Source organism: Metabacillus schmidteae (genome assembly GCF_903166545.1).
Classification (GTDB): Bacteria; Bacillota; Bacilli; order Bacillales; family Bacillaceae; genus Metabacillus; species Metabacillus schmidteae.
This window is the reverse complement of record NZ_CAESCH010000001.1, coordinates 3,885,463-4,279,115: the sequence shown is the minus strand read 5'-3', so window position 1 is coordinate 4,279,115 and position 393,653 is coordinate 3,885,463. Positions and strand designations below refer to the sequence as shown.

380 protein-coding genes, 1 tRNA gene, 1 other RNA gene, 1 pseudogene, 1 riboswitch and 9 other annotated features (1 of these 393 running past the window's edge) are annotated in these 393,653 nt (G+C 35.9%); of the genes and pseudogenes, 320 read left to right on the top strand and 63 right to left on the bottom strand.

Translation table 11 applies throughout. The features are described 5' to 3' along the window. Nucleotides 1-147: 147 nt before the first annotated feature. Together HWV59_RS20965 and HWV59_RS20960 are read right to left on the bottom strand one after the other, a co-directional pair. A complete protein-coding gene (locus tag HWV59_RS20965; protein WP_175639946.1) occupies nucleotides 148-720 on the bottom strand; it encodes a tRNA (mnm(5)s(2)U34)-methyltransferase in 573 nt (190 codons plus the stop codon). Further along, nucleotides 717-1,682: a TIGR01212 family radical SAM protein gene (locus tag HWV59_RS20960; protein ID WP_102230606.1), complete on the bottom strand. Its 966-nt coding sequence runs from the start codon at nucleotides 1,680-1,682 to the stop codon at nucleotides 717-719. The genes HWV59_RS20965 and HWV59_RS20960 overlap by 4 nt, the downstream gene beginning before the upstream one ends. 179 nt (nucleotides 1,683-1,861) lie before the next feature. Between HWV59_RS20960 and HWV59_RS20955 the strand changes: the two genes are divergently transcribed. The 9 genes from HWV59_RS20955 to HWV59_RS20915 all read left to right on the top strand — a co-directional run bounded on the left by HWV59_RS20955 (nucleotide 1,862) and on the right by HWV59_RS20915 (nucleotide 11,876). Continuing rightward, nucleotides 1,862-2,134, top strand: coding sequence for a YtzC family protein (locus tag HWV59_RS20955; protein WP_102230607.1), 273 nt, complete (start codon nucleotides 1,862-1,864; stop codon nucleotides 2,132-2,134). Continuing rightward, complete coding sequence (locus tag HWV59_RS20950; RefSeq protein WP_102230608.1) at nucleotides 2,131-2,298, top strand: glycogen biosynthesis protein GlgD; 168 nt, start codon at nucleotides 2,131-2,133, stop codon at nucleotides 2,296-2,298. The genes HWV59_RS20955 and HWV59_RS20950 overlap by 4 nt, the downstream gene beginning before the upstream one ends. 133 nt (nucleotides 2,299-2,431) lie before the next feature. Beyond that, nucleotides 2,432-2,914, top strand: coding sequence for a GNAT family N-acetyltransferase (locus HWV59_RS20945; RefSeq protein ID WP_102230609.1), 483 nt, complete (start codon nucleotides 2,432-2,434; stop codon nucleotides 2,912-2,914). Between the two features lie 142 nt (nucleotides 2,915-3,056). Continuing rightward, nucleotides 3,057-4,262, top strand: coding sequence for an MDR family MFS transporter (locus HWV59_RS20940; protein ID WP_102230610.1), 1,206 nt, complete (start codon nucleotides 3,057-3,059; stop codon nucleotides 4,260-4,262). A gap of 73 nt (nucleotides 4,263-4,335) precedes the next feature. After that, nucleotides 4,336-5,706 (top strand): sigma-54 interaction domain-containing protein, encoded by a 1,371-nt coding sequence (locus HWV59_RS20935; RefSeq protein WP_175639945.1) that lies wholly within the window; start codon nucleotides 4,336-4,338, stop codon nucleotides 5,704-5,706. A gap of 468 nt (nucleotides 5,707-6,174) precedes the next feature. Beyond that, nucleotides 6,175-7,494, top strand: a complete 1,320-nt coding sequence (locus HWV59_RS20930; protein ID WP_102230612.1) for a GntP family permease — start codon at nucleotides 6,175-6,177, stop codon at nucleotides 7,492-7,494. Between the two features lie 19 nt (nucleotides 7,495-7,513). Then, nucleotides 7,514-8,290, top strand: coding sequence for a 3-hydroxybutyrate dehydrogenase (locus HWV59_RS20925; RefSeq protein ID WP_102230613.1), 777 nt, complete (start codon nucleotides 7,514-7,516; stop codon nucleotides 8,288-8,290). Nucleotides 8,291-8,388: 98 nt separating this feature from the next. Beyond that, nucleotides 8,389-8,619: a binding site (T-box leader), on the top strand. A 255-nt stretch (nucleotides 8,620-8,874) separates the two neighbouring features. Beyond that, nucleotides 8,875-11,289 carry a leucine--tRNA ligase gene (leuS, locus tag HWV59_RS20920; RefSeq protein ID WP_175639944.1) on the top strand — a complete coding sequence of 805 codons (2,415 nt, stop codon included), beginning with the start codon at nucleotides 8,875-8,877 and terminating at the stop codon, nucleotides 11,287-11,289. 275 nt (nucleotides 11,290-11,564) lie between these two features. Continuing rightward, a complete protein-coding gene (locus tag HWV59_RS20915; protein WP_407941602.1) occupies nucleotides 11,565-11,876 on the top strand; it encodes a rhodanese-like domain-containing protein in 312 nt (103 codons plus the stop codon). A 43-nt stretch (nucleotides 11,877-11,919) separates the two neighbouring features. On the opposite strand, the gene HWV59_RS20910 is transcribed toward HWV59_RS20915, so the two are convergent. Next, a complete protein-coding gene (locus HWV59_RS20910) occupies nucleotides 11,920-12,105 on the bottom strand; it encodes a sporulation protein Cse60 (protein ID WP_102230616.1) in 186 nt (61 codons plus the stop codon). 104 nt (nucleotides 12,106-12,209) lie between these two features. Next, the gene (locus HWV59_RS20905) at nucleotides 12,210-13,481 is read right to left on the bottom strand and encodes a BaiN/RdsA family NAD(P)/FAD-dependent oxidoreductase (protein ID WP_102230617.1); all 1,272 of its coding nucleotides are present in this window, start codon (nucleotides 13,479-13,481) and stop codon (nucleotides 12,210-12,212) included. A gap of 188 nt (nucleotides 13,482-13,669) precedes the next feature. On the opposite strand from HWV59_RS20905, the gene HWV59_RS20900 reads away from it, so the two are divergent. Together HWV59_RS20900 and HWV59_RS20895 are read left to right on the top strand one after the other, a co-directional pair. Then, on the top strand, nucleotides 13,670-15,301 hold the full coding sequence (locus HWV59_RS20900; protein ID WP_102230618.1) for a putative polysaccharide biosynthesis protein: 1,632 nt from the start codon (nucleotides 13,670-13,672) through the stop codon (nucleotides 15,299-15,301). A 51-nt stretch (nucleotides 15,302-15,352) separates the two neighbouring features. After that, nucleotides 15,353-16,081: a pseudouridine synthase gene (locus tag HWV59_RS20895; RefSeq protein ID WP_175639943.1), complete on the top strand. Its 729-nt coding sequence runs from the start codon at nucleotides 15,353-15,355 to the stop codon at nucleotides 16,079-16,081. A gap of 74 nt (nucleotides 16,082-16,155) precedes the next feature. Here HWV59_RS20895 and HWV59_RS20890 read toward each other — a convergent pair whose 3' ends face one another. Beyond that, nucleotides 16,156-16,377 carry a DeoR family transcriptional regulator gene (locus HWV59_RS20890; RefSeq protein WP_046590011.1) on the bottom strand — a complete coding sequence of 74 codons (222 nt, stop codon included), beginning with the start codon at nucleotides 16,375-16,377 and terminating at the stop codon, nucleotides 16,156-16,158. Nucleotides 16,378-16,704: 327 nt separating this feature from the next. Between HWV59_RS20890 and HWV59_RS20885 the strand changes: the two genes are divergently transcribed. The 3 genes from HWV59_RS20885 (at nucleotide 16,705) to map (ending at nucleotide 19,450) form a co-directional block, all read left to right on the top strand. Beyond that, entirely contained in the window at nucleotides 16,705-17,415 is a 711-nt protein-coding gene (locus HWV59_RS20885; RefSeq protein WP_102230620.1) for an ABC transporter ATP-binding protein, read from the top strand. Beyond that, nucleotides 17,412-18,572 (top strand): ABC transporter permease, encoded by a 1,161-nt coding sequence (locus tag HWV59_RS20880; protein WP_175639942.1) that lies wholly within the window; start codon nucleotides 17,412-17,414, stop codon nucleotides 18,570-18,572. Before HWV59_RS20885 ends, HWV59_RS20880 begins: the two co-directional genes overlap by 4 nt. 131 nt (nucleotides 18,573-18,703) lie before the next feature. Then, nucleotides 18,704-19,450 (top strand): type I methionyl aminopeptidase, encoded by a 747-nt coding sequence (gene map / locus HWV59_RS20875; RefSeq protein WP_102230622.1) that lies wholly within the window; start codon nucleotides 18,704-18,706, stop codon nucleotides 19,448-19,450. A 53-nt stretch (nucleotides 19,451-19,503) separates the two neighbouring features. Here the strand turns inward: map and HWV59_RS20870 are convergent, their stop codons facing one another. Beyond that, entirely contained in the window at nucleotides 19,504-20,808 is a 1,305-nt protein-coding gene (locus HWV59_RS20870) for an NCS2 family permease (protein ID WP_102230623.1), read from the bottom strand. Between the two features lie 210 nt (nucleotides 20,809-21,018). Here HWV59_RS20870 and pepV point away from each other — a divergent pair, with 210 nt between their 5' ends. After that, nucleotides 21,019-22,416 carry a dipeptidase PepV gene (gene pepV / locus HWV59_RS20865; RefSeq protein ID WP_175639941.1) on the top strand — a complete coding sequence of 466 codons (1,398 nt, stop codon included), beginning with the start codon at nucleotides 21,019-21,021 and terminating at the stop codon, nucleotides 22,414-22,416. Nucleotides 22,417-22,466: 50 nt separating this feature from the next. On the opposite strand, the gene cysK is transcribed toward pepV, so the two are convergent. Next, nucleotides 22,467-23,393, bottom strand: coding sequence for a cysteine synthase A (gene cysK, locus HWV59_RS20860; protein WP_175639940.1), 927 nt, complete (start codon nucleotides 23,391-23,393; stop codon nucleotides 22,467-22,469). Nucleotides 23,394-23,654: 261 nt separating this feature from the next. Between cysK and thpR the strand changes: the two genes are divergently transcribed. The 7 genes from thpR (at nucleotide 23,655) to HWV59_RS20825 (ending at nucleotide 30,660) form a co-directional block, all read left to right on the top strand. Next, complete coding sequence (gene thpR, locus HWV59_RS20855) at nucleotides 23,655-24,221, top strand: RNA 2',3'-cyclic phosphodiesterase (protein ID WP_175639939.1); 567 nt, start codon at nucleotides 23,655-23,657, stop codon at nucleotides 24,219-24,221. Between the two features lie 41 nt (nucleotides 24,222-24,262). Next, on the top strand, nucleotides 24,263-24,649 hold the full coding sequence (locus HWV59_RS20850) for a CidA/LrgA family protein (RefSeq protein WP_175639938.1): 387 nt from the start codon (nucleotides 24,263-24,265) through the stop codon (nucleotides 24,647-24,649). Further along, nucleotides 24,646-25,335, top strand: a complete 690-nt coding sequence (locus tag HWV59_RS20845) for an LrgB family protein (RefSeq protein WP_175639937.1) — start codon at nucleotides 24,646-24,648, stop codon at nucleotides 25,333-25,335. Before HWV59_RS20850 ends, HWV59_RS20845 begins: the two co-directional genes overlap by 4 nt. 94 nt (nucleotides 25,336-25,429) lie before the next feature. Further along, nucleotides 25,430-26,383, top strand: a complete 954-nt coding sequence (locus HWV59_RS20840; protein ID WP_175639936.1) for a nuclease-related domain-containing protein — start codon at nucleotides 25,430-25,432, stop codon at nucleotides 26,381-26,383. A 173-nt stretch (nucleotides 26,384-26,556) separates the two neighbouring features. Next, nucleotides 26,557-27,483, top strand: a complete 927-nt coding sequence (locus tag HWV59_RS20835) for a diacylglycerol/lipid kinase family protein (RefSeq protein ID WP_175639935.1) — start codon at nucleotides 26,557-26,559, stop codon at nucleotides 27,481-27,483. A gap of 32 nt (nucleotides 27,484-27,515) precedes the next feature. After that, on the top strand, nucleotides 27,516-29,642 hold the full coding sequence (gene pulA, locus HWV59_RS20830; protein WP_175639934.1) for a type I pullulanase: 2,127 nt from the start codon (nucleotides 27,516-27,518) through the stop codon (nucleotides 29,640-29,642). A gap of 208 nt (nucleotides 29,643-29,850) precedes the next feature. Then, entirely contained in the window at nucleotides 29,851-30,660 is an 810-nt protein-coding gene (locus HWV59_RS20825; protein WP_102230632.1) for a phosphotransferase family protein, read from the top strand. Here HWV59_RS20825 and HWV59_RS20820 read toward each other — a convergent pair. After that, nucleotides 30,657-30,935 (bottom strand): YtzH-like family protein, encoded by a 279-nt coding sequence (locus HWV59_RS20820; protein ID WP_102230633.1) that lies wholly within the window; start codon nucleotides 30,933-30,935, stop codon nucleotides 30,657-30,659. The genes HWV59_RS20825 and HWV59_RS20820 overlap by 4 nt on opposite strands. Nucleotides 30,936-31,178: 243 nt before the next feature. Here HWV59_RS20820 and trmB point away from each other — a divergent pair, with 243 nt between their 5' ends. The 3 genes from trmB to HWV59_RS20805 all read left to right on the top strand — a co-directional run bounded on the left by trmB (nucleotide 31,179) and on the right by HWV59_RS20805 (nucleotide 33,643). Beyond that, complete coding sequence (trmB, locus tag HWV59_RS20815) at nucleotides 31,179-31,835, top strand: tRNA (guanosine(46)-N7)-methyltransferase TrmB (protein WP_102230634.1); 657 nt, start codon at nucleotides 31,179-31,181, stop codon at nucleotides 31,833-31,835. A 215-nt stretch (nucleotides 31,836-32,050) separates the two neighbouring features. Beyond that, entirely contained in the window at nucleotides 32,051-32,665 is a 615-nt protein-coding gene (locus HWV59_RS20810) for a PRC-barrel domain-containing protein (protein WP_175639933.1), read from the top strand. Between the two features lie 126 nt (nucleotides 32,666-32,791). Then, nucleotides 32,792-33,643 carry a YtnP family quorum-quenching lactonase gene (locus HWV59_RS20805; protein WP_175639932.1) on the top strand — a complete coding sequence of 284 codons (852 nt, stop codon included), beginning with the start codon at nucleotides 32,792-32,794 and terminating at the stop codon, nucleotides 33,641-33,643. A 42-nt stretch (nucleotides 33,644-33,685) separates the two neighbouring features. Here HWV59_RS20805 and HWV59_RS20800 read toward each other — a convergent pair whose 3' ends face one another. After that, nucleotides 33,686-33,997: a PepSY domain-containing protein gene (locus tag HWV59_RS20800; RefSeq protein ID WP_102230637.1), complete on the bottom strand. Its 312-nt coding sequence runs from the start codon at nucleotides 33,995-33,997 to the stop codon at nucleotides 33,686-33,688. 424 nt (nucleotides 33,998-34,421) lie between these two features. Between HWV59_RS20800 and HWV59_RS20795 the strand changes: the two genes are divergently transcribed. Continuing rightward, a complete protein-coding gene (locus HWV59_RS20795; RefSeq protein ID WP_175639931.1) occupies nucleotides 34,422-35,495 on the top strand; it encodes a M42 family metallopeptidase in 1,074 nt (357 codons plus the stop codon). Between the two features lie 20 nt (nucleotides 35,496-35,515). Beyond that, nucleotides 35,516-36,031, top strand: a complete 516-nt coding sequence (locus HWV59_RS20790) for a DUF84 family protein (RefSeq protein ID WP_175639930.1) — start codon at nucleotides 35,516-35,518, stop codon at nucleotides 36,029-36,031. Between the two features lie 398 nt (nucleotides 36,032-36,429). Here HWV59_RS20790 and HWV59_RS20785 read toward each other — a convergent pair whose 3' ends face one another. Together HWV59_RS20785 and HWV59_RS20780 are read right to left on the bottom strand one after the other, a co-directional pair. After that, complete coding sequence (locus HWV59_RS20785; protein ID WP_102230641.1) at nucleotides 36,430-37,491, bottom strand: alpha/beta fold hydrolase; 1,062 nt, start codon at nucleotides 37,489-37,491, stop codon at nucleotides 36,430-36,432. 1 nt (nucleotide 37,492) lies between these two features. Continuing rightward, nucleotides 37,493-38,143 (bottom strand): hypothetical protein, encoded by a 651-nt coding sequence (locus tag HWV59_RS20780; RefSeq protein WP_102230642.1) that lies wholly within the window; start codon nucleotides 38,141-38,143, stop codon nucleotides 37,493-37,495. Between the two features lie 231 nt (nucleotides 38,144-38,374). Between HWV59_RS20780 and HWV59_RS20775 the strand changes: the two genes are divergently transcribed. Both HWV59_RS20775 and HWV59_RS20770 read left to right on the top strand, forming a co-directional pair. After that, entirely contained in the window at nucleotides 38,375-38,611 is a 237-nt protein-coding gene (locus HWV59_RS20775; RefSeq protein ID WP_175639929.1) for a hypothetical protein, read from the top strand. 114 nt (nucleotides 38,612-38,725) lie between these two features. Next, nucleotides 38,726-39,592 carry a R2-like ligand-binding oxidase gene (locus HWV59_RS20770; RefSeq protein ID WP_102230644.1) on the top strand — a complete coding sequence of 289 codons (867 nt, stop codon included), beginning with the start codon at nucleotides 38,726-38,728 and terminating at the stop codon, nucleotides 39,590-39,592. 42 nt (nucleotides 39,593-39,634) lie between these two features. On the opposite strand, the gene HWV59_RS20765 is transcribed toward HWV59_RS20770, so the two are convergent. Continuing rightward, a complete protein-coding gene (locus HWV59_RS20765; RefSeq protein ID WP_102230645.1) occupies nucleotides 39,635-40,075 on the bottom strand; it encodes a YtoQ family protein in 441 nt (146 codons plus the stop codon). A 182-nt stretch (nucleotides 40,076-40,257) separates the two neighbouring features. Between HWV59_RS20765 and HWV59_RS20760 the strand changes: the two genes are divergently transcribed. The 6 genes from HWV59_RS20760 to murC all read left to right on the top strand — a co-directional run bounded on the left by HWV59_RS20760 (nucleotide 40,258) and on the right by murC (nucleotide 47,502). Further along, nucleotides 40,258-40,755, top strand: a complete 498-nt coding sequence (locus tag HWV59_RS20760; protein ID WP_175639928.1) for a hypothetical protein — start codon at nucleotides 40,258-40,260, stop codon at nucleotides 40,753-40,755. Between the two features lie 152 nt (nucleotides 40,756-40,907). Further along, a complete protein-coding gene (locus HWV59_RS20755) occupies nucleotides 40,908-41,225 on the top strand; it encodes a thioredoxin family protein (RefSeq protein ID WP_102230647.1) in 318 nt (105 codons plus the stop codon). A gap of 34 nt (nucleotides 41,226-41,259) precedes the next feature. Then, nucleotides 41,260-42,063 carry a DUF1444 domain-containing protein gene (locus HWV59_RS20750; RefSeq protein ID WP_175639927.1) on the top strand — a complete coding sequence of 268 codons (804 nt, stop codon included), beginning with the start codon at nucleotides 41,260-41,262 and terminating at the stop codon, nucleotides 42,061-42,063. A gap of 345 nt (nucleotides 42,064-42,408) precedes the next feature. After that, complete coding sequence (locus HWV59_RS20745; protein WP_175639926.1) at nucleotides 42,409-45,123, top strand: DNA translocase FtsK; 2,715 nt, start codon at nucleotides 42,409-42,411, stop codon at nucleotides 45,121-45,123. Between the two features lie 221 nt (nucleotides 45,124-45,344). Then, on the top strand, nucleotides 45,345-46,007 hold the full coding sequence (locus HWV59_RS20740) for a hypothetical protein (RefSeq protein WP_102230649.1): 663 nt from the start codon (nucleotides 45,345-45,347) through the stop codon (nucleotides 46,005-46,007). A gap of 196 nt (nucleotides 46,008-46,203) precedes the next feature. After that, on the top strand, nucleotides 46,204-47,502 hold the full coding sequence (gene murC, locus HWV59_RS20735; RefSeq protein ID WP_102230650.1) for a UDP-N-acetylmuramate--L-alanine ligase: 1,299 nt from the start codon (nucleotides 46,204-46,206) through the stop codon (nucleotides 47,500-47,502). A gap of 39 nt (nucleotides 47,503-47,541) precedes the next feature. Here murC and HWV59_RS20730 read toward each other — a convergent pair whose 3' ends face one another. Beyond that, entirely contained in the window at nucleotides 47,542-48,246 is a 705-nt protein-coding gene (locus HWV59_RS20730) for an FHA domain-containing protein (protein WP_102230651.1), read from the bottom strand. Between the two features lie 125 nt (nucleotides 48,247-48,371). On the opposite strand from HWV59_RS20730, the gene HWV59_RS20725 reads away from it, so the two are divergent. Then, entirely contained in the window at nucleotides 48,372-49,307 is a 936-nt protein-coding gene (locus HWV59_RS20725) for an ABC transporter ATP-binding protein (protein WP_175639925.1), read from the top strand. Continuing rightward, the gene (locus tag HWV59_RS20720) at nucleotides 49,304-50,068 is read left to right on the top strand and encodes an ABC transporter permease (protein WP_102230653.1); all 765 of its coding nucleotides are present in this window, start codon (nucleotides 49,304-49,306) and stop codon (nucleotides 50,066-50,068) included. The genes HWV59_RS20725 and HWV59_RS20720 overlap by 4 nt, the downstream gene beginning before the upstream one ends. Before the next feature lie 42 nt (nucleotides 50,069-50,110). Here the strand turns inward: HWV59_RS20720 and HWV59_RS20715 are convergent, their stop codons facing one another. Then, the gene (locus HWV59_RS20715) at nucleotides 50,111-51,226 is read right to left on the bottom strand and encodes an aminopeptidase (protein WP_102230654.1); all 1,116 of its coding nucleotides are present in this window, start codon (nucleotides 51,224-51,226) and stop codon (nucleotides 50,111-50,113) included. 227 nt (nucleotides 51,227-51,453) lie between these two features. Here HWV59_RS20715 and HWV59_RS20710 point away from each other — a divergent pair, with 227 nt between their 5' ends. From HWV59_RS20710 to ytxJ, 3 genes are all read left to right on the top strand, one after another. Further along, nucleotides 51,454-51,900, top strand: a complete 447-nt coding sequence (locus tag HWV59_RS20710; RefSeq protein WP_175639924.1) for a DUF948 domain-containing protein — start codon at nucleotides 51,454-51,456, stop codon at nucleotides 51,898-51,900. 18 nt (nucleotides 51,901-51,918) lie between these two features. Beyond that, nucleotides 51,919-52,413, top strand: a complete 495-nt coding sequence (locus tag HWV59_RS20705; RefSeq protein ID WP_102230656.1) for a YtxH domain-containing protein — start codon at nucleotides 51,919-51,921, stop codon at nucleotides 52,411-52,413. 65 nt (nucleotides 52,414-52,478) lie between these two features. After that, nucleotides 52,479-52,808, top strand: a complete 330-nt coding sequence (gene ytxJ, locus HWV59_RS20700) for a bacillithiol system redox-active protein YtxJ (RefSeq protein ID WP_175639923.1) — start codon at nucleotides 52,479-52,481, stop codon at nucleotides 52,806-52,808. A 46-nt stretch (nucleotides 52,809-52,854) separates the two neighbouring features. Here the strand turns inward: ytxJ and pilM (HWV59_RS20695) are convergent, their stop codons facing one another. Beyond that, nucleotides 52,855-54,999: a cell division protein FtsA gene (pilM, locus tag HWV59_RS20695; RefSeq protein ID WP_175639922.1), complete on the bottom strand. Its 2,145-nt coding sequence runs from the start codon at nucleotides 54,997-54,999 to the stop codon at nucleotides 52,855-52,857. Between the two features lie 373 nt (nucleotides 55,000-55,372). On the opposite strand from pilM (HWV59_RS20695), the gene HWV59_RS20690 reads away from it, so the two are divergent. Both HWV59_RS20690 and ccpA read left to right on the top strand, forming a co-directional pair. Further along, nucleotides 55,373-56,449, top strand: coding sequence for a bifunctional 3-deoxy-7-phosphoheptulonate synthase/chorismate mutase (locus HWV59_RS20690; RefSeq protein ID WP_102230659.1), 1,077 nt, complete (start codon nucleotides 55,373-55,375; stop codon nucleotides 56,447-56,449). Between the two features lie 375 nt (nucleotides 56,450-56,824). Continuing rightward, nucleotides 56,825-57,826: a catabolite control protein A gene (ccpA, locus tag HWV59_RS20685; protein ID WP_102230660.1), complete on the top strand. Its 1,002-nt coding sequence runs from the start codon at nucleotides 56,825-56,827 to the stop codon at nucleotides 57,824-57,826. A 60-nt stretch (nucleotides 57,827-57,886) separates the two neighbouring features. On the opposite strand, the gene HWV59_RS20680 is transcribed toward ccpA, so the two are convergent. The 3 genes from HWV59_RS20680 to HWV59_RS20670 are packed head-to-tail and all read right to left on the bottom strand — an operon-like array spanning nucleotide 57,887 to nucleotide 60,366. Next, nucleotides 57,887-59,041, bottom strand: coding sequence for an acetoin utilization protein AcuC (locus HWV59_RS20680; RefSeq protein ID WP_235991785.1), 1,155 nt, complete (start codon nucleotides 59,039-59,041; stop codon nucleotides 57,887-57,889). Further along, nucleotides 59,038-59,682, bottom strand: coding sequence for an acetoin utilization AcuB family protein (locus tag HWV59_RS20675; protein WP_175639920.1), 645 nt, complete (start codon nucleotides 59,680-59,682; stop codon nucleotides 59,038-59,040). The genes HWV59_RS20680 and HWV59_RS20675 overlap by 4 nt, the downstream gene beginning before the upstream one ends. A 51-nt stretch (nucleotides 59,683-59,733) precedes the next feature. Continuing rightward, entirely contained in the window at nucleotides 59,734-60,366 is a 633-nt protein-coding gene (locus tag HWV59_RS20670; protein WP_175639919.1) for a GNAT family N-acetyltransferase, read from the bottom strand. 222 nt (nucleotides 60,367-60,588) lie between these two features. Between HWV59_RS20670 and acsA the strand changes: the two genes are divergently transcribed. Next, entirely contained in the window at nucleotides 60,589-62,301 is a 1,713-nt protein-coding gene (acsA, locus tag HWV59_RS20665; RefSeq protein ID WP_175639918.1) for an acetate--CoA ligase, read from the top strand. Between the two features lie 234 nt (nucleotides 62,302-62,535). Here acsA and HWV59_RS20660 read toward each other — a convergent pair whose 3' ends face one another. Further along, nucleotides 62,536-65,445: a transglycosylase domain-containing protein gene (locus HWV59_RS20660; protein ID WP_175639917.1), complete on the bottom strand. Its 2,910-nt coding sequence runs from the start codon at nucleotides 65,443-65,445 to the stop codon at nucleotides 62,536-62,538. A 142-nt stretch (nucleotides 65,446-65,587) separates the two neighbouring features. Then, nucleotides 65,588-65,815 (top strand) — a binding site (T-box leader). A 62-nt stretch (nucleotides 65,816-65,877) separates the two neighbouring features. Between HWV59_RS20660 and tyrS the strand changes: the two genes are divergently transcribed. Beyond that, nucleotides 65,878-67,143 carry a tyrosine--tRNA ligase gene (tyrS, locus tag HWV59_RS20655; RefSeq protein ID WP_175639916.1) on the top strand — a complete coding sequence of 422 codons (1,266 nt, stop codon included), beginning with the start codon at nucleotides 65,878-65,880 and terminating at the stop codon, nucleotides 67,141-67,143. Between the two features lie 584 nt (nucleotides 67,144-67,727). Here tyrS and rpsD read toward each other — a convergent pair. Then, entirely contained in the window at nucleotides 67,728-68,330 is a 603-nt protein-coding gene (rpsD, locus tag HWV59_RS20650; RefSeq protein ID WP_102230667.1) for a 30S ribosomal protein S4, read from the bottom strand. A gap of 446 nt (nucleotides 68,331-68,776) precedes the next feature. On the opposite strand from rpsD, the gene HWV59_RS20645 reads away from it, so the two are divergent. Next, on the top strand, nucleotides 68,777-70,552 hold the full coding sequence (locus HWV59_RS20645; protein ID WP_235991784.1) for a sensor domain-containing diguanylate cyclase: 1,776 nt from the start codon (nucleotides 68,777-68,779) through the stop codon (nucleotides 70,550-70,552). 17 nt (nucleotides 70,553-70,569) lie between these two features. On the opposite strand, the gene HWV59_RS20640 is transcribed toward HWV59_RS20645, so the two are convergent. Beyond that, entirely contained in the window at nucleotides 70,570-71,049 is a 480-nt protein-coding gene (locus tag HWV59_RS20640; RefSeq protein ID WP_102230668.1) for a GAF domain-containing protein, read from the bottom strand. A 119-nt stretch (nucleotides 71,050-71,168) separates the two neighbouring features. On the opposite strand from HWV59_RS20640, the gene refZ reads away from it, so the two are divergent. Beyond that, the gene (refZ, locus tag HWV59_RS20635) at nucleotides 71,169-71,819 is read left to right on the top strand and encodes a forespore capture DNA-binding protein RefZ (protein WP_407941601.1); all 651 of its coding nucleotides are present in this window, start codon (nucleotides 71,169-71,171) and stop codon (nucleotides 71,817-71,819) included. Here the strand turns inward: refZ and hisJ are convergent. Then, nucleotides 71,802-72,611, bottom strand: a complete 810-nt coding sequence (gene hisJ / locus HWV59_RS20630) for a histidinol-phosphatase HisJ (protein WP_175639915.1) — start codon at nucleotides 72,609-72,611, stop codon at nucleotides 71,802-71,804. The genes refZ and hisJ overlap by 18 nt on opposite strands. Before the next feature lie 507 nt (nucleotides 72,612-73,118). Here hisJ and ezrA point away from each other — a divergent pair. From ezrA to HWV59_RS20595, 7 genes are all read left to right on the top strand, one after another. After that, complete coding sequence (gene ezrA, locus HWV59_RS20625; RefSeq protein ID WP_102230671.1) at nucleotides 73,119-74,831, top strand: septation ring formation regulator EzrA; 1,713 nt, start codon at nucleotides 73,119-73,121, stop codon at nucleotides 74,829-74,831. A 235-nt stretch (nucleotides 74,832-75,066) separates the two neighbouring features. Then, complete coding sequence (locus HWV59_RS20620) at nucleotides 75,067-76,212, top strand: cysteine desulfurase family protein (RefSeq protein ID WP_102230672.1); 1,146 nt, start codon at nucleotides 75,067-75,069, stop codon at nucleotides 76,210-76,212. 4 nt (nucleotides 76,213-76,216) lie between these two features. Next, on the top strand, nucleotides 76,217-77,416 hold the full coding sequence (thiI, locus tag HWV59_RS20615; protein WP_102230673.1) for a tRNA uracil 4-sulfurtransferase ThiI: 1,200 nt from the start codon (nucleotides 76,217-76,219) through the stop codon (nucleotides 77,414-77,416). A 111-nt stretch (nucleotides 77,417-77,527) separates the two neighbouring features. Further along, nucleotides 77,528-77,743 carry an alpha/beta-type small acid-soluble spore protein gene (locus tag HWV59_RS20610; protein WP_078432330.1) on the top strand — a complete coding sequence of 72 codons (216 nt, stop codon included), beginning with the start codon at nucleotides 77,528-77,530 and terminating at the stop codon, nucleotides 77,741-77,743. 104 nt (nucleotides 77,744-77,847) lie between these two features. Continuing rightward, a complete protein-coding gene (locus HWV59_RS20605; RefSeq protein ID WP_175639914.1) occupies nucleotides 77,848-77,985 on the top strand; it encodes a hypothetical protein in 138 nt (45 codons plus the stop codon). Between the two features lie 289 nt (nucleotides 77,986-78,274). Beyond that, complete coding sequence (gene mbcS / locus HWV59_RS20600; protein ID WP_175639913.1) at nucleotides 78,275-79,858, top strand: acyl-CoA synthetase MbcS; 1,584 nt, start codon at nucleotides 78,275-78,277, stop codon at nucleotides 79,856-79,858. Nucleotides 79,859-80,042: 184 nt separating this feature from the next. Then, on the top strand, nucleotides 80,043-81,632 hold the full coding sequence (locus HWV59_RS20595; RefSeq protein ID WP_175639912.1) for an amidohydrolase: 1,590 nt from the start codon (nucleotides 80,043-80,045) through the stop codon (nucleotides 81,630-81,632). A gap of 20 nt (nucleotides 81,633-81,652) precedes the next feature. Here HWV59_RS20595 and HWV59_RS20590 read toward each other — a convergent pair whose 3' ends face one another. Continuing rightward, nucleotides 81,653-82,453 carry an NAD kinase gene (locus tag HWV59_RS20590; RefSeq protein WP_102230676.1) on the bottom strand — a complete coding sequence of 267 codons (801 nt, stop codon included), beginning with the start codon at nucleotides 82,451-82,453 and terminating at the stop codon, nucleotides 81,653-81,655. Between the two features lie 158 nt (nucleotides 82,454-82,611). Between HWV59_RS20590 and sppA the strand changes: the two genes are divergently transcribed. The 7 genes from sppA (at nucleotide 82,612) to HWV59_RS20555 (ending at nucleotide 88,994) form a co-directional block, all read left to right on the top strand. Beyond that, the gene (sppA, locus tag HWV59_RS20585; RefSeq protein ID WP_102230677.1) at nucleotides 82,612-83,616 is read left to right on the top strand and encodes a signal peptide peptidase SppA; all 1,005 of its coding nucleotides are present in this window, start codon (nucleotides 82,612-82,614) and stop codon (nucleotides 83,614-83,616) included. A 12-nt stretch (nucleotides 83,617-83,628) separates the two neighbouring features. Next, nucleotides 83,629-84,180 carry an RDD family protein gene (locus tag HWV59_RS20580; RefSeq protein ID WP_235991783.1) on the top strand — a complete coding sequence of 184 codons (552 nt, stop codon included), beginning with the start codon at nucleotides 83,629-83,631 and terminating at the stop codon, nucleotides 84,178-84,180. A 275-nt stretch (nucleotides 84,181-84,455) separates the two neighbouring features. Next, a complete protein-coding gene (locus tag HWV59_RS20575; protein WP_175639911.1) occupies nucleotides 84,456-85,136 on the top strand; it encodes a DUF2953 domain-containing protein in 681 nt (226 codons plus the stop codon). A 72-nt stretch (nucleotides 85,137-85,208) separates the two neighbouring features. Continuing rightward, nucleotides 85,209-85,673: a GerW family sporulation protein gene (gene ytfJ / locus HWV59_RS20570; protein ID WP_102230679.1), complete on the top strand. Its 465-nt coding sequence runs from the start codon at nucleotides 85,209-85,211 to the stop codon at nucleotides 85,671-85,673. A gap of 124 nt (nucleotides 85,674-85,797) precedes the next feature. Next, on the top strand, nucleotides 85,798-86,298 hold the full coding sequence (gene tpx, locus HWV59_RS20565) for a thiol peroxidase (protein WP_175639910.1): 501 nt from the start codon (nucleotides 85,798-85,800) through the stop codon (nucleotides 86,296-86,298). Nucleotides 86,299-86,447: 149 nt separating this feature from the next. Then, nucleotides 86,448-87,437, top strand: coding sequence for a class I SAM-dependent methyltransferase (locus tag HWV59_RS20560; protein ID WP_175639909.1), 990 nt, complete (start codon nucleotides 86,448-86,450; stop codon nucleotides 87,435-87,437). A 369-nt stretch (nucleotides 87,438-87,806) separates the two neighbouring features. Next, on the top strand, nucleotides 87,807-88,994 hold the full coding sequence (locus tag HWV59_RS20555) for an acetate kinase (protein ID WP_102230682.1): 1,188 nt from the start codon (nucleotides 87,807-87,809) through the stop codon (nucleotides 88,992-88,994). Between the two features lie 131 nt (nucleotides 88,995-89,125). On the opposite strand, the gene HWV59_RS20550 is transcribed toward HWV59_RS20555, so the two are convergent. Next, nucleotides 89,126-89,275: a hypothetical protein gene (locus HWV59_RS20550; protein WP_175639908.1), complete on the bottom strand. Its 150-nt coding sequence runs from the start codon at nucleotides 89,273-89,275 to the stop codon at nucleotides 89,126-89,128. Nucleotides 89,276-89,518: 243 nt separating this feature from the next. Here HWV59_RS20550 and HWV59_RS20545 point away from each other — a divergent pair, with 243 nt between their 5' ends. The 4 genes from HWV59_RS20545 to HWV59_RS20530 all read left to right on the top strand — a co-directional run bounded on the left by HWV59_RS20545 (nucleotide 89,519) and on the right by HWV59_RS20530 (nucleotide 92,813). After that, nucleotides 89,519-89,779, top strand: coding sequence for a hypothetical protein (locus HWV59_RS20545; protein WP_175639907.1), 261 nt, complete (start codon nucleotides 89,519-89,521; stop codon nucleotides 89,777-89,779). Continuing rightward, nucleotides 89,755-90,354: an EcsC family protein gene (locus HWV59_RS20540; protein WP_328824341.1), complete on the top strand. Its 600-nt coding sequence runs from the start codon at nucleotides 89,755-89,757 to the stop codon at nucleotides 90,352-90,354. The genes HWV59_RS20545 and HWV59_RS20540 overlap by 25 nt, the downstream gene beginning before the upstream one ends. Nucleotides 90,355-90,370: 16 nt before the next feature. Beyond that, a complete protein-coding gene (locus HWV59_RS20535; protein WP_102230684.1) occupies nucleotides 90,371-90,883 on the top strand; it encodes a MogA/MoaB family molybdenum cofactor biosynthesis protein in 513 nt (170 codons plus the stop codon). Nucleotides 90,884-91,655: 772 nt separating this feature from the next. Continuing rightward, nucleotides 91,656-92,813 carry an IS256 family transposase gene (locus tag HWV59_RS20530; protein WP_175639905.1) on the top strand — a complete coding sequence of 386 codons (1,158 nt, stop codon included), beginning with the start codon at nucleotides 91,656-91,658 and terminating at the stop codon, nucleotides 92,811-92,813. A 406-nt stretch (nucleotides 92,814-93,219) separates the two neighbouring features. Here the strand turns inward: HWV59_RS20530 and HWV59_RS20525 are convergent, their stop codons facing one another. Then, nucleotides 93,220-93,537: a hypothetical protein gene (locus tag HWV59_RS20525; protein ID WP_175639904.1), complete on the bottom strand. Its 318-nt coding sequence runs from the start codon at nucleotides 93,535-93,537 to the stop codon at nucleotides 93,220-93,222. A gap of 241 nt (nucleotides 93,538-93,778) precedes the next feature. Here HWV59_RS20525 and HWV59_RS20520 point away from each other — a divergent pair, with 241 nt between their 5' ends. The 7 genes from HWV59_RS20520 (at nucleotide 93,779) to HWV59_RS20490 (ending at nucleotide 100,430) form a co-directional block, all read left to right on the top strand. Further along, nucleotides 93,779-94,978, top strand: coding sequence for an argininosuccinate synthase (locus HWV59_RS20520; RefSeq protein ID WP_175639903.1), 1,200 nt, complete (start codon nucleotides 93,779-93,781; stop codon nucleotides 94,976-94,978). Then, nucleotides 94,975-96,348: an argininosuccinate lyase gene (argH, locus tag HWV59_RS20515; RefSeq protein WP_175639902.1), complete on the top strand. Its 1,374-nt coding sequence runs from the start codon at nucleotides 94,975-94,977 to the stop codon at nucleotides 96,346-96,348. Before HWV59_RS20520 ends, argH begins: the two co-directional genes overlap by 4 nt. Before the next feature lie 76 nt (nucleotides 96,349-96,424). Further along, nucleotides 96,425-96,586 carry a hypothetical protein gene (locus HWV59_RS20510; protein WP_175639901.1) on the top strand — a complete coding sequence of 54 codons (162 nt, stop codon included), beginning with the start codon at nucleotides 96,425-96,427 and terminating at the stop codon, nucleotides 96,584-96,586. A gap of 249 nt (nucleotides 96,587-96,835) precedes the next feature. Next, the gene (locus tag HWV59_RS20505; RefSeq protein WP_175639900.1) at nucleotides 96,836-97,603 is read left to right on the top strand and encodes an SDR family oxidoreductase; all 768 of its coding nucleotides are present in this window, start codon (nucleotides 96,836-96,838) and stop codon (nucleotides 97,601-97,603) included. Nucleotides 97,604-97,733: 130 nt separating this feature from the next. Beyond that, entirely contained in the window at nucleotides 97,734-98,414 is a 681-nt protein-coding gene (locus HWV59_RS20500) for a metal-dependent hydrolase (RefSeq protein WP_175640126.1), read from the top strand. Between the two features lie 341 nt (nucleotides 98,415-98,755). After that, nucleotides 98,756-99,001 carry a hypothetical protein gene (locus tag HWV59_RS20495; protein ID WP_102230690.1) on the top strand — a complete coding sequence of 82 codons (246 nt, stop codon included), beginning with the start codon at nucleotides 98,756-98,758 and terminating at the stop codon, nucleotides 98,999-99,001. Between the two features lie 112 nt (nucleotides 99,002-99,113). After that, nucleotides 99,114-100,430 (top strand): CBS domain-containing protein, encoded by a 1,317-nt coding sequence (locus HWV59_RS20490; RefSeq protein WP_175639899.1) that lies wholly within the window; start codon nucleotides 99,114-99,116, stop codon nucleotides 100,428-100,430. Nucleotides 100,431-100,571: 141 nt separating this feature from the next. Here HWV59_RS20490 and HWV59_RS20485 read toward each other — a convergent pair whose 3' ends face one another. Further along, on the bottom strand, nucleotides 100,572-100,865 hold the full coding sequence (locus tag HWV59_RS20485) for a YtpI family protein (RefSeq protein ID WP_102230692.1): 294 nt from the start codon (nucleotides 100,863-100,865) through the stop codon (nucleotides 100,572-100,574). Nucleotides 100,866-101,024: 159 nt separating this feature from the next. Here HWV59_RS20485 and HWV59_RS20480 point away from each other — a divergent pair, with 159 nt between their 5' ends. After that, on the top strand, nucleotides 101,025-101,966 hold the full coding sequence (locus HWV59_RS20480; RefSeq protein ID WP_175639898.1) for a DHH family phosphoesterase: 942 nt from the start codon (nucleotides 101,025-101,027) through the stop codon (nucleotides 101,964-101,966). A gap of 189 nt (nucleotides 101,967-102,155) precedes the next feature. Here HWV59_RS20480 and HWV59_RS20475 read toward each other — a convergent pair whose 3' ends face one another. The 3 genes from HWV59_RS20475 to HWV59_RS20465 form a co-directional block, all read right to left on the bottom strand. Further along, on the bottom strand, nucleotides 102,156-102,344 hold the full coding sequence (locus HWV59_RS20475; protein WP_102230694.1) for a hypothetical protein: 189 nt from the start codon (nucleotides 102,342-102,344) through the stop codon (nucleotides 102,156-102,158). A 262-nt stretch (nucleotides 102,345-102,606) separates the two neighbouring features. Then, nucleotides 102,607-103,110: a sporulation membrane protein YtrI gene (ytrI, locus tag HWV59_RS20470; RefSeq protein WP_102230695.1), complete on the bottom strand. Its 504-nt coding sequence runs from the start codon at nucleotides 103,108-103,110 to the stop codon at nucleotides 102,607-102,609. Further along, the gene (locus HWV59_RS20465; RefSeq protein WP_026560822.1) at nucleotides 103,107-103,442 is read right to left on the bottom strand and encodes a YtrH family sporulation protein; all 336 of its coding nucleotides are present in this window, start codon (nucleotides 103,440-103,442) and stop codon (nucleotides 103,107-103,109) included. The genes ytrI and HWV59_RS20465 overlap by 4 nt, the downstream gene beginning before the upstream one ends. Before the next feature lie 174 nt (nucleotides 103,443-103,616). Between HWV59_RS20465 and dnaE the strand changes: the two genes are divergently transcribed. The 8 genes from dnaE (at nucleotide 103,617) to HWV59_RS20425 (ending at nucleotide 114,731) form a co-directional block, all read left to right on the top strand. Continuing rightward, nucleotides 103,617-106,946, top strand: coding sequence for a DNA polymerase III subunit alpha (gene dnaE, locus HWV59_RS20460; protein ID WP_175639897.1), 3,330 nt, complete (start codon nucleotides 103,617-103,619; stop codon nucleotides 106,944-106,946). Between the two features lie 318 nt (nucleotides 106,947-107,264). Beyond that, nucleotides 107,265-108,494, top strand: a complete 1,230-nt coding sequence (locus HWV59_RS20455; protein WP_175639896.1) for an NAD(P)-dependent malic enzyme — start codon at nucleotides 107,265-107,267, stop codon at nucleotides 108,492-108,494. A 17-nt stretch (nucleotides 108,495-108,511) separates the two neighbouring features. After that, nucleotides 108,512-109,138, top strand: a complete 627-nt coding sequence (locus HWV59_RS20450; protein WP_175639895.1) for a FadR/GntR family transcriptional regulator — start codon at nucleotides 108,512-108,514, stop codon at nucleotides 109,136-109,138. Between the two features lie 132 nt (nucleotides 109,139-109,270). After that, a complete protein-coding gene (gene accD / locus HWV59_RS20445) occupies nucleotides 109,271-110,149 on the top strand; it encodes an acetyl-CoA carboxylase, carboxyltransferase subunit beta (RefSeq protein ID WP_102230699.1) in 879 nt (292 codons plus the stop codon). Beyond that, entirely contained in the window at nucleotides 110,143-111,120 is a 978-nt protein-coding gene (gene accA, locus HWV59_RS20440; RefSeq protein WP_175639894.1) for an acetyl-CoA carboxylase carboxyl transferase subunit alpha, read from the top strand. The genes accD and accA overlap by 7 nt, the downstream gene beginning before the upstream one ends. A gap of 253 nt (nucleotides 111,121-111,373) precedes the next feature. Further along, nucleotides 111,374-112,333, top strand: a complete 960-nt coding sequence (gene pfkA, locus HWV59_RS20435; RefSeq protein ID WP_175639893.1) for a 6-phosphofructokinase — start codon at nucleotides 111,374-111,376, stop codon at nucleotides 112,331-112,333. Between the two features lie 133 nt (nucleotides 112,334-112,466). Beyond that, nucleotides 112,467-114,227: a pyruvate kinase gene (pyk, locus tag HWV59_RS20430; protein WP_102230702.1), complete on the top strand. Its 1,761-nt coding sequence runs from the start codon at nucleotides 112,467-112,469 to the stop codon at nucleotides 114,225-114,227. 117 nt (nucleotides 114,228-114,344) lie between these two features. Continuing rightward, nucleotides 114,345-114,731, top strand: coding sequence for an FxsA family protein (locus tag HWV59_RS20425; RefSeq protein ID WP_102230703.1), 387 nt, complete (start codon nucleotides 114,345-114,347; stop codon nucleotides 114,729-114,731). Between the two features lie 73 nt (nucleotides 114,732-114,804). Here HWV59_RS20425 and ytvI read toward each other — a convergent pair whose 3' ends face one another. Next, nucleotides 114,805-115,923 carry a sporulation integral membrane protein YtvI gene (gene ytvI, locus HWV59_RS20420; RefSeq protein WP_175639892.1) on the bottom strand — a complete coding sequence of 373 codons (1,119 nt, stop codon included), beginning with the start codon at nucleotides 115,921-115,923 and terminating at the stop codon, nucleotides 114,805-114,807. Nucleotides 115,924-116,130: 207 nt separating this feature from the next. Here ytvI and HWV59_RS20415 point away from each other — a divergent pair, with 207 nt between their 5' ends. From HWV59_RS20415 to HWV59_RS20285, 27 genes are all read left to right on the top strand, one after another. Next, entirely contained in the window at nucleotides 116,131-116,592 is a 462-nt protein-coding gene (locus tag HWV59_RS20415; protein WP_102230705.1) for a DUF441 domain-containing protein, read from the top strand. A gap of 598 nt (nucleotides 116,593-117,190) precedes the next feature. After that, complete coding sequence (gene citZ, locus HWV59_RS20410; protein ID WP_175639891.1) at nucleotides 117,191-118,309, top strand: citrate synthase; 1,119 nt, start codon at nucleotides 117,191-117,193, stop codon at nucleotides 118,307-118,309. 203 nt (nucleotides 118,310-118,512) lie between these two features. Further along, on the top strand, nucleotides 118,513-119,784 hold the full coding sequence (gene icd / locus HWV59_RS20405) for an NADP-dependent isocitrate dehydrogenase (protein ID WP_102230707.1): 1,272 nt from the start codon (nucleotides 118,513-118,515) through the stop codon (nucleotides 119,782-119,784). Nucleotides 119,785-119,919: 135 nt separating this feature from the next. After that, nucleotides 119,920-120,858 carry a malate dehydrogenase gene (gene mdh, locus HWV59_RS20400; protein WP_175639890.1) on the top strand — a complete coding sequence of 313 codons (939 nt, stop codon included), beginning with the start codon at nucleotides 119,920-119,922 and terminating at the stop codon, nucleotides 120,856-120,858. A gap of 396 nt (nucleotides 120,859-121,254) precedes the next feature. Beyond that, nucleotides 121,255-121,731: a hotdog family protein gene (locus tag HWV59_RS20395; RefSeq protein ID WP_175639889.1), complete on the top strand. Its 477-nt coding sequence runs from the start codon at nucleotides 121,255-121,257 to the stop codon at nucleotides 121,729-121,731. A 212-nt stretch (nucleotides 121,732-121,943) separates the two neighbouring features. Next, nucleotides 121,944-122,663 (top strand): response regulator transcription factor, encoded by a 720-nt coding sequence (locus HWV59_RS20390; protein WP_175639888.1) that lies wholly within the window; start codon nucleotides 121,944-121,946, stop codon nucleotides 122,661-122,663. After that, complete coding sequence (gene pnpS / locus HWV59_RS20385) at nucleotides 122,656-124,425, top strand: two-component system histidine kinase PnpS (RefSeq protein ID WP_175639887.1); 1,770 nt, start codon at nucleotides 122,656-122,658, stop codon at nucleotides 124,423-124,425. Before HWV59_RS20390 ends, pnpS begins: the two co-directional genes overlap by 8 nt. Nucleotides 124,426-124,736: 311 nt before the next feature. Then, entirely contained in the window at nucleotides 124,737-125,720 is a 984-nt protein-coding gene (gene hflK, locus HWV59_RS20380; protein WP_102230712.1) for an FtsH protease activity modulator HflK, read from the top strand. Further along, the gene (gene hflC, locus HWV59_RS20375) at nucleotides 125,710-126,639 is read left to right on the top strand and encodes a protease modulator HflC (protein ID WP_102230713.1); all 930 of its coding nucleotides are present in this window, start codon (nucleotides 125,710-125,712) and stop codon (nucleotides 126,637-126,639) included. The genes hflK and hflC overlap by 11 nt, the downstream gene beginning before the upstream one ends. A 129-nt stretch (nucleotides 126,640-126,768) precedes the next feature. Beyond that, the gene (polA, locus tag HWV59_RS20370; RefSeq protein WP_175639886.1) at nucleotides 126,769-129,393 is read left to right on the top strand and encodes a DNA polymerase I; all 2,625 of its coding nucleotides are present in this window, start codon (nucleotides 126,769-126,771) and stop codon (nucleotides 129,391-129,393) included. 26 nt (nucleotides 129,394-129,419) lie between these two features. After that, nucleotides 129,420-130,244, top strand: coding sequence for a DNA-formamidopyrimidine glycosylase (gene mutM / locus HWV59_RS20365; protein WP_175639885.1), 825 nt, complete (start codon nucleotides 129,420-129,422; stop codon nucleotides 130,242-130,244). 166 nt (nucleotides 130,245-130,410) lie between these two features. Continuing rightward, nucleotides 130,411-131,049, top strand: coding sequence for a sporulation membrane protein YtaF (ytaF, locus tag HWV59_RS20360; protein ID WP_102230716.1), 639 nt, complete (start codon nucleotides 130,411-130,413; stop codon nucleotides 131,047-131,049). Between the two features lie 19 nt (nucleotides 131,050-131,068). Continuing rightward, entirely contained in the window at nucleotides 131,069-131,662 is a 594-nt protein-coding gene (gene coaE / locus HWV59_RS20355; protein WP_175639884.1) for a dephospho-CoA kinase, read from the top strand. Between the two features lie 674 nt (nucleotides 131,663-132,336). Continuing rightward, nucleotides 132,337-133,773, top strand: coding sequence for a group II intron reverse transcriptase/maturase (gene ltrA, locus HWV59_RS20350; protein ID WP_175639689.1), 1,437 nt, complete (start codon nucleotides 132,337-132,339; stop codon nucleotides 133,771-133,773). Between the two features lie 270 nt (nucleotides 133,774-134,043). Further along, nucleotides 134,044-135,063: a glyceraldehyde-3-phosphate dehydrogenase gene (locus HWV59_RS20345; RefSeq protein ID WP_175639883.1), complete on the top strand. Its 1,020-nt coding sequence runs from the start codon at nucleotides 134,044-134,046 to the stop codon at nucleotides 135,061-135,063. Between the two features lie 281 nt (nucleotides 135,064-135,344). Next, a complete protein-coding gene (speD, locus tag HWV59_RS20340; protein WP_102230719.1) occupies nucleotides 135,345-135,725 on the top strand; it encodes an adenosylmethionine decarboxylase in 381 nt (126 codons plus the stop codon). A gap of 137 nt (nucleotides 135,726-135,862) precedes the next feature. Next, nucleotides 135,863-136,261, top strand: coding sequence for a cytosolic protein (locus tag HWV59_RS20335; protein WP_102230720.1), 399 nt, complete (start codon nucleotides 135,863-135,865; stop codon nucleotides 136,259-136,261). 48 nt (nucleotides 136,262-136,309) lie between these two features. Further along, nucleotides 136,310-136,768 carry a transcriptional regulator NrdR gene (gene nrdR, locus HWV59_RS20330; RefSeq protein WP_026560848.1) on the top strand — a complete coding sequence of 153 codons (459 nt, stop codon included), beginning with the start codon at nucleotides 136,310-136,312 and terminating at the stop codon, nucleotides 136,766-136,768. A gap of 82 nt (nucleotides 136,769-136,850) precedes the next feature. Next, a complete protein-coding gene (locus tag HWV59_RS20325) occupies nucleotides 136,851-138,320 on the top strand; it encodes a replication initiation and membrane attachment family protein (RefSeq protein ID WP_102230721.1) in 1,470 nt (489 codons plus the stop codon). A gap of 2 nt (nucleotides 138,321-138,322) precedes the next feature. Next, nucleotides 138,323-139,261: a primosomal protein DnaI gene (dnaI, locus tag HWV59_RS20320; RefSeq protein ID WP_175639882.1), complete on the top strand. Its 939-nt coding sequence runs from the start codon at nucleotides 138,323-138,325 to the stop codon at nucleotides 139,259-139,261. Between the two features lie 186 nt (nucleotides 139,262-139,447). After that, a complete protein-coding gene (gene ytxC, locus HWV59_RS20315; RefSeq protein WP_175639881.1) occupies nucleotides 139,448-140,272 on the top strand; it encodes a putative sporulation protein YtxC in 825 nt (274 codons plus the stop codon). 634 nt (nucleotides 140,273-140,906) lie between these two features. After that, nucleotides 140,907-142,847, top strand: coding sequence for a threonine--tRNA ligase (gene thrS / locus HWV59_RS20310; RefSeq protein WP_102230724.1), 1,941 nt, complete (start codon nucleotides 140,907-140,909; stop codon nucleotides 142,845-142,847). Nucleotides 142,848-143,022: 175 nt separating this feature from the next. After that, nucleotides 143,023-143,149, top strand: a sequence feature (ribosomal protein L20 leader region). Between the two features lie 82 nt (nucleotides 143,150-143,231). Beyond that, a complete protein-coding gene (infC, locus tag HWV59_RS20305) occupies nucleotides 143,232-143,753 on the top strand; it encodes a translation initiation factor IF-3 (RefSeq protein WP_175640125.1) in 522 nt (173 codons plus the stop codon). Between the two features lie 21 nt (nucleotides 143,754-143,774). Continuing rightward, entirely contained in the window at nucleotides 143,775-143,975 is a 201-nt protein-coding gene (rpmI, locus tag HWV59_RS20300) for a 50S ribosomal protein L35 (protein ID WP_026560853.1), read from the top strand. Between the two features lie 32 nt (nucleotides 143,976-144,007). Beyond that, the gene (rplT, locus tag HWV59_RS20295; protein ID WP_102230726.1) at nucleotides 144,008-144,367 is read left to right on the top strand and encodes a 50S ribosomal protein L20; all 360 of its coding nucleotides are present in this window, start codon (nucleotides 144,008-144,010) and stop codon (nucleotides 144,365-144,367) included. A gap of 107 nt (nucleotides 144,368-144,474) precedes the next feature. Beyond that, the gene (locus tag HWV59_RS20290) at nucleotides 144,475-144,744 is read left to right on the top strand and encodes a DUF1294 domain-containing protein (protein WP_102230727.1); all 270 of its coding nucleotides are present in this window, start codon (nucleotides 144,475-144,477) and stop codon (nucleotides 144,742-144,744) included. A gap of 69 nt (nucleotides 144,745-144,813) precedes the next feature. Further along, on the top strand, nucleotides 144,814-145,395 hold the full coding sequence (locus HWV59_RS20285; RefSeq protein ID WP_102230728.1) for a TVP38/TMEM64 family protein: 582 nt from the start codon (nucleotides 144,814-144,816) through the stop codon (nucleotides 145,393-145,395). Between the two features lie 52 nt (nucleotides 145,396-145,447). Here HWV59_RS20285 and HWV59_RS20280 read toward each other — a convergent pair whose 3' ends face one another. Next, entirely contained in the window at nucleotides 145,448-145,840 is a 393-nt protein-coding gene (locus tag HWV59_RS20280; protein WP_175640124.1) for a sigma-w pathway protein ysdB, read from the bottom strand. 125 nt (nucleotides 145,841-145,965) lie between these two features. On the opposite strand from HWV59_RS20280, the gene HWV59_RS20275 reads away from it, so the two are divergent. Together HWV59_RS20275 and HWV59_RS20270 are read left to right on the top strand one after the other, a co-directional pair. Then, nucleotides 145,966-146,454 (top strand): dUTP diphosphatase, encoded by a 489-nt coding sequence (locus HWV59_RS20275; RefSeq protein WP_175639880.1) that lies wholly within the window; start codon nucleotides 145,966-145,968, stop codon nucleotides 146,452-146,454. Between the two features lie 76 nt (nucleotides 146,455-146,530). Continuing rightward, nucleotides 146,531-147,616: a M42 family metallopeptidase gene (locus HWV59_RS20270; protein ID WP_175639879.1), complete on the top strand. Its 1,086-nt coding sequence runs from the start codon at nucleotides 146,531-146,533 to the stop codon at nucleotides 147,614-147,616. A gap of 30 nt (nucleotides 147,617-147,646) precedes the next feature. On the opposite strand, the gene sspI is transcribed toward HWV59_RS20270, so the two are convergent. After that, nucleotides 147,647-147,865 carry a small acid-soluble spore protein SspI gene (gene sspI, locus HWV59_RS20265; protein WP_102230731.1) on the bottom strand — a complete coding sequence of 73 codons (219 nt, stop codon included), beginning with the start codon at nucleotides 147,863-147,865 and terminating at the stop codon, nucleotides 147,647-147,649. Between the two features lie 156 nt (nucleotides 147,866-148,021). Here sspI and HWV59_RS20260 point away from each other — a divergent pair, with 156 nt between their 5' ends. The 3 genes from HWV59_RS20260 (at nucleotide 148,022) to pheT (ending at nucleotide 152,601) form a co-directional block, all read left to right on the top strand. Continuing rightward, on the top strand, nucleotides 148,022-148,774 hold the full coding sequence (locus HWV59_RS20260; RefSeq protein WP_175639878.1) for a TrmH family RNA methyltransferase: 753 nt from the start codon (nucleotides 148,022-148,024) through the stop codon (nucleotides 148,772-148,774). A 55-nt stretch (nucleotides 148,775-148,829) separates the two neighbouring features. Then, nucleotides 148,830-149,067: a binding site (T-box leader), on the top strand. 68 nt (nucleotides 149,068-149,135) lie between these two features. Then, the gene (pheS, locus tag HWV59_RS20255) at nucleotides 149,136-150,170 is read left to right on the top strand and encodes a phenylalanine--tRNA ligase subunit alpha (RefSeq protein ID WP_175639877.1); all 1,035 of its coding nucleotides are present in this window, start codon (nucleotides 149,136-149,138) and stop codon (nucleotides 150,168-150,170) included. A gap of 16 nt (nucleotides 150,171-150,186) precedes the next feature. Further along, nucleotides 150,187-152,601 carry a phenylalanine--tRNA ligase subunit beta gene (gene pheT / locus HWV59_RS20250; RefSeq protein WP_175639876.1) on the top strand — a complete coding sequence of 805 codons (2,415 nt, stop codon included), beginning with the start codon at nucleotides 150,187-150,189 and terminating at the stop codon, nucleotides 152,599-152,601. A gap of 177 nt (nucleotides 152,602-152,778) precedes the next feature. Here the strand turns inward: pheT and rnhC are convergent, their stop codons facing one another. Then, nucleotides 152,779-153,711 carry a ribonuclease HIII gene (gene rnhC, locus HWV59_RS20245; RefSeq protein ID WP_175639875.1) on the bottom strand — a complete coding sequence of 311 codons (933 nt, stop codon included), beginning with the start codon at nucleotides 153,709-153,711 and terminating at the stop codon, nucleotides 152,779-152,781. Between the two features lie 118 nt (nucleotides 153,712-153,829). On the opposite strand from rnhC, the gene zapA reads away from it, so the two are divergent. The 13 genes from zapA to HWV59_RS20180 all read left to right on the top strand — a co-directional run bounded on the left by zapA (nucleotide 153,830) and on the right by HWV59_RS20180 (nucleotide 169,010). After that, nucleotides 153,830-154,102 (top strand): cell division protein ZapA, encoded by a 273-nt coding sequence (gene zapA / locus HWV59_RS20240; RefSeq protein WP_407941598.1) that lies wholly within the window; start codon nucleotides 153,830-153,832, stop codon nucleotides 154,100-154,102. A 10-nt stretch (nucleotides 154,103-154,112) separates the two neighbouring features. Next, a complete protein-coding gene (locus HWV59_RS20235) occupies nucleotides 154,113-154,652 on the top strand; it encodes a CvpA family protein (RefSeq protein WP_102230836.1) in 540 nt (179 codons plus the stop codon). 213 nt (nucleotides 154,653-154,865) lie between these two features. Further along, the gene (polX, locus tag HWV59_RS20230) at nucleotides 154,866-156,590 is read left to right on the top strand and encodes a DNA polymerase/3'-5' exonuclease PolX (protein WP_175639874.1); all 1,725 of its coding nucleotides are present in this window, start codon (nucleotides 154,866-154,868) and stop codon (nucleotides 156,588-156,590) included. 71 nt (nucleotides 156,591-156,661) lie between these two features. Continuing rightward, nucleotides 156,662-159,022 carry an endonuclease MutS2 gene (locus tag HWV59_RS20225; protein WP_175639873.1) on the top strand — a complete coding sequence of 787 codons (2,361 nt, stop codon included), beginning with the start codon at nucleotides 156,662-156,664 and terminating at the stop codon, nucleotides 159,020-159,022. A gap of 16 nt (nucleotides 159,023-159,038) precedes the next feature. After that, the gene (locus tag HWV59_RS20220) at nucleotides 159,039-159,443 is read left to right on the top strand and encodes a DUF350 domain-containing protein (RefSeq protein WP_102230738.1); all 405 of its coding nucleotides are present in this window, start codon (nucleotides 159,039-159,041) and stop codon (nucleotides 159,441-159,443) included. Between the two features lie 282 nt (nucleotides 159,444-159,725). After that, entirely contained in the window at nucleotides 159,726-161,408 is a 1,683-nt protein-coding gene (locus HWV59_RS20215; protein ID WP_175639872.1) for an AMP-binding protein, read from the top strand. A 157-nt stretch (nucleotides 161,409-161,565) separates the two neighbouring features. After that, complete coding sequence (locus HWV59_RS20210; protein ID WP_175639871.1) at nucleotides 161,566-162,159, top strand: TetR/AcrR family transcriptional regulator; 594 nt, start codon at nucleotides 161,566-161,568, stop codon at nucleotides 162,157-162,159. Between the two features lie 62 nt (nucleotides 162,160-162,221). Then, nucleotides 162,222-162,998 carry an enoyl-CoA hydratase gene (locus HWV59_RS20205; RefSeq protein WP_175639870.1) on the top strand — a complete coding sequence of 259 codons (777 nt, stop codon included), beginning with the start codon at nucleotides 162,222-162,224 and terminating at the stop codon, nucleotides 162,996-162,998. Nucleotides 162,999-163,040: 42 nt separating this feature from the next. Further along, nucleotides 163,041-163,814, top strand: coding sequence for an electron transfer flavoprotein subunit beta/FixA family protein (locus HWV59_RS20200; RefSeq protein WP_175639869.1), 774 nt, complete (start codon nucleotides 163,041-163,043; stop codon nucleotides 163,812-163,814). 52 nt (nucleotides 163,815-163,866) lie between these two features. Further along, entirely contained in the window at nucleotides 163,867-164,844 is a 978-nt protein-coding gene (locus HWV59_RS20195) for an electron transfer flavoprotein subunit alpha/FixB family protein (protein ID WP_175639868.1), read from the top strand. Nucleotides 164,845-165,062: 218 nt separating this feature from the next. Then, entirely contained in the window at nucleotides 165,063-165,377 is a 315-nt protein-coding gene (trxA, locus tag HWV59_RS20190) for a thioredoxin (RefSeq protein WP_102230744.1), read from the top strand. A gap of 189 nt (nucleotides 165,378-165,566) precedes the next feature. After that, nucleotides 165,567-167,345 carry an excinuclease ABC subunit UvrC gene (gene uvrC / locus HWV59_RS20185; RefSeq protein ID WP_175639867.1) on the top strand — a complete coding sequence of 593 codons (1,779 nt, stop codon included), beginning with the start codon at nucleotides 165,567-165,569 and terminating at the stop codon, nucleotides 167,343-167,345. Nucleotides 167,346-167,419: 74 nt separating this feature from the next. After that, nucleotides 167,420-167,602: riboswitch (Lysine riboswitch) on the top strand. A gap of 178 nt (nucleotides 167,603-167,780) precedes the next feature. Continuing rightward, nucleotides 167,781-169,010: an aspartate kinase gene (locus tag HWV59_RS20180; RefSeq protein WP_175639866.1), complete on the top strand. Its 1,230-nt coding sequence runs from the start codon at nucleotides 167,781-167,783 to the stop codon at nucleotides 169,008-169,010. Nucleotides 169,011-169,047: 37 nt separating this feature from the next. Here HWV59_RS20180 and HWV59_RS20175 read toward each other — a convergent pair whose 3' ends face one another. Continuing rightward, the gene (locus HWV59_RS20175; protein ID WP_235991782.1) at nucleotides 169,048-169,530 is read right to left on the bottom strand and encodes a YslB family protein; all 483 of its coding nucleotides are present in this window, start codon (nucleotides 169,528-169,530) and stop codon (nucleotides 169,048-169,050) included. A 441-nt stretch (nucleotides 169,531-169,971) separates the two neighbouring features. Here HWV59_RS20175 and HWV59_RS20170 point away from each other — a divergent pair, with 441 nt between their 5' ends. From HWV59_RS20170 to yihA, 26 genes are all read left to right on the top strand, one after another. Next, nucleotides 169,972-170,580, top strand: a complete 609-nt coding sequence (locus tag HWV59_RS20170; RefSeq protein ID WP_102230748.1) for a succinate dehydrogenase cytochrome b558 subunit — start codon at nucleotides 169,972-169,974, stop codon at nucleotides 170,578-170,580. 32 nt (nucleotides 170,581-170,612) lie between these two features. Continuing rightward, nucleotides 170,613-172,376, top strand: a complete 1,764-nt coding sequence (gene sdhA, locus HWV59_RS20165; RefSeq protein WP_102230749.1) for a succinate dehydrogenase flavoprotein subunit — start codon at nucleotides 170,613-170,615, stop codon at nucleotides 172,374-172,376. Beyond that, a complete protein-coding gene (sdhB, locus tag HWV59_RS20160; protein ID WP_175639864.1) occupies nucleotides 172,377-173,138 on the top strand; it encodes a succinate dehydrogenase iron-sulfur subunit in 762 nt (253 codons plus the stop codon). Between the two features lie 107 nt (nucleotides 173,139-173,245). Further along, entirely contained in the window at nucleotides 173,246-173,713 is a 468-nt protein-coding gene (locus HWV59_RS20155) for an acyl-CoA thioesterase (RefSeq protein WP_102230751.1), read from the top strand. Between the two features lie 133 nt (nucleotides 173,714-173,846). Continuing rightward, nucleotides 173,847-174,071 (top strand): spore germination transcription factor GerE, encoded by a 225-nt coding sequence (gerE, locus tag HWV59_RS20150; protein ID WP_020060005.1) that lies wholly within the window; start codon nucleotides 173,847-173,849, stop codon nucleotides 174,069-174,071. A gap of 274 nt (nucleotides 174,072-174,345) precedes the next feature. Further along, a complete protein-coding gene (locus tag HWV59_RS20145) occupies nucleotides 174,346-174,756 on the top strand; it encodes a MarR family winged helix-turn-helix transcriptional regulator (RefSeq protein ID WP_175640123.1) in 411 nt (136 codons plus the stop codon). Nucleotides 174,757-174,771: 15 nt separating this feature from the next. Then, on the top strand, nucleotides 174,772-175,581 hold the full coding sequence (gene racE / locus HWV59_RS20140; protein ID WP_102230752.1) for a glutamate racemase: 810 nt from the start codon (nucleotides 174,772-174,774) through the stop codon (nucleotides 175,579-175,581). A 143-nt stretch (nucleotides 175,582-175,724) separates the two neighbouring features. Further along, entirely contained in the window at nucleotides 175,725-176,795 is a 1,071-nt protein-coding gene (locus tag HWV59_RS20135) for a GerMN domain-containing protein (protein WP_102230753.1), read from the top strand. Nucleotides 176,796-176,900: 105 nt separating this feature from the next. Next, entirely contained in the window at nucleotides 176,901-177,668 is a 768-nt protein-coding gene (rph, locus tag HWV59_RS20130; RefSeq protein WP_102230754.1) for a ribonuclease PH, read from the top strand. Further along, entirely contained in the window at nucleotides 177,665-178,249 is a 585-nt protein-coding gene (locus tag HWV59_RS20125; protein WP_175639863.1) for an XTP/dITP diphosphatase, read from the top strand. Before rph ends, HWV59_RS20125 begins: the two co-directional genes overlap by 4 nt. Nucleotides 178,250-178,270: 21 nt before the next feature. Then, the gene (locus HWV59_RS20120; RefSeq protein ID WP_102230756.1) at nucleotides 178,271-178,783 is read left to right on the top strand and encodes a metallophosphoesterase family protein; all 513 of its coding nucleotides are present in this window, start codon (nucleotides 178,271-178,273) and stop codon (nucleotides 178,781-178,783) included. 125 nt (nucleotides 178,784-178,908) lie between these two features. After that, a tRNA-Arg gene (locus tag HWV59_RS20115) sits at nucleotides 178,909-178,985 on the top strand. A gap of 228 nt (nucleotides 178,986-179,213) precedes the next feature. Beyond that, complete coding sequence (locus tag HWV59_RS20110) at nucleotides 179,214-179,738, top strand: DUF421 domain-containing protein (protein WP_175639862.1); 525 nt, start codon at nucleotides 179,214-179,216, stop codon at nucleotides 179,736-179,738. Nucleotides 179,739-180,328: 590 nt separating this feature from the next. Next, nucleotides 180,329-181,234: a branched-chain-amino-acid transaminase gene (gene ilvE / locus HWV59_RS20105; RefSeq protein WP_102230764.1), complete on the top strand. Its 906-nt coding sequence runs from the start codon at nucleotides 180,329-180,331 to the stop codon at nucleotides 181,232-181,234. 12 nt (nucleotides 181,235-181,246) lie between these two features. Beyond that, nucleotides 181,247-181,499 (top strand) — a binding site (T-box leader). Nucleotides 181,500-181,618: 119 nt separating this feature from the next. Beyond that, a complete protein-coding gene (gene ilvB / locus HWV59_RS20100) occupies nucleotides 181,619-183,340 on the top strand; it encodes an acetolactate synthase large subunit (RefSeq protein ID WP_102230765.1) in 1,722 nt (573 codons plus the stop codon). Then, nucleotides 183,337-183,852, top strand: a complete 516-nt coding sequence (ilvN, locus tag HWV59_RS20095; RefSeq protein ID WP_102230766.1) for an acetolactate synthase small subunit — start codon at nucleotides 183,337-183,339, stop codon at nucleotides 183,850-183,852. The genes ilvB and ilvN overlap by 4 nt, the downstream gene beginning before the upstream one ends. 98 nt (nucleotides 183,853-183,950) lie before the next feature. Further along, a complete protein-coding gene (ilvC, locus tag HWV59_RS20090) occupies nucleotides 183,951-184,976 on the top strand; it encodes a ketol-acid reductoisomerase (protein ID WP_102230767.1) in 1,026 nt (341 codons plus the stop codon). Between the two features lie 143 nt (nucleotides 184,977-185,119). Next, the gene (gene leuB, locus HWV59_RS20085; protein ID WP_175639861.1) at nucleotides 185,120-186,229 is read left to right on the top strand and encodes a 3-isopropylmalate dehydrogenase; all 1,110 of its coding nucleotides are present in this window, start codon (nucleotides 185,120-185,122) and stop codon (nucleotides 186,227-186,229) included. A 134-nt stretch (nucleotides 186,230-186,363) separates the two neighbouring features. Then, the gene (gene leuC / locus HWV59_RS20080; protein ID WP_175639860.1) at nucleotides 186,364-187,791 is read left to right on the top strand and encodes a 3-isopropylmalate dehydratase large subunit; all 1,428 of its coding nucleotides are present in this window, start codon (nucleotides 186,364-186,366) and stop codon (nucleotides 187,789-187,791) included. A gap of 73 nt (nucleotides 187,792-187,864) precedes the next feature. Then, entirely contained in the window at nucleotides 187,865-188,458 is a 594-nt protein-coding gene (leuD, locus tag HWV59_RS20075) for a 3-isopropylmalate dehydratase small subunit (protein ID WP_102230770.1), read from the top strand. Between the two features lie 217 nt (nucleotides 188,459-188,675). Further along, entirely contained in the window at nucleotides 188,676-189,686 is a 1,011-nt protein-coding gene (locus HWV59_RS20070) for a tetratricopeptide repeat protein (RefSeq protein ID WP_175639859.1), read from the top strand. Nucleotides 189,687-189,949: 263 nt separating this feature from the next. After that, entirely contained in the window at nucleotides 189,950-191,239 is a 1,290-nt protein-coding gene (gene tig, locus HWV59_RS20065; protein WP_102230772.1) for a trigger factor, read from the top strand. A 353-nt stretch (nucleotides 191,240-191,592) separates the two neighbouring features. Further along, nucleotides 191,593-192,858: an ATP-dependent protease ATP-binding subunit ClpX gene (clpX, locus tag HWV59_RS20060; protein ID WP_102230773.1), complete on the top strand. Its 1,266-nt coding sequence runs from the start codon at nucleotides 191,593-191,595 to the stop codon at nucleotides 192,856-192,858. Between the two features lie 330 nt (nucleotides 192,859-193,188). After that, nucleotides 193,189-194,865: an ATP-dependent protease LonB gene (gene lonB, locus HWV59_RS20055; protein WP_175639858.1), complete on the top strand. Its 1,677-nt coding sequence runs from the start codon at nucleotides 193,189-193,191 to the stop codon at nucleotides 194,863-194,865. Between the two features lie 354 nt (nucleotides 194,866-195,219). Continuing rightward, the gene (gene lon / locus HWV59_RS20050) at nucleotides 195,220-197,544 is read left to right on the top strand and encodes an endopeptidase La (protein WP_175639857.1); all 2,325 of its coding nucleotides are present in this window, start codon (nucleotides 195,220-195,222) and stop codon (nucleotides 197,542-197,544) included. Next, nucleotides 197,541-198,128 carry a ribosome biogenesis GTP-binding protein YihA/YsxC gene (gene yihA / locus HWV59_RS20045; RefSeq protein WP_102230776.1) on the top strand — a complete coding sequence of 196 codons (588 nt, stop codon included), beginning with the start codon at nucleotides 197,541-197,543 and terminating at the stop codon, nucleotides 198,126-198,128. The genes lon and yihA overlap by 4 nt, the downstream gene beginning before the upstream one ends. Before the next feature lie 32 nt (nucleotides 198,129-198,160). On the opposite strand, the gene HWV59_RS20040 is transcribed toward yihA, so the two are convergent. Further along, nucleotides 198,161-198,649 (bottom strand): LiaI-LiaF-like domain-containing protein, encoded by a 489-nt coding sequence (locus HWV59_RS20040; RefSeq protein WP_102230777.1) that lies wholly within the window; start codon nucleotides 198,647-198,649, stop codon nucleotides 198,161-198,163. Nucleotides 198,650-198,961: 312 nt separating this feature from the next. Between HWV59_RS20040 and hemA the strand changes: the two genes are divergently transcribed. From hemA to ysxE, 8 genes are all read left to right on the top strand, one after another. Beyond that, nucleotides 198,962-200,314 carry a glutamyl-tRNA reductase gene (gene hemA / locus HWV59_RS20035; protein WP_175639856.1) on the top strand — a complete coding sequence of 451 codons (1,353 nt, stop codon included), beginning with the start codon at nucleotides 198,962-198,964 and terminating at the stop codon, nucleotides 200,312-200,314. 19 nt (nucleotides 200,315-200,333) lie between these two features. Beyond that, nucleotides 200,334-201,164, top strand: a complete 831-nt coding sequence (locus tag HWV59_RS20030) for a cytochrome C assembly family protein (protein WP_102230778.1) — start codon at nucleotides 200,334-200,336, stop codon at nucleotides 201,162-201,164. 115 nt (nucleotides 201,165-201,279) lie between these two features. Then, on the top strand, nucleotides 201,280-202,212 hold the full coding sequence (gene hemC / locus HWV59_RS20025) for a hydroxymethylbilane synthase (RefSeq protein WP_175639855.1): 933 nt from the start codon (nucleotides 201,280-201,282) through the stop codon (nucleotides 202,210-202,212). Continuing rightward, the gene (locus HWV59_RS20020; protein ID WP_175639854.1) at nucleotides 202,212-203,012 is read left to right on the top strand and encodes a uroporphyrinogen-III synthase; all 801 of its coding nucleotides are present in this window, start codon (nucleotides 202,212-202,214) and stop codon (nucleotides 203,010-203,012) included. Before hemC ends, HWV59_RS20020 begins: the two co-directional genes overlap by 1 nt. Further along, entirely contained in the window at nucleotides 203,009-203,989 is a 981-nt protein-coding gene (gene hemB / locus HWV59_RS20015) for a porphobilinogen synthase (protein WP_175639853.1), read from the top strand. The genes HWV59_RS20020 and hemB overlap by 4 nt, the downstream gene beginning before the upstream one ends. Before the next feature lie 39 nt (nucleotides 203,990-204,028). Further along, complete coding sequence (hemL, locus tag HWV59_RS20010; protein ID WP_175639852.1) at nucleotides 204,029-205,315, top strand: glutamate-1-semialdehyde 2,1-aminomutase; 1,287 nt, start codon at nucleotides 204,029-204,031, stop codon at nucleotides 205,313-205,315. A gap of 130 nt (nucleotides 205,316-205,445) precedes the next feature. Next, a complete protein-coding gene (spoVID, locus tag HWV59_RS20005; RefSeq protein WP_175639851.1) occupies nucleotides 205,446-206,636 on the top strand; it encodes a stage VI sporulation protein D in 1,191 nt (396 codons plus the stop codon). A gap of 167 nt (nucleotides 206,637-206,803) precedes the next feature. Beyond that, nucleotides 206,804-207,832 (top strand): spore coat protein YsxE, encoded by a 1,029-nt coding sequence (gene ysxE / locus HWV59_RS20000; protein ID WP_175639850.1) that lies wholly within the window; start codon nucleotides 206,804-206,806, stop codon nucleotides 207,830-207,832. A gap of 50 nt (nucleotides 207,833-207,882) precedes the next feature. Here ysxE and HWV59_RS19995 read toward each other — a convergent pair whose 3' ends face one another. Next, nucleotides 207,883-208,074 (bottom strand): hypothetical protein, encoded by a 192-nt coding sequence (locus tag HWV59_RS19995; protein WP_026558584.1) that lies wholly within the window; start codon nucleotides 208,072-208,074, stop codon nucleotides 207,883-207,885. Nucleotides 208,075-208,303: 229 nt separating this feature from the next. Beyond that, nucleotides 208,304-208,546: a binding site (T-box leader), on the top strand. 72 nt (nucleotides 208,547-208,618) lie between these two features. Between HWV59_RS19995 and HWV59_RS19990 the strand changes: the two genes are divergently transcribed. The 3 genes from HWV59_RS19990 to HWV59_RS19980 all read left to right on the top strand — a co-directional run bounded on the left by HWV59_RS19990 (nucleotide 208,619) and on the right by HWV59_RS19980 (nucleotide 214,928). Further along, nucleotides 208,619-211,267, top strand: coding sequence for a valine--tRNA ligase (locus HWV59_RS19990; protein ID WP_102230785.1), 2,649 nt, complete (start codon nucleotides 208,619-208,621; stop codon nucleotides 211,265-211,267). Nucleotides 211,268-211,358: 91 nt separating this feature from the next. Further along, nucleotides 211,359-212,687 carry a bifunctional folylpolyglutamate synthase/dihydrofolate synthase gene (locus HWV59_RS19985; protein WP_175639849.1) on the top strand — a complete coding sequence of 443 codons (1,329 nt, stop codon included), beginning with the start codon at nucleotides 211,359-211,361 and terminating at the stop codon, nucleotides 212,685-212,687. A 285-nt stretch (nucleotides 212,688-212,972) separates the two neighbouring features. Then, entirely contained in the window at nucleotides 212,973-214,928 is a 1,956-nt protein-coding gene (locus tag HWV59_RS19980) for a vWA domain-containing protein (protein ID WP_175639848.1), read from the top strand. Between the two features lie 50 nt (nucleotides 214,929-214,978). Here HWV59_RS19980 and HWV59_RS19975 read toward each other — a convergent pair whose 3' ends face one another. From HWV59_RS19975 to HWV59_RS19965, 3 genes are read right to left on the bottom strand one after another with little or no spacing between them, the layout of a single operon-like run. Further along, nucleotides 214,979-216,685 carry a hypothetical protein gene (locus HWV59_RS19975; protein ID WP_175639847.1) on the bottom strand — a complete coding sequence of 569 codons (1,707 nt, stop codon included), beginning with the start codon at nucleotides 216,683-216,685 and terminating at the stop codon, nucleotides 214,979-214,981. 14 nt (nucleotides 216,686-216,699) lie between these two features. Beyond that, nucleotides 216,700-217,329: a type IV pilus modification PilV family protein gene (locus HWV59_RS19970; protein WP_175639846.1), complete on the bottom strand. Its 630-nt coding sequence runs from the start codon at nucleotides 217,327-217,329 to the stop codon at nucleotides 216,700-216,702. Continuing rightward, nucleotides 217,313-217,834: a type IV pilus modification PilV family protein gene (locus HWV59_RS19965; protein WP_175639845.1), complete on the bottom strand. Its 522-nt coding sequence runs from the start codon at nucleotides 217,832-217,834 to the stop codon at nucleotides 217,313-217,315. The genes HWV59_RS19970 and HWV59_RS19965 overlap by 17 nt, the downstream gene beginning before the upstream one ends. 146 nt (nucleotides 217,835-217,980) lie before the next feature. Between HWV59_RS19965 and HWV59_RS19960 the strand changes: the two genes are divergently transcribed. The 29 genes from HWV59_RS19960 to pheA all read left to right on the top strand — a co-directional run bounded on the left by HWV59_RS19960 (nucleotide 217,981) and on the right by pheA (nucleotide 244,674). Continuing rightward, nucleotides 217,981-219,261, top strand: coding sequence for a hypothetical protein (locus HWV59_RS19960; protein WP_175639844.1), 1,281 nt, complete (start codon nucleotides 217,981-217,983; stop codon nucleotides 219,259-219,261). Nucleotides 219,262-219,297: 36 nt separating this feature from the next. Beyond that, nucleotides 219,298-220,074 carry a PRC-barrel domain-containing protein gene (locus tag HWV59_RS19955; protein WP_175639843.1) on the top strand — a complete coding sequence of 259 codons (777 nt, stop codon included), beginning with the start codon at nucleotides 219,298-219,300 and terminating at the stop codon, nucleotides 220,072-220,074. Nucleotides 220,075-220,092: 18 nt separating this feature from the next. After that, nucleotides 220,093-221,436, top strand: a complete 1,344-nt coding sequence (locus HWV59_RS19950; protein WP_235991852.1) for a G5 domain-containing protein — start codon at nucleotides 220,093-220,095, stop codon at nucleotides 221,434-221,436. A gap of 25 nt (nucleotides 221,437-221,461) precedes the next feature. Beyond that, nucleotides 221,462-223,123, top strand: a complete 1,662-nt coding sequence (locus HWV59_RS19945; protein ID WP_175639841.1) for a GspE/PulE family protein — start codon at nucleotides 221,462-221,464, stop codon at nucleotides 223,121-223,123. Nucleotides 223,124-223,132: 9 nt separating this feature from the next. Next, nucleotides 223,133-224,173, top strand: coding sequence for a type IV pilus twitching motility protein PilT (locus HWV59_RS19940; RefSeq protein ID WP_175639840.1), 1,041 nt, complete (start codon nucleotides 223,133-223,135; stop codon nucleotides 224,171-224,173). Further along, a complete protein-coding gene (locus HWV59_RS19935; protein WP_175639839.1) occupies nucleotides 224,173-225,381 on the top strand; it encodes a type II secretion system F family protein in 1,209 nt (402 codons plus the stop codon). The genes HWV59_RS19940 and HWV59_RS19935 overlap by 1 nt, the downstream gene beginning before the upstream one ends. Nucleotides 225,382-225,472: 91 nt before the next feature. After that, nucleotides 225,473-225,925, top strand: coding sequence for a prepilin-type N-terminal cleavage/methylation domain-containing protein (locus HWV59_RS19930; RefSeq protein ID WP_175639838.1), 453 nt, complete (start codon nucleotides 225,473-225,475; stop codon nucleotides 225,923-225,925). A 58-nt stretch (nucleotides 225,926-225,983) separates the two neighbouring features. After that, nucleotides 225,984-226,757 (top strand): prepilin peptidase, encoded by a 774-nt coding sequence (locus tag HWV59_RS19925; RefSeq protein ID WP_175639837.1) that lies wholly within the window; start codon nucleotides 225,984-225,986, stop codon nucleotides 226,755-226,757. 14 nt (nucleotides 226,758-226,771) lie between these two features. After that, the gene (pilM, locus tag HWV59_RS19920; RefSeq protein WP_102230799.1) at nucleotides 226,772-227,767 is read left to right on the top strand and encodes a type IV pilus biogenesis protein PilM; all 996 of its coding nucleotides are present in this window, start codon (nucleotides 226,772-226,774) and stop codon (nucleotides 227,765-227,767) included. Nucleotides 227,768-227,774: 7 nt separating this feature from the next. Continuing rightward, the gene (locus HWV59_RS19915) at nucleotides 227,775-228,356 is read left to right on the top strand and encodes a hypothetical protein (protein WP_175639836.1); all 582 of its coding nucleotides are present in this window, start codon (nucleotides 227,775-227,777) and stop codon (nucleotides 228,354-228,356) included. Next, nucleotides 228,353-229,120 (top strand): hypothetical protein, encoded by a 768-nt coding sequence (locus HWV59_RS19910; RefSeq protein ID WP_175639835.1) that lies wholly within the window; start codon nucleotides 228,353-228,355, stop codon nucleotides 229,118-229,120. Before HWV59_RS19915 ends, HWV59_RS19910 begins: the two co-directional genes overlap by 4 nt. A gap of 125 nt (nucleotides 229,121-229,245) precedes the next feature. Beyond that, a complete protein-coding gene (locus HWV59_RS19905) occupies nucleotides 229,246-230,271 on the top strand; it encodes an SPOR domain-containing protein (protein ID WP_175639834.1) in 1,026 nt (341 codons plus the stop codon). 156 nt (nucleotides 230,272-230,427) lie between these two features. Then, complete coding sequence (locus HWV59_RS19900) at nucleotides 230,428-230,997, top strand: Maf family protein (RefSeq protein ID WP_102230803.1); 570 nt, start codon at nucleotides 230,428-230,430, stop codon at nucleotides 230,995-230,997. A 101-nt stretch (nucleotides 230,998-231,098) separates the two neighbouring features. Next, on the top strand, nucleotides 231,099-231,788 hold the full coding sequence (gene radC / locus HWV59_RS19895) for a RadC family protein (RefSeq protein WP_102230804.1): 690 nt from the start codon (nucleotides 231,099-231,101) through the stop codon (nucleotides 231,786-231,788). A gap of 233 nt (nucleotides 231,789-232,021) precedes the next feature. Beyond that, nucleotides 232,022-233,044 carry a rod shape-determining protein gene (locus tag HWV59_RS19890; RefSeq protein ID WP_102230805.1) on the top strand — a complete coding sequence of 341 codons (1,023 nt, stop codon included), beginning with the start codon at nucleotides 232,022-232,024 and terminating at the stop codon, nucleotides 233,042-233,044. A 196-nt stretch (nucleotides 233,045-233,240) separates the two neighbouring features. Next, entirely contained in the window at nucleotides 233,241-234,173 is a 933-nt protein-coding gene (gene mreC / locus HWV59_RS19885; protein WP_102230806.1) for a rod shape-determining protein MreC, read from the top strand. Nucleotides 234,174-234,175: 2 nt separating this feature from the next. Then, a complete protein-coding gene (gene mreD, locus HWV59_RS19880) occupies nucleotides 234,176-234,694 on the top strand; it encodes a rod shape-determining protein MreD (RefSeq protein ID WP_175639833.1) in 519 nt (172 codons plus the stop codon). A gap of 134 nt (nucleotides 234,695-234,828) precedes the next feature. Continuing rightward, the gene (gene minC / locus HWV59_RS19875) at nucleotides 234,829-235,512 is read left to right on the top strand and encodes a septum site-determining protein MinC (protein WP_102230808.1); all 684 of its coding nucleotides are present in this window, start codon (nucleotides 234,829-234,831) and stop codon (nucleotides 235,510-235,512) included. Between the two features lie 2 nt (nucleotides 235,513-235,514). Continuing rightward, on the top strand, nucleotides 235,515-236,318 hold the full coding sequence (gene minD / locus HWV59_RS19870) for a septum site-determining protein MinD (protein WP_102230809.1): 804 nt from the start codon (nucleotides 235,515-235,517) through the stop codon (nucleotides 236,316-236,318). A 189-nt stretch (nucleotides 236,319-236,507) separates the two neighbouring features. Next, the gene (locus tag HWV59_RS19865) at nucleotides 236,508-237,305 is read left to right on the top strand and encodes a M23 family metallopeptidase (RefSeq protein ID WP_102230810.1); all 798 of its coding nucleotides are present in this window, start codon (nucleotides 236,508-236,510) and stop codon (nucleotides 237,303-237,305) included. Next, complete coding sequence (locus HWV59_RS19860) at nucleotides 237,298-238,164, top strand: M50 family metallopeptidase (RefSeq protein ID WP_175640122.1); 867 nt, start codon at nucleotides 237,298-237,300, stop codon at nucleotides 238,162-238,164. Before HWV59_RS19865 ends, HWV59_RS19860 begins: the two co-directional genes overlap by 8 nt. Before the next feature lie 193 nt (nucleotides 238,165-238,357). Beyond that, complete coding sequence (locus tag HWV59_RS19855; protein ID WP_175639832.1) at nucleotides 238,358-239,824, top strand: Rne/Rng family ribonuclease; 1,467 nt, start codon at nucleotides 238,358-238,360, stop codon at nucleotides 239,822-239,824. Between the two features lie 70 nt (nucleotides 239,825-239,894). Beyond that, nucleotides 239,895-239,974, top strand: a sequence feature (ribosomal protein L21 leader region). 12 nt (nucleotides 239,975-239,986) lie between these two features. Next, a complete protein-coding gene (rplU, locus tag HWV59_RS19850) occupies nucleotides 239,987-240,295 on the top strand; it encodes a 50S ribosomal protein L21 (RefSeq protein WP_102230812.1) in 309 nt (102 codons plus the stop codon). Nucleotides 240,296-240,306: 11 nt separating this feature from the next. Beyond that, entirely contained in the window at nucleotides 240,307-240,639 is a 333-nt protein-coding gene (locus HWV59_RS19845) for a ribosomal-processing cysteine protease Prp (RefSeq protein WP_175639831.1), read from the top strand. Nucleotides 240,640-240,656: 17 nt separating this feature from the next. Then, nucleotides 240,657-240,947 carry a 50S ribosomal protein L27 gene (gene rpmA / locus HWV59_RS19840; RefSeq protein WP_102230814.1) on the top strand — a complete coding sequence of 97 codons (291 nt, stop codon included), beginning with the start codon at nucleotides 240,657-240,659 and terminating at the stop codon, nucleotides 240,945-240,947. A gap of 329 nt (nucleotides 240,948-241,276) precedes the next feature. After that, nucleotides 241,277-241,840, top strand: coding sequence for a Spo0B C-terminal domain-containing protein (locus tag HWV59_RS19835; protein WP_175639830.1), 564 nt, complete (start codon nucleotides 241,277-241,279; stop codon nucleotides 241,838-241,840). Between the two features lie 65 nt (nucleotides 241,841-241,905). Next, nucleotides 241,906-243,189: a GTPase ObgE gene (gene obgE, locus HWV59_RS19830; protein ID WP_102230816.1), complete on the top strand. Its 1,284-nt coding sequence runs from the start codon at nucleotides 241,906-241,908 to the stop codon at nucleotides 243,187-243,189. 142 nt (nucleotides 243,190-243,331) lie between these two features. Next, complete coding sequence (locus HWV59_RS19825) at nucleotides 243,332-243,775, top strand: ACT domain-containing protein (RefSeq protein ID WP_102230817.1); 444 nt, start codon at nucleotides 243,332-243,334, stop codon at nucleotides 243,773-243,775. Between the two features lie 20 nt (nucleotides 243,776-243,795). Beyond that, complete coding sequence (gene pheA / locus HWV59_RS19820; RefSeq protein WP_175640121.1) at nucleotides 243,796-244,674, top strand: prephenate dehydratase; 879 nt, start codon at nucleotides 243,796-243,798, stop codon at nucleotides 244,672-244,674. A 72-nt stretch (nucleotides 244,675-244,746) separates the two neighbouring features. Here the strand turns inward: pheA and HWV59_RS19815 are convergent, their stop codons facing one another. Both HWV59_RS19815 and HWV59_RS19810 read right to left on the bottom strand, forming a co-directional pair. Then, the gene (locus HWV59_RS19815) at nucleotides 244,747-245,295 is read right to left on the bottom strand and encodes a transcription repressor NadR (RefSeq protein ID WP_102230818.1); all 549 of its coding nucleotides are present in this window, start codon (nucleotides 245,293-245,295) and stop codon (nucleotides 244,747-244,749) included. Nucleotides 245,296-245,308: 13 nt separating this feature from the next. After that, a complete protein-coding gene (locus HWV59_RS19810; RefSeq protein WP_407941644.1) occupies nucleotides 245,309-246,439 on the bottom strand; it encodes an IscS subfamily cysteine desulfurase in 1,131 nt (376 codons plus the stop codon). Nucleotides 246,440-246,552: 113 nt separating this feature from the next. Here HWV59_RS19810 and nadB point away from each other — a divergent pair, with 113 nt between their 5' ends. The 12 genes and pseudogenes from nadB to yajC all read left to right on the top strand — a co-directional run bounded on the left by nadB (nucleotide 246,553) and on the right by yajC (nucleotide 258,178). Further along, the gene (gene nadB, locus HWV59_RS19805) at nucleotides 246,553-248,103 is read left to right on the top strand and encodes an L-aspartate oxidase (protein WP_175639828.1); all 1,551 of its coding nucleotides are present in this window, start codon (nucleotides 246,553-246,555) and stop codon (nucleotides 248,101-248,103) included. A 1-nt stretch (nucleotide 248,104) separates the two neighbouring features. Continuing rightward, nucleotides 248,105-248,935: a carboxylating nicotinate-nucleotide diphosphorylase gene (gene nadC / locus HWV59_RS19800; RefSeq protein ID WP_175639827.1), complete on the top strand. Its 831-nt coding sequence runs from the start codon at nucleotides 248,105-248,107 to the stop codon at nucleotides 248,933-248,935. A 12-nt stretch (nucleotides 248,936-248,947) separates the two neighbouring features. Beyond that, a complete protein-coding gene (gene nadA, locus HWV59_RS19795; protein ID WP_175639826.1) occupies nucleotides 248,948-250,057 on the top strand; it encodes a quinolinate synthase NadA in 1,110 nt (369 codons plus the stop codon). 312 nt (nucleotides 250,058-250,369) lie between these two features. Further along, nucleotides 250,370-250,526: pseudogene (gene safA, locus HWV59_RS27570) on the top strand (SafA/ExsA family spore coat assembly protein); the annotation flags it as partial. Nucleotides 250,527-251,974: 1,448 nt separating this feature from the next. Beyond that, nucleotides 251,975-252,700, top strand: a complete 726-nt coding sequence (locus HWV59_RS19785; protein ID WP_175639824.1) for a YhcN/YlaJ family sporulation lipoprotein — start codon at nucleotides 251,975-251,977, stop codon at nucleotides 252,698-252,700. Between the two features lie 127 nt (nucleotides 252,701-252,827). Beyond that, nucleotides 252,828-253,349 (top strand): BofC C-terminal domain-containing protein, encoded by a 522-nt coding sequence (locus HWV59_RS19780; protein WP_102230825.1) that lies wholly within the window; start codon nucleotides 252,828-252,830, stop codon nucleotides 253,347-253,349. A 189-nt stretch (nucleotides 253,350-253,538) separates the two neighbouring features. Then, nucleotides 253,539-254,147, top strand: a complete 609-nt coding sequence (ruvA, locus tag HWV59_RS19775; RefSeq protein WP_175639823.1) for a Holliday junction branch migration protein RuvA — start codon at nucleotides 253,539-253,541, stop codon at nucleotides 254,145-254,147. A gap of 9 nt (nucleotides 254,148-254,156) precedes the next feature. Further along, the gene (gene ruvB, locus HWV59_RS19770) at nucleotides 254,157-255,161 is read left to right on the top strand and encodes a Holliday junction branch migration DNA helicase RuvB (protein WP_102230827.1); all 1,005 of its coding nucleotides are present in this window, start codon (nucleotides 254,157-254,159) and stop codon (nucleotides 255,159-255,161) included. Then, on the top strand, nucleotides 255,154-255,354 hold the full coding sequence (locus HWV59_RS19765) for a DUF2905 domain-containing protein (protein WP_102230828.1): 201 nt from the start codon (nucleotides 255,154-255,156) through the stop codon (nucleotides 255,352-255,354). Before ruvB ends, HWV59_RS19765 begins: the two co-directional genes overlap by 8 nt. A 282-nt stretch (nucleotides 255,355-255,636) precedes the next feature. Beyond that, nucleotides 255,637-256,665 carry a tRNA preQ1(34) S-adenosylmethionine ribosyltransferase-isomerase QueA gene (queA, locus tag HWV59_RS19760; RefSeq protein ID WP_175639822.1) on the top strand — a complete coding sequence of 343 codons (1,029 nt, stop codon included), beginning with the start codon at nucleotides 255,637-255,639 and terminating at the stop codon, nucleotides 256,663-256,665. A gap of 81 nt (nucleotides 256,666-256,746) precedes the next feature. Then, nucleotides 256,747-257,892 (top strand): tRNA guanosine(34) transglycosylase Tgt, encoded by a 1,146-nt coding sequence (gene tgt, locus HWV59_RS19755; protein ID WP_175639821.1) that lies wholly within the window; start codon nucleotides 256,747-256,749, stop codon nucleotides 257,890-257,892. 25 nt (nucleotides 257,893-257,917) lie between these two features. Then, nucleotides 257,918-258,178 carry a preprotein translocase subunit YajC gene (gene yajC, locus HWV59_RS19750; RefSeq protein WP_102229519.1) on the top strand — a complete coding sequence of 87 codons (261 nt, stop codon included), beginning with the start codon at nucleotides 257,918-257,920 and terminating at the stop codon, nucleotides 258,176-258,178. A 39-nt stretch (nucleotides 258,179-258,217) separates the two neighbouring features. Here yajC and HWV59_RS19745 read toward each other — a convergent pair whose 3' ends face one another. Next, entirely contained in the window at nucleotides 258,218-258,601 is a 384-nt protein-coding gene (locus HWV59_RS19745) for a TIGR04086 family membrane protein (protein WP_175639820.1), read from the bottom strand. A 227-nt stretch (nucleotides 258,602-258,828) separates the two neighbouring features. Between HWV59_RS19745 and HWV59_RS19740 the strand changes: the two genes are divergently transcribed. After that, a complete protein-coding gene (locus tag HWV59_RS19740) occupies nucleotides 258,829-259,482 on the top strand; it encodes a DUF421 domain-containing protein (RefSeq protein WP_235991781.1) in 654 nt (217 codons plus the stop codon). A 44-nt stretch (nucleotides 259,483-259,526) separates the two neighbouring features. Here the strand turns inward: HWV59_RS19740 and spoVB are convergent, their stop codons facing one another. Then, the gene (spoVB, locus tag HWV59_RS19735; RefSeq protein ID WP_175639819.1) at nucleotides 259,527-261,098 is read right to left on the bottom strand and encodes a stage V sporulation protein B; all 1,572 of its coding nucleotides are present in this window, start codon (nucleotides 261,096-261,098) and stop codon (nucleotides 259,527-259,529) included. Nucleotides 261,099-261,220: 122 nt separating this feature from the next. Between spoVB and HWV59_RS19730 the strand changes: the two genes are divergently transcribed. The 6 genes from HWV59_RS19730 (at nucleotide 261,221) to dtd (ending at nucleotide 267,873) form a co-directional block, all read left to right on the top strand. Further along, a complete protein-coding gene (locus HWV59_RS19730) occupies nucleotides 261,221-261,514 on the top strand; it encodes a post-transcriptional regulator (RefSeq protein WP_175639818.1) in 294 nt (97 codons plus the stop codon). Between the two features lie 38 nt (nucleotides 261,515-261,552). Then, nucleotides 261,553-261,885 carry a LapA family protein gene (locus HWV59_RS19725; protein WP_102229516.1) on the top strand — a complete coding sequence of 111 codons (333 nt, stop codon included), beginning with the start codon at nucleotides 261,553-261,555 and terminating at the stop codon, nucleotides 261,883-261,885. 83 nt (nucleotides 261,886-261,968) lie between these two features. Then, entirely contained in the window at nucleotides 261,969-264,323 is a 2,355-nt protein-coding gene (recJ, locus tag HWV59_RS19720; RefSeq protein WP_175639817.1) for a single-stranded-DNA-specific exonuclease RecJ, read from the top strand. A 16-nt stretch (nucleotides 264,324-264,339) separates the two neighbouring features. After that, on the top strand, nucleotides 264,340-264,852 hold the full coding sequence (locus HWV59_RS19715; protein ID WP_102229514.1) for an adenine phosphoribosyltransferase: 513 nt from the start codon (nucleotides 264,340-264,342) through the stop codon (nucleotides 264,850-264,852). A gap of 359 nt (nucleotides 264,853-265,211) precedes the next feature. Next, nucleotides 265,212-267,419 (top strand): RelA/SpoT family protein, encoded by a 2,208-nt coding sequence (locus HWV59_RS19710; protein ID WP_175639816.1) that lies wholly within the window; start codon nucleotides 265,212-265,214, stop codon nucleotides 267,417-267,419. 13 nt (nucleotides 267,420-267,432) lie between these two features. Next, on the top strand, nucleotides 267,433-267,873 hold the full coding sequence (dtd, locus tag HWV59_RS19705; protein WP_102229512.1) for a D-aminoacyl-tRNA deacylase: 441 nt from the start codon (nucleotides 267,433-267,435) through the stop codon (nucleotides 267,871-267,873). A gap of 189 nt (nucleotides 267,874-268,062) precedes the next feature. Here dtd and HWV59_RS19700 read toward each other — a convergent pair whose 3' ends face one another. Further along, the gene (locus tag HWV59_RS19700; protein WP_102229511.1) at nucleotides 268,063-269,847 is read right to left on the bottom strand and encodes an SH3 domain-containing protein; all 1,785 of its coding nucleotides are present in this window, start codon (nucleotides 269,845-269,847) and stop codon (nucleotides 268,063-268,065) included. A gap of 140 nt (nucleotides 269,848-269,987) precedes the next feature. Here HWV59_RS19700 and HWV59_RS19695 point away from each other — a divergent pair, with 140 nt between their 5' ends. The 5 genes from HWV59_RS19695 to HWV59_RS19675 all read left to right on the top strand — a co-directional run bounded on the left by HWV59_RS19695 (nucleotide 269,988) and on the right by HWV59_RS19675 (nucleotide 274,778). Next, the gene (locus tag HWV59_RS19695; protein ID WP_175639815.1) at nucleotides 269,988-270,161 is read left to right on the top strand and encodes a hypothetical protein; all 174 of its coding nucleotides are present in this window, start codon (nucleotides 269,988-269,990) and stop codon (nucleotides 270,159-270,161) included. A gap of 71 nt (nucleotides 270,162-270,232) precedes the next feature. Beyond that, nucleotides 270,233-270,462: a binding site (T-box leader), on the top strand. Nucleotides 270,463-270,532: 70 nt separating this feature from the next. Continuing rightward, on the top strand, nucleotides 270,533-271,804 hold the full coding sequence (gene hisS, locus HWV59_RS19690) for a histidine--tRNA ligase (protein ID WP_102229510.1): 1,272 nt from the start codon (nucleotides 270,533-270,535) through the stop codon (nucleotides 271,802-271,804). A gap of 17 nt (nucleotides 271,805-271,821) precedes the next feature. After that, nucleotides 271,822-273,588 carry an aspartate--tRNA ligase gene (gene aspS, locus HWV59_RS19685; RefSeq protein WP_102229509.1) on the top strand — a complete coding sequence of 589 codons (1,767 nt, stop codon included), beginning with the start codon at nucleotides 271,822-271,824 and terminating at the stop codon, nucleotides 273,586-273,588. Between the two features lie 60 nt (nucleotides 273,589-273,648). Beyond that, a non-coding RNA gene (gene ssrS, locus HWV59_RS19680) (6S RNA) lies at nucleotides 273,649-273,835 on the top strand. Between the two features lie 175 nt (nucleotides 273,836-274,010). Continuing rightward, complete coding sequence (locus HWV59_RS19675; protein ID WP_102229508.1) at nucleotides 274,011-274,778, top strand: tRNA threonylcarbamoyladenosine dehydratase; 768 nt, start codon at nucleotides 274,011-274,013, stop codon at nucleotides 274,776-274,778. 22 nt (nucleotides 274,779-274,800) lie between these two features. Here the strand turns inward: HWV59_RS19675 and HWV59_RS19670 are convergent, their stop codons facing one another. Then, entirely contained in the window at nucleotides 274,801-275,340 is a 540-nt protein-coding gene (locus tag HWV59_RS19670; protein WP_102229507.1) for a hypothetical protein, read from the bottom strand. A 186-nt stretch (nucleotides 275,341-275,526) separates the two neighbouring features. Here HWV59_RS19670 and HWV59_RS19665 point away from each other — a divergent pair, with 186 nt between their 5' ends. The 9 genes from HWV59_RS19665 to HWV59_RS19625 all read left to right on the top strand — a co-directional run bounded on the left by HWV59_RS19665 (nucleotide 275,527) and on the right by HWV59_RS19625 (nucleotide 284,058). Then, nucleotides 275,527-276,813 (top strand): replication-associated recombination protein A, encoded by a 1,287-nt coding sequence (locus HWV59_RS19665; RefSeq protein WP_175639814.1) that lies wholly within the window; start codon nucleotides 275,527-275,529, stop codon nucleotides 276,811-276,813. A gap of 291 nt (nucleotides 276,814-277,104) precedes the next feature. Beyond that, nucleotides 277,105-277,524 (top strand): cysteine metabolism transcriptional regulator CymR, encoded by a 420-nt coding sequence (gene cymR / locus HWV59_RS19660; protein WP_102229505.1) that lies wholly within the window; start codon nucleotides 277,105-277,107, stop codon nucleotides 277,522-277,524. Between the two features lie 39 nt (nucleotides 277,525-277,563). Continuing rightward, nucleotides 277,564-278,703 carry a cysteine desulfurase family protein gene (locus tag HWV59_RS19655; RefSeq protein ID WP_175639813.1) on the top strand — a complete coding sequence of 380 codons (1,140 nt, stop codon included), beginning with the start codon at nucleotides 277,564-277,566 and terminating at the stop codon, nucleotides 278,701-278,703. A 23-nt stretch (nucleotides 278,704-278,726) separates the two neighbouring features. Beyond that, nucleotides 278,727-279,839, top strand: coding sequence for a tRNA 2-thiouridine(34) synthase MnmA (gene mnmA, locus HWV59_RS19650; RefSeq protein ID WP_102229503.1), 1,113 nt, complete (start codon nucleotides 278,727-278,729; stop codon nucleotides 279,837-279,839). A 299-nt stretch (nucleotides 279,840-280,138) separates the two neighbouring features. Then, complete coding sequence (locus tag HWV59_RS19645; protein ID WP_102229502.1) at nucleotides 280,139-280,795, top strand: tetratricopeptide repeat protein; 657 nt, start codon at nucleotides 280,139-280,141, stop codon at nucleotides 280,793-280,795. 26 nt (nucleotides 280,796-280,821) lie between these two features. Beyond that, nucleotides 280,822-283,203: an SF1B family DNA helicase RecD2 gene (gene recD2 / locus HWV59_RS19640; RefSeq protein ID WP_102229501.1), complete on the top strand. Its 2,382-nt coding sequence runs from the start codon at nucleotides 280,822-280,824 to the stop codon at nucleotides 283,201-283,203. 26 nt (nucleotides 283,204-283,229) lie between these two features. Beyond that, a complete protein-coding gene (locus HWV59_RS19635) occupies nucleotides 283,230-283,706 on the top strand; it encodes a PRC-barrel domain-containing protein (RefSeq protein ID WP_175639812.1) in 477 nt (158 codons plus the stop codon). Between the two features lie 15 nt (nucleotides 283,707-283,721). After that, on the top strand, nucleotides 283,722-283,913 hold the full coding sequence (locus HWV59_RS19630; RefSeq protein WP_102229499.1) for a hypothetical protein: 192 nt from the start codon (nucleotides 283,722-283,724) through the stop codon (nucleotides 283,911-283,913). Nucleotides 283,914-283,926: 13 nt separating this feature from the next. Then, on the top strand, nucleotides 283,927-284,058 hold the full coding sequence (locus tag HWV59_RS19625; RefSeq protein ID WP_102229498.1) for a YrzQ family protein: 132 nt from the start codon (nucleotides 283,927-283,929) through the stop codon (nucleotides 284,056-284,058). 121 nt (nucleotides 284,059-284,179) lie between these two features. Here HWV59_RS19625 and HWV59_RS19620 read toward each other — a convergent pair whose 3' ends face one another. Next, on the bottom strand, nucleotides 284,180-285,763 hold the full coding sequence (locus tag HWV59_RS19620) for an IS1182 family transposase (RefSeq protein ID WP_175639811.1): 1,584 nt from the start codon (nucleotides 285,761-285,763) through the stop codon (nucleotides 284,180-284,182). Between the two features lie 419 nt (nucleotides 285,764-286,182). On the opposite strand from HWV59_RS19620, the gene HWV59_RS19615 reads away from it, so the two are divergent. The 13 genes from HWV59_RS19615 to HWV59_RS19555 all read left to right on the top strand — a co-directional run bounded on the left by HWV59_RS19615 (nucleotide 286,183) and on the right by HWV59_RS19555 (nucleotide 299,879). Then, complete coding sequence (locus HWV59_RS19615; protein ID WP_102229497.1) at nucleotides 286,183-287,244, top strand: AI-2E family transporter; 1,062 nt, start codon at nucleotides 286,183-286,185, stop codon at nucleotides 287,242-287,244. A 41-nt stretch (nucleotides 287,245-287,285) separates the two neighbouring features. After that, nucleotides 287,286-287,494, top strand: a binding site (T-box leader). Between the two features lie 193 nt (nucleotides 287,495-287,687). Beyond that, nucleotides 287,688-290,327 carry an alanine--tRNA ligase gene (alaS, locus tag HWV59_RS19610; protein ID WP_175639810.1) on the top strand — a complete coding sequence of 880 codons (2,640 nt, stop codon included), beginning with the start codon at nucleotides 287,688-287,690 and terminating at the stop codon, nucleotides 290,325-290,327. Nucleotides 290,328-290,405: 78 nt separating this feature from the next. Then, nucleotides 290,406-290,672, top strand: a complete 267-nt coding sequence (locus HWV59_RS19605) for an IreB family regulatory phosphoprotein (RefSeq protein WP_026558655.1) — start codon at nucleotides 290,406-290,408, stop codon at nucleotides 290,670-290,672. 1 nt (nucleotide 290,673) lies between these two features. After that, nucleotides 290,674-291,090, top strand: a complete 417-nt coding sequence (gene ruvX, locus HWV59_RS19600) for a Holliday junction resolvase RuvX (RefSeq protein WP_102229495.1) — start codon at nucleotides 290,674-290,676, stop codon at nucleotides 291,088-291,090. 31 nt (nucleotides 291,091-291,121) lie between these two features. After that, nucleotides 291,122-291,406, top strand: coding sequence for a DUF1292 domain-containing protein (locus tag HWV59_RS19595; RefSeq protein ID WP_102229494.1), 285 nt, complete (start codon nucleotides 291,122-291,124; stop codon nucleotides 291,404-291,406). Nucleotides 291,407-291,564: 158 nt separating this feature from the next. Beyond that, on the top strand, nucleotides 291,565-292,689 hold the full coding sequence (gene mltG / locus HWV59_RS19590) for an endolytic transglycosylase MltG (RefSeq protein WP_102229493.1): 1,125 nt from the start codon (nucleotides 291,565-291,567) through the stop codon (nucleotides 292,687-292,689). Between the two features lie 202 nt (nucleotides 292,690-292,891). Then, on the top strand, nucleotides 292,892-293,557 hold the full coding sequence (locus HWV59_RS19585; protein WP_407941595.1) for an O-methyltransferase: 666 nt from the start codon (nucleotides 292,892-292,894) through the stop codon (nucleotides 293,555-293,557). A 15-nt stretch (nucleotides 293,558-293,572) separates the two neighbouring features. Next, entirely contained in the window at nucleotides 293,573-294,505 is a 933-nt protein-coding gene (locus HWV59_RS19580) for a peptidase U32 family protein (protein WP_102229491.1), read from the top strand. Between the two features lie 34 nt (nucleotides 294,506-294,539). Further along, nucleotides 294,540-295,808, top strand: a complete 1,269-nt coding sequence (locus HWV59_RS19575) for a peptidase U32 family protein (RefSeq protein ID WP_102229490.1) — start codon at nucleotides 294,540-294,542, stop codon at nucleotides 295,806-295,808. A 5-nt stretch (nucleotides 295,809-295,813) separates the two neighbouring features. Next, nucleotides 295,814-296,449 carry a uridine kinase gene (gene udk, locus HWV59_RS19570; RefSeq protein WP_102229489.1) on the top strand — a complete coding sequence of 212 codons (636 nt, stop codon included), beginning with the start codon at nucleotides 295,814-295,816 and terminating at the stop codon, nucleotides 296,447-296,449. 265 nt (nucleotides 296,450-296,714) lie between these two features. Then, a complete protein-coding gene (greA, locus tag HWV59_RS19565; RefSeq protein WP_026558663.1) occupies nucleotides 296,715-297,188 on the top strand; it encodes a transcription elongation factor GreA in 474 nt (157 codons plus the stop codon). A 112-nt stretch (nucleotides 297,189-297,300) separates the two neighbouring features. Continuing rightward, entirely contained in the window at nucleotides 297,301-299,061 is a 1,761-nt protein-coding gene (locus HWV59_RS19560; RefSeq protein ID WP_102229488.1) for a peptidoglycan D,D-transpeptidase FtsI family protein, read from the top strand. Nucleotides 299,062-299,168: 107 nt separating this feature from the next. Continuing rightward, nucleotides 299,169-299,879, top strand: a complete 711-nt coding sequence (locus HWV59_RS19555; RefSeq protein WP_102229487.1) for a YrrS family protein — start codon at nucleotides 299,169-299,171, stop codon at nucleotides 299,877-299,879. A gap of 54 nt (nucleotides 299,880-299,933) precedes the next feature. On the opposite strand, the gene HWV59_RS19550 is transcribed toward HWV59_RS19555, so the two are convergent. Continuing rightward, nucleotides 299,934-300,140, bottom strand: a complete 207-nt coding sequence (locus HWV59_RS19550) for a DUF2536 family protein (protein WP_102229486.1) — start codon at nucleotides 300,138-300,140, stop codon at nucleotides 299,934-299,936. Nucleotides 300,141-300,310: 170 nt separating this feature from the next. Between HWV59_RS19550 and mtnN the strand changes: the two genes are divergently transcribed. The 3 genes from mtnN to HWV59_RS19535 all read left to right on the top strand — a co-directional run bounded on the left by mtnN (nucleotide 300,311) and on the right by HWV59_RS19535 (nucleotide 301,992). Then, nucleotides 300,311-301,003, top strand: a complete 693-nt coding sequence (gene mtnN, locus HWV59_RS19545) for a 5'-methylthioadenosine/S-adenosylhomocysteine nucleosidase (protein ID WP_102229572.1) — start codon at nucleotides 300,311-300,313, stop codon at nucleotides 301,001-301,003. Nucleotides 301,004-301,149: 146 nt separating this feature from the next. After that, nucleotides 301,150-301,383 (top strand): YrhC family protein, encoded by a 234-nt coding sequence (locus tag HWV59_RS19540; RefSeq protein WP_102229485.1) that lies wholly within the window; start codon nucleotides 301,150-301,152, stop codon nucleotides 301,381-301,383. 462 nt (nucleotides 301,384-301,845) lie between these two features. Next, nucleotides 301,846-301,992, top strand: coding sequence for a YrzI family small protein (locus HWV59_RS19535; RefSeq protein WP_102229484.1), 147 nt, complete (start codon nucleotides 301,846-301,848; stop codon nucleotides 301,990-301,992). A gap of 159 nt (nucleotides 301,993-302,151) precedes the next feature. On the opposite strand, the gene sigK is transcribed toward HWV59_RS19535, so the two are convergent. Next, nucleotides 302,152-302,877: an RNA polymerase sporulation sigma factor SigK gene (gene sigK / locus HWV59_RS19530; RefSeq protein WP_102229483.1), complete on the bottom strand. Its 726-nt coding sequence runs from the start codon at nucleotides 302,875-302,877 to the stop codon at nucleotides 302,152-302,154. Between the two features lie 225 nt (nucleotides 302,878-303,102). Between sigK and HWV59_RS19525 the strand changes: the two genes are divergently transcribed. Next, nucleotides 303,103-303,267 (top strand): hypothetical protein, encoded by a 165-nt coding sequence (locus HWV59_RS19525; protein WP_175639809.1) that lies wholly within the window; start codon nucleotides 303,103-303,105, stop codon nucleotides 303,265-303,267. A gap of 212 nt (nucleotides 303,268-303,479) precedes the next feature. Here the strand turns inward: HWV59_RS19525 and sda are convergent, their stop codons facing one another. Further along, nucleotides 303,480-303,620, bottom strand: a complete 141-nt coding sequence (gene sda / locus HWV59_RS19520; protein WP_102229482.1) for a sporulation histidine kinase inhibitor Sda — start codon at nucleotides 303,618-303,620, stop codon at nucleotides 303,480-303,482. Between the two features lie 389 nt (nucleotides 303,621-304,009). On the opposite strand from sda, the gene HWV59_RS19515 reads away from it, so the two are divergent. From HWV59_RS19515 to HWV59_RS19480, 8 genes are read left to right on the top strand one after another with little or no spacing between them, the layout of a single operon-like run. After that, nucleotides 304,010-304,525, top strand: a complete 516-nt coding sequence (locus HWV59_RS19515; protein WP_102229481.1) for a YqeG family HAD IIIA-type phosphatase — start codon at nucleotides 304,010-304,012, stop codon at nucleotides 304,523-304,525. A 3-nt stretch (nucleotides 304,526-304,528) separates the two neighbouring features. Next, nucleotides 304,529-305,635: a ribosome biogenesis GTPase YqeH gene (gene yqeH, locus HWV59_RS19510; RefSeq protein ID WP_175639808.1), complete on the top strand. Its 1,107-nt coding sequence runs from the start codon at nucleotides 304,529-304,531 to the stop codon at nucleotides 305,633-305,635. A gap of 16 nt (nucleotides 305,636-305,651) precedes the next feature. Then, nucleotides 305,652-306,494, top strand: a complete 843-nt coding sequence (gene aroE / locus HWV59_RS19505) for a shikimate dehydrogenase (protein WP_175639807.1) — start codon at nucleotides 305,652-305,654, stop codon at nucleotides 306,492-306,494. Beyond that, nucleotides 306,488-306,781, top strand: a complete 294-nt coding sequence (gene yhbY / locus HWV59_RS19500; RefSeq protein ID WP_102229478.1) for a ribosome assembly RNA-binding protein YhbY — start codon at nucleotides 306,488-306,490, stop codon at nucleotides 306,779-306,781. The genes aroE and yhbY overlap by 7 nt, the downstream gene beginning before the upstream one ends. A gap of 20 nt (nucleotides 306,782-306,801) precedes the next feature. Next, on the top strand, nucleotides 306,802-307,374 hold the full coding sequence (locus tag HWV59_RS19495) for a nicotinate-nucleotide adenylyltransferase (RefSeq protein WP_175639806.1): 573 nt from the start codon (nucleotides 306,802-306,804) through the stop codon (nucleotides 307,372-307,374). Then, nucleotides 307,364-307,936: a bis(5'-nucleosyl)-tetraphosphatase (symmetrical) YqeK gene (yqeK, locus tag HWV59_RS19490; protein WP_175639805.1), complete on the top strand. Its 573-nt coding sequence runs from the start codon at nucleotides 307,364-307,366 to the stop codon at nucleotides 307,934-307,936. The genes HWV59_RS19495 and yqeK overlap by 11 nt, the downstream gene beginning before the upstream one ends. Then, nucleotides 307,936-308,292, top strand: coding sequence for a ribosome silencing factor (gene rsfS / locus HWV59_RS19485; protein WP_102229475.1), 357 nt, complete (start codon nucleotides 307,936-307,938; stop codon nucleotides 308,290-308,292). Before yqeK ends, rsfS begins: the two co-directional genes overlap by 1 nt. Continuing rightward, nucleotides 308,289-309,038 (top strand): class I SAM-dependent DNA methyltransferase, encoded by a 750-nt coding sequence (locus HWV59_RS19480; RefSeq protein ID WP_175639804.1) that lies wholly within the window; start codon nucleotides 308,289-308,291, stop codon nucleotides 309,036-309,038. Before rsfS ends, HWV59_RS19480 begins: the two co-directional genes overlap by 4 nt. A gap of 77 nt (nucleotides 309,039-309,115) precedes the next feature. Here the strand turns inward: HWV59_RS19480 and comER are convergent, their stop codons facing one another. After that, nucleotides 309,116-309,949 (bottom strand): late competence protein ComER, encoded by an 834-nt coding sequence (gene comER, locus HWV59_RS19475; RefSeq protein ID WP_102229473.1) that lies wholly within the window; start codon nucleotides 309,947-309,949, stop codon nucleotides 309,116-309,118. A 163-nt stretch (nucleotides 309,950-310,112) separates the two neighbouring features. Here comER and HWV59_RS19470 point away from each other — a divergent pair, with 163 nt between their 5' ends. The 3 genes from HWV59_RS19470 (at nucleotide 310,113) to HWV59_RS19460 (ending at nucleotide 313,811) form a co-directional block, all read left to right on the top strand. Further along, nucleotides 310,113-310,748 (top strand): helix-hairpin-helix domain-containing protein, encoded by a 636-nt coding sequence (locus HWV59_RS19470; RefSeq protein WP_175639803.1) that lies wholly within the window; start codon nucleotides 310,113-310,115, stop codon nucleotides 310,746-310,748. 85 nt (nucleotides 310,749-310,833) lie between these two features. After that, nucleotides 310,834-311,391: a ComE operon protein 2 gene (locus tag HWV59_RS19465; protein WP_102229471.1), complete on the top strand. Its 558-nt coding sequence runs from the start codon at nucleotides 310,834-310,836 to the stop codon at nucleotides 311,389-311,391. Between the two features lie 152 nt (nucleotides 311,392-311,543). Next, nucleotides 311,544-313,811 carry a DNA internalization-related competence protein ComEC/Rec2 gene (locus HWV59_RS19460; protein ID WP_235991850.1) on the top strand — a complete coding sequence of 756 codons (2,268 nt, stop codon included), beginning with the start codon at nucleotides 311,544-311,546 and terminating at the stop codon, nucleotides 313,809-313,811. 50 nt (nucleotides 313,812-313,861) lie between these two features. Here HWV59_RS19460 and HWV59_RS19455 read toward each other — a convergent pair whose 3' ends face one another. Continuing rightward, entirely contained in the window at nucleotides 313,862-313,996 is a 135-nt protein-coding gene (locus HWV59_RS19455; protein WP_102229469.1) for a YqzM family protein, read from the bottom strand. A gap of 359 nt (nucleotides 313,997-314,355) precedes the next feature. Between HWV59_RS19455 and holA the strand changes: the two genes are divergently transcribed. Continuing rightward, nucleotides 314,356-315,378: a DNA polymerase III subunit delta gene (gene holA, locus HWV59_RS19450; protein ID WP_175639801.1), complete on the top strand. Its 1,023-nt coding sequence runs from the start codon at nucleotides 314,356-314,358 to the stop codon at nucleotides 315,376-315,378. Between the two features lie 165 nt (nucleotides 315,379-315,543). On the opposite strand, the gene rpsT is transcribed toward holA, so the two are convergent. Then, on the bottom strand, nucleotides 315,544-315,798 hold the full coding sequence (gene rpsT, locus HWV59_RS19445; protein ID WP_102229467.1) for a 30S ribosomal protein S20: 255 nt from the start codon (nucleotides 315,796-315,798) through the stop codon (nucleotides 315,544-315,546). Between the two features lie 255 nt (nucleotides 315,799-316,053). Between rpsT and gpr the strand changes: the two genes are divergently transcribed. From gpr to HWV59_RS19250, 39 genes are all read left to right on the top strand, one after another. Then, nucleotides 316,054-317,163, top strand: coding sequence for a GPR endopeptidase (gene gpr / locus HWV59_RS19440; protein WP_175639800.1), 1,110 nt, complete (start codon nucleotides 316,054-316,056; stop codon nucleotides 317,161-317,163). 66 nt (nucleotides 317,164-317,229) lie between these two features. Continuing rightward, the gene (spoIIP, locus tag HWV59_RS19435; RefSeq protein ID WP_175639799.1) at nucleotides 317,230-318,429 is read left to right on the top strand and encodes a stage II sporulation protein P; all 1,200 of its coding nucleotides are present in this window, start codon (nucleotides 317,230-317,232) and stop codon (nucleotides 318,427-318,429) included. A 21-nt stretch (nucleotides 318,430-318,450) separates the two neighbouring features. Further along, the gene (locus HWV59_RS19430; RefSeq protein WP_175639798.1) at nucleotides 318,451-318,792 is read left to right on the top strand and encodes a YqxA family protein; all 342 of its coding nucleotides are present in this window, start codon (nucleotides 318,451-318,453) and stop codon (nucleotides 318,790-318,792) included. A 282-nt stretch (nucleotides 318,793-319,074) separates the two neighbouring features. Next, nucleotides 319,075-320,898, top strand: a complete 1,824-nt coding sequence (lepA, locus tag HWV59_RS19425; protein WP_102229463.1) for a translation elongation factor 4 — start codon at nucleotides 319,075-319,077, stop codon at nucleotides 320,896-320,898. 107 nt (nucleotides 320,899-321,005) lie between these two features. Beyond that, a complete protein-coding gene (gene hemW / locus HWV59_RS19420) occupies nucleotides 321,006-322,142 on the top strand; it encodes a radical SAM family heme chaperone HemW (RefSeq protein ID WP_175640120.1) in 1,137 nt (378 codons plus the stop codon). A gap of 121 nt (nucleotides 322,143-322,263) precedes the next feature. Beyond that, complete coding sequence (gene hrcA, locus HWV59_RS19415; protein ID WP_102229461.1) at nucleotides 322,264-323,295, top strand: heat-inducible transcriptional repressor HrcA; 1,032 nt, start codon at nucleotides 322,264-322,266, stop codon at nucleotides 323,293-323,295. A 104-nt stretch (nucleotides 323,296-323,399) separates the two neighbouring features. Beyond that, on the top strand, nucleotides 323,400-323,981 hold the full coding sequence (gene grpE / locus HWV59_RS19410; protein ID WP_102229460.1) for a nucleotide exchange factor GrpE: 582 nt from the start codon (nucleotides 323,400-323,402) through the stop codon (nucleotides 323,979-323,981). 30 nt (nucleotides 323,982-324,011) lie between these two features. Beyond that, nucleotides 324,012-325,841, top strand: coding sequence for a molecular chaperone DnaK (gene dnaK, locus HWV59_RS19405; RefSeq protein WP_102229459.1), 1,830 nt, complete (start codon nucleotides 324,012-324,014; stop codon nucleotides 325,839-325,841). Between the two features lie 224 nt (nucleotides 325,842-326,065). Then, complete coding sequence (gene dnaJ, locus HWV59_RS19400) at nucleotides 326,066-327,187, top strand: molecular chaperone DnaJ (protein WP_175639797.1); 1,122 nt, start codon at nucleotides 326,066-326,068, stop codon at nucleotides 327,185-327,187. Between the two features lie 47 nt (nucleotides 327,188-327,234). Next, nucleotides 327,235-328,173: a 50S ribosomal protein L11 methyltransferase gene (gene prmA, locus HWV59_RS19395; RefSeq protein ID WP_175639796.1), complete on the top strand. Its 939-nt coding sequence runs from the start codon at nucleotides 327,235-327,237 to the stop codon at nucleotides 328,171-328,173. Between the two features lie 18 nt (nucleotides 328,174-328,191). Then, nucleotides 328,192-328,947 carry a 16S rRNA (uracil(1498)-N(3))-methyltransferase gene (locus tag HWV59_RS19390; protein ID WP_175639795.1) on the top strand — a complete coding sequence of 252 codons (756 nt, stop codon included), beginning with the start codon at nucleotides 328,192-328,194 and terminating at the stop codon, nucleotides 328,945-328,947. Nucleotides 328,948-328,953: 6 nt separating this feature from the next. Next, on the top strand, nucleotides 328,954-330,315 hold the full coding sequence (mtaB, locus tag HWV59_RS19385; protein WP_102229455.1) for a tRNA (N(6)-L-threonylcarbamoyladenosine(37)-C(2))-methylthiotransferase MtaB: 1,362 nt from the start codon (nucleotides 328,954-328,956) through the stop codon (nucleotides 330,313-330,315). A gap of 253 nt (nucleotides 330,316-330,568) precedes the next feature. After that, complete coding sequence (deoC, locus tag HWV59_RS19380) at nucleotides 330,569-331,237, top strand: deoxyribose-phosphate aldolase (RefSeq protein ID WP_175639794.1); 669 nt, start codon at nucleotides 330,569-330,571, stop codon at nucleotides 331,235-331,237. A 221-nt stretch (nucleotides 331,238-331,458) separates the two neighbouring features. After that, the gene (gene rpsU / locus HWV59_RS19375; RefSeq protein ID WP_015595024.1) at nucleotides 331,459-331,632 is read left to right on the top strand and encodes a 30S ribosomal protein S21; all 174 of its coding nucleotides are present in this window, start codon (nucleotides 331,459-331,461) and stop codon (nucleotides 331,630-331,632) included. Between the two features lie 14 nt (nucleotides 331,633-331,646). Beyond that, entirely contained in the window at nucleotides 331,647-332,093 is a 447-nt protein-coding gene (locus HWV59_RS19370; RefSeq protein WP_102229453.1) for a GatB/YqeY domain-containing protein, read from the top strand. Nucleotides 332,094-332,360: 267 nt separating this feature from the next. Then, a complete protein-coding gene (locus HWV59_RS19365; RefSeq protein ID WP_102229452.1) occupies nucleotides 332,361-333,683 on the top strand; it encodes an NfeD family protein in 1,323 nt (440 codons plus the stop codon). 32 nt (nucleotides 333,684-333,715) lie between these two features. Beyond that, complete coding sequence (floA, locus tag HWV59_RS19360) at nucleotides 333,716-334,708, top strand: flotillin-like protein FloA (protein WP_102229451.1); 993 nt, start codon at nucleotides 333,716-333,718, stop codon at nucleotides 334,706-334,708. 67 nt (nucleotides 334,709-334,775) lie between these two features. Beyond that, entirely contained in the window at nucleotides 334,776-335,270 is a 495-nt protein-coding gene (locus tag HWV59_RS19355) for a hypothetical protein (RefSeq protein WP_102229450.1), read from the top strand. Nucleotides 335,271-335,340: 70 nt separating this feature from the next. Continuing rightward, nucleotides 335,341-335,628, top strand: a complete 288-nt coding sequence (gene yqfC, locus HWV59_RS19350) for a sporulation protein YqfC (RefSeq protein ID WP_026558703.1) — start codon at nucleotides 335,341-335,343, stop codon at nucleotides 335,626-335,628. Nucleotides 335,629-335,774: 146 nt separating this feature from the next. Beyond that, complete coding sequence (yqfD, locus tag HWV59_RS19345; protein WP_102229449.1) at nucleotides 335,775-336,962, top strand: sporulation protein YqfD; 1,188 nt, start codon at nucleotides 335,775-335,777, stop codon at nucleotides 336,960-336,962. A 3-nt stretch (nucleotides 336,963-336,965) separates the two neighbouring features. Further along, on the top strand, nucleotides 336,966-337,934 hold the full coding sequence (locus tag HWV59_RS19340) for a PhoH family protein (protein WP_102229448.1): 969 nt from the start codon (nucleotides 336,966-336,968) through the stop codon (nucleotides 337,932-337,934). Nucleotides 337,935-338,158: 224 nt separating this feature from the next. Then, complete coding sequence (locus HWV59_RS19335; RefSeq protein ID WP_407941594.1) at nucleotides 338,159-340,318, top strand: HD family phosphohydrolase; 2,160 nt, start codon at nucleotides 338,159-338,161, stop codon at nucleotides 340,316-340,318. Beyond that, entirely contained in the window at nucleotides 340,318-340,800 is a 483-nt protein-coding gene (gene ybeY / locus HWV59_RS19330) for an rRNA maturation RNase YbeY (RefSeq protein WP_175639793.1), read from the top strand. The genes HWV59_RS19335 and ybeY overlap by 1 nt, the downstream gene beginning before the upstream one ends. Next, a complete protein-coding gene (locus HWV59_RS19325) occupies nucleotides 340,772-341,155 on the top strand; it encodes a diacylglycerol kinase family protein (protein WP_175639792.1) in 384 nt (127 codons plus the stop codon). The genes ybeY and HWV59_RS19325 overlap by 29 nt, the downstream gene beginning before the upstream one ends. Nucleotides 341,156-341,337: 182 nt before the next feature. Beyond that, nucleotides 341,338-341,739: a cytidine deaminase gene (locus tag HWV59_RS19320; protein WP_102229445.1), complete on the top strand. Its 402-nt coding sequence runs from the start codon at nucleotides 341,338-341,340 to the stop codon at nucleotides 341,737-341,739. Beyond that, complete coding sequence (era, locus tag HWV59_RS19315) at nucleotides 341,729-342,640, top strand: GTPase Era (RefSeq protein ID WP_102229444.1); 912 nt, start codon at nucleotides 341,729-341,731, stop codon at nucleotides 342,638-342,640. The genes HWV59_RS19320 and era overlap by 11 nt, the downstream gene beginning before the upstream one ends. A 130-nt stretch (nucleotides 342,641-342,770) precedes the next feature. Then, the gene (locus HWV59_RS19310; RefSeq protein ID WP_102229443.1) at nucleotides 342,771-342,914 is read left to right on the top strand and encodes a YqzL family protein; all 144 of its coding nucleotides are present in this window, start codon (nucleotides 342,771-342,773) and stop codon (nucleotides 342,912-342,914) included. Nucleotides 342,915-342,947: 33 nt separating this feature from the next. Next, nucleotides 342,948-343,703 (top strand): DNA repair protein RecO, encoded by a 756-nt coding sequence (gene recO, locus HWV59_RS19305; protein ID WP_175639791.1) that lies wholly within the window; start codon nucleotides 342,948-342,950, stop codon nucleotides 343,701-343,703. Between the two features lie 309 nt (nucleotides 343,704-344,012). Next, nucleotides 344,013-344,900 carry a glycine--tRNA ligase subunit alpha gene (glyQ, locus tag HWV59_RS19300; RefSeq protein WP_102229441.1) on the top strand — a complete coding sequence of 296 codons (888 nt, stop codon included), beginning with the start codon at nucleotides 344,013-344,015 and terminating at the stop codon, nucleotides 344,898-344,900. After that, nucleotides 344,893-346,947: a glycine--tRNA ligase subunit beta gene (gene glyS / locus HWV59_RS19295; protein ID WP_175639790.1), complete on the top strand. Its 2,055-nt coding sequence runs from the start codon at nucleotides 344,893-344,895 to the stop codon at nucleotides 346,945-346,947. The genes glyQ and glyS overlap by 8 nt, the downstream gene beginning before the upstream one ends. A gap of 217 nt (nucleotides 346,948-347,164) precedes the next feature. Then, complete coding sequence (locus HWV59_RS19290) at nucleotides 347,165-347,794, top strand: helix-turn-helix transcriptional regulator (protein ID WP_102229439.1); 630 nt, start codon at nucleotides 347,165-347,167, stop codon at nucleotides 347,792-347,794. A gap of 26 nt (nucleotides 347,795-347,820) precedes the next feature. After that, entirely contained in the window at nucleotides 347,821-348,636 is an 816-nt protein-coding gene (locus HWV59_RS19285) for a pyruvate, water dikinase regulatory protein (RefSeq protein WP_102229438.1), read from the top strand. Between the two features lie 324 nt (nucleotides 348,637-348,960). Continuing rightward, the gene (locus HWV59_RS19280; protein WP_102229437.1) at nucleotides 348,961-349,413 is read left to right on the top strand and encodes a YaiI/YqxD family protein; all 453 of its coding nucleotides are present in this window, start codon (nucleotides 348,961-348,963) and stop codon (nucleotides 349,411-349,413) included. Between the two features lie 32 nt (nucleotides 349,414-349,445). Further along, the gene (gene dnaG, locus HWV59_RS19275; RefSeq protein WP_175639789.1) at nucleotides 349,446-351,269 is read left to right on the top strand and encodes a DNA primase; all 1,824 of its coding nucleotides are present in this window, start codon (nucleotides 349,446-349,448) and stop codon (nucleotides 351,267-351,269) included. 133 nt (nucleotides 351,270-351,402) lie between these two features. After that, nucleotides 351,403-352,521, top strand: a complete 1,119-nt coding sequence (gene rpoD, locus HWV59_RS19270) for an RNA polymerase sigma factor RpoD (RefSeq protein ID WP_102229435.1) — start codon at nucleotides 351,403-351,405, stop codon at nucleotides 352,519-352,521. A 102-nt stretch (nucleotides 352,522-352,623) separates the two neighbouring features. Then, nucleotides 352,624-353,160 (top strand): hypothetical protein, encoded by a 537-nt coding sequence (locus HWV59_RS19265; RefSeq protein ID WP_102229434.1) that lies wholly within the window; start codon nucleotides 352,624-352,626, stop codon nucleotides 353,158-353,160. A 328-nt stretch (nucleotides 353,161-353,488) separates the two neighbouring features. Beyond that, nucleotides 353,489-353,851 carry a cytochrome c550 gene (gene cccA, locus HWV59_RS19260; protein WP_102229433.1) on the top strand — a complete coding sequence of 121 codons (363 nt, stop codon included), beginning with the start codon at nucleotides 353,489-353,491 and terminating at the stop codon, nucleotides 353,849-353,851. Between the two features lie 105 nt (nucleotides 353,852-353,956). Beyond that, a complete protein-coding gene (locus HWV59_RS19255; protein ID WP_102229432.1) occupies nucleotides 353,957-354,667 on the top strand; it encodes a tRNA (adenine(22)-N(1))-methyltransferase in 711 nt (236 codons plus the stop codon). Nucleotide 354,668: 1 nt separating this feature from the next. After that, on the top strand, nucleotides 354,669-355,790 hold the full coding sequence (locus HWV59_RS19250; RefSeq protein ID WP_175639788.1) for a Nif3-like dinuclear metal center hexameric protein: 1,122 nt from the start codon (nucleotides 354,669-354,671) through the stop codon (nucleotides 355,788-355,790). Between the two features lie 44 nt (nucleotides 355,791-355,834). Here the strand turns inward: HWV59_RS19250 and HWV59_RS19245 are convergent, their stop codons facing one another. Together HWV59_RS19245 and vrrA are read right to left on the bottom strand one after the other, a co-directional pair. Beyond that, nucleotides 355,835-356,779 (bottom strand): 4-hydroxy-3-methylbut-2-enyl diphosphate reductase, encoded by a 945-nt coding sequence (locus tag HWV59_RS19245; RefSeq protein ID WP_102229430.1) that lies wholly within the window; start codon nucleotides 356,777-356,779, stop codon nucleotides 355,835-355,837. A 150-nt stretch (nucleotides 356,780-356,929) separates the two neighbouring features. Then, nucleotides 356,930-357,580 (bottom strand): VrrA/YqfQ family protein, encoded by a 651-nt coding sequence (gene vrrA, locus HWV59_RS19240; RefSeq protein ID WP_175639787.1) that lies wholly within the window; start codon nucleotides 357,578-357,580, stop codon nucleotides 356,930-356,932. A gap of 197 nt (nucleotides 357,581-357,777) precedes the next feature. Here vrrA and HWV59_RS19235 point away from each other — a divergent pair, with 197 nt between their 5' ends. Together HWV59_RS19235 and HWV59_RS19230 are read left to right on the top strand one after the other, a co-directional pair. Continuing rightward, complete coding sequence (locus HWV59_RS19235; RefSeq protein ID WP_102229428.1) at nucleotides 357,778-359,094, top strand: DEAD/DEAH box helicase; 1,317 nt, start codon at nucleotides 357,778-357,780, stop codon at nucleotides 359,092-359,094. An 11-nt stretch (nucleotides 359,095-359,105) separates the two neighbouring features. Further along, nucleotides 359,106-359,999, top strand: a complete 894-nt coding sequence (locus tag HWV59_RS19230) for a deoxyribonuclease IV (protein WP_175639786.1) — start codon at nucleotides 359,106-359,108, stop codon at nucleotides 359,997-359,999. Nucleotides 360,000-360,111: 112 nt separating this feature from the next. Here the strand turns inward: HWV59_RS19230 and HWV59_RS19225 are convergent, their stop codons facing one another. Next, on the bottom strand, nucleotides 360,112-360,366 hold the full coding sequence (locus HWV59_RS19225; protein WP_175639785.1) for a DUF2624 domain-containing protein: 255 nt from the start codon (nucleotides 360,364-360,366) through the stop codon (nucleotides 360,112-360,114). 179 nt (nucleotides 360,367-360,545) lie between these two features. Here HWV59_RS19225 and HWV59_RS19220 point away from each other — a divergent pair, with 179 nt between their 5' ends. The 3 genes from HWV59_RS19220 to HWV59_RS19210 are packed head-to-tail and all read left to right on the top strand — an operon-like array spanning nucleotide 360,546 to nucleotide 362,572. Further along, on the top strand, nucleotides 360,546-361,307 hold the full coding sequence (locus HWV59_RS19220) for a metal ABC transporter ATP-binding protein (protein WP_175639784.1): 762 nt from the start codon (nucleotides 360,546-360,548) through the stop codon (nucleotides 361,305-361,307). A 15-nt stretch (nucleotides 361,308-361,322) separates the two neighbouring features. Then, complete coding sequence (locus HWV59_RS19215; RefSeq protein WP_175639783.1) at nucleotides 361,323-362,165, top strand: metal ABC transporter permease; 843 nt, start codon at nucleotides 361,323-361,325, stop codon at nucleotides 362,163-362,165. Continuing rightward, on the top strand, nucleotides 362,162-362,572 hold the full coding sequence (locus HWV59_RS19210; protein WP_102229423.1) for a Fur family transcriptional regulator: 411 nt from the start codon (nucleotides 362,162-362,164) through the stop codon (nucleotides 362,570-362,572). The genes HWV59_RS19215 and HWV59_RS19210 overlap by 4 nt, the downstream gene beginning before the upstream one ends. A gap of 121 nt (nucleotides 362,573-362,693) precedes the next feature. Here the strand turns inward: HWV59_RS19210 and HWV59_RS19205 are convergent, their stop codons facing one another. Then, complete coding sequence (locus HWV59_RS19205) at nucleotides 362,694-363,263, bottom strand: hypothetical protein (protein ID WP_175639782.1); 570 nt, start codon at nucleotides 363,261-363,263, stop codon at nucleotides 362,694-362,696. A gap of 142 nt (nucleotides 363,264-363,405) precedes the next feature. Here HWV59_RS19205 and HWV59_RS19200 point away from each other — a divergent pair, with 142 nt between their 5' ends. Continuing rightward, complete coding sequence (locus HWV59_RS19200; protein WP_235991780.1) at nucleotides 363,406-363,795, top strand: DUF308 domain-containing protein; 390 nt, start codon at nucleotides 363,406-363,408, stop codon at nucleotides 363,793-363,795. Between the two features lie 69 nt (nucleotides 363,796-363,864). Continuing rightward, complete coding sequence (locus tag HWV59_RS19195; RefSeq protein ID WP_175639781.1) at nucleotides 363,865-364,056, top strand: hypothetical protein; 192 nt, start codon at nucleotides 363,865-363,867, stop codon at nucleotides 364,054-364,056. 69 nt (nucleotides 364,057-364,125) lie between these two features. Here the strand turns inward: HWV59_RS19195 and ispG are convergent, their stop codons facing one another. The 3 genes from ispG to HWV59_RS19180 all read right to left on the bottom strand — a co-directional run bounded on the left by ispG (nucleotide 364,126) and on the right by HWV59_RS19180 (nucleotide 366,713). Continuing rightward, nucleotides 364,126-365,238 (bottom strand): flavodoxin-dependent (E)-4-hydroxy-3-methylbut-2-enyl-diphosphate synthase, encoded by a 1,113-nt coding sequence (gene ispG, locus HWV59_RS19190; RefSeq protein ID WP_102229420.1) that lies wholly within the window; start codon nucleotides 365,236-365,238, stop codon nucleotides 364,126-364,128. A 137-nt stretch (nucleotides 365,239-365,375) separates the two neighbouring features. Beyond that, entirely contained in the window at nucleotides 365,376-365,702 is a 327-nt protein-coding gene (locus HWV59_RS19185; RefSeq protein ID WP_175639780.1) for a LysM peptidoglycan-binding domain-containing protein, read from the bottom strand. A gap of 231 nt (nucleotides 365,703-365,933) precedes the next feature. Beyond that, complete coding sequence (locus HWV59_RS19180) at nucleotides 365,934-366,713, bottom strand: DUF1189 domain-containing protein (protein WP_102229418.1); 780 nt, start codon at nucleotides 366,711-366,713, stop codon at nucleotides 365,934-365,936. A 237-nt stretch (nucleotides 366,714-366,950) separates the two neighbouring features. Here HWV59_RS19180 and HWV59_RS19175 point away from each other — a divergent pair, with 237 nt between their 5' ends. The 3 genes from HWV59_RS19175 (at nucleotide 366,951) to sodA (ending at nucleotide 371,486) form a co-directional block, all read left to right on the top strand. Next, nucleotides 366,951-368,582 (top strand): Na/Pi cotransporter family protein, encoded by a 1,632-nt coding sequence (locus HWV59_RS19175; RefSeq protein WP_175639779.1) that lies wholly within the window; start codon nucleotides 366,951-366,953, stop codon nucleotides 368,580-368,582. A gap of 256 nt (nucleotides 368,583-368,838) precedes the next feature. Further along, nucleotides 368,839-370,641 carry a methyl-accepting chemotaxis protein gene (locus HWV59_RS19170; RefSeq protein ID WP_235991779.1) on the top strand — a complete coding sequence of 601 codons (1,803 nt, stop codon included), beginning with the start codon at nucleotides 368,839-368,841 and terminating at the stop codon, nucleotides 370,639-370,641. Between the two features lie 236 nt (nucleotides 370,642-370,877). After that, complete coding sequence (sodA, locus tag HWV59_RS19165; RefSeq protein ID WP_102229417.1) at nucleotides 370,878-371,486, top strand: superoxide dismutase SodA; 609 nt, start codon at nucleotides 370,878-370,880, stop codon at nucleotides 371,484-371,486. A gap of 80 nt (nucleotides 371,487-371,566) precedes the next feature. Here sodA and HWV59_RS19160 read toward each other — a convergent pair whose 3' ends face one another. Then, nucleotides 371,567-373,174: an IS1182 family transposase gene (locus tag HWV59_RS19160; RefSeq protein ID WP_175639778.1), complete on the bottom strand. Its 1,608-nt coding sequence runs from the start codon at nucleotides 373,172-373,174 to the stop codon at nucleotides 371,567-371,569. Nucleotides 373,175-373,416: 242 nt separating this feature from the next. Here HWV59_RS19160 and HWV59_RS19155 point away from each other — a divergent pair, with 242 nt between their 5' ends. The 6 genes from HWV59_RS19155 (at nucleotide 373,417) to phoU (ending at nucleotide 379,471) form a co-directional block, all read left to right on the top strand. Then, nucleotides 373,417-374,703 (top strand): MFS transporter, encoded by a 1,287-nt coding sequence (locus HWV59_RS19155; protein ID WP_175639777.1) that lies wholly within the window; start codon nucleotides 373,417-373,419, stop codon nucleotides 374,701-374,703. 191 nt (nucleotides 374,704-374,894) lie between these two features. Then, on the top strand, nucleotides 374,895-375,887 hold the full coding sequence (locus HWV59_RS19150) for a PstS family phosphate ABC transporter substrate-binding protein (protein ID WP_102229415.1): 993 nt from the start codon (nucleotides 374,895-374,897) through the stop codon (nucleotides 375,885-375,887). 162 nt (nucleotides 375,888-376,049) lie between these two features. Beyond that, the gene (gene pstC, locus HWV59_RS19145) at nucleotides 376,050-376,955 is read left to right on the top strand and encodes a phosphate ABC transporter permease subunit PstC (protein WP_102229567.1); all 906 of its coding nucleotides are present in this window, start codon (nucleotides 376,050-376,052) and stop codon (nucleotides 376,953-376,955) included. A 2-nt stretch (nucleotides 376,956-376,957) separates the two neighbouring features. Next, a complete protein-coding gene (gene pstA, locus HWV59_RS19140; protein WP_102229414.1) occupies nucleotides 376,958-377,842 on the top strand; it encodes a phosphate ABC transporter permease PstA in 885 nt (294 codons plus the stop codon). 20 nt (nucleotides 377,843-377,862) lie between these two features. Next, nucleotides 377,863-378,690 (top strand): phosphate ABC transporter ATP-binding protein PstB, encoded by an 828-nt coding sequence (pstB, locus tag HWV59_RS19135; protein ID WP_102229413.1) that lies wholly within the window; start codon nucleotides 377,863-377,865, stop codon nucleotides 378,688-378,690. A 121-nt stretch (nucleotides 378,691-378,811) separates the two neighbouring features. Continuing rightward, nucleotides 378,812-379,471: a phosphate signaling complex protein PhoU gene (gene phoU, locus HWV59_RS19130; protein WP_102229412.1), complete on the top strand. Its 660-nt coding sequence runs from the start codon at nucleotides 378,812-378,814 to the stop codon at nucleotides 379,469-379,471. 43 nt (nucleotides 379,472-379,514) lie between these two features. Here the strand turns inward: phoU and HWV59_RS19125 are convergent, their stop codons facing one another. Together HWV59_RS19125 and HWV59_RS19120 are read right to left on the bottom strand one after the other, a co-directional pair. Then, nucleotides 379,515-380,018, bottom strand: coding sequence for an endolytic transglycosylase MltG (locus HWV59_RS19125; protein WP_175639776.1), 504 nt, complete (start codon nucleotides 380,016-380,018; stop codon nucleotides 379,515-379,517). Beyond that, nucleotides 380,015-380,374 (bottom strand): hypothetical protein, encoded by a 360-nt coding sequence (locus HWV59_RS19120; protein ID WP_102229410.1) that lies wholly within the window; start codon nucleotides 380,372-380,374, stop codon nucleotides 380,015-380,017. Before HWV59_RS19120 ends, HWV59_RS19125 begins: the two co-directional genes overlap by 4 nt. A gap of 179 nt (nucleotides 380,375-380,553) precedes the next feature. Here HWV59_RS19120 and HWV59_RS19115 point away from each other — a divergent pair, with 179 nt between their 5' ends. The 8 genes from HWV59_RS19115 (at nucleotide 380,554) to HWV59_RS19080 (ending at nucleotide 387,488) form a co-directional block, all read left to right on the top strand. Continuing rightward, a complete protein-coding gene (locus HWV59_RS19115; protein WP_102229409.1) occupies nucleotides 380,554-381,012 on the top strand; it encodes a hypothetical protein in 459 nt (152 codons plus the stop codon). Beyond that, entirely contained in the window at nucleotides 381,005-382,192 is a 1,188-nt protein-coding gene (locus HWV59_RS19110; RefSeq protein WP_175639775.1) for a glycosyltransferase family 4 protein, read from the top strand. The genes HWV59_RS19115 and HWV59_RS19110 overlap by 8 nt, the downstream gene beginning before the upstream one ends. Before the next feature lie 113 nt (nucleotides 382,193-382,305). After that, nucleotides 382,306-382,455, top strand: coding sequence for a 50S ribosomal protein L33 (gene rpmG, locus HWV59_RS19105; protein ID WP_026558749.1), 150 nt, complete (start codon nucleotides 382,306-382,308; stop codon nucleotides 382,453-382,455). 61 nt (nucleotides 382,456-382,516) lie between these two features. After that, nucleotides 382,517-383,074 (top strand): 5-formyltetrahydrofolate cyclo-ligase, encoded by a 558-nt coding sequence (locus tag HWV59_RS19100; RefSeq protein WP_175639774.1) that lies wholly within the window; start codon nucleotides 382,517-382,519, stop codon nucleotides 383,072-383,074. After that, the gene (locus HWV59_RS19095; RefSeq protein WP_175639773.1) at nucleotides 383,075-383,851 is read left to right on the top strand and encodes a DUF92 domain-containing protein; all 777 of its coding nucleotides are present in this window, start codon (nucleotides 383,075-383,077) and stop codon (nucleotides 383,849-383,851) included. 55 nt (nucleotides 383,852-383,906) lie between these two features. Beyond that, a complete protein-coding gene (locus HWV59_RS19090) occupies nucleotides 383,907-384,074 on the top strand; it encodes a hypothetical protein (protein WP_175637773.1) in 168 nt (55 codons plus the stop codon). A gap of 128 nt (nucleotides 384,075-384,202) precedes the next feature. After that, nucleotides 384,203-385,744, top strand: coding sequence for a rhomboid family intramembrane serine protease (locus HWV59_RS19085; protein WP_175639772.1), 1,542 nt, complete (start codon nucleotides 384,203-384,205; stop codon nucleotides 385,742-385,744). A 280-nt stretch (nucleotides 385,745-386,024) separates the two neighbouring features. Beyond that, entirely contained in the window at nucleotides 386,025-387,488 is a 1,464-nt protein-coding gene (locus HWV59_RS19080; protein ID WP_102229405.1) for a spore germination protein, read from the top strand. Between the two features lie 48 nt (nucleotides 387,489-387,536). On the opposite strand, the gene HWV59_RS19075 is transcribed toward HWV59_RS19080, so the two are convergent. Beyond that, on the bottom strand, nucleotides 387,537-388,967 hold the full coding sequence (locus HWV59_RS19075; protein ID WP_102229404.1) for a carbon starvation CstA family protein: 1,431 nt from the start codon (nucleotides 388,965-388,967) through the stop codon (nucleotides 387,537-387,539). Nucleotides 388,968-389,285: 318 nt separating this feature from the next. Here HWV59_RS19075 and HWV59_RS19070 point away from each other — a divergent pair, with 318 nt between their 5' ends. From HWV59_RS19070 to HWV59_RS19055, 4 genes are all read left to right on the top strand, one after another. Beyond that, entirely contained in the window at nucleotides 389,286-389,480 is a 195-nt protein-coding gene (locus tag HWV59_RS19070; protein ID WP_102229403.1) for a YqgQ family protein, read from the top strand. 95 nt (nucleotides 389,481-389,575) lie between these two features. Continuing rightward, on the top strand, nucleotides 389,576-390,532 hold the full coding sequence (locus tag HWV59_RS19065; protein ID WP_102229402.1) for an ROK family glucokinase: 957 nt from the start codon (nucleotides 389,576-389,578) through the stop codon (nucleotides 390,530-390,532). 337 nt (nucleotides 390,533-390,869) lie between these two features. After that, nucleotides 390,870-392,771 carry an LTA synthase family protein gene (locus tag HWV59_RS19060; RefSeq protein WP_102229401.1) on the top strand — a complete coding sequence of 634 codons (1,902 nt, stop codon included), beginning with the start codon at nucleotides 390,870-390,872 and terminating at the stop codon, nucleotides 392,769-392,771. Nucleotides 392,772-392,891: 120 nt separating this feature from the next. Beyond that, a protein-coding gene (locus tag HWV59_RS19055; protein ID WP_102229400.1) for a M14 family metallopeptidase crosses the window boundary here: on the top strand, nucleotides 392,892-393,653 show its 5' portion. It continues 324 nt past the right edge of the window; the window shows 762 of its 1,086 coding nt (coding positions 1-762); its start codon is at nucleotides 392,892-392,894; the stop codon falls past the right edge of the window.

Here is a 393,653-nt window from a genome sequence, read left to right as displayed (position 1 = left end):
TTACTAACCTATCAATATATGGTGTTGTTTCGCAACAGAAACCACCAAATATGCAACTGAAAAAGAAACAAAACCCCTTTTTCTTCAGATGAATTTTTGAAAAAGGAGTTTGTCTACACTCTGAGGCGCTCATCAATAAGAGCGCCTTTAGCATTTCTCAATTGCAACAATATAAGGGGGATGATTATTTTTATTGATAAATTGATATTGCAGGACATGTGCAACACTGGGGTCAATTGTTTTGACGAATGTCATTAATGCATCCCGTTCAACTTGGCCTTCCTCATGTCCGTGGTAAATAACAATGACAATGATACCTTCAGGTTTCATTAAACTTAATAATTGTTGTATTGCGGAAATGGTCGTTTCGGGAACAGTTACAATAGATTGATCCCCTCCAGGTAAATATCCAAGATTAAACATGGCAGCTGAGACTAATCCTTTATGTTCCTTAGAAATAACTTTGTCAATATGCTGATGGCCTTGTTGGACGAGTGTCACTTGATCTAAGAGACTTTCTGTGACTAATCGATCACGAGTGTTAAGAATTGCTTGCTCCTGGATATCAAAGCCATATACTTTCCCTGTGTCTCCAACCAACTTGGCTAGGAAAGCAGTATCATGTCCATTACCTAATGTTGCATCAACGACAATATCTCCTTTGGAAACAGCTTGTTCCAGTAGTTGTTTAGCGAATGGTAAAATTCGTTGGAGCTTCATGATAATTGTACCTCTTCTTTTTGATAAAACTTACCTTGATAACTATTACGACGTTTCAACTCGGCGTCTATAGAATTTAAAACATCCCATTTATTTACACTCCACATCGGTCCAATCATAAGATCAATAGGACCGTCACCTGTAATCCGGTGAACAATCATTTCTGGAGGGAGAATTTCTAACTGATCACATACAAGGCTCACATAGTCTTCTTGTGAAAGAAATTCCAGCTTTCCCTTTTCATATTGTTTTACCATTGGAGTTCCTTTTAGCAAATGTAAAAGATGTATTTTTATCCCTTGAACATCTAATCGGGCGACAGCTTTTGCAGTTTCCATCATCATTTCGTTATTTTCCAGAGGCAATCCGTTAATAATATGAGAGCATATACGAATACCATGTTTACGTAATTTATTGACCCCATCTACATAACATTGGAAGTCATGTGCACGATTAATAAGAAGAGCTGTCCGTTCATGTACTGTTTGTAAACCAAGTTCAACCCATAAATATGTCCGTTGATTCAACTCTGCCAGGTACTCAACGACATCATCCGGAAGGCAGTCAGGTCGGGTAGCAATTGAGAGCCCAACAACATCTTCCTGATTTAGAACAGATTCAAATTTTTCTCTTAACACTTCTACGGGTGCATGAGTGTTTGTATAGGCTTGAAAGTAAGCCATATATTTTCCATCTTTCCATTTTTTATGCATTTTTTGTTTGATTTTATCAAACTGAGTAACAAGATCATCACCCCGGTCACCAGCAAAGTCCCCTGAACCTGCAGCACTACAAAATGTACATCCGCCATGGGCAACAGTGCCATCACGATTAGGGCAATCAAAACCTCCATCTAAAGCAACTTTAAACACTTTATGTCCGAAATGGTTACGTAAATGATAATTCCATGTATGATACCGCTTGTTATCTGATGCGTATTCAAATACAGAGGATTGTTTCAAGTAAGATACCTCCTTGTATATCAGCGAAAATTTCCATCTAAATATTTTACCACGTCACCAAAAAGAAAAACAGGTTCGTTCAAGACTTACCAATTATTTAAACACAATTTTTTTTATTGTTTTGCTAACAATAGTATTGATGAAGCGTTATGACTTCATATCGTTTGGAGGAGAGACATATGGCAACAAGACAATCCGTTAACGAATATTTACAACGCTGTACGGAAGCAATTGAATATGCACGTGAGCAATATAAAACAGGCTCACAGCAAGAACACTATAATGCATCTGAATATACAAAAGCACTGCAAGGGTTGGAAAATGCAGTAAATGATATTAATCACTTGTCACTTAGTGCAAATGATCAACAACAAGATCAACTTTACCGTATGAGACTGCAGCTTCAGCAATTACAAAATGAAATGATTTTAAAAGGAGATGCAGAACGATGAAAAAGCGTTCAAAACAAAATAATCCTGAACAAAAAACAAAGAATGGGATCAACAGCAATGATTTAGAATTAGGTCAGGATTATGATCCGGTTATTCAAACAAAAGCAAAGAATGCTAAAAAAGGACAACCGATTAAATCGAAACAACGAGTAGAGAATGAATAATAGAAAAGGGCCGATTTGGCCCTTTTTGTTTTGAGGGAAGAAGAATTAGATGGAGATGGCGCAGAAGTGGTTGATACAGAAGGAATAAATTGAAGTGGTATGATATAGATAGACTGTACCAGGAGGTAATCACATGGCAATTGAAGTAAGATTTTCAAGAGAAAGTGATTTTGAACAATTATTAGAGATAGATAATCGAATTTGGAATACAGCAACAACACCTGCGGTTATTAAGTGGAATTCAATTAGTGAGTATAAGCAAAGAAATCCGGAGGGAAGCCAACTTGTAGCGTTAGTGAATGGAAAAGTAGCCGGATATTTAGGTTTTCACTCTCCAACCCCATTGGATACAAATCAACATGTATTGGAAATAGACATTGCTGTAGACCACCATTTTCAAGGAAGCGGAGTAGGAAAGAGTTTGCTTTCAAGTGCGGAAAAAATTTTCAAAGAAAGGGGCATAAAAAAACTATCGCTCCGTGTATTAGAGACAAATAGCGGGGCAATCTCTTTTTATCAAAAATGTGGTTTTATTGAGCAAGGTAAACTGATCAACGAGTTTTTTATAGATGGAAAGTATGTAAATGATCTCTTAATGTACAGACTTTTAGAGTAGGAGAAAAATCTATATTTTCGCATTATTACAACATTGGGAAATAGCGCATTTCTTCATTGCAAATCAAGGGAAAAGGGGCTAAAATTCTCTGAGGAATATACACGTATGTTCATCGTGAAAAAACGGTAAAGGAGGAGGATTTATGCCACGTTCTCTTTGGTTGCTTGTAATAGGAATGATGATTAATGTGACAGGGGCTTCGTTTTTATGGCCGTTAAACACCATTTATATTCATGATCATCTTGGTAAGTCTTTGACAGTTGCTGGAATTGTCCTCATGTTAAATGCTGCAGCAAGTGTTGTCGGAAATCTTATTGGCGGGGTATTATTTGATAAGATCGGTGGATATAAATCCATCCTGCTAGGAATCGTTATTACATTGGTTTCTGTCGTTGCCCTTATGTTTAATCATACTTGGCCATTATATATGTATTTCTTAATTTTGATTGGATTAGGATCTGGTATCGTTTTCCCAGCTACATACGCATTAGCCGGAACGGTTTGGCCGGAAGGCGGGAGAAAAGCGTTTAATGCTATATATGTTGCACAAAATGCAGGTGTAGCAGCAGGTGCTTCTCTAGGAGGATTCGTTGCATCCATTTCATTTCATTATATATTTGTTGCGAACGCAGCCCTTTATGCTGTTTTTTTCTTGATTGCATTCTTCGGGTATCGAAATATCGATGGTTCAACAGGAAAACAAGCATCGATATTAGATCAAAATCCGACGATTAAAAATAGTGAGAAGTTTGGGGCATTAGTCGTATTATGTATAGGATATTTACTTTGTTGGGTAGGGTATGTTCAGTGGCCGTCAACAATTTCTTCTCATACTCAAACACTAAATATTTCGTTAAGTCAATACAGTTTACTCTGGACAATAAATGGTGTGTTGATTGTATTGGGTCAACCGCTTATCACTCTGTTTGTAAAGCACTTTGCCAAAACATTAAAAAAGCAAATGGTACTTGGCTTTATCGTATTTATTGTCTCATTTATCGTTCTGTCATTTGCAGAGCAATTTACAGCTTTTCTTGTGGCAATGATTATATTGACGATCGGAGAAATGTTAGTGTGGCCAGCTGTGCCAACAATTGCAAATGATTTAGCTCCTAAGGGCAGGCAAGGTTTTTATCAAGGCTTTGTTAATAGTACAGCCACAGGCGGAAAAATGATTGGTCCTCTCCTTGGAGGGGTGGTTGTTGATTACTACAATATGAATTTACTATTCATGATTATTATAAGTTTATTAGTTGCAGGGATCTTTACAACTCTTGTATATGATAAAAAGTTGAATGCAAAGCTAGAAAGCAAAGGGTCTCAGACTTCCGACGCTGTCGGGGTCTAAGACCCTTTTTTTTAGTCAAAATTAGATCGCGGTATGATACGATAAAAGAAAACATCTGCTAGGGGAAGATACTATGTTAGATCATCGTTTTCCATATGCAAAAGAAATCGTGGAGACAGTAATAGAAAACGCTTACGTTTGGATTGTGATTGTTGATGCTGACGGTAAGATTATTTATATGAATGAAAATTACTGTAGATTCTGCGAGATTACGAAAGAGGAAGTCATTGGAAAGCATGTAACAGAAGTGATTGAAAATACACGCATGCACATTGTTGTCAAAAATGGAGAAGAAGAAATAGCAGACCTTCAATATATTCGCGGAAATTATATGATAGCAAATCGTATTCCAATCTTCGCTGATGGTAAAATCGTTGGTGCGTTTGGGACGGTTATGTTTCGTGATACAAAAGAATGGAGTGAGATGAACTCACATGTCCGGCACCATCTGTCATCCATTCAGTCCTTTATTGATCAACAAGAAGTTACAGGTGCAAAATACACATTAAATGATATCCATTCGAATTCTGCTAGTATGTCAGAACTCAAAGAGAAGGTCAAATCAATTGCTGCTACAGATAGCTCAGTCTTAATCAGGGGGGAAAGCGGGACAGGGAAGGAATTGTTTGCACATAGCATTCATCTGTTAAGCCATCGAAGTGAAGGGCCATTTGTAAAAGTGAACTGTGGGGCTATTCCTGAGCAGTTGCTTGAGTCGGAATTATTCGGATATGAAGATGGTGCATTTACCGGTGCTAAAAAAGGCGGGAAAAAGGGGAAATTTCAACAAGCAAACGGTGGAACGATCTTTCTGGATGAAATCGGTGATATGAGTCTTCATATGCAGGTTAAGCTATTGCGTGTTCTTCAAGAAAAAGAAGTAGAACCAATAGGAGGTACAAAAACAATACCTTTGGATGTAAGAGTTATAACAGCAACGAACAGACCGTTAGAGGAACTCATGAAAACGAATGATTTTAGAAGTGATCTTTATTATCGAATCAGCGTGATTCCGCTATTTATCCCGCCTTTGAGGGAACGTATGGCAGATATAGAAACACTTGTCCGATATTTTGTTAAAAAAGTTTCTTTAAGAACAGGTAAAAGAATTTCCATGATTCATGAAGATGTAATGGAGACTTTTCATCAGTATCATTGGCAAGGAAATATTCGTGAATTAGAAAATATTGTTGAAGCAGCCATCCATCTAGCCAAAACAGATGTTATCACACTCGAAGCGATCCCGGATTATATTAAAAACACACCTATTTATCATACTGAGATGAAGGCTAATTCATTAAAAGAAATGTTAGCTCAAGCAGAAAAGAATATTCTTATTCGAACGATACAAAAGCATGCCGGTGATAAAAGAAAGGCAGCAAAAGAATTGGAAATTAGTAAATCAAGTATGTATGAAAAAATTCAAAAGTATGATTTAACTTAGTAGTCCGAAAACTTGGAACACAGTCCAGAATTTTGGACTGTTATTTTTTTATTGTGATTTAGATACCTAAAGTTGATGGACAAGTTTTATATTATGATAGAGTGTCCGAAAAAGCGGAATGAATCTCCCGAGATTTGATTAAACTCGCAGGATTCATTGTAGATAATACAAAGAGATAGCGATTGATTCATACAATTTGTTAAGAGTGCGTTTTTTGGCATATTTCTTGCTGTTATATGTGTAAACATGAAAGGAGGAAGAAATAATTTCAAGAAAAAAGGATAGGAGAGCCCTAATAAGTGAGTGAAGAAATGAAAGCGATTACCAAAATCGCGTAGAAGTAGAAATACCAGCAGATGCTCTTGATAACTATGGGATGGATTCTGGCTAGGTTACTAGTTTAAGAGTACCGAAAGAAAGTACCTTCTTCTTTACAAAACGAATGTCTCAAACAAAGGGGGAAACGAGATGTTAAGTATGATTGGGCTGGTTGGTGGTTTAGCACTTTTAATTTATTTGACAATGAAGGGTATGAACTTATTAGTTGCAGGGCCGTTATGTGCTTTATTTGTGGCTATATGTAGCGGGCTCCCTTTATTCCCGCAATTAGTTGGTGAAGGTGAGGCTAACTTTGTAGGAAATTACATGACAGGCTTTTCAGGCTTTATTTCTTCATGGTATCTCATGTTCCTTTTAGGAGCAATTTTTGGAAAGGTTATGGAAGATAGTGGTGCAGCAGATAGTGTTTCAAAATGGATTGTAAGCAAGATCGGGATGAAAAGAGCTGTTATGGCAATAGTTATCGCTTGTGCAGTATTAACGTATGGTGGGGTCAGCTTATTCGTCGTTGCTTTCTCTGTCTATCCAATGGCTGTTAGTTTATTTAGAGAAGCTGACTTACCTCGTCGTTTTATCCCTGCTGCCCTTGCTTTTGGATCTGTTACATTCACGATGACATCAGCAGGCTCACCGGAAATTCAAAACTGGATCCCAATTGAATATCTTGGTACATCACCATACGCAGGCTGGGAAGTTAGTTTAATTGTAGCCGTGTTTATGATCATTTTCGGGTATTGGTGGTTAAGAAGAATGATCACAAAAGCAGTAGCAAATGGTGAGAAGTTCGTGGCTAGAGAAAATGATCCTATTACTGAAAATAAAGTTTTGCCAAATCCATTATTTGGCGTTATCCCATTGGTTGTTGTGTTAATTATTTCATTTGTTTTCCATGACTCCCTTCAGCAGTCAGCCCTTATTATTGCTTTATTAGGTGGAGTTATCGCCACGTATTTATTAAATCGTACCTATTTTAAATCTTTTTGGAGTGCGGTTTCAGAAGGAACATTAGGAGCTTTAATTGCTTTGGGGAATACGGCAGCTGTTGTTGGTTTTGGTGGAGTAGCAAAAGCAGTACCGGCTTTTGAGGTTGCTGTTGATGCTATGACAAGTATACCGGGAAGTCCCCTCATTGGTGGTGCGATTGCTGTAAGTGTGATAGCAGGTATGACAGGCTCAGCTTCTGGAGGGCAGGCAATTGCTTTACCGCTGATTTCACCACATTACATGGATATGGGGGTAAATCCAGAAGCGTTACATCGGGTAGTTTCAATCTCATCTGGAGCACTTGATTCACTTCCGCATAATGGCTATGTTGTCACAACCATTCGGGGGATTTGTGGGGAATCACATAAAGATGCATATAATCCGGTTGGTGCACTAACCGTCATTGTTCCTCTTTTAGGCGTTATTTTAGCTATTATTCTATTTTCGTTTGGACTAGGAATATAGGAACGGAGGTTTATTTTAAATGGTTCAGGATCAAGTTGTGCTAGTAACAGGAGCAGCCCGTGGGATCGGTTTTGAACTAGCAAAGGCATTTGCTCATGAAGGGGCAAAAGTAGTTTTAACCGACTTAAATGAGGAGCAAGTTCTTGAAAGTACAAAACAACTGCAGGAAGAAGGATTAGATGTAAAAGGTTTAACATGTGATGTTACAAACGAACAAAATATAATGGAAGTCGTGAAGGAAACTAAAGCGAGCTATGGGAGACTTGATACTCTTATTAACAATGCAGGACTCCAACATGTTGCACACATTGAGGATTTTCCAACTGAAAGATTTGAGCAACTCGTTGGTGTAATGCTTGTGGCACCCTTTGTATTAACAAAACATGTCTTTCCAATCATGAAAAATCAACAGTTTGGGCGAATTCTTAATATCGCATCTATCAATGGCTTAATTGGCTTTGCGGGTAAAGCTGCTTATAATAGTGCAAAGCATGGTGTTATAGGTTTAACAAAGGTTGCAGCTTTAGAAGGAGCAGCTTATGGTATTACAGTGAATGCCTTATGTCCCGGTTATGTTGATACCCCTCTTGTCAGAAACCAGCTTCAAGATTTAGCTAATACAAGGAACGTACCATTAGAGGATGTGTTAGAGGATGTATTATACCCTCTTATCCCTCAAAAACGATTGCTGACTCCTAATGAAGTAGCGGATTACGCGATCTTCCTTGCAAGTGAAAAGGCAAAAGGTGTAACAGGTCAGGCTGTTGTATTAGATGGTGGATATACAGTTCAATAATAAAGAATGCGGACCAATCTGATATCTTTTTTTCAACACATTACCCACTACTTGCATATCCCGACAAATTTATATAAAATAAGCTTAATATGTATAGGAAATGAACGGTGAAAAGGAATAGTAGTTAGTGAAAATGTGTTCAGAGAGTTGACGGGTGGTGTGAGTCAATCAATTTTTACTAATGAACTCACCTTTGAGTTACAAATGTGAACACCACTGAAGGTAAAGTAATATTTGTCGTTGATCCACGTTACGGATGTCAAAGTGGGCATAATAACACTATGCCAAAGTTGGGTGGTACCACGGGAATTAAGCCTCTCGTCCCTATTTGGGATGTGGGGTTTTTTCGTTTATATAACAAAGGTATCCATTTTAAATGCACAGTGTTATTGGACTTTCTATCTTCATCCTTCTCGGTTATAAGCCACTACTGAATGGAAGGTTATCAGACACCTTCTATTCAGTAGCGTCTTATTGCCAAAGGCTGACCAAGGCAACTGCTCTATTAAATAGCTTTGACCCGTTCAACCGGTTTAATATATATAAATTGGAATTAAGAATGAGATTTAAGGAGGAAAATTCAGATGAGCTTCAATCACCAGGAGATTGAAAAAAAATGGCAGGATTATTGGCTACATAACAAAACTTTTAAAACAACAGAGGACACAGACAAGCCGAAGTTTTATGCGCTTGACATGTTTCCATATCCATCAGGTGCAGGTCTGCATGTAGGTCACCCTGAAGGATATACAGCTACTGATATTTTATCTCGTATGAAACGCATGCAGGGGTACAATGTTCTTCATCCAATGGGATGGGATGCATTCGGATTGCCGGCTGAGCAATATGCACTTGATACAGGAAATGACCCTGCAGAATTCACCAAACAAAATATTGATAACTTCAGAAGACAAATCCAAGCGTTAGGTTTTTCTTATGATTGGGATCGAGAAGTTAATACAACAGATCCTGATTATTATAAATGGACACAATGGATTTTCCTTCAACTTTATAAAAAGGGACTGGCTTATGTAGATGAAGTGCCAGTAAACTGGTGTCCTGCTTTAGGAACCGTTTTAGCGAATGAAGAGGTTATTGATGGGAAAAGTGAGCGTGGAGGACACCCTGTTGAACGTCGTCCAATGAAGCAATGGATGTTAAAAATTACAGCCTATGCTGATCGTCTGTTAGAAGATCTAGAAGAAGTTGATTGGCCAGAGAGCATTAAAGATATGCAACGTAACTGGATCGGCCGCTCAGAAGGTGCACATGTTACGTTCGAAATTGACGGTCATGATGAAACATTCACTGTTTTCACAACTCGGCCTGATACATTATTTGGTGCTACCTATGCAGTATTAGCTCCTGAACACAGCTTTATTGAAAAAATCACAACACCGGATCAAAAAGATGCAGTTGAAGCTTATATTGATCAAGTGAAACATAAAAGCGATTTAGAACGTACAGAGCTTTCAAAAGAAAAAACAGGTGTATTCACTGGTGCATATGCAATTAATCCTGTAAACGGTGAAAAAATGCCAATCTGGATTGCTGATTATGTTCTTGTTACTTATGGTACAGGTGCAATTATGGCTGTACCTGCTCATGATGAGCGTGACTATGAATTTGCTGTAAAATTTGATCTTCCAATTAAAGAAGTTGTTAGCGGTGGAGATGTAACAAAAGAAGCATACACAGGTGATGGTGAGCATGTGAATTCGGATTTCCTAAACGGTCTAGGAAAGCAGGAAGCAATCGAAAAAGCAATTGCTTGGCTTGAAGAAAACAATAAGGGTGAGAAAAAAGTAACATACCGACTTCGTGATTGGTTATTCAGCCGTCAGCGTTATTGGGGTGAGCCGATTCCAATTATCCATTGGGAAGATGGCACAATGTCAGCAGTTCCTGAAGAAGAGCTTCCACTTGTTTTACCAAAAACAACAGAAATCAGACCATCAGGTACAGGTGAATCTCCACTTGCTATTATTGAGGATTTCGTCAATGTCGTAGACCCTGTTACAGGTAAAAAAGGTCGTCGTGAAACAAATACAATGCCGCAATGGGCAGGAAGTTGTTGGTATTACCTGCGTTATATCGATCCAAAAAACAGCGAAGCATTAGCAGATGATGCAAAGTTAAAACAGTGGCTGCCTGTAGATATTTATATCGGTGGAGCAGAGCATGCTGTTCTTCACTTACTATATGCTCGTTTTTGGCATAAATTCCTATACGATATTGGTGTTGTTCCAACAAAAGAGCCATTCCAGAAACTATTTAACCAAGGGATGATTCTTGGAGAGAACAATGAAAAAATGAGTAAATCAAAAGGGAATGTAGTTAACCCGGATGAAATCGTTGGATCACATGGTGCTGATACACTTCGCTTATATGAAATGTTCATGGGACCTTTAGAAGCTTCTATTGCATGGTCAACAACAGGTCTTGATGGTGCAAGACGTTTCTTAGATCGTGTGTGGCGCTTATTTATCGAAGACAATGGTGAAGTAAGTCCAAAGGTTGTTAATGAATCAAGTGATGCGCTAGAACGCGTGTATCACCAAACGGTTAAAAAAGTAACTGAGGATTTAGAAGGCTTACGATTTAACACGGCTATTTCTCAGCTAATGGTGTTCATTAATGAGGCATACAAAGCAACAGTTCTTCCGAGAGAATATGTTGAAGGCTTTGTAAAATTAGTGTCTCCGATTGCTCCACACTTAGCTGAAGAGCTATGGAGTAAGCTTGGTCACGATACAACCATTTCTTACGAAGCATGGCCAGCATTCGATGAAGCTAAACTAGTGGAAAACGAAGTTGAAATCGTCGTACAAGTTAACGGAAAAGTTCGCGCAAAACTTTTAGTTGCAAAAGATGTCACGAAAGATCAGCTTGAACAAATTGCCCTTGAAGATGATCGTGTGAAAGATCAAATTGAAGGAAAAACAATTCGTAAAGTCATTGCTGTACCAGGCAAACTTGTGAATATTGTTGCGAACTAATCATTGTTATGAAAAGCCGACTCTGGGAAAGAGTCGGTTTTTTTAGGTTTGGTTGAAAGATGGGAGTTTGTGGTTGGAAAAAGTGAAATGATACCGTAATCATCCAGAAAGGTGAACCAATATAAAGAAAAGTTGGTTGAATAACAAGGAAAAGTGGTTGAATAAAGTGTGGCGGTGTACTCTAGTGAACATTTTCATCACCAGCTTTCCAAAACTAGCACCACCTCCCCTCACTTTGATATAATGCAACTATTAAATCTGAAAGGGTGTACGAAATGAAAGAAATTACTGCAGCAGAAGTACAACGCAAGTTGGAAAATGGAGAAAACATTGAATTAATTGATGTTCGTGAAGATGAAGAAGTAGAAGCAGGGATGATTCCGCAAGCGCGCCATATACGTATGAATGATATTCCGGAACATTTGGAGCAACTTGACCAAGGCAAAGAAACAATTTTTATTTGCCGCTCTGGCGGACGTAGTGCAAATGTATGTGCTTATTTAGAAGATAAAGGCTACGATGTCGTGAACATGACAGGCGGAATGCTTGATTATAAAGGTGAAACAAAGCCGAAGAGTGCACTTTAAGATCAAAAATAACCTTGCTTGTCCAAAGGACGAGCAAGGTTAATTATTTTTCACGATAGATAATGAGGGCTGAGTAGCAGTAAATCTGCTCACCGTCTTCATCCGTTGAAAATGCAACATTGTATTTTATATCTCTTATTTGATTTTCCTCAAGCTCCTCTAAAAATTCATTGATTTCTTCTTCTAAGTCTTTTTCATGTTCTTCATCAAATAATGCAACCTTTAACATACGTTGTCACATCCTTTTGAAAATACTAGTTACCTACACTATATTTGAGTTTATCCTCGTATATTCCTAGTATTTAAAAAGAAATAGAAGTTTGACAATGAAATCTATTTGTCACCTTTAGCGTGTATGGCGGCATTTGTTCCTGCCAGTCGACCTGTTACAAGAGCAGATGTAATATTATAGCCACCTGTATAACCGTGTATATCTAAAATTTCACCACAAAAATATAGACCCTCTACAAATTTTGATGACATCTCCTTAGGGTGAATTTCTTTTACAGATACACCGCCTCCGGTTACAAAGGCTTTTTCAATTGATAATGTTCCATGAACTTGAAATTGAAATTGTTTGCAGTCCTTCACAAATAAACGAAGTTTATCGTTGGAAATATTATCATATGTTATAAGTGGATCAATCTCATTTTTTTCTAGTAAAAATAATAAATATCGTTCAGGAAGGAAGCCTTTAAGAACATTTTTAATTGCCTTTTTAGCATCCATCTTTAAATCTTTAATAATCGATTGATACAGCTGTTCTTCATTTGTATCAGGAATGGCATCAATACTGACAGTGATTGCGTTTGTTTTGAATTTTTTCATCGCCTTCACAACATATTGACTGCATCTAAGTACAGCAGGGCCTGATATACCGAAATGGGTAAAGATCATGTCCATTTTATGCGTAATGATTGCTTTTCCCTTTGGATTTAACACACTTAATGCGACATCACGAAGGGAAAGACCTTGAAGAGTTTTTTCCTGGATAAATGATTCATTTGAGGTGATAGGAACCTCAGTTGGAAAAAGCTCTGTAATAGTATGTCCTGCTTTTTCTGCCCAGGCGTATCCATCTCCTGTGCTTCCAGTGTGCGGAACACTTTTACCACCAACAGCAAGCACAACAGATTTGGTTAAAATCATTTCACCATTCATTAATTCAACACTTTGTACTTGATTATCATGATAGTGGACATCTTTTACAGGTTCATTTGTTCTTATCTCAACATTTAGCTTTTTTAACTCGCCTATTAACGCATCAACAACTGATTGTGCCTTGTCTGTTACAGGAAACATCCGACCGTGATCTTCTTCTTTTAATTGAATTCCTAAATTTTCAAAGAATAAAATAATATCTTCATTACTAAATTCAGAGAATGCACTGTAGAGGAAGCGTCCGTTACCGGGGATATGCTTAATGATTTCATCAATAGGCAACCGGTTTGTCACATTACAACGGCCTCCGCCTGAAATAGCTAATTTTCTACCTAATTTAGTTCCTTTATCTAAAAGGAGAACCTTGGCATTTTTTTCTCCCGCTGCGATTGCAGCCATCAATCCAGAAGGACCTCCGCCAATTACGACTACATCATATGTCATTAATTTTTCACACCTTTATTTCTTCGTCTGCTTTAATATTATAGCTAAAGCTTTTAGAAAGTAAAAACAATATAAGTTACTTTTGGTTTAAGAAAGGATGAAACCATACAATCATATGGTAACCCCGTAGGTTTATGGTAAAATAGAAAAGTTGAATCTTCATAGAGAAGAATGGTGAATATGAGAATATGTCAAACACATTATTAAGAGGTACCTTTGTTTTAACATTGGGCACCTATATATCAAGAATTTTGGGAATGGTTTATTTAATTCCATTTGCAGCGATGGTTGGGACAAATGGAGGGGGATTATTTCAAACTGGATACGCCCAGTACACAATTTTCCTTAGTATTGCGACGGCTGGATTCCCGGCTGCTGTATCAAAATTTGTTTCGAAATACAATGCAGTTGGTGACTATGAAACAAGCAGGAGAATGTTCAAAGCAGGTATCTTAGTGATGCTTGTAACAGGGTTTATTGCTTTTGCCATTTTGTATCTGCTGGCACCTCAATTTGCGATCATGTCTCTTGCGGAAAATGAGCTGAATGGAATTACAGTTGATGATGCAACACTCGTGATTCGAATGGTGAGTATAGCTCTTATTGTCGTTCCGTTAATGAGTTTAATTAGAGGGTTCTTCCAAGGACATCAGTCAATGGGACCGACAGCTGTTTCACAGGTTGTTGAGCAATTAGTTAGAATTGTTTTCCTTTTAGCTTCTACATACTTAATTATGAATGTGCTAAATGGAGGGCTTGTTTTAGCAGTTGGGTATGCGACATTTGCAGCTTTTGTTGGTGCAATTGGTGGCTTAATCGTTCTGTTTATTTATTGGCTGCGCCGAAAACATACACTTTCAGCCATGAAGGAAAATCTCGTGGAAACAGCCCCAATGCCTTTGGGAAAAATGTTTAAAGAGGTCTTTCGATATGCAGGACCATTTGTTTTTGTTGGTCTGGCAATACCCATTTATAATTATATTGATACCGTTACGTTTAACCGGGCGATGTTACACGTAGGAAAAGATCAATCCTACACAATGGATATGTATTCTGTACTGCTTTTGTATGTGCCGAAGCTTGTCATGATACCTGTTTCATTGGCAACTGCTTTTGGGTTAACATTAATTCCAACGATTACTGAATCTTTTACGAATAATAATCGGGCACTTCTGCATAAACAAATTGACCAGACATTGCAGATCATCATGCTGCTCGTCTTACCTGCGGTAGTTGGCCTTTCTATCTTGGCAGGCCCGGCTTACAATTTATTTTACGCAGGTACGTCTGAAGAGATTGGGAAACAAATCTTAATGTGGTACGCACCGGTAGCGTTGCTTTTTTCTCTTTTTACAGTGAATGCTGCGATCCTGCAAGGATTAAATAAACAAAAGCTGGCTGTTATTAGTTTAGTAATCGGGATAGGTGTAAAGTTAGCTTTAAATACAACGTTCATTCAGCTTTATGAAGGTGTAGGTTCGATCCTTGCAACGGCCGCTGGATATCTTGTTTCATTAATTTATGGGTTTGCTATGATTAAACGTCATTCAGGATATACATTTAGGCTGCTGGTGAAAAGAACGGTTCTAATCACAATCTTATGTATTTTTATGGGATTAGTTGTTTCTGTTGTTCAGTCCATATTAGGAATTTTTATAAACTATGCTGACGGAAGAATGTATGCAGTGATTGTTACATGTGTTTCAGTAGCCATTGGTGGAGCGGTTTACATATACTTAGCATACCGCTCACATCTGCTGGAAAAACTAATGGGAAACCGACTTAACCGTTTCTTACCAAAAAGGCGATCTGTTGAATAAATAAAAAAAACTCGGTATATCCGAGTTTTTTTAAATCAAAAGGAGATATATATGAGAGTCGATAAACTATTATCTAATATAGGCTTTGGCAGTCGGAAAGAAGTAAAGCAATTACTGAAAAAAGGGATCGTAAAAATTGACGGAGAGCCTGTCAAAGACCCTAAAACACATGTTATCACTGATCAACAAGAGGTCACGGTAAATGATGAGGTAGTTGAGTATAAAGAATTTGTTTATTTGCTTATGAATAAACCGGCAGGCTACTTATCAGCAACAGAAGATGACTATCAGGAAACAGTCATTGATTTACTAGAAATGGAGGATGCTGTTTTTCAGCCTTTTCCAGTTGGCAGACTTGATAAGGACACTGAGGGATTACTGTTATTAACAAATGATGGACAACTTTCTCATCAACTTCTTTCCCCAAAAAAGCATGTTCCTAAAACCTATTACGCGGTCATACTAGGTGATGTAACAAGCGAGGATGTCAGTGCGTTTAAGAAGGGTGTAGAATTGGATGACGGGTATGTAACGAAGCCAGCTAAGCTTGAGATTATATCGTCAGGAAATCAATCGACCATTCATGTGACAATCACTGAAGGGAAGTTCCATCAAGTAAAAAGAATGTTTGAATCTGTTGGAAAGAAAGTTACTTATCTAAAAAGAATTTCGATGGGTCCTATTGTTCTAGATGAAGAAGAATTAAAAACAGGTGAATATCGGGAGTTAACAGAGGAAGAGGTCCAGATACTAAGAGATGCAAAACCAATAGAACTATAACTAGCAAAAAAAGAGGAACCTTTTAAAAGAAAGGTTCCTTTATATGTATATAGATCTTAATTTTACACTCAAACTTAAGAAGACATCTTAACCTTTTTCTTTGTAGTGGCCCATTTGCCTCTAGTTGGGCTGTGAACCAAATCGTTATATGCTAACACATTTAAGTCCCGCTGTATCGTTCTAGGTGTAATACCAAATTCGTCAACGAGTTGCTGTGTTGTCACAGTTCCCCGCTCATTAATAAACATGTAGACTGATTTGATTCTGGTTAGCATACGGTTTGTTGAAGGTTTCAAAAAACCACTCCTTATCGTTTGATCGCACTGGCTATGCCTACTACAACCTTTCGATGACTGCAACTTCAGATGTCACTTCGTACATATTTAGTTTTGCGGTAAAACGTTACACCAATATTTTACACGATTTCGACAGAAATAATCCATAGAAAAGTTTCAATTTACACAATATTTACATATTATTTTGCTATAAACAAGCACGCGCGTACTTAACACACTAATCTATATGACTATTGTTCTGAATAGTATGACAATAAGTTGAAGAAATATCAAACTTTTTGAATCCTTTTCAAATTATTTTCGTATAAAAAATAAGGAGGAAAGCAAATGAGTATTTTAACAGTGAATATTGAGGAAGCTGGTTATAACGATAAAGAACCGGTAATTAAAGATATTGAATTTGCATTAAATAAGGGTGAAATGATCGGACTTATTGGACCAAATGGAGCTGGAAAGAGTACAACCATTAAGACATTACTAGGTGTGATGGAATATGTAAAAGGGTCTATAAAAAAACAGGGTGAAAGCAGGTATGCATATATTCCTGAAAAACCTATTTTTTATGATCATCTTACACTATGGGAACATCTGGACTTAATTGCATCTATTAATGAGATTGATGATAAGGTGTTAAATGAACGAGCTGAAATATATTTGAAAACTTTTAAAATGGAAAAGGTCAAGCACGATATGCCGGCTACCTTTTCTAAAGGGATGCAGCAGAAAGTAATGATTATTCAAGCATTACTTCTAAGGCCGGATTTTTATATTGTAGACGAGCCTTTTATCGGTCTTGATCCCAGTGCAATTAAAAGGTTTTTAATGATTATAGAGGAAGAAAGAAAACGTGGTGCAGGAGTATTAATGTGTACACATGTTCTTGATACAGCTGAGAAAATTTGTGATCGTTTTTTACTTGTATCAGAAGGGAAACTTGTTGCTCAAGGGACGTTAGGTGATATAAGGGAAAAAACAGGTTTAGAGAATGGTTCTTTATTAGATTGCTTTCACTTGATTGAGGAAGGTCTCCTGAGATGAGTGGAGTCATGATATGGTGGTTACGTGCAAAGCGAGACTGGCTCTACCAATATAAAATTTTACGTTCTGTTTTCGACTGGACCATCATCGTATACCTATTAATTCCGGCATTAGTATTTTCTGGAATTGCTTATAAGTCATGGTGGTTTACCATGCCGAGTTGGCTTTCTCCTTTTCCTTACGAGCTATTTTTTCTAGGGTGTTTTTACTTTAGTTGGCAAGGGAGAATTCGAACGTTTATGGAGGAGGCAGACCAACTTGCTCTTCTTCAACTTCCCAGAGTGATTTATACATTAAGATATATCGGTGTGATCTATTCGTGGGGCTTGCTAGTAGGGAAATGGATATTGATCTATATTTTCTTATATCCTTTACTCAATCATTTTTCTGAGCTAAATGCAGTACATTTTCATTTATTGGTGATTTTCTTTTTTAGTTTAAATGTGCTTCTGACAACCTATAAACAAGTCGTTTATCGATATGGAATATTAAAAAGAATCTTTATTCATTGCGTCGCTTTTAGTTCATTTTCTGTATTGGTATATTTTATTCTTTTTAAATCAATAAACTGGTTAATCATCTTGACTTCTATCCTATTTATTCTTTATGCCATCTGGCAAGTGAAAATCTATCAATCTCAGCTAGGAACATTTTATGAAGATGTTGAGAAAGAACAAAGAAATAAGATGAAATTCATCACATTCTTTTTTGCTGTCAATCCTGAAGTGTATATGCCTAAAGCAAAAAAACAAAAGAAACGTTCATGGGTATTTTGGAGAAATTCTTCTAGAATTTTTCAAAAGCGTTCTCCTGAAAATGGTGTTACAGAACTTTTTATAAAGGCTTTCCTTCGTGATAAATCGAATATATTTCGTTATCTACAACTAATTTCAGTTACTTCAGTTATTATTTTTACTGTACCAATATGGTTTAAATGGCTGGTGTTTATTGCATTTTTCTTTTTCTTTAGTATGTGGATAGGGATGTTATTTAAAGAGTTAATAAAACAGAATCCATATCTGTCAAATGACTATGGAAAAGAAGATTATATGTTTACAGCTAAGAAAAAATGTGAGAATCGATTTGTCTATCCAGCTTTAGCGGTTGTGTTCCTTGTCACATGTCTATCAACGATTATTTCGATCATGTTTTTCTAGTATTATCTTCGTATTTGTCCTTAAGGTATGCTAGGCTATAACCTATAGACAAAAAGTTTACAATTTTACATACTATATATCACGTTTTTGTATACAATGTAAGGGAATGGAACTATCGGAGGGAAGATGTATTGATTATTTTAAAGAGTAAACGAGAAATTGAACTGATGCTAAAAGCTGGTCAGCTTTTAGCAGATTGTCACAAAGAAATTGCTAAACTTATTAAGCCTGGTATTACAACATTAGAAATTGATGCTTTTGTTGAAAGCTATTTAAAAAAGCATGGAGCAACTCCAGAGCAAAAAGGGTATAAAGGCTATGAATATGCAACTTGTGCATCTATTAATGATGAAATATGTCATGGTTTTCCAAGAAAAACTCCATTAAAAAGCGGAGATATAGTAACGATTGATATGGTTGTAAACCTTAATGGTGCTCTTGCCGATTCAGCTTGGTCGTATGCTGTTGGTGATATCTCACCTGTGGCAAAGAGGCTGCTGCAAGTAACAGAAGAAGCCCTGAACAAAGCTATTGAACAATCTGTAGTAGGTAACCGTCTAGGCGATATTGGGCACGTAATTCAATCATATGTTGAATCAGAAGGGTTTTCGGTTGTAAGAGATTTTACCGGTCATGGTATTGGCAGAACAATTCACGAATCACCGTCAATTCTCCATTATGGGGAGCCTAATAGGGGACAAAGGCTGAAGGAAGGAATGGTCATTACAATTGAACCTATGGTAAATATAGGAGCTTGGGAGTCCAAAATGGACAGTAATGGCTGGACTGCCAGAACAATAGATGGAAAACTATCGGCACAATATGAGCATACTATTGCCATTACGAAAGATGGTCCGCTTATTTTAACTAAACAATAAATTATTTGTGACAAAGAAAAGGCTAGATCGAAATGCTCGATCTAGCCTTTTCTTTAATGTCCCCCAATAAAAGCGAGTTGTATAAAAAACAATACAGCAAAAATATAAACAAATAAATGAACTTCTTTCCATTTCCCTTTTGCTATTTTCATTATAGGATATGAAATGAATCCAAGAGCAATACCTGTTGCAATACTGGATGTCAGGGGCATGCTTAATACAACCAGGAACGCAGGAAATGCTTCATCAAGTTCTTTCCAATTGATTTCTGCAATAGCACCCATCATCAAGCTCCCAACAATAATTAAGGCAGGAGCTGTAATAGCTGAAAGGTTAGAAACAGCACTGATTAAAGGACTAAAGAATAATGTAAGTCCAAATAAGATTGAAACTGTTAAAGTTGTTAAACCTGTACGTCCACCTGCTGCAACTCCTGAGGATGATTCAATATATGCGCTTGTTGGGCTTGTTCCAAACATCGCTCCAACTGTTGTTGCTGCTGAATCTGCCAAGAGAGCCGTTCGCGCTCGTGGAAGTTCATTCCCCTTCATTAAACCAGCCTGCTGAGCAACTCCAATCATTGTACCAGTAGTATCAAAAATGGTTACTAACAAGAAAGAAAAAACAACAGCATATAAACCATGTGAAATCACATCTGTTAAAGCTGTAAAAGGATTTGTGACAATTAGCCCTTCTGGTAAGCTTGGGAATGAAACAAAGCCTTGTTCAAATGAAAGCTGACCAGTGAAGAATGCGATGATTGCCGTTATGACCATACCAATAAACAATGCTCCATGAACATTTAAACTCATCAAAACTAATGTGACAGCAAGTCCTATTAAAGCTAAAACAACTGATGGGGAGTGCAGGTCTCCTAATGCAACTAAATTATTTGGATCTGATGTAACAATGCCAGTTAAACGTAAACCGATAAAGGCAATGAAAAGACCGATACCAGCTGTTATTCCGTTCTTTAAATTGCTGGGGATCGCTTCAATTAGCTTTTTACGAAATGGTGTTAGTGACAAGATGACAAAGATAATACCTGCCACAAAAACAGCAGAAAATGCCGTAGTATATGAAATGTTTTCATTAGCTCCCACTACTGAATAAGCAAAGTATGCATTTAATCCCATCCCGGGAGCAATGGCGATTGGGTAATTTGCCGAAAGGGCCATCCAAAGAGTCCCGATAATTGTTGCAATAATCGTTGCTGTAAAAACTTGATCGAAAGGAACACCTGCATCTGCCAAAACAATCGGGTTGACAACAACAATATAAACCATAGTTAAAAACGTGGTAATTCCAGCAATAATTTCAGTTCGTGCGTTCGTTTTGTTTTCTGATAACTTAAACATATGTACCTCCGGTTATACGAACATTTTTCAAAACATCTTTTATATTATTCGTTTTTAATCTATATTGCAATAGTTTTCTCTTCTTTTTGCATTTCTATGATATTTAAGTGAAAATAGATAGAAACTATTGATGAATATGAGTATCTTCACCTAATATGGCGCACATGTTAGTATGTTAGTAGAATTTTAATATTGGTAGGAGGTTTACATATGGATTGGATGAAAGAAGTTGAAAAAAGAAAAGATGATCTTATAAAAGATACACAAGCATTTTTAAGAATAAAAAGTGTCCTAGATGAGGAATCAAAGACTGGAGATGCACCATTTGGTGAAGGGATTAATGAAGCTTTCACGCATTTATTAGAGTTGGGAGAAAAAGAAGGGTTTACAGTGAAAAATGTGGATGGATATGCAGGCCACATTGAATTATCAGGAACATCAGATGAGATTGTTGGGGTATTATGTCATGTGGATGTTGTGCCTGAAGGAGATGGATGGACAAGTGATCCATATAGCGCAGAAATCCGTGATGGTAAAATCTTTGCAAGAGGAGCGATGGATGATAAAGGACCGACAATTGCCGCCTTCTACGCAATGAAAATTGTAAAAGATCTAAACGTACCACTATCGAAGAATGTTCGAATGATTATTGGAACAGATGAAGAAAGTGAATGGCGTTGTGTGGATCATTACTTCAAACATGAAAAAATGCCTGAACTTGGATTTGCACCTGATGCCGATTTTCCGATTATTCACGCTGAAAAAGGTATTATAGATTTGACAATTACACAAACACAAGCTGAAAAAGAGCCACAAACTGATTTGATTCTTAAATCGTTTCAATCTGGAAGAAGATATAATATGGTTCCAGATTATGCTGAAGCCGTATTGAAAGGGAAAGATAACTTGGCAAAGGTTGAAGCGATGTTTAACGAATTTCTTAAAGAAAATGACGTGATTGGGCAATGTCGTCTTGAAACTGATTCATTACAACTATCAGTAAAGGGTATTTCTGCGCATGCAATGGAACCGAATAACGGGAAAAATGCAGGAATTATTTTAGCAATATTTTTAAATAAGCTCGTGCTTGATAAAAAAGCTCGACATTTCGTCAATACAATTATTGATAAATTTGAAGGTGACACTCGAGGAAACAAACTAAACATAGCGTTTAAAGATGATATAAGTGGTGAATTAACCTTAAATGTAGGGATTATCTCTTATCAGGATGATCAGCCTGGTCAGATCGGTATTAATATTCGTTATCCGGTAACAGGAAATTCCGAGCAAATAAAAGAAAAAATGTTACAGGTGGATGGGTTTGAGCTACAATCATTTGATGATTCAAAACCTCATCATGTTGAGAAAGATCATCCTCTTATTCAAGCTCTACAAAAAGTTTATGAAGAGCAAACAGGTGAACATGCAGAATTAATTGCTATAGGCGGGGGCACATATGCACGTTCATTAGAAGCTGGTGTTGCTTTCGGGCCTTTATTCCCTGGACGACCGGATGTGGCACACCAAAAGGATGAATATATCGAAATTGAAGACCTTTTAAAAGCAACAGCCATTTATGCTCAAGCTATATATGAGTTAGCAAAATAAATGAAAGAAAAAAGATGATTTTTATAATCATCTTTTTTCTTTAAAATTAATTATACAAACACATCACTAGACAAATATCGTTCCCCTGTATCACAAGTGATACAAACAACAACATCTTCGGGTGTTAGACGTTTGGCCACTTCGATGGCCGCAAAGCAGGCTGCACCTGAAGATGGACCGACTAATAATCCTTCCTCGCGAGCTAGTCTTCTAGTGATATCGTATGCCTGTTCATCTTTAATTTTGAATATTTCATCATAAACCTGTTGATTTAAAATAGGGGGGATAAAACCGGGGCTTGTCCCAACCAATTTATGACTACCAGGTTTTCCTCCTGAAAGAACAGGAGATCCTGCAGGTTCAACTACATGAACAGTTAAATTTTTGTAATGTTTTTTTAGTGCTTCTCCGGTGCCTGTAATCGTTCCGCCAGTTCCAGCTGTTGCAACAAAGGCTGAAAGAGGTTTGCCAATCTCGTTCAGTGCCTCTATAATTTCTCGCGCAGTCGTATTTCTATGTGCATCAGGATTAGCGGGGTTATCGAACTGCATCGGTATAAAAGAATTAGGTATTTCTTTGGCCAATTGTTCAGCTTTTTTAATTGACCCCGGCATTCTTTCGGAACCAGGTGTTAAAACAACCTCTGCACCATAGGCTTTAAGTAAATTTATTCTTTCTTTTGTCATTGTATCAGGCATGACCAGTATTGCTTTGTATCCCCGGGCTGCTGCATTCATAGCAATTCCAATGCCAGTGTTGCCACTAGTAGGCTCAATAATCGTTGAATTTGGTTTCAATAAACCTTTTCGTTCCGCTTCAACAATCATATTATAGGCAGCACGATCCTTTACACTTCCACTTGGATTAAAGAACTCCAATTTTAAGTATATGGTTGCACCTCCGCTGGGATTTACTTTATTTAATCTCACCAAGGGGGTATTGCCGATAAGTTCAGACATATTTTGAACAACTTTCATATCGATCACTTCCTTTTAGGTCGTCTTCTTCATTATGAGTTTGTGATTTTTTGCAAGGTACAAGGATTGATAAAATTATATCGTAACTTAAAAATATATGACAATAATCGGTTTAGTTAAGCTTAAGTGCTTTGACTATTGTCCTTTTAATAGGAGACATTGTGGGATAGAATAAAGAAATAAAATAACTTTGAATGTGTTGTCTAACAATGGAAACTCAATAAATTTGATTTTGTTAGAAGTCATAACTTGGAGGCTGCAATGAAGAAACATTATTTTCTCGCTGTTCCCATTGAGGAAAAGCAAAGAGAGATCCTGCAAAATTGGATTCAAATAAATAAGACGACATTACCTTTCAAGTCATGGGTTCATCCGGAAGACTATCATATTACACTTGCTTTTTTAGGTGATGTACAACCAAGCACAAGGTTAAATGATTTAACAAAAAAAGTAAATGAAATCATAAAAAGTTGTGAGCATTTTGAGATGTCACTGAAAGGTATTGATATTTTTGGCAGAAAAGATTCACCAAGAATTTTTTGGGCCAGTGTAGAGCATTCTTCATCACTAAATTATTTACAAACACAGATAGTAAAAGCATGCGATTCGGCTGGGTTTGAACTTGATCGTAAGCCTTTTCGGCCACATATTACATTGGCTAGAAAATGGAACTCGGTGGAGCCCTTTATAAAGTCTCCGGGACTGGAACACGTCTTTACAGATAATCGATCTCCAAGCATGGTAACATCGGTTCACCTATATCAAACAAATCTTGATCAAATACCAAAATATGAAGCAATTAATAGCTTTTCTCTCCTGCAGAATTAACAAAATACGAGGAATTGGTTTAAGGTTGGAGGTGAAGGAGGATGAAGTATGTTTATTTTATTTTACAAATGGTTTTATTATATATCTTCTTTCTCATTGGTGAATGGCTGCAAATGATTAGCAAATTGCCAGTCCCAGGCAGTATTATTGGAATGGTAATGTTATTTTTAGCATTAACTTTTAAGGTTATTAAACGGGAATGGCTATCTTTGGGCAGTACTTTTCTATTGAAAAATCTTCCGATTCTTTTTGTTCCTGCTACCGTAGGAATCATTGATTATCTTGATTTATTTAAAGGTTATGGCATACTCAGTTTGATCGTCTCTTTTGTCAGTACAGTATTCGTTTTCATAACCTCCTCAATCATAAGTGAGCAGATATTAAAAGATGAGAAGAAGCTTTTGAACAATAAGGAGCTACATTTATGAGCTTAATCATGTACGCTGCTGGATGTATTTTGTTAACAGTCGTTATTTTTTTCTTAATGAAAAAACTTTATCAGCGTTTTCCATATCCAATTCTTGTTCCAATATTTACAACGAGTCTACTCATTGTTTGTATTTTATTGCTTTTTAACATTTCTTATCAAACCTATATGAGTGGAGGCGAATGGATTGCAAAACTTTTAGGACCTGCTGTTGTAGCCTTAGCCATTCCATTATTTGATCACCGTGAAATGTTAAAAAAATATTTTCTTACTATTGTCTTTAGTGTAAGTGTTGGAGCAATTGTCGGCATTTCCAGCGGATTATTATTAGGGGTTATTTTCCAATTAGATCAGAAACTGTTGCTTTCTATAGCACCTAAATCGGTTACCACACCTATCGCAATGGATATTAGTGAGCTAAGTGGGGGTACTCCAACACTTACTGCAGTGTATGTAATGGCTGCAGGGATCTTCGGAGCTATGTTTGGACAATATGTCATGAACCTTTTTAAGGTAAAACACCCAATCTCAAAAGGAATTGGGTTCGGGACATCCTCACATGGAATTGGCACAGCTAGAGCTTTAGAAATAGGCAGTATAGAAGGAGCAATAAGCTCTATTTCTATGACACTTAGTGCGATATTGACCAGCATTTTCTGCCCGATTATTATATCTTTTATTTTATAAGTATCAGTAATTTCTTTAGAAAAACCAATAGGTCTTGGCGTTAAGTCAAGGATTTTATATCAAGACATGAATTTATAAGGGAGTTGGGAAGCGTTTGGCGCAAATTATTAAGCTATATGATTACATTTCACGCTATGAACTCGATGCTTATCGGTATCCCGGCCAGTTTATACGGTTAAAACGTCAGCAATGGGACAAGGTTTCAAAAGCATGGGAAAATAACATGTTTCATACTGTTATGAAGGTAAGTGAACAAACAATACCTACTCAAGAAGAAACAAAGGGAAGGTTCATTGAAAAGTTTAAAAATAGATTCACAAAGCAAGAAGAGCCACCAAAGGAAGTTAAGCCATTAATAAATGATGCTGTTTTGGAGGATGAAGAATTACAATTTCCTTTTACAACTGTCCCAAGGACAATGGAAGATTTAAAGCACCTATTCTTAGATTATATCTTTCGATTTCAAGTTCGTTGGGCAAGTTCAACTATTCGTGAAAAATCACCTGTAGATTCAGCTATCTACAGAGATCAATTATTGCAATATTTTGCTAAACGACTCCCAGACCAATATCTGATCCTGTATCGTCCGGTATTTAAGTTGAAAAATGCTCCGGTAGAATTGGACATTATTCTTATTGGAACAACAGACATTTATTGTATCACGATTGTTGAGCAACAAAATGATACGGTTTTTATCGGTTCAAAAGAAAAATTTTGGCTTGCACGTAAAGGGGAGGACCATAAAAAAATTCTTAACCCTCTGCTAAGCTTAAATCGGACAGGAACGGTCGTGCAAAAGCTAATCACTGCAAATGATGTTGATCTAAATGTCAAAAAAGTAGTGGTTAGCCGGAATGGGTATATTGACTATCCTTTTGTACCATATGATATTTCAATCTTAGATAAACGATCATATGAAGAGTGGTTTCAACGACTAAGACAAACTTCTGCTCCTTTGAAGCATACACAACTAAAAGGGGCTCAAGCACTTCTTTCACACTGCTTGACAAACTCTTATTATCGTAAGGAATGGACTGACTCACCCTAAATCATTAAAGATCTTGTTCAAATAAAACGAACAGAAAGGACAGAATAAGTTAATTTTGTCCTTTTATCAGTTGAAGCAAAAATTTCTCAACCTTTTTTGTATTGGAGAAAGCATGAGACATGAACACATAGGTATACAAGTACATAAACTATGATATAGATGGAGTAACAAGGATGAGTGGATTATTTTTTATTATTAATCAATATTCAGGGTTTGGTAAGGGTGGAAAGACGTGGAAAAAAGTAAAAAAAGAACTGGAGAAAGAAAAGATTTTATACCGTTCTTTTTATACAGAATATCATGGACATGCTGAAGTTCTTGCTAGACAAATTGCCACCATACAAGATTATCATTTAAAAACAATTATTTGTGTTGGTGGAGACGGGACAATGAATGAAGTTGTAAACGGTTTAAATGGATTTAGTAAGGTGAAAATAGCCTTTCTCTATACGGGAAGAAGAATGAAAGGACAACATTCCAAATTATCCTCTAATCCATCGAAAGCGATAAAAGAAATCCTCACTATATTAAGCAGGCCTGTCAATAAAGTAGATCTTGTTGAATATCAACTCGAAGGAAAAGGTGTAAAAAGGAAATATATCAACAAACTTGGGATTGGGCTATCAACAAAAGTGATTGAACAAGAAAACTTGCTGAAAAAGGAATCGATAAAGCCCATTTTCACTCGTGTAGGGTTTATGACAGGCTTAATAAAGGTAATATGGAATTATCAACCAATTTCTATCATGATAAAGACGGATGAACATGAACTGATACAACATGATAATGTTTGGTTTCTATTTGTATCAAATCAACCATATCGATGGGCTGGATTAAAAGTCGCCCAAAACGCAACATCAAATGATGGAATGTTAACCATTACAATTATTAAAAATATATCTCTTTTTCGGTTCTTTGTCTTATTCGCATTTAATCACATAAATAAGCGTGCAAAACAGGATGCTTTTTCTGAATACACTTGTGAGAAAGTAACCATATATACAAATGCTATCCAAACTGTTGAGGCTGACGGAGAGCTAATTGGTGAAGGTCCGTTAGCTGTGGCTGTAAAAAAATCTCAAAGTGGAATAGTTATATAAATTAAAACTCTCATTTGGGGGGGTGTCTCATCTTGCTTACTATTAATAGGTCATTTGAAGCTTTCTTAGATAGGATAGATGAAATCACTATTCTTATTCCGAAGAGCCGGGATGGAGAAAAGAAGAATTTCTCACTTTCATTAACCAAGGGGAATGAACCTCTTTTAGTTATAGATCGTTTCGATATTGGAACACATAGTAAATATGTGTGTAAACTTCCTTTTGAACTACAGTTTGGAAAAACGTATATCATTACAGATGAGCAAGGTGTTCAAACAGATTTGCAAATAGGTGCTGTTATCCGAACTGTAGAGTTTGATCAAAAATTTGCTTATGCTGCTTCAGATTTAGGAGTACATTATTCGAAAGAAACGACAAAATGTAAAGTATGGGCACCTACTGCGACTCATATGAAACTACGTCTTTACGACAAACATGAACAAATAGTTGAAACCTATGACATGGTTAGAGAAGAAAAAGGAACATGGTCAATTACCTTAGACGGAGATTTTGACGGTTATTATTATACCTATCTTGCATGTATAAACTTACTATGGAATGAAGCAGTTGATCCTTATACGAAGGCTGTTTCTATTAATGGGAAATTTGGTGTCATCATTGATGAACAAAAAATAAATATCCCCAAAATAGATCTTCCTAAATTAAAAAACAAAACTGATGCCATTATATATGAAGCGCATATCCGTGATTTCTCCATCCATGAGAATAGTGGATTAGTTCATAAAGGAAAATATGAGGCATGGCTTGAAACCGGGACGAAAAACGGCAATGGTGATACAACAGGAATAACTTATTTGAAGAAATTGGGTGTTACACATATTGAACTTTTACCAGTGAATGATTTTGAAGAAGTGGATGAAAGGAACCCGCAGAAATCCTATAATTGGGGCTATAATCCTCTTCACTTTTTCGCTCCTGAAGGTAGTTACTCTCTAAATCCCGAGGATCCTTACAAGAGAATCATTGAACTGAAATCAGTCATTCAATCTCTTCACAATCAAGGCTTGAAAGTCATTCTAGATGTTGTATTTAACCATGTTTACTCAAAAGAACATTCATCATTTGAGAAATTATTGCCTGGCTATTATTTTAGATATGATGAAAATGGTATTTCTTCAAATGGTACAGGAGTGGGAAATGATCTCGCATCTGAGCGCTATATGGTAAGAAAGTTAATTGTTGACTGTGTCACATATTGGATGAAAGAGTATGACGTCGATGGTTTTCGATTTGACTTAATGGGAATTCATGATGTAGAAACAATGAATCAAGTTGAAACAGCTGTTTTATCCATCAAACAGGATGCATTCCTTCTTGGAGAAGGTTGGGATTTAAACACTCCATTACCATTGGAACAGAAGACAATTATTAAGAATGCCCATAAAGTTCCATCTATCAGTTTTTTTAATGATCAATTCCGGGATGTGATAAAAGGAAGTACATTCAGTTTGCACGATACCGGGTTTGTATACGAAAACGCGGACAAAGTAGATCAAACAAAACTGCTAATTAGTGGATCGCCAACAATGTTCCACCATCCTGATCAGTCCATTAACTATGTTGAATCACATGATAATCATACAATGTGGGATCGATTTTCCTTATATTCAGAATCAGAAAGTAAAGAGATAAAACAAGCGAGACATCGACTGGCAACAAGCATTGTCCTCTTATCACAGGGTGTCCCTTTTCTTCATGCCGGTCAAGAGTTTTTCCGAACAAAAAAAGGTGTGGAAAATAGTTATAATTCCCCCGACCATATCAATTGTCTAAATTGGAATGAGCGATCAACGTATAAAGATAATGTGGAGTATATTAGAGGGTTAATAAAGGTAAGGAAACAGCATGGAGGTTTTCGTCTCTCAACGAATAAGCTTATAGAGAAACATTTGACCTTTAATCATCATCGGCAATTGCTTTCATACCAATTGAAAGATGTAGGGGCATTCGGTCCATGGGATCGGATATATGTTGTTCATCATAACCAATTGGAGCATTATTATGAAATAAGGCTTCCAGGTGATGGGGATTGGATGCAAATCGTAAGTCCCACGCATATCTTTTTAGAGTCACCAATCGTGATAAAGAATGGGATGAAGATCGATGAAATAGGAACGTATGTTTTTTGTAAAAACTAGGATTTCACTTTTACTTGACTAGTCTTATCATAAGGGGATAAAATTTAATAGGATGGCTATAGTGCAATATTTTCTATCATCACTAATAGCTATCCTTTTTATATGAAATAAATGTTGAAAAGCATACAATTGACTGTATTTTTGCATGTTTGGAAAAACTTAAATACATGTTATTCTAAAATGATAAATTACATTACGAAATGTTGGGTTGAAATTGAAGGTGAACTGGTTGGAACAAGTATTAGGTAGTGAGTGGAAGATTACACCTGCTGGAGGAGCAACAGGAGATGCATATTTTGCAACAAAAGATGGGCAGGAACTTTTCTTAAAGCGAAACAGTTCTCCGTTTTTAGCTGTTCTTTCTGCTGAAGGCATCGTTCCGAAGCTAATTTGGACAAAACGTATGGAAAATGGTGATGTAATCACAGCACAACACCGAATTGGTCGTGAACTTAAACCAAAAGATATGAATGGGCAAAATGTTGCTGAGCTATTAAGAAAAATTCATCGTTCTAAAGAATTGCTTGATATGCTTAGGCGATTAGGGAAGCAACCGCTCACTCCAAACTCCATTGTGGAAGATATAAAGGAAGCAGTTGCTTTTGAAGGGATAAACCTTCCGATTATAAATGAAGCGCTAGATTTATTAACCAAACAGCTACCAAATGTACAATGTGATGAACAGGTTGTCTGTCATTGTGATGTCAATCATAATAATTGGCTTTTATCTGAAGCGAACCAATTATATTTAATTGATTGGGATGGTGCAATGATTGCCGACCCGGCTATTGATATCGGTATACTGTTATATTGGTATATAGATGAAGCTGATTGGAAAGATTGGCTTACATCTTATGGACTTGTATTGGATGAACATCTAAAAACGAGAATATACTGGTATGTGCTTCTACAAGCACTTACTTCGTTTTTATGGTATTACGCGAAAGAAAATGACAAAGAAAAGCAGAACTGGATTGAGCATATTCACATCATACTTAAAAAAATCACTACCTGTTAAGAATAGGAGTCAATATCTTGAATCCACTGAGACAATTGCTCTTGATGTGATTCAATATGCTGATCCAGGGCTGTTGAATTTTTACCGGCTTGACTGTAAGTATAAATGTCTTCGAGTAAGCTTTTTGCTTGTTGGTTTGTATTTGCATTAACCATCAGCGATTTAATGACTCTTTCAAGTTGTTCACACTCTGCTACAGTTCCACAGCATTCACTTTGATGATCTGACAATATATCTTTTAACAAATTCACTTGGTCATGGTATTGGATTGGCAAAACAAACACTCCTTTTCATTGGCCATATAAATATAATGTGTGATTTAAGCTCAAAAATATTCAAGAATTGACTAAAGTAGGGATGATAGAATTAAAGGGGAACTTTCCTTTATTCAAAATCATCTTTTTTTATTTTTATTATTAAAGAGGTCATAAATAATAATAAGATTAAAATAAGCCTTGCGAACAAGGGTTTATTCATGGTATCTTTTAGAACGATATTAAATCGATAGAGGTGTCTGCATGCGTTTACGTCACAAACCTTGGGCCAGTGATTTTATTGCTGAGCAATCAGAATATGCTGTTACAAACCCTGAACAATATAAAGGAAAATGGCATGAGCTTTTTGGGAATCATCATCCAATTCATATTGAAGTCGGAACTGGTAAAGGCCAATTTCTAGCAGGAATGGCACAAAAAAATCCTGACATTAATTATATAGGTATTGAGTTATTTGATAGCGTCATCGTTGCAGCTATTCAAAAAGCTGTGGATTTAAAGATCCCAAACTTAAAATTTCTTAATGTAAATGCTAATAATTTATCAGAGTATTTTGCACCTGGTGAAATTGATCGTGTTTATTTAAATTTTTCTGATCCTTGGCCAAAATCTCGTCATGCCAAAAGAAGACTCACATATAAAAGTTTTTTAGCATTGTATGAAGAAATCCTCGTAAAAGGTGGAGAAATTCATTTTAAAACAGATAACCAAGGTTTATTTGAATATTCTTTACTTAGTTTTTCTGAATACGGACTACTATTAAAGTATGTTAGTTTAGATCTTCATAATAGTGATTATGAAGGTAATGTAATGACAGAGTATGAAGAGAAGTTTTCTGAAAAAGGTCAGCGTATTTACAGAGTTGAAGCAAAGTATATGAACGAAGGTAGTCAGGAATAAAATAGGTGCGAAAAATACCACAAGTCTTTGTGGTATTTTTTTATTTATTGCAAGCCTCACCTTTTAGCTTCGTACCACATATAAATAAATGAATTGTTGAGGTTTTCGCCTATATATGTCTTTCTTCCATATAATTTTTGTGCTTATTTTTTTGTTAATGTTGTTTGACAGAAAGGATGTTCCTAAATAAAAATGTTCAACAGGGGTGCTTAAAAATGAAAAAAGCGAAAGAATTATTAGATCTTCCTATTATTCATATTACAGAAGGGAATCAAATAGGGACGATTAGAGATCTAATTATTGACCCAAATGAATTGTCTGTAGAGTTTTTTATTGTTGGCCAGGATGATTGGCAAGTCAGCATGAAGGCCCTTCATTATAAAAATGTAATCGGTGTTGGAGATTATGCTGTTATTATAGAAGGTGAACAACCATTCACTGAATTAAGAGATATCCCCTTGCTATATAAAAAAGGGAACTTAAACGGTACACAAGTTGTAACAACAGGGGGAGAGTTTGCAGGAAGAATAGTAGATTATTATTTTAATGAAGAAAATGGTCAACTAGAGAGCTTGCTCATTAATTCGTCTAATCAAGAATTGTTTTTTCCAATAGAGAATGTTCTATCACTTGGGAAAGAGTTTATTATTATTAATGGTTCAATATCGGAAATGAATCCAAATGTAGAAGGTAATGACGAGCAGGGAGTTACGTTGAAAAGAAGGGAAGGACCACATAATATAAAGAAAGAAGCTTTAAGAGTCATGTTAAGTGAAATCATGAAAAAAGATCTTTCTAACCCTTTATCCCCAAAAACTGAGGAAGAATAAAAAAGCTTTGTTTACTCTTTTTGTGACCAGACCAACACGGTTTTGGTCCTTAATTATTTTATTGAGTAAGCCAAGCTTTTCTTATTAATTTTTCCGTATGGTAAAATCATAATGGGAGGGATGAAAATGGAAACACTTCAGATTGGTCAAACGATGATTACGTGGCTAAAAGGCGGAGTTACCCATATGGATGGTGGAGCAATGTTCGGAGTCGTTCCGAAACCATTATGGACGAGAAAATATGCTGTGAATGAAAAGAACCAAATTGAACTTCGAACAGATCCTTTACTTATCCAAAGAGATGGCCTGAATATTTTGCTGGAAGCAGGAATAGGTTCCGGAAAATTGAATGAAAAGCAAATTCGAAATTACGGGGTTGAAGAAGAATCTTCTATAGAAGAGTCATTACGTAAAATAGGACTAACTACTAATGATATTCATTATGTATTAATGACTCATATGCATTTTGATCATGCCTGTGGATTAACAAAGTGGAAGAATGGCAAGTTAACATCTGTTTTTCCTCAAGCGAAAATTATTACATCTTCTATCGAATGGGAAGAGATGCAAAATCCTAATATAAGGTCTGCAAATACATATTGGAAAGAAAATTGGGAAGCAGTTAAAGAACAGGTAACAACGTTTGATTCGAAAATCTCAATTTTGGAAGGATTAGAAATGCACCATACTGGCGGACATAGTAATGGTCATAGTATCGTCATTCTTCAGGATGGAGGAGAAACCATTGTACATATGGCTGATTTAATGCCGACCCACGCACATGAAAATCCGTTATGGGTTCTTGCTTATGATGATTATCCTATGACATCCATTGAAAATAAGCAAAAATGGATTACGTACGGAAAACAGTGCCAAGCATGGTTTACATTTTATCATGATGCAATATATCGTGGCATAAAATGGAATGATAAAGGTGAAATGATCGATAAACTTGAACGAATAAGGGATAACACCTAAATAAAAAGGGGCATGATTACACATATGCCCCTTTACTAAACTTTAATTAATACGATCAACATGAACAATCGTTCCTGTTGTTGTATCAACGAAAGCTTCATATTGCTCGAGCTGATCATCTACTGACCTTGAAATACCTGCTTTATAAACTTCATAAGATAGGTGCTCGCTAGAAAAAGTCTCAGGAACTGTATAAATCCATGATCCATCGATAGGTCCTTTTTCTTTAAAAGCCTCTTTTACAATGGCAAGTGCTTTATCAGAAGAAACTTTAAGAGGCTTTATTTGATCTTTCAAAAAATAGGTCCCAACAATACCTATTCCTAATCCTAATAAAAAGTACCTTGCTTTCATATCTCAACACCCCTTTAGTTTATGTATACATAACGACTTACTATGGGTATTCTTATTTCTTACTTTATTAGTATACAAAAACCTAAGGGGCATGTTAAGAAGGAATAAAATTAGGAAAACATTTATAATAGATGTGGGAGTTTTTTTACATAAAGTTTTTTGAAAATAAGTATTTCTTTTTAATAAGTTCTAACAAAGAAATTATTTAGGTTGATTGGAGCGGAAGGTGCGAGACTCCTGTGGGAGTAGCGGGACAGGTGAGATCCCGCAGGCGTCTGCGCCGAGGAAGCTCACCGCCCGCCCCACGGAAAGCGAGCATCCTGGAGCTCCAATCAACCAACGCAACACTTATTAAAAAGCATCTAAGTTTGTGGGAACAGTCTGTTAAAAAATAAAAAGCTATTTGGCTGGAAAGAGGGAACATATGAATCAAGAAACATTAGAATTATTTAAAACATTAACAGAACTGCCAGGTGCACCAGGAAATGAGCATCAAGTAAGATCATTCATGAGAAGTCAACTTGAACCAATATCAGATGAAATTGTTCAAGATAAATTAGGTAGTATTTTTGGAGTCAGACGCGGTAATAAAAATGAGCCGACAATCATGGTAGCCGGACATATGGATGAAGTAGGCTTCATGGTCACAGCCATTACAGATAATGGTATGCTTCGCTTTCAACCACTTGGAGGATGGTGGAGTCAAGTTCTGTTAGCTCAAAGAGTACAAATAATTACTGAAAACGGACCTGTCATAGGAGTTGTTGGTTCGATACCGCCTCATTTATTAAGTGAAGGTCAACGAAACAAACCAATGGACATGAAAAATATGTTAATTGATATTGGGGCAGACGATCGAGAAGATGCAAAAAAGATCGGGATTAAGCCGGGGCAGCAAATTGTGCCAATTTGTCCGTTTACTCCTATGGCAAATCCTAAAAAAATACTGGCGAAAGCATGGGATAACCGATATGGATGTGGTTTAGCAATAGAACTTCTTAAGGAATTAAAAGATGAGGTACTTCCTCACACATTATATTCCGGAGCAACTGTCCAGGAAGAAGTTGGATTACGAGGAGCACAGACAGCAGCTACGATGATTAATCCTGATTTGTTTTTTGCACTTGATGCAGGACCAGCTAATGATATGAGTGGAGATAAAAAGGAATTCGGTCAGCTCGGAAAGGGTGCAGTTTTACGAATTCTTGACCGCTCGATGGTAACTCATCGTGGCATGAGGGAATTTGTTCTTGATACCGCAGAGGCACATAACATTCCGTATCAATATTTTGTATCCCAAGGTGGAACAGATGCTGGCCGCGTCCATGTTTCAAACAGAGGAGTACCTTCAACTGTGATTGGAGTAAGCTCAAGATATATTCATACATCTGGTTCGGTTTTACATGTAGATGATTATGCAGCTGCGAAAGAACTTCTCATAAGGCTGGTTAAAGCCTGTGACACAACTACAGTTCAATCAATAAAAAGTAATTCGTAACGAGTAAGGGAGAGGCAATAGTGAAAATTGCAATTGGAACAAAAAATCCTACAAAAGTTAATGCGGTGAACAAAGCATTTTCTTCATTCATAGAAGCAAAATTTATCTCAACAGATGTTCCTTCAAATGTTTCTGCACAACCACTTACAGATTTGGAAACTTTAACTGGAGCAATAAATCGAGCTAAGAATGCATTAGAAGCTGAAGGAGCCGATCTTGGTGTTGGTCTTGAAGGAGGGCTCATCAAAACTGATTTTGGCTATTTTTTATGTAATTGGGGAGCAATCTATGTAAAAGATCAAGAGCCTATTGTTGCAAGTGGAGCAAGGATAGTAGTCCCTGATGAAATAGGTGAACTTGTTTTTTCAGGCCGTGAATTAGGTGATGTGATGGATATGTATGCAAAGAAAAAGAATGTTCGTCACAATGAGGGAGCAATTGGCATTTTTACAAATGGAATCGTCGATCGTACCACAATGTTTAAAGAACTTTCCAATCTCTTAATTGGCCAGTACTTGTACAAACTAAAAAGTTAAGAAAGAAAAAATCCCTTCAGTTTTATCAACAGCTGAAGGGATTTTTATACTATGAAAATTTTTAATTTATATAAATGATAGAAAAAAAGACTTTCACTATATTTATGTTTAATACAAGTTCCAATTTTCTTTATTAAGGTTGTTTTTAGAAAGGGTTGTTGATATAGGTTGTATTCGCAAAGATTATGGCTTTAAAACAATATTTTTAACTCTATAGTGGAATGGAGCGGAAGACACTCGACTCCTGCGGGAAGTAGAGGAAAGGCTGAGACCCCGCAGGCAAAGCCGAGGAGGCTCAGCTTCCTCCCCGCGGAAAGCGAGTGTCTGCAGCGAAATGAAACGAACTATTTTTTATCCTATAACTGCATCCTAAACAACAAAGTATACGAGTACATCCTTCACTCGATAGGATCTGAGCGTTGTGGCAGCCAATTCGCCAAATAAGGTGGGAGGTCTTGATCATTTGCACGAGTAGTATGGCCGCCATCTTCCAATAAAAATGTCTTATCCTTGCTTGAAACAAAATCAATTACACGAATATTTTGTTCTTTTAAGACAAGACGGTCATGTTCAGTGGAGACTACCAGAAGATTTGCATGGATATTTTTTAACTCTGCCTTTTTCCCATGTATCACTAACCCGCCATCAATTAATTTGTTTTTCTTCCCTAATTCATTCATTAATTCCTGCATAGTTGCACCTGTAAAGGGAATATGTCCATCTGTCCAGGTTTTTAACCTTTTCCACTTTTCGATATAGTTTTCATCATATGCTTTATTAAGTAAAGAGAGATAAGGACTAAAATAAATTGGGTTTGTCACCATTCTCATGCCTGCTTTCATTGAATGCCCTGAAATCAGTCCAATGGCTTCTATGAGTCTATTTATATCCAGCTTACCCTCTTTACTTGCTTGAGCTAGTTGATCGAAAAAAGGAACAGTTTCAAAGTCAATTGGAGAAACATTTAAAATGAGGTTTCGAATGGGTTCCTCAGCAATCGTTGCATACATTGTAGCTAAAGTACCACCAAGGCAATAGCCGATAATGGTTAATTCATCTGCTTCAGAATGTCGAAGTGCTCTTCGCACACCTTTTTGGATGTAATGAACAACATAGTCACTTGCAGAAATATCTTTGTCTTCATATCCAGGAATACCAAAGTCCATTAAATAGACTTCAAATCCATTTCGTGTAAAGTTTTCTATTACACTATTTCCAGGTGCCATATCTAAAATAAATGGCTGATTAACAAGGGAGTACACAAGGAAAAGAGGTACTCCGTACTTTTTTTCTGCAGGTGCGTAGTACCATAAAGTAGATTTGTTTTTTTTCCAAATTGCTTCGCGGGGTGTGGCGCCAACCTTTGGAGCAGGGCGGTTCCATGCTCCAAAAAATCCTTTCCATCTTTTTATCTCTTTTTCAAGATCATAATTTGGGCCTGAATCGTTTTGCTTGTTCATCTTAATTTCCCCATTTTTTTGCTTGTTTTTCTTTAAGAATTTGCAATAGCTTATTATTTACTTCCTTTAAGTCTGCTTGGCCGGGAGGCTTCATTAACTCTCGATGTAATTCCTCTTTTATTTTATTTGCTTTAGACAAAGATCTTTTTTTCTTTGCTAGTAAACTTTTCTTGCGAGTTAAAACTCTTTTCTTAATAGAATTCTCTAATCCTTCTAACTGTTGATGGACATGACTCGTAGGATTCTTAAGTAGTTCTCTAAGCTCCTGTCGAATTTTATCCTCCAAACCTTCTAAAGGAGCTGCTTTACTTTTAACATCCTTCAAGATTGTCGTTTTAAGTTCTTTTATCAAACTTAAAACCTCATGAAGCTCTTCTTCTACGTTATCGATTTTATCTTCAGATTGAACGATTAATTTGCCCAACCGTCCGATATCCTTTTTAGTAGGGAAATTTAATTGTGAAGAAAGTTGCTCAACATAATCATGAATGGCTTCAATTAGGTGTGCTAATACATGCCCTGCTGAGTTGGCAGTAAGGGCTATTTCTTCTTTATTTAATTGATCTTGTATATATTTATTTATTTTACTCTCTAGTTGGAAACCCAGCTTTTTTAAAAGCGTAAATAACTCTGGTTTTTCATTGTTTAACATGCCCTATTTTTCCTCCCATCTATAGTTTTAAGACCATACAACAAACAAAACCTTTTTACTTTAGTTTAGATAGTTATGATATAAAAGGTGCATAAAATAATGAGTTTGCCTTTGTCCAATTTAAAAATAGACAACTAATTTAAACAAAAATAGTTTAATAACCGTTACATGAAAGTTGAGACAAGAATAAACTATCTCGTTTACTTAAACATGTAGAGGAGGGAATAAGTTATGACTGAAAAACAATTCCAGGATTTAATAAGTGATCATGATGTTCATCGAAACGTACAACCATATTATGAGAGATTATTGACTTCATCGATATTAAAGTCTATGAATGTTGAAATCATGGATGCGTTTTTATCACATTTTGAATTGAGTGAAGAAATGACATTTGAAGAGTTTATTGGTATGTACAAAATATTTGAAGTGGTTTATGAGGAAAATAAATTTCCTGTTATATATTAAACTGGACTCTTATTTCCCATCACTTCATAGAGTGAGAATCTTTTAAAGCAAGAGCTTTGTCTATACACATTTGTATATCCTTCATACGATAGTGTAAAAGGAGGATGTTATTTTATGAGAAAGAAACTCATGACTACGAGTGCACGGGGAATAAAGGAATCTTCTTTCCCGTTTCAGTTATATCAAAAAGCGAAAAAATTCGGAACTTGGAATCCTCAAGAAATTGATTTTACAAAAGACAAAGAAGATTGGAAAAGTCTCTCTACTAAGCATCGTGAATGGATTGTAAAACTACTTGCACAGTTCCAAGGTGGAGAAGAGGCTGTAACACACGATTTACTGCCACTTCTTAAAGTGGCTGCAATAGAAGGGAGATTAGAGGAGGAGTTGTTTCTAACAACATTTCTCTACGATGAAGCAAAACATACTGAGTTATTTAGAAGGGTTTTAGATGAACTAGGTGAAAAAGGAGATTTAACACACTTGCATTCAAAAACATATCGGAAGTTCTTTTATGAGATCCTTCCTGAAACGATGGAGCAACTTTGGAACCATCCTACTCCCGAGTCATTGGCTGATGCTGCTACTGTATATAATATGTTTTCAGAAGGAGTATTAGCGGAAACAGGATATAAGGTATTCTCCGATGGTTTAAGCAAAATGGGAAAAATGCCAGGTTTATTACAAGGAATTGAGTATTTAAAAAAAGATGAATCAAGACATATTGCTTATGGTACGTATTTACTGCAACGGTTAATTAACGAGCATCCACATCTATTTGATCGAGTAGTCAAAAAGCTTGAAGAATTAGCACCTCTTGCTCTTGTATTAAATGAGGAAGGGATGGCCTTTGAAGAAGATGAAAAAGGAAAAACAGCAACTAGTGAACTAATTAATTTTTCTAAGAAGCAATTAATGGCACGAATCGAAATTCTTTCAAGAGCTAGAACAAAAAATATTAACGAATTATATCCCTTTTAATAAAAAGACTAGGAAGTGTTTCCTAGTCTTTTTATATAGAAATCATTTCACTACATATTCCAATATATTTAACGCCTGTTCTACTGTTTCAACCGTTGCATTAGCTTTATTAGAAAGCTCCTTCAAAGGATGGTGCAGCTGTTCGGGTCTAATGAGAATAAGAGGCTTATTCAGGGTTAGTGCTGTGCTTGCATCCATTGCTGTGTTCCACTGTTTATATTGTTCACCAAATAAGGCGATAACAATATCTGCTTTATTCATCAAGACGGTCGTCCGTAAATTATTTATTCCGGAAGCAGCATCATCCTTGTAAATAGGTCCTGGTTGATTCCCTAGTATTTGTACTCCAATATTGTCGGAAAGAGAATGATCTTCCATAGGTCCAACAAAATGAAAAGGTAGATTCCGCTTTAAAGCCGCATCTTTTATTTGCTCACGCCAATTTGTATGTATTTCTCCAGCTAAGTAAACAATAAATTCCATATAGACTCCTCCAATCATTGATTCTTACATTTTATCATATCGTTTTTTGTGTCTTTATGAAAACACTTACACTTGTCAGATGAAAAAAAATAAAGGTATTATGTAATAGGACCTATTTTCCTGTATAAGATGAAACTGAAATCCTTAGAGGTACGATGCCTTATTATAAAAGGAGGTTTTATATGAGGATTTTTTCCTGTTTTTTGAGTGCAATTGTTTTATTTATTCTAACTGGTTGTATGCCATCAAGTGAAGAAATAAAGAAAGATACACTTGAGAATACAGAACAGGCTTTTTTGAGTAAGAAACAAGAAATCAATGAAACATCAAAGCAATTTTCCTACTATCTCCCAGAAGATTTTCAAGTTAAGGAAACGAAAAACTTCAATGTTCTGCTTGAAAAAGGGAATCAAAGCTTTATTCTTTTTGTTAATCAAAATGAAGAGGAAAATAGTAGAGTTTCCTATGATACACTAGTTGAACAATATAAAGACCCCTTTATATCTGAAACATTTGAAAGGGATCATCAGTTTGGCTATCTATTTGTAGTCAAGGTAGATAAAAACTTGTATGAAGTAACTGTTGGTATAGGTGGAATAAAACTTACGACAGAATCAGAAGCGCATAATCTCCATGATGATGCACAAGTAATGATGGAAATCGTAAAGTCTGTTCAATAGGAAAAATCCCTTGTCACTATTACCAAGGGATTTTTTGTCTAATGGATGATAAGAAACCATTTATAAGTTGGCTAAGTGGAATCAAAAGAGGAAATCATTTAAACTAGATTATGTAATAAAGCAAGGCTGCATGAATGAAGGAGGATATAACATTGAAACAACTACAATCCATTGAAGAATATAAACAGATCATTCAAGATGAAAAAGTTATTTTTATGTTTTCTGCTGATTGGTGCCCGGACTGTCGAGTAATCGAACCAATCTTACCAGAGCTGGAGCAGGAAAATAACGAGTTTACTTTTTATTATGTAGATCGTGATAAATTCATCGATTTATGCGGTGAACTTAATGTTTTTGGAATACCAAGCTTTGTCGCATTTCATAATGGTAAAGAAGTAGGTCGTTTCGTTAATAAAGAACGAAAAACAAAGCAACAAATCCAAGACTTTATTGATAGCATTTCATTATAAAGTATTGAAAAAGTGTTAGAGAGGAGGGGAAAATATGAAAATGACATCAAGGAAATTAGTAGAAACACTAAAAAACCAACTTTCTAATCCAAGCTGGAAGTTTCAGTTTGATCGTGAAAAGGACACTCTACGGATAGAAGACGTTGAGACTAAAAAAGGTGTAACGTTATCACTGCCAGGTATTATAGCCAAATGGGAGACAGCAAACCAGCGTGCTATAGATGAAGTTGTTTATTATGTAGAAGAAGCTCTACAAGCCATGAAGAATCAGCAGGAGCTAACGGGTAAGGAAAAGTCTATTTTTCCGGTTATCCGCTCAACTTCCTTTCCAACCGAAAGCAATGAAGGCATTTCATTAGTATATACTGAACATACAGCTGAGACACGAATCTATTATGCTCTGGACTCGGGTAAAACTTATAGGCTTATTGATGAAAAAATGATGCAAAGAGAGAATTGGAATATAGAGCAAATTAGAGAAATTGCGTCTTTTAACATTAGGTCCTTAAAGACAAGTGTTAAAGAAGATCATGTCGCAGGAAATGTTTTTTACTTTTTAAATGCAAATGATGGTTATGATGCCAGCCGTATTTTAAATGAAAGTCTCCTCCACTCATTTAAAGAAAAGATAGTAGGAAAAATGGCTGTTGCTGTTCCTCATCAGGATGTTCTCATTATTGTTGATATTCAAAACGATACGGGATATGATATTTTAGCTCAATTAACGATGAGCTTTTTTGCAAGTGGAAGAGTTCCAATTACTGCCTTGTCTTTTTTATATGAAAACAATGAGTTAGAACCAATTTTTATTTTAGGGAAAAATAAACCAAGACATTGATTCAGAAGTAGTCCTGTTTCATGACACCCATAAAAAAATACTTAAATCGTAACATGTACATATAAATGAAAAAGAGGCACCGAGCGATAAAAAACGCAGAGGTACCTCTTTTTTATTACGTTCTTTTTATTAAATCGAATTGATTAAAGGAGAGAAAACCTGAACATCTACAACTCTATTACTTATTGCCTAAATAATGAAAACTAAATATCTTTTCTCACTTATATCTACAAATCCAGACATTTATTGATACAATAGAAGAGATATTTTTTAGTGCTTAACTAAAATAAATGGCTTATTCATTAAGCTGAGGCCATATTTTGATTATATTGAAAGAGTGATATTATGAGTTGGGTTAAAAAACTAGTTTCGCTATTATTTGGCGATGAAGAGGAAACGGAAGTTGATACGAAAGAAATTAAGCAACAACAACAATCCCTTCAAGAGCATCAAAATGTAAAAAATGTACTAAGTGATTCAATGACATCAGATGGGGAAGATCGTCATCAAGTGAAAGCTGAGGCAAGAGTTTCCTATCAATATCCGAAAGGGAATTTTCGATTTCCTATTATTCCAGATGAAAGACAAATAAAAAGAGATGAACGTCCTAGAAGAAAAGAAACTAAAGAAAACGATCTTAGAAAGCCACGTGAGAAAAAAAGTGAAATATATAAGAAACACGATCAAAGCACAAAGTTGTTGGTAGATGAAGAGAAGGAAATGACTCATAAAACTAAAAAACCTTTCCATCCTACTGCGATTCCTTCACCAGTATATGGGTTCCAATCAAGAGATGAGAGGATGCAGAATCGACGGATTCATCCAGTAAACAATAGTCAGGAACAGTGGTCAGCTGGCGAAATCAGTGAATCTAGTGAAGAAATGATCGTTTCAGCTCCGGTTGCAGAAGAACATGAGTCGGAGTTTCAATTAAGAGATGAGAGAATGCAGAATCTAAAGGTTCATCCAGTAAACAATAGGCAAAAACAAAGTTTAGCGGGTGAAACAGGTAGATCTGGCGAAGAAAAGGTCGTTTCAGCTCAAGTTGCAGAAAAAATTAAAGTGGATAATGTAGTGGAACAAGTACATAAAGAAGAACACCACAATGTTCATCTTCCATATGATCAATTACCTTCAGTTGAAGAAGTGGATGAGTCATTAACATTTGAAATTGATAGTCAAGAATTCGTTGAAAATCAACGTGACGAGGAAGAAGAGCTTGTTGATGAAGCTCTAACCATTGTAAAAACAGAATATCAAAAGCAAAATGACGAAGATCAGACACATGTAATCGAAATAAGCGAGGATGAGGAACCGGTTGAGTATCTAACTGAAGAAACTGAAACTGTCTATGAGTTAGAAGAATCAAGTCAAGAAGGCGATCAGCCGGTTGATAGTGTTCACACGCAAAATACTTTAATTGAAGAGCAACCTGCATCAATTGTTGAGAAGACGACAGAGGTCGTGAAAGAGGAAACAGAAGAAAGATTGGATCAAAGCCAAACAGCATCTAGACGTAAGCCTGTCCCATTTAATGTGATGATGTTAGGAAGAGACAAGCAAAAATTACGAGAAAAAAGCCAGGAACACAGCCAGGAACACAGTCAGGAACATAGCCAAGGACCTAGCCAGGAATATAGCTATCAATTTCCATTACTTGACTATTTAAATATGCCTGAGAAGGAATTAACGGAAGATCATGCTTGGTTGGAGGAACAAAAAGATCTTTTAAATGTAACATTAAAAAACTTTAATGTGAGAGCCAGTGTTGTAAATGTTACACAAGGGCCTTCCGTCACTAGGTTTGAAGTGCATCCTGAGCCGGGAGTAAAGGTAAATAAAATAACCAATTTAAGTGATGATATTAAATTAAGTTTATCTGCTAAAGACATAAGAATGGAGGCTCCAATTCCAGGTAAAAATACGATTGGAATTGAGGTCCCAAATAAAGTGAGTAAGATGGTTTACTTACGGGAGATCTTAAGAAGTACTGAGTTTCGTTCAAATCCTTCACCAATGACTGCTGTACTAGGTTTAGATATTGCCGGGCAACCAGCTGTTACAGATTTAAAGAAGATGCCGCATGGTTTAATTGCAGGAGCGACAGGGTCCGGTAAAAGTGTGTGTATCAATACGATATTAATTAGCTTGTTATATAAGGCTTCACCACATGAAGTAAAATTAATGTTAATTGACCCTAAAATGGTTGAATTAGCTCCTTATAATGAAATTCCTCATCTTGTAAGTCCAGTCATTACAGATGTAAAAGCTGCAACTGCTGCATTAAAATGGGCTGTTGAGGAAATGGAAAGACGGTATGAATTGTTTGCACACTCTGGTACCCGGGAAATTACAAGATACAATCAGCTCGTCAAAGAGCATAAACAGGGTGAGCATTTGCCATATCTCGTTATTGTCATTGATGAGTTAGCTGATTTAATGATGGTTGCACCAAATGATGTGGAAGAGGCGATTTGCCGTATCGCTCAAAAAGCAAGGGCTTGTGGTATTCATCTTATCGTCGCGACGCAAAGACCATCTGTTGATGTTATTACAGGATTAATTAAAGCAAATATTCCTACAAGAATTGCCTTTTCAGTATCATCACAGGTAGATTCAAGAACAATTATTGATGTTAATGGAGCGGAAAAATTATTAGGTAAAGGTGATATGCTGTTTTTAGAAAACGGCTCATCTAAAGCAGTAAGACTTCAAGGTACCTTTGTATCAGATGAAGAGATAGAGCGAGTTGTGAAACATGTGAAGCTTCAATCAAAACCTGATTATTTATTTCATCAAGATGAATTGGTGAAAAAGGCAACCATTCAATCAGAAGAAGATGAACTATTCCTCGAGGCATGTGAATTTGTCGTCAGTCAGGGAGGGGCTTCAACATCCAGCTTACAAAGAAGATTTAGAATTGGGTATAACCGGGCGGCCAGATTAATCGATATGATGGAAGAACAAGGTATTATTTCTGAAAATCGAGGAAGCAAGCCAAGAGACGTATTAATCTCAGAAGAAGAGTTAGATGCGATCCAAGAAACCCACGTGCTATAAAAATATAAAGTATGATAAGATACGTAGTAACAAAAGCGCAAGTGCCTTGATCAGCCCCGACAAGCATAAGCCGATTTAGAATAGAAGGCGTTCTTTGCCTTCAATTCTAAATCGGCTTATGACCTCGAGGGGCTAGGCGCTGGAGCTGGATGTCGTGCGCTTATCCACAGTACAAGAATTTTATAAATTACGCTAAACATTAAAAAGGTAAGGTTGTTTGTATGGATAATATTGTTTATCTACAAGCTCTTCGTGAAGAAAAAGAAAATCAATTCACAACATTTATATCCGGACATTTAAAGGCGGTCCAAACACATGTGGATCGCCATGTCAACATAAGAGAAAAAGTAAAAGCGAAGCATATTCTAACCGAGAAACTTGGATATGAAGAATCGGTAACGTTCACTTCACCTCAGGAGATATTATTTAAGGACTGGTTTACGTTTGATTATATAACAATTAAAGGCTTAACCAATTATCAGTCCTATATTAAGTATGGGAAGAATAGTATCAAGCATCCATTGGATTCTGTCGTACATGCTCTATTTATGGCTAGTGTACTTGAGCCATTTAAAGTAATAAAATGTGATAAGTCACATATACATGCAAAGAAATTACTTACAAATGAAACCTGTACAATAAAGCTCGATGAAATCATACCTGAATTACATGGGAATGAATGGATCTTTTTACGGTCAATACCAGTCTTTGATGATCTTGTTTTAATTAGTGATATGTTTATTCAACCAAATGGAATAATGATGGAAGAATTACATAGACATTTTCAAAAAAGTACTGATAGTTGGCGTACATTTTTAAAGAAATATTCCATAAAATATAGTTGGAATTGTATGAAGGTAAAGTTGCATCAAAAAGATAGTTGATGAAGAAGTAATGTGATTTTAATGGTCATTATGGATGGCTAATGATATAATATACTTTTGTAGGCTGATTACATAGTGAGAAAATAACAAGTATTGTTTGTATTTTCTTAAGGAACGTTTCCTATACAATGGGTTGCAAATCAAGATAAGCGTCATATACTGTCAATCAGATAGACGTTTGTTGGAGGTTCTAATTATGACTGTTTATCATTTTGTTGGAATTAAAGGGACTGGAATGAGTGCCCTTGCACAGATTTTACATGATATGAACTATGAAGTTCAGGGCTCTGATATAGAGAAAAAAGTATTTACTCAAAAAGCACTAGAAGCACGAAATATAAAAATCCTGCCCTTTACTAAAGAAAACATTAGAGAAGGATTAACGATTATTGCAGGAAATGCGTATCCAGATACACATGAAGAGATTGTTGAAGCGAACAACCAAGGTTTACCCGTTATTCGTTATCACCGTTTTCTTGGTGAATTTCTTCAGAAATATATCAGTGTAGGTATTACAGGTGTACATGGAAAAACATCTACAACCGGATTGCTTTCACACGTGATTAAAGGTGCTGAACCTACCTCGTTTTTAATTGGTGATGGTACAGGTAGCGGTGTTCCTGACAGCGAATATTTTATTTTCGAAGCATGTGAATACCGCAGACATTTCTTATCCTACAAGCCTGATTATGCGATCATGACAAATATAGATTTTGATCACCCTGATTATTTTTCAAGCATAGAAGATGTTTTCAGTGCATTTCAGGAAATGGCTCTCCAAGTAAAAAAAGGTATAATCGCTTGTGGTGATGACGAACAGCTTCAGCAAATTCAAGCAAAGGTACCTGTTGTTTATTATGGATTTAATGAAGATAATGATTTTCAAGCTAGAAATATTGTGAAATCAACAGATGGTACAGCTTTTGATGTATTTGTTCGTAATACGTTTTATGCATCTTTCAAAATTACCTCGTATGGTGATCATAGTATATTAAATGCATTATCTGTTATTGCACTATGCCACTATGAAGGAATTGATGTTGAGATTATTCAACAAAGACTCCAAACATTTGAAGGTGTAAAAAGACGCTTTAATGAAAAGCGAATTGGTAACCAAATTTTAATTGATGATTATGCACATCATCCAACTGAAATTAATGCAACGATCGATGCGGCCAAACAAAAATACCCGGATCGTGACATCGTTGCTGTTTTCCAGCCTCATACATTTACAAGAACGCAATCATTTTTGGATGAGTTTGCTGATAGCTTACAAAGAGCGGACTATGTCTATCTTTGTGATATTTTCGGATCTGCACGTGAAAATGTTGGAAAGTTATCGATTGATAATTTACTTGAAAAAATTGATAATTCCAGCCTTATCAAGGAAGAAGAAACTTCGGTCCTTAAAGCACATGAAAATGCAGTATTAGTTTTTATGGGTGCAGGTGATATTCAAAAATATCAAGAAGCTTATGAGAACGTCTTAGCATAAAATAATAAAAACAGCTGACATTTACGTCAGCTGTTTTATTTACATTCTTCTACTTGGTAATTGATGGTATCTATCCTCTTCAATAGTTAATGAGTAACCTCTACCTCTAATTGTATTAACCTTTACCAGATTTGGTAATTTTTTCCTTAGTCTATAAATAAGTGCATTTACCTCTTCATATCCTACCAAATATTCATTATTAATCGTCAACCGTTCAGGCCATACATATTCTATGATTTCTTCTTTTGATATAAATGTTTTTCTTTGTATAAGAATATCAATAAACTTGAATTCCTTCTCCGTTAGAGAAATAGAATGGTTTTGTATGTGCAAAGTTTGCTTAAGAAAGTCAAGTTTTGGTTCGTTTCCTACAAGTTTATCTGTGAAAAGGAAAGAAAATTCAGATGTTTGCTCAAAATCTTTTAGAGAAAAAGATAGGGAAACAAGATTTTTAGCAAACGTTATTCTATCATTATTTTTAAGTTTTACAGGTTTATGAGGGATAAGTTTTTTTTCATTAAGGTAAGTACCATGTTTACTAGCTAAATCTTCAATATAGATATGATTCGACTGAAGAAAAATGGTGAAGTGCTTTCTGGAAACAAAAATATTATTAAACGTTATATCAGGTGTCCAATTACTAGTTTTCCGTCCAAACATTGTTACTGATTTGTGTAAAGAAATAATATCGCCTGTTTCGAAATGTGGTGCTTGTTGAACAACAAGATAAGAATAAATGTCCATATTATGAATTACTCCTATTTATTAGATTCCTATCATTTACTTATTATCCTATAACTATTGTCTATCAGCAATTAAATCCTTACTATAAAAATGTGTTAGTAGGAATATAGGGAGTAGGTGTTATTATGCAAAAGCAAGATGATATTGTATTAAACGTATCCAATTTAACGAAAATGATTGGGAAAACAACGGTTATAAACGATGTGAGTTTTGATTTGTGTAAAGGTGAAATCCTCGGTTTATTGGGGCCGAATGGTTCAGGAAAGACAACGATATTAAAAATGCTTGTTGGATTATTAAAGCCAACAAAAGGGTCTATTTATATAGAACAGTTTGACATACAGAAAGATTTCGAAGGAGCCATTTCTAAAATTGGAGCGATTATCGAAACTCCTATAATGTATGACTTTCTTTCTGGTTACGAAAACCTTGTTCAATTATTTAGAATGACAGATCAATTTTCCTACGAAAGAATAGATGAAATGATTGATTTATTAAGAATGGATGAGTACATTTATGATAAAGTACAGACCTATTCATTAGGAATGAAACAAAGGTTGGGATTGGCACAAGCAATGCTCCACCGGCCGTCCATCCTTCTGTTAGATGAGCCCACAAATGGCTTAGATCCAGAAGGAATGAAAAGTCTAAGAGATACACTTAGAAGACTCGCTGATAAAGAAGGGGTATCCATCATCATTTCAAGTCATATCCTATCTGAGATTGAACTTATCTGTGATAGTGTGCTTGTGATGAATGATGGAAAATGTATTGAGCGTTCACAATTAAGAGATTGGCATAACAGTCAAAATGGAAAGCAAACTTTTCAAATTAGAGTTATAGATGGAGATAAGCTTGAATCATTTTTTAAAGATACCTATATAAAGGAGGATATTGTCTTTCATTCAAATGGATTCTCAATTGAATTAACACTTGAAGAAGTCGCTAGATTAAATCAATTGTTAGTGATGGAGGGATTTAAAGTAGTAGGAATTGAAAGAACAGACAACCCTTTAGAGCAGATATTTTTACAGAAGTTAGAAGAGAGGAAACAGCGATGAAAATCCTTTACCAGCTTATTCGTAACGAAAATCAAAAATTATATAAACACAAGAGGATGTGGATTTTCCTTGGATTAATCGTGATCTTAAATATCCTGTCAGGTCTCTTTTTCCACTTTTTGTTTAAGGATACCGATTTTGCGTTTTGGGATTATATTCAAGTGAGTTCTTATCTGCTTCTTGTTATTCAATTAATGAGTATTATGATAGCAGGGGATATTGTTTCTGGTGAGTTTGAGAGAGGTACAATTAAATTTTTATTTATCCGACCTGTTAAACGGGTAAAAATATTAGTTTCCAAGTATATGACCGTTCTAGCTAATGTATTTTTATTTGTCATGTTTCAATTATTTTTATCTGTCATAATGGGCAGCATCTTTTACGCTGATTCACTTTTTGTACTTGATCAAAGAGTACTTATAGGATTATATAGTTACTTATTTCAGTTTGTGGAAATTGGTATCGTGACATCGATTGCTTTTTGCTTGTCAACGATAACGAGAAGCAGTGTTATTTCAATTGCACTGCCGATTTTTTTAGTGTTCACATCAAGTGCGCTTATGACCCTGTTAAATCATTATCATGTCGATACAGCAAGGTTTTTACTTTTCGCTAACACAAATTTAATGCCTTATTTTTTTGGAGAGCCAATGTTCGAGGGAATGACCTTACCCTTTTCAATTGTAAACATTTTGATTCATTTGTTGTTCTTTTTTCTATTGGCTGGTTATTTATTTTCGAAGAGAGATGTGCATGTCTAAGATAAATAAAGACGGTAGAAGGAAAGTTTCTACCGTCTTTTCTTATTTTAAATTCTCCGGATTAAGAGGTTCTAATTCAGGGATAACAAATCTACCATCTTTTCGAATAAGAACATCGTCAAAATAAATCTCTCCTCCCCCATATTCGGGGCGTTGAATCATGACCATATCCCAATGAATATTGGAGTTATTTTCGTTATAAGCATCATCATATGCCTGTCCAGGGGTAAAGTGGAAACTGCCATCGATCTTCTCATCAAATAAAATATCCTGCATTGGATGCTGAATGAATGGATTCACTCCAATGGCAAATTCCCCTACATAGCGCGCACCTTCATCTGTATCAAAGATTTTATTGATTCTTTCTGTATTGTTGGCAGTTGCTTCGATGATTTTTCCATCTTTAAATGTAAGTTGAACATTTTCAAAAGTAAAACCATTATATGGTGATGGGGTATTATATGAAATTTTTCCATTAACTGAATCACGAACAGGTGCTGTATAAACTTCCCCATCTGGAATATTCATTTGACCGGAGCATTTAATAGCAGGAATATCTTTAATAGAAAAAGTTAAATCTGTATCATTTCCTGTTAATCGTACTTTATCTGTTTTATTCATGAGCTCAACTAACGCGTCCATGGCTTTGTCCATTTTACTGTAATCAAGATTACATACATCAAAATAGAAGTCTTCGAACTGTTCTGTGCTCATTTTCGCTAATTGAGCCATAGAAGAAGTAGGATATCTTAATACAACCCATCTTGTTTTAGGTACACGTATGTCCCTGTGAACCTTTTGTCCGATCGTTTGACCTTGCAGCTTCATTTTTTCATCTGGAATATCGGCAAATTCATTAATATTATCACCAGATCTTAATCCTATGTAAGCATCCATTTTACCCATTACTGCTGCTTCAAAATCAGCCATCATTTCGTACTGTTCTTTTATTCCACCCATCATCAGTGCGCGATCTACCTGATGATCTTTCAAAGATACAAAAGGATAACCTCCAGCCTTATAAGCTTCCTTTACAAGAGCAACAACTAACTCTCTTTGCAGACCAAAATTCTCAATCAGAACTTTTTCTCCCTTTTGTAATTTTATCGAGTAATTAATAAGATTTTTTGCTAAAGTATCGATTCGTGAATCTTTCATGATATCCTCCTTAATAATAAACAACAACTATGTTCAAAGAGCTTTCTTTTATATTGTACCCGATTCTAATGAAACAATGGTAATAGGTTTTATTTATACAAAAGGCTAAAAAAAATTAAATGACTGTCTAAATAGAAGGAGATTTTAGCTATTATGTAAAATATATGTTTATAATAGAGAAGATAGGGTATGGAATAAAATAAGGAAACTTATAGGAGGTGTATGAAATGATTATCATTTTATACTTAAGTGTAGCATTAGTAGCCATTGCTTTTACAATATTGGTGATATATGTAGCTAAAACATTAAAAGCATTGCAAGCAACGTTAACAAATGTAGCAGGAACATTATCAGGTCTTGAAAAGCAAATGGTTGGAATAACAACTGAAACAACTGTATTATTACATAAAACAAATGCACTAGCTGAAGATATTCAACATAAATCAGAAAAACTGAATCATGTTGTCGAATCAGTGAAGGATGTAGGAGACACCATTCAGCAGCTTAATGTAACAGTCAAGAAGGTAACAACAAATGCTTCAGACAATCTTGAACAAAACCAAGATAAAATTAATCAAGTTGTACAATGGAGTAATGCCGCGATGGAAATATGGGCAAAATGGAAACAGAAAAGTAATAAAAATCAACAATTGCATGGAGAAGTGTACAAATAATTCAAGGAGGTTTAAAGCATGGCTAAGAATAGCAATGGCAAAGACTTTATTATCGGTTCACTAATCGGGGGACTTGTTGGTGCGGCAACTGCATTATTTTTAGCTCCTAAATCAGGTAGAGAAATGAGGGATAATTTAGGACAACAAGCTTCAATGATGAAGGAGCGCACGGGTAAAATAACAAATGGTGCGTTAGAAAAAGGGTCAGAGTTCGCAGCTGTCGCTAAAGATAAAACATCATCTCTTTCACAAGTAGTTACAGATCAATCTTCACAAATTATGGACAAGGTTCGCTCAATTACAAATTCTTCGAACTCAGCAGGTCAAACAGATTTCGTGGAAAAAGAGATAACAAATGCACTGGAACAGTTAACAGAAGATACTGTTGAAGATAAGAAGCCAAATCATGATGAAACACCTCAATTATCTGAAGCAGGAGCAGAAAGTGATCAGGTTCAAGGAGAATTCACTAAAGAAGTGGATAGTGAAAATCAAGTAAAAGCTAATAGTTAATCTTAGATGTGAAGATTACTTTGATCGAGATAAATACTTGTGACTAGGTGTAGAGGTGATAGAATATGAGTAACCAGACGATTGAGTCCATTGAACAGTTTAATGAACTGTTAAAAAAACATAATGAGTTTTTATTTGTTAAAAATAGTTTAACATGTCCTATAAGCCAAGCTGCTTTTGATGAATATCAGGAATTTGCCGGAATTCATACAGATTATCCGAGCTATCATTTACATGTCCAAGAAGCTCGTGAACTCTCCAATTACATTTCGGAAACATATGGAATAAAACATGAATCTCCACAAGCATTAGTTTTTCGGGGAAATGAAGTAGCTTGGAATGCTTCACACTGGAAGATTACATATGATGCATTAAAACAGGAGATTCTTGGATGAAATGTTAAGAGGATAATGCCTTGTGATGGCATTATCCTCTTTTATTTTAAATCCATTGAATTTCAAGCTCATCTCCAGGATCAAGGAATTCCTGAAAGGTAACTTCTTTGTTGTTTTTTAATAACTTAAATTGATTGTTGCCTGAATTAGGGATGTCAATTTCAACAGCTGTAAAAAGATCTTGGAAGATAAATGGTTCTACCTTTCTTTTCTTCGTTACCAATTGTTCTCCATTATGTAACACATCATTTTCAGACAGCAATATTCCATCTCGGTAAAATTCCCTTATGGTTTTTTCAAGTTCAATTGAATGACCATTGAATAAGATCGGGAGGGTATGAGACTGCTTGATGTTGGTCTCTATAAGTAATTCCTTTAATAATGGCTCTTTCATAGGCTTGAGAACGAGAGTATCCCCATCATGAAGTTTTGATTCCTTTGAAGTTTCTAATCCATTTTTATAAAGTTTCCCTGAAAATTCCTGAACTCGTAATATTCTTTTATCTATCTGTAATGAAAAAGGTTTTACGGTATTCAGTTCTTTTTGGTGACTGATGGAAATAAGCCCTTCCTCAATGGTTGTTGGGGTTGTACATACTAAATGATCTCGATCGGACAGATGCACATGTTTGCTTGCCTTTTGGTTGTTAAGTAAAATTGTAGCTGAAATTGTATAGGTTTGGCCATTTACATGAAAAGATTTTGAAGGAATCTCATCTAAAATAGAACTGATTGGAACAACCGGGGGCACTCCGTCTTTTCCTTTTTCAACAGTAATCGTATCACCATGCAAAATCGGATCTTCAACAGAACAAATGGATCCATTTTTCTTAATGATAGGTGCAGTGCCATGCCCACCAGGTATAGTGATCGCTTTGTTGTTCACGGTTACCATTATGGCCATTCCAGGTTTCCCATACAGTCTCGTTAATTGTATTCCTGAGGACAATAAACTATCAGCCACAGTTAATGATTTCATATGAAATAATCGGACATTACGTTCATTAACATTAACACTTATATATTGGATTGGATTTTGTTTGGAAGAAACGGCAATTCCAATTGGCGTGACTAATTCCGGACCTTTTTGTACATGTTCAGCAAGCTTAAGCTGAGGTATAGCATCAATTCCTCTAATCGCAACTCGATTTTCAGGTAATTCCAGTAAAGCTGCCAATCTTTTTGGAAGATCAGGAGTTAAACAGCCTCCTCCAACAAGCATAATAGCCTTAGGAGAGACACCATTATTCAATAGGATGATCTCAGCAGCAATTGATGCTGCAAGTTTATCAATTGCAGGGGAGATCTTCGATAATATATCCTCTTTTGACAGTTCAGTCTCAAATCCTAAAATATCAGTAATTGTAATTTTATTTTCAGATTTTAATTGACGCTTTGCTTCTTCAGCCTTTGGAAAATCCAGTAAAAATTCATCTGATACAGCTTCTGTAATTTCATCACCCGCAATAGGGACCATTCCGTAAGAGATAATGGTTCCCATATCAGTAATTGCTATATCTGATGTTCCTGCTCCTATGTCAACTAAAGCAACATTTAATCTTCTCATTGAAGAAGGGATTAAAACATTAATTGCGGCAATTGGTTCTAATGTTAATGCTTCCATTTTAAGCCCGGCTCGATTCAATGCAGCTAATAGAGATTCAACAACAACTTTTGGAAGAAAGGTAGCGATAATCTCCACAGAAGCTTCCTCGCCTAGTTGATCAATTAAACTACCAATCTCTTCTCCGTCAAGATGATAATGAAGAACAGAATACCCCACACAATCATAATGATGCGCACGCTCACTTTCATGTTTTTCAGCAAGCTGTTTTTGAGCAATTTGCACAGCCATAAGCTCAAGGTGAAGGATATCTTCTTTTTGAATCATTGGTTTGCCGGTGATTTCAATGGAGGCAGTTGATCTTTCAGTTTTTAATGCACGGCCTGCTGCGGCAACACATACTTTATGAAGAGGTCCGTGTTTTCTTTCAAGCTCTTCTTTTACAGAAGAGATGACATGTGCAACAGACAAAATATCATGAATTTGGCCGTCCAGCATTGATCGTTTCGTATGTTCCTTTATGACAGTATCAACCACAATATATGAATTGTCTTCTTCTTTCAAGATTAATCCGACAACAGATCTAGTCCCGATATCAAGCGCGAATGTTACGTCATTATGGGTCATATTCGTACACCTTCTTTATGCAGATGGTCATTATTATTTTTAATAATTGATAGATAAAATGGCTAAATAGTCTTTTTTGTGAATTCACTTTATTGCATAAAAGCTTAAAAGCGTTTAAATGTTAAAGTTTTTGATGACAATCACAATTATATGGTTTATAATTACAACTAATTAAAGAAAATGTACCACACTTTTATTGAATGATAAAGAAATCTTACCTAGATTACTAACCAGAGAATGTTCATTTTCAATAGATGTGGAAGAACGATTTTATTATAATTAATACTAAAATTTTGGTGTATGTATAAGAAGCTTATGACATAGTGACAGACCAAGGTTTTTAATCTATATTAAATGCGAAAGGATGAGAGAGATGAGTAATGCAGAATTAGAAGCATTAAGAGCAAAAGCAGAGGAACTTAACTTACAGATCTTAAAGTTAATTAATGAAAGAGGTCGAGTTGTTCAAGAGATTGGTAAAGCTAAAGAAGCACAAGGTGTTAATCGTTATGATCCTGTTCGCGAACGAAAAATGTTAAATAGTATTAAAGAATATAACGATGGCCCATTTTTAGACTCAACATTACAACATATTTTCAAAGAAATTTTCAAGGCTGGTTTAGAGCTTCAAGAAGATGATCACAGCAAAGCGTTATTGGTTTCACGTAAGAAAAAGCCGGAAGATACAATTATTGAAGTAAACGGTGTTAGAATTGGAGATGGCAGCCAATCATTTATTATTGGTCCTTGTGCTGTTGAGAGCTATGAGCAGGTAGCTGCCGTTGCAGAACAAGCAGTTAAGCAAGGCATTAAGATCTTGCGTGGAGGTGCCTTCAAACCTCGTACCAGCCCATATGACTTCCAAGGTTTGGGAGTAGAAGGCTTGAAGATTTTAAGACGAGTTGGAGATGAATATGGTTTAGCTATTATTAGTGAAATCGTAAATCCAGCTGATATTGAACTAGCCTTAGATTATGTTGATATTATTCAAATTGGTGCACGTAATATGCAAAACTTCGAATTACTAAAAGCAGCTGGAGCTGTTCGTAAGCCGGTTCTTCTAAAACGCGGTCTTGCTGCTACAATTGATGAGTTTGTCAATGCAGCAGAATATATTATTTCACAAGGAAATGATCAAATCATTCTTTGTGAACGCGGAATCCGTACGTATGAGCGTGCAACTAGAAATACATTAGATATTTCAGCTGTCCCTATTTTAAAACAGGAAACACATTTACCAGTCTTTGTTGATGTTACTCATTCAACTGGTCGAAGAGATCTTCTTGTACCAACAGCAAAAGCAGCACTTGCTATCGGAGCAGATGGGGTTATGGCTGAAGTACATCCGGATCCGGCTGTTGCTCTATCTGATTCAGCTCAACAAATGGATTTCGAACAGTTTGATCAATTCATAACAGAATTAAAGCCTTTAGTTAAAGTAAATGTATAACTTTGAGAGAAAAGCTGTTGTTTTTTTGAACATTAACAACTAAGCAAAAAGAGGTTGACTTAGAATAGGAAATTTTCCTATTAAATAAAGTCAGCCTCTTTTTATATTTTTTATTCATAAAAAAGAAAAAGTTAGGCAAAATGTAAATAAGTAAATACTCGAAAAACCATTTAAATTGAAGAAAAACGAACAAATATGTGAAAACACCCGAAAAATCGATGAAAATACATTGCGGAGGTTTTCAGAGTATCGTATGATAAGTAACATAGAATTGGATTTACGACAAGACGTAACAACTTTCTACATACTATAATTAGACGATTATAAACGAGTCAGATAATAAATGTTTTTAATGTAACAGAAGGAGTGTTTTATATGTCAAGTGTAACAATATATGATGTAGCTCGTGAGGCAAATGTTTCAATGGCTACTGTCTCTCGTGTAGTAAATGGTAATCCAAATGTTAAGCCGACAACAAGAAAAAAAGTTTTGGATGCAATTGAAAGATTAGGCTATCGTCCAAATGCGGTAGCAAGAGGCCTTGCAAGTAAAAAGACAACAACAGTTGGAGTTATTATTCCTGATATTTCAAGTATTTTCTATTCCGAGCTTGCGCGTGGAATTGAGGATATTGCGACAATGTACAAATACAATATTATCTTAAGTAATTCAGATCAAAATAAAGATAAAGAATTACATTTGTTAAATACAATGCTTGGGAAACAGGTGGATGGAATTGTATTTATGAGTGGTAATGTGACCGAGGAACTAGTAGAGCAATTCAAACGCTCTCCAGTGCCTATTGTTTTAGCTGCATCTGTTGATTTAACGAATACAACACCTTCGGTTAACATCAACTATGAACAGGCTGCATATGATGTCATTTCCATGCTTATTGAAAAAGGTCATAAGAGAATCGCATATGTAGAGGGACCAGCAGAGGAACCGGTTAACCGTCTGAAAAAATCAGTAGGATATAAACGTGCTCTTGAAGATGCAGGACTTCCATTCGATGAAGAATTGGTTGTAGAAGGTGACTATACATACGATTCAGGTATTGAAGCCTTTGAAAAAATTGATGAATTAACAGAAAAACCGACAGCAATTTTTGTGGGTACAGATGAAATGGCATTAGGTGTCATTCATGGAGCGCAAGACCGTAACTATTCAATTCCTAATGATTTTGAAATCGTTGGATTTGACAATACAAGATTAGCAACAATGGTTCGACCACAGTTAACAACTGTTGTACAGCCAACATATGATATCGGTGCTGTAGCGATGCGCTTATTAACAAAATATATGAATAAAGAAGAAGTTGAAAACCACATCGTTGAATTACCGCATCGAGTGGAATATAGACAATCAACAAAGTAATAATCGTTGATTTTAATATAAGAAGGGCTGTCTCGGATAAGAGGCAGTCCTTCTTTGTCATCATCGTGGTCGGATTGGATGCAGAGCTTTTTCAACAGTAAGAGCATTTTTTTCTTCAATCTCTGCTTTTCTTGGTATTGGTTTATACAAATCATTACTATCGTACCAGCGATCAGGTAGGGTGACGGGTGCCCTTTTTTGCCATTTCTCAATCCAGGTCTTTGGTAATTGATCTGGTACCTTCATTTCATTCATTTCAAGCCAAATTAAGCTCCAGGCTCTTGGAACAACACGCCATATATCATAACCACCCCCACCAACTGCAATCCATTTTCCATTACAATATTGATGAGCAATTTTATGAGCAATCTTAGGAATTTCATGGTAAATGGCCATCGTTGCAGATAGATGTGTTAAAGGGTCATGATAATGAGCGTCTGCACCATTTTGAGTTAAAATCACATCTGGTTTAAAAAAAGCGGCAACTTCTTCAATTGATGTTCGATAGGCATGGAGCCATGAATCATCTTCTGTAAATGCGTCTAACGGAATATTAAACGTATAGCCATACCCTTTGCCTGCACCTCTTTCTGTTATGTTTCCTGTCCCTGGGAATAAGTATCTCCCTGTTTCATGGATTGAAAGTGTACAAACCTTTGGATCATCATAAAATGTCCATTGAACCCCATCACCGTGATGGGCATCTGTATCAATGTATAAAACTTTTGCCCCGTATTTTTCCTGTATATATCGAATAGCGACGGAACTATCGTTATAAATGCAGAAACCTGATGCTCTGCCTCTAAAGCCGTGGTGTAGTCCGCCACCAAAATTAGCAGCATGTGTCGCCTTGCCTTCCATTACATAATCTACAGCCGTTAATGTTGCACCAACAAGTAATGAGCTTGCTTCATGCATTTGTGGAAATATAGGTGTATCCTCTGTCCCAATCCCATAATTATTGGCTTCCTCATTAGATAGTTTTCCGTGTCCAGCTAATTCAATAGCTTGAATATACCTTTTATCATGAACGAGAGCTAATTCTTCCAATGTAGCAACCCTTGGTGTGACGATCTTTGAGTTATCGAGTGCATTCATGTTCTTTAATAGATCATAAGTAAGCTCTACCCGCAACTGATTAAAAGGATGATCATGTGAAAATTTATATGTTTGAAAATCCGGTGAGTAAATAAAGACAGTATCTTGTTGTGTCATTTTGTATTCTCCGGAATTTCCGGCCATAAAACCTGATATCCTGCCGTATTTAAATCTTCAATTATCAGTGTTACATTTATTGTTTGGACACGAAGAACTAAAACTTTATATTGATCGTCATTTTCAGAATAAACGAGAGCACTGGCAATGTTTACTCTTCGATGAAACAAAATGGACGAAACTTCAGCTAGTATTCCCGGTTTATTTGGAACTCTTATTTCAAGTCGTGATGAAGGCTGGTCTGCACCTGTAAGCTTCACAAAGGTATGTAATAAATCTGACTTAGTAATTAATCCAACTAGTTTTTGGTCTTGTAGAATAGGGAGACACCCAATTTGATTATCAATAAGGATTGCTGCAACCTCTTCAACAAAATCGAGGGGATGTCCAGTAATTAGATTTTTAGACATTACATCTTGAATAGGTTTATTTAAAAAGTTTTCTTTTAATTCTAGTTGAAAAATAGAAGGGCTGGCATCTTTGACATCCCGTTCAGTAATAAGTCCAACTAGAAAGTGATGATCATTTAAGATAGGTATATGTCGTATTTTATTTTTCTTCATTGTTTTTAATGCGACACTAATCGTGTCTTCAGGTCGTAGAGTCACAATATTATTTTTCATTATATCTTTTACAATCATTTATATGGCCTCCTTACCCTTTGGCCTTGTAATATAGTTTTAGCTTATTCGTTAATACATGAATCGGTTCTTAAACCTTAATTGGTCAAATTTCTGTACAGAATCAGAAGGAACTCTTTTTCCAATTTTAGCCATTAAGCAATTTGCAGGATGTGAACTTATCTCTGGTTCATCTGTTGCATACCATTCTAAGCCACCAGCATTCATCATTTTTTCCATTACTTTTCGATATTCCCACACATTTAAACCCGAACCCTTTAGATCCCAGTGCCAGTAATATTCTGTTGTAATAATAATATAATCTTCCATTGCGTCGTCCATCATGGAAACCTTAAGTAAATTTTTTCCTACAGAAAACCCTCGAAACTCTGGTGCAACTTCAATAGCACCCAATTCTATTAAATCCTTCATTTTCCCTTCAGACCATCTTTCAAGCGGATCAGGATATAGGTATGTAACATAACCGATTACGATATCAAGGTGTCTGGCTATCAATATTCTCCCCTCTGGTAACCCTGCTATTTCTACTAAAGCTTTCTTCTGTTGATGTGGTTGGCGGAAAGCGACTAAACCATCGTGAAATTCGTAGCTTGAAAGTTTATCAGGTGGAATAGGTCCTTCAATAAAAATGCTTCCAATCGGTGTTTTTAATTCTTTTGCATTATATGTTTTAGGGTGTATCATTAAGTCACCGCCCATTAGTTTTTATATATTATTCTTGAACGACTTTAGTAAAGGAGAAATTAATCTTTTAATAGAATATTTAACATGTTTTCTCTATTATACTAGATTAACCTAAAAAGTTAAGCGTTTACAAGATAGTTAAGATTATAAATTTCAAAAATTGAGAAAAATGAAGTATTGTAATATAATAGAAAATGAATTCTACATAAGGGGGAGTTAGGGATGAAATTGGAAGCGTTACCAGTTGTGGGAGGAAATCATAATTTAGCAGATTATACTCATACTTATGAGACGTTTAACTGGTCAGAGGTTGAAAAGAATTTTACATGGTCAGAAACTGGCCGTATGAATGCTGCTTATGAGGCAATTGATAAACATGCAGAAACTGCTCGTAAAAATAAAGTGGCGCTCTATTACCGCGACCCTGAACGAGAAGAAAAATATACGTTTAAAGAATTGAAAGAGCTCTCAAATAAAGCGGCAAATATTTTGAAAAATAAAGCCGATGTCGTAAAGGGAGACCGACTATTCGTCTTTATGCCAAGAACACCAGAACTATACTCAGTCATTTTAGGTGCGATTAAGCTTGGAGCAATTGTCGGTCCTCTTTTTGAAGCCTTTATGGAAGGGGCAGTAAAGGATCGATTAGAAGATAGTGATGCTAAAGTTATCGTCACAACTCCGGAATTGCTTGAAAGAGTTCCTTTAAATGAACTTCCATCATTAAAACATGTTGTTGTTGTAGGCGAATCGGTTGAAGCGCAGCATATTGATTTCTTAACAGAAATGAAAACGGCTAGTAAAGAACTGGAGATAGAATGGGTTGATAAGACAGACGGATTACTTCTACACTACACATCCGGTTCAACTGGTAAGCCGAAAGGAGTTCTCCATGTACATCAGGCGATGGTGCAACATTATCAAACAGGCCAATGGGTTCTTGATTTAAAAGAAGATGATGTCTATTGGTGTACAGCTGACCCAGGGTGGGTAACTGGCACGGTTTACGGAATTTTTGCGCCATGGTTATTGGGAGCGACCAATGTAATCGTAGGAGGAAGGTTTAAGCCTGAAACATGGTACAAAACGATTGAAGATTTTGGTGTAACCGTTTGGTACAGTGCTCCAACAGCATTTAGAATGCTAATGGGTGCAGGTGATGAACTTGTAAAGCAGTTTGATACGAGCTCACTAAGACATGTCTTAAGTGTAGGAGAACCTCTTAATCCGGAAGTTGTTCGTTGGGGTGTAAAAGTATTTAATAATCGCATTCATGATACCTGGTGGATGACCGAAACAGGGGCACAACTAATTTGTAACTATCCTTCAATGGCAATTAAGCCTGGTTCAATGGGGAAACCAATTCCTGGAGTGAAAGCAGCAATTGTTGATGATCAAGGAAATGAATTACCACCTTATCGAATGGGGAACTTAGCTATCAAAAAAGGCTGGCCATCCATGATGCATACCATTTGGAATAACCAAGAAAAGTACGAATCCTATTTTATGCCTGGTGATTGGTATGTGTCAGGAGACTCTGCTTATATAGATGAAGAAGGCTATTTCTGGTTCCAAGGTAGAATCGATGATGTAATTATGACATCAGGTGAACGTGTCGGACCATTTGAGGTTGAGAGTAAGCTTGTTGAGCACCCAGCTATTGCGGAAGCTGGTGTAATTGGTAAACCGGATCCTGTAAGGGGAGAAATTATTAAAGCATTTGTTGCGCTTAGGGAAGGGTATGAGCCTTCTGATGAATTAAAAGAAGAGATTCGCACATTCGTAAAGAAAGGCTTGGCCGCACATGCTGCCCCTCGTGAAATTGATTTCCGTGACAAGCTGCCGAAAACTAGAAGTGGTAAAATTATGAGACGTGTATTAAAAGCATGGGAATTAGATTTACCAACAGGTGATTTATCAACGATGGAAGATTAATTCATATAGAAAAAGAGCTGTTGTCTAACAGCTTTCAGACTGTTGACAAACGCTCGCTTTCTTCGTTACTCACCTTGCTGCGGTGCTCATTACCAACCCTGGTAACTCCGCTCCTCACAAGGCTTCGTGCCTCGAAAGGCAAGCGTTAGCAATCAGTCTGAGGGCTAGCAACCTTACCTTGTCTACAAAAAAAGAGCTGTTGTCTAACAGCTCTTTTTTTTGACTCTACATAGGTTATGGTGCTTTATTGTCATCTGCGGAAGAGGCTGGTGCCTCTTCTTGCTTCGGTTTTTGATCAGTATTTTTATTTTTTTGTTCTTTATTTTGATCAGTATTTTTATTTTTTTGTTCCTTATTTTGATCAGCATTCTCTTCTTGCTTAGGTTCCTCAGTCTTTGGTTTTTGTTCGGCATAATCACCAATTTTAATAATAGCTGAAGGTGAAGATTCATTTCCGCCAACATCAACAGCCACAATATAATAAGCAGCAGGGTTATTTCCAACCGAAACTGATAATTTGTCTGAAGATGGTAAACTAGCTACTTTTTTGAAGTTTGTTGAATGATTCGCAGCACCGTATACGCGGTAACCTACAACATCATTGTCTGAGTTGGCTTTCCAGCTTATGTTTGAACCTCTGGATGAGACTCCGTTAACTTGTCTCGGCTTGGAGCCGTTATCGGTAATCCCTTTTCCTTCTGTGACAACTAAGTTACCCCATTTAGATGTATTAGGTAATAAACGTTTAAGGTCACTTGTACTGCTAATATTGTATCTATCAAGAACCTCTTTTTTAAGCATAACTCCTTCTTGAACAAATTCCGATGGTGCGGAAGATGGTACTTTATATGCTCTGTCTTTTACATAAACATATTTTCCTCGTGTTAAGCTATCATCAACTTTGGTTGGTACATATTTTGCGTTAAATATATCTGTCGCAACAAGGCCTGCTTGGCGGCAAAGATCAGAAGCCAATTCTCCTGTTAAGGCACAATAAGACCTTTGTACAATTCCACCTGGTGTTTCAAATCGATTTTTAGGTGCAATTAAGTTTGGCTCAGCATCATGTGCAGCATTCATTAACTTTGCCCAGAGTAAGAGATTACGTTTGCTGTAGGATATTCCTTTATAGTTTTGTTGTAATGGTTTTGGTGTGTCATAACCAATCCAAGTTCCAAATGTTACATTAGGATTTGTCGCAACAAACCATGCATCCGTGTAATCTTGACCAGTCCCTGTTTTTCCTGCCCAATCTGCACTAAATGAGAGATAGCTATTTAATGAAGCAGCCGTACCGCTTCTTATAACATCTCGCATCATATCGATTGTTAAATAAGCAGTTTGGGCAGAGAATACATCATTTTGCACCTTTTCATGCTGATATACAATGTCTCCATCACTATTTTCAATCTTTTCAATCAGGAAAGCATCAACAAACTTACCTTGATTAGCAAAGGTTGCGTACGCATTAACATTTTCTTCAACTGTTACTCCGTCTGTCATACCACCTAGACTTAGAGAAGCTATTTCATAATCAATTTTGTTAAGGTTAGTAAACCCCATTTTTTCTAAATAGGAGACAGGGTTTTTACTCATAATGTTTTTATATGTTTTAGCAGCGGGTACGTTGTATGAATATTTTAAGGCAGTTCTTGCACTAGTTAACCCATGATAGGCACCGCCATAGTTTTTTGGGTTATATCCGCTTGTTATAGGAGTATCAGCAATGACTGTACCTGGTTGTACTTGTCCTAACTCCATTGCAGGAGCATAAACTAATAGCGGCTTCATAGAAGACCAATTAGAACGTGGTGCATCTGTTGCGTGATTTAAATTTTCACGTTCAAAATCACGGCCCCCAACAAAACTAATAATTTTACCAGTCGTGTTTTCAATCAAGATACCACCGACTTCTACAGGTTCTTGTACTGTTTTCATTTCACCTGTATCAGAATCTTTAACTTCTTCCGGTTTATCACTACCGTAATATTCATATTGTTTAGCAACATCTTGCATTTTGTCATAAATGTCTTTGTTTATCGTTGTATGAATTCTATAACCATTATGCCTAATGTCTTCATCGGCTAGTTGACGATACTGGTAATATAAATCATTATCTTTTTTGACTTCTTCCTCTTTATATCCGTCTTTTTCAGCAAGTTGGATTGCAATAATATCTTTTGCCCGATCTTCTACTTCATAAGTTAGGTAAGGATATTGATCAGTGGATGTAGGCTTTTTAGGTGTTAAATTAGCTCGTATATCATATGAAAGCGCTTGTTCATATTGCTCTTTTGTAATAAACCCGCCAGTATACATCCTGTTTAAGACAGTTTTCATTCTGTTTATGCCTGCATTAATGTCTTCTTTTACCTTACCGCCATCATTTGAAAAAGGTGTATATCCAAACGGACTTTGAGGTAAGCCTGCTATAAATGCTGCTTGTGGTATGGATAGATCTTTAGCAGTAACACCAAAAATCCCTTTTGCAGCAGCTTCGACGCCTGCGATATTTTTTCCGTTAGAGTTACGTCCAAAATCAGCAACATTTAAGTAAGCTTCAATAATTTCTTCTTTTTCGAAAAACTTTTCTAAACGTAATGCTAATAGGATTTCCTTTGCTTTTCGATCAAAAGATACTTCATTTGTTAAAATCTGATTTTTAATTAATTGCTGTGTTAGTGTGCTTCCACCTGTTTGAACAGAGGCATTAGTGAATTCTTGAAAAAGTGCACGCATGATTGCTTTCGGTACAACACCGTCATGTTCGTAAAAAAGTTCATCTTCCGTTGCAATAACTGCATCAATAACATGTTGAGAAACATTTTCCAGTTGGACTTCCTCGCGTTCGATGTCAGCATTTAACTTTCCTAAGTAAATATTTTGATCAAAGAAGATTTGTGATGTCTCTTCATAGTTGTAAATATCATTTTTCATGTCTTCGTAAGATCGAACAGGTTCATCCTTCACAAGTGAAGCAAAATAACCGGCCCCTACACCCCCTGCAAAACATAAACCAATAAGTCCAATAATGAGAAATAGTAGAAGTAGATTTCCGATAACGTTATATGAGATCCGTAGACTTTTAGCTATATCTTTGTTAAAGGGTGAGAAACGCCTGTGTTTTTCTTCCTTTTTTTTCATTGTGCATTCCCCCAAATCTTATATATTATAACATAGGAAATGATGAAATTTGTATGCTTTTGTCATAAAGATATGATACAGTTCATTCCAAGTGTTGACATTAGAACGATATTATGGTTAAAATTGCTTGTAATTAGTATATGGAAAAGCAAAGATTGGATTCAGTAATGGATATCTCACTGTTTTAGAGAGCTGATGGGTGGTGAAAATCAGCACATAGATCTTCCATGAATTACTTCCATGAGCTTCTTTTTTGAAAAGGTTAAAAAATGACCTCAGTAGGAAAAGACGGTCTGACCGTTAAGTAGCCGAGAGAGGATTACAGTGTAATTCTAAGTAGGGTGGTACCGCGGATATATTCGCCCCTTCAGAGATGAAGGGGCTTTTTTGTGTTTCTTTGCTAAAGAAAAAATAACAAAAAGGAGTAAATCAATGAGTGAATTATTAAATGATTTAAAATTTAGAGGTTTAGTTAATCAAGTAACAGATGAAGAAGGCTTAGCGAAAGTTCTGGAAGAAGGAGATATAAAGCTTTATTCAGGATTCGATCCTACAGCAGACAGCCTTCATATTGGGCATTTGTTGCCTGTTTTAACTCTGCGTCGATTTCAATTAAATGGTCATCACCCAATTGGACTTGTTGGTGGGGCTACTGGATTAATTGGAGACCCAAGTGGGAAAAAAGCTGAGCGTACCCTTAACACAACAGATATCGTACAAGATTGGTCTAATCGAATAAAAGGACAATTATCACGATTTCTTGATTTTAACAATGATAAAAATCCAGCCATTATCGTCAACAATTTTGATTGGATTGGAAAATTAGATGTGATCTCATTTTTGCGTGATGTTGGTAAAAACTTCGGAATCAATTATATGCTTGCAAAGGATTCTGTTCAAACTCGAATTGAAACAGGGATTTCCTTTACTGAGTTTAGCTACATGATTTTACAATCATACGATTTCTTAAACTTATATCAAAATAATGGGTGTAAATTACAAATTGGCGGAAGTGACCAATGGGGAAATATAACGGCTGGTTTAGAGTTAATTCGTAAATCTGAAGAAGATTCAAAGGCATTCGGATTGACAATTCCTCTTGTTACAAAGGCTGATGGAACAAAGTTTGGTAAAACTGAAGGTGGAGCTATTTGGTTAGATGCTGAGAAAACGTCTCCTTATGAATTCTACCAATTCTGGATTAATACAGATGATCGAGATGTAGTGAAATATCTAAAATATTTCACGTTCTTATCACATGAAGAAATTGTGAAGCTTGAAAATGAAGTGACTACTGCACCTGAAAAACGTTCTGCGCAAAAGGCACTTGCAGAAGAAGTGACAAAGCTTGTACATGGTGAAGAAGCTCTGCAACAAGCAATTAAAATCTCTGCTGCATTATTTAGCGGTGAAATAAAACAATTAACGGCGAGCGAGATCCTGGAAGGATTTAAAGATGTTCCATCTACTGAAATTGAAGGGTCTGAGATTGGATTAATTGATTTACTGATTCAAGCTAAAATTTCACCATCAAAACGTCAAGCACGCGAGGATATTTCAAATGGAGCAATTTATATAAACGGAGATCGTGAACAGGAATTAACAAAAGTCATTACAAACGTGGATAAGATTGATGGGAAGTTCACGGTAATCCGCAGAGGGAAGAAGAAATATTTCCTTATTCGTTATACGAACTAAATAGAGTTTTTTTAGACAAAAAAAGAACCTATGCAAGATGTATAGGTTCTTTTTTTTGTAAGATCATCATAAAAAACATGTACAATGTAGAGATAGAATATAATCAATTATTTCTTACTTTAAAGTATAGATATAAGATACCCATTAATATAAACCCAATTAAGATAAATGGAATAATCCCGGACTTATATACGATATATACTTTCACATGAAGTATAGCATTAACTACCAACGTAACGATTAGAATGACACACAAAAATAAAATTAATAATTTTATTTTTTTATTTCTGTTATGATACAAAAAATCAGCCCCTTATAGAAGCTAAATGTTTCTAACGTTAGTTAACACTATGTTGAAGCTGACTTGTATTATTCTATAGACAAGTAAATTTTGTATGAAACAAGAAAAGGTTCTCCTTTTCAATCCTTGAAGCTTTTATTACAGTGGGGTCCGATAAACTGAGTTTTGTAGGGGAATAGAATATACTATACTACACACAAATTATAACTAAAAAACCCCTAGAACTGTTGAAAAATCAACATTTCTAAGGGTTTTACAAATGCTCTTCTAAAGAGCATTGATATTAACGAGAGTAGAACTCAACGATTAGAGCTTCGTTAATTTCTGCAGGTAATTCAGAACGCTCAGGTAAGCGAGTGAAAGTACCTTCTAATTTATCTGCGTCGAATGTTAGGTAGTCAGGTACGAAGTTGTTTACTTCGATTGCTTCCTTAACGATGTCAAGGTTGCGAGATTTTTCACGTAAAGTGATTGTTTGACCAGGTTTTACTTGGTAAGATGGGATATCTACGCGTCCACCATCTACTACGATATGACCGTGGTTAACTAATTGACGAGCTTGACGGCGTGTACGAGCTAAACCTAAACGGTATACTACGTTATCAAGACGAGAATCAAGAAGAATCATGAAGTTCTCACCATGTTTACCAACCATTTTACCAGCTTTATCAAACAGGTTACGGAATTGGCGCTCATTTACACCATACATGTGACGAAGCTTTTGCTTCTCTTGTAATTGTAATCCGTATTCAGAGATTTTTTTGCGTTGTCCTGGACCGTGTTGTCCTGGAGCATATGGACGCTTTTCTAATTCTTTACCTGTACCACTTAATGAAATACCTAGACGACGAGAGAGTTTCCAGCTTGAGCCTGTATAACGAGCCATGCTAACTCCTCCTTTATGTTTTTATTTTGCATAAAATAAAAACCAGACTGACTAACAATTATGCACATTTTATTTTCATGTATCCTCGCTCCAGCAGCATAGAGTTACGCGATACACCTCCTTATAATAAAGGGGAATAAAATGAAATCAAAACTGCTGCATCAATAGGCTGCATATTTTATACACAACGAACATTATATGTTTTTATATGTATAAAGTCAAGAAGCTTTACATAAAAAATTATTCGTATGTTTTTTTCTTACGGAACTATAGATTAAGTCGAGTCGAGGGAGGTGACTTATGTTCTAGTGCATGGGACCAAATAAAATAAGAGCAAATAACAAGATTAGCTTATAAATAAAAACATTTGGTCTACTATATAAAGGTTTGTTTTATGATATAATTAATTATCAAATTTTGTAATATTATGGTATGTGGGTGATTTCATGAATGATCAAGTACAAGTTGAAGCGATTAAGAGTGCTTTTTTTGATTTTATAAATAGATGTGAAGATAATTGTTCAGTTACTGACTTTAATAATGAACTTGTAGAAGTTTTAAAAAGAGAGCTTGCTTTTTGTCATGTTACTTTTTATTCATTGTCACCACAAGTGAATTCTTTCCCATTTCAACTGAACGTACACGCTTTAAAGTCAGGACAAGCTTTCTGGAACCAAAAAGACGTGTTACTCCCAATATACAGTCATGAGGATGTATGTGGGGTCATTGAACTAAAAGAATTTAATGGGGCGAATTTAACTGTCAACTTACATGAAGTTGCCAAAGCTTGTTCAGATTTCTATACCTACTGTATACATATCCTTCAGTTAAAAGAAAAGGAACAAAAGTATGAAAAATTATATTTTCTAACTGAAAAGTTTCACTCTCTTATGAATAAAGATGATGTTTTAGCTGCTTTAATAGAATCATTACAAAACATGTACCAAGAGTTTACATTCAATTTGTTTCTATCTCATGATAATGAAAATAAACACCGTTTACCGATAAAGAATTTAGGCTTTGATGATCAAGATGACGATGAAATAGCTATGGAAGTCTTTGTTACTGGAAGAACTCAATCAATTACCCTTGACCAAACAAAAGGCGATGCTTTATATTCTCCTTTAAAAGGAAAACAAGGTGTATACGGTGTGCTGCAGGTAGTCATTCATTATCCAATGAAATTGATTAATCAAGATCGTCATTTTATCACGATGTTAACCAATGCTGCAGGGACAGCAATGGAAAATGCACAACTTTATGATCAATCAAAAAGATTAATTAAAGATTTGCAATTAATCAATGAGACCTCCCATAGATTAAATAAAAATCTCAGATTGATTGATACAATGAATTATATGTCAATGCGAATATTAGAGTCTTTTGAAGCCGATGAGGTTGGCTTCTTTTATAAAAACCAGAATAATGATATTCATATTTTCCCGGGAAGCACAAGTTACTTTGAATCAGAAGAAGTAAAGATCTATATTAACTATATTCAGGAAAAGCTTGAAAAAGATTTGGAAGGATTGTTTTTAGGTGATATTACTGCGTATCTGCCTAATTTACCATATTCATCCGTTATGGCTGTTCCAATGGTTCAGAGTGATGTTTTAAAAGGTTGTGCTCTTGTTCTTCATAAAAATCCATACCATTTCTCTTTTGATATGTTTAAATTACTACAATCACTGATTCACCACTCTACACTGGCATTATCTAATTCTTTATTAAGAGAAGAGCTTGAGACACTGGTGAAAACTGATCAATTAACACAATTATATTCACGCAATTATATGAAATCCTGTATTGAACATTCAATGAAAATGGATCGACAAGGTACATTTGTATTAATTGATATCGATAACTTTAAAGCGGTAAACGACACTTATGGACACCAGGTCGGTGATACAGTTCTCGTTCAGGTAGCAAATATTATCAAAAATAATATTAGGGACCATGATATTGGAGCAAGATGGGGTGGAGAGGAATTAGCCATCTATTTACCACATGTAGAACTTGATGTAGGGACTCAAATTGCTGAAAGAATTGTGAAAAGAGTAAAAGAACACACTTCACCGAATATTACAATCTCTTGTGGTGTATCACATTGGAAGGCAGAGCATGAGAGGAATTATGACCAATTGTTCAGCCGGGCAGATAAGGCGTTATACACAGCAAAGAATTTAGGGAAAAATCAAGTGATAGTGCAGGTGAGCAAATAAGCTCACCTATTTATTATTTATAAATACTCCATTAACGTATCAACAAACTCTTCTAAAAAAACTTGATCTTCTTCATTGAAACGATTTTTTAAAGGACTATCGATATCCAGGACTCCAATAACGTTGCCTTCTGAAATGAGGGGAACAACAATTTCTGAGTTTGAAGCTGCATCACATGCAATATGTCCCGGAAATTGGTGAACGTCAGCGATTCTTAACGTTTCTTTTTTTGCAGCAGCAGTTCCGCACACACCTCTTCCTAACGGAATTCTTACACAAGCAGGAAGTCCTTGGAAAGGTCCTAACACAAGCTGAGCTTCTTTCAATAGATAGAAGCCGACCCAGTTGATATCTTCTAAAAATTGATTTAATAGAGCGGAGGCATTTGATAGGTTTGCAATTTTATCTTCTTCGCCTTCTGCTAATGCTTTAAGTTGTTTTATAACTAAATGATATTGCTCTGATTTATTACCTTGGTATTTTTCGACATGAAACATCTTTATTACCCACCTTTTGATCATTTTTTAAGTATAGCTAGAACTTTGTCGAGAAAAACATGAAGGAGTAGCCCCCCTACAGATTGAATTTGTAACATAAGGTATAGGGGGTGTGAAAATTGATTAAAGAAAATACACGTGATACAAAACAAAAAATAGTAAATGCAGCAATTTACCTTTTTAACTCGAAAGGATTTACGGGAACTTCTGTTAGAGAGATTGCTTCAAGAGCAAATGTAAATGTTGCTCATATTTCTTATTATTTTAAAGGGAAGGGTGGATTGCTTGAATACTTAGTATCCCATTATTATGAAGGATACATAAAAGTAATTGAGGAAAACTACACCCAAATTAAGTTTGGCCATGCACATACAGTGTTAAGTAAAATAATACTTGATTTGCTCTACTATCAGCATGAAAATCGCCAGCTTTCAAGGTTGGTCTATCGGGAAGTAACGGTAGACTCCGTTCTCATCCGTGAAGTAATGACGACTTATTTAACAAAAGAAAAATATTACATCAAATCATTATTCGAACAAGGGATCGAGGAAGGACAGTTTCGTAAAGGTTTTATCCCACATATGATTATCCAGCTAAGAAGTCTTTTGCATATGCCGTATTTACAACCCCAATACATGAGTGAGGTCCTTCATATTCAACCACATGAAGCGTATTTCGTCCATCAGTATTACAAAGAATTAAAAAGTTGGTTTAATTCCTTGTTAACAGAACAGACAGCAAATGAAAATCGGTTAGTCGCGATTCGATAAAAGATCATAATGTGTATAGTTCTTTCCAACGTCCCTGGCACTATGGGCATCAGAACCATAGATGAGAGGGATTTTTTGCTTTTGAGCTAACGTTATGATCTCTGAATTCGGATAGGTTTCTCCACAATACTCTTTTCTTAATCCGGCGACATTATAATCCAGTTCCAAGTTCTGCTCCTTTACAGAAGACAGTATCTTTTCAATCATATTTAAGTTTGAAAAAGTAGCCGGATACAGCTTTTGAAATTTATTGACCAATGTTATATGACCGATTCGCTTTGGCTTATATACTCCTAATTGACTATAAATAGATTGCAACACTTCAGTATAATAAATAGAATGAAGGGTATATAAGGAGCCAGCCTCATGAATCATTAGACCAAACGTCTTTTCATCAAAATCCATACAAAAGAATTTATCGTTAATTTTCAAAAAATGAACAGATAAAATACTATCATCTAGAAATTTGCCATATTCGTTTAGAAAATCAGTTATTTCCTGTTCATAGTCTTTAATATAGTCAATTTCCAAGCCGATATGGATTTGAATATCATTCTTATACTCATCTTTACTTTTTTGGACACTTTGAATATAAGCTTCCATTAGGCTGTAATCCATTGCACTATCTCTCATTGGTGTTGGATCGATAAAACCCTTTGGAAGCGGAGCGTGTTCTGTAAATGTTAAATCTGTAAATCCCTCTTTAATAGCTTGTTCAATATACATGTCAAGTGTGTCCTTTGTTCCATGTGGACAAAAGGGTGTATGAACATGTCCATCCTTTTTAGTCATCATATTACCCTCCAAATCTATAGAAATATGCCCTATTTCTGGATTCTTTTTGATCGTTTTACTTACTTGGACAAATAATGTAAAAAAATTTAAATTTCTGGTCAAAAAATGTCGTTTACATGGTATCATAAATACATTGAAATAACATTAAGAAAGTCTCAGTTAATATGGGAAATCAAAAACATAAATGCATTTAAATTGAGTAAATTTTAAAAGCTGTTTTCACAAAGATTGTTTTCTTAAATAATAATATTGTAACTTTATAGTGGAATAGCGGAAGAAACTTGACTCCTACGGGAAGTAGAGGAAAGCGAGTTTCTGGAGCACAATGGAACGAACTAATTTTTACTTTAAATTACATAAATAACAACAAAGTATGCGAGAACAGTCACTTTTAAAAATAAAACCATAACACATTAAAATATAGAATTGATGTTTCACTAACATCATCGGAGAAGTATATTTTCTCCTTATCAAGGATTGTGTGTAGTAACGAGGGGGCTAACTATGGAGGTTTTAATTGGACTAGTCCTTCTGATATGTATTTTATCTGGTGCGGGATACATGTTTAGAAGAAAGATCTATAAAGAGGTTGATCGATTAGAGGCACGAAAGATTGAAGTAATGAATCGTTCTATTATTGATGAACTCTCAAAAGTAAAAGAATTAAAAATGACAGGACAAGCAGAAGAATTGTTCGAACAATGGAGAAGTGAATGGGATGAGATTCTCACTAGTCAACTCCCGAAAATTGAAGAGCTCTTATTTGATGCAGAAGAATTTGCGGATAAGTACCGCTTTAATAAGTCACAAAATGTCCTTCAGCATATTGATCAGCTGTTAACGACGGTTAATGAGAATATTGACAAAATTATTGAAGAAATTAATGAATTGGTAACGAGTGAGGAAAAGAATACTGTTGAAGGTGAAGAGATTAAAGAACAATATAAAAGAGTGAAAAAAACCTTATTGGCACATAGCCGACAATTCGGTAATGCACACCTGAAATTAGACGAGCATCTAACCTCAATTACAGATTCACTTAAAGAATTTGATCAAGAGACAGAACAAGGTAATTATCTTCTTGCAAGACAGATTTTGATTAATCTAAAGCAACAACTTGATGTCCTTCAATATAAAATGGAGGAAATTCCTAAATTATTAACTGAATGTACTGTTACCATCCCTAATTTAGTTAATGAACTAAATGAAGGCTATAAAGAGATGAAGGAAGCAGGATATTACTTAGAACATATTCAGTTAGATTTGGAACTTGAAAAAATTAATACAAATTTGGAAAAGTTTAAAGGTAAAATTGACGAAGCAGAACTTGATGATGTGCAGGATGGACTTCAGCTTATTCAAGAATCCGTTGATCAAATGTACGATTTATTGGAAAAAGAGGTTGAGGCAAATCAGTTTGTAAAGCAAACAAAAGAGAAGATTAATGGAAAATTAATTAAGCTATCAGAACAGAAGAAGTCCACAATTGAAGAAACAAATCTTGTTAAGCAAAGTTATCAATTATCTGAAACTGAGCTTGATAAGCAGAAGGTAATTGAAAAACGCATTACACAGGTAGAAAAGAAATTTGTTCAAATTCAACAAAATTTGTTGGAGGATCAAGTTGCTCATTCTATCGTCAAGGAAGAATTAGAGAAAATAGAAAAGCAGATTTCTGAACTGTTCGATGAGCATAACCAATATCGTGAAATGCTGCAAACTCTTCGAAGAGATGAGCTTGAAGCACGTGAAAAATTAAGTTCATTGAAGCGGTTGCTACTGGAAACAACCAGATCTGTTCAGCAAAGTAATATTCCTGGACTACCAGAAGAGTTCTTAACATTAATTGAAAAAGGACAAAGAGATGTTCAAAGGGCAACCATGAAATTAGAAGAAATTCCTCTCAATATGTTAATGGTCAATGAGTTACTTAATAGTGCTGTTGAATCTGTCGAATCTCTCAAACAATTTGCAGATGAAATAATTGAGCAGGTATTCTTATTTGAACAAATCATTCAATATGGAAATAGATACCGCAGCCGTCAGCCACTGCTTGCCAACAAATTCATTGAAGCTGAGAATTTATTTAGAGAGCATCTTTATAAAGAAGCATTAGATACTGCAGCAGCTGCAATTGAGCAAGTTGAACCAGGTTCTATTGATAAAATTCAACATATATTAAACGAACAGGAAGATCAAACTTTAGTAAGAAAATAACTTTGGACTTTTAACAGGAATGAAAGAATGCAGGGGTGACCTCATTCTCTTATCATTCCTGTTTTTTTATACTTTAAGAATGTTAAACTATATTACAGGATTAAAGTATAAGAAAAGACATCGACTTTCGTCATTCTTGGCAGTAAGTCGTGTTTTTTAACCGCATAATTTTTATTTCACACATTATTATGTTATGATTACACATTGATAAAAGATAGCTATGGAGGAAACAAACATGTTGTATCTAGACAACAGTGCAACGACAAAACCATATAAAGAAGCTCTTTCAACATATTTGAAGGTTACAGAGGAGTATTTTGCTAATCCTTCTTCAATCCATAAATTAGGTAGTAAAGCAGAGGCCCTATTGGTTCAATCAAGGAAACAAGTAGCGCATTTATTAAGCGTTTCAGATGAAGAGATTATCTTTACTTCAGGTGGAACAGAAGGGAATAATCTTGCAATAAAGGGCGCAGCATTCGCAAATAAGCATAAAGGAAACCATTTAATTACATCTGTTATTGAACATCCTTCAGTTTTAGAGGCTTTTAAACAATTAGAAGCTGTACATGGTTTTCACGTAACATATTTAGAAGTGGATGAAAATGGACGAGTAGACGTTGAAGAAGTGAAAGAAGCTCTTCAGGAAAATACGATTCTTGTTTCAATTATGCATGTACATAATGAAATAGGCACAATTCAACCAATTGAAAAGATCGGCAAGGTTATTAAACAATACTCAAATGCTGTTTTCCATGTTGACTATGTTCAGGGTGTGACGAAGGTGCCCTTAAATTTTTATGAATCAGGTATTGATTTATGCACGATATCAGGACATAAATTTCATAGTTTAAATGGAACTGGTGCTTTGTTTGTTAGAAAGGGGATTCAACTTGTTCCCTTATTTTCTGGAGGATCACAAGAGTTGCAGGTAAGATCCGGTACAGAAAGTTTAGCAGGGATTGTTGCCATGACCAAAGCTTTAAGAATGTCTATGGAGAAAGCAAGCCAACAGGTCGAGTGTCTTTTTGACACTCATAAGAAGCTAAGGTCTGAATTAAAAAAAATAGATGGTGTCAAAATAAATACCCCAGATGAATTTTATGCACCGCATATTTTAAACTTTTCAGTTCCAGCAATAAAATCAGAAGTTCTCATCCATTTTTTTGGTGAAAATAATATATTTGTATCAACAACATCAGCTTGTTCATCAAGAAATAAAAAGATAAGTCAGGCATTACTTTCGATGAAAAAGAGCGAAGATATTGCCAAATCTGCAATTAGAGTTAGTTTATCATTTGATCACAATGAAGACATTATTGATCCCTTTGTGACAACACTTATAAAAGGAATAGAAAAATTAACGAAAGTAATGAGGTAGAAAAATGGAGTTTGATCACATATTAATTCGGTTTGGGGAAATATCTACTAAGGGAAGAAATAGGAAGAAGTTTGTTGATCGTTTGAAAAAAAATATTAGAGAAGTTCTCAATCAATATCCTGCCTTAACCTATGAAAGTACAAGGGATCGATTGTATATTCATTTAAATCAGGAACGTCATGAGGAAATTGTAGAAAAACTCAAGCTTGTTTTTGGTATTCAATCATTTAGTTTGGCATTAAAATGTAAAAGTGACATAACGGAAATAAAAGAGATGGCATTAAAGGTTGTGAAAAGTTTATACCATCCACATGATACGTTCAAAGTAACAGCAAAAAGAGCAGATAAGCAATTTCCTCTAGATACAAATGAACTTAATTATCAAATTGGGAGCCATATCTTAATTCATACTGATGATTTGAAGGTGGATGTAAAAAAACCCACAATAAATGTTCGTGTTGAAGTTCGTACAGATGCTACTTATATTACTTGCTATGATTACAAGGGTGCTGGGGGATTGCCGGTTGGCTCAGGCGGAAAGGCTGTATTATTATTATCGGGTGGAATCGATAGCCCTGTTGCAGGCTTTTTATCATTAAAAAGAGGGGTAGAGCTGGAAGTTGTTCATTTCTTTAGTCCGCCGTATACGAGTGAGCGAGCAAAGCAAAAGGTAATAGATTTAACAAAAGAATTAACATCATATGGTGGAAAAATTAAGCTTCACATTGTTCCGTTTACAAAGATTCAGGAAAAAATTCAAGAACAAGTTCCAGAAAATTATACGATGACATCTACCCGTAGAATGATGGTTAAAATTGCTGATCAACTTAGACAAAAACAGCAAGCGTTGGCACTAATTACCGGAGAAAGTCTTGGACAGGTAGCAAGTCAAACACTTGAAAGCATGGTGGCAATTAATGATGTGACAAGCACACCAATATTAAGGCCACTCATTGCGATGGATAAAACAGAAATTATTGATATTGCAAAAGAAATTAATACGCATGATATTTCCATTAGACCATATGAAGATTGCTGTACAATATTTACACCTGCGAATCCTAAAACAAGACCAAAAGTTGATAAAGTATCAAGATTTGAGAGTTTTGTGGATTTTGATGAGCTTGTAACTGAAGCAGTGAATGATGTTGAGACTCTAATCATCTCACAAGATCAAAAGGATGAATTTGCAGGATTATTTTAATGATAAACTTTTCGTGGAAAACAAAAGATATTTTGTGAAGAATTACCAATAAAATAGATGAATGAAGCCATGTGTATTTACACATTCTATACTCACAAGGAGGTGATACACATGGCACAAAACAGCGGTTCAAACAGCTCAAACCAATTAGTTGTACCTGGTGCTGCTCAAGCAATCGACCAAATGAAGTATGAGATCGCTTCTGAATTTGGTGTAAACTTAGGACCAGAAACAACTTCACGCGCTAACGGTTCTGTTGGTGGTGAAATCACAAAACGTTTAGTTTCTTTTGCTCAACAACAAATGAGCGGTTCTTTCCAAAAATAATTAAATAAACAATGGCTACTAAGGGTGGGGGAAACCCCGCTCTTTTTCTGTTTGCAACAACATTAGATTGTGTAACAAATTTATTTAAAAGGAGGATTTATAAAATGACGAGAAATGACTATGAAAACATTGCTGAAGACGGTGAAAGAGAACAACAACAAAGATTAGAAAAAAGTAGAAAACAACAAAGAAAAAGAAGAAATGAGCCGAAGAACGCAAAACAAGCAAACGAACAAAGTTAATAATCTTGTATACAGGCCTTGTAAGGTCTGTTTTTTGTTCTACAGTAAAATAGTATAAATTTGCAGCAAGGAAGATTGATTATTCCATGTATAGGTTTTTGTTAAGCATTAGGTATACAACCACACATCTCGTATTTGGGCTTTTTGGTTTGCAAATCTGTGAGTTTACTTTAAAATAAGAGATTGTTAATAGATAGAGTAATAATGAGACATAGCAATTTCATAAGATTTAAAAAGTTTTAATAATTAGGTATAATATCTATGTAAGATCCATGAAGGAGGGGGAAACATGGTAAGAGAAGAACTTCTTGCACCACCCGTTTATAATTTAGTCGAGGAAATAGAGAAATATTCTAAGGATGCTAAAAAGGTAGCATTAAAATGGGAGAATGAATCAGGTGAGAAAAGTGAGATTACCTACAGTTCTCTTTTGAAAAGAGTGAATCGTATTGGAAACGCTTTCATTAGTGAGGGGCTTAAGCAAGGCGACACAATCCTTGTTGTGATTCCGAGAGTTATTGATGCCTATGCAGTATATTTAGGTGCCCTAAAGGCAGGGTTAGTTGTCATTCCAAGCTCCGAAATGTTACGTACAAAAGATTTACAATATCGCATAACACACGGTGATGTTAAAGCCATTGTAAGCTACGGATTATATACAAATGAGTTTAAGGACATAAAAGAATACAATTCAATTAAAAAGTTTGTTATTCATGGCAATGATGAAGACTGGATTTCATTAGAACAATTATTGATCACTCAAAGTACAGAAATGGAAATGGTGAAAACTGAATCCACGAATATGGCATTTATTTCTTATACTTCCGGAACTACAGGAAATCCTAAGGGAGTTGTCCATACACATGGGTGGGCATATGCTCATTTACGGACTGCGGCTAAAAATTGGTTAAGTATAAAAGAAGATGATATTGTTTGGGCAACAGCAGGGCCCGGCTGGCAGAAGTGGGTTTGGAGTCCTTTTCTATCTGTTCTAGGTAGTGGAGCAACCGGTTTAATTTATCATGGCAAATTTAATCCTGAAAAGTATTTGCAGCTTCTTGATCATTACAATGTTAATGTTCTATGCTGTACTCCGACTGAATATCGCTTGATGGCAAAAGTCGAAAATCTTGAGAATTATTCACTTTCAAAATTACATAGTGCAGTTTCTGCTGGTGAGCCTCTAAATCGTGAGGTCATTGAAACATTTGAGAAATATTTTAATGTGCAGGTAAGAGATGGGTATGGTCAAACAGAAAATACATTATTAGTAGGTGTTATGAAAGGAATGGAGATCAAACCAGGTTCAATGGGAAAACCAACACCAGGCAATGATGTGAAAATCATAGATGAAGAAAGCAATATTTGTAAAGTTGGTGAAGTCGGAGATATTGCTGTTCATCGTGATACGCCGGCATTATTTAAGGAATACTATAAAGATTTTGAACGAACAGCCATGCAATATAGAGGAGATTATTATGTAACAGGTGATCGTGCCAAAATGGATGAAGATGGGTACTTCTGGTTTGAAGGTAGAAGCGATGATATTATTGTTAGCTCAGGTTATACGATTGGACCATTTGAAGTGGAGGATGCACTCATTAAGCATCCTTATGTTAAGGAGTGTGCGGTTGTTGCTAGTCCTGATGAGGTGAGAGGGAATATTGTAAAAGCTTATGTTGTGTTAAGAAATTCATCTTTAGCAGATCAACCTGAGCTCTTTAAGACTCTGCAGGATCATGTAAAATCTCTTACAGCACCATATAAATATCCTCGTGAAATAGAAATTGTAGAGGATTTACCCAAGACAACTTCCGGTAAAATTCGCCGGGTTGTTCTAAGAGAAAGAGAGCTCCAATTAAAACAAGGATAAGAAGAAAACAATGGCCGAGATACTATTCTCGGTTTTTTTGTACTTTAAGATTACCTATATGAAATGATTAAAGTGTAAGAAAAGATATGGCCTTCCGGCAGTCTTGGTGTTAATTCTTGTTTTTCTAATTCGGTTTATCATATGCTACTATAATTAAAAAACTATGACTTCGGAGGGATGGTTAGTGGGAACATTGTGGTATGGTGGAAGAATTTATACCCTAGAGAATGAAGGAGAAACGGTACAAGCTGTTTTAACCAAGGATGGTCAAATAGTAGCTACAGGAAATACAGAATTTCTTAAGAGAGAGTATGATGGGGAAATAACAGAAGAACATAATCTAAAAGGTTATACGATGATTCCTGGTTTAGTTGATAGTCACATGCATTTAATAGGCCATGGGGAAAAGTTGTTAAGATTAGATTTCTCAAAAATAAAGAGTTCTGCTGAAATGCTTGAAAGTTTAAAGATAAGAGCTGGTAAAGTACCTGAAGGTCAGTGGATTATTGGAGAAGGCTGGAATGAAAATCAATTAGAGGATAATAAAATTCTACACCGAACAGAATTGGACGAGGTAGCACCAAACCATCCTGTTTTGTTAAAACGTATATGCAGGCATGCACTAATTGCAAATTCTAAAGCTTTACAACTTGCGAATATTTCCAAGGAAACAATTGATCCTGTTGGTGGAGTAATTGTTAGAGATGTAGACGACCATCCTACAGGCTATTTACTAGATAAAGCTCAGGAGATGATATTAAACATTGCTCCATTTCCAACATTGGAGGAAATTCAATACGCTCTTGAGACCTCAATAAAAGATTGTTATAAAAAAGGGCTGGTTGGTGGACATACTGAAGATCTTTCTTATTATGGAAGCTTAGAAAATACACTAAATGCATATTACAATGTAGGTAACAAAGGGCTGAAGTTTCGAAGTCATTTATTAGTTCATCATCAAATAGTAGATGAATTTCAACAGAGAAAAAGAGAAGCTCATAAGTTTATCGAATATGGGGCGATGAAAATATTTGCTGATGGTGCTTTAGGAGGTAGAACAGCCTTATTAAGCTTTCCTTATAAGGATGATCCGACAACTTCAGGAGTCGCCATCCATACAAAAGAAGACTTAGAAGACTTAATTAAAACAGCTAGAGGTTTTGAGATGGAGGTTGCTGTTCATGCAATTGGCGATTTAGCCTTTGAGTGGATACTCGAATTAATTGAAAAACACCCACCTAAAAAAGGTCAACATGATCGTCTTATTCATGCTCAAATTTTAAGGCCGGAATTGATTGAGAAAACGAAATCTTTACCTATTATACTTGATATTCAACCTCGCTTTGTTGCAAGTGATTTTCCTTGGGTAATCGAACGAATTGGGGAGGATTATTTAAAAAGCTGTTATGCTTGGAAAACCCTTATAGAAGCAGGGATTCCTTGTGCAGGAGGCTCTGATGCCCCAATTGAACCGGTTGATCCGCTCCTCGGAATTTATGCTGCAATAACAAGGTCAAGTGATTACGAAAATTCAGGAAAATCCTATTTGCCTGAACAAAAGCTTTCTGTATTTGAAGCGGTGGAATTATATACAAAAGGAAGCGCATATGCTATTCACAAAGAAAATAAACGAGGAATGATAAAAACGGGATTTACTGCTGACTTTACAGTCTTTGACCAAGATGTTTTCACGCTTGAGGCTGAGCAATTACTACAAACTAATGTTGTCATGACCATTGTCGATGATGACATAATGTATAAAAGGGGCCGGTGACCGGCCCCTTTTATTTCGGTTTATAAAAACGTTCGTTTCACTTTCTCCCAGAATGAGTTATCCTTTAACTTAACCGTTTTGATCGGTAGCTCACTTAATTTATATTCTAGCTGTTGGACATGGCGAATACTTAATGCTTCATTATCCATTCCGATCACCGGGTAATCGTTTCCATCTTGAACGACTTTAAGAGTTAACTTACGCTTATCACTCAAAATAAAAGACGAACCTAAGGTACGGTATAAGTTGTTATTTAAAGATGCCAGCTCGCTAACTTGTAAGCAAGGAAGCATAGGATCAACAACAGCACCATTAACAGATTTATTATAAGCTGTACTGCCGGTTGGTGTAGCAATTAACATCCCGTCTCCTCTAAATGTTTCAAAGTGCAGATCATCAATAAAAACATCGATGACAAATGTTTTAATAATACCTGAGCGAACGGAACACTCATTTAAACATTTGAATGTCGTGTTATTGTCAATTGTCACTTCTAAAACAGGATACCTTCTAACCTCAATTTGAGATTCATTCATTGCTTGAAGCATTTTCTCCCGATCATCAAGATGGAAGTCACAGTATAGGCTTAAGGTATCATCAATACCAATTCCAACATATAAACAATCCGTTCTGAAATTTGTTTTTCTAACTGCTTGAAGAAACGCACCATCTCCACCAATACTAACAATGATGTTTGCAAGTTTTTGATCCTCTACTACATGAAAATCACTTTCCTTAGCGAAATTGATCAATGATTGAATTTTACCAATCGTGCTTTCATCTTGCTTGTAATAAAAATAAACATTTCGACGGTCTGACATAGTGACTCCTCCTTTAATATGTATATCTCCACTTTTTTCCTGGAAGATGGTACAATACTCTATGTTATTTAGTTTACCACTTTTACAGGATAAAATGTTTGATTCTGCTAGAATAAAGCATAGTATCATTCTAGCTAAATTTAGGGAGGTAGAAAACGATGAATGGTAAACGATGGGGAGCAATTGCAATTGCGGGTGTATTATTTGTATTTTCCATCATTATTAGTTCTACAATGATGTTTTTAAATCAAAGTAAAATGTTCGCTGAGGCTTTTGCGAGTGGAACAGAATTCTCGGAAGATGTAATAGAGGAAGGCTCTGAGTTTAACAAAATTCTCGTTTTAAATGTAAACGGAGTTATACAAGATACAGGTGAAGATGTAACATCTTTCTTTAGTACTGCCGGCTATCAGCATCAAACATTCCTTGATATGATTGAGGCAGCAGGAAAAGATGATGCAATTAAGGGTATCATTTTACGTGTCAATTCCCCAGGCGGTGGTGTAGTAGAAAGTGCTGAAATACATAAAAAGCTTCTGGAATTGAAAGAGTCTAGTAAAAAGCCGATTTACGTTTCTATGGGAACACAAGCTGCTTCAGGCGGTTACTATATTTCAACAGCAGGTGATAAAATCTTTGCTGCACCAGATACATTAACAGGCTCTTTAGGAGTAATTATGCAATCTGTTAACTATGGTGAATTAGCTGAAAAGTATGGTGTGAAATTTGAAACGATTAAAAGTGGGCCATACAAAGATATTTTCTCACCTACTCGTGATATGACGGAAGAAGAGAGAAAAATATTACAAACGATGGTGAACAATGCATATGATGGCTTTGTAGATGTTATCACCCAGGGGCGTCCCCTATCTGAAGAAGAGGTTCGGAAAGTGGCAGATGGACGCATTTATGACGGAAGACAAGCAAAAGAGATTAATCTCGTTGATGATTTAGGTTATTTTGATGATACAGTATCGGCAATGAAGAAGGATTTGAAAATAAAGGATGCAAAAGTCGTACAATATGGGTCTGCTTTAGGTTTTGAGAATTTCCTTTCCATGGGTGCTAGCAAAATATTTAAAGAAGATGCTGAGTTATCTTCACTTCTTCAGCTTTTATCAAATTCAAATTCGCCTAGATTAATGTATTTATATTCTGAATAAGGGGGACGTAACGTGGACAGTACATATGAAGGTCCAAACCAAAATGAAACGGTTGAACAGCATCCTGTTGAAAAGGAAACAATCGTTCATTATCCAAACATGTTTGCTGGATTTTGGATTCGTTTTTGGGCATATCTAGTAGATTTACTTGTAATAGGAAGCGTAAATCGTATTATCATTTATCCCTTATTCAGTCTAATTGGCTTAGATACAAGCGATTCATTCATATTTTCACCAGTTTCTATTGCAACTGCTATCACCTATTTTGCCTATTTTGTCTTTATGACAAAGTTCCTGAATCAGACTTTAGGTAAAATGATATTTGGTTTGAAGGTTGTGTCAAAAGATGGCAGAAATCTAAACTGGGGTACAATTATTTTCAGAGAATTAATCGGAAGATATATATCAAAGATTATTTGGATTGGCTTTTTAATTGCAGCCTTTACACCGAAAAAACAAACATTACATGATATTTTTGCCGACACATTCGTCATCCATGAAAAAGTTTTCTCAAAAGTTGAGAAAGAAAAAGCTGTTTATAACACGAATCCATCTGAAGTATAAAAAATTTGATTATGTTTCTTAAAAACCTGCTATGTATTTAGCAGGTTTTAGTTGTAGACAAAGTAAAAATCGCTAGCCCTTCAGACTGATTGCTAACGCTTGCTTTCGAGGCACGAAGCCTTGTGAGGAGCGGAGTTACCGGGGTTGGTAATGAGCACCGCAGCAAGGTGAGTAACGAAGAAAGCGAGCGTTTGTCAACAGTCTGAAACCTGCTATGTATTTAGCAGGTTTATTTTGTATATATAGAGGTGATAATGAGAAATTGAAAGGATGTGATGAATTTGTACTGGTTTCTAATTATTTTCCTGATAATTTTATTCATTCTATTTCTTATCTTCATCACAAAAATAACGATTATTCTCGATCTGCAGCACATTGGTGATGACGATCATTTAAAAATCAAACTACGTGCTTGGCGGTACATTAAATATACAATCAATATTCCTCTTGTTAAGGTTGATGATGATGCTAATTTAATTCTAAAACAAGAACAAAAGGCTGGTACAGAAGAGTCAAATCGAAAGGTAAAGGAATCTGAAAAAAAAATAACGCCGGAAGAGGAAATGAGAGCATTGCATGATGTGAGAGAAATGCTTCAACATATAATAGGGTTACATAAAATTGTCCGTCGTTTTTTAAAGAAAATAAAAGTGAAACAATTAGAGTGGCATTCACAGATAGGAATAGGGGACGCTGCACATACCGGTATGTTAACCGGTGTTGCTTGGTCTATTAAAGGTGGCGTTGTAGGATTAATCAGTAGTTATATGAAACTTCAAACAACCCCTGTAATGAGTATATCACCAGCATTTAATGTTTTTTGCTCAAGGACAAAACTCAAATGTATGTTTCAGTTTAGAATCGGGCAAGCTATTTTCGCGGGTATTCAGTTCATAAAATATTGGCGAGGAGGTCGTCCTCATTTAAAAAGCAAGCCGTTTTCGTTTACAAATTAAACGTTAGTGACGACTATCTCAAAGATATATGAGCATGACCGGTTAGATATTTCTAAAAGGAGGATACATAATATGAGTGATCATCCAATTCAAGGATTAATGAAAACTGCTATGGAAAATCTAAAGCAAATGATTGATGTTAATACGATCGTGGGGGATCCGGTAGAAACCCCTGATGGAAGTGTCATTCTTACTGTTTCTAAAGTAGGATTTGGGTTTGCAGCTGGTGGCAGTGAATTTAATTCAACAAGCACGGAAGAAAGCGATGGACAAAAGGGACCTAAGCTACCGTTTGGTGGAGGAAGTGGAGGAGGAGTTTCAATTACTCCAATTGCTTTTTTAATTGTTTCATCAAATGGGGTGAAAATGCTTCATTTGGACGAAAGTACTCACTTATATGAGAAAATACTGGAAGCTGCACCACAAGCAGTTGAAAAAATTCAAGGAATCTTTCAGAAAAATAAAAATAATGATTCATCCAAGAGTGATCCTTTAGAAAATACAAGTCCATCTAACAAGCAAGATTTAGATATCTAACTGCCTATGATTAGGCAGTTATTTTTTTGAAAAAAGAAATAATATAGGTAATCATATTAATTGATAAATATGGAAAGCTAGGATATATTAACTCTGTACATATTTTTAAGGGAGGAATTTCGGTATGGCTTCAATTACGTTTAAGAACAACCCTGTTACATTACTTGGAAATGAAGTAAGTGTAGGTAATCAAGCACCTGATTTTTCAGTATTAGCAAATGATCTATCTCCTGTTACATTAGCAAATTCAGAAGGGAAAGTACGTATTATCTCAGTCGTACCATCCATTGATACTGGTGTATGTGATGCACAAACTCGTCGTTTTAATGAAGAAGCATCTAAACTTGCAAATGTAGAAGTTTTAACAATCAGTATGGACTTACCATTTGCACAAAAAAGATGGTGTGCTTCAAATGGGCTTGAAAATGTACAAACATTATCAGACCATCGTGATGCATCCTTCGGTGAAGCATATGGAGTACTTATTAAAGAACTTCGTTTACTAGCTCGTTCTGTATTTGTCGTAGATTCAAATGACAAAGTAACGTATGTTGAATATGTAAGTGAAGCAACTAATCATCCTAACTATGAAGCAGCAATTGAAGCTGCTAAATCAGCTCAATAAGGCTGTACGTGATGCAATAGGAGTACGAGGACTGTCCGTCAAGGGTCAGTCCTTTTTTAGATAGAAAAAAAGAATTGTTTTCATTTATTTTGACTAAAATATGAAGTATGTCTAGAATGGTAAGAGGTAAAGGCTAGGAGGAGTAAATAATGAAAACAATATCGAAAATCGAAAATTTGTTTACAGTGATAAATGAAACAGCAGATTTACTTGCACAAGAGTGTAAAATTTCTTATATAGAGGCATTGGCTGAAACTGGGGAAAACATATTTCAAGGGACAATCCTTCAAGAAAATCTAAGTGAAGTAACTGTAAAAAGCCTTGAGAGAAAATATAATTCGGTTTCTATTAGTACATTTGAAAAAGAAGAAATTCGCAAAGCTTATCAATTAGCTATTTTAAAGGGCTTAAAAGAAGGTGCTCAACCAAATCATCAAATGACACCAGATACTATTGGTTTATTCTTAGGCTATTTAGTAAGTAAATTTATTGGGAATCGTAACGTGCTGTCCATCTTAGATCCTGCAGTTGGAACAGGGAACCTACTAACTGCGATTTTAAATTATACGGCTATAGAAAATACAAATAGCTTTGGTGTAGAAGTTGATGATCTCCTTATTAAATTAGCCTATATAAATGCAAATCTCCAAGAACATCCAACACACTTTTTTAATCAGGATAGTTTAGAAAGATTATTGATAGATCCTGTTGATGTAGTTGTTTGCGACTTACCAGTTGGGTATTATCCAAATGATCTTGAGGCGGCGAAATATCAATTAAAGGCAGATGAAGGGCATTCATATTCACATCATTTGTTCATGGAGCAAAGCATCAATCATATAAAGGCTAATGGGTACCTTTTCTTTATTGTTCCTAATTCATTATTTGAAACAAAAGAAGCGCCTAAATTGAATGAATATCTGAGAGAAGTAGCAATTATCCAAGGGTTTATTAAATTGTCATTATCATTATTTAAAGATGAAAGACACGGTAAAAGCATCTTAATCCTACAGAAAAAAGGACCGGAAGCAAAAGCGCCTAAACAAGCAATGCTTGCAGAGCTACCAAAGTTTTCGAATGTAGATGCGATGAATTCCATTATGAAACAAATTGATCAATGGTTTAAGGAAAATAAATAAAATGACTGAGACTCATGTATACTTGAGTCTCTTTTTTAGTGAAACCGTATACTTTTCCTTCGCAAAAGAAATACCAAACCACTTAATTTATCAGTCAAATTAATTGAATAATACAAATTTTAGCTGTAACCGATTGCATTTTTATCAAGTTCTTGAAATGTCGAAAAGGCAGTGTTTAAATGGAAAAGGCAGATAATAATCAGAGACATTTTGTAGACAATAAAAATGTATAGAAAAAGAACAAGAAGTTAATTTTAGAAGAAATTCTAATAGAAATCCTCTCAATTAATTTCGTAATTTACTGATCGTTTTACATATAAATATTTGTTGTTGACGACAGTTGTTTAAGATGAAAAGGAGCGAAACCAGATGGCAAAAATTATCGCAATCAATGCAGGAAGTTCATCATTAAAATTTCAATTATTTGACATGCCGAGTGAAAAGGTTCTAACAAAAGGCTTGGTAGAAAGAATCGGTATTAATGACTCTGTATTTAGTATTTCTGTTAATGATGAAAAACAAACAGAAGTAACAGACATTCCTGATCATGCTGTTGCTGTTAAAATTTTATTATCTAAATTAACTGACCTGGGAATTATTAAATCCCTGGATGAAATTAATGGAATTGGTCACCGCGTTGTTCATGGAGGAGAAGTGTTTAATGACTCAGTATTAATTACAGATGAAACACTTCAAAAGATTGAGGAGTTATCTGATTTAGCTCCACTTCATAACCCAGCTAATGTTGTTGGAATTAAAGCATTCAAAGAAGTTTTACCAAATGTTAACGCAGTAGCTGTATTCGATACAGCCTTCCATCAAACAATGCCGGAACAATCATTTTTATATAGCTTACCTTATGAATACTACGAAAAATACGGTATTCGCAAATACGGTTTCCACGGCACTTCACATAAGTATGTATCTGAACGTGCTGCTGATATCTTAGGCAGACCAGTTGAGCATCTTCGTTTAATCTCTTGTCATCTTGGTAATGGAGCAAGTATTGCTGCTATTGAAGGCGGAAAATCAATCGATACGTCTATGGGCTTTACACCACTTGCAGGTGTTGCAATGGGAACACGTTCAGGTAATATCGATCCAGCATTAATCCCATTTATCATGGAAAAAACAAATAAATCAGCTGACGAAGTACTGGATATTTTAAATAAGAAAAGCGGTATTTTAGGTATTTCAGGTTTATCAAGTGACTTACGTGACATTCACAAAGCGGCTGAAGAAGGTAATGAGAGAGCGAAAACAGCTTTAGAAGTATTCGCTAGCAGAATTCATAAATACATTGGCTCTTATGCTGCAAGAATGTCAGGTGTTGATGCTATTATCTTTACTGCAGGAATTGGTGAGAACTCAAGCGATATACGTGCACGTGTATTAAAGGGCCTTGAGTTCATGGGTATCTATTGGGATCCGTCTTTAAATATGGTTCATGGAGAAGAAGCATATCTTAGCTATCCACACTCTCCGGTAAAAGTATTAGTAATTCCTACTAACGAAGAAGTTATGATTGCACGTGATGTTGTAAGATTAGCTCAATAATAAATAGAAAGGCAACTTTTTAGGTTGTCTTTTTTCATGAAAATTAAGGCATGTGCATAAACTTTGTTGTTTAAACACATGCCTATTAGAATTAGTAAAATCAAATTTTATAAAGTTTTCACTCTTTATCATTAATACTTAACACCTACAAACTTTAGTTTATTTTTTTCATTGCCCCTTTCTACAACAATTTTCTTCACTTGAGAAATAGCATCAATCATCCCATTTGCTTTTATGACAATCTCATCCGTACCAATTGTAAAGATAAACTGTTTCTTCATGAATAGAACACTCCCTTCAAATGTTAACTTGTGAACATGATAAGATAGAACAACCATCGCTTTCTAGTTGATTGTCAGGTTTTGTTCCTGGTTTTTCTTGTCGAATGTGATGGGTTTGTAACAAAATCTTCAAAAATGGCTTATAGAAGTAGATATTTCAATGACAAGGCCTTCTTATGATATGATGAAGCTAACTAGTTCACCAAAATATACCTTTTATAGATTGAAAAAGGAGACATGTGGATGGATAGCATAGAACGTGAAAAAGCAATCTTAAAGGAATTAGAGTTGTGGGAAAATGAATTGCAAAATGATTCCCGTACAGATTTTCAACGAACCTATAGTCGATGGTTAAACCGAAAACTGGAAGATATTCCAGTCCGATTAAAACAGGTGTTTTACGAAAAAGTAGATACAAGTCTGTTTAATTTACATTCTGTTATCCAAAATTCCTTTATTCAACAAGATGCAAAAAACAAATCATCTTATCTGCGCGAGCTCTGAATGAAAATATTAAAGAAATAAGTGATTTGCATCTTCTCTCCGTTGACCAGCTTCATTATTTAGCTGATTTACAAACTTCAAAGCACCGACTATATTCATTTCTGCAAGGGGGCGTGACAGGGACTGGAGGAATCCTCCTGATCGGTGCTGATATTCCGCTGCAGACAATATTAAATTTACGTTCTATTCAAATGATCTCAATGTGTTACGGGTTTGAAATTAATAATCCATATGAGATGATGACATCTTTGAAGGTATATCATGCGGCATTAATGCCAAAGCACTTACAATATAATCAGTGGGAAGGATTAAAAGAAGAAATTCATTCAGATAATCAGATGAACTATTTTTACGAAGGTAATGAGGACTTAGCTGATGTGAAAAGTCTGGAATATATTTTAAAGCAAATCGCCAAGCTTTCTGCTTTATCTTTGTTTAAACGTAAATTAGTTGCTGGTATTCCGGTTGTGAGTATGGTAATAGGTGCTGCAAGTAACTACCATTCAACTAGACAAATTACTGAATTTGCTAATAAATTTTATCAATACAGACTAATTACTGAAACAACACAATGAACAATTGGAGGGTATTATGAGTACGTTAGAACATAAACTGGAAGCTCCTAAACAAGTTAGATGTAAAGTGATAACTGTTAGTGATACAAGGGATAAAGATAGCGACAAAAGTGGTCAACTTATTAAGGGATTCTTAGAGGATCAAGGTCATATTTTGATCGATTATAAAATTGTACGTGATGAGAAGACATTAATTCGAAGTGAGATTTTAAAAGGATGTGAAACAAAAGAAATTGATGTTGTTTTAACAAATGGTGGAACAGGAATAGCTAAACGGGATGTGACTATTGAAGCGGTTGAATCATTAATTGAAAAAGAAATTCCCGGTTTTGGAGAACTATTTAGAATGCTAAGTTATCGTGATGATATTGGATCTGCTGCAATCCTCAGCAGAGCGATTGCAGGAGTGTCGATGGATACAGCTGTTTTTGCCATGCCGGGATCATCGGGAGCTGTTAAATTAGCCATGGAAAAGCTCATTTTACCTGAGTTGGGACATATCGTAAGAGAAATTCGGAAAGATATGTAAAAGAAGGTTATTAACACAGTAACCGGTTCCGTTTACTATCGCAAGATGCAGAACTTTATGTATATAGGAATGGTCCAGTTCAAAAAACTGGACCATTCCTTGTATGTGCTGAAAAATTATATATTTATATCCATTTATGTATCGATTTTTTTAAAAAAGCGATAAAAGCATACGTAAAAAAGAATGTGTATGCTTTTACATAGAGAGACAGTATAAAAACATTCGCGAAATTCAGAAAAAGGTAAAAACGATACTGAAAACGGCCGAAAATGTAAGAATTAACCATAATTGTATTGGATTTTTTGAAAATAGAGATAAAAGCATACGTAAAAAAGGAATGTGTATGCTTTTACATAGAGAGACAATATAAAAACATTCGCAAAATACAGAAAAAGGTAAAAACGATACTAAAAGCAGCTGGAAATGTAATAATTCTCCACTAGTGTATCGTTTTTAAATAAAAAAAGAGATAAAAGCATACGTAAAAAAGGAATGTGTATGCTTTTACATGGAGAGAAGTATAAAAACATTCGCGAAATACAGAAAAAGGTAAAAACGATACTAAAAGCAGCTGGAAATGTAATAATTCTCCATCCGTGTATCGTTTTTAAATAAAAAAAGAGATAAGTGCATACGTAAAAACGGAATGTGTACGCTTTTAATAGATAGACAGATTAAGTCCGTATAATTGTGTAAAAAGAAAAAGGGTTCATTTTATTAACTCTTGGCTACAATGTTTTCAGCGACGATAAACATTGAAAAGAGGAATAAAATGACCCAATTACAGTTTAACCTAAATATGGAAGTTTTAAAAGATTCAGTTATGAATTCTAATATGGAGACGGTTGTGAAGTCAGCTATTGTTTTGGTATTAAATGAATTCATGGAAAAGGAAAGAGATGATTTTCTCCAGGCTAGTCCATATGAGCGCTCTGATGAACGTCGTGATTACCGTAATGGGTATTATGAGCGAGACCTGACGATGAGTATTGGAAAGATAAAACTGCAGGTCCCAAGGACTCGTAATGGTGAATTCTCACCTTCGGTTTTTGAGAAGTACGCTCGGTGCGATCAAGCCTTAGTCCTGTCCATGTTGGAAATGGTCATCAATGGTGTTTCCACTAGAAAGGTTACCCATATCGTAGAACAGCTTTGTGGAGAAAACATCTCTAAATCTTTTGTTTCATCTTTAACTCAAAAACTAGATCCCATAGTCAATGATTGGGCTAAAAGGCCTTTAAACATAATCTATTATCCTTTTGTTTTTGTTGATGCAATGTATATTAAAGTACGTGAACATCACCGTGTTGTCTCTAAAGCAGTTTATATAGCCACTGCTCTCACTGATAACAACAAGCGTGAGATCCTTGGTTTAACTGTAGATCATACTGAAAGCTATGATAGCTGGAGTCAGTTTTTCAAACAACTTAAATCACGTGGCCTTCAATCCCCTAAGCTAGTCATATCTGATGCACACCAAGGATTACAGAAAGCTATACAACGTGAATTCATAGGCACTACTTGGCAAAGGTGTAATGTCCATTTCAAACGTAATATCATTGAAAAATTGCCTAAAAAGGATTCAGTTGAAATTCGTACAATGATTAAACGTGTATTCGAAGCAGTAACTATTGAAGATATTAGATTATTTAAAGATGAGTTAATGAGTAAATTTGCCACTAATTCTAAATACGAAAAGGCACTTCAAATATTAGATGAAGGGTTCGAAGATACCATTCAATACATGAATCATCCAGTATCAATTCACCCACATATCAGAAGTACAAACTCTCTCGAGCGATTAAATCAAGAGGTACGAAGAAGAGAAAAAGTAATACGCATTTTCCCTAATACTCAATCTGCTTTTCGGCTAGTAGGAGCTGTATTAATGCAGTATCAAGAGACTGTATACTCAAAGAAAAAATCTTAATTTTGATTGTAGATCCTATTTTTTTCAAACTTCCATCATGGAATTATTTCACAATCAGCAAAGGCTATCAAAGTGAAAAGAGTCTTTGACAGCCTTTGCTGATTGTGAGGTTATAAGTCCATGGAAGTTCGCAAAAAAAAATGTAAGGGGAAAGACTAACCCCAACTATCTTAATAGGTTGAAAACATTGTATAGGAATTTACACAATATCTAGGACTTGACTGATAGACAGTAAAAAATCATTCGGAAAATATGAAATAGAGTCAAATTATCTACAAAATAAAAAATGACTAACAAAACAGTGTTCAATCGATGGTCATTTCGTATTAATTTTTATTCTTTAAGAAACCCTTTACCATCACATTCTTCTCTTTTTGATTTCTAAAATTAGGGGATAAACTAATTTTTAATTATGAATCTTAGTATTTGTAATATGCTGTGTCGTTCGAAACCAAATCCACAAATCATTGATAATGGAAGCAAGTTCAGAAATTTCATGATTTAATTCTATTGAGCGATTAAAATCTTCTTCGTTGTTTAACGCTTCCTGCCTAATGTTAATTTCACCTTCCAACTCCCTGATTCGATCCGGTATATGCCCGCGGATTGTTTCCCATTCTGTTAATATTCTATTTTGAGTCTGAACACTATAGGTCGTCCATGTATTCGACACTTGAGGAATTCTTATTTTAAGTCTAGGATCAAAGGCAAAGTATTCGTTCAAATTTCTTCCTCCATTCTGATCTTTCCTTATTTTACAATACCTCTATAAATTGATCTACATCACAAAAATGAAAAAAATGAATAAAATATAATTAAATTTAATTTTTATACAAATATTCTGCAAAAATATACAATTTTTCTATTGACGAAATAGGGATACAGTTGGTAAAGTGGTACCTATACAAAAGATGTATTTTTATAAACACATATTCATTTTTATACAACCGAGGAGGAACAAATAGATGAAAAAAGTAGTTTTAGCATATTCCGGAGGATTAGATACCTCTGTTGCAATTAAATGGTTACAAGAACAAGGTTATGATGTTGTTGCAGCATGTCTTGATGTAGGTGAAGGAAAAGATACTGCATTCGTTCAGCAAAAAGCTCTACAAGTAGGTGCAGTTGAATCATATATGATTGACGCTAAAGAAGAATTTGCAAATGACTTTGCGTTAGTGGCATTACAAGCACACACTTTATATGAAGGAAAATATCCATTAGTTTCTGCATTATCTCGTCCGTTAATTGCGAAAAAGCTTGTGGAAATCGCAGAAAAAGAAGGCGCAGTAGCAGTAGCTCATGGTTGTACTGGAAAAGGAAATGACCAAGTACGTTTTGAAGTTTCTATTAAAGCATTAAATCCGGATCTTGAAGTACTTGCTCCAGTTAGAGAATGGGGCTGGTCACGTGAAGAAGAAATTGAGTATGCTTCAAAGCACGGTATTCCGATTCCGATTAATTTAGATAGCCCATATTCAATCGACCAAAACCTATGGGGAAGAAGTAATGAGTGTGGTATTTTAGAAGATCCTTGGGCTGCACCACCAGAAGGTGCATACGATTTAACAACACCTTTAGAAAAGACACCAGACCAAGCAGAAATAATTGAAATTGACTTTGAACAAGGTGTTCCAGTAAAGATCAATGGTAAAGCATATCCATTACATGAACTTATTTTAACTTTAAATGAAATTGCTGGTAGACATGGTGTGGGACGTATCGATCATGTTGAAAACAGACTTGTGGGAATTAAATCTCGTGAAGTTTACGAATGCCCTGGTGCAATGACGTTAATTAAAGCTCATAAAGAACTTGAGGATTTAACACTTGTAAAAGAAGTAGCTCACTTCAAACCAGTTATAGAGCAAAAAATGGCTGAACTTATCTACAATGGTTTATGGTTCTCTCCATTAAAACCTGCCCTGCATGCATTCTTAAAAGAAACACAAAAGTATGTTACAGGTACTGTAAGAGTAAAATTATTTAAAGGTCATGCCATCGTAGAGGGAAGAAAATCAGAGTATTCTTTATATGATGAAAAGCTTGCAACATATACAAAAGACGATGCATTTGATCACAATGCAGCAATCGGATTTATTGAATTATTTGGATTACCAACAAAAGTAAACAGCATGGTGAAAAACAAGAAGGTGGAAGTATGAAAAAACTTTGGGGTGGACGCTTCCAAAAAACCCCTGAACAATGGGTGGATGAGTTCGGCGCATCCATCCATTTTGATCAGGAATTAGTTGAGGAAGACATCACTGGCAGTCTTGCACATGTTGATATGCTAGGCAAGTGTGGGATTATTAGCAAAGAAGAAACAGATCAAATTACAAATGGCTTAACAACTCTTTTAGAAAAAGCTAAAAAGAATGAACTTACTTTTTCAGTTAACTATGAAGATATTCATCTTAATATTGAAAAAATGTTAATTGATGAAATCGGACCTGTGGGAGGAAAGCTACATACAGGTAGAAGCCGTAATGATCAGGTTGCAACTGATATGCATTTATATTTACGTAAGCATGTTGCAATGGTTGTTGAACTTATTGAGGGCCTCCAAAAATCCCTGATTGAAAAAGCAGAAGAAAATGTCGAAACGATTTTACCTGGCTATACACATCTTCAACGAGCACAGCCGATTTCGTTTGCACATCATTTAATGGCTTATTTTTGGATGTTGGACCGTGACAAGCAAAGATTTACAGAATCTCTTAAGCGGATTAATATCTCCCCATTAGGAAGTGCTGCGCTTGCCGGAACTACATTTCCTATTGACCGTGAATATACAGCACAAAAGCTTGATTTTGACGGTATATATGAAAATAGTCTTGATGGGGTTAGTGACCGTGACTTTATCATCGAATTTCTAAGCAATAGCTCTCTTTTGATGATGCATTTATCTCGTTTTTGTGAAGAAATCATTTTATGGTGCTCTCAGGAATTCCAATTTATTGAGCTGGATGATACGTATGCTACAGGCAGTAGTATCATGCCGCAAAAGAAAAATCCTGACATGGCAGAGTTAATTAGAGGAAAAACAGGAAGAGTATATGGTAATTTAATGTCACTTTTAACGATTTTAAAAGGTCTTCCGCTTGCATATAACAAAGATCTTCAAGAAGATAAAGAAGGTATGTTCGACACGGTTAAAACAATTGAAGGCAGCTTACAAATTTTTATCGGAATGATTGATACATTAAAGGTTAATAAAGAAAAAATGGAAAAGGCTACTTCCGAAGATTTTTCAAATGCAACTGAATTAGCGGACTATCTTTCAACAAAAGGAATGCCTTTTAGAGAAGCTCATGAAGTTGTTGGAACTTTAGTTTATCAATGTATCCAGTCCGGAATTTATTTGAAGGATTTGCCGTTTGAAGACTATAAAAAAGCCTCAGATCTTTTTGAAGAGGATATATATGAGATGATTAATCCTTACGAAGCTGTAAGAAAAAGAATGAGTGCTGGTGGGACTGGCTTTGAAGTTGTAAAGAAAGCACTTGAAAAAGCAAAAGCAACACTTTCATAGAAATATTCACCGTATAAGCTCCTTATTTTCAGAGACACTAAAGTTCGTAAACTGAAAATAAGGAGCTGATTTTGTTTTGAAAGAGAAAAAAGTAACAAGACAAACATATTATTATGACCATCTTGGCGAACAAGAAACGATGCAACAACTTACAGATTCCTATTCAAGTGGTGTTGTTGAACAACAGTATGATCCTAACTTTCTCCAAGAGCATTTAAGATTGAGTAGAGATATATAAAAAGAACAATCGCTGGCTTATTATTAGGTCAGCTTTTTGTATGCCCTCCAATGCTTCCGCATGAAAATCCGCAACGTATCAATAAATTCATCAAAAAAAGCAATAAGAATAGAATCAATATACCTTTTTGTTTATTGTTATAGTAGCACCTAATATGAATGTAGAGGGTAGAAATGAAGGAATATTCATTAAAGAGATCAAATAAAGATGTATAGAATAAGACAGGCTTAGCAGGGAGGAAATGATATCGTGAGACATGCCTTTATTACTGCAGGATCTAAAGGGTTAGGAAAAAAAGTGACAGAAGAATTTTTGGAAAAGGGATATTCCGTCACTGTCAATTACCGAAATGATATCGCAGCAGTAAATGAGCTCAAAGCGAATTACTCTCAACTTCTTGATCGTATTTTATTTGTACAAGGTGATATTACAAAAAAGGAAGATCTATCAAACATGATCGATGTATCACTGGAACGGTTTGGTAGAATTGATTGTTTAATCAATAATGCAGGACCTTATATTTTTGAAAGAAAAAAGCTTTCCGATTATACTGATGATGAATGGTACCAAATGATCGAAGGAAACTTGAGTTCTGTTTTCCATTTATTTAGAAAAGTAGTTCCAATTATGAGGAAACAAAAATATGGAAGAATTGTTACATATGGTTTTCAAGGCGCTGAGACTTCACCAGGTTGGCTTCATCGTTCTGCTTTTAGTGCAGCTAAAGTGGGGTTAGTATCTTTAACAAAATCAATAAGTATCGAAGAAGCTGAACATGGGATTACCGCCAATATGATTTGTCCTGGAATGATTATTGGGGAAATGAAAGAAGCAACTATTGAAGAATCGAGAAAAATAAGGGAAGTTCCATTAACAACACCAATTGGACGGTCTGGCACAGGGGAAGATATTGCACGAACTATAGCGTTTATATGTGATGAGAATTCCGACATGATCACAGGAACAATTATAGAAGTAACTGGCGGAGCAAATGTCATCCATCGATTTCATGTGTGAAAAAGGAAGAAATTCGTACTAATGTTTAAACTATAGCAGGTAGTGGGTAAAATTTATAAGGGTGGTTTTTAGAAATATATATGTTCCTTTTATATATCAAATCTATATTTTAGAGAAAGCGGTGAATAGTTTGCAAGTTTCATATCATGGTCATTCTGTCGTACAAGTTATGTGTAACAAGAAAAATATTATCATTGATCCGTTTATTAAAGGCAATCCTCTAACTGATTTAACTGTTGATCAAGTAAAGGCTGATGTTATTATCCTCACACATGGTCATAACGACCATGTTGGCGATACAGTTGAAATAGCCCAAAACAACAATGCACTAGTCATTGCTCCTTATGAGCTGGCTGTTTACATAGGGAAGAATGGAATTGACATTCATCCGATGAATTTGGGTGGGGCGTATCAATTTGATTTTGGAACGGTAAAGCTTACACAGGCTTTTCATGGGTCAAGCTATCAGGAAGAAGATGGAACTGTTATTTATACCGGGATGCCGTCAGGTGTATTAATATCAGCAGAGGACAAAACGCTATATCATGCAGGTGATACCGGATTGTTTTCGGATATGAAAATGATAGGTGAAAGAAACTCAATCGATATTGCTTTTCTACCTATTGGTGATAATCTAACAATGGGCCCTGAGGATGCAAGAGACGCTGCAAGTTGGCTGAAGGCGAAAAGGGTCGTCCCGATTCATTACGACACCTTCCCGGCTATTAAACAAGATCCTATGAAATTCGCTCAGCTGCTCCCAGAGGGTGTAGGACTTCCTTTAAAAGTAGGAGAAACATATAATGTGTAAAAAAAGAATTGACGCATCATTGTGATGCGTCAATTCAGTTTGTAGACAAAGTAAAAATCGCTAGCTCTTCAGACTGATTGCTAACGCTTGCTTTCGAGGCACGAAGCCTTGTGAGGAGCGGAGTTACCGGGGTTGGTAATGAGCACCGCAGCAAGGTGAGTAACGAAGAAAGCGAGCGTTTGTCAACAGTCTGAATTGACGCATCATTGTGATGCGTCAATTTTTTATTGTATATTTCGGAAAGGTATTAAATATAGAGAATGATAGGACAAGAAATGCTTCTATTTTTCATGTACATGCATAGAATGAATATAAAGTTATGATGTAGGAGGATGGGTAAAATGAAAAATTTACTTTATGCTTTTCTGGCATTATTAATGCTTTACTTTGGACTACAAAACATTACAATTACAGGAGATCAGATGCAAACTGTGTTTGTATTAAGTTGGTTATGTTTAGCAATCTTTGTTATAGGTGGGAACTTTGCACAGTATTTATATCGTCCAAAGCGGACTGCATCTGCAAGACAGGTAAAAGCATATAAAGAGTCGCTACAAAGAAAAAAACAACGCCAAACGATGCGTTGATATAAGCTATTATCACCCTTATAATATAAGTGGAAACATTTGTTTAAACAGCTATTTCGTAAGAGTTGTATTTGCAGAGATAGATGCACAAATAGAAAAAGGGTGATGCAGCTTGGCTACAAAGCACGAGCAAATATTACAGCATATAACTTCACTGCCAGTAGGAGAAAAAATTTCTGTTAGGCAAATTGCGAAGGATATTAATGTTAGTGAAGGAACTGCCTATAGAGCAATAAAAGAAGCAGAAAATAAAGGGTATGTTAGTACGATTGAACGGGTTGGTACGATTCGGATTGAAACCAAGAAAAAGGAAAATTTTGAAAAGTTAACATATGCGGAAGTTGTAAATATTGTTGATGGTCAGGTTTTAGGTGGACGAGCAGGATTACATAAGACATTAAATAAATTTGTCATTGGGGCTATGAAACTTGATGCGATGATGAGATATACTGGAGCCGGTAATCTACTTATAGTAGGGAATAGAACAAATGCACACCAGTTTGCGTTAGAGGCGGGAGCAGCTGTTTTAATTACAGGTGGTTTTGATACAGAAGATAATGTAAAAAAGCTTGCTGACGAACTTGAATTGCCGATCATTTCTACAAGTTATGATACGTTCACAGTCGGAGCTATGATTAACAGAGCAATATATGATCAGTTAATCAAAAAAGAAATTGTCCAAGTTGAAGATATTTTAACTCCTGTAGATAAAACAATTTGTTTATATACATCAGACACAGTTGCCATATGGTATCAACATAATTATGAGACAGGCCATGGACGATTTCCGGTAATTGATCAAAACCTTAAAGTACAAGGAATTGTGACGTCTAAGGATATTATGGGGAATGATCATTCAACTTTAATTGAGAAAGTCATGACTAAGAGTCCGATTACAGTTATTGGAAAAACATCTGTTGCCTCCGCAGCTCAAATGATGGTCTGGGAAGGGATTGAACTACTCCCGGTTGTTGACCAACAAAATCGGCTTCTAGGAATTATTAGCCGTCAAGACGTTCTTAAAGCCCTTCAGGTTATTCAAAGACAACCGCAAATTGGGGAAAAACTTGATGATATCGTGACGAATCAGTTTGTGACAATTGACGATGAGGCAAAAAGAAGCAGTATTTTTCGTTGTGAAGTCAGCCCGCAAATGACAAATCACTTAGGTACCATTTCGTATGGGGTATTTACAACACTTGTCACCGAAGCCGTAAATCGTTTTTTAAGAGCACAAAAGAAAGGTGACATTGTGGTTGAGAATATTACGATCTACTTTATAAAACCAGTTCAAATGGAATCAATGCTTGAAATTCATCCGAAAATCCTTGAGGTTGGACGCAAATTTGGAAAGATTGATGTTGAAGCGTTTAGCAATGGAGTAGTTGTAGGAAAGGCAATGTTAATGGTACAGCTAATTGAAAGATAAAAAAGAGGTAACTATAGTCTATGACCTTCATCAAAAGACTACAAACCTCTTTTTATTTTTACTTTTAGAAGTATATGGGTATGGATGATAGTAAAGAAACTAAGGCTTTCGCCATTAGGACTTGGCGATAAGCTTTAGTTTCTAATGCCGTAATTCATCCAACACTTGAGGCAAATAGTGTTTATAGGCACGAAAACCTGCCCATGCACTTGCAAAGCCGATTAGAAGAAAGACAGCTCCAATCACAAAGGATAATGTTGAGCGATAAAGAAAGAGCTGATTTATTCCGAAGAATGCTACAAACAAACCTAAAGCAATGCTTGATTTTGCCGATATCCAACGCTTTTCAATGGGTTTATTTGATCGATAAGATTTGATCTTATAGTAAAGATAAAAAGCGAAAGTAAAAATAATTAGGACAACTAAAACTGGCATTTTAATACCTCCAACAGGTCCAATTCAGATTATTACGTATTTATTTTAACATGTCCTAAGTTAAAACAGTGATAAAAAATGATACAGCTCATTAAACATTCTTTTTAAATCCAGCAAATTATGATTTAATAATTTATATAAGATAAAAAGGAGAACGAAATGAAACAACAAATTTTAGAAGAAATTCGCACTCATGATTCCATTATTATTCATCGTCATGTACGTCCAGATCCTGATGCTTACGGATCACAATGTGGATTGGCTGAAATATTAAAAGCATCTTATCCTGATAAGAAAATCTATGTTGTTGGAGAAACAGAACCATCGTTAGAGTTTCTTTATAAGATGGATCTTGTTCCAGATGAACTTTATCAAGATTCATTAGTCATTGTTTGTGATACGGCAAATCAGGCAAGAGTGAGTGATCAGCGTTATCATACAGGAAAGAAACTTATCAAAATTGACCATCACCCAAACGATGATCAGTATGGTGACCTCATATGGGTAGATACAACAGCTAGTGCAACAAGTGAGATGATCTACGAGTTATATTTAGCGGGCAAGGAAACAGGACTACAGATTTCGAAAAAGGCTTCAGAGCTATTGTATGCAGGAATTGTTGGAGATACAGGGAGGTTCCTGTTTCCAAGTACAACAGAGAAAACTTTCCAATATGCAAGTGCATTAATTTCTGCAGGAATTAATCCTACACCAATTTATGATGAACTTTATAAAACAAAGCGAAATGTAGCTAAATTGAGCGGTTATGTTCTACAGAATTTTTCTTTAGCATCTTCGGGTGCGGCATCAATGAAGATAACAAAGGAAATGTTAGAAGAATATGAAGTAACTCCATCTGAAGCGTCACAGCTGGTGGGGATTTTGGGTAATATTGAAGGAGTAAAAGCATGGGTATTTTTTGTGGAAGAAGAGAAACAAATTCGTGTTCGTCTTCGCGCAAAAACCCTTGTAATCAATGGATTAGCCAAAAGATATAATGGTGGAGGACATCCTCTCGCTTCTGGTGCATCTGTATATAGTTGGGAAGAAGCAAATCTGGTTGTCAATGAATTAGATAAACTATGCCAAGATCATATATGATAAAACTAAGGGCTGTTATTGCTATATGAACAGCCCTTTTCTATGCACAAAAATTTGTATAAAGATAAACTATGTGAGGAACTTAAATATTGAGGAATAATGCCGTCTGTACTTCTTTGATGGAAGATCTGGTTAATATTGAGTCTGAGGAAATTATCTATTGAAGTTCAAATGGATAATTAAAAGCGCTTACTTTTCTCTGTTCGGAATAAACCAAAAACCCAGCTCTGTAACATCCTCGTATACATCTAGTTGTAATGTTTTTAATTCCTTTTTTATTAAACCCGCAAGTTCAGCAGATTCAACATAAGCTGAAAACCCTCTTTTAATGGTTTCTACTTTCTCTTGAGCTACTTTTTTTGAGTTTAAAATATACATATCTCATCCCTCCATAATATATTTTCCTGCACAATCGTGATGTATGATTGGATAACAAGGTATATTAATGCATTGCAGAGTATGAGAAATCGTATTTGAGAAGATGAATTGACGTAGTTAAAGTCCAAGAAGCCAATTTCAACATAAACTGACTCCTCAAACATTTTCCTTGTTTTCCTAATTCTATTTTAACGAAAAAACGAAGGAATTGCGATTGATTTTTTTTGCTTGGTGATTTGTTGGTTTTTAAGAAGGATTTCCCTTAATCAAGAAATGATATTTCTATTTCGATGTATAAGGTGGTGTGCAACAATAATTTTGTCATTTCAAGTTTGTATTTTTTACCATCATATTCAAGTCTTCGGTTTTCAATTGTCCGTTCGATTAAAAGTTGACTGGAGGAAACACTTTCAATATCTTTCGCGATTAAATCATTTAAGTCTTCTTTTATTATATTTTCAATATTTTTAATCCTGAACTCCTTAAAGAGGTAGCGGTCACCATTTGTTAAATGTATTTTAATTTCTTGAATCGTTAATTTTTTTTGTGCTTCTTTATTTAATTTTGTGTATTCTTCCTGATAAATTTTTTTATCGTTCTCTAATTCTTGAATTGTTTGCTTTTGCTCATTTATAATTGTACTGTGCTTTTCTTGAATAACACCGAAAATAAATAGAAAAACACCCCAACTAATAATTGCTCCTATTGCTGTTCCTGCAAAAAATCGTTGCCAAGTTGGCTGCTGATAATGTGGTGGAATTCTCACGATAAATGCTCCTGAGTTAACCAAGTAATAAGAAGCCAGCCTGTTTGTGCTCCTCCCATAGCTGAAACAATTAAGAGTACCTGTTTAACAATATCTCTTGTTTCACCTTGGAAAATTCCACGTTCAAAACTGTAAAATGCGTCAAAGGTTCCACCGATCGCGGCAACTAGAGCCCATATCTTTAATCGATTTGCAAATTCAAACATTTTTGTTAATGGCGGTTCTCCTGCTAAAAATGCCCCGATAGCACCAATTAAAGTCCCGCCTAAAAGCACTCCTAAGGCAATAAAATAACTATGAATAAAAGCCGGCATAAAGGCTTCTTTGTCCATATCCATCAACCTCCTATACTATATATATGGACGACCTTTTTTAAGTATGTTTGAGATGAAGAAAATTAATGGTGCTAATTTTTAAGAGCTCTTATTTGTACAGCATCCTATACAGGAATATAATATTGTGTAAGAAACCGGTCGAATTGATTTTGACAAGAAAGGGGGATATCCATGCCCTTTGTTCATCTCCAAGTGAAAAGTGCGTACAGTTTACTAACTAGTGCAGCGAGGTTGGATAAACTAGTAAACAAAGCGAAAGAACTTCAATTCAAAGCGATGGCATTAACAGATTTTCAAGTGATGTATGGTGCTGTTGCCTTTTATAAACTATGCCAACAAAATGGTATAAAGCCAATTATGGGCTTGTCCATTCATGTAATAGATGATGATATACAAATTCCTCTCATTCTTTTAGCTGAGAATAATGAGGGTTATCAAAACCTAATCAAGATTAGTAGCGCCCTGCAAACTAAGTCACCGGAAGGACTTCCTAAGAGGTGGTTAAGAAGTTACAGCTCTGGATTAATTGCCATTCTCCCAGGACGAAATATGTTGAACTTAGATTATGCGGTTAACAAAGTAGAGGAATACCAGGCGCTTTTTGGTCAACAATCATTTTACATAGGCATTCAATTGCTATCTAAGCAGGAAGGTGATGTTTTTGAACATTTGCTTAAACTTGGCAACCAAACAAACAGTCCTCTTGTTGCTATTAATGACGTTTGCTACTTAGAAAAAGAAGACTACTTAGCACATAAATGTTTACTTGCAATTAAAAACGGAGACAAGCTTTCTGATGAAGATAGTGACGGTAAAGATTCAAAAGAGCATTATTTAAAATCAGCTAATGATATGGTCTCACTATTTGAGAACTATCCGGATGCCCTGGAAAATACATTAAAAATTGCTGAAAGATGTTGTGTAAATCTGGATTTAGGTGTTTCACATTTACCAACATATCCAACTCCTGCAAATGAGAGTGCAGATGATTATTTGGAGGAACTATGCTTCAAAGGATTGGAAATTCGCTTAAAGAAGAAAGATTCTGTATATGAGCAGCGGTTAAAGTATGAGCTAAATGTTATTAAACGGATGAATTTTAGTGATTATTTTTTAATTGTTTGGGACTTTATGAAATATGCTCATGAAAATAATATTTTGACTGGTCCAGGTCGTGGTTCAGCAGCTGGTTCCCTTGTATCATACGTATTAAAAATTACAGATGTTGATCCTATTCAACACAGATTGCTTTTTGAGAGGTTTTTAAACCCTGAGCGTATATCAATGCCGGATATTGATATTGACTTTCCGGATTCAAGGCGTGACGAAGTGATTTCATATGTAGCTGAAAAATATGGTAAGCTTCATGTTGCTCAAATTATCACTTTTGGTACCTTGGCAGCAAAAGCTGCGATTCGTGATGTAGGTCGAGTAATGGGTGCCTCGCCAAAAGAAACGGATGTCCTCTCCAAGCTGATACCCTCACGTCCTGGAATTTCGCTGAATGATGCATATAAAGAATCGCAAACTCTTCAAAAAGCGGTAATGGAAACCGAACTATACAAGAAAATATTTAGAACAGCTTTGAAAATTGAAGGGCTTCCCCGCCACACGTCAACACATGCGGCAGGTGTTGTCCTAAGCGATCAGCCACTTACAAATATTGTCCCCATACAGGAAGGACAGCAAGGTGTTTATTTAACTCAGTTTTCGATGGATTATTTAGAAGACCTGGGACTTTTAAAGATGGATTTCCTTGGTTTAAGAAATTTGTCTTTAATAGAAAATGTGATCGTTCAGATCCAGCGTGGAGAAGGAAAAGGTATAGACCTTTCGCAGCTGCCTTATCAAGATGAAAAAACGTTCCACCTCTTATCTAAAGGAGATACAACAGGTGTATTTCAGCTTGAATCTGATGGAATGAGAAGTGTCCTCAAACGCTTGGGGCCAACAACTCTTGAAGATATCGTTGCGGTTAATGCTTTGTATAGGCCGGGACCAATGGAAAATATTCCACTTTATATTGATCGAAAACATCAGAAAAGTGACATAACCTATCTGCATCCTGCACTCAAACCAATTTTGCAGAATACGTATGGTGTAATTGTGTATCAAGAACAAATCATGGAGATAGCTTCCACTATGGCGGGCTTTTCATTAGGGGAAGCCGATTTATTAAGAAGAGCCGTAGGAAAGAAAAAGAAAGAAATCCTTGATAAAGAGCGAGAGCATTTTGTTAAGGGGTGTCAGTCAAATGGTTATAGTGTGCAAATAGCTAATTCCATTTACGATTTGATTGTGAAATTTGCTAATTATGGATTTAACCGTAGCCACGCTGTTGCATATAGCATGATCGCATATCAATTAGCTTATTTGAAAGCTAATTACCCTCTATATTTTTTAACTGCATTATTAACAAGTGTTAGTGGAAATGAAGAAAAGGTTGCTCAATATGTACGGGAAGCAAAGCAAAAAGGAATTTCAATTCTGCCTCCTTCCATTAATAAGAGTGCTTTTCCATTTCTTGTGGAAGGCAAAGCTATTCGTTTTAGCTTAACAGGAATTAAAAATGTAGGGGTTGCAGCTGTTAAAGAAATTTTTCATACAAGAAAACAAAAACCGTTTGAAGACCTATTTGATTTTTGTATTAGAGTTTCAATGAAAATTATTACAAGACGAACGATGGAGCAGCTAATTTTTGCAGGAGCAATGGACGAGTTTAAAGTCGATAGGGCCACATTATTAGCTAGTTTAGACGTTGCAATTGAACATGCTGAACTTATGACACCTTCAGATGATCAGCATTATGATTTGTTTTTAGATGATGAGTTTAATATAAAGCCAAAATACATCGAGGTAGATTCATTTAAAACAGAAGAAAAGCTAAGATTTGAAAAAGAATCATTAGGTTTTTATTTTTCCAGTCATCCTGTTGAGGTTTTCCGCAATAAGTTAGCTGAGATGGAAGCTGTTACTATTGATCAATTAACTTCTAAAATTAATCGAAAAGCTTCCATTGGTGCGATGATTGGCTCAATAAAAAACATTCGTACCAAAAAAGGTGAAGTTATGGCTTTCTTAAGTCTAGGAGATGAAACTGGTGAAATTGATGCTGTTTTATTTCCGCAAGTATACTCAAAATATAGTGAGAAAACAAAGGATGGATCCGTTTTCTTATTTGCAGGTAAGGTGGAGAAACGGCAAGATAAGGTCCAATTTATCATTCAACAACTAATGGATCCAGATGATTTGCCCGAGCCGTCTCGACAGAAAAAGCTTTTCATTAAAATAGAAAAGCAGAGTACTGAACAAAATAAGCTTATCCAAGTAAAGGACACACTTAAAAAATTTCATGGGGAAACACCTGTTTTCATTCATTATGAAATAGAGAAACGAACGATTCAATTACCTGAGGAGTTCTTTATTTCAGCATCAGATACTTGTCTAAATGAATTAATGAAACTGTTGGGTACAGAAAATGTTGTGTTAATAAAAGGATAAGTTCGTTAGATGATATGTAACTATGATCATTGCATTAACCCTAAACGACACTTTACAAAGTATTGATTTATGTTATCATTTAATAATGATTAATAGGTGGTCAGACCACTTAAGGGGTAAGAAATAATGCTATCGAAGAATAATATTTTTCGTGACTATTCAACATTTTTTTAGTTGGAAAATTTAAAAATTGGCTAAAAGAGAGTATGAGATGAGCTGCAATTCAATTCACTCATTCACTCATTCACTCTAAAGGCTGCTAAGGGTGCTCTAAAGAAGTGTGATATTCTAACGATTTTCATAGGGGAGTGTTCATTTATGTCATTGCGTGAAGAAGCATTACATATTCATCGAGTTCACAGGGGAAAGCTGGAATCTAAATCGAAAATTCCTGTAAAGAATGCCTATGATTTAAGTCTGGCATATTCACCGGGTGTAGCTGAGCCGTGTAAGGATATCTATGATGATAAAAACAAGGTATATGATTACACAATGAAAGGAAATATGGTGGCTGTAGTTTCAGATGGAACTGCAGTATTAGGCTTGGGTAATATTGGGCCTGAAGCCGCATTACCTGTAATGGAAGGAAAAGCTGTTTTATTTAAAAGTTTTGCTGGTGTTGATGCTTTTCCAATATGTTTGAATACAACAGATATAGATGAAATCGTAAAAACTGTTAAACTCCTTGAACCAACATTCGGAGGAGTAAATTTAGAAGATATAGCTGCACCTAACTGCTTTGTTATTGAAGAAAGGTTAAAAAAAGAAACAAATATTCCAATTTTCCACGATGATCAGCACGGCACGGCAATTGTAACAGTAGCAGGACTTGTTAATGCTTTAAAACTGACAGGTAAAAGCATGTCAAATATACGTGTAGTCCTAAACGGTGCTGGAGCTGCGGGAATTGCCATTATTAAGCTATTGTACCGTTATGGTGTCAGAGATATCATCATGTGTGATTCTAAAGGAGCTATTTTTGAAAATAGACATAATGGTATGAACAGCGTGAAGGCAGAAGTTGCTAAATATACAAACCGGGATCAAAAAGAAGGCTCACTTGCTGATGTTATAATAGGAGCAGATGTATTCATAGGAGTTTCTGTTCAAGGTGCATTGACAAAAGAAATGGTCCAATCAATGAATGAAAATCCCATTATATTTGCAATGGCAAATCCTGTCCCTGAAATTATGCCTCAAGATGCTAAAGAGGCAGGAGCAAAGGTAATTGGTACCGGTCGCTCTGATTTTCCAAATCAGGTGAATAATGTTCTTGCTTTTCCAGGAATATTTAGAGGAGCACTTGATGTAAGAGCAACACATATAAATGAGCAAATGAAAATCGCAGCCGTTGAAGCTATTGCATCGCTTATTTCACAAGATGATTTGAGTTCTGAGTATGTAATTCCAGCACCTTTTGATTCAAGAGTGGCCCCCGCTGTAGCATCTGCAGTAGCAAGGGCTGCAATGGAGACAGGCGTAGCGAGGATAAAGGTTGATCCTGAGGAAGTAGCTGAAAAAACAAGGCAGCTTGCCATAATTGATTAAAAGTGAGTGATACGTCTTTGTCAACGGCACAGTCAAAAGTATATATTGAGATTCTTCGCTATATTCGGGCTTTTATTGCAGAAAAGCAACTATCTTATGGTGATAAAATTCCTTCCGAACGAGAGTTAGCTGAAAAATTAAAGGTTGGAAGGTCCTCTGTTCGCGAAGCATTAAGAGCACTTGAGTTACTCGGAATGATTGAAACCCGAAGAGGAGAAGGCACCTTTTTAAAGGATTTTCGAGAACATAATCTCATTGAATTACTCGGTACATTTATATTGGAAGACACAAAGGCAATAGATGATATTATTGAGATGAATAATCTTCTTGAACGTAATGCCTTACAATTAATATTATCAAATGATGACCATGAAACATTGCACTTATTAGGAGATAAAATTCATAACCGTGTAATGAGCAGATATGAATTTATGAAAGAACTAATGGTTTTAGCCAATAACCATCTTTTATATCGTATTTGGAATGTATTAAATGAATATGTTTACTTTGTTCATAAAGGCAATGATGAATCCTTTTATAAAAAGAACCATGGTGAAAAGCTAATAAATGCTTTATTAGAAAAAGACCAAGCGGAAGTGTACAGAATTTATGAATCGGTATCTCTTAAAGAAAATGTCGAATAAAAACAGACAGAATTCTACAACATCCTTGTCCATCATTGGTTACAGTTATGTTAATTGACAATAATCGAAATAATTTATTTACTATTGAAACGATCAAAGAGTAGTAGTTTAAGTAAAGGGGAGGTACCTTTTTTGCAACTTAAAGATCTATTTACAAAACAAAAACCAAAGAAAAAGAAATATGCTTCAATTCCTTCAGATCAGGCAAAACAAGATGTTCCAGAGGGAATTGTGATAAAATGTCCAAACTGTAAAAAAATTATGTACACAAAGGAATTAGTCAAAAATTTAAAAGTGTGTATGAATTGTTCCTATCATCATCAAATGAATGCCAGAGAGCGTATTGCAAGCTTATTTGATGAAAACAGTTTTATTGAATATGATAAAGAAATGATTTCTGAAAACCCATTAAACTTTCCTGGGTATGAAGAAAAATTAGAGAAAGACCGTCAAAAAACAAAACAAAATGAAGCGGTTGTTACAGGTGAAGGTGATATTAACGGGTTTAGGACAAGTGTTGCCATAATGGATGCAAGCTTCAGAATGGGAAGTATGGGGTCTGTTGTTGGAGAAAAAATTACCCGTGCAATCGAAACAGCAAATGAAAAGGGATTGCCAATCATCATTTTCACAGCTTCTGGTGGAGCAAGAATGCAAGAAGGTGTTTTAAGCTTAATGCAGATGGCTAAAACAAGCTCAGCACTGAAACTTTTTAGTGATAATGGTGGCTTAATTATCTCAGTTATGACTCATCCAACTACAGGTGGAGTTTCAGCAAGCTTTGCTTCACTTGGTGATTATAATTTTGCAGAACCGGGTGCACTTATAGGTTTTGCAGGCCGAAGAATTATTGAACAAACAATACGGGAAGAGTTGCCGGAAGACTTCCAAACCGCTGAATTTTTATTGAAGCATGGCCAATTAGATTCGGTCATTAATAGACAGGATTTAAAAGAGACACTTGGTAATATCCTTGATATTCATCAAGCGGGAGGTGAGATCACATGGTAGGAGAATTAGAATTTGAAAAACCGGTGATGGAGCTAAGAAAAAAAATTAAAGAGCTTAAGGAATTTACAGCTCAATCTGATGTGGACTTATCTTCAGAAATTGAAAAATTGGAAGCAAGGTTAGAAAAGCTGGAAAATGAAATCTATTCAAATATTAAACCATGGGACAGAGTTCAAATTGCCAGACATCCAAATCGTCCAACAACTCTGGATTATATTGAGCATATTTTTATAAATTTTATTGAATGTCACGGTGATCGCTACTATGGCGATGATGATGCGATTGTAAGTGGAATTGCTAAATTTAGAAATGTTCCGGTTACGGTTATTGGTCATCAACGTGGAAAAGATACGAAAGAAAATATTAGAAGAAACTTTGGTATGCCACATCCGGAAGGATATCGTAAGGCGTTACGACTAATGAAACAAGCAGATAAATTTAACCGTCCGATTATTTGTTTTATTGACACGAAAGGTGCTTATCCAGGTAAGGCAGCTGAAGAAAGAGGTCAGAGTGAAGCAATTGCTAAAAACCTGTTTGAAATGGCCGGACTTTCAGTACCTGTGATCTGTATCGTCATTGGAGAGGGTGGAAGCGGTGGAGCTTTAGCACTTGGAGTTGGAAACTACATTCATATGTTAGAGAACTCTACGTATTCAGTGATCTCTCCTGAAGGTGCTGCTGCTCTTTTATGGAAGGATGCTGGTTTGGCAAAAAAAGCAGCGGAAACGATGAAAATTACTGCGCCGGATTTAAAGGAATTAGGTGTAGTTGATGAAATTATCCCTGAAGTAAAAGGTGGAGCCCATAAAGATGTAGCTCTTCAAGCTAAGCATATTGAAGAAGTTATGGCAAATTCATTAAAAGAACTTTCAACGATGAATAACGAAGAGCTGATCCAACATCGTTATGAGAAATATAAAAGAATAGGTCAAGTGTCGTTTGCAAACGATCTTCTTGGGGTAAAATAAATAAACGTGCGGCCTGGATAGGTCCACGTTTTCTTTTCGGATTCTTTATGCTTTGCAGGAATGGCAAAGTTGGACAATAATTTTGCAAAATTACATAATTCATTAAACACAATTGATAATTTATTGTATAATGAAAAAGGCTCATAAAACGGATATTCGACAAAAGTTGACCTTTTGTTGTATCTATAATATTTTCATGTTATTTTTGAAGTAATTCGGAAATTTCTACTTTATATAATGGGGTGAGGTAAGGTTGAAAAAAATAGGTGTTTTAACAAGTGGAGGAGATTCTCCTGGTATGAATGCTGCTGTTCGTGCAGTAGTTCGTAAAGCAATTTTTCACGATATTGAGGTATATGGAATCTATCACGGATACACTGGATTAATTGAAGGTAAAATTGAAAAATTAGAACTTGGCTCTGTAGGTGATATTATTCATCGTGGAGGAACAAAATTATATTCTGCTAGATGTCCGGAATTTAAAACGGTAGAAGGGCAGAAAAAAGGTATTGAGCAACTGAAGAAACATGGAATTGAAGGTTTGGTCGTTATTGGTGGAGATGGATCTTATATGGGAGCTAAAAAGCTTACTGAACACGGATTCCCATGTGTTGGTGTGCCTGGAACAATTGATAACGATATTCCTGGAACAGATTTTACAATTGGATTTGATACTGCTTTAAATACAGTTATTGATGCAATTGATAAAATTCGTGATACGGCAACATCTCATGAACGTACATATGTAATTGAAGTTATGGGAAGACATGCTGGTGATATTGCTCTTTGGTCAGGCTTAGCTGGTGGGGCAGAAACCATTTTAATACCTGAAGCTGATTATGACATGGACCAAGTTGTATCTCGCTTAAAACGAGGACATGAGCGCGGTAAAAAACATAGTATCATTATTGTTGCAGAAGGTGTTGGCAGTGGGGTTGATTTCGCGAAAAAAATTCAAGAAACTACTTCATTTGAAACACGCGTTTCAGTATTAGGACATGTTCAGCGTGGAGGTTCTCCAACTGCATTTGACCGTGTATTGGCAAGCAGACTTGGTGCATTTGCTGTTGAATTACTATTAGAAGGTAAAGGTGGACGTTGTGTTGGTATCCAGAAAAATGAACTAGTTCACCACGATATTCTTGAAATTCTTGATCAGCCTCATGCAATTGATGAAAACATGTATAGATTATCAAAAGAGTTATCTATATAAAAACCTGGTGGTATCGTTTCCATAAAAACATGACTTCTTAAGTCAATAAATAACCATACAAACAATGAATAGAGGATTAGGCTGTTACAGATTGTCTCATCCTTTATTCGCCAAATAGTAGGAGGAAAACAATATGCGTAAAACAAAGATTGTATGTACGATTGGACCAGCTAGTGAAGCAATTGATAAATTATCTGAATTGATGCAAGCTGGTATGAATGTAGCTCGACTAAACTTTTCCCATGGGGATTTTGAAGAACACGGTGCAAGAATTAAGAATATTAGAGAAGCTTCAGAAAAATTAAATAAAAATGTTGCGATTTTATTGGATACCAAAGGTCCTGAGATTCGTACAAATACAATGGAAAACGGTGCTATTGAACTTATCGCTGGAAATGAAATTATCGTTTCTATGGAAGAAGTTGTAGGTACAACAGATAAATTCTCTGTAACGTATGAAGGACTAATTGATGACGTACATACTGGCTCAACTATTTTACTTGATGATGGTCTTATTGAACTTGAGGTTCTTAGTTTAGATCATGCAAAAGGTGAAATTAAAACATTAATCAAAAACAGTGGTACATTGAAAAATAAAAAAGGTGTTAACGTACCAGGTGTTAGTGTTAAGCTACCAGGGATCACTGAAAAAGATGCTAGAGACATCGTATTTGGAATTGAGCAAGATGTTGACTTTATTGCTGCTTCATTTGTTCGTCGTGCTTCAGATGTTCTTGAAATTCGTGAATTACTTGAAGAGCATAATGCAAGTCATATTCAAATCATTCCTAAGATCGAGAATCAAGAGGGTGTTGACAACATCGACGAAATTTTAGAAGTTTCAGATGGTTTAATGGTAGCCCGCGGAGATTTAGGTGTTGAAATTCCAGCTGAGGAAGTGCCATTAGTTCAAAAAGAGTTAATTCGTAAATGTAATGCGCTAGGTAAACCTGTTATTACAGCAACTCAAATGCTTGACAGTATGCAACGTAATCCAAGACCAACACGTGCAGAAGCAAGTGATGTAGCAAATGCTATTTTTGATGGTACGGATGCAATCATGCTTTCTGGTGAAACAGCTGCGGGTTCTTATCCGGTGGAAGCGGTTCAAACAATGCATAATATTGCATCAAGAGCGGAACAAGCTTTAGATTATAAACAAATTCTTTCAAAACGAAGTGCAGAAGTAGGAACAACGATTACAGATGCAATTGGACAATCTACTGCTCATACGGCATTAAATTTAGGTGTATCTGCTATTGTGACTCCAACTGAAAGTGGTCACACAGCTAGAATGATCTCTAAATATCGTCCAAAGGCACCAATTATTGCTGTAACGGTTTCAGATTCAATTTCCCGCAAGTTAGCATTAGTTTGGGGAGTTTATCCAAGAAGTGGAAACCACTCAACTTCAACAGATGAAATGTTAGACTCGTCTATATTGCAAGCAATTAACAGTGGTTTAGTTACACACGGTGACTTAATTGTTATTACAGCTGGTGTTCCTGTTGGTGAGTCTGGAACGACAAACTTAATGAAAGTGCATGTTATTGGTAACGTACTTGCAAAGGGACAAGGAATTGGAAGAAAAACTTCTTTTGGTAAAGTTGTTGTGGCAAGTACAGCTAAAGATGCTCAAGAAAAAATGACAGACGGTGCAATTCTTGTAGCACAAAGCACAGATCGTGATATGATGGAAGCACTTGAAAAAGCTTCAGCCTTAATTACTGAAGAAGGCGGTCTAACAAGCCATGCTGCAGTAGTGGGCTTAAGCCTTGGAATTCCTGTTATTGTAGGAGTAGCAGATGCAACAACTATTTTGAATGATGGTCAGGATATTACAGTTGATGCCGTAAGAGGTGTAATCTATCAAGGGCATGCAAGCGTTCTTTAATATGTAAAGAAAATATATAGAAAAGAGAAGGGTACTTTCCTTCTCTTTTTTACTATAAACGAATATCATATAGTAAAGAGAGTTTTCTAAGAAGTTGATGTGAGAAGAGGTGAAAGTGTGCGCTTACTGATGCTGCTAATCATCGTTATTCCGGCTTTGGAAATTGGATTATTCATCCTTTCTGGTAAGACAATTGGGACAGTTTCAACTATTTTAATTATTATTTTGACAGGAGTAATTGGTGCTTGGCTTGCAAAAAAACAAGGATTAGAGGCAATGCGTAATGCTCAGCAGCAAATGCAATACGGCCAAATTCCGGGAAATGCAATAATAGATGGGTTATGTATCTTAATTGGAGGCCTATTGCTACTAACTCCAGGATTTATTACCGATACGGTTGGTTTTTTACTATTGATTCCTTTAACAAGGAACAAAATAAAACCTCTGCTTCAAGCGGTGATTAGAAAAATGATCGACAAAAATCAATTTACGATTATAAGATGACAATATAGGTACTGATTTGTAATAAAAAATAGGGACAGTTCCCAATAAAAACAACAGGGACTGCCCAACTTTTTTATTTTGTGTTGTTGCCCACAATAAACTTCCACAAATCTCCATACACTCCAGCACTCTTCAATGTTTTTAAAACGACCAGTGCAACAGGTCCAACTATCAACCCTAAAAACCCTATAATTTTATAGCCGATAAAAAGAGCAACAAGTGTAGCAAGAGGATCTAAACCTATACTTGAAGAAAGGACTTTCGGTTCCATGATTTGCCGCTGTACCAAGACGATTAAATAGAGAATGCCAAGTCCAATTGCTAGAGGTACACCATCACTAAAAGAAAGGTATACAATCCACGGGACGAAGATTAACCCGGTACCTAGATACGGGAGAATATCAACTAATCCAATTAAAAGGGCAATAGTTATGGCATAGTCAACTCGTAAGACTAATAAACCAATTAAGACAATGGCTGTTGTAATAGAAATTAAAGTTGCCTGTGCGCGAATAAAACCTATTAATGCTTTTTTTAATTCCTCAAAAATAGTTCTTCCACTTGATTTTGCTTTTTTAGGGATAAAAACAGCAACGGCAGACTTAAATTTATACCAATCTTTACTGATGAAAAATGTGGCTAATAATGAAAAAATGATAACAGTAGCAGTGTTAGGAAGCCAACTAATGATAACAGGGATGTTTTCTAAAAAGCTTTTAATGAAGTTTCCTACACTTGATGCAACTTGCTCGCCAATATTCTGGATATTTGCAATAATAGATTGTTGCTGATTTATTTCAAGAGTATTAAAGAAATAAGTTAATTGATTATAGAAGGGCATAATTTTTGTAAGGAAGAATGTTTCAATGTAAAGAGCAAATAAATCTAAGTGACCTGGAATGACTTTGGCTAAATAAGTCGTACCTGCAACAATTTCAGCAACTAAAAGAATAAGAATACCTGCAATCATACAAATTAAGAGCATTATAGAGATGATAACCGCAAATCCTCTTGGGATTCTAAAAACTCGTTCTATACCATTTACAATAGGATTAATAAGCATACTAATTAAAATCGCAATAATAAATGGATAAGTTAATGTTGCGAGATAATAACTAATGGATATACCTAGAAAGATGATGGCCAGAATTAACAAAGCCCTTAAAACGCCATTTACGTATTGCAAATTCACTCCTGCAATCCCCCCATATGCTAAACTCTTCTATGGGCCATATGAAAATTGGCTAGCAATATATTGGAGCACATAGATTTTTTATAGTTATATTCATGTTTATTACATATAGAGCTTGTTTATACTTTATTTTTTATGCCAAGCCCACAGAAAAACAAAGAGCTGAAAGAGTGAAAAAAGTCATTTATTTTTTGGAGGTTTTTTATCGTGTTTAGTCAATCAACTTTATTTTTAATTATCCTCTTGGCTATTGGATTTATAGCTAAAAATCAATCATTATTGTTTGCGGTAGGATGCTTACTTCTAATAAAAATACTAGGATTAGAATCTAAGTTATTACCTACGATAGGCTCTAAGGGAATTAATTGGGGAGTAACGATTATCACAATCGCTGTTTTAGTTCCAATTGCAACAGGAGAAATTGGGTTTAAGCAATTACTTGATGCTTTAAAATCATCATATGCTTGGATAGCTTTAGGCGCAGGGATAGCTGTTGCCCTAATTGCTAAAAATGGTCTTACCTTACTTGCGGAGGATCCACATATCACAACAGCTTTAGTTTTTGGTACAATTCTCGCGGTTACGCTTTTTAACGGTGTTGCAGTAGGACCTTTAATCGGTGCAGGAATCGCTTATATCGCGATGCAAATTGTGAAGCTTTTTAGTTAAGAAAATAGAGAAAACGGTTTAATAAATCCTAAAAAACCTATACACTAATATAACAAATTTATGTTATGTTATTAATAGCGTTATAGTTTCTTATGAAGAAATCCTTAAAAAAACATTTTTCTAACAAATTTTTAACTATTAAAGTGGTTTTCATTCACAAAAGTCAGATAATTGTTTATAATAGGATTAGCTTCAAAAATAATGCCTGCAAGAAATGGGATAGTTTGCTTTTTAGCAAACTAATTATACTATCAATTCAACTCTTGTTAACCAGATAGTATAAAATAAGTCACATGTAACTACATATGTGATGTTTTTTCAAAATAATAAAAAATGTAAGCATTTTCTTTTTCGGTGCTTACATGTGAGCAAGCGCTCAATCGTCTAGAAGTTTAAAAGGAAGCATTTAAATACACGAATTCTTGATAGAAGGAACAATCATTATGACTTTTCATATATGGTTTGGAATATATTTTGCAAAAATTTCCTTGTATAAGGGATACCATTAATAGTTAAGTCAATAATATTTCTTGTGTGTAAATCTTTTAAACTTTAGGATGAAACAAAAGGGGAATAAAAGGTAAAGGAGAGGTTTTAAATGACAGCAACAAAAGGTCTTGAAGGAATCGTTGCAACTACTTCATCAGTCAGCTCAATCATCGATGATACTTTAACGTATGTGGGCTACAATATTGATGATTTAGCTGAGAATGCTAGCTTTGAAGAAGTGGTTTATTTATTATGGCACAGAAAACTTCCAAATTCAGAACAACTAGCAGAAATTAAAAAACAACTTGCTGAAAATGCAAAAATTCCACAGCAAGTGATTGAAAACTTCAAATCATATCCTATCGATAAAGTTCACCCAATGGCTGCTCTTCGTACTGCTGTTTCTTTACTTGGTTTATTTGATGAGGAAGCTGATGTGATGGATCCAGAAGCAAACTACAGAAAAGCAATTCGCCTGCAGGCACAGTTGCCTATCGTTGTGACGACTTTTGCAAGAATCCGCAAAGGCTTAGATCCGATCGAACCTAGAACAGATCTTTCTATGGCTGCTAACTTCTTATATACACTTTCTGGGAAAGAACCAGATCAAATCGCAATTGAAGCTTTTAACAAAGCTTTAGTATTACATGCGGATCACGAGCTCAATGCATCTACATTTACAGCTCGAGTATGTGTTGCGACTTTATCAGATGTATATTCTGGAGTAACAGCCGCAATCGGAGCATTAAAAGGTCCTCTTCATGGAGGTGCGAATGAAGCAGTAATGAAAATGCTCTCTGAAATAGGAGAAGTAGAAAATGTTGAGAGCTATATCAATGAGAAATTAGCTAATAAAGAAAAAATTATGGGCTTTGGTCACCGCGTTTATCGTCAGGGAGATCCAAGAGCGAAGCACTTGAAGAAAATGTCTGAAAAATTAACAAAACTAACTGGTGAGCCAAAATGGTATGAAATGTCAACTAAAGTAGAAGAGTTGGTTACTTCTAAAAAGCCATTGCCGCCAAACGTAGATTTTTATTCAGCTTCTGTTTATCATAGCTTAGGTATTGATCATGACTTATTCACACCTATTTTTGCTGTAAGTCGTGTATCAGGTTGGTTAGCACATATTTTAGAACAATATGAGAATAACCGTTTAATCAGACCTAGAGCAGAATATGTTGGACCTGATAAACAAGCATATATTCCAATGGATCAACGTGGATAAGTAAACAAAGGATATAAGTAGAATCCCTGATTCCGAAGCATTTCCTCTTAAAAAGGAGGGGTGCTATATGGAATCGGTACCTACTTATCATAAATAATAGGGAATCTTTTATTTCCAAAAATAAGAGTCCTATACTTTAAGATGTTTATATCTATTGATAGAATAGATATGAATTAAACTACATAATCTGGGAGGTAATTTTCTTGACACAAGGTGAAAAAATTTCTGTAACAAATGGTGTTTTAAACGTACCAAATAATCCTGTTATTCCATTTATCGAAGGTGATGGAATTGGACCAGATATCTGGGCTTCTGCATCACGCGTATTAGAAGCAGCTGTTGAAAAAGCATACAATGGAGAAAAACAAATTGTTTGGAAAGAAGTTTTAGCAGGAGAAAAAGCATTCAACCAAACAGGTGAATGGTTACCAGCTGAAACATTAGATGTTATCCGCGAGTACCTAATTGCGATTAAAGGGCCGTTAACAACACCAATTGGTGGAGGAATTCGTTCTTTAAACGTTGCTCTTCGTCAAGAACTGGATTTATTCACTTGCTTACGTCCTGTACGTTATTTCCAAGGTGTACCATCACCTGTTAAACGTCCGGAAGATACAGATATGGTCATCTTCCGTGAAAACACAGAAGATATCTATGCTGGTATTGAATATGCTAAAGGTTCTGAAGAAGTAGAAAAGCTAATTAACTTCTTAAAAAATGAAATGGGTGTAAACAAAATTCGTTTCCCTGAAACTTCCGGAATCGGTATTAAGCCTGTTTCACAAGAAGGAACTAGCCGATTAGTAAGAGCAGCAATCAACTACGCAATCGAGCATGGCCGCAAATCTGTAACACTAGTTCACAAAGGTAACATTATGAAATTCACTGAAGGTGCATTTAAAAACTGGGGTTACGAGCTTGCTGAAAAAGAATTCGGTGATAAAGTATTCACTTGGGCTGAATATGACCGCATTGTAGAAAATGAAGGTAAAGATGCTGCAAATAAAGCACAAGCTGATGCAGAAGCTGCAGGGAAAATTATTATTAAAGATTCAATTGCAGATATCTTCTTACAACAAATCTTAACACGTCCGCGTGAATTTGATGTTGTTGCAACAATGAACCTAAACGGTGACTATATTTCTGACGCTCTTGCTGCACAAGTTGGTGGAATCGGTATTGCACCAGGTGCAAACATTAACTATGAAACAGGTCACGCGATCTTTGAAGCTACTCATGGTACAGCTCCAAAATATGCTGGTCTTGATAAAGTTAACCCATCTTCTGTACTTCTTTCAGGGGTACTTATGCTTGAGCATTTAGGATGGACAGAAGCAGCACAGTTAGTTATGACTTCTGTTGAAAAGACAATTGCTTCAAAAGTTGTAACATATGACTTTGCACGTTTAATGGAAGGTGCAACTGAAGTAAAATGTTCTGAGTTTGGTGATGAATTAATTAAGAATATGGGCTAATACTTAAGGTTGATGCTTATCTAAAAATGACGGGGGTTTGCTGTTGTGAAGGAAGGTTAGAATGGTTACATTTTAAATTTCAATCACATAAGCAGCCCTTTTTCCAAACCTATACATATTAAGGGGATGTTAGATATGGCAATTAAACGTAAAAAAGTATCTGTGATCGGTGGGGGCTTCACTGGGGCTACGACAGCATTATTATTAGGTCAAAAAGAACTTTCCGATGTAGTGTTAGTTGATATTCCTCAAATGGAAAACCCAACAAAAGGGAAAGCTTTGGATATGCTTGAAGCTAGTCCAGTCCAAGGATTTGATGCAAATATTATCGGTACATCAAACTATGAAGATACCGCTAATTCAGACATTGTTGTGATCACTGCAGGTATTGCCAGGAAACCAGGAATGAGCCGTGATGATCTTGTCTCAACAAATGCTGGTATTATGAAATCTGTGACAAAGGAAATTGTAAAATACTCTCCTGACTGTACGATCATTGTATTAACAAATCCTGTTGATGCTATGACATATACAGTTTATAAAGAATCCGGGTTTCCTAAGCATCGGGTAATTGGACAATCAGGTGTTCTTGATACAGCTCGTTTCCGTACGTTTGTTGCCCAAGAGCTAAACCTTTCTGTGAAAGATATAACAGGATTCGTTTTAGGGGGACATGGTGATGATATGGTTCCTTTAGTACGTTATTCCTATGCTGGCGGGATTCCATTAGAAACACTAATTCCTAAAGATCGTTTAGACGCTATTGTAGAGAGAACAAGAAAAGGTGGCGGAGAAATAGTAAATCTTTTAGGAAATGGTAGTGCTTATTATGCTCCAGCTGCTTCATTAGTAGAAATGGTAGAAGCGATTCTGAAAGATCAACGTCGAGTCCTTCCTTCAATTGTTTATCTAGAAGGTGAATATGGGTTTAATGGAATTTATCTAGGTGTTCCAACTGTCTTAGGAGGAAATGGCCTGGAGCAAATTATTGAACTTGAACTTACAGAAGAGGAAAAAGCGGCTCTTAAGAAATCAGCTGATTCTGTACAAAATGTAATGAAGATTCTTTCGTGACGAATAGAAATAAAAGAAAGTTGGGGATTTACCTCAATTTTCTTTTTTATACAGTATAAATAGGTCTTTTCTTTGTAAGAAAATTAAGGCTGTTTTCGCTAAGATTGTTGCTTATGAATATTTATATATTTCTATAGTGGAATGGAGCGGAAGACAATCGACTCCTGCGGGAAGTAGAGGAAAGGCTGAGACCCCGCAAGCGAAGCTGAGGAGGCTCAGCTTCCTCCCCGCGGAAAGCGATTGTCTGAAGCGCAATGGAACGAACTAATTACTAAACTTTACTACGATAAAAAACAACAAAGTATGTGAAAACAGCCAAAATTAAATGATATAAACTTAAAATTCACTGACAATTTCTAAGCTTTTCCTTATAAAAATTGATGAGGTGGTGCAAATATGCTTCTTGGAAAGAAACGGAAGCTTGGCAGACATATTGAAGAAATAACAGTTGGGGAAAAACTTTCATTAACAGAGAAGATTGAAGACAAGGACCTTCTCCTTTATTTAGGGTTAACAAATGACGCAAATCCTCTGTATATACAACATGATTATGCTTCTCAAACACCTTACGAAAAGCCTGTTGTTCCTAGTATCATGCTCACAGGGATTATTACTTCAGCGATTTCGAAGTATCTACCAGGGCCTGGAAGTCATATTACCAAACAGGAGATTTCATTTCTTCGGCCATTGCATCATTATAGTGTTATTCAATTTCTGTTTGAAGTAAGTGAAGTGTTTCTTTCAGAAAACAAGATCATTATTCGTGTTCGAGCAGAAAATAATGAAGGTGATACTGTCCTTGAAGGAAAAGTAACAGTTTGTCCTCCTTGTAAAATAACACCAATTGAAGGAAAAGCATTAGAGAATTTTTAGAATAAGTTATAATTAAGCTGACTCATCATGGGTCAGCTTTTTAACAATTACAAAACTCCATTTTAAAAGATATTTTACTCATATTTAAACGAATAGTTGCTCTTTCTCCATACTATTCGCTAGAATAGAACTACAAACAATAGAGAGATAGAGTAATAATATGGAATGATTGGTTCTAATGAAGGGAAATTATATCCTTGGAGGCAATGTGAATGAGTAAGAAAATATTAGTAGTAGATGATGAGCAATCAATATCAACCCTATTAAAATATAACCTTGAACAAGCTGGTTATCATGTATTAACAGCGATGGATGGGGAAGAAGGGTTACACTTATGTATAAATGAAGAACCTGATTTAATGGTTTTAGATTTAATGTTACCCAAAATGGATGGAATAGAGGTTTGTAAACAGCTTCGTCAGCGAAAACTTATGGTTCCTATTCTTATGCTTACTGCTAAGGATGATGAATTTGATAAAGTGTTAGGCTTAGAATTAGGTGCAGATGATTATATGACCAAGCCTTTTAGTCCAAGAGAGGTTGTAGCGAGGATAAAAGCTATCTTAAGAAGAAGTCATTCACATCCTGAGCCGGAATCAAAGGAGATTGAGGACGCAAATCAGGTATTAATAGCAGATTTACGAGTCTTGCCTGATCACTATGAGGCTTATTATGGAAAGGAACGTCTAGATTTAACACCTAAAGAATTCGAGTTACTTGTGTATTTAGCTAAGCATAAAGGGCGTGTTCTAACAAGAGATCAACTACTTAGTGCAGTTTGGAATTATGATTTTGCAGGCGACACTAGAATTGTTGATGTTCACATTAGCCATTTGCGTGAAAAAATAGAAAGAAATACGAAAAAGCCATTATATATAAAAACAATAAGAGGATTAGGTTATAAACTTGAGGAGCCAAAGATGAATGAGTAGGTTCCGCTCACGATTTTTATTTGCTCTCATCACATTGATTGTATCGGTATTGGTAGGTTTAGGTTTATTGTTAGGCCAAATCTTTAATAGTTATTACCTTAATTCATTTAAAGAGGAAATGATGAGAGAAGCAGAGCTTACACAATCTATTGTGACAAATAAAGATTTAACAGATCAAGAGATTAAACAACTTCTTGATGAGTTAGGTAAGAACTACAAATCCCACGTAACAGTTATTTCAAATCAAAATAAAATTATTTATGAAGCAGGAATGTTAAAAGAAAGTCATGACCATCAACATTTAATGGAGAACATCTATCCGGTCATGAAAAATAAGAAAAAAGGATATTATCATACAGACCAGGCACATGGTGTTGCTTATTATGGATTTCCAGTAAAAGAAGGGGCAAATAGTGAGGGAGTCATTCTCGTTAGTTCATCAGTAGATTCATTAACAAAAGTGAATCATCAGTTTTGGCTAATACTTATAGCCAGTTTAGGAATTGCTTTTATTATTATTTTACTAATAGGTGTGCGTATTACCTCACAATTTACTCGTCCGATTGAATCAGCTACAAAGGTCGCTATGGAGTTAGCAAAAGGAAATTATAAGGCTCGCACATATGAAGACCATCTAGATGAAACAGGCATGCTGAGTCAGTCAATTAATATATTGGCAAGAAATCTTCAAGACATGACAAGGGCACAAGAAATGCAACAGGACCGACTTCAAACTCTTATTGAAAACATGGGGAGCGGACTCATTTTAATTGATGGTAGAGGGTATATAAATTTAGTAAATAGAGCATATAAGGAACTTTTTGAGGTAGACTCAGCAAGTTTTCTTTATCATCTGTACCATGATGCTTTTGAACACCAAGAAATCATTGATACTGTGGAAGAAATTTTTATGACAGAAGTGAAAGTCCGGAAACAATTACATCTCCCGATTAAGATAGAGAGAAGACATTTTGAAGTATATGGTGCACCAATTATCGGTACGAATGATGAATGGAAAGGAATAGTTCTTGTTTTTCACGATATTACCGAATTAAAAAAATTGGAGCAAATGCGAAAGGATTTTGTCGCAAATGTTTCCCACGAGTTAAAAACTCCTATTACTTCTATTAAGGGATTTAGTGAAACATTATTAGATGGGGCTCTTAGTGATAAACAAACGGCTGAGTATTTCCTTTCGATCATATTGAAAGAGAGTGACCGACTTCAAACGTTAATACAAGATTTATTGGATTTATCGAAAGTAGAACAGCAAGGCTTTCAACTCTCTATTCAACCGTGCGATTTAAGAGAAATATTGGAAGACATTACGGTTATACTTGAGGGTAAGGCGAAAGAAAAGAAAATTAAATTAAACGTGACTCTACCCGATAATTTAACTTATATAGAAGGCGATATTTATCGATTAAAACAAATCTTTATTAATTTAATTAACAATGCCCTAACATATACACCACAAGGTGGAGTTGTTGATGTAATCGTTGAAAAACATGATGATTACGCACAAGTAACAGTGTCTGATACAGGAATAGGGATAAAGAAAGAAGAAATACCGAGGATTTTTGAACGATTTTATCGTGTTGACAGGGCAAGGAGCCGAAATTCTGGAGGTACTGGATTAGGTTTAGCTATTGTTAAACATTTAGTTGAGGCACATAAGGGACAAATTAGTGTAGAAAGTGAGGTTGGCCAAGGTACGACCTTTACCTTAAAATTATATAAAAAAATAGAAAATCTCCACTAATTTAAAGAAATTAGGCATTTTTTCGACAGACTTTACAATTAATTTACATCAAATTTAATATTGCTTAATAAAAGGTTGGTATTATACTAAGTGAAAACCCCTTCATCCAAGGAGCCAATCTTTTGGGCGTAAGTCATGTACTTACGTCCCTTTTTTTATTTTCTTCAATGGTTCCTACTACTCCCTAATGATAAAACCTTACTTTTATGACAAATACTCCTGAATTTGAAATCTTTGAAACTTTCTTGAAATGTAAACGTATATAAAGTATCACAACAGAATAGATAAACATAAGAAAGGTAGGGGGATACATGTTAAGTTTAAAAAGGATTTTTTCCATTAGTGGTTTTGCCTTATTAATTATTTTATTAGCAATTGTTGCATTTACTTCATGGTATACCGTTGATGAATCAGAACAAGCTGTGATGATTACACTTGGTGAAGTTGAAGAAGGTATTAGCGAGCCGGGTTTACACTTTAAATATCCTTGGCCAATTCAGTCTGTTGAGGTTCTTTCAAAGGAAACATTCAGTCTTCAGTTTGGCTATAAAGAAACTCAAGATGGAGAAGTAGAGGATTTCCCAAAAGAAACCAAAATGATTACAGGTGACGAAAACATCGTATTAGCAGATATGGTTGTTCAATGGAAAATAACTGACCCGGGAAAATACCTATTTAATGCAGAAAATCCAACAGAAATGCTCGAGGATGCTACTTCTGCAAGTTTGAGAAGTATTATAGGCAGCTCAACAATAGATGATGCCTTAACATCTGGTAAGGTAGAAATTGAAAAGCAGGTTCAAGAATTATTAACTAATTTAGTCGAAAATTATGATATAGGTATTACGATTTTAGCTGTTAAATTACAAGATGTTGATTTGCCAAATGAAGAAGTAAGAAAAGCATTTACGAATGTAACGGATGCTCGTGAAACAATGAATACAAGGAAGAATGAAGCAGATAAGTACCGTAACAAACGAACTGAAGAAGCGCAGGGGGAGAAGGCTGCCATTATGTCTTCGGCTCAGGGAGATAAAGCGGCTCGCATAGAAGAGGCCCGCGGTGATGTAGCTCAGTTTAATGCTATCTATAATGAATATGTGAATGCAAAAGAAATTACACAAAAACGTTTAGTTTTAGAAACCATCGATCAAGTCCTGCCAAATGCTGAAATTTATATAATGGAGGATGATGGTAATACAATGAAGTATTTGCCGATTAAAGATGGAGCAGCAGCTAAACCTGTAGAAACAGAATCAACTGAAAAGGAAGGAAGTGAAAGTAATGGACAATGATAACGTAGTAAGCATGGAAGAGAAAAAGCCTGCCTTCTCGTTTAAGGGATATCTACGTGCAGGAATCATATTTCTAATTATTATTGCGATATTTGTCATTCTCCTAACAAACCTATTCATTGTGAAAGAAAATGAATATAAAGTTGTTCGCCAATTCGGGGAAGTTGTCCGTATTATTGAGGAGCCGGGCTTACACTTTAAAATTCCTTTTATTCAATCTGTCACAACACTTCCTAAATACCAAATGACATATGATGTGGAAGAAGCTGAAATTAATACCAAGGACAAAAAACGTCTAATCATTGATAATTACACAGTTTGGAGAATAGATGATCCTAAGAAAATGATCGCGAATGCAAGATCTATCGTAAATGCTGAAACAAAAATGGCGGAGTATGTGTTCTCAACCGTCCGTTCTGAATTAGGGCAATTAAATTACGATGAGATCATCAATGATGAAAAGTCATCAAGAGGCAGTCTAAATGATAAAGTAACAGAAATTGTAAATAATTTACTTGAAGAAGGTAACTATGGAATTGCTGTAACAGATGTTCGCATGAAAAGAACCGATCTGCCTTCAGAAAATGAAGAGTCTGTATTTACAAGGATGATTTCAGAGCGTGAATCAACAGCGCAAGGTTATTTATCAAAAGGAGATGCAGAAAAGAACAGTATTATTGCTGAAACAGATCGAGAAGTAAAAGAAATGCTTGCAAAGGCAGAGGCTGATGCTGAGGTTATTCGAAGTGAAGGTGAAAAAGAAGCTGCAAAAATTTATAATACTGCTTACTCAAAAGACCCTGCATTTTATGAAATGTATCGTACACTACAATCCTATAAACAAACCATTGATGAAGAAACAGTCATCATTATTCCATTTAGTTCACCATATGCAAGCTTGCTAAAGGGAGAACAATAACCATCTAAAAAGAACCCTATTTTCCTTTCTATTTGTAGTCATGATAAAATAGAAGTGGAAAACCGGGGTTTTTTAAATATGCAAAGAGTTATACGATAGAAATTCGTTTTAAATAGAGGAGGATAACGATTGACTAAAAAGCTTGTATTAATTGATGGAAATAGTATTGCTTACCGTGCTTTTTTTGCTTTACCATTACTAAACAATGATAAAGGTGTACATACGAATGCAATTTACGGTTTTACAATGATTTTAATGAAGATATTAGAGGATGAAAAACCAACACATATGCTGGTTGCATTTGATGCAGGGAAAACAACGTTTAGACACAAAACCTTCCAAGAATATAAGGGAGGAAGACAAAAGACTCCACCTGAATTATCAGAGCAATTTCCGTTCATTCGAGAGTTGTTGGATGCTTACCAAGTATCTCGGTATGAATTGGAAAATTACGAAGCAGATGATATTATCGGAACATTGTCTAGACAAGCTGAGAAGGATGGCTATGAAGTTAAGGTTATTTCAGGAGATAAAGATTTAACGCAACTAGTAACGGACAAAATAACTGTAGATATTACAAAAAAAGGTATTACAGATGTTGATTCTTACACGCCGGATTTTGTCCAAGAGAAGTATGGTCTAACTCCAGAGCAAATTATAGATATGAAGGGATTAATGGGTGATACATCTGATAATATTCCCGGAGTTCCAGGTGTAGGTGAAAAAACGGCAATTAAACTTTTAACAGAATTCAATACATTAGAAAATGTATTGGCGTCTATTGAAAAAGTAGGTGGGAAAAAGCTTAAAGAAAAACTGGAGGAAAACAGGGAACAAGCGATAATGAGTAAAAAGCTCGCTACAATAGATTGTGAGGCACCGCTGACTATAGCATTGGATGAAGTTCATTATGAGGGATTTGATTCTAAAAAGGTTACAGAGCTGTTCAAGGAACTAGGCTTTAATTCATTGTTGGATAAACTGGGGACCGAAGCTGCAGAAGAAGAAATAGAAGATATAAGCTTTGAAGTCGTCAGTGAGTTCTCACAGGAAATATTAACAGATGAAGCTACTTTTTACGCAGAAGTATTGGAGGATAGCTATCATCAAGCTGATATAAACGGCTTTTCCATCATAAATCAACATGGTCATTACTACATACCTGCCGACATTGCTCTGAATTCAAGTCAATTCAAGGAATGGGCTGAAGATGAAACCAAGCTGAAAACAGTTTACGATGGAAAGAAGACAACCGTAGCTCTTAGTTGGAAGGGAATTTCATTAAAAGGGATAAACTTTGATGTATTAATTGCTGCGTATATATTGAACCCATCTGCTACCTATGAGGATGTGGCAAGTGTCTCTAAAGCACATGGTGTATCAGTCGTTCAGCATGACGAGGTTGTATATGGAAAAGGAGCAAAGCGTTCAGTTCCAGCAAGCGATAAGTTAGGAGAACATCTTGTTCGAAAAGGACTAGCTATATCTGATATAAAGGAAAAGCTCATTAATCAGTTAGAAGATAACGATCAGTCTGCCCTATTATATGATTTAGAGATGCCATTGTCATTCATACTTGCTGAAATGGAAGCAACTGGTATTAAAGTTGATGTTGATCGATTAAAAGAAATGGGGAAAAATCTTACTGAGCAGTTAAAAACATTAGAAGAAAGCATCTATGCACATGCAGGAGAGTCATTTAATATTAATTCACCAAAACAGCTTGGTGTGATTTTATTTGATAAATTAAATCTTCCTGTTGTGAAGAAAACCAAGACAGGTTATTCCACTTCTGCAGATGTATTAGAAAAGCTTGAGGATAAACATGAGATTGTAAAGGATATACTCCACTATCGCCAACTCGGAAAATTACAATCTACATATATTGAAGGATTGTTAAAGGTTGTTCACTCTGATACACAAAAAATACACACAAGATTTAATCAAGTGTTAACAACAACGGGTAGACTCAGCTCAATTGACCCGAATTTACAAAACATTCCAATTCGATTAGAAGAAGGGAAAAAAATACGTCAGGCATTTGTTCCATCTAAAAAGGATTGGGTCATTTTTGCAGCTGATTACTCACAAATTGAGCTGAGGGTACTAGCACATATTGCAAATGATGAAAATTTAGTAGACGCATTCCAAAATGATTTGGATATTCATACAAAAACAGCAATGGATGTTTTTCATGTATCAGAGGATGAAGTCACATCAAATATGAGAAGACAAGCTAAAGCAGTAAACTTTGGTATCGTATATGGAATTAGTGATTTTGGACTATCACAAAGTCTAGGTATTACCCGTAAGGAAGCAGGGGAATTCATTAAACGTTATTTGGAAACATTCGTAGGAGTTCAAGAATACATGGAAGATATTGTGGCGGATGCAAGAGATAAAGGATTTGTAAAAACAATACTTCAAAGAAGAAGATATCTTCCTGAAATCACAAGCCGTAATTTTAATCTTCGCAGCTTTGCAGAGCGAACAGCAATGAATACACCTATTCAAGGTAGTGCAGCAGATATAATTAAGAAAGCCATGATTGATATGGCTGAAAGATTAAAGGAAGAAAAGCTGCAAACGAAATTATTGTTACAGGTGCATGATGAGTTGATATTTGAAGCTCCAAAAGAGGAAGTAGCTATTCTTGAAAAAATTGTTCCGGAGGTAATGGAAAACGCAGTCGAGTTAATAGTACCTCTAAGAGTAGATTATTCTTATGGGAACTCATGGTATGATGCGAAATAACCCTAGTGTAAAAAGGATGTGAATACATGCCCGAATTACCAGAGGTTGAAACAGTACGAAGAACACTGATTCAACTTGTAAAAGGTAAAAAAATAAAAAAGGTTTCCATTCTTTGGCCTAAAATGATTAAAAAGCCGGAAGAAGTTGAACAGTTTAGGGATGCATTAGCAGGTCAGTCTATTCTTGATGTGAATCGTAGAGGAAAATTTTTAAAATTTATTTTGGACGACTATGTTCTGGTATCTCATTTAAGAATGGAAGGAAGATATGGCTTATATCAGCCTAAAGATGAAGTCGAAAAGCATACACATGTGTTGTTTACATTTACGGATAACACAGAGCTTAGATACCGGGATGTAAGGAAATTTGGTACAATGCATTTATTCAAAAAAGGAGAAGAGGAGCAAAGTCCTCCTCTTTCTCAATTAGGTCCCGAACCTTTTTCTTCACAATTTACGAAAGAATATCTTAAAGAACGATTAGCGAAAACATCTCGGAAAATCAAAACTGCTTTACTTGATCAGTCAGTTGTTGTAGGACTTGGCAATATTTATGTGGATGAAGCCTTATTTCGAGCGGGAATAAACCCTGAACGTACAGCTGGACAATTATCGAATCAAGAATATGAACGATTGCATAAAGAAATTATTCAAACTCTTGATGAAGCAGTTGCGCAAGGTGGAAGCACTATCCGATCATACGTAAACACACAAGGTGAAATTGGGATGTTCCAACTACAATTATACGTATATGGCCGGACGAATGAACCTTGTAAAAATTGCGGTCAAATTTTAACCAAAACGGTTGTCGGTGGACGTGGGACACATTTTTGTTCAAAATGCCAAAAGTAAAAAAAGGGTAAAGACATCAACAGGTGATCTTTACCTTTTTTCGGTAATTCTAAAAAGTGATTAGAGTACATAAGGTAGCCATGTTCAAAAAACGATTCTTCTTTAACATTCTCTGGGCGTTGATCATAGACTATGTTAGCAATTAGAAGGAAGGGGCTAGACCTATATGTTTCAATACATGTCACTTTTGTTATTAGCATTTGCAGTTAGTTTAGATAGTTTTTCAGTTGGTTTTACTTACGGAATGAGGAAAATGAGAATACCATTAAAGTCCATTTTTATAATTGCTTGCTGTTCAGCAGGAACAATGCTTGGAGCGATGTTTCTTGGCGAAATATTAACGAAGATATTCCCGATCTATATAACGGAAAAGCTAGGTGGATTTATTTTAATGCTTATTGGAGCATGGGTTTTATACCAGTTTTTTCGGCCATCTAAAGAAAGTGGAGTGGAAGAAGAAGTTGAGAAAACCATTATTAATTTTGAAATTAAAACTTTTGGAATTGTGATAAACATACTTAGAAAGCCGATGACTGCAGATATAGACAAATCTGGAACAATCACTGGAGTTGAAGCATTTCTACTTGGATTGGCTTTATCTTTAGATGCATTTGGAGCTGGGATCGGTGCTGCATTATTGGGCTATTCACCAATTATTATGAGTGTTTTAGTAGCGTGTATGAGCTCTCTCTTTGTTTGGATAGGAATAAAATCGGGCCATATTTTTGCAAGATTTTCATGGGTGGATAAATTCTCTTGCCTTCCTGGGATTATTCTCATTATGATAGGGATATGGAAATTATAAGCAATGGAGGCTAAAGGCTGTGACAGTTGTCATTGGACTAACAGGTGGAATAGCAAGTGGAAAAAGTACAGTATCAAATATGATTAAAGAAATGGGCATAACAGTTGTTGATGCAGATCAAATTTCCAGGGATGTCGTCGAAATAGGGAGACCAGCGTATAACCAAATAATTGACGTTTTTGGTGCAGACATTCTACAGGAAGACCAAACTCTGGATCGTGGGAAGTTAGGTGCTTTGATTTTTAGTGATCAAAAAAAAAGAGAGCAGCTAAATAAGATTGTTCACCCGGAAGTTAGGAAAGAAATGCTTCATCAAGTAGAAGAAGAAAAAAAGCAGGGTTCAAAGCTGGTTGTCTTAGATATTCCTTTATTATTTGAAAGCAAGCTTACCTATATGGTTGATAAGACAATCCTTGTGTATGTGGACGAAGAAACTCAGCTTGAGAGGTTAATGCAACGAAACAACTACACGAATGACGAAGCGAAACTCCGTATTCAATCTCAACACCCTTTAAAGGATAAAAGAAAACTTGCTGATGAAATTATTGATAATAACGGTTCTGTAGAAGATACTCAAATCCAGCTGGAAGCTGTGTTAAAAAAATGGATTTAAGAAAAGAGGCTATATTAGTCTCTTTTTTTTTGCGTGCGACGGGCAGTCGTACCTTGTGCAGATATCTGCACTGAATGAGCTGTTAAAGGTTGGAGTAAGTTATTTCGATAACAACTGCTCCCGAATCCTGGAAGACTCATTTTCTCGAAGGTGAAAGTCCTTCCACTAGGGTGCTGATACAACTAGTGAAGACTAATCTATGGCATGGTCGTGAGGCTTTGTCTGATGGAGATGCGGTAAATCGAGAGAACCGCAGTCGGATGTGCAGACCCAAATGCAATAAGTGTGAAGCACGGCGGCAGGATAAGTTGGCGACCATCCGCAAATAATGGGAAGTCTACAATAATTGTAATGGCAGGTCAGAGAAATCAGCCGATCTGTCGTAGCTTATTCGGTGATGGTGCTGGGTATGTACAGAAGGAAAGTACGATAACCCCGTGAGATCTCTATCTCACCATAAGGGCAAGGCTTTATAAGGATAATCCGAAATGAGCCTTGTGGATAGAGAAGTCAGACGTTCTCATAGTACGGAAGTAGGTGATTGACTAAACAATCATCGAACGGAAGGGGAATGACCTTGTGGCTCTACACAACTAAAAGTGTGTAATGTCAACAGTAAACGATACTTCGGTATAAACGAACTGAAAGTACACATTGAAAGGTGTCGAATAAGAATGAATCAGACTTTGAAATTAAAATGGCATAGTGTCTATGGGCAAATTCTCTTTGATCGAAAGATCAAAACAGCTTGGGAGAATGTAAAAGTGAATAAGGGTGCAGGAGGAATAGATGAAGAAACGCTTGAAAGTTATGAGAAGAATCTAGAGGAGAACCTTGAAAATCTACTCATGAAACTAAGAGCGAAAGATTACGTACCCTCACCAGTGCGACGTGTTTATATTCCAAAAAAGAATGGGAAGAAACGCCCACTAGGTATCCCAACCATTGAAGATCGTATTGTTCAACAAGCATTACGTAATGTACTAGAACCTAAGTTTGAAAAGGACATTTTCCATAAATGGTCTTGTGGCTATCGTCCCAATGTGGGGGCGAAGCGTGTACTACAATTGATTATGTGGAATATCGAAAATGGCTACAACTATATTTATGATTGTGACATTAAAGGATTCTTTGACAATATTCCCCACAAGAAGCTATTGAAAGTGTTAAACAAGTACATTGCGGATGGAACCGTCCTTGATATGATTTGGAAATGGCTAAAAGCAGGATATATGGAAGAAGGTAAATACCATCAGGTAGATTCTGGAACACCGCAAGGTGGAGTGATCTCGCCTTTACTCGCCAATATCTATTTAAATGAATTGGATTGGACTCTTGACCAACATGGGATAAAGTTCGTCCGCTACGCGGACGATTTCTTACTCTTTGCCAAGAGCAAGGAGGAAATAAAGAAGGCTGAAGAAGTTACAAAGGAAGTATTAAAAGAACTTGGGTTAGAAATCTCTGTGGAGAAGACTAAAATCGTTGATTTTAATAATGATGACTTTGACTTCCTGGGCTTTACTTTTGAGCATTGGAGAAAACGTAAGAAAGATGGGAAACCGTATTACATTACGAAACCTAAAGAGGAAACATGGAGTGACTTTCGCATTAAAATTAAACAACGAACAAGAAAGACTTTAACCTTAAGTAAAGAAAAGTGGCTTGAGAGAGTGAACTCTGTGATTCGAGGGAAAGTTAATTTCTATTTAACGATTTGGAAAGCAGTAGAAGAATTCAAAGAACATGGGCATAAACTAAACTGTTATTTCAATGTTTTTAAGAATGAACTACTCGCAATGGATTCTTACGTTCGAAGAAGGTTGAGAGTGGCCATGATTCATGACCACCCAAGCCAACGCAAGGGGTATGCCATGAATACGAAGTGGAACATAGAATATTTCACTAAGATTGGACTAGTACCTGCGTTTCAGTTGTATTATGGAAAGCAATTTGGTCATACATTGGATGACTACATTCAATACATGAAAGAAAAGCAAAAGAAGAAACAACAAAAGCAAATTCAAAGAGCAAAGGAACGCGGGGAGGAATATTACACTCCTGAACGCGTTCGTAAAATGAACTATGCCAAGCGACTAGCAACATACTGATTAATTCAAACACATTGGTAAGCCGTATGTCTTAATAGGACACGTACGGTTTGATGAGGGGGTAGCCTTGAAAGAGGTTACCCTACTCTATTGCTACCGCAAAATTGTACCTTGAATACTATTTAAACAATAAAAAATTTAATAATGTTTTAAGAAAAATAGGCTACATAAGGACAAAGAGATGATCCTTATTCACTTTAAATGTGTTATACTATTATTAGAAAATGTTAAAATAGTGTAACACATATGTTGGTGGAGAGGAGAATTTTTATGGTTTCAAATATTGCGATTAATGGATTTGGAAGAATAGGTAGAATGGTCTTTCGTCGTGCAATCTCAGAAGGGTTAAATATAATGGCTATTAATGCAAGCTATCCAGCAAACACACTAGCTCATTTAATTAAATATGATACAAATCATGGAGCTTTTGCCGGTGAAGTTATTGCAATGGATGATCATCTCATTGTAAATGGACGAAAGGTCCTATTGTTGGATGAAAGGAACCCTGAGGAACTTCCATGGAAGGAGTTAAATATAGATATCGTCATTGAAGCAACAGGTAAATTTAATGATAAAGAAAAAGCAATGCTACACATAAATGCCGGAGCAAAAAAAGTTTTATTAACAGCTCCAGGAAAAAATGAAGATATTACAATTGTCATGGGGGTTAATGACCATGAATATAATGCGAAGCAGCATACTATTATTTCAAATGCTTCATGTACGACAAATTGTCTAGCCCCCGTCATCAAGGTACTTGATGAGGAGTTTACAGTGAAAAATGGTCTTATGACAACAGTTCATGCATACACGAATGACCAAAGAAATATTGACAATCCACATAAAGATTTAAGAAGAGCAAGGGCATGCGGTCAGTCTATTATTCCAACTACCACTGGAGCTGCAAAGGCTTTGGAGCTTGTATTGCCTCAAATGAAAGGGAAACTTCTTGGTATGGCACTAAGAGTTCCAACACCAAATGTTTCACTCGTTGACTTGGTTGTTGATGTTGAAAAAGCTGTTACGTTAGAAGAGATTAATCAAGCTTTTTTATCAGCATCACAAGCATCACTAAAAGGAATCTTGGATTATTCTACAGAGCCTTTAGTATCAATTGATTATAATACAAACCCTTATTCTGCAATCATCGATAGCTTGTCGACCATTGTTATCGATCAACATAAAGTAAAGGTACTTGCGTGGTATGATAATGAATGGGGATATTCCTGCAGAGTGGTTGATTTGGCAAAAATGGTAGAAAAGAGTATGTCACAATTATTAGGTGTATGAGGATTTAACGGATATTTAAGCTTCTTCCGGAAAAAGTAATAAATGTATCATCATGTTGGATAAACCCCTTAACTTAGATGTAGGAAATATTTTTTCGAAAAGTGTGTTGCAAAACATATACAAACAAAGTATACTATTTTTCGTGAACTTCTTATCAAAGCCAAGGTGTTAAGGCTACTTAAAGGGTTAGGACCTCTCTGGACTAACTTTCCCCCGTGGTAGTACATATACCATTAGCGAAGAATTCATGTTAAAAAATAGTTAAAGGGGGATCCATGAATATGGAAACAATGGGTAGACACGTAATCTCAGAATTATGGGGATGCGATTTTGATAAGTTAAATGATATGGATTACATTGAAAAAACATTTGTAAATGCAGCGTTAAAGTCAGGTGCAGAAATAAGAGAGGTTGCTTTCCACAAATTTGCTCCACAAGGAGTTAGTGGAGTTGTTATCATCTCCGAGTCTCATTTAACTATTCATAGTTTTCCGGAGCATGGTTATGCAAGTATTGATGTTTACACTTGTGGTGATTTAGATCCGAATATTGCTGCAGACCATATTGCAGAGTCTTTAGGTGCACAAACTCGTGAAAACATTGAAATTCCAAGAGGTATGGGACCTGTACAGGTAAAACAAAAGGAAGCAAAAGCTCTTTAATTTGAAACAAAACATTCAGAGGTGTAGATTATTTAATCTGCACCTCTTTTTATTATCGGAAAATTTCAGTATGATAGTAATAGAATATCTTTTCATACATAAAGGGAAAATAATAAATTATAAAGGGGAATGCTATAATGAGTTTTGTGAACAAATTAAAGGATTTTTTTAGCACGCATCAAGAAACAAGAGAAAAACATTATAATCCAGACTTACAAAGCCATTATTATAAGACAACAAATAAAAAAGCACTTCAGTCAGTAAAGGAATTAATTGAACAAACCCCTGGAATGACAGTGACCTCAGTTTCAGAAGAACGTGGTGAAATGAGTGTGAACATTGATCGCCCCAGAAAGGCATTCTTAATCGTAACAGTTGTTTCTGTTCGTCCTTTTGAAACAGCGGTTGATCTCACTGTGACGACAAATACTGTGCTGCCGACTGACCTCGGCTACAGTAAAAAAATCATTCTTGATTTATATAAGAAGCTTGATCAAAAAGAAACATTTGTTGGAACTGGAAAAAGTGGAAGATAAAGAGCTGGGTCATAAACCTAAATATGACGTTAAGAAGGAGTTGGTCATATGAAATGTCCTTCGTGTCAACATAATGGGACAAGGGTATTGGATTCAAGACCTGTAGATGAAGGCAGATCGATACGCAGACGCCGGGAGTGTGAAGAGTGCCAATATCGATTTACAACATTTGAAAAAGTCGAAGAATTTCCTCTGATTGTAGTGAAGAAAGAAGGCACAAGGGAAGAATTTAGTCGAGAGAAAATTTTAAGAGGACTAATAAAAGCATGTGAAAAGAGACCGGTACCTTTGCAAAAGCTTGAGGACATAGTTCACGAAATTGAGAAAGAACTTAGAAATCAAGGTGTTTCTGAGGTGAATAGTGAATTAGTCGGCGAAATGGTGATGGATAGGCTCGCTAGAATTGATGAAGTGGCATATGTTCGATTTGCATCAGTCTACAGACAGTTTAAAGATATAAATGTATTTATTGAAGAATTAACAGATCTTATTAAGAAAGTAAGATAAGTGATGAAAGAGCTAATGGAGAGAGATCCTTCAGCTCTTTTTTCAGTGGTATGTTTTACTTTTGCATGAAAGGTTGAGGGGTATGGAACAGCATTGGAAGGAACTGCTTGCTATTGATCGTTATACAGTTAAAAGTAAATCAGTTCTACAGGACTTAGATCGGAAAATCATTACATTACTTTATCAGCCATTAATTGGATCTAAATGTTTTAGTCTTTATATGACGTTATGGGCAGAATTAGAGCAAAATCGTCTATGGAGTGCAGAAACAACTCATCACAGTTTAATGACGATTATGCAAAGCAATTTGCGGGAAATCTATCAAAAACGGTTAAAATTAGAAGGTCTTGGTTTGCTGAAAACCTTTATTGATGAAGTTGATGGTGTGAAGCGATATGTATATGAGTTACAAGCACCGGTCCAGCCTAATGAGTTTTTTCAGGATGGTGTATTAAATATTTATCTATATAATCGGGTTGGTCGAAATAAATTTTTACAGCTAAAGAATTTTTTTTCAGACGATCAAATGGAAGAGGGAATGAAGGAGATTACCAAATCATTTGATGATGTATTTGATTCCGTTCGATCTGCAGAAATGATGGGAAGAGTAAACACGGAAACGATGGATGACTTGACACTTGAAGAGGAGAGAGAATATCTTCAAACAAATCATCGAGCCACTTTGGAAATATCAGATGCTGCATTTGACTTCGATTTATTCTTCTCAGGCTTATCTGATGCACTAATTTCTCCGAAAGCTTTTACACCTTCGATAAAAGAGGTAATCAAAAAGCTATCATATTTATATGGAATTGGCCCTGTTGAAATGAAAAATGTCGCCATGTCCAGTTTAGATCAGGGTGACATGATTGATGTAGAATTGCTAAGAAAATCAGCAAGAGATTGGTATCAATTTCAAGTGGGAGATGAATTACCCAATCTTGTAGATAAGAAACAACCTATTACATTACGTTCGAATCCAGATAAAAAACAATTATCTCAAGAAGAAGAGCTAATGTATCAATTAGAAACTATTTCACCAAGACAATTTTTAACAGATGTTGCTGGAGGTATCCCTCCCGCTGTGAGTGATTTGCAAATCATTGAAGAGGTCCTGGTTAAACAGAAGCTTGAGCCGGGAGTAGTCAATGTTTTAATCTATTATGTTTTGCTTAAAACCGATATGAAGCTTACAAGAGCTTATGTACAAAAAATAGCAAGTCATTGGACAAGAAAGCATGTAAAAACAGTAAAAGAAGCAATGGACCTAGCGAAGCAGGAACACAGACAATATCAACAATGGGCAGAAGAAAAAACATCAAAGAAAAGAACACAAAACCAAAAAACACCAATTCGTAAAGAAATATTACCTGAATGGCTGAAGGAAGAAGACGAACAGACAACTGATTCAGAAAAACATCCCCAAAATAAAGAGGTAGTCGATAAAAAGAATTTAGAGCAATTCGAATTAGAAAAGAAAAAAATATTTGATCGAATAAAAAAATATAAGGATAATAAAAGCAGTGACAATACTGAAAGGAGGAACGATTAGCTATGGAGCATATGAGCAATTCTTTAAAAAAGTTAACAAAAAGACCGGATTTTAATGAACGGTATAATGACTTAAAGAAACAGGTGTTAAACAACCCGGATGTACAAGCTTTTATTACAAAGCATTCAACTGAAATTGAAGATGGAATGATTAATAGAAGTTTAATGAAGCTTTATGAATTTACGAATCAGAGTAAAAATTGTGAACAATGTCCATCTTTAGGTGAATGCAAAAATTTATTACAAGGCTATCATCCTCGTTTAATGATACAAGGTCGGATCATTGACATCCAATACGATAAATGTCCGACAAAAGAAATTCATGATGAAAGGAAAAAAAATGAGTCACTCATTAAAAGTATGTACATTCCAAAAGACATCCTTGAAGCTCAGTTTGACAGGATTGATGTCGATGTTGATGAAACAAGCCGCCTGCAGGTCATTAGTGTGGCTCAGGACTTTGTTGAAGCCTATAACAGTGGAAAACGTCCAAAAGGCATTTATTTGTACGGATCCTTTGGAGTAGGAAAAACCTATATTTTAGGTGCTATTGCAAATGAACTTGCTTCACATAAAGTAGCTTCAATGCTTGTGTATGTACCTGAATTTATGAGGGAATTAAAAGGCTCGTTTCAAAATTCATCACTGGATGAAAAGCTAGATGCTGTAAAAAAGATTCCAGTTTTAATGCTTGATGATTTAGGTGCAGAATCTGTATCAAGCTGGGCGCGCGATGAAGTTCTTGGAACAATTCTTCAGTATCGAATGCTTGAAAATCTGCCTGTTTTTATTTCTTCTAATTTTACTATCAAGCAACTTCAGCATCATCTTTCGATTTCCCAGCGAGGTGAAGAAGAACCGGTTAAAGCGGCAAGGATTATGGAGCGCATAAAACATATGACAGTTCCAATCGAACTGATAGGAAGAAATCGAAGAGGATAAGACGTTTAATAGTGTATCTAACATGACGATCGACTATCTCATAAACATGAGGTAGTCGATTTTTTATGTTCGACAGTGTAAAGACAAAGTAGCGGGTTTTCTTTATGTAAACCCATTTATTTACTTCTAAATGAAGATATCCCCCCATATACATAGATTGAAGTGCTGGCAAAAGGGGGGACAAACATGCTTGAGATATTATTTGGGTCTCCGAAAGAGGCAAGGACGATGTATTCAATTTTTCGTTCAATATCCGAAACGTTTTTATCTGAGCTTCAATTAGTCAATAATCAGTGTATAAAAATTACCCCAAAGTCTTGGGATATTACACTTGAACATTTTGTTATACCAGGACTTATTCAATTTATTATCGGTTATAAAGAGCAGCATTTGATTATAAACATGCTGAAAGAATTGTATTATTTTTCAGAAGAAGAGGAACAACAACAGATTTTACATATTACGCAAGCTATTATTGAGGGCGAGCGGGAGGAGATTCCAAACGTGCAAAAACTTACATCAAGAGAACTTGTTGTAAGAGATGCATTAGAGGAATTTTTGCGACCTGACTTATATTTTACCTATTCATCTTTTCAAAAATTCCGTTTGCATAAGTATTTTCAGAGCTTACGAGAATATGTAGATATTGCTATAGAGGAGTATAAGATGGAGCAGGAATATCAGAATTTCATTCAAAGCTTACGAGAATATATACGTGATAATGAAAGCAAAATACCGGCCATTCACATTGTCTTTGATCAAGAATATGCCATTTATAATGAAAATAAGTGTATAATACCAGAAGATGAATTGAAGAAACTGATTGATAAAGAATTTGTTTCCCAACATCCAATGTATATAGATACAAAGTTATTAGCACCATTAGTGTCTATGGTACCTTTAAAGATTTCTCTCTATGCAAATGATTTTCTCGATGGAATGATTCAAACAATCCAAAATATATTTGAAGAAAGAGTCACGATTCATCGCTTGGAAGAATTCTATAGATAATTATTTGGTGATATAAGTACATATTGGAGAAGATCATCTTGATTTTATCAAAAAAACAATTTATAATACGAAATAATTGAATAATAGATCTGTCATGATAAGGACATGAGCTTGTTTGTACGGTTCCCAGAGAGGGGAGGATTTGCTGAAACCTTCCTAACACGATGAACAAACTTACCACCTTTAAACTTCAGTTGTGAACAGTTATATATTTATAACTTATTAATAGCTGACGGGATTCCCGTTATCGATGTTGAGCCAAAGTCTTATTAATGTTTTTATTGATACATTGCATTAATTGTTGTTTGTATAGATTTTGGGAACAAGGGTGGAACCACGATCCATTGACTAAGTTTATTAACTCGTCCCTTTTTTGGGGGCGAGTTTTATTTATTTTTGGAGCGAAACACTGATGCTAAGTTTGAAATTAGTGTTGGTGTCTAGTTCCGAAGTACAGGAAGTACAAGTGCAGTCAATGCGACAGGACGTCGCGTTCTTGACTGCCAGCGCCTAGCCCCTCGAGGTCATAAGCCACTTAGAAATTGAAGGTAAAGAGCACCTTCTATTTCTAAGTGTCTTAATTGCCAGAGGCTGATCAAGGCGCTTCCACATTTCAAAGAAGGAGTGAACAAGGATGTCAGACGTTATAAAAATTGCGTTTCCAGACGGAGCTGTAAAGGAGTTTGCAAAAGGTACCACAACTGAAGAAATTGCGGCATCCATTAGCCCTGGTTTAAAAAAGAAGTCACTTGCAGGGAAAATAGATGGACAATTAATTGATTTGCGTACACCAATTCAACAAGATGGTGCAATTGAAATTGTCACACAAGATAGTGATGAAGCATTAGAAGTTATGCGACATTCAACAGCTCACTTAATGGCACAAGCCATTAAACGTGTGTATAAAGACCAATCCGTTAAACTTGGGATTGGACCTGTTATTGAAAATGGCTTTTATTATGATATTGATATGGAGCATGCGATCACACCTGAAGATTTACCAGTCATCGAAAAAGAAATGAAAAAAATTGTGAATGAAAATCTTGAAATTATTCGTAATGAAGTGAGTCGTGAAGAAGCACAGCGTCGATACGAAGAAATCCAAGATCCTCTGAAATTAGAGCTTTTAGAAGCAATTCCAGAAGGTGAAGCTGTTTCAATTTATGAACAAGGAGAATTTTTCGATCTATGTCGAGGAGTGCACCTTCCTTCAACAGGGAAGATTAAAGAATTTAAACTTCTAAGTGTTGCAGGTGCATACTGGCGCGGAGATAGTAAAAACAAAATGCTTCAACGTATTTACGGAACAGCTTTCTTCAAAAAAGCTGATTTAGATGAGCATCTCCGCATTTTGGAAGAAGCAAAAGAACGTGATCATCGTAAATTAGGAAAAGAGCTTAGTCTTTTCGCAACATCACAAAAAGTAGGCCAAGGATTACCTTTATGGCTTCCAAAAGGTGCAACTATACGCCGTATTGTCGAGAGATACATTGTTGATAAGGAAGAGAGATTAGGTTACCAGCATGTTTATACACCTGTTCTGGCAAGTGTAGAATTATATAAAACATCAGGACATTGGCAACATTACCAAGAAGATATGTTCCCAATCATGGAAATGGATAATGAAGATTTAGTGCTTCGTCCAATGAACTGCCCACATCATATGATGATTTACAAAAATGATATTCACAGCTATCGTGAACTGCCAATTCGTATTGCTGAGCTTGGAATGATGCACCGCTATGAAATGTCAGGTGCGTTAACTGGTTTACAGCGTGTACGAGGAATGACGTTAAATGATGCTCATATCTTTGTGCGACCAGATCAAATTAAAGATGAGTTTATCCGTGTTGTTCGATTAATTGAAGCAGTTTACAAAGACTTCGGAATTGAGAACTATTCATTCAGATTGTCATACCGTGACCCGGAAGATAAAGAAAAATACTTTGATGATGATAATATGTGGGAAAAAGCACAAAGCATGTTAAAGGGTGCAATGGATGAATTAGGCCATGACTATTTTGAAGCAGAAGGTGAAGCAGCATTCTACGGTCCAAAGCTTGATGTTCAAGTAAGAACAGCTCTTGGCAAGGATGAAACGTTATCAACTGTTCAATTAGACTTCTTACTTCCAGAACGCTTTGACTTAAATTATGTTGGAGAAGATGGCAAGCAACATCGTCCGGTCGTTATTCACCGTGGTGTTGTCTCAACAATGGAGCGCTTTGTCGCATTTTTAATTGAAGAGTACAAAGGTGCATTCCCAACTTGGTTAGCGCCGGTTCAAGTTCAAGTGATTCCAGTTTCACCTGCTATTCATCTTGATTATGCAAAAAAGGTTCAGGAACAACTTCAAGAAGCAGGCCTTCGTGTTGAACTGGATTCTCGAGATGAAAAGATTGGTTACAAAATCCGGGAAGCACAAATTCAAAAAATACCATATATGCTTGTCGTTGGTGATAATGAAATCTCTGAAAATGCTGTGAATGTTCGTAAGTATGGTGAGCAAAAATCAGAAACACTACCGTTTGAACAGTTTGTTCAACAAATTCAACAAGAAGTAAAAAGAGCTTAAGATAGATGAAATCGGTGGATTCGCTCCACCGATTTTGAAGGTAAGGTAAAAAAAGTTATTGCAAGAACAGAATGGTTCTGTTAGAATTACATTTGTTGTTTGGAAAATATATAATTTACTTGCAAGATCTTTGTATTAATGTTATAATTCTCTAGGTAATTGAATAGTCTTATATATTAACAAGTAGAAGCACCCGCTTCTCACCTGTTTGACACATCCGTTTGTAGTTGGCAGGTAACGATGATATAGTTTATTTATACAATCGTAGTGTGGGTGTTTTGCATCCACACTTTTTTATTTGTCACAAAAATAAAAAGACCTAGTTCTACAAAAACGGTGTTAAGAATTACTATTCAGTTTTTTAAAAAACCTTGGAGGTGGCTAATTATTAGCAAAGATATGATGGTAAATGACGGAATTCGCGCACGTGAGGTACGTCTAATCGGTGCCAACGGAGATCAGCTTGGAATCAAATCTCGCCAAGAGGCTTTAGAAATCGCGACAAGAGCTAACCAGGATTTAGTTTTAGTAGCTCCTAATGCAAAGCCTCCTGTATGCCGCATCATGGACTACGGTAAATTTCGTTTTGAACAGCAAAAGAAAGAAAAAGAAGCTCGTAAGAATCAAAAAATCATCAATCTTAAAGAGGTACGCTTAAGTCCTACAATTGATGAGCATGACTTTAACACTAAGCTTCGAAATGCACGCAAATTCCTAGAAAAGGGCGATAAAGTAAAAGCTTCTATCCGCTTCAAAGGACGTGCCATTACACATAAAGGAATCGGTCAAAAGGTGCTTGATCGTTTCTCTGCAGAATGTGCTGATTTAAGTACAATAGAATCTCATCCGAAAATGGATGGTCGCAGCATGTTCTTAGTTCTAGCGCCGAAAAATGAAAAGCAATAATCCCTTAAGGAGGAATACCTTATGCCAAAAATGAAAACTCACCGCGGAGCTGCAAAACGTTTCAAAAGAACAGGCTCTGGTAAACTTAAACGTTCACATGCTTACACAAGTCACTTATTTGCTAACAAATCTACAAAAGCAAAACGTAAACTACGTAAATCAACTGTAGTAAGCAAAGGCGATTTCAAACGTATTCGTCATTTGTTAGACAATATTAAATAATCTGAAACATCGTAATATAGGAGGGAATTTACATGCCAAGAGTAAAAGGCGGTATCGTTTCACGTAAACGTCGTAAAAAAGTTTTAAAATTAGCTAAAGGTTATTTCGGTTCTAAACATAGATTATATAAAGTTGCAAACCAACAAGTTATGAAATCATGGATGTATGCATACCGTGATCGTCGTCAAAAGAAACGTGATTTCCGTAAATTATGGATCACTCGTATCAATGCAGCTGCTCGTGTAAATGGTCTTTCTTACAGCCGTTTAATGCACGGACTAAAGCTTGCAGGTATCGAAGTAAACCGTAAAATGCTTGCAGACTTAGCTATTGCTGATGAAAAAGCATTTGCTCAATTAGCAGACGCTGCTAAATCACAGCTTAACAAATAATTGAACGGTATGAGAGCTGACTCTAAATTGATAGAGTCGGCTCTTTTTCATATCAAAGGATTTTTAGGTTACATAGCTAATATATATCCAGGAAGGAAGTGAATATCATGTTATATTTGTCATTCTACTATCTACTATTAAATATCATTTGCTTTTTCTTGATGGGCTCTGATAAAAAGCGTGCAATTCGTGGAGAGTGGAGAATAAAGGAATCAACACTATGGTTAGTTGCTCTTTTAGGGGGAGCTATTGGAGGTTTTATTGGCATGCGGGTTTATCGGCATAAAACAAAACATACATCATTTGCATTTCTTTTTCCGCTTATTGCTTGTGCTCAAATCGTCCTTTTGGTTTATTTATCTTTTTTCATGACATAAACTTTAAATGCTCTCGTACAATAGAATCAATACGACTTTCATCTATGAAATACAACTTAGAAAGCGGTGATGACAATTCAACTTGCCACTTCTACCGTGTTGTCCGTCATTCAAACGACAGGCTTTTTTGCGCCGATTGCTTTTATTTTGTTTCATATGATTAGGCAGTTTTTATTTATTCCTGTTGCTGTTGTTTGTGTTGCAGGCGGTATTTTATTTGGAGCACAACTTGGTTCTGTTTATTCTGTCATTGGACTAACGGGTTCGAGTATTATTTTTTATTTCGTTACAAAGCTATTTCCAAAACTGTTGAATCGCTTTATGAGAATGAAGGAAAAATGGTTAGGGACTTATACAAACTTTTCTGTTATTCAAATCATCATATTAAGAATGATTCCTTTTGTTAATTTTTCACTTATTTCACTATGCATTTTAGATAAAACAAAAACATTTACCCGTTATGCGAAGCTTTCATTTTTAACACATATCCCTTCAACAATTTTGTTTACGTTTTTAGGAGCATCAATTCAAGCCTTACCTCCTGTCATTTTAGTGGGGATTGTAATCGTTTTGTTTATTCTTATTTACTATTTTAGAGAAAAACAAGTATTCATTAAATGGAATGATTTTTTTATAAGGGAAAAAGCATAATAAATGCTCATGAAGAAAAGAGATTGAGACAATATTGTCTCAATCTCTCATTTTAATGCTCTCTTTTTTTCAAAATCAATTCTTTGATCGGACTTTTCCAATCTACTTTACTATGAGGATAACGTGATTTCACTTGTTCATGAATGTAATCAAAATCCTCTAAAGTCAATCCTTGTAACTCATTGGTTGATTTTGGCCAAATAAAGATAGAGACTACTTCAAAAGAGTTTGTTGTTGTCCCTAGATACTTTTCTCCTTCAAACAAGGCACCTTTATACGTAAGTAGAAAGTTCTTTCGCACATTTTCTTTATCATCGAGGAAATAGAACTGTTTCTGTTCGTGTGCTAATTCAAGCTTTCGTTTCGGATTAAATAAATACTTAATCCCCGTATAAAGGAGAAAGACAATCAAAATAATTAACAACAAACGTAAGATAATGACAATCATCGTAAAACCCCTCCTGAGGGCAATTTTTCTTTTATACGAATGAGAGGTCGAAAAGGTTCCAAGTTTTTTTGAAAATTTGATATAATTTTTTCTTAGAATGACAATTGTTGGAGGAATACTCGATGAATTTTACCGTACTATTTAACATGCAGCAGGAATTGGATTTAAAAATTGAAACACAACATAACCTTGAAAATGAAAATTTGGTTGATCGTAAAATACTAGCGTTATTAGTTGAAATTGGTGAGCTGGCAAATGAAACTAGGTGTTTTAAATTTTGGAGTTTAAAGCCACCTGCACATGCTGATGTCATATTAGAAGAATATGTAGATGGGATCCATTTTATCCTGTCCTTGGGATTAGAAATGAAAATTGATACTACGATGAGTTTTCTGGATCTTGAATCAAGCAGAACAGCAACAGAGCAATTTTTAATTGTCTATGAAAAGGTGTCCGCATTTAAACATGATCAATCTGTATCTACCTATAAAAGCATGTTTGAAGAGTATTTATTACTTGGGAAATTATTAGGCTTCACTTCAGGACAAATGGAAAAAGCTTACGTTTCGAAAAATGAAGTGAATCATAAGCGACAACAACAAGGATACTAATAAGTGTGTTATTTCCTTTCCCTATATCCCTTATTGTATAATAAACATGATTGTTAATTGAAGGAGGCCTACATAAATGACGAAGCTAGATGAAACATTAACAATGTTAAAAGATTTAACAGATGCAAAAGGAATTCCCGGTAATGAACGCGAAGTTCGAGACGTCATGAAAAAATACATATCAGCTTATTCAGATGAAGTCGTAACAGATCATTTAGGAAGTTTGATTGCTAAAAAGGTTGGACAAGAAAACGGTCCAAAAATTATGATTGCAGGACACTTAGATGAAGTAGGATTTATGATAACACAAATCGATGATAAAGGTTTTCTTCGTTTTCAAACAGTTGGAGGCTGGTGGTCACAAGTAATGTTGGCACAGCGCGTAACGATTGTGACGAGAAAAGGAGAGATCACTGGAGTAATTGGATCTAAGCCACCACATATTCTACCTCCTGAAGCGCGTAAAAAGCCTGTGGAAATTAAGGATATGTTTATTGATATCGGAGCTTCAAGCCGTGAAGAAGCGATGGAATTCGGTGTAATGCCAGGCGATCAAGTTGTTCCATATTTTGAATTCACTGTTATGAAAAATGAGAAAATGCTTCTCGCAAAAGCTTGGGACAACAGAATTGGCTGTGCGATTGCAATTGATGTATTAAAAAATTTAAAAGGTACAGATCATCCAAACGTTGTTTATGGTGTAGGTACTGTACAAGAAGAAGTTGGTCTACGAGGGGCAAGAACTTCTGCCAATATGATTCAGCCTGATATTGCTTTTGGTGTAGACGTTGGGATTGCGGGAGATACTCCAGGGATTTCTGATAAGGAAGCAGCAAGCAAAATGGGAGAAGGTCCACAAATTATTCTTTATGATGCTTCCATGGTATCACATAAGGGCTTAAGAGATTTAGTGACGGATACAGCTGATGAACTGAATATACCGTATCAATTTGATGCAATTGCGGGAGGCGGTACAGATTCAGGTGCTATCCATATTTCTGCAAATGGTGTACCGGCTCTATCGATTACAATCGCAACTCGCTATATTCATTCACATGCTGCAATGTTGCACCGTGATGATTATGAAAATGCCGTTAAGCTTATTACAGAGGTAATTAAGCGATTAGACCGTGAAACAGTCAATAAAATTACGTTTGAATAAAAAAATGCTGGGGAATTCCCCAGCATTTTTTTATTGTACATTTTTATTAAGGCCTTGCTCCAGTGTTGTTAACATTTCTTTTTTATCTTCTTCATTTGCATGTTGCCAAATGACCTCAAAGAGAACCCCTAAACCGGGAAGCATTTTTTCTTCACCACTTTGAATAGCATCCACAATTGTATCTTGCAGTTGATCTTGAGAATTTCCGGAAACATTTGATATAACGGCATGTCGAAGATTTAAGTTCAATGTAGTACACTCCTTTTAAAAGTAATCACAGCTGAAAATCTAGTCCTTTAAGGTGAGGACTAGATACTAGCTTTTAATGATAGAATTTGTTAATTACGTAAGAATTATGTATGATTGGAAAGAGAAAATGGAATTGTTCAAAAAGGGAGTATGAAAGTGGAGCGAATTGAATCAGTTAAAAATCCAAAAGTGAAACAATGGAAGAAGCTGCATACAAAAAAAGAGCGTGAAAACACCGGTACATTTATAATTGAAGGCTTTCACTTAGTTGAAGAGGCTTTGAAAAATAAGGAAATGATCAAAACACTTATTATTTCTGAAGAAGTAAATTTACCACACACCTGGGATGTGGATGATGTTAGAATGACATTTGTTACAAATGATGTCATGAAAGCAATAAGTGATACAGAGACTCCACAAGGTGTTGCAGCTATTTGTGAGTTTCAAACAACCTACACACCCGAAAAGTGGACAAAAGTTTTATTAGTCGATAGTGTCCAAGATCCTGGTAATCTGGGAACGATTATTCGTACTGCCGATGCAGCAGGGATTGATGGAGTTATTCTAGGTGAAGGTACAGTAGATCACTATAATTCAAAAGTCATTCGATCCAGTCAAGGTTCACTATTTCATTTACCAATTGTAAAAGGCAGTCTGCAGGAGTGGGTGAATTTTTATCAAGAAAACAAAATCACAGTCTACGGGACATCTTTACAAAATGGAGTTAGCTACAAAGAAGTTGATGCAGCTGACCAGTTTTGTCTACTCCTTGGAAATGAAGGCAGCGGTGTAAACAGTGATTTATTAGATCAAACAACGAAAAATTTGTATATACCTATCTATGGTGGAGCTGAGTCTTTAAATGTTGCCATTGCTGCAGGTATTCTTCTTTATCATTTACGAAAATAGGCAGGTTGCGGGAACAATGTGTTTTGATTATAATAAGATAGAAATTACATATATGAACAAAACGATGACAGAGAATAGTAATTTACAGTTCGTCCAATAGGGAGAAAATGCCGTGACTGAAAGCATTTTTTGGATAGAAGTAAATGAATTCACCTCTCGAGTTGACACTTAGACCGTCAAAGGACGTAAAGGTGTTCCGGTTTTTACCGTTATGGAAATGAAGTGAGTTTTACTTAGGACGAATTTAAGTAAAGCTAACAAGGGTGGTAACGCGAATTCAACTCGTCCCTTTTCTAGGGGGCGGGTTTTTTATTTTGCAAAAAAACCGCTAATGAGGTTTTTAAATAAAGGAGGAAATAATATGCAGGAGCAATTAAAACAGCTTCAACAAGAAGCGCTTGAAAAAGTAGAACAAGCGCATGATCTAAAGGCATTAAATGACATACGTGTCGCTTACTTAGGCAAAAAAGGACCAATTACAGAAGTGTTAAGAGGGATGGGAAAGCTTTCAGCTGAAGAACGTCCTGTTATGGGTGCACTTGCTAATGAAGTAAGAGAGAAAATCGCAACATCTATCTCAAGCAAGCAGGAGCATTTAGAACAGCTTGCTGTTGAACAAAAATTAGCAACAGAAACAATCGATGTCACATTACCGGGTCGCCCTGTAAAAGTTGGAAATCATCATCCGATTACAGCTGTTATTGAAGAAATCGAAGATCTATTCCTTGGTATGGGTTATCAAATTGCAGAAGGTCCTGAAGTTGAAACAGATTATTATAATTTTGAAGCATTAAATCTTCCAAAAGGCCATCCAGCACGAGATATGCAGGATTCCTTCTACATTACAGAAGAACTGCTTCTTCGTACTCATACTTCTCCTGTTCAGGCTAGAACAATGCAAAAGCATGAAGGGAAAGGACCTGTAAAAGTTATTTGCCCAGGTAAAGTATATCGTCGGGATAATGATGATGCGACTCACTCTCATCAGTTTACTCAAATTGAAGGACTTGTTGTAGATGAGAATATTAGTATGAGTGATTTAAAAGGTACTCTAGAAGTATTTGCGAAAAAAATGTTCGGTGAGGAACGTGAAATTCGTTTGCGTCCTAGCTTTTTCCCATTTACAGAGCCTTCAGTAGAGGTTGATGTATCTTGTTTCTCTTGTGGTGGAAAAGGATGTAATGTGTGTAAAGGCACAGGATGGATTGAAATTCTAGGAGCTGGAATGGTACATCCAAATGTTCTTGAAATGGCAGGCTTTGATTCAAAGAAATACAGCGGATTTGCTTTTGGTATGGGACCGGAGCGCATTGCAATGTTGAAATATGGTATTGATGATATCCGTCATTTCTATACAGATGATGTACGATTCTTAAAACAATTCAAACGAGCGTAAAAAGGAGGATAACAACATGTTTGTTTCATATAAATGGTTAGCGGAATATGTTGACCTTTCAGGAATTACACCTGATGAGTTAGCAGAGAAAATTACACGCAGCGGAATCGAAGTTGAAGGTGTTGACGTTTTAAACGAAGGAATGAAGGGTGTAGTCATCGGTCATGTTGTTGAAAAAGAGCAACATCCAGATGCAGACAAATTGAATAAATGTCAGGTTGACCTTGGGAATGGTGAGCTTACACAAATCATTTGCGGTGCAAAAAACGTTGATAAAGGCCAAAAGGTTGCCGTTGCGACAGTTGGTGCCGTGTTACCTGGAAACTTTAAAATTAAAAAAGCAAAGCTTCGTGGTGAAGTGTCAAACGGGATGATTTGTTCTCTTCAGGAGCTTGGAATTGAATCAAAGTTAGTGGCTAAAGAATATTCAGAAGGGATTTTCGTATTCCCTAATGATGTTGAAGTAGGGGCAAATGCACTTGAACAGTTAAATCTTGACGATGCTGTACTAGAGCTTGGACTAACGCCAAACCGTGCAGATGCATTAAGCATGCTTGGTGTTGCTCATGAAGTAGCTGCGATATTAGGACGTGAAGTGAAGTATCCTGATGTCACATATGATCGTACATCAGAAAAAGCTTCAGATTTTATTGATGTAAAAGTTGATGCAACTGAAGATAATCCTTTATACATTGCAAAAGTTATTAAAAACGTGACAATTGCTCCTTCACCATTATGGATGCAAACACGTTTGATGGCAGCTGGAATTCGTCCTCATAATAATGTAGTCGATATAACAAACTTTGTTCTATTAGAATATGGTCAACCACTTCATGCATTTGACTATGACCGTATGGGCTCTAAGGAAATTCTTGTTCGCCGTGCACAAGATGGAGAAAAAATTGTCACACTTGATGATCAGGAACGCACGCTTACTTCAGAGCACTTAGTCATTACAAATGGAACGGAACCTGTTGCATTAGCCGGTGTAATGGGTGGAGCAAACTCAGAGGTTCAATCTGATACAAAAACCGTTCTTTTAGAATCCGCTTTATTTAATGGACAGCGTATTCGAACAGCATCAAAGGATCATGGTTTACGAAGTGAAGCTAGTGCACGTTATGAAAAAGGTGTTGATCCTAACCGTGTCCCTGCAGCTGCAGAGCGTGCAGCACAATTGATTTCACTATATGCAGGTGGAGAAGTTCTGGAAGGAAATGTAGAGGTTCAATCCGCTACATTTGAACCAAAAACAGTTATAACAACGGTTGAAAAGGTGAACAGAGTGCTTGGTATGGATATTTCAGCTGAAGAAATGAAATCCATTCTTGAGCGTCTTCAATTTGAGGTAGTTCTTGATAATTCAACATTATCAGTGAAAGTTCCGACACGCCGTGGTGATATTACGATTGAAGAAGATCTTGTTGAAGAGATTGCAAGACTTTACGGATATGATAACATTCCGACAACATTACCTGTAGGTCAAGCAATTCCAGGAAAGCTTACAGATTATCAGGAAAAGCGTCGTAAAGTTCGCCGCTACTTAGAAGGCACTGGCCTTTATCAAGCTATTACTTACTCTCTTACTAGTGAGGAAAAAGCTGCGAAATTCGCTCTGGAAACATCTGACCTAACAAGACTTGCTCTACCAATGAGTGAGGAGCGCAGTGTATTACGTTTAAGCTTACTTCCACATTTATTAGATGCATTACGCTATAATCTTGCCCGTCAAATCGACCAAGTAGCATTATATGAAATTGGTTCAGTATTCCTTTCACAAGGTAAAGATGTTCAACCACTTGAAAAAGAGCGTCTTTCCGGAGCCATTACAGGTTTATGGCATTCACATTCTTGGCAGGCTGAGAAAAAACCAGTAGATTTTTATGTGGCAAAAGGAATTATTGATGGGCTTATTGATTTGTTAGGTTTAACAGCTCAAGTTGAATTCAAGCAAGCAAAGCGTGAAGGAATGCATCCAGGCCGCACTGCTGAACTTTATTTGGGTGAAAAGCTTGTTGGTTTTGTAGGACAGGTGCATCCAACTGTTCAGAAGGAATTAGACCTAACTGAAACATATGTGTTTGAACTGTCATTAGTTGATCTATTAACAACAAATGTAGAGGAAACACGTTATGAAAGCATTCCGCGTTATCCTTCCATTACAAGAGATATCGCATTAGTTGTGAATAAGGAAGTTGTAGCAGGTGAGATTGAGAAAGTCATCACTGAAGCAGGCGGCAAAATGCTAAAAGAAGTAGCTGTATTTGACCTTTATGAAGGTGATCGTCTTGAAGAAGGTAAAAAATCAGTTGCATTCTCACTACGTTACTTTGATCCGGAACGTACTTTAACAGACGAAGATGTTACCAAGACACATCAGAAAGTTTTAGATGCTGTAGAAGAGAAGATTGGTGCAACTTTAAGGGGATAATATATGAAAAAAACGAATCACTTTGATGTGATTCGTTTTTTTTTGTGAGTGAAAAATATCGTAATTTGTCGAATAGTAGATAAATCCTGAAAATCGAAGATAAAAACTCAAAAATCGAAGATAAATTTTTATAATCGTAGATAAAACCACAGAATCGAAGATAAATCTAATCTTTTGTTACTTCCTGGCAATTTTATGTGCTTTTTCCGTATTGGCAAAATGCTTCTTTGTGATAGATGTTAAAAACTCACTGCCTTTTTTCTGAATGATCTTTGCTGCTGCAATATCTACTTGTGCACCAGCACCTTTTGGAATAATTACTCCAGCTTTTTGGGATAACTTATCAAATTCCTGAATAAATGAATAGCGTGCGATAATGGAGGCAGCTGCAACCGCAAGATGAATACCTTCTGCTTTAGTTGAGAAATAGATATTTTCTTTATATACTTTTTTTCCTTGAAGATGTCTAAAATAAACACCAGGTTCTGCAAACTGATCAATTAACAGGCCATCAGGCTTTTCAGGTTCAATTTTCTTGAGTAAATGATTAATAGCCTGGTTATGTAAAAGTGCCTTTATTTTTCCTTGTGACATTCCTTGTTGTTGAAGTTCATTATATTTTTCATTATGTAAAACAAGCAGGCTATAAGGAATGGTTTGAATCAAATCTTTTGCGATTTCACAAATCTGAGGATCTTTTAGATTCTTCGAGTCTTTCACACCTAATTCTTTTAAAAGGTCAATTTGATTACTCTTAACATATGCTGCAACGACTGTTATCGGTCCAAAAAAATCTCCTGTACCAACTTCATCAGATCCAAGGATAGACAAGCTTGATATATTTGCTGGTGGTTGATAACCACTTGGTGCTTTTGCTAAAGAAGGCTGCTTTTTTATTGTTGGCGCAGCAGTTCCCCAATGTGCTGCCTCAGCTTCTGCAGAATTTCCCTGAAAAAGTACTTTTCCTGATTTGTATGCGGTAATTGTACATCCATTGACTTTGGCAGAAAAAACTGCTCCAGGTGGGGCTTTTTCTATTTTATTTTTGTTATAATAACTTTCCATTTTGTTGATTTGTTCAGGCCCTGCTTTTATAACGGAATTTGCCAATTTTTACACCCTTTCATAATAAAAACTTTCGATTACTTGTTCGCTTATGTACCAAAAATTGTCCTTCTTCCCATATGATAAAGCTTCATGTTATGATAGAAATTAGGATTTGCAGGAAATGGAGGATTTTTCGTTGTCAAAACGTCCTAAGTCTAAAACAACAGTAGATATATATGGTCAGCAATTTTCAATTATTGGTTCTGAGAGCACAAGCCATATTCGAGCTGTTGCTGCAATAGTTGATGATAAAATGAGAGAGATTAATAGTAAAAATCCATCTCTTGATATAAATAAATTGGCAGTGTTAACAGCTGTTAATGTTGTACATGACTATTTAAAGCTGAAAGAAGAGTATGAAAAACTAGAGAAACAATTACTTGAAAAGGATTGAAGTTGAAAATATGCTGGATTTTGTTTTATTTATAATTCTATTATTCGGAATATTGGTCGGTTTAAAACGTGGGTTTATTCTACAGTTTATCCATTTAACCGGATTTATCATTTCCTATATTGTAGCATACCAATATTTTGATGATCTTGCACCTAAATTAAAGTTATGGGTTCCTTATCCGGTATCAGGGGAAGGCCCACCGATTCTAACCTTACTCAGTGGTGATGACCTGGAGGGTGCCTATTATCGAGCAGTTGCATTTGTACTATTATTCATCGGGACTAAAATTGTTATGCAAATCATTGGATCAATGCTGGATTTTGTAGCACTTCTCCCAATTATAAAGCAATTAAATAGGGCGGCTGGATCTATACTTGGATTTTTAGAATCATATCTTATTTTATTCATTGTCCTATTTATTGCAGCACTTATTCCAATGGAACAAATTCAAACTGCTTTAGACCAATCGGTGTTAGCAAACTTAATTGTGAACCATACTCCTTATTTCTCTGATAAAGTAAATGAACTTTGGATTCAATATATGTCTTAAAAGAGGCTGACTTAAAGAGGGTAATTCCTTCATTACTCATATATATTTTGACTACATCCAAGTTTTGTAGACAATATAGTGAGGGAGTGGGAGATACTCTTAGTTTAGGTCAGTCTCTTTTTAAGGCTATTGTGAGTAGAATGAAAGATTGTACTTTATCATAATTATTCTGTATCATTTTTATAGAAGGTGCTACATAAAGAGGTGGAACGAATGGAAATTCATAAAAAAGATGTGATTCGATTATTAGAAAAAATTGCTGTTTTAATGGAATTAAAAGGGGAAAATCCTTTTAAAATATCAGCGTTTCGCAAAGCTGCTAATGCTTTAGAAGCAGATGATAGAAGCTTAGCACTTATTGACGATTTTACGAAAATCTCAGGGATAGGAAAAGGGACTTCTGCCGTTATAAAAGAATTTATCGAGACGAATAAATCAGAAGTACTTGAGCAACTGCAGGAAGAAGTGCCTTCGGGATTACTCCCTTTATTAAAATTACCAGGTTTAGGTGGTAAGAAGATTGCTAAGCTATATAAAGAATTGCAGATCGATAGCGTTGAAGCGCTTAAATTAGCTTGTGAAGAAAATAAAATTCAAGGGTTAGCGGGATTTGGAAAAAAATCAGAAGAAAAGATTTTAGCTGCTATTGAAGAAATGGGAAGTCGTCCTGAACGCCTGCCAATTTCCTTTATGCTCCCGATTGCACAGGAAATAGAAGCATATCTTGAGCAATGTAAAAATATTGAGAGCTATTCCCGAGCCGGAAGCCTAAGACGTATGCGCGAAACAATTAAAGATCTTGATTTTATTATCTCAACAAATGAACCTCAAAAAGTTAGAGACCAGCTTTTGAACATACCAAATTTATCTGACGTTATCGCAAGTGGTGAAACAAAGGTGTCTGTCCAGCTTCAATATGATTATGAAGTAAGCGTAGACTTCAGGCTCGTTAAACCAGCGGAATTTGCAACTACTCTTCATCATTTCACAGGATCTAAGGACCATAATGTTAGAATGAGACAGCTAGCGAAGGAACGAGGAGAAAAAATCAGTGAATATGGCGTAGAAAACGTTGAAACAAATGAAATCAGAACGTTTGAAACGGAAGAGGAATTTTATCAGTATTTTAATCTTCCTCATTTTACACCGGAAATAAGGGAAGATGGAACAGAGGTAGATTCTTATCGTCATGACATGCAGCTTATTCGATTAGAGGACATAAAAGGAGATCTTCATATGCACTCTACGTGGAGTGATGGTGCTTTTACAATCAGGGAAATGGTGGAAGCATGCCGCAAAAAAGGGTATCGTTATATGGCCATTACCGATCACTCCCAATATTTAAAAGTAGCTAATGGACTAACACCTGAAAGAATAAGGGCTCAACGACAGGAAATTGATGCCCTAAACGAAGAGTATGATGATATGACAATTCTTGCTGGTATTGAGATGGATATTTTGCCCGATGCTTCATTAGATTATGATGATGAATTGCTGGCCGAGATGGATATTGTCATTGCCTCCATTCATTCAAGTTTTTCACAATCACAGGATGTGATTATGGAACGGTTAAAAACCGCGTTAAACAATCATCATGTCGATATCATTGCACATCCGACAGGTCGAATCATTGGCAAACGAAAAGGATATGATGTAGACATAGATTTGCTTATTCAACTTGCAAAGGAAACAGACACAGCATTAGAGTTAAACGCAAACCCGCATCGATTAGATTTGAGTGCAGAACATATCCGTAAGGCACAAGAAGCGGGTGTGAAAATCGTCATTAATACAGACGCACATAATATTGATATGTTGGAAGATATGGGTATTGGAATTTCTACTGCCAAAAAAGGCTGGATTGAACCGGATTCGGTTATTAATACATGGGACATAGATCAACTTAAAGCATTTTTAAACAGACACCATAAGGATTAGAAAACGATTGAACATTAAAATAATCATTTTAAAATTGAAGGTCTGTGTAATTTATTAGGAGGTAGTCCGAATTGCAGCAGAAAGTTTTACACGTACTGGAATATGAGAAAGTGAAAGAGCAGCTTATAAAGCATGCTTCGTCTTCTTTGGGTAAAGAAAAGGTGAAAGTGCTCGTGCCTTCTAGTGAGTATGAAGAAGTGGCTGTAGCTCAGGAGCAAACAGATGAGGCTGCTAAAGTACTTCGATTAAAAGGGAATATCCCACTAGGAGGACTTGTTGATATAAGAGCAACGGTTAAACGGGCAAGAATTGGTGGAATGCTCAGTTCGGTTGAGCTTATTGAAGTAGCAGGCACATTATATGCAGGCAGACAAATGAAACGTTTTATAGAAAAGATGGTTGAGGAAGAAATTGAGTTATCTCATTTGCCGATACTTGCTGAGCAAATTGTTGTGATTCATGACCTGGAGCGAAGGATCTCCGAATGTATAGATGATAATGGTTATGTATTAGATAGTGCAAGTGAAACATTGAAGGGTATTCGACAGCAGCTTAGAACAACAGAGGCAAGAGTAAGAGATAAATTAGAATCTATGATTCGATCTTCCAATGCATCTAAAATGCTCTCTGATGCAATTATTACGATTAGAAATGATCGGTTTGTCCTGCCTGTTAAACAGGAGTACAGAGCATCGTACGGAGGGATTGTACATGATCAATCAAGTTCAGGGGCAACCCTTTTTATTGAACCTCAAGTGGTTGTTGATTTAAATAATACGCTTCAACAAGCTAAAGTAAAAGAAAAGGTAGAAATCGATAGAATCCTAACAAAACTATCAAATGAAGTCGCCGAAAATAGCGATGATCTATTGCACAATGTAGATTGTTTGGCTGATATGGACTTTATGTTCACAAAGGCAAAGTACGCAAAACAAATAAAAGGGATAAAGCCAATAGTAAATCAAGATGGTGTTGTTCGCTTGTTAAAAGCAAGACACCCGCTATTACCTGAAAATGAAGTTGTGCCTAATGATATAGAATTAGGAACTGACTTTACAACAATCGTCATTACAGGACCAAATACCGGTGGTAAAACAGTTGCCCTTAAAACACTTGGATTATGTACTTTAATGGCTCAATCAGGTTTACATATACCAGCTCTTGATGGTTCAGAAGTTGCAGTTTTCAAGGCGGTTTATGCTGATATTGGAGATGAACAATCAATTGAACAAAGCTTAAGTACGTTTTCATCACATATGGTTAATATAGTCGATATTCTTCATAAAGTAGATGATCAATCTCTAGTGTTATTTGACGAGCTTGGAGCCGGAACAGATCCTCAAGAAGGGGCTGCCCTCGCCATCTCCATATTAGATGAAGTTTACCACCGTGGAGCAAGAGTTGTTGCAACAACTCATTATCCTGAGCTTAAAGCATATGGGTATAACCGGGATGGTGTCATTAATGCAAGTGTGGAGTTTGATATCTCAACACTAAGTCCAACCTATAAGCTCTTAATAGGTGTACCAGGGCGAAGTAATGCTTTTGAAATTTCGAAACGGCTTGGATTACAAGAGAATGTTATCAGAATGGCAAGATCACAAATGAGTGCTGAAAGCAATGAAGTAGACACGATGATTGCTTCATTAGAAACGAGCAAGAAAACAGCTGAAATTGAATTAACTGAAGCAGAGAATTTCCGACATGAGGCAGAAAAGCTTCACAAGGAGCTTCAAAGGCAAATCATTGAATTTAACGAACAGCGTGATGCACTATTTGAACAAGCGGAAAGAAAGGCTTCAGAGAAGTTAGAAGAAGCAAATCGTGAAGCGGAAAGTATAATAAGGGATTTAAGGAAACTTCGAAAAGAGCAGCATGCACAAGTAAAAGAGCATGAATTAATTGATGCGAAAAAACGCCTTGAAGAGGCACAGCCCGTATTTGAAAAAACAAAAAAGGTTGAAAAGAAACAGCCTGTAAAGCAAGAGTTTCTGCCTGGTGATGAAGTAAAAGTCGTTAGTTTTGATCAAAAGGGCCATTTGGTTGAAAAAGTTAATGATCAGGAGTGGCAGGTTCAATTAGGGATCTTAAAAATGAAAGTAAAAGAAAAAGATCTTGAATATATTAAAAGACCAAAGCAGCAGGTCCAAGAAAAGCCGTTAGCATCTGTTAAAGGGAAGGATTATCACGTATCTTTGGAATTAGATTTACGTGGGGAACGGTTTGAAAATGCATTACTAAGAGTTGAGAAATACTTAGATGATGCTGTTTTAGCAGGATATCCAAGGGTTTCGATTATTCATGGTAAAGGTACAGGAGCACTTCGAACAGGTGTAAAAGAAATGTTGAAAAATCATCGCAGTGTCAAAAATACTCGCTTTGGGGAAGCGAGTGAAGGTGGAACAGGCGTCACAATTGTAGAACTTAAATAGTGGGGGGGAAAAGAGCGTGAGTACATTTTGGGAGAATGATTGGGTTCAAATTGCTGCCTACTATAGTGTTGTAGTTCTTAGTATCATTTTATTTTTAACTATTTTTGAACTTGTCACAAAATATAAAAACTGGGATGAAATCCAAAATGGTAACTTAGCTGTTGCAATGGCAACAGGAGGGAAAATCTTTGGAATTGCAAATATCTTTCGATTTTCTATTCACCAACATGAAAGTCTATTAGAAATGTTGGGCTCTGGAGTTTATGGGTTTGTGTTACTTTTGTTGGGCTATTTCATTTATGAATTTATGACACCGAAGTTCCGGATTGATGATGAAATTCAGAAAGACAACCGTGCAGTTGGATTTATTTCACTTGTTATTTCTGTTGGATTATCCTTTGTCATTGGTGAGGCCTTATAAGGAGAGTGTAGAGTGGAGACGTTGGCAAAAGTAATGTTTGGTTTATGCGGGTTATTTGTTTTAATTGGGGTCATATATCTTGCTTTCTTTTAAATACAGAGGGTCTGATTCACTATATCGGGCCCTTTTTATTATTTTTTATTTCTGAAAACAAAAAAAACTGATATACTTTTTTATAAGAGTGAAAAAATGATTGGTTTTTCAGGTTTATAAGTATGTCCTCTTCTTATCCCTTTCTACCCATTCTGTCATTTTATATTTCCCCCAAAAGGAGGAGAAAAAATGGAAAGTCAAAAACCTTGGTTAAATCTTTACCCGGCAGAAATCCCTCATGTTATGAATAGTGATGAAAAACCGCTGTACTATTATTTAGAACAATCTGCTCTGGAATTTCCATCTCAAATCGCCATCCATTTCTTAGGTAAAGAAATCACGTATTCAGACCTTTATGAGCAGTCTTTAAAAATGGCTAACTATCTACAGTCACTAGGCTTACAAAAGGGTGAAAGAGTTTCAATCATGTTGCCAAATTGTCCTCAAGCAGTGATTTCCTACTATGGAGTCTTATTAGCTGGAGGAATCGTCGTCCAAACAAACCCACTATATATGGAAAGAGAGCTTGAGTATCAACTAAAAGATAGCGAGTCCACATTTATCATAACCCTTGATCTTTTATATCCGAGAGTCTCTAAAATGAAAGCGTTAACAAACATAAAGCATATTATTGTTACAGGAATAAAAGACTACCTGCCATTTCCTAAAAATCTTATCTATCCATTTATACAAAAAAAACAAAATCAGATGGTTGTTAAAGTTGAACATCAGGGCTTTACGCATTTATTTCAAAAAATTATGGAATCAGCTGAACCGACAGTTGAAGAATATAAATACAATCCTTCTGAAGATATTGCACTCCTTCAATATACAGGAGGGACTACTGGTTTTCCGAAGGGAGTCATGTTATCACATGACAACATCGCACTAAATACAAAAATGTGTTCTGCTTGGATGTATAAATCGAAACGAGGAAAAGAATCAATTTTAGGAATTATTCCTTTCTTCCACGTTTATGGAATGACGACTGTGATGAATTTGTCAGTTATGCAAGGATATAAAATGATTCTATTACCTAAATTTGATCCAACAGACACATTAAAAACGATCGATAAATTGAAACCAACGTTATTTCCAGGAGCTCCAACCATTTATATTGCGCTATTAAATCATCCTGATTTGCAAAAATATAATTTATCTTCTATTGAATGCTGTATAAGTGGTTCAGCGCCATTGCCAGCTGAGGTACAAGAGAAGTTTGAGCGTGTTACAGGTGGTAAACTTGTAGAAGGCTATGGGTTATCTGAGGCATCTCCTGTTACACATGCAAATTTTATTTGGGAAAAAAGAAAAAAGGGAAGTGTAGGAGTTCCGTGGCCAAGTACAGATGCTGTTATTCTGTCATATGAACATGGGGGAATAGCTGAACCAAATGAACTTGGTGAAATAGCGGTACGAGGTCCACAAGTTATGCTTGGGTATTGGAATAAAAAAGAAGAAACAGAAGTTACAATGAAAGATGATTGGCTTCTGACCGGTGATATTGGTTACATGGATGAAGAAGGCTACTTTTATATTGTAGATCGCAAAAAAGATATGATTATTGCTGGTGGATTTAATATTTATCCACGCGAAATCGAAGAGGTCCTCTACGAGCATGAAAAAGTTAAAGAGGTTGTTGTAGCTGGAATCCCTGACCCTTACAGGGGGGAAACTGTAAAAGCTTTTATTGTATTAAAAGAAAACCAACAGGCTACAACCGAAGAATTTAATGAATATGCCCGCACACATTTGGCAGCATATAAAGTACCACATATTTATGAATTTAGAGATGAATTACCAAAGACAGCTGTGGGGAAAATATTAAGACGTGCATTAATTGAAGAAGAAAAATTAAAAAACGCCAATTGAATGGGGAATTTGGAGAGACTTTATTGTCTCTCCAAATGTTGTAGTACCAGGGGACAAAAAATAGAAAGATGAGGGCTTGACAGAAAAGAAATGAAATTTTATGATTGATTTATGAATGATTATTCATTCATAAATTGAAAGGGAGTCGAACATTACATTGAAACAGAAAAAGCCTAAATATATACAAATCATCGATGCAGCAGTTATTGTTATTGCAGAAAATGGCTATCACCAAGCACAGGTATCAAAAATAGCCAAGCAAGCTGGAGTAGCAGATGGGACAATCTACTTATACTTTAAAAACAAAGAAGATATTTTAGTTTCTCTTTTTGAAGAAAAAATGGGAGTCTTTATTGAAAAAATAGAAGAAGAGATAAAAAGCAAAACAAATGCAGCGGATAAACTATATTCGTTAATTGATAAGCACTTTACCTTATTATCAGAAGATCATCATTTGGCAATTGTTACACAGTTGGAATTAAGGCAATCAAACAAAGATTTACGTCTTCGGATAAATGAGGTGTTAAAAGGATACTTAAACGTAGTAGATAAAATTATAAGTGAAGGTAAAGAGAATCGCGAGTTAAGAGAAGAGATTGATGTAAGGCTTGCAAGGCAAATGATTTTCGGAACCATTGATGAAACAGTTACTACGTGGGTAATGAATGATCAAAAATATAAGTTAACAGATCAAACAAAAAAAGTTCATGATTTATTTGTTTACGGTTTAGTCAATAGAGGAGAGCATTAAGTAATTTTTAGACTGAAAATGAAATACATTTTAGTATGTATGTAGAAGCAAGGAGGAAACATATGAAGTATTTTCATGTTAAAAAAGAGAACCTGGTTGCAATAATAACCATTAATCACGAACCGGCAAATGCATTATCATCACATGTATTGAAAGAGTTTTCTTCTTTATTAGACGATATCCTTGAAGCAAATGATGTTAGAGCAATCATTCTCCATGGTGAGGGAAGGTTTTTCTCTGCTGGTGCAGACATAAAAGAATTTGTAGAAGTAGCTAAAGGAGACGGAGGGTTCTCACAACTAGCTGAAGCAGGGCAGCAATTATTTGAACGTATTGAAAATTTTCCAATCCCGATTATTGCGGCTATTCATGGAGCTGCATTAGGTGGGGGACTTGAGTTAGCCATGTCTTGTCATCTCCGTCTTGTAGCTGAAGATGCAAAGCTTGGCCTTCCAGAGCTACAGCTCGGAATTATTCCCGGTTTTGGAGGCACACAGCGCTTACCAAAATATATAGGAACTGGCCGTGCCTTGGAAATGATGCTTACAAGTGAACCAATTTCCGGATTAGAGGCTGTTAAACTGGGCCTTGCCAATCATGCATATCCTCTGGAAAAACTTCTGGAGGAAGCGAAACGTTTAGCAGAGAAGTTCGCTGCTAAAAGCCCAGGGTCTGTGGAGGCTGTCATATCTTTATTACATTCTTCTAAGACATTAACCTATCAAGAAGGAATGGATCTTGAAGCAAAACTTTTTGGAGAGCTTTTTAAAAGTGAGGATGCAAAAGAGGGGATTTCCGCTTTTATTGAAAAAAGAAAGCCAATTTTCAAAGGTAACTAAATGATAAGCTAAACTATGTTACGTACAATGGGGGATGGGAAAATGAATATTTTTGTCATGATGAAAAGAACCTTTGATACAGAAGAGAAAATTTCCGTTAATAACGGGGCAATTAGCGATGATGGTGCGGAATTTATTATCAACCCTTATGATGAATATGCAATTGAAGAAGCTATCCAATTACGTGACAAAAATGGAGGAGAAGTAACTGTTATTACAATAGGCGGAGAGGAATCTGATAAAGAATTAAGAACCGCATTAGCTATGGGGTGTGACAAAGCGGTACTAATTAATACAGAAGACGATCTAGAAGACGGTGATCAATACACAACTTCAAGAATTTTAGCTGAGTATTTTAAAGAACAAGAAGTCGATATTATTTTGGGCGGTAATGTTGCCATTGATGGAGGAAGTGGTCAAGTAGGTCCACGATTAGCAGAACTACTTAATATAGCTTATGTAACAACAATTACAAAGCTTGATATTCAAGGAGAAAAAGCAATTGTTGTTCGTGATGTGGAAGGAGATACTGAAGTAATTGAAACCACCTTGCCTTTACTAGTAACTGCTCAACAAGGTTTAAATGAACCGCGCTATCCATCATTGCCAGGAATCATGAAGGCAAAGAAAAAGCCGCTGGATGAATTGGAAATTGATGACCTTGATTTATCTGAAGATGACGTGAAACCAAAAACAAAGACAATTGAAATTTATTTACCACCTAAAAAAGAAGCTGGAAAAGTATTAGAGGGTGAATTGGAAGCTCAAGTAAAAGAGCTCGTATCCTTATTAAGAAATGAAGCAAAAGTCATCTAAGACACTCAAGGGAAAGGTGAAGGTTCAAATTACGAGTCAGGGGGAAAAAAGGATGGCAAGAAAAGTGCTAGTTTTAGGTGAGGTTCGTGATCAACAGTTAAGAAATGTATCGTTTGAAGCAATTGCAGCCGCTAAAACAATATCAGAGGGTGGAGAAGTTGTCGCAATTTTATTAGGGGAAAGTGTAGCTTCATTATCTTCTGAACTATTCCACTACGGTGCTGATCGTGTGGTGACCGTAGAAAATGAAAAGCTGCTGCACTATACCCCAGATGGTTATTCACAGGCCCTCCTATCAGTAATTGAAGAAGAGAAGCCTGAAGGAATTGTAATTGGTCATACTTCATTAGGAAAAGATTTGTCTCCAAAGATAGCTGCCAAACTAAACTCCGGATTAGTCTCAGATGCAACAGCGATTGAAGTAGCTGGAGGTAATATAGTCTTTACACGTCCAATTTATTCTGGAAAAGCTTTTGAAAAGAAAATTGTAACGGATGGGATGATTTTTGTCACAATACGTCCAAATAACATTAATCCACTTGAAAAGGATGAAGCAAGAAGTGGTGAAACCTCCTCACTTTCTGTTGAGATAAAAGATTTAAGAACAATCGTGAAAGAAGTTGTTCGGAAAGCATCAGAAGGTGTGGATCTTTCAGAGGCAAAGGTAGTCATTGCCGGTGGACGTGGTGTAAAAAGTGAAGAAGGTTTTGAACCATTAAAGGAATTAGCAAGTGTGCTTGGTGGAGCCGTAGGGGCTTCTCGTGGAGCATGTGACGCAGATTACTGTGACTATTCACTGCAGATTGGTCAAACAGGTAAAGTTGTCACACCAGATTTATATATTGCGTGTGGAATTTCCGGAGCAATTCAGCACTTAGCAGGAATGTCCAATTCAAAAGTTATTGTAGCGATTAATAAGGATCCAGAGGCAAATATTTTCAAAGTTGCCGATTACGGGATTGTCGGTGATTTATTCGAGGTTGTGCCTTTACTAACGGAGGAGTTCAGGAAATTAAACATTCATGCATAAAATAAAAAAAGCACGTAGCTTTGCGTGCTTTTTCTATTGCTTTGAAATAAAAAAACAAAGTATCTTGAGTTCATATTTGCTTCACAGGACTGAAAAAAACATGTTTTTCTTCATGGTACATAGGGGAAAGTAAGAAAGAAGCAAATTATTAGCTTACTTTTCAGCTGAATGCTATACTTTAAACATATTTTACCCTTACTAATTAGGAGGAATTACAAATGGCAATTACAAATGTAACAGATCAAACATTTTCAGGTGAAACGAACGAAGGTGTCGTATTAGTCGATTTTTGGGCACCATGGTGTGGACCATGTAAAATGATTGCTCCAGTTCTTGAAGAACTTGATTCAGATATGGGAGATAAAGTGAAAATCGTAAAAGTTGATGTTGATGAAAACCAGGAAACTGCTGGGAAATTCGGTGTAATGAGCATTCCAACTTTACTAGTATTAAAAGATGGCGAAGTTGTTGATAAAGCTGTTGGATATCAACCGAAAGAAGCGCTTGCTGAAGTATTAAACAAGCATATCTAATTCAAAGGGATTGACACTCGTCAATCCTTTTTCAATGAAATTATTTACAACGACGAATTGTAGAGAACATGTTAAAATAAATTATATTTTATTTATAGGCAGTAATTCGCTATTTTAATTATTGGATTAAAGTAGGGGATTACTGCCTATCTAATCGTTAGCGAAATAGTAAAAGGGGAGTGTCTGCTAATGAGAGATCACATTAAAGAAAAGCTTGCACTTCTTCCAGATCAACCAGGCTGTTATATTATGAAGGACCGTCAAGGGACAGTCATATATGTCGGGAAGGCAAAAGTGCTCAAAAATCGTGTGCGTTCTTATTTTACCGGATCTCATGATGGGAAAACATTAAGGCTTGTAAATGAAATCGTTGATTTTGAATATATCATTACATCTTCTAATTTAGAGGCTTTAATTCTTGAATTAAATTTAATTAAAAAATACGATCCTAAATATAATGTCATGCTAAAAGATGATAAAACCTATCCGTTTATTAAAATTACGAATGAGCGGCACCCACGTCTTTTAGTCACAAGACAAGTAAAAAAAGATAAAGGAAAGTACTTTGGACCATATCCGAATGTTCAATCTGCACGAGAGACAATTAAACTTTTAGACCGTTTATATCCGTTAAGAAAATGTTCGACTCTTCCTGATCGAGTATGCCTTTATTACCATATGGGTCAATGTTTAGCACCATGTGTTAATGATGTTTCAGAAGATACGAACAGACAAATGGTAGAGGAAATTGCCAAATTTCTTAATGGTGGCTATAAAAGCATTAAAGAGGGATTGTCAGTCAAGATGAACAAAGCAGCTGAAGAACTTGAATTTGAGCGGGCAAAGGAGTTTAGGGATCAGATTCTTCACATCGAAGCAACAATGGAAAAACAAAAAATGACGTTAAATGATTTTGTGGACAGGGATGTTTTTGGGTATGCTTATGATAAAGGATGGATGTGTGTTCAAGTCTTTTTTATTCGCCAGGGAAAATTGATAGAACGAGATGTATCGATGTTTCCAATATATGATAGCCCTGAGGAAGAATTCTTGACATATTTAGGTCAATTTTATTCTAAATCAAATCATTTCCTTCCTAAGGAAATTCTGTTGCCAGATAGCATTGAATTTGACTTAGTTGAGCAGCTTTTGGATGTTTCAACACTTCAGCCTAAGCGAGGTAAAAAGAAAGATTTGATTCTTTTAGCACATCAAAATGCAAAAATTGCCCTAAAAGAGAAATTCCTATTAATTGATAGAGATGAAGAACGAACAATTAAGGCGGTTGAAAATTTAGGAGATAAACTTGGTATCCATACACCACATCGAATAGAGGCTTTTGATAATTCAAATATTCAAGGAACGGATCCTGTGTCAGCTATGGTTGTTTTTGAAGATGGGAAGCCTGCCAAAAAACATTATCGAAAATATAAAATAAGGGATGTACAAGGACCGGATGATTATGATTCAATGCGCGAGGTAGTGAGAAGACGATACAGCCGTGTCCTAAAAGAACAGCTTCCTTTGCCGGATCTCATTATTATTGATGGAGGTAAAGGACATTTATCTGCCGCTCAAGATGTGTTAGAAAATGAGCTGGGCTTGGATATCCCTGTTGCAGGTCTAGTAAAAGATGATAAGCATCGAACTTCAGAGCTTATTATCGGATCACCTCCGGAATTTATTCAGCTTGAGAGAAACAGCCAAGAATTCTACTTACTTCAGAGAATTCAGGATGAAGTACACCGATTTGCCATTACCTTTCATCGTCAACTCCGAGGGAAAAATGCGTTTCAATCCATATTGGATGATATACCTGGTGTTGGTGAACAAAGAAAAAAAGTATTACTAAAGCATTTCGGATCCGTAAAAAAAATGAAGGAAGCAAATGTGGATGATTTTAAAAAAGCTGGTATGCCGGATAACATTGCTAAAACGATCTACGACCATCTGCACAAAGAGAGTTAGGAAAAATATAGTCTTGCCTTTTGAAAGAATGTTTGATAAGATTTGATTAATTTGATATTGATCGTTAGTTTGTAAATGATGGTAGAGGTGCGACCATTAAGAGTAGCCAGTTTGAGGGAAAATGGATTCCGATGACAGCTGGTGAAAGGAATGTTCGCCGAAGTGATAATTGCACCATTTGCTTTTATTGCTGGTTTTACATTTAATAGATGTAAAATTGTCAAGAAATGATATGTTCTTGGAGAGCTATCTCATTGTATAAACGAAATTATTCGTTTAATTCGCAATGGGATGTTTTATGTCTCATTGCTTTTTTTTGTTATTTGCAATGATAAAAAACATCTCTAGTATCCAATTCTTGCTCATTTATTAACGGCATATGTCTAATACAGATAAAACGATCATTGAAAAAAACAACTGAAAGGTGAGATTGCATTGGGTATTATCGTACAAAAATTTGGCGGTACTTCTGTTGGTTCTGTTGACAGAATATTAAATGTTGCCAACCGTGTTATTCAGGAAAAAGAAGCTGGAAATGATGTAGTAGTTGTTGTTTCTGCGATGGGAAAATCTACAGATGAGTTAGTGAGTCTGGCGGCACAATTGACTTCTAAGCCAAGTAAGCGTGAAATGGATATGCTGTTAACAACTGGGGAACAAGTCACAATTTCATTGTTATCCATGGCTTTAATTGAAAAAGGATATGATGCTATTTCTTTTACAGGATGGCAGGCTGGTATTGAAACAGAAGCAACACATGGAAATGCCAGAATTACTAACATTAAAACTGAGCAACTAAAAAATGAATTAGGTAAAGGTAAAATTGTCGTTGTTGCAGGGTTTCAAGGACTATCAAGTGATCAACAAATTACCACTTTAGGTAGAGGTGGATCTGATACAACAGCCGTTGCTCTGGCTGCAGCCTTAGGTGCTGAAAAGTGCGATATTTATACAGATGTAACAGGTGTATATACCACAGACCCGCGTTTTGTAAAAGGAGCTAGAAAATTAGATGCTATTTCCTATGATGAGATGTTGGAATTAGCTAATTTGGGAGCCGGCGTTTTACACCCGCGAGCCGTTGAATTTGCGAAAAATTATAATGTGCCTCTAGAGGTAAGATCAAGTATGGAAAATGAGCGTGGGACAATGATCGAGGAGGAAACAGAGATGGAACAAAATTTAGTTGTTAGAGGAATTGCGTTTGAAGATCAAGTGACGAGAGTGTCGGTAATTGGGTTACCGAATGAATTAACGACATTGTCTACAATCTTTACGACATTAGCTAAAAATAATGTGAATGTTGATATTATCATCCAAAACACAACAAGTGATAATAAAACAACAATATCATTTTCAGTTAAAACAGGTGATTTAGAGGATACACTGCAAGTTTTAGAACAACATAAGAATGAGCTTAAATTCGAGCGCATCGAATCTGAAAGTGGCCTGGCAAAAGTGTCAATTGTTGGGTCAGGAATGGTTTCAAATCCAGGAGTAGCTGCAGAAATGTTTGATGTATTAGCTAAAGAAAGCATTGAGGTGAAAATGGTTAGTACATCTGAAATTAAAGTATCAACCGTTATTTCCCAGGAACACATGGTATCGGCTGTTGATATTCTTCATACTGCGTTTGAATTATCAAAAACAACTGCAAGAGTATAATTTTTCAAGATAAAAAGGGGGATTTCCCCCCTTATAACTATCTTTGACTTCTTTTTCCTAATGGAGATTCTTCGATTGCATCCTTATGATCCCACTTTACAGTAAACACGACTTTATTTGCGCGTTTTTTCACTTGCTCATAGGTTTCGGTAATATGATTGTTCATCATTTGTAGTTGCTCAGCAATAAATCCTGCCTCTAATTGGAATGTAAATTCATTGGCTTTTTTAAAACGGATTGAAATAAGGTCGCCGCTTAATTCAAATTCCATTTCGTTTTTTTTGTTATGAAGTAAAACTAGGTTTCCCCAACCGGCTACCTCAAAGAAATTGGTAAGTTCATCTAGTGAAGTTACAGGATATTTTCGTGCCAAGCCTTTTCCGGCCCAATAAAGCATTTGAGGAAAGTCTTGACCGAGCAAATCGGGAATTAACACTTCCCGTAATAATTCAAATCCAAAAGCCGGTAATTGAATATGTTCTAATTCATCGGTATTAAGTACAACAGTTTGTTTGTTCACGGTATTCCCCTCTTTCTCATTAATATTATATATCAACACAACAGTTAAACACATGTAATATTAAGCAAAACTGATAACATCGTTCAAATGTTCTATACAATTACCTAAATTTTTTAAATAAACTACTAAAGTTGGTTATTAAAATTTAATGTATATTGATAAAATAAAATATGAAGGAATATAGTTGTCGAAAAATTGTAATTTATGAACGCGTTTTCTTGACGCTCTTTCTTTAAGGGAGTAAAATGTACTTGTTGCATTTATCTTAATTAATCAGACAGATAATTTTATAGACTGTCAGTTTCATACTAGTAATATTTACTAATCTTAATAGATGACTAATATTACGAAAAGTAAATTTTAGTAGGAAAGGATTAATTTAGATAAAAAAAAAGTTTATTACAAAGTGAGCGCATAATTGATACTAGGGGGTAAGTTTTTATGGCTGGAAACCGAGAGTTTATTAATCGTAGACTGCACTCATTACTAGGAGTCATTCCGGTAGGGATCTTTTTGATCCAACATCTTATTGTCAATCATTTTGCCACAAGAGGTGCAGAGGCTTTTAACCAAGCTGCACATTTTATGGAGATGTTGCCATTTAGGTATGTGTTAGAGATCGTCATTATTTTCCTTCCAATTTTATACCATGCTATTTACGGAGTTTATATTGCTTTTACTGCAAAAAACAATGTAAGTAATTACGGTTATCTTCGAAATTGGTTGTTCATGCTACAGCGTGTTACAGGGATTATTACGTTTATCTTTATCGCTTGGCATGTTTGGGAAACAAGAATTGCAGCAGCACTTGGAGCAGAAGTGAATTATGATATGATGGCTTCTATTTTAAGTAGTCCGTTTATGCTTGTGTTCTATTTAGTAGGTGTCATTTCAACAGTATTCCACTTTGCTAATGGTTTATGGTCATTTGCAGTAAGCTGGGGAATTACCGTTACTCCTCGCTCACAAGTCATATCCACATATGTGACGCTGGCTATCTTTTTAGCACTTTCATTTGTGGGTGTTCGCGCAATTTTTGCATTCGTCTAATCCAGTACTAGCTATTAAAGGGAGTGGGCTTAATGAGTAAAAGTAAAGTTATCGTCGTCGGAGGCGGTCTAGCTGGTTTGATGGCCACAATTAAAGCTGCCGAAGCGGGCGTTCAAGTAGATTTATTTTCATTAGTACCTGTTAAAAGATCACACTCGGTTTGTGCACAGGGTGGAATTAATGGGGCAGTTAATACAAAAGGTGAAGGAGATTCACCTTGGGAGCACTTTGATGACACAGTATATGGTGGGGACTTCTTAGCAAATCAACCACCTGTTAAAGCAATGGCTGAAGCAGCACCTGGGATCATTCATCTATTAGACCGAATGGGTGTAATGTTCAACCGTACTCCAGAAGGCTTACTAGATTTCAGACGTTTTGGAGGTACACAACATCACCGTACAGCTTTTGCCGGTGCAACGACTGGCCAGCAGTTACTATATGCTTTGGATGAACAAGTTAGACGCTATGAGGTAGCAGGTCTTGTAACGAAGTATGAAGGTTGGGAATTTTTAGGTGTAATCATAGATGATGATCAGGTTTGTCGTGGAATTACAGCACAAAACCTTACATCTATGCAAATTGAATCATTCCGATCTGATGCTGTTATTATGGCGACAGGCGGTCCTGGAATCATTTTTGGTAAATCTACTAACTCAGTAATTAATACAGGGTCAGCAGCATCAATTGTTTATCAACAAGGTGTTTATTATGCGAATGGTGAATTCATTCAAATCCATCCAACTGCAATTCCGGGAGATGATAAGCTGCGTTTAATGAGTGAATCTGCTCGTGGAGAAGGTGGACGAGTATGGACATATAAAGATGGAAAACCATGGTACTTTCTTGAAGAGAAATATCCAGCATACGGTAACCTTGTTCCGCGTGATATTGCAACACGTGAAATTTTCGATGTTTGTGTTGAACAAAAGCTAGGTATTAATGGTGAGAACATGGTATACCTAGATTTATCACATAAAGATCCAAAAGAACTTGATATTAAACTTGGTGGTATTATCGAAATCTATGAAAAATTCATGGGTGATGATCCGCGTAAAGTACCGATGAAAATCTTCCCTGCGGTTCATTATTCAATGGGTGGCCTGTGGGTTGATTATGATCAAATGACAAATATTCCTGGGCTTTTTGCTGCAGGTGAATGTGATTACTCAATGCATGGGGCTAACCGTTTAGGTGCTAACTCACTGCTATCAGCTATATACGGTGGGATGGTTGCCGGACCTAATGCTGTTAGATACATCAATGGCTTAGAAAAGAGTGCAGATGATTTATCTTCTACTCTGTTTGAAGGTCATGTTAAGCAGGAAGAAGAGAAGTGGAATAATATTATGAGCTTAGATGGTAACGAAAATGCTTATATTCTTCATAAGGAATTAGGAGAATGGATGACAGATAACGTTACGGTTGTTAGACATAATGATAAACTTCTAAAAACAGATGAAAAGATTCAAGAACTTATTGAAAGATTTGATAACATCAATATTAATGATACAGCTAAGTGGAGTAACCAGGGGGCGGCATTCACACGTCAACTAAAAAATATGCTTCAACTTTCTCGAGTTGTAACACTTGGAGCTTATAACCGTAACGAAAGTCGTGGAGCACATTATAAGCCTGAATTCCCTGATCGTAATGACGAGGAATTCTTAAAAACAACAATGGCTAAGTATTCAGGTGACCGTACTGCTCCTGAATTCCGCTATGACGATGTTGATGTTTCGTTAATCAAACCAAGAAAACGTGATTATTCAAAAAGCAAAAAGGGGGAAAACTAAATGAGTGAGAATAAAGTTGTTCATTTTATTATTACGCGACAAGAATCACCAGAAGCAGCCCCTTATCAGGAGAAGTTTGAAATTCCTTATCGTCCTAACATGAACGTTATTTCTGCGTTAATGGAAATCAGACGTAATCCTGTAAATGCTAATGGGAAACAAACAACACCGATCAACTGGGATATGAACTGCTTAGAGGAAGTATGTGGAGCATGTTCAATGGTGATTAATGGCAAGCCGCGTCAGTCATGTACAGCATTAGTCGACCAGCTTGAACAACCAATCCGCCTGGAGCCAATGCGTACATTCCCAGTGGTTCGTGATTTGCAAGTTGATCGTAAACGTATGTTTGACTCATTAAAGAAAGTAAAGGCATGGATTCCTGTAGATGGAACATATGATTTAGGACCTGGACCACGTATGCCTGAGAAAAAACGTCAATGGGCTTATGAACTTTCGAAGTGTATGACATGTGGCGTATGTTTGGAAGCATGTCCTAACGTAAATAGTAAATCTAACTTTATTGGACCAGCTCCACTATCTCAGGTCAGACTATTTAATGCACACCCAACTGGTGAAATGAATCGTTCTGAGCGATTAGAGGCAATTATGGGAGATGGTGGTTTAGCGAACTGTGGTAACTCTCAAAACTGTGTTCAATCATGTCCAAAGGGTATTCCTTTAACAACATCTATTGCAGCACTAAACCGAGATACAGCGATCCAATCTTTCCGTAATTTCTTCGGTAGCGACCAAGTATAAGAATTGAATGTATGAGACTGACTATTTAATAGTTAGTCTCTTTTTTTGTAAGGCGCTTTTTTAGAGCGCAACAACCATTGGTAAAACAAATTGAAAGGAAGATTGCAATGAAAAAAGTTTCCTTTATTGAAAACTTCAATGAAGAATATAAAAACAGTTTTTCTTTTTCACACCTAATAAAAATAAAATTTTCTGAAACAGATATGTTTGGACATATGAACAATACAGCTCCTTTTACATACTTTGAAGAAGGAAGGATAGAATTCTTCAAAAGCATTTGCTTGATGCAAAAATGGTTAAATACTGAAGGAGAAACAATTCCTGTTGTAGCAGATCTTCAATGTGAATACTTACACCAAGCGTACTTTGATGAAAGAATCACATTATATGTAAAAATCAACAGAGTCGGCACTTCATCTGTTGACCTGCATTATTTAGCGGTAAATGAACAGGGAGAGAGTCTTTTTGTAGGCCGAGGAGCAATTGTACAGATATCCAAGCATACAGGTAAAAGTGTTCCATGGTCAGAGAAGGAAAAAAGCATTCTTAATGGAGCAAAAGTCATGACTACATAAAAATGGACGTAGTCACTCATCTTTTCCGTATGGATTGTGTCACAGTGCTTCACGGTTTCACATAGTATATGTTGACTAAATATATACCCATCCGTTAGACCAGCTCTCACCTTAGCAAGGAGGGTTACAATACTTGAAAGAGAAAGAGTATCAATCAAAGCCACTACTCACGAAAAGAGAGAGAGAAGTATTCGAATTGTTAGTGCAAGATAAAACAACGAAAGAGATTGCTAGTGAACTCTTTATTAGTGAAAAAACGGTTCGAAATCATATCTCAAATGCGATGCAAAAGCTTGGTGTTAAGGGACGCTCTCAAGCGGTTGTTGAGCTCCTTCGAATGGGTGAACTCGAGCTCTAACAAATACCGGCTCTCCTTTTACAAGGAAGCCGGTTATTTTATTGCAAAACAGTACAATAAGAAAGGAGAATTATGCCTTTCTCCATTGATAACTAACGATTATCCCAAACTTTTCTAATTTGGTATTTTATAAAAGGACAAAAAATATCTAACTTGCAATTTATGAACAAAACTAGGAAAATATATATAATGCCAAGCAGAATGCGTAATAGAAAAAGGTAAGTGAGGGTGAAATGTGAACAGCATTAATCAAGCTAATAATCGAAAACAAACAATAGCTGATCTGGAAAAGGCGCTTCGTCATATATCCGGTATTATTAAACAAAAGGGTCGAGAAATATTAAATGACTATCAAATAACTCCTCCACAATTTGTTGCTCTACAATGGTTATGGGAAAATGGGGACTTAACAATTGGAGAACTTTCAACTAAAATGTTTTTAGCGTGCAGTACAACAACAGACTTAATTGACCGCATGGAGAAGAATAAGCTAGTGATTAGAGTAAAGGATCCCCAAGATCGAAGAGTGGTGAGAATCCACCTGTTAGCTGAGGGAGAACGTATTATTGAAGAAGTCATTCATAAACGGCAACATTACTTAAATGATATGATGATAAACTTCGATCAAGATGAATTGCATGTGTTAGAAAAGTCATTAATGAAACTACAACAAGAAATGAGTTAAGAATGAGGCGATGTTTTGAAAAGACCGATTGGTGTCATCGATTCTGGAGTTGGCGGACTAACTGTCGCAAAGGAAATCATGAGACAATTACCAAAAGAAGAGATCATCTATCTAGGTGATACAGCCCGCTGTCCCTACGGACCTCGTCCGGCTGAAGAAGTTCGAAAGTTTACATGGGAAATGACGAAATATCTCCTTGAAAATCATCACATTAAGATGCTGGTAATTGCTTGCAACACAGCAACAGCCATTGCTCTACAAGAAATTCAAGATACAGTGGATATCCCGGTTATTGGGGTTATTTTCCCTGGTGCCAGAACAGCTGTAAAGGTTACAAAAAATGACCATATCGGTGTTATTGGCACATTTAATACAATTAAAAGCTCTGCATATGAAACAGCACTTAAGACGTTAAATAATTGCCTTACTATTGAAAGTATGGCTTGTCCGAAGTTCGTCCCTTTAGTTGAAAGTGGAGAATATGAAGGGGAAGAAGCAATAGAAATCGTAGAGCAATCTCTTGCACCTTTTAAAAACAGCAAGATTGATACACTAATTCTAGGCTGTACTCATTATCCTATCCTTCAACCCCAAATAGAAGATTTTATGGGACAAGCTGTGAAAATAATCTGTTCAGGTGATGAAACAGCACGAGAGGTAAGTACAATTTTGTCCTTCAATAAAACACTTAATCAATCATCAGGCAAAAAACAGCATAAATTTTTGACAACCGGTTCAAAGCAGCTGTTTGAAAAAATAGCTTCAAAATGGTTTGAAAAACCGATTGAACATGTTGAATCCATTATATTAGATAATTTGAAGTAAAACGAAACGAAAAACACAGTGAGAAATTCACTGTGTTTTATTTATTTTTATCCTCTTTAGTAATAAGTTTGTACAAAAAGTCGGTCTAAATTAAAGAATAGCTCGTATACATAGTAGTACAAACTGCCTTTGGAGGGATTGAAATGTCTAAATACAACAAACAGATTGTAGTTACTGTACTTGCATCATCATTGCTCCTATCTGGTTGTGGATTGTTTAATGCAGAAGAAGCAGCAAAGGAAATCGATCCACCACAAGATGTCACGATTACAGAAGAAGGTTCTAAAGTAGAAACTGAAAATGGTGCTGAAGATGTGAAAGCTGACCAAGCTGAGGAGACGGTTACAAGTCAACTGTATTTAATTGATAAGAGTGGCTTTGTTGTCCCTCATTCAATGAATCTACCAAAAACAGATAGTGTTGCAAAACAATCGTTAGAATATTTGGTTGAGGGCGGTCCAGTATCTAATATGCTGCCGAATGGCTTTAGAGCTGTTTTGCCGGCTGATACACAAGTTCTTGGTGTAAATATTAAAGATGGAATAGCTGTTGCAGATTTTTCCAAGGAATTTAATAACTATAAAAAAGAGGATGAAGCAAAAATCCTACAAGCTATTACATGGACATTAACACAATTTGATAAAGTAGAAAAAGTGAAGATTTGGGTGAATGGACATGAACAGAAAGAAATGCCTGTTAATAGTACGCCAATTCAAGATGGTGTAAGTAGAGTAGATGGAATTAATCATGACTCGACTGATGTTGTTGATATAACAAATACAAAGCCATTGACAGTATACTATATGGCGGAATCGGATGGTCAACCTTATTATGTTCCTGTGACAAAGCGTATTAGCAATGATGAAACAGATCCGATCGTTTCTGCAGTTAAAGAACTAACAAAAGGTCCATCTCCTTCATTAGGATTAATGAGTGACTTCCAAGACGGTGTAGATTTATTAAGTGCACCAAAATATGAAGATGGAAAAGTAACACTTGATTTCAATGAATCTATTTACGGAAGCTTTGATGAAGAACAAAAAATTATTTCTTCAGACGTATTAAATGCATTAGTCTTAACATTAACAGAACAAGAAGGAATTGAAAGTGTAGCTGTGACTGTTAATGGAAAGGCAGAGCTAATTAATGAAAATGGAGAAAAACTAACAGAGCCTGTAACAAGACCGACTGAAGTGAATACAGGTAGTTTTTAATCACAGGTTTTTGATATACTATATACAGGGTATAGAGAGGTATGCTTTTGAAGAGCTACCTCTTATTTCTTGTTTACAAAAGTTTCATTGGAGGGAAAGAGATAAATGAGACATGATGAACGAAAAGCAGATCAATTAAGAAAAGTTGACATCATAAGGGACTTTGTCATACATCCTGAAGGCTCTGTATTAATCACTGTTGGTAACACTAAGGTTATTTGTAATGCAAGTGTCGAAGATCGTGTACCACCGTTTATGAGAGGCGAGGGAAAGGGATGGATTACCGCCGAATATTCTATGTTACCTCGAGCGACAGAACAAAGGACAATAAGAGAGTCGTCAAAAGGTAAAATTACAGGTCGTACAATGGAAATCCAACGTTTAATAGGGAGAGCATTAAGAGCGGTCGTAAACTTAACCGAGCTTGGTGAGAGAACAATTTGGATCGACTGTGACGTCATTCAAGCAGATGGTGGTACAAGAACAGCTTCTATTACGGGTGCGTATGTTGCAATGGTTATAGCGCTAGAAAAGCTTGTGAAGGCAGGAAAAATCAAATCACTACCTATAACAAGTTTTCTTGCAGCAGTATCGGTAGGTGTGGATTCTCAACATGGAGAAATACTAGACTTAAATTACATAGAAGACTCAAAGGCTTTAGTAGATATGAATGTAATCATGACTTCAACAGCTCAACTCGTTGAAGTTCAAGGAACTGGAGAAGAAGCAACATTCACTAGAACTGAATTAAACAGCATGTTAGATTTAGCTGAAAAAGGAATTAAAGCACTTATTGAACATCAGAAGGAAGTATTGGGAGATATTTCGCTGCTTATCGAGGAAAATGAAAAGAAGCAGGTTATGTCAAAGTGAAAAAAATAATTATTGCAACTAAAAATCAAGGAAAAGTAAAAGAATTTGAAGTTATGCTTGCACCTTTGGGGTATCATGTCCAATCTTTATTAGATTTTCCAAATTCAATTGATGTTGAAGAAACAGGTCAGACCTTCGAAGAAAATAGTATTCTAAAAGCAGAGGCTATCTCTAAGGAATATCAACAAATGACAATTGCGGATGATTCAGGATTAGAAGTTGACTACTTAAATGGTGAGCCGGGTGTCTACTCTGCAAGATATGCAGGTCCGCAAAAAGATGATCAGGCAAATATAGATGCAGTACTGACCAAGCTTGAGAATGCAGAGTTGAATGAGCGAAAGGCAAGGTTTGTCTGTGCATTAGCCATTTCAGTACCAGGACAACAAACTCAAACAGTAATTGGAACTTGTGAGGGGTATATTGCGAAAGAAAGAAAAGGTCAAGGTGGTTTTGGCTATGATCCTATCTTTTGTATTGATGATTCTGGTAAAACAATGGCTGAGTTAACAAAGGAAGAAAAAAATAAAATTAGCCATAGGGCCGATGCATTAAGAAAAATTAAAGATTTATTGAAATGAATCTAAACGGGGCGTAGGTAGATGAAGATCTTAATAATGAGTGACAGCCATGGATTAACTTCAGAAATTGTAGACATAAAAAATAGACATCAAGAGGAAGTTGACCTGATGTTACACTGTGGTGATTCAGAGTTATCAAATGAGAGTGATGAATTAAGTGGATTTATAGGTGTAAAAGGGAATTGTGATTTTGGCTCAAGATTACCAAATGAAATTATTGAAGATTTGCAAGGTACTACTCTTTATATGACACATGGGCATTTATACAATGTAAAGATGTCTCTCATGAGTTTAAAATATCGAGCAATTGAAACGAACGCAAAAATCGCCTGTTATGGACATTCACATATTGCTGGTGCTGAGTTGATTGATGGAGTATTACTTATAAACCCTGGCAGTATTAGACTTCCTGTACTGCGAAGACAGAAGACATATGCTATACTTGAATTAGAACAGAACCGTGCAAATGTTACTTTCTTTGAAGTGAATGGTCAAATTATTAATGAGCTTTCTAAAGAGTTTATATTAAAGTGAGGGAGAATTTTCTCCCTCCTCTAAAAAAATAAGAAAAACTATTGACTTTTATGATTGTGAGAAATATAATAATAAATGTCGCTGCCACTTAATATAAAGGCTTTTGACAAACGTATTAATCCAATGTCCCAGTAGCTCAGCAGGATAGAGCAACGGCCTTCTAAGCCGTCGGTCGGGAGTTCGAATCTCTCCTGGGACGCCATCTATTACATATTAACGTCTTTTATCTTAATTTGATAAAAGGCGTTTTTTACTTTTTTTAAGAAGCTTCTAAAAAAAAGTAAAAAACGCCTTTCTGTTTCATAAACCCTCTAAAGTATGGTTATTTAGAAAACGAAAACTGCCTTTATGAAAGAATGTATTGATGTTTGTTTTCATTCTTGTTAGGGAAATAAAATGAAGATTGAATTATATAGGGAGTGATAGTCGTTTGTTTTTTGATACATGGAAGGATATTTTAAGGATAGCTGTAATGGCATTAACCATCTATCCTGCTCTTATTTTCATTCTTAGAATTTCAGGCAAGCGTACGTTATCGAAGATGAACATGTTTGATTTAGTGGTAACTGTAGCGCTAGGTTCTACTGTGGCTACCATTTTGTTGACTCCAGCACTTTCATTCTGGGAAGGCATTACGGCCCTTTTCTCACTGATATTCTTGCAATATGCAGTTGCCTGGCTTCAAGTTAGGTCAAACAAATTTACGGCGATTGTTAAAGGAGAGCCGCAGTTGCTTTTTTTTAATGGCGTTTATTTAGAAAGTGCCTTGAAAGCCGAACGGGTAAAAGCTGATGAAGTAAGACAGGCAGTGCGTACAAGCGGAAGTGCGTCAATGGAAGATGTCGAGGCTGTCGTCCTTGAAACAGATGGTTCGATATCTGTTATAAAAAAAAATGATCAAAAAGGGAAAAAGACAGCGCTAGAAGATGTAAATGGTATGGACAAATTTCAATGAGAAGGATTCTTGTTGAAATTTGACCCTTAAAGGCATTCGATTATTTTTTCCGATATATGAAAAGGCAGGGAAGAGAAGGTGGATGTGGAATATAATTAGTTATAGGTGGAAATAAGTCATTCGCTCTAAGTTCGAAAAGCTAACCAACTTACCTAAAACCTGCAAACTTCACTAAAAAAACGTGTTAGGTTATCTAACGTTTTTGTTTCACTTACATTAAAAGCATTGTAATATGTACTTAAGTAACACAAATGAAAATTCCTCTTTTAAAAATCTTACAGAGAAACTCCTTCACAAACAAAATTCCGAATATGTCGATTTTTAAAAAATTTATACTTTTTTTTAAAAATAGCCTTTCCAATTATACCAACGATGTAAGCGTATACAAATAATTCAAGTAATCTAAATTATCAAATAATTCTTGAAACACTGTTGACACTTGGATTTATTGAGCGTAATATAAGTTCAAATAAAAGTTACACGAACATTTTAAAAAGTATAGAAAATTCAAATTTATTTTCTAAACTTCCTTTACAAATATAATGTTCAGTGGTCTGATTTTTGAACTTTTTTAAGAAAGGCGTGCTCTTATGGGTGACCAGTGGATATTTCTAAATGATGATTTTGTAAAGAAAGAAGATGCAAAAATATCAGTTTATGATCACGGTTTTTTATACGGTGATGGAGTATTCGAAGGTATTCGGGTTTACAGTGGGAATATTTTTAGGATGAAGGAGCATATGGATCGATTATATCAATCGGCAAAATCAATTATGCTAACCATTCCCTACTCCCAGGAAGAATTAACTGAATTAGTCGTTGAAACTGTAAAAAAGAACGGTTTAAGCGATGCGTACATTCGATTAGTTGTTTCAAGAGGAACTGGTGACCTTGGATTAGATCCATATAATTGTAAACGGGCAAATACAGTCATTATCGTTGAACCTCTATCGATCTTTCCTAAGCATTTGTATGAAACAGGGATTGATATCGTGACAGTTGCAACGAGAAGAAACAGACCAGATGTATTAAGTCCAAAAGTAAAATCGCTAAATTATTTAAACAATGTGTTAGTTAAAATCGAAGCACATTTAGCCAATGTGAGTGAAGCTTTAATGCTGAATGATCAAGGTTATGTTGCAGAAGGTTCTGCTGACAATATATTTATCTTGAAAAATGGGAAGTTATTAACTCCCCCTGGATATATAGGAGCTCTAGAAGGCATTACAAGAAATGCCATTATTGATATAGCTACTGAATTGGGTTATGAAGTACGTGAGGAGCCATTTACTCGTCACGATGTATATACAGCCGAAGAGGTTTTCTTAACCGGTACTGCGGCAGAGGTCATAGCAGTTGTTAAAGTAGATGGACGCACGATAGGAACCGGTGTCCCAGGTGAGGAAACGAAGAAGCTTTTAGGAGCTTTTCGTAAGAAAGTTGTTGAAGAGGGCGTTAAGGTAGAAAATATACCTGAAAGTCTTCATGTAAGCTAATGATTTGCATATAGTAAAACGGTGAAGAGGAAAAGTAGTTTTTGGTAAAGTATCTACAGAGAACCGGGGTAGCTGGAAGCCGGTGATATTCCCAAAGATGAACTCGCCTCTGAGTGTTAATCTGAACATTAGTAGGATTAACCGAGTCCCATTCTTCGGTACTCGTTATCAAAGTGAACAGGTGATCTGTTCGTAAGGTGGTCAGGTTATGACCATGAAGAAGGGTGGTACCGCGAAAATGTTTCTTAACCTTTTCGCCCCTTTGGCACACAATTTTTATGTGGAGTCTTATGAGGGGTGGGAAGGTTTTTTATATGCTGAATAAATTGAATTTTTGTAAAAAACATAAAGGCTAAACTTACGCCAAGAAAGGGAGGAAAGAAAATGAGTACAAATGTACAGTTGAACAGTTCAACTGCCAAATGTACAAACACAATGTCGGGGTCCCAAATGCTTATCGAATCTTTAAAGAAGGAAAAGGTTGAAGTTATTTTTGGGTATCCCGGTGGTGCTGTATTACCGATCTATGACAGCTTGTATGATTCTGGTTTATTTCATGTTCTATCACGCCATGAGCAAGGTGGTATCCATGCTGCAGAAGGGTATGCACGAGTTTCAGGAAAACCTGGAGTTGTCATAGCAACATCCGGACCTGGTGCTACCAATCTAGTTACCGGACTGGCGGATGCGATGATTGATTCACTTCCATTAGTTGTTTTTACAGGGCAGGTTGCATCATCTGTGATTGGATCCGATGCCTTCCAGGAAGCGGATATATTGGGAATTACAACTCCAATCACAAAGCATAATTACCAAGTACGTGAAGTGAATGATCTTCCAAGGATTGTCAAAGAAGCTTTTCATATTGCAACTACAGGAAGACCAGGTCCAGTTTTAATAGATATTCCTAAAGATATCGCAACGATTGAAGGAGATTTCTCCTATGATATGGAAGTGAATCTTCCAGGATATCAACCAACTAGTGAACCGAATTACCTACAAATTCGTAAATTAGTAGAGGCAGTAAGTAGAGCGAAAAAGCCCGTTATTTTGGCAGGTGCGGGTGTGCTACATGCAAGCGGACATGAGGAATTAAGATTATATGCGGAACAACAACAAATTCCTGTTGCGAATACATTATTAGGATTAGGCGGTTTTCCTTCTGATCATCCACTGTTTTTAGGGATGGCAGGTATGCACGGAACCTATACATCGAATATGGCAATTTACGACTGCGACTTATTGATCAGTGTTGGTGCTAGATTTGATGACCGTGTAACAGGTAATCTTCAACATTTTGCGAAAAAAGCAACAATCGCTCATATTGATATTGATCCAGCTGAAATTGGTAAAAATGTTCCTACACAAATTCCAATTGTGGGAGACGCTAAATTAGTTCTTCAACAATTATTGAAACAAGATGGGAAACAAGGTGATAACAAAGAGTGGAATGAACAGTTGGCATCTAATAAGAAAGAATATCCACTTGTTTATAAAGAAAGTGATACCGAATTAAAGCCGCAAAATATTTTAGAGCTTATCCACAAATGGACGAATGGAGAAGCAATTGTAACGACTGATGTTGGCCAACATCAAATGTGGGCAGCACAATACTATAATTTTAATAATCCGAATCGATGGGTTACATCTGGTGGACTTGGAACAATGGGCTTCGGCTTACCGTCGGCAATTGGTGCTCAACTTGCAGACCGTAACTCAACAGTTATTGCTGTTTTAGGTGATGGTGGATTCCAAATGACCCTTCAGGAATTAGGGGTTATTCATGAACTAAACCTGCCAATTAAAGTCGTTATTTTGAATAATGGTGCTCTTGGAATGGTAAGGCAGTGGCAAGAAATCTTCTACGAAGAACGTTATTCACATTCTAAATTTGTCACACAGCCGGATTTTGTAAAGCTATCTGAAGCTTATTCAATTAACAGTGTACGCATTGTAAATGAAGAAGGTTGGGAAGAAAAGTTAAAGGCTGCAATTTTATCAGATGAGCCTGTATTACTTGATATCCACGTAAGTAAAGATGAAAATGTGTATCCTATGGTTGCTCCAGGTAAAGGGCTGCATGAAATGGTAGGTGTTAAGTTATGAAAAGAATCCTCTCATTAACGGTTTTAAACCAAACTGGGGTATTAAATAGAATTACAGGATTGTTCACGAAAAGGCATTACAATATTGAAAGTATAACAGTAGGTCATGCTGAAACAGAAGGAGTTTCAAGGATGACAGTTGTTGTAAATGTTCAAGAGGAAAAAGAAGTAGAGCAAATCACAAAGCAATTAAATAAGCAAATAGATGTACTAAAGGTAACAGATATTACTTCACATTCCCTTGTTTCACGGGAATTGGCATTAATAAAAGTGATGTCAACACCTGCTACAAGAATGGAAGTTCAAGGACTTATTCAGCCATTTAGAGCAACGGTTATTGATGTAAGTCGAGAAAGTGTTGTTGTGCAAGTAACTGGTGAGCCTGAGAAAATTGAAGTCCTTATCGATTTATTAAGACCTTATGGCATTAAAGAAATTGCGCGTACCGGTACTACTGCATTTACTCGCGGTACGCAAAGAGCAACAAAAGAAGTTCCTATCTCAATTGTTTAATTCGTTTGCAATCTTGCCTGATAAAGCCAGGTTAAAAGATTCATATATAGTAAGAAACCTAATTTAATTCTAAAAAGATTTGAAGGAGAGAGTATAAAATGACAAAAGTATATTATAACGGTGACGTAAACGAAGCAGCATTACAAGGGAAAAAGGTAGCAATCATTGGATATGGATCACAAGGTCATGCACATGCACTTAATTTAAAGGAAAGCGGAGTTGACGTAGTAGTTGGTGTACGTCAAGGTGGATCTTTCAATAAAGCAGTTGAAGACGGACATCATGTAGTTTCTGTTGCAGAAGCTGCAGAGCTTGGCGATTTAGTAATGGTATTACTTCCAGATGAGCAACAAGCAAAAGTATATCAAGAAGAAATCAAACCAGGTTTAGAAGCAGGAAACTCATTAGTATTTGCACACGGATTTAACGTACATTTCAGCCAAATCGTACCACCAGCTGATGTTGATGTATTCCTAGTAGCTCCTAAAGGACCAGGTCACTTAGTAAGAAGAACATATGAAGAAGGTGCCGGAGTACCTGCATTATTTGCAATCTACCAAGATGTAACTGGTCAAGCGAAAGATAAAGCATTAGCTTATGCTAAAGGTGTTGGATCAGCACGTGCTGGTGTATTAGAAACAACATTTAAAGAAGAAACAGAAACAGATCTATTCGGTGAGCAAGCAGTACTTTGTGGTGGATTAACTTCACTTGTAAAAGCTGGATTTGAAACACTAGTTGAAGCAGGTTACCAACCGGAAGTAGCATACTTTGAGTGTCTACATGAATTAAAATTAATCGTAGACTTAATGTATGAAGATGGTATGGCTGGAATGAGATATTCAATTTCTGATACAGCACAATGGGGTGACTTCGTTTCAGGACCACGCGTTGTAGATAGCAGCTCAAAAGAAGCGATGAAAGAAGTTCTTAAAGACATCCAAACTGGTAAATTTGCAAAAGAATGGATCCTTGAAAACCAAGCAAACCGTCCACAATTTAATGCAATTAATAACAATGAAAATGAGCACCAAATCGAAGTTGTAGGTAAAAAATTACGTGCTATGATGCCGTTTGTAAAGTCTAAACAAAAACAAAAAGAAACAGTGAGTGCAAAAAATTAATTTGATATAACACTCCGTGGTAGTGAGCAATCTCCAGTTGTAAATCTTATTGTGAATGAAAAGCTGGAGATTGCAAAATAACCGAAAAACTCGGAATGTACGTTGCAAATTGAACAAAAACATAGTGTGAAGGGGGATAGAACATGAAAAAAACAATCGCATTATTACCGGGTGACGGAATTGGGAAAGAAGTAGTTGATGTGACAGTTGAGATTTTAAAAGCTGTCGCTGAACATTTTAATCATCAATTCCAATTTAACTATGGTTTGATTGGTGGTACTGCCATTGATCAAAAAGGCAAGCCACTGCCAGAAGAAACAATTGAAATTTGTAAAAAATCTGATGCCATCATTTTAGGGGCTGTTGGAGGTCCGAAATGGGATCAAAATCCTGTTGAACTTCGACCTGAACGTGGTTTACTTGCTCTGCGTAAAGAATTAGATTTATTTGCTAACTTACGCCCGATTACAACATTTGAGAGTTTGTTAGATTCTTCCCCTTTAAAGAAGGAATATGTAAATGGAGTCGATTTTGTTATCGTCCGTGAGCTAACAGGGGGATTGTATTTCGGTAAACCGAGTGAGCGAGTAGTAAAAGATGGTGAAGATGCAGTTGTCGATACGTTGTTCTATAAGAGAGCTGAAATCGAAAGGATTCTTGTTTCTGCTTTTGAGATTGCGAGTAAGCGTCGTAAACATGTGACATCTGTTGATAAAGCAAATGTTCTGGAGTCAAGTAGAGTGTGGCGTGAAGTAGCAGAAGAAGTGGCAGCTAGATACCCTGATGTTACATTAGAGCATATGTTAGTTGACAATGCAGCGATGCAGCTTATCCGCTCACCACGTCAATTCGATGTTATTGTGACTGAAAACATGTTTGGGGATATTTTAAGTGACGAAGCATCGATGATTACAGGCTCTTTAGGAATGCTATCATCTGCTAGTCTATCATCAACTGGTTTGCATTTATATGAACCTATTCATGGCTCTGCACCAGATATTGCTGGTAAGGATCAAGCGAATCCAATTGCTACAATTCTTTCAGCAGCCATGATGCTTCGCCAATCTTTTGGAATGGAAGAAGAAGCTAAGGCAATTGAAAAAGCTGTTGATAATGTCTTGAATTCAGGGGCTCGTACAGCAGATCTTGCAAATGGTGAAAAGGCTATTTCAACAACGCAAATGGCTGAAGAAATCAAAAATGCATTATCCGATGACCATGCAATTATAAATATTATAGAAGCTTACTCTTAAAATCTATTAATTAAGTAAGCTGCTAATTATAAATCCAGTGCAGGTACCAGACGTATTTGCATCAGGACCTGAGGGGTATGACAATGACGATTGTCAGCCCCTCATTTTCCATCTATTAAAGGAGGTTTATGACTATGAAGCCAAGAACGATCATAGAAAAGATCTATGACGAACATATCGTCCAACAAGAACAAGGGAAACCGGATCTTTTATATATCGACCTACACTTAATTCATGAAGTAACATCACCACAGGCTTTTGAAGGCTTACGAGAGAAAAATCGTAAAGTTAGAAGACCAGACCGGACGTTTGCAACAATGGATCACAATGTCCCGACTGTTAATCGTTTTGTGATCAATGACGAAGTAGCAAAAAATCAAATAAGTGCTTTGGAAAGAAATTGCCAGGAGTTTGGCATTCGATTAGCTGACCTTCAAAGTGAAGATCAAGGAATCGTACACGTTATTGGACCGGAACTTGGGTTAACTCTTCCTGGAAAAACAATTGTTTGTGGAGACAGTCATACTTCAACACATGGTGCATTTGGTGCTATTGCTTTTGGAATTGGGACTAGTGAGGTTGAACACGTACTAGCAACTCAAACATTATGGAGACAGCGTCCAAAAACGTTAAATATTCATATTCCTGGTAAACTTCAAAAGGGAGTAACAGCAAAAGACGTTATTCTTGCGGTCATAGGCAAATATGGTGTTCGTTTTGGCACTGGCTTTATTATCGAATACACAGGTGAAGTAATTGAAAGTTTATCTATGGATGAGAGAATGACTATCTGTAATATGTCAATTGAGGCAGGAGCTAGAGCTGGTCTTATTGCACCAGATGAAACAACATTCTCTTATATTAAAGGTAGAAAGTATGCGCCTAAAGGTGAAGAGTTTGATCGTGCAGTTGAATATTGGAAAACGTTAAAAACAGATGAAGGTGCCGAGTATGATCAAGTCATTACATTAAAAGGCGATGAAATTGCACCAATGGTTACGTGGGGAACAAATCCGGGAATGTCAGTCGGTGTTGATGAAAAAACTCCTGATTTAAATGATTTCCAAAATGCAGAAGAACTTGATGAAGCTAATCGTGCGTTTAGCTATATGGGATTACAACCAAATACGAAAATAGAAGATATTACAGTAGAGCATGTCTTTATCGGCTCATGTACAAACTCCCGCTTAACAGACTTAAGACAGGCTGCAGAAATTATTCAAAGCCTAAAAGGACATAAGGTTCCGCAAAATGTACGTGCCATTGTTGTACCGGGTTCTCAAAAAGTTAAGAAAGTAGCAGAAGAAGAAGGTCTGGATGTGATCTTTAAAGAAGCAGGCTTTGAATGGAGAGAATCAGGATGCAGTATGTGTCTAAGTATGAATAATGATGTTGTACCAGAAGGAGAGCGTTGTGCTTCAACTTCAAATCGTAACTTTGAAGGAAGACAAGGTAAAGGAGCTAGGACACATCTTGTAAGCCCTGCGATGGCTGCAGCAGCTGCATTATATGGACGATTTGTAGATGTACGTCATATTCAAGAAAATGCAGTGAGCATTTAAATCTTCATAATCGAAACGAAGGCTAGAGAACTAGTCTTTTATCCCGATCAAAACCGTCATTAGGAGGGACAGCATGCAACCTTTTACTACACATACAGGTAAAGTAGCTGTATTAAATAGAGCAAATGTAGACACAGATCAAATTATCCCAAAACAATTTTTAAAAAGAATAGAAAAAACAGGTTATGGCCGTTTTGCATTTTTTGATTGGAGATATTTAGCAGATGGCACTGAAAATCCAAATTTTGAACTAAACCAAGAGAAAAGCAAGGGAGCTACAATCTTGCTTGCAGGAGAAAATTTTGGTTGCGGATCATCACGTGAGCATGCTCCATGGGCTCTTTCAGATTATGGATTTCAGGCCATACTCGCACCATCTTATGCAGATATCTTTCACCAAAACTGTCTTAAAAACGGTTTATTACCGATATCATTAGAGCAAACAGTTTTGGATGCAATTCGTGAGAAAACAAATGATGAAGATTACGTCCTAACAATTAACCTTGGAGAACAATTAATTTCTGATAACCAAGGTTTATCAAAATCATTTGAAGTAGACCCTTACTGGAAAGATATGCTTTTACATGGAAAAGATGAAATTGACTTAACATTAAATTTCGATGAAGAAATAAATCAGTTTGAAGCGAAAAGAGCGTCATTTTTATAATGATTGCTCTTTTCTTTTTGATGTTTTTCAAAAATGTGTCTCTTTTAAATTATATTTAATTGATAGCGCAATGGAACGAACCGTCCTTATGCTTACATTAAAAAAACGACTACAATTGAAAAAGTAAGCCTTAATTTTTTATAAAGGTCCAACTTGTTTTCCATCTGCTGGATTGTTACACTTGTATGCAAAGATAGGTTGTTGGAGTTGACCATGTATGAAACAGAAAAAAAACAACATCGTATTGTTTCCAAATTTAAAAGAACGTTATCTTGATAAAGGAATGGCTCTTTTAAAAGAAAAGAAATATCATGCAGCACTTGATATGTTCGCTGAAGCAAAAAAATTAAAAGAAGACGAGGCAGAAATTCACTTAGGGATGGCTATTTGTTTAATGGAACTTGGAGAATTAAACGAGGCAAAAGACATCTGTAAAAAAATGCTCTTGGAGGATATTGGGCATTATTTTACTGTACTACAAATCTATTTAACCATCTTAATTCAACTTCGGGAATACCAGGAAGTCCAGTCCACAATTGAAGCAGTTCTTGAAGAAAATCAGCTTCCTGCTGAAAGTGCTGAACATTTTTATAAGCTATTAGAATTTAGTCGAAAAATGAATCAAAATAGCGAAGAGATCATGGAAGAGGAAGAAGAAGAAGAAAGTCATGACACGGTGTACGTAGAAGATTTATTACAAGACCCTCAAAAACAAATGGGATATGTTCATAGTTTGAGGGACCGCAATATAAATAAGCATATAAATACCCTGAGACTTCTATTAGAAGGGGAGGAAGTACATCCAACGATTAAATCGATGGTTTTGCATGTAATGATTGAGCACGGATTTGAGAAGGAAGTAACGGTCAATAAATTCGGGGAAACAATGACCGTCAATCCAGCAGAACTAAAAGATCCAGCTGATGTACCTTTTGCAAAAAAAGTATTAAATTATTTGGATGATACATTAGGTAGTGAAAATCCTACATTATTTGAAGCAGTAAAAGAATTATGGATCAGACATTTATATGTGATGTATCCTTTTTTACCACAGCCCGAAGATGTGAACTTATGGGCTGCAGCGCTACATGTAGTCGGTTATTCTCTGCATGGTATTTCAATAGAGGATGAAGAATTAGAACAGATTTATGATAAGCCTGCAACTTCCTTACAAGAAGCCTGTGAAAAAATATATAAAATAGAAGAAATTTCTTATTTTCAAATGTGAGCTATATGTTGAAAGGAATTCATTCTATGTTATAATAAAATGGTTGCAAAATAGTGATCATCGTAATTAGGGTCTTTTTTATTTTGGACAAATTGACCTTCTTTTTTATGCGAAATCCTAAGCATGTTTAGTATTCGGTTACCTTTGCCGTACATAAAAACAGGTATATGATAGTGGACGATTGTTTAAACTGGACAAGCAACCACCATTTACCTATCACTTATTCGCACAAATCATTATAGATCTTTGGAGGGACAGCAAATATGTCAGTTAAATTCGAAAAATTAGAGGGGAACGAAGGCGTTCTTACGGTTGAAGTTTCTGCAGAGGAATTCTCAACAGCACTAGATGAAGCATTTAAAAAGGTAGTTAAACAAGTTTCCATTCCTGGATTCCGTAAAGGTAAAATTCCACGTGGAATGTTCGAACAACGTTTTGGTGTAGAGTCTTTATACCAAGATGCGTTAGACATCATCTTACCAACAGCATATCCAAATGCAGTTGATGAAGCTGGTATTGAGCCGGTTGATCGTCCTGAGATCGATGTAGAACAAATTGAAAAAGGTAAAAACTTAATCTTCACTGCAAAAGTAACTGTAAAGCCTGAAGTAAAATTAGGTGAATACAAAGGTCTAGAAGTTGAAAAATTAGACGATACTGTAACTGATGAAGATGTAGACAACGAATTAAAACAATTACAAGAGCGTCAAGCTGAACTGGTTGTTAAAGAAGAAGGCGCAATTGAAAATGGTGATACTGCAGTAATCGACTTTGATGGCTATGTTGACGGTGAAGCATTTGAAGGTGGAGCAGCAGAAAACTACTCATTAGAAATTGGTTCAGGTTCTTTCATTCCAGGATTCGAAGAGCAATTAGTTGGCTTAGAAGCGGGTGCAGAGAAAGATGTAGAAGTTACATTCCCTGAAGAATACCATGCTGAAAATCTTGCAGGTAAACCAGCAGTATTCAAAGTGAAAGTTCATGAAATTAAGACTAAAGAACTTCCTGCATTAGATGATGAATTTGCTAAGGATGTTAATGAAGAGGTTGAAACTCTTGATGAATTAAAAGCTCAAACAAGAACTCGTCTTGAAGAAGCGAAAAAGTCTGAAGCTGAAAACAATCTGCGTGATACACTAGTAGAAAAAGCTGCTGAAGGTGTAGAAGTTGATATTCCTAATGCATTAATTGAGAACGAAATTTCTCGCATGATGCAGGAATTTGAACAACGCCTACAAATGCAAGGGATGAATCTTGAGTTATACTTCCAGTTCTCTGGTCAAGATGAAGAAGCTCTAAAAGCTCAAATGAAAGTTGACGCTGAGAAACGTGTGAAATATAACCTAACTCTTGAAGCTATTGCTAAAGCAGAAAACATTGAAGTATCTGATGAAGATGTTGAAGCAGAACTTGCAAAAATGGCTGAAATGTACAACATGCCAATTGAAAATATTAAACAAGCTCTAGGTGGTAACGCTGAGGGACTTAAAGAAGATCTGAAAGTTCGTAAAGCAATCGATTTTCTTGTGGAAAACAGCAAAGTTGTTGCATAATATAAAATAAAAGAACAAGGCGCGAGCAGATCGTGCCTTGTTTTATACAATCATGTTTTATTTATATTCCTTTGGGAATGATATAAGAAAGTCAATACATACATAAACATAATATAAGCAATGACATAAAGAAGCAATAAACAATAAAATTATAAATTGTTTGAAGCTTTTTCAACCTGCTCAAGGGGTATTATTATCTTTAAGAGCATAAGTTATGGTAAAATGCAGTACATACTTTTTTAACAATTGTTTTTCTTTGTTCCATCATCATCTATCTGTTTCATGTGCATTTGATAAAACAATAATGAAGAGATGGAGTACGTTTTTGAGATAAAGATATAAGGGGTGAAATAATGTTTAAATTTAACGATGAAAAAGGACAACTAAAATGTTCGTTTTGCGGAAAAACACAAGATCAGGTTCGTAAGCTAGTAGCTGGACCTGGAGTATATATATGTGATGAATGTATTGAGCTTTGCACTGAAATTGTAGAGGAAGAGCTTGGGACAGAGGAAGAAGTTGAGTTTAAAGATGTTCCAAAACCTAGGGAGATCCAAGAGATCTTAGATGAATATGTGATTGGTCAAGATAAAGCGAAAAAATCATTAGCTGTAGCTGTGTACAATCATTACAAACGTATTAACTCAAACAGCAAAATTGATGATGTTGAACTTTCGAAAAGTAATATTTCGATGATTGGGCCAACTGGTAGCGGAAAAACATTATTAGCTCAAACACTAGCTAGAATTTTAAATGTTCCGTTTGCGATTGCTGATGCTACATCATTGACTGAAGCAGGTTATGTTGGTGAAGATGTAGAAAATATTCTACTTAAATTAATCCAAGCTGCAGATTATGATGTTGAAAAAGCAGAAAAAGGAATTATTTATATCGATGAAATTGATAAGGTAGCTCGTAAATCTGAGAACCCGTCAATTACACGTGATGTATCAGGTGAAGGTGTTCAACAGGCGCTCTTGAAAATTCTTGAAGGTACAGTAGCGAGTGTTCCTCCACAAGGTGGAAGAAAGCACCCACACCAGGAATTTATTCAAATTGATACAACAAACATTCTCTTCATATGTGGTGGTGCATTTGACGGAATTGAGCAAATTATTAAACGTCGTCTTGGACGAAAAGTAATTGGCTTTGGTTCTGATAACAAAAATGCTGATCTTGATAAAAAAGCATTACTTTCCCAAGTATTGCCTGAAGACTTATTGAAATTTGGTTTGATACCGGAGTTTATCGGTCGTCTACCTGTCATTGCAAGTTTGGAGCCATTAGATGAAGAGGCTTTAGTTGAAATTCTAACAAAGCCAAAAAATGCACTTGTAAAACAATACCAAAAAATGCTTGACCTTGACGGTGTTGAACTTGAGTTCGAAGATGGAGCTTTGTTGGAGATTGCTAAAAAAGCAATTGAAAGAAAAACAGGTGCTCGTGGTCTTAGATCAATCATTGAAGGCATTATGCTGGATATGATGTTTGACTTACCATCTCGTGAAGATATCGTAAAGGCTATCATAACAGCTGAAACTGTTTTGGGAGAAACACCTCCAAAACTTGTTTTAAGTGATGGGACTGTAGTACAAGAAGACAAAAAGACATCTGCATAATTTACAAAAGGAAGCCTTAATTTGAAAGGCTTCCTTTTTTTGTTTAACTAAAACTTTCCTTAGAGTGATGTTTATTCCTTTGATACTAAGGAGATACTAGCTATAAATAACCGCTTCTACAAAAAGATGGCAAGCCAAGCTTGCCCTTTTGTCCATCTTCTGGATGTTAATCTTCTCTATACATATATAATGACAGATTAATTCTGAAAAGTAAGGTGTAATTCTATAGGGCAAAAGGAATAGAAATAGACCTCTCAAACGAAGTCAATATCAGAAAATTAATTTTTCATCGTAGCGGTAACACGACATCATGGCAGGAGGGACCAATAAATGAGCTGGACTAGTATCGCTTTGTTTATTCAATTATTTTTTGGGATTGTTATTGGGTTATATTTTTGGAACTTACTAAAAAATCAACGAACTCAAAAAATCTCAATTGATCGTGAATCTAAAAAAGAAATGGAACAGCTAAGGAAGATGAGGGCTATTAAACTTACCGAGCCTTTAGCAGAAAAAGTGCGTCCAAAGAGCTTCCAAGATATAGTAGGACAAGAAGATGGAATTCGTTCTCTACGAGCTGCCCTCTGTGGATCAAATCCTCAGCACGTTATTGTATATGGACCACCCGGAGTTGGGAAAACAGCAGCAGCACGATTAGTGCTGGAAGAAGCAAAACGTAATAAGAGATCACCTTTTGAAGAAAAAGCTGTATTTGTTGAATTGGATGCGACAACTGCCAGATTTGATGAAAGAGGTATTGCTGATCCATTAATCGGTTCAGTCCATGATCCGATTTATCAAGGAGCTGGAGCGATGGGGCAGGCTGGAATACCACAGCCCAAACAAGGTGCGGTATCAAATGCACATGGCGGTGTCTTATTTATTGATGAAATTGGTGAATTACATCCTATCCAAATGAATAAACTTTTAAAAGTATTAGAGGATCGGAAGGTCTTCTTAGAAAGTGCTTATTATAACGAAGAAAACACTCAGATCCCAACTCATATTCATGATATCTTTAAAAATGGCTTACCAGCTGATTTTCGATTAATTGGGGCAACAACGAGAACTCCAAATGAAATACCTCCAGCAATTCGTTCAAGATGTCTGGAAGTGTTTTTTAGAGATCTGGAACAAGAAGAACTCGCTATTGTTGCAAGAAAAGCAGCAAGCAGGGTAAACATGGAAGTAAATGATGCAGGCATCCACCTTCTAACGTCATATGTACGAAATGGACGTGAAGTCGTAAATTTAATGCAAATTGCAACAGGAATCGCCATGTCAGAGGATCGTAAAGAAATTACAGTTGAAGATATAGAATGGGTGATTCATTCAAGTCAATTATCTCCACGTCACGAAAAGAAAATTGAAGAAGCATCTAAGGTTGGTTTAGTAAATGGTCTCGCAGTTTATGGACCGAATACCGGAGCATTACTCGAAATAGAAGTAACTGTGATTCCTGCTGAAAAAGAAAAAGGCACAATTAATATTACAGGTATAGTTGAAGAAGAAAGCATAGGTGATCGTTCAAAATCTATTCGTCGTAAGAGCATGGCGAAAGGTTCGGTAGAAAATGTGATTACTGTCTTGCGCTCTATGGGCATTCAGGCTGCAGATTATGATATCCATGTTAATTTTCCAGGTGGAACACCAATTGATGGACCATCTGCCGGTATAGCAATGGCAACAGGAATATTTTCAGCCATTCATAAGATTCCGATTAGCAATAAAGTAGCAATGACAGGCGAAATCAGTATTCACGGCAATGTAAAGCCGATTGGTGGGGTTATACCTAAAATTAAGGCAGCTAAAAAAGCTGGAGCAGACATCGTCATTATTCCGAAGGAAAACGTACAATCGATCCTTAAAGATATCGAAGGAGTTACAATTATCCCTGTTACACATTTACAAGAAGTGTTTGATATAGCACTTGTCGATCCACCAACCGAATTACCGAATAGAATCCAAAAAAGTTCACATGACTTTCCACATCAAGAATCAGTTTAATATCTGTGTTTAACTTCTATTTAGAGACCTGCCAGCTTAAGACCATCGATTGGTCTTTATAAGAAGGGGGTCTCTAATCATGTTTGCGTATGAGAAATAAATTTTTATTCTAAATATATATTATCTATGCGGGAATTATAGTGTAAAATAGGCATTATTCTTTTCAAAAGGTACTTGAATTTTTTATACTATCAGAAAGCAAAAAGTTTTATGGATGATAGTATAACAAAACAAAGTTTGTTTAGGAGATTAGGGTATACTACCTATTGACTAAAAGTGGTTAAATTAGACACTATAAAAAGAATAAGATAGAATTGTAAAGAATGAACTATATTGTCATGGAGGTGTAAACGCATGGCGAAATCAACTACTCAAATCGTACCCCTCCTACCATTAAGAGGCTTGTTAGTATATCCAACAATGGTACTACACCTTGATGTAGGGAGAGATAAATCTGTACAGGCGTTAGAAAAGGCAATGATGGAAGATCATATTATCTTTTTAACGACACAAAAAGAGATTTCGATAGATGAGCCTAAAAAAGAAGACATTTATGAAATTGGAACATTAACGAAAATCAAGCAAATGCTAAAATTACCTAACGGGACAATACGCGTTCTTGTTGAGGGAATTGAACGTGGTAAAATTCAACGCTTTGTAGATGAAGATGAATATTACGCTGTTGAAGTTACTGTATACCCTGATTCTGAAGAGAAAAGTGTTGAAGAAGAAGCGTTAATGAGAACGATGCTTGAATATTTTGAGCAATACATAAAGCTTTCGAAGAAAATATCAGCAGAAACATATGCAACAGTCTCAGATATTACAGAACCTGGAAGAATGGCGGACATCATCACTTCGCACTTACCTTTAAAGCTAAAGGAAAAACAAGAGGTACTTGAAACCCTTGATGTGACTGAACGTTTAAATAGAGTTATTTCTATCCTCCAAAATGAAAAAGAAGTTGTCCAACTTGAGAAAAAAATTGGTCAACGTGTTAAAAAATCAATGGAGCGAACACAGAAAGAGTACTATTTACGCGAACAAATGAAGGCGATTCAAAAAGAGCTTGGTGAAAAGGAAGGAAAGCTTGGGGAAGTTTCCACACTTAAAGAGCGTTTAGATGAAGTCGGAATGCCAGTACATGTGAAGGCAGTTGCATTAAAAGAACTTGATAGATATGAGAAGATTCCTTCAAGCTCCGCTGAAAGTGCTGTTATTCGCAATTATATTGAATGGCTGATCTCATTACCGTGGACGAAAGCAACCGATGATCGTCTTGATGTAAATATAGCTGAAGAAATCTTGAACGAAGATCATTACGGGCTTGAAAAGGTGAAAGAGCGAGTGATTGAGTATTTGGCTGTTCAACAGCTGACAAACTCATTAAAAGGTCCAATTCTTTGTCTTGCAGGACCGCCTGGTGTGGGAAAAACTTCTTTAGCCAAATCAGTTGCAAAATCTTTAAATCGCCATTTTGTAAGAATTTCACTTGGCGGTGTAAGAGATGAGTCGGAAATACGCGGCCATCGACGAACATATGTAGGCGCTATGCCGGGGAGAATTATACAAGGCATGAAAAAAGCAGGAACGATAAACCCTGTTTTCTTATTAGATGAAATTGACAAAATGTCAAGTGACTTTAGAGGAGATCCTTCTTCTGCCATGCTTGAAGTATTAGATCCAGAGCAAAATCATAATTTTAGTGATCATTATATTGAAGAAACCTATGATTTATCGAAGGTTATGTTTATTGCAACGGCTAATAATCTTGCAACGATTCCAGGCCCGCTTCGTGATCGTATGGAGATTATTAATATAGCCGGCTATACAGAACTTGAAAAAGTTCATATTGCAAAAGATCATTTACTGCCAAAACAGCTCAATGAACACGGTTTGAAAAAATCCCATCTTCAAATACGTGATGATGCCATTCAAAGCATTATTCGTTATTACACAAGAGAAGCTGGTGTTCGTGGCTTAGAGCGACAACTTGCAGGTGTTTGCCGAAAAGCGGCTAAAATGATTGTTAAGCAGGAGCGTAAGAAAATCATCATAACCGATAAAAACATTGAGGAATACTTAGGGAAAAAACGTTTTAGATACGGACAGGCGGAACTGGAAGACCAAGTCGGTGTAGCAACTGGCTTAGCTTATACAACTGTAGGTGGTGACACACTATCTATAGAAGTGTCGGTTACCCCTGGTAAAGGAAAACTCATTCTTACAGGTAAGCTTGGAGATGTTATGAAAGAATCAGCTCAAGCAGCATTTAGCTATATCCGCTCCAGAGCTGAAGAGCTTCACATTGATCGTGATTTCCATGAAAAGAATGATATCCATATCCATGTACCTGAAGGAGCGGTACCAAAAGATGGCCCTTCAGCAGGTATCACAATGGCAACAGCGTTGATTTCAGCATTAACCGGTCGAGCTGTTCGTAAAGAAGTTGGAATGACTGGTGAAATTACACTGCGTGGCCGGGTGCTGCCAATCGGCGGATTAAAAGAAAAAACACTTAGTGCACATCGAGCGGGATTAACAAAAATCATTGCACCCAAGGAAAATGAAAAAGACTTAGACGATATTCCGGAAAGTGTAAGAAAAGAATTGACATTTGTCCTTGTGTCACATTTAGATGAAGTGTTAAAACATGCATTAACAGGGGAGAAAGAATGAAAGTTACAAGTTCAGAAATCGTGATTAGTGCTGTTAAGCCACAACAATATCCAGAAGGAGATTTACCTGAAGTTGCCTTAGCTGGAAGGTCTAATGTTGGAAAATCTTCTTTCATAAATAAAATGCTAGGCAGGAAAGCTCTTGCTAGAATCTCATCAAAACCAGGAAAAACTCAAACATTAAACTTTTACATCATTAATGAACAATTACATTTTGTAGATGTACCTGGGTATGGGTATGCGAAGGTCAGTAAAAAAGAGCGGGAAGCATGGGGGAAAATGATTGAAACGTATATTACTACCCGTGAGCAGCTTCGAGCCGTCATATTACTGATTGATCTTCGTCATCCACCAACAAATGATGATATGTTAATGTATGATTTTTTAAAACATTATGGAATTCCTGCGATAATTGTTGGAACAAAAGCAGATAAAATTCCAAAAGGAAAATGGCAAAAGCACGCAAAAGTTATTAAAGACGCGTTAAATATGGAAAAGTCCGATGCGTTTGTAATTTTCTCATCTGAAACAGGATTAGGAAAAGACGAAGCTTGGAAGTTAATCAGCGAATATACAGCAGAATAACAAAAAAGAGACTCTGGTTATTACCAGGTCTCTTATTTTTTACGTCTAATTATTAATAATACTCCACCAATAAGTACAAATAAAAATGGCCAATAGGTTTCAATGCTGTTCACTCCATTTTCAACAATAGAAAGAGAGCCTATTATTGTTGAGGAAAAGTGTAGGAATAGGCCGATTGCAAGTAAAATGATTCCTTGTGAATAACCAGCTTTTGTTTTTATTGCCGTTAAAAGTAGGCCAATTGAGAGAATGAATAAAAAAGAAGCAGAGTGGGTTGGCCATGATTCAACTTTTCCATATAAGGTAAAATGAAACCCAATTCCTGCTAAAATAATTCCAGGTAATATAGCATTTGAATCCTGTTCAAAATGACCGCTAATCAAAAAGGCAAATCCAAGTAATATTAATAAAAATTCCCAGCTGTTTTGCCCTTCAAATAAATGAATATTGAATTTTTGGAGTGAATAAAAAATGCCAATACCTAACAAGATAATAGCAGGTAATAGTGTGATTTTTTTCATTGTCCACCTCGTGTCAAATAATAATGATAATAATCGTACATAATAGTAAAAAACTGTCAGCATATCCAAACCAATAACTTGATTCACAGACTAATATCTGATATTGTACAGAGAGAGAAAAGTATGAGAATCGTGTCATAATGTGTAGAATACTTGTGAAGTAATACACAGACATTTGCAACAGTTTAAGTTACAAACATAAATTATCATAACATAGACTTTCAAAGACTGTTCACATTTTTTTGAAGGAATTAAAAGTAAGAGTGATATACTAATAAGTAGAGATCCTTGTACATGGGGGTGTATAAGAAAATGCATATAGTTGTAGTCGGCTTAAATTATAAAACAGCCCCTGTTGAAATTCGCGAAAAGCTCTCATTTCAACCTCATGAGCTTACAGATGCGATGAAACAGTTAAAAGAACAAAAAAGTATCCTTGAGAATGTAATTGTATCGACATGCAATCGTACTGAGATTTATGCTGTCGTTGATCAACTTCATACAGGGCGTTATTATATAAAAGCATTTTTAGCTGATTGGTTCGGATTAGACAAAGAGAAGATCTCACCTTATTTAACAATTTTTGAGCAAGACGGTGCAATTGAGCATTTATGTAAAGTTGCTTGTGGTTTAGATTCAATGATCATTGGAGAGACTCAAATCCTTGGTCAGGTTCGTTCAAGCTTTTTACAAGCACAAGAGAACCATACAATTGGAACGGTTTTCAATCAGTTGTTTAAACAGGTTATCACATTAGCAAAGCGTTCCCATTCTGAAACAGAAATCGGAGCAAACGCAGTATCTGTTAGTTATGCAGCAGTTGAACTTGCGAAAAAAATCTTTGGTGATCTTCACTCTAAACATGTTCTTATATTAGGTGCAGGAAAAATGGGAGAGCTGGCAGTCCAAAATTTACATGGCAGTGGTGTTGGAAAAGTTACTGTTATGAACAGAACTTTTCAAAAGGCAGAGCAGCTGGCAAGTCGATTTAATGGAAATGCAAAAGATATAAATGAACTTCAGTGTGGTCTAATTGAAGCTGATATCCTTATAAGTTCAACAGGTGCAAAAGACTTTGTTATTACAAAGGACATGATGACACATGTCGAGAAGATGAGAAAAGGTCGACCATTGTTTATGGTTGATATTGCTGTCCCACGTGATTTAGATCCTAAGCTTGGTGAATTAGACAGCATATTTTTATATGATATAGATGATTTACAAGACATCGTAGAAGCTAATTTACAAGAAAGAAAAGTCGCAGCAGAAAAAATTGAACTAATGATTGAAGAAGAGATTGTTCAATTTAAACAATGGATTAATACACTTGGTGTAGTACCGGTTATTTCAGCCCTTCGTCAAAAGGCATTAGCTATTCAAGCTGAAACGATGGAAAGTATTGAACGTAAAATGCCTAATTTAACTGATCGTGAAAGAAAGGTACTAAACAAACATACAAAAAGTATTATTAATCAATTACTTAGAGATCCAATCGTAAAAGTAAAAGAGCTATCCGGGGAAGCAAATGCTCAGGAATCATTAGATTTATTTATGAAAATCTTTAATATTGAAGATGCTGTTGAAGAGCAATTGAAAATAGATAAATCAGAGAATCATGAGGTTGGTGTGGACCAACAGATTTATCGTGCTTCACTTCAATCGTAAGTGAGAGGATTTTACTTTTATGGAGATGAGCTTAAGTAGAATTAATGAAGTAACTATTATTCTTTATGCAGTATGTGTACTTTTATATTTTATAGATTTCTTAAATAACAACCGGAAGGCGAAACAAGCTGCCTTCTGGTTGCTTTCTATTGTTTGGCTATTACAAACAATTTTTTTATTTGTGCGCATGTTTGAAACAGGTAGGTTTCCGGTATTAAATGTTTTTGAAGGACTGTATTTCTATACATGGGTACTCGTAACTTTATCTGTCGTGTTAAATCGAGTCTTAAAAGCTGAATTTATCATATTTTTCACCAACGTGATCGGGTTTATGATGATGGCAATACATACCTTTGCTCCATCACAATATGAATCAGCTGCTGTTTCAAGTCAGCTTGTATCCGAATTACTGCTGATTCACATTACGATGGCGATTTTATCTTATGGAGCATTTTCCTTGTCCTTTGTTTTTTCTGTTCTTTATACCATTCAATATAATTTATTAAAGAAGAAAAAATGGGGTAAGCGTCTTCTTAGAATTGAAGATTTGTCAAAACTTGATCATATGTCCTATGTATTAAATGTCATTGGAGTACCAATGCTGTTACTAAGTCTTATACTTGGGAGCATTTGGGCTTATATTAAAGTTCAAAACTTCCATTGGTATGATGCAAAGGTACTTGGTTCATTTATGGTCATTCTTACATATGGAATCTATTTGTATATGCGAATTGTAAAGGAATTGCAAGGTAAGTCTGTTGCCTTTCTTAATATAGCATCTTTTCTAGTGTTATTAATAAACTTTTTCTTGTTTGGCAGTTTATCGAGATTCCATTTTTGGGATTCTTGACATCGTTTTTTAACAGTTAAAAAAGTATCAATTTTGTATTTAGTTTGGTGTCCAGCTCCAGCGCCTCTCCCTAGGCTGATCAAGGCGCTTGCGCAATTCAATGTAGGAGGCAATTATGCGAAAAATTGTAGTAGGTTCTAGACGTAGTAAATTAGCATTAACTCAAACAAATTGGGTAATTGATCAATTAAAATCATTTGGATTACCATTTGAATTTGAAATTAAAGAAATCGTTACAAAAGGTGACAAAATCTTAGATGTTACGCTATCAAAGGTCGGAGGAAAAGGGCTGTTTGTAAAAGAAATTGAACAAGCTATGTTAGACGGGGATATTGATATGGCTGTTCATAGTATGAAAGATATGCCGGGAATTCTTCCTGATGGTCTAACAATTGGATGTGTTCCAGACCGTGAAGATCATAGAGATGCGCTTATTTCAAAAGATCATAAAAAACTTTCTGATTTACCAAGCGGAGCGGTTGTTGGGACTAGTAGCTTGAGAAGAAGTGCGCAACTATTAATTGAACGCCCTGATTTGGAAATTAAATGGATTAGAGGGAATATTGATACAAGACTTGAAAAGCTAAAATCTGAGGACTATGATGCGATTATTTTAGCTGCTGCTGGTCTATCAAGAATGGGCTGGAGTAAAGAGGTTGTTACCGAATTTTTAGAGCCGGAGATTTGTTTACCGGCAGTTGGACAAGGTGCATTAGCGATAGAATGTCGGGAGGATGACCATGAGCTATTAGAATTATTAGCAAAGTTCACTGATCACTCAACACGACTAGCGGTGACAGCAGAAAGGACCTTCTTAACGAAAATGGAAGGTGGCTGTCAGGTTCCAATCGCAGGATTTGCCACTGTAAACGATCATAAAGAAATAACCTTTACCGGGTTAATTGCCTCACCAGATGGTAAAGAGGTGTATAAAGAACAGGTCTCAGGTACGGACCCTAAAGAAATTGGTGGAAAAGTTGCAGAGCTTCTAACAAGTCAGGGAGCAAAAGCCTTGATTGATCGAGTAAAAGAGGAGCTTGATCAATAATGCCTGATCATCTTCCTTTGCAAGGAAAGAGAGTGTTGATTACTAGAGCTAAAGCTCAAGTGGAAGAGTTTATTCAAAAGATTGAGGAAAATGGTGGAGTTCCTATATCTACTCCACTAATTGAAATAAGAAGTAATGATTCAAATGAAGAAAATATAAAACAAACAATATTTCGTATGAAAGAGTTTGATTGTATTGTTTTTACGAGTGTAAATGGTGTTACATTTTTTAAAGAGTACCTTGTTCAGTGGAATATACCATACACTGAATTACAACATTTGATTGCTGCCTCTGTTGGAAGAAAAACGAGTAAGCAAATGGAGAAACTGCATTTAACCGTTTCCGTTATTCCAGAGGAATTTGTTGCTGAAAAGCTGGCTGAAAAAATGAAGGAAAAGCTAAAGCGTGATGCAAAAATCCTTGTTATACGTGGTAACCTTGCAAGACCGATATTAATAGAACAATTAACTTCACACGGCTTTGATGTAAAAGACTTAGTTGTTTATGAAACAATACATAATCATTCAGAAGCAAGCAAACTTACGTCATATATTGAACGTAATGAAGTAGACTTTATTACTTTTACTAGCTCTTCAACGGTTGACAGCTTTATGAAGGTGCTTTATCAAAGAGAATTGCTTGAAAATCTTAAAAAAGTTACCTTTATATGCATTGGTCCAATTACGAATAATACGTTAATGGAGTATGGATTCACTGGAATAATGCCTGATTCATATACAATCGATGATATGTTAAAAGTAATGATTGAAGTTGTAAAAAATAAGGAGGGTATTCGATGAATATTCAATTTACTAGACATAGAAGATTACGTGGCAGCGATAATTTAAGGGCAATGGTAAGAGAAACACATCTTCGTACAGAAGACTTTATTTACCCAATTTTTGTTGTAGAAGGGGAAAAAAAGAAAAATGAAGTGTCTTCAATGCCGGGTGTGTATCACTTATCATTGGATCTTCTAAATCAAGAAATTGAAGAAATTGTTTCGCTGGGCATTAAATCAATTATTTTGTTCGGGGTTCCTGACGAGAAAGATGAAGTAGGAACTCAAGCTTATCATGATCAAGGAATTGTTCAGAGAGCAACAAGACAAGTGAAAGAACTATTTCCGGATTTAGTTGTCGTCGCTGATACATGTTTATGTCAATATACAGATCACGGACATTGCGGTATCATTGAAAATGGACAAGTTTTAAATGATCCAACACTGGATTTGCTTGCTAGAACTGCGATTAGTCAAGCGAAAGCAGGAGCGGACATTATTGCTCCTTCAAATATGATGGACGGCTTTGTAGCTGCAATTAGACATGGATTAGATGAAGCAGGCTTTGAGCATATTCCGATTATGTCTTACGCAGTTAAGTATGCTAGTGCATTTTACGGACCATTCCGAGATGCAGCACATAGTTCACCTCAGTTTGGTGATCGTAAAACCTATCAAATGGACCCGGCAAACCGCGATGAGGCATTGAGAGAGGCACAGTCTGATCTTGAAGAAGGTGCAGATTTCTTAATTGTAAAGCCTGCTCTATCGTATCTTGATATCGTCCGAGATGTGAAAAATCACTTTAATGTACCTGTTGTCGCTTATAATGTAAGTGGAGAATATTCGATGATTAAAGCGGCTTCTCAAAATGGATGGGTAGATGAAAAAGCAATTGTTACAGAGATGCTCGTCGGAATGAAGCGTGCAGGTGTAGACTTAATTATTACATACTTTGCAAAAGACGTTGCTCGCTGGCTTAAGGAAGAAAATTAAATATCCTTTAACTCGAAAAAATGAAGGGGGAAACGTTCAATGAATGGTTATCAATATAGTGAATCAGCATTTAAAGAAGCTCAGAACTTAATGCCTGGTGGAGTAAATAGTCCTGTTAGAGCATTTAAATCAGTTGGCATGAATCCGATTTTCATGGAACGTGGAAAAGGATCGAAAATATATGATATTGATGGAAATGAATATATAGACTATGTATTATCATGGGGGCCTCTTATTCATGGTCATTCCAATGATACAGTGGTAGAGGCAATCAAAAAGGTTGTTGAATCAGGTACAAGCTTCGGCGCACCAACGCTAATTGAAAATGAGCTCGCAAAGCTTGTCATTGATCGTGTACCTTCAATTGAGATTGTACGAATGGTTAGCTCTGGAACTGAAGCTACGATGAGTGCACTACGTTTAGCGAGAGGGTATACCGGCCGCAACAAAATTGTGAAATTCGAAGGATGTTACCATGGACATGGTGATTCTTTATTAATTAAAGCAGGCTCAGGAGTCGCGACTTTAGGTTTACCAGATAGCCCAGGTGTGCCAGAGGGAATTGCTAAAAACACTATAACAGTTCCTTATAACGATTTAGAAAGTATTCGATATGCTTTTGAGCAATTTGGAGAAGATATTGCAGGTGTTATTGTGGAACCGGTAGCTGGTAATATGGGTGTAGTGCCTCCTCAACCAGGATTTCTTGAGGGACTACGTTCAATAACAGAACAATATGGTTCATTATTGATTTTTGACGAAGTTATGACAGGCTTCCGTGTTGACTATGGCTGTGCACAAGATTTTTATGGTGTGACTCCGGACTTAACATGCTTAGGTAAAGTTATTGGTGGAGGTCTTCCTGTTGGTGCTTATGGTGGAAAAGCAGAGATTATGCAGCAAATTGCTCCTAGTGGTCCAATTTACCAAGCTGGGACATTATCAGGAAATCCATTAGCGATGACAGCAGGTTATGAAACATTAAAACAACTAACAAGAGAATCTTACATAGAATTTCAACGAAAAGCAGATAAACTGGAAGACGGTTTGTCGAATGCTGCGAAAGAATATGAAATACCTCATACAATTAACCGTGCCGGGTCTATGGTTGGCTTTTTCTTTACAAATGAGGATGTAATAAATTACGAAAAAGCAAAAACATCAAACCTGGAATTTTTTGCGAAGTATTATCGAGCAATGGCTAATGAAGGAATATTCCTTCCTCCATCACAATTTGAAGGCTTGTTCCTATCTACAGCTCATACAGATGAAGATTTGGACCGCACAATTGAAGCAGCTAGAAAAGCATTTTCTTTATTAAAATAAAAGAAGCAAAGATCCATCACGAATGTGGTGGATCTTTTTTGTACAAAAATAAATCATATTTTCCTTTATTCAGACATACATCTGTAATGTCATAGTTATTTTACTAGGCTATTTGAAAGGAGGAATTATTTTGTCACAGGAACAGCAACTACGTTTTTCTGTAGAAGAATCTGTTTGGTTTCAAAAAGGACAGGAAGTATCTGAACTTTTATCTATTTCTTTAGATCCCGATATTTCAATTCATGAACATGACCAGTACATTTCAATTCGTGGTGCATTACAGCTGACAGGTGAATACAAAATAGATCAAGATGGTAGTGAAGGTGATTCCTTTGAATATGCAAATGTACGGTATGTCAATGAGGTTGAAACAAGAGAGGATGGCATTAGTGAATTGAGCCACCGCTTTCCGGTAGATATTACAATACCGAGGAATCGAATTTCCCAATTAGATGAAGTATATGTATCGATCGAATCTTTTGATTATGAACTTCCTGAAATTAAATGTTTGAAATTAATAGCAGATTTATCAATCAGTGGGATTGCAGATAGTGAAACTGTGCAAACTGAAGAATCTGTTGAAGCAACTAGAGAAGAAGATCTTGAACCACTTTTCAGAGAAAGTAAGGATGAATCAGAAATAAATGCTGTAGAGACAATTGTTGAAGCTGAAAGAACGGCAGTATCTCCTTTTTCGTCATTTTATGATGTAAATGAATCAGATGATTCTGACGTGGACAAATTGTCACCAACATCGATTACCATTCAAGATGAGGTAAACGAAGCACGTGAGGAAGAAAATACAGAAGAAATTATTTCACCTGAACTTACATCTGATGTAGAAGAACAGGAAGAACCTGAACAGCAAGAAGTACTTAATGAATCAAATCAAGAACAAGAGCTAGAAATAGAACAAGAACAAGAAAAAGAACAAGAAGACCTTTATGATCCATTTACTGTAGAAGTAAGAAAAGAAGAACAAAACATAGAGCAACAAGAAGTTCAATATTCCTTCTTTTCAAAACCAGACGTTAAGTCTGAGGAAGTTGTAGAGATGAAAGAAGCGGATGCGAGAGACGAAGAGGATCATAAAGGTCAAAAAAATGCCCACTATTTAACCAGCTTGTTCGCAAGAGACGAAGAAGAAGATTTTTCACGTGTAAAAATGTGCATCGTTCAACAAGGGGATACACTTAATTCAATTAGTGAAAGATACGAAATCTCAGTTCAACAAATTGTTCGTGTAAATGAATTTCAAGCTGATCAAGATGTTTATGAAGGCCAAATTCTTTATATACCAGCCTACTCAACTAGTAAATAAGAAGATATGACCTGAGTTTGATGCATTAAAAAACAGCATGGGGGCTACCTGATCCTCAGCTGTTTTTTTCAGTAGGTAAGAAAGTATAAATTATGTACTTAGTTTTTGTGTCCAGCTCCAGCGCTTAGCCCCTCGAGGTCATAAGACGATTTGAGGTGAATAAAACTGTGCCATTGCAATTAAGTGAAATTCGTCCATTGTTGCGTGATTACAATCTATATCCTGAATATACTGAAGATCTGAGTAAAAAAGCGATAAAGGTCTATACAGATACAGGCCCGTTTGTATTAAAAAAACTTACAAAAGGATTTAATCCTTATTTTGTAGATTCATTAAGAATGTTAAAGGACCATAAATATTCTCAACATGTACCATTAGTGAGTAATAGCCAGCAGCAACTTTTATCGTATTATAATGGTGAATATTACTATTTGATGCCTTGGTTATCAAATGAACAAGAAGAGGAACGGGATGCCAGACATCAATACCTATTTAAAGAAGTAGCCAATCTTCATAAAAAAACAGAAAAGAAGCTGGACATCAATGAGCAGGATGTAAAAAGCCATTATGATGTAATGATAAAACGGTGGGATGAGACGAAAGCCATGTATGAAGCATTTGTCGAGCAATGTGAACAAAAGATTTATCTTTCTCCTTTTGAATTACAAGCTGTCACATACTACACTGAAGTATCACGTGCTATTGATTTTTCTAAGAGAAAACTTGAAGAATGGTCAAATCTAATGGATGAAAAAAAGACAACTAGAGTTGTCTTGAATCATGGGAAAATTTCCGCACGTCACTTTCTTTATGATGATGATGGAAACGGATATTTAACGAATTTTGAGCGTTCAAAATATGCTTCACCAATCGATGACTTTCTGCTGTTTATGAATAGAACGGCAAACACTTATCCTATTCAAAGTGATGATTGTATTAATTGGTTTTATACGTATCAAAAGGCATACCCTTATAACTCTGAAGAAATGAGCCTGTTTTTAAGTTATTTAGCTTATCCGGATCGATTATGTCAATTAATAAAAAATTATAATAAAAATAATAAACAGCATTCTGAGTTGGATCAAAACAGACACCTAGTAAAGGCGTACTGGCAATTTAAAAATATCGAATACTTTGTGATGAAAGTATCTGAAATTGAAGAGAAAAAGAAAATGGAAGCAGAGGCCCAAGCATAGTACTTTTTTAAAAAGGGAGAGGAAGATTTGTTCCTGTCCCTTAAATATTTTTAAATCCAATCATACCTTAAAGCAATAGCCAATCCAATTAATATCCCTAACAGGAGAACATCAAATGTTGTAGGAAAAAACACAGTACGTATACCTTGGAATATCGTTAGCGGAATAATAATTTGAATACCAACCTCTCGAATTTGTCTAACCCATGGTGGTAGAGAATATGGATTATAACGCTTTTTCATTTCATAACCCCTCCTTAAACACTCTTTTAGAAAAAAACTTCACCTTTTTTAAAAGTACTCATAAAATATGTTCAACAAAGAGTTTTTCGTACAAATCGTCCACTAATGTAAGGTATGCAAAAAAATGTGATAAGTGCCTGTATGAATGTTATGAAAAATGGTGAAAATATTGACGGTAAAATGAATTATTTAGTAATATAAGATAGATGAAAAGAAACAACTACATATTTAGTAAACGTTGATTGGGAAGAGTACATCGTTATCACTTTACAGAGAGAGAAATCACTTGCTGGAAGATTTCTTAAGATGATACTTTGGAAGGTCGCCCAGGAGTTACTTCCTTGAAAGAATAGTAGAAGAGGTCGGTGAAAACCGTTATCATATTGAGTGTATAGATTTGATTTATGCTTTTTTGCAGAATCAGTCTATAAAAAAAGGTGGTACCGCGAAATTTTCTCCTTTCGTCCTTTTATGGATGAAGGGAGTTTTTTATTTTTACTATCAGATAATCCAAGGAGAATATATGTGAGTAGGAGGAAACAGAATGGAAAATAATGAACAACAGCTGTCATTACCAACGAAATATGATCCGAATGCGATCGAGAAAAATCGTTATTCCTTTTGGTTAGAAGGAAAATACTTTGAGGCTACAGGTGATGAAACGAAACAACCTTATACAATTGTTATTCCGCCGCCAAATGTAACAGGTAAGCTTCACTTAGGTCATGCTTGGGATACAACATTACAAGATATCTTAACTCGTATGAAAAGAATGCAAGGCTTTGATGTTTTATGGCTTCCGGGAATGGACCATGCAGGTATCGCGACACAAGCAAAGGTAGAGGCGAAGCTGCGTGAAGAAGGTAAATCACGCTATGATCTAGGACGTGAAAAATTCGTTGAAGAAACTTGGAAATGGAAAGAAGAATACGCTGGTCATATTCGTGAGCAATGGTCGAAAATCGGGTTAGGTTTAGATTATTCACGTGAACGATTTACCCTTGATGAAGGATTATCTAAAGCCGTTCGTGAAGTATTCGTTACGCTTTACAACAAAGGACTTATTTATCGCGGTGAGTACATCATTAACTGGGATCCGCAAACAAAAACAGCTCTTTCAGATATTGAAGTTATCTATAAAGATGTTCAAGGTGCTTTTTATCATATGAGCTATCCACTTGCTGATGGTTCTGGTTCAATCGAAGTAGCAACAACTCGTCCAGAAACAATGCTTGGAGATACGGCTGTCGCGGTTCATCCTGAAGATGAGCGTTATAAACACTTAATCGGTAAAAATGTCATCTTACCAATTGTTGGACGTGAGATTCCGATTGTTGGAGATGATTATGTAGATATGGAGTTCGGTTCAGGTGCTGTTAAAATAACACCTGCTCATGATCCGAATGACTTCGAACTTGGAAACCGCCATAATCTTGAGCGAATTCTTGTTATGAACGAAGACGGAACAATGAATTCAAATGCAGGAATTTATAATGGCTTAGATCGCTTTGAATGCAGAAAGAAAATTGTGAAGGATCTACAAGAACAAGGTGTATTATTTAAAATTGAAGAACATATGCACTCTGTTGGTCACAGTGAGAGAAGCGGTGCTGTAGTAGAACCATATCTTTCAACTCAATGGTTTGTTAAAATGCAGCCGCTGGCAGATGAAGCGATCAAACTTCAGGAAGAAGATGATAAAGTAAATTTTGTTCCTGATCGATTTGAGAAAACGTATTTACGTTGGATGGAAAACATTCGTGACTGGTGTATTTCCCGTCAACTTTGGTGGGGACATCGAATTCCTGCTTGGTATCATAAAGAAACAGGGGAAGTATATGTAAATCAAGAACCGCCGGCAGATATTGAAAATTGGACACAGGATAATGATGTTCTAGATACTTGGTTCAGTTCTGCATTATGGCCATTTTCAACAATGGGCTGGCCGGATACAGAATCAGCAGACTTCAAACGCTATTATCCAACAGATGCTCTTGTTACAGGCTATGACATTATCTTTTTCTGGGTATCTCGTATGATCTTCCAAGGACTTGAATTCACAGGAAAACGTCCATTTAAGGATGTTTTAATACATGGACTTGTACGTGATGAGCAAGGACGTAAAATGAGTAAGTCATTAGGTAACGGTGTAGATCCGATGGAAGTTATTGATCAATATGGAGCAGATTCATTACGTTACTTCCTATCAACAGGAAGTTCACCTGGTCAAGATTTACGTTTCAGCTATGAAAAAGTGGAATCTACTTGGAACTTTGCAAACAAAATCTGGAATGCATCCCGCTTTGCTCTCATGAATATGGATGGTCTTACATTTGAAGAAATTGACTTATCAGGTGAAAAATCTGTTGCTGATAAATGGATTTTAACCCGTTTAAATGAAACCATTGAAAATGTGACAAAACTGGCTGATAAATATGAGTTTGGTGAAGTAGGAAGATTACTTTACAACTTCATTTGGGATGATTTCTGTGATTGGTACATTGAAATGGCGAAGCTGCCATTATATGGTGAGGATGAAGCAGCGAAGAAAACAACTCGTTCAATTCTGGCTTATGTGTTAGACAACACAATGAGATTATTACATCCATTCATGCCATTTATTACAGAAGAAATCTGGCAGTCACTGCCACATCAAGGTGAATCTATTACAGTTGCGGCGTGGCCAACAGTTAATGAACAATTAACAGATCATGAAGCGGCAGCAGAAATGAAACTATTAGTAGAAGTCATTCGTGCCGTTCGTAACATTCGTTCTGAGGTAAATACGCCAATGAGCAAACAGATTCCAATGCAAATTAAGGCAAAAGATCAAGATGTGTTAACTCAACTTGAAAATAATCGTGCTTATATTGAGAAATTCTGTAACACAAGCTCATTAACGATTGTAACGGATGTAACATCGAACGAAAAATCCATGACAGCTGTTGTGACAGGCGCTGAAATCATCCTGCCAATTGAAGGCTTGATCAATATCGAAGAAGAAATTAAGCGTCTTGAAAAAGAACGCGAAAAACTTGATAAAGAAGTTGAACGCGTTCAAAAGAAACTTGGAAACGAAGGCTTCTTAAAGAAAGCACCTGAAAAGGTTATTGAGGAAGAGAAAGCAAAAGAAAAAGATTATTTGGAAAAACGAGACATCGTTTTAGCTCGGATCCAAGAACTAAGAGGATAAAAGCTAAGTGTAGATTGAAATAAAAGTGTGACTCGGGTGGTGCTGTTATTAGTTCCCCCGAGTTTTTACATGGTTCTAAAGGAGGGAATGAATGGTGTTTACAAAGTATGAAGATTCAATAAACTGGATACATGACCGTTTAAAATTTGGAGTGAAACCAGGTCTCAAAAGAATGGAATGGCTCTTAAACGAGTTGGGTCATCCCGAAAATAATATCCCAACCATTCATGTAGCAGGAACAAATGGAAAAGGCTCTACAATTTCTTATATGCTGCACATGCTCATGGAAGCAGATTACAACGTGGGAACGTTTACTTCACCATATATCGAAACGTTTAATGAACGTATAAGTATAAATGGTCAGCCAATAACAGATGATGAGATGTTACAACTTGTAAATGAAGTAAAACCATATGTTGAGAAAATTGAAGAAACAGACCTTGGCTCACCTACTGAATTTGAAATCATTACAACCATGATGTTCTTGTACTTTGGTAAAGTGAATAAACCTGACTTTTTATTGCTTGAAACAGGTCTCGGCGGTAGATTGGATTCGACAAACATCATTGATCCTATTATATCTGTCATCACAAACATAGGGTATGATCACATGAATATACTCGGTAACACGATTACCGAAATTACCCGTGAGAAAGCAGGCATTATTAAAAAGGGAAAACCAATCTTCACAGCAGCAGAAAAAGAAGAAGCACTCGACGTACTGGCACAAACAGCAAAAGAGAGGGAGGCTCCTTGTTATTCACTTGGAACAGATATAAGTATTAAGAACCTCTCAACCTGGGAACAAGGTGAAATGTTTACAATTCAAACGAAACACAATACATATGAAGATGTTAAAATTAAGATGAGAGGAAATCACCAAATCAAAAATGCAGCACTTGCAATTTCCGTTATTGATTATTTAATGGATCAAGGAGTAGTCAAAATTACCATTGATCAAGTGTTAGTTGGAATAAAAAAATCAATATGGAAGGGCCGCTTTGAGCTCATCCAGGAAAATCCGGTTGTAATCGTTGACGGCGCTCACAATGATGAGGGAATTGAAAGCTTAATTGATACAGCTAACAGGCATTATTCACATTCAAGAATTCATATCTTATTCAGTGCGTTAAGTGATAAAAATTACAAAAAAATGATAGAGCGATTAAGTACTGTAGCAACGTCTATGCATTTTACGACGTTTGAGTTTCCGAGAGCCGCCAAAGCTGAAGATTTATTTTCTGCATGTGATTTGGAAGACAAATCTTTTTCGGAGTCTTGGCAAGAACTATTGGATGAGTTAGTTTTTTCATATAAAAATGAAAAGAGCGATATAATCATTGTAACAGGCTCACTCTATTTCATTTCCACCATAAGAAATTACCTACTTAGCAATAAGTCTACAGAGATTAATAAATAATAGTGCTTAACAAAGATTTAATTAGTTACATATTGTTCAAATTCACAAACAGGCGAAAGAATGGAAAAGAAGTACAAGTTTACCTTGATTTCTTAACATCTTTCGCCATTATTTTTTTTATAACAGGAAATATTTCCTGTGCAATAATTGTCTGATCATGTAGCGTTATGTAAAATTTATATGAATCTATTATATTTCATCTTCCCATTTGGTATAATTGGACTATCTTTCTTCTGATAGATAGTCCAAGGATTGAGTATATTGTCGTGGGAGGTTTTTTTATTTATGTTTAATAGGATATTTGCCATAATACTGGGTATATTTTTGCTCATTCCATCTTTCTTACCTGTTAATAAAGTACTAGCTGTGGATGGCCTCTCGATTAATGCGACAGTCGGTGGACAGCAATCTTTGGAAATAGGTGATGATGGGAAAGTTACGACGACAGTTATGTTTGATTTGATTCCGGAGGGAACAGCATCATCTAATAGACGTAAACCTATGGATGTTGTGATTGTTTTTGACAAGTCCGGGTCAATGGCAGACGATGTTAGTAGATATAAAACAAAACTTGAGCTTGCACAAGAAGCGGTTCAAGAAGGTGTGGATATTTTCTTTGAAAATAAGAATAAGGGCTTTGATGATCGATATGGTTTAGTAGCTTTTGATAGTGGAGTTAACCATGTTTATACATTAAATGGTCTTCACTCGAATCCTAATGTTGTTGCCAATAAAACTAAACAAGCTCCAGCTTTAGGTGGAACTAATTATACTGATGCATTACGTGAAGCAGCGAATATGTTGTTAAATGCAAAGGATAAGGGTAAATTCAGTGGTGAGCGCGATCAATACATTATCTTCATGACCGATGGAAAACCAACTAACTCTTCAAAGTATGAAAATGTAAAAGGTAACTACTATCCACAACTAATACAACATGAAATTTATGAAAGAATACATGGCTATGGCTCATACAGAGAAAAGCTTTTAAGTGGAAAATTTACTCTTTATGATAATGATTATTATATCATTTCTGATAATTATAAATATATCAAAGGTGAGTATCTATTGCACTTCGATTCTAATTCAGAACAAAACAATATCATTATTGAACATGAAACAGGTCCATATCTATTAGATCGCTATAAATCTACTGTACCTGAATCCATTAAAGAGCATGGTCGAGAACAGGCAAGAATATTGGCTGAGAATGATATTACCTTATTATCAATTGGTTTCGGCAATCAAAATCAACTCGATATGAATTATTTAACAGAGTTATCAGCTATGTCAAATGGAAAGGCAGAACGAGCGACTCCAGATAATATTGTAGAAATTTTCGAAGACATCTCTTCGAGTATTTCTGATGAATATAGCTCGTTATCTAATGGCTTTTTAAAATTTGAGCTTCCAAAAGGGGTTACGGTTCAACAAAATGATCAAATTGCCATTACTGATAATGAAGTGATTATGAACTTAAAAGATATTAAATATAATCCAACTCCACCAAAAGCCGGAGATGCTTCACTTCATTATGAACTGCCATTAACGTTTTTAACACCTGGTGAATTTGAATTTAAATTTGATGTTCTATATAATTCGGGGGATGTTGCGAAAAGAGATATTCCATATAAAATAGTGGTAATCAATCCTTTGAAGCAAATAAATTTCACCCAGGAAACAAAAACGATTAAAGTCGGGGAAGAATTTAAAGTAAAAGACTATTTATCATTTTTCCCAAATGATGCTACAAATCAATTAATTAGAGAAGTTGTTAATAAGGGATTTCAATCGCCAATTAGTATTTATCAAAAAGATGGTGAATGGTATGTGAAAGGAAGAGAAGGAGGAAATACGTCTATTGAAGCAATTGCGGATGAAAAGTATCCTTCAATTTCAGATACGATGAAAATCATTGTGGAAAGTCCATTGGAACAAATACAATTTAACCAGGAAACGAAATCTATAAAAGTCGGGGAAGTATTTAAGGTTAAAGATTACTTGTCATTCTTTCCAAGCAGTGCAACAAATCAATCAATTAAAGAAGTTATTAATCAGGGATCCAAATCCCCGATCGGTATCTATAAAAAAGATGGTGACTGGTATGTGGAAGGTAGGGAAATAGGTATTACCGATATTGAAGCAATTGCCGATGAAAAATACCCTTCCATATCAGACAGGCTGAGAGTTATCGTTACAAAAAATTCCAATCTAGAAAACAAAGATGATTTCAAATGGTAAAGAAAAAAGGCAGATTCGTTTGTGAATCTGCCTTTTTATTGTGGAAATTATTAATCAGTTTTTCCTTCTCCATCTTGTACAATTTGTTGATCAAGTAAAATTTGATATTTATCAACTCTAGGCAGGGAGCTTAATCGGTCTGGATCCAAAAGCACTGACTTATCATATTCGACATAAAAACGCGAAGCTTGTGTTTCTTGACGTCGAACAGGATCAATCTCGTTTCCTAGTTTATTTTCTGCATTTCTTTCTATTGAATCCTGCCTTATAGCATTAATGGTCAATTGTTTTTTTGCAAATAACCCTCCATTTATTCTAAAGAGTGAACCAACCCCATATAATTCAGCATCTGAATCAGTATAAAAGAATGCATCTAAAGGTTCTACATTTTTAATACTATTAAATTCATTAATACGGTTTATAAAGAGGTTTCCCTTAGACATTAAAATTAGTTTTGCTTTGGGATTATCTAAACTTTTGATATTTGTGTGTGAAATCCTCGTAGTACCAACAACATAAATGGTTGAATCAAAAAAGACATCGTCATCTTCAGTATCTTCGTCCTTACTTATGTTATTCCCTTCATAATTATTTCCTTCAATAATTAAGTTTCCTGTCACAATGATATTACCCGGTATCTCTGTATCTCTTGGTATCTGAAGGTCACCATTTACAATGAACCAGCTGGATTCTAATTGGTTCGTACATGTGTCCCCTTGTATGACATTTGAAGTATACACATACGCTTTTGGTGAAACTGTCACATTCTGATCACAAAAGGCAATCTGTTCAATATCGGCATTGTTTGACATCAACGTTTGTACTGCATGTGCAGCTAGTTCGGTTGATCCAAAATTGACTCCATCGAATTGTTTAGAGCCTGAAAGATCATTAAATATTTGTGCTAAAGTGTTTTCAAAGTTTACATCGATAAATTCTGATGTATCTTTTGTAATCGTCATATAAGAATTTTTATAGAAGTATTGATCTAAATCTTGCAATATTGTTGGGATGTCTTCCACTTCATTAATATTTTTTTTGAATGAAACATTTGCCAAGAAGCGATCATCCTCAGAATTTGATCCAAGCTGAGGATACAGTGTTTTTCCCTTACTTATATTTTCTTCATTGTTTTTGGAATCATCATCGATGAAATATGCAGTATCTTCAGTATTGATGATTCCCCCAAATATATCACCTCTAATTTCAGCGGCACCATTTATATCAACAATCCCATCTGGTCCTGAGCCTATTGCATAGTTTAAAAAGCTAGGTGTAGGTGAAAGGTAGATGTTTCTGGAAACAGTCTTTGTTATGTTTGCACCATCTTCATTTTTAATAGTGTAAGAGAATTTAAAAATACGAGTAAGTTGTTTTGTTTTATCAATGTTTCCAAACTTTTCATCTTCTGTAATATCAGTTATGGTAAGTGAATGATTCTTGTTTTTAGAATAGGATTCTGAAATATCCGTACTAATATCTCCTAAATTAGAATCAAGTTCACCAATATTCAAGTTTTGTTCAGATAATAATATTTTCCCACCTTCATCTTCATCTTTAAGTATTTCTGTATTAAAAATAGCGATCGCTTCATTCAGATTTTTAGTAGCTTCTGCAGTCAACTCAATATCATCAACTCTTACACCAGTTCGTTGATTACTATTTATCGTGGCAGATACAATCGCTAATCCTAAAATGGTGAAAATTAATGATACAAGAAGTACGGTTATGAGTGTATTACCTCTTTCGTTTGCCAATCACTTGCACCTCTTTAAAATCCAAATTTGCTTTCCAGTTTAACAGGATCTGCTGAAATTAGACTGTCTTTTGTAAAATCTTTATGTTGGATATGAAGAACCATATTAATTAAACCTTCTTCACAGGTGTATTCATTATTGTCGTTGTTAATACACTCATTGATTTCTATTTTTGATTTTTCCTCATTTCCCACATCTTCTTCAAGGAAAAGCAGATATTTATCATTAAGTAAATTTCTTTGAGGTATTTCATCTGTATAACCTTGAAAGGAAAGGTTCACATGACTATCATCCATTTTGATGGTGATGTTTTTTTCTACATCTAACTTTTCTTCGGTAATAATAGATGGAAAATCTTTATCAACATTAAGAGTTGTATTATGAGTGATCGTAATGCAATCTTCTCCACATGACTCAACTGAATCAATAGGGGCTTCATATAATTCTTTCATAATAGACGAAACAATATAATCCGCTTCATCTCTTAACTGCATTTCAATACCAATACGCTCATAGGACTTGATTCCCATATGAAACACATTATATACGACAACTAACAAAATAGAAGAAATCAATATAGTTGCCAATACTTCAACTAACGATACCCCATTTTCATTCTTAACATATTTAACGAAGTTTTTCATTTTTGATAAACCCTTCTAAAGTAGTTTCGTTGTCATCATCCCACTGAACGTGAATTTCCATGGGTATAAGGGATGAGGAAAGGTCAGATTCACTATGCTTCTTGAGTGTAACGTTAATAGAGAAGGTACGGTTGTTTAGGTCTGGATTGAATGTATATTTACAAATTGATTTCTTTTTTATCATTTCCTCACTTGACCCGCTATACCATTTTTCACAAACATCCACTTTTAAAACGATTGATGACCCTTGTCCTTCATCGGATAAGCCATCGACATATTTACTTTTCATTTCTTCAAAGTTTTGCTGTTCCATATAATTCAACATATTTCTTGCAGCATACACACCTAAAGTGTCATTTTCACTTTTTTGAGAATAGTTCATCGCTTGAGAAAATAAGGCTAATAATCCTAGTGTTAAGATACTGAATATGACAATAGAAAGCATAACCTCTATCAAAGTAAACCCTTTGTTATGGGAGAAAAGTTTTACCAAATTGAATTTCATTCCAATCCCTTCTTTCCAATAGGTCGACTTTATTATACAATAAGTTATAGTCGATTTTTGTCTTTTTTTAGTTATTTTTGACTGAATAAATGGTGCAAATGATAGAAAAATAGGAAATAATACTTAATCACTAGCGGGGTGATGGTTTGAAGGTATATTTATTGCTGTTAGTCGGCTTCGTATTACTAGTTCCAATTATGTATATTCTGCCGATTGGAATACAAAAACGGGGGAGAATACTCCTAGTGAGTATCGCTTTATTATTTGCTGCATTATTTACCTTTACTGTTCAAGTTATACCAATATGGCAGGCTGCAACAGCGATCATTGTTATTCTGTTTTCTTTAGGATATTTGTTAAGCAAAAAACAATTCCTTTTTGAACAGGAAGAGGTATTTGAATCAGTTGATACTAGGAATGAAGTAATGTTAATGAACGAAGAACAGGTTACTAGTAGTCAAATGGTTGAGGAGATTGTAGTTAACGAAGAAACTTCTATTGAAGTACCGATTGTTGAAACTGATAATTCTGAGGAGCATATGGATATCGAGAATACTAGAGTAAATAATGATATTTCTCCTGTTGAAAAAGATAGAGATGAACTCGCGGATTTCTTTGAACAATTTGACAAAAATACTCAGCTTAATGAGGAGTTAACGATTGAGCATAAAGCTGAACTAAGTTCTCTGTCAGAGGTTGCATCCACAAAGGATAATGAAGGCTTTCCTAAAAAGGATGAGCAGGGAGGTACAGATGACTTTTTATTGGAGCTTTTCGAAGGTCGTGAAAGTGAAGTGATGGATGAACATAATCTACAAAATGAAACCATTGATCCTAATGTAGATGTGTCCCCGGATTTAAATGACCTTTTTGAAAATATTATGAATGATACTCCTAATAAAGATTCGGAAGAAGCTCTAAATGACGTTAACAACATAATTGTTGAGGCTGAGACGGAAAATAGTGAAAAGGTTTCTTATGAAATAGTCGAAACTGAAAAGGAAGTCCCGATTCAGGAATTAGGCGAGGTTGTATTAGATCAACCAATTCAAGAGATAGATGAAACTAAGGAAAAAGAACTAAGTCAAAATGAAGCTGGTCAAATAAGAAATTACACTCACGAAGATGAGAATATTGACCTGGAAGAACCGAACAACAATGACATTTCAAATAGTATTTTAAATATGCTTCTCGACCAACTTCATGTTTATAAACAAGTTCTATCTGCGACAGAATATGAAAAGATCTTACAAAAGGCTATTGAGGAAGCGAAGTCTGAAAAAGACTGCTTTTTATTTGCGAAAGAACTTTTATTTTATTATCGACAAACAGACAATAAAGAAAAATATGAGTTGCTACTTAGCGATATGAATGAGAAATTGAGAAAATATCCACTCTTAATTCAACAATTATTATGGATACAATGATCGATATAAAAAGTATAGAGAATAGGTGTGTGTATGATGAAGAAAAGTACTGAAATTTTAGGATTACCAATTATTGGTATTTCAGCTGGATTAGAGCTCGGTAGTGTGAAATCTCTTGTTATCAATCCGGAAAAAGGAACGGTCGATTTTCTAACTGTTGAGCATGATGATTGGCAAGTAAGTGTAAAAGCTATTCCGTTTAGTAAGGTTATTGGTATTGGGGAATTTGCATTAACGATTGATTCCGATAATGCCATCATTGATTTAAATGAAATTCCTATCGCTAATCAGCTTGTAAACAAACGAATTAAAATTACAGATACCAGAGTGATGACTCGTAAAGGACAGCTTCTTGGAGAAGTAAAGGAATACTTTGTGAATGAAGATACGGGACAAATCATTGGATTGCATTTAAATGTAAATAACCAAGATGTTTTCATTAAATCAGAGTTTGTCCTTACTTTCGGTAAAGATATCCTTGTTGTAAAAGAAGAAGCATCTGCCCAATTTTTAAATTCTGCAGAAAAATTAGTTGAAAACCACGAGCTTGAAGATGTGGTGGAAGAATTAATCGAAGAAATTACTCCTGTAAACGAAATAAAGGAGGATGACTTAAGTCATCAAGAAATTGATTCAATAAAAGCAAAGCAAATTGATTTACTTGAAGGGAAAAAAGTCATTAAAGACATTTATGGTGCAAACCAGCAAGTAATTATTGAAAAAGGTACAACGTTAACAATCGAAGACATTAAAAAAGCACAGGATGAAGGTCCTAGTACGTTTGTTGAATTGTCAATGAATACAGAACTATAAAAGGAGTAACCGATTTTGATGGCAAACAGATGGTTAAAAATAGTTAGTATCTTGCTTATTTCCACTGTTTATCTAATTAGCTTCTCTCATGTCGGTGTCATGGCGTTTGACGCATTTCTTAATAAAGGCTCATTAAAACCGGGTACACAAATTGCGTCTATTCAGATAGAGAACATGACTAGGAATCAGGCCGAAAAGAAACTAGAGGAAAACTTAGCAGCTTGGTTTAAAGAAGAAAATCTTCTGCTTCTCATTAATGGAGAAAAAATCGTAGTGAATGAATTCTTTTTTACCATTGATATACCTGCAACGATAGAGCAAGCCAACAATGGAAAAGGAAATGGTTTTGTCGTACAAATCAATCAAGATGTGTATGAAGCAGATTTAAAAAGTGTATTACAAGATCAATATGAAGCAATTGATCACAACCTTTTACAGTCCACGCTTATTAATTCATTAAACAAAATGACGAATGAGAAGCAATATTTTACAGTTGAGGCCTTTATGAGGGATGATGTTGAATCAATAGCAGCTGAAAATACGCTAGCTGCACCTTTTAATCAAGATGATGTTCAAAAAGTATTAAGTGCCCTTGGAACAGTTGAGGTTCCAGCACAGTCACAGGTTTCTTTACTTGAATTGATTGGAGATTCAAAGCTACCACAAGAAGGACTAGATATTGTCTCATCCGCTATTTATAAAACGATATTATTGACTAATTTTGTGATTGTAGAGCGTCAAACGAGTGAATCATTGCCTGAACATATAGAACTAGGATATGAAGCTTTGATTGAGACGGATTCATCGGATCTTAAATGGTTCAATCCTAACGAAACGGATTATACACTTACATTCCAATTAATGAATGGAAGTCTTAATGTCAAAGTGAATGGTGCTCCTTTCCTGCAAAATTATCGCGTGAAGTTTGAAGATAAAACATCATATTCTCCAAAGACAATTGTTCGCTACACGAGCTTATTAGATGAAGGAAAAGAAGACGTGAAGCAAGCTGGTAAAGAAGGTCTTTTAGTGAAAGTGTTCCGGGAGGTATATGATGCAAACGATGTGTTTGTGGAATCAGAACAAATAGCTGAAGATTTTTATCCTCCAACTCATAAAATTATTGAAACGGGTCTAATTAATAGAATGGTAGAAAACGCTACTGAAATAGTTGATGAAGGAAGTTCTCAAAGTATAGAAGAAGATACAACAAACAGATCAACAACTGGTTCTGAACAAAATGAGTCTTCTGATGAGCAAGTCAGTGAAACTGATGGAAACCAAACCTCCCAAACGGAAACAAGTAACACACAACGTGATGGGCTATGGGAAACTCCTACTAAAGACGCTTTAGAAAAGTAACTTCGAGAAAAAAGAAGGGATTTACATGAACGACACAAGAAAGAGATTAGGAGATTTACTGATAGATTCAGGCCTTATTACAGAGGAACAGCTACAGTCTGCTTTAGCTGAAAAGCAAAAGGGGCAACGACTGGGAGATGCCTTGTTGGAAAGAGGATATATTACGGAACAACAATTAATTGAAGTTCTTGAATTTCAATTAGGCATACCACACGTAAGTTTGTATCGCTTTCCTTTTGATCAAAAGCTAATTAAGCTGGTACCAAAAGAAATGGCGAAGCGGAATTTACTTATTCCGATCAAAGTTGAAGGTGATAAGCTATTCGTTGCAATGGCTGATCCAATGGATTTCTTTGCAATTGATGACCTTCGCCTCGCAACAGGCTTCCAAATTGAAACAGCTATTGCTTCAAAGGACGATATATTAAGAACGATAAATAAATATTATGAAATTGATGATAACATGTCAGATATCATGAATCAACTTACAGTCCAAGATGAAGTACAAGAAGAGAAAATCACGAGTGATGATTCACCAGTTGTTCGGCTTGTGAATCAAATTCTGCAAAATGCTGTCCAACAAAAAGCAAGTGATATTCATATTGACCCTCAGGAAACAAAATTACTTATTCGTTATCGAGTTGATGGAATTTTAAAAAATGAGCGGACATTTCCAAAGCATATGCAAAGCGTGTTAATAGCACGCTTAAAAATCATGGCGAATTTAGATATTACCGAGCACCGTGTACCGCAGGATGGAAGAATTAAAATGCATATTGATTTTCATCCTATTGACTTACGTGTTTCAACACTTCCAACCATTTATGGTGAAAAAATTGTTATGCGTATTTTAGATCTTGGTAGTACATTAAATGACTTGAATAAATTAGGGTTCAATCGTTTGAATTTGCAGCGATTTAAAGAGCTTATCGAAAGTCCAACCGGAATTTTGCTTATCACGGGTCCAACCGGCTCCGGGAAATCTTCAACATTGTATGCCGCTTTAAACCACTTGAATTCAGAAGAAGTAAACATTATTACGATTGAAGATCCTGTTGAATACCAGCTTGAAGGAATTAATCAGATACAAGTAAATACCAATATTGGGATGACATTTGCAAAGGGATTACGTTCCATCCTTCGTCAAGATCCAAACATTATTATGGTCGGGGAAATCCGTGACCGTGAAACAGCTGATGTAGCAGTTCGTGCATCTTTAACAGGACATTTAGTCTTAAGTACACTGCATACAAATGACTCACTTGGAACAATTACCCGTTTAGTTGACATGGGTGTTGAGCCTTTTCTAGTTGCTTCATCTCTCACTGGTGTTGTCGCTCAACGTCTTGTTCGTAAAGTATGTAGAGACTGTGCACAGGAACAAACGGCTACACAAAGGGAAATTGAGATTTTTGCTAAACTGGGCCTGACGATTGATCGTGTCGTTAGAGGCAGGGGCTGTGGTACGTGTAATATGACTGGTTATAAAGGACGTATTGCGATTCATGAATTGTTGGTATTAAATGATGAAATGAAGAGAGTCATTATGAATAATGAGCCATTTTCAAAGCTTCGTGAGATCGCGATTAAACATAAAACAATTTTTTTAATTGATGATGGACTACTAAAAGTGAAACAAGGCTTTACTACAACAGAAGAAATTTTACGCGTAACCGTAGCGGAGTAGGTGAAAACATTGAAAGCTAAAATTGACTCAATCTTAAAGCTTGCCTTTGATAAGCAGGCTTCAGATATTCATTTATCTGTTGGAGTGCCGCCGGTGATGAGAATAAATGGAGAGTTACTAAAGATTGGACAGGATATCCTTCTACCCGCTGAAACGGAGGAAATGGCAAAAGCAATCATTTCAACATCAAAATGGCCAATGTTTTTGGAAAAAGGTGAGCTGGATTTTTCTTATGGGCTTCCTGGAATATCCCGCTTCCGTGTCAATGCATTCAGGCAGCGATCTTGTATATCATTGGCCATTCGCATTGTACCGAGAACGATTCCATCTTTAGATGATTTGCATTTGCCGGCAATTTTAAAGAAGGTCGTTGAAAAGCCACATGGATTAATTTTAGTTACAGGTCCTACTGGAAGCGGGAAATCTACAACTCTTGCATCAATGATCCACTACATGAATCAGACGATGAAGCGTCATATCATTACCTTAGAAGATCCGATTGAGTATTTGCATAAACATCAGCAATGTATTGTAGATCAACGTGAGGTTGGATTTGACACAGGCAGCTTTGCCTCGGGATTAAAATCGGCATTACGTCAAGATCCTGATGTCATATTAGTCGGTGAAATGCGTGATCTTGAAACGATTCATACAGCGATCACAGCTGCTGAAACAGGGCATTTAGTCTTAGGAACACTTCATACGTCTTCAGCAGCATCAACCGTTGATCGTATCATCGATGTTTTTCCGGCAAACCAGCAACCGCAAATTCGCCTCCAGCTTGCATCAGTTCTTGTAGGAATACTCTCTCAAAGACTATTCCAAACAATTGATAAAACAGGCAGGAGAGCAGTTTTAGAAGTACTGCTAAATAATTCTGCAATTTCAAGCTTGATTCGAAATGAAAAAACCTATCAAATACCAAGTGTAATTCAAACAAGTCGGGCACAAGGAATGCAATCCTTTGAAAGCTCATTAATGGAATATGTGAAGGCAGGAATTATTTCACAAGAAAGTGCCATACCATTTAAACAGGGGTCGACAGAATAATGGCTAGATTTAAATATGAAGGTCGTGACCGTACCGGAAAAAAATCAGGTAATGTGACAGCAAGTTCAAAACGTGAAGCAGTACTAAAGTTAAGTGAACTAGGAATACGTATTACCAATATTGAAGAAATTCCTGAAACACTTCTTACAAAGGATATTGCCATCGGCAATCCTGTTAAACTTCAGGACTTCGTTATTTATCTAAGACAATTTTCTACCTTACTTCGAGCAGGTGTAACAATTGTAGATGCTACAAATATTCTTGCAAAGCAAACGAGCAGTAAGGCATTAAGACACGCACTTGAACAAATGGAAGACGATTTAAAATCAGGACAGGCTTTATCTGTTAGTGCAGCAAAGCATAAGCGTATTTTTTCTGCTATGTTTGTGAACATGATTAAAGCTGGTGAAGCAAGCGGAAGCATGGAAGAAACACTTGACCGATTAGCGATTCAATATGAAAAGCAGCATCGAACAAAGCAAAAGATACAATCTGCATTAGCCTATCCAATGGCCGTTGCGATTGTAGCTGTAGTCGTTGTTATTTTCTTATTGGTGTCTGTAGTTCCAACCTTTGTAACGATGTTTGAAGGCTTTGGAGCTCAGCTGCCTGCTATTACATTATTCGTCTTAAACTCTAGCATATATATGCAAGAATATTGGTATATCGTCATTCTATTTTTTGTTACGATTTTTGCCGGCTTTTATGCTTTACGAAAGAATAAGCAAACAAAATATTATTTAGACTTGATGGCATTAAAAATGCCGATTTTTGGGAGTATGATTCAAAAGGCTGTCCTTGCCAGAATGACAAGAACACTTAGTTCATTATTTTCGAGCTCAGTGCCGATCCTGCAATCTTTAACGATTGTCGAGAAAATTGTAGAAAATGAAGTGATTGCAAAAGTTTTAGCTAGCTCTCGAAGATCACTTGAAAATGGACTTTCCTTAACAGAGCCGATGAAAAAGCATTGGGCATTCCCGCCTCTTGTTACACAGATGATTGCGATCGGTGAAGAAACAGGCTCTCTCGATGAAATGCTGGGCAAAGTAGCCGATTTCTACGAGGAAGAAGTAGAAAACAGTACAGACCGATTAAAGTCTTTAATTGAACCATTAATGATCGTCCTTTTAGCAGGGATCGTTGGAACTATTGTTATTGCCATTATTGTTCCGATGTTTGACATATTTAATCATGTTCAGATGTAAATTTACAAAAATTTTATATTCATAGTTAAATATATTCATGTATAATATCAATGGAATAGGGAAATCGAACTAATATTTAGGAGGAAACACAATGTTAAAGAAAATTATGAAAAATGAGCGCGGTTTAACATTAATTGAGCTTTTAGCGGTTGTTGTAATTTTAGGGATTATTGCTGCGATTGCGATTCCGGCTATTGGTGGGATGATTGCTAATTCTAAAGCAGATGCACATATTGCGAATGCTAAGCAAATTGCTAATGCTGCAAGACTATATGTTACAACCGGTGATATAGTTAACAAAGATAAAGAGACTGATAATAAAGTTACATTAAAAGAGCTTATTGATGCAGGTCATCTAGAATCAATTAAAGATCCAAATGGTAATGCAGATTATGATACAACTAAATCATTTGTAATTGTTGATGACCCAGAAAGCCCAACAAATTACTATGTAACTCTTGAAGGAGCAAGTAAATACGCAGATGCGACTGATAATATAGATGCTAGTGATTTAACTAGAGAAGATATTGACAATTATAAATAATTAGAAAGATAGTCCTATTGAGGACTATCTTTCTATCTTTAGAAAAGGAGTTACCAAAATGCCAACACTCATCACCCTACACACCTACATCTTCATCCTAGGCGCAGTCCTCGGCTCCTTTTACAATGTCGTCGGTCTACGCGTCCCAATCAAAAAATCGATCGCATACCCAGGCTCAGCCTGTCCAGTATGTGACAAAAAACTATCAGCTCTTGAACTAATTCCAATTTTTTCATACTTATTCCAAAACGGTAAATGCCGCAACTGTAAAACGTCCATTTCACCGTTATATCCTTCAATGGAATTTCTAACAGCGATTCTTTTTACGATTTCACCGCTTTTGGTGGGATGGTCAAAAGAATTGGTTATAGCTTGGACACTAATCTCATTATGTATGATTGTCATTGTTTCTGATTTGAAATATATGATTATTCCCGATAAAGTAAATTTGTTTTTTCTTCTTTTATTTTTAGGAGAACGACTTTTTATTCCAACAGATCCATGGTGGGATCCATTTGCTGGTCTAGTGATTGGAACTGCTGTGCCGCTTATCGTCATCTTAGTTAGCCGAGGAGGTATGGGTGGCGGTGATATGAAGCTAATGGCTGTGTTTGGTCTCGCCTTAGGATGGAAGCTTGTATTATTATGCTTCTTTCTAGCTACATTAATTGGTACAATCGTTGGTATCTTTGGAATGATGATAGGCCTTATAAAAAAAGGAAAACCTTTTCCATTTGGCCCATTCCTCGTAGTTGGTGCTTTAATTGCCTATTTCTTTGGTCATGACCTGATCCAATTATATGTAACCTATTTCTTTCCTTACTTCTATTAAGAGAGGTTTTGAGCATGGCATATCGTTTATTTACTCAAAAACAACAAGCAGTGAATGTATATATATCGAATTATTCGATCCAGTTACTCGAGCTTAAAACGGTTGAACCGTTAGTCGTTCATCGCTTTTTTGAAAGCTATCTTCCAGAGGGTATTATAGTAGATGGTCGAATTAAAGATCCTGATAAACTATCCTTGATTCTGGGGCAATGTATTCAAGATTGGGGAATAAAGAGGAAGCAAGTTCGCTTTATCACGCCTGATGCTTTTGTAAGTGTGCGCAAGGTGAAGGTGCCGGTAGATTTAAAGGATGATGAAATCAAAGGATATCTTTATTTAGAGATAGGTCATAACATTCATCTTCCATTTGAAGAGCCTGTATTTGATTTTGTTCCTCTTCAAGAAACGGAAACAGATAAGGAAATCCTTTTGTTTGCAGCACCGGAAGCAACGATTAACGAATATACTGAACTATTAGATGATCTTAAACTAGATCCTAGTGCAGCTGACTTATCTGCACTCTCAGATTATCGTTTCCTTTTTCATCAACAACATGTTTCAGAAAAGGAAAATACTCTATTAGTTGATGTAAAACTTGATTCAATCAATTTCAGTATTTTCGAACAGCTAAAACCAATTTTTACTCGCCATTTACAGTTAGAAGACATGAGCAAAAATTGGTCATATAAACTAGATCCGGAAACACAAGTTTACTATCAATATGAAGTAAAAGAAAAAGATGTTTTGCTGAATCATTTTCGAGATACTGTGAAGGAAATCGAAAAGATTATTAATTTTTATCGTTTCAGCCTTCATCAGGGAGATCATCAAATTACGCAAATTATATTATTAGGTGATAACCCATATATTGATGAATTTATGAATATCTTGCAAGAGTCAGTAACATCCATTAATATTACACATCCACAAACACAGGTGTACACACATAAAAACATTGCTGTTCCTAATAAGTTTCATACCGTGCTTGGATTAGCATTAAAAGAGGTGTAAAGCAAATATGTTAGCGGAAATCAATTTACTCCCACAAAAACAACAACGAAATTACACCAATATACTCGTTTTGCTGATGATTGCCATCATTTTATTAGTAGGAACACTTGTTATTTTGATGATGGTTAAACAGAAGAACGAGCAAATCACTCAACTCCAACAGGAATATCAGCAGGTTCAGCAACAAACAGCTGCACTTCAACAACAGGCAAGTCAAGATGACTCATCAAAGGCTGTTGCTGAATTGGAAAAAGCGATTGAGTGGTCAAAGGAGTATCCAATTGACTTTGTTCCTCTTTTAAATGAATTAACGAAAAAGCTCCCTGAAAAAGGGTATTTTTATAGTTTGGAATATGGGGAAAATGCTTCTTTACATCTACTTGTTCAATTTGAATCTTCAAGAGAAGCCGCTTATTATTTAAAACGGTTAAAGGATTCTGATGTAATGAACGAAGTGAGACTTGTAACAGTTGAAGCTGTTCCACTGGAAGATCAAGAAGACACTGTTCCAAGGTATCTAGCAACATATGAGCTGTCAATTGATCGAAATGCGGTAAAGGCTTTTGAGAAGGAGGAGAGTAAACAATGATTGAGTGGAGAAAGAAACATACAGTCTTCATTGTTTTCACTGTCGTCATAACAGGTTTACTCGTTTATTTTTCTTATTTGCTCCTTCTTCAGCCGAAATCACAGGAGATTAAGAGCTTACAAGGTCAAATTGACACAGAAAATACGCTTATTCAAACGCTTCAGGCTTCTAGTGGAGAAAATAGTGAAGGAACACTGTTATCAGCAGTTGAATTACAAAAAATATTGCCTGTTAGCCCATTTGAAGAGCAATTCTTATTAGATTTAGAGAAAGCTGAAACAATTTCAAGCAGTTTGATTACAACGTTAAGTTTTCAGGATGGGGAAGCTGTTACAGAAGAAGAGCAAGATGATGAACTCGTCGAGGCTTATGATGAAAAACTGGATCCCGATAGTGAAACAGCTGAAAGTGAAGACTCTACGGAGACGGCAACATCAGATACTATGCCTAAAGGAATTGAAAAATTAACGGTTGAATTGTCTGTAACATCTCCCAGCTATTATGAAGTAGAAGAGTTTCTTAGACAGTTGGAGAATACAAAACGAATTACTCAAATTGAGTCTGTTTCAGTAGAAGGTAAACAAGAGCTTATACAGATAGATGATACGAGCGAAGAAAGTGAATTCACGTATCAAGTGGTTGTATCGACATTTTATTTACCAAATCTTGAAGAACTGAAAGATCAACTTCCGCCATTCCATACACCTGCACCAAGTGACAAAGAAAATCCATTTACGAATGTAGTAGATGAAGACGATGAGTAGGAAACTGTCAGAAAATGGCGGAAAATATTATGGACAAGACGACAAATGTCTTGTTCTTTTTTTTTATCCTTTTGTTAGCATAAGATCATTATGAATGCTCGTGCACTAAGAAGGGTGGGAGGCATATGAAGAAGGAGACCTCAGATACAGTGAAAATTAAAATAAACGGAAAGGACCGTCCCTTAACCGAAAATAAAGAATCAACACACCAATACGAAATAGTATCATGGAAAGAAAAGCTTAAAGCAGAAAAGGAAATGGCTTCAGCTAAAAAGGAGGAAGATGATTTTCCGTGGCTATTACCTGAGGACGATCCAGTTTTTGAAGAAGATCCAAAAGTGATCATTCCCTCTAAAAAGAAGAAAATACTATCAAATGAAAATGTAACACCCTTTCAATATCCTTCGAAAAAGAAGACCAATCGCAATGTTGGTTTTCCAATGAAACAAATGACGACAATTGTTTTGTTGGCTGTAGGAATTGGGGTGGGGTTTGGTTATATTGCGTTAAATTTCTTATCAAATGAAGACATGCCAGCCTCAGCAACACCATCAGAGGTAGTCGTGACAGGTGATTCAGACAATACAGAAGCAAAAGATTCTTCCGATCAAAAAAAGGGTGATCAACAACAAACTAGCACAGCCGCTTCATCAGCGTCATTGCAGCTTTATGCCGTACAAGGTGGGATTTTTTCAACTAAAGAAGGGGCGGATACAGTTGCAGCAGAAATCAAGGATAAGGGTTTAGCCTCAACCGTTATTGAAACAGATGGTTCCTTTGCGGTGTTGGCAGGATTAGGGAAGGAAAAAACGGAGACCAGTGCCATGAATGAGCAATATAAACAACACCAATTCCAGGAGTTTTGGGGAGGAAAGCAGCTTACTCTTTCCATATCAACAACAAAAACACCTGAGAAATGGGTAGATTCCATCACAAGTTTAGCAACATTGTCTGCAGCGGTAACGAATAATCAGAATGCTACTGTTGACCAATTGGCAAAAATAGAAGAACAACTAAATGCAATTGAAACAGGAAATGATAATGAAAAAAAATTAGTCGATAAGCTCCTAGTGGCTACAACAAATCTTAAGGAAAACAAAGGCTGGGAAGCACAACAATCAATTCTCGATGTTGTTCAAGCCTTGCAGTAAAGTTAGGATAAAACTCCAAATCTCCTCTATATAAAAGTAGAGAAGATTTGGATTTTTTTATGTAAAATTAAAAAATGAAAAATTGTCCAAAAAAACCTCATTTGGTAAGATATAGAAGTATCTTCTAATCTGAAACGAAGAAAGGATGTTTTACACATGAATTCAAGCCTCATCTTAGCTTCCGCTTCTCCCCGTAGAAAAGAACTTCTAGAGCTTTTGCAACGTCCTTTTGAAGTAATAAGTAGTGAGGTTGAGGAGGTTGTAGACGAGAATCTTCATCCGGCAGACATGGTTCAATCATTGGCACAGCAAAAGGCAGAAAATGTAGCAAAATCAAATCATGATGCATATGTTATAGGTTCTGATACACTCGTTGTGTTTCAAGGAAAAATGCTCGGAAAGCCTAAAAATGAAAAAGAAGCAATGGAAATGCTGACAATGCTTTCTGGTCAAACTCATGAGGTATATACTGGCGTATCGATTGTTCACAACCGAAATCACCATACTTTTTGTGAAAAAACAAGTGTGATGTTTTATTCATTATCTCAAAAAGAAATTGAGGAGTATATTGCAACCGGAGAACCGATGGATAAAGCTGGTGCTTATGGTATTCAAGGTTTTGGAGCTCTATTAGTGAAAGAAATTAAAGGTGATTATTATGCTGTCATGGGGTTGCCGATTGCCCGAACCAAAAGAGAACTAATCAATGCCGGGTTGAAATGGTAATGGCTAAATTTCAGAACAGTTGTGGCATAAAACGGTAGTGCAAGAACATGATATTCACATAGAGAAAAGATTTTGAGCAGAAAGGGAAAGAAGGAGGATAAATGGAATCGTCAACCTTTAAAATCCGGGATTTCCCGCAAGATGAACGACCAAGAGAGCGACTGTTAAATGAGGGAGCAGACAAGCTGTCAAATCAAGAATTATTAGCGATTTTACTCCGTACTGGTACGAAAAAGGAATCCGTATTAGAATTGTCACAAAAATTATTAAAACATTTTGAAGGGTTAAGAATGTTAAAAGATGCTTCTGTAAATGAGATTACAACCATATCCGGGATCGGTACGGCAAAGGCTGTGCAAATTTTATCTGCATTAGAGCTGGGACGACGTATGAACCGATTAACCTATGATGATCGGTTTGTCATTCGCTCTCCACAAGACGGAGCCAATTATGTCATGGAGGAGATGCGTTTTTTAAGCCAGGAACACTTTGTCTGCTTATATTTAAACACCAAAAATCAAGTCCTTCATAAACAAACTGTTTTTATCGGTAGTCTAAATGCATCAATTGTCCATCCGAGGGAGGTTTACAAAGAAGCATTAAAGCGATCTGCAGCTTCTTTAATTTGTATACATAATCACCCCTCAGGTGATCCGACACCAAGCCGGGAGGATATTGAAGTAACCAAGCGTTTAACTGAGTGCGGTAAGATGTTAGGGATCGAACTTTTGGACCATCTTATTATTGGTGAACAAAAATTCGTTAGTTTGAAAGAAAAAGGCTATATCTAATACTTTTTTTTTTGAGTAATTACGATATAATAAGATTTATGAGTTTTTTTAGGAATGACCCAAAAGACTCTTTTTTTAGGGAAGAGTGAAGAAAGCTGTCAATGTACGTAGAGTCAAATTCGTATATGCGACACACGCAAGTTTATCTAACAAAGAAGAAAGTTGTATTCTGTCAATTTTCCTGAAAATAATAAGTAAAAAGTACATTCGTTTCAGAAAGGAAGATACACCCTATGTTCGGAATTGGGACAAGAGACCTTGGAATAGATTTAGGGACAGCAAACACACTTGTGTTTGTAAAAGGTAAAGGAATTGTTGTACGTGAGCCATCAGTTGTGGCCCTGCAAACAGACACAAAACAAATTGTTGCCGTTGGAAATGATGCGAAAAATATGATCGGTCGTACACCTGGCAATGTTGTAGCACTTCGACCTATGAAAGATGGAGTTATTGCAGATTACGAAACAACTGCAACGATGATGAAGTATTATATTAAACAGGCAACCAAAACAAAAGGTATATTCTCAGGAAAACCTTATGTGATGGTTTGTGTACCATCTGGGATTACTGCTGTTGAGGAAAGAGCTGTAATTGATGCAACAAGACAAGCTGGTGCAAGAGATGCATATACGATTGAAGAGCCGTTCGCAGCTGCAATTGGGGCGAATTTACCAGTTTGGGAGCCAACTGGAAGCATGGTTGTTGATATCGGCGGCGGTACAACTGAAGTAGCGATTATCTCTCTTGGCGGTATCGTAACGAGTCAATCGATTCGTGTTGCAGGTGATGAAATGGATGAGGCGATTACTACATACATTCGCAAAACATATAACTTAATGATTGGTGATCGTACATCTGAAGCCATTAAAGTTGAGGTAGGCTCAGCTGGTTCACCAGATGGTGTAGAAAACATGGACATTAGAGGTCGTGATCTTTTAACTGGATTACCAAAAACTATTTCTATTACTGCAGAAGAAATTGCCGATGCTTTAAAAGACACCGTTGATACCATTGTGGACACTGTTAAAAATACATTAGAAAAAACACCACCGGAACTTGCCGCAGATATTATGGATCGTGGGATTGTGTTAACTGGTGGAGGAGCATTGCTTCGAAATCTTGATAAAGTCATCGGTGAAGAAACCAATATGCCGGTATTAATTGCAGAAGATCCTCTGGATTGTGTTGCAATTGGTACAGGTAAAGCGTTAGAGCACATTCATCTATTTAAAAATAAAGCAAGAGACAGCCGTTAAGTTAAAATGAAATGATTAGAAAAACTTGGCTTGTCGCCAAGTTTTAATGGCGAAAGCCATAGTTTTTCTTATACTATCTTCCATTAAAATTTTATATTTCTGATAGTATAAGTGAAACACCGGTATTTGTATGTAAGGAGCAATATCCTTACGCGTACCGGTGTGTTTTTAAATTGTAAATAAGAAGGTGTTCATCATGCCACAGTTTTTTCTAAACAAACGCCTAATCTTGTTACTTGTAAGTGTTATTGTGTTAGTGTCATTAATTGGTTTTTCGTTAAAGGATGACCGACAGCTGTCATGGCCTGAGCAATTCCTGCAGGATACGGTAAGTGTTTTTCAGTCTATTTTTCATAAACCTGCTGCTTATGTATCAAATGTTTTTGAAAACATAAAAGATCTAAAGAATACATACGAAGAAAATGAGCTGTTAAAAAGTAGACTCGATGAGTATATGCAGCTTGAGGCAGATCTTCAAGATTATAAAGTTGAAAATGAAAAATTGAAAACTGAGCTGGGAAAAGTTTCAGATTTACGAGAATACAATCCTATCTATTCAGCTGTAATAGGGCGAAATCCTGAAAAATGGTATGACTATATCTCAATCGATAAAGGTGAACAAGACGGCGTTGAGCCTAATATGGCAGTTGTTACAGCACAAGGTCTGATAGGGAAAGTAAAATCAACCTCTCAATTCTCATCAACAGTCCAGTTATTAAGTGCTACTGATTTAAAAAATAGAATTTCAGCTGAAGTACAACCTGCAGAAGTAAAAGAGAATGAACAAGATAATAAAGAGGAAAACAAAGAAACAACGAAAAATAATGAAACAGTAACAGGCTTAATAGAAGGTTACGATGAGGAAAAAGGAGCACTTTTGCTTCGGAAAATTGAGTCTGATGTAAAACTTGTTGAAGGTCAAAAGGTTATAACATCCGGAAAGGGCGGGGTTTTCCCAAGCGGAATTATCATTGGGGAAATTATGGAAGTTGAACCCGACTCATATGGATTAGAGCAAATGGCTTATGTAAAACCAACAGCAAATTTTTATGATATTGATCGTGTATGGGTCGCAGACCGTGTGGCCGCATCTAAAGATCCTGTTGAAGCCGAGGAAAAGGAGGAATAGTTTTGAGACGTTTTATTCTTCCTTTTCTAGTCCTTATTGTCTTTATTAGTGAAAGTACTTTTGCACAACTTGTAAGTATATCATTTTTAGGTGAAGATTATTTATACATCCCAAGATTTTTGTTGGTTTTTGTTATCTTTATCACAGTTTACTTAAATCGCACACAAGGAATGTTATTCGGGTTGATTTTTGGGTTTTTGTATGATGTTGTATATATCGAAGTGATCGGGATCTATCTTTTGGCATATGCATTTCTTGCTTACTTAGTTTCAAAAGCAATGAAAGTTCTTCATCAGCATGTTTTAATTGTCATCTTTTTGTCGACTCTTGCAATTGCAATTCTTGAGTTTTATGTATATGGGGTTAATTACGCAATAGGTGCCACTGACATGTCGTTATATGATTTTACAACCAAAAGACTACTAACAACCCTTGGGTTGAATATTGTTTTTGCGTTACTATTTATTTTCCCACTCAAATCGTTTTTAACGAAATTAAAAAAAGCTGAATCTGAAGATTGATCATTCACTTTGTTGAATGTAAGGATAAAAATACAGATAAAGTGGCTCCCATTTAAAAAAATGCTACTTTATTATCACATAAAAAAGGAATTCGGGCAGTTCTGTCGAATAGTAAAATCGTTGAGGTGAACGTCATGAAGGTCCAAAAACAACAATATGTTACGATCAAAGGCACGAAAGATGGCTTAACGTTGCATCTCGATGATTCATGTTCTTTTGACCAATTGCTCCAAGAATTAGAGGAGATGCTATCTTTAAAACAGTATGTTCAACAGACTGGCCCTGTTATTGGAGTAAATGTCAAGGTTGGAAATCGTTTAATTAATACGAATCAGCGAGAAAAACTAGAATCAGTTATAAAACAAAAGCGCAATCTTTTAGTTGAATCCATAGAAAGCAATGTCATTACGAAGGACGAGGCATTAAGGCTAAAAAGAGAAACCGAAATTGTGTCAGTGACCAAAATAGTTCGTTCGGGGCAAATACTGAAAGTAAAAGGAGATTTACTGCTCATTGGTGATGTTAATCCAGGTGGAGAGGTAAGTGCTTCTGGAAATATCTTTGTTTTAGGTGCTTTAAAAGGAATTGCCCATGCCGGCAATGATGGAAATAACCTAGCAGTCATAGCAGCTTCTCTTTTGAAGCCATCACAACTGCGAATTGGGGAAATCATTAATCGTGCACCGGATCATATCCCTAATGAGGGGTCTGAGATGGAATGTGCTTATCTTAATGAAGATGAAGAAATGGTAATTGAGAGATTACAACAACTAACTCATCTACGACCAAATTTAACAAGGTTTGAAGGAGGAATCTAACAATGGGTGAAGCAATTGTCATTACCTCAGGTAAAGGTGGCGTTGGTAAAACAACGACATCAGCAAATATTGGGACAGCTTTAGCTATATTAGGCAAACGAGTTTGTCTAGTAGATACAGACATCGGTCTTCGAAACTTGGATGTCGTAATGGGACTCGAGAATCGTATTATCTATGATTTGGTTGATGTTGTAGAAGGTCGTTGTAAAATACATCAAGCTCTTGTCAAAGATAAACGTTTTGAAGATCTGTTATATTTATTGCCAGCTGCACAAACAAGTGATAAAACAGCTGTGAAGCCGGAACAAATGAAAAAATTAGTGAATGAGCTGAAACAAGATTACGATTATATCGTGATTGATTGTCCAGCAGGTATTGAACAAGGATACAAAAATGCAGTCGCAGGGGCAGATAAAGCAATCGTTGTGACTACACCAGAAATATCTGCAGTTCGTGATGCGGACCGGATCATCGGCTTATTAGAGCAGGAGAATATTGAGCCGCCGAAGTTAGTGATCAATCGTATTCGAAATCATCTTGTGAAAAACGGGGACATGCTGGATGTCGACGAAATTGTAACTCATTTATCAATTGATCTGATTGGAATCGTAGCAGATGACGATGATGTGATTAAAGCTTCAAATAATGGTGAGCCTATTGCGATGGACCCTAACAATCGTGCAGCGATTGCATACCGAAATATTGCAAGACGAATTTTAGGTGAATCTGTTCCATTACAATCGTTAGATGAACCAAATAAAGGAATGCTTGTTAAGTTAAAAAGATTTTTCGGTGTTCGTGTTTAAAACTTAATTTAATAGATAAATAGATTAAGGGCTAGTTTTCTTACTTTATCACAAATGAGTGGTATGGAGGAATTTCTAGTCTTTTTTTATTACCATTCTTTATTCACTTTTTTTCTCTGATTAAAAATGTTCATATTCCATAAGGACAAGGCATACACTTGTACAAACTTGCTAAAAGGATGGATGGGGATGAGTCATCGAGCGGATGAAGTAAAAAAAAGAATTGCAAAAAGAAAGAGAGATCGAGGATTTGCAGGTAGTCAAACCCACGAGACCTCACAAAGAACTTCGCTTTTTATGAGCGATGAAGAACGTTATGGCGGTGTATATTCACCACCTACCTATGAAGGTGGACCGGGAAATCATAAAGATGCCCATCCACTATTCCGGCCTGAAGTTTTTATATTCAAAATTTTATTTTCAGCGGTGCTAGTATTAGTCACAGCAATTGTTTTTAAAAATGGATCTCCGCTGTTTGATAAGGCAAAAGAAGTTGTCCAATACTCTCTTGAAGAAGAATTTCAATTTGCGACTGTATCTAAATGGTATCACGATCAGTTTGGTGAACCTTTAGCATTATTTAACAATGGTACATCAGACACTGAAAAATCAGGAAATGAAACACAAGTTTCACAGCTTGCTGTTCCAGCATCGGGGAAGGTATTAGAATCGTTTAAAGATAATGGCCAAGGTATTATGGTGGAAACGAATCAACCTTCAGTAGAAGCGATGAATGAAGGAATTATTATCGAGGCCGGTGAAAAAGAAGGAACAGGGCTTACGATTGTACTTCAACATGCTGATGGGACAAAGTCATGGTATGGAAACTTAGATAAAATTGATGTTCCCCTCTATGATTTCGTCGAGAAGGGAAAAGAATTAGGAAAAATCAAGCTTTCTGAAAATCAAAAGGGTACTTACTATTTCGCTATTAAAAAGGGCGATTCATTTATTGACCCAATACAGGTGATACGATTTGATTCATAAATACTTCTTACTTCTCAGTAAAGTTCATATACACCCTTTGTTATGGATTATGATTGCGATTAGTGTCATAACTGCTAATTTTAAACCATTATTCCTCTTAATGATCATTATTTTTGTACATGAAATGGGCCATGCAATCAGTGCTCATTTTTTTTCTTGGAGGATAAAGTCAATTATGCTGCTCCCATTTGGAGGTGTTGCTGAGGTTGATGAGCATGGAAATCGGTCGTTACGGGAAGAATGTATTGTTGTTCTTGCCGGGCCTATTCAGCATTTATGGCTTCAGGGAGTGGCTTTCCTTCTTTATACGACTCATCTTATTCATATAGATGATTATCAATTATTCACATTTTACAATCTATCTGTACTTTTGTTTAATTTATTACCTGTTTGGCCATTAGATGGTGGTAAGCTATTATTTATTATATTTTCAAAGCATTGGTCATACCAAAAAGCTCATTCATATATGATGATGACCTCCATCATCTTTTTAGTTTTTTACGTAATAGCTATACTCATATTGTCTCCTACCCACTTGAATATGTGGATTATCTCAACTTTCCTTATCTATAGCCTTTATCATGAACATAAAAATAGAATGTATAGTTGTTTGCGTTTTTTAATGGAGAGATATTACGGCAAACAAACCCAAATAAATCTAATTAAACCAATTGTCGTGGATGAATCCGAATTAATTTATCATGTACTTCTCCAATTTCAACGCGGCTGTAAGCATCTTATTATTGTTGAACGAAATGGAACAAAGGTCTCTGAGATGGATGAAAATGAACTATTACATGCATATTTTACAAATAAATTAACAGACTCTAAAGTTGGAGATCTTGTGTATGATTATTAATTTTTGATTTGGCTGTTTTCGCAAGGATTGTTGCTTTGATTACTTTTCGACTCTATAGTGGAGTGCAATGGAACGAACTATTAACTTAAATAAAAACAACAAAGTTTGCAAAACAGCCTAGAAAAGATGCTAGAATAAGCAACCTGTAGTAAAATGGTGAGAAAAGTCAAAGAAAGAGAGAGTTTAACAAGACGTGCGTAAAATTATTATAAATGAAAAAGCCAGAGAAGTTCGTTGTGCCATCTTTGAAGATGAACAGGTAGCAGAAATTCACCAATCTTATTCCTCTGAAGATGAAATTGTCGGCAATATCTATATTGGTCGAGTAAAAAAAGTATTACCCGGTATGCAGGCAGCCTTTGTTGATATTGGGTTATCACAAAATGGATATCTTCACCGAAACGATACCTTACGTTTTCAACTAGCAAATCAATCAGAATCAAATCAATCAATTTCACATTTTATAAAAGAAGGTGAAAGGGTTTTCGTTCAGGTTGTTAAAACGGGGACAGAACAAAAGGGACCAAAATTGACTATGAATCTTGAATTTGGTGGTCATTTACTTGTTTATATGCCTTATGGGAATTATCTGGCGGTTTCGAAAAAAGTGCAGGATGAGCAGGCAAGAAACCTTCTCTTTAACATAGCACAAACGTTTATACAGGATCAGGAAGGGATTCTTTTTCGCACTGCTGCTAAGGCGCGATCAAAGGAAGAACTGGAAAAAGAATATAATCAATTAAAGAAGAAATTTTTAGAGGTGATAAAACAAACAAACGATAAGCCGGTTTGTGTGTTTGAGTCGAAAAGCTTTATTGACCGAATCTTATCTGAGATTGTGGTAAAAGAAGAGGATCACATCATATGTGATCAAATAGAACGAGTTCAGCAGCTTAAATCACTTTTCCCGCAAACATCCATTCAATATTATGACCAAAAAGAGGGAATCTTCTCTGCATATAAAATAGAACAAGAAATAGAGAAAATACTTAAACCTTTAGTGTGGTTAAAAAACGGTGCATACATATTGATTGAACAAACCGAGGCAATGACGATTATTGACGTGAATACCGGAAAATTTTCCGGGAAATTATCGATGCGTGACACCGTTCTGAAAACGAACGAACTTGCTGCAATTGAAATTGCGAAACAAATTCGGTTAAGAAACCTTAGTGGAATCATCTTAATTGACTTTATTGATATGAAGCATAAACAAGATCAATTAAAGATTTTTGAGACAATGAAACGGGAAATGAACAGAGATCGAGTTCAGCATAAAGTCATCGGCTTTACAGAATTAAATATTTTACAAATAACGAGGAAAAAAATGCGAATGCCATTAGAAAGTAATGTGACCGATATGTGTAAAACATGCAGGGGTACAGGTCGCATTATTTCAGCTGACTCTGTTGCATATAAATTAGAGCGAGAATTATGGGAATATCAATATATGGATGAAGAAGCAATGTGGATTGAAGCAACAGGGGACGTAATCAACTTAGTGAAGGGAACAAATGATGAACATTTGAAAAGACTTGAGGATGTGTTGAGATATAAAATTTTTTTTACTGAGGTTGTCTCACAAGTCCCAACCTACCGTATAAAACAAATGGGTAAGGAACGATCAATAACGGAAAAGCAATCATCAGCTAGTTCTTGAAAACTATAAAAATTAGTTGCAAAATCAATGGGGATTTGTTAAGATGTAACATGTTATGACTTGTAGCGCACCCGTGCTACAACCGCTCAGATCAAGGTATTATAAGCAATGCTTAGCATTCACCTGATTTTGGCGAGTCTTAGTTTATAGGAGGTGCAAAGAATGTACGCAATTATCGAAACTGGTGGAAAACAAATCAAGGTTGAAGAAGGTCAAGTAATCTACGTTGAAAAACTAGGTGCTGATCAAGGTGAAACGGTAACGTTTGACAAAGTTTTATTTGTAGGTGGTGACAACGTTCAAGTTGGTAGCCCAACTGTGAGCGGTGCGACTGTTACAGCGAAAGTTGAAAAACAAGGTCGTCAAAAGAAAATCACTGTTTTCAAATATAAAGCAAAGAAAAACTACCGTAAAAAGCAAGGTCACCGTCAGCCATACACAAAAGTTGTGATTGATAAAATCAACGCGTAAGGCGATTTGATATGATAAATGCTAGAATTTATCGTTCAAATGAGGGACTTATCACATCGTTCACACTCTCTGGACATGCTGAATTCGATGAATACGGCAAAGATCTTGTTTGTGCTGGAGCTTCTGCTGTTACCTTTGGTGCTGTAAATGCAGTACTTTCCCTGACAAATATTGAACCACAAATTGATCAAGGTGGTGAAGGCGGGTTTTTACAAGTAAAACTCCCGTCAAAACTCGACCAATCAATAAGTGATAAAGTGCAATTATTGTTAGAGGGTATGGTGGTCTCCCTCCAAACAATTGAAAGAGATTATGGACAATATATCTCGGTATCAGATGAATAAGCAGGAGGTGAAACTTCATGTTAAGATTAGATCTTCAGTTCTTCGCATCTAAGAAGGGGGTAGGTTCGACTAAAAACGGTCGTGACTCTATCTCAAAACGTCTTGGTGCTAAGCGTGCAGATGGTCAATTAGTTACTGGTGGTTCAATTCTTTACCGTCAACGTGGTACAAAAATTTACCCAGGTGAAAACGTTGGCCGCGGCGGTGATGATACGCTATTTGCTAAAGTTGATGGTGTTGTTAAGTTCGAACGTTTCGGACGTGACCGCAAAAAAGTTAGCGTATATCCAGTAGCTCAAGAAGCATAAGCAGACGAAAAACTCTAGCCTAACACAAGGTTAGAGTTTTTTTAAAGGCTTCTTTTCGAGTTTTATGTGGCTAACTTCTAAATAGATTTTAGTAGATGAAGATAAACAAATTTCTACATACTGCTTCTATTTCTAATCTTCTATTAACTCCAGCTTGACCAAATGATATATAAACAATTCCATCATATTATTTCTAGCTATTATTAAAATGACATTTATGTAAATTAGAAAATACTTCTTATTTTCTAAAACAATGTTTGTTATAATTTTTAATACAGCCTAAAACGGTTTTAACTCCTTTATGAAAATAACCTAGTGGGAGAAAATGTATGAAAAACAAACAAAATGAAATAGATATAGTTAATCTTTTAAGTCATTCACGTCATGATTGGATGAACAAATTGCAATTAATTAAAGGAAATCTTTCCTTACAAAAATATGATCGTGTACAAGAGATTATTGAAGAGATTGTGATTGAAGCACAACAGGAGTCAAAACTGTGTAATTTACAACTGCCTCTTTTTGCTAGTTATCTAATGACCTTTAATTGGAGTAACCATCACTATTTATTGGAATACGAAGTCCTGGGAGAAACAAGAAATATTGCACAATGTGATGAACCAATCACTCAATGGAGTGAAAAGTTTTTGGATATACTAGATAGTGTTGTTGATAATACAGGAGAAAATCGCGTCTGTATTACATTACATACTGGACATACATCTGAAGAAACTGTGCGTTTCTTTTTTGATTTTGAAGGAATAATAAAAGATATAGAACAGATGACAGATTGGCTTAATAAAGTAGACCATAGTCCAATTTGTATTGAAGAAATTGATATTGATACATATCAAATTGCAGTGACAATTTCACTAGATGAAACAAGAATCTAAGGTAAAGAAAAGAATGTAATTATTTTCTTTAAATAGGTATTTGTATTTAGAACGGAGGAAGACAAATGTTTGTCGATCAGGTCAAGGTATATGTAAAAGGTGGCGACGGTGGAAATGGAATGGTTGCGTTCCGTCGTGAAAAGTATGTTCCTAAGGGAGGACCTGCCGGAGGTGACGGTGGGAACGGAGCGGACGTTGTATTTGAAGTAGAAGAAGGATTACGTACTTTAATGGACTTCCGCTACAAGCGTCATTTTAAAGCACCACGCGGGGAGCATGGGATGTCGAAAAATCAGCATGGAAAAAACTCCTCACCTATGATCGTAAAGGTTCCACCGGGGACAGTTGTGACAGATGAAGAAACAGGGCAGATTATTGCTGACTTAACAGAGCACGGACAGCAGGCTGTAATTGCCAAAGGTGGACGTGGCGGTCGTGGAAATTCACGTTTTGCTACCCCGGCAAACCCGGCTCCGGAGCTTTCAGAAAATGGTGAACCTGGAATAGAACGTAATGTAATTTTAGAATTAAAAGTTCTTGCAGATGTTGGATTGGTCGGCTTTCCGAGCGTTGGAAAATCTACCTTGTTATCAGTTGTATCTTCTGCAAAACCGAAAATTGCCGAGTATCACTTTACAACTCTTGTTCCGAACCTGGGAATGGTAGAAACAGAAGATGGCCGAAGCTTTGTCATGGCGGATTTACCTGGCTTAATCGAAGGTGCTCATCAAGGTGTTGGACTCGGTCATCAGTTTTTAAGACATATCGAACGCACGCGTGTTATTGTGCACGTGATAGATATGTCCGGTTTAGAGGGAAGAGATCCTTATGAAGACTATTTAACCATTAATGCAGAGCTTAAAGAGTATAATCTACGTTTAACAGAGAGACCACAAATCATTGTTGCAAATAAAATGGACATGCCGGATTCAGAGGAAAACCTTACTGAATTTAAGGGGAAGTTGAAAGAAGACGTACAAATCTTCCCGATTTCTGCTATTACAAGAGAAGGTGTTCGTGAGCTGCTCTATGCGGTAGCAGATGCTATTGAACAAACGCCGGAGTTTCCACTCTATGAAGAAGAAGCAACAGAAAACCGTGTTGTGTATGAATTCAAAAAAGAAGAACCGAATTTTGCGATTACTCGTGATAGTGAAGGTGCCTATGTATTAACAGGTGAGAAGATTGAGAAATTATTTAAAATGACAGACTTCTCACGTGAAGAGTCTGTTAGAAGATTCGCTAGACAGCTTCGCGGCTTAGGGGTTGATGAAGCACTTAGAGCACGTGGTGCAGAAGATGGGGATATCGTAAAATTATTGGATTATGAATTTGAATTTGTTGAATAACATAAAGAATGAGAAGAGGGCTGTATACGGCTCTCTTTTTATGTATTTTAGACAAAATAAATGTTTTTCTAGAAAAACAGAAGAAATTTAGCCAATATTGTGATAAATTATCTACATTGATGAAAAATGCGGGAGGGAAATCATGAAAGATGATACCTTTTATTTAGTGAGAGAAGATATACTTCCTGAAGCAATGAAAAAAACCCTAGAGGTAAAGAAATTAATTGAAAGAGGCAAGGTTGACTCTGTGGCAGAAGCAGTTCAGCGTGTAGATATGAGTCGCAGTGCTTTTTATAAATATCGTGATGCGGTCTTCCCTTTCCATACAATGGTAAAGGAAAAATTAATTACCCTTTTTTTTCATTTAGAAGATCGGAGTGGTACACTCTCACAATTGTTATCAGTCGTTGCAAATGCCGGCTGTAATGTATTAACGATTCATCAGACTATACCGATTCAGGGAAGAGCCAATGTAACATTATCTCTAAATACAAATGGAATGAATGAAGATATTAATCAATTAATGGCGAAATTAAAGCGTTTAGAGTTCGTCGAGAAGGTAGAGATATTAGGCCAAGGAGCATAAGGAGTTGAAGCTAGTTGTCAATTAGAGTAGGATTTTTAGGTCCACGAGCAACATTTACCCATTTAGCTGTGCAATCATATTTCGGTGAGGAAATTGAGCAGATTGCCTATTCAACCATTCCTCAGTGTATAGATGCTGTAGCAGATGGTGAGATTGATTTTGCGGTTGTCCCGACGGAAAATGCACTTGAGGGCTCTGTTAATTTAACGATCGATTATTTAATTCATGAGCAACCATTATATATTGTCGGTGAGATTGTATCACCAATTGAGCAACATTTTATGGTTCATCCAGCTAATAAAGAGGCATGGAAAAAGATTACTCGAGTGTACTCTCATTCCCATGCAATCGCACAATGTCATAAGTTTCTGCATCAAAGCTTTAAGGGGATAACATATGATTATGCAACAAGCACAGGGGCAGCAGCTCAATATGTAAAAAATCACCCTGAAGAATTAGTGGCAGCTATTGCCAATAAGTTAGCTGCAGAGGAGTATGGGTTAGAAATTGTACAAGCCAATATTCATGATTACCATTATAATCATACCCGCTTTGCGATCGTACATCCAACAATTGATGGGAAATGTCCAAGTAAAAAGCTTACAGCTGAAAAAGAGAAAACAACCCTTATGGTGACATTACCTTCTGATCAATCAGGTGCTCTTCATCAAGTACTATCAGCATTTACATGGCGAAAGTTGAACCTGTCGAAAATTGAATCACGACCTATGAAAACAGGTTTAGGGAATTATTTCTTTATTATAGATATTGATATGAAAGTTGATGAGGTTCTTATTCCCGGAGCGATTGCTGAGCTGGAGGCTTTAGGTTGCGGTGTTAAGTTATTAGGCACATACGAGGCTTATTTTATACGGCAGGGAATCGAAGAAGGTGTTTGATCTAAAAAAAGGCCGCACATTTATTGTACAATCAATAAATGTGCGGCCTTATCCCGTTGATATTCACTTAAACTAACTATCCTCTTCTTTTACCAAATAGCCCGCCTTTTCTAAATCCTGACAAGCACGGTTAAGCTTTTCAATGGAATCAGCCTGCAGTGTATGCAAATGCAGTCCTTCTGTTAACTGTGAAAGATAAGAGGCTTTGTTCTCGTTAATCTTCTTCATAAATTCCTCAACTTCATTGCGGTTCCCAACTCGAATAGAGGCTGTGAGGTCACCATAGACGGGGTGCTCAACGATTACATCTTTAACAAAAACTCCATGATCGACTGCGATCGTTAATTCTTCTTTTGTATCTTCCGGATTATGCTTACAAGCAATCAATCTTTCAAGCATTTGTTTATCATGTTGATTTTTTTCTAAATAGACATACCCTTGACTTGTTGCGATGATTGGATGATTTTTTGCTTTTAATAACGATATATCTTGCACAATAACCTGCCTGCTTACATTGGCAAATTGGGCAAGCTCACCGCCTGTTATTGGTTTAGTAGAGTTGATTAATTTGTCTAATAATAGATTTCTTCTTTCTTCTCCTAATAATTTCTCAGACTTCATTCTATCTTTCCTCTCATTTTCGAAAGTTTTCAACAATGTTGATCAGTACTTTACTCAATTTCTCTATATGTGTAGACGTTGTGTCCTTTCCTAATGAAATTCTAACATATTGTTTCGCCTGTTGTTCATTATAGCCGATTGCAAGTATTGATCGTGAAGGTGCCTGCATGCCAACTTGACATGCACTTCCTGTTGATATAGCCATACCGAAGCGATTTGCTTCCAACATAACGTACTGGCCCTCAATTCCTTTAAATAGCAAAGGAATAATATTGGGGAGTGTGTGTGGAAAACGAGTGTTAATAACACTTATTTTATCGTGATAAGGCGCCAGTAATTCAATAAGCTGATTTCTTAATGAAACAAAATGATCATACAGTAGTTTTTGCTCTAAAGAAATATCACTGGCAGCTGTTGCGAAAGCTGCTATAGCAGGAACATCCACCGTACCAGGCCGGAAGCCTGATTCATGGGTAGTTCCGGGAATTAAAGGGTGCCAAAGAACGGAAGGGTTAATATAAGCTGCTCCCACCCCTTTAGGGCCATATATCTTATGGCCTGAAATACTAATAGCATCAATATGCTTGGCATCGATAGGAATTTTGCCGAAAGTTTGGACACAATCACTGTGAAAAATGATCTTCTTTTCTCTTAACAATAAACTAATATCTTCGATAGGATTGATTGTACCGATTTCAGAATTTCCATGCTGAATGGAAACCAAGGCTGTATCTTTTTGTAATGCATGCTGGACCTGATCTGGTGTAATGACTCCTTGATGATTTGGATGTAAATACGTCACATGGTATCCCTTTAATTCAAGCATTTTAAAGAATGTATGAAGAGAAGAATGTTCAGTTGCTGTTGTAATGATGTGCTTATTATTCTGAATTCCATTTAATAAAGACTGAACAGCTACTATATTTGCTTCACTGCCACCACTAGTAAAATAAATTCCTTTTTCATACCCGTTAATGATGTTTGCAATGACTTTTCTGGAAGCAGTAAGAGTACGTGCTGAAATATCTCCTACATCGTGCAGGCTGCTGCTGTTGCCAAATGCATTTTTCGCTGCTTTCACATATATAGTAAGGGCATGTTCACTCATCGGTGTTGTGGCTGCGTAATCAAAGTAGATCAATATTTTCACTCCTAGTTTCTCTTAATCTTACAGGCTATTTAATAAAAACTCTTGTTATTATTTTAAATTTATGTAAATATAGGTGTCAAGACAGGTGTAAATTACAGGAGGGTGTTATGCCTCAAACAGATGTTATTATTATCGGTAGTGGACTTGCAGCTCTTTCTGTTGCATACCATCTACGTCATAAACATGTGAAATTGATAACAAAATCAACATGGTCAGAAAGCAATTCAATGCTTGCACAAGGTGGTATTGCAGCAGCAGTTGCTCAAAATGATTCATGGAAAAATCATTTTGAAGATACCATTACTGCCGGTTGTGATCACAATAACGTGAAAAACGTGAAATATCTTGTTCAAGAAGGACCGACAGAATTAAATGAGTGGATTCAAAGAGGTGTAAAGTTTGATTGTGACCAAAATGGTCGGCTTTTACTTGGAAAAGAAGGTGCACATAGTCATCATCGGATCATTCATGCTGGTGGAGATGCAACAGGGAAAGAGTTGACAAGTTTTCTCTTTAATCAAACAAAGTCTTATGTTCAAATCATTGAAAATGAAATAGCTATAGATTTAATAATGGATCAAAATCAGTGTCAAGGAGTTTACACGAAAAATAAACAAGGGGAAGTAAAGTCATATATTTCTAGTCATGTCATCATAGCAAGTGGAGGCTGTGGCGCTGTGTATGGTCAAACATCAAATGCAGATGTGATTACAGGTGATGGGATCGCCATGGCTTTTCGAGCTGGTGCTGAGTTATCAGATATGGAATTTGTCCAATTTCATCCAACGATGCTCTATATTAGTGGAAAATGTGTGGGTCTTATTTCTGAAGCAGTTAGAGGAGAAGGGGCTACCTTAATTACACAAAATGGGGATGCATTTATGCATAACATTCATTATCAAGGTGACCTTGCTCCAAGAGATATTGTCTCTAGAACGATATTTGAGAAAATGGAAAAAGGAAATGAGGTATTTCTCGATATCACTGCAATTAAAAATTTCTCAACTAGATTTCCAACGATATCAGCACTTTGTAAACAGAATGGTATTGATATAGCCAGTGGTAAAATTCCAGTTGCCCCGGGTATGCACTTCTTAATGGGGGGAATTAAAACAAATGAGAATGGTGAGACAACGATTCAAAATCTATTTGCAGTAGGCGAGGCAGCTTGTACTGGTGTTCATGGTGCGAACCGCTTAGCAAGTAACTCCCTTCTAGAGGGGCTTGTTTTTGGAAAAAGGATAGCAAACTATCTTTCAACATTATCAAATGAACAACCAGATCTTAGAAAAGAGAGCAATCAAATCAAACAACTAAAAGAAAAACCCGACTTGCCAACAAAAAAACAAATACAAGAGATCATGACCACTTATGTTGGTATTTTACGTTCAAAAACAGGATTACTTTATGCAATAAATTGGTTTGAAAAGTACCGTGAATACATCTCTATTCAGATCTTCAATGTGAAGGATTTCACAATAAACGAAATTGAAATCATCAATATGTTAACAAATGGTTGGATTATTGCAATGTCTGCATTAAAAAGAACGGAAAGTAGGGGAGGGCATTACCGAATCGATTACCCCAAACGAAATGATCTTACCTGGCAAGGAAAACAAGTAATCATAACAAATTCAGAAATGGTTATGGAGGTATAAGATGCATACGATCAAGATAAAGAAAAAGATGGAAGAATTCTTTTTGGAGGATCTTGGAGAGGTAGATATCTCAAGTCAAACAATCTTTGGCAAAGAAGCTAAAGGTGAAGCTGTCATAATAGCAAAAGAAGACGGTATTTTTTCAGGTGCAGAAATCATTAAGATAGGATATTCGTTATTTCAGACAGATCTGCAAATAAATGTAAAAAAGAAAGATGGAGAACAACTGAAAAAAGGAGACATCATTGCTGAACTATATGGACCTGTTTCCGTCATTTTAAGTGGAGAACGTGTAATACTGAACGTTCTCCAGCGGATGTGCGGGATTGCTACTTTAACAAATAAAGCTGTTCGACTTTTGAATTCAACTCACACGAGAATATGTGACACTCGAAAAACTTCACCAGGGTTTAGGATGTTTGAAAAATATGCTGTTCGCTGTGGCGGTGGTTTTAATCATCGATTTGGACTATATGATGGTGTCATGATTAAGGATAACCACATTGCATTTGCAGGATCTATATCAAACGCTGTACAAAAAGTGAGAAAACAAACAGGTCATATGGTGAAGATTGAAGTTGAAATTGAAACGGAAGCACAACTTCATGAGGCTATTGAGGCAAGAGCAGATGTTATTATGTTTGATAATCGTTCACCGGAAGAAGTGGCAAGATTTGCCGAGATCACTCCAAAATCGATTATTACAGAAGCGTCAGGAGGTATTGGATTGGACAATCTTCCCGACTTTAAAAATACAAATGTTGATTATATTTCGTTAGGAATGCTGACCCACTCATATCAATCTTTGGATATTAGTTTGAACGTTAAATAGGGGGGAAAAGGAATGGAATTATTAGATATATTAGAACATGAAAAAAGAGAAATGATGCCTGAATGCTATAAAAATTTATCAATTGAAGAAATGGAGCAAAGAGTTTGGGAAATCAAACAAAAATTTGGATCAAAGCTGTATATTCCAGGACATCACTACCAAAAGGATGAGGTTGTCCAATTTTCTGATGTGACTGGTGATTCATTACAGCTGGCCCAGGCAGCAGCATTAAATAAAGAAGCAGAATATATTGTTTTTTGCGGTGTTCACTTTATGGCTGAAACGGCAGACATGCTTACATCTGAACATCAAAAAGTCATTCTGCCGGACATGAGAGCCGGCTGCTCTATGGCTGACATGGCTGACATCGAGCAAACGGATCGTGCCTGGGAAAAACTTCAGAACATATTTGGAGATACGATTTTACCTTTAACATATGTTAATTCTACAGCGGCTATTAAAGCATTTGTTGGTAAAAATGGTGGGGCAACGGTTACTTCTTCAAATGCAAAAAAAATGTTGGAGTGGGCTTTTAAGCAAAAAGAACGAATTTTATTTCTGCCGGACCAGCATTTAGGGAGGAACACAGCCTTTGAATTAGGGATCCCATTAAACCGAATGGCAATATGGAATCCAATTACTAATGAGCTTGAATACAATGGAAATGAAGAAGATATTATTGTTATTCTTTGGAAAGGCCACTGCTCAGTACATGAAAATTTCACCGTGAAAAATATTGAACATATCCGCCAAACAGAACCGGATATGAAGATTATTGTTCATCCGGAATGCAGCCGTGAAGTTGTGGAATTATCTGATTATGCTGGATCGACCAAGTATATTATTGACATGATAGAAGCTGCAAAAAAAGGAACAAAATGGGCGATTGGAACAGAGATGAACCTTGTAAATCGATTAATTCAAACCCATAAAGATAAAAGGATTGTTTCTCTAAACCCTTTTATGTGCCCATGTTTAACAATGAATCGAATTGATTTGCCTCACCTATTATGGACGTTAGAAGGTCTGGAAAATGGTGAAATTATTAATCAAATTACAGTCCCGGAAAATATAACAAAGGATGCTGTTTTGGCATTAGATCGTATGTTAGTTAATGTATAAAAGGAAAAAGGAATCAGCCACTACTTAAAATGGCTGGTTCCTTTTTTTGTTTAGGTTAATAAATTCAGACTATTTAACATATGCATGATAATAAGCTTGCTTTTATAGGTTTATCCACTTTTATAAGCTTTTTATCATATTCACCATTTTACATTCATAAATTGTTATGAAGTTTGTTGGCATTATGCATCTGTTTATACTTGTTCAACATAATGAATTAAGAAAGTGAATAAGAAAATCATTATGTTCATTCCTACATCATGTACAAATGATGATGGTAGATGTTTATTTTTTTGCTTAGGAGGGAAAGCGTTGAAAATTCATATTGTCCAAAAAGGCGATACTTTATGGAAAATTGCAAAAAAATATGGGGTTGATTTTGAAGAACTAAAGAGCATGAATACACAATTAAGTAACCCGGATTTAATTATGCCAGGAATGAAGATTAAAGTGCCTTCAGGGAATGTTGCAGTTAAAAAAGAAGCACCAATTCAACAGGCTGCACCAATTAAGAAGGAAATGCCGAAAGCCGAACATCCATTTGCAAAGGAAAAACCAAAGGCTGTTGTTGATGTTGAAGATACAGTTCCTAAAGAGCCTGTATCAGAAAAACCTTCAAAACCGTATATACCTCCTGTACCTAATGCTCAGCATCCGGTATATACTGGGATGGATGTGAATAATTATTATACGGTGAATATGGCAATGATGCCAAATATATCCAATCCACCTTTACCACAAAAGCCGGCAAATGTGTTACCTGAGATGACAAAAGAAGAGGCAGAAGTAGAAAAAGCAGAGCCATATTACTTACCAGAAGAAAAACATGAGGAGGATTCAAAAGATATGGCAAACATGCCTAATATTCCAAACATGCCGAACATTCCTAATATGCAGATGCCAACACAAACACAACCAGCGATGTATCAGCCGCAACAAGTTGCACCACAGTACATGGTTCCAGTATCACCGGTTTTACCAGGTTCAGGACTATGTCCACCTTATTATCCAATGCATCCGATGCATCAAATGCATCCAATGCCATATGGGTACAGCCCGGCAATGATGCCACAAGCACAACCGTACCCAACAGCAGTTAGTCCTGCTGAATTTGATGAAGATGATGATTACGATTACGATAATCCTCATTATACAGCACCAACTATGCCTTATCCACAGGCTGTTGCTCCTGCACATTATGGGCATGGTTTCCCGGTTAATCCATATGCGGGTGTACCTGTTTCACCTGTATTGCCGGGACCGGGATTTGGAGGCTATCCAAATCAAGTAATGGGAGCATATGATGAAGCACCTGATCAATATCAAAATATGCCGAATCAGGCATACCCTCAAGGAGTCGCACCTGCGTATGATCAAGGAGATTGTGGATGTGGCGGTCCGGCACCAGCACCATATGGCTATCAAATGCCGATGCAGCAACCTTTCTATGGTCAACAGCCAATGATGGCACAACAACCAATGATGGCACAACAACCTTTTGCACCATACGGGCAACAACAAGGATTTAATCCAGCCCAACAAATGCAGGGGCCAGGTGGTCAAATGTTTGGCATGCCAAACTATGATCGCGAGGAAGAAGAGGATTAAGAATTAACAAAAGCAGGGGGAATTTTCCTCCTGCTTTTTTACTGCTTTGGAAATTAAAAATTCTTGAACTGTGGATAAGCGCTTCCAGGTCATAAGCCACAAATGAATTGAAGACAAAGAACGTCTTTATTCATTTGCGTCTTATTTGCCCTAGGCTGTTCAAGGCGCTTGCGCTTTTGTTCTTTCCCCATTATTTAAAAGTATTGTCGATAACTAACAGAGTCATCCTCCTTGTTTAGGTACATGATAATATTGAGCATCTCTTATGCTCACAGTTCATAGTATCTTTATTCCAGGGAGGTTGTTGTTTTGACAAAAGGTAAAAAAGCCATAGCTTTTACTGCATTAGCACTTTTAACAACAGGTTTAACAGCTTGTAATGGGGACCAAGGTGCTGTAGAAAATACCCGAAACACAAATCAAGCTCAACCGATAGGATATTATACAAACGAAGATACTAATGGTGCAGATAATGAAGGTCCTGTTACAGAAATGATGGATGGGATGAATGATGGTGATAATAGAAATCATTATTTTCGCCAAGTGGATAATAGAAACAACAATCGAAATATGAGCAATCCTACAGTTCCATTAGGAAACAATGATACAGGACTTGTTCGGGATAATCGCTACAGCAATGGAGATGCGAATTATCATAGACATTTGAATGAAGTAGGTTATTATAACCGCGGAGACGGTGAGATTGCACAAAAAATAAAAAATAATATAGAGAAAATGGACAATGTTGATAATGCACGAGTTCTAGTGACAGATGATAACGTGCTGGTTGCCGTTGACTCCAATGATCGTAATGATCGTGATATGAAGGAAAAAATCACCAACCAAGCCCGTAAAATGGCCGATGGAAGAGATATACAAGTTGTAACAGATGAAGGGACATTTAGGCGTATTCGAAACATCGATAATGATATTCAAAATGGTGTTGATAAGGATGTCATTGACACCGATATAAACGAATTACTGAACAATCTTGGAGATGCAGTGCAACGTCCTTTTAATGCGAATAACCGATAATATTTAAAAACAAGGAGCAAATGCCCCTTGTTTTTTTTGTAAGAGTTTTTGGTTAAAAATACTATTAATGGCTACAATAATAAAAGATGAAGTGTGAATTTATATGAGCGAGGTGAGATAGGTGAGAATGACTTATCACAGTCGCATCCTTACCGTATGTAGTTTTGTTTTTCTCTTTATTAGTCTTATGAGCATTAATACAACGCCTATCATGGCACAAGAAAATAGTATAAAGCAGCCTTTATCTGTAAAAGTGGTATTGCAAAGAAAATATTTAGATGGTGAAGTAAGTGAGGAAATTATCCAAGAGAAAGTAGCTTCTATAGAAGAAATTGTGGAAATGTATTCGGAATGGCAACTTCTTGAACAAAAAAACGACAGTGTAATACTTCAAAGAGAAGTTGATGATATATCACCTTTATTAAAGACAAATGGATATTTCGGCATTACAGGGGATGGGACTTTTTCAATTTTTAACGGTAGACCAGGTTCAAATGATGTAATTCAGTCTTTTTTTCAAATTGATGTGAAAAAATTAGAAAGCCATAAACATGATGAATTAATAGAAGGAATAAGAATCGAATCTAAAGATCAGTATTTAGAAGTTCTAAAAATATATGAGACATATTCTAAGGTTGAAAAGAAATGATCTTATAAGCTAATTCGAGAAATAAATTCGGGTTAGCTTTTTTTAATGAGAATTGCAAATTTGCAATTCAAAGTAAACCATATTAATGGTATTATATAATGATGAGAACAATTGTACGCTAAATATAAAATTCTTCTGATGAAAGAAATTATTTGTTACAATGAGGTACAGTCACAAGAGGTGAGAGCAATGATTGAATTTATTAAAGGATTTGTGGATCATATAACCCCTGAGTATATCGTGATCGATCATCACGGAATTGGCTATCAAATTCATACTCCTAACCCTTTTAGTTATTCAAAAAATCGAAAAGAAGAAAATATTGTCTATACATATCAACATGTCAGAGAAGATTTAATCGCGTTATACGGGTTTTCTACGCGCGAGGAAAAAGCTTTGTTCATGAAACTATTAAATGTAACAGGGATCGGACCTAAGGGGGCTTTAGCCATTTTAGCTTCTGGAAATCCGTCACAAGTTATCGAGGCAATAGAAAATGAAAATGATACGTTTTTAGTAAAGTTTCCAGGAGTAGGGAAAAAAACAGCTCGTCAAATCATTCTGGATTTAAAAGGAAAGCTTGGCGATATAGCTGCCTTATATTCCCCAGATCTCTTTAATCATGAAGAATTAGAAGATAAAGAGTCAGCAAATCATGCATTAAGTGAAGCAATTGAAGCGTTAAAAGTGTTAGGATATGCTGAACGTGAGATTAAAAAAGTTGTCCCATCCTTACAAGAAGAATCGTTAACAACAGATCAATATGTAAAAAAAGCATTGCAAAAGCTATTAAAGTAAGGTGATAACATGGATGAACGCCTTGTATCAAGTGAAGCGGATCTACAAGAATCATTTATAGAACAAAGTTTAAGACCACAGTCATTGTCACAGTATATAGGCCAAGATAAAGTGAAGGAAAATTTAAGAGTGTTTATCGAAGCTGCTAAGATGCGAAACGAAACACTTGATCATGTCCTTTTGTATGGACCACCTGGCTTAGGGAAAACAACTTTAGCAACGATTATTGCAAATGAAATGGGAGTTAATATAAGAACAACCTCTGGACCGGCAATTGAAAGACCGGGTGATCTTGCAGCTGTATTAACTGCACTTGAACCGGGGGATGTTTTATTTATTGATGAAATTCATCGTTTGCATCGATCGATTGAAGAAGTGTTATATCCTGCGATGGAAGATTTTTGCTTGGATATCGTTATTGGTAAAGGTTCCACTGCAAGATCTGTCCGTTTAGATCTCCCGCCGTTTACCTTAATTGGTGCTACGACGAGAGTGGGACTTCTAACAGCTCCACTTCGTGATCGATTTGGTGTCTTAAGTAGACTAGAATATTATGATGAACAACAGCTTTCTTATATTATTGAAAGAACAGCTGATCTTTTTGGCATTGGATTGGAACATGAAGCAGCAATTGAAATGGCCAGAAGATCCAGGGGAACGCCACGAATCGCCAACAGGCTTCTAAAAAGAGTCAGAGATTTTGCTCAAGTTATGGGAGAAGATACCATATCAACTCAATTAGCGGTTGATGCACTTGAAAGACTTCAAGTTGATAAACTTGGCCTTGATCATATTGATCACAAACTTCTTCTGGGGATTATTGAGAAATTTCGTGGCGGACCGGTTGGAATCGATACAATTTCGGCAACAATAGGAGAAGAATCACATACAATTGAGGACGTTTATGAGCCGTATTTATTACAAATTGGTTTCCTGCAAAGAACCCCAAGGGGAAGAATTGTAACAGATCTTGTTTATAAACATTTTCAAATGGAGGCTCCTTATCATGATTGATTTTCCAAAAATATTAATGATCATTGGCGGAATCCTTCTAATAGTTGGTTTTTTTATGCAGTTTATTGGAAAACTACCAGGTGATATTGTATTTAAAAAAGGAAATACAACGGTCTTTTTCCCAATTGTAACGTGTATAGTTATCAGTATTATTCTATCGTTTGTATTCTCGATTTTAGGTCGATTTAAATAAATAGCTCTATTTTAGAATCTTGTTTTTTAACAGTTCCTTTGAGCAAAACTATTTAGGTTGATTGGAGCGAAAGGTGCGAGACTCCTGTGGGAGCAGCGGGACAGGTGAGACCCCGCAGTCGCAAAGCGACGAGGAGGCTCACCGCACGCCCCACGGAAAGCGAGCATCCTGTAGCGGAAATCAACCAACCGAATACTAATCTAAGAACTACAAAGATTGTGAAAACAACCAATATAAAGAATAGCACTGATAAATAAGTAAGATAGAAATTAGGTGAATGTTTTGAAAGTAGAATTATTTGATTTTTATCTTCCTGAAGAATTAATTGCACAAGTTCCGTTAAAAGAACGTGATGCGTCAAGGTTAATGGTTCTTCAAAAAGATAATGGTGAACTTAAACACGAATCGTTTAAGTCTATAATTAATTACTTACAAGCTGGTGATTGCTTAGTATTAAACAATACTAGGGTAATGCCTGCACGATTATTTGGTATGAAAGAAGATACTGGTGCCGGTATCGAAATTTTACTGTTAAAGCAACAGGAAGATGATGTGTGGGAAACACTTGTCAAACCTGCTAAAAGAGTGAAAGCAGGAACAGTAATTACATTTGGTTCCGGCAGTTTAAAAGCAACTTGTGTTGGAACGAGTGATCATGGCGGCAGATTGCTGAAGTTTGATTATGACGGAATTTTTTATGAAGTACTTGAGAAATTAGGAGAAATGCCCTTACCACCGTATATAAAAGAACAATTAGATGATCGTGAACGCTATCAAACTGTTTTTTCCCGTGAAATTGGTTCTGCGGCAGCTCCGACAGCTGGATTACACTTTACTGAGGAAATTCTTGACCAGTTAAAGGAAAAAGGAGTTCATATCGCCTTCATTACTTTACATGTTGGGTTAGGAACCTTCCGTCCCGTAAGTGCTGATACAGTAGAAGAGCATGAAATGCATGCAGAATTTTATCAAGTAACAGATGGAACGGCTGCACTGTTAAATAACGTGAGATCGAATGGTGGAAGGATAATTACAGTCGGAACAACTTCTACAAGAACCCTTGAAACGATTGCAGCTAAACATAATGGTCAATTTGTTGCTGAAAGTGGCTGGACGAATATTTTTATTTATCCGGGCTATGAATTTAAAGGAATTGACGGAATGATTACAAATTTTCATCTCCCTAAATCATCCCTGATTATGTTAGTTAGTGCTTTGGCTTCAAGAGAATATGTATTACATGCATATGAAACAGCAGTAAAAGAGAAGTATCGCTTCTTTAGTTTTGGAGATGCAATGCTTATTATCTAAATAAAATATGGTTTTCATATAAGAGGTGTGGATGAGCTGTTGAACAGCTCTTACACTTTTCTTATTTAAGGAGGAAATAAGGTGTCAACTTCACCAATTCGGTACGAACTTATAAAAACATGTAAACAAACAGGAGCACGTCTTGGAAGAGTTCATACTCCACATGGCAGTTTTGAAACGCCTGTGTTCATGCCTGTTGGGACATTAGCAACGGTCAAAACAATGTCACCAGAAGAGCTTAAGGAAATGGGAGCAGGTATTATTCTAAGTAATACATATCATTTGTGGTTACGTCCAGGAAATGAGATTGTTAAGGAAGCTGGAGGCCTTCATAAATTTATGAATTGGGATCGGGCCATTTTAACTGATTCAGGAGGATTCCAGGTCTTTAGTTTAAGTGAGTTCCGCAAAATTGAAGAAGAAGGAGTTCATTTCCGTAATCATTTAAATGGAGACAAGCTTTTCTTATCCCCTGAAAAAGCGATGCAGATTCAAAATGATTTAGGATCTGATATTATGATGGCTTTTGATGAATGCCCACCATATCCTGCTGAATATGATTATATGAAGAAGTCTGTTGAACGGACCAGTCGCTGGGCAGAACGTTGTTTAAAAGCTCATTCACGACCTAATGATCAAGGTCTTTTCGGAATTATTCAGGGTGGAGAGTATGAGGAGCTAAGAAAGCAAAGTGCCAGAGACTTGGTGTCAATGGATTTTCCAGGATACGCAGTTGGCGGCTTATCAGTTGGGGAACCGAAAGATGTGATGAACCGTGTGTTAGAATTCACAACACCTTTAATGCCTGATAACAAGCCGCGTTATTTAATGGGTGTAGGCTCACCTGACTCTCTTATCGATGGTGCTATTCGTGGAATTGACATGTTTGATTGTGTACTTCCAACACGAATTGCCAGAAATGGGACACTCATGACAAGCGAAGGGCGCTTAGTTGTAAAAAATGCCAAGTATGCTAGGGATTTCGGACCGTTAGATGAGAATTGTGATTGCTATACATGTAGAAATTACTCACGTGCCTATATTCGCCACTTAATAAAAAGTGATGAAACATTTGGATTGAGATTAACTTCTTATCATAATCTATATTTTCTGGTAAACTTAATGGAGAAAGTTAGACAAGCAATCCGTGAAGATCGTTTAGGTGATTTCCGCGATGAATTTTTTGAAGCGTATGGCTTTAATAAACCGAATGCTAAAAACTTCTAATACTTGCATGAAAGGGGTGATATAAATGGAAATGTTAGGAACAGTCTTACCATTAGTACTAATGTTTGCAATCTTTTATTTCTTGCTGATTCGTCCGCAACAAAAACAACAAAAAGCGGTGCGTGAAATGCAAAATAGCCTTGCAAAAGGTGACAAGATTGTTACAATCGGTGGATTACATGGTATCCTTGACTCAATTGATGAGAACAAAATCGTTCTAAAGGTTGGAGATGGAACTCGTCTTACATTCGATCGTAAATCTGTACGCGAAGTTGTCAGAGATTAATAAGTACATAATAAAACCAGGGTGTAAGTCCCTGGTTTTTTATTTTGCCCTGGAAGAAGCTGTATTCACTCCAAATATTCCACCTAACATAGCAACTAATAAAAACCCTCCGTGATACATTAGTTCTTCCATGGAAAAAATTTGACCATGCCCTAAAAACTTAAATAAAAGAATGATCAGTGAGAAAAGAAGAGCCGTGATGCCACCGATCAGCCACCCTTTTTCCTTTCCGTTTCCTCCAGCGACAAAGCCGCCGATGAACAATGCCAAAATAGATAACCCGAGAATGAGCCATGTAATTGAAGATTCAGTGAGACTTGTGAATTTTAGAAGTAAAGAAAATATGAGACTCGTAACAAGAGCCATAGCAAAAATGGTGATAAGACCATAAAGGATCGCTTTTCCCCATTTTTTTGTTTCCACAAAGCTTCCCCCTTTCAACCTATACAAGTTAAATTCGAGCCTGTTTATGCTCGTCTTATTACAGAATATTCATCGAAGGGAAAAATAGACTACAAATATTAAAATAGATGCACATACAGAAAGTGATTTCAAATATGTGTTTAAGATGGAATGTGAAATCCTTACATAAAACAAAGCATATCGTTCAAAATAAGTGTTAAGGAATTAGGTGGAAAGGAGAACATGCGGTGGAGTATTATTTAACGATCTTGATTCGAACGTTATTCCTTTATTTTCTCATCGTGTTTATATTTAGAGTAATGGGGAAAAGAGAAATAGGAGAATTGAGTATCTTAGATTTAGTTGTTTTTATTATGATTGCTGAAATGGCCGTAACGGCCATTGAAGATCCTAAGGATCCACTTATACATACTGTCATTCCAATGCTTATTTTGATGATCATTCAAATCTCCTTGGCCTATATATCTCTAAAAAATCAAAAAATTAGACATTTATTAGATGGTAAGCCTACGATTATCATTAACAGGGGAAAAGTTGATGAGCATGCAATGGAGACACAACGATATAATTTCGATGATTTAATGACTCAGCTTCGGGATAAGAATATTGGTAATGTGGCGGATGTCGAATTTGCCATTCTTGAACCATCTGGAAAGCTATCTGTTATTGAAAAACAAAAAGAGAATAATAAACAGACGGAATTACAATTGCCGCTCATTGTTGATGGAGTTATTCAAGAAAATAATTTAGATGTTATTAATAAAAACAATCTTTGGTTAAGACAGCAGCTTAGAAAATTAGGTTATAGCGAAACAAAACAAATATCTCTTTGTACGTTTGGAAATGGAGTATTTTATATTGATTTAAAGCATGAAGAATAAATTAAAAAAGAGAAGTTGAACAAAACTCAGCTTCTCTTTCTTCATTATTTTATAGGTATAAGTCTTGAAAGATAGGATCCTATAAAAGGAATACGATTTACCTCATCCTTTTCCACTAATTTAAAGACAAGTAGGAGTAAACAGTAAATAATCGTTGTGATACTTAAACAAGTAAGCAATCTAATGATAAGAGGTATATTTTCGAATAGGTACTCATAGGTGAAGAATCCGGCTAATCCTGCGATTATCATTGTCATTCCACTCTTTATATATTCTCTAACATGTATTGTAAATGGTACAACCTTAATGACTGTAGCTAAGTGTAGTAAAGTTACAAGCATGATTCCGATAACAATGGCTAGAGCAGCTCCCATTATTCCAAGGGAAGGCCGTGTGGCAAGAACAAAGATTAGGGCAGTTTTAACAACTGAGCCAATCAAACTGTTAATCATCGCAGCTTTTGCTAGATCTAACGCTTGTAAAACTGCCTGCAAAGGACCTTGAAAATAATGAAAGATGAAGAAAGGAGCCATTACCTGTACAAATATAGCTGATTTATTCGTTCCGTACATGACAGTCATTAGCGGATCTGAAAATACGTATAAAATGACACAGGCTAGTCCTCCACTAATAAGGGACAAACGTAATGCTTGCTGTAGTCGATGTTCAACTGTTTTTAATTGGTTGTTAGCCATTGCCTCACTAATAGCAGGAACTAATGATGTTGATAACGAAAAAGTAATAAATGATGGAAGCATAAGTAAGGGTATTGCATATCCAGTGAGTGCACCGTATTGTTTTGTTGCAGCGGCAGTTGCGACTCCTGCAATATATAGACTATTTGCAACAACAATTGGTTCGAAAAACCAAGAAATATTCCCGATAAACCTGCTTCCTGTTGTAGGAAGGGCAATGTTCATTAGCTGATTTAATGTTTCTTTCCCATTTTTAACTGAGTTGAAAAATTTCCTGCGGATTTTTATTTTCTTTTTCAATTTAAACATTGTTGCTAAATACAGGAGTGAGGCTAATTCGCCAATAACAGCGGAAATCATAGCACCTGCAGCTGCAAATTCAATTCCGTAAGGTAGAAAAGCACTTGTACAAACGGCAACAAGAGAGATTCGGATTACTTGTTCCAATACTTGTGAAATAGCTGCAGGACGCATGTTTTGTTTTCCTTGGAAATATCCGCGGATAACCGAAGAAATCGCGACAATAGGTACGACAGGTGCAATAGCCAAAAGCGGCCAATACGTACGTTCATCAGTAAAGACATGCTGTGATAAATAAGGTGCTAGTAAAATCATGGCTGGGGTAAAGATAAGACTTAATGTGCCGGTCACAGATAGTGACACAACAAGGATTTTTTTTATTTTGCGACGATCTCCCTGTGCTTCAGCTTCGGCAACAAGCTTTGATATTGCAACAGGTAATCCGAGTTGAGTAATTGTAATGACTAACACAAGAGTTGGAACAGCCATATTGTATAGCCCTACACCTTCCTCACCAATAAACCGGGCAACAACAATTCGATTAATAAAACCTAGGACACGAGTAATAAACCCTGCTAGAATTAAGATTAGCGTTCCTTTAAGGAACGTTTGCTTTGACATAGTTCTCCCTGCCTTCTCAATTAACGTGGAATCATATACAATTACTATATGCGAGCGAATAGGCCAAGCATGACAAGTTCTAGCGTAGAATATGAATTGTTGAAATAAAAGGGAGTGTAGTGATGAATAAACAGCCGTTTGATGAATTCAGAGACCATGTAAGACCGGCAATAAAAAGTAAGCTGGAAGAATTTATCTTACTTGGTTATGAAGAGGTAACAGAAGAAAGGCTTTGGATGTATTTAAAATCGAAGAAGTGGAAAAAAACACCAGAACTATTTGTGCATGAAGTTGTAAGAGATGTGCTTGCTCTTCAAGTAGGCGAATTTATGAATTTTGCGACAGTTGAATCTTTTAAAGGAGGCAACTGGTTTGAAAGTGAAGAAGGACAGGATCTATTAAAAGGTCTAATATAGTTTCCTTCTATTTATTTTACAAAAAAGGAGGGATGAGGATGAAGCGCCAGTGGAGTTTAATACTAGCCATTATCTTTGCATTAATTATTGCCATATTTGCTGTGATTAATGTTGAAGCTGTTGAAGTAGATTATTTATTCGGGAAAGCGGAATGGCCGCTCATTTTAATTATCCTGGGCTCCGTATTTATGGGCGGCTTTATGGTTGCCTCTACAGGAGTTGTTAGAATTATTTCCCTCAATCGAAAACTAAAAGCATTGGAAAAAGAAAATAAAAAGTTACATGAGGAAATCAGCACTTTAGCTGAAAAAGCAAATGAAAATCAAGCTGTTGATCATGGTGATACAAAGTTACAAACAGATCAAGCATAGAAATAACTTTCTTCAATGGAATAATCCTTAAATTGAAACCCCTTAGCCACTCTTGTATAATAAGTAGGTTGAGGGGTGAAACTATGTTAAAGGCAAAAACAAGGTGGATGATTCAATCATCTGATGAAACCTTCATTCAAGATTTAAGAGAGAATTTATCGGTGACTCCACTAGTTGCTTCGTTACTAGTTAATAGAGGAATTAATTCTGTTGAAGCGGCACGTGAATTTTTAGAAACAGAATCACAAAGTTTTCACGATCCATATCTTTTAAAAGATATGGACATAGCTGTACAACGTATTCAAAAGGCAATTGAAAACAATGAACATATATTAGTCTATGGTGACTATGATGCTGACGGAGTAAGTAGCACAACAGTATTATTAACTACTTTAAGAAACTTAGGCGCCATAGCAGATTTTTATATTCCAAACCGCTTTTCAGAAGGGTATGGACCGAATGAAGCTGCATTTAGACTTGCACATGAACGCGGCTTTTCATTAATTATAACGGTTGATACCGGAATTGCTGCGGTACATGAAGCGGAAGTAGCGAAGGAATTAGGTGTAGATTTAATAATCACTGATCACCATGAACCAGGCCCTGTTTTACCTGCCGCATTAGCGATTATACATCCTAAACAGCCGGGATGCATGTATCCATTTAAGGAATTAGCCGGAGTAGGTGTTGCTTTTAAATTAAGCCATGCACTTTTGGGTGATGTTCCAACAGATTTATTAGAGGTTGCGGCAATAGGTACAATTGCAGATTTAGTTGCTCTTCATGGAGAAAATAGATTGATAGCAAAGCGCGGTATTCAACAATTGAAAACAACAAATCGTATTGGATTAAAGGCGCTGTTGAAGATTGCCAATGTAAAGCTGCAGGAAATAAACGAAGAGACAATTGGATTTGCAATTGGTCCTAGAATAAATGCTGTTGGAAGGTTACAATCGGCAGATCCTGCAGTTGATCTCCTTCTCTCAGAAGACGAAGAAGAAGCGATGATGATTGCTGAAGAAATAGATTCTCTTAATAAAGAGAGACAAAAGCTGGTGAATACGATGACAGAGGAAGCGGTTGAAGAAGTTGAAACCCGATTTCCTATTGAACAAAATCCTGTCCTTGTCATTGCCAAGGAAGGCTGGAATCCCGGTGTTGTAGGGATTGTAGCTTCAAGATTAGTTGATCGCTTTTATAGACCAACAATTGTTCTAAGTATTGACAAGGAAAAAGGCATTGCAAAAGGTTCTGCACGAAGTATTGCAGGGTTTGACCTGTTCGAAAATTTATCAACTTGCCGTGATATTTTACCTCATTTTGGTGGTCATCCTATGGCTGCGGGTATGACATTACAACTTGAAAATGTGAATGAGCTTCGTGAAAGACTAATAGAAAAAGCAAATAATATTCTAACGGAAAAAGATTTTATTCCTGTTACCAAAGTTGATGTAAGCTGTAAATTAGAAGATATTTCTGTAAAGTCAATTGAGGAGATGCAACTGCTATCTCCGTTTGGTATGAACAACCCAAAGCCAATTATTCATGTAAAAGATGTGACATTGGCAAATGTTCGTAAAATAGGAGCAGAGCAAAATCATTTAAAAATTGTTTTTGCTCAGGAAGAACAGCAGCTTGATTGTGTTGGCTTTGGCATGGGCTATATCCATGATGAGCTCTCACCAGCTGTAACAGTTTCTGCTATTGGAGAGCTATCAATAAATGAATGGAATAATTTGCGGAAGCCGCAAATTATGCTGCAGGATTTAAAAGTAAATCAATGGCAGTTATTTGACTTTAGAGGTTCTAGAAATGTTGACAAGCTTATCGATTCTCTTTCATCCAGTGAAGATGGTCAGATTATTACATTTCAGGCAAAAACATATGAAGATCTTCTGAAAAAAGGCTTTAATCATAAAACATTACACATAACATCTGAAGAGGATGCAGGAAAAATTGATGTACGAGATAAACATCTTCTTTTATTAGATATACCTTCTTCTATCGAATTATTGGACGAGCTATTTTCAAAAGGGAAACCTGCAAGAATATATTCTGTGTTTAAACAAGAAGTAGATCACTTCTTTTCAACAATACCAACAAGAGAGCATTTTAAATGGTACTATGGTTTTCTATTAAAGCAAGGCTCGTTTAAGCTTCGTGAACAAGGTGAACTTCTAGCTAAACATAAAGGCTGGACAAAAGAAACGATAGAATTTATGTCACAGGTGTTTTTTGAGCTAGAATTTGTTACAATAGAGAATGGTGTTATTTCGACAAATTCTTCATCTCGAAAAAGAGATTTAAGTGAATCGAAAACCTATGCCCAAAAGCAAAAACAAATTGAACTAGAAAAAACGTTATTATATACATCTTACATGCAGCTTAAACAGTGGTTTGAACAAAGGTTTTCATTAGATGCTCCTGTAGGTGTATAAGGAGGACAAAGGAAAAATGGATTTAAAGCAATTTGTAACAGTTGTTCCTGATTATCCGAAGCCAGGAATTCAATTTAAAGATATTACAACACTAATGGATAACGGGGATGCTTATCGATATGCAACAGACCAAATTGTGAAATATGCTCGTGAGAAAGAGATTGACATTGTTGTTGGTCCAGAGGCACGCGGCTTTATTATTGGGTGCCCAGTAGCATATTCTTTAGGAGTGGGTTTTGCACCGGTTCGTAAAGAAGGAAAATTACCTCGTGAAGTTGTACGCGTTGAATACGGTCTTGAATATGGTAAGGATGTTCTTACCCTCCATAAAGATGCGATAAAGCCTGGACAAAGAGTATTAATTACAGATGATCTATTGGCAACTGGAGGAACGATTGAAGCAACAATCAAACTTGTAGAAGAATTAGGCGGCGTTGTTGCGGGAATTGCTTTCTTAATTGAATTATCTTACTTAGATGGTCGTAGATTATTAGATGGATACGATGTTTTAACGTTAATGACATTTTAATTATATGGGGACCTGAGTTATTTGCAACTCGGTCCCCATTATTCTTAGAGCACTCAAATGGGTGCTTTTTTTGCAAATTGCATATACTACTTCAATGATTTGATTAAAGGTAATCAAAATCTGTTGTAATTCATTTTATTCCATTATTTTTATACCTTTTGTGTAAATCGTCTTATACCACTATCTGGCTAGTGTGAAAAATACTGTTTTCTCTTTACATCTCGTGTTTTTTTATTGATAATAGTTACAATATAGTAAAATTTCTAAGCGATTGATGTTATTTGTCACTCGATTTTTATAAATAAATTCTTTTAGTAAAAGATTTTCAAATAAAGTTCTCAATATAAAAAGGTGATTTCATGGCTAATGAACAAGTTTTATCTTCTGAGCAAGTAATTCAAAAAGCACAGCGTTATCTGTCAGCCGAAGATACTGTTTTTATTCAGCGTGCTTATGACTTTGCTGAAAAAGCACATCGTGAACAATTCCGTAAATCAGGCGAACCTTATATCATACATCCCATTCAAGTTGCAGGCATTTTGGTAGATTTAGAGATGGATCCAGCTACAATAGCAGGAGGATTTCTTCATGATGTGGTGGAGGATACGGATGTTACGTTAGATGATCTACGAGCAGAGTTCAATGATGAAGTGGCAATGCTGGTTGATGGTGTAACAAAGTTAGGGAAAATTAAATATAAATCAAAAGAAGAACAACAGGCTGAAAACCATAGGAAAATGTTTGTAGCGATGGCCCAGGATATTCGTGTTATTCTTATCAAGCTGGCAGATCGACTACACAATATGAGAACTCTTAAACATCTTCCGCAGGAGAAACAGCGACGTATTTCAAATGAAACGTTGGAGATTTTTGCTCCTTTGGCTCATCGATTAGGGATTTCGAAAATTAAATGGGAATTAGAAGATACATCTTTACGTTATTTAAACCCCCAGCAATACTATCGAATTGTCAATTTAATGAAGAAGAAGCGCCAGGAACGCCTGGAATATTTAGATCAAGTCATTGATGAGGTTCGTGAAAGAGTTGATGAGGTCAATATTGAAGCTGAATTCTCGGGAAGACCAAAGCATATATACAGCATTTACCGGAAAATGGTTCTTCAAAATAAGCAATTTAATGAGATTTATGATCTTTTAGCGGTTAGAATTGTTGTTAATAGCATTAAAGATTGTTATGCCGTATTAGGTATTATTCATACTTGTTGGAAGCCGATGCCTGGTCGATTTAAAGATTATATTGCCATGCCTAAGCCAAATATGTATCAATCTCTTCATACCACTGTGATCGGTCCTAAGGGAGATCCACTTGAGGTGCAGATTCGTACGTTTGAAATGCATCAAATTGCTGAATACGGGATTGCTGCCCACTGGGCATATAAAGAGGGAAAAGATGTTGATGAAAAAACAACATTAGAGAAAAAATTGTCTTGGTTCAGAGAAATATTAGAATTCCAAAATGATGTAACAAATGCAGAAGAATTTATGGAATCACTTAAAATCGATTTGTTTTCGGACATGGTATTTATCTTCACCCCTAAAGGTGATGTGATTGAACTGCCGTCTGGTTCTGTTCCGATTGATTTTGCTTATCGAATCCATTCAGAAATTGGTAATAAGACCATTGGTGCAAAAATCAACGGCAAAATGGTCACTCTTGACTATAAGTTAAAAACAGGGGATATCATTGAGATTTTAACATCCAAACACTCATATGGCCCTAGTCAAGATTGGTTGAAACTGGCTCAAACTTCTCAAGCGAAAAATAAAATTCGCCAATTCTTTAAAAAGCAACGTCGTGAAGAAAACGTTGAAAAAGGAAAAGAAATGGTTGAAACTGAGATTAAAAATTTAGATTTTAATGTAAAAGAAATTATGACGGCTGATAATTTGCAACGAGTTGCTGAAAAATTTAACTTTTCGAATGAAGAAGATATGTATGCTGCTGTTGGTTATAATGGTGTAACGGCACTGCAAGTTGCAAATCGTCTAACAGAAAAGTGGCGTAAAAAGCGTGATCAGGAAGAACAAGAAAAAAACATTCAAGAGGTTATGGCTGAGACAAAACAAGTCCCGCATTCTACATCCAAAAAGCGTGATGCAGGTGTACAGGTTAAAGGGATTGATAATTTATTAATACGTCTCTCGAAATGCTGTAACCCAGTTCCGGGTGATGATATTGTCGGCTTTATTACTAAAGGCAGAGGAGTTTCTGTTCATCGCTCTGATTGTACAAATGTTCATACTGAGGATGCTAAAGAACGATTAATCGATGTTGAATGGGAAAATCAGCCTTCGTCAAGTCGCAAAGAATACAATGTCGAAATTGAAATTTTAGGTTATGATCGCCGAGGCTTGTTAAATGAAGTATTACAAGCAGTAAATGAAACGAAAACAAATATTTCATCTGTTTCAGGTAAATCAGATCGAAACAAAGTTGCAACGATTAACATGGCGATTTCGATTTCGAATATTAACCATCTGCAAAAAGTAGTTGAACGAATTAAACAAATTTCAGATATATATTCTGTTAGAAGAATGATGAATTAAGGTAGGTTTTATTGTGAAAGTAATTGTACAACGTGCAGTTCATGCAAAAGTAACGGTGGATGAAAAAGTAGTTGGTCAAATAGATAAGGGTGTAATGGTGCTGGTTGGAATAACCCATGATGACACTGAAGCAGACGCAGAATACTTGGCTGAAAAAATTGCTCATTTAAGAATTTTTGAAGATGAATCCGGTAAAATGAACCATTCTCTTCTTGATGTGGGTGGACAGGTTTTATCTGTTTCTCAGTTTACACTGTATGGAGATTGCCGAAAGGGCAGAAGACCTAATTATATGAACGCAGCAAAGCCTGATATGGCGCAGGTGCTATATGAGTCCTTTAATCGTATGTTAAGGGAAAAAGGATTACAGGTTGAGACAGGTGTATTTGGAGCTATGATGGATGTCCAATTTACAAACACAGGTCCCGTGACATTAATTATTGAGAGTAAATAAAAAGGTTATCCTTCTTCTGTTGTGAATGAAGGATAACCTTTTTTATACGACATAAAGTGAAATTTTATGGATGATAGTATAAGTAAGTCCAAATTAGCTGCAAGGAAATTACTCGACGAAGTTGCTAATTTTAAGAAATCAGAATAAATGCAACTACGAATTCACTTTTCAGTCAGTATGCTTACTTTATCACTTAAAATACTGGGCCAGGCCATTAAAAATTCCTTGTGAAGCCCTTTCTTGATAACTCGTTGTTGCCACTGTTAATTCTTCTGTTCGGTTGCTTAAGAAGCCCAATTCAAGCAATACAGCAGGAGCTTTGTTCTCTCGAAGAACATGAAAGTTACCGAATTTTTGGCCCCTATCCCTCATTTTTGTTTGTTTCACAAGTTCATTACCTATATTCTTCGCTAAAGGACCATCCTTCAGTGAGTTATAATAATAAGTTGTTGTCCCGGAAACACTTCGATTCGTTGTGCTATCAAAATGAATACTAATAAAAGCCTTTGCATTTCGATAATGTGATGTACTAACCCGGGAATTTAGGCTAATATATGTATCGTTTGACCGAGTCATAAAAACATTTGCACCTGCAGATTTCAGCTTATCATAAACCAGCTTTGCTGTAGAGAGTGTTACATTTTTCTCCAACGTCCCTGATGCCCCAACTGCCCCACTGTCCCGGCCTCCATGGCCAGGGTCGATGACAATTGTTTTGTTTTTAAGGTATTGGGAAGCTCCCGGCTTCGTAACAGGTGTGCTAACACCTGGTGTTTCAACCACCCAACCCGCAATAAACCCTGTCTTATTACTCCCGAGATTGATTTTATACCAATCGCCAATTTTATCAATAATTTCATAAGTATCCCCTAAATTTGCCCGTTTGAGAATTGAATGGGAAGTAGAAGAACCTGATCGGATATTAGTACCGTTATAAATAATTTTTACATGCTGGGAGTTTTTCCCTGAACCTGTATTACTTGTTTGAGTAGATTCTTTGGCTATGTACCAACCTGCAACCCAACCAACTTTATTTGACCCAAATGATATCTTATACCAGTCATTCTTTTCCTCAAGTATTGTTACCTTAGTTCCTTTTGTGACAGAACCAACAACCCCTCCACTAAGTGAGCCGCTATTCCGTACATTTAAACTTGTTGCGGTAACTTTTCCGCTACCTTTAGCAGTAGAGCTTTGAGCTGGAGTAGTAGAAGTGTTATCTTTTTGACTTGAAGTGTTCAATTTGATCTTCAAATAATCACTATGTACCCAACCGGAGATATTTTTTGTTTTAATTTGAACCCAATTTCCTGATTCTTTTACAATTGTAACGGTCTCATTTTTCTTAAGGCTTCCAACACGACTACTTGAGGTAGAAGCAGTTTTACGAACATTTAAAGAAGATGCTGTCACAGAAGCGGTTTTTCCAGACGAAGTACTTGAAGCACCTTGTGTTGATGTTGCGTTTTTGACCTTTACATAGCTTGAGGATACCCAGCCTGTTTTTCCTGAATAGGAAACCTTAATCCATTCACCGCTTTTTTCTACATATGTGGCTGTTTTTCCTTTTTCAAATACACCTATTATCCCAAATGAAGTTCCTGGGCCAGATCGGAGTCTCAGTCCTGTAGCAGTGGATTCAACAGTTGATCCATTACTTGCTGAAACAGACGGTTTGGATGTATTTGTTGCTTTTTTTTGAGTGACTAACCAATTGGCCACCCATCCAGATGTATTTGCTGATAATTTAATTCTAATCCAATCATTTTTCTTTTCTACCACATCATATGTTTGGCCTTTTTTCACTTTGGCAATGACAGAGTATGTCAGACCTGCCCCGTTTCGTACATTTAGTCCATCAACATTTATGGTTACTTGATCAGCAGCCTTAGCAGTTGAAGGTGAAAAATGAGCAAAAAAGGATAAAATCACAAATGTGAAACATATTGATATGGTCATGATTTTGCGAATCACGATAAACCTCCTTTTATATAAAATTAGTCAAATTAAACACTTCTCTACTTATATCGACATTCCTTTAGGAAATTTGAAATAAATTTTTCCAAAATAGGAAAAGATATTAATGACTTTGAAAAGAAGAGGTGTAAAGTAAAATGAGAAATAACGACAAAGGGGAATTAATGCACGCCAATAAAGATGTGTTCGGAGTAAACTTGCATGATTTTATGACAAAAGAGCAAAATGAATCTTCTTTTGAACTTGCTTCTGAATTTGGAATATCTTTAAGAGAAGTAAAGAATTTAAAAAAACATTTAAATCGGTCTTGACAATATACTGCAAAGATACGTATGATAAGATAAAATTCGAAAGTATTATTTAATGACAACATACATATCATTGTGAACCAATGAGGGAGAACAGTAAATAAGATGACACATGAAAAGAGAGGAAATGCCTTAGGCTGAAAGCATTTCTGCATGATGACTTATTGAAAAACACTCCTTAGGTTTCTCTCTGAAAAACAGTAAGTTTAGTAGGAGTTGAACGTGACAGGCGTTAACTGATCGAGTGGAAATAGATGGTTATTTCAACTAGGGTGGAACCACGGGTATAACTCTCGTCCCTACATTTTGTAGGACGGGAGTTTTTTTGTTGTTGTAAAATTTTGTTTTTATTTAAGTTTGGGAGGTAAAATCTAATGTCATTCCAGATTCCTAGAGGTACTCAGGATATTTTACCTGGAGAGGTTGAGAAGTGGCAGTTTGTTGAGAATACTGCACGTGATTTATGTAAGAGATATCAATATAAGGAGATTCGTACACCTATTTTCGAACATACAGAGCTTTTTGCTCGTGGTGTTGGGGAAAGTACCGATATCGTCCAAAAGGAAATGTATACATTTCAAGATCGGAAAGGAAGAAGTATTACTCTTCGTCCGGAGGGAACAGCTTCAACTGTACGTGCTTTTGTAGAGAAAAAGCTATATGCAAGCCCTTCACAACCAACAAAGTTGTATTATATTGGACCAATGTTTCGCTATGAACGTCCACAAACAGGTCGTTTCCGTCAATTTGTCCAATTTGGTATAGAGGCACTTGGAAGTAATGATCCTGCAATTGATGCAGAAGTTATTTCTCTAGCAATGAATTTATATCAAACACTTGGTTTAAAAAGCTTAAAGCTAGTCATTAATAGCTTAGGTGATAGTGAAAGTCGTAAGGCTCACCGTGAAGCACTAATTGCTCATTTTGAACCAAGGATTGAAGAATTTTGTTCTGATTGTCAAAAAAGACTGCAACAAAATCCATTAAGAATATTAGATTGTAAAAAGGATAGAGACCATGAACTGATGGAAACTGCTCCATCTATACTTGAATTCTTAAATGAAGATTCTAAGAAATACTTTAACAAGGTTCAGCAGTATTTAACTGCAAATGGTATTGATTTTGAAGTCGATCCGGGACTTGTTAGAGGATTGGATTACTATAATCATACTGCATTCGAAATTATGAGCAATGCAGAGGGATTTGGAGCCATCACAACACTATGTGGTGGTGGACGTTACAATGGCTTAGCACAGGAAATCGGTGGTCCAGAGACACCTGGTATTGGATTTGCGCTAAGTATTGAGCGTTTATTAGCAGCGCTCGATGCAGAAGGAATTGAATTACCAATTTCCGCTGGTGTCGATGTGTATTTAGTGGCCATGGGAGACCAAGCAAAAGACCGTGCAGTTACATTATTAAATGAAATGAGAAACGCAGGGTTAGTTGCTGAAAAGGATTATGAAGATAAAAAGATGAAAGCTCAATTTAAAGCTGCTGATCGTCATCAAGCAAAATTTGTTGCAGTATTAGGAGATGACGAATTAGAAAAAAATGTGATTGCCGTTAAAAATATGGAAACAGGTACACAAGAAGAAATTGCACTTGATCAAGTGATCTCATTTTTAAACCAAAAAACAATGTAACAAAAGGAGAGGGTTTCATGTTTGGCCGTACGTATTACTGTGGCGAAGTTCCAGAGTCAGCAATTGGTGAAGAAGTAGTTTTAAAAGGTTGGGTAGCAAAACGACGTGATTTAGGCGGGGTTATTTTTATTGACCTACGTGACCGTACAGGTGTTGTACAGGTAGTTTTTAACCCGGAAATTTCTGCTGAAGCATTGGCAATTGCAGAAAAAGTTCGTAGTGAGTATGTGTTAGATATTACGGGTAAAGTGGTAGAACGTGATGAAGAAACAATCAATCCTAATGTTTCAACAGGTACAATTGAGGTTATTGTAGAAAAAGTTACAATTATTAATGCTGCTAAAAACCCGCCATTCTTAATTGAAGATAAATCTGATGAAGTGTCAGAGGATGTTCGTTTAAAGTACCGCTACTTGGATTTAAGAAGACCAGGTTTACAAAGTACACTTCAAATGCGTCACCAAGTAACAAGATCAATGAGAAATTTCTTAGATGACAATGGCTTCTTAGATATTGAAACACCAATTTTAACAAAAAGTACTCCTGAAGGTGCTCGTGATTATTTAGTACCAAGTCGTGTGCATGAAGGTGAATTTTACGCTCTGCCACAATCACCTCAAATCTTTAAACAACTATTAATGGTTTCAGGTTTTGACAAATATTATCAGATTGCCCGCTGCTTCCGTGATGAAGACTTACGTGCAGATCGTCAACCTGAATTTACCCAAATAGATATTGAAACATCATTTATGAGTCAAGATGATATTATGGCAATGACTGAACAAATGATGGCAAAAATCATGAAAGAAACAAAAAATATAGACATTGAACTCCCATTACCGAGAATGACATATGATGAAGCCATGGGCAGATTTGGATCAGATAAGCCTGATACACGTTTCGGACTTGAGCTTGTGGATGTTGGTGAAATTGTTAAGGACAGTGGCTTAAAGGTATTTAACACTGTAATCGCGAATGGCGGTCAAGTTAAGTCCATAAATGTTAAGGGTGCAGCTGATAAATACTCTAGAAAAGACATGGATGCATTAGCAGAATTTGTTGCTCCATATGGTGCAAAAGGTTTAGCATGGTTAAAGGTAGAGGAGGACGGCCTAAAAGGTCCAATTATCAAGTTCTTTACTGAAGAAGAGCAAAAAGGGCTGTTACAAACATTAGAGGCAACCGTTGGTGATCTACTTGTATTTGTTGCTGATAAGAAATCCGTTGTTGCAGATGCTTTAGGAGCACTTCGTTCTAAGCTTGGTAAAGACTTAGAGTTAATTGATGAAAGCAAATTTAACTTCTTGTGGGTTGTGGATTGGCCGTTACTTGAATATGATGAAGCAACAAAGCGCTATTATGCTGCACATCATCCATTTACAATGCCGGCACGAGAAGATGTAGAATTATTTGATACAGATCCAGCCAATATGAAAGCACAAGCTTATGATATTGTCCTTAACGGCTATGAGTTAGGTGGAGGGTCTATCCGTATCTTTGAAACAGATATTCAAGAAAAAATGTTTAAGCTATTAGGCTTTTCTGAAGAAGAGGCTAGAGAACAATTCGGTTTCTTATTAGATGCATTTGAATATGGAACACCTCCACACGGTGGTATCGCTCTGGGATTAGATCGACTGGTCATGCTTCTAGCTGGTCGTACAAACCTTAGAGACACCATTGCATTCCCTAAAACAGCTAGTGCAAGTGATTTATTAACAAGTGCACCAAGTGCTGTTAGTGAAGCACAACTAGAAGAATTAAATCTTGAGCTTCGTGACTAAGTCAAAAGCTTGAATTGAATTTTTTGTTATGCTATTATCTTTTTAAGCTAACAAAATTAAATAGTCCTGATGTGTTCGTTGTACACCTAGTTTTGACCTAACATTTTTAATACGGGAGCTTGACGTTTCTGGACAGAGTAAATGCCTCTCACTCGAATGAGGACTTACAAACATCTGGAACAAAGCACCCACCTGCTGAGTGCGGGATCAAAACGAGGGAAATGGCGACGGCACAATCGGGACTGCTACATAGACGAAAATTAATAGGGCTTCCTCTTCACTTTTTGTGGATGAGGTTGGCCCTTTTTATTTACAATTAGGGCTTACTTTTTCAATAATGTATGGTATATTCTTTTTCAGGTAAAAATACTGTCATTATGACATGATTAAGAAATTTAAGGTTATTAATTGGAGTGAGTTAGTTGCTACATCAATTTTCGCGTAATGAATTGGCAATAGGTAAAGAAGGGTTAGACATATTAAAAAACAGCACAGTCGCTGTATTAGGAGTTGGAGGAGTCGGGTCCTTCTCAGCAGAAGCATTAGCAAGATCTGGTGTGGGACGCCTGGTATTAGTTGATAAAGACGATGTGGATATTACAAATGTAAATCGTCAAATTCATGCACTCATTTCTACAGTCGGTCAGCCAAAAGTAGACCTAATGGCTGCACGAATAAAGGATATCAATCCTGATTGTGAAGTAATATCTTTAAAGATGTTTTATACAGAGGAAACGTATGAACAATTCTTTGATCAAAATCTTGATTATGTAATCGATGCATCAGATACTATTTCCTATAAGATCCATTTAATGAAAGAATGTCTAAAAAGAAAAATTCCGATTATCTCCAGTATGGGAGCAGCGAATAAAATGGATCCAACGAGATTTCAGGTAGCTGATATTTCAAAAACACATACAGATCCGATTGCGAAGGTTATTCGTACTCGATTACGTAAAGAAGGAATTCATAAAGGAATAAAAGTAGTATTTTCTGATGAAAGCCCGATTGTTATTCGTGAGGAAGTCCGGAAAGAGGTTGGAAATGATGCAGCCCCAATACGGAAAGCGAAAATGCCTCCATCATCAAATGCATTTGTTCCTTCTGTTGCAGGACTGATTATGGGTGGACATGTTATCACAGATCTATTAAAGGATATAAAGATTACCCGCGTGAAGGATGAAAAATAAGCAGTTTTGTAGAGGAAAAGCATTAATGATAGAGTTGCTTTTCCTCAGTTTTGTTTTGAGCTTCGTTTATTAGGCCAAAGAACATTTTGTAATGACGATCCATCTTTTGTTTTTGGTAAACAAGTTGTTCATATCTTTTATTTAATTCCTGTCTCTGTTGATTAAGCTTTTTATTTTCTTCTTGTAATTGTTTATTTTCATTAATAATGTGATGGTGTTCTTCTTGGTTTCGAACCTGTGATAAATAACGAATACAGTCATCAACCGTCATCTGAGTGATATCATGTAACTGTGATAGTTGTGTTTCCTCTTTGGGTTTATTTTCCTCTTTGTTTAGAGGGGGTTCTTTTCTTCTTTTCTTGGCGTGTTCCATTTCTTTTGTATATTTTTTCCTGAGTTCAGCATTCCATCTGTAATTACAAGCTGCAGCTGTCCGGTTCAACTGTTTGCCAACATCCTTAAAGGCAGCGGACTGAGTCCGACTGTTTTGAACATATGATAGAACCGTTTCTGCAAGAAGTTTATCATGTTCAAATGTCCACGCATCATGTCTAGTTTTCACGACGACCTCCTTAACCTTTAAAATTCTCATCCAACATCGTTATTGCCGAGGATAAAGTACATTTAGTCATTTTTTTATCTTTTCCGAATTGACTGTGTTTATTCTTGATGTCTTATAAGCTCATTCGTTTTTTTGTTTACTTTTTCAGTTTATAATCGTAGATAGATATGTACAGGGGGGATAATGGTGAACGGAGAACCACTTGCTTTTCGAATGAGACCTAGTACTATCGATGAGATAGTCGGGCAAAAAGAGGTGATAGGAGAGAGAACAAGCCTTTATAAAATGATTAAAAATGGGTATGTTCCCTCTATGCTTCTGTATGGTGAACCTGGTATTGGCAAAACATCCATTGCCTTTGCCATTGCTGGCACAACAAGTATCCCTTTTATTGCTTTAAATGCAACAACTGCCGGAAAAAAAGATGTTGAAGCAGTTGTTGAAGAAACACGTATTACAGGAAAAGTTATTTTATTTTTAGATGAGATTCATCGTTTTAATAAAGCCCAGCAAGATTATTTGTTACCACATGTTGAACGAGGAGACATTATCTTAATTGGAGCAACGACGGAGAACCCTTTTCATGATGTGAACCCTGCGATCAGAAGCAGATGTGGTCAAATCAAGCAATTAACCAGACTAACTCACGAGGATATTGAAGTTCTTCTACTACGGGCCCTGCAGGATGAAAAGAAAGGGCTAGGCAAGATGAAGATCGAAATTTCAGATGAGCAAGTAAAAATGATTGCTTTTGGATCCAATGGTGACGCCCGCAAATCATTAACTTTATTGGAATCGATTGTTTATTCATCACCAAAAATAGAGGATACATATGTTGTAGATGATAAAATGATAAATGATATGACTGGCAATGTCGGCGTATATGGTGATAAGAAGGGTACACATTTTTATAATCTTCTTTCCAGCTTACAAAAAAGTATCAGAGGTAGTGATGTTGATGCAGCATTATATTATCTCGCCCACTTATTAGAAACAGGTGATCTTGTTGCTGTTAATCGAAGATTAGTGGTTATCGCCTATGAAGATGTTGGACTCGCAAATACAGCTGTAGGAAATAATGTTTTAGCTGCTGTCACTGCAAGTGAGCGTTTAGGGCTTCCGGAAGCACGTATCCCACTATCTGTGGCTGTTGTAGAAATGTGCCTATCTTCTAAGTCTAATTCTGCTTACAAAGCTCTTGACTTAGCGATACAGGATGTGCGATCCGGTAAAGTCGGAAACATTCCAATGCACCTTCGAGATGGGCATTATGCAGGTGCAAAAGTATTAGGACATGTTGGGTATAAATATCCGCACGACTATCCAATTGGTACATTTGGAGGCTGGGTTAAACAAGATTATCTGCCAGATAATTTAATTGGTACAAAATATTATCAACCATTAGAAGCAGGTGATGAAAAAAGACTTGCTGCTATATATGAAAAGTTAGAGATGTTTAAAAAATCAAAATAGTAATACGCCATTTATGTATATTATTGATATGTCCAAGTACTACAGTTGGTTTAAGTGCTTAATGGAGGAAGTTTATGCTATAATGGCTAATGTTCAAAAGTATATAGACTAAAAAAAGCATTGGTTCGTCATGAATAAGGAATAATCACCTACTCAGAAGTACTTGCTTGTCAAACTCCTGAATCTTTTATCAGTTAATAGATCATGCTGATGATAGATAACTTTTTATAAAATAAAAGAGTTTATATATTTTATGTAGAATCTATAGTTTAAGATGTAAGGGGGAAAACAATGAAAATATCAACAAAAGGCCGATACGGGTTAACAATTATGATTGAGCTTGCCAGAAAACATGGTGAAGGTCCCACTTCATTAAAAAGTATTGCCCAAGCTCATGATTTATCAGAACATTACTTAGAACAATTAATTGCCCCATTGAGAAATGCACGCTTAGTGAAAAGTATTAGAGGAGCATATGGTGGTTATGTTTTAGGTGATGAACCGGCAAACATCACATCCGGAGATATCATTCGAGTTTTAGAGGGGCCCATAAGTCCTGTTGAAGTTTTAGATGACGAAGAGCCTGCAAAAAGACAGCTGTGGATTAGAATTCGTGATGCGGTAAAAGATGTATTAGACAATACAACATTAGAGGATCTTGCAAATTACACAGGAGAAGGCGAACAAGGACCTTATATGTTTTATATTTAAAAAATAGTCCTAACAAAAGGAGAAAGGAGGGAATTTATTATGAGGAGAATTTATTTAGACCATGCGGCCACATCTCCGATTCATCCGGAGGTAGCTGAAAAAATGATGAACTTAATGACTGAGAACTTCGGAAACCCATCGAGTATCCATTCATTTGGCCGAGATGCCCGTCGAATTCTCGATGAATCAAGAAGAAGCCTAGCAAATACAATTGGAGCCAAGCCTGGTGAAATTATTTTTACGAGCGGTGGGACTGAAGCGGACAACTTGGCCATCATAGGGACTGTTTTGGCAAATAACCAAATCGGAAAGCATATTATTACGACACAAGTGGAGCATCATGCGGTCTTACATGCGTGTAAATACCTCGAAAAACAAGGGTATGATGTAACATATTTACCTGTTAATGAACAAGGACTTATATCTGTTGAAGATGTGAAAAAACATGTAACAAATCAAACGGTACTTGTTTCTGTGATGTTTGGAAATAACGAGGTTGGAACCATCCAGCCAATTCGTGAAATCGGGGACTATTTAAAAGATTACCCCGCCTTTTTCCATACAGATGCTGTTCAAGCATTTGGGATCGAATCCATTCATGTACAGGAGCTAGGAGTTGATTTATTAACGGTTTCTGCACATAAAATTAATGGCCCAAAGGGTGTCGGTTTTTTATATGTGAAATCCGGAATTAAGCTTCAGCCTGCTTTGTATGGTGGAGAACAAGAATTAAAGCGTAGAGCAGGAACTGAAAACGTAGCTGGAATAAGCGGATTTAGTCATGCAGCAGAGCTTTCAATCAATGAGAGGGAGCAAAAAAGAGAGCAATATATGCTATTTAAAAAAGAAATGATGAGGATTTTTGAAGAAAACAACATTTCATTTTCCCTAAATGGTACATTAGATGGCCTTCCACATGTCCTCAATATATATTTTCCAAAAACACATATAGAATCGCTTTTAGTTAATTTAGATTTAGCTGGTATTGCAGCATCCAGCGGGTCTGCGTGTACAGCAGGAGCTGTTGACCCATCACATGTGTTGGTTGCGATGTATGGTAAGGAATCAGATAAAATTCTATCATCCATACGCTTTAGCTTTGGACTTGGAACAAGTATGGATGATATTCATTATGCTGCTCAAGAAATTTCAAAAGTAATTAAGAGAGTAACAGCTTAGAAAGACACTGGAGGTGAAATGGGATGAAGAAAGACCCAAAAGATATAAGAGTTGTTGTCGGGATGTCAGGTGGTGTTGATTCATCGGTAGCTGCTCTTCGTTTAAAAGAGCAAGGATACGATGTTATCGGCATTTTTATGAAAAACTGGGATGACACGGACGAAAATGGTGTATGTACGGCAACGGAAGATTATAATGACGTAATACAAGTGTGCAATCAAATCGGAATTCCATATTATGCAGTGAATTTTGAAAAGCAATACTGGGACAAGGTCTTTACGTATTTTCTTGATGAATATAAAGCGGGGAGAACACCAAACCCTGATGTAATGTGTAATAAGGAAATAAAATTTAAAGCCTTTTTAGAGCATGCCATGTCATTAGGTGCTGATTATTTAGCAACAGGGCATTATGCACGCGTTGAATATAGAGACGGAGAATATAAAATGCTTCGTGGTGTCGATGAAAACAAAGATCAAACCTATTTTCTAAATCAATTAGGTCAAGAGCAACTCTCAAAGGTTATGTTCCCTTTAGGAGATATTGAAAAGCCTTTAGTTCGTGAAATGGCGAAAAAAGCAAATCTTGCAACTGCAACGAAAAAGGATAGTACAGGTATCTGCTTTATTGGTGAAAGAAACTTTAAAGAGTTCCTAAGTGGTTATCTCCCAGCACAGCCCGGAGTCATGCAAACTCTTGATGGTGAAGTAAAAGGAAAGCACGATGGGTTAATGTACTATACGATCGGTCAAAGACATGGTCTTGGTATTGGTGGAAGTGGAGAACCTTGGTTTGCTGTCGGAAAAGATTTAGAAAAAAATATTCTTTATGTTGATCAAGGATTTCATAATGATTTGTTATATTCTGATTCCATTACTGCTACAAATATTAGTTGGGTATCGAATCAACCAGTAAAAGAATTAACATGCACGGCAAAATTCCGTTACCGTCAACAAGATAATGAAGTAACGGTTACAATGATTGATGAAACGACAGCTAAGGTTACATTCAAAGAACCTATTAGAGCGGTAACCCCTGGTCAAGCCGTTGTATTTTATGATGGAGATGTCTGCTTAGGTGGCGGAACGATTGACCATGTATTTAAAAATAACGAAAAAATCTGGTATGTAGGATAAATTATGATTTTACCGTTTGTTCTCGTTTAGAAAATTATAAAATTCTAGAACTGTGGATAAGCGCTTCTACATCCAGCTCCAGCGCCTAGCCCCTCGAGGTCATAAGCCACAAATGAATTGAAGACAAAAAACATCTTCTATTCATTTGCGTCTTATGCTTGTCGGGGCTGATCAAGGCGCTTGCGCTTTTGTTCTTCCATAGAGAACATATCTTCTGATAAGATGAAAGGGGTTGGCACATAAAGAGTCAGCCCCTTTTCTCTGTAAAGAATGAGTAATGAAAAAGGTAGGTAATATAGATGAATAAAAATCAACTTGGTATTGAAGCGATGCAAAAAGGAAATTTCGAGGAAGCTGCAACTATTTTTTCGGAAGCGATTGAAACAAATCCTAATGATCCTATAAGTTATATTAATTTTGGTAATCTTTTATCAGCAGTAAACGAATTAGATAAAGCACTTAAATTTTACGAAAAAGCAATAGAGATTGACCCCGATACAGCTACTGCATATTATGGGGCAGGTAATGTCTATTTCAATCAAGAAAAGTATCATGAAGCAAAAAATATGTATGAAAAAGCATTGAAAAAAGGTCTTGATGAAGGAGACCTACATTTTATGTTAGGGATGTCTCTCTTTAATCTAGGGCAAAATCGTTTAGCTCTACCATATTTTCAGCGGTCAGTTGAATTAAATGAAAGTGATAGTGACGCCAGGTTTCAATATGGATTATGCTTGGCACAGCTTGAATTAATTGATGAAGCATTAAAGCAATTTGAGGCTGTTGTCCAATTGGATCAGGAGCATGCTGATGCATATTATAATCTTGGTGTTGCGTATGCCTTTAAGGAAAATACAGAAAAAGGAATCAAAATGCTTGAAAAAGCATTGGAAATTCAGCCTGATCATATGCTGGCTGGACATGCTCTTAACATTATGAATGGTCAGTCGAATTAATTTAATTAGTGAAAGGAGAACCGTTTATGCAGGAGAGTGCCGATTTATTTGGGGAAAATGAACGCTATGTAAAAGGGCTAGTGAAAGTTGTAATCTTTCATAATGAGCAAAATTTGTATTCTGTCCTAAAAGTAAGAGTTCATGATACAAGTGAGAACATTGAAGATAAAGAAATAACGGTTACAGGGTATTTTCCACTCCTGCATGAAGATGATCTTTATACGTTTTTTGGCTCTTTCACAAATCATCCTAAATTTGGTCTTCAGTTTCAAACTGAACACTTTCGTAAGGAAATTCCTCAAACTAAAGAAGGGATTGTCCAGTATCTTTCAAGTGACCTTTTTAAGGGCATCGGAAAAAAAACAGCTGAAGCGATTGTAGAGAAATTGGGGGAATCAGCCATTTCTAAAATTCTCCAAAATCCTGCGATCTTAGATGATATTCCCAAGGTAAATAAAGAAAAAGCAAAACAATTGGTCGATGCTTTAGTTTCTCATCAAGGTCTTGAGCAGATTATGATTGCATTAAATCAATTTGGTTTTGGACCACAATTGGCCATGAAAATTTATCAAACCTATAAAGATGAAACATTATCAATAGTCCAAAAAAATCCTTATCAGCTTGTGCAAGATATTGAGGGTATTGGTTTTGTAAGGGCTGATGAACTCGGAAAACAGCTGGGTATTTCCGGAAAAGACTCTGAACGAATTAAAGCAGCATGTCATTTTATTATTGAACAATTATGTTTACAAGAAGGTCATGTTTATTTAAAACTTGAACAGTTAATTGTAAAAGCAAAGGAATTACTGGATCACTCGAAGCAAGCTGTTATCCATGAGACAGACATTGCAACGGAAATTGTTGCCTTAGGTGAAGAAGGCAAGCTGATGATAGAAGAAGAGCGCGCATATCTCCCATCTCTTTACTTTGCTGAACAAGGATTAGTTAAGAATGTAAAAAAGGTCTTGGAGCAAACTGAGTATGATGAATTATTTCCTGAATCCGAGTTTTTATTATCACTAGGCCAACTTGAAGAAAGAATGAAGGTTCAATATGCCCCTTCTCAAAAGGATGCCATCCAAAAAGCATTAATGTCACCAATGCTTTTGCTTACGGGAGGTCCGGGAACGGGCAAAACAACTGTTATTAAAGGAATTGTTGAACTATATTCTGACTTACATGGCTGTTCTCTTGACCCAAAAGATTATAAAAAGGAAGAACCATTTCCAATTTTGCTTGTTGCCCCAACTGGACGTGCTGCTAAACGTATGAGTGAAGCGACAGGCATGCCGGCAGTTACGATCCACCGTTTGTTAAAATGGAATGGAGCTGATGGTTTTGAACATGATGAAGACAATCCAATTGCTGGAAAACTTCTGATTGTTGATGAGGTATCCATGGTCGATATATGGATTGCAAATCAATTGTTCAAAGCATTGCCTAAGGAAATACAAGTCATTATGGTTGGGGATGAAGATCAGCTTCCATCGGTAGGACCTGGACAAGTATTACGTGATTTCCTGTCTTCTAAAATGATTCCAACTGTCCGATTAACAGATATCTACCGTCAAGCGGAAGGCTCATCCATTATTGAACTTGCCCATGAAATGAAAACAGGCAAATTGCCGCAAAATATTGCCAAACCAACTTCAGATCGATCATTTATTCGCTGTTCACAAGCTCAAATGAAAGATGTAATTGAAAAGATCATTAAAAGTGCAATAAATAAGGGATATTCGGCAAAGGATATTCAAGTATTAGCACCGATGTACAGAGGTGCGGCAGGAATTGACCAACTAAATAAATTACTTCAAGAATTATTTAATCCTAAATCTCCGGGAAAAAGAGAAATGAAGTTTGGAGAAGTAGTTTATCGAAATGGAGATAAAGTTCTTCAGCTGGTAAATCAACCTGAAAGTAATGTATTTAATGGAGATATTGGAGAAATCGTCTCAATTTTCTATGCGAAAGAAAATACAGAAAAAGAGGATATGATCGTTATTTCCTTTGATGGAAATGAGGTTACCTATACAAAACAAGATTTCAATCAATTCACACATGCATTTTGTTGTTCTATACATAAATCTCAAGGTAGTGAATTTCCAATCGTTGTGTTACCAATTGTAAAAGGATATTATCGGATGCTAAGGCGGAATTTAATTTATACGGCAGTAACTAGAAGTAAGCGATCACTTGTGATATGTGGCGAGTTAGAGGCTCTTCAATGGGGCGTGTCAAATAATGACAGCTCAGACCGGCAAACAAGCTTAATGCAAAAATTAAGTGGAATGGTTTCTGATCCTGAAATGGATGAACTGCAAAAGGAGTTACCTTTCCCCCTCACTGATGCAAATATTGGCATGGAAAACCTTACACCGTATGACTTCATGGAGCCTAGCGAAACATAAGAATGTTCGGAAAGGTGGAGATGACTTTGCGGACATTTTCAAAGCTCAAAGGGCTACCGGTATACTGTAACAATGATGCAACTATATTAGGGCATGTAACAAATTTGTGCTTATCTTCCAAAGGCTTTATTTTTGGACTTATGATGGAAGGAAAAGGCTTGTTTCATCGTGATAAATTTATTCCAATTCAGTCGATCTATTCAATTGGAGAAAATGGAGTCATGGTTGAACAACTTGATTCTCTTTTATCTATTCAGGATATGAAGAAACAATATACTTATAACACCTATAATGACTTAGAAAATAAAGCAGTCTTAACAAAAGAGGGAAACAAATTAGGATTGTTAGATGACGTATATTTTTCAGAAACATTGGGCACAATTGAGGCATACGAATTGACGGACGGTTTTTTTGCAGATATCGCCGAAGGTAAAAAAGTGGTTAAAGCATCTGGTGAACCATTTACAATAAGCAAAGATGCGATCGTCATTGATTTAATGTGAGTGAGGTGTGCCCAATTGTTTTCATGTCCAAATTGTAGAAGTAAAGACCTTGGAAAGATAGGTGTAAATCAATATTACTGCTGGGGTTGCTTTATTGAGTTATCTGTATCAAAAGGAAAAATATTAACTCATCAGGTGGAAGAAGATGGAACGTTAAGCTCGCTTGATGATTTATTTTCAGAAGATGACCGGTCAATAAGCATGTAAAGGGGAGATTGTCTTGAATCGTACTTTAACCTCATTAGTATCTCTTGGACTTGGTGCAGTTGCTTATCGTTATGCACGAAATACAAACATGATGAATAATCGGTCAATGAAAAAAATGAGAAAACGAATCACTAAGATGTTTTAAGAATTGAGGAGGGTGACTCAAAAGGTCGTTAAATGACGATTTTTTGAGCACCCTTTTCTTTTGTGTTTTTGAGAAGATCCAAATAGTGGTTTTTTTCAACTAAAAGGGTTACCCCCCCCCCTTATTGGTATCCATTTACCTCATTTTCTTTATTTCTTTTTATCGCTTTCTGCATTTTTTTACAGTTATGTGCAACGCAAAGAAGCCCCCATTCAATCGTGTTTTTTTGGAGACCACGCATTGAAAAGCGTCTGAACTGTTGATTGTGTTTTAACTGTCCAAATACACTTTCCACATCACATTTTCGTTGACTATATAATTTCCGGCCTTCTTCACTCTGAAGACGTTCACGAATCTCCTTTCGTTGTCTTTGATTTTCTAGAGATATTGTAATTGTTTTTTGATCTTTCCCTTTGGCACAAGTTAATTGGAATGGGCAACCGGTACATTCAAAACAAGAATACCTTCTTTTAATTGATACATATTCATTATCTGATGTTCTTGTGGTTTCATACTGAAAAATAAGGCGTTGCTTGTTTGCACAAATAAACTCATCTAGCTCCTCATCGTACTCCATATTTTCTACACGATCTATTTTCTTTTTCCAGCTTCTTTTTTGTTCTTGATCAAACGTATTATATTTTATGTATGCTGTTCTTCCTTCTCTTTCGAGAAAATCATAGTTTTCCTCACTACCATAGCCAGAATCGGCAACTATTTTTTTGGGTTTCACTCCAAGCACCTCCATGTGTTTGAGGTGAGGGATTAAGCAACTTGGATCACCTGCTCTTTGATGAAGTGAGAATCCCGTAATAAACTGACCTTCTGTTCCTGTTTGTACATTATATCCAGGTTTTAATTGCCCATTTCGCATATGATCTTCTTTCATTCTCATAAAGGTCGCATCAGTATCTGTTTTCGAGAAACTGTTTCTTCCATTGAATAGTCGATTTTGTTCTTCGTATTTCACTTTACGAGGAAGATAATCTTTTTTTAGTAATCGAACTACTTTTTTCGCCTCTTTATTTTTGGGTTCTGTTTCTAAATGTTTTTCTAACTTTTTAATACTATGTTCAATCTGTTCTGAAGTAATCGGTGTTTCTTTCAGCTTTTCTTCTAGCCCCACGGAAGGGGCGGACTTTTCCTCTTCTTCAAGGATGTGCTCAATTTGTAAAGCGAGTTGACGATATTTGTCATCTAAACTATTTTCGTATTTCGCTGTCGCTTTTCTCCAAACAAATGTATATTGATTTGCATTTGCTTCTATCTTAGTCCCATCTACAAAATAGTGTTCTAGCTTTATTAATCCTTTTTCACGCAGTAACTCTACAATTGAAAAGAAGACTTGATAGATAATATCTTTCATTCGCTCGGATCGAAACCGATTGATTGTACGAAAATCAGGAGTTTGACTACCACTTAACCACATAAAGTAGATATTTTCGGTTAGTAACTTTTCCGTCTGTCTTCCTGAGTAAATTTTTTGTATATAAGCATAAATAATGACTTTAAGTAACATTTTTGGGTGATATGATGGGCGTCCACCACCTTTGTAGGGTTGAAATAACAATGTATCGTCTAGCTTTTCTACAGCTTCATGGACAATGGTAGATAAATGATTTTGAGGGATGAGAATTTCAAGGTTTAATGGAAGAACTAACTGATTCATGTTATAATTAACGAAAGAGATATGATCATATTTCATAAAAAATCGTTCCTTTCTTGGATAATTTGGTGTGGTAACTTAATTATACAAAATGGGGCGATTTTTTTGTTGTTTAATTATTCTTTAAAAAAGACTGTTTTCGTAGGGGTTTTGCTTCTATGAATATAATTTTAGATCGATAGTGGAATGAAGCGTAAGACACTTGACTCCTGCGGGAAGTGAGGAAAGGCTGAGACCCCACAGCCGAAGGCGAGGAGGCTCAGCTTCCTCCCCGCGGAAAGCAAGTGTCTGGAGCGCAATGGAACGTCCCGGTTTTTACGTTTATCTGATTTAAAAAGATAAAAGTATGAAAAAAGGCTAGCCCAAGGTCTAAAATCTAGACTTTTGGGTCAGCCTCCTTTTTAAATGTATAAATTTGTTATTACCCTCCAAACTACTAATAGTAAAGGAGGAGTTATATGAGAGAGAAACATATTAAATGGCTGATGCAAATATCAATCTTATTATTAGCCTTATTATCCGTATATATCTTTTTAAAGCTTTACTCTTTATGGGCTCCTTTTTTATTTATGTTTAAAGCAGTTATGATTCCATTTCTAATAAGTGCTTTTATAACTTATTTACTTCACCCTGTGGTTGAAAAGCTTCATCGTAAGGGCTTGCCCAGGCCAATATCGATTCTTATTATATATCTTTTATTTTTTGGATTAATCGGATATGGCTTTTATCGGGGAGTCCCTGTCTTAATAAGTCAGCTTAGAGACTTGTCTGAAAACTTTCCGCAGTTTACGTTAACTTATAATAAGTGGATGGATTCGATTCATGATCACACAGATACATGGCCGGTAGGAGTTCACGATCGGATTGAACAAATGTTTAGTAAAACGGAAGAATGGCTGGCTGTTACGATTGAAATGGTTATTAATAGCCTGAAGGGGATTTTTGATTATATGCTATTAATTGCAATTATTCCCTTCCTTGTCTTTTATATGTTAAAGGATTATGAGCAAATCAAAAGAGCGGCATGGTATTTAACTCCTCGCAGGTGGAGAAGTGGTTCCATTCAGTTTTTAAAAGATATTGATCATTCCTTAGGCAATTATATTCGTGGTCAACTATTTGTCTGCCTCATTATTGGGACTTTAGCTTTTTTAGCGTTATGGTTTTTTCATGTTAAATATCCGTTAATTCTTGGACTATTAATTGGCACAACAAATATTATTCCTTATTTTGGGCCTGTCATTGGTGCAGTTCCTGCATTAATTATTGCAGCAACGATGTCGACTAAAACTGTCATTGTGGTTATTGTTATTATTGCAAGTCTACAATTTATTGAAGGAAATATACTAGGACCGCTAATTGTAGGAAAAAGCCTTCATATGCATCCCATCGTTATTATGCTTGCGTTGCTTGCAGGAGGGGAAATTGGAGGAGTAGTTGGATTAATGTTAGCGGTACCTGTCATAGTAATTTTAAAGGTTATGATTGTTCATCTTGCTTTATTGAAAAGACAACATTGACATTTAGAAAACGCTTGTCTATAATTCTAGGGTAGAATAAGGATAAAACAATGATGGAAAGAAGTATGCTGATACCGCTTTTAAGAGAGGAATTTTCACGGCTGAGAGAAATTCTAAAGTAAGGACAGCAGAAAGCTAATCCTAAGTGCAGAAAAACCTGCCGTATTAAACCACGTTACGGTTTGTAATAAAGGTGATGGGCGTATGTCCATAATCAGGGTGGTACCGCGAGCTAACTCTCGTCCCTGTGTTAAGAGGATTTCTTTTCACAGAGATGAGAGTTTTTTGTGTAGGCGATCTTTTACAAAATTGTTGTTTGACAGTTTACTAAGAAGGAACTGTTTAGGTTGAATGAAGTGAGCACCCTAAAGCTGCATTCAACCTTGCACAATACTAATTACTTAGCAACAAATTTTAGAAATAAGAAATTAAGGAGGATACATATGAGAAATTTACAATCTGCAGAAGTTCGACAAATGTTTTTAGATTTCTTTAAAGAAAAAGGCCATGATGTTGAACCGAGTGCATCACTCGTTCCTCACGAAGATCCAACATTACTTTGGATTAATAGTGGGGTGGCAACATTAAAAAAATACTTTGATGGTCGTGTTATTCCAGCAAATCCAAGAATATGTAATGCCCAAAAATCTATCAGAACAAACGATATTGAAAATGTCGGTAAAACAGCAAGACACCATACATTCTTTGAAATGTTAGGGAACTTTTCAATTGGTGACTATTTTAAAGTGGAAGCAATTGAATGGGCTTGGGAATTCCTTACGGATGAGAAATGGATTGGGTTTGATCCAGAGAAGCTTTCTGTTACGATTCACCCTGAGGATCATGAAGCATTTGATATTTGGAAAGACAAAATCGGTATTCCGGAGGAGCGTATTATCCGTTTAGAAGGGAACTTCTGGGATATTGGTGAGGGACCGAGTGGGCCAAATACAGAAATTTTCTATGATCGTGGCGAAGAATATGGTAACGATCAAAGTGACCCTGAGTTATATCCTGGTGGAGAAAATGAACGTTATCTTGAAGTATGGAATCTTGTATTTTCTCAATTTAATCATAACCCGGATGGAACCTATACACCGCTTCCAAAGAAAAACATTGATACCGGAATGGGATTAGAACGTATGGTATCTGTCATTCAAAATGTCCCAACAAATTTCGATACTGATCTCTTTATTCCGATCATTAGAGCAACTGAGCAAATTTCAGGTGAACAGTATCGAAAAGATCAAGAAAAAGACGTTGCTTTTAAAGTAATTGCTGACCATGTCCGTACTGTTAGTTTTGCTATTAGTGATGGTGCTCTTCCATCAAATGAAGGCCGTGGGTACGTGCTGCGACGTTTGTTAAGAAGAGCTGTTCGATATGCTAAGCAAATCAATATTAATCGTCCGTTCATGTATGAGCTGGTTCCTGTAGTTGCTGAAATTATGGTTGATTTCTATCCGGAGGTAAAGGTAAAGACAGAATTTATTCAAAAGGTTATTAAGAATGAAGAGGAACGCTTCCATGAAACATTAAACGAAGGTCTGGCAATTTTAAGTGAAGTAATGAAAACCCAAAAAGAAAAAGGCAATGATGTCATCCCTGGAGAGGATGTATTCCGTTTATATGATACATACGGATTCCCTGTTGAATTAACGGAAGAGTATGCTGAAGAAGAGGGTATGAAAATTGACCAAGAAGGCTTCGAAACCGAAATGGAACGACAACGTGATCGTGCACGAGCAGCTATGCAAAAAGTTGATTCTATGCAGGTTCAAGGTGGAATGTTAGGTGAAATTAAACTCGAAAGTAAATTTGTAGGGTATGATCAATTGGTTGTTGAGAATGCAACAGCTATTGTTATTGTAAAAAATGGAGATGTCATTCAAGAAGCTCATGAAGGTGAAGAAATTCAATTAATTCTTGATCAAACTCCATTCTACGCTGAGAGCGGTGGACAGATAGCGGATATTGGTACTCTTTCAAGTGAAAAAGCTGTCATAAAGGTTAAAGATGTTCAGAAAGCTCCTAACGGTCAGAATCTCCATAATGTAATCGTAGAAAGTGGCACAATTACTACTGGTGATCAATTTACTGCAAACGTTCAAGAAGAAAATCGAAGTGGTGTTGTGAAGAACCATACCGCAACACATTTATTACATCAAGCTCTAAAAGATGTGTTGGGTACACATGTTAATCAAGCAGGTTCATTAGTAACAGCAGATCGTTTGCGTTTTGACTTTTCTCATTTCGGACAAGTTACACAAGAGGAATTAACACGAATCGAACAAATGGTTAACGAGCAAATTTGGAAAAGTATTGATGTTCAAATTGATTATAAATCATTAACGGAAGCAAAAGAGATGGGTGCAATGGCACTATTTGGAGAAAAGTATGGGAATATTGTTCGCGTCGTTCAAGTTGGTAGCTACAGCTTAGAACTATGTGGTGGTTGTCACGTTCAGAACACTTCTTCAATTGGTATTTTTAAAATTTTGACAGAAACAGGAATTGGAGCAGGGACAAGACGAATTGAAGCTGTAACGGGGAAAGCAGCCTATGAGTTAACAAATGATCAGTATGCTAGACTTCAAGAAGCAGCAGACCTTCTAAAATCGAATCCAAGAGATATCGTGACAAGATTAACTGGTTTATTACAGGATTATCGTGCACTACAGCGTGAAAATGAATCTTTAACAACTAAGCTTGGAAATTTAGAAGCAGGTAGTGTTGTTGATCAAGCTGTCACAGTAAATGGTGTAACAGTTTTGGCAGCAAAAGTGAATGCAAAAGACATGAATAGTCTTCGAGGAATGATGGATGACTTGAAAAACAAATTGCAATCAGCTATTGTTGTTCTCGGAGCTAGTGAAGATGGAAAAGTGAACCTTGTTGCAGGTGTTACGAAGGATCTTGTCGACAAAGGGTATCATGCTGGAAAACTAATAAAAGAAGTGGCAGAACGCTGTGGTGGAAAAGGTGGCGGTCGTCCTGAAATGGCCCAAGCAGGAGCTAAACTCCCTGAAAAGTTACCAGAAGCACTTAAATATGTCGAAGAATGGGTTGAATCCGTTTTATAATTAAGAAAAGTAGTGTAAAATGTAAGTAAGATAGGACAAGCAGATTCCCATTATGAATCTGAGAAAGAGGTGCGAACGGTGAGTTCATTTGATAAAACAATGAAATTCAATTTTTCTGATGAAACGGTCGAAACGAATGTAAATGAGGTCCTTTATACTGTGTACGATGCGTTACAAGAAAAAGGGTATAATCCTATTAACCAAATTGTAGGATATTTACTTTCCGGTGATCCTGCCTACATTCCACGTCATCGTGATGCCCGGAATTTAATTCGCAAGCTTGAGAGAGATGAATTAATTGAGGAACTAGTTAAATCTTACTTACAAAAAAACCGAGAGGCATAATATGCGAATATTAGGATTAGATTTAGGCTCCAAAACACTTGGAGTTGCTGTAAGTGACGAACTGGGCTGGACAGCCCAGGGAATTGAAACGATTAAAATAAATGAGGAAAGCCGAGACTATCAACTAGGAAGGCTTTCTGAAATTATTGAACAACATAGTGTAGAAAAAATTGTACTCGGTATGCCCAAAAATATGAATGGAACTATTGGCCCTAGAGCAGAAGCAAGTCAAAGGTTTTCTGAAATATTAACAAAAAAGTTTAATCTTCCTGTTATTTTATGGGATGAGCGCTTAACTACAATGGCAGCCGAGAAAATGCTGATTTCTGCTGATGTTAGTCGAAAAAAAAGAAAGCAAGTCATTGATAAGATGGCAGCAGTGATGATTTTGCAGGGCTATTTAGATAGTTTAAATTAAAGGAATACCAAACAAATTATGAGGTGAAAACATGGATCACGGTGAAAAACAAATTACAGTTATTGATGAAAATGGTAATGAGCAATTATGTGAAGTATTGTTTACATTTGAATCGGAAGAATTTAAAAAATCTTATGTACTATATTATCCGGTTGGAGCAGAGGAAGATGATAACGAAGAAATTGAAATTCATGCTTCAAGCTTTAACCCGCACGCAAATGGTGAGGATGGCGAATTAGAGCCAATCGAATCTGATGAGGAATGGGATTTAATTGAAGAAATGTTAAACACATTTCTTGACGAGGAAGAAGAATAAGTCTTAAAAGGTGCAATGGGGAATTATTCCATTGCGCCTTTTGTTTTCTAAATATACATTTCTCCACACATAAGCATGGGTGATTTCCATAAATCGTGTAATTTATTGCCGAATCTCCGAGAACATTGTAGTATAATATGGGTGAAAGGGGGATATACATGTCTGAAGATCCAAAAAAGGATACATTCCGTAAAAACCTAATGCAATTTCAAAGTGAGGCAAAGGTAGTTAGAAGAATTGTATTAACCGTATTTATTATTCTTATTATTGCTTTTTCAGGAATAATTGGGGGCGGTTATCTATATATAAAATCTTCTTTAGAACCAGTTGATCCTAACGATAAGACTGCAATAGATGTCACAATACCAATTGGTTCATCTGTATCAACTATCTCTAAAATTTTAGAAGAGCATGATATTATTAAGGATGACAAGGTATTTAAGTATTATATTAAATTTAAAAATGAGTCAGGCTTTCAGGCTGGAGATTATAAACTAAACAAATCTATGACTTTCATGGATATTATTACGAGTTTAAAAGAAGGTAAAGTGCTAAATAATGCAGCTTTTCAAATTACAATTCCAGAAGGTCGACAATTAACCGAGATTGCGTCAATAGTCGCAAATCATACAGATTTTGAGGAAAAAGAGGTCCTTGCAACATTAACAGATAAAGAATTTATCAATTCGATGAAAGCAAAATATCCTGATCTTTTAACTGATGATATTTTTGGAAAAGATGTAAAATATGCTCTTGAAGGCTACTTGTATCCTGCAACTTACCCTTATTACAAAGAAAAACCAACGATTGAAGAAGTATTAGAGCCGATGGTGAAAAAAACTAGTGAGATTGTAGCAAAATACATTCCAAAGCTTCAGGAACAAAATATGAGTGTTCATAAATTTGTTACAATGGCATCACTAATTGAAGAAGAAGCCACAGAACAAGCAGATCGTGAAAAGATCTCAAGTGTGTTTTATAACCGAATGAAAATAAACATGCCTTTACAAACAGATCCAACAGTTCTATATGCATTGGGAGAACACAAAGATCGAGTATTATATGAAGACCTTGAAGTGAAATCTGCCTATAATACTTACCAAAATACCGGTCTTCCTCCGGGACCTATCGCAAATGCAGGTGAAGTTTCATTCAATGCAGCCTTAACTCCTGAAGATACAGATTTCTTATATTTCCTCGCAACAAGTGAGGGAAAAGTCATTTATACAAAAACACTTGAAGAACATAACAAAGCAAAAAATAAATACATTACAAACAACTAGTGTATTTTTAGAGGAAAAGAAAGGGAACGCAGATTATCTATTCGCATTCCCTTTCTTGTTGTGGTAAAATATATCGAGTTGTTATTTGGACGACGATTTTTATATGTTACTGAACAAGAGTTCTCTATTACGGGGCTCTTCTTTTTAGTGTTTTCCATTGCAAGACTTATGATAAAAAAACAAAAGTTTATGATTGCAATACATGAACAGGAGGGCAATCATGTTAAATCAAGACGTTATAACGTATGTTGAAAACTTAATACCGGAATCATCATCTTACGTTAAGCAAATGGAAGAGTTTGCGAGACTTCATGATGTGCCAATAATGGAAAAGGTCGGTATTGAGGTATTGCTCTTACTTTTATCTATGCAGCAACCAAAAAGAATTTTTGAAATTGGAACAGCAATTGGCTATTCAGCAATTAGAATGGCACTGCAATTACCTCAAACTCAAATAATTACAGTGGAGCTTGATGAGGAAAGGTATCAACAAGCCAACAAACATATTAAAGACCTAGGGTTACAAAACCAAATCAAAACCTTCTTAGGTGATGCTTTGTCCATCTCAGAAGAAATGAAACATTTTGGACCATTTGATGCATTATTTATTGATGCGACAAAAGCAAAATATCAAAAGTTTTTTACATTATATGAACCAATGTTAACTGAAGATGGGATGATATACTCGGATAACGTCTTATTTAAAGGAACAGTTGCTCGAGATCGTTCAGAACTCAAAACGAGAAGACAACGTACTCTCGTTCGAAAGCTAGATGAGTATAATCAGATGCTTTCTTCTTTAGAAGGATATAAAACAACAATTATTCCTGTTGGAGATGGAATTGCTGTAACAAAGAAAATGAAATAAATGAGGTGAGAGTGAATGAAGAAACCTGAGTTATTAGTAACACCTAAATCAGTAGAGGATATACTTCCGTTAATTGAAGCAGGTGCAGACGCGTTTATTATTGGAGAACAAAGATTTGGGTTGCGTCTTGCAGGTGAATTTTCCAGAGAACAAGTGAAACAAGCAATTGAAATTGCACACCATCACAATAAAAAAGTATTTGTTGCAATGAATGCTATCTTTCATAATGAAGCAATTGCTGATATAGAGAACTATTTATCCTTTTTAACAGAGGTAAAAGTAGATGCTGTGGTATTCGGGGATCCAGCTGTATTAATGGCGGCGAAGGAAGTGGCGCCGGATTTAAAGCTGCATTGGAACACTGAAACAACGGCAACGAACTGGTATACATGTAATTATTGGGGAAGAAAAGGTTCAAAACGTGCGGTATTAGCTCGTGAATTAAGTATGGATGCTATTATTGAAACAAAAGAACATGCAGACGTTGAAATTGAGGTGCAGGTGCACGGGATGACATGTATGTTCCAATCAAAACGCACACTTTTAGGGAATTACTTTGAGTATCAAGGTAAGGCATTAAAAGTTGAAAATCGTAATGATAACAAAGAAATGATGTTTTTATTTGACCCAGAAAGAGATAATAAGTACCCAATTTTTGAAGATGTTAATGGCACACATATTATGAGCCCAAATGATATCTGTATAATCGATGAACTTGGAGAAATGATTGACGCCGGAATTGATTCTTTCAAGATTGATGGTGTCTTACAAACATCAAATTATATTATCGAGGTCACAAAAAAATACAGAAAAGCAATTGATCTTTATATTGAGGACAATGCGAAGTATGAGGAAGTAAAAGATGTACTTTTAGAAGAAATCGAGAATATTCAGGCGAAGAATCGCAATTTGGATACAGGATTTTTCTTTAAAGAAACGGTTTATTAATTGAATATTTTTAGTGCAAAAGGGAGTGAAAAAAGTGACGACAGTAATGGATAAAATTTCTACAATAATTGATGGGAAACGTGTCATAACGAAGAAGCCCGAGTTATTGGCACCAGCAGGCAATTTAGAAAAATTAAAAATCGCCGTTCATTATGGAGCAGATGCTGTTTTTATTGGAGGACAGGAATATGGCCTTCGTTCAAATGCAGGAAATTTCTCTCAAGAGGAAATGGCAGAAGGTGTACAGTTCGCTAACAAGTACGGCGCAAAAATCTATGTTACGACAAATATTTTTGCACATAATGAAAACATGGATGGACTTGATGAGTATTTAATGGGATTACAGGATGCAGGAGTAACAGGAATTATCGTTGCTGACCCGCTCATCATTGAAACATGCCGACGTGTGGCGCCAAAGCTGGAAGTTCATTTAAGTACACAGCAATCTCTTTCTAACTGGAAGGCTGTCCAGTTTTGGAAAGAGGAAGGGTTAGAGCGTGTCGTATTAGCTCGTGAAACGAGTGCTGAAGAAATAAAGGAAATGAAAGAAAAGGTTGATATTGAGATTGAAGCCTTTATTCATGGTGCAATGTGTATTGCCTATTCTGGACGCTGTACGTTAAGTAACCATATGACTGCACGTGATTCAAATCGTGGAGGTTGCTGTCAGTCATGTCGTTGGGATTATGATTTATTTAAACTTGAAAATAATCAAGAAGTAGCGTTATTTAATGAAGATGATGCAGCTTTTGCCATGAGTCCTAAAGATTTAAACTTAATTGAATCTATCCCTAAAATGATTGAACTTGGAGTCGACAGCTTAAAGATTGAAGGAAGAATGAAATCAATTCACTATATTGCAACAGTTGTGAGTGTCTATCGAAAAGTTATTGATGCTTATTGTGCTGATCCTGAAAACTTTAAAATAGATCCTGAATGGTTAAAAGAACTTAACAAATGTGCAAACCGTGAAACAGCTTCTGCATTCTTTGAAGAAGTTCCCGGCTTTCAACAACAAATGTTTGGCCAACATAGTACGAAAACAGAGTATGATTTTGCCGGACTTGTATTAGATTATAATAAAGACACACAAATGGTTACCCTGCAGCAACGTAACCACTTTAAACCTGGTGAAACAGTCGAATTCTTTGGTCCGGAAATTGAGAATTTTACACAAATGATTGAGAAGATTTGGGATGAAAATGGTAAAGAGCTGGATGCAGCTCGCCACCCGTTACAAATTGTGACATTCAAAGTAGATAAACCGGTCTTCGTTAACAACATGATGCGAAAGGGGTTCTAAAAAGGATGGCAAAGAAGCCGGTTGTAATAGGGGTTGCTGGCGGATCAGGCTCAGGTAAAACGAGCGTGACCAAAGCAATCTACGAGCATTTTAAAGGTCATTCAATCTTGATGCTGGAGCAGGATTTTTATTATAAAGATCAAAGTCACCTGCCGTTTGAACAGAGATTAAACACAAACTATGACCATCCGCTTGCATTTGATAATGATTTATTAATTGACCATTTGAATGCATTGTTACATCATAAGTCAATTGAAAAGCCTGTATATGATTATTCTTTGCATACACGATCTGAAGATGTTATGATCGTAGAACCTAAAGATGTCATCATTCTTGAAGGTATCCTCATCTTAGAGGATGAACGTTTACGTGATTTAATGGATATCAAACTATATGTTGATACTGATGCTGATTTACGAATTATTCGTAGAATTCTTCGTGATATAAAAGAAAGAGGGCGTTCCATCGAGTCAGTGATTGAGCAATATCTTTCAGTTGTAAGGCCGATGCATAATCAATTTATCGAGCCGACAAAAAGATATGCTGATATTATCATTCCGGAAGGTGGGCAAAATCACGTTGCAATTGATTTAATGGTCACAAAAATTCAAACAATTCTTGAACTAAATGCAATTTTGTAATAACATAGCATAGATAAAGTCTACTGTGATCATATTATGTATAAGTAATAAATTTATCTGGCTTTCATAAAATCATCGTTTATTGGATAAGAGGGCACATTGTTGCCCTTCCTTTATACATACTGTGATGAGCGAAAATGTAGAAAAGGCTTTACTATTTTTACTAAAAGCATATAAATGTTTAGCTGATACATAAGCAAAAGGATAATATAGCATGAAATGATTCAGTACGACGGGGAAGTCTACTAGAAGGAGTGGAACAAACATGGCACAAGAAAAAGTTTTTCCAATGACTAGAGAAGGTAAAGAAAAGCTTGAACAAGAGCTTGAATATTTGAAAACGGTTAAACGTAAAGAAGTTGTAGAGAGAATTAAAATCGCACGTAGTTTCGGGGATCTATCTGAGAACTCTGAGTATGATTCAGCGAAAGAAGAACAAGCATTTGTTGAGGGTCGTATTACAACATTAGAAAATATGATTCGAAATGCTAAAATAATTGAGGGTGAAGCTGATACAAGCTCCGTATCACTTGGTCGTACGGTTACTTTTACTGAACTTCCAGATGGTGATGAAGAAACGTATACAATCGTAGGTAGTGCTGAGGCAGACCCATTTGAAGGTAAGATCTCAAATGATTCTCCAATAGCTAAAAGCTTACTTGGCAAAAAAGTAGGCGATGAAGTAACAGTTCAAACACCAGGTGGAGAAATGCTTGTAAAAATCGTGAATATTAGCTGATAAAGGTTTATATAAGAAACACCTCGTCAAAAATGATGACGAGGTGTTTCTTTTTTATTCCTACTATTTAAGGAATAATCAAGTGAATGATTGCCGCCTCAGGGAGGTTACAATGTTACAAAATAAGAGATTTATGTTCATTGGTATTGTTTATTTAGCAGTATTATCATTCATTTTATATCGTTTAGCAGATATTCAATTAATAAATACAGAATCTTTTTCTGACAAAGGAATAAATCTTGTGCAAGAGAGCGTTAATCAAAGAACACAAGAAGTCATGATTGATGATGGAAGAGGGCGGTTTGTTGACCGAGATGGAGATTCACTCCAAAAACAAGCTGAACCATCACTTGTACTTTTTCCATTTTTAAAAGAGACCACATGGCCTTCTGAAGACCTGTCACAAATTGTTGGCATACCTAGTAACAAGCTACAAGAATTAGTAAGCGATACGAAAGAGCCAGTCGTGCTATCTAGTAAACATGGTGTTTCGTTAACAGCTTCTGAACTCGAAAAGATTAATGACCTTAAGATTCCCGGAATATTTGGTATTTACCAACAAACGATGTTAGATGAGACAATTGGAGATCATATCATCGGAATTATTGGAGAAAATGCCGAGGCCTTAAGAACAAAATATCCGGACCGCACTGATTTATCTTACAAAACGAAAATTGGTGTAACTGGTCTTGAGAAAGCGTTTGATGAATTTTTATTGCCGGATGCGGAAACAAAGCTTCTTTATCATGTAGATGGTGACGGACATCCTCTGTTCGGTATTAATGTCAAATATATCGCTGACTCAAATCCTTTTTATCCCGTAACAGTGAAAACAACCATTGACAAGGATATACAAGCAATGGCTGAAGAGGTGTTGGAGCAACAAAAAGTTGAAAAAGGTGGCGTTGTTTTACTTGATATCGAGAATAATGAAGTATTAGCTATGGCTTCTAAACCAACTTTAAATCGATCTGATTCAACTACACTGACAAATCATATGCTTCAGCCTCTTTTCCCTGGATCTATTTTTAAAACTGTCATTTCTGCAGCAGCAATTGAATATGGTTTAGATGACCCAACAAGACAGTTTAATTGCAGCCTAAACTTACACGGTGAAGCAGATGGAGGACAGGATGATGGACAGCTTACGTTCGAGAGAAGTTTTGCTAAAAGCTGTAACTATACATTTACAACATTAGCTAAAGAATTAATAGAAAAAGATAAAAATGTTATTGAAGATACATCAAATAAATTAGGATTAATTGATCCGGTTGGATGGTCTGGCGAAGTATTTCATTATGAAAATTTTAAGCAATTTCCTGATGAAAAAAGTGGTAATATCTGGAGTGATAATAAAGATAAAAATGTACCCAGAGCTGTTGATCAAACAGCTATTGGTCAAAAAGATGTAAAAATTACTCCGCTTTCTATAGCGAATATGATGGCAACAATTGCAAGAGGCGGACAAAAACAGCAAGTGAAGATCGTAGAAAATATATTATATAAAAATGGAACCAATATGTATTCATTTACGTCTAATTCATTAGAAGGAGAAACCATATCTCCTATGACTGCTTCAAAGCTGCAAAAGTTGCTCAGGTTAGTTGTAACAGATTCCGAGGGAACTGGAAGAAGGTTTCAATCATCGCCAATTGAGGTATCAGGTAAATCAGGAACAGCTCAAACAGGTAAATCAAATAGCAATGATCAAACGTTGTATAATAAATGGTTTGCAGGGTATTTTCCATCTGAAAAACCCAAATATGCATTAGTTGTTGTAGAGATGGATACTACCAGTGCTGAGGCTGGTACAAATGCTGCTTTTTATGATATTGTAAACGAAATGTCTAAAATTGACGAACGAAAAGATTAATTTAGGAGTAGTAATCTTCCTGTTTAAGATTTATGATACGACTAGATAGAAAATAGCTTAAATGCTAGAATGAAGACTGAAGGTAAGGGAAAAAGGAGTGTAGGGCATTGAGTAATAATCACTTTAGCACCTCTCGTTATGAAAAAAGAGATAAAAAAAGAAAAACAAATATTGTTTTAAACTCATTAATAGGAATCGTATTGGTTTTAATTTTTGTAATAGGATCACAGCTGATACTAGGTTCCAACCAATCTGAGAAAACCGCTAAATATAATGAGCAGCCTGATATAAAACTTGCAAGTGATGAGGAAAGCAACGAAGAAGCGACATCAGAAACGAAAGAAGATGATGAAGCAAAAGTTGAGGATACAGAAGCTGATGAGCAAGGTAAAGAAGAAAGTGAAGATCAACGTAAGGAACAAGGTGAAGAAGGTTCCGAGCAAACAGAGAACACTGAGGAAGAAGGTACAGAAGATCCTTTTGAACAGGCAACAATTACGGAAGGAGAACCTGGTTCAGGTGTTGCTGAAGTAATTGAAAACCCTGCATGGGAACCTGTAGGTACTTCACAAACAGAGCCTCATTCAGCAAAGTATGATAAGGAATCACAAGATTGGAAGGAAATGACAAAGGCGCTTAGTTATGCAACAGGAATTCCTGAATCAGAACTAATTATTTGGCGCCTAGAAAACAACGGCAGCCCGAATGATGCTGTAGGTACGATCTCAACTAAAGATCAATCAGCAAAATATAAAGTTTATATAACTTGGGTGGAAAATCAAGGTTGGAAGCCAACAAAAATTGAAAAATTAGGTTAATTGGAAAGGAGCTTTTACTTAACGTAAAAGCTCCCTTTGTTTTCTAAGATAAATTTAGAGTTTAGCTTTAAAATGGACAACAGCACTATACATTCTTTTACCGTCTTCTGATACAAACATCTGATGGGAAACAGAATGTACATGTAGCAATATCGCTTGATTATGTACAATTTGATCATTAATCTTTTTCTCAAGGTCCTTAATAGATGTTGCTTCAAAAAATTCAACTTTATCCTTTAATAAATCCAATTGAAAATCCATGATCTACACCTCTATAAAAATTATTTTCAATTTTATACGCTTGTATTAATTAAATAGTACCAAAACAAACATGTAAGTCAATTAACCTTGCGTTGGACAAGTGAAATAGGTAAACTTCTATGTGGAGATAACATGAATGAAGAAAGATACATATGGAAGGAATGAATCAATTGAAAATTGCCATCATTGGAGCAATGGAAGAAGAGGTAACGATACTAAGAGATAAGTTAGACAATCGTGAGCAGGAAATGATTGCTGGAAGTGAATTTACAACAGGGGTATATAAGGGAATTGACATAATCCTCCTGAAGTCAGGCATAGGTAAGGTTAATGCTGCTCTCAGCACTACATTATTATTAGATCGATATAAACCAGACTACGTGATTAATACAGGTTCGGCAGGTGGTTTCCACTCTTCCTTAAATGTAGGTGATGTTGTTATATCCACCGAAGTACGCCATAACGACGTGGATGTAACTGCATTTGGCTACGAATATGGTCAGGTACCTGGTTTACCTGCAGCCTATACTCCGGATCAAAAGTTAGTGGAAATCGCTGTAATGAAAGCAGAAGAAATTACAGATATTCAAGTAGCTAAGGGGCTAATCGTAACAGGTGACTCATTTTTAAATGATCCTGTAAAAGTAGACTTTATCCGTAGCAAATTCCAAAACCTTTATGCAGGTGAAATGGAAGCAGCGGCAATAGCACAAGTTTGTCATCAATTTGAAGTACCTTTTGTGATCATTAGAGCATTATCAGATATTGCTGGTAAAGAATCAAATGTTTCGTTTGATCAATTCTTAGATCAAGCAGCTAAGCACTCAGCTGATTTAGTGTTAAAAATAGTAGAAGCTGTGTAAGGAAAAAGACTTAAAATGTGGGTTAAGCTCAACATTTTAAGTCTTTTTTGTTGCTTAATAAATTCCACCACTGGTTTAATTTACTTGGTTAATAGATTGCTAGGCTGTGTTATTGTGTATATATAACACATTTAGTAGGTGATATGATGAATAAAAAAGCAATACAAGCACTTGTAACAGATTTTAAAAATTATGCATTTGTTCTTTTAGCAGCAAGTGTGTTCTTATATATAGGAGTCGTTTTGCCGGACCAAGGAAAGCTTGGTATTTATGATACTGTTTTAATGATTACAACAATTCTTTTTTTAGCTGGAGCTTTTGTAAGCTTTAAAATATCTTTAAGATATAAAAAACAGCTGGATGAAACAGAAAATCAATAACCTTTAACAAAAGCCAATCTCATAAACTTGAGATTGGCTTTTTCAATAAAAATTCAGTTATTATTATCTGAAAATTTAAATTTTTAAAAACGTATTTACAGAATTGGAAATTGTGGATATAATTACCACAGTGATAGTAAATAATGAAATGGAGGTCGAGGAACATGAACAAACGTACAACTACACAAAACAAAAACTTAATTCTTCTTATCGACCGAAATGGTGTATTATAATTATTTACTTATATGAATGTTATGTTTAAAGTAAACACACGCCTCAGGTTGATTTAAATACTTGTGGCGTTTTTATATGGTTATTTATACACGCTACAGGTTGCCCCTGTGGCGTGTTTTATTTTATTGTCATTAATCACGTTACTTTGAGAAACCATGAATCCTCTCTAGGGATTTGGCAACCTGTTGACGATCAAAGGTGTAGAATAACTTAAAGGAGGTGATACACATGACGATTAACCTATTTTTTATTACGTTAACTCTTTCTATCTCGAAAAGAAAGAAAACAAAAAATGACATTCACCGGGATCAAGAGATCCAAAATAGAATGGAAGAAGTAAAAACAAAGCAATATGAGAATTTTCATAACATGTAACATGTAATGATCAATGAAAAAAATTGGAGGCGATGAATATGTTGAAAATCGAATTATTACTACATTTAACTGTTGAGAAGGATACTGCCTAGCTAAGTTAACTAGAATTAAAATGTAAAAAAAGAAAAGGACGCATTGGTTACGCCCTTTTCTTACTTTTTATTTTTCTTTTAACCGGTTTCGTTTTTCCTTTTCCGCACGATAAAACTCATGAAACATTTTCATTAATGCACGTTTTTCAATCCTGGATACATAGCTTCTTGAGATGCCTAGTTCTTTTGCAATTTCACGCTGTGTCTTTTCTTTTTTCAGATCAAGCCCGAATCTTCCAACGATGACTTCTCGCTCTCTTCCATCAAGTATATCAATATATTCCTTTACTTTTTCTAATTCCATATTTAACTGAATGGTGTCGATCACATCTTCGTTTTCAGATTTTAACACATCAATTAAGCTGATTTCATTTCCTTCTTTATCTTGACCGATTGGGTCATGTAAGGAGACATCTTTTTTTGTCTTTTTTAAAGCCCGTAAATGCATAAGTATCTCATTTTCAATACAACGCGCGGCATAAGTAGCTAGCTTTGTACCTTTTCCTTGTGAATAACTTTCAATTGCTTTTATTAACCCAATTGTTCCAATCGAAATTAAATCTTCTGAGTCTTCGCCAGTATTTTCAAATTTTTTGACAATATGAGCCACGAGTCGCAAGTTATGTTCAATAAGCAGGTTCCTCGCATACTCATCACCTTCAGACATTTTTTGTAGATACTTCTTTTCGTCTGTAGCAGACAAAGGCTGTGGAAAGGCATTGTTCTTTACATAAGATACTAAAAACACTAATTCTTTTACAAAGAAGCCTAGTGCTGTTATGAGCCCTGTCATACCTCCACCTCCACTTAAGAACATAATCTAGGCAAGAGCCTATAAGTCATGTGTATGTTGATGGAAGCTTGTTTGTGTCTGTACATATAAAAGTTCTCAGATTCTTTTCTCACAAACTCACTTAAGTGAGTTTTTAGGACGATGTTAGGGTTACAGCCTACGCTTTTTTTAGGTTAAATACATAGAAATATATAAGAGACGATTAAATAAAGGAGGGAAAAGTCAATGTACGGTTATTCACCTTATGGACCACCTTATGGACCAGCACAATACCCGTATTACCCTGCAGCTGTGACAGGATATGGTTATTGGTATGCGTTTATTGTTGTCTTGTTAATCTTGTTGCTTGTCATTGGCGGAGGATATTATTACTACAATTACTATCGATAAACAAAACCTTAGCATGTGAAGCCTTCAAAATTTACTGAAGGCTTTTTTCAATACTGTGGGGAATAAAAGATAGTGGTGCTGTAGAACTAATGGTATAATTACATTCACAAATCAGATGTTACATAGCGGCTTAAAAAGAGTAGTGCAAAACCAGAATGGACAAAATATAAATAATGAAAGAAAAAAAGCCGTCAGGCGACAGAGTTAAAGCTTTAGGAAGAAGCTTTTAACAGATGTCCCAAAGAACGGCGTTTAATTTCAATCACAATTAAGTCTATAAAATCATCATTTAGTTTCATTTCAATCGCTTTAAAATAAGATTCAATTAGTAATTCGTCAGAAAGTTTACGCATAATGAATGGCCAAATACTTGGCTCTCCACCTCCTAACATTTGTTATGGTCTTGTATAAATCTTTACTATAAGACATTTAAAAATGTTATATTTTGTTATTAACTTAAATCTAACAGAAATTATAAGTGAGAACAACCGTTCTGTTATCCACAATTAACGGTGGATAAATTGTGGGTATTGTGTTTATAAGGTGTTAAAATAGAGGTATGGCAAGGTGGATATTGTGTATAATATTATCCACAAGTGTTGAAGGTGGTCGGAAATTGTCGAAAAGTATTTGTGATTTAAAGTGTAAAAATTTCATATACTTTAATTTTGTTTTGAAAGTATGAAATAAATTCGATATGATGTAAATTGGCAAAAAAATGATAATGAGGTGTTAAAAACTCATGCTAAAGTTATTTTTACCTGGAGAATATGTAAAAAGCATCTTTCATATATCTCCTAAGAAATTGAAGGAAAGCGGAATAAAAGGTATTATTACAGATTTAGATAACACACTTGTTGAATGGGATCGACCAGATGCAACCCCCCAATTGATTGAGTGGTTTAAGGAAGTTAAAGATCTAGATATGAAAATTACCATCGTATCTAATAATAATCAATTACGTGTAAAAGCCTTCTCGGAGCCTCACAATATTCCATTTATTTTTAAGGCTAGGAAGCCTATGGGAAAGGCATTTTTAAAAGCGGTTAAAGATATGAACCTAAAAAAAGAAGAGGTCGTTGTTATAGGAGATCAGCTCTTAACAGATGTATTAGGTGGAAATCGTAATGGATTTCAGACGATTTTAGTTGTTCCAGTTGCATCAACAGACGGATTCTTTACAAGAATAAACCGTAGAATTGAACGTAGGATAATGGCTAATTTGAAACGTAGAGGGATGATTCAATGGGAGGAATAAAACGTGTCTGAACAGCAATTTTCATGTATAGGATGTGGTGTTTCAATTCAAACACAAGATCCTGAGAAGCTTGGATATGCTCCAGTAAGTGCTTTAGAAAAAGAGGATATCATCTGTCAAAGATGCTTCCGATTAAAAAATTATAATGAAATCCAAGATGTTTCCCTAACTGATGATGATTTTTTAAAGATCTTACACGGTATCGGGGAAACAAAAGGTTTAATCGTAAAAATAGTTGATATCTTTGATTTTAATGGTAGTTGGCTACAAGGAATTCAACGGTTTGTAAAAGGAAATCCAATTTTATTGATAGGAAATAAAAGTGATATTCTACCTAAATCAGTAAAAAAACAAAAGCTGATTAACTGGATGAAAAGGGAAGCAAAGGAATTAGGATTACAACCGATTGATGTATGTTTAGTAAGCTCTGCTAAAGGACATGGCATAAAAGAAGTAGCAGAACTAATTGATGAATACCGGAATGGACAAGATGTCTATGTTGTAGGCTGTACAAATGTGGGGAAATCAACATTTATTAACCGAATGATTAAAGAAGTTGCAGGTGTTAATGATGTTATTACGACATCTCATTATCCAGGCACAACATTAGACTTAATCGAAATACCGTTGGACAATGGTGCTTCCTTGTATGATACTCCAGGTATTATCAATCACCATCAAATGGCACACTTTATTGATAAGCGTGATCTAAAACTATTAAGTCCTAAGAAGGAAATTAAACCAAAAGTTTTCCAATTAAATGAACAACAAACCTTATATTTTGGAGGGCTTGCCAGGTTAGATTATGTATCAGGTGGAAGAGAAGCACTTGTTTGCTATATTCCGACCGAGTTGAACATTCATCGAACAAAACTAGAGAATGCTAGTAGCTTATATGAAAAACATGTAGGAGAGCTTTTAACACCTCCAAGAAAAGAAGATGTAGAAACTTTCCCGGAATTAGTTCCTCATGAATTAACAATTCATGAAGGGAAAACAGATGTTGTCTTTTCGGGTTTAGGTTGGGTTACAGTAAATAATCCGGGTAAAAAAATAGTAGCTTTTGCACCAAAGGGAGTAAATGTCACACTTAGAAAATCGCTAATTTAATTAGGGAGAGTTGTGTATGGGGAAATTATATGGGTTGATCGGTTGTCCAGTTGAGCATTCAATGTCACCCGCTATCCATAATGATGCATTTAGAGAAAAAAACTTGGACAATTATTACCATGCTTTCCATGTGGAAACGGAAAAATTAGAGGAATCTGTTCAAGCATTAAAATTATTAGGGGTTAGAGGATTTAATGTTACGATTCCGCATAAGATTTCTATTATTCCATTTTTAGACAAATTGCATGAAACAGCAAAGATAGCAGGTGCAGTGAATACCGTTGTAAACGAAAATGGTCGATTAGTTGGGCACAATACAGACGGAAATGGATATATTGAATCTTTAAAAGAAATGCTTAATAAGCCAATTTCAGATCATAAAATACTCATTATTGGTGCAGGTGGTGCAGCAAGGGGGATTTACTTTGCACTTACTCACCAAGGTTGTCAGGAAATAGATATTTGTAATCGTACTATTTCAAAGGCTGAAGAGCTTATTAATGAGTGCCCTTTTTCAAACAATAGTAAGGCTCTTAACATACAAGAAGCTGAGATTGATATTGAAAAATATGACATCATTATCCAAACTACAGCTGTAGGCCTGCATCCTCATGTCGATCAAAAGCCTTTATCACTAAAAAATGCTAAAAAGTCAGCAATCGTAAGTGATATTATTTATAACCCAATTTATACGGCTTTGTTAAAAGAAGCCAAGGAGCTGGGTTTAACGGTTCATACAGGTGTTGGAATGTTTGTATATCAAGCAGCACTTGCTTTTGAGCTATGGACAAAACAAGCTCCATCAATTGAAAAGATGACAAAAATTGTTAATGACCAACTAGGAGGTACATCATGTTAACAGGAAAACAAAAGCGCTTTTTGCGGTCTGAAGCTCACCACTTAAATCCAATATTTCAAGTTGGTAAGGGCGGAGTTAATGAAAATATGATTAAGCAATTAGCAGATACACTTGAGGCTCGTGAATTATTTAAAGTGTCTGTACTGCAAAATTGTGAAGATGATAAAAATACAGTTGCTGAAGAAATCGTGAAAGGAACAGGTGCAGAGCTTGTTCAGGTTATTGGAAATACGATTGTGTTATATAAAGAATCCAAAGAAAATAAGCAAATTCGGCTACCTAATTAACAAATAGGGAGGAATGAAGGATGTCAAAAAAAATAGGAATTTTAGGTGGAACTTTTGATCCACCCCATCTGGGCCACCTATTAATTGCAAGTGAGGTAAGGCAGGCCTTGCAATTATCGGAAATATGGTTTATTCCTAATCAAATTCCTCCTCATAAACAAACAGATCACTTTACTGAGAGTGACCATCGGCTAAATATGATCACAATTGCTGTAAAGGATCACCCGGAATTTTCAGTTAATACAATTGAATTAGAGCGTGAAGGACCGTCTTATACATATGATACTTTAAGGTTGTTAACTGAAGAATTTCCTAATCATACGTTTTATTTTATCATAGGAGCAGATATGATTGAGTATTTGCCAAATTGGCATAAAATTGATGAAGTGATTAAATTGGTTACATTCGTTGGTGTGAAAAGAAGCGGGTATGAAACCAAGACACCTTATCCAGTTATGGAGGTTGAGATTCCACTGTTTGAGGTGTCTTCGACAATGGTAAGAGAACGACTTAGAACCGGTGGAAATACAGAGTTTCTTATCCAGGATAATGTGAGAAGATATATTGAGGAGAATCATTTATATGGAACGTGACGCAGCCTTAAAAATCGTTGCAGAACAAATAACCGAGCATCGATATGTTCATACATTAGGTGTAATGGAGACAGCAATCCATCTTTCTCAAAAATATGGAGGAGATGTTAAAAAAGCGGAACTAGCTGCCATCTTTCATGATTATGCTAAATTTAGACCTAAAAAAGAGATGGAAAAAATAATTAAAGATCAGGAAATGCCAGCAAAATTATTAGAGCATAATAGTGAGTTATGGCATGCACCGGTTGGAGCATATTTGGTTAAAAAAGAAGTAGGTATTAAGGATAAAGAAATTCTACGTGCCATAAAGTACCATACTTCCGGGCGACCAAATATGACTTTGCTTGAAAAAATCATTTATGTGGCAGACTATATAGAACCGGGAAGACATTTTCCGGGTGTAGAAGAAGTAAGAGAACTTGCAGAAACCAGTTTAGATAAAGCACTTTTAAAGTCTTTACAAAACACAATCAGTTTCTTACTGAAAAAAAATCAAGCCATATATCCAGATACACTTAAAACTTATAATTCTTTAGTATTAAAAGGAGGACAAAAAAGTTAATGACAGGTAGAGATATTTTAACAATTGTAGCAAAAGCAGCTGACAGCAAACGTGCGGAGGATCTTATTGCACTTAATATGAACGGAATTTCATTAATTGCAGATTATTTTCTTATTTGTCATGGTAATTCAGACAAACAAGTGCAAGCTATTGCAAGAGAGATGAAAGAACAAGCGGAAGAAAACGGAATTCATGTAAAAAGGCTTGAAGGTTTTGATGAAGCACGTTGGATACTAATCGATTTAGGTGATGTGGTAGCACATGTTTTTCATAAAGATGAGAGAAGCTACTATAATTTAGAGCGATTATGGGGAGATGCTCCTCTGGAAGATCTTGTTAGTGAGCTGGAACAATGATTTATCAAGGTTTCGCCTATATCTATGATCAATTAATGAAGGATGCTCCCTACGGACAGTGGGTGAATTTGATAGAAAAATCGATCTCACTTTATCTTCCGGGAGCATCCACCTTATTAGATGTTGGTTGTGGAACGGGAGAAATTTCTGTTTTACTAGCAAATAAAAAACAATTGTCAGTAACTGGTGTGGATCTTAGCGAGGACATGTTGACAGTTGCACAATCAAAAGCTGAAAATAACAAAACAAATATTTTGTTTCTCAAGCAGGATATGCGAAATCTAACAGGGTTTCCAAATCCTTTTGATGTGATCACAATATGTTGTGATTCCCTAAATTATTTAGAGACAAAACAAGATGTACATGCAACGTTTGAAGCTGTGCATTCACAGCTTCAAAATGAAGGATTATTTATTTTTGATGTTCATTCCTTACATAAAATCCACAATGTGTTTGCAAATGCAACGTTTGCTGATCAAGATGAAGAAGTCAGCTTTATTTGGAATTCCTTTATAGGTGAGGAACCGAACAGTATTGAGCATGATATGACTTTTTTCGTAAAAAGAGATGAATTTTATGAACGTTATGATGAGTTACACTATCAGCGTACTTTCTCTATTGAAGAATATACAATGTGGCTTAAAGAAGCCTCATTTGAAATTTTAACTATTTGTGGAGACTTTGATTTAGCTAACCAGCCAAATGAAAAAACTGAGAGAGTATTTTTTATTTGTAAAAAAAGGTGAACCCACGCTTAAAGTGAGTTCACCTTTTTTAAAAAAATTTTATAAAAAATAAAGGAGTTTATCCTTCCTGAGAAGAATTACTTATTTGATATTTTACTAAATTGTTCTGATACTTCTTCAAGATCTTCATCGAATTTCTTATGTGTTGCTTGAAATATTTTCTCAAACATGTCTCCAACATTTTCTACAAGTACCTCTATTCCTTTTCCTGTTACTCCGCCTTTTACACAAACCTTGTCTTGTAAAGTTGGTAATGTGTATAATTCTGTTTCAAGTAATTTTCCCATCCCAATAATCATTTCACTAGCTAAAATGACAGCTTGATCTTTTGATATATTCGTTTCAGCTACGGCTCCGTCAACAAACCGTTGTAGAAGATAGCTGAAAAATGCTGGTCCACAGCTAACAATGTCTGATGAAACCCTTGTAATATCATCTTCAATTTGAACAGGATTTGAAATTTGTTCAAAAAGCTCTTCGATTGTTCTTTGTGATTCTTTGTGACAAGAATTTCCAAAAGTGAGTAGAGAAACACCCGAAAAAGCCCGATTTGTAATACTAGGAATTGCCCTGGCTACTTGACAATCTACGAGTGATTCCAATTGTTCAACACTTAATGGACTTGTAATCGACACAATGCACTTATTTGGCGATAAAAGGTAATCTAATTTTTTTAAAAGGGGGTGTATATCTAATGGTTTCACACAAATAAAAATTAAATCAGATCTTTTCACAACTTCATCAGCGGTTTCCATAACATTTGTCTTCGGATATATCTCTTTTATTGCCACAGCTTTTGAGTTTGTTCGGTTTGTCATATAAATGAATGAGGGCCTAACTGCACCTGACTCAACAAATGACTCAATTAATATTCTACCCATGTTCCCTGTTCCAATAAAACCTACATTCAAAGTATATCCCCTCCTTGGAATGCAATTCTCTCCTACACGATATGACTAGAACTAATAATTTATACTATTAGAAAGTATAAAATTTCATGGACGTTCATAAAAAACTAAGGCTTGGAGTTAAGCCAAGTTCTTCTCATGATTATTTAATAAGGAGTTTAAAGCGATGAATCTAAAACTTAACAAAAAATGGATTATAATCATTATTATTAGTGTATTAACTATTTGTTGCATTTATTATATTTTATTGAGGGAACCTCCGAAATCAGAGTTAGTTGAACTAGGAGGTTTGGATGCGGGAGGGATAGATGAAACCATACCTATACAAGAAGAGGAACCTGTTAAAACAGAAGAAGATCGTCCTTTAATAATGATTGATGTAAAAGGTGCTGTACAGCAACCAGGTGTTTATGAAATGCCTGAGGATGCTAGAGTTTTTGAGGTTATTCAAAAGGCTGGGGGATTAAGTGAAAATGCTAATGAATTAGCAGTTAATTTAGCTTCCTCTATACAAGATGGAATGGTGGTTTATATTCCTTTGAAAGGTGAAACAAATGAAAATCCTTTTAATTCCCAAAGTGTGGTGAATAATGAGGGATCTGCTCGACGAAAAGTAAATATTAATAGTGCTACAAGTGAGGAACTGCAAACATTAACAGGTATTGGACCTTCTAAGGCAGAGGCAATTATTGCATATCGAGAGGAACAAGGTTCTTTTACTAGAATTGAAGACCTTCTTGAAGTAAATGGAATTGGAGAAAAATCATTTGAGAAATTAAGTGAAGAAATTACTGTAAAATAAAACTGCATCTAAAAAGTTTAAATTGACGTATGTTTAGTATTCTAGATACACTTAGGAAAGAAAATGTCGAGTAGGAGGATACATCATGAGCCGTATTTCATGGAATCAGTATTTTATGTCACAAAGCCATCTTTTGGCAATGAGAAGTACATGTACAAGGCTAGCGGTTGGGGCAACAATTGTTAGAGATAAAAGGATTATTGCAGGAGGATATAATGGATCAATTACGGGCGGTGTTCACTGTTCAGATGAGGGCTGCTATGTTATTGATAACCATTGTGTGAGAACAATCCATGCAGAAATGAACGCTCTTTTGCAATGTGCAAAGTTTGGAGTGCCAACAGCAGGGGCTGAAATATACGTTACTCATTTTCCTTGTTTGCAATGTTGTAAAGCGATTATTCAAGCTGGTATTAAAACAGTTTATTATGCGACTGATTATAAAAACCACCCTTATGCAGTCGAACTTTTTAAACAAGCGGATGTTAAAGTTGAATTTGTTGAATTTGAGAAAACACCTGGTCAGTTTGACAATGAAAAAAATGAATTGATCATAAACTTACTTAATAAGCTATCTGAATCTAATATAGAGGACGATGTGGTACAAGCTCTTCGTAAGAAAGCTGATAAATTATTGTTATAATTTTTTTGGCAGGTTAAGTAGAGATAGAGTTCAATAGGGTTAGAATTCTATCTCTTCTTGACTTATTTCTAGGTAATTAAATCTAATGAGAGGTGTTGTTTATTAAAGGTCAGTTACTTTTCTACGCCATTTCTGCATGCTTCTCCATATCAATGTGTCGCTTCAGCTTTCATCCTCTATCTTTATGTCTCACTCTTTTATTCCTTTTGTATATTTACCTAAAATTCAAACCAGTTACCCTTTGTTTTCATATTCTAACCATTTTATTATTTAGTATGGTTTATACAGGTACAGAAAAACATAATCAATCAAATCTGACAGAAGGGGAGTATCTCACACTCGGTGAGATCATTTCTATTCCAGAAATTGATGGAAATCAACTAAAGGGACTGATAAAAAACGAAACCAAAGAAAAACTAATCTATCGGCATACTATTGAGACAATTCAACAAAAAGAAGTGTTAAAAAAACTAAAACCGGGTGATTTGTGTACTTTTCATGGTGAGTTACGAACACCGAAAGCAGCCACAATGCCGAATGCATTTAATTATAAGCAATACCTTCATGATCAACATATTCATTGGCAATTTAAAATAGAAAAAATTGAGAGGTGTCATTCACCAGCTCAGTTTAATATAGAGACTTTTTTATTACATATTAGATTAAATAGCCTGGAATTAATTGAACGCCATTTTCCCCCGTCATCGGAGGGGATTGTTCAGGCTTTGTTATTTGGTGAAAGGCAATTAATCGATGAAGAGGTTGAAAAGGGGTACCAGTCCTTAGGGATTGTCCATTTATTAGCCATTTCCGGTCTGCATGTGGCTTTGTTAGTAGGTGGAGTATATTATGTGATCATTTATTGTGGAGTTACTCATGAAAGAGCAATGTTGATCTTTCTTGTATTGTTGCCAATATATATGGTCATAACGGGAGGATCTCCTTCTGTCATTAGAGCATCTTTTATGGTTATTCTTTATTTTCTTATCAAAATGTTCCGTTTAAAGGTTCCCCCAGTTGATGTTATAAGTTTTACCTGCTTATTTTTGCTGTTTTTGAATCCCTATTATTTATTTCATGTTGGGTTTCAATTATCCTATGTTGTTAGTCTTGGCTTATTACTCTCTGCAAAGTTAATCGGCCAATATAAAAGTTTTTTAGCTAAATTAACGATTGTATCAACTGTTGCACAACTTTTTTCAATACCATTATTGTTGTATCATTTTTTTGAAGTATCACTAATTAGCTTACCGCTAAATATAATATTCGTTCCATTTTATTCATTTCTTATTTTGCCGCTTTCGATTGTTGCTACTTTCCTCATCGCTGTAATACCACCACTAGGCACTTTCTTTGTTACCTTGCTTGATATTATTCTCTCAAAGTCTCACCTTTTTGTGTTAAATGTTTTGAAACTGCCTTTTTCAACCTTAGTGACAGGTAGACCATCTGTTATATTTATCCTCCTATATTGCCTGGGAACATATTTTCTTCTTCTAAGAATTGAACAAAAATTCCCTTTAATTAAAGTGTGTCATTGTGTAGCTTTTTTAGTGATCCTTTTTATCGGTCAAGTTTTCTCTCCGTATGTTAATCCCAATGGAAAGGTTATGTTTATCGATGTAGGACAAGGGGATTCGGTGTTAATTCAATTGCCGTTTAATAAGGGGGTCTTTTTAATTGACACAGGGGGGAGAATTTCTTTTCCGCAAGAAAAATGGGAAAAAACGAAAAATGCATATTCTCTTGTAGAAAACATAACAATACCGTATTTAAAATCGATTGGAATTACAAAAATAAATGGTCTCTTTCTAACACATGGTGATGTAGATCATATTGGGGAGGCTGTAGGACTCATGAATCAAATAAAGGTTGATGAATTGGTTGTTCCAGAAGGGTTTGTTAGAGGAGATATTGAGAAAGAAGTGATAAAAAAAGCAAAAGAAAACAATACAAAAATTCAAGTTGTTCGTTCTGGTAACCAATTAACTTATAAAGATTTACCTTTTTATATATTATCGCCACAGGAGCTAACTGACAGTAAAAATGATGACTCACTTGTTTTGTGGACTGAATTAGGTGGTCTGAAGTGGTTATTTACTGGTGATGCAGAACATAGTAGTGAGGAAAAAATAATAAGAAAATATCCACGCTTACAAGCTGAAGTGTTAAAGGTCGGCCATCATGGAAGCAAAGGATCCACTTCTGAACAATTTTTAGATACTTTAACTCCATCAGTAGCTGTCATTTCTGCTGGATATAACAACCGGTATCAACATCCACATCCAGAGGTTATTACTAAGTTGAAAAGTCGGGATATTACAATACTTAGAACTGATTTGCATGGAGGAATTTTATACAATTTTAAAGGAACAAGTGGAACCTTTTCAATACATCCTCCATATGATGAAGTAAAATAGAAATGAAAAAGAGACTGCATGAAAACAGTCTCTTATGTAGTCAGTCATGATTATGTAGCAATTAATTTAACAACAGTAGCAATAATGAAAATTGTCGCGAAAAATCCAAAAGAAGCAATGAAACCTACACCTGAATCGACAGCATCATTACGCTTACTTTGTACGTTCTTTTCAAATTCGTTCACGTTTACCCCTCCTATATCATATTTAGTATAAGCGATTACACTAAAAAAATCTACAGCATCTTCTACTTAACAAAGGCTATTTCTTTCCATTGTTGCCTTGATTACTCACAAATAATTTAATCATGAATGGCTACAATATAGATAACATTGGGGCATCGTTTCGTTTTCAGGTTACCTAGGCCCTGGATCGAAGCGTTCATATAGATGAAAGGGGATCTGAGTAGCAATATCAGGTCCCTTACAATTATTTTATATAAAATGGTCATGTGAATGCAAACTTTAGTTTATTTTTCATACTTGCCAAAGTCATTGTTTCATTTTACGATAAATAAAGTGAATTGAACGATTGGAGAGTAAAGATGATTTTTGATGTATGGAAGGATATACAAAATAAGAAATTACAACCGGTATATTTGTTATTGGGAGAAGAGGCTTTTTTAATGCAAGAAACATTGCGTTATATTGTACAAGCTTCGTTACTGGAAGAAGAAAAGGATTTTAATTTATCCATGTATGATATGGAAGAAACAGCGATAGAAACAGCTCTTGAGGATGCGGAAACTCTACCATTTATGGGAGAACGTCGTTTAGTGATAATAAAGAATCCTGTTTTCTTAACAAGTGAAAAGAAGAAAGAAAAAGTGGAACACCGTATTGAAAAACTTGAACAATACATACATTCACCTGCCCCATATACTGTTGCCGTTTTTGTTGCACCATATGAAAAACTAGATGAGCGGAAAAAGATTACAAAGCTATTGAAAAAGCAAGCAACAGTACTTGAAATGAAGTCTCTTTCTGATGCTGATACAATAAAGTGGATGGAAAACGTTGCTAGAGAAGCACAAGTTGAACTAGATAGGGATGCAGTTAATCAGCTGCTTTTATTAACAGCAGGAGATTTAATGGTTATTCATCAAGAATTACAAAAGCTTAGTACGTATGTAGGAGAAGGTGGTTTCGTTACGGTCGATACTGTTAACCTTCTTGTTGCCAGGACATTGGAACAAAATATATTTGACCTGATTGATCATGTTATTCATAAAAGAAGCAAACATGCTCTGCAAATTTTTTATGACCTATTAAAAAACAATGAAGAGCCAATTAAAATTCTTTCTCTTTTAGTTAATCAGTTTCGTCTTATTCTACAGGTTAAGGAATTGTCCGCGGTAGGATATGGCCAGCAGCAGATTGCTACAACTGTAAAAGTACACCCTTTCAGAGTTAAGCTCGCCATGCAACAAGCCAGGCTGTTTCAAACAGAGGAATTGGCTATGATTTTAATGGATCTGGCAGAAGCGGATTACGAAATGAAAACAGGAAAAAAAGATAAACAACTGTTGTTGGAGCTATTTTTATTGAAATTGTTTAATCAAAAATAACAAAAGCAGAAAGCGCCTTGATCAGCCTCTTATAGTTCAAAGCGCTTTTCCAACATTTTAAGCAGAAACAAAAAACGATCCTAACCGGATCGTTTTTTCGTACAAGAAAGATTCTAATAAGAACTAAAGCGCTCCTACCAGGTCTTTTCTTTAGTTATGCAGTTATTAGTTAACACTTTTTGCTAAACGTGATTTGTAACGAGCAGCAGTGTTTTTGTGTACTAAACCGCTTTGTGCAGCTTTATCGATTTTGCTGTTTGCATCAACAAGTGCAGCTTTTGCATTTTCAACATCGTTGTTTAGAACTAGTGCATCTACTTTTTTAATAGCAGAACGCATTGCTGATTTGATAGCAGAGTTATGTGCATTACGCTCATTGCTAGTTTTTACGCGTTTGATTGCAGATTTAATATTTGGCATATCTTTCACCTCCTAAGAAGTAAATCGAGATCTATATTACTCGACCATTTCCTTTACATGAACAAAAGATATTCTATCAAACAGCTACCCATATTGCAATACTAATGTAAAGGAAAATACATTGAAAGCCATTAAAATTTATTTTACTTGGGAGTCAAGTGAAGTTTCATCCTTTCATTTACAGAATAATTTAGAGAATGTTTCCTTGTATAAATGGCAAGGATAAAAAGTAGGAATGAAATAGGAGGTAATGAAATGGATAAGTCAATCGACTTAAGTGAATATTCGGTTCGAACAGACTTGGCTGTTGAAGCGAGGGCGATGGCGCTTGAGCAGACAGAGGTTGAAGATACATCCAATATTAGTGGCGTTATTATGAAAGAATGGGAGGAAGAGGGAGTAGGTCTTTCTTCATTAGAAATAGATGAACAGGGTTCTAAGATTGTTGGGAAAAAGCCGGGGAAATATTTAACCCTCGAAGTCCAAGGGATAAGACAAAAAGACACAGAGCTCCAAGAAACAGTAGTGGAAGTCTTTGCGAAGCACTTCAGTCAGTTTTTAGCTGATTTAAATATACCTAAAGATGCAAGCTGTTTAGTCGTAGGACTTGGGAATTGGAACGTTACACCGGATGCTCTTGGACCTTTAGCGGTGGAAAACCTTTTGATTACAAGACATTTATTTAAACTGCAACCTGAAAATGTTGAAGAAGGCTTCCGACCAGTAAGTGCAATAGCTCCAGGAGTTATGGGAATAACAGGTATTGAAACAAGTGACATTATTTCGGGAGTTATAGAGCAGTCAAAACCGGATTTTGTTATAGCTATTGATGCTTTGGCTGCCAGATCGATAGAACGTGTTAATACAACGATTCAAATCTCCGATACCGGTATTCATCCCGGTTCAGGAGTTGGGAATAAACGAAAGGCATTAAGTAAAGAAACATTCGGCATCCCTGTCATTGCCATCGGCATCCCAACAGTTGTAGATGCTGTGTCAATAACAAGTGATACGATCGATTATATCCTAAAGCATTTCGGTCGGGAAATGAACGAAGGCAACAGGCCTTCGAGATCATTAACACCTGCAGGGATGAACTTTGGTGAGCGTAAAGTATTAACAGACGAGGATTTACCGAGTGATGAGCATCGTCAACAATTTTTAGGCATTGTTGGAGGCTTAGAGGATGATGAAAAGCGTAAGCTTATTCATGAAGTACTTGCACCTTTAGGACATAATTTAATGGTAACTCCAAAGGAAGTGGATACATTTATCGATGATATGGCAAATGTAATTGCAAGTGGTTTAAATACTGCCCTTCACCAACAGGTAGATCAACATAATTCAGGTAGTTATACACATTAACACGTTGTTCTACTTTCTTATGCTTGTTCATACAATTTAGTAGACAAGCATAAGGAGGATATAAGAATGAAGCGTACTACTACTAGACGCAATATGATTGTTACCTTAAATGGGACAAGCATAAAAAAAGGAATCGTTATAAGCTTCATTGCATTAGTTATGACATTTTTACTTTCCGGTGTTTTAACATCTTTAAAGCCGGAGTATCGATTAACTTCTTCATCAATCCGTGATTTAACCAAACATATTAATAGTGAGGCATTCCTGCAATTACTAGGAGCGGAAAACCGTTATTTTGTTTCTGCGATGCCTGAGAAAGTTGAGCCGGTAGAGCTTTCTTCCATTATGTTAAAAGTGGCGACAAGCATTAACCCAGATGATCCACGTAGTCTATTAGGTAGGGAGTTGCCGGGTTTTTCCCTCTTTGATAGTGAAATTGTTGTTGCTGGAGATGGGACAAACTATACGAATATGCCGTACGAATCACCACCGCCAACTGAAGTGTTATTAGAAGAAAGAGAAGCTTCAATCGATAAAAATGATGTTGTGAATTCAGATGATGGTGAGCCTAAAGCTCCTCCTGCATTATCTACAGGTGACAAAAAAGTGGTGTATATCTATAACACGCATAATACTGAATCCTATCTTCCGCTCTTAGAGGGTGAGGATGATCCAAATCGGGCAATTCATTCCAAGGCAAATGTAACAATGGTGAGTGAGCTATTAGGAAATGCCCTACAAGGAGAAGGAATAGGAAGCCAAGTGGAAACAACTGATATACAAAATAATTTGAAACAAAAAGGCTGGAATTACGCAAAGTCTTATACAGCTTCTCGTCCAGTTGTTCAAAGTGCAATGGCTACTAATCAAGATCTAACGTATATGATAGACATTCACCGTGATTCTCAAAGAAAGGGTGTCACCACAATAAAAATTGGAGACAAATCATATGCGAAGCTTGCTTTTGTTATAGGTGGAGACAATCCTACAGCGGAAAAAAATGAACAGCTTGCGAAAGATCTTCATGAACTACTGCAAAAAAAATATCCTGGTTTAAGTAGAGGTATTTTTGAACAGGGTGGTAAAGGCTACAATGGTGTTTATAATCAGGATTTATCGAATAACGCAATGCTCCTCGAATTTGGTGGAGTAGATAATAACTTGGACGAATTAAAAAATACAGTGGCAGCAGTGGCAGATATTTTTAGTGAATACTACTGGCAAGCAGAAAAGGTGAACGGAGACACTCCGACTGAAAATAAGTAAACTAATTGTGAGGGAAGCAACATGGTTAAATTTATGTTTAAAAGCTTTATTCTTTGTTCAGTTCTACTTTTTGGGGTCCTAATAGGAATGCAACAGGCTAATCAAGGGATGATTAAAATGAAGGGCTACAATGATCCTGATTTTCAAGGTGCTTTCCAGATTGATAGTGACCAGACGGGTGACATAGAAGCTTCAATCCTGGGGAATGAGGTAACGAGCCAGGACCTCCAAAAAAAACAAGAACAGTTAGAACAAATTGAAGCTTTTAATATATTCTCTCAATTAGGTAAACAATTGGCCAATATCGTTAGCAATGGTGTTTCCTCATTGCTTAAAATGATAACAGAGGTAATGGATGGATGATTCGTATCTTCAATTTATAAAGAAAGAGCTGTCAGAAGAGTACATTATATATTGTATCTTTTGACAGTTTTTTTTGTACTATCAAAAAGCATAAGATTTTATAGAAGTTAGTATAAGAAAAGCTAAGGTTTTCGCTATTATGACTTGACGATAAGCGAAGTTTTTCTAATTGATCATGGTTGTTTATCCATTACCTGTACTTTTATCCATTGAATGTTGATATATCAGTTGATATAATGGGAAATAGTGTACTTGTAAGCTATGTAGGAGTGAAGACATAATATGAATAGAGAAGAAAAATTAAATAGGCAGTCGAAAATCCGGAATTTTTCGATTATTGCCCATATTGATCACGGTAAATCTACTCTAGCAGATCGTATTTTAGAAAAGACATCTGCTTTAACTCAGCGTGAAATGAAGAATCAGTTGTTAGACTCAATGGATTTAGAACGTGAACGTGGTATTACGATTAAACTAAATGCGGTCCAATTAAGATATAAAGCTAAAGATGGAGAAGAATACACCTTCCATTTAATTGATACTCCAGGACATGTGGATTTTACGTACGAGGTATCACGCAGTCTTGCAGCATGTGAAGGAGCTATTCTTGTTGTGGATGCAGCACAAGGAATTGAAGCTCAAACACTTGCGAATGTGTATTTAGCCCTCGATAATGATTTGGAAATTTTACCTGTTATTAATAAAATCGATCTGCCAAGTGCTGATCCTGAGCGGGTGCGTCAAGAGGTTGAGGATGTAATCGGTCTTGATGCTTCAGAAGCAGTCTTAGCATCTGCTAAAGCTGGTATTGGTATTGAAGAGATTCTGGAACAGGTAGTGGAGAAAGTTCCTGCACCACAAGGTGATCCAGAAGGACCATTAAAAGCATTGATCTTTGACTCCTTATATGACGCTTACCGCGGTGTAGTTGCTTATATTCGTGTTGTTGAAGGAACGGTTAAAGTAGGTCAAAAGATTAAGATGATGGCAACAGGAAAAGAATTTGAAGTTACTGAAGTTGGGGTATTCAACCCTAAACCAGTACAGCTAAAAGAATTAAATGTTGGAGACGTTGGATTTTTAACGGCTGCGATCAAAAACGTTGGAGATACTCGTGTTGGTGATACAATTACAAATGCAAAAAACGGTGCAACTGAAGCGCTACCGGGTTATCGTAAGCTTAATCCTATGGTATTCTGTGGCCTATATCCAATTGACACTGCCAAATATAACGATTTACGTGAGGCATTAGAAAAGCTTGAGTTAAACGACTCCTCTCTTCAATTTGAGCCGGAGACGTCACAAGCTTTAGGTTTTGGATTCCGATGTGGTTTCCTCGGATTACTGCACATGGAGATTATTCAAGAGCGTATTGAGCGCGAATTTAAAATTGATTTAATTACAACAGCTCCAAGTGTTATCTATGATGTCCATTTAACTGATGGCGAGGCAATTAGAGTGGATAATCCTTCGAACATGCCTGATCCGCAAAAAATAGATCATATTGAAGAGCCATACGTAAAAGCGGCCATTATGGTTCCAAATGATTACGTTGGTGCAGTAATGGAGCTTTGCCAGAAAAAACGTGGAAACTTTATCGATATGCAATACCTGGATGAAAATCGAGTGAGCATAAATTACGAAATTCCTTTATCTGAAATTGTGTATGATTTCTTTGATCAATTGAAATCAAATACGAAGGGCTATGCTTCATTTGATTATGAATTAATAGGGTATAAGACATCAACATTGGTGAAAATGGATATCTTGTTAAACGCTGAGAAAATAGATGCTCTTTCATTTATTGTACACCGTGATTCTGCATATGACCGTGGCAAGCAAATTGTTGAGAAACTAAAGGAGCTAATTCCACGTCAGCAATTCGAAGTACCTATTCAAGCGGCAATTGGCCAAAAAATTGTGGCTAGATCTACAATAAAAGCAATGCGGAAAAATGTACTTGCCAAATGTTATGGAGGAGATATTTCTCGTAAACGTAAGCTTTTAGAAAAGCAAAAAGAAGGTAAGAAGCGTATGAAACAAGTTGGATCAGTTGAAGTTCCCCAGGAAGCATTTATGGCAGTACTTCGTATGGATGAAAGCTGATTTTTTCCATTAGAACTAAACCCATGTTATACTTGAACCTCTTATACTGAAATATAACTGATGCCGCAGCTATGTCTGCGGCTTCTTAATTAGAAGGTGAAATAATGATTCAATCAGCATACATTCATATCCCTTTTTGCCATCATATTTGTCATTATTGTGATTTTAATAAAGTGTTTTTTAAACACCAACCAGTAGATGAATACATTGAAATGTTAATTAAAGAGATGCATCACAGTAATAAAATTACCCAAGACAATCCTCTTAAGACAATATTTATAGGTGGAGGCACCCCAACTGCATTATCAGCAAAACAGTTAGACCGTCTCCTTGAAGGGATTACGAAGGAATTACTTCCTGACAATCAGCTTGTAGAGTTTGCTGTTGAAGCAAATCCCGGTGAGCTGACACAAGATAAGCTATCTGTATTAAAAAATGCTGGTGTTAACCGTCTAAGCATAGGTGTTCAAAGTTTTGATGATGAGCTATTAAAAAAAATAGGACGTGTTCATAGAACGGAAGACGTGTTCAGAACAGTTCATCAGGCAGAACAAGCAGGTTTTGACAATATAAGCTTAGATCTCATGTATGCACTCCCTGGTCAAACAATAGAACAGTTTAAAAAGACCCTAGAAACAGCTTTCACCTTAAATATTAAGCATTTTTCAGCTTATTCCTTGATCGTTGAACCTAAAACTGTTTTTTATAATCTCATGCAAAAGGGGAGATTATCTTTGCCACCGCAAGAGCAAGAAGCTAATATGTATGAGCTGGCAATGAAAGAAATGGAGAAGCACGGGTTTAAACAATATGAAATTAGTAATTATTCAATACCGGGATATGAAAGTAACCACAATATTACTTATTGGAATAATGATTACTATTATGGGTTTGGAGCTGGAGCACATGGCTATATAGATGGCGTTAGAACATCAAATATCGGACCAATTAAGAAATATATCGAAAATGTGCAAAATTCCGGTCATGCTTATCAGTCTCAACATCAAGTGAACATCGAAGAGGCAATGGAAGAGGAAATGTTTTTAGGACTCCGCAAAGTAGAAGGTGTCCAAAAAGAGAGATTTTTTGAGAAGTTTAACATATCAATAGAGCTAAAGTTTGGAGAACAGATAAAACAATTAGTGAATAAAGGGTTTTTAATTGATACTGAACATGCTGTTTTCTTAACTCAAAAAGGAAAATTATTAGGTAATGAAGTATTTCAAGAGTTTTTAATTTCATAATGTTGGTTAAAAATTCATCTTTATTCCTGTATTTAATAATTGACAATTTATTTTGGTTTTGATAACTTTTTATATATATTTAGCACTCGCACTCAAAGAGTGCTAACAGAGGTGATGAATAATGCTTACAGATCGCCAATTGTTAATCCTTCAAGTAATAATTGATGATTTTATTCATTCAGCTCAGCCTGTAGGTTCTCGATCATTAGCGAAAAAAGACGATATTACGTTTAGCTCGGCTACTATTAGGAACGATATGGCTGACTTAGAGGATCTGGGTTTTATTGAAAAAACTCATAGTTCTTCTGGACGTGTTCCTTCTGAGAAGGGTTATCGCTATTATGTGGACCATTTATTATCTCCACAGAGACTAACGAAAACAGAAGTTTCACAAATAAAATCTATTTATGCTGAGAAAATATTTGAACTGGAAAAGGTTGTTCAAAAATCAGCACAAATTTTGTCGGAATTGACAAATTATACATCAATTGTACTCGGACCCAAAGTGAATGAAAATCGTTTAAAAAGATTACAAATAGTCCCAATCAATCATGACACGGCTGTAGCTATCATAGTGACAAATACGGGGCATGTTGAAAATCGAACGATTTCATTCCCGGGATCACTTAATCCGAGTGATATTGAAAAAATGGTTAATATTTTAAACGAAAGATTAGTCGGGGTTCCTATAGTTGAGCTTCAGAATAAAATCTTCAAAGAAGTTGTTATGGTTCTTAAAGATCATATTGAAAACTATGATATGCTATTAAAGATCATGGCTGGTTCGTTAAAGGTAGATTCAGCAGAAAAGATCTACTTTGGCGGTAAGACGAATATGCTGAGCCAACCGGAGTTTTCTGACATAGGCAGGATCAGGTCGTTACTAACGATGATTGAGCATGAAAAAGAACTATATGGTCTATTGAAAAGTAACAACACAGGTATAACGATTAAAATAGGTAAAGAGAATGACAATTCAGCAATGGAAAACTGCAGCTTAATAACAGCGACATATTCTCTGGGAGAAAATCAATTTGGTACAATTGCCGTATTAGGTCCAACTAGAATGGAGTATTCACGAGTCGTCAGCTTATTAACAAGAATGACCCGTGACCTTTCAAAAACTCTCACCGATTTGTATCATGAAAGATAAGCTTGGTTATATTGTTAAATGGATGGAATATGCACTATTCCATCCGATTCCTATGCATATTAAACTAGAAGATATGATGATTTCTTTAAGGGAGGTGAAACATCGTGTCAAATGAAAAAAACGTTGCAGAACAAGAAGAAACAGTAAATACACAAGACACTGAAGAAGTTGAAGTTGAACTGGTCGATGCAGAAGATATTACTGTTGAAGAAGCTGATAATGCTGGTGATGAGTCTGCTGAAAAAATGGCTGAGTTACAAGCAAAGCTTGTCGAAACAGAGAATAAAATGCTTCGAACACAAGCTGACTTCGACAACTTTAGACGCCGCACACGCTTAGATCAGGAAGCTGCTCAAAAGTACCGTGCTCAAAATATTGTTTCTGACATTTTACCTGCTCTTGATAACTTTGAAAGAGCGTTACAAATAGAAGCTAATAATGAACAAACAAAATCGTTATTACAAGGTATGAATATGGTATACAATCAGCTGGTTCAAGCCCTTCAAAATGAAGGTGTAGAAACAATTAAATCAGTTGGTGAAACATTTGATCCACATTTACATCAAGCAGTTATGCAAGTTGAGGATGAAAATTTTGAATCGAACACTGTAGTTGAAGAACTACAAAAAGGCTATAAACTAAAGGATCGAGTTATTCGACCTGCAATGGTAAAAGTAAATCAATAATAACACTTACATATTAGGAGGTTCTATTAAATGAGTAAAATTATCGGTATCGACTTAGGTACAACAAACTCATGTGTCGCAGTTTTAGAAGGCGGAGAACCGAAAGTGATTCCAAATCCAGAGGGTAACCGTACTACTCCTTCTGTAGTTGCTTTCAAAAACGGTGAACGTCAAGTTGGTGAGGTTGCAAAGCGTCAGGCAATCACTAACCCGAATACAATCATTTCTATTAAACGTCATATGGGTACTGACCATAAAGTAGAGGTTGAAGGTAAAAACTATACACCTCAAGAACTTTCAGCTATCATTCTTCAGCATTTAAAATCTTATGCAGAAGAATATTTAGGTGAGCCAGTAACAAAAGCAGTTATCACTGTTCCGGCTTACTTCAATGATGCTGAGCGTCAAGCAACAAAGGATGCTGGTAAAATTGCCGGTTTAGAAGTTGAACGTATTATCAACGAACCTACTGCTGCGGCTTTAGCGTATGGATTAGATAAAACAGACGAAGACCAAACAATCCTGGTTTATGACTTAGGTGGCGGTACGTTTGACGTATCAGTACTTGAGCTTGGTGATGGTGTGTTCGAAGTACGTTCTACTGCCGGTGATAATCGTCTTGGTGGAGATGACTTTGACCAAGTAATTATTGACTATTTAGTTGCTGAATTTAAAAAAGAAAACGGCATTGATCTTTCTAAAGATAAAATGGCCCTGCAACGTCTAAAAGATGCAGCTGAAAAAGCGAAAAAAGATCTTTCAGGTGTAACATCAACTCAAATATCATTACCATTTATTACGGCTGGAGAAGCTGGTCCACTTCACTTGGAAGTAAGCCTTTCTCGTGCAAAATTTGATGAACTATCATCTGATTTAGTAGAGAGAACTATGGGACCTGTTCGTCAAGCACTTAGTGATGCAGATCTTTCAGCTAATGAAATCGATAAAGTAATTCTTGTTGGTGGATCTACTCGTATTCCTGCTGTACAAGAAGCGATTAAAAAAGCATTAGGAAAAGAGCCGCATAAAGGTGTAAATCCTGATGAAGTTGTTGCACTTGGTGCATCTATCCAAGGTGGGGTAATTACTGGAGACGTTAAAGATGTTGTATTACTTGACGTAACACCACTTTCACTTGGTATTGAAACAATGGGTGGAGTATTTACAAAGCTTATTGAGCGTAATACTACAATTCCGACAAGTAAATCACAAGTGTTCTCAACTGCAGCTGATAATCAAACAGCAGTTGATATTCATGTCCTGCAAGGTGAACGTCCAATGGCAGCTGACAACAAAACATTAGGTCGCTTCCAATTAACAGATATTCCACCGGCACCACGCGGTGTACCACAAATCGAAGTATCATTTGATATTGATAAAAATGGTATCGTAAATGTTCGTGCTAAAGACTTAGGAACAAACAAAGAACAAGCGATTACGATTAAATCAAACACTGGTTTATCAGATGATGAAATCGAACGTATGGTAAAAGAAGCGGAAGAAAATGCTGATGCTGATAAAGCGCGTAAAGAAGAAGTTGAACTTCGCAATGAAGCAGATCAATTAGTCTTCCAAACAGAGAAAACATTAAAAGATCTTGAAGGAAAAGTAGACGAAGCTGAAGTAGCAAAAGCGAATGAGGCAAAGGATGCTTTAAAATCTGCGATCGAAAGTAATAACTTAGAAGAAATTAAAGCGAAAAAAGAAGCTCTTCAAACAATCGTACAGGAGCTTTCAGTGAAACTATATGAGCAAGCTCAACAAGCAGCTGGTGCGCAACAAGGTACTGATGCAGGAAACAAGGCTGACGATGTTGTTGATGCAGAATTTGAAGAAGTAAATGATGACGACAAAAAATAAGTCAATCTAAGGTGAAAAGTCAAAGTCAGGGTGGGTCTTGACTTTGGCTTTTTTTGCACTATCAGAGAGTAATAGGAAAACTGAATCTTTCTCCATTAATCTTGCGACAAGCCAAGTTTTTCTAATAATATGAAGAGCGCTATATGGATAGATAATTATGTTGCTTTTCATCTCTTTTGAGTGATACAATTTACCTTATGTGAGAAAATCGGGAGTGAGAAATTATGAGCAAGCGTGATTACTATGAAGTCCTCGGGTTAAGTAAGAACGCGAGTAAGGATGAGATTAAAAAGGCTTATCGAAAGCTATCAAAAAAATATCATCCGGACATTAACAAAGAAGCTGATGCTGATGCAAAATTCAAAGAAATTACGGAAGCTTATGAAACATTAAGCGATGATCAAAAGAAAGCTCATTATGATCAATTCGGTCATACTGATCCGAACCAAGGTTTCGGTGGCGGTGCCGGATTTGGCGGCGACGGCTTTGGATTTGAAGATATTTTCAGCTCAATCTTTGGTGGCGGAACTCGCAGAAGAGACCCTAATGCACCAAGACAGGGTGCAGACTTACAATATACGATGACATTGGATTTTGAAGAAGCGGTATTCGGCAAAGAAACAACAATTGAAATTCCTAGAGAAGAAACGTGTGATACATGTGATGGATCAGGTGCGCAAAAGGGAACACAGCCCGAAACTTGTACACATTGTGGTGGAAGTGGGCAACAAAGCGTTGAACAAAATACACCATTTGGTCGTATTGTTAATCGCCGTGTTTGTCATCACTGTGAAGGTACAGGGAAAATGATTAAACATAAATGTGGAACCTGTCGTGGAACTGGTAAGGTGAAAAAACGGAAGAAAATTTCTGTGAAAATTCCTGCTGGTGTAGATGATGGTCAGCAATTACGTGTTTCTGCCCAAGGCGAGCCAGGAGTAAATGGTGGACCTCCAGGTGACCTTTATGTCGTGTTCCACGTAAGAGAACATGAATTCTTTGAAAGAGATGGCGACGATATCTATTGTGAAATGCCATTAACCTTTGCTCAAGCAGCACTTGGGGATGAAATTCAAGTGCCAACATTGCATGGAAAAGTAAAGCTAAAAGTTCCTGCTGGTACACAGACTGGTAAGAAATTCCGTTTGTCTGGTAAAGGTGTGCCAAATGTAAGAGGTTATGGTCAAGGAGATCAGTACGTTATTTTACGTGTTTTAACACCGACAAACTTAACTGAAAAGCAAAAAGATCTTTTAAGAGAATTTGCTGACATTAGCGGTACGAAGCCTGACGAACATGAAGAAAGTTTTTTTGATAAGGTAAAAAGAGCCTTTAAAGGTGACTAATATAATAAACGAAATTTTTTAATGGTTTAGGATTGGAGTTGGTAGATATGAAGTGGTCAGAATTAAGTGTTCATACAACACAAGAAGCAGTAGAGCCTATTTCAAATATCCTGCATGAGGCTGGTGCGAGTGGTGTAGTCATCGAGGATCTTGCAGATTTAATGAAAGAACGGAGTACAGCCCTAGGAGAAATCTACCAACTAGATCCAACCGATTATCCAGAGGAAGGCGTTGTAGTAAAAGCCTATTTACCCGTTAATAGTTTTCTTGGTGAAACAGTTGATGCCATAAAAGCCGGAATTAACAATCTATTGTTATATGATATTGATTTGGGAAGAAACCATATTACAATTAGTGAAGTAAACGAGGAAGAATGGGCGACAGCGTGGAAAAAATATTACCATCCTGTAAAAATTTCCGAGAAATTTACAATTGTTCCGACATGGGAAATTTATGAACCAGTTAGCTCAGATGAATTAATTATCGAACTGGATCCAGGCATGGCATTTGGAACCGGGACACACCCGACAACAGTTCTATGTATTCAAGCGCTGGAACGTACAGTTCAAAATGAAGATACGATTATTGATGTTGGCACAGGATCAGGTGTGTTAAGTATTGCTGCTGGATTGCTAGGTGCTAAACATATTGAAGCCTATGATTTAGATCAGGTTGCTGTAGAGAGTGCAAAGCTAAATGTGAAGCTAAATAAGGTTCAAAACGTTGTAAATGTTTCACAAAAGAACTTATTAGATGGTGTTGAAGGTCCGGTTGACTTAATTGTGTCAAATATATTAGCTGAAATAATTGTCCGTTTTATTGACAAAGCTTATGAAGTATTGAAAGAAAACGGAACTTTTATCACGTCCGGAATTATTCAAAATAAAAAACAGGAAGTAAAAGATGCTCTAATGAATGCCGGCTTTGTCATTGAAGAAACAATGGTAATGGAAGATTGGGTTGCGTTTATAGCGAAGAAGAAGTAAGGAAAGAAGGCGTTTCTTTTGCAACGATACTTTGTGAATGAAGTGAAGGCTGATATAGAGACAAAAATTAATGTAACTGGTGATGATGTGCATCATATTTCACGTGTGTTACGCATGCAACCAGGAGGTAAGATTATTTGCTGTACACAGGATGGTTTTGAAGCACTTTGTGAAATTGGTGAATTTACCAATGACCATGTTCAATGTTTTGTATTAGAATGGATGACAGTGAACCGTGAATTACCTGTATCTATATCCATTGCGAGCGGGTTGCCTAAAGGGGATAAGCTTGAATGGATTATTCAAAAAGGCACCGAATTAGGTGCTTCTTCATTTATCCCTTTTAATGCTGCTCGTTCAATTGTGAAGCTTGAATCAAAGAAAATCGGGAAAAAGCTTGAACGCTGGAACAAGATTGCAAAGGAAGCTTCAGAGCAATCATACCGCAATAAAATCCCGGATGTATTAGAGCCATGTGAATTTCAACATATACTGGAATTAGCAAAAGACTATGATGTGAAGGTTGTAGCTTATGAAGAGTCAGCAAAACAAGGTGAAAAGAAAAATCTAACTAGAGCTTTTGAAAATTTAGAAGAAGGCTACTCACTTCTTGCTGTATTTGGCCCTGAGGGTGGCCTAACCGAAAAGGAAATTGAAAGATTAGAGGAAGCCGGTTTTTATATATGTAGTTTTGGACCAAGAATTTTAAGAACGGAAACAGCACCATTATATTTATTATCTGCTGTTTCCTATTATTTCGAATTATCGAGGTGATGAATAATGCCTACAGTTGCATTTCATACATTGGGTTGTAAGGTAAATCATTATGAAACAGAGGCCATTTGGCAGCTATTTAAAGAGGCTGGCTATGAGCGTACAGAATACGAACGTGTTGCAGATGTATATGTCATTAATACGTGTACAGTAACAAATACCGGTGATAAAAAGAGTAGACAAGTCATTCGTCGTGCGATCCGAAAAAATCCGGATGGAGTGATTTGTGTAACAGGCTGTTATGCACAGACATCACCAGCTGAAATTATGGCGATTCCGGGTGTGGATATTGTTGTAGGAACTCAGGATCGTGTCAAAATGCTTGAGTACATCGAACAATTTAAAAAAGAAAGACAACCAATTAACGGTGTTAGAAATATCATGAAAACACGTGTGTATGAAGAATTAGATGTTCCATCTTTTACTGATCGTACGAGAGCTTCATTAAAGATCCAAGAGGGTTGTAATAACTTTTGTACATTCTGTATTATTCCATGGGCTCGTGGTTTAATGCGTTCACGTGATCCAAAAGAAGTTGTTGCTCAAGCTCAACAGCTGGTGGATGCCGGTTATAAAGAAATCGTACTAACAGGAATCCACACTGGTGGTTATGGTGAAGATTTGAAAGATTATAATCTTGCCATGCTATTAAGAGATTTAGATGAACAGGTGGAAGGGTTAAAACGTATTCGTATTTCTTCTATTGAAGCAAGTCAAATTTCAGATGAAGTTATTGAAGTTCTAAAGAAGTCAGACAAAGTTGTGCGACATTTGCATATTCCAATTCAATCTGGATCTGACACTGTATTAAAGCGGATGCGCAGAAAATACACAATGGAGTTTTTTGCGGAACGTTTAGACCGTTTAAAAGAGGCATTGCCAGGCTTAGCTATAACATCTGATGTTATTGTTGGATTCCCTGGTGAAACAGAAGAAGAATTTATGGAAACATATAATTTTATAAAAAAATATAAGTTTTCAGAGCTTCATGTATTTCCTTATTCCAAACGTACAGGAACTCCTGCAGCACGTATGGAAGATCAAATAGACGAAGAAGTAAAGAACAACCGTGTTCATCGTTTAATTGAGCTTTCCAATCAGCTTGCTAAGGAATATGCATCTCAATTTGAAGATGAAGTTTTAGAGATTATTCCAGAAGAAAGATTTAAAGAAGAATCTAACGAAGATTTATACGTAGGTTATACAGATAACTATTTAAAGGTTGTATTACCAGCAAATGAAGACATGGTTGGAAAAATTGTGAAAGTGAAAATTACAAAGGCAGGCTACCCATATAATGAGGGTCAGTTTGTTAAAGTAATGGAAGATTTGAACAAACCAACTGAAAAAGTTCGACTATCGTCATAATACGAAAAGGGTTAGCATAAAACGTGCTAACTCTTTTTGTACTATCAGAGAATATATAAATTTTATTGAAGATAGTATAAGAAAAACTAAGGCTTTCGCCATAAGGGCTTGGCGACTAGCCAAGTTTCTCTAAACTTTTAAAGCGTGATAAAAAGAATAAATTTAGTATAAATTAACTTTGTACTCGTTTTTAAATTAAAGAAATGATAAGATGTAAGAGGTCGGACAACTATTAATAAGGAGACGATACATAATGTCTAAAATAGCGAATATGATTGACCATACTGCTTTGAAAGCAGATACAACAAAAGAAGTTGTTGAGAAGTTGTGTCAGGAAGCAATAGAATATCAATTTGCATCCGTTTGTGTAAATCCAACATGGGTTGAAACAGCTGCTCAGTTATTAAAAGGTTCGGAAGTAAAGGTTTGTACGGTTATAGGTTTTCCATTGGGAGCAAACACCCCTGAAACAAAAGCGTTTGAAACAAAGGATGCCATTGAAAAAGGTGCAACAGAAGTAGATATGGTTATTAATATTGGAGCATTAAAGGATAAAAACGACGATCTTATACTAAGAGACATAAAAGCAGTCGTTGATGCTGCAAAAGGTAAGGCATTAACGAAGGTGATTATTGAAACTAGCTTACTAACTGAGGAAGAAAAAGTTAGAGCTTGTGAACTTTCAGTAAAAGCTGGGGCTGACTTTGTCAAAACTTCTACAGGATTTTCAACTGGAGGTGCAACAGTTGAGGATATCGAGCTAATGAGAAAAACCGTAGGTCCTATAATTGGTGTCAAAGCTTCAGGTGGTGTAAGAGATACAGAAGGGGCTGAAGCTTTGATTAAAGCAGGTGCAACACGAATAGGTGCAAGCTCTGGAGTTGCCATTGTTAAAGGAGAAGTATCCACCTCAGATTATTAGGGTCTCCATTAATACTCAATTAGTTACTTTGTACAATCAAACAATACAAATCAGCATAATATAATCTTAAGTTTTCAAATTTAAGAAGAAACTTATATCTTTTTAGGATATGAGTTGACCTGTATTATTCATTATATTATAATGTCAAAGTACATGTTTATCTATAGGCATGTTTTATTTACAAGATGTCGATTGGTTGTATTCGGAGGGAGGGAAAGAGAATGTCAAAAACGGTCGTTCGTAAAAACGAGTCGCTTGAGGATGCTCTTCGTCGTTTCAAACGTACTGTATCAAAAAGTGGTACAATACAAGAAGCAAGAAAGCGCGAATTCTATGAAAAGCCTAGCGTAAAGCGTAAGAAAAAGTCTGAAGCAGCTAGAAAGCGCAAATTCTAAAAGAGGGTGTACGTATGAGTCTTCTTGATCAATTGAATCAAGATATGAAACAAGCGATGAAAAACAAAGAAAAAGAAAAGTTAGTTGTCATTCGTATGGTCAAGGCTGCTTTACAAAATGAAGCAATAAAGCTTGGCAATACTGAATTGTCTGCTGAAGAAGAATTGACGGTTCTTTCTCGCGAACTTAAACAACGCAAAGACTCCCTCCAGGAATTTAAAAATGCTGATCGTTTGGACTTGGCTGAAAAAACACAAGCAGAAATCGATATACTGGTCGATTATATGCCTGAGCAGCTTTCCGAGGAAGAAGTATCTGAAATTGTTAAACAAACAATTTCAGAAGTGAATGCTACTTCTAAAGCCGATATGGGGAAAGTAATGGGAGCACTTATGCCCAAAGTTAAAGGTAAAGCAGACGGAAGTCTTGTCAATAAGCTTGTGCAACAACAGCTATCATAAATGAGAAAAACACCTTGCAAAAGCAAGGTGTTTTTACTTTACAAAAAGAACACCGTGATTTAAAAGGATAATAAAATAAGAAATGACTAAATTAAAAAGGAAACGTATACATAAAATAAAATGAAACTATTTGCTTTCCTATTCGTATTACAATTATCCTGGTAAGCTATTGATAGTTGTGACAGATTTTTAGTATTGAAAAAGCATGCGCAAAAATCAATAAGCAATTGTAACAGAGACAACTGATGAAAAGAGAGGGGGGATAGAGTGAGAAAGAAGTTTTATCTGTTTTTAATTGTTTTTGCTTTTCTGCTCAGTTTTTATCAAGGATACCAAGCAATTGCTAAAGCTGATTCAACTAAAAAAGTGTATGTCATTAAAGTTGAGGAAACTGTTGAAAAAGGGTTATCTCAATATATAAAAAGAAATATTTCTGAAGCGCAAACCCAAAAAGCAGATCATATTGTCCTGGATATAAATACGCTGGGCGGTGCAGTTGATGGAGCAATGGAAATAGCAGATACACTTCGTTTAACTGAGATTCCTATTACAGCCTATATAGATAGACGTGCCATATCAGCTGGAGCATATATTGCTTTAAACGCTGATCAGATTTATATGGCACCGGGAGGTCAAATGGGATCTGCGGCTATCATCACAGGTGATGGAAATGCAGCAGATGACAAAGCCCAATCCTTGTGGTTATCTGAAATGAAGGAATCTGCTGAACGAAATGGTCGTGATCCAAAGTTTGCGTTGGCTATGGCTGATAAAGATGTAGATATTCCTGAATATGGTGCCGGAGAAGGTGATTTGTTAACACTTGAAACAAAACAGGCTGTTGAAGTTGGCTATGCTGAAGGAACGGCTGCTAACTTAACGGACTTGTTTAATCAGCTAAACCTTCAAGATGCGTCAGTAATAGAAGCGGAGGAAAGTCTTGCTGATAAAATAGCGCGCTTTATCACAAACCCTGTCGTTGTTCCGATTCTTTTATCCATTGGGAGTTTAGGGTTAGTTGTTGAACTTTATTCTCCAGGTTTTGGTATTCCTGGTTTTATGGGGATTTCTGCACTGTTATTATTTTTTTACGGTCACATGGTAGCTGGTCTGGCCGGGATGGAAGCAATTATACTCTTTATTCTAGGAGTTATTTTCATTGTTGCTGAATTATTTGTCCCTGGGGGAATATTAGGTATACTTGGGTTTGGAAGCGTCATTGGCAGTTTATATATTGCATCAGGAGACTTTGTCCATATGACGATTTCATTATTAATTTCTTTTGCTGTAGCAACTACAGCATCCATTCTATTAGTAAAGGTGTTTGGAAAGCGTATGAATATATTTAAAAAACTTATATTGCGTGATTCAACAAATACCGAAAGTGGCTATGTTTCAAATGTTTCCAGACGTGAACTAGTTGGATCAGAAGGTGTAGCATTAACAACATTAAGGCCTTCCGGAACAGCCATTATCAATGAAGAACGCCTTGATGTCGTAACCGAAGGTGGTTATATTACAAAGGGAAACAAGGTTAAAGTTGTGAAAGTTGAAGGTTCACGTATTGTTGTGAGAGAGTTAATTGATTAATTCATATTTAAGAAAATAGGAGGAATACCATTATGGATGCATCTGCTATCTTATTAATTGGTCTTATCATTTTAGGTCTAATCTTTTTAGGTGTTTTCTTTACATTTGTACCAATTGCACTCTGGATTTCAGCTTTGGCGGCTGGTGTAAGAATAAGCATATTTACGTTAATTGGAATGAGATTACGTCGAGTTATACCAAGTCGTGTTGTAAATCCGTTGATTAAGGCTCACAAAGCGGGTCTTGATGTTACAACAAATCAACTAGAGAGTCACTATTTAGCAGGCGGTAATGTTGACCGTGTTGTGAATGCATTAATTGCTGCGGAACGAGCAAATATTGAATTAACATTTGAACGCTGTGCTGCTATCGATCTAGCAGGTCGTGATGTATTAGAAGCTGTTCAAATGAGTGTAAATCCTAAAGTAATTGAAACACCGTTCATTGCGGGTGTTGCGATGGATGGTATTGAGGTAAAGGCGAAAGCAAGAATTACCGTGAGAGCTAACATTGAGCGTTTAGTTGGTGGTGCTGGAGAAGACACCATTATTGCACGTGTTGGAGAAGGGATTGTAAGCACAATCGGTTCTTCAGATAATCATAAAAAAGTATTAGAAAATCCTGACCTTATTTCTCAAACTGTATTAGGTAAAGGATTAGATTCTGGAACTGCATTTGAAATTCTCTCCATTGATATTGCGGACGTTGATATCGGTAAAAATATCGGTGCAGAATTACAAACTGAACAGGCTGAAGCAGATAAGAAAATCGCTCAAGCAAAAGCAGAGGAAAGAAGAGCAATGGCTGTTGCTCAGGAACAAGAGATGCTAGCTCGAGTCCAAGAAATGAAAGCGAAGGTAGTAGAAGCAGAAGCACAAGTACCACTTGCTATGTCTGAAGCTCTTCGTTCAGGGAATATCGGTGTAATGGATTATATGAACATCAAAAATATTACAGCAGATACTGAAATGAGAGATTCAATTGGGAAAACGAATAAAGAACAAAATGATTCTGATCAATATTAAGATTTGTAAATGATAAGGGAATGAATGATATTCTTCATTCCTTTTCCTCACAAAGGAGGGAGAAAACATGGATATAATGGAGATCTTCTCCAATCCTATCGTTTGGGCATTTCTTGTATGGGTGTTTTCAAGGCTTTTTACAAACAAAAATAAAGAAGAGGAAAACAAATCTAAAGCTCCAAATAAGCCTGAAAACCGACCTGAACCAAGGAAGAGCTCAAGATCAAACCCAAGACCAGTACCTAAGCCTGTCATGACTACCGTGGAAACTAAGCAAAGAAAAGAAGACAGAAGACCCCCTCTTCAAACCGTACAAGAGGCTTATGAAAAGATGAAGCAGCGTTCTGGAGAGCGTGGGATAGACGTAAAGGTTATGAAAGAACAACCTAAACAAAAGCCTGTAGTGAAGGAAGAACGCCCAATTTCAGTTAACAGAAACGTTCGGCAATCTCATCTTGTTATTGATCGAAACAAGGCCGCACAAGGTGTTATATGGAGTGAAGTATTAGGTCCTCCGCGTGCGAAAAATCCACATTACACAAAATCGGGAAGACATTCATAACTATTCAAATAATCCTGTTATAAGACGCCATTTTCTCTCATACATATGAGATGAAAGGGGGTCTTTTTTTATGGCAAAAAAATGGCGCCAGCAACTTACACGATGGATCACAAATACAATCGAACTACCGCCGGATGTCATGATGGATCTTCCTAGAATTACGATGGTTGGACAGCTTCATATTTACATAGAAAATCATCGTGGACTCCTAAAATTTACTGATACTGAGCTTCGCCTATTACTAAAACAAGGGCAGTTATTAATTAAAGGTGAGGCCTTTGTCATAAAGACGATCCTACCGGAAGAAATTTTATTAGAAGGAAAAATCGTTCAAGTTTTATATCTCGATGAAACATAGGCATCTTTGTTAAGAAATGTATGAAAAGAAATATACACAAAAGGGTTTTAGTGCATGATCTCTGGTGTCTGCTGTGAGTCATCTAAAAGAAACACAGCAGACAAAAAGAATAGATAAGTGCAATGTGGTTTACAAGGGGGAGAAGGATGAAAAATCAATGGACTAGTTATTTATATGGTATTGTAAAAGTTACTATTGCAGGACGAGGAACAGAAAGGTTTTTAAATGATTGTATGAGAGAGAATGTCGTTGTATGGAATGTAAAACGCAGTAAAGACAACGGGTTAAGCTTTTATATTCGCCTTCAAGATGTACATGCCCTCCGAATAGTCGCGAGAAAAAATGATTGTAAATGTCGATTTGAAAAACGAGTGGGTTTTCCCTTCTTAGTGAGAAGATCTTGGAAAAACAGTGGATTTGTACTCGGGTTACTCGCTTTTTTAGTTGTTATTTTCGTATTATCGAATATGATTTGGGGGATCAAGATTGAGGGTGCATCACCGGAAACAGAACACATTATCAAAAAAGAGTTATCAAATATAGGAGTGAAAACAGGAAAATTTCAATTCTCCGTTAAGAATCCGGATGACATTCAAAAATCACTAACTGATAATATTCAGCAAATTACATGGGTTGGAGTTGAATTGATGGGAACAACCTATCATTTAAAAGTTGTAGAAAAAAATCAACCTGAAGAAGAAGAACTAGTAGGTCCGAGACATATTGTAGCTGAAAAAGAAGCGGTTATAAAAAAAATGTTTGTCGAGCAAGGTCAACCTTTAACGACTTTGCATGAACATGTGACAAAAGGACAAGTTTTAGTATCAGGATTGATAGGGAAAGAAGAGGAACAAAAGAAAGTTGCTGCAAAAGCTGAAATTTTTGGGGAGACCTGGTATAAATCAACAATAACAATTCCTTTAAATACGACTTTTCATGTATTAACTGGGGATACTAAAGATAAGCATTTTATACAATTTGGTTCCTTTAGGATACCAATCTGGGGCTTTGGAAAAAACACGTATAAAACGTATGAAGTGGAAGATGATGTTTATTATTTAAAATTCTTGAATTTTACATTGCCAATAGCATATGTAAATGAAACATTTCTCGAAAAAGAAGAAATCACGAGGAAATATACAGTCAAACAAGCAAAAGAAGCTGCATTAGATCGTGGAAGACTAGATGTAGAACATAATTTAGATGATAAAGAAAAGGTAATTGGAGAAAAAGTTTTGCACCAAACGAATGAGAATGGTAAAGTTAGGTTAACGGTACTATATCAAGCAATTGAAAATATAGTTAAAACCACACCAATTGTTCAGGGAGATTAAAGAATGCCAGAAGAATTAGTGACAATGAATCAGCAAGTAGAAAATCCAAATGAAGCAATAGTGCTTTTTGGAAACCATGATCTTCATTTAAAAAGAATTGAAGAAGGACTAAATGTATCAATTGTAACAAGAGGAGAAGCTGTATATGTTTCAGGTAATGCTGAACATGTACAACTTGTAGATGAATTATTAAAATCATTGCTCCTCATTATTCGAAAAGGAATAACCATTAGCGAACGTGATGTTCTTTATGCCATTAACATGGCAAAGGAAAAAAAGCTAGATCAATTAGAGAACCTCTATATGCAGGAAATTGCTAAAACGGCTAAAGGTAAATCCATTCGAGTTAAAACATTGGGGCAGCGCCACTATATTTCGGCTATTCAAAATAAGGATCTTGTTTTTGGGATTGGTCCTGCCGGGACAGGGAAAACTTACTTGGCTGTTGTGATGGCAGTGAATGCCTTAAAGCTTGGATCTGTTAAACGAATTATTTTAACACGACCTGCAGTGGAAGCAGGTGAGAGCCTTGGGTTTTTACCAGGTGATTTGAAAGAAAAAGTGGATCCATATTTAAGACCGTTATATGATGCACTGCATGATGTGTTAGGGATGGAACATACTCAACGTTTAATCGAACGTGGGACGATTGAAATTGCCCCATTGGCGTATATGAGGGGAAGAACTCTTGATGATGCATTTGTTATTTTGGATGAAGCCCAAAATACAACGCCAGCGCAAATGAAAATGTTTTTAACACGATTGGGATTTGGTTCTAAAATGGTCATAACAGGGGATATCACACAGGTAGATCTGCCAAAAGGAGTAAAATCCGGTTTGGCTGTTGCAAAAGACATTCTTACAAATGTAAGTGGTTTGTCTTTTATACATCTAGAACAATCCGATGTTGTTAGACATCCACTTGTAGCTAAAATTATCACTGCTTATGAAATTTCAAAAGAAGGATCGTGACCCGATAAACTTAATACGGGTCACTTTCTTTTTAACTAATATAGGTAAAAAGGAAGAAAATTTCGTATTTACATGTTTGGAGAATAAAAATGAAAGTGTTTGCAGGATGATGCTTTTTTTGTCATATTTTGTCTTAACAGTTGAACATTTTTCGATAAAATTGAATAATGGAGGAAGAACAGTAAAAAAGCCTTATTAAAAGGTGGTTAGAGGGTGGTGCAAAATTGAAAAAGAAAAATTCTAACTCAAAAGAAGTGAAAAAAACAAATAAAATACTAGAAAAATTTAAAGACTACCGTTTTTTACATGTTTTATTATATGCGATTTTAGCCATCGTTTTGTTTGTTGCTTTATATAGTAATGTAAAGCCTGAGACGCTTGATATTGAACTTTTTACTGTTTCTGAAGAAACAATATATGCTCCAACAACTGTTGAGGATAAGGTTGAAACAGAGCGAAAGCGTCAAGAGGCCTACGACTCTGTTGAGGATCAATATGTGTTAAAAAAAGAAATATCCGAAAAGCAGGTAGACTTAATTTCTTCCATCTTTGACACAGTCATTGAAGTGAGAAAAGAGGTAGCGGGAACTCAGGATTCTACAAAAATGACTATGGAGAAACAAGTTGAAGAAGTACAAGAAAAATTAACAGCATCAATAAATAGTAAAATTCCTGGTGAAACATTTCTTCCGTTACTTGAAACAACAGATGATGCTGAAGTTGTTTTGGCAAAAGATGCGGTTGTCACGGCTGTAAATAATATTATGAGCAAGGAAATTCCGATTGTGCAATTGACGGAAGCGAAGAAACAGGTGGAGGAAGAGTTACAATACACGTCAATGCGAACAGAGATAAATGAATCTGCTACATTTTTAGCTCGTTTTGCAATTACTCCCAATTATGTATTTGATTTGGAAGCGACTGAAGAGCTGCGGCAATCAGCAAGTGATGAAGTGAAGGAAGCTCAAATTAAACAAGGGCAAATTCTTGTAGAAGAAAATGAACTCATTAATCGGGAAATATACAGAAAGTTAGGTCTGGTAGGGCTTCTTGATGATCAACAATCAATGAAACCATTTTTAGGACTAGGGATATTTGTACTATTGATTATATCAGGTGTTGTGTATTTCTTTGAGAAGAAAGATAGTCCGATTTCTAAAAAGAATAATTTTTTGTTATTATATTGTTTAATATTCGCCATTACAATTCTTTTAATGAAAATCATTAGCTTGTTTCAGAAAATCGATTATACCCATATAGGATATATTGTTCCGGTTGCCATGGGTGTTATGTTGGTTAAATTATTGTTAAATGAGCGGCTTGCTATATGGACAAGTATGATCTTTGCAGTTTGTGGTAGTGTTATATTTAATGAAGGAGTAACAGGGAGCTTTAATTTCTCTATAGGAATATACTATCTCTTTGGATGCTTAGCAGCTGTATTGTTTTTAGGAGAACACAATCTTCGTTCAAAGATTCTCCAGGCAGGTTTATTTGTTGCCGGAATCAATATTCTTGCTTTAACAGCCATCATGCTGATTAGAAACGGAGGCTATTCAAACGTTGAAATTAGCTCTTATTTTATCATGGCATGTGTATCAGGACTTGTGTCTTCAGTATTAACAATAGGATTTATGCCATTCTTTGAAACAGGGTTTGGCATATTATCAACAATGAAATTAATTGAGTTATCAAATCCGAATCATCCATTACTTAGAAAAATCTTAACGGAAACACCTGGTACATATCACCATAGTGTAATGGTCGCAAATTTATCAGAATCAGCATGTGAAGCAATCGGAGCAAATGGCTTACTTGCAAGGGTTGGGGCATACTATCATGATATAGGAAAAACAAAAAGACCTCAGTATTTTATAGAAAATCAAATGAATATTGAGAATCCGCATAACAAGTTATCGGCACAACTAAGTAAAAATATTATTATTGCTCATGTAACCGATGGGGTAGACATGTTAAAAAAACATAAAATGCCGAAGGAGTTTATCGACATAGCCGAGCAACATCATGGGACAACACTTTTAAAATATTTTTATCATCAAGCTAAGCAATCAAATGATTCAATATATGAAGAAGAATTCCGTTATCCGGGACCAAAGCCTCAAACAAAAGAAATTGCGATTATTTCAATAGCAGACAGTGTCGAAGCTGCAGTCCGGTCTATGGCAAATCCTACACCGGAGAAAATTGAAAAGTTAGTAAAATCCATTATTTCTGATCGATTACAAGACCATCAATTAGATGAATGTGATATAACATTAAAAGAATTAGACATTATTGCAAAATCATTTTGCGAATCATTAAAAGGGATTTTCCATTCGCGAATTGAGTATCCCGAATTAACTAAAAAACAGAAGGTGAAGTAATGAGACTTTCAATTGATAGTCATGATGAAACAAATGAATTAACAGATGAACAAATAAAGACAGTTGAAGAACTGCTTCAATTTACTGCTGATGTGGAAGAAGTTACTGAAGGAGCAGAACTGTCAGTCACATTTGTAACAAATGAACGTATACAACAAGTAAACAAAGAATATCGAGATAAAGATCAGCCGACAGATGTTATTTCCTTTGCTCTTGAAGAAATGGGTGAGGGAGAAATAGAGATAATAGGTGCAGTTCAGCCTCGAATTCTTGGAGATATCATCATTTCAATTCCTAGAGCGAGGGAACAGGCTGAAGAATATGGACATTCATTTATGAGAGAGTTAGGCTTTTTATCAGTTCATGGTCTATTACATTTACTAGGATATGATCATATGACAGATTCAGATGAAAAAGTGATGTTTACAAAACAAAAGGAAATTTTAAATCAATATGGACTCAAAAGATCAGAAGAATTCTGAGTGGACCCGTTTTTATAAAAGTTTTCAATATGCCTGGAATGGAATTGTCTTAACGTTTAAATCAGAACGAAACTTTCAAATACATGTTGTGATATCAGTTTTAATGTTTTTTATCGGTTTTTTATTGCGTTTTTCAATTTTAGAATGGATCATTGTCCTATTTTTAATTGGTGGCATGCTGGCACTTGAACTTATTAATACAGCTATTGAGCATGTAGTGGATATGATAACGAGTGAAAAGCATCCTTTAGCAAAAGCAGCAAAGGATGCAGCAGCAGGTGCTGTTTTGGTTTACGCGGTACTTTCCGTTATAATTGGAATCGTTATGATAATGAATCACCTTTTTGCTCCATAAAAATAAGGATTATGCAAGTAACTTGTAAGAAGCATAAACATCATTTTTAGTGTATTGCAAATGATTTTCGAAAATTCTTACAATTAAATTACAAAAGCAGAATTAGGCGTGAAATTACTATGAAAATTAGGTAAAATAAAGAAGAGTAAAGTCATTAGCCAGCAAAGAAAGGAAGAATTTTAGTGAAAACTGAACAACTCATCAATGAAGCAAAAGCAGCAAGGGAAATGGCTTATACTCCCTACTCAAAATTTAAAGTAGGTGCGGCTTTATTAACTCAAGATGGCAAAGTATATAAGGGATGCAATATTGAAAATGCAGCATATAGCATGTGCAACTGTGCGGAAAGAACAGCTATCTTTAAAGCATATTCAGAAGGTGATAAGGTTTATTCTGCTATGGCTGTGGTAGCAGACACAGATCGTCCGGTATCTCCATGTGGTGCATGCCGTCAAGTTATCTCAGAGCTTTGCCCAAAAGATATGAAAATTATATTAACAAACCTCCATGGTGATATTACAGAAATTACAGTACAAGAATTACTACCGGGAGCATTTTCAGCGGAGGATTTACATGAATCATAATCAATCATACAAATCAGGATTTGTATCAATAATAGGAAGACCTAATGTAGGAAAATCAACATTCATCAATCGAGTAATCGGACAAAAAATTGCAATCATGAGCGATAAGCCGCAAACAACTCGTAACAAGATACAAGGAGTTTATACAACAAATCATTCTCAAACTATTTTCATCGACACACCAGGAATTCATAAACCGAAACACAAGCTTGGCGATTTTATGATGAAAGTAGCACAAAATACATTAAAAGAAGTTGATTTAGTTTTATTTATGATCAATGCTGAAGAAGGATATGGCCGTGGAGATGAATTTATCATTGAAAGGCTAAAACAAACCAATACACCAGTATTTTTAATTATTAATAAAATTGATCAAATTCATCCAGATAAACTATTACCTTTGATTGAACAATATAAAGAGCTTTATCCGTTTAAAGAAATCATCCCTATCTCTGCTCTTCAAGGAAATAATGTTGAAACATTATTAATTCAGATTGAGGGAGTTTTACCGGAAGGGCCACAATACTACCCTGAGGATCAAGTAACAGATCATCCAGAGCGTTTTATTATTACAGAATTGATTCGGGAGAAAGTGCTGCATTTAACACGAGAGGAAATTCCACACTCTGTCGCTGTTGTCATGGATACACTCGAACGCAGGGAAAATAATGCTGCCATATATGTTGGAGCAACTATCATTGTTGAACGTGACTCACAAAAAGGCATTGTCATTGGGAAACAAGGAAGTATGCTTAAAGAAGTTGGAAAAAGAGCCCGAGTAGATATTGAAGCACTGTTGGGATCAAAAGTGTTTTTGGAACTGTGGGTGAAAGTTCAAAAGGATTGGCGGAACAAAGCTTCTCAGCTGAGAGACTACGGATTTAGAGAAGATGAATATTAAAAATAGATCATATTCATCGTATCTATTAGCAAAAATTGTTTAACATGAAAAGTAGAAAAAAAGGTCAAGATAACTGTAAAGAAATTGGATTGATGCTTGCTAGTCTTAACAACTGAAAGGTGGGGTTTATATGTTGGATTTTACCTGGAAGGTTTTTTCGCAAACAGGTAGCATTGATACGTATCTTCTTTTTAAAGAACTAGAAAAGGAGACTGATGAAGGACCCGATTCCCAAGAGGATGAACTAGCTGAACTAGATTTTCCAATTTCCTGATCTTGCCTGAACCTTTGAAAGGTGAGGGATATTTTGCTACAAAAATGTGAAGGAATTGTGATCCGATCAACTGATTACGGTGAAACAAACAAGATTATAACACTATATACAAGAGAACTGGGAAAAGTTGGGGTTATGGCAAGGGGCGCAAAGAAACCAAATAGTCGCTTTACGTCTATCACCCAACTTTTTACGTATGGAACCTTTTTATTTCAAAAATCGAGTGGATTAGGAAGCCTCCAGCAAGGAGAGACCATACACTCATTAAGAAGTATTAGAGAAGATATTTTCTTGACAGCATATGCTTCATATATCGCAGAGCTGCTTGATAAAAGTACAGAAAATCATGAAAGAAACCCTTTTCTATTTGAGTTATTACTGCAAACTTTTACATATTTAGATGAGGAAGTTGATCCTGATATTTTACTTCATATCTTTGAAATGAAAATACTGCCAGTATTAGGTCTTCACCCTCAACTGGATTGTTGTACAAATTGTGGTCAAAAGGATGGAACCTTTCATTTTTCAATCAGAGAAGGTGGATTTTTGTGCCACAGATGCTTTGAAATTGACCCTTACCGTTTACAAATAGCCCCAACAACAGTAAAGCTTCTTCGACTTTTCTTTTATTTTGACTTAAATAGGCTCGGAAATATATCCGTAAAGCAAGAAACAAAAAATGAACTTAAGTTGGTCATCGATGCATATTATCATGAGTATTCCGGTTTAACAATTAAATCTAAAAGATTTCTTGATCAATTAGATTCAATAAAAGGAAAGCTTAAGTGAAGGATATTGACATCTATTAAAAATTCGATTAAGATGCAATTATAATTTAACATTGTTGTGTAGATGGAAAGAAGTACTTACGAAGGACTAAAAGATGAAAGCGACCTTAGGATGGTGAAAGCTAAGGATTGAACCGTAAGGAAAGGCATTCCGGAGCAAATTTTTCTAAAGTGGCTTATACATATAAGCAATTAGGGTGGAACCGCGGGTTAGCTCTCGTCCCTATGTCAATGATCTGACATAGGGATGAGAGCTTTTTATATTGTCTCTTGTCAGAGCATTCTATATTATTCACGGAGGTATATGAATATGAATATTCAAAACATGATTTTAACTCTACAAAAGCACTGGTCTGATCAAGGGTGTGTGCTTATGCAGGCGTATGATACAGAGAAAGGTGCAGGAACGATGAGTCCGTATACTTTTTTAAAAAGTATAGGGCCGGAGCCATGGAAAGTTGCATATGTAGAACCATCTAGAAGGCCGGCTGATGGACGTTATGGAGAAAACCCTAACCGACTATATCAGCATCATCAATTTCAGGTCATTATGAAGCCTTCACCAGACAATATTCAAGAGTTATATTTAGATTCTTTACGTGCCCTGGGAATAAATCCTTTAGAGCATGATATTCGATTTGTTGAAGATAACTGGGAAAATCCATCGTTAGGATGTGCGGGTCTTGGTTGGGAAGTATGGCTTGATGGTATGGAAATAACACAGTTTACATATTTCCAACAAGTTGGCGGCTTAGAATGTAAGCCGGTATCAGCTGAGATAACGTATGGTATTGAAAGACTTGCGTCATATATTCAGGATAAAGAAAATGTTTTTGATTTGGAATGGACTGACGGATATACTATACGGGATATTTTCCTAATGCCAGAGTATGAACATTCAAAGTATACATTTGAAACATCTGATACTGATATGTTATTTGAATTGTTCTCGACATATGAAAAAGAGGCTATGAGACAAATGGACGAAGGGCTTGTACATCCTGCATATGATTATGTATTAAAATGTTCACATACTTTTAACCTTCTTGATGCTAAAGGAGCAATCTCAGTTACAGAGAGAACAGGCTATATTGGGCGTGTTCGAAATTTAGCTAGAAAAGTTGCGAAAACATTTTATGATGAGCGTGAAAAATTAGGTTTCCCAATGTTACAGGAAGGAGGAAAAGAAAATGAGTAAAAAAGACTTATTACTGGAAATTGGCTTAGAAGAAGTCCCAGCACATTATGTAACTCCAGCGATGAACCAATTTGCTGAAAAGGTAACAAAATGGCTGGAAGAAAAACAATTATCACATGGAGAAGTAAAAACGTATTCAACTCCAAGAAGATTAGCAGTTCTAGTAAAGGAAGTTGCAGAGAAACAACCGGATATTGAGGAAGAAGCAAAAGGACCTGCAAAGAAAATTGCCCTTGATGAAGACGGAAACTGGTCAAAAGCAGCAATTGGTTTTACAAAAGGACAAGGTGCATCTGTTGACGATATTTATTTTAAAGAAATCAATGGAATTGAATATGTTCACGTCCAAAAATTCGTTCAAGGCCAAGAAGCAAAAGATTTATTAACAGAAACTCGCGATTTAATTACAGGACTTACTTTTCCTAAGAATATGCGTTGGGGCAATCAGGAACTACGATATATCCGTCCTATAAAGTGGTTAGTGGCACTTTTTGGTCAGGAAGTGATTCCATTTGAAATTGCTGGTGCAAAAACAGATTCATTTACATATGGACATCGTTTTCTAGGAAGTAAAGTAGAGATTGTCTCTCCTTCGTTATATGAAGCAGCCCTACTAGAACAATTTGTAATTGCTGATCCTGTCAAACGAAAAGACGCAATTAGTCAGCAATTGGTTGATCTCGAAAACGAGAAAAACTGGGTAATCCCTGTAGATGAAGATCTTTTAGAAGAAGTTAACAATCTCGTTGAATATCCAACAGCACTTTATGGTAAATTTGAACAAGAGTACTTATCATTACCAGATGAAGTGCTAGTAACAACGATGAAGGAACATCAACGTTATTTCCCTGTTAGAAATAATGACGGACAATTACAGCCATTCTTTGTTACAGTAAGGAATGGAGATCAGAACCATTTAGAAAATGTAGCAAGAGGGAATGAAAAGGTATTACGTGCGAGATTATCTGATGCAAACTTCTTCTATCAAGAAGATCAAAAGCTAAAGATTGAGGATGCGGTTAGGAAGCTGGACAAAATCGTATTCCATGAAGAGTTAGGAACTCTCGGAGAAAAGGTTAACCGCATTGTGAATCTGTCTACACAATTAGCAGATAGATTCCAATTACAAACTGACGAAAAGAAGCATGTTGAACGAGCAGCATCCATTTGCAAATTTGATTTAGTAACAAATATGGTTTATGAATTCCCTGAACTTCAAGGGAAAATTGGGGAAAAATATGCTCGTCTAAGTGGTGAAAAAGAAGAAGTAGCAGTTGCAATAAATGAGCACTATATGCCGCGACATGCCGAAGATGATGCACCGGGCTCTAATGTAGGTGCTATAGTAGCACTTGCTGATAAATTAGACACAATCGTAGGTTTCTTCGCGATTGGCAAAATTCCAACGGGATCACAGGACCCTTATGCTCTTAGAAGACAGGCCAGTGGAATCCTTCAGATTTTGTTATCTAAAGGGTGGACAATTTCCTTACCAGAATTGTTTGAGCTATCGTTAAGTCAATATCAAATTAAAAAATCAATCGAGGCAGCTGAGGAGTTAGTTTCGTTCTTTAAATTGAGATTAAAATATCGTTTAGCTGAAGAAAACATCCGCTATGATTTAAATGATGCTGTGTTGGAGTCTTCATTGCTTGAAGTAAATTCATTAGTAGCTCGCGCCAAAGTACTTCAATCCGCTTCATCTCATTCAGATTTCAAAGAAACGATTGAGGCACTTGCTCGTGTTATGAACATAGCGAAAAAAGGTACAGAAAGTGACATTAATAGTGAACTGTTTGAAAGTGATTATGAAACAGCATTATATAATGCTTATATTGAAACAGCTCAGAAAATGGACTCTTTAAACAATGAAGAGGAAGTGTATCAAGCACTTGCATCATTAAAGCCAATGATCAACGAATATTTTGATCATACTATGGTTATGTCAGATAATGAAGCTATAAAACAAAATCGATTGGCACAGATGGTGAAATTATCGCAACTAATAGAATCATTTGCAAAAATGAATGTTATTTTGGTGAAGTAAGAGTTGAAATTCAGTATGAATAGGGACTGACATGACGTCAGCCCTTTTTCTATAGAAAGAAAACTTAAAACATATTCCTTTTCAAAATGTGTGTAAAGTATATAATTAATTTAGGCTCTGTAAAATCAACAGACCATGCTTTATCCATTATTTTAGTAACGATAAATTAATTATCATTAGAAATATAATTTCTTATAAAAAATGAATATGCAAGGCGGTGAGGAACATAGAACTGAATAAAAGGCAGGAGCAAATCGTTGAAATTGTTAAGGAAAATGGACCAATTACTGGTGAACAGATTGCTGATCAATTAAATTTAACAAGGGCGACACTTCGTCCCGACTTGGCCATATTAACAATGTCCGGTTACTTAGAGGCGAGACCAAGAGTAGGTTATTATTTTACAGGAAAAACAAATACTCATTTGTTAACAGAAGAACTTAGAAAGCTTCAAGTAAGGGACTATCAGTCAATTCCAATAGTCGTCAGCACCAATGTGTCAGTTTACGATGCAATCTGTATGATGTTTTTAGAGGATGTAGGTACACTTTTCGTTGTTGATGAGCAGTCTTATTTAGTTGGTGTACTATCGCGTAAGGACCTTTTACGGACGAGTATTGGCAAGCAGGAACTTACTTCTATTCCAGTAAATATTATCATGACAAGAATGCCCAATATAACGGTATGTAAACCTGATGATTTCATTATAGATGTTGCACAAGTGTTAATTGATAAACAAATAGATGCATTACCTGTTGTTAAGGATACAGCCAAAGGTTATGAAGTAATTGGAAGAATTACTAAAACAAATATGACGAAAATTTTGGTTAGCTTTCTAAACGATTAAATATAGTATGAGAAGTGGGGAAAAAAATGAACTATAAGTTGATGTACGTTGTATCCGATTCAGTTGGCGAAACAGCTGAGCTAGTTGTAAAAGCAGCAGCAAGTCAATTTAATGGGATTTCCGCAAATACTAAAATAAAGCGTATTCCTTATGTTGAAGATAAGGGAACCATTTTGGAGGTTTTGTCTCTAGCTAAAGAGGATAATGCTATTGTATGCTTCACTCTCGTCGTTCCTGAGTTGAGAGATTATCTCATTGAGGAAGCAGATAAAAAAGGTGTTGTATATTACGATATTATTGGTCCATTGATTGATAAAATGGAAGCATTATATGGAACGGCAGCTAAATATGAGCCTGGACGGGTTCGTAAATTAGATGATGACTATTTTAAAAAGGTAGAAGCAATTGAATTTGCAGTAAAATATGATGATGGCAGAGATCCAAGAGGAATCTTAAAAGCAGATATCGTGTTAATAGGTGTATCGAGAACATCTAAGACACCTTTATCTCAATACTTAGCACATAAGCGGTTCAAGGTGGCAAATGTACCAATTGTCCCGGAGGTTGAGCCTCCAGAAGAGTTGTACAAAGTATCACCACATAAATGCATTGGGCTCCGGATTATGCCTGAGAAGTTAAATAACATTAGAAAAGAGCGACTTAAATCTCTTGGCCTAAATGATGAAGCTTTTTATGCAAACATTGATCGTATTAAAGAAGAACTTAACTATTTTGATAAGGTTGTGGGCAAAATCGGTTGTCAAGTAGTGGATGTTTCAAACAAAGCAGTAGAGGAAACCGCTAATATTATCGCTAACTTTATGAATAACCAAAATGGATGAGTTTGGAAGGATGGCTAAACAAAGGTGATTTGTAGGTCATCCTTTTCTCTTTGTAAATTAATGCATTTTTATTTGATAAAAATAATAGAAATTTAGAAACACTTGTATTATAATAAAAAATTGTGATAAAAATCTTTTTTTTAGGTTTAGAACTTGACATATGGGAATAAACTATTATTTGTAAACTGTCAAGAGAACAAATGAAATAATTTTCGACAAAAAGGAATTTAAGGTCTTTCTCACGAATAGTATTCAATACAAAAGTGTGTTAAGTAGAAGGATATTTCGGAGTGATGTAGAATAGAGAAATATGACGAAAAAGCGATGAAGATATTTGTCGATGCTGATGCTTGTCCTGTAAAGAAAGAGATCATGCTAATAGCCGACAAATACAAACTGGATGTTGTGTTTGTTGCCTCCTATAACCATACTTCAGATAAAACGTATGGTGGTCAATGGGTGTTTGTTGATACGGGTAAAGAAGAAGCTGATTTATACATAGTGAACCATGTCAGCAAAGGTGATATTGTGATCTCACAAGACATTGGGTTAGCAGGCCTATTAATCCGAAAGGATGTTATTTGTATCACACCCCGGGGAAAGCAATATACGGAAGAAAATATTGATACAGCACTTCAGTTTCGTTATTTATCTGCTAAAGAAAGACGCAGTGGTAAATATACAAAGGGGCCGAAAAAATTTACAGAAAATGATATTTTATATTTTATCACAACATTTGAAAAGATTTTGTCGAAACATGCAGGAGATCTTAAATAAATATCGAATATCTGTAGTACGGGGTTGGTAGTATGGGTAATCGAATTCCCGAAGAAATGATCGAAAAAATACAAAGAACTTCTGACATTGTTGATGTAATAAGTGAATATGTTCAATTGAAGAAACAAGGGCGTAACTATTTTGGGCTATGTCCATTTCATGGAGAAAAATCTCCTTCGTTCTCAGTTTCAGCAGACAAACAGATCTTTCATTGCTTCGGATGTGGTGCTGGTGGTAATGTTTTTTCTTTTCTAATGCAGCACGAAGGCTATTCCTTTGTTGAAGCAGCACAACATCTCGCTGACAAAGCTAATATTGATTTACCGATACAACCTTCACAGGACCAGGGGCCAGGGCCTCATGTTTCTAAAGACACCGAGAAGATGATCGAAGCTCATGAGCTATTAAAAAAATTCTATCATCATTTACTTGTGAACACAAAGGAAGGTCAGCAGGCATTAGACTATTTGTTAAGCAGAGGATTTACTAAAGAGATTATAGATACCTTTGAAATTGGTTATTCTTTAGATTCCTGGGATTTTGTTAAAAAGTTTTTAGAAAAGCGGGGATTTACATTATCCTTGATGGAGGAAGCAGGGTTATTAATAAAAAAAAGTAACTCGAACGAAGAATTTTTTGATCGGTTTAGAAATCGAATTATGTTTCCTATCATGGATCATCATGGAAATACGATTGCTTTTTCAGGACGCGTACTTGGTCTGGATAAACCAAAATATCTCAATAGTCCTGAGACGAAAATTTTTAATAAAAGTAAATTGCTTTATAATTTTCACCGTGCTAGAGTACATATACGAAAAAATCAGCAAGTTGTACTATATGAAGGGTTTGCTGATGTTATTTCTTCAACAAGGGCAGGGGTTGAGCAGGCAATTGCTACAATGGGGACATCTATAACCGAAGATCAAGCTAAGATCATTCGAAGAAATGTTTCTGAGGTAATTATTTGTTATGACTCTGACTCAGCCGGAATTGAAGCAACAAATAGAGCGGCAAAAATCCTTAAAGATGTTGGGTGTAAGCTAAAAGTTGCGATGATTCCAGATGGATTAGACCCTGATGACTACATTAATAAGTTTGGATCTGAAAAATTCAAGCATGATGTAATAGGGGCCAGTGTTCCAATCATGACATTTAAAATGTCCTACTATAGAAGAGGAAAGAATCTTCAAAATGAAGGTGAAAGACTTCAGTATATTGAAAATGTCATTGGTGAACTAGCGCAATTAGAAAATGCCGTTGAAAAGGAAATCTATCTAAAACAACTATCATCAGAATTTGACTTATCGATGGATGTTTTAAAGCAACAGATTCTGCAAAAAGAACAGCAGGTAAACAGTCAAAGAGCTCCACAACAGCAAAAGAATATTGTGGAACAGCCAAAAAGAAAGCCGATACAATCTAAGCGACTATTACCGGCGTTTCACACCGCTGAGAGATTGTTAATCGGACATATGCTAAGAAGTAAAGAAATGGCAGAAAAGGTTCTGGAACGACTGGGACTTCAATTTAATATCGAAGAACATAAAGCAATTGTTACTTATTTATACGCTTTTTACGAAGAAGGAAATGAAGAAAATGTTAGCTCATTTCTATCGAAGTTACCTAGTCCTGAATTGCAACATATTGTTTCCAACATTGCGATGATTACCCTTAACTCTGAGGTAAGTGAACAGGAGCTCTCAGATTATATAAAACAGGTGTTGAATCATCAAAAAATGTTAATGATAAAAGAAAAAGAAGTAGAAAAAATTGAGGCTGAAAGGAACAAGCAATACAAAGAAGCAGCCCAAATAGCAATGGAAATTATTCAATTAAAACAAGCTCTTAAATCATGATAAGTAAGCTAGTGATAGTAGACGATTATTTTTAGCATGAGAATTAAAAAGGGCACATCGTAAATGTGAATGCTTGCTAAACAGTAATCCGATAGCTTATCTTACGATGGTAAGTTTGGAAGGAGGGGATCCTATGGCTGATAAACAAACCCACGATACTGAAGTAACCTTTGAACAGGTGAAAGAACAGTTAACTGAAATCGGGAAAAAACGAGGAGTATTGACATATGAGGAGATTGCTGAACGTATGTCAAACTTTGAAATTGAATCAGACCAAATGGATGAGTATTATGAATTTCTTGGTGAACAAGGTGTAGAATTAATTGGTGAAGCTGGTGAAGATGCAGAGGCTGATCCTAATATTCAAGATCTTGCGAAAGAAGAAGAATTTGATTTAAATGATTTGAGTGTACCTCCAGGAGTTAAAATTAATGACCCTGTTAGAATGTACTTAAAAGAAATTGGTCGAGTTGATCTTTTATCAGCTAACGAAGAAATTAAGCTAGCTAAACGTATAGAAGAAGGCGATGAAGAAGCTAAACGCCGACTAGCAGAAGCCAACCTGCGTCTAGTAGTTAGTATCGCTAAACGCTATGTTGGACGTGGAATGCTTTTTCTTGATTTAATTCAAGAAGGTAATATGGGATTAATGAAAGCTGTTGAAAAATTTGATTATGAAAAAGGATATAAATTTAGTACGTATGCGACATGGTGGATTCGTCAAGCGATAACACGTGCTATTGCTGACCAGGCTCGTACAATTCGTATTCCTGTTCATATGGTTGAGACGATAAATAAGCTTATAAGAGTTCAGCGTCAATTACTTCAGGATTTAGGAAGAGAACCAACTCCTGAGGAAATTGGAGAAGATATGGAGCTTACACCTGATAAGGTTAGAGAAATTCTTAAAATTGCTCAAGAGCCAGTTTCATTGGAAACTCCGATCGGTGAAGAAGACGACTCTCATTTAGGTGATTTTATTGAGGATCAGGATGCGACTTCACCTTCTGAGCATGCTGCATATGAGCTATTAAAAGAACAGCTCGAAGATGTACTTGATACATTGACAGACCGTGAAGAAAACGTACTGCGTTTACGTTTTGGGCTTGATGATGGACGAACAAGAACACTTGAAGAAGTAGGTAAGGTGTTTGGAGTTACGCGTGAGCGTATTCGACAAATTGAAGCAAAAGCACTTCGTAAATTACGTCATCCTAGCCGCAGTAAACGTCTTAAAGACTTCTTAGAGTAAGATAGGGCGGACGAATGTCCGTCTTTTCTGCTTACATAGTATTTTATCAAGACTTTTCTTTTTTTTTTACAAAAGAAGAAAGAACAAATAAGGATAACTTTTATGAATACAGAAAAAAAGGAAATAATTATTAAAGAAATTCAATACTGGAAAGGCAATAAGCTACTTCCAGATACATATTGTGATTTTTTGCTTGCTCTTTATACAGAAGGAAATCATCACGACGAGAAAACTGTTATCAATTCTACTAAAAAGAATGGAAAGCATATTATTTGGACTAGCGTTGTTTTTGTTTTATTCTTAATTAGTGCTCTTGTCACCTATTTTACTGAATTGTCTTTTGTTTTGCAAACAGTTACATCAGTTTTTTTACTTTTAGCTTCCATGGTTGTTACCGCTTTCCTTTTAGTTAGAAAAGGACATTATCAATTACCATTAGTCATAACATTTGTTCAGTTGTTAATCGTCTCATTGTCATTTGTTGAATATATAACAGAAGGAAATCACTTCTGGACTGCCTTCACAGTTATTATAAACTGTATCCTTTGGGTAGCAATAGGTGGCATGTTTCGAATTTATTTTTTACTAATTACAGGTATAATCGCATTTCTAATTCTTGGGGTAACAATTTTTATATGAACAGTTTCTGACAATGTCAACAGATTCTTGATTAATGCCCGAAAGTCTTGTCTGTTTTTTGTCTAAAGTGTGAAAAACATGGAGATGTTAAAAGATAGGTCTTTTCCTTAGTGGAAAATTACAGTAAAATAGAGGTTGTTTAAAAACATTTGTACTTATGTTGATTATCCAGCAGTAACGGGCAGCTGAGTTAATTTATGATTAGAAAATAGTGATAGAATTATCGAGAGCTGCTCGAATATGGGCGATAATTCTACTAAACATTGGTAGGTAATTGAAGATCCTATTAATGGAAAGGTTTACTATTTACATAAGGGAGGTTTACATGATGAATCGCAATCCACTTATTCCTTTTTTATTAATAGCTGTTCTAGGAATCGGCCTTATGTTCCTTTTATCATTTAAAGGTATTGGCGATCATGAAGAGCTAGCAAGTGGCGGTGAAGAGGAGCCTAAAACGGAAGATGTTGCAAACGCTACACCTGAAGAAATCTACCAACAAAACTGTATTTCCTGTCATGGAGAAAACTATGAGGGTGGCGCTGGTCCTGCACTCACGGGTGTTGGTGGAAAATTAGGCGTTGAAGAAATTAAAACAACAATTCAGCAAGGTAGAGGAATTATGCCTGGTGGTCTTGTTCCAGACGAAAAGCTTGATGAAATGGCTGAATGGGTGTCACAAATTAAATAATATGAAAGAAGTCCTTTGCATCTGTGAAGGACTTTTTTTATACTTGATGAATAGGTACATCGCTTAAAATCTAAATACATAAAAAATGAAAATTGTGGTGAAATCATGAATGAATTAAAATTATCTAAAAGACTTGAAACAGTTGCTGATTATATTCCTGAAGGAGCTTTTTTCGCAGATATAGGCTCGGACCATGCTTACTTACCTTGCTATTCCATTTTACAAGGCAGAGCTAGTGGTGCAATTGCTGGTGAGATTACAGATGGACCGTATGAGTCAGCTAGAAGTCAAGTGAAAAAGTGTGAGCTTTCCGAATCAATATTTGTACGAAAGGGAGATGGTTTATCCGTTCTCCGAAATGACGATCAAGTTGATTGTATTACGATTGCAGGAATGGGCGGAACTCTCATTAGTAAAATTTTAGAAGAAGGATCTGGGAAACTGACTAATGTTACTCGTTTAATATTACAACCTAATATTCACGCAATATCTATCCGACTGTGGTTAGTTGATAATGGGTGGAAGCTAATAGCTGAAGAAATTATTGAAGAGGACCATAAAATATACGAGGTACTTGTTGCTGAAAAAGGAGATCCAAAAGAACCTTACCAAGCACATTCTTATGAAGCGAGTTTGCTTTTGGGACCTTTTTTAGCTGCAAAACGGTCTGACATTTTCATGAAAAAATGGACAGGTGAATTGAATCATTTAAAATCAATAATTAAACAATTAGAACAAGCTGGGCATACAATTGAAAGTAGTGAAAAATATCAAGAATTAATAAAGCAAGTAAAATTAATTGAGGAGGTATTGTAAATTGGTAAAAATACCAAATGGCTATGAAGTTATTCAATTGTTTGAACAATTTTCTCCCAAGTCTCTTGCTGTAGAAGGAGATAAAATTGGACTCCAAATTGGGACACTTAATAAGAAAATTGAGCATGTGATGGTTACATTAGATGTGGTGGAATCAGTTGTCGATGAAGCAATAGAAAAAAAGGTGGACTTACTAATTGCTCATCATCCACCTATCTTTAGACCGATGAAAAATATGATAACTGATACTGCCTATGGCAAGATGATCGAGAAGTGTATCAAACATGACATTGCGGTGTATGCTGCACATACTAATTTAGATGTAGCAAATGGTGGAGTAAACGATTTATTAGCAGAAGCATTGCAACTGAAGGATGTTGAAGTATTGATCCCTACATATGAGGATGAATTAAAGAAGCTTGTCGTATATATTCCATCTTCATATGAAAAAGATCTCCGAATTGCTCTTGGAGAAGCTGGTGCTGGCCATATTGGAGAATATAGCTATTGCACTTTTGCAACTGAAGGTGAAGGAAGTTTCTTACCTCTGGATAATGCGAATCCATATATAGGTGAAAAAGGGAAAATTGAATATGTGCAAGAATCAAAAGTTGAAACAGTTTTCCCTGCCTCCTTACAGAAAAAAGTGATTCAAGCGATGTTAAAAGTTCATCCATATGAAGAAGTAGCTTATGATATTTATCCAGTAGAACAAAAAGGGCAAATAATGGGATTAGGACGAGTAGGTTATGTTGAAAGTGAATTAAGCCTTCAGGAATTTGCTGTTCATGTAAAAAATAGCCTAGGGGTTGAAAGGGTAAGAATGGTAGGGAACCCTGATGATAAGGTGAAAAAAGTAGCTGTTTTGGGTGGGGATGGTAACAAATATATTCAACAGGCAAAAATGAAGGGTGCAGATGTATATATTACAGGTGACCTTTATTTTCACGTTGCTCAAGATGCGTTGATGCTAAATTTAAATGTAATTGATCCCGGACATCATGTTGAAAAGGTCATGATTGAAGGAACAGCGAAAAAACTCGGGAATCTTTGTAAAGAACATCGTTTTGATGTAAATATATTTGGATCACAAGTAGATACAAATCCATTTAAGTTTGTATAAAAGTCAATAAAAAAGCGTCTGGACTTAGTTCAGACGCTTTTTAGTCAATTCTTTATTTTTATCTTTGGTAATATTTTAGATAGTGGCACTTTATCATCTAAATTCCAAGTAGATTCATCTTCTGGATTGTATTTCTCTAAAAATTGAATGACTTTTTTGGTAATTGGTGTTGGTGTAGATGCACCTGCTGTCACAGCAACTGTTTGAACATCTTTAAGCCAGTCAAGCTTAAGTTCACTTAAATCTGAGATCCGATAAGCTGTTGTTCCAGCAATATCTTCAGATACTTGTGCTAAACGGTTTGAGTTATTACTTTTAGGATCACCTACAACAATTGTTAAGTCAGCATCTTTAGCTTGTTCAGCCACTGCTTCTTGACGAACTTGAGTAGCTAAGCAAATCTCACGGTGTATTTCTACATGCGGGAATTTTTCTTTTACTTTATCCATGATATCAGCAACATCCCACTGACTCATTGTCGTTTGATTTGTCACAATAACTTTCTCATTGTGAATGTTTAATTGTTCTACATCTTCTGATGATTCGACAAGATGTACGATGTTTGGAGCAACACCAACAGCTCCTTCTGGTTCTGGATGCCCTTTTTTGCCGATGTAGATAACATCATATCCTTGAGCTTCTTTTTCACGAATAAGGTCGTGTGTTTTTGTTACATCAGGACATGTCGCATCTATTGTAACGAGTCCTTTTTCTTTTGCAATTTGTCTAACTTCTGGAGAAACACCATGAGCTGTAAACACAATTGTTCCTTGATCTACTTTCTCTAATATATCTAATCTGTTTTTTCCATCAAGGGTAATAATACCATCTTCCTCAAATGCATCTGTTACATGTTTATTATGAACAATCATACCTAAGATGTAGATGGGCCTTGGAAGTGATTTATCTAAAGCAGCGTTCTTTGCAATAACCATAGCATCTACGACACCATAGCAATAGCCACGTGGTGCGATTTTAATTACGTTCATTAAACTGCCTCCTTAAGAGATCGGGTAGGAACAGGAGCAAAGGATAAGATTGTCCTGTTTCCATTCAAAAAAGCCGTAAAAAAACGGCTTTATCCTCTAATAATCTCTTAATATTATAACGAAGAATAGGAAATATTACAAAGAAGAATATTAGATATACATTTTAGGCTGTGAGCTCTTTGGTGATGGTTTTCTTTTTTTACGGGTGGTAGTAGGCTCATCATTTTCCTGTATATCATCTTTAACCTTTGGTTTTTTCGAATGCTTTTTAGATGATTGTGTATTAAGTTGTTGACTTGCTTCAACAGATTCCTCAGTAGATACAGATTCGGTTTCATCAGAGGTTGAATTTGAATCATCACTACTGCTTAGTTCACGATAAATCTTAATCATAGCTGGCAAGTTTTTTACTAGTGGTCCATATTGTTGAACCATAGGGGTTACTTGTTGGGCCATTCCAAGAACTTTTTGAACATTTCCAAGCATTCCCGAAATATTGGATGGGTTCATAAGCCCTTGAATACCTCCGGAAGCTCTTGCTCTTGTTGCATTAGAGACGGCATTTGCACCTCCAATAAAGCCTTGAGGGTTACTAACAGCACCTTGTGATCCCGGCAAAATGCGAGATAGTATTCCTTTTAACCCGCCGCCACCTGCTCCTCTTTGTGTCATAGATGCACCAAAATGTGGACCCCTACCCATATTTGGTCCTGGTATACCTTGTCGTCCCATTGGAAATTGGTTTTGTGGAGGGAAGTAACCTCTAGTATTCATAGGAGGCATCGGTCTTTGCTGAAACATATTATTCCTCCTTTCATCATTTGTTCTTCTATCCTAGACTATGCACGACAAGGTTATTTGGTTTCTAAAGTATTTCTTACATAAGAATTTGAGTTTTTCTTTTCTTAAGGTATAATCTAATGATGGACTGATAAAGTTATTCGAAAATGAATGCAATAATCGATAGAAAAAAGCTTTATCATAAAGGAGAGATACGGATGGAACAAACAAAATTTGAGCGTTTTTCATTAAAACCTTTTATTATAGAAGCATTAACGAAGGAACTAAAATTTTATGAGCCAACAGAAATTCAGGAGAGATTAATGCCTTCCATTCTAAAAGGTGAAAGTGCAATTGGACAATCTCAAACTGGTACAGGGAAAACTCATGCATACTTATTGCCTTTATTAAATCAATTAGTAGCTGAGAGAAAAGAAGTACAAGTTGTGATAACTGCTCCGACTCGAGAGTTGGCAACTCAAATCTACCAAGAGGTAGGGAAAATTATCTCTTATTCACCTGAAGATATTACAGCTAAATTATATATCGGAGGAACGGACAAGCAGCGAACAATTGAAAAGTTAAAAACACAGCCACATATTGTTGTAGGAACACCTGGAAGAATCAATGATCTTGTAAAAGAAAATGCATTAATTGTAAACAAAGTCCGATCATTTGTTGTTGATGAAGCAGATCTTATGCTTGATATGGGGTTCATCAAAGATGTCGACATGGTTGCTGGCCAAATGCCGGACAACCTGCAAATTCTAGTGTTTTCTGCAACTATTCCTGAGAAGCTAAAGCCTTTTTTAAAGAAATATTTAGATAATCCAAAATTTACTCATGTTGCACCTACACAAGCAACGGCTGCAAAAATTGAGCATATTCTCGTCCCGGCAAGACATCGTGATAAATTAACACTTGTTTATGAGATGTTAGTTGATTTTAATCCTTTCTTGGCTATTGTTTTTACCAATACGAAAAAAAATGCTGATATCGTTGCAAATTCCCTAATAGAAAAGGGCCTAAAAGTAGGTAGAATACATGGTGATTTATCACCGCGTGACCGAAAAAAAATGATGAAACAAATAAATGACTTAGATTATCAATATGTGGTCGCAACTGATTTGGCTGCACGTGGTATTGACATAAAAGGGGTAAGTCACGTAATAAATTATGAAATTCCTACAACTGAGCTGGATTTTTATATTCACCGTGTTGGTCGTACCGCTAGAGCGGGCAGTTCAGGTATAGCTGTTACGCTGTTTGAGACTTCTGACGAAGATGCTCTAAACAAACTGGAGAAACTGGGGATCGAGTTTGTTAATAAAGACTTTGTTGGTGGAGAATGGAAGGACATAGATGACCGTAAACGCCGTCAAAATCGAAAAAGAGTTACTGATGAAGTAGATGCATTAGCAAAAAGTATTGTTCAGAAACCAAAGAAAGTAAAACCTGGCTATAAGAAGAAAATGAACCGTGAAATGGAACAAATTAAAAAGAGAAAAAGAAGATTATCAAAGAAACAAAAATAGGGGGAGTACGAATGCTGAAAATTGGTTCACATGTGTCAATGAGTGGAAAGAAAATGTTACTCACTTCAAGTGAAGAAGCCGTTTCATATGGAGCTAATACATTTATGGTCTACACAGGCGCTCCACAAAATACAAGAAGAAAAAAGATAGAAGATCTAAATATTGAAGCAGGACAAGCTCATATGAAAGAGAATGGTATTGAGGAAATTATTGTTCATGCCCCTTATATCATTAATATAGGAAACACGACAAATCCAGCAACATTTGAACTTGGTGTAAATTTCTTGCGTTCTGAAATTGAACGAACGAAAGCAATTGGAGCCAAACAAATTGTCCTGCATCCTGGTGCACATGTTGGTGCCGGGGCAGATGAAGGTATACGTAAGATTATAGAGGGTTTAAACGAGGTTTTAGAACAAGACCAGGAAGTCCAGATTGCATTGGAAACAATGGCTGGTAAAGGCTCAGAATGCGGAAGATCCTTTGATGAGTTAGCGAAAATTATTGACGGTGTGACTCATAATCAACACTTATCTGTTTGCTTTGATACGTGTCATACGCATGATGCAGGATACGATATCGTCAATGATTTTGATGGAGTTTTAAAAGAGTTTGACTCTATTATTGGATTGGATCGTATAAAGGTATTGCATATTAATGATAGTAAAAATCCAATGGGATCTAAAAAGGATCGTCATGAAAATATTGGTTTTGGGCACATTGGGTTTGAAGCACTTAATCGCATTGTCCACCACGAATCATTGATGAATGTACCGAAAATTCTTGAAACTCCTTTTGTTGGTGAGGATAAAAAATATAAAAAACCTCCTTACAAATTTGAAATTAATATGTTCAGAGAAAAAACGTTTGATGAGGGCCTATTGGAAAAGATATTAAATCAATAGTAATTAAATAATGAGAGAACTACTTAATATGTAGTTCTCTTTTTTAGGGGAGAAAAAGCTGAATAAAAAAAGAGGAAATTCAAAGTATTCCTGAACATCCTCCTAAGTATAATTAATTCGTAAATTTCTGGAATATTTGATTTACTTGCTGTGCTGTTTGTGGAGAGGTAATACTTGCAATTTGTGCAAGTAGTTTTTTTCGTTCATTCACATTAAAAATATTAATGTTTTTTCCATGCATAGCTTTTACAACTTCAATAGCTTGGGGACGTTCTATCGAAACATTGAATTGCTTCGCATATTGCATAAGTTCCTCAACAGATATGTTATTAAGCTTTTGGTTGACAATTTTTTGAAATAAGATCATATTCAAACCTCCTCAAAAACAATGTATGGAAGATTTGAGGAAAATGTGCTGTTTTTTTAAGAACCCACTATGCTTTACATTTGTTAAAGATTCCTGTACAATTTTCATGTTATAAATGTCTAACTTAAAGAAATCAACTGTAAATCGTAACGATTCTTAAGTCGTAAAGGAAGATGCAAATGAGTCAACTGATCGTAGAAATAAAAGATTTAAACTTTACTTATGAGCGCCAAAGAGTGCTTGAAGATATAAATTTAACAATAGAAAAAGGAAGCTTTCTTGGTCTTGTTGGACCAAATGGATCTGGAAAAACAACTTTATTAAAGTGTTTACTAGGGTTATTAAAACCACAGCAAGGTGAAATAAAGTTGTTTGGCCAACAAATTCAAAAGTTTAAAAATTGGCATGAAATAGGATTTGTTTCACAAAAAGCTAACAGTTTTAATACTGGATTTCCAGCTTCTGTTTTTGAAGTCGTGTCAAGTGGTCTTACCTCAAGGCTTGGAATGTTTAAATTTATGAATAGGCAAGATCGTACTAAAGTGTATGAAGCAATTGAAGCTGTGGGTTTAAGTGCATTTACAAAGAGGAACATCGGAGAAATGTCTGGTGGTCAACAACAAAGAGCCTTTATTGCAAGAGCGATTGTAAGCAATCCTAAATTATTAATTTTAGATGAGCCAACTGTTGGAGTAGATGCTCAAACAGTTCAGAACTTTTATGATATGTTGTTAACTTTAAATAAGGATCTTGGTATTACGCTATTATTGGTTACTCATGATATCGGCACAATTACAGACAAAGTGTCACATGTTGCATGCATTAATAAGCATTTACATTTTCATGGGAACTCAAAAGAATTTGAATCTTTAAAGGAAACGGAGATGTCCGATTTCTACGGTCACTCCTTGCATGTGTTATCACATGATCACTCCCATTAATGGAGGAAGTTTGAAATGTTAAGTAGTCTTTTTCAATATGAATTTTTACAAAACGCATTTATTTCAGGAATGCTGATTGGGTTAATTGCTCCTTTACTTGGTGTATTTGTAGTTGTGAGAAGAATGTCTTTAATCGCAGATGCACTCAGTCATGTTACACTTGCTGGAATTGCCGCAAGTTTATTACTTGAGAAGAAAGTTTCAGCATTTGTGGGAATGAATCCTATGTATTTAGGTATGGTTTTTTCTGTAGGCGGCTCTCTATTCATAGAAAAGCTTAGAACGGTTTATAAGCATTATCAAGAATTGGCTATCCCAATTATTTTATCAGCCGGTGTTGGGATAAGTGTTATCTTTATTTCGCTTGCAGATGGTTTTAATACAGATTTGTTTAGTTATTTATTTGGCAGTATAAGTGCTGTAAGTCGTACAGATATGTATGTAATAACAGGTATTACATTTGCTGTAATTTTCGTGATCTTTTTACTATACAAAGAACTTTTTTTGTTATCATTTGATGAAGAACATGCAATAGCATCTGGTATTCGTGCCAAGGCTATTCACTTTATTTTTATTTTTATGCTTGCACTTGTCATTGCGGGTTCAATGAGGATTGTTGGGATTTTACTCGTATCATCCCTCATGACTTTACCTGTTGCTGCAAGTATTCGAATTGCTAAAGGATTTAAGCAAACGATATTCTTTTCTGTACTATTTGGAGAAATATCTGTTATTATAGGATTATTCCTAGCCTATTATTTAGATTTAGCACCCGGCGGAACAATCGTTATTTTATCAGTACTTATTTTAATAATGACAATCATTTGGACTAAATTTACAAAGGGGAAAGTTTCATGAATGTTCAAGAAGCTCTCGACTTATTAAAAGAAAAAGGTTATAAATATACAAATAAACGAGAAGAGATGCTCCAGCTTTTCGCAGACCATGACAAGTATCTAACAGCTAAGGATGTATTAGAATTTTTGAAAAATGATTATCCGGGATTAAGTTTCGACACCATTTATCGAAACCTTTCGCTCTTTGCTGATCTAGGGATATTTGAAATGACAGAGTTGTCTGGTGAGAAGCATTTTCGGTTTACTTGTGATTCTAAACATCATCACCATCATTTTATTTGTTTAAAATGTGGGAAAACTAAGGAAATTCCTGGATGTCCGATGGGAAACCTTTCGGAGAGTCTCAATGATTATGATATAAGTGGCCATAAATTTGAAGTGTATGGAAGATGTCCGCTATGCCAATAAATAAGAAAAAGAAGGCTTCAAAAATACTAATGAAGCCTTCCTTTTAATATTCATTAAGTAAATTTTTGCTTTTATCGAGGTGTAACCATAACTTACGTTAATACTCGACTGTGCGATTTTTTTATATTTTCACCACAGACCAATCATTTACCCATTTCTTTGCCTCACGCCAATCATTTACCCTTATAACCCCTTTTGGAATTGGATCTTGATTATAAGGTGTATTAAATAATATAACTGGTATGCCGTGTTCCTCATTAATCATACATGCATTATCGTGCTTGTCCTCGAAAAAAATAGAAATATTATGTTCCTTTACAGCCGCAAGTTTATCATGGCTTCCAATTAATTCAATATGGTGATAGAAAAGATCTTTATCTTTAAACCATTGATTTGTAATTTCCATTAGATGTTTTCTTCTCGCACTAATAAATTTTATTTCATGTTTATCTTTCCATTCATCTAATACTTCCTTAGCATATAAAGCTAATGGGGCCTCTTTATATATAATTGGCTCGAATTCATCCATCCACTTCCAGAAATCATCTTCTGTAATATTATATACTTTGGTTAAATCATACTGAGTTAAATCTTGATAAGTTAAGGATTTTTTAAATGATTGATTTAAAAAAGGTAAAAAGGTTTTTGGATCTGTAACAGTTCCATCTATGTCAATCCCTAGTCGCAGCATTTTTTTCTCTCCTTCTCGAAGTCCTACTCTTATAGTGTACCATACTGAATTTTTAATCGAGCAGAAAAGTTTTACAGTTATACTTTTTGACGTGAAGTTTATAATAAGAATGCTCCTTTATATAAGAAAGGAAGGGATCTACATGGCAGACGAAAATAAGTTCAATGAACGAGATCGTTTTGACAATCCTGATTATAAGGGTATCACGCCGCTAGATCGTGAAATAGAAATTGATTATCAAACAGAAACAGCTGCGGAAGTTGCTGCTCCAGTAAATATGGGGAGATCTTATCAAGCAGCTGATACTGAAGCTGATCAAGGTGAAAGAGCTGGCGAAGGCAGAGGAATTGGATTTCTAGCCTTAGCTTTATCAATTATTTCACTCTTTATCTTACCTGTTATTTTGGGAGCAGCAGGTATAATTGTTGGATTTATTGCCAGAAGACGAGGTGCTCGTGGAACAGGAGCATGGGCAATTGGTATAGGTGTAGTTTCAATAATCTTAGGGATCTTTATAATGCCGTTTTTTTAAAAATCCCTAATAAAGTTCAGGTAGGGTTGACCTTATGGGTCAACCCTCTATATGTGAGGTGAAGGTAAAATGGAGGATTCAAAAAAGAAGCAATCAATTCACAACCCGATTAAGTCATATCAAATCGATAATGATGCATATAAAGCAAATATGGAGATTCAAGAGCGTTTTAACGAAAACGAAAGATTTGAAGACGATATTGATGTTTCCTTATCAAATAATAGTAATATTGGAGCCGTTTTATTACCGGAAAATAAATAAAAAAGATGACTCAAAAAGAAAAGGACGTCCACCATATATGGATCTATCCTTTGTTTTGAGTCACCTTACTTATGCGTTGGCTTCAGCTTTTTCTGCAGCTTGCTTTGCATAATGTTCTTCAGCAATTTTATCGATTTCCTTTTTCAATTCTTCAACCATTGTAGCTTCAGGAACTTTCCGGACGATTTCTCCTTTACGGAACAGTAAACCTTCTCCACGAGCACCTGCTATCCCAATATCTGCTTCACGAGCCTCACCAGGACCGTTGACAGCACAACCTAAAACAGCTACTTTAATTGGTGCTTTAATCTTTGCGATATATTCTTCTACTTCGTTTGCAATACTAATTAAATCAATTTCAATTCTTCCGCAAGTTGGGCAGGAAATTAATGTTGCAGCATTTGCTGCTAAGCCGAAAGATTTTAAAAGCTCACGGGCAACCTTAACTTCTTCAACAGGATCGGCACTCAAGGAAACTCGGACTGTATTTCCAATTCCCTTACTAAGAATTGCTCCCAAACCTGCTGCACTTTTTACTGTCCCGGCAAAAAGTGTCCCGGATTCTGTAATTCCTAGGTGTAATGGATAGTCAAAAGCTCTAGCTGCTTTATCATACGCTTCAATGGCTAAATTTACATCTGAAGCTTTCATCGAGACAATAATATCATGGAAGTCTAAATCCTCTAGGATTTTAATATGATGCAGCGCACTTTCAACCATACCATCAGCAGTAGGATAACCATATTTTTCTAGAATACGTTTCTCCAATGAACCTGCATTTACACCAATTCGAATTGGAATTTTACGTTCCTTTGCAGCTTTAACAACTGCTTCTACTTTTTCTTTTCTTCCTATATTACCAGGATTAATTCTAATTTTATCTGCTCCACCCTCGATAGCTTTTAATGCAAGCTTATAGTCAAAATGAATATCAACAACAAGTGGAATATTAATTCTTTTTTTAATTTCAGAAATTGCATTAGCTGCACGTTCATCAGGACATGCAACACGTACAATTTGACAACCTGCTTCTTCAAGACGGTTAATTTCAGCAACAGTTGCCTCAACATCATGGGTTTTGGTGGTTGTCATACTTTGAATAACAACTTCATTATTTCCACCAATTGTTAAATTACCGACTTTAACAGGTCTTGTTTTCGTACGATGTATGATTTCACTCACGTGTAAATCGCTCCTTAATATAATTTAAGCATTTCGTAATCACATAAATTTATGATACTTGAGTTTCTATTTTTTTTCTAGTAATTCTACTTTCCAACCTCATTTTACAGGGAGGATTATGAATTGACAAGTGTGATCTATTGTTTATAAATAGGGAACAAGTAGGAAGTTCCAACCTGAATTGCCTCTGCTTTTACACCTGGATTAAGGTTTTCGAAATCTTTTATTAGCTGATCAATTGATATTGGGAGTGTGCCATGGTATTTCTCTGTAATCGTTAGAACAGTATCACCTTGTTTGACACGCTTTTCATAATATGATTCTTGTTTATCTTTAATTTCATTACTTGGATCAGAAGATACTATGGCTGTTTTATTCATAAATGGGAGTGTGCCAACTTGTAGGTCATAATATATGATGTAACAAATAAAGAAACATAGAAGTAAAATTGAGAATCGCTTCATTTTAGATCCTCCATAAAATAATATTATATATAGATCGTATGCTTGTCCCAAATAAATATGCATGCTTTTTCTTCTATATATTTATAGGAGGGAAATCCATGGTCATTACTATGTTTTCAAATCCTTTATCCTGATTTATATACTGTTAAAGTTACAGATGAATTATGAAGAGTACAGAGCCCGAAAATGGGAGTAAATAAAAAAACGCGGAAATCATTCCGCGTCTTTTTATTAGGGGGTAGCAATCTTCTTTTTAAGTGGTGGGATTTCTTTTAATACAAGGTATAGCACAATTAAATGGACAAACCAATTAAGAAAGAATCCACTTGGTACAATAACCTGCAAACTATCCATGATGATAAAGAAGATAGTCGCTAATGTTGTCGAGTAGGCAGCTATAACCCATAATTGTTTAAAGTTAACTTTTCGTTGCAGACTGTTTTTAAACGCTAGTCCAAACAATGCTAAGACTGTGATTTCAATAAATTTAACGAAGGAACTAAATAAGTACATTACAACTACCATTATGGTAAGTACAATTGGAAGCAACTGGTTGAACTGAGAAGAGATTTCCATAATATCTTCTTTTGATAGGGTCATATTCAAAAGAGAGTATTCATAGGTTTGTGCTTGCCCATTTGTTGAGAATACAAACTTGTCTGATAAAATGCCGATTGCATTTTCCTTTGCTTCCATCTCCTCAACACCATAAGATCCGGTATCATCTAAAATAATGAAAAAACCATCTTTTTTTATTTCTACAGGTTTATCCGAGTCTGATGAAAGTAAGCCATTCTCAATCGTGAAAGAAGGTAGATCCTCTTTAAGTGTTTCATTAAAACTTTTCAATCCTTCACTTAAACTGCCAGAAAAATAAATAGCAGATGGTAATGTGCTAAGTAAGGATAAGATGAATACGTAAAGGATCGTTTTTCCTATACCCTGAAAACGAAACGCAGAAATCATTTTTGGAGAATAAATACTTACATAAAGTTGCTTAAATATATTCATGATAAGAAGACACATCCTTCAAAAGTTTACCTTTTATATTTTATAATCCCCAAAAGATTATGACAAGGAATGAAGTAGAGATAATAGCAATATTCACATAAAATTCGCTTTGTAAAGATATTATAATTTTTTTGTAAATATTTTTGATAAATCTCTTTACAAAAAAACAGTATTTCGTTAATAATTGTAAGGGTTGTAGATGTTTGTCGAAAAAGACGAAATGAGGAGTTGGAAATTTTGGAATTAGATATCCAGAAGATGATATTTGAATTCATTGGTGGATTAGGAATTTTCCTATTTGGAATCAAGTATATGGGGGATGGTCTTCAACGCTCTGCCGGTGATAAATTGAGGGACATTTTGGATAAGTTTACGACGAATCCGGTAATGGGTGTTTTAGCAGGTATTATTGTGACGGTTTTAATTCAATCCAGCAGTGGAACAACTGTTATTACAGTTGGATTAGTAAGTGCTGGATTTATGAGTCTTAGACAAGCTATTGGTGTAATTATGGGGGCTAATATTGGGACAACCGTTACAGCATTTATAATCGGGATTAAAGTTTCGGATTACGCACTTCCAATAATCGCTGTTGGAGCAATATTACTTTTTTTCTTTAAAAACAAGAGAATACATAACATCGGTCAAATCATCTTTGGTTTTGGTGCATTATTTTTTGGATTGGAATTAATGGGCGATGGTATGAAGCCACTGCGTACTTTGGAAGCATTTCATGATTTAACCGTCAGTATGAGTAGTAACCCTTTATTGGGAGTAGTAGTCGGAACAATCTTTACTGTTATTGTTCAAAGTTCTAGTGCAACCATAGGTATATTACAGGAGTTATTTGGTCAAGGATTAATAGATATTTACGCAGCTTTACCAGTTCTATTTGGAGATAACATAGGAACTACGATTACCGCTGTGTTAGCTTCTATTGGAGCATCTATTGCAGCAAGAAGAGCAGCATTGACGCATGTTATCTTTAACTTAATCGGTACCACAGTCTTTCTGATTTTCTTACCTTTGTTTACAAATTTTATGCAATTTTTACAAGGTGCATTAAACTTAAATCCTGAGATGACTATTGCCTTTGCACATGGTACATTCAATATTACAAATACAATTATTCAATTACCTTTAATTGGGTTCTTAGCATTTCTTGTTACTAAGCTTATTCCAGGTGAAGATTCAGTTATAGAGTATAAAACAAAACACTTAGACCCAATCTTTATTGAGCAATCATCATCTATTGCACTTGGACAGGCAAAGGAAGAGGTTCTTCGAATGGGCCAATTTGCAACAATAGGGTTGGAAGCAGCAAGAGATTATCAAGCAACTTATTCTCAAAAAAACGCAGATACTGCGATGCAGCTTGAGGATGCAATTAATAATCTAGATCGTAAAATTACAGATTATTTAATTCTTATTTCCAGAAGTGAGATGTCTCCTACAGAGTCAGAAGAGCATAGCATGTTAATGGATACTGTTAGAGATATAGAACGTATCGGAGATCATTTTGAAAATGTAGTTGAATTAGTTGGATATCAATTGACAAACAAAGTAAAACTAACTGATTCAGCGAAAAAAGATTTAAATGATATGTTTGAATTAACAATTCAAACATTAAAGGATGCCATTACAGCTCTTGACGACAAAGACACAGCTTTAGCATCGAAAGTATTAAAATCTGAGGAACAAATAGATAAGATGGAAAGAACATTACGAAAAAAGCATATCATGCGGATTAATGAAGGTAGTTGTACTGGTTCTGCAGGTATAGTTTTTGTTGATATAATAAGCAACCTTGAACGTATTGGTGATCACTCAGTAAACATTGCGGAAGCAGTTTTAGGTTACAGAGACTAATTTAAATGGAATAAGAATTTTTAGAAAGCAGGGAGGATGCTCCTTGCTTTTTTATATTTATATGATTTATTGGATGTCATTTTTTATTTTAAAGTGAAGGAATAAATTTAGAGTATATGTGAAATTTCAGGGGATTACATTATGGTTGTGAAAAAAATAAGAATAAAGCCTTATTGACGTGATTTCTATTCTTAACACTAGCTTAATATTTCAATGTTATAATGAGTCGAAATTATACGGAGATGGAGGGCTGGGTTTGGAACAAAAATGGGTGAACCACTTAAAAAAGTTACCAATACATAAAATAAAGTTTAACCCGAAAAAGCATAGAGAGAGCAAGAAAGAGGAAGCGGAAAGGGAAAACATGCCTGCACCAAATCGTTTCTTAGAAAAAACATTTTCAAAGTTTAACTTGCAAAATCGTTTACTGTTTTTATTTAGTTTCTTATTAATTGTTTCCATTAATATTGTAGGGATTAGTTCCTATCTAAAGGCTAAGGATACAACTATAGAGACAATTGAAAATCGTATTAGTCGTGAATCAGAAGTTATGGCATATGTTGCTCAAAACCTGAAGTTCCTTTATGTTAGTGATGACTTATATTTTATGCAGCAATTGGATATTAGTATTCGCGATCAACAACGGCAGTTAAAAGCAGACGGAATCCAATCTCATATTTTCTATTATAAAGATGATCAGATAAAGCCTTTTAAGGTTAGTAATGAAGCAAATATCTCATTCACAGACTCTTTTAAAGAGAGAATAGCAAGTGAGGATGAAGCTGTCTTTCATCATATATTTAAAGGTGAAGACTATACAATTTCTGTCTTGAAAATGCCGGAGATTAATGGGAAATATGTATTGGTTGTCCCAACATCATCTTATCTTGGTCCCGTGAATGAAATGGCACAATTTATGATCATTGTAATAGCTGTGAGCCTTGTTATTTCAATTATTCTTTTAATTATGTTTGTGCGTAGTGTAACTAAACCTTTAACTGAACTGCGAAATGTTATGACAGAGGTACGTGAAGGGAATTTAAATAAAAAGGCTTTAATTAATACAACGATTCCAGAGCTTCAATCTCTAAAATTAAGCTTTAATATGATGATTGAACAGATGAAAAACGTCATACATGAAATAAATGAAACAACAACAGAGCTGGAAATGACCGGAGGGAAATTGAGTCATTCATCAGAAGATGCGCTTTCTTATAGCCGCCAGTTAATTGAAGCGATAAATGTTGTAAAACACGGTGCTGAACAAACTGCGAGTAGCTCAGATAGTAGTGTAAACGGCTTCCAATCAATGAAACAAAAAATTCAAATGTTGATTTCGGGTATGGACATGGTGTTTCAAAGCTCAGAAGACATGAATGTATCTGCTAAGCGTGGAGAAAAGAACAACACCTATTTAATTAATACAATCAACAGCTTTGAAAGAGATTTTGAACACATGACATCAACTATTCAACAAGTAAAAGATCACTCATCTTCAATAACAAATCTTGTAGGATTAATAAAAGGTGTCGCTGATCAAACAAAGTTATTATCACTTAACGCAACAATTGAGGCTGCAAGAGCAGGAGAAGCAGGAAAAGGATTTGCTGTCGTTGCGAACGAGGTACGTAAACTTGCAGAACAGTCCTCATCTGCAACTGTAGATATTTCAAAATCAATCACTGAAATGGAAGATGTTACAATACGAGCTACAAATGAATTTGATGATATGCTGATGAAGATTAGGCACAACTTAGAAACGGCGAACGATTCGAAAGCATCATTTGATGAATTAATGCATGAAATTAATACCGTTAGTAAAAAGCTACAAGGAATGCAGGGAGAGCTTCATAGGCTAAAGCTGGTTTTACCGGACCTGGAAGAAGAAACATTAAGCTCTGCATCAATCTCTCAAGAAACCCTTGCTAGTACAGAACAAATGCTATCAACAAGCAATGATCAAATACAGCAGATGGAAAGTACTCATGAAATTGGTTTGCAATTAAAAGAGTTATCCAACTCATTATCCGGCATTTCGAAACAATTTACCGTAAATTAAAAAATGAAGATAGTATATTAAAGGGTTTTTTTGCAACAAAATTCATTTAATTGATATACAATACTTACTTTTATGACAGGTAATCAAATAGTTTGAATATAATTTATTTATTGTGAGAAAACTGTTATTTGTGTTTGAGTGCTTTTCAATTGAAACTATAAGACAATTTTGGTAACCTAAGAATTGAAAGGCCGTGATTGGCTTTAACATGTACATATATTAAGGAGGAAATAAAAATGGCATATGAATTACCACAATTACCTTATGCATATGATGCACTAGAACCACATATTGACAAGGAAACAATGAATATTCATCACACAAAACATCACAACACGTACATTACAAATGTAAATGCTGCACTAGAAGGCAATGCTGATCTAGCAGGTAAAAGTGTGGAAGAGTTAGTTTCTAACTTAGACGCTGTTCCTGAAGCTATTCGTACAGCAGTACGTAATAATGGTGGTGGACATGCAAACCATAGTCTTTTCTGGACGATCCTATCTCCAAATGGCGGCGGTGAGCCAACAGGTGAGCTTGGAGAAGCAATCAATGCTAAATTTGGAAGCTATGACAGCTTTAAAGAAGAGTTCGCTAAAGCTGCAACTACACGTTTCGGTTCAGGCTGGGCTTGGTTAGTAGTAAACAACGGTGAATTAGAAGTTACTAGCACACCAAACCAAGACTCTCCATTAATGGAAGGTAAAACTCCAGTTCTTGGTTTAGATGTTTGGGAGCATGCATATTACTTAAACTACCAAAACCGTCGTCCTGACTACATTGCTTCTTTTTGGAATGTAGTAAATTGGGATGAAGTTTCTAAGCGTTTTAACGCAGCTAAATAATAAAATTTTACTCGGTAAAAAGAGGCTGGGACATAACTAGCTTCAAATAGTGAGAAAGGTGAATTTGAGGATACTCAAATTCACCTTTCTCTATTTATGAGGAAAATTCTTCTATTACCTTGGTTGTTGGCAGTGAATTTTCTTAAATTCACTGCCATTAACGCGAGTCCCATTTCGTTTTCAACCTTCGGTTTTCCTCGTACCGAAAATCGAGTGAAACGCAAATTGGCCTTCAAGAATCCAAAAACTGGTTCCACATCGATTTTACGTTTTCGATAGATGGCACTCGTTTCTTCTTCTGAAAGCTTCACTCTTACATATTCTTTTTGCTGTTCCCATTTTTCATTCACCATTATTTTTCGATTGTTACCTTCTTTTGCTTTTGTACATGATGAACGGAATGGGCATCCTGTACAGTCCTCAGATTCATAGATTTTATAATTCCGTTTGAAGCCTGTACGGTTATTACGGACAGAATGATATTGAAATTCAAGGCGTTTCTGATTAGGGCATGTATATGTATCTGTTTCCTCATCATACTGCCAGTTGTCGGGATTAAATTTGTTTTGTTTGTGCTTTTTCTTTTGTTCTTTCAAATACATATTATACGTAATAAGTGCTTCTCGTTTTCTGTTCAAAAGGATATCATTATAGTTTTGTTCACTACCATAACCTGCATCTGCGACAAGGTGTTTTGGCAACTCAAAATAATGCTGCTCAATCTCATCTAGAAATGGAATTAACGTATGCGTATCTGTTGGGTTAGAAAATAAACTATAGGCAAGCGAGTATTGACCTTCCGTGGCGATTTGTACATTATAACCTGCCTTCAATTGTCCATTTTTCATATAATCGTCTTTCATTCGCATAAATGTTGCTTCTGGATCTGTTTTAGAATAGCTATTCCGCGCACCAAGGATTTCAAGGTCTTGTTGGTATTTCTTTTTTCTCATGACAAAATCAATCAACTGTTTACGGATTTGTTTTGGATATTTACGATCATTTCTTAAAGCTTTTCGTTCTGTAACGTCTGACGATGCTTCAATTTGTTTATCATATGCGGTTACGACATCGTCCACTTTTTGATCAACTTCAGTGAGCTCTTCTAATGATAACTGTTCATCGCTTTCACGTTCAATTTCAGGTATGATTTCGTTCTCAAGTAGCTCATGGTAAAGCTGGTTTGACTTTTCAATTAAACTTTGATGATATTTCTCAACCGATTTCTTCCAGACAAACGTAAATTTATTCGCATTCGCTTCAATCTTTGTACCATCGATAAAAATCGCTTCTTGATCGATAAGTTTTTCTTCAATTAATTGACAACGGAATTGGACGAAACACTGGCGAATTAATTCTTTCACTTCTGGTTGAACACGGAATCGGTTGATTGTACGGTAGCTGGGTTCATATCCTTGAGCTAACCACATCATACGGATACTGTCTTTTAATAGGGATTCAATTTTACGTCCTGAAAAAACAGATTGTGAGTAGGCGCATAAGATAATTTTTAGCATCATGCGTGGATGATAGGCAGGGCAACCCTCATTTCGAAGAAATGGTTCGAACGCTTCATGAGGAATACTTTCAACTAAATGATGGACATGGAAGGCGATATCATTTTTTTGTAATTTTACTTCTAAATCTAAAGGCAGAACTAATTGATTCATGGTATAATTTCTAAACATAAGGACCCTTCTTTCGGATGAAATTTTGTGTGGTAACTTTATTTTATCAGAAGTGGTCCTTATTTTTATTCAAAAAAATCAAAGCCGGTGAAATTTTACTCGTCGTAAAATTTCACCGGCTTTTTCATTTCAGAGTGGGTTTTGTCCCAGCCTCTTTTTTTATTTCACTTTTACAATATAAATACATAACTGCAAACCGATAAGACAAACTATGTATTAGAAGTTGAAGGGGAGTAGTTCTTATGTCAAAAATGAAAAAGATTCTTGGTGATGTAGATGTTAGCAGGGACCTAGTATTACTGTTAGTTATCGGAGGAATGTATTCCCTAAGTATTTCACTTTCAAATACATTTGTGAATGTTTACTTATGGAAACAATCCGGAAGATTTATTGATTTGGCCATATACAATTTATCAATAGTCGTTATGCAGCCGTTAACATTTATTTTTGCGGGAAGGTTAGCTAAAAAAGTTGATCGAGTAATTGTCCTAAGGTTAGGAGTTATCTTTTTAGCTGTATTTTTCTTAATTGTGCTCATGATTGGTGGAGCTGCTGCAAAATTACTCATCGTATTAGGTGGAACCTTAGGTATTGGCTATGGCTTCTATTGGCTTGCATTCAATGTATTAACATTTGAAATCACAGAACCAGAAACGAGAGATTTCTTTAATGGATTTATGGGTGTTATGAATTCCACAGCAGGAATGGTTGGACCAATCGTCGCAGGCTTTGTTATTTCCAGGTTGAAAAATTTTACAGGTTATACAACCATATTTACCATCTCTCTCTTATTGTTCTCAGGTGCAGTTGTTCTGAGCTTTTTTTTTAAGAGAAGAAAGGCCGAAGGAGATTATATATTAGGACGAATTTTTCATGAAAGAAAGAATAATAAAAATTGGGGACTTATTACAAGAGCTCATTTCTTTCAAGGTTTACGTGAAGGAACCTTTGCTTTTGTAATTGGTGTATTCGTCTTCATTTCGACAGGTAGTGAATTGGCTTTAGGAACTTTTGGTCTAGTGAATTCCGCTGTAGCTTTCCTGGGTTATTATCTTGCTACAAGAGTTATTAAGAAAAATATGCGTAAACGTTTCATCTTAATTGGGGGGACTTTACTGTATCTTTCGATCTACTTAATTCTTTTTGACCTGACCTACCAAAAGCTGCTTTTATATGGCGCAATTATTGCTATTGGATATCCAATGTTACTCGTTCCATACTCGTCGTTAACATTTGATGTAATAGGAAAAGCTTGGAGCGCTGCGAAAGCTCGGATTGAGTATATTGTGGTAAAAGAGATTTTTCTAAATTCAGGAAGAATCGTTTCTATCCTGGGGTTTATTTTTGCTATTTCTTTCTTTGATGAAAAACAAAGCATTCCAGTGCTACTTGCCATAATTGGCGCAGGTCATTTCATTATTTACTTTTTTGTTAAACGTGTTCAAGTGGAAGAAAATGATAGTCATGAACCGGCAAGAAGAAAACCGGTAATTAAAAACAATCTTGCTGATGGTGATAGTGGAGGGTAAATTTTCATACTTTGCTAAATTATTAATTTGGGTAGTGTGTGAAAAAGCACTACCCATTTTTAAACAATTTATGACAAACTCCATCACGAATTTACAAAACCTTTACAATTGCTTAAAACGTCATTAATACTCAAGCGTTATTCTATTACTCGTAGGACAAACAAATAACACTCTTTAGGGGGAATAAGGAAATGAAAAGCTTAAAAAGCTTAGTATTACTTTTAGTAATGGGAATTTTAGTGGTATTCGCAGCTGCATGTGGCGGCGGAGCTTCTACTGAAGGTGAAACAAACACTGGTTCAGGAGATAGTAATACTGAAGAAGAAACAGCTTTAGAAGGTAGCGTTGTAATTGATGGATCTGGTACAGTTTATCCTTTCATGTCAAAAATGGCTGAAAATTACATGACTGAAAATGAAGAAGTTTCTGTTGAAGTAAGCCGTGCAGGTACTTCAGCTGGTTTCGAAAAGTTCTTAGCTGAAAACGGAACTGATTTCAACGATGCATCTCGTGAAATCAAAGAAGAAGAAACTGCTAAAGCTGAAGAACTAGGTATTGAAGTGAAAGAATTCCAAGTTGCTCTTGATGGTTTAACATTCGTTATCAACAAGGAAAACGATTGGGCAACTGAAATGACTCAAGAAGAAGTAGTAAAAATCTTCCTTGCTGAAGGTGGAGTAACAAAATGGTCTGATATTAACCCAGATTGGCCAGCTGAAGAAATCAAACCAATGGGTCCTAACGAAAACCATGGTACAAACGAATTCATGTTTGAAACAATCATGGAAGAAAAAGATTTTGTTGACAGTGTAAATTTACAACAAGAATATTCTACACTTGTAGATCTTGTTTCTAAAGATAAAAATGCAATTGCGTTTTTCGGATATGGTTACTATGACAGTAATAAAGACAAATTAAATGCAGTAAATGTTGACTTTGGTAACGGTCCTGTTGCTCCAAGTTTAGATACAATTGGTTTAGATGATGCTGCTGGATACAAGGCATTCACTCGTCCAGTATTCACATACTTAAACGTTGATATGGCAAAAGAAAAGCCTCAAGTTCTTGACTATGCAATCTACACTATGGAAAATGCTCAAACTGTAGCTTCTGAAACTGGATTTGCTCCATTAAAAGATGATGTAGTTCAAGAATCTATTAGTTATTTAGAAGGTTTAAAATAATCTTCCAAATTGTAATAAGATGCGAGTAGATGAGAAGTTTATCTTCTCATCTACTTATGTATTTTCCTCTAACAACTATCTACTAAATTTTTCACCTCTAATAACATACATGGAGGATGAAAGGGGTTTTCGATCTTGGATAATAAAGTAAGCATCCGTGACATGATTGAAAAAAAGAGAAGCTCTACAAATTTAACATCTGTCACAGAAAAGGTTATACCTAAAATCCTATTAGCAATTGCTGCTATATCAATACTTACAACTATTGGCATAGTCGTTACTCTTTTAACTGAAACAGTTAACTTTTTCAGAGATGTTCCATTTTTAGATTTTTATACTGGAACAATTTTAAATCCACTGGGTGATGATGCAGAATTTGGAGTACTGCCATTACTAACAGGAACAATTTATTCTACTGTTATAGCAATGATAGTGGCCATTCCAATTGGACTAATGGCAGCAATTTTCTTAAGTGAATATGCTTCAGATAAAGTACGAAGAATATTGAAGCCAATTCTTGAAATTCTTGCAGGTATTCCCACAATCGTATATGGTTTCTTTGCATATACTTTTGTAACACCGTTATTAAGATCCTTTATCCCAGCATTAGATCCAACAAACATTCTAAGTCCTGGAATTGTTATGGGTATCATGATTATTCCAATGGTGGCTTCACTTTCTGAAGATGCAATGAGTTCTGTCCCCAGATCAATGCGTGAAGGTGCTCTTGCTCTTGGTTCAACTAAACTTGAGGTAACTTGGAAAGTTGTTATCCCAGCCGCTATATCTGGAATTATTGCTTCATTCGTACTTGGGATTTCCCGTGCTATTGGAGAAACGATGATTGTCGCAATCGCAAGTGGAAGTAATAAGGACTTTACTTTTGATATTACACAATCAATGCAGACAATGACTGCTTACATCGTTGAAGTAACAGGAGGAGAAGCTCCTGCTGGTTCAACCATTTACTACTCATTGTACGCTGTTGCAATGACATTATTTGTATTTACACTCATAATGAACCTCGTTGCCCAGTATATTTCTCGTAAATATAGGGAGGAGTATTAATTATGAAATATGTAGATCAAGCACAAGTGCAAAAGAAAATGGGATCACGTTTATTTACAAATAATCTTGCAAAAGGCCTTTTCCTATTAGCAACACTGTTCGGATTAGTTGTATTATTAACGTTAATCTACAGAGTGTACTCAGATAGTATAGGGTGGATTGATTTTCAATTTATTACAAGTAAACTGTCAACCACTGCAGAACGAGCAGGAATTATGGGTGCAATTGCAGGTACTTTATGGTTAATGGTTGTTGTTGCTCCTGTTACAATGTTTTTAGGAGTCGGTACAGCCATTTATTTAGAAGAATATGCAAAGAATGGAAAATTAAAATCTATTATTCAAACGAATATTTCTAACTTAGCTGGTGTTCCATCCGTTGTATTTGGTATCTTAGGATTAACTGTATTTGTACGTAGTTTTGAATTAGGGAACATTGTTTTAGCCGGTGGTCTAACAATGTCTTTATTGGTACTTCCGATTGTTGTAGTTGCAAGTCAGGAAGCAATTCGTGCTGTTCCTCAATATTTAAGAGAAGCATCATATGGCATGGGAGCTACTAAGTGGCAAACAATTAAGAATATTGTCTTACCTGCTGCAATTCCGGGAATTTTAACTGGTCTAATACTTTCTCTTTCAAGAGCTATAGGTGAAACAGCTCCCCTAGTTGTTATTGGTATACCAGCTTTGTTAATTCCACTTCCAGATGGAATTTTTGATAAATTTACTGTATTACCAATGCAAATTTATTATTGGACTGTTGACTCAGCACTTGTAGATGAGTATGCAAATCTTGCTGCTGCGACAATTGTTGTTCTTTTAGTCGTACTATTCTTAATGAATTCAATAGCAATCATTATTAGAAATAAGTTTCAGAATAGATTTTAATTTTTGGGGGTTTTCAAACTATGGCAGTTTTATCCGATAGCAAAAAGAATAATGTAACCACTTTTGACAGAGACGAGAAGCCAGTGGATAAAAAGAGTATTGTTTATGATACGAAAGATTTAAACTTATGGTATGGTGAAGACCAAGCTTTAAAAAATATTAATTTGTCTATTCATGAAAATGAAGTAACAGCAATCATAGGACCTTCAGGTTGTGGTAAATCCACATTTATTAAAACTTTAAACAGAATGGTTGAATTAATACCTGTTGTCCGTATTTCAGGTGATATCCGTTACAGAGAGAAGAGTATTTTAGAAAAAAGTTATAAGGTTGAAGATTTAAGAACTAGAGTAGGTATGGTTTTCCAAAAGCCAAATCCATTTCCTAAATCAATATATGATAATATTGCATATGGACCTAAAATACACGGCATAAAAGATAAAAAAATTCTAGATGAAATTGTTGAGAGAAGTTTACGTGGAGCAGCAATCTGGGATGAAGTTAAGGATCGATTAAAAGAAAATGCATATGGCCTTTCTGGGGGTCAGCAACAGCGTTTATGTATTGCTCGATGCCTAGCAATAGAGCCAGATGTTATATTAATGGACGAACCGACATCAGCACTTGACCCTATTTCAACTCTTAAAGTAGAGGAATTAATTCAAGATTTGAAAAAAGACTATAGTATTATAATTGTTACACATAATATGCAACAAGCTGCTCGTATATCAGATAAAACTGCATTCTTCTTGAATGGGGAAGTGGTTGAATTTGATGTTACTGATAAAATCTTTTCAAATCCTAGTGATAAAAGAACAGAGGATTATATAACAGGTCGATTTGGTTAATTTATAAAGAAAAAATCGTGCATGACCAGGATGCACGATTTTTTTCTTTATATGTATTTGTTTGTTTTGAAAGCGTTGTAATGGGGAATATATAATTGTATGTACATAGGAGGGAATCAATATGAGTATTAGAGAGCGGTTTGAAATTGACCAAAAAAGATTAAGAGATAAATTAATTGAAATTGGAAGTCTTACTGAAGTGGCACTTAGTAAGTCAATTGATGCATTGGAAAATCAAAATATAGAAGAAGCCCTTCAAATTATTGAAGATGATTATAGAGTGGATGACCTAGATGAAGAAATTAATGATTTAGCCATTTTATTAATCGCAAAACAGCAACCAGTTGCGACAGATTTAAGAAGAATAATTGTAGCAATAAAGATAGCTAGCGATATCGAAAGAATGGCTGATTTTGCAGTAAATATTGCTAAGTCGACTATTCGAATAGGTGACGAACCTCTTGTTAAACCAATCGAAAGCATTAGGAAGATGCACAAGATTGCGTCAAAAATGCTATCGCTTTCTGTTAAAGCATTTAATGAAGAGGACCTTGTATTAGCAAAGGAAGTAGCTGATATGGATGATGAGGTTGATGAATTATATGGGGAAACGATTAGAGAGATTTTAGACCTTATGTCTACTAAAAAAGATAGTTTTCAACAGCTCATTCAACTAGCGTTTATTTGCCGCTACATTGAAAGGACAGCAGATCATGCAACAAATATATCTGAAAGTACTTTGTATTTAATTAAAGGACAGAGATATGATTTGAATTCATAAGTTAAAAATAAAAACAGCTAAGATGTGTCTTAGCTGTTTTTGTCTATCTTGTGATAGCTTCTGCAAGTTGGTTATGCGACATGCCTTTTTGTACCTCAAATGTGCCTAACTGCACTTTCGTATGATAGTTATTTTTAATTAAGTACTGATCAAATTCAAAGGAGTCAGAAATAATTCCATTTTGTTCTAATAAATCCGAAACTTCGCTTGTAGTCATTCCAGCTTTTATTGTCACATTATATTTTATGACTTCCTCTTTTTTTTCTTCAGTCTTTTCTGTTGCTTGTGTAGTATCAGTAGTTTTTTCTTTTGGAGCTTCTTCAGTTACCTCTGCATTCTTTGTTGCAAGTAATTCTTCATATTCATCAATTGAAATGGCTGTTTGCTGTTTGCTTGTTAAGAACTTTTCTACTTCATTCTCAGAGAGTTCTTGTTCAGTGCCAGCCTCTGCTGCTTGTTGATTACCTGAAAGAAGGTAGGTTCCACCAAGTACAGAGGTTGCTACGATCATACCTGCTGCAAATGCCTGAAAGCCTTTCTTACTCATGTTAATACCCTCTCATTCTGATTAACGATTAATTTCACTTCTTCTACAGAAGTTGCCTCCGATAATGCAATAGCTTCAATAGACATTCCTTGGCGATACTTAGCAAGTATACGTGAAGGGTTTCCTTTTTCCTCATCTTGAATTGAGCTATTCTGTTCTTTTAATGGAGCGTCATTTTGTAGTAACTCTTCTTCCACAACTCGCATTTTCTTTTTTAGCTTGTAGATCTCTTGCATCGCAGACAATTGAAGATGGTCTAATTCCTGTTGAAGTTCTTTTACATTGTCGCGTTGGAAGAAAGATATACCGATAAGCGCAATGCTTATAATAAACAAAATGATAATCATTATAGTCATATTTTTCACCTTCTTAGATTATTTCCCTCTACCTTTATATCATAAATTCTCATCTGAAAGAAGTGATATTTTGTAGAAATTGTAGTTTTTTGACGATATTTCTTTTTTGTGAAATTCCACTGATACAATTTAATCATGTTAAGATAAAGAAAACATGATAACGAAAGAAGAGGTAACATATGAGCTCTGGTTTTTATGATAATGTCGAACAATATATAGTACGTAAACAGCCCTCTATTTCTGTCGATTATCTTGAAATTGTTCCATATCCAAAACATATTATCATTACTTGGAATGTAATCTCTTCTACACAAAACATTATTACAGAGATTCTGTGTGAAGATTTCTGTGATTTAATTATTACAGTTAATTTGTATAGAGGTAAAGAAAATAAAGAGATGGTAACGCTATATGTAACAGAAAGTAGCGGATTAATAGATCTACCTTCGCCAATAAAAGGCAACTATTATTGTGAACTAGTGGTACATAATTCTCAAAACGAAACGATTACAATTAGAAAATCCAACTCGATCATAATTTCTGACAATACTATAAAATCAAGCAATGATAATTGGAAGGAAGTATTAACTAATAGTAATTGGTTATCTTCTTTCTCCGGGTACACAGTATATGAATAAATTATTTATGCCTAATGTTAAGACTGTACTGCTTCTTACAACTGAATATGGTGATCAGTTGATTGGAGGGCTTGGCAGACATGTAAATGACCTTGTTCGAACAGGCTCAGAGTATAATGTGACATTTATAGTCATGACACTCTCACACACAGGAAAAGAATCGTATATAAGTGAAGATGGAATCCACATTTTTCGTTTGCTACCTTGGCAAGAGCAATCAAAAGGCTTACCAGATTATTTTATGAATTTAAATTTCCGATTTACTCAATTTATTCTTCAAGATCTACATTTGAATTTTGATCTTATTCATGTTCATGATTGGTTCTTTTCAATAACAGCATATCAAATAAAGAAGGTGCTAAGAAAACCTTTTATTACTACTTTTCATTCAACTGAAAAAGAACGGAAGCAATTTAATAACGGAAAAGTCATAGATAAAATTGTAAAACATGAAGATCAACTGCTGCTGCACTCTGATCATATCATTGTATGTAGTCATTATATGGAAAACATATTGGTAAAACGTATGGTAGATCAATATGCTTCCATATCGGTTATACCAAACGGCATTGTTTTGGAAAATATGAAAAGGCTCTTGAGTAAAGATGAAGCTTTAAAAAGATTTCCATTTATAACAAAGCCATTTTTATTAGGGGTAGGTAGAATGGTGAAAGAAAAGGGGTTTCAGGTTTTCGTTGATGCCTTTTCAATGATCCAGCACAAATTTCCAGCCTTAAAACTTGTGTTAGCTGGCAGTGGTCCATATGAAAGAGAACTAAAAAAGATTGTAGAAATACACGGATTAGAGTCAAAAGTTATTTTTGTTGGCTTTCTTAATGAGAAAGAACGAAATACTTTACTATCTAAATGTGAGATGTTAGTGATCCCAAGCTTGTATGAACCTTTTGGTATTGTTGCTTTAGAGGGAATGGCCTTAGCAAAACCAGTTATAGCTTTTAATACTGGCGGGTTAAAAGAAATATTAAGAGATCAGCGAGGGATAATCGTTGATCAAGTTTCAAGCGTGTATTTAGCAGAAAGGTTACATTTTTACCTGGAGAATGCAAGGGAAATGGAGAAAATTGCATGTTTCGGGAATCAGGCAATGAAGGAGGAATATCAATGGTTAACTATTATCGAAAAAACAATCTCACTATATAGCAGCGTGGTTGACCATTAATATTCTGTTAAAATTAAAAATAATAAAATACATGTGGAATTTGTTAATTAATAATGGTATTATATTAAAGTCTGATTTGTTTTATAGTTTTTTATGTTTGGAGGGAAAGAAACATGCGTGTAAATATTACTTTAGCTTGCACTGATTGTGGCGAACGTAACTATATTTCTAAAAAGAATAAACGTAATAATCCAGATCGTCTTGAGCTTAAAAAATACTGCTCAAGAGAGAAAAAAATGACAGTACACCGTGAAACAAAGTAAGCAGTAGGATATTTATTCCTACTGTTTTTTTGTTTTGTAGTCTAAAAAGGAGGCTTTTCAATTGGAAAAGAGCCATTTAAGGGAACTGGTAAAAAACAAATTAGAGGAATTAAATACAAATACTTTTACAAAAGGCTGCACGAAAATACATAAGCACTTATTTTCACTTCGTAATTGGACCAATGCTAAAACAATTGCTGTAACCGTATCTCGTGGAAGAGAAGTTGATACAACAAATATCATCGAAAAAGCTTGGCATGAAAAAAAACAGGTTGTAGTTCCTAAATGTGATCCAAAATCAAATACAATGATATTTCGGAAAATAGATTCCTTTCAGCAGCTTGAGACCGTATTTTTTGGCATAAAGGAGCCGATCGAAAGTGAAACAACACCCGTTTATTCTGAAGATATTGACCTTATGATCGTTCCAGGTATTTGCTTTGATCAGGAAGGGTATCGAATTGGGTATGGTGGCGGGTATTATGATCGTTACTTAAAGAGCTATCATGGTTATACCATTTCATTGGCATTTTCCTTTCAATTATTTAATCTTATTCCTAGAGAACCTCATGATATACCTGTCAAGGACCTAATTACTGAACTGGGAGAAGTAAAGTAAATGATGGTATTGGGCATCCTTTTTATCCTTTTCCTTTCTTTTGTGGCATGGAAATCAAAAACCTTAACTAAGAGCGGAATGATTGGGGCAATGTTTGTTGGCTCTGCAATTCATATTGGATTTTCCTGGGAAGGACTGCTTTTACTAGGCTGCTTTTTTGTCACATCAAATATGTGGGGAAAAATAAAATCTAAACGAAAAGACTCTTTACAGGATATGTTAAAAAAGCAAGATCAGCGAGATATTATTCAAGTTTTTGCCAATGGTGGAGTCCCCGCTTTTATAGCGGTTTTTTCATTGGTTGATACCAGTAACTCGATTATCTATACAGTGTTATTTAGCATTTCATTAGCTGCGGCAAATTCAGATACTTGGGCATCCGAAATAGGAACATTAAGTAAAGGTCAACCAAGGCTGCTATTGACATTAAAAAAGGTGGAACGAGGTACGTCAGGTGCTGTTTCTATTTTAGGTACATTTGCAGCAATAGCGGGAGCTTGTTTTATTGCAATAGTAGCAGTTTATATGTTTGATTTATCAATGAGGAATCTTTTTGTAATAGGTTTGTTTGGTTTCCTAGGAAATATTTTCGATACAATACTAGGTCAAACTGTCCAGGTTAAATATAAATGTAGTGCTTGTCATAAAGTGACTGAAAAAGATATACATTGCCAACAACATGGTTTAAAAACAAACTCATTTTCTTTTTTAGATAATGATGCCGTCAATATCTTATCCATTGTCTTAACAACATGTTTATCCTTACTTATTCTGTAGATTAAAAGGATAAAAATTGCTTCTCCTACTAAAGATATAAAGAGGAGGGATGATGATGAGACGATTAATTGTGCTATTGGCTGGTTCATTTGCATTATATCGTTATCGATATCGCATTGTGAATTTTGTGTTAGGTAATCCACAGTTGCGAAGCTATTTTATCAATTTATCGATGAGAATACCGTTCATTCGAGATCGTTTTGTAAATCGTGCATTCCATTGATATTTATCGTAAGCTGACGTTCACTGTGATGTCAGCTTTTTTACATATTAAGAGCAAAAAGGGCAGTTTTCTTTCTAAACATTTTGAGGAATTGATATAATAAAGAAAAAGATGACGGAGCGGATGATATGGCGTTTGAACAAGATTTTGTCTATTGGTCAATTATTGATCAATTAGTAGTGGAACAAAATTTTACAATAATAGCGGTTTCTCAAGATGGGAACGAAATAGTTCTTCAACCTCATCGAAAGAAACAATTTTCTCTTATTCGACTAAGAAGAGCGGATGTTGATTGGGGAAATACACTTGCAGTAGATATTGAACAATCTGGCAGGAGATTTGAACAACTTTTAAAAAGTGGTGTAAGAGGTCCACTTACGGTTTTAAATATTTATTTTTCACCTTTGGCACCAGTGGACGATTATCCGGATGTTTTTATTAAAGGATATAGTGAAGGGTATAAAGGGAAAATCGATATTACGTCAATGATGGTGAGAAATGATAATCTTGAAGAAAGTTTAGAAAAAATTCAACAAGCCATGACGATTCATTTAGATGTTCAAGAAATTCTTTCTAATAAAGAGATCAATGAGGAAGATATTCAGGTTATTCGAAAGAAGGTTAGTAGTTATCAGAAGGAATTGAGGGATGCTGAAAGAAAGTTATTCCAAAATGGGAAACCATTCTTTACAAATGTCTTTCTTGCTATACAAATTCTTATGTTTCTCGTATTAGAACTTAATGGTGGAAGTACCAATACCGAAACATTAATACAATTTGGAGCAAAGTTTAATCCTCTTATTTATGAAGGAGAATGGTGGCGTTTTGTTTCACCTATAATCTTACATATTGGTTTTTTACATTTACTTATGAATAGCTTTGCATTGTTTTACATAGGTCCAGCTGTTGAAAGAGCATATGGAAAATGGAAGTTTTTATTCATTTATATAGTTGCAGGTGTTTCAGGTTCACTAGTCAGCTTTGCTTTTAGTCCATTTGTATCGGCTGGGGCATCAGGCGCTATTTTTGGATGTTTTGGGGCATTATTATTTCTTGGTGTCTATAATCGAAAAGTTTTCTTTAGAACAATGGGTTCTAACTTACTTATTGTAGTAGGGATTAATATAGCTTTAGGATTTGTGATTCCAAATATAGATAACGCAGGACATATTGGTGGACTGATAGGTGGCTTTTTGGCAGCACTTATCGTTCAGCTTCCTCACCATAAAAAGGTCTTTTTAAGAATAATTGGGATCATTGGGTCGCTTGTGCTCTTATTAGGATTGTATCAATTTGGTATGAACCAAGCCGAGGAACAATACCCTGAATATGTTGCATTAAAAGGACAGGAGCTTATTCAAGATGAGAAGTTTGAAGATGCTTATAACTATTTACATGAATCTGTTTCTGCTGATTACAAAACTAATGATGTAATGTTTCTATTCTCGGTAGCTGCTATCCAATTGCAAAAATATGATGAAGCAATTGACTACCTACAGCAAATTATCTCAGATGATGACAGCTACCATCCGGCACATTATAATTTGGCCATTTTATATGCGAATCAACAAAATAATGATCAAGCATTAGAAGAGGTAAATCAAGCATTAAAATATGATCCCAATAACAAACAATACCAAGCATTAAAAGATGAATTAACCGCTAAGTGAATATGTTCAATCTTCAACTTAAATGATAACAACTGAATGAGAAGTATCTTTGCAGAAGAAGGAAAGTCATTGAATATCAATTAGTTCAATGAGCTATCCTTCTTTTACTTTTATGGCTAGAAAACATTATTCTACCTAACCTCTAGATGAAAAAGTGAAAGTTAATTAGTAGGTCACACAGAAATTATGTGTACAAGTAAGAAAGTAAATATACAGGTATGTTTTACCAAAATTTCGTCAAAGATGAGTAACAAATTGGGAAACGAAATGGAGTAAACATATGTCTAATGAAGTTGAAAAAAAATTAGCGACAAAAAGTTTACAAGACAATACGGCTTATTTAAGTGAGAGATTAGGAGTCAAAAAAAGTTTTGATGTAATCCAATTAGATGTTGAGTATGCCGGGCGTGGAATGGCTTTATTTATGGTTGACGGGTTTGTTAAGGATGACATCCTTCATTATTTAATGAAATATTTATCTGAACTAACACCAGAACAGATTGAAGAACATACATTGGAGAAATTGCTTAAAACGTATGTTCCTTATGTGGAAATAGATAAAACAAATGATTTAAATACTGTTGTGCATACAGTGTTAGCGGGGCCAACTGCACTTGTTGTTGATGGAATAGATCATATCATTTTAATTGATGCTCGTACATACCCTGTACGTGGTCCTCAAGAGCCTGATATGGAACGTGTTGTTCGTGGCTCAAGAGATGGTTACGTTGAAACCATTGTATTTAATACAGCTTTAACTAGACGTCGAGTGAGAGACAGATCGTTAAGAATGGAATATTTACAGGTGGGCAGACGTTCAAAAACAGATGTTGTTGTTTGTTATTTAGAAGACATCGCGGATTTATCACATGTAGAAGACTTAAAGAAGTCTTTGCAGGCAATTGATACAGATGGTCTTCCTATGGGTGAAAAAACGATTGAAGAATTTATTTCAGGAAGACATTTTAACCCTTATCCGATGGTAAGGTATACAGAAAGACCTGATACTGCCGCAGCTCATCTTTATGAAGGTCATGTCATTGTTTTTGTAGATGGTTCACCTAGTGCACTCATTACACCAACAACATTCTGGCACCATTTACAACATGTTGAGGAATATCGGAACAAACCAATCGTAGGTGCTTATTTACGTATCGTGCGATTTATAGCTGTCTGGGCATCAATTTTCCTTTTACCTCTTTGGTACTTGTTGGCGAAACATCAGGAACTACTACCTGATAATCTAAAGTATATCGGCATAGAAGATCCTGGACAGGTGCCTTTATTTGTGCAATTTTTGTTAATTGAGTTGGGAATCGACATCCTAAGGATGGCAGCTATTCATACACCATCTTCTTTAGCGACTGCTTTGGGGCTGGTTGCTGCCTTAATGGTTGGTCAAGTAGCGGTTGAGGTTGGTTTACTGACCAATGAAGTCATTTTGTATTTGGCAATTGCTGCAATCGGTACATTTGCAACGCCTAGTTATGAGTTAAGCTTGGCTAATAGAATTTATCGAATCGTTTTATTAATTTTTACAGCTTGGTTAGGTGTAATTGGTTTTGTCGTGGGAATCACAGGGTGGATTATCATGCTTGCACGTATGAAATCATTTAATGTTCCTTACCTGTATCCGTTTATTCCATTCAACTATCGAGGAATGCGGGATGTATTACTCCGCTCTCCAATGCCATTGAAAAACAGACGGCCGCCATTCTTACATCCGCAGGATCCTGATAGGTAATTAATAAACTAAAAGGCCGGCTCATTATTATTGAGCTGGCCTTTTAGTTTATGCTGCTTTTTCAATAGAAATAGGCTTTCCTTTATGCTTTTTCAGTTGAGTTAGGAACCAAATAAATACAGCTAAAAATATGATTAACCCACAAATCATTGATGTCTGATAAGAAAGTTGAAATCCTTCCGGGGCATAAAAGATATATGATCCTGTTACTGCAGTCATAAAGAACGCCGGAACAGTCGATATCCAGTGAAATTTTCCGTTTTTCAATAAATACATTGCAGCTGTCCATAACATAACAGTTGCAACAACTTGGTTTGTCCATCCAACATAACGCCATAGGAAGGTATAATCCATTTGTGTTAATAAATATGTTGGAACTACTACAGGAATCGTCATAAGTAATGTTTTTATTTTTGAATCGAAATTTCCAAACTTACTTAATAATTCGACAAGCATCATTCGAGACGAACGTAAAGCTGTATCTCCTGTTGTAATTGGTAGAATGATAACCCCCAGGATCGCTAATATTCCTCCAAATTGACCTAATGTTGTTTTGCTAATCTCATTAACAACACCGGCTGTTCCACCTTCTGCAAGTGCACCTTGAAGTCCGTCTGTTCCTCCAAAGAACGTCATTCCAGCTGCTGCCCATATTAGTGCGATAATTCCTTCGGCAACCATGGCACCGAAAAACACTTTTCTCCCATCACTTTCTCTCTTAAGTGTACGAGCCAATATCGGGCTTTGTGTACTATGAAAGCCAGAAATTGCACCACATGATATTGTCACCATTAATAATGGCCATACAGGGATTTCTCCTGGATGTAAATTTTCAAAAGTAAGATTTGGTATGGAATTGTCCATAAAAAATAATGCAATGCCGATAGATACAGCCATTATAATTAAAATGAAGCCAAAAATAGGATAAATCTTTCCGATTAGTTTGTTTATTGGTAGTACAGCTGCCAAGACAAAATAAACAAAGATAAGCAGTAATGATGACGAGTAACTTAAAGGAGTGAGCTGTTCAACCAACTGAGCAGGACCTGCTGTAAACGCAGCTGCAACTAAAATCATTAAGATGATTGAAATAATATTTATAATCGTTTTTACTGATTTGCCTAAATACCGACCAACTAATGTAGGATATTGCTCTCCTCCATGTTTGATTGAAAGCATTCCTGAGAAATAATCATGTACAGCTCCAGCAAATAAACAGCCAATAACAATCCAGATAAATGCAACAGGACCATATAAAGCTCCCATAATAGCTCCAAAGATAGGACCTAGTCCAGCAATATTTAGAAGTTGAATTAAGGATGCCTTCCACCAGCTCATTGGCATATAATCAAGGCCATCTGTTTTTGCATAGGCCGGAGTAATTCGTTTGTCATCTATTCCAAAAACTCTTTCAACCACCTTCGAGTATATGAAATATCCAACTATTAATAATAATACTGACAAAATAAACGTAACCATGCTATGGATCCCCTCTCGATATGTAATTCGATAAGTAACATTATTTTAAACTTGTATCATAGAAAACACAATATATTTTTTAGAAAAAATAAATTATTCAGAAAAATGCATCAATAATAGGGTTTGGTAAGAAATGGAGGAAGGTTTTGTTGCTAAGAGGTAATATTTTAATATATTGAAATATGTTTAAGGTGAATTTAGAAAAATATATTAATCTAATATCAGTTTTATTTTTTTCGTGTTCTTGACGCTTTGTTGTTTTCCTTTATACTTTATAGTAGTACTAAAGTGATTTATTAGAAGTAAGTAGGTGATCATGTGAATACAATTTATGATGTACAACAACTGTTAAAAAAGTTCGGCACGTTCATATACATAGGTGACCGTATAGCTGATTTGGAGCTTATGGAGGAAGAAATAAAACAATTGTATAAATCTAGTCTAATTGAACCAAAGGTATATCAAATGGCTATCCTTCTTTTAAGACAAGAAATTCAACGTTTAAAACGGTAGAAAAGAATGTAGATGATACCAGCAACGTACATTTAAGAAGAAATGTGTAAACGTTTGCTTTTGTATATATAATATAGTAGAAAAAGGTGAAATGAATGAATGAACAATGGTTAGTGGGCATTGATTTAGGTGGAACAACAATTAAAATGGCATTTATTAATTATTATGGTGAAATTGTTGAAAAATGGGAAATTCCAACTGACAAGACAGGTAAAACAATTACAACAGATATTGCAAAAGCAATTGATACAAAACTTGAACAATTAGGACTAACTAAGGCTAAGCTTGGCGGAATTGGGATGGGGGCCCCTGGGCCTGTTAACTTAGAAAAGGGTCTAATTTATGAAACACCAAACCTTGGATGGGAAAACTTCCCATTACGTGATCATATTGAACTGGAAACAGGATTACCTGCTGTTATTGACAATGATGCTAACATTGCTGCACTCGGCGAAATGTGGAAGGGAGCAGGAGATGGAGCTAAGGATCTAATTTGTGTGACACTTGGCACAGGTGTAGGTGGAGGGCTTATTTCAAATGGAGAAATCATTCACGGTGTAAATGGAGCAGGTGGAGAAATTGGACATATTACTGTAGTCCCTGAAGGTGGAGCTTTGTGTGGATGTGGAAAATCAGGCTGTATTGAAACGATCGCATCTGCAACTGGTATAGTGAGAATAGCGAACGAAACGTTGCAAAATTCTGATAAAGAGAGCATTCTCCGAACTAAATCGGATTTAAGCTCTAGAGATGTGTTTGAGGCAGTAGCTCAAGGAGATGTCCTTGCTGAAGAAGTAATTGATTACGTTACTTTCCAACTGGGACTTGTCTTAGCAAATATTGCAAATGGACTAAATCCGGAAAAGATTGTCATTGGTGGAGGTGTGTCTAAAGCAGGTGATCTTTTAATTTCAAAAGTGGACCATTACTTTAAACGTTTTGCTTTCCCTCGTGCGGCAAAAGCAGCTTCTATCTCAGTGGCAACACTTGGTAATGACGCAGGAGTCATCGGTGGGGCATGGCTGGTGAAAACAAAGCTCCTTAATAAATAATAGTACCCATAATAAATTCATAACAGGGAAACCTTAGAAAGGAGCTCAAAATGAGAGCTCCTTTTACTATTCTCTTTGGGTTAAATGAATTATTTTCTGAATTTTATAAATTTATTCTAAAACGAAACTTTTTAGGTTTTGAAACGTCTAATAGTAGGGTATAGAGAATAAGCTTAACATTATAATTCTATCAGGCTATTGTAATGACAGTATTAAAAATCATTGATTTTTTGTAAAGAAAGTATTAAGATATGTTTTAGTGTCAATATCTGCCTAATATTTGGAAAATATAATAGAGATAAGCGTGATTGTCCTGCGGGATGAGGAGGTAGTAGCAGTGCGCAAGAAATCTTTTTCGAAAATCTCATTTTTACTTTTAGCAACGTTATTTCTGTGGGTAAAAACGTATATTGTCTATAAAACTAGCTTTGATATTAAAATTGAAAATTTCGCACAAGAGTTTATCTTGTTCATTAATCCGTTAAGCTTTTTATTACTACTATTCGGTTTTGGTTTATTTTTGAAAGAAAAAAATAGAAACCGTTACATTTTTGGTGCAAGTATCTTTGTAACAGTGCTTTTACTTGCAAACATGGTGTTCTACAGATTTTTTAATGATTTCTTAACAATACCGGTATTATTTCAGACAAGCAACATGGGGGATTTAGGAAGCAGTATTACAAACCTATTTTTACCAACTGATTTATTAATGTTTGTTGATCTTGTCATTTTATACTGGTTATTAAGAAAACCTTCATTCAGAACTGCCTCTATTTTAACGAAAAAAGAAAAATCAGCCTATTTCCTTTTAGTTGCTTCCGTTTTCTTTTTTAACTTAGGATTAGCTGAAGCGGAACGTCCACAGCTTTTAACACGTTCATTTGACCGCGAAATGCTTGTGAAAAATATAAGTGTTTTTAACTTCCATATTTATGACGCGGTATTACAATCCAAAACATCTGCACAACGTGCTTTAGCAGATAGTAATAGTCTAACTGAGATTGAGAACTACGTGAATGCAAATCGTAAAGAACCTCAAGAGGATCTTTATGGAATCGCAAAGGATCGAAATGTTATTCTATTATCACTTGAATCCTTACAAAGCTTTGTTATTAATGAGAAATTAAATGGAGAAGAAATAACTCCGTTTCTTAATGAATTAATTAATGAAAGTTACTACTTCGAGAACTTTTACCACCAAACTGGTCAAGGTAAAACATCTGACTCAGAATTTTTAGTGGATAACTCGTTATACCCTTTAGGAAGAGGAGCTGTCTTCTTCACAAATAGTAATAACGAATACACGGCTACACCTGAAATTTTAAAAGAACATGGATACTACTCTTCGATTTTCCATGCGAACAATAAAAGTTTCTGGAATCGAGATCTAATGTACCAAGCCTTTGGTTATGACCGCTTTTTCGATGTGAATGATTATGAAGTAACGGAAGAAAATTCAATTGGTTGGGGTTTAAAGGATATTGATTTTATGGAACAAACTGTAAACCATATCAATGAATTACCACAACCGTTCTATTCAAGATTAATTACACTAACGAATCATTTTCCGTTTGAATTAGGGGAAGAAGATCGTTTAATTGATGAATTTGATTCTAATAGTAAAACATTAAATCAGTATATTCCAACTGTTCGATATATGGATGAAGCAATTAAACGTTTCTTTGAAGAATTAAAGAATACAGATGTATATGAAAATTCAATAATTATTTTGTATGGTGATCATTATGGAATCTCGGAAAATCATAATGTTGCGATGGAGAAGTTTTTAGGAAGAGAAATTACTCCTTTTGAGACAATTCAATTACAGCGTGTTCCATTTATTGTTCATATTCCAGGAGTAACTGATAAAAAGCCTCAAACATTTACGAAAGTAGCCGGACAAATTGATATTCGTCCAACGATAATGAGCTTACTTGGGGTTGACTCAAGTGATCAAATTCAATTTGGGACAGATGTTTTCTCTGATGATAAATTGTCCTTCACAGTGCTAAGAGATGGAAGCTTTATTACTGAGAATAATATTTACACTAAAGGCGTCTGTTATGATAAAGAAACAGGAGAGCCGACAGATCAATCTGTTTGTGAACCATATATGGAAAAAGCAAAGCAGGAATTGAATTATTCAGATGAAGTTATCTATGGAGATTTACTCCGTTTTTATGGAGATAACGCAAAAGAAACCGATGGAATAGAGACTATTGAATCTAATAAGGAATAATAGGAAGGACTGGCTAAATAAAAGCCAGTCCTTTTCCAATATATTTAATGAGAATAAACAACAAATGATCAAATCAATCATAGGCTATACTAAGTAAATAGGTTGATGGAGGTTTAAATAATGATCATTTGTTTAAATAAAACCATTACTCTTAAGGAAATTTCAGAAAAGTTACAGCTGGATCGTCAACTAATTATGGATTGTAATAAAGAAATGAACGTTCAACTTGAATTTGCAGCTAATACAACATTAGCCGTACCCGTAAGCTGCCTTCAAAGAATAAAAGATTGCTCTTTTTTCAATATACAAACAAAAGGGGAAAACCCTCTTTTTACAAAAAAACCGTATGATTCTGATGTGCTGTATGAAGATCTGGAAAAGCTAGTGAATATATATCCTTTTATTAAAAAAAATGTAATTGGATATAGTGTCCTAGGTAAACCGATTATTGAAATAGTAATTGGGAGTGGACCAAAGAAAATTCATATGAATGGGTCTTTCCATGCTAATGAGTGGATAACAACAAGTATCATGATGCATTGGGTACATGAATATCTAGAGCTATTATGTAAAGAACCATTAACGAAAAATATGTTAGACCTTTATAAAGCAACAACTTTATCATTTGTTCCAATGGTTAATCCAGATGGAGTAGACCTTGTTTTAAACGGACTCCCGGATCATCCTGATTATGAACCGGCACTTTTACAAATGAATGACTTAAGTATAGATTTTTCACAGTGGAAGGCTAATATTAGAGGCATAGATTTGAATAATCAATATCCGGCTAACTGGGAGATTGAGAAAAAACGAAAAATACCAAAAGCTCCAGCTCCTCGGGATTATCCTGGAGATGCCCCACTTACAGAGCCAGAAGCGGTA

Coding starts and splice junctions, on each gene's coding strand:
- greA (WP_026558663.1), top strand. CDS start 296,715: ATGGCACAAGAAAAAGTTTTTCCAATGACTAGAGAAGGTAAAGAAAAG.
- udk (WP_102229489.1), top strand. CDS start 295,814: ATGGCAAAGAAGCCGGTTGTAATAGGGGTTGCTGGCGGATCAGGCTCA.
- pheT (WP_175639876.1), top strand. CDS start 150,187: ATGTTTGTTTCATATAAATGGTTAGCGGAATATGTTGACCTTTCAGGA.
- deoC (WP_175639794.1), top strand. CDS start 330,569: ATGTCTAAAATAGCGAATATGATTGACCATACTGCTTTGAAAGCAGAT.
- HWV59_RS19220 (WP_175639784.1), top strand. CDS start 360,546: ATGAGTCAACTGATCGTAGAAATAAAAGATTTAAACTTTACTTATGAG.
- HWV59_RS20705 (WP_102230656.1), top strand. CDS start 51,919: ATGGCTAAGAATAGCAATGGCAAAGACTTTATTATCGGTTCACTAATC.
- rph (WP_102230754.1), top strand. CDS start 176,901: ATGAGACATGATGAACGAAAAGCAGATCAATTAAGAAAAGTTGACATC.
- HWV59_RS20560 (WP_175639909.1), top strand. CDS start 86,448: ATGAAAACAATATCGAAAATCGAAAATTTGTTTACAGTGATAAATGAA.
- mltG (WP_102229493.1), top strand. CDS start 291,565: ATGTCTGAAGATCCAAAAAAGGATACATTCCGTAAAAACCTAATGCAA.
- HWV59_RS20020 (WP_175639854.1), top strand. CDS start 202,212: ATGCCTGATCATCTTCCTTTGCAAGGAAAGAGAGTGTTGATTACTAGA.
- HWV59_RS19460 (WP_235991850.1), top strand. CDS start 311,544: ATGTGTCGCTTCAGCTTTCATCCTCTATCTTTATGTCTCACTCTTTTA.
- HWV59_RS20335 (WP_102230720.1), top strand. CDS start 135,863: ATGAGTTTTGTGAACAAATTAAAGGATTTTTTTAGCACGCATCAAGAA.
- HWV59_RS19280 (WP_102229437.1), top strand. CDS start 348,961: ATGAAGATATTTGTCGATGCTGATGCTTGTCCTGTAAAGAAAGAGATC.
- HWV59_RS19955 (WP_175639843.1), top strand. CDS start 219,298: ATGAAGAAAAGTACTGAAATTTTAGGATTACCAATTATTGGTATTTCA.
- HWV59_RS20040 (WP_102230777.1), bottom strand. CDS start 198,649: ATGAAAAAAATCACACTATTACCTGCTATTATCTTGTTAGGTATTGGC.
- HWV59_RS19980 (WP_175639848.1), top strand. CDS start 212,973: ATGTTTAATAGGATATTTGCCATAATACTGGGTATATTTTTGCTCATT.
- citZ (WP_175639891.1), top strand. CDS start 117,191: ATGACAGCAACAAAAGGTCTTGAAGGAATCGTTGCAACTACTTCATCA.
- HWV59_RS20945 (WP_102230609.1), top strand. CDS start 2,432: ATGGCAATTGAAGTAAGATTTTCAAGAGAAAGTGATTTTGAACAATTA.
- ruvA (WP_175639823.1), top strand. CDS start 253,539: ATGATTGAATTTATTAAAGGATTTGTGGATCATATAACCCCTGAGTAT.
- HWV59_RS19715 (WP_102229514.1), top strand. CDS start 264,340: ATGGATTTAAAGCAATTTGTAACAGTTGTTCCTGATTATCCGAAGCCA.
- HWV59_RS19835 (WP_175639830.1), top strand. CDS start 241,277: ATGAAAAACAAACAAAATGAAATAGATATAGTTAATCTTTTAAGTCAT.
- vrrA (WP_175639787.1), bottom strand. CDS start 357,580: ATGTTTCAGCAAAGACCGATGCCTCCTATGAATACTAGAGGTTACTTC.
- HWV59_RS19080 (WP_102229405.1), top strand. CDS start 386,025: ATGTCTAATGAAGTTGAAAAAAAATTAGCGACAAAAAGTTTACAAGAC.
- HWV59_RS20870 (WP_102230623.1), bottom strand. CDS start 20,808: ATGTTTAAGTTATCAGAAAACAAAACGAACGCACGAACTGAAATTATT.
- ytxC (WP_175639881.1), top strand. CDS start 139,448: ATGCTTGAGATATTATTTGGGTCTCCGAAAGAGGCAAGGACGATGTAT.
- ytxJ (WP_175639923.1), top strand. CDS start 52,479: ATGAGTAACCAGACGATTGAGTCCATTGAACAGTTTAATGAACTGTTA.
- dnaE (WP_175639897.1), top strand. CDS start 103,617: ATGCCCTTTGTTCATCTCCAAGTGAAAAGTGCGTACAGTTTACTAACT.
- ybeY (WP_175639793.1), top strand. CDS start 340,318: ATGAGACTTTCAATTGATAGTCATGATGAAACAAATGAATTAACAGAT.
- HWV59_RS20710 (WP_175639924.1), top strand. CDS start 51,454: ATGATTATCATTTTATACTTAAGTGTAGCATTAGTAGCCATTGCTTTT.
- HWV59_RS20215 (WP_175639872.1), top strand. CDS start 159,726: ATGGAAAGTCAAAAACCTTGGTTAAATCTTTACCCGGCAGAAATCCCT.
- HWV59_RS20645 (WP_235991784.1), top strand. CDS start 68,777: ATGAATGATCAAGTACAAGTTGAAGCGATTAAGAGTGCTTTTTTTGAT.
- HWV59_RS19370 (WP_102229453.1), top strand. CDS start 331,647: ATGAGTCTTCTTGATCAATTGAATCAAGATATGAAACAAGCGATGAAA.
- HWV59_RS20780 (WP_102230642.1), bottom strand. CDS start 38,143: ATGTTAAACAATGAAAAACCAGAGTTATTTACGCTTTTAAAAAAGCTG.
- HWV59_RS20905 (WP_102230617.1), bottom strand. CDS start 13,481: ATGACATATGATGTAGTCGTAATTGGCGGAGGTCCTTCTGGATTGATG.
- leuD (WP_102230770.1), top strand. CDS start 187,865: ATGCAACCTTTTACTACACATACAGGTAAAGTAGCTGTATTAAATAGA.
- pilM (WP_102230799.1), top strand. CDS start 226,772: ATGGCATATCGTTTATTTACTCAAAAACAACAAGCAGTGAATGTATAT.
- pstA (WP_102229414.1), top strand. CDS start 376,958: ATGAAATATGTAGATCAAGCACAAGTGCAAAAGAAAATGGGATCACGT.
- yqfD (WP_102229449.1), top strand. CDS start 335,775: ATGAAAAATCAATGGACTAGTTATTTATATGGTATTGTAAAAGTTACT.
- HWV59_RS20720 (WP_102230653.1), top strand. CDS start 49,304: ATGAAAATCCTTTACCAGCTTATTCGTAACGAAAATCAAAAATTATAT.
- minC (WP_102230808.1), top strand. CDS start 234,829: ATGAAGGTCCAAAAACAACAATATGTTACGATCAAAGGCACGAAAGAT.
- prmA (WP_175639796.1), top strand. CDS start 327,235: ATGAAGTGGTCAGAATTAAGTGTTCATACAACACAAGAAGCAGTAGAG.
- HWV59_RS20390 (WP_175639888.1), top strand. CDS start 121,944: ATGAGTAAGAAAATATTAGTAGTAGATGATGAGCAATCAATATCAACC.
- HWV59_RS20520 (WP_175639903.1), top strand. CDS start 93,779: ATGAAAAAAGTAGTTTTAGCATATTCCGGAGGATTAGATACCTCTGTT.
- trmB (WP_102230634.1), top strand. CDS start 31,179: ATGCGTTTACGTCACAAACCTTGGGCCAGTGATTTTATTGCTGAGCAA.
- nrdR (WP_026560848.1), top strand. CDS start 136,310: ATGAAATGTCCTTCGTGTCAACATAATGGGACAAGGGTATTGGATTCA.
- HWV59_RS20675 (WP_175639920.1), bottom strand. CDS start 59,682: ATGATTGTAAAAGATATAATGAAAAATAATATTGTGACTCTACGACCT.
- HWV59_RS19160 (WP_175639778.1), bottom strand. CDS start 373,174: ATGTTTAGAAATTATACCATGAATCAATTAGTTCTGCCTTTAGATTTA.
- HWV59_RS19620 (WP_175639811.1), bottom strand. CDS start 285,763: ATGAAATATGATCATATCTCTTTCGTTAATTATAACATGAATCAGTTA.
- HWV59_RS20680 (WP_235991785.1), bottom strand. CDS start 59,041: ATGACACAACAAGATACTGTCTTTATTTACTCACCGGATTTTCAAACA.
- HWV59_RS20235 (WP_102230836.1), top strand. CDS start 154,113: ATGCTGGATTTTGTTTTATTTATAATTCTATTATTCGGAATATTGGTC.
- nadC (WP_175639827.1), top strand. CDS start 248,105: ATGCATACGATCAAGATAAAGAAAAAGATGGAAGAATTCTTTTTGGAG.
- ytfJ (WP_102230679.1), top strand. CDS start 85,209: ATGAGTGATCATCCAATTCAAGGATTAATGAAAACTGCTATGGAAAAT.
- HWV59_RS20895 (WP_175639943.1), top strand. CDS start 15,353: ATGAGAGTCGATAAACTATTATCTAATATAGGCTTTGGCAGTCGGAAA.
- HWV59_RS19235 (WP_102229428.1), top strand. CDS start 357,778: ATGGAACAAACAAAATTTGAGCGTTTTTCATTAAAACCTTTTATTATA.
- HWV59_RS19125 (WP_175639776.1), bottom strand. CDS start 380,018: ATGAGTAAGAAAGGCTTTCAGGCATTTGCAGCAGGTATGATCGTAGCA.
- HWV59_RS19515 (WP_102229481.1), top strand. CDS start 304,010: ATGCTAAAGTTATTTTTACCTGGAGAATATGTAAAAAGCATCTTTCAT.
- HWV59_RS20950 (WP_102230608.1), top strand. CDS start 2,131: ATGAAAAAGCGTTCAAAACAAAATAATCCTGAACAAAAAACAAAGAAT.
- HWV59_RS20965 (WP_175639946.1), bottom strand. CDS start 720: ATGAAGCTCCAACGAATTTTACCATTCGCTAAACAACTACTGGAACAA.
- HWV59_RS19935 (WP_175639839.1), top strand. CDS start 224,173: ATGGCTAGATTTAAATATGAAGGTCGTGACCGTACCGGAAAAAAATCA.
- yihA (WP_102230776.1), top strand. CDS start 197,541: ATGAAAGTTACAAGTTCAGAAATCGTGATTAGTGCTGTTAAGCCACAA.
- HWV59_RS19205 (WP_175639782.1), bottom strand. CDS start 363,263: ATGCTGCGACTAGGGATTGACATAGATGGAACTGTTACAGATCCAAAA.
- acsA (WP_175639918.1), top strand. CDS start 60,589: ATGAAATTGGAAGCGTTACCAGTTGTGGGAGGAAATCATAATTTAGCA.
- HWV59_RS20325 (WP_102230721.1), top strand. CDS start 136,851: ATGGAACAGCATTGGAAGGAACTGCTTGCTATTGATCGTTATACAGTT.
- HWV59_RS20725 (WP_175639925.1), top strand. CDS start 48,372: ATGCAAAAGCAAGATGATATTGTATTAAACGTATCCAATTTAACGAAA.
- HWV59_RS19540 (WP_102229485.1), top strand. CDS start 301,150: ATGAATAAAAAAGCAATACAAGCACTTGTAACAGATTTTAAAAATTAT.
- nadA (WP_175639826.1), top strand. CDS start 248,948: ATGGAATTATTAGATATATTAGAACATGAAAAAAGAGAAATGATGCCT.
- ilvN (WP_102230766.1), top strand. CDS start 183,337: ATGAAAAGAATCCTCTCATTAACGGTTTTAAACCAAACTGGGGTATTA.
- HWV59_RS19095 (WP_175639773.1), top strand. CDS start 383,075: ATGATGGTATTGGGCATCCTTTTTATCCTTTTCCTTTCTTTTGTGGCA.
- HWV59_RS19550 (WP_102229486.1), bottom strand. CDS start 300,140: ATGGATTTTCAATTGGATTTATTAAAGGATAAAGTTGAATTTTTTGAA.
- HWV59_RS20545 (WP_175639907.1), top strand. CDS start 89,519: ATGGATAGCATAGAACGTGAAAAAGCAATCTTAAAGGAATTAGAGTTG.
- HWV59_RS20765 (WP_102230645.1), bottom strand. CDS start 40,075: ATGGAATTTATTGTTTACTTAGCTGGAGAAATACATACAAATTGGCGT.
- HWV59_RS19525 (WP_175639809.1), top strand. CDS start 303,103: ATGTACGGTTATTCACCTTATGGACCACCTTATGGACCAGCACAATAC.
- rpmG (WP_026558749.1), top strand. CDS start 382,306: ATGCGTGTAAATATTACTTTAGCTTGCACTGATTGTGGCGAACGTAAC.
- thiI (WP_102230673.1), top strand. CDS start 76,217: ATGGAGTTTGATCACATATTAATTCGGTTTGGGGAAATATCTACTAAG.
- HWV59_RS19780 (WP_102230825.1), top strand. CDS start 252,828: ATGACTTATCACAGTCGCATCCTTACCGTATGTAGTTTTGTTTTTCTC.
- HWV59_RS19430 (WP_175639798.1), top strand. CDS start 318,451: ATGGTTAAATTTATGTTTAAAAGCTTTATTCTTTGTTCAGTTCTACTT.
- cymR (WP_102229505.1), top strand. CDS start 277,105: ATGAAAATATCAACAAAAGGCCGATACGGGTTAACAATTATGATTGAG.
- glyS (WP_175639790.1), top strand. CDS start 344,893: ATGAGTAAAAAAGACTTATTACTGGAAATTGGCTTAGAAGAAGTCCCA.
- HWV59_RS19865 (WP_102230810.1), top strand. CDS start 236,508: ATGAGTCATCGAGCGGATGAAGTAAAAAAAAGAATTGCAAAAAGAAAG.
- HWV59_RS20715 (WP_102230654.1), bottom strand. CDS start 51,226: ATGAAAGATTCACGAATCGATACTTTAGCAAAAAATCTTATTAATTAC.
- HWV59_RS19465 (WP_102229471.1), top strand. CDS start 310,834: ATGAGCCGTATTTCATGGAATCAGTATTTTATGTCACAAAGCCATCTT.
- yqeK (WP_175639805.1), top strand. CDS start 307,364: ATGGAACGTGACGCAGCCTTAAAAATCGTTGCAGAACAAATAACCGAG.
- HWV59_RS20760 (WP_175639928.1), top strand. CDS start 40,258: ATGAGGATTTTTTCCTGTTTTTTGAGTGCAATTGTTTTATTTATTCTA.
- HWV59_RS20915 (WP_407941602.1), top strand. CDS start 11,565: ATGAAAGAAATTACTGCAGCAGAAGTACAACGCAAGTTGGAAAATGGA.
- nadB (WP_175639828.1), top strand. CDS start 246,553: ATGCCTCAAACAGATGTTATTATTATCGGTAGTGGACTTGCAGCTCTT.
- HWV59_RS19255 (WP_102229432.1), top strand. CDS start 353,957: ATGAATGAATTAAAATTATCTAAAAGACTTGAAACAGTTGCTGATTAT.
- HWV59_RS20955 (WP_102230607.1), top strand. CDS start 1,862: ATGGCAACAAGACAATCCGTTAACGAATATTTACAACGCTGTACGGAA.
- HWV59_RS20750 (WP_175639927.1), top strand. CDS start 41,260: ATGAAAATGACATCAAGGAAATTAGTAGAAACACTAAAAAACCAACTT.
- HWV59_RS20900 (WP_102230618.1), top strand. CDS start 13,670: ATGTCAAACACATTATTAAGAGGTACCTTTGTTTTAACATTGGGCACC.
- hflC (WP_102230713.1), top strand. CDS start 125,710: ATGGACAATGATAACGTAGTAAGCATGGAAGAGAAAAAGCCTGCCTTC.
- sigK (WP_102229483.1), bottom strand. CDS start 302,877: ATGACAGGGCTCATAACAGCACTAGGCTTCTTTGTAAAAGAATTAGTG.
- HWV59_RS19355 (WP_102229450.1), top strand. CDS start 334,776: ATGGATATAATGGAGATCTTCTCCAATCCTATCGTTTGGGCATTTCTT.
- HWV59_RS19225 (WP_175639785.1), bottom strand. CDS start 360,366: ATGATCTTATTTCAAAAAATTGTCAACCAAAAGCTTAATAACATATCT.
- HWV59_RS20465 (WP_026560822.1), bottom strand. CDS start 103,442: ATGGACAAAGAAGCCTTTATGCCGGCTTTTATTCATAGTTATTTTATT.
- HWV59_RS20740 (WP_102230649.1), top strand. CDS start 45,345: ATGGATAATATTGTTTATCTACAAGCTCTTCGTGAAGAAAAAGAAAAT.
- ccpA (WP_102230660.1), top strand. CDS start 56,825: ATGTCAAGTGTAACAATATATGATGTAGCTCGTGAGGCAAATGTTTCA.
- HWV59_RS20745 (WP_175639926.1), top strand. CDS start 42,409: ATGAGTTGGGTTAAAAAACTAGTTTCGCTATTATTTGGCGATGAAGAG.
- HWV59_RS19560 (WP_102229488.1), top strand. CDS start 297,301: ATGTTACAAAATAAGAGATTTATGTTCATTGGTATTGTTTATTTAGCA.
- HWV59_RS20535 (WP_102230684.1), top strand. CDS start 90,371: ATGAGTACGTTAGAACATAAACTGGAAGCTCCTAAACAAGTTAGATGT.
- HWV59_RS20850 (WP_175639938.1), top strand. CDS start 24,263: ATGAAGTATGTTTATTTTATTTTACAAATGGTTTTATTATATATCTTC.
- sodA (WP_102229417.1), top strand. CDS start 370,878: ATGGCATATGAATTACCACAATTACCTTATGCATATGATGCACTAGAA.
- sdhA (WP_102230749.1), top strand. CDS start 170,613: ATGAGTAAAAGTAAAGTTATCGTCGTCGGAGGCGGTCTAGCTGGTTTG.
- HWV59_RS19115 (WP_102229409.1), top strand. CDS start 380,554: ATGAGCTCTGGTTTTTATGATAATGTCGAACAATATATAGTACGTAAA.
- HWV59_RS20170 (WP_102230748.1), top strand. CDS start 169,972: ATGGCTGGAAACCGAGAGTTTATTAATCGTAGACTGCACTCATTACTA.
- ilvE (WP_102230764.1), top strand. CDS start 180,329: ATGGGTGACCAGTGGATATTTCTAAATGATGATTTTGTAAAGAAAGAA.
- HWV59_RS19995 (WP_026558584.1), bottom strand. CDS start 208,074: ATGAAAAAGCGTTATAATCCATATTCTCTACCACCATGGGTTAGACAA.
- HWV59_RS19915 (WP_175639836.1), top strand. CDS start 227,775: ATGTTAGCGGAAATCAATTTACTCCCACAAAAACAACAACGAAATTAC.
- yqfC (WP_026558703.1), top strand. CDS start 335,341: ATGGCAAAAAAATGGCGCCAGCAACTTACACGATGGATCACAAATACA.
- HWV59_RS19090 (WP_175637773.1), top strand. CDS start 383,907: ATGAGACGATTAATTGTGCTATTGGCTGGTTCATTTGCATTATATCGT.
- HWV59_RS20610 (WP_078432330.1), top strand. CDS start 77,528: ATGGCACAAAACAGCGGTTCAAACAGCTCAAACCAATTAGTTGTACCT.
- HWV59_RS19900 (WP_102230803.1), top strand. CDS start 230,428: ATGAATTCAAGCCTCATCTTAGCTTCCGCTTCTCCCCGTAGAAAAGAA.
- yhbY (WP_102229478.1), top strand. CDS start 306,488: ATGTTAACAGGAAAACAAAAGCGCTTTTTGCGGTCTGAAGCTCACCAC.
- obgE (WP_102230816.1), top strand. CDS start 241,906: ATGTTTGTCGATCAGGTCAAGGTATATGTAAAAGGTGGCGACGGTGGA.
- rsfS (WP_102229475.1), top strand. CDS start 307,936: ATGACAGGTAGAGATATTTTAACAATTGTAGCAAAAGCAGCTGACAGC.
- hrcA (WP_102229461.1), top strand. CDS start 322,264: ATGCTTACAGATCGCCAATTGTTAATCCTTCAAGTAATAATTGATGAT.
- sdhB (WP_175639864.1), top strand. CDS start 172,377: ATGAGTGAGAATAAAGTTGTTCATTTTATTATTACGCGACAAGAATCA.
- HWV59_RS19285 (WP_102229438.1), top strand. CDS start 347,821: ATGAACTATAAGTTGATGTACGTTGTATCCGATTCAGTTGGCGAAACA.
- zapA (WP_407941598.1), top strand. CDS start 153,830: ATGGAGGATTTTTCGTTGTCAAAACGTCCTAAGTCTAAAACAACAGTA.
- HWV59_RS19930 (WP_175639838.1), top strand. CDS start 225,473: ATGTTAAAGAAAATTATGAAAAATGAGCGCGGTTTAACATTAATTGAG.
- spoVB (WP_175639819.1), bottom strand. CDS start 261,098: ATGTCAAAGCAAACGTTCCTTAAAGGAACGCTAATCTTAATTCTAGCA.
- HWV59_RS20795 (WP_175639931.1), top strand. CDS start 34,422: ATGAATCAAGAAACATTAGAATTATTTAAAACATTAACAGAACTGCCA.
- ltrA (WP_175639689.1), top strand. CDS start 132,337: ATGAATCAGACTTTGAAATTAAAATGGCATAGTGTCTATGGGCAAATT.
- mdh (WP_175639890.1), top strand. CDS start 119,920: ATGGCAATTAAACGTAAAAAAGTATCTGTGATCGGTGGGGGCTTCACT.
- HWV59_RS19965 (WP_175639845.1), bottom strand. CDS start 217,834: ATGAAATTCAATTTGGTAAAACTTTTCTCCCATAACAAAGGGTTTACT.
- HWV59_RS20155 (WP_102230751.1), top strand. CDS start 173,246: ATGAAAAAAGTTTCCTTTATTGAAAACTTCAATGAAGAATATAAAAAC.
- HWV59_RS19985 (WP_175639849.1), top strand. CDS start 211,359: ATGGTGTTTACAAAGTATGAAGATTCAATAAACTGGATACATGACCGT.
- HWV59_RS20605 (WP_175639914.1), top strand. CDS start 77,848: ATGACGAGAAATGACTATGAAAACATTGCTGAAGACGGTGAAAGAGAA.
- dnaG (WP_175639789.1), top strand. CDS start 349,446: ATGGGTAATCGAATTCCCGAAGAAATGATCGAAAAAATACAAAGAACT.
- gpr (WP_175639800.1), top strand. CDS start 316,054: ATGGATAAGTCAATCGACTTAAGTGAATATTCGGTTCGAACAGACTTG.
- pilM (WP_175639922.1), bottom strand. CDS start 54,999: ATGACCCATAATGACGTAACATTCGCGCTTGATATCGGGACTAGATCT.
- mnmA (WP_102229503.1), top strand. CDS start 278,727: ATGAAGAAAGACCCAAAAGATATAAGAGTTGTTGTCGGGATGTCAGGT.
- pstC (WP_102229567.1), top strand. CDS start 376,050: ATGATTGAAAAAAAGAGAAGCTCTACAAATTTAACATCTGTCACAGAA.
- HWV59_RS19615 (WP_102229497.1), top strand. CDS start 286,183: ATGAGAGAGAAACATATTAAATGGCTGATGCAAATATCAATCTTATTA.
- pheS (WP_175639877.1), top strand. CDS start 149,136: ATGCAGGAGCAATTAAAACAGCTTCAACAAGAAGCGCTTGAAAAAGTA.
- HWV59_RS20275 (WP_175639880.1), top strand. CDS start 145,966: ATGAATTTTACCGTACTATTTAACATGCAGCAGGAATTGGATTTAAAA.
- rpmA (WP_102230814.1), top strand. CDS start 240,657: ATGTTAAGATTAGATCTTCAGTTCTTCGCATCTAAGAAGGGGGTAGGT.
- HWV59_RS19230 (WP_175639786.1), top strand. CDS start 359,106: ATGCTGAAAATTGGTTCACATGTGTCAATGAGTGGAAAGAAAATGTTA.
- HWV59_RS19845 (WP_175639831.1), top strand. CDS start 240,307: ATGATAAATGCTAGAATTTATCGTTCAAATGAGGGACTTATCACATCG.
- HWV59_RS19120 (WP_102229410.1), bottom strand. CDS start 380,374: ATGACTATAATGATTATCATTTTGTTTATTATAAGCATTGCGCTTATC.
- HWV59_RS19725 (WP_102229516.1), top strand. CDS start 261,553: ATGAAGCGCCAGTGGAGTTTAATACTAGCCATTATCTTTGCATTAATT.
- lon (WP_175639857.1), top strand. CDS start 195,220: ATGGCGAAATCAACTACTCAAATCGTACCCCTCCTACCATTAAGAGGC.
- HWV59_RS19765 (WP_102230828.1), top strand. CDS start 255,154: ATGATTGATTTTCCAAAAATATTAATGATCATTGGCGGAATCCTTCTA.
- phoU (WP_102229412.1), top strand. CDS start 378,812: ATGAGTATTAGAGAGCGGTTTGAAATTGACCAAAAAAGATTAAGAGAT.
- pepV (WP_175639941.1), top strand. CDS start 21,019: ATGGATTGGATGAAAGAAGTTGAAAAAAGAAAAGATGATCTTATAAAA.
- HWV59_RS20785 (WP_102230641.1), bottom strand. CDS start 37,491: ATGAACAAGCAAAACGATTCAGGCCCAAATTATGATCTTGAAAAAGAG.
- HWV59_RS19195 (WP_175639781.1), top strand. CDS start 363,865: ATGGAGGATTCAAAAAAGAAGCAATCAATTCACAACCCGATTAAGTCA.
- HWV59_RS20930 (WP_102230612.1), top strand. CDS start 6,175: ATGTTAAGTATGATTGGGCTGGTTGGTGGTTTAGCACTTTTAATTTAT.
- HWV59_RS19645 (WP_102229502.1), top strand. CDS start 280,139: ATGAATAAAAATCAACTTGGTATTGAAGCGATGCAAAAAGGAAATTTC.
- recJ (WP_175639817.1), top strand. CDS start 261,969: ATGTTAAAGGCAAAAACAAGGTGGATGATTCAATCATCTGATGAAACC.
- HWV59_RS20395 (WP_175639889.1), top strand. CDS start 121,255: ATGCTTCTTGGAAAGAAACGGAAGCTTGGCAGACATATTGAAGAAATA.
- HWV59_RS19185 (WP_175639780.1), bottom strand. CDS start 365,702: ATGAAGCGATTCTCAATTTTACTTCTATGTTTCTTTATTTGTTACATC.
- HWV59_RS20120 (WP_102230756.1), top strand. CDS start 178,271: ATGAAGATCTTAATAATGAGTGACAGCCATGGATTAACTTCAGAAATT.
- HWV59_RS19075 (WP_102229404.1), bottom strand. CDS start 388,967: ATGGTTACGTTTATTTTGTCAGTATTATTATTAATAGTTGGATATTTC.
- lonB (WP_175639858.1), top strand. CDS start 193,189: ATGAGCTGGACTAGTATCGCTTTGTTTATTCAATTATTTTTTGGGATT.
- HWV59_RS19200 (WP_235991780.1), top strand. CDS start 363,406: ATGGCAGACGAAAATAAGTTCAATGAACGAGATCGTTTTGACAATCCT.
- yajC (WP_102229519.1), top strand. CDS start 257,918: ATGGAAATGTTAGGAACAGTCTTACCATTAGTACTAATGTTTGCAATC.
- glyQ (WP_102229441.1), top strand. CDS start 344,013: ATGAATATTCAAAACATGATTTTAACTCTACAAAAGCACTGGTCTGAT.
- HWV59_RS19580 (WP_102229491.1), top strand. CDS start 293,573: ATGAAGAAACCTGAGTTATTAGTAACACCTAAATCAGTAGAGGATATA.
- HWV59_RS20195 (WP_175639868.1), top strand. CDS start 163,867: ATGGCAAGAAAAGTGCTAGTTTTAGGTGAGGTTCGTGATCAACAGTTA.
- HWV59_RS20285 (WP_102230728.1), top strand. CDS start 144,814: ATGACAATTCAACTTGCCACTTCTACCGTGTTGTCCGTCATTCAAACG.
- alaS (WP_175639810.1), top strand. CDS start 287,688: ATGAGAAATTTACAATCTGCAGAAGTTCGACAAATGTTTTTAGATTTC.
- HWV59_RS20670 (WP_175639919.1), bottom strand. CDS start 60,366: ATGATACACCCTAAAACATATAATGCAAAAGAATTAAAAACACCGATT.
- mbcS (WP_175639913.1), top strand. CDS start 78,275: ATGGTAAGAGAAGAACTTCTTGCACCACCCGTTTATAATTTAGTCGAG.
- hisS (WP_102229510.1), top strand. CDS start 270,533: ATGTCATTCCAGATTCCTAGAGGTACTCAGGATATTTTACCTGGAGAG.
- polX (WP_175639874.1), top strand. CDS start 154,866: ATGGAAATTCATAAAAAAGATGTGATTCGATTATTAGAAAAAATTGCT.
- HWV59_RS20925 (WP_102230613.1), top strand. CDS start 7,514: ATGGTTCAGGATCAAGTTGTGCTAGTAACAGGAGCAGCCCGTGGGATC.
- HWV59_RS19325 (WP_175639792.1), top strand. CDS start 340,772: ATGGACTCAAAAGATCAGAAGAATTCTGAGTGGACCCGTTTTTATAAA.
- HWV59_RS19925 (WP_175639837.1), top strand. CDS start 225,984: ATGCCAACACTCATCACCCTACACACCTACATCTTCATCCTAGGCGCA.
- HWV59_RS19085 (WP_175639772.1), top strand. CDS start 384,203: ATGGCGTTTGAACAAGATTTTGTCTATTGGTCAATTATTGATCAATTA.
- dnaI (WP_175639882.1), top strand. CDS start 138,323: ATGGAGCATATGAGCAATTCTTTAAAAAAGTTAACAAAAAGACCGGAT.
- HWV59_RS20845 (WP_175639937.1), top strand. CDS start 24,646: ATGAGCTTAATCATGTACGCTGCTGGATGTATTTTGTTAACAGTCGTT.
- tyrS (WP_175639916.1), top strand. CDS start 65,878: ATGAGTGAATTATTAAATGATTTAAAATTTAGAGGTTTAGTTAATCAA.
- rplU (WP_102230812.1), top strand. CDS start 239,987: ATGTACGCAATTATCGAAACTGGTGGAAAACAAATCAAGGTTGAAGAA.
- HWV59_RS20590 (WP_102230676.1), bottom strand. CDS start 82,453: ATGTCAGACCGTCGAAATGTTTATTTTTATTACAAGCAAGATGAAAGC.
- HWV59_RS20660 (WP_175639917.1), bottom strand. CDS start 65,445: ATGAAAAAAAAGGAAGAAAAACACAGGCGTTTCTCACCCTTTAACAAA.
- HWV59_RS20800 (WP_102230637.1), bottom strand. CDS start 33,997: ATGAAAGCAAGGTACTTTTTATTAGGATTAGGAATAGGTATTGTTGGG.
- pnpS (WP_175639887.1), top strand. CDS start 122,656: ATGAGTAGGTTCCGCTCACGATTTTTATTTGCTCTCATCACATTGATT.
- HWV59_RS20775 (WP_175639929.1), top strand. CDS start 38,375: ATGACTGAAAAACAATTCCAGGATTTAATAAGTGATCATGATGTTCAT.
- HWV59_RS19710 (WP_175639816.1), top strand. CDS start 265,212: ATGGCTAATGAACAAGTTTTATCTTCTGAGCAAGTAATTCAAAAAGCA.
- tpx (WP_175639910.1), top strand. CDS start 85,798: ATGGCTTCAATTACGTTTAAGAACAACCCTGTTACATTACTTGGAAAT.
- HWV59_RS19655 (WP_175639813.1), top strand. CDS start 277,564: ATGAGGAGAATTTATTTAGACCATGCGGCCACATCTCCGATTCATCCG.
- HWV59_RS20345 (WP_175639883.1), top strand. CDS start 134,044: ATGGTTTCAAATATTGCGATTAATGGATTTGGAAGAATAGGTAGAATG.
- sda (WP_102229482.1), bottom strand. CDS start 303,620: ATGCGTAAACTTTCTGACGAATTACTAATTGAATCTTATTTTAAAGCG.
- floA (WP_102229451.1), top strand. CDS start 333,716: ATGGATGCATCTGCTATCTTATTAATTGGTCTTATCATTTTAGGTCTA.
- ilvB (WP_102230765.1), top strand. CDS start 181,619: ATGAGTACAAATGTACAGTTGAACAGTTCAACTGCCAAATGTACAAAC.
- HWV59_RS20620 (WP_102230672.1), top strand. CDS start 75,067: ATGTTGTATCTAGACAACAGTGCAACGACAAAACCATATAAAGAAGCT.
- HWV59_RS20810 (WP_175639933.1), top strand. CDS start 32,051: ATGAAAAAAGCGAAAGAATTATTAGATCTTCCTATTATTCATATTACA.
- HWV59_RS19890 (WP_102230805.1), top strand. CDS start 232,022: ATGTTCGGAATTGGGACAAGAGACCTTGGAATAGATTTAGGGACAGCA.
- HWV59_RS19695 (WP_175639815.1), top strand. CDS start 269,988: ATGAGAAATAACGACAAAGGGGAATTAATGCACGCCAATAAAGATGTG.
- minD (WP_102230809.1), top strand. CDS start 235,515: ATGGGTGAAGCAATTGTCATTACCTCAGGTAAAGGTGGCGTTGGTAAA.
- thpR (WP_175639939.1), top strand. CDS start 23,655: ATGAAGAAACATTATTTTCTCGCTGTTCCCATTGAGGAAAAGCAAAGA.
- HWV59_RS19815 (WP_102230818.1), bottom strand. CDS start 245,295: ATGAAGTCTGAGAAATTATTAGGAGAAGAAAGAAGAAATCTATTATTA.
- HWV59_RS19065 (WP_102229402.1), top strand. CDS start 389,576: ATGAATGAACAATGGTTAGTGGGCATTGATTTAGGTGGAACAACAATT.
- lepA (WP_102229463.1), top strand. CDS start 319,075: ATGAATAGAGAAGAAAAATTAAATAGGCAGTCGAAAATCCGGAATTTT.
- rplT (WP_102230726.1), top strand. CDS start 144,008: ATGCCAAGAGTAAAAGGCGGTATCGTTTCACGTAAACGTCGTAAAAAA.
- uvrC (WP_175639867.1), top strand. CDS start 165,567: ATGAGAGATCACATTAAAGAAAAGCTTGCACTTCTTCCAGATCAACCA.
- mutM (WP_175639885.1), top strand. CDS start 129,420: ATGCCCGAATTACCAGAGGTTGAAACAGTACGAAGAACACTGATTCAA.
- hemB (WP_175639853.1), top strand. CDS start 203,009: ATGAATATTCAATTTACTAGACATAGAAGATTACGTGGCAGCGATAAT.
- HWV59_RS20530 (WP_175639905.1), top strand. CDS start 91,656: ATGACCCAATTACAGTTTAACCTAAATATGGAAGTTTTAAAAGATTCA.
- HWV59_RS20480 (WP_175639898.1), top strand. CDS start 101,025: ATGAAACAACAAATTTTAGAAGAAATTCGCACTCATGATTCCATTATT.
- HWV59_RS20550 (WP_175639908.1), bottom strand. CDS start 89,275: ATGAAGAAACAGTTTATCTTTACAATTGGTACGGATGAGATTGTCATA.
- rpsU (WP_015595024.1), top strand. CDS start 331,459: ATGTCAAAAACGGTCGTTCGTAAAAACGAGTCGCTTGAGGATGCTCTT.
- HWV59_RS19110 (WP_175639775.1), top strand. CDS start 381,005: ATGAATAAATTATTTATGCCTAATGTTAAGACTGTACTGCTTCTTACA.
- sppA (WP_102230677.1), top strand. CDS start 82,612: ATGAATGGTAAACGATGGGGAGCAATTGCAATTGCGGGTGTATTATTT.
- HWV59_RS19825 (WP_102230817.1), top strand. CDS start 243,332: ATGAAAGATGATACCTTTTATTTAGTGAGAGAAGATATACTTCCTGAA.
- ytaF (WP_102230716.1), top strand. CDS start 130,411: ATGTTTCAATACATGTCACTTTTGTTATTAGCATTTGCAGTTAGTTTA.
- trxA (WP_102230744.1), top strand. CDS start 165,063: ATGGCAATTACAAATGTAACAGATCAAACATTTTCAGGTGAAACGAAC.
- HWV59_RS20690 (WP_102230659.1), top strand. CDS start 55,373: ATGAGTAATGCAGAATTAGAAGCATTAAGAGCAAAAGCAGAGGAACTT.
- HWV59_RS20485 (WP_102230692.1), bottom strand. CDS start 100,865: ATGCCAGTTTTAGTTGTCCTAATTATTTTTACTTTCGCTTTTTATCTT.
- tig (WP_102230772.1), top strand. CDS start 189,950: ATGTCAGTTAAATTCGAAAAATTAGAGGGGAACGAAGGCGTTCTTACG.
- HWV59_RS19245 (WP_102229430.1), bottom strand. CDS start 356,779: ATGAACGTAATTAAAATCGCACCACGTGGCTATTGCTATGGTGTCGTA.
- HWV59_RS20730 (WP_102230651.1), bottom strand. CDS start 48,246: ATGGACATTTATTCTTATCTTGTTGTTCAACAAGCACCACATTTCGAA.
- HWV59_RS20575 (WP_175639911.1), top strand. CDS start 84,456: ATGAATTTGTACTGGTTTCTAATTATTTTCCTGATAATTTTATTCATT.
- hemL (WP_175639852.1), top strand. CDS start 204,029: ATGAATGGTTATCAATATAGTGAATCAGCATTTAAAGAAGCTCAGAAC.
- HWV59_RS19990 (WP_102230785.1), top strand. CDS start 208,619: ATGGAAAATAATGAACAACAGCTGTCATTACCAACGAAATATGATCCG.
- holA (WP_175639801.1), top strand. CDS start 314,356: ATGATTTTTGATGTATGGAAGGATATACAAAATAAGAAATTACAACCG.
- HWV59_RS19150 (WP_102229415.1), top strand. CDS start 374,895: ATGAAAAGCTTAAAAAGCTTAGTATTACTTTTAGTAATGGGAATTTTA.
- rpoD (WP_102229435.1), top strand. CDS start 351,403: ATGGCTGATAAACAAACCCACGATACTGAAGTAACCTTTGAACAGGTG.
- HWV59_RS19970 (WP_175639846.1), bottom strand. CDS start 217,329: ATGAAAAACTTCGTTAAATATGTTAAGAATGAAAATGGGGTATCGTTA.
- cysK (WP_175639940.1), bottom strand. CDS start 23,393: ATGAAAGTTGTTCAAAATATGTCTGAACTTATCGGCAATACCCCCTTG.
- HWV59_RS20880 (WP_175639942.1), top strand. CDS start 17,412: ATGAGTGGAGTCATGATATGGTGGTTACGTGCAAAGCGAGACTGGCTC.
- HWV59_RS20270 (WP_175639879.1), top strand. CDS start 146,531: ATGACGAAGCTAGATGAAACATTAACAATGTTAAAAGATTTAACAGAT.
- era (WP_102229444.1), top strand. CDS start 341,729: ATGAATCATAATCAATCATACAAATCAGGATTTGTATCAATAATAGGA.
- speD (WP_102230719.1), top strand. CDS start 135,345: ATGGAAACAATGGGTAGACACGTAATCTCAGAATTATGGGGATGCGAT.
- dnaJ (WP_175639797.1), top strand. CDS start 326,066: ATGAGCAAGCGTGATTACTATGAAGTCCTCGGGTTAAGTAAGAACGCG.
- HWV59_RS20555 (WP_102230682.1), top strand. CDS start 87,807: ATGGCAAAAATTATCGCAATCAATGCAGGAAGTTCATCATTAAAATTT.
- HWV59_RS20495 (WP_102230690.1), top strand. CDS start 98,756: ATGAAAAATTTACTTTATGCTTTTCTGGCATTATTAATGCTTTACTTT.
- HWV59_RS19155 (WP_175639777.1), top strand. CDS start 373,417: ATGTCAAAAATGAAAAAGATTCTTGGTGATGTAGATGTTAGCAGGGAC.
- aspS (WP_102229509.1), top strand. CDS start 271,822: ATGTTTGGCCGTACGTATTACTGTGGCGAAGTTCCAGAGTCAGCAATT.
- murC (WP_102230650.1), top strand. CDS start 46,204: ATGACTGTTTATCATTTTGTTGGAATTAAAGGGACTGGAATGAGTGCC.
- pyk (WP_102230702.1), top strand. CDS start 112,467: ATGCGTAAAACAAAGATTGTATGTACGATTGGACCAGCTAGTGAAGCA.
- clpX (WP_102230773.1), top strand. CDS start 191,593: ATGTTTAAATTTAACGATGAAAAAGGACAACTAAAATGTTCGTTTTGC.
- hemC (WP_175639855.1), top strand. CDS start 201,280: ATGCGAAAAATTGTAGTAGGTTCTAGACGTAGTAAATTAGCATTAACT.
- HWV59_RS20935 (WP_175639945.1), top strand. CDS start 4,336: ATGTTAGATCATCGTTTTCCATATGCAAAAGAAATCGTGGAGACAGTA.
- hisJ (WP_175639915.1), bottom strand. CDS start 72,611: ATGACTAAAAAGGATGGACATGTTCATACACCCTTTTGTCCACATGGA.
- ezrA (WP_102230671.1), top strand. CDS start 73,119: ATGGAGGTTTTAATTGGACTAGTCCTTCTGATATGTATTTTATCTGGT.
- hflK (WP_102230712.1), top strand. CDS start 124,737: ATGTTAAGTTTAAAAAGGATTTTTTCCATTAGTGGTTTTGCCTTATTA.
- mtaB (WP_102229455.1), top strand. CDS start 328,954: ATGCCTACAGTTGCATTTCATACATTGGGTTGTAAGGTAAATCATTAT.
- mreC (WP_102230806.1), top strand. CDS start 233,241: ATGCCACAGTTTTTTCTAAACAAACGCCTAATCTTGTTACTTGTAAGT.
- HWV59_RS20805 (WP_175639932.1), top strand. CDS start 32,792: ATGGAAACACTTCAGATTGGTCAAACGATGATTACGTGGCTAAAAGGC.
- HWV59_RS20205 (WP_175639870.1), top strand. CDS start 162,222: ATGAAGTATTTTCATGTTAAAAAAGAGAACCTGGTTGCAATAATAACC.
- HWV59_RS19180 (WP_102229418.1), bottom strand. CDS start 366,713: ATGAATATATTTAAGCAACTTTATGTAAGTATTTATTCTCCAAAAATG.
- ilvC (WP_102230767.1), top strand. CDS start 183,951: ATGACAAAAGTATATTATAACGGTGACGTAAACGAAGCAGCATTACAA.
- HWV59_RS19340 (WP_102229448.1), top strand. CDS start 336,966: ATGCCAGAAGAATTAGTGACAATGAATCAGCAAGTAGAAAATCCAAAT.
- HWV59_RS19470 (WP_175639803.1), top strand. CDS start 310,113: ATGAATCTAAAACTTAACAAAAAATGGATTATAATCATTATTATTAGT.
- rpmI (WP_026560853.1), top strand. CDS start 143,775: ATGCCAAAAATGAAAACTCACCGCGGAGCTGCAAAACGTTTCAAAAGA.
- thrS (WP_102230724.1), top strand. CDS start 140,907: ATGTCAGACGTTATAAAAATTGCGTTTCCAGACGGAGCTGTAAAGGAG.
- HWV59_RS20070 (WP_175639859.1), top strand. CDS start 188,676: ATGAAACAGAAAAAAAACAACATCGTATTGTTTCCAAATTTAAAAGAA.
- leuB (WP_175639861.1), top strand. CDS start 185,120: ATGAAAAAAACAATCGCATTATTACCGGGTGACGGAATTGGGAAAGAA.
- HWV59_RS20910 (WP_102230616.1), bottom strand. CDS start 12,105: ATGTTAAAGGTTGCATTATTTGATGAAGAACATGAAAAAGACTTAGAA.
- HWV59_RS19950 (WP_235991852.1), top strand. CDS start 220,093: ATGGCAAACAGATGGTTAAAAATAGTTAGTATCTTGCTTATTTCCACT.
- recD2 (WP_102229501.1), top strand. CDS start 280,822: ATGCAGGAGAGTGCCGATTTATTTGGGGAAAATGAACGCTATGTAAAA.
- cccA (WP_102229433.1), top strand. CDS start 353,489: ATGAATCGCAATCCACTTATTCCTTTTTTATTAATAGCTGTTCTAGGA.
- HWV59_RS20030 (WP_102230778.1), top strand. CDS start 200,334: ATGGAGATGAGCTTAAGTAGAATTAATGAAGTAACTATTATTCTTTAT.
- HWV59_RS19730 (WP_175639818.1), top strand. CDS start 261,221: ATGAATAAACAGCCGTTTGATGAATTCAGAGACCATGTAAGACCGGCA.
- leuC (WP_175639860.1), top strand. CDS start 186,364: ATGAAGCCAAGAACGATCATAGAAAAGATCTATGACGAACATATCGTC.
- HWV59_RS20770 (WP_102230644.1), top strand. CDS start 38,726: ATGAGAAAGAAACTCATGACTACGAGTGCACGGGGAATAAAGGAATCT.
- HWV59_RS19535 (WP_102229484.1), top strand. CDS start 301,846: ATGACGATTAACCTATTTTTTATTACGTTAACTCTTTCTATCTCGAAA.
- HWV59_RS19210 (WP_102229423.1), top strand. CDS start 362,162: ATGAATGTTCAAGAAGCTCTCGACTTATTAAAAGAAAAAGGTTATAAA.
- HWV59_RS20290 (WP_102230727.1), top strand. CDS start 144,475: ATGTTATATTTGTCATTCTACTATCTACTATTAAATATCATTTGCTTT.
- HWV59_RS19265 (WP_102229434.1), top strand. CDS start 352,624: ATGAATACAGAAAAAAAGGAAATAATTATTAAAGAAATTCAATACTGG.
- rpsD (WP_102230667.1), bottom strand. CDS start 68,330: ATGGCTCGTTATACAGGCTCAAGCTGGAAACTCTCTCGTCGTCTAGGT.
- dnaK (WP_102229459.1), top strand. CDS start 324,012: ATGAGTAAAATTATCGGTATCGACTTAGGTACAACAAACTCATGTGTC.
- HWV59_RS19480 (WP_175639804.1), top strand. CDS start 308,289: ATGATTTATCAAGGTTTCGCCTATATCTATGATCAATTAATGAAGGAT.
- leuS (WP_175639944.1), top strand. CDS start 8,875: ATGAGCTTCAATCACCAGGAGATTGAAAAAAAATGGCAGGATTATTGG.
- HWV59_RS20475 (WP_102230694.1), bottom strand. CDS start 102,344: ATGTATATTTTAAACTCAAAAAAAGTAGCTCAAGAGAAAGTAGAAACC.
- HWV59_RS20640 (WP_102230668.1), bottom strand. CDS start 71,049: ATGTTTCATGTCGAAAAATACCAAGGTAATAAATCAGAGCAATATCAT.
- HWV59_RS20135 (WP_102230753.1), top strand. CDS start 175,725: ATGTCTAAATACAACAAACAGATTGTAGTTACTGTACTTGCATCATCA.
- HWV59_RS19495 (WP_175639806.1), top strand. CDS start 306,802: ATGTCAAAAAAAATAGGAATTTTAGGTGGAACTTTTGATCCACCCCAT.
- HWV59_RS19310 (WP_102229443.1), top strand. CDS start 342,771: ATGTTGGATTTTACCTGGAAGGTTTTTTCGCAAACAGGTAGCATTGAT.
- radC (WP_102230804.1), top strand. CDS start 231,099: ATGGAATCGTCAACCTTTAAAATCCGGGATTTCCCGCAAGATGAACGA.
- HWV59_RS20835 (WP_175639935.1), top strand. CDS start 26,557: ATGAGTGGATTATTTTTTATTATTAATCAATATTCAGGGTTTGGTAAG.
- HWV59_RS19215 (WP_175639783.1), top strand. CDS start 361,323: ATGTTAAGTAGTCTTTTTCAATATGAATTTTTACAAAACGCATTTATT.
- ruvX (WP_102229495.1), top strand. CDS start 290,674: ATGCGAATATTAGGATTAGATTTAGGCTCCAAAACACTTGGAGTTGCT.
- HWV59_RS19945 (WP_175639841.1), top strand. CDS start 221,462: ATGAACGACACAAGAAAGAGATTAGGAGATTTACTGATAGATTCAGGC.
- rpsT (WP_102229467.1), bottom strand. CDS start 315,798: ATGCCAAATATTAAATCTGCAATCAAACGCGTAAAAACTAGCAATGAG.
- argH (WP_175639902.1), top strand. CDS start 94,975: ATGAAAAAACTTTGGGGTGGACGCTTCCAAAAAACCCCTGAACAATGG.
- HWV59_RS20455 (WP_175639896.1), top strand. CDS start 107,265: ATGTCATTGCGTGAAGAAGCATTACATATTCATCGAGTTCACAGGGGA.
- HWV59_RS19585 (WP_407941595.1), top strand. CDS start 292,892: ATGAACAGGAGGGCAATCATGTTAAATCAAGACGTTATAACGTATGTT.
- accA (WP_175639894.1), top strand. CDS start 110,143: ATGGTAGGAGAATTAGAATTTGAAAAACCGGTGATGGAGCTAAGAAAA.
- spoIIP (WP_175639799.1), top strand. CDS start 317,230: ATGAAGCGTACTACTACTAGACGCAATATGATTGTTACCTTAAATGGG.
- HWV59_RS20200 (WP_175639869.1), top strand. CDS start 163,041: ATGAATATTTTTGTCATGATGAAAAGAACCTTTGATACAGAAGAGAAA.
- HWV59_RS20885 (WP_102230620.1), top strand. CDS start 16,705: ATGAGTATTTTAACAGTGAATATTGAGGAAGCTGGTTATAACGATAAA.
- HWV59_RS19910 (WP_175639835.1), top strand. CDS start 228,353: ATGATTGAGTGGAGAAAGAAACATACAGTCTTCATTGTTTTCACTGTC.
- HWV59_RS19905 (WP_175639834.1), top strand. CDS start 229,246: ATGAAGAAGGAGACCTCAGATACAGTGAAAATTAAAATAAACGGAAAG.
- pstB (WP_102229413.1), top strand. CDS start 377,863: ATGGCAGTTTTATCCGATAGCAAAAAGAATAATGTAACCACTTTTGAC.
- aroE (WP_175639807.1), top strand. CDS start 305,652: ATGGGGAAATTATATGGGTTGATCGGTTGTCCAGTTGAGCATTCAATG.
- ruvB (WP_102230827.1), top strand. CDS start 254,157: ATGGATGAACGCCTTGTATCAAGTGAAGCGGATCTACAAGAATCATTT.
- hemA (WP_175639856.1), top strand. CDS start 198,962: ATGCATATAGTTGTAGTCGGCTTAAATTATAAAACAGCCCCTGTTGAA.
- HWV59_RS20940 (WP_102230610.1), top strand. CDS start 3,057: ATGCCACGTTCTCTTTGGTTGCTTGTAATAGGAATGATGATTAATGTG.
- HWV59_RS19595 (WP_102229494.1), top strand. CDS start 291,122: ATGGATCACGGTGAAAAACAAATTACAGTTATTGATGAAAATGGTAAT.